The 359,120-nt window shown below is 39.5% G+C and carries 301 protein-coding genes, 10 tRNA genes, 2 other RNA genes and 25 pseudogenes; 100 read left to right on the top strand and 238 right to left on the bottom strand.

What is annotated here, in order from left to right; all coding sequences use genetic code 11:
- Positions 1–748: 748 nt before the first annotated feature.
- From NNJ73_RS06295 to NNJ73_RS06285, 3 genes are all read right to left on the bottom strand, one after another.
- Positions 749–3,604, bottom strand: coding sequence for an autotransporter outer membrane beta-barrel domain-containing protein (locus NNJ73_RS06295; RefSeq protein WP_254493173.1), 2,856 nt, complete (start codon positions 3,602–3,604; stop codon positions 749–751).
- 1,052 nt (positions 3,605–4,656) lie between these two features.
- Complete coding sequence (locus tag NNJ73_RS06290; RefSeq protein ID WP_254493172.1) at positions 4,657–7,758, bottom strand: autotransporter outer membrane beta-barrel domain-containing protein; 3,102 nt, start codon at positions 7,756–7,758, stop codon at positions 4,657–4,659.
- Between the two features lie 672 nt (positions 7,759–8,430).
- Positions 8,431–14,571 carry an autotransporter outer membrane beta-barrel domain-containing protein gene (locus NNJ73_RS06285; RefSeq protein WP_371923240.1) on the bottom strand — a complete coding sequence of 2,047 codons (6,141 nt, stop codon included), beginning with the start codon at positions 14,569–14,571 and terminating at the stop codon, positions 8,431–8,433.
- A 199-nt stretch (positions 14,572–14,770) separates the two neighbouring features.
- On the opposite strand from NNJ73_RS06285, the gene NNJ73_RS06280 reads away from it, so the two are divergent.
- The 5 genes from NNJ73_RS06280 to NNJ73_RS06260 all read left to right on the top strand — a co-directional run bounded on the left by NNJ73_RS06280 (position 14,771) and on the right by NNJ73_RS06260 (position 18,621).
- Positions 14,771–15,721 (top strand): siderophore ABC transporter substrate-binding protein, encoded by a 951-nt coding sequence (locus NNJ73_RS06280; RefSeq protein ID WP_254493169.1) that lies wholly within the window; start codon positions 14,771–14,773, stop codon positions 15,719–15,721.
- A 106-nt stretch (positions 15,722–15,827) separates the two neighbouring features.
- Entirely contained in the window at positions 15,828–16,784 is a 957-nt protein-coding gene (locus NNJ73_RS06275; protein WP_254493168.1) for an ABC transporter permease, read from the top strand.
- Positions 16,777–17,727: an iron chelate uptake ABC transporter family permease subunit gene (locus NNJ73_RS06270; RefSeq protein WP_254493167.1), complete on the top strand. Its 951-nt coding sequence runs from the start codon at positions 16,777–16,779 to the stop codon at positions 17,725–17,727. Before NNJ73_RS06275 ends, NNJ73_RS06270 begins: the two co-directional genes overlap by 8 nt.
- Positions 17,724–18,482, top strand: a complete 759-nt coding sequence (locus NNJ73_RS06265) for an ABC transporter ATP-binding protein (protein WP_254493166.1) — start codon at positions 17,724–17,726, stop codon at positions 18,480–18,482. The genes NNJ73_RS06270 and NNJ73_RS06265 overlap by 4 nt, the downstream gene beginning before the upstream one ends.
- A gap of 65 nt (positions 18,483–18,547) precedes the next feature.
- A tRNA-Gln gene (locus NNJ73_RS06260) sits at positions 18,548–18,621 on the top strand.
- Between the two features lie 184 nt (positions 18,622–18,805).
- Here NNJ73_RS06260 and NNJ73_RS06255 read toward each other — a convergent pair.
- The 22 genes from NNJ73_RS06255 to NNJ73_RS06150 all read right to left on the bottom strand — a co-directional run bounded on the left by NNJ73_RS06255 (position 18,806) and on the right by NNJ73_RS06150 (position 38,773).
- Positions 18,806–19,627: a DNA adenine methylase gene (locus NNJ73_RS06255; RefSeq protein WP_254493243.1), complete on the bottom strand. Its 822-nt coding sequence runs from the start codon at positions 19,625–19,627 to the stop codon at positions 18,806–18,808.
- A 142-nt stretch (positions 19,628–19,769) separates the two neighbouring features.
- Entirely contained in the window at positions 19,770–20,753 is a 984-nt protein-coding gene (locus NNJ73_RS06250; protein WP_254493241.1) for a phage late control D family protein, read from the bottom strand.
- Entirely contained in the window at positions 20,753–21,007 is a 255-nt protein-coding gene (locus NNJ73_RS06245) for a tail protein X (RefSeq protein WP_254493165.1), read from the bottom strand. Before NNJ73_RS06245 ends, NNJ73_RS06250 begins: the two co-directional genes overlap by 1 nt.
- Positions 21,004–21,489, bottom strand: coding sequence for a phage tail protein (locus NNJ73_RS06240; RefSeq protein WP_254493163.1), 486 nt, complete (start codon positions 21,487–21,489; stop codon positions 21,004–21,006). Before NNJ73_RS06240 ends, NNJ73_RS06245 begins: the two co-directional genes overlap by 4 nt.
- 11 nt (positions 21,490–21,500) lie before the next feature.
- A complete protein-coding gene (locus NNJ73_RS06235; RefSeq protein WP_254493161.1) occupies positions 21,501–23,834 on the bottom strand; it encodes a phage tail tape measure protein in 2,334 nt (777 codons plus the stop codon).
- A gap of 131 nt (positions 23,835–23,965) precedes the next feature.
- The gene (locus NNJ73_RS06230) at positions 23,966–24,379 is read right to left on the bottom strand and encodes a hypothetical protein (RefSeq protein WP_254493160.1); all 414 of its coding nucleotides are present in this window, start codon (positions 24,377–24,379) and stop codon (positions 23,966–23,968) included.
- A 9-nt stretch (positions 24,380–24,388) separates the two neighbouring features.
- Positions 24,389–24,907: a phage major tail tube protein gene (locus NNJ73_RS06225; protein ID WP_254493158.1), complete on the bottom strand. Its 519-nt coding sequence runs from the start codon at positions 24,905–24,907 to the stop codon at positions 24,389–24,391.
- Entirely contained in the window at positions 24,904–26,193 is a 1,290-nt protein-coding gene (locus NNJ73_RS06220; RefSeq protein ID WP_254493239.1) for a phage tail sheath C-terminal domain-containing protein, read from the bottom strand. The genes NNJ73_RS06225 and NNJ73_RS06220 overlap by 4 nt, the downstream gene beginning before the upstream one ends.
- A gap of 123 nt (positions 26,194–26,316) precedes the next feature.
- Entirely contained in the window at positions 26,317–27,642 is a 1,326-nt protein-coding gene (locus NNJ73_RS06215) for a Bgr_08870 family protein (protein ID WP_254493157.1), read from the bottom strand.
- A 13-nt stretch (positions 27,643–27,655) separates the two neighbouring features.
- Positions 27,656–30,799, bottom strand: coding sequence for a DUF4815 domain-containing protein (locus NNJ73_RS06210; protein ID WP_254493156.1), 3,144 nt, complete (start codon positions 30,797–30,799; stop codon positions 27,656–27,658).
- 1 nt (position 30,800) lies between these two features.
- On the bottom strand, positions 30,801–31,907 hold the full coding sequence (locus NNJ73_RS06205) for a phage tail protein (protein WP_254493154.1): 1,107 nt from the start codon (positions 31,905–31,907) through the stop codon (positions 30,801–30,803).
- Positions 31,907–32,773: a baseplate J/gp47 family protein gene (locus tag NNJ73_RS06200; protein ID WP_254474456.1), complete on the bottom strand. Its 867-nt coding sequence runs from the start codon at positions 32,771–32,773 to the stop codon at positions 31,907–31,909. Before NNJ73_RS06200 ends, NNJ73_RS06205 begins: the two co-directional genes overlap by 1 nt.
- Positions 32,760–33,146, bottom strand: a complete 387-nt coding sequence (locus tag NNJ73_RS06195; protein ID WP_254474458.1) for a GPW/gp25 family protein — start codon at positions 33,144–33,146, stop codon at positions 32,760–32,762. Before NNJ73_RS06195 ends, NNJ73_RS06200 begins: the two co-directional genes overlap by 14 nt.
- A 3-nt stretch (positions 33,147–33,149) precedes the next feature.
- Positions 33,150–33,350, bottom strand: coding sequence for a hypothetical protein (locus NNJ73_RS06190; RefSeq protein ID WP_254474894.1), 201 nt, complete (start codon positions 33,348–33,350; stop codon positions 33,150–33,152).
- Between the two features lie 12 nt (positions 33,351–33,362).
- Positions 33,363–33,956: a baseplate assembly protein gene (locus NNJ73_RS06185; RefSeq protein ID WP_254493152.1), complete on the bottom strand. Its 594-nt coding sequence runs from the start codon at positions 33,954–33,956 to the stop codon at positions 33,363–33,365.
- On the bottom strand, positions 33,953–34,480 hold the full coding sequence (locus NNJ73_RS06180) for a hypothetical protein (RefSeq protein WP_254493150.1): 528 nt from the start codon (positions 34,478–34,480) through the stop codon (positions 33,953–33,955). Before NNJ73_RS06180 ends, NNJ73_RS06185 begins: the two co-directional genes overlap by 4 nt.
- Positions 34,477–34,971, bottom strand: coding sequence for a phage virion morphogenesis protein (locus tag NNJ73_RS06175; RefSeq protein ID WP_254493148.1), 495 nt, complete (start codon positions 34,969–34,971; stop codon positions 34,477–34,479). The genes NNJ73_RS06180 and NNJ73_RS06175 overlap by 4 nt, the downstream gene beginning before the upstream one ends.
- Before the next feature lies 1 nt (position 34,972).
- Positions 34,973–35,398 carry a gp436 family protein gene (locus NNJ73_RS06170; RefSeq protein WP_254474466.1) on the bottom strand — a complete coding sequence of 142 codons (426 nt, stop codon included), beginning with the start codon at positions 35,396–35,398 and terminating at the stop codon, positions 34,973–34,975.
- 12 nt (positions 35,399–35,410) lie between these two features.
- Positions 35,411–36,376, bottom strand: a complete 966-nt coding sequence (locus NNJ73_RS06165; RefSeq protein ID WP_254493146.1) for a major capsid protein — start codon at positions 36,374–36,376, stop codon at positions 35,411–35,413.
- 12 nt (positions 36,377–36,388) lie between these two features.
- On the bottom strand, positions 36,389–36,730 hold the full coding sequence (locus NNJ73_RS06160; RefSeq protein ID WP_254474470.1) for a capsid cement protein: 342 nt from the start codon (positions 36,728–36,730) through the stop codon (positions 36,389–36,391).
- The gene (locus tag NNJ73_RS06155; protein WP_254493144.1) at positions 36,727–37,785 is read right to left on the bottom strand and encodes a phage protease; all 1,059 of its coding nucleotides are present in this window, start codon (positions 37,783–37,785) and stop codon (positions 36,727–36,729) included. The genes NNJ73_RS06160 and NNJ73_RS06155 overlap by 4 nt, the downstream gene beginning before the upstream one ends.
- A gap of 655 nt (positions 37,786–38,440) precedes the next feature.
- Positions 38,441–38,773: a hypothetical protein gene (locus NNJ73_RS06150; protein WP_254493142.1), complete on the bottom strand. Its 333-nt coding sequence runs from the start codon at positions 38,771–38,773 to the stop codon at positions 38,441–38,443.
- A gap of 203 nt (positions 38,774–38,976) precedes the next feature.
- On the opposite strand from NNJ73_RS06150, the pseudogene NNJ73_RS06145 reads away from it, so the two are divergent.
- Positions 38,977–39,114 (top strand): annotated as a pseudogene (locus tag NNJ73_RS06145) (integrase); the annotation flags it as partial.
- 178 nt (positions 39,115–39,292) lie between these two features.
- Here the strand turns inward: NNJ73_RS06145 and NNJ73_RS06140 are convergent.
- The 15 genes and pseudogenes from NNJ73_RS06140 to NNJ73_RS06070 form a co-directional block, all read right to left on the bottom strand.
- Complete coding sequence (locus tag NNJ73_RS06140) at positions 39,293–39,520, bottom strand: hypothetical protein (protein WP_254473145.1); 228 nt, start codon at positions 39,518–39,520, stop codon at positions 39,293–39,295.
- Positions 39,521–39,551: 31 nt separating this feature from the next.
- Positions 39,552–40,214 (bottom strand): lysozyme, encoded by a 663-nt coding sequence (locus tag NNJ73_RS06135; protein WP_254475209.1) that lies wholly within the window; start codon positions 40,212–40,214, stop codon positions 39,552–39,554.
- 64 nt (positions 40,215–40,278) lie between these two features.
- Positions 40,279–40,608 carry a hypothetical protein gene (locus tag NNJ73_RS06130; RefSeq protein ID WP_254492184.1) on the bottom strand — a complete coding sequence of 110 codons (330 nt, stop codon included), beginning with the start codon at positions 40,606–40,608 and terminating at the stop codon, positions 40,279–40,281.
- 9 nt (positions 40,609–40,617) lie between these two features.
- Complete coding sequence (locus tag NNJ73_RS06125; RefSeq protein ID WP_254492185.1) at positions 40,618–44,880, bottom strand: hypothetical protein; 4,263 nt, start codon at positions 44,878–44,880, stop codon at positions 40,618–40,620.
- 21 nt (positions 44,881–44,901) lie between these two features.
- A complete protein-coding gene (locus NNJ73_RS06120; RefSeq protein WP_254475215.1) occupies positions 44,902–45,135 on the bottom strand; it encodes a hypothetical protein in 234 nt (77 codons plus the stop codon).
- A gap of 9 nt (positions 45,136–45,144) precedes the next feature.
- Positions 45,145–46,279: pseudogene (locus tag NNJ73_RS06115) on the bottom strand (phage tail protein).
- Between the two features lie 7 nt (positions 46,280–46,286).
- Positions 46,287–47,300 carry a phage tail protein gene (locus NNJ73_RS06110; RefSeq protein ID WP_254492186.1) on the bottom strand — a complete coding sequence of 338 codons (1,014 nt, stop codon included), beginning with the start codon at positions 47,298–47,300 and terminating at the stop codon, positions 46,287–46,289.
- Positions 47,301–47,309: 9 nt separating this feature from the next.
- The gene (locus NNJ73_RS06105; protein WP_254492187.1) at positions 47,310–48,311 is read right to left on the bottom strand and encodes a phage tail protein; all 1,002 of its coding nucleotides are present in this window, start codon (positions 48,309–48,311) and stop codon (positions 47,310–47,312) included.
- Positions 48,312–48,322: 11 nt separating this feature from the next.
- A complete protein-coding gene (locus NNJ73_RS06100) occupies positions 48,323–48,958 on the bottom strand; it encodes a transglycosylase SLT domain-containing protein (RefSeq protein WP_254492188.1) in 636 nt (211 codons plus the stop codon).
- On the bottom strand, positions 48,951–51,056 hold the full coding sequence (locus tag NNJ73_RS06095) for a glycine zipper family protein (protein ID WP_254473217.1): 2,106 nt from the start codon (positions 51,054–51,056) through the stop codon (positions 48,951–48,953). Before NNJ73_RS06095 ends, NNJ73_RS06100 begins: the two co-directional genes overlap by 8 nt.
- The gene (locus tag NNJ73_RS06090; RefSeq protein ID WP_254493139.1) at positions 51,053–52,471 is read right to left on the bottom strand and encodes a hypothetical protein; all 1,419 of its coding nucleotides are present in this window, start codon (positions 52,469–52,471) and stop codon (positions 51,053–51,055) included. Before NNJ73_RS06090 ends, NNJ73_RS06095 begins: the two co-directional genes overlap by 4 nt.
- Before the next feature lie 39 nt (positions 52,472–52,510).
- Positions 52,511–53,434: a hypothetical protein gene (locus NNJ73_RS06085; RefSeq protein WP_254493137.1), complete on the bottom strand. Its 924-nt coding sequence runs from the start codon at positions 53,432–53,434 to the stop codon at positions 52,511–52,513.
- A gap of 1 nt (position 53,435) precedes the next feature.
- Positions 53,436–53,861: a hypothetical protein gene (locus NNJ73_RS06080; protein ID WP_254493135.1), complete on the bottom strand. Its 426-nt coding sequence runs from the start codon at positions 53,859–53,861 to the stop codon at positions 53,436–53,438.
- Positions 53,861–55,321: a hypothetical protein gene (locus NNJ73_RS06075; protein WP_254493134.1), complete on the bottom strand. Its 1,461-nt coding sequence runs from the start codon at positions 55,319–55,321 to the stop codon at positions 53,861–53,863. Before NNJ73_RS06075 ends, NNJ73_RS06080 begins: the two co-directional genes overlap by 1 nt.
- A 1-nt stretch (position 55,322) precedes the next feature.
- Positions 55,323–56,030, bottom strand: a complete 708-nt coding sequence (locus tag NNJ73_RS06070) for a hypothetical protein (protein ID WP_254493132.1) — start codon at positions 56,028–56,030, stop codon at positions 55,323–55,325.
- A gap of 64 nt (positions 56,031–56,094) precedes the next feature.
- On the opposite strand from NNJ73_RS06070, the gene NNJ73_RS06065 reads away from it, so the two are divergent.
- Together NNJ73_RS06065 and NNJ73_RS06060 are read left to right on the top strand one after the other, a co-directional pair.
- Positions 56,095–56,403, top strand: a complete 309-nt coding sequence (locus NNJ73_RS06065; protein WP_254493129.1) for a type II toxin-antitoxin system RelE/ParE family toxin — start codon at positions 56,095–56,097, stop codon at positions 56,401–56,403.
- Positions 56,384–56,668 (top strand): addiction module antidote protein, encoded by a 285-nt coding sequence (locus tag NNJ73_RS06060; RefSeq protein ID WP_254493127.1) that lies wholly within the window; start codon positions 56,384–56,386, stop codon positions 56,666–56,668. The genes NNJ73_RS06065 and NNJ73_RS06060 overlap by 20 nt, the downstream gene beginning before the upstream one ends.
- 35 nt (positions 56,669–56,703) lie before the next feature.
- Here NNJ73_RS06060 and NNJ73_RS06055 read toward each other — a convergent pair whose 3' ends face one another.
- The 19 genes and pseudogenes from NNJ73_RS06055 to NNJ73_RS05965 form a co-directional block, all read right to left on the bottom strand.
- On the bottom strand, positions 56,704–57,084 hold the full coding sequence (locus NNJ73_RS06055) for a hypothetical protein (RefSeq protein WP_254473231.1): 381 nt from the start codon (positions 57,082–57,084) through the stop codon (positions 56,704–56,706).
- Positions 57,085–57,095: 11 nt separating this feature from the next.
- Positions 57,096–57,476: a hypothetical protein gene (locus tag NNJ73_RS06050; RefSeq protein WP_254473233.1), complete on the bottom strand. Its 381-nt coding sequence runs from the start codon at positions 57,474–57,476 to the stop codon at positions 57,096–57,098.
- A gap of 21 nt (positions 57,477–57,497) precedes the next feature.
- Entirely contained in the window at positions 57,498–58,622 is a 1,125-nt protein-coding gene (locus NNJ73_RS06045) for a N4-gp56 family major capsid protein (RefSeq protein WP_254492204.1), read from the bottom strand.
- A gap of 89 nt (positions 58,623–58,711) precedes the next feature.
- A complete protein-coding gene (locus NNJ73_RS06040; protein WP_254492205.1) occupies positions 58,712–59,596 on the bottom strand; it encodes a hypothetical protein in 885 nt (294 codons plus the stop codon).
- A 13-nt stretch (positions 59,597–59,609) separates the two neighbouring features.
- The gene (locus NNJ73_RS06035) at positions 59,610–61,628 is read right to left on the bottom strand and encodes a portal protein (RefSeq protein WP_254492206.1); all 2,019 of its coding nucleotides are present in this window, start codon (positions 61,626–61,628) and stop codon (positions 59,610–59,612) included.
- The gene (locus NNJ73_RS06030) at positions 61,613–62,941 is read right to left on the bottom strand and encodes a PBSX family phage terminase large subunit (protein ID WP_254493125.1); all 1,329 of its coding nucleotides are present in this window, start codon (positions 62,939–62,941) and stop codon (positions 61,613–61,615) included. Before NNJ73_RS06030 ends, NNJ73_RS06035 begins: the two co-directional genes overlap by 16 nt.
- A complete protein-coding gene (locus NNJ73_RS06025; protein ID WP_254492208.1) occupies positions 62,922–63,257 on the bottom strand; it encodes a hypothetical protein in 336 nt (111 codons plus the stop codon). Before NNJ73_RS06025 ends, NNJ73_RS06030 begins: the two co-directional genes overlap by 20 nt.
- A 674-nt stretch (positions 63,258–63,931) precedes the next feature.
- Positions 63,932–64,459, bottom strand: a complete 528-nt coding sequence (locus NNJ73_RS06020) for a hypothetical protein (RefSeq protein ID WP_254493123.1) — start codon at positions 64,457–64,459, stop codon at positions 63,932–63,934.
- A gap of 15 nt (positions 64,460–64,474) precedes the next feature.
- Positions 64,475–64,912, bottom strand: a complete 438-nt coding sequence (gene ssb / locus NNJ73_RS06015; RefSeq protein WP_254473245.1) for a single-stranded DNA-binding protein — start codon at positions 64,910–64,912, stop codon at positions 64,475–64,477.
- Positions 64,913–65,902: 990 nt separating this feature from the next.
- Positions 65,903–66,586 carry a hypothetical protein gene (locus NNJ73_RS06010; RefSeq protein ID WP_254493121.1) on the bottom strand — a complete coding sequence of 228 codons (684 nt, stop codon included), beginning with the start codon at positions 66,584–66,586 and terminating at the stop codon, positions 65,903–65,905.
- Between the two features lie 84 nt (positions 66,587–66,670).
- A complete protein-coding gene (locus NNJ73_RS06005; RefSeq protein ID WP_254493118.1) occupies positions 66,671–67,195 on the bottom strand; it encodes a Rha family transcriptional regulator in 525 nt (174 codons plus the stop codon).
- Positions 67,196–67,485: 290 nt separating this feature from the next.
- Positions 67,486–67,917, bottom strand: a complete 432-nt coding sequence (locus NNJ73_RS06000; RefSeq protein WP_254493116.1) for a hypothetical protein — start codon at positions 67,915–67,917, stop codon at positions 67,486–67,488.
- 201 nt (positions 67,918–68,118) lie between these two features.
- Positions 68,119–68,586, bottom strand: a complete 468-nt coding sequence (locus NNJ73_RS05995; RefSeq protein WP_254493114.1) for a hypothetical protein — start codon at positions 68,584–68,586, stop codon at positions 68,119–68,121.
- Positions 68,546–69,613, bottom strand: coding sequence for a DUF1376 domain-containing protein (locus NNJ73_RS05990; RefSeq protein ID WP_254473255.1), 1,068 nt, complete (start codon positions 69,611–69,613; stop codon positions 68,546–68,548). The genes NNJ73_RS05995 and NNJ73_RS05990 overlap by 41 nt, the downstream gene beginning before the upstream one ends.
- Positions 69,603–69,974, bottom strand: coding sequence for a DUF1376 domain-containing protein (locus NNJ73_RS05985; protein WP_254473258.1), 372 nt, complete (start codon positions 69,972–69,974; stop codon positions 69,603–69,605). The genes NNJ73_RS05990 and NNJ73_RS05985 overlap by 11 nt, the downstream gene beginning before the upstream one ends.
- Positions 69,961–70,437, bottom strand: a pseudogene (locus NNJ73_RS05980) (crossover junction endodeoxyribonuclease RuvC). The gene NNJ73_RS05985 and the pseudogene NNJ73_RS05980 overlap by 14 nt, the downstream one beginning before the upstream one ends.
- Positions 70,438–70,604: 167 nt before the next feature.
- Entirely contained in the window at positions 70,605–70,772 is a 168-nt protein-coding gene (locus NNJ73_RS05975) for a hypothetical protein (RefSeq protein WP_254473262.1), read from the bottom strand.
- A 10-nt stretch (positions 70,773–70,782) separates the two neighbouring features.
- Positions 70,783–71,487: a hypothetical protein gene (locus NNJ73_RS05970; protein ID WP_254473263.1), complete on the bottom strand. Its 705-nt coding sequence runs from the start codon at positions 71,485–71,487 to the stop codon at positions 70,783–70,785.
- Positions 71,488–71,497: 10 nt separating this feature from the next.
- On the bottom strand, positions 71,498–71,827 hold the full coding sequence (locus NNJ73_RS05965; protein ID WP_254473848.1) for a hypothetical protein: 330 nt from the start codon (positions 71,825–71,827) through the stop codon (positions 71,498–71,500).
- Positions 71,828–71,929: 102 nt separating this feature from the next.
- Here NNJ73_RS05965 and NNJ73_RS05960 point away from each other — a divergent pair, with 102 nt between their 5' ends.
- From NNJ73_RS05960 to NNJ73_RS05875, 18 genes and pseudogenes are all read left to right on the top strand, one after another.
- Positions 71,930–72,250, top strand: a complete 321-nt coding sequence (locus NNJ73_RS05960) for a helix-turn-helix domain-containing protein (RefSeq protein WP_254472617.1) — start codon at positions 71,930–71,932, stop codon at positions 72,248–72,250.
- 237 nt (positions 72,251–72,487) lie between these two features.
- A complete protein-coding gene (locus tag NNJ73_RS05955; protein ID WP_254472619.1) occupies positions 72,488–72,892 on the top strand; it encodes a hypothetical protein in 405 nt (134 codons plus the stop codon).
- A gap of 181 nt (positions 72,893–73,073) precedes the next feature.
- Positions 73,074–73,670, top strand: a complete 597-nt coding sequence (locus NNJ73_RS05950) for a hypothetical protein (RefSeq protein ID WP_254493112.1) — start codon at positions 73,074–73,076, stop codon at positions 73,668–73,670.
- 14 nt (positions 73,671–73,684) lie between these two features.
- Positions 73,685–74,152, top strand: coding sequence for a hypothetical protein (locus NNJ73_RS05945; protein ID WP_254473267.1), 468 nt, complete (start codon positions 73,685–73,687; stop codon positions 74,150–74,152).
- A 2-nt stretch (positions 74,153–74,154) separates the two neighbouring features.
- Positions 74,155–74,586 carry a hypothetical protein gene (locus tag NNJ73_RS05940; RefSeq protein ID WP_254473269.1) on the top strand — a complete coding sequence of 144 codons (432 nt, stop codon included), beginning with the start codon at positions 74,155–74,157 and terminating at the stop codon, positions 74,584–74,586.
- A 2-nt stretch (positions 74,587–74,588) separates the two neighbouring features.
- Positions 74,589–75,134, top strand: a complete 546-nt coding sequence (locus NNJ73_RS05935; protein WP_254473271.1) for a hypothetical protein — start codon at positions 74,589–74,591, stop codon at positions 75,132–75,134.
- Positions 75,131–75,550 (top strand): hypothetical protein, encoded by a 420-nt coding sequence (locus NNJ73_RS05930; protein WP_254473273.1) that lies wholly within the window; start codon positions 75,131–75,133, stop codon positions 75,548–75,550. Before NNJ73_RS05935 ends, NNJ73_RS05930 begins: the two co-directional genes overlap by 4 nt.
- Positions 75,551–75,671: 121 nt before the next feature.
- The gene (locus NNJ73_RS05925) at positions 75,672–76,496 is read left to right on the top strand and encodes a RecT family recombinase (protein WP_254472625.1); all 825 of its coding nucleotides are present in this window, start codon (positions 75,672–75,674) and stop codon (positions 76,494–76,496) included.
- A gap of 1 nt (position 76,497) precedes the next feature.
- Positions 76,498–77,121 carry a lambda exonuclease family protein gene (locus tag NNJ73_RS05920; RefSeq protein ID WP_254472627.1) on the top strand — a complete coding sequence of 208 codons (624 nt, stop codon included), beginning with the start codon at positions 76,498–76,500 and terminating at the stop codon, positions 77,119–77,121.
- Between the two features lie 118 nt (positions 77,122–77,239).
- Positions 77,240–77,458 (top strand): hypothetical protein, encoded by a 219-nt coding sequence (locus NNJ73_RS05915; RefSeq protein WP_254472629.1) that lies wholly within the window; start codon positions 77,240–77,242, stop codon positions 77,456–77,458.
- 6 nt (positions 77,459–77,464) lie between these two features.
- Complete coding sequence (locus tag NNJ73_RS05910; RefSeq protein WP_254472631.1) at positions 77,465–78,502, top strand: tyrosine-type recombinase/integrase; 1,038 nt, start codon at positions 77,465–77,467, stop codon at positions 78,500–78,502.
- 79 nt (positions 78,503–78,581) lie between these two features.
- Positions 78,582–79,631 (top strand): annotated as a pseudogene (locus NNJ73_RS05905) (tyrosine-type recombinase/integrase); the annotation flags it as partial.
- Between the two features lie 210 nt (positions 79,632–79,841).
- Positions 79,842–80,042, top strand: coding sequence for an AlpA family transcriptional regulator (locus NNJ73_RS05900; protein WP_254493110.1), 201 nt, complete (start codon positions 79,842–79,844; stop codon positions 80,040–80,042).
- A 103-nt stretch (positions 80,043–80,145) separates the two neighbouring features.
- A pseudogene (locus NNJ73_RS05895) lies at positions 80,146–80,808 on the top strand (hypothetical protein); the annotation flags it as partial.
- 111 nt (positions 80,809–80,919) lie between these two features.
- Entirely contained in the window at positions 80,920–81,210 is a 291-nt protein-coding gene (locus NNJ73_RS05890) for a CopG family ribbon-helix-helix protein (RefSeq protein WP_254493108.1), read from the top strand.
- A complete protein-coding gene (locus NNJ73_RS05885; protein ID WP_144755043.1) occupies positions 81,207–81,479 on the top strand; it encodes a type II toxin-antitoxin system RelE/ParE family toxin in 273 nt (90 codons plus the stop codon). Before NNJ73_RS05890 ends, NNJ73_RS05885 begins: the two co-directional genes overlap by 4 nt.
- 156 nt (positions 81,480–81,635) lie before the next feature.
- Positions 81,636–82,631, top strand: a pseudogene (locus tag NNJ73_RS05880) (DUF3987 domain-containing protein); the annotation flags it as partial.
- Between the two features lie 615 nt (positions 82,632–83,246).
- Complete coding sequence (locus NNJ73_RS05875; protein WP_254493106.1) at positions 83,247–88,220, top strand: type ISP restriction/modification enzyme; 4,974 nt, start codon at positions 83,247–83,249, stop codon at positions 88,218–88,220.
- 587 nt (positions 88,221–88,807) lie between these two features.
- On the opposite strand, the pseudogene NNJ73_RS05870 reads toward NNJ73_RS05875, so the two are convergent.
- Together NNJ73_RS05870 and NNJ73_RS05865 are read right to left on the bottom strand one after the other, a co-directional pair.
- Positions 88,808–91,735, bottom strand: a pseudogene (locus NNJ73_RS05870) (DEAD/DEAH box helicase family protein); the annotation flags it as partial.
- A gap of 615 nt (positions 91,736–92,350) precedes the next feature.
- Positions 92,351–92,869, bottom strand: a pseudogene (locus NNJ73_RS05865) (DUF3987 domain-containing protein); the annotation flags it as partial.
- A 58-nt stretch (positions 92,870–92,927) separates the two neighbouring features.
- Here NNJ73_RS05865 and NNJ73_RS05860 point away from each other — a divergent pair.
- Positions 92,928–94,166: pseudogene (locus tag NNJ73_RS05860) on the top strand (type ISP restriction/modification enzyme); the annotation flags it as partial.
- Positions 94,167–97,718: 3,552 nt separating this feature from the next.
- Here the strand turns inward: NNJ73_RS05860 and NNJ73_RS05855 are convergent.
- The 15 genes and pseudogenes from NNJ73_RS05855 to NNJ73_RS05785 form a co-directional block, all read right to left on the bottom strand.
- On the bottom strand, positions 97,719–99,110 hold the full coding sequence (locus NNJ73_RS05855) for an L-serine ammonia-lyase (protein ID WP_254493104.1): 1,392 nt from the start codon (positions 99,108–99,110) through the stop codon (positions 97,719–97,721).
- 333 nt (positions 99,111–99,443) lie between these two features.
- Positions 99,444–100,133, bottom strand: a complete 690-nt coding sequence (locus tag NNJ73_RS05850) for a nitroreductase (RefSeq protein WP_254493102.1) — start codon at positions 100,131–100,133, stop codon at positions 99,444–99,446.
- A gap of 213 nt (positions 100,134–100,346) precedes the next feature.
- Positions 100,347–100,735: pseudogene (locus NNJ73_RS05845) on the bottom strand (MerR family DNA-binding transcriptional regulator).
- Between the two features lie 467 nt (positions 100,736–101,202).
- Complete coding sequence (gene rpoC / locus NNJ73_RS05840) at positions 101,203–105,414, bottom strand: DNA-directed RNA polymerase subunit beta' (protein ID WP_254493100.1); 4,212 nt, start codon at positions 105,412–105,414, stop codon at positions 101,203–101,205.
- A 169-nt stretch (positions 105,415–105,583) separates the two neighbouring features.
- The gene (rpoB, locus tag NNJ73_RS05835) at positions 105,584–109,735 is read right to left on the bottom strand and encodes a DNA-directed RNA polymerase subunit beta (RefSeq protein ID WP_254493098.1); all 4,152 of its coding nucleotides are present in this window, start codon (positions 109,733–109,735) and stop codon (positions 105,584–105,586) included.
- A 287-nt stretch (positions 109,736–110,022) separates the two neighbouring features.
- Complete coding sequence (gene rplL / locus NNJ73_RS05830; protein WP_012231477.1) at positions 110,023–110,394, bottom strand: 50S ribosomal protein L7/L12; 372 nt, start codon at positions 110,392–110,394, stop codon at positions 110,023–110,025.
- A gap of 99 nt (positions 110,395–110,493) precedes the next feature.
- Complete coding sequence (gene rplJ, locus NNJ73_RS05825; RefSeq protein ID WP_254493096.1) at positions 110,494–111,012, bottom strand: 50S ribosomal protein L10; 519 nt, start codon at positions 111,010–111,012, stop codon at positions 110,494–110,496.
- 359 nt (positions 111,013–111,371) lie between these two features.
- Entirely contained in the window at positions 111,372–112,076 is a 705-nt protein-coding gene (rplA, locus tag NNJ73_RS05820) for a 50S ribosomal protein L1 (protein ID WP_254493094.1), read from the bottom strand.
- 4 nt (positions 112,077–112,080) lie between these two features.
- Entirely contained in the window at positions 112,081–112,509 is a 429-nt protein-coding gene (rplK, locus tag NNJ73_RS05815) for a 50S ribosomal protein L11 (protein WP_012231471.1), read from the bottom strand.
- Between the two features lie 149 nt (positions 112,510–112,658).
- Positions 112,659–113,189, bottom strand: a complete 531-nt coding sequence (nusG, locus tag NNJ73_RS05810) for a transcription termination/antitermination protein NusG (protein WP_005773664.1) — start codon at positions 113,187–113,189, stop codon at positions 112,659–112,661.
- Positions 113,190–113,209: 20 nt separating this feature from the next.
- Positions 113,210–113,422, bottom strand: a complete 213-nt coding sequence (secE, locus tag NNJ73_RS05805) for a preprotein translocase subunit SecE (RefSeq protein ID WP_005773665.1) — start codon at positions 113,420–113,422, stop codon at positions 113,210–113,212.
- A 235-nt stretch (positions 113,423–113,657) separates the two neighbouring features.
- Positions 113,658–113,733 (bottom strand) — tRNA-Trp (locus NNJ73_RS05800).
- Between the two features lie 47 nt (positions 113,734–113,780).
- A complete protein-coding gene (tuf, locus tag NNJ73_RS05795) occupies positions 113,781–114,956 on the bottom strand; it encodes an elongation factor Tu (protein ID WP_254493093.1) in 1,176 nt (391 codons plus the stop codon).
- 181 nt (positions 114,957–115,137) lie between these two features.
- A tRNA-Gly gene (locus NNJ73_RS05790) sits at positions 115,138–115,211 on the bottom strand.
- A gap of 31 nt (positions 115,212–115,242) precedes the next feature.
- Positions 115,243–115,326: transfer RNA gene (locus NNJ73_RS05785), tRNA-Tyr, on the bottom strand.
- Between the two features lie 205 nt (positions 115,327–115,531).
- Between NNJ73_RS05785 and NNJ73_RS05780 the strand changes: the two genes are divergently transcribed.
- Positions 115,532–116,362: an RNA methyltransferase gene (locus NNJ73_RS05780; RefSeq protein WP_254493091.1), complete on the top strand. Its 831-nt coding sequence runs from the start codon at positions 115,532–115,534 to the stop codon at positions 116,360–116,362.
- Here the strand turns inward: NNJ73_RS05780 and NNJ73_RS05775 are convergent.
- The 6 genes from NNJ73_RS05775 to NNJ73_RS05750 all read right to left on the bottom strand — a co-directional run bounded on the left by NNJ73_RS05775 (position 116,352) and on the right by NNJ73_RS05750 (position 122,786).
- The gene (locus NNJ73_RS05775) at positions 116,352–117,086 is read right to left on the bottom strand and encodes a rhomboid family intramembrane serine protease (protein ID WP_254493237.1); all 735 of its coding nucleotides are present in this window, start codon (positions 117,084–117,086) and stop codon (positions 116,352–116,354) included. The genes NNJ73_RS05780 and NNJ73_RS05775 overlap by 11 nt on opposite strands.
- A 1,313-nt stretch (positions 117,087–118,399) precedes the next feature.
- Positions 118,400–118,825, bottom strand: a complete 426-nt coding sequence (locus tag NNJ73_RS05770) for a DUF2155 domain-containing protein (protein WP_254493235.1) — start codon at positions 118,823–118,825, stop codon at positions 118,400–118,402.
- Positions 118,826–118,913: 88 nt separating this feature from the next.
- Positions 118,914–119,312 (bottom strand): NADH:ubiquinone oxidoreductase subunit NDUFA12, encoded by a 399-nt coding sequence (locus NNJ73_RS05765; RefSeq protein WP_254493089.1) that lies wholly within the window; start codon positions 119,310–119,312, stop codon positions 118,914–118,916.
- 181 nt (positions 119,313–119,493) lie between these two features.
- Positions 119,494–120,993 carry an Asp-tRNA(Asn)/Glu-tRNA(Gln) amidotransferase subunit GatB gene (gene gatB, locus NNJ73_RS05760; RefSeq protein ID WP_254493087.1) on the bottom strand — a complete coding sequence of 500 codons (1,500 nt, stop codon included), beginning with the start codon at positions 120,991–120,993 and terminating at the stop codon, positions 119,494–119,496.
- Positions 120,994–121,119: 126 nt separating this feature from the next.
- Entirely contained in the window at positions 121,120–122,565 is a 1,446-nt protein-coding gene (tig, locus tag NNJ73_RS05755) for a trigger factor (RefSeq protein WP_254493086.1), read from the bottom strand.
- Between the two features lie 138 nt (positions 122,566–122,703).
- Positions 122,704–122,786, bottom strand: a tRNA-Leu gene (locus NNJ73_RS05750).
- Between the two features lie 169 nt (positions 122,787–122,955).
- Here NNJ73_RS05750 and trmFO point away from each other — a divergent pair.
- On the top strand, positions 122,956–124,368 hold the full coding sequence (gene trmFO / locus NNJ73_RS05745; RefSeq protein ID WP_254493084.1) for a methylenetetrahydrofolate--tRNA-(uracil(54)-C(5))-methyltransferase (FADH(2)-oxidizing) TrmFO: 1,413 nt from the start codon (positions 122,956–122,958) through the stop codon (positions 124,366–124,368).
- Between the two features lie 1,144 nt (positions 124,369–125,512).
- Here trmFO and NNJ73_RS05740 read toward each other — a convergent pair.
- The 8 genes and pseudogenes from NNJ73_RS05740 to NNJ73_RS05705 form a co-directional block, all read right to left on the bottom strand.
- Positions 125,513–125,791, bottom strand: coding sequence for an HU family DNA-binding protein (locus tag NNJ73_RS05740; protein ID WP_254493082.1), 279 nt, complete (start codon positions 125,789–125,791; stop codon positions 125,513–125,515).
- A gap of 232 nt (positions 125,792–126,023) precedes the next feature.
- Positions 126,024–128,450 (bottom strand): endopeptidase La, encoded by a 2,427-nt coding sequence (lon, locus tag NNJ73_RS05735; protein WP_254493081.1) that lies wholly within the window; start codon positions 128,448–128,450, stop codon positions 126,024–126,026.
- Between the two features lie 182 nt (positions 128,451–128,632).
- Positions 128,633–129,907 carry an ATP-dependent Clp protease ATP-binding subunit ClpX gene (clpX, locus tag NNJ73_RS05730; protein ID WP_254493080.1) on the bottom strand — a complete coding sequence of 425 codons (1,275 nt, stop codon included), beginning with the start codon at positions 129,905–129,907 and terminating at the stop codon, positions 128,633–128,635.
- Between the two features lie 182 nt (positions 129,908–130,089).
- Entirely contained in the window at positions 130,090–130,722 is a 633-nt protein-coding gene (gene clpP / locus NNJ73_RS05725) for an ATP-dependent Clp endopeptidase proteolytic subunit ClpP (protein ID WP_005773677.1), read from the bottom strand.
- 147 nt (positions 130,723–130,869) lie between these two features.
- Positions 130,870–131,674: pseudogene (locus NNJ73_RS05720) on the bottom strand (hypothetical protein).
- Between the two features lie 10 nt (positions 131,675–131,684).
- On the bottom strand, positions 131,685–133,061 hold the full coding sequence (trkA, locus tag NNJ73_RS05715) for a Trk system potassium transporter TrkA (RefSeq protein WP_254493079.1): 1,377 nt from the start codon (positions 133,059–133,061) through the stop codon (positions 131,685–131,687).
- A gap of 4 nt (positions 133,062–133,065) precedes the next feature.
- A complete protein-coding gene (locus NNJ73_RS05710; RefSeq protein ID WP_254493077.1) occupies positions 133,066–134,424 on the bottom strand; it encodes a sigma-54 dependent transcriptional regulator in 1,359 nt (452 codons plus the stop codon).
- A 1-nt stretch (position 134,425) separates the two neighbouring features.
- Positions 134,426–136,690, bottom strand: coding sequence for a PAS domain-containing sensor histidine kinase (locus tag NNJ73_RS05705; RefSeq protein ID WP_254493233.1), 2,265 nt, complete (start codon positions 136,688–136,690; stop codon positions 134,426–134,428).
- Between the two features lie 180 nt (positions 136,691–136,870).
- On the opposite strand from NNJ73_RS05705, the gene rirA reads away from it, so the two are divergent.
- The 3 genes from rirA to NNJ73_RS05690 are packed head-to-tail and all read left to right on the top strand — an operon-like array spanning position 136,871 to position 139,011.
- Complete coding sequence (gene rirA, locus NNJ73_RS05700) at positions 136,871–137,302, top strand: iron-responsive transcriptional regulator RirA (RefSeq protein ID WP_254493076.1); 432 nt, start codon at positions 136,871–136,873, stop codon at positions 137,300–137,302.
- Between the two features lie 33 nt (positions 137,303–137,335).
- On the top strand, positions 137,336–138,526 hold the full coding sequence (locus NNJ73_RS05695; protein WP_256478028.1) for a bifunctional 2-C-methyl-D-erythritol 4-phosphate cytidylyltransferase/2-C-methyl-D-erythritol 2,4-cyclodiphosphate synthase: 1,191 nt from the start codon (positions 137,336–137,338) through the stop codon (positions 138,524–138,526).
- Positions 138,523–139,011 (top strand): CinA family protein, encoded by a 489-nt coding sequence (locus tag NNJ73_RS05690; protein WP_254493074.1) that lies wholly within the window; start codon positions 138,523–138,525, stop codon positions 139,009–139,011. The genes NNJ73_RS05695 and NNJ73_RS05690 overlap by 4 nt, the downstream gene beginning before the upstream one ends.
- Positions 139,012–139,374: 363 nt before the next feature.
- Here NNJ73_RS05690 and NNJ73_RS05685 read toward each other — a convergent pair whose 3' ends face one another.
- From NNJ73_RS05685 to tpiA, 15 genes are all read right to left on the bottom strand, one after another.
- On the bottom strand, positions 139,375–139,836 hold the full coding sequence (locus tag NNJ73_RS05685) for a type II toxin-antitoxin system RatA family toxin (RefSeq protein WP_254493073.1): 462 nt from the start codon (positions 139,834–139,836) through the stop codon (positions 139,375–139,377).
- 2 nt (positions 139,837–139,838) lie between these two features.
- Positions 139,839–140,801, bottom strand: coding sequence for a lipoyl synthase (gene lipA, locus NNJ73_RS05680; protein WP_254493071.1), 963 nt, complete (start codon positions 140,799–140,801; stop codon positions 139,839–139,841).
- A 68-nt stretch (positions 140,802–140,869) separates the two neighbouring features.
- Complete coding sequence (gene lpdA, locus NNJ73_RS05675) at positions 140,870–142,330, bottom strand: dihydrolipoyl dehydrogenase (RefSeq protein ID WP_254493229.1); 1,461 nt, start codon at positions 142,328–142,330, stop codon at positions 140,870–140,872.
- Positions 142,331–142,544: 214 nt separating this feature from the next.
- Positions 142,545–143,888 carry a pyruvate dehydrogenase complex dihydrolipoamide acetyltransferase gene (locus tag NNJ73_RS05670; RefSeq protein WP_254493070.1) on the bottom strand — a complete coding sequence of 448 codons (1,344 nt, stop codon included), beginning with the start codon at positions 143,886–143,888 and terminating at the stop codon, positions 142,545–142,547.
- Between the two features lie 14 nt (positions 143,889–143,902).
- Positions 143,903–145,267 carry a pyruvate dehydrogenase complex E1 component subunit beta gene (locus NNJ73_RS05665; protein ID WP_254493068.1) on the bottom strand — a complete coding sequence of 455 codons (1,365 nt, stop codon included), beginning with the start codon at positions 145,265–145,267 and terminating at the stop codon, positions 143,903–143,905.
- 16 nt (positions 145,268–145,283) lie between these two features.
- Entirely contained in the window at positions 145,284–146,324 is a 1,041-nt protein-coding gene (pdhA, locus tag NNJ73_RS05660) for a pyruvate dehydrogenase (acetyl-transferring) E1 component subunit alpha (protein ID WP_254493066.1), read from the bottom strand.
- A 135-nt stretch (positions 146,325–146,459) separates the two neighbouring features.
- Complete coding sequence (locus NNJ73_RS05655; RefSeq protein ID WP_254493065.1) at positions 146,460–146,771, bottom strand: septum formation initiator family protein; 312 nt, start codon at positions 146,769–146,771, stop codon at positions 146,460–146,462.
- 186 nt (positions 146,772–146,957) lie between these two features.
- The gene (locus NNJ73_RS05650; RefSeq protein ID WP_254493064.1) at positions 146,958–147,401 is read right to left on the bottom strand and encodes an NINE protein; all 444 of its coding nucleotides are present in this window, start codon (positions 147,399–147,401) and stop codon (positions 146,958–146,960) included.
- A 381-nt stretch (positions 147,402–147,782) separates the two neighbouring features.
- On the bottom strand, positions 147,783–148,214 hold the full coding sequence (locus tag NNJ73_RS05645) for a TM2 domain-containing protein (RefSeq protein ID WP_254493062.1): 432 nt from the start codon (positions 148,212–148,214) through the stop codon (positions 147,783–147,785).
- Positions 148,215–148,597: 383 nt separating this feature from the next.
- Positions 148,598–149,005, bottom strand: a complete 408-nt coding sequence (locus NNJ73_RS05640; protein WP_254493061.1) for a TM2 domain-containing protein — start codon at positions 149,003–149,005, stop codon at positions 148,598–148,600.
- Between the two features lie 114 nt (positions 149,006–149,119).
- Positions 149,120–150,388, bottom strand: a complete 1,269-nt coding sequence (gene eno, locus NNJ73_RS05635; RefSeq protein ID WP_254493059.1) for a phosphopyruvate hydratase — start codon at positions 150,386–150,388, stop codon at positions 149,120–149,122.
- Positions 150,389–150,459: 71 nt separating this feature from the next.
- The gene (kdsA, locus tag NNJ73_RS05630; protein WP_254493058.1) at positions 150,460–151,296 is read right to left on the bottom strand and encodes a 3-deoxy-8-phosphooctulonate synthase; all 837 of its coding nucleotides are present in this window, start codon (positions 151,294–151,296) and stop codon (positions 150,460–150,462) included.
- A gap of 36 nt (positions 151,297–151,332) precedes the next feature.
- Positions 151,333–152,961, bottom strand: a complete 1,629-nt coding sequence (locus NNJ73_RS05625) for a CTP synthase (RefSeq protein ID WP_254493057.1) — start codon at positions 152,959–152,961, stop codon at positions 151,333–151,335.
- A gap of 128 nt (positions 152,962–153,089) precedes the next feature.
- Entirely contained in the window at positions 153,090–153,542 is a 453-nt protein-coding gene (gene secG, locus NNJ73_RS05620) for a preprotein translocase subunit SecG (RefSeq protein WP_254493055.1), read from the bottom strand.
- Positions 153,543–153,626: 84 nt separating this feature from the next.
- On the bottom strand, positions 153,627–154,391 hold the full coding sequence (gene tpiA, locus NNJ73_RS05615; protein WP_254493054.1) for a triose-phosphate isomerase: 765 nt from the start codon (positions 154,389–154,391) through the stop codon (positions 153,627–153,629).
- Between the two features lie 156 nt (positions 154,392–154,547).
- On the opposite strand from tpiA, the gene NNJ73_RS05610 reads away from it, so the two are divergent.
- Positions 154,548–156,437, top strand: a complete 1,890-nt coding sequence (locus NNJ73_RS05610) for a peptidyl-prolyl cis-trans isomerase (RefSeq protein ID WP_254493053.1) — start codon at positions 154,548–154,550, stop codon at positions 156,435–156,437.
- A 261-nt stretch (positions 156,438–156,698) separates the two neighbouring features.
- On the opposite strand, the gene NNJ73_RS05605 is transcribed toward NNJ73_RS05610, so the two are convergent.
- The 14 genes and pseudogenes from NNJ73_RS05605 to NNJ73_RS05540 form a co-directional block, all read right to left on the bottom strand.
- Entirely contained in the window at positions 156,699–158,189 is a 1,491-nt protein-coding gene (locus NNJ73_RS05605; RefSeq protein WP_254492292.1) for a replicative DNA helicase, read from the bottom strand.
- A pseudogene (locus NNJ73_RS05600) lies at positions 158,186–159,166 on the bottom strand (phage late control D family protein). Before NNJ73_RS05600 ends, NNJ73_RS05605 begins: the two are co-directional and overlap by 4 nt.
- Positions 159,166–159,420 (bottom strand): tail protein X, encoded by a 255-nt coding sequence (locus tag NNJ73_RS05595; protein WP_254492293.1) that lies wholly within the window; start codon positions 159,418–159,420, stop codon positions 159,166–159,168. Before NNJ73_RS05595 ends, NNJ73_RS05600 begins: the two are co-directional and overlap by 1 nt.
- Positions 159,417–159,863, bottom strand: coding sequence for a phage tail protein (locus NNJ73_RS05590; protein WP_254492294.1), 447 nt, complete (start codon positions 159,861–159,863; stop codon positions 159,417–159,419). Before NNJ73_RS05590 ends, NNJ73_RS05595 begins: the two co-directional genes overlap by 4 nt.
- Before the next feature lie 11 nt (positions 159,864–159,874).
- Positions 159,875–162,208, bottom strand: a complete 2,334-nt coding sequence (locus NNJ73_RS05585; protein WP_254493052.1) for a phage tail tape measure protein — start codon at positions 162,206–162,208, stop codon at positions 159,875–159,877.
- A gap of 131 nt (positions 162,209–162,339) precedes the next feature.
- On the bottom strand, positions 162,340–162,753 hold the full coding sequence (locus NNJ73_RS05580) for a hypothetical protein (protein ID WP_254493051.1): 414 nt from the start codon (positions 162,751–162,753) through the stop codon (positions 162,340–162,342).
- Between the two features lie 9 nt (positions 162,754–162,762).
- Complete coding sequence (locus NNJ73_RS05575) at positions 162,763–163,281, bottom strand: phage major tail tube protein (RefSeq protein WP_241436576.1); 519 nt, start codon at positions 163,279–163,281, stop codon at positions 162,763–162,765.
- The gene (locus tag NNJ73_RS05570) at positions 163,278–164,501 is read right to left on the bottom strand and encodes a phage tail sheath C-terminal domain-containing protein (RefSeq protein ID WP_254493227.1); all 1,224 of its coding nucleotides are present in this window, start codon (positions 164,499–164,501) and stop codon (positions 163,278–163,280) included. Before NNJ73_RS05570 ends, NNJ73_RS05575 begins: the two co-directional genes overlap by 4 nt.
- Before the next feature lie 684 nt (positions 164,502–165,185).
- Positions 165,186–167,183, bottom strand: coding sequence for a transposase domain-containing protein (locus NNJ73_RS05565; protein WP_254493050.1), 1,998 nt, complete (start codon positions 167,181–167,183; stop codon positions 165,186–165,188).
- Entirely contained in the window at positions 167,167–167,643 is a 477-nt protein-coding gene (locus tag NNJ73_RS05560) for a hypothetical protein (protein WP_254493049.1), read from the bottom strand. The genes NNJ73_RS05565 and NNJ73_RS05560 overlap by 17 nt, the downstream gene beginning before the upstream one ends.
- A pseudogene (locus NNJ73_RS05555) lies at positions 167,640–168,548 on the bottom strand (ParB/RepB/Spo0J family partition protein). Before NNJ73_RS05555 ends, NNJ73_RS05560 begins: the two are co-directional and overlap by 4 nt.
- Positions 168,548–168,946, bottom strand: coding sequence for a hypothetical protein (locus NNJ73_RS05550; RefSeq protein ID WP_254493048.1), 399 nt, complete (start codon positions 168,944–168,946; stop codon positions 168,548–168,550). The pseudogene NNJ73_RS05555 and the gene NNJ73_RS05550 overlap by 1 nt, the downstream one beginning before the upstream one ends.
- The gene (locus NNJ73_RS05545) at positions 168,930–169,067 is read right to left on the bottom strand and encodes a hypothetical protein (protein WP_254493047.1); all 138 of its coding nucleotides are present in this window, start codon (positions 169,065–169,067) and stop codon (positions 168,930–168,932) included. Before NNJ73_RS05545 ends, NNJ73_RS05550 begins: the two co-directional genes overlap by 17 nt.
- Before the next feature lie 67 nt (positions 169,068–169,134).
- Positions 169,135–169,440 (bottom strand): helix-turn-helix transcriptional regulator, encoded by a 306-nt coding sequence (locus NNJ73_RS05540; RefSeq protein WP_254493046.1) that lies wholly within the window; start codon positions 169,438–169,440, stop codon positions 169,135–169,137.
- A gap of 154 nt (positions 169,441–169,594) precedes the next feature.
- On the opposite strand from NNJ73_RS05540, the gene NNJ73_RS05535 reads away from it, so the two are divergent.
- Positions 169,595–170,125 carry a helix-turn-helix domain-containing protein gene (locus tag NNJ73_RS05535; protein ID WP_254493045.1) on the top strand — a complete coding sequence of 177 codons (531 nt, stop codon included), beginning with the start codon at positions 169,595–169,597 and terminating at the stop codon, positions 170,123–170,125.
- Positions 170,126–170,940: 815 nt separating this feature from the next.
- Here the strand turns inward: NNJ73_RS05535 and NNJ73_RS05530 are convergent.
- Complete coding sequence (locus NNJ73_RS05530; RefSeq protein ID WP_254493044.1) at positions 170,941–171,801, bottom strand: phytoene/squalene synthase family protein; 861 nt, start codon at positions 171,799–171,801, stop codon at positions 170,941–170,943.
- 763 nt (positions 171,802–172,564) lie between these two features.
- Between NNJ73_RS05530 and NNJ73_RS05525 the strand changes: the two are divergent.
- Positions 172,565–173,020 (top strand): annotated as a pseudogene (locus tag NNJ73_RS05525) (integrase arm-type DNA-binding domain-containing protein); the annotation flags it as partial.
- Here the strand turns inward: NNJ73_RS05525 and NNJ73_RS05520 are convergent.
- Positions 173,021–173,960 (bottom strand): annotated as a pseudogene (locus NNJ73_RS05520) (tyrosine-type recombinase/integrase); the annotation flags it as partial.
- Between the two features lie 176 nt (positions 173,961–174,136).
- On the opposite strand from NNJ73_RS05520, the pseudogene NNJ73_RS05515 reads away from it, so the two are divergent.
- From NNJ73_RS05515 to NNJ73_RS05500, 4 genes and pseudogenes are all read left to right on the top strand, one after another.
- Positions 174,137–174,579 (top strand): annotated as a pseudogene (locus NNJ73_RS05515) (lambda exonuclease family protein); the annotation flags it as partial.
- Positions 174,580–174,640: 61 nt separating this feature from the next.
- Positions 174,641–175,105, top strand: coding sequence for a DUF488 family protein (locus tag NNJ73_RS05510; protein WP_254493043.1), 465 nt, complete (start codon positions 174,641–174,643; stop codon positions 175,103–175,105).
- Positions 175,106–175,234: 129 nt separating this feature from the next.
- Positions 175,235–175,486 (top strand): hypothetical protein, encoded by a 252-nt coding sequence (locus tag NNJ73_RS05505; protein ID WP_254492222.1) that lies wholly within the window; start codon positions 175,235–175,237, stop codon positions 175,484–175,486.
- A gap of 2 nt (positions 175,487–175,488) precedes the next feature.
- Positions 175,489–176,258 (top strand): annotated as a pseudogene (locus tag NNJ73_RS05500) (tyrosine-type recombinase/integrase).
- Between the two features lie 55 nt (positions 176,259–176,313).
- Here NNJ73_RS05500 and NNJ73_RS05495 read toward each other — a convergent pair.
- The 36 genes from NNJ73_RS05495 to rpsL form a co-directional block, all read right to left on the bottom strand.
- Positions 176,314–176,613: a HigA family addiction module antitoxin gene (locus tag NNJ73_RS05495; RefSeq protein ID WP_142417224.1), complete on the bottom strand. Its 300-nt coding sequence runs from the start codon at positions 176,611–176,613 to the stop codon at positions 176,314–176,316.
- A 15-nt stretch (positions 176,614–176,628) separates the two neighbouring features.
- Positions 176,629–176,910 (bottom strand): type II toxin-antitoxin system RelE/ParE family toxin, encoded by a 282-nt coding sequence (locus NNJ73_RS05490; RefSeq protein ID WP_254493042.1) that lies wholly within the window; start codon positions 176,908–176,910, stop codon positions 176,629–176,631.
- Positions 176,911–177,196: 286 nt separating this feature from the next.
- The gene (locus NNJ73_RS05485) at positions 177,197–177,439 is read right to left on the bottom strand and encodes a DUF4102 domain-containing protein (RefSeq protein WP_254493041.1); all 243 of its coding nucleotides are present in this window, start codon (positions 177,437–177,439) and stop codon (positions 177,197–177,199) included.
- A gap of 361 nt (positions 177,440–177,800) precedes the next feature.
- A complete protein-coding gene (locus tag NNJ73_RS05480) occupies positions 177,801–179,120 on the bottom strand; it encodes a replication-associated recombination protein A (protein ID WP_254493040.1) in 1,320 nt (439 codons plus the stop codon).
- A gap of 8 nt (positions 179,121–179,128) precedes the next feature.
- The gene (locus NNJ73_RS05475) at positions 179,129–180,523 is read right to left on the bottom strand and encodes a DegQ family serine endoprotease (RefSeq protein WP_254493039.1); all 1,395 of its coding nucleotides are present in this window, start codon (positions 180,521–180,523) and stop codon (positions 179,129–179,131) included.
- Between the two features lie 265 nt (positions 180,524–180,788).
- Positions 180,789–181,217 (bottom strand): 50S ribosomal protein L17, encoded by a 429-nt coding sequence (rplQ, locus tag NNJ73_RS05470; RefSeq protein ID WP_254493038.1) that lies wholly within the window; start codon positions 181,215–181,217, stop codon positions 180,789–180,791.
- 24 nt (positions 181,218–181,241) lie between these two features.
- On the bottom strand, positions 181,242–182,255 hold the full coding sequence (locus NNJ73_RS05465; protein ID WP_139413390.1) for a DNA-directed RNA polymerase subunit alpha: 1,014 nt from the start codon (positions 182,253–182,255) through the stop codon (positions 181,242–181,244).
- 94 nt (positions 182,256–182,349) lie between these two features.
- Positions 182,350–182,739, bottom strand: coding sequence for a 30S ribosomal protein S11 (rpsK, locus tag NNJ73_RS05460; protein ID WP_254493037.1), 390 nt, complete (start codon positions 182,737–182,739; stop codon positions 182,350–182,352).
- A gap of 117 nt (positions 182,740–182,856) precedes the next feature.
- Positions 182,857–183,225: a 30S ribosomal protein S13 gene (gene rpsM, locus NNJ73_RS05455; protein WP_100129410.1), complete on the bottom strand. Its 369-nt coding sequence runs from the start codon at positions 183,223–183,225 to the stop codon at positions 182,857–182,859.
- Between the two features lie 180 nt (positions 183,226–183,405).
- Positions 183,406–183,984, bottom strand: coding sequence for an adenylate kinase (locus NNJ73_RS05450; RefSeq protein WP_254493036.1), 579 nt, complete (start codon positions 183,982–183,984; stop codon positions 183,406–183,408).
- Positions 183,981–185,327 (bottom strand): preprotein translocase subunit SecY, encoded by a 1,347-nt coding sequence (gene secY / locus NNJ73_RS05445; protein ID WP_254493035.1) that lies wholly within the window; start codon positions 185,325–185,327, stop codon positions 183,981–183,983. Before secY ends, NNJ73_RS05450 begins: the two co-directional genes overlap by 4 nt.
- A 163-nt stretch (positions 185,328–185,490) precedes the next feature.
- Positions 185,491–185,958, bottom strand: a complete 468-nt coding sequence (gene rplO / locus NNJ73_RS05440) for a 50S ribosomal protein L15 (protein WP_254493034.1) — start codon at positions 185,956–185,958, stop codon at positions 185,491–185,493.
- A 20-nt stretch (positions 185,959–185,978) separates the two neighbouring features.
- Positions 185,979–186,185 carry a 50S ribosomal protein L30 gene (rpmD, locus tag NNJ73_RS05435; protein ID WP_005773288.1) on the bottom strand — a complete coding sequence of 69 codons (207 nt, stop codon included), beginning with the start codon at positions 186,183–186,185 and terminating at the stop codon, positions 185,979–185,981.
- Positions 186,186–186,216: 31 nt separating this feature from the next.
- Positions 186,217–186,765 carry a 30S ribosomal protein S5 gene (rpsE, locus tag NNJ73_RS05430; protein WP_005773287.1) on the bottom strand — a complete coding sequence of 183 codons (549 nt, stop codon included), beginning with the start codon at positions 186,763–186,765 and terminating at the stop codon, positions 186,217–186,219.
- A 111-nt stretch (positions 186,766–186,876) separates the two neighbouring features.
- Positions 186,877–187,239, bottom strand: a complete 363-nt coding sequence (gene rplR, locus NNJ73_RS05425) for a 50S ribosomal protein L18 (RefSeq protein ID WP_254493033.1) — start codon at positions 187,237–187,239, stop codon at positions 186,877–186,879.
- A 12-nt stretch (positions 187,240–187,251) separates the two neighbouring features.
- Positions 187,252–187,785 carry a 50S ribosomal protein L6 gene (rplF, locus tag NNJ73_RS05420; protein ID WP_005773285.1) on the bottom strand — a complete coding sequence of 178 codons (534 nt, stop codon included), beginning with the start codon at positions 187,783–187,785 and terminating at the stop codon, positions 187,252–187,254.
- Between the two features lie 38 nt (positions 187,786–187,823).
- Positions 187,824–188,222 (bottom strand): 30S ribosomal protein S8, encoded by a 399-nt coding sequence (rpsH, locus tag NNJ73_RS05415; RefSeq protein ID WP_139413395.1) that lies wholly within the window; start codon positions 188,220–188,222, stop codon positions 187,824–187,826.
- Positions 188,223–188,236: 14 nt separating this feature from the next.
- Entirely contained in the window at positions 188,237–188,542 is a 306-nt protein-coding gene (gene rpsN / locus NNJ73_RS05410; RefSeq protein WP_005773283.1) for a 30S ribosomal protein S14, read from the bottom strand.
- 24 nt (positions 188,543–188,566) lie between these two features.
- The gene (gene rplE / locus NNJ73_RS05405) at positions 188,567–189,124 is read right to left on the bottom strand and encodes a 50S ribosomal protein L5 (RefSeq protein ID WP_100129417.1); all 558 of its coding nucleotides are present in this window, start codon (positions 189,122–189,124) and stop codon (positions 188,567–188,569) included.
- Positions 189,117–189,431: a 50S ribosomal protein L24 gene (rplX, locus tag NNJ73_RS05400; RefSeq protein WP_139413396.1), complete on the bottom strand. Its 315-nt coding sequence runs from the start codon at positions 189,429–189,431 to the stop codon at positions 189,117–189,119. Before rplX ends, rplE begins: the two co-directional genes overlap by 8 nt.
- 12 nt (positions 189,432–189,443) lie before the next feature.
- Entirely contained in the window at positions 189,444–189,812 is a 369-nt protein-coding gene (gene rplN / locus NNJ73_RS05395; protein ID WP_004855715.1) for a 50S ribosomal protein L14, read from the bottom strand.
- Positions 189,813–189,955: 143 nt separating this feature from the next.
- Positions 189,956–190,195, bottom strand: coding sequence for a 30S ribosomal protein S17 (gene rpsQ, locus NNJ73_RS05390; RefSeq protein WP_012231991.1), 240 nt, complete (start codon positions 190,193–190,195; stop codon positions 189,956–189,958).
- 11 nt (positions 190,196–190,206) lie between these two features.
- The gene (rpmC, locus tag NNJ73_RS05385; protein WP_254493032.1) at positions 190,207–190,407 is read right to left on the bottom strand and encodes a 50S ribosomal protein L29; all 201 of its coding nucleotides are present in this window, start codon (positions 190,405–190,407) and stop codon (positions 190,207–190,209) included.
- 12 nt (positions 190,408–190,419) lie between these two features.
- Positions 190,420–190,833, bottom strand: a complete 414-nt coding sequence (gene rplP, locus NNJ73_RS05380; RefSeq protein ID WP_139413397.1) for a 50S ribosomal protein L16 — start codon at positions 190,831–190,833, stop codon at positions 190,420–190,422.
- A gap of 36 nt (positions 190,834–190,869) precedes the next feature.
- Positions 190,870–191,580 carry a 30S ribosomal protein S3 gene (gene rpsC, locus NNJ73_RS05375; RefSeq protein ID WP_005773275.1) on the bottom strand — a complete coding sequence of 237 codons (711 nt, stop codon included), beginning with the start codon at positions 191,578–191,580 and terminating at the stop codon, positions 190,870–190,872.
- Positions 191,580–191,969: a 50S ribosomal protein L22 gene (rplV, locus tag NNJ73_RS05370; protein ID WP_005773274.1), complete on the bottom strand. Its 390-nt coding sequence runs from the start codon at positions 191,967–191,969 to the stop codon at positions 191,580–191,582. Before rplV ends, rpsC begins: the two co-directional genes overlap by 1 nt.
- A gap of 2 nt (positions 191,970–191,971) precedes the next feature.
- Positions 191,972–192,250 (bottom strand): 30S ribosomal protein S19, encoded by a 279-nt coding sequence (gene rpsS / locus NNJ73_RS05365; protein ID WP_004855734.1) that lies wholly within the window; start codon positions 192,248–192,250, stop codon positions 191,972–191,974.
- Between the two features lie 15 nt (positions 192,251–192,265).
- Positions 192,266–193,099, bottom strand: a complete 834-nt coding sequence (gene rplB, locus NNJ73_RS05360) for a 50S ribosomal protein L2 (protein ID WP_254493031.1) — start codon at positions 193,097–193,099, stop codon at positions 192,266–192,268.
- A 21-nt stretch (positions 193,100–193,120) separates the two neighbouring features.
- On the bottom strand, positions 193,121–193,414 hold the full coding sequence (locus NNJ73_RS05355) for a 50S ribosomal protein L23 (RefSeq protein WP_005773270.1): 294 nt from the start codon (positions 193,412–193,414) through the stop codon (positions 193,121–193,123).
- Positions 193,411–194,031 carry a 50S ribosomal protein L4 gene (gene rplD, locus NNJ73_RS05350; RefSeq protein WP_254493030.1) on the bottom strand — a complete coding sequence of 207 codons (621 nt, stop codon included), beginning with the start codon at positions 194,029–194,031 and terminating at the stop codon, positions 193,411–193,413. The genes NNJ73_RS05355 and rplD overlap by 4 nt, the downstream gene beginning before the upstream one ends.
- A 2-nt stretch (positions 194,032–194,033) precedes the next feature.
- Positions 194,034–194,771 (bottom strand): 50S ribosomal protein L3, encoded by a 738-nt coding sequence (gene rplC / locus NNJ73_RS05345; protein ID WP_254493029.1) that lies wholly within the window; start codon positions 194,769–194,771, stop codon positions 194,034–194,036.
- Between the two features lie 27 nt (positions 194,772–194,798).
- Complete coding sequence (rpsJ, locus tag NNJ73_RS05340) at positions 194,799–195,107, bottom strand: 30S ribosomal protein S10 (protein ID WP_005773267.1); 309 nt, start codon at positions 195,105–195,107, stop codon at positions 194,799–194,801.
- 61 nt (positions 195,108–195,168) lie between these two features.
- A complete protein-coding gene (tuf, locus tag NNJ73_RS05335) occupies positions 195,169–196,344 on the bottom strand; it encodes an elongation factor Tu (RefSeq protein WP_254493028.1) in 1,176 nt (391 codons plus the stop codon).
- 63 nt (positions 196,345–196,407) lie between these two features.
- Positions 196,408–198,492 carry an elongation factor G gene (gene fusA, locus NNJ73_RS05330; RefSeq protein WP_254493027.1) on the bottom strand — a complete coding sequence of 695 codons (2,085 nt, stop codon included), beginning with the start codon at positions 198,490–198,492 and terminating at the stop codon, positions 196,408–196,410.
- A gap of 24 nt (positions 198,493–198,516) precedes the next feature.
- Positions 198,517–198,987, bottom strand: coding sequence for a 30S ribosomal protein S7 (gene rpsG, locus NNJ73_RS05325; RefSeq protein ID WP_005773264.1), 471 nt, complete (start codon positions 198,985–198,987; stop codon positions 198,517–198,519).
- Between the two features lie 18 nt (positions 198,988–199,005).
- Complete coding sequence (gene rpsL / locus NNJ73_RS05320; protein ID WP_005773262.1) at positions 199,006–199,377, bottom strand: 30S ribosomal protein S12; 372 nt, start codon at positions 199,375–199,377, stop codon at positions 199,006–199,008.
- Positions 199,378–199,879: 502 nt separating this feature from the next.
- Between rpsL and xth the strand changes: the two genes are divergently transcribed.
- The 5 genes from xth (at position 199,880) to NNJ73_RS05295 (ending at position 204,059) form a co-directional block, all read left to right on the top strand.
- The gene (gene xth, locus NNJ73_RS05315) at positions 199,880–200,662 is read left to right on the top strand and encodes an exodeoxyribonuclease III (RefSeq protein WP_254493026.1); all 783 of its coding nucleotides are present in this window, start codon (positions 199,880–199,882) and stop codon (positions 200,660–200,662) included.
- A 124-nt stretch (positions 200,663–200,786) separates the two neighbouring features.
- Positions 200,787–201,692: a transporter substrate-binding domain-containing protein gene (locus NNJ73_RS05310; RefSeq protein WP_254493025.1), complete on the top strand. Its 906-nt coding sequence runs from the start codon at positions 200,787–200,789 to the stop codon at positions 201,690–201,692.
- 137 nt (positions 201,693–201,829) lie between these two features.
- Positions 201,830–202,582: an amino acid ABC transporter permease gene (locus NNJ73_RS05305; RefSeq protein WP_254493024.1), complete on the top strand. Its 753-nt coding sequence runs from the start codon at positions 201,830–201,832 to the stop codon at positions 202,580–202,582.
- 2 nt (positions 202,583–202,584) lie between these two features.
- Positions 202,585–203,301 carry an amino acid ABC transporter permease gene (locus NNJ73_RS05300; protein WP_254493023.1) on the top strand — a complete coding sequence of 239 codons (717 nt, stop codon included), beginning with the start codon at positions 202,585–202,587 and terminating at the stop codon, positions 203,299–203,301.
- Between the two features lie 11 nt (positions 203,302–203,312).
- Positions 203,313–204,059: an amino acid ABC transporter ATP-binding protein gene (locus NNJ73_RS05295; protein WP_256477985.1), complete on the top strand. Its 747-nt coding sequence runs from the start codon at positions 203,313–203,315 to the stop codon at positions 204,057–204,059.
- Positions 204,060–204,163: 104 nt separating this feature from the next.
- On the opposite strand, the gene NNJ73_RS05290 is transcribed toward NNJ73_RS05295, so the two are convergent.
- From NNJ73_RS05290 to NNJ73_RS05265, 6 genes are all read right to left on the bottom strand, one after another.
- Positions 204,164–204,955: a tetratricopeptide repeat protein gene (locus tag NNJ73_RS05290; protein WP_254493022.1), complete on the bottom strand. Its 792-nt coding sequence runs from the start codon at positions 204,953–204,955 to the stop codon at positions 204,164–204,166.
- Between the two features lie 660 nt (positions 204,956–205,615).
- Positions 205,616–208,339: a valine--tRNA ligase gene (locus tag NNJ73_RS05285; RefSeq protein ID WP_254493021.1), complete on the bottom strand. Its 2,724-nt coding sequence runs from the start codon at positions 208,337–208,339 to the stop codon at positions 205,616–205,618.
- Positions 208,340–208,475: 136 nt separating this feature from the next.
- A complete protein-coding gene (locus NNJ73_RS05280; protein WP_254493020.1) occupies positions 208,476–209,042 on the bottom strand; it encodes a DUF2497 domain-containing protein in 567 nt (188 codons plus the stop codon).
- Positions 209,043–209,286: 244 nt separating this feature from the next.
- Positions 209,287–210,537 carry a TolC family outer membrane protein gene (locus NNJ73_RS05275; protein ID WP_254493223.1) on the bottom strand — a complete coding sequence of 417 codons (1,251 nt, stop codon included), beginning with the start codon at positions 210,535–210,537 and terminating at the stop codon, positions 209,287–209,289.
- Positions 210,538–210,645: 108 nt separating this feature from the next.
- Complete coding sequence (locus NNJ73_RS05270; protein ID WP_254493019.1) at positions 210,646–211,320, bottom strand: protein-L-isoaspartate O-methyltransferase; 675 nt, start codon at positions 211,318–211,320, stop codon at positions 210,646–210,648.
- Between the two features lie 217 nt (positions 211,321–211,537).
- A tRNA-Cys gene (locus NNJ73_RS05265) sits at positions 211,538–211,611 on the bottom strand.
- Between the two features lie 184 nt (positions 211,612–211,795).
- On the opposite strand from NNJ73_RS05265, the gene NNJ73_RS05260 reads away from it, so the two are divergent.
- Together NNJ73_RS05260 and NNJ73_RS05255 are read left to right on the top strand one after the other, a co-directional pair.
- Positions 211,796–211,870, top strand: a tRNA-Asn gene (locus NNJ73_RS05260).
- 282 nt (positions 211,871–212,152) lie between these two features.
- Positions 212,153–212,410, top strand: a complete 258-nt coding sequence (locus tag NNJ73_RS05255; protein ID WP_254493018.1) for a hypothetical protein — start codon at positions 212,153–212,155, stop codon at positions 212,408–212,410.
- A 60-nt stretch (positions 212,411–212,470) separates the two neighbouring features.
- Here the strand turns inward: NNJ73_RS05255 and NNJ73_RS05250 are convergent.
- The 6 genes and pseudogenes from NNJ73_RS05250 to NNJ73_RS05225 all read right to left on the bottom strand — a co-directional run.
- Positions 212,471–213,467: pseudogene (locus NNJ73_RS05250) on the bottom strand (phage late control D family protein).
- On the bottom strand, positions 213,467–213,721 hold the full coding sequence (locus NNJ73_RS05245) for a tail protein X (protein WP_254493017.1): 255 nt from the start codon (positions 213,719–213,721) through the stop codon (positions 213,467–213,469). The pseudogene NNJ73_RS05250 and the gene NNJ73_RS05245 overlap by 1 nt, the downstream one beginning before the upstream one ends.
- Positions 213,718–214,203 (bottom strand): phage tail protein, encoded by a 486-nt coding sequence (locus tag NNJ73_RS05240; RefSeq protein WP_254493016.1) that lies wholly within the window; start codon positions 214,201–214,203, stop codon positions 213,718–213,720. Before NNJ73_RS05240 ends, NNJ73_RS05245 begins: the two co-directional genes overlap by 4 nt.
- A gap of 11 nt (positions 214,204–214,214) precedes the next feature.
- Positions 214,215–216,032: a phage tail tape measure protein gene (locus NNJ73_RS05235; protein ID WP_371923239.1), complete on the bottom strand. Its 1,818-nt coding sequence runs from the start codon at positions 216,030–216,032 to the stop codon at positions 214,215–214,217.
- Between the two features lie 46 nt (positions 216,033–216,078).
- Positions 216,079–216,543, bottom strand: a complete 465-nt coding sequence (locus NNJ73_RS05230; protein WP_254493015.1) for a hypothetical protein — start codon at positions 216,541–216,543, stop codon at positions 216,079–216,081.
- Between the two features lie 53 nt (positions 216,544–216,596).
- Positions 216,597–216,932: pseudogene (locus NNJ73_RS05225) on the bottom strand (AAA family ATPase); the annotation flags it as partial.
- Between the two features lie 690 nt (positions 216,933–217,622).
- Here NNJ73_RS05225 and NNJ73_RS05220 point away from each other — a divergent pair.
- The 4 genes from NNJ73_RS05220 (at position 217,623) to NNJ73_RS05205 (ending at position 219,984) form a co-directional block, all read left to right on the top strand.
- Positions 217,623–217,973 (top strand): hypothetical protein, encoded by a 351-nt coding sequence (locus NNJ73_RS05220; protein ID WP_254493014.1) that lies wholly within the window; start codon positions 217,623–217,625, stop codon positions 217,971–217,973.
- The gene (locus NNJ73_RS05215; protein WP_254493013.1) at positions 217,960–218,367 is read left to right on the top strand and encodes an NAD(P)-dependent oxidoreductase; all 408 of its coding nucleotides are present in this window, start codon (positions 217,960–217,962) and stop codon (positions 218,365–218,367) included. The genes NNJ73_RS05220 and NNJ73_RS05215 overlap by 14 nt, the downstream gene beginning before the upstream one ends.
- A 407-nt stretch (positions 218,368–218,774) precedes the next feature.
- Positions 218,775–219,530 carry an MFS transporter gene (locus NNJ73_RS05210; RefSeq protein ID WP_254493012.1) on the top strand — a complete coding sequence of 252 codons (756 nt, stop codon included), beginning with the start codon at positions 218,775–218,777 and terminating at the stop codon, positions 219,528–219,530.
- A 34-nt stretch (positions 219,531–219,564) separates the two neighbouring features.
- On the top strand, positions 219,565–219,984 hold the full coding sequence (locus tag NNJ73_RS05205; protein WP_254493011.1) for a hypothetical protein: 420 nt from the start codon (positions 219,565–219,567) through the stop codon (positions 219,982–219,984).
- Positions 219,985–220,646: 662 nt separating this feature from the next.
- Here the strand turns inward: NNJ73_RS05205 and NNJ73_RS05200 are convergent.
- The 7 genes from NNJ73_RS05200 to NNJ73_RS05170 form a co-directional block, all read right to left on the bottom strand.
- Entirely contained in the window at positions 220,647–222,449 is a 1,803-nt protein-coding gene (locus NNJ73_RS05200; protein WP_254493010.1) for an acetolactate synthase 3 large subunit, read from the bottom strand.
- A 235-nt stretch (positions 222,450–222,684) separates the two neighbouring features.
- A complete protein-coding gene (miaA, locus tag NNJ73_RS05195) occupies positions 222,685–223,557 on the bottom strand; it encodes a tRNA (adenosine(37)-N6)-dimethylallyltransferase MiaA (protein WP_254493009.1) in 873 nt (290 codons plus the stop codon).
- A 920-nt stretch (positions 223,558–224,477) separates the two neighbouring features.
- Entirely contained in the window at positions 224,478–226,004 is a 1,527-nt protein-coding gene (locus NNJ73_RS05190; protein WP_254493008.1) for a Do family serine endopeptidase, read from the bottom strand.
- A gap of 149 nt (positions 226,005–226,153) precedes the next feature.
- A complete protein-coding gene (hflC, locus tag NNJ73_RS05185) occupies positions 226,154–227,089 on the bottom strand; it encodes a protease modulator HflC (protein ID WP_254493007.1) in 936 nt (311 codons plus the stop codon).
- Positions 227,090–227,091: 2 nt separating this feature from the next.
- On the bottom strand, positions 227,092–228,237 hold the full coding sequence (gene hflK, locus NNJ73_RS05180; protein WP_254493006.1) for an FtsH protease activity modulator HflK: 1,146 nt from the start codon (positions 228,235–228,237) through the stop codon (positions 227,092–227,094).
- 120 nt (positions 228,238–228,357) lie between these two features.
- Positions 228,358–228,867: a dihydrofolate reductase gene (locus NNJ73_RS05175; RefSeq protein WP_254493005.1), complete on the bottom strand. Its 510-nt coding sequence runs from the start codon at positions 228,865–228,867 to the stop codon at positions 228,358–228,360.
- Positions 228,864–229,658 (bottom strand): thymidylate synthase, encoded by a 795-nt coding sequence (locus tag NNJ73_RS05170; RefSeq protein ID WP_254493004.1) that lies wholly within the window; start codon positions 229,656–229,658, stop codon positions 228,864–228,866. The genes NNJ73_RS05175 and NNJ73_RS05170 overlap by 4 nt, the downstream gene beginning before the upstream one ends.
- 220 nt (positions 229,659–229,878) lie before the next feature.
- Between NNJ73_RS05170 and NNJ73_RS05165 the strand changes: the two genes are divergently transcribed.
- From NNJ73_RS05165 to NNJ73_RS05155, 3 genes are all read left to right on the top strand, one after another.
- The gene (locus NNJ73_RS05165; protein ID WP_254493219.1) at positions 229,879–231,186 is read left to right on the top strand and encodes an MFS family transporter; all 1,308 of its coding nucleotides are present in this window, start codon (positions 229,879–229,881) and stop codon (positions 231,184–231,186) included.
- A 1,320-nt stretch (positions 231,187–232,506) separates the two neighbouring features.
- Complete coding sequence (locus tag NNJ73_RS05160; RefSeq protein ID WP_254493003.1) at positions 232,507–233,814, top strand: MFS family transporter; 1,308 nt, start codon at positions 232,507–232,509, stop codon at positions 233,812–233,814.
- Positions 233,815–234,343: 529 nt separating this feature from the next.
- Complete coding sequence (locus NNJ73_RS05155) at positions 234,344–235,651, top strand: MFS transporter (RefSeq protein WP_254493002.1); 1,308 nt, start codon at positions 234,344–234,346, stop codon at positions 235,649–235,651.
- A 66-nt stretch (positions 235,652–235,717) separates the two neighbouring features.
- On the opposite strand, the gene NNJ73_RS05150 is transcribed toward NNJ73_RS05155, so the two are convergent.
- Complete coding sequence (locus tag NNJ73_RS05150; protein ID WP_254493001.1) at positions 235,718–236,023, bottom strand: DUF2853 family protein; 306 nt, start codon at positions 236,021–236,023, stop codon at positions 235,718–235,720.
- Positions 236,024–236,119: 96 nt separating this feature from the next.
- On the opposite strand from NNJ73_RS05150, the gene ssrA reads away from it, so the two are divergent.
- The 5 genes from ssrA (at position 236,120) to NNJ73_RS05125 (ending at position 240,097) form a co-directional block, all read left to right on the top strand.
- Positions 236,120–236,476: a transfer-messenger RNA gene (ssrA, locus tag NNJ73_RS05145) on the top strand.
- A 179-nt stretch (positions 236,477–236,655) separates the two neighbouring features.
- Entirely contained in the window at positions 236,656–237,201 is a 546-nt protein-coding gene (locus NNJ73_RS05140; RefSeq protein WP_254493000.1) for an SspB family protein, read from the top strand.
- 8 nt (positions 237,202–237,209) lie between these two features.
- Positions 237,210–237,392: a DUF4169 family protein gene (locus NNJ73_RS05135; protein WP_120101773.1), complete on the top strand. Its 183-nt coding sequence runs from the start codon at positions 237,210–237,212 to the stop codon at positions 237,390–237,392.
- Between the two features lie 9 nt (positions 237,393–237,401).
- Positions 237,402–237,653 carry a ribbon-helix-helix domain-containing protein gene (locus NNJ73_RS05130; RefSeq protein WP_254492999.1) on the top strand — a complete coding sequence of 84 codons (252 nt, stop codon included), beginning with the start codon at positions 237,402–237,404 and terminating at the stop codon, positions 237,651–237,653.
- 107 nt (positions 237,654–237,760) lie between these two features.
- Positions 237,761–240,097 carry an ATP-dependent helicase gene (locus NNJ73_RS05125; RefSeq protein WP_254492998.1) on the top strand — a complete coding sequence of 779 codons (2,337 nt, stop codon included), beginning with the start codon at positions 237,761–237,763 and terminating at the stop codon, positions 240,095–240,097.
- A gap of 43 nt (positions 240,098–240,140) precedes the next feature.
- Here NNJ73_RS05125 and NNJ73_RS05120 read toward each other — a convergent pair whose 3' ends face one another.
- A complete protein-coding gene (locus NNJ73_RS05120; RefSeq protein ID WP_254492997.1) occupies positions 240,141–240,782 on the bottom strand; it encodes a DapH/DapD/GlmU-related protein in 642 nt (213 codons plus the stop codon).
- Positions 240,783–240,920: 138 nt separating this feature from the next.
- On the opposite strand from NNJ73_RS05120, the gene NNJ73_RS05115 reads away from it, so the two are divergent.
- From NNJ73_RS05115 to NNJ73_RS05105, 3 genes are read left to right on the top strand one after another with little or no spacing between them, the layout of a single operon-like run.
- Entirely contained in the window at positions 240,921–241,502 is a 582-nt protein-coding gene (locus NNJ73_RS05115; RefSeq protein ID WP_254492996.1) for an SCO family protein, read from the top strand.
- Between the two features lie 30 nt (positions 241,503–241,532).
- Positions 241,533–242,402 carry a 50S ribosomal protein L11 methyltransferase gene (locus NNJ73_RS05110; RefSeq protein ID WP_254492995.1) on the top strand — a complete coding sequence of 290 codons (870 nt, stop codon included), beginning with the start codon at positions 241,533–241,535 and terminating at the stop codon, positions 242,400–242,402.
- Positions 242,403–242,419: 17 nt separating this feature from the next.
- Positions 242,420–244,246 (top strand): aminopeptidase P family protein, encoded by a 1,827-nt coding sequence (locus tag NNJ73_RS05105; RefSeq protein WP_254492994.1) that lies wholly within the window; start codon positions 242,420–242,422, stop codon positions 244,244–244,246.
- 232 nt (positions 244,247–244,478) lie between these two features.
- Here the strand turns inward: NNJ73_RS05105 and ligA are convergent, their stop codons facing one another.
- The 24 genes from ligA to ettA form a co-directional block, all read right to left on the bottom strand.
- Positions 244,479–246,638, bottom strand: a complete 2,160-nt coding sequence (gene ligA / locus NNJ73_RS05100; RefSeq protein ID WP_254492993.1) for an NAD-dependent DNA ligase LigA — start codon at positions 246,636–246,638, stop codon at positions 244,479–244,481.
- A gap of 133 nt (positions 246,639–246,771) precedes the next feature.
- Positions 246,772–248,433 carry a DNA repair protein RecN gene (gene recN / locus NNJ73_RS05095; protein ID WP_254493217.1) on the bottom strand — a complete coding sequence of 554 codons (1,662 nt, stop codon included), beginning with the start codon at positions 248,431–248,433 and terminating at the stop codon, positions 246,772–246,774.
- Positions 248,434–248,440: 7 nt separating this feature from the next.
- Positions 248,441–249,334, bottom strand: coding sequence for an outer membrane protein assembly factor BamD (locus tag NNJ73_RS05090; RefSeq protein WP_254492992.1), 894 nt, complete (start codon positions 249,332–249,334; stop codon positions 248,441–248,443).
- A 162-nt stretch (positions 249,335–249,496) separates the two neighbouring features.
- Positions 249,497–250,381, bottom strand: coding sequence for a UDP-3-O-acyl-N-acetylglucosamine deacetylase (gene lpxC / locus NNJ73_RS05085; protein ID WP_254492991.1), 885 nt, complete (start codon positions 250,379–250,381; stop codon positions 249,497–249,499).
- Positions 250,382–250,595: 214 nt separating this feature from the next.
- The gene (ftsZ, locus tag NNJ73_RS05080; RefSeq protein WP_254492990.1) at positions 250,596–252,368 is read right to left on the bottom strand and encodes a cell division protein FtsZ; all 1,773 of its coding nucleotides are present in this window, start codon (positions 252,366–252,368) and stop codon (positions 250,596–250,598) included.
- Between the two features lie 63 nt (positions 252,369–252,431).
- Entirely contained in the window at positions 252,432–253,733 is a 1,302-nt protein-coding gene (ftsA, locus tag NNJ73_RS05075) for a cell division protein FtsA (protein ID WP_254492989.1), read from the bottom strand.
- Positions 253,730–254,641, bottom strand: a complete 912-nt coding sequence (locus tag NNJ73_RS05070) for a cell division protein FtsQ/DivIB (RefSeq protein WP_254492988.1) — start codon at positions 254,639–254,641, stop codon at positions 253,730–253,732. Before NNJ73_RS05070 ends, ftsA begins: the two co-directional genes overlap by 4 nt.
- Positions 254,629–255,549 (bottom strand): D-alanine--D-alanine ligase, encoded by a 921-nt coding sequence (locus NNJ73_RS05065; protein ID WP_254492987.1) that lies wholly within the window; start codon positions 255,547–255,549, stop codon positions 254,629–254,631. The genes NNJ73_RS05070 and NNJ73_RS05065 overlap by 13 nt, the downstream gene beginning before the upstream one ends.
- 239 nt (positions 255,550–255,788) lie before the next feature.
- Complete coding sequence (murB, locus tag NNJ73_RS05060) at positions 255,789–256,766, bottom strand: UDP-N-acetylmuramate dehydrogenase (protein ID WP_254492986.1); 978 nt, start codon at positions 256,764–256,766, stop codon at positions 255,789–255,791.
- Positions 256,744–258,171, bottom strand: a complete 1,428-nt coding sequence (gene murC, locus NNJ73_RS05055; RefSeq protein WP_254492985.1) for a UDP-N-acetylmuramate--L-alanine ligase — start codon at positions 258,169–258,171, stop codon at positions 256,744–256,746. The genes murB and murC overlap by 23 nt, the downstream gene beginning before the upstream one ends.
- Complete coding sequence (gene murG / locus NNJ73_RS05050; RefSeq protein ID WP_254492984.1) at positions 258,155–259,291, bottom strand: undecaprenyldiphospho-muramoylpentapeptide beta-N-acetylglucosaminyltransferase; 1,137 nt, start codon at positions 259,289–259,291, stop codon at positions 258,155–258,157. The genes murC and murG overlap by 17 nt, the downstream gene beginning before the upstream one ends.
- Positions 259,288–260,436: an FtsW/RodA/SpoVE family cell cycle protein gene (locus NNJ73_RS05045; protein ID WP_254492983.1), complete on the bottom strand. Its 1,149-nt coding sequence runs from the start codon at positions 260,434–260,436 to the stop codon at positions 259,288–259,290. Before NNJ73_RS05045 ends, murG begins: the two co-directional genes overlap by 4 nt.
- A gap of 145 nt (positions 260,437–260,581) precedes the next feature.
- Entirely contained in the window at positions 260,582–261,985 is a 1,404-nt protein-coding gene (gene murD, locus NNJ73_RS05040; protein ID WP_254492982.1) for a UDP-N-acetylmuramoyl-L-alanine--D-glutamate ligase, read from the bottom strand.
- Positions 261,986–261,989: 4 nt separating this feature from the next.
- Positions 261,990–263,060 carry a phospho-N-acetylmuramoyl-pentapeptide-transferase gene (gene mraY / locus NNJ73_RS05035; protein WP_254492981.1) on the bottom strand — a complete coding sequence of 357 codons (1,071 nt, stop codon included), beginning with the start codon at positions 263,058–263,060 and terminating at the stop codon, positions 261,990–261,992.
- A gap of 22 nt (positions 263,061–263,082) precedes the next feature.
- Positions 263,083–264,504, bottom strand: coding sequence for a UDP-N-acetylmuramoyl-tripeptide--D-alanyl-D-alanine ligase (murF, locus tag NNJ73_RS05030; protein ID WP_254492980.1), 1,422 nt, complete (start codon positions 264,502–264,504; stop codon positions 263,083–263,085).
- Positions 264,501–265,952, bottom strand: coding sequence for a UDP-N-acetylmuramoyl-L-alanyl-D-glutamate--2,6-diaminopimelate ligase (locus NNJ73_RS05025; RefSeq protein WP_254492979.1), 1,452 nt, complete (start codon positions 265,950–265,952; stop codon positions 264,501–264,503). Before NNJ73_RS05025 ends, murF begins: the two co-directional genes overlap by 4 nt.
- 23 nt (positions 265,953–265,975) lie before the next feature.
- On the bottom strand, positions 265,976–267,718 hold the full coding sequence (locus NNJ73_RS05020; protein WP_254492978.1) for a penicillin-binding protein 2: 1,743 nt from the start codon (positions 267,716–267,718) through the stop codon (positions 265,976–265,978).
- On the bottom strand, positions 267,715–268,122 hold the full coding sequence (locus tag NNJ73_RS05015; protein WP_254492977.1) for a hypothetical protein: 408 nt from the start codon (positions 268,120–268,122) through the stop codon (positions 267,715–267,717). Before NNJ73_RS05015 ends, NNJ73_RS05020 begins: the two co-directional genes overlap by 4 nt.
- Positions 268,119–269,117, bottom strand: a complete 999-nt coding sequence (gene rsmH / locus NNJ73_RS05010) for a 16S rRNA (cytosine(1402)-N(4))-methyltransferase RsmH (RefSeq protein WP_254492976.1) — start codon at positions 269,115–269,117, stop codon at positions 268,119–268,121. Before rsmH ends, NNJ73_RS05015 begins: the two co-directional genes overlap by 4 nt.
- A gap of 263 nt (positions 269,118–269,380) precedes the next feature.
- An RNA gene (rnpB, locus tag NNJ73_RS05005) (RNase P RNA component class A) lies at positions 269,381–269,771 on the bottom strand.
- A gap of 94 nt (positions 269,772–269,865) precedes the next feature.
- Entirely contained in the window at positions 269,866–270,375 is a 510-nt protein-coding gene (locus NNJ73_RS05000; protein WP_254492975.1) for a lytic transglycosylase domain-containing protein, read from the bottom strand.
- Between the two features lie 1,260 nt (positions 270,376–271,635).
- Positions 271,636–272,016 (bottom strand): hypothetical protein, encoded by a 381-nt coding sequence (locus tag NNJ73_RS04995; RefSeq protein WP_254492974.1) that lies wholly within the window; start codon positions 272,014–272,016, stop codon positions 271,636–271,638.
- A gap of 989 nt (positions 272,017–273,005) precedes the next feature.
- Positions 273,006–273,944: an ArsR family transcriptional regulator gene (locus NNJ73_RS04990; protein WP_254492973.1), complete on the bottom strand. Its 939-nt coding sequence runs from the start codon at positions 273,942–273,944 to the stop codon at positions 273,006–273,008.
- 609 nt (positions 273,945–274,553) lie between these two features.
- Positions 274,554–276,203: an energy-dependent translational throttle protein EttA gene (gene ettA / locus NNJ73_RS04985; RefSeq protein WP_254474379.1), complete on the bottom strand. Its 1,650-nt coding sequence runs from the start codon at positions 276,201–276,203 to the stop codon at positions 274,554–274,556.
- Between the two features lie 178 nt (positions 276,204–276,381).
- Here ettA and NNJ73_RS04980 point away from each other — a divergent pair, with 178 nt between their 5' ends.
- Together NNJ73_RS04980 and pncA are read left to right on the top strand one after the other, a co-directional pair.
- Entirely contained in the window at positions 276,382–276,918 is a 537-nt protein-coding gene (locus NNJ73_RS04980) for a hypothetical protein (protein ID WP_254492972.1), read from the top strand.
- 46 nt (positions 276,919–276,964) lie between these two features.
- Positions 276,965–277,573: a bifunctional nicotinamidase/pyrazinamidase gene (pncA, locus tag NNJ73_RS04975; RefSeq protein WP_254492971.1), complete on the top strand. Its 609-nt coding sequence runs from the start codon at positions 276,965–276,967 to the stop codon at positions 277,571–277,573.
- 334 nt (positions 277,574–277,907) lie between these two features.
- Here pncA and NNJ73_RS10025 read toward each other — a convergent pair whose 3' ends face one another.
- Together NNJ73_RS10025 and NNJ73_RS04970 are read right to left on the bottom strand one after the other, a co-directional pair.
- Entirely contained in the window at positions 277,908–278,039 is a 132-nt protein-coding gene (locus tag NNJ73_RS10025; protein ID WP_256477961.1) for a hypothetical protein, read from the bottom strand.
- Positions 278,026–279,075 (bottom strand): DUF475 domain-containing protein, encoded by a 1,050-nt coding sequence (locus NNJ73_RS04970; protein ID WP_254492970.1) that lies wholly within the window; start codon positions 279,073–279,075, stop codon positions 278,026–278,028. Before NNJ73_RS04970 ends, NNJ73_RS10025 begins: the two co-directional genes overlap by 14 nt.
- Positions 279,076–279,434: 359 nt before the next feature.
- On the opposite strand from NNJ73_RS04970, the gene NNJ73_RS04965 reads away from it, so the two are divergent.
- Together NNJ73_RS04965 and NNJ73_RS04960 are read left to right on the top strand one after the other, a co-directional pair.
- A complete protein-coding gene (locus tag NNJ73_RS04965; RefSeq protein ID WP_005773177.1) occupies positions 279,435–279,974 on the top strand; it encodes a helix-turn-helix domain-containing protein in 540 nt (179 codons plus the stop codon).
- Between the two features lie 385 nt (positions 279,975–280,359).
- A complete protein-coding gene (locus NNJ73_RS04960; RefSeq protein WP_139413477.1) occupies positions 280,360–280,539 on the top strand; it encodes a YegP family protein in 180 nt (59 codons plus the stop codon).
- Between the two features lie 760 nt (positions 280,540–281,299).
- Here the strand turns inward: NNJ73_RS04960 and NNJ73_RS04955 are convergent.
- Positions 281,300–281,611 (bottom strand): hypothetical protein, encoded by a 312-nt coding sequence (locus tag NNJ73_RS04955; RefSeq protein ID WP_254492969.1) that lies wholly within the window; start codon positions 281,609–281,611, stop codon positions 281,300–281,302.
- Between the two features lie 600 nt (positions 281,612–282,211).
- Positions 282,212–282,445 (bottom strand): hypothetical protein, encoded by a 234-nt coding sequence (locus NNJ73_RS04950; RefSeq protein ID WP_254492968.1) that lies wholly within the window; start codon positions 282,443–282,445, stop codon positions 282,212–282,214.
- 469 nt (positions 282,446–282,914) lie between these two features.
- Here NNJ73_RS04950 and NNJ73_RS04945 point away from each other — a divergent pair, with 469 nt between their 5' ends.
- Positions 282,915–283,229 carry a helix-turn-helix domain-containing protein gene (locus NNJ73_RS04945; protein ID WP_254492967.1) on the top strand — a complete coding sequence of 105 codons (315 nt, stop codon included), beginning with the start codon at positions 282,915–282,917 and terminating at the stop codon, positions 283,227–283,229.
- Here NNJ73_RS04945 and NNJ73_RS04940 read toward each other — a convergent pair.
- Positions 283,153–283,335 (bottom strand): hypothetical protein, encoded by a 183-nt coding sequence (locus NNJ73_RS04940; RefSeq protein WP_254492966.1) that lies wholly within the window; start codon positions 283,333–283,335, stop codon positions 283,153–283,155. The genes NNJ73_RS04945 and NNJ73_RS04940 overlap by 77 nt on opposite strands.
- 1,114 nt (positions 283,336–284,449) lie before the next feature.
- Positions 284,450–284,526: transfer RNA gene (locus NNJ73_RS04935), tRNA-Ile, on the bottom strand.
- Positions 284,527–284,694: 168 nt separating this feature from the next.
- On the opposite strand from NNJ73_RS04935, the gene NNJ73_RS04930 reads away from it, so the two are divergent.
- Complete coding sequence (locus tag NNJ73_RS04930) at positions 284,695–285,426, top strand: SIMPL domain-containing protein (RefSeq protein ID WP_254492965.1); 732 nt, start codon at positions 284,695–284,697, stop codon at positions 285,424–285,426.
- A 29-nt stretch (positions 285,427–285,455) separates the two neighbouring features.
- Here NNJ73_RS04930 and NNJ73_RS04925 read toward each other — a convergent pair whose 3' ends face one another.
- From NNJ73_RS04925 to dnaG, 3 genes are all read right to left on the bottom strand, one after another.
- Positions 285,456–285,917 (bottom strand): YcgN family cysteine cluster protein, encoded by a 462-nt coding sequence (locus tag NNJ73_RS04925; RefSeq protein WP_254492964.1) that lies wholly within the window; start codon positions 285,915–285,917, stop codon positions 285,456–285,458.
- Positions 285,918–286,517: 600 nt separating this feature from the next.
- Entirely contained in the window at positions 286,518–288,533 is a 2,016-nt protein-coding gene (rpoD, locus tag NNJ73_RS04920; protein WP_254492963.1) for an RNA polymerase sigma factor RpoD, read from the bottom strand.
- Positions 288,534–288,917: 384 nt separating this feature from the next.
- On the bottom strand, positions 288,918–290,855 hold the full coding sequence (gene dnaG / locus NNJ73_RS04915) for a DNA primase (RefSeq protein WP_254492962.1): 1,938 nt from the start codon (positions 290,853–290,855) through the stop codon (positions 288,918–288,920).
- A gap of 136 nt (positions 290,856–290,991) precedes the next feature.
- Between dnaG and NNJ73_RS04910 the strand changes: the two genes are divergently transcribed.
- From NNJ73_RS04910 to ubiC, 4 genes are all read left to right on the top strand, one after another.
- Positions 290,992–292,203: a mechanosensitive ion channel family protein gene (locus NNJ73_RS04910; RefSeq protein WP_254492961.1), complete on the top strand. Its 1,212-nt coding sequence runs from the start codon at positions 290,992–290,994 to the stop codon at positions 292,201–292,203.
- 70 nt (positions 292,204–292,273) lie between these two features.
- A complete protein-coding gene (locus NNJ73_RS04905) occupies positions 292,274–293,965 on the top strand; it encodes a Na/Pi cotransporter family protein (RefSeq protein WP_254492960.1) in 1,692 nt (563 codons plus the stop codon).
- A 1,202-nt stretch (positions 293,966–295,167) separates the two neighbouring features.
- The gene (locus tag NNJ73_RS04900; RefSeq protein ID WP_139413486.1) at positions 295,168–295,419 is read left to right on the top strand and encodes a GlsB/YeaQ/YmgE family stress response membrane protein; all 252 of its coding nucleotides are present in this window, start codon (positions 295,168–295,170) and stop codon (positions 295,417–295,419) included.
- 1,073 nt (positions 295,420–296,492) lie between these two features.
- Entirely contained in the window at positions 296,493–296,999 is a 507-nt protein-coding gene (gene ubiC, locus NNJ73_RS04895) for a chorismate lyase (RefSeq protein ID WP_254492959.1), read from the top strand.
- Between the two features lie 137 nt (positions 297,000–297,136).
- On the opposite strand, the gene NNJ73_RS04890 is transcribed toward ubiC, so the two are convergent.
- Both NNJ73_RS04890 and NNJ73_RS04885 read right to left on the bottom strand, forming a co-directional pair.
- Complete coding sequence (locus NNJ73_RS04890; RefSeq protein WP_254492958.1) at positions 297,137–297,406, bottom strand: hypothetical protein; 270 nt, start codon at positions 297,404–297,406, stop codon at positions 297,137–297,139.
- A gap of 193 nt (positions 297,407–297,599) precedes the next feature.
- Positions 297,600–298,052, bottom strand: a complete 453-nt coding sequence (locus tag NNJ73_RS04885) for a GatB/YqeY domain-containing protein (protein WP_254492957.1) — start codon at positions 298,050–298,052, stop codon at positions 297,600–297,602.
- Between the two features lie 259 nt (positions 298,053–298,311).
- On the opposite strand from NNJ73_RS04885, the gene carA reads away from it, so the two are divergent.
- Complete coding sequence (carA, locus tag NNJ73_RS04880; RefSeq protein WP_254492956.1) at positions 298,312–299,508, top strand: glutamine-hydrolyzing carbamoyl-phosphate synthase small subunit; 1,197 nt, start codon at positions 298,312–298,314, stop codon at positions 299,506–299,508.
- A gap of 248 nt (positions 299,509–299,756) precedes the next feature.
- Here the strand turns inward: carA and NNJ73_RS04875 are convergent, their stop codons facing one another.
- Positions 299,757–300,977, bottom strand: a complete 1,221-nt coding sequence (locus tag NNJ73_RS04875; RefSeq protein ID WP_371923249.1) for an MFS transporter — start codon at positions 300,975–300,977, stop codon at positions 299,757–299,759.
- Positions 300,978–301,623: 646 nt separating this feature from the next.
- On the opposite strand from NNJ73_RS04875, the gene NNJ73_RS04870 reads away from it, so the two are divergent.
- The gene (locus tag NNJ73_RS04870) at positions 301,624–302,460 is read left to right on the top strand and encodes a DUF1460 domain-containing protein (protein ID WP_254492954.1); all 837 of its coding nucleotides are present in this window, start codon (positions 301,624–301,626) and stop codon (positions 302,458–302,460) included.
- Positions 302,461–302,560: 100 nt separating this feature from the next.
- Here NNJ73_RS04870 and NNJ73_RS04865 read toward each other — a convergent pair whose 3' ends face one another.
- A complete protein-coding gene (locus NNJ73_RS04865; RefSeq protein ID WP_254492953.1) occupies positions 302,561–303,469 on the bottom strand; it encodes a cation diffusion facilitator family transporter in 909 nt (302 codons plus the stop codon).
- Between the two features lie 753 nt (positions 303,470–304,222).
- Here NNJ73_RS04865 and NNJ73_RS04860 point away from each other — a divergent pair.
- Positions 304,223–305,035, top strand: a pseudogene (locus NNJ73_RS04860) (TrmH family RNA methyltransferase).
- A gap of 288 nt (positions 305,036–305,323) precedes the next feature.
- On the opposite strand, the gene mnmA reads toward NNJ73_RS04860, so the two are convergent.
- Entirely contained in the window at positions 305,324–306,547 is a 1,224-nt protein-coding gene (gene mnmA, locus NNJ73_RS04855; protein ID WP_254492952.1) for a tRNA 2-thiouridine(34) synthase MnmA, read from the bottom strand.
- Between the two features lie 459 nt (positions 306,548–307,006).
- Between mnmA and NNJ73_RS04850 the strand changes: the two genes are divergently transcribed.
- Complete coding sequence (locus NNJ73_RS04850) at positions 307,007–307,282, top strand: DUF1153 domain-containing protein (RefSeq protein WP_120101864.1); 276 nt, start codon at positions 307,007–307,009, stop codon at positions 307,280–307,282.
- A gap of 148 nt (positions 307,283–307,430) precedes the next feature.
- Here NNJ73_RS04850 and NNJ73_RS04845 read toward each other — a convergent pair whose 3' ends face one another.
- The gene (locus NNJ73_RS04845; protein ID WP_254492951.1) at positions 307,431–307,826 is read right to left on the bottom strand and encodes a flagellar export protein FliJ; all 396 of its coding nucleotides are present in this window, start codon (positions 307,824–307,826) and stop codon (positions 307,431–307,433) included.
- A gap of 566 nt (positions 307,827–308,392) precedes the next feature.
- Between NNJ73_RS04845 and ctrA the strand changes: the two genes are divergently transcribed.
- Positions 308,393–309,094 carry a response regulator transcription factor CtrA gene (ctrA, locus tag NNJ73_RS04840; protein ID WP_254492950.1) on the top strand — a complete coding sequence of 234 codons (702 nt, stop codon included), beginning with the start codon at positions 308,393–308,395 and terminating at the stop codon, positions 309,092–309,094.
- A gap of 225 nt (positions 309,095–309,319) precedes the next feature.
- On the opposite strand, the gene chpT is transcribed toward ctrA, so the two are convergent.
- Entirely contained in the window at positions 309,320–309,958 is a 639-nt protein-coding gene (gene chpT, locus NNJ73_RS04835) for a histidine phosphotransferase ChpT (RefSeq protein ID WP_254492949.1), read from the bottom strand.
- Positions 309,959–310,172: 214 nt separating this feature from the next.
- Between chpT and NNJ73_RS04830 the strand changes: the two genes are divergently transcribed.
- From NNJ73_RS04830 to NNJ73_RS10115, 3 genes are read left to right on the top strand one after another with little or no spacing between them, the layout of a single operon-like run.
- A complete protein-coding gene (locus tag NNJ73_RS04830) occupies positions 310,173–310,769 on the top strand; it encodes a DUF1134 domain-containing protein (protein WP_254492948.1) in 597 nt (198 codons plus the stop codon).
- A 27-nt stretch (positions 310,770–310,796) separates the two neighbouring features.
- On the top strand, positions 310,797–311,183 hold the full coding sequence (locus NNJ73_RS10120; RefSeq protein ID WP_371923238.1) for a hypothetical protein: 387 nt from the start codon (positions 310,797–310,799) through the stop codon (positions 311,181–311,183).
- Complete coding sequence (locus NNJ73_RS10115; RefSeq protein ID WP_371923237.1) at positions 311,173–311,442, top strand: hypothetical protein; 270 nt, start codon at positions 311,173–311,175, stop codon at positions 311,440–311,442. Before NNJ73_RS10120 ends, NNJ73_RS10115 begins: the two co-directional genes overlap by 11 nt.
- A gap of 323 nt (positions 311,443–311,765) precedes the next feature.
- Here the strand turns inward: NNJ73_RS10115 and NNJ73_RS04820 are convergent, their stop codons facing one another.
- Both NNJ73_RS04820 and NNJ73_RS04815 read right to left on the bottom strand, forming a co-directional pair.
- Positions 311,766–312,884: a DegT/DnrJ/EryC1/StrS aminotransferase family protein gene (locus NNJ73_RS04820; RefSeq protein ID WP_254492947.1), complete on the bottom strand. Its 1,119-nt coding sequence runs from the start codon at positions 312,882–312,884 to the stop codon at positions 311,766–311,768.
- A gap of 49 nt (positions 312,885–312,933) precedes the next feature.
- Positions 312,934–313,890 carry a Gfo/Idh/MocA family protein gene (locus tag NNJ73_RS04815; protein ID WP_254492946.1) on the bottom strand — a complete coding sequence of 319 codons (957 nt, stop codon included), beginning with the start codon at positions 313,888–313,890 and terminating at the stop codon, positions 312,934–312,936.
- Positions 313,891–314,050: 160 nt separating this feature from the next.
- Between NNJ73_RS04815 and NNJ73_RS04810 the strand changes: the two genes are divergently transcribed.
- Positions 314,051–314,127 (top strand) — tRNA-Met (locus tag NNJ73_RS04810).
- Positions 314,128–314,329: 202 nt separating this feature from the next.
- On the opposite strand, the gene NNJ73_RS04805 is transcribed toward NNJ73_RS04810, so the two are convergent.
- On the bottom strand, positions 314,330–315,817 hold the full coding sequence (locus NNJ73_RS04805) for a replicative DNA helicase (protein WP_254492945.1): 1,488 nt from the start codon (positions 315,815–315,817) through the stop codon (positions 314,330–314,332).
- A gap of 11 nt (positions 315,818–315,828) precedes the next feature.
- A pseudogene (locus NNJ73_RS04800) lies at positions 315,829–316,272 on the bottom strand (late control protein); the annotation flags it as partial.
- Between the two features lie 201 nt (positions 316,273–316,473).
- Between NNJ73_RS04800 and NNJ73_RS04795 the strand changes: the two are divergent.
- Positions 316,474–320,340, top strand: a complete 3,867-nt coding sequence (locus NNJ73_RS04795; RefSeq protein ID WP_254492944.1) for an autotransporter outer membrane beta-barrel domain-containing protein — start codon at positions 316,474–316,476, stop codon at positions 320,338–320,340.
- Positions 320,341–320,933: 593 nt separating this feature from the next.
- Here NNJ73_RS04795 and NNJ73_RS04790 read toward each other — a convergent pair.
- From NNJ73_RS04790 to NNJ73_RS04760, 7 genes and pseudogenes are all read right to left on the bottom strand, one after another.
- A complete protein-coding gene (locus NNJ73_RS04790) occupies positions 320,934–321,716 on the bottom strand; it encodes an ABC transporter ATP-binding protein (protein ID WP_254492943.1) in 783 nt (260 codons plus the stop codon).
- Positions 321,703–322,587 carry an ABC transporter ATP-binding protein gene (locus NNJ73_RS04785; protein ID WP_254492942.1) on the bottom strand — a complete coding sequence of 295 codons (885 nt, stop codon included), beginning with the start codon at positions 322,585–322,587 and terminating at the stop codon, positions 321,703–321,705. The genes NNJ73_RS04790 and NNJ73_RS04785 overlap by 14 nt, the downstream gene beginning before the upstream one ends.
- Positions 322,580–323,509, bottom strand: a complete 930-nt coding sequence (locus tag NNJ73_RS04780; protein WP_254492941.1) for an ABC transporter permease — start codon at positions 323,507–323,509, stop codon at positions 322,580–322,582. Before NNJ73_RS04780 ends, NNJ73_RS04785 begins: the two co-directional genes overlap by 8 nt.
- A 2-nt stretch (positions 323,510–323,511) precedes the next feature.
- Positions 323,512–324,585: an ABC transporter permease gene (locus tag NNJ73_RS04775; RefSeq protein ID WP_254492940.1), complete on the bottom strand. Its 1,074-nt coding sequence runs from the start codon at positions 324,583–324,585 to the stop codon at positions 323,512–323,514.
- A gap of 112 nt (positions 324,586–324,697) precedes the next feature.
- Positions 324,698–326,299: an ABC transporter substrate-binding protein gene (locus NNJ73_RS04770; RefSeq protein WP_254492939.1), complete on the bottom strand. Its 1,602-nt coding sequence runs from the start codon at positions 326,297–326,299 to the stop codon at positions 324,698–324,700.
- Between the two features lie 377 nt (positions 326,300–326,676).
- On the bottom strand, positions 326,677–328,302 hold the full coding sequence (locus tag NNJ73_RS04765) for an ABC transporter substrate-binding protein (RefSeq protein WP_254492938.1): 1,626 nt from the start codon (positions 328,300–328,302) through the stop codon (positions 326,677–326,679).
- A gap of 622 nt (positions 328,303–328,924) precedes the next feature.
- Positions 328,925–329,281, bottom strand: a pseudogene (locus NNJ73_RS04760) (Arm DNA-binding domain-containing protein); the annotation flags it as partial.
- Positions 329,282–329,457: 176 nt separating this feature from the next.
- Between NNJ73_RS04760 and NNJ73_RS10110 the strand changes: the two are divergent.
- From NNJ73_RS10110 to NNJ73_RS10100, 3 pseudogenes are all read left to right on the top strand, one after another.
- Positions 329,458–329,678, top strand: a pseudogene (locus NNJ73_RS10110) (YqaJ viral recombinase family protein); the annotation flags it as partial.
- Positions 329,667–329,948 (top strand): annotated as a pseudogene (locus NNJ73_RS10105) (tyrosine-type recombinase/integrase); the annotation flags it as partial. The pseudogenes NNJ73_RS10110 and NNJ73_RS10105, both read left to right, overlap by 12 nt.
- A 79-nt stretch (positions 329,949–330,027) precedes the next feature.
- A pseudogene (locus NNJ73_RS10100) lies at positions 330,028–330,135 on the top strand (integrase); the annotation flags it as partial.
- A gap of 258 nt (positions 330,136–330,393) precedes the next feature.
- Here NNJ73_RS10100 and NNJ73_RS04750 read toward each other — a convergent pair.
- From NNJ73_RS04750 to NNJ73_RS04730, 5 genes are all read right to left on the bottom strand, one after another.
- Complete coding sequence (locus NNJ73_RS04750; protein ID WP_254492937.1) at positions 330,394–331,020, bottom strand: DNA-3-methyladenine glycosylase I; 627 nt, start codon at positions 331,018–331,020, stop codon at positions 330,394–330,396.
- Positions 330,998–332,428, bottom strand: a complete 1,431-nt coding sequence (gene xseA / locus NNJ73_RS04745) for an exodeoxyribonuclease VII large subunit (RefSeq protein WP_254492936.1) — start codon at positions 332,426–332,428, stop codon at positions 330,998–331,000. The genes NNJ73_RS04750 and xseA overlap by 23 nt, the downstream gene beginning before the upstream one ends.
- A gap of 399 nt (positions 332,429–332,827) precedes the next feature.
- A complete protein-coding gene (locus NNJ73_RS04740) occupies positions 332,828–334,459 on the bottom strand; it encodes an ABC transporter substrate-binding protein (protein WP_254492935.1) in 1,632 nt (543 codons plus the stop codon).
- Positions 334,460–335,370: 911 nt separating this feature from the next.
- A complete protein-coding gene (locus NNJ73_RS04735; RefSeq protein ID WP_254492934.1) occupies positions 335,371–337,002 on the bottom strand; it encodes an ABC transporter substrate-binding protein in 1,632 nt (543 codons plus the stop codon).
- Positions 337,003–337,703: 701 nt separating this feature from the next.
- Complete coding sequence (locus NNJ73_RS04730) at positions 337,704–339,329, bottom strand: ABC transporter substrate-binding protein (protein ID WP_254492933.1); 1,626 nt, start codon at positions 339,327–339,329, stop codon at positions 337,704–337,706.
- Positions 339,330–340,409: 1,080 nt separating this feature from the next.
- Between NNJ73_RS04730 and NNJ73_RS04725 the strand changes: the two genes are divergently transcribed.
- Positions 340,410–340,691 (top strand): DUF6460 domain-containing protein, encoded by a 282-nt coding sequence (locus tag NNJ73_RS04725; RefSeq protein WP_254474680.1) that lies wholly within the window; start codon positions 340,410–340,412, stop codon positions 340,689–340,691.
- Between the two features lie 24 nt (positions 340,692–340,715).
- Here NNJ73_RS04725 and NNJ73_RS04720 read toward each other — a convergent pair whose 3' ends face one another.
- The 3 genes from NNJ73_RS04720 to NNJ73_RS04710 form a co-directional block, all read right to left on the bottom strand.
- A complete protein-coding gene (locus NNJ73_RS04720; protein WP_254492932.1) occupies positions 340,716–341,528 on the bottom strand; it encodes a TIGR02186 family protein in 813 nt (270 codons plus the stop codon).
- A gap of 2 nt (positions 341,529–341,530) precedes the next feature.
- Positions 341,531–342,457, bottom strand: a complete 927-nt coding sequence (locus NNJ73_RS04715) for a sulfite exporter TauE/SafE family protein (protein WP_254492931.1) — start codon at positions 342,455–342,457, stop codon at positions 341,531–341,533.
- A gap of 180 nt (positions 342,458–342,637) precedes the next feature.
- A complete protein-coding gene (locus NNJ73_RS04710; RefSeq protein ID WP_254492930.1) occupies positions 342,638–343,522 on the bottom strand; it encodes a hypothetical protein in 885 nt (294 codons plus the stop codon).
- A 534-nt stretch (positions 343,523–344,056) separates the two neighbouring features.
- Between NNJ73_RS04710 and NNJ73_RS04705 the strand changes: the two genes are divergently transcribed.
- The 7 genes from NNJ73_RS04705 (at position 344,057) to NNJ73_RS04675 (ending at position 350,194) form a co-directional block, all read left to right on the top strand.
- Positions 344,057–344,803, top strand: coding sequence for an electron transfer flavoprotein subunit beta/FixA family protein (locus tag NNJ73_RS04705; protein WP_254492929.1), 747 nt, complete (start codon positions 344,057–344,059; stop codon positions 344,801–344,803).
- 46 nt (positions 344,804–344,849) lie between these two features.
- The gene (locus tag NNJ73_RS04700; protein ID WP_254474690.1) at positions 344,850–345,770 is read left to right on the top strand and encodes an electron transfer flavoprotein subunit alpha/FixB family protein; all 921 of its coding nucleotides are present in this window, start codon (positions 344,850–344,852) and stop codon (positions 345,768–345,770) included.
- Positions 345,771–345,773: 3 nt separating this feature from the next.
- Positions 345,774–347,435: an electron transfer flavoprotein-ubiquinone oxidoreductase gene (locus NNJ73_RS04695; RefSeq protein ID WP_254492928.1), complete on the top strand. Its 1,662-nt coding sequence runs from the start codon at positions 345,774–345,776 to the stop codon at positions 347,433–347,435.
- Positions 347,436–347,734: 299 nt separating this feature from the next.
- Positions 347,735–348,625: a 16S rRNA (cytidine(1402)-2'-O)-methyltransferase gene (rsmI, locus tag NNJ73_RS04690; protein ID WP_254492927.1), complete on the top strand. Its 891-nt coding sequence runs from the start codon at positions 347,735–347,737 to the stop codon at positions 348,623–348,625.
- A gap of 4 nt (positions 348,626–348,629) precedes the next feature.
- The gene (locus tag NNJ73_RS04685; protein WP_254493215.1) at positions 348,630–348,998 is read left to right on the top strand and encodes a YraN family protein; all 369 of its coding nucleotides are present in this window, start codon (positions 348,630–348,632) and stop codon (positions 348,996–348,998) included.
- Between the two features lie 103 nt (positions 348,999–349,101).
- Positions 349,102–349,347 (top strand): hypothetical protein, encoded by a 246-nt coding sequence (locus NNJ73_RS04680; RefSeq protein WP_005773112.1) that lies wholly within the window; start codon positions 349,102–349,104, stop codon positions 349,345–349,347.
- A gap of 55 nt (positions 349,348–349,402) precedes the next feature.
- On the top strand, positions 349,403–350,194 hold the full coding sequence (locus NNJ73_RS04675; RefSeq protein WP_254492926.1) for a pyrroline-5-carboxylate reductase: 792 nt from the start codon (positions 349,403–349,405) through the stop codon (positions 350,192–350,194).
- Between the two features lie 364 nt (positions 350,195–350,558).
- Here NNJ73_RS04675 and NNJ73_RS04670 read toward each other — a convergent pair whose 3' ends face one another.
- Positions 350,559–351,620, bottom strand: a complete 1,062-nt coding sequence (locus tag NNJ73_RS04670) for an Mrp/NBP35 family ATP-binding protein (RefSeq protein WP_254492925.1) — start codon at positions 351,618–351,620, stop codon at positions 350,559–350,561.
- Positions 351,621–352,213: 593 nt separating this feature from the next.
- Here NNJ73_RS04670 and rpmH point away from each other — a divergent pair.
- The 8 genes from rpmH to NNJ73_RS04630 all read left to right on the top strand — a co-directional run bounded on the left by rpmH (position 352,214) and on the right by NNJ73_RS04630 (position 359,042).
- Complete coding sequence (gene rpmH / locus NNJ73_RS04665) at positions 352,214–352,348, top strand: 50S ribosomal protein L34 (RefSeq protein WP_005864709.1); 135 nt, start codon at positions 352,214–352,216, stop codon at positions 352,346–352,348.
- 119 nt (positions 352,349–352,467) lie between these two features.
- A complete protein-coding gene (rnpA, locus tag NNJ73_RS04660; RefSeq protein ID WP_254492924.1) occupies positions 352,468–352,860 on the top strand; it encodes a ribonuclease P protein component in 393 nt (130 codons plus the stop codon).
- Positions 352,850–354,694 carry a membrane protein insertase YidC gene (gene yidC / locus NNJ73_RS04655; protein ID WP_254492923.1) on the top strand — a complete coding sequence of 615 codons (1,845 nt, stop codon included), beginning with the start codon at positions 352,850–352,852 and terminating at the stop codon, positions 354,692–354,694. The genes rnpA and yidC overlap by 11 nt, the downstream gene beginning before the upstream one ends.
- Complete coding sequence (yihA, locus tag NNJ73_RS04650) at positions 354,691–355,335, top strand: ribosome biogenesis GTP-binding protein YihA/YsxC (RefSeq protein ID WP_254492922.1); 645 nt, start codon at positions 354,691–354,693, stop codon at positions 355,333–355,335. The genes yidC and yihA overlap by 4 nt, the downstream gene beginning before the upstream one ends.
- A 140-nt stretch (positions 355,336–355,475) precedes the next feature.
- On the top strand, positions 355,476–356,168 hold the full coding sequence (locus tag NNJ73_RS04645) for a glutathione S-transferase family protein (RefSeq protein WP_254492921.1): 693 nt from the start codon (positions 355,476–355,478) through the stop codon (positions 356,166–356,168).
- 1,213 nt (positions 356,169–357,381) lie between these two features.
- Complete coding sequence (dapB, locus tag NNJ73_RS04640; protein ID WP_254492920.1) at positions 357,382–358,194, top strand: 4-hydroxy-tetrahydrodipicolinate reductase; 813 nt, start codon at positions 357,382–357,384, stop codon at positions 358,192–358,194.
- 28 nt (positions 358,195–358,222) lie between these two features.
- Positions 358,223–358,843: a 2,3-bisphosphoglycerate-dependent phosphoglycerate mutase gene (locus tag NNJ73_RS04635; protein WP_254492919.1), complete on the top strand. Its 621-nt coding sequence runs from the start codon at positions 358,223–358,225 to the stop codon at positions 358,841–358,843.
- Positions 358,844–358,957: 114 nt separating this feature from the next.
- Positions 358,958–359,042: transfer RNA gene (locus NNJ73_RS04630), tRNA-Leu, on the top strand.
- Positions 359,043–359,120: the final 78 nt, after the last annotated feature.

Here is a 359,120-nt window from a genome sequence, read left to right as displayed (position 1 = left end):
TCATTTGAATACACACATGCGTTATAATATTTACATCATGATTTGCTTTTTATGCTCTATTCATACACGGCAATCTTTTATAAAAATGGTCAAATGAATCACGTATAAAAGGATGGATTCTTAAGTGGATTCATATAAAATAATTGCACTCAACATATTGATTTTATTAATTTTTATGTATAATGTGTATTCTTATTTGAAAAACACTTCTTTCAACACATCGAAGTTCATTTCGCGATAGCGCCCGTAGAAGGATATAATGGTCAATTCATTGAGCATCCCATCTTTACACTGATGAATAAGTAAGCCAATATATCCCTCACGTTACCAACCCTAACATGTTGCAACAGCCCTTGGACCCTTGAGGCGATTCATAAGAGACTTTTTGGCTCCTTTCTTATCCTCATTTTTATTCACACGACCTCTCCCTTGTAACGTGTAAACAAATGATTTTGATTGATTCAACGTGGCCCAGATCTAAAATGAGAAAGCCCGACGATATTCATATTTTTTATTCAATATAAAAAACAATGCATTATTATAAAAAAATATTTTTCATAGAGGAAAAAACAGCAAAAACGGAGCCTCAGAACGCTTTATCTCGTTTCTAAAAAGAAACAAATTTTCTCATGCAAAAAACATTCTTTAAAAAAGCTTATCTTCAAAGTTGCAAACAAAATAATAATAAAAAAAAACCACAAGCGATGCTTGTGGCTTGTTTAAAAAATTAACCCCAAAGGCAATCATCCTAAAAACGATAGCGCAATCCACCAGAAAAACGGATTCCAGAAAAACCACCTTTGCTCAACTTATGCTGATAAACCAAATCCCCATGAAGCGCGAAATTTTGAGACAAGCGAGCATTAAGCCCCAATCCCGCTTCTAGAGAAGAACCAAAAGCTCCCAACTGGAAAGAATCTTTAAAGCGCACAGATCTTTCTTTGCCAAAATCATGAGCAAAATGAATTTTCCCATAGAAAGAAACATCACGATCCTTTTCAGGCACAGCAAGTGTCTTCATCAAACGTCCACCAACACGCACCATCCATTGATCAAGCTTATCCATCTCGATATTAAAATGATCAATATCGCGGGCCTCATTAAACTGAAGATATTGATAAACAACCTGAGCTTGTGGGTCAAAAACAACACCCTCATATCCTGTATCAATTTTCTGACCACTCATCAAGGAAACACTTAAAGGATTTCCCTTCAATGTTGCTGTCTTCCCCCGTACAGTTGTCAGAACATCGCCCTTAAAAAAGCCATAAGATAAAAGACCATCGACATAAAATCCTGTATCGTGCTGCAAACTACCATAGACTGTAGCAGTCCATTTATCAAATGTACTTTTTTGGCTTTGTTCAACATTCAAAGGTTGCAGAGAAAGCTTTCCGTACGATCCCATAACCCCAAAGGATATGGCACTCTCAACGTTTTCAACTTTTTGTAGCAAAACACCTGCCTCTAGAGCATAGTACCATAGATCGCCTCCATAACCATATTCAAGCGCAGACAAATCTGAAGTATAACGGGAACTCCCCCCATAACCACGCAAAAATGAAGCAGGATTTTCATGAATTTCCAATATTTCACGAGGATGAGCACGCTGTATCTCTAACTGCTTGTTTTGATTGCTGATATCCATCAAACCAGCGTGGAACAAACTATTTGGCAAGATAAGATACGTTGGGACCTGCGGAACAACAGATCTTACACCGCGCCCAGATAGAGAAACAGTTTCAATCTTAGAAAGACTATCCGCAGAAGATGCCAGAACAACATCTCCAGAAGATACTGGGACAACATTCGCAGAGGATGCTGGAACAGCACCTCCAAAGGACGCCGAAACAACATCCTCAGAGGACGCTGGAATAATATCCTCAAAAGAAGCATGTACAGGAGGTGTCCGTTTAGAAACCATAGGAGTGTCTCTATAATCAGTAGACGTTTGAACATATTCGTTTTCTAAACGAAAATTCCAAAATGCCCCTCCGTTTTGAGCAAATCGCTGTTTAACATGTTCTTCCCCTCTAGTAGCGTTTGGTCCATAAGAACGAAGAATATATTTATAAGGTGCGCCATCCAATGCAACATATTGCCCATTCAGTTGAAAAGAGTCAGGCGATGCATCTCCATAAACTTGAATAATTGAAACACTATGCGCTTTTTCATTTTTTTCTCCTAAGCCTCCCGCAACCCCATGTATATGCACTATAGTCTTTCCCTTAACATCACCATGAATGAGGAGCCGATCCGTTACTTGATGGTCACTTGTATCATGGGGATTTAAACGTGCATTCAAATGAATCCAAGCATCCCCTGATGCCTGATAAGCAATATCACTTCCTTTTCCAATATAAAGCGTTTGATAGGTATGAGCAGTATTGGATCTTGGTTTTTCAAAAACAATAGAACTATGAGAAAGATTAATCGATGAAATAAATGAAACATCTTTATAATCAGGACCGTGTAAATTTTGATGTCTTGGTCGCAACAAAGCCCACTGTGAGTTATTTTTCAAAACAAGGTCAGCTATAGAACTGTTATCAACCTGAGTTTGACCAACAAGCGCAGAAGCATCAGCAGTAACCTTTATAGAAGAGCCACCTTCAACTTTCAGCAACAAATCCCCAAAAAGCTTTGTGTCCTTTAATGATATGTCAGATTTCCCCAATTTACTGCTGTAAAGAGCTATACTCTCTGGAACAACAAAATGCGTCTTTTTCAAATCAATGCGTGCTTTTTCTCTCTGACCCTCTGATGTTGACTGCCCTTCAAAGTGCATACCATGAACTGCATTGCCTTTCACTGTGATATTGGAATCTCCGATATTAACCTGAAGACCTTTATTTCCTTGCAATAAAAGCCCATGGGCATCACTCACATCAACAGAACCTTTCATAAACTGAACATAACCATTTCCAGATATATGAAAAGCAGCATGATCATCCTGATGACCTGCATTCTGCCCTTGTCCCCCTTTGCCAGTACCAGCCTTACTATTCATAGAGACCCCCTCTAAAACAAGATGTCCTTTTTCACCTGCTTTAACTCCAATACCACCAAAGCTCACTTTAGTATTTGTTAAATGAACTGAACTTTTAAATTCCCCTCCTGCCAAAGCCCCCACATTAATTGCATCAATCGATCCGCCAGATATTGCAATGAAGCCACCTTGAGATTCTACCCCCACTAAAACACCACTCAACGTGGAGTCGGACAGAAAGACTCCTGCCTTTTCTGATACCTTTACACCATATTTCCAAAACTTCTTTTCCGAATTATTCTTTTCAGCCAAATTACCCTTAACAGTTATATTTTTACCATGAATAGATGTATGTTTCTTAGAAGCCTCTATCGCTCCATGAATAATACTATCAACCTTTTTATCTATGAGCGAATAAACTTTATTATTAATTTCATGTTTTTCACCATCATCACACTGATAAAATGCTGTATTCTGACCACATGAAGACTGCTTTTTCTCAGAGGGAACTTGAGATTCAGCATTGTGCGCAAAACCATCAATATGATGTGTCAAAAAAAGAAGTGCTGTCGTAAAAGTACATAAGGAGAAACGATTTTTTAATAGATTGATCATAATTCCACCATAATTTTGCCCACCTTACTTAAGAGAAACATTCAACGTATAAAAAATTTAATACGTTTTGTTTCGATATATTGAGATTATTAATATTTTTTGTGTTTTATGTAAATATAGAATTAGAAAATAACTAAAGAATACAATCTAAATTTGTCATTTTTATAAAAAAGTTATAAAAATAGAGCTGCAAAACAAGAGAAAAATCACCTTTAAAATCGCTCTCTGCAAAAACAGTTTTAATCGGTTTGCATGCATTAAAAATGCCTATTTTAAACTGCTACCTCATCAATTCCCAGAGCCTGTATAACCAATATCCTTGCAATAAATATTCTATTGAAAAAATGTATGCTCCGTAAGCAGACAAAACATATGCCAAAATTGGAAAACAGAAGGGGCATATACATCTGCTTTTAGGCAATCTTTAGGGTAAGACAGCTTAATTTAGAAAGAATAAGAACGTATAAAATAAAATCAGTTCCTATTTTTATCATCTTCTTATTCGACTTTACAACATTGAAAAGTAGTCCAGAACCCGATCTTCAAAAAACAAAGATTACATGCGCTTTCCTTTATTTATCGCATTCTTTAAAGAAAACACATTTTCAAAAACAATATTAATATCTCTCATTTTTTCCAAGCTCATTTCACAATGATGCCGGATATAATATAAAGCTGATTGAGATACAACGCTCATCATGTTTTCGTAAAATGAAGTAGCCTCGTTTGACCAACTTCTAATAGTGTAAATCCCCTCCTCTCGACACAATTCACAAAACGATATGGGGCGCTTTTTCTTCAATGACTTTTTATCCACCTGCCGATCCTTCCCCATGCAAACGACAGCTTTTTATGAATTCAAGAGATTGAAAATATTTTTAGCATTCTCAATTAAAAAATATCTTTATCAATCAGCATATTATAAACAATATGAAAGAAATGCAAAACTCATACTCTATAAAAGGCGATAACAACAAAATGCATAGAGAAACAAAAAAACCACAAGCATAACTTGTGGTTTTTTCAAAGATTAAACAAAAACAGTAACAACACTAGAAATGATAACGCAATCCACCAGAGAAACTGGTTCCAGAAAAACCAGCTTTCGTGAGCTTATGCTGATAAACCAAATCACCATGAAGCGCAAATTTTTGAGACAATTGGGCATTAAAACCTAATCCAGTTTCTAATGAAGAACCAAAAGCACCTAGCTGAAAAGCATCTTTAAAATGCACAAATTGTTTTCCTTCAAAACCATGAGCAAGATGAAGCTTGCCATAGAAAGAAATAACTTGAGCCTCATCAGCGGCAACCAGCACCTTTGTTAAACGCCCTCCAACACGCCCTACCCACTGATGAAGCTTTCCTAAATCAATATCAAAGCCGTCCACATCACGCACTTTATTAAATTGAAGATATTGATAAACAACCTGAACTTGTGGATCAAAAACAAAACCGTCCTCTCCCACCATAAATGTTTTACCAGCCGTCACTGAAGCACTTAAAGGATTTCCCTTTAATGTTGCCGTCTTGCCACGCGCTGTTGTGAGAACATCCCCTTTAAACAAACCGTAAGACACAAGACCATCAACGTAAAAACCTGCATCATGCTGCATACCGCCATATGCCGCAACTGACCATTTATCAAAGGTACTTTTTTGACTCTGTTCAACATTCAAAGGGTGCAAAGAAAATTTCTCGTAAGACCCGATAATTCCAAAAGAAGTGGTTCCATACATATTTTCGATTGCTTTTAGTAAAATACCTGCCTCTACAGCATTATAATCAAGCTCGCCACCATAACCATATTCAAGTGCAGAAAGATTTGAAGTATAACGATGACTGCCACCATAACCGCGCACAAAAAAGAGAGGATTTTCGCGACTTTCTAATAAGCCACCAGAAGCAATTCGCAAAGCTTCTAACCGCTGATTTTGATTGCTAACATTCATCAAACCAAGATGACGTAAGGCATTAGGCAAAAGCAAATAAGTCGGAACCTGCGGAACAACAGCTTTAACGCCCGGCTTAGGACGAGGATGAGGCTCTGGAGCCGGTCCTGGAGGAGGTGTCGGACCAGGAGGGGGGATTGGACTTGGATCTGGTTCAGGTTTAACATCATCAATAGATCGACTCTCAAGACGAAAATCCCAAAATTTTTCGCTTCCTCCAACTAATCTTTGAGCAGAATCCGCCTCCCCTAATTCAGAGCTTGGACCATAACCATAAAGCTTATACTGATAAGGTAATTCGTTTAACGCTACATATCCCCCTTCCAACTGAAAAGAATCTTGCTTTGCTTGTCCAGAGACCTGAATGATTGAAATACCTTCATTACTCCCTCCCCTTCCCGTGTATCCTCCCGGACTTCCTGCAACAGCATGCACATGGAGCTTTGTTTTCCCAGAAACATCACCATGAATTAAAACACGATCAGTCTTTTGATGCTCAAGAGAACCACCACTATTCAGATAGGTATTCACAGAAATAGAGGCACCTTCCCGTGCTTTATAAACTTCACCCTTTCCCTTTCCAATATAAAGTGTTTGATAATCATCAACAGAAGAAGGGTCTTGTCTTTTAAAATGAATAGAGCTCTCCCCCATAAGACTGACGAGTGAAATAGAAGAATCCTCTGCATCCTCATGTTGATCTGTTGGCAACTTTTGTTGTAAAATCCACTTAGAACCACCTCCCAAATAAAGTTCGGCATTCGAATCTTGATCAACGTGTGTACGACCTTCAAGCGTAGAGTTATCAGCCAAAACGGTTATAGAAGCCCCTTTCTCAGCTTTTAATAAAAAATCCCCTGACTGAAGAGTGCTTTTCATCAAACTCACCACACCAGAAATAACGTTTTCACCATAAAGAGCCGTATCATCTAAAACAGAAAACTTTGTTGTATCCAAATTAACAACTTCTAATTGCGGTGGTACTTTTTCTTCCTCTAATGAAGTCTCCTCTTTTTTATCCTCACCTTTGCTCCATGGCTTTTCTCCCTGAAAATAGATACCATAAGATCCCTTCCCATTTACTCTAACAGAAGAAGACTTAAGATTAGCCTCAGTCACATAAAAGTTATTCGATAAATCCTCAACGTCATCTTCGGTTTCAGATTCTTCCCCAGATCGTTCTGGTCCAGATAAGGACTTGACTGAATTTTTTAACAATATACCATGCGCATCCTCAACATCAACAGTTCCCCCTTTAAATTCAACCTTTCCCCCTTCATCCATTAAAAAGACCGCATGGTTTTTGCCTTTTTGCCCCTTTCCAGTAACAGTAACACCATCAAGAAAGAGCTTTCCCCCTAACATTGCAGAAACACCGTGACTGTTCATAAAATCAACGGCCCCACCTAACATCCGAACTTCTGAGCGACCATAACTCAAAATACTTGCATTCCCATGAGCCGTCTTAATTTCTGTATCTTCTAAAAGAACAAATGACCTGTCTGCTGCATCAACCCCCTCTTGACTGTCCTCAATCTTTCCATTCTTGACCTCAATCATCCCATTAGTCGCACGAAGGGCTATAACTGTATTTTTGAGCGTCGGTTTTTCCAAAACAATCTTACCGTTCTCTAATACGTGCACACCCACTAGAAAAGTTTTATCCGCAACTTGACTGCTAACCGTTACATTTTCTCCCTCAACTTGCGTATCTTTTCCCTTCACGGTTATAGCTGTAGGATCATTTGGATATTGGGAATTATTATTAGGAGTAATCTGATAAAACTTATTATTAATTTGGCTCTTTTTGCAATTATCGCATATATAATATGCACTATCATGTATTATAAGCTTATCGTTTTCATAGACTTCATAGCCATACCTACTTCCACTTTCCCTCCTATATCCGCCAAAAAAATTAAAACCATTACTGTGTCCACTATAGATAGGATACCCCTCAACATAACTAATAGGAAGAGGAGCAATAGGATACCCCTCAACATAACTAATAGGAAGAGGAGCAATAGGATATCCCTCAACGTTACTGAGAGCATAGCCCACATTTGAAGAAATAGAGATTGGGATGCTATCATAGTTACGATTATTAGCACTTGCAGCAATAATTATTCCATTTTGGAGAAAAGAAAAAATAGCAGTTGTACAAACACATAGGCATACATGATTTTTAAACACTTTAATCATAGTTCCCTCGAAACTTTCTTTCCCCTCTCATTGAAAACAAAAGCACTCGAAAAACATGTCGCTCTGCACCTCAAAACGAAAGGTGTAACAAAAAAGACATGCCTCATGCTCATTTGAACCGTGTAATGAACATCCCTATAAACTTGGCAAAAACTCTACGTACAAACCATCTATAAGAGAATAATGACAAAACACACTTTATAAGTGTATAATGCATTCTGTATTTCGTGTAAAGAAAAAATAAAACCGACGCGTGTAATTAATTAAAAACACAATCAAACCTTGTGAACTTTACAAATTAATCCACAAAGAGATGAATGAAAAAAATAATTTAAATCAGTGAAAACAAACGCTCAAAAACGAGCTTTAGAAAGCATCAAATATGATATTAGAGTATATCAATACGGCACTAAAAAAGATATCATAACACATACTGGACTTCTGAACGCTTAAAAAGCCCATACAAATGTATCACTCTATCGCATCATCATCAGTGAAAGTTTTAAGAAAATTCGCTTTATCGTAGAAAAACGCGCTCGTGCGCACAATAAACGTGTCTTTTCTATTCATATCAAGAAGAAGAGAATCTTTTAGAAACAACACAAGTTGTTATAAAGAAAAAGGCAGCACACTGTGCTGCCTTTTTTTAAAAGGTACATCTTGTACCTTATATTAAAACTGATAACGTACGCCTCCGGAAAAACTTGCTCCAGAAAAACCAGCTTTATTAAGCTTATGTTGATAGAGAATATCAGCATGCAGAGAGAACTGAGGCAACAATTTGGCATTAAATCCTACCCCAGCCTCTAGTGAAGAACCAAACGCCCCTAACTTGAAAGCATCATTAAAATGCACAGACTGTTTTTCTCCAAAACCATGAGCAAGATAAAGCTTACCATAGAAAGCAACAGCATTCACACCTTCAGAGCCTGTAGGATTCTTGGTTAAGCGTCCACCAACACGTGCCACCCATTGATCAAGGTTACCCATTTCAATATCAAAATTGTCAATATCGCGGGCCTTATTAAATTGGAGATGTTGATATACAACCTGAACCTGCGGATCAAAGACAAAACCTTTATACCCTGTCGCAATTGTCTGTCCACCGATCAAAGAAACACCCAAAGGATTACCTTTCAATGTTGCTGTCTTACCGCGCGCAAGAGTGAGAACATCACCTTTGAACAAACCATAAGATAAAAGACCATCGACATAGAAGCCCATATTATGCTGCATGCTACCATACACCGTAGCAGTCCATTTATCAAATGCACTCTTTTGACTTTGCTCAACATTCAAAGGTTGCAAAGAAAGATTTCCATACGTTCCCATAACCCCAAAGGATAGAGCACTGTCAGCATTTTCAATAGTTTGCAGCAGCACACCAGCCTCTACACCACGATAATCAAGATCACCATTATAACCATATTCAAGCGCAGATAAATCTGAAGTATAACGATAACTTCCACCATAGCCGCGTAAATAGAGAGCAGGATTCTCGCGAACCTCTACCATTCCAGTAGAAGTCATCCGCAATGTTTCCAACTGCTTATTTTGATTGTTAATATCCATCAAACCAGCATGGAATACGCTATTAGGTAAGACAAGATAAGTTGGAACCTGTGGAACAACAGACCTGACAAATTGATCTGGAAGGGCAGCAGATCCAGCAGACTTAACATACTGATTTTCTAAACGGAAGTTCCAAAACGCTCCACCATCCTTAACAAATTTCTGCTGAACATGCTCTTGTTTTAAAGTCGCTTCTGGACCATAAGCCCGAAGAGTATATTTATAAGGTGAATTCCGCAGTGCAACATAATTGCCATCGAGTTGGAAAGAATCTTTCTTCGCTTGTCCATAGACCTGAATAATGGAAACACTGTGAGCAATCTTGGCATTTGCTTGACCATTTCCTACATTACCCGCATCACCTCGTACATGTATTTTTGTTTTTCCAGAAACATCACCATGAATGACAAGTTGATCCGTTACTTGCTGACCATTTGAATCATGAGGATTTAAACGTGCATTGAGATGAATGACAGCATCACCTTGTGCCTCATAAACTATGCCATTGCCACTTCCAATATGAAGAGTTTGATATTTTTCTCCAGATTCCGAAGATTTAAAATTAATAGCACTATTTACAAGTCTCACAGAAGAAACGCATGAATCTACACATCCTGAATCTGGCGTAGCCAAACTCTTCTGTGCACTTCTTTTGAGAATCCACTCTGATCCATTGACTAAATCTAGTTTTGCATAGGAATCTTTAGTAACGCGAACACCGCCTGTCACAATAGAATTATCAACTGAAACCGATACATTAGTATTATTCTCAGCTTTTAACAATAAGTCACCCGTAAGAGTTGTTTCATTTTCTAATGAAACATGTCCAGCAGAATTATTACCATAGATCGCTATACCCTTTGCAACTTCAAAATCAGTTTGTTTCAACGAAACTGTTCCCGTCATGCTTATAGGTGTTTTCTCCTGTTTGGTGGATATAGCACTTTTGGTGGATATAGCACTCCGCTTAACAACATTTGCTTTCTCAGTTGCTAAATCTTTACTCTGATTTTGTTGACTCCCTTCGTTCTGTGTTAAGCCATCAAAATAGATACCATAAGTCCCATCACCCTCTACTTTAACAGTAGAAGCCTCGATATTCGCGTGATTGACAGCAGAACGAACCTCAGAAGATCTTCTCTTCCTAGAAGTCCCCGTTTCAACCACATCATCACCCTTTATAACCCACAAAGCATGTCCATCAGTCACAACGCTCCCATTCTTAAAATCAACAGAAGCATTATCACTCAATAGAAAAGCTGCACGGTCCCAATTCTCTGCAGGATCTAAATTTCCTATCGCTTTTTTCGCAGTAATGTTAACTTTGTTCAATTTAACGCTACCCCCAGCTTCTGACCTCACAGCCACTCCCTTTGCCAGGGTAATACTCCCAGAATTCATGGTTATCTCACCAGCCTGACTCGCCAGACCAGCTGCAGCAAAATTCCCTGTCACGTTAATTTTCGTATCCTTCAAATCAATAGATGATCCAGAATCTGCCAAAGCTCCCACATAACGAGCACTGACCGTTCCTCCTATCATCTCAACCTTCCCACCTCTTTGCGCTTCAAGCCCAATCACAGAAGATTGAATTATAGAGTTTTTATCCAAAATAACCTTGGCCTCGTCTTCTGCAAGCACAGTACTCACAGGCTGCAATGTCGTAAGAGCAATATCATTCTTACTATCAGAGGAATCTGCACCACTAATTGTAGTTCCCTCTAACTTAATAACTGTATTCTGATTTTTTGCATACATAGGATGCTGAGCTTTATCATCTGCCTTCAGTATTTTACCTGTTATTATATATGTTTTACCGTCACTACACAAATAAGAAGTCTGTGATCCATTCTCACCATTCTTCCCCGCGTCACCACACGTAGAAGAAACAGTTTCCTTAGCAGCTCCATCAGTCGGGAGAATACGCCCAACAGCTCCACCAGAAGATGTAGCAAATTTCTCAGAAGAAGGTGCAACAGATTCCTCAGAAACCTTAAGAGAAGAAAGCCTTACGGAAGCTGCTGAGGTTATAGGTGCAAGCTTATTTGATATAACACGACCAGATGTTACAGAAACTCCATCTGTCGATATCACCGAAATCCTACCTGAATCAGATCTCGCAACTGAATTAGGTACTAAAGTTATTGAACTTCTACCTCTAGATGAAGGAGACGTATCTGATAAAACAGTATATACGATAGTATCAGATGACTCAGATCTCGCAAGACCAGAAGATGCAGTCCTTTCAGCTGCAGCAGAAGATACAGAAGGCGTAGTAGAAGGAGTAGCCTCTGTTTCAGATGTTTCAGATCCTGCAGAATCAGAAGTTTCCTTCTTCTGAGATACAACAAAATCACCAGAAGATATGGTAGGAGAAGGAACAGAACTCACAACAGTCTGAGGCGTAGTTAATCCCATATCCGTAACGGTATCACCACTATCTTCTTCTACTATGCTATACCCTACATCACTTCCAGTGCCTTCACTTGAACTTCTAAGAGAAGGAACACTCAAAGTTCCATTATTATTTTCACCTGTTGTTACAGGCACCACTCCATCCACCGTATACTCTACCTCTTTAATATATTCTCCCCCTTTAATCCCATTTGTGCTCGGGCGAACAAGACGATAAATATCTAGCTCATTACTTGCTTGTAAGACATCATACGCCGAATAATCCTCACCTAGATTCTGAAGATAAGAGAGCACAGGTATTACAGATTGCGAGGTCCTAGGATCTACGCCATCACGCTCGACGGGCAGTCTTTTATCTTCTAAACGAAATTCCCAAATCTCGCTATCTTCTGCCACCTGACTGTTATCAAAAGGTTGCACTTTAGCAGGAAAAGTTGGACTATAAGTATAAGCACGAAGAACATACTGATAAGGAGTTCCGAGCGAAATATAATTACTTGAGCTAATACCATTTGCTAACCTAAAAGATCCTTCTTTTGCCTTTCCAAAAACTTGAATAAGTGGAATACTATATTTATGTTGATTCGCATGCCAACCTACTGTGTGAGCCTTCACCCTCACATTAGTCGTTCCAGAAACATCACCATGAATCAACAGCCTATCAGAAATTTGACCACTACCTTCACCAGATACATCTACGTTGAATTGAATTACAGAATTTCCGCTAGCACTGTAAACAGTGCCTTTTCCTTCTCCAATGTGAAGAGTTCGATACTCAGTGACAGTACTGCTACTTTGATTTTTTTCACTATTTACATCTCTTCTTGAAGGAAAAAATATAATATTACTATCTCTAAGACTTACCGATGAAATACATGAATCTATACAATTCTGATAGCGACCTGCATCTTCTGAATTTTCATATAAACTTTTTGATACATACCATTCTGCTCCATGAGATAAAAAAAGCCTAGCATGAGACCCCTTATCAAAACGAGTAGCGCCAGAGATGACAGAGTCGTGGACGAAAACCGATAGATCAGCAAATTTTTCAGCTTTCAAAAAAAGTCCACCCGAAACCGTTGAATCATATTGTACAAAAACATCAGCACTTAAACCATTGCTATAAACAGCTATACCATCAGGAACTCTAAGACGAGTTTTTTGTAAAAGAACCGCATGCAACTCTTCATTTCTATCACTTTGTGCTCTGTTACCTTGCTGTTCTCCAACCACATTACGGTGTTGTATTCCAACTTCATTATCAAAATATATACCATAAGACCTCTTACCAAACACCTGAATAGATGAAGATTTTATAGTGGCATTTAAATTTAAAAGACCGTTAAACTCTACTTCAGAGCCCTCAAAATTCTCTTTAAAATTCACAATATTAAATAGATCGAAAGTAACCCCATCCAAAATTTTGGCAAAGTTATTACCATCACCTTCTTTATCATTAGCTTCGGAATAAGCATCAGGAGCTATAAAAGGAAGAAACGACGAATGAGAAGGTCTAGACAAAGAAGAAGCTCCACTATAATCCACAATAGTAGCACGGATATCTTCATCACTGATATTTTCAAGTCCTTTCCCAAGAGATTTGATATCACTTTCAATATCTTGAATAAAATTTTCTTGAACATTCGCGCCAATTTGCAAAAAAGCAGCATCGGGAATATTAACTTCCCCATTACTAAACGAAATATAACCTCCACGTGACATCAAAACAGTACGTCTAATATCCTGAAACAAATCTCCTTGACCACTAAGATCATCCACAACTGCAGAATCTTGCTGCTGAATAGAACCAATTTCTCTCGTCCCTTGATGCATTGATTGGGGTCCAACTCTATTGGAACCCCCTTTAATTGTAACTCCATCTAATAGAACGATCCCCATCTCTGAAGAGATAACTCCTATTCCATAGTCATCAAATGAAAGACTCCCTCGTTGCATCGATACTAAAGATCTAGTGTTACTCCACAAACCAATTGTCTTTACGCTAATAGGTGTATTACTCAAAAAAATAATCCCTCCTTCTGAAGCCATAGCCTCCACATAATCATTTTTGAGGGAACCATTATTCATAGAAATCTTTCCAAGATGAGAAGCTCCAAGCCCAAACACAAATCCCTGAATACTTGAATCTTCCAAACTAATCTTAGCGCCAAGTTTAGTTTTACCATCCACAAACACAGAACCTACCCTATTACCTGCCCCATTCATCCGAATTTGCTGTTCTCCAACTCCGTTAGGATTAATGTTCCCAACTACATCCTCAGCCAAAATAGATACTCCAGATACATTCAAGACTGTAGACGAAGGACCACTTACGTAAATAGCAGAACCATATTTTCCTGCTTTAAGCTGAAGTCGAGAAGCTCCTTCTTTTCTTGCAAGTGTATGTGTAGTACCATCATTACAAAAAATAGGAGCGCTAAGCTGAGATTCAGGCGAAGATGCGTTACTCAAAGTACAACGTACAGGAATATCCACCACTTTACCCTCAGAAACACCAGAATCACTACTACTGTCAGAAACAGGAATAGCATTCTGAGAATCTTCTTGTCTCTGGGATCCAGAAAGTTGCTCTGTTCTGGGTAAAGAAGAACTTTCAGAAGAATCTCTAGATCCTTCAATAGATAATGGAAGCATTTCTGAAAGCTTTGATAATGATCCTGTCAATGTTGTTGAGAATGGTAATGTTATTGGAAACAATGTCCACCAACTATTTCCCACAGACACGTCTACACCTTGTAAAAAGAAGAAAGCACTTGTTGTCAGTGCGTACAAACGTGTACGCTTTTTAAATACATTAATCATATGTCAAACTTTCTAAATAATGTTGCAAAAACACTAGAATTAAGTGAAAATGAGGTAAGTGAACAATTTGTAACATATGTCAGACAACTTTACAACATAGTGTTATTTATTGTTTTATCATTTTGTGTATAAAAATGCCCAGGTTAAGGTTTTTAAGTGCTAAAAACCTTGTAATATCAGATAAAAGGATAAAATCACGATGATAAAATATATGAAATGCGTGACTTCTGTCTTACTGGTTGCAATGAGCTTTGCAACGGTTTTGTGGACACAAGCAAGTATCGCAAATACGAATACCCAAACAAATGTAACTATTAATCATGTTTCAGGCACAACTTCTGTTCCCGCTTCTCCGCAAAAAGTTGTTGTATTTGATCTTGCCTCGCTTGATAATATGAATCATCTCGGGATTAAAGCGGTTGTTGGTATTCCTGAAGGAAAAAAGCCATCTTATCTGCAACAATTTGATGATGCAAAATATGAAAAAATCGGCACTCTTTTTGAACCAGATTATGAAAAAATTGCCACTCTTCAACCCGATTTGATTATTATTTCCTCCAGAACGCAAACAAAATATAACGATTTATCCAAAATCGCTCCAACGATTGATCTAACAGTAGGGAACGAAAATTCTCTTGAAGATATTAAACGAAATGTGTCTATCCTTGGGGAAATTTTTGGCAAAGAACAGAAAGCAGAAAAGGAAATTGCAAAACTCAATGAAACTTTAGCTGAAGTCCGTAGAAATACCCAAGGGAAAGGTACAGGGCTCGTCCTCATGACCTCTGGCGGGAAAATAAGTGCTTTGGGACTAAAATCACGTTTTGATATTTTCCATTCCGCTTTTGGAATTGCTCCTGCAACCGATAAACTCACTGTACAAAAACATGGGCAACTCATTTCCCCTGAATTTATTCTTGAAACAAATCCTGATTGGTTGTTGGTGATTGATCGTGATGCGGCAATTGGACGAGAAGGACTATCCGCAGCACAACTGCTCAACAATGAGCTTGTTCACCGTACAACAGCAAGCAAACAAAACCAAATTATTTATTTAGACTCTTGGAGTTGGTATCGTGCAAGTGGTGGTTTAACGGGACTCCTTGAAACCACTAAGCAAATCAATGAAGCCTTTACAAAGAGCAAATAAGCGTACAAAAGAGCTTGCTTGCTCTATGAATAAAATTTAAAAGCAGAGGTTGTTTATGAAGCAACCTTTGTTTTTTTGTTAAGTTTTATGAGAAAATGATTATAACGTGAAGAATTATTGGATAACCATAACCCTTCTAATTTTTTTGTCCATCTTCAGCATTTTTGTTGGTTATTCTGATGTCACACCTTCTGATCTCTTCGCAGCAGATCCCCATGCGTGGCTTATTTTTTGGCAAACGCGTCTTCCTCGTACCATTGCAATCCTTTTAGTAGGCGCAGCGCTTGCACTTTCAGGCATGATTATGCAACTGTTGACACGTAATCGCTTCGTCGAACCATCAACCGCTGGAACCGTTGAATCTGCTTCCCTTGGCATCCTTTTTATTATGATTTTTCTACCCGATATTCCTGTTTTAGGAAAAATGATCATTGCGACACTCTTTGCCATGACGGGCACTTTACTTTTTATGTTTTTATTGCGCCGCATTCCTTTAAAATCAGCTCTCATTGTACCCCTTACAGGAATTATGCTAAGCTATATTATTGGCTCGTTAACCAATGCCATTGCAGATTATGAAATGCTCCTTCCTTCTCTTCAAGCTTACTTATTTGGTAGTTTTGCTATGATTCTTGAGGGGAAATATGAACTTTTATGGCTCTCCCTTCCCCTTTGTCTTCTAGCCTATTGTACTGCTGATCGCTTTACGGTTGCAAGCTTAGGAGAAGATTTAACCAATAACCTTGGGTTAAATTATCGTGTTGTCATGTTGTTTGGTCTTTTTATTGTCGCCTCAATCACTGCTGTTGTTGTCTGTACCGTCGGTCGTATTCCTTTTGTTGGATTGATTATTCCAAATATTGTTTCAAGTTTTATGGGAGATAATATGCGCTATACTGCTCCTTGGGTAGCCATCAGCGGTGCAGGATTGGTCTTGATTTGTGATCTTTTAGGACGAATCATTCATCCATCTCTTGAAATTCCCATCAGTACCATAATGGGCGTGATCGGTAGTTTTATTTTTATGATACTGCTTTTACGCTGGAGAAAGCGTCTTGGATAGAAGCAAAAAAACAACATGTGTACTAACAACGCTTATCATCATAGCATGTACGGTCATCAGTCTTTACATGACGTGGAATATCAATGTTTATACATGGACATTTCGTCTGACAAAACTGATCTCTCTGCTTCTTATTGCCTATGCAATAAGTGTTTCTACGGTTTTATTTCAAACAATCGTTAATAACCGTCTTCTGACCCCTTCAATTATGGGATTTGATCAGCTTTATATTTTAATAAAGACTATCCTTATATATTTTGTAGGCTCTCTTTCTTTACCCTTTTTGAGTGAAGAAGGACAGCTCATTCTCGAATCCCTCATTCTCATTCTTTTTTCCATAAGTCTTTTTCGCTGGCTATTTTCAGGAAGCCTAAAAGGGCTTCACTTGACGCTTTTAATTGGTGTTGTTTTAGGCGGCTTTTTTTTCAGTTTACGGATGTTTATGCAATTGCAACTCAATCCAGACCAGATGATGAATCTAACAGATATTATGTTTGCAAATTTTAATAAATTTAATACGTCCCTCATAAGCTTTGCCACAATAATTGTTTTCATTGTGAATTTAATTGGGTGGCGTTCACGTCATCTTCTTGATATTTTGGCTTTAGGACGTGAAAGTGCTCTCAATCTTGGCGTTAATTACCACAAAAGTGCGACAGCTATTCTTATTTTTATTTCCATTCTTGTCTCTATTTCCACCGCATTAGTAGGCCCCGTCACTTTTTTTGGACTGCTCGTTGCCAACCTTTCCTATGAACTTTCACCTCAAGCAAAACACAGTGTTGTTGTGCCAGTTGCAATATTATTAGCGATTATTTGTTTGGTGGGAGGACAATTTATTTTAGAGCAAATTTTTCACATGGCAGGACGTTTAAGTTTTATTATTGAGTTTTGTGGAGGGATTGTTTTTTTAATGTTACTGATGAAGGGAAAAGTAAAATGATTGAGATCAATCATCTTTCCAAGGCTTACGGAGCACGATTGATTATCGATAATTTATGTCTTTATCTTCCAAAAGGGGGAATTACTTCTCTTATTGGACCTAATGGTTCGGGAAAATCAACTCTTCTAATGCTGATAAGACGTCTTTTACCACACGACAAAGGAACAATTAATATCGACGGTTTTGATATTGATAAAATGCCCCATGATATTTTGGCTCAAAAGCTCTCCATTTTGCGTCAAGATAATCCTTTATCCTTCCGTTTAACCGTGTACGATTTAGTAAGTTTCGGACGCTATCCTTATTCAAAAGGCTGGTATAGTAAAGAAGATAAACAATTCATCGACAGTGCACTACGCTATCTTGGCTTACAAGATTTAAAAGACCGTTTTTTAGACGAGCTTTCTGGGGGGCAGCGTCAACGTGCTTTTATCGCTATGGTTATCTGCCAAGATACTGATTATCTTCTTTTAGATGAACCATTAAACAATCTGGATATGAAACATGCTGTTTCTATGATGAAGCAGCTACGCCGCACAGCTGATGAGCTGAAAAAAACCATTCTTATTGTTATGCATGATATTAATTTTGCCTCATCTTATTCAGATATGATCGTTGCACTGAAAAATGGGAAAGCAACCTATTTTGGGACTCCCAAAGAAATTATGCAACCAGAAATTCTTCAAGACATTTATGATATCGATATTCAAATCAAAACAATCAATGATATTCCTATTGCTCTTTACTATCGATAAGCATAAAGATTTTTTTACACTTGCCTACACTGTAAAATCTGCTAGAGATGATAAAATTGGCTTATTGGGGAATAGTTTAATGGTAGAACAGCGGACTCTGACTCCGTCAATCTTGGTTCGAATCCAAGTTCCCCAGCCAATGTAGCTGTAGCTTGCCAGTGTAGCTTGCCAGCTGTAGCTTGTCAGCAGGTTTTGTATATTTTGCCACCAGGTTTTGTACCAATTTATTTTGCTTCACATGATTTTTAAGGGGTTCTCAAAGGAGCTTCAAAGTCCTTTCAAAGGTTGTTTAAAGACCCTTTAATGAATCTTTTTCTTTTCTCCTAAATATCACAATTGGTAATGATGAGTTCCTTTACCGGAATCGCATTATTTGACAAATTACAGGAATAAATTGTTCTCACCTCTTTTATATGGAATTGACTGAAGGTTTTTCGAATCTCTGGCACATCATTGAGAGAGAGAAGAAACTTCCCCTTTAATTGTGCAAGCAGCATAGACATCATCTGGTAATCCTCCCGCTTAAACAAGTCCTTGCCATAATAATCTTCAACACCAAAATAAGGTGGATCAAGATAAAACAAAGTATTTGGCCGGTCATAACGCACAATAAAATCAGACCAGTCTAAATGTTCAATGATAACTCTCGCTAAACGGCGGTAAATAAGCTTTAACATACCTTCAAGTTTGAAGGGATTAAACCGTGCACACCGGTCTGTCTCAACTCTAAACGTACGCTCTGCTACTTTCCCACTAAAACTTAAACGCTGCAAATATAAAAACCGCAAAGCCCGTTCTAAATCCGTAAGCGTTTCTGGATTTTGTGTCTGTAAGCGTTCAAACGTCTCACGGCTGCTTATTTGAAACGCTAACAGTTCTATAAAGGGGTGATAATGGCGTTGTAACACCCGAAAAAAATTCACCACATCTCCTGAAAAATCATTGATAATTTCAGTAGATGGAATCAGTTTCCGTCTAAAGAATATTCCACCCATACCAACAAAAGGCTCAGCATAAATGCTATGTGGAATATCTTCAATGATTTTGATAATGGTTTTGGCTAATCTTCTTTTGCCCCCAATATAAGCAGCAGCGGGTGAGATAGGTTCAACAGATTTTAATTTTTCCTTATGAAGTATATCCATCATTTTTTTACACTCTTTCATCTATATTAGCCGTCTTCTCATTACTTTAAGTGATAAGAAGCGGCTGCGATGTTAAGTTAAGTCGCATCGGACGGGGTTGTCGCAAAACTTTCTCCCGTTGGCTGGGTGACCAGCCCAGCCTCTATTTTTGTTCCTCTCCTTGATTTAGCGCTTCTAGGGTAATTTCTGTGATGTATCCGCTTTGCTTTTCATAGCGATGGGTCACGGTTGCAGCATGCCATGGGCCATTGATTTCGCCTCGAAACCCTTGAAGCAAAAGCGGTTGCCCCGCCATGATTTCAGGGCGCCCCTCAAGGCTTAAAGACCCACTGCCCATGGCTCGACAAAGCCTATCCGACTCAGAAGCAGCCGCAGCTAAAGCTTGCTGCTCACAAGGGTAGCACGTCCGCAGACGGCGAATGGGGCCCGTATACCCTGTGCGATGCGTAACGGCATGCTGTTGCCCTTTTGCGCGATCAAAATACCGTGCTTCTATCATGCCATATTGGGTGCGCGGCTCGAGACTAAATTCCCAATGGGAACACTCCTGTTGATGGATGGTCTGAAGCGGGAGATTGTCCCCGCTTAAAAATAAAAACTTATTGTCTTTGATCAAAAAACGTGCCTGCATCCGATCAGCAAGGCGGGTTAAAAAATCAATCGCCGATTGATCGGTGCGCACCACATAAGGAAGAGTCTGTTTGGTAAATTGTGGACTGACCTTTGCTTGATAACCATGACGTTTGGCAAGGCTCTCAACAATCTCAGCAATGGTTTTGTGGTCAAAATGCTCGCTGTCCTGTTCTTTGATCTCCGCACGCATGGAAGCGCTTTTGCCACAAAGGCGCAAAATCTCTCCATCACTGCCCCCACAACTGATCACCGTCTCCACAACAAAACGCCCCATAAAGGCACGAATGCTGTTCTCATAACCAAAGGTGACATGGAGCGCAGTGTTCCTGGAGGGGATCTCTAAATCATTGCCGCTATCATCAAATTCCGCCTCGAATGTATCGGCTTCATTACCCGCATTGTCTGTGATGGTTGCCGTTAAAAGACGTTGGTAAAAAACTTCATGAACAAGCTTCTCCCCTACCCTTACCTCAATAAAGGGATGTGTGCGCATTAATCCCATAGCCGTTTGACCACGCTGTTTTTTTCTTGGGAAATAAATTCAGGCAAAAGAACCTTTAAGCCCCGCGGCAAAAAAGCATCATACCCCGCAATCTCTGGATTAGCCTCCAGTGTGGCTTCTAAATAACCTTTCAGTAAACCAGCTTGCCTCCGGTCTCCTAAAACAGACAAGGCATAGTGATAACAAATGAGGTCTAAACTCATATCCTCTAGTTCGACCACAAGCTGTTTTGCGGGGATCTTCATGAGGTATCCTCCTCTTGCCCCCCTTGGTATTGCCCTATTTGATATGGCCCCACTTGATATTGACCTTGTGGTTTTCCCCCATCAAAAAACGGCAACAGGCTAATGGAATAGCGAATACGCCCCGATTGACCAGAGCGGCTAATATAGTCATGGTCTTTCGTGACACTGGTAATCACCACGGATCCAAGCATTAAGGCACTGTAGCTATCATCACTCATCCAACGGATCATCTGAACGGGTTGAGCCGCACGTATGGTTCTGGTGATGGCATCAATGGCAACCCGATCCCCAAACTCTTCTGGAAATAATACCCCGTGGATGGTTTTGGGATCATTGCCATAACCGGTAAATTGCAAACCAGGGGCCCCACCAAAACGCTCTAAGCAAACCCATGAAGCCGAAAACTCTTCCTCAAACGATTGGAAGTTCAACCAGTCCACATAAAATTGATGCGGTCCCAACATCAGCAAAGGATCTTGCATACTCCCTCCCCTTATTCTGTTCCGCCATGCAAGGCATTGGCCCCTGCCCGTTGCAAGGCATGACGAACCGCATAACCAGTTGCAATGGGATCACGCGCGCCATTGACATGCACCGTGACATTTTGATTGTGCGTAATGGGGACGCGCTCTTTGTCTTTTACTTCTGGAACAAAGCTATGTCCATGCCCTGCTCCCGAAAATTGCACAACAGGCTGAGGCGTTTTGCCTCCTAAAAAACTTGGCAAATAATCTCTTACATCAATCGACCCAATCCACCCCTTTATGCGGTGAGGTAAAGATTTACAAAAGTCCGTCAATTGTGAGATGGTGCCCATAAAACCATTAACAATCCAACTCCCTAAATCTTCTCCGGCTTGTTCCATGCTTGCCTTGGCACTATCAGAGAGCTTTTCTTGAGAGAAAAAACGCTTCAACCACTCCCAAAAATTGGAAAGGCTTTGTTTAATCCCCTCCCACAAATCTTCAAAGCTTTGAGCAACAAAGGAAAGTCCTTGTTTAAACTTTTGCCAGTGGGCAGAAAAATCAAAGGCAGAAGCAATGATATTCTTCCAACGGGTGATGGTGCTGGTATCAGCACCAAAAAAACGCATGACGGCTTCAAAGGCACGACCAAAAGCGCGGATTAGCCCCCGTGCAAATCCTTTGACAAAGGAAGAAAAGCGATCCCAATATTTCCACAAAGCAAAACCAGCAGCCAATATGACAGCCACAACAGCAGCAATCACAGCCCCTACCGGGGTAAAAAGCCCTCCCACAACAGAGGACAGGCTTGCCCCAACCACTTCGATCACGGTTCCTATCAAACCAAAGCTCCTCGCAAAAGCCGCCCCTGAGACGGCAATCCCCCGCAAAGCACCCCCCAACAAGGTCATGGGGCGCAAAAGTTTGAGGAAACGTGCCCCAAACCCTGCGGTGAGCACGCCCAGTGAGCGTCCTGAAGTCAAGAGCCCGCGCCAACTTGCCTTCAGCGCACCGCTCACAGCCCTCATCTTAATAAAAGAGGCAATCAATTGCAGGACCCCAAGGCGGGTTCCCGCCATGGTAAAACGTACAACCCGTAAAGCGATGTTAAAAGCCATCAGGGCGGCAATGGTTTTGATGATCACACCGGTCAAAACAGGGTGTTCATTAGCCCATGCCATCAGCACGTTTAAAAAACCACCAACAGTTTCCATTAAACTGTTCACATGGGGCAACAAAACCTCACCAATGGTAACCCCTAAAGCCACAATGCGGTTTTGCAACAGTTCAAATTGCCGCATGGCACCGGTTGCTTGTTTATCTGCCTCTTGTTCGACAGAGCCTTTAAAGACTTTTGGGTCTTCAACAAACTTTAAGGCTTGCCCTAACAATTCGGGGTTGTTAACCAATTTAGCAAAATCACCGGTAAAGTCTCGTCCTGCAATGGCAATCAGCGAACGCATCCCCTGTTCGGATTTGCCCAACACATCAAAAAAACGCACCAAGGTACCCGTGGCATCTTTCTCCAAATCTTCCATAAATTTTTGGCGGGAGAGACCAATATTGGTAAAAGCATCTTCAATATGCTTTCCTCCCGCCTGAATACGGGCACTGATAGAGTTAAAACCACGTGCTGCACTCTCTGGGACAATCCCAGCAGAAATCATCGCCGTCCCAAAAGCCGCCGTCTCACGGGCTGTCAGTTTAAACATGGTTGCCGCTCCGGTCGCCCGATTGGTAAAATCAGAGACTTCACTTGCCTTAGCCGCCATGTGGTTGGAAAGATGGTTGATAGCATCGCCTAGATCTTCAATGCCTGCTTGATTAAGCTTAAAGACATTGCGCAATTTGGCAAAGCGCTCACCAATCTGATCCCCCGTCATATCAAAGGCGACCGCTGCTTTGGCGGCATAAATACTAAAAGCCTCGAGATCTTGTTCACCAATCCCTGCTTGGCTGGCACTGGTCATCAGTTCTAAAACTTCACGAGCGGCGAGAGGGATTTTGGTGGAGGTTTCAAGCGCAAAACGACGCAATTCTTTTAAACGATCAAGGGGGGCATCCAGAACCTTTTCCAAGCCTTTCATCGATTGATCAAATTGCATGGCTTTATAAAGAGGCGCAATCAAGGTTGCCGTTTGAGCAATGGCGCCTACCATGCGCCCACGCGCATGAATATAAGCATTTTGCGCTTTTGCTGTAGCTTCCTCCAAGTGCTCAGGGTCAAACCACCCTTTAAAATGCTTTCGTGTTTGGTTTTGGAAATGCGCAATATCGAGGCTAAAGGCTCTTAAGTCTCGCTTGGCAGAGGCGATCCCTTCTTGGAGATGATTCACAAAACGCACAACAAGGGAAACATCCATGATCGCATCTCATCCTAACATTTGGCTTTCATATTCTTGGGCTTTCAAGCGCACTAATTCTTCGCGATAGGCAATCACTTCCAACCAATCCATCTGATTGATCTCTAGAGCCGACCAGTGGTAATAAAGAGCTAGTTCGGCTCCAAATTGCCCGGCATAGGGGATTGGTGTTTGGGAAAAAAAGCAAAAAAAACCTTAAACACGGCCATAACATCAACAATATCAAGACGATTAATCAGTTCAACAGATTCATGAGACATCTCTGCCAGAAGCGCGGCGATTCCTTCCATGGCTTCATGGGTAAATAAAGCCTCACAAAGCTTGGCAATGAGAATATCATTGCTCAAAGGTATTTTATCTTCTTCTACAGCGGGCAAAAGTAACTTTGCCAGCTGTGGTCCAATCAACACGGCTAATTGGCGTGCTTGCTTGAAGTTTGGGCGATAAAAGATCAATTTCTGCCGTGTTGTTTCTTTGCCATCCTTGTCTTGATAAACAAGGGGAACCTGCAATTCCACTTCAACACTTGTTTGTAAACTTGTCATGATCAATTCCTATAAATTGAGAATAGAGCGGCGGCGCCCACCGATATCTTGTCCATTGCGCACCAGCCAACCACCCCGTTTAAAGGAAAAGCGGTGCAAAACAGAACCATCCCAAAATTCCGTATAGTCCCAAATATTTTTGATCTCGCAATCATAGCCTGTGGCTTTTCCAGCTGTTAAGCCTTCGCTATCGACTTTGACCAAACGCCCCGTAACATCAATGGAATGTTCATGTTCGCGTCCATCTTCTTCAGACACCACATGTTTTTTGCCGGTAAATTTATGACGAAGACCAGGAGGACCACCAAAGATACCAATGATTTCTGGAGTGTGGCTGCGGATTTTCATTTGCAAGGTTAAAGCTTTTACACCAAGACCACTCACATCAATTTGCATGTCAGAGCCCCCTGGTTGATAGGTTTCAGTGATTTCTTCCAACGTGGGAAGTTTGAGTGTCTCAAGATCAAGATGGAGATTGACATCATCATCAACAATCAGGGTAAAACCACGAACAATTCTTAAAGTCATACATCACTCCTTGCTGCCTTGCGATAACCCTCAAGCGTATCGCCAAAAGTATGGGTCATTTTATTTTGGATATCTTCAGAGAGCCGATTAAAGTAAGCGCCATTGCGCCGGCTTCCAAAGCTTAAATCTTCGAGAGGAGGGACTTCTTCTGCATCAAATTCCACCCGCAATTTTCCCAATTGCAAATTGCTGTTTGAATTCAAATCGCGGTCAAACCAGACACGTCCTCCTAAAAGCGCTCCACGGGCAATCATATCATCAAGAAACTGTGTAAGGCTGCGGGTAATAGCAATGACATGTTGGCCGGTCAGGTTTTCGTCATTAGCCCAAGGGCGTAAATTGTTAATGATGGTCTTTTCCAAGGCTGCGCGGGTGCGTACCACATTGACAAAACGCCAGAGTGGATCACTCGAGGTGGTGTGATTGCCCCATAAAATGCGTCCATTGGCAGCCAATTGACCTTGGGCATTTTGGCTAAGGCGGGCGGGAATAAAGGTGGCAATATCAGCTTGATTGAGACGATTAGCCTCATGATCAATTTCCCCATCAAAATAGCTAATGGGGCGTGCTGTGCCTAAAATACCTTTAACATCTTGATTGGAGGGAGACCAAAAAACACCTCCCTTTTGTTTGTCCCGTTTGATAAACATGGCTGCCACAAAGGGGCTTGCCGGTTTGATACTAAAGCCCCCCTCACTATTTGCTACCCGCACAAAGGGATCAATCAGATAACAAAAACGTGAGGAGAAATCTGCCCGAAAGGCAAGGCTTTCTTCCGTATTTTTGCCCCCCGTATCAAACACGGCAATGGCTTGGAGCTTTTCGGCAACCTGTTCTAGAGCATCTGCTAGCGGGTTTTTAGCATTATCAAGGCGCCCTGCACTATAAGCTGGCGCTAAGAGAATTCCAGGCTCCACACCTAAATGCCCTCTAGCATGCGCTAGGGCATGAACACCGGTTAAAGCAACACTTGACCCCACCATTTCGGTTTGTGTCTCAGCCATAGTGGATTTTTCTTCCACCCGCACGAAGATCACTTGTGCCTCAACCCCTTGCGCGCGAACGGCATTGATGACATCAAGGGCTGTGCCTTTTTGCCCAAGCTTTTGGATTTTCTCTGTCTCATGCGTAAAGACCAACACGGGCTCGTTAAGGGGATAGGTTTGTGCATCCGCATCAGGGGCTGTCACAACTGCCCCAATGGCGGTTTGGCTAAACATCTCTAAGGGGCGAGAAGCTTGACCATCCTCAATGAGGCGAATACCATGATTAAATTCTGTTGCCATTTTGCTCTCCAAATCAATGAAGAGACAATAACAAGCATCACAATGCCCCATAAGACTGACAGTGTCAGTCAAAAAAAGCCCTTTAAAAGGGCTTTGAAAGAGTGATAAAAAAACTTTAAAAACTTATACAAAAACCTTTAATTTAACTGCGCCATCTCCACCCCGTCCAGCACCACTTGCTGTTCCATCCTCGCCATCTCGATACCCGCCGCCCCCGCCGCCGCCATTGCCTAATTCAGCACCGTTTCCTCCATTGCCACCATACTGGCTTTTCCCACCTTTGCTTCCATTATTATGTACACTACTACCACCACTACCACCTCCACCTGCACCACCATAGCTACTATCGCCCCCATCACCGCCACGACTATTATTATAACCTCCGCCGCCGCCTCCACCTCCATGCCAAGGATCTTCTTCCCCCGTATAACCATTACTATTACCACTTGCAACTCCATACCCACCTGGAGTTCCACCACCACTATTCCCACCAATATAACCGTTATTCCCCTTACCACCTCGTGCTGTAAGAATAGAACCAACTAGCGTATTACCACCATTAACACCATTTCCATATCCGCCTTTTCCAATAGTCACTACATCATTATTTTGTAATTGGCGTTTTTGAATCTTTAAAGAAATACATTCACCACCACCTCCTCCTCCACGTTGGCCTCCGCTACCTCCTCCTCCCCAAGCCATGATTTCAATATCAGTGTCATCTGTCACCCCATCAGGCCAAGGAATATTACCACTCTGCAACATGGTGATTTCAATGTATTCTTCTTTACGCTTTTTGATTAAAGCATCTAAAAGAGCATCCACTTGCGCCTTGGTATAAACAAGATCACCATCGACTCTCAAAGGTCCTTTAAGCGAGCTTCCGCTTGTACTTAAGTTAGTGACCACTTTGTTGTTATGGGTAGTAATATTCAATGATGAGTTTCCCAACAGTTCCAAATCGCCACTCATAGTGACTTTACTGGTAAACTTGTTGTAACTTTGCCATTCATTGGCTTGTTTTAAGCGCCCATAGCTGGTCAGATCTTCATTGATCTTGGCTCTAAAGTCATCAAGCCCCACGATATCTTCTGTTTTATGTTGATGGGTGCCTAACAGAGAGATGGCACTGCCAAAGGTAAAATTATTGTTGCCTGATTTATAAAGCACATAGTTATTTGCGGCATCTTTTGCGCCCTCGATATCGCTTAAATCAGCAAAAGTGAAGGTTTTATTCGCTGCCATCTTGCCATTAAGAGCGCTTTCTAGCCCCGTCACATCACTGATTGTATGGGCGTGTTGTAAAGAGGCTTTTCCCTCTATCTTCTCCTCAACAGTCGCAAGAGCTTGATCAAGTTTACCCAAGTTTTCACGTAAAATGGGGAATTCAGAACTGATAAAGCGTCCTTCTTTGGGCAATTCCATGTCGAGTTTTTTGGTTTTAGTCATCTCTCTTCTCCCATCATATGATGCCGGCGCCAAAATCACACACCATGGAGCGTGCAGCCGGTCCACCGGTAAGGGTGAGTTTTAAGCGTGCTTGTCGTGCTGTTTTGTCACTGCTCACAAATTTGCGCTCTGTCCAAAGCGGTTCAGCAAGCTGTTCTGTCTCATCCAGTTTTAAAGGGACAAAGGTACCATCATCCAGTTGCATCTCGAGGGTTAAGCAAGAACCGCCCGGTAAAAATGTTTTGATATAGCTGGTCAATCTTGCCTTTTCCCCAAAGGCAAAAGCCCGTGTGACATAGGTTGCTTGCCTGTGAATCTTTCCTGCAATCAATTGCACAGGGGCAAATAAGACCGGCGAGAGCTTCTCTGTGCCTTTAAGAATAGCCCGAAGTTGAACTCTTTCACTAATATATTCGGTCAGACTAAGCAATTGAAAGGGCAGCAGTTGATAAACTGTACCGTTGTTTCTTTCAATTTCAAAGATGACAGAACAATCGCTTGAAGGCAATTCAATGGCTGCACGCACTTGCAAATCAGAGCAATCCACAAGATCAAAGGTGCCTAAATCCACCGTTTTTTCTGTTTGCCTATAGCGGGCGGCCAACACTCGAAATGCCAAGGCTTCGTCTTGGTGCGCTGTCCAGCTCTGCGCATTGACAGAAGAAAAGCGCGGACCCGTCACATAAGGGTGGCTTGAAACATATCTTTGGTGCTCTTTATCAAAATCCCCAAGTTTGGCAAGTGAGACGGAATGATCCCCATCATCAGTTTTAAGCACAAAGGCGGTCAGACGATCATCGGGCACTAACAAAGGAACAGCGTAGCGTGCGCTCGCCCAGCCGGTTTTAGCGCCCTTCATGGAATAGGAGGTTTGGGCTTGAATATCGGCGGTAGGATAGCCGTTTTCGGTGGTCACCAAATCAATGACGAGATCATGGGCTTGATTGCCAATTTTACAAAGATGGAAATCAATCCCAGTGATTTGCCGTGTTTCATCGGGGGTAAAGACTTGCGCTTGCGGGTCAAATTTTGTCCAGATTTTTACCGTGGTGGTACGTCGCATCACTTTTACATCAATCACCCCTTGACCGGTAAAAAGCCCCGTTGCTGTTGTTCCACCTTTCCCTTGTGCCACAACATTTTTTGTCCCAGCGGGAATGTTTGGAGGAATCTTGAAACTCCCTTCAAGGGTGCCTTTGCTATCGGCACTAAGGCGGCTTGTTGGCAAGACATTCACACCATCAAAGGTAAGACTGTCCAAGATTTCGCCACTGCCAAAGCCTTCAATCTTAAAGTTCAACTTAATTTGTCTTAAAAAGTCGATTTGCTCCCTCGTTGTATTCACCAAATCATCACTGATTTCTGTCTTAACGATGCTTCTCCCACGGTTCCAGCCCATATTGAGTTGATTGGTCACACCAGAGAGCCAATCGGTGCGTTGTTCATGCCAAAAGTCTGTCGCGGGGGTAAGGGTGACGGTTCCAGGGAGAGGCGCAAAATTTTGATAAGGATTGATCTTTTCACAAGCGGTTGTCAATTCTTGCGCAATGATCACTTCATTGGTCCAGTCAAGGGTGACAGGGGTGTTCAAGGGGGCAGTATAAAAAGTTGGGTCAATGGCAAGCTGTAAAATACCGTTTCCCACAGCCCCTGTTTGTTCAAAACCTTCGTCTCTATAACTGTCATCGAGAAAAGGGTCTGCAAACATGCCTTTTTTGGCAACAGGCTCTTTGGAATCCACATTGCTTTTAATGCGCTCTAATTGCATGAGGCGGTCAAGGGAGAGCACCCGTTGAAAATAACGCCACATCTCATCATAGGGGGCAACACGTGTGCCATCATTTTTCACACGCGGTACATCAATCCAGTTATTGGTAATGGTGGCAAGGGAGAGCACATCTTCAGGAACGCTTGGCGCCATAGGTTGGTCTGCCGAAACACCTTTGATATAGACAACATCACCTCCTGTATTCAGTCCAATACGGTCAATGCGGGGGAGTTTATAAGAGTAATTCACAATAATATCACCCCCCTCAGCACCTCCTGAGACAGTGATTTCTTGTGCTGTGACTTTATCGGCCTTCACACTTGCCCGATAACGATAGGTCACCGTATAGCTACTGCCAGGGAGAGGTTCATCTCCAACGGGTGCCCAATCAATGGTGTCTCCGGTTTTTTTAAAATCCTTGCCTTCTTTAAATTCTTTACTTCCTTGCACAATTTTAAGAAAAGCAGTGATACTTTTATCGGGAACGCCGTCACGCCCAGATGTAATAGCCCCGCGGGTCACATAAACGGTTTTTTCTTTGGTCAACAAAATGGAATGGACAGCCGCAATGGGAGCGTAATAAGTTTTAAAAGTAAAGCTTGTTTTGCCTTTTAGGGGCGCGAAAATATGGGTTTCACTAGGAACAGCACTTGTCGAAAAGTCCTCTTGTTCTTCATGGCGCAAAGCGGCTAAGCGTTTGCGTTTAAAGCCATTGATATTGGCTTCTCCCTCTTGGATACTGAACACTTGCTTTTGTCCCTCTTGGCCCAAAGCTGTCACACGGCAACCATTCACGATATAATGCCCATGGGCGCGGTCATACGTCGCAATAGCTTGCATGGCGGGTTCAAGCAGTGAGGGTGATTTTTGATCAATGAGAACACCATCTTGCAAAATATAAACCGGAAAAAATGTGCCTTGCTGTCCATCATCTTTGAGAGCCCAGATAAGTTTTGCCACCTCACGGGCGGCACCTCCCTCTCCTTCTGCTAAAGACCCCGGAACTTGCCCCAAGAGCTGTGGATCATCCTCATGAGTTACCCAGCTTTTTTGAAGCTTCACACCAATTTCCATCCGTCCAACCATGGAAACATTCTCTAAGACGGCATTTGAGACAGGAAAAATATCGCCGGCGATATAAATCTTGCCCTCTGTTAAAGTGACGGTTTGCTTATCTTTATTGACAAAGGCGTCCGCCCGTTCAACACGGTCTCCTTCTTGTGCCACAAGGCGCCCCAAACGATTATGGCGCCCCCTTATGATGGTTTGCATTTCATTGAGTTCAGCTGATTGCAGAAAAGGGCGCTGTCCATAAAACACAACGCTTTGTTGTTCATCTTTGCCAACGGATCTGTCAATTGCAAAGGGTAAGCCACTTTCATGCTTCATATTAAAACCTCAATAAAATCTTGAATTGTTCGCGAACATCTGCGCGCAAAGGAATATCGATGGGTGTTTTGAGAATCTCCACACCGCTTGTTAATTCATCATTCCCTAGCCAAAGTTTGCCAGGAGGTGTCTGCTCTGCCACAGTGCCATGAACGAGGAGGGAAACAGAGGCGGCTTGTTTGTCTTCAACATCCCGAAAATCGGTGCGCGCTGCAAGAAACAACATTGTCCCTGTTTTCGAGGGCTTAAATTTGTTGCCACAATGGCTGTAAACACCCTCTAAAGCTTGTTCAACAGGCGCCACAGCATAGCATCTGCGATAGCCAATCAGAGCATTGTCTGGATCTCTTAAAGCGAGATAAAGGGAACGGTTTTGGAACCATTCTGCCATCAATATATCGCGTTCGTGCTTTTTGACCGAACACCAAGGAAAATTTGCCAACTCCCAAGGGTAATCGATATGTTCCCAACTTAACTCTTCGTCACCATCATCAATCCAGTTACCAATCAGTTTGCCTTCTTCTTTTGTGAGAACGTGGTTGATTTCTGTCGTGCGCCCAAAAGAAAACAGTGTGCCAAGAGCTGTTACGGAGATGCCGCTCTCAAAATCCAACATACCGTCATCAAGCCGTGACATATTGGCTTCCATAGCCCCCACATCATAACCAATGACACCGCGGCGAAAATCAGAGCGCAAGCTTTTGGAAAGGTCGACAATCGCTTCAATAGACTCAAGATCATCTCGTTCGGGAAGGTGATCAAATTCGAGTTGAAAGGAATTCCACCATGCACGCTCTGTCCACGCGGGTGTAAAGTGTACTGAGAGTCCAAGCCATTGAAGCCCCATATCGACGGCGGCTACAGAGCCACGTATCCGCTGCCATTCAAGCCCCTGGTCAATCAAATCATAAGAATTCGAGAAATAAGGGGTGAGTTCTTGTAAACCATATTCGTCAATTAAGAAGGGCAACCAAGAAGGGGGACGTGTAATCAATTTGGCACGCACAATATCTTCGAGCACCCTTTTGACTTGCGGGGAAAGAGCCATGGCCCCAGCCAAACAGCGTTCAAACAAGCTTGAATTTTGGGGCAATAACAACGCAGACATCAATAAGCATGCCCCCGTTTTGACAAAGCAATTTCCCCTAGTGCTATCGCCTCATGCGGGGCAACAAGAATATCTTCCTGTGGCTTTGTAACCTCCACATGATGGACACCTTCAACCATGAGGCGGCTTAATATCCAACTTGAATATAGATCACGCCCAAGCCTGCCCGCACGCGCCCATTCTTCTCTTAAATTCTGCTCTGCTCTTTCTAAAAGCTGTTCTCGCTCACCGGGTAACAACCAAAGGTTAGCCGAAATATCGATCACCCGCTGTACAGCACTCTTGACCAAAAGGGTATCATTGGTCATTTTAACATGAGGATCATCAAGGGCTCTTTGCACCTTGGCAATCAAAGCCTCATCGGCCACTCCTGAAGGGGCATCACTAAAAAGAGCCACATAAATAAGCGGGCTTTTTCCCACACGATAAACAAAAGCATCTTTGACACGGATATCACTGGAGAGAGCAAAATATTGATAACGGGGTGCTGTGCCCCCTGTAGAATGCCCTTGCCTCTTCAAACGAATGCGGCGGCGAAAACGCTCATCATCCTCATCTAAAAGGCGCGTGACCCCATGAAAATCCCCCAAATGGTCTAAACTTGTGCCATGCGCAAATTCGAGCAAATTATCTCGTGCCACTTCATTAATCCGCTGGCGCAACAGCAACTCTTCATAAGCAGCCGCTTGTAATTGAATGACCACAGGATCATAAGCGGTCTTTTCCACATTGTAAGGGATATGATGAGCGGCAAAAACATCCATCAAACGCTTAATCTTTTGCTCTAAAAGCCTTTCAACAGAAAGCTCTTCAATCACTTGCGGCACAGGGCGTTGTGAAAGGGATAAACATTCAAGCTCTGCCATAGGAAACCTCTAGCGGAAATTGCCTCTCTTGCCCATGGGACCAATCCCCCAAATGCCCATCGGGATAAAAAATGCCCCTTAAAACAAAGTGGAATATTCCCTCACGCGTTGCTTTGGTCAAATCAATCCTTTGGAGTGAAAACCCAGGTTCTCCGCATTCTGGATCATCGAGTGCGCAAGCAATGGCTTGATAAAGACGTAAAATCGTTGCAGGATTGGCATTGGCATCTTGGAACTCTCTAACATCACACCCATAATGGCGACGCAAAACCCGTGTTCCCACCCTTGTCATTAAACATTTATGGATGGATTGTTGGCAATGCGCAAAGCCATATAAGAGAGAGCCATCTTTTTCGCTCACCCCACAACGCATGATTTAAGCCCCCTTCGTTGTCTTTGTAAGAGAAGCCGTTGGGGCGGGAGATACGGTTGGGACTGGTTTTTCAGCAATCTGACCAAGAAGAAGTGGATATTTCGCTGCCTCTTCACTTAAACGAATTTCCTCACCCTTCCCCGGTGAACGCTGACCTGCCACAAAATCGGCATTGGTTAAAATAACATAAGTTTTCTCACGCATCATAAAACTCCTTTAAAGAGGGCTAGAGGTTGTGGAGGGCCCCATTTTGACCCCACCATGTTTGTGGCTTGCTCCAACAGATTTTTGATTGTGCTGCAAATCTTCTGCTTGAATCTGCACGCAGTCCGTTAATTCAACACGGGTTGATTGATGACAAAGCATGAGACCTTGTGCACTCAAACGGATTTCGTTTTCCCCATGGGAGAGAATAAGTTCATCTTTAGTCATACGAAGAGCGCCCCCTGCATAACAAAGCGCAAGCTCTTGGGGCGAGCGTGCTGGATTTTGTGCATCATCGCTATAGCTATCGCGTACAACCAGAGAAGCAGAGCCAATTTCGCCATGGGGGTTTAACAAGCGCACCGGATCACCAATGTTTAAAGGCATATTGCTTGAAACAGCACCAGCCGCTTCTTGCGCTTGTAGCCAAGGCGATAAAACCGCTTGACCATTGGCACCTTCACAAGAAAGTTTGACCCGCACCCTATGTCCATCAATTTGCGCCACCCGCCCCATCATGTGCTGGTTGGCAAGACAGCGTTCAAGCGCATCAAGGCGCTTCATGATTTGCCGAAAAGTCTCGCCCAACAAATGCGCATCATTCATGAAAACACCTCATCATCACATGAGATCAATCTGGCTTTAAGTTGTCGTTTGTCTTCACCCACAAAAATATCTTGCCCCAAATGATGCAAATCTTGGCGCCATTCCACCACACTGATCGATACACCACGCTGCTTAATCGCCGCAGAAATAATGGGGTCAATTGACACATCCCGCGGGGCGCTTACATGCGTTAACCCCCACAATTGTCCGCTATGGCATAAAACCCCTATCGCTTCTGCCAAAAGCCAACTGGAAACATCCCGCTCTTTGCCCGTGGTGATAATAAAAGCCCCCAAATGAAGATCAGCACTCATCTGTCCAGAAGGCATAGGATTTAAACGGCTTTCTAACACTGCAACACGCACAGCTGGCGCCACAAGCATCTGTGTTTCAAGCTCTTCTAAATTGAAACGCCCAAATTGACAGGCACAATCGCGCACATCCGGCAAAGCCCTTTTAAGGCTCCTTATTACCGCCTCACGAAACGCATTAATACGCCCTGCTTGTGTGATCGTTTGTCTCATGAAAACATCCTTCCCAGCCAATCTTCTGCCGCTTTGACAATTTCCACTTTATTGTGTTCTGAAAGCCCTAAATAGGGGCGCGCCAGCATGGTCACTTGCGGCACACAAATAAAGTGCTGTGCCTTGCTGCTTTTAAGAAAGAAGCGCAGGGTTTTGCCATTTTTCGGGCGAATGACGCCACCCAATTGATGAATCCGCGCATAAACCAACCCAGAGCCAATCACCACCTTTTCTGGTGAGGCTTTCATATCAATAGAGCGTGAGAGCGCCCCACTGGCATAAAGAATGGAGGTACGAGCATAATTGTTTTTCCACTTCTCTCCTTGGGGGGAGATTTTTTCGCTTTGAATCCGCCGTCTTGTGCTTTCTTGAATGAGGCGCCCAACCCCTTGTGCTAGAGTTTCCATCGGCGGATGGATACCCTTTTGTAAAAAGGATAAAGCCGCTTCAAGCCCGCTCTCTTTAATCTCAATATGGCTTGAAACAGACATGTTATCTTCCCATCACACGCGGTTTTGCGTGAAAAAAAGCCCCATCACGAAGCGGTCCATCTTCACTCATAATTTTAGGTTCATCGACCCCCAAACCCGCTTTGCCTTCTGCAATGCGTTTTAGTAAATCAACCGCCTGTTTGTAGCGATCTTCAATGGTTGTGGTCAGTGCCGTATGGCGTATGGCTAAATTATAAACAGCAATATTGACACAGATCATGCCAAGAGCCGCCGGCTGTCCAGCAATGGGGACCAAGTAGCGATGAGAGAGATGCACATCAATCTCACCACTTGCTTGGTTTAGAGCAAGGGCAATGGCTTGATCTAAAAGCACTGGATCAGACTTCTCATCATCAAAAGCACATAAGTCTTTCAAGAAATCATCACCCCAGAGCTCTTCAATCAATGTTTTGCTTGCATAGGCCATTAAGTCTTTTCCTTAAACAACATCTTGCAGCAACACACCGGCATCTTTGGCGGCGACCAATTCGCACACCCGTTCACCCACACGCACCCGTTTACCACCTGACAAACCAATATCTGGATCAGAGATCACCCCAGAGATACGCTCACCCAACTGAGCACTAAAGCCCCAACTGATGACCGAACCATCCGCCTGTTGCTTGGTCGGATCAATGTAAAGCAGAGCAATCTTATTGCCCCAAACGCGTGCCAATTGCGCTGTGCGTCCTTTGCGGGCTAAATTCACTTGCGATTCACCAATGAGTAAACGATCGGGGTGTATTTCCATCAGATCAGCAAATTGCGCTTTGGTGACAAAACCATCAGCAGTGCCACCCCCCTTAACGGCTTTGATGATTTTGGGATGGCGTTTGAGTTTTGACCAAACAACTTTACCCATCACAATGGTGTTGGGCGTATAGACGAGAGCTTTATCCTTCGCCTCATCTAAGGTGGCATAAGGGTCTGATTTGTCATAATCACTAAATTTATTCTCACCTTTAAGGGTCATCACCCGCTCTGCTGCATAGTTTTTGCTGTCTTGCACAAGTTCTGCCACACGCACTTCACGCCCCAATTCCAGCAAATTGGCAAGTCCCTCTACAGCGGTCTTTTCAGGGTTATAACGAGAGCGCTTTTCTGCCCGTGCGCGGGCTGCTGCTTCAATATCTGAATTGGGAATAAGGTCATCAAGCCCGTAATCTCTCACACTGGCTTCCCGTTCAAAGGCAGAAAATTCCACCACATTCGGGCGTCCTTTACGCCCAATTTCAAGTTCAGGAACCGTAAAACTTTCCGCTAGAGGAAATTCACTATATTTAAACACTTCACTTAAAACACCAACACGGGGCAAAACTTTATCGCCAATAAGAGAACCTGCTGGATTGCGATACCCAATAGCAATAGCAGTAAGGGTTGGATCAATGGGAAAAGGTCTGTTCATCATAAGCCTCGATTAATTAATTTTAAAAGAAATAACATCACCAGCAGAACCATCACTCATGGCAATGCCAATGGTGCGGTCTGCCGCTTCTGCCTTAATAGCCTGCCCCTTGGGGTCAGAAGTTAAAAAGTCACCAAAGGAAACATTGCCTCCACACACCACTTCGCCCCAACCGCATTGAGCAACATCGATCATTTCGCCAGCCTTGGCTTTGCAAGAGCCGGCAGTGCCTAATAATTTATCAGCCTTCCCAGAAGCTGTTGCCACCATTCCATCACTGCGCGCTGCAACAATAAAATAAGGAGAGATCTCTGCTGCAGTGCGAAAAGATTTAATCAAAATCGTCGTACTCATGATTGGCGTTCCTTTTGTTCATAAATATAATCAACCGCTTGGCTAATGGTGATGTCGAAGCCTTGTGCTTTCTGCTCTTGTTGATAATGGCGTGCAGCAAGTGCAATATCTTCTGGCGCAAGCTGATGTTCTTGCACCAAAGCACATGTTTCTAAAGGGCTTGTCGATGCGAGAACGGGCAATTTCTCAACCAAAGTTTGAAAATGTTCCATGCCCCCTTCAAGGGTACAAAGGGAACGATATTCTTCACGCGCAGCTGGCAAAATCTTGCCCTCTTCAATCGCTTTGTCTAAAAGCCTCTCAATCGTCGCCTTTTTTTGCTCTTCGCGCAAAAGCGCTAGATCTTCTCGCGCTTTTGTTAATTGGGCATTTAATTCCACCCGTTCTTTTTCGCGGGTTGCAATGCTTGCTAAAATTTCTGCAGGTTTTGCATCTTCTGCCAGCTCCAAAGCACTGGCAATGGCTGTTAAATCCATCATTTTCTCCGTCAAAGTTGTTGGGGACACCACAAAAGGTGTTAAAGGGGATGTTGAGGGGTGTTCACGGCTTAAAGCCGTCATCACAAGGGCAGGACGGTTCACCAGCCCTGCCCCTGCCAAACTTAAAATCTCACCATTTTTAGAATGACGAAACTCAGGGGAAAGATAGCGATATTCCCGAGCCACAATCTTTTTAGCAGCCATATCGGTCCATTTAACCCGACCCCAAATCGCACCATCCCGTTCTGTGAGTTCTTCAATCCAACCGCTTGCCGGCGCTTCTAAACCGTTTCTCGCTCTGTGATGTTGCCCATGCTCATAATCAATCACAAGCGGTCCTTTATTGGCTGCAAAAGCCTTTAAAATCCTTTGCGGACTATAATGCCATTCTCTTCCATCACGTGCCTTCACATGAGGTGCTTTGGGCAACAGCTCGACCCATTCCGGTGCTTGGCTAACGGTGCCGTCTTGGCATAAAACGTCTTGGCAAAGATCAATAAACTTGCCATGAAATGTCTCGTCATGACATATCTCAGCCTGCCCTTCTTTTTGATCTTCGTAAAATTCTTGCTCCATACATTGCCTATTGCTTTACAATTATCATTGGCAATACAATGCACGAAATCCCCTTCAACGCATAAGCCTGACAGTGTCAGTCAAAAGAGCACTTCTTAAAAAAAGCACTTTTTCCCCCTCTTCTAGCTTATGAAAGAAACCCCAATACCAAACCTTCTCATAAAATCGTTTTCAAAGGCACTTCAAAGGCGATAGAGCGCCATTGTGAAGTTAGAGGTACAAATTATCACTCCACACAAAAAACCTCTCTCAAAGCGCGTTTTCTTAAAGATTGCTTTTGTACATTTAAACTGTTAGCGTACTCACGAGGCGTGAGCCAGTTATACCAGGACGGCTTTGCCGGATCTGCGAGGAGTTGACCGCCCTCCACGCCTTCTCATTCTCCCCACACACTGGTTCCTTCTTTACAAAGCCAACAAAGCTTTGCGGTGTGCGCTTTCTTGCCTTTACAAAAAAGCCTCTCTCAAAACGCGTTTTTTTTTTAAAAGATTGCTTTTGAATATTTAAACTGTTAGATTACCCGCGAGGCGTGAGCCAGTTTTGCCAGGACGGCTTTGCCGGATCTGCGAGGAGTTGACCGCCCTCCACGCCTTCTCATTCTCTCTCACACAACAACTCTTCTCACAAAAACCGAAAGAGCTTTGCGGTATTCTCTTTACAACAACCGTTCATCCTTCTTTTCAGCCGCCTCTAACAAACGTTGAATTTCGCGAAAGCTCTTTTTATGCATGGAAGTCAGCCACCATTCTTGTTTACTTGCCACAAATTTGACTGCAAAGCGCCACCATGCCCCTCCACTTTCACCAAAAAACAAAACACCCTGCGTATCTTTTCGCCTGATGATACCGTAAGGTTTTATGAAGGTTTGAATGGCACCACGAAAATCCTCCAAGTGAAGGGAACGCGCTTGATGCTCTAACAAAATATGTTTCACACTGTCTGAAGATAAACGAATAAGAGAATTGTCCCCACCAAAAACATCACGCACCTTTTGTATCATCGGGGCTATGGGAAGGATAACACATTGATTTATAATGAAAATCTAGCGTTGTTCATATTGAATGAGAGTCCCGAATAACGTAAGATTCTCTCATTTCAAAGCTGTTTATCTTGAATCAATCAAAATCATTCCCTTGCACATCAAAAGCGGGGCTGGCGTGTGGGTAAAAATTGTTAAAGAAAGGACTAAAAATGGCTCTTATGAACCGTCTTAATGCAAGGTCTGTCGCAACATTGGGGGCTGGCAAATATAACGATGGTGCCGGCTTGTTACTCCACAAACGTAAAGATGGTGGTGCTCAATGGATTTATCGTTATACCCTTCACGGATAAAGTGCAAGTTTTATATAAAAATAACCTACTGTATTTATAGATCTTTTTTATTGTAAGGGATAAATAAATAAAAGTTGGGGAATAGGATTTCGCAACTTGCTCTCAATTATTGCGAATCAAAACTTCTTTTCGAGGTGATTTTTTTGCGATTTTAAAGAAAAGATTTTGTAAATCTCTAACTCTTAGTTATCCATTTTTTAAAGTGTGAGAAGTGATTATCTAGCGCATCTATGAAACGGGATAAATCGATGACAAACATAAAGACAATGAAGGCTAACCACTTCATAATGCGTGACATCATCTTTAAGCCTTGATACGTCTCTATCATCTCATGAAGAAGCTGTTGTTCTGTCTCCGTGAGATCTTGTTCCGGTTTACGCTTTCTACTCATTTGACCAACCACATAAGCGTGCTCCCTATTTTGCGCCCCCAAATCACAAGCGCTGTTCCTTAAAACGTTTGGCAACAATCACCAGTCCTGTACACGCCGCTAAAACCATAATCCCTGCTAACGCCCACTGAATTGGTCCATTACCAACAAAAAAGCCTCCAAATCCTGAACAAGACCCTATAATCGGGGCTAGCGCCTCTATCTTGAAAAGACCTGTTCTCTCCTTCGTTTCTACCCTGTGATAGTTCGAAGCAATGTAAGACCCTTTCGCCCACAAACCGGCTTCGGCTGCTCGACGGTTGGATAATCCCACAAAAGGCTTACCCCCTATCTTATTCCATTTCTGTAATTCACTAGGAACAGCTTCATAATCCCCTTGATTAAGCTTCTTCAACAACGTTGACTTGCTAAAGGCTTTCGTTCCTACGTTATAACAAAACGATACCAATGCCGCGAATTGGCAATCCGTTAATGAAACGGTCACCGATTCCTCTACCGTCTTCTCAAATTGCTTTAAGTCTTCACAAAGAATTTCTTCTGCTTGCTCTTGTGTGATACGCATGCCTTTTTTAACAAGCGGTTGACCGGCATTGCTGGTGTGACCATACCCTATCGTCCAGATACATGCTACATCTCTATAAGCCTCTAAACGTAACCCTTCCCACTGTTTGATAAGCTCTAATCCTTCCTTTGATATCTTTCTCATCTGACCCTCCATAAAAAAAGCCCCACATCTGTGAGGCTGGATTAAAATCTTCTTTTATGATCTTCTATTGGCTATGCTCTTTGATCAACTGCTCGACTTCTTCAACACGAAAGCCAAGTTGAAAAAGCGGTGCATATTCGCTTTCCTGTAATTCATACTGACAACGCTTTTTGACAAAATCTCCATTGAGATCAGACGGCATTTCGGTTATGAGAGCAACCTTATGCGTGTCATCTTCTACCCCCTCTTCTCCTTCACTGAGCTCTTTGATAAAGACCCAATAAAAACGCGTTGATAAAAGCTGCTCTAGCCTTTTTACCGTTTCTTCCCTATCAAATTCGAGCATATTTAGATAATCTTGCTTCGTATTTAAGTGTTCTGGATAAGAAAACATTTTAACCTCTCAAATAAATCTACGTGAGCGGCTGCATCCACGCGCCGAAACTTGTTCATTTGCAGCATTGATAGATATATATCCTCGACCAAATCGGTGGCTATCCCCTTCAATATTCCAAGTCCCTCCAGCTACCATTGCCTTAAGATCTACATTATCTGCTGTTGAGAAAAAAATAGATCCTGACAAAAACTGCCACATATAGCCGCAACCATCCTCACATCCTATATGAGAAATCATACGACGATTTGCCGTATCCCTATGTCCTCCGGAATATTTTGGAGAAGGTGCCTTTTTACCTTGAATACTTGTCTTATCATTACTCCCATGCATAGCAGAAGCAAATTCTTCATCACTTAATAATGACTTATTTACAAGCATCATATCTGTTGTATGCTGCATATAACTACGGTTAGTTGTTACATTTGCACGATAAACCGATTTCGTATTTACACCGTCGCCTGACTGAAGATAAATATCAACCCAAAGATCTGTAGAGAAGTCGTAAACCATTCCTTCTGGTGAACTATAAGGGCGGTGATTGAGACACCAAACAGAGTGGGGTAATATATCCCCTGCACGATAACCCGATAAGAGATGACCAGAAATCGTACCAACATCCGCACAAAGCGTGTGAAACCCTCCTATCTTGCGCGAATTATTGACGGTGTAATTCCTTGGATACGTAGAGTTTTCCGATACAACAAATTTATGAGACTGTCCTCCATCAGAAACCAAATAAACATAATAATCCTTGCCCGCAGAAAGAGAAGAAATATCTATTCTCGTGTCTACCGTATAACTTACAACCAAAATATCATTGCCTACTCCCAAGGTTAGGGTCGTTCCTTTTTTTACCGTTAATTGCGCTTTGCCTGTAGCAACAAGAAACGGGGTAGAATTTGACAAAATCGTTAAATTAGACTGTTTCAGTAAAGTATTTATCTTTTCTGCTAGTGCTTTTGCTGCTGTTGCTGTTGTTTGAGCTGCCGTTGCTGTTGCTAAAGAACTTTTGAGACCTCCAAGCTCTTGCTTCGTTGTATCGGCGGTTTTCTTTGCTTGATCTGCAACTCCTTTGGCTTCTTCCGCTGTCCTTTTCGCTCTATCGGCTGTTTCCTTAGCTTTAGTGGCTTCGCCCTTGGCTTGATAAGCTTTTGAATCTGCTGCTTCCGCTTTTTTCTTGGCTTCGTCTGAATACATCCGCGCTAAACTTACGGGGGCTTTAAAATTCTCAACCACTTGATTGATATCGATAACCCTACTTACCGCAGACGAGGCTGTTTTCTCTGCCTTTTCTGCTATTGACCGCGCCTGTCCTGCTTCATGTTTTGCATAACTTGCTGTATCTTTTATAGCCTTTACCGCATCATTCGCTCCATCCGCCTTTGACCATGCTGTATTGGCTGTTTTCTTAGCTTCTTCAGCCGCTCTCTCCGCAGATTGGGCTATGGACTTCGCACTCTCCGCTAATTCCTTGGCTTTCCCTACTTCACCTTTAGCTTCATACGCGCGGTTATCGGCTTTCTCCGCTATTTTCTTGGCTTCTTCACCTGCCATTTCCGCTAAGCTTGCTGTAGTCCTAGCATTATCTGCCACTTCCTTCGCATTATAAGCTGTACTACTAGCGTTATAAGCTATATTTTTTGCGGATTCTGCCTCACTACGGGCTTGTCGCGCATCATGTTCAGCGTAGCCTGCTTTTTCCTTGGCTTCCTTAGCTATTTTTTGTGCCTCTCGCGCTTCTGTTTCTAAAGAATCTGCTTTTTTACCCGCTGTTTCTGCCGCTTTCTGTGCTTGTTCGGCTGTATATTTTGCACTATTAGCTATTTCCTTAGCTTTGTCTACTTCACCCTTGGCTTGATAGGATTGTGAATCTGCTGTTTCGGCTTTTTTCTTGGCTTCATCTGCGTACGTACGCGCTAAACTTGCTATAGTCTTAGCGTCATCGGCTACTTCCTTCGCTTTGTGAGCTGTACTCCACCCTTCATGAGCTGTACTTTTTGCCTTTTCTACCTCACTGCGCGCTTGTTCCGCCTCATGGTTGGCATAGCCTGCTGTCTGTTTGGCTTCTTTCGCTATCTTTTCAGCTTCACCCGCTACTGTCTCTACCTGTGATGCCTTCTTTTGTGCACCATCGGCTACCTTTTTTGCCTCTTCGGCGGTCGACTTCGCACTATTGGCTACTTGTTTTAGACTATCCAAAGCTCCTTTCGTTTCTTCTGCTACCTTCTCTGCTGCTTCCGCTTTGCTCTTCGCTGCTTCCGCTATGCCCTTAACGGCTTCTGAACTTACCTGCCCTGCCGCCTCTCCTGAACGCGCTGCCGCTTCTGCTGCTGCTTTGGCTTCTTTGGCTATTCGCGTGGCTTCGGTTGCACTCTGCTGGGCTTGCTCTGATTTCGCCGACGCACTATCCGCAGAACTTTTCGCTTCCAAGGCTATCGTTGTGGCATTGCTTGCTTCTTCTTTTGCTTCCTCTGATAGGCTCTTCGCAGATATTGCTGTCTGTGAAGCTTCATTCGCAACTGCCTCTACGCTTTCGGCTTTAGCCTTTGCTGTTTCTGCTGCCTCTTGTGAGCTTGATGCCAACCGTTGTGCCTCTTCCGCTTTAGCCTTTGCTTCACCAGACTTCGTTAAGACTTCTGAAGTTTGCTGGCTTATCTCATCACCTTTCTGCTTAGCTGTAGTGGCTGTCGATAATGCCGTGTCTGCAACGCTTTTAACATCTCCAAGCGTTTGTTTAGTTTCCTCAGCAATCCCCTTGGCATCATGAGCTGTGCTAGATGCCGTATCCGCCATTGTTTTCGCTGCATTTGCTTCTCTTAATGCTTCATCGGCGGTTTTTTGCGCTTCTGTAGATGATGTCGTTGCTTTTTCTGCTAAACCTTTAACTTCTTCAGAAATCCCCTTGACATCATTGACTGATGTAAGCGCTGTAGAAGCTTTCTCCTTCGCATCACTCGATTCTCTAAGCGCACTTGTAGAGGCATTTTTAGCTTCTGTTGCGAGCTGTTTGGCTTCTTCACAAACACTCTTACTTTCTTGTGCAACTCTCTCTGCTGCCTCAGCTTTCTTCTGAACGGCTTCTGCTAAACTTTTGGATGCTTCACTCCCTTCACGAACCGCTTGTCTATCGGCTTGTAAGGCTTGCTCTGCAACTGTCTTAGCCTCAGAAGCTATTTGAGATGCCGTTGTTGCTGCCTGTTGTGCCTGCTCGGCTTTCGTGTTTGCACTATCTGCCGCGCTTTTAGCGTCTAAAGCTGTGGTCTTTGCAACACCGGCTTCTCGTTTTGCTTCTTCTGATAGACTCTTTGCTGCTGTCGCTGTTTGTGCTGCATCATCACTCGTTTGTTTTGCTGCATTAGCAATAGTCTCTAAACTTTCTGCTTTATTCTTGGCTTCTTTTGCATTCCTCAACACTTCATTAGAACGCGTTTGGATTTGCTCTGCTGTTTTTGTCAGTTCTGTAACTGAAGCCGTCGCACGTTCCGATAAACCTTTTGCCTCTTCCGCCATATCCTTGGCATCATCGGCTGTCTGTTTGGCTCCATCTGCCTTAAGACTGGCTTGGGTCGCTACCGTCTTGACTTCATGACACGTTGCTACCGCTGTCGCGGCTACTTGGGACGTCTCTGTCGCTGTTTGGGAAGCTTCTCGCGCTGTTTGTTCTGCACGTTCAGCAATCGATTTCGATTCATCAGCTAACTTCTTGGCTTCTGTCGAGACATTCACTGCACTGTCACTTACCTGCTTGACCTCTGCAAAACTTTCCAATGCCGTAGCCAGTGAACCTTTCGTACCACTGATTTCCCCTGAAGCTCTATCAACCGCTGCTTTGGTCTCTTCTGCTATGTGCTTTGCAGCATCAGAGGCATTTTGGGCTTCTTCGGCTAAGCCCTTGGCGCTATCCGCTGTCTCTTTTGCTTCATTGGCGATTGCTGTTGCTGCTGTAATCGCTTCCTTCGCTTCACTGGAGGTTGTAAGCGCTACATTAACCGTTTGAACCGTTTTTGTTACCTCTGTGAGCGCTTGATCTGAGCCCCTCTTAGCTTCTTCTGCAACCTGTTGCGCACCATTTGCACGCGCCATCGCTTTTTCTGCCTCTTGCCTTGCATTCACAACCTGTTCTAACGGTGCAAAAGTCTCATACGAATACAAAGAGGCTGTCCCTAAAATCTTCGGAACAACAACGCTACTTTGCGAGGTGCCTTCTCTGATTTCCTCTTCAGTTGCCACCGGTATCAAATATTCATGACTATGATCGGGGATCTTCATCTGCTTTCCTCCTTACTCCCTCTAAAGAGCTTCATCCAAAGAACACTCTTTCAAATCCTCAAGATCTGCGCTTAAGCTCTCTAAGCGTTTCTCCATCTCTTTCTGCGAACCATCAAACTCTGTTTTCAAAGCTGTTGTCACTAAATCAACAATCCCTTGAAGCGGCGTATGCAAAAAGCCTCCCCCTGAATACAAAACGACCCGTACTTGGGACGGGTCGCTAAGCTCTGATATCGCAAACGGTTTTAAGGTCATTTCAACTCCTCATGTTTTAATCCCATAAATTACACTCACATTAACGGGGCGCGTTTCAGCGCCACCAACCCTCTCTGACATAAGATGATGATCATGATGCGCCCTATCATGAATGCCCTCTTTGAGAGGCGTCGAATAATATAAAAAGTTCGCAAAGGGGCTTCGAATAAACCAAGGCAAGCGCGGCGGCTTATCTTTATCGGTAAACCAAAAGGGAACCTCTACTTGTGAACTTCCTGCGATTTGATCAAATTCTTGATTACACATTTCCAAGGCATCACCACTCAACCCTAAACACTCCTCTTCATCCAGTGATCTCTTTCGCCTTGGCAAAGAAGCTTCAGAAGAAGAAACATCTCGTTTCTTGCGTGAAGAACGGTCAACCGAAGAAGCCGGTCCTATTAAATGTTCATGCGCTTTTAAAGAACACGCTTGCTGGCTGGCAAAAACGCCAAGGGTCTAGACCACGTTCATAATCTGTGCCCCGTAAAAACATCCCCCGAAAATCGGGAACATTAAATGTCGAAACGCCATCTCCCGCGCCCCATGTCGTTCCTATCGCGTCAAACAACGCTCTATAACTGCTTCGCAAATAAGCACGCCCATCACAGACTAACCAGCCTTCCGGCAAGCGTTCCATTGCAAAAGGACCAATAAAACCAGACGGTAGGCGTTTTAAAGAAGACGCTTTTCCCCTTGTTGGATTGAGAATTTGCCAACCGCTTATCTCTTCATCATACATAACAGTATAAAGACAGCCCTCTTGGATCTCGCCTCCCGATAAGGCTAATAAACCGCTTTCTGTCGCCTTATAAACGGGCTTAGCAGCCAAATTATCCAAAGCAATCGTGGTCGCCCCAACGTTTTTACCTTTCGCTTTAAAACAAACCGTGATACCATTCTTATACGCTAAAAATTTCGATTGACTTTGAAGACGTATCGCACTCGTCTTTTGTTTTTGATCAACTGTAATAATACCCTCAATACCCCCCCCCGTATCGGATAAATACTCACTGACTCTTTGCATCATAAAACGCGCGCTGTTATTGACCGTGTTAGGGTGCTGTCCCTCTGACCAATTAATCAAGCTATCTGCCCCACCATTCTCAGAGGCGCTCAAAGACCAATCATAAATCGTTGACATCTTGACCTCACGTCTTAATCCCAAACACAACACTCATATTAATCGGGCGTGTTTCACTGACACCTGAACGAGCCCAAACAACATCACGCATGTGAAGATGGGAATGGGGAAAGGCAAGCACATGATGCAACCGTATATCCTCTGCACGCACACCCAAACGCTCGGCAAGCTTTTCCCTTTGCTGCTCATTCAGCACATACCCCCAGATAATCATCATATTTCCATACCAACTCTCTTCCTCATTGGCATCATTCAAAATCGTAACCGATTGACCTCCATGTTCATGCTTTCTCATAGTGTCATGCTGTAATGTGCCAAGATAACGAAAACGGTCTATCTCGCGATCATCATCAACACCCCGCAAAAACACGCCACGCAAATCGGGAACATTAAACTTCGTCCAACTATCACTGCCACCCCATCTTGTTCTTATCGCTTCATAAAGTGCTGGATAATCACTGCGCAAATAAGCAGCCCCATTACAGACTAACCAGCCTTCTGGCAAAACTTGCATTCCAAAAATCCCTATCGTACCGGTAGGATAAACTGAAATCATTGGTTCTTGTAATAAAGGCAAGGGGGTAGGATTCAAAACATGCCAACCATTATCCCTATAAACCAAACGATAAATGCACCCCTTTTGAAACTCGCCTCCTGTCAAAGCACGCATGCCTAATTCCGTCGCCTTATAAAGAGGCTTGGCGGGTAAAGCATTTAAAGCAATTGTTGTTGCCCCAACATTCTTGCCCTTCGCTTTAAAACAAACCGTGATACCATTCTTATACGCTAAAAACTGACAGTGGCTTTCAAGTCTTATCAACGTCGTTTGTTGTTCCGCATCAACCGTAAAGGTATTTGCAATCATACCACTCGTATCGGATAAATATTCCTTTACGCGTTGCATCATCACACGCGCACTATTATTCACGCTGCTAGGACGCTGTCCTTCTGACCAATCAATCAAATCATCACAATAGGCATTCTCAGAAGCTCTCAAAGACCAATCATAGATCGTCGACATCGTAAAACCTCATGTCTTAATCGCATACAGAACAGAAACATTCACTGGACGCGTCTCTCCTTCACCAGAGTTTCTCAAGTCAACCTCTTGATCTTCATCAAGAGCATAGGGGCTTGCAATATAGCTCCCTAAATTCTCACGCTCTATTCCCATAAAGTTTGCAAGAGCCCCCCCTCCAAACAATCCTAGACGGTACCCCAAAACAGCCGTCGTATTCCCATCCCAAAAATCTTCATTGCTCGTAAAATGGGGAAAGGAAAGACTTTGCCCCTGATGTTCGTGTGACTCCATTAAATCTGTTTGCACACTTGCAAAAGAACGCCCTTCATCAATATGACGACCGCTATCAACACCTCGTAAAAACATCCCCCGAAAATCCGGAACATTAAACGTCGTAACACTATTCCCTTCTCCCCAAACCGTCCCTATCGCAGAAAACAGATCACTATAATCAGTCCGCGAATAAGCCTTTCCATCACAGAGTAACCAACCTGTTGGAAGATCACGCATCGCAAACGTTCCGATAAAACCAGTAGGATAAAGACTGAGTTCTTCTTCTAAAGGGATAGAGGTGGGATTAACAAGGTGCCAATGATCTCCACTAAATACCAATGTATAAATGCATCCCTGTTGGATTTCGCCGCCCGATAAAGGACCAATCCCTAAGGCGGTCGCTTTATAAACCGGCTTGCCCTCTAAAGCATTCAGAAAAACTGTCGTCGCTCCAATATTCTTATCCATCGCCATAAAGCGTAAAACGATACCATTCTTGTATTCTAAAAACTGTGATTGGCTTTCAAGCCTTATCGTACTTATTCGTTGGACATGATCATTCGTCACAATCCCTTCAAGTGTTCCACCCATGTCTAACAAGTATTCCTTGACACGCTGCATCATCACACGCGCACTGTTATTGACTGTGTTAGGGTGTTGTCCCTCTGACCAATCAATCAAATCATCTGCGCGCGTGTTATCCGCCGCTCTTAGCGACCAATCATAAATCGTTGACATATTTGTGACCCCTAAACTCCGTAAAATGCCCGCATGAATTGCGTCATCAAAGGATTATCATCTTCACGCTCTTCTTCTTCCAAAGGCTCTTCCTGTGACGCTAGTAATACCCGTAAAACCTCCAGCAAGTTCTCTCTATCGCCCATACCACCCCGTGCGATAGGGCTTGCTCTATAAGGCTGTCCACCATACATCTGAAATACACGATTAACAAAATCACTTGCGCGCATTGCGTTATTGCCTGCATTCAAACCAACCGCATTGCTCCCAACCAATTGCGCTGCATTGGCATGGGGATTTTGCAAAAGCCGCGCTGCTCCCCCTGCTCCTTGTTGATGGGCTAAATACAGTTCCGCATCTGTAGGCGCCCTTCCCAACAAACGGCTTAAATGGTTGCGATTATCAAGCGTAAACCGCCCCATGGCATCGGCTGCCTGCATGGGGTCAAAACGGTCTTGTAAGCCATATTGCTTAGCGGTGCTGTCTATGAACTGATACAACCCACCCGCAGAAGAACGGGGATTCCTTGCATTGGGATTACCGCCACTTTCAACTTGCGCAACACGGTATAAATAGCTTTCCGGCAAGCCATACCGCACCGCTGCTTGACGTATCGCTTGATCAACTGAAGGGTTATATCTAGCCATAGATTTTGCTCCTTGCAAATCTGCCCGCTTCTCCCATCAATGCCGAAGAAATGAAATGCATTGTCTTCTCAGTCAAAACTCCCTTTTTATGCCAATTTATGAACCTTTGTACCATTTGAGCTACTTCTTGCTGGGTCATACCTTTAACGCCAAAAGTTGCTAACTTTGCTATATCACTTTCAAATATTTGTCTCTCTTTTTGAGGCAATTTTTTAATCGTATCAGATAAAATATTTTGAGTAATTTTTGCCCCTTCATGTGCTGCACTAACTTTTCCGTGCGGTAAGCGAACTCCTTCTAGAACAGAAGCCTCTGGTGTTCCTTGAAACGGCTTTAGTGATCTTTGCGCCGCATCTTGATAAAATCTTTCATCATCTAAAGCTTTTCTAAACGCTTTAACGTTTGTAGGACTTAAAGATCTGCTAAGATTTTCAGACATGCTCTCCGTTTGTAAAATATTCGAAAGTCTATTAACAGAGCGGGATTTCTTTAATATATCATCGATATAATCCCTTATCCCTACGTGATAGGTATTAAGACCATTCGGCATCGCTCCTTTACGAAGTCCTTCGGCTATTCCCTCTCCTGAAATATCTTTTTCTGCAATTCTTTTGCCTTGTTGTATCGCTTCTTCAAAACCTTCATATTTTGCTACACTACTACGGGCTGCTTTATAGGTAGGAGAGATTTCATCCGTTATCTTTACCAAATTGTTCTTAAGCATTTGGTACCCTGAAGACTTTTGATTATCACCAAAATTTTTATACTTGTCGCGAAGATCATCAAGAGACTTCTTAGCTTGATCTAATAATTCCATCGTAGGCTTATAGTTAATATGGGGAAAATCTTTATTATAAAATCGTTGAGCAATTGCTTTTCGTGGGTCTCCTTTTAAAGTATCAACTGCTTCTTTGAGAGCATCTTGAAACCATTGATTTTTAAAAAGCCTATTAAGAGCTGGATAATACCTTTTTCCTATTGGAGTACGATAAGCTTGTGCATAAAGAGGTGTATATTCTCTTTTCCCTTGCTCTTCAAGCGCCCTTTTTAAAACTTTCGTATCTTGGAGAGGAGTAATGTTTTCATCTGCCGATTGACCAATACGGCGGATAGCGTTCTGTACCCTTTCCCCATGAGCATGTTTCAAAAGTTCAGAAACGCGCGTATTTGTTTTTCCCATATTAGCAAGTGATACTTCTAAATTCGGACTAATATCTGTCAAAAATGCGTGACGCGGCGCACTTGCAAGGCGTTCTGCAACATTCTCAACACCATCATCATATAATGTTTTTGCAACTTCTCTAACCGCTTTGGTTTGAACGTCTTTATAAGCAGGATTAAAATGCCTTCTTACAAAAGGAACCTGTTGCAATCCATGTCCCGCTTTTCTTAATCCCCAAGAAGCTCCTGTACCAGCAAGAGAACCAACAGGACCAGCAACTGCTCCAATACCACCACCAATCCCTGCCGAAGCAAGGCGGTCATAAAGACCATCTCCCGCACCAGAACCATGTAAAGCACCAGAACCCGCTCCTAAAATTGCCGCCTTACCAATATTTCCAAATGTTGATGCCGCAGCACCTACTCTCAAAAGTCCAAGCCCAGGGACAAATGAAAGTGCTGTTGGTACAAACGAACCAGCAATATAACCAATAGAAGACAACACTGGATGTTTCTTTTCCAAGGCTTTTAGGTAAGCGCGCTCTTCTGCTATCCTTCTGTTGTAAATCTCTTCTGCCCGTTTATCGCCTCTCCAATAATCCATAAAACCCGCTTCATTCGCCGCTTGTATCTCATCACTATATCCTGCTGTCAAACCAGATGCACCATGACTCCTTAGTGCATCCCACCACGTAAGATCTTTATCATCAAATGAAAAATCATCTGTTACTCTTGATTGATTTGCTGTATTTTGTAATCCTTCAACATATAAAGGATAGTCGGCTACATAAACATCATCACCAAGCTCTGGTACACGATCTCCTGGTCGATAATGTTTTCCTGAATTGCTGTGTTTAAGAGGATAATCAGCTACATAAACATCATCACCAAGTTCTGGTACACGATCTCCTGGTCGGTAACGCTTATTGTTCATCATCTTTTTGCCTCCCTATATACTGGAGTACCATTATAATCAACCACTGTTCCAGGAGGATAATTATATAGCTCTTCCCTGCTACTTATCGTTGGCAAGTTTGCACCGCCTCCTTGCGATATCGACTGATTAGAATATTGAGCAGAGGGATTTGAACGCGGTCTTACTTCCATTCCTTTTGATAACCTATAAATTTCCTCATCATTGAGTTGTTTAAAAAGATCAAACATATCTTTAATTTTTAAGAGCGTTTTATGTAGTTCTTCAGGTTTATCGCTAATATCCAAAGAACCATAAGATGCTACCAACCGCGCGCTTTCTTCATTAGATAACGGTCCTACTCCCAATGAGCCATTTTCACTTTGTTTTTTGATTGTTTCAATCACTCGAGTAAAGATACCACCTTCAAGCTGTTTGAACTTCTTTTTTAATGAGTTTGCATCAGATCCTGGAACAAGCAGAGCGAGTGAACCAATTATACCTGCAACCTTATCGGGGTTCTCATCTATAAGTTTAAGAGCATCATTAACTGTACCCATAATGTTATCAATTTCTTTTGCTGCTATAGCAGCAGCGTTTCTCTTATTTATTTCCCACTCTTCTATTTCTTTTTTCTTCTGATTATATTCAAGTTCCTGCATAGACCCCTTAACCGGTCTATATTCAAGTTCACCTGTCTCTGGATTGGTATACGATTGAAAGCCTTCTGGGGTCTTACCACCTGTTAGCAGTGCACTAAGCATTTGAGGGTTACGTGCCATGACAGCAGCTTCTTCTTCACTGTAGCCTTTGGATTTTAGATACTCGACGGTTTGGTTAACCTGCCCTCTTTGTTTATCGCCTTCATTAAGATGCTTCACACCACTTGCAAGCGCATCCCATCCAGAACCACCGGAGGGTGCTGCCGACATGCCTGCAAAAAGATCTTGAAGCTTTTTATAAGCATCTGATTGAAAAAACTTATAAGTATTGGATTGTAAAAACTTTTCTAAATCTGTTGGTTCAGAAGGCGGTGTTTGTGATGTAGGTGGCAATGGTTGTGTTTGGGGAACATCAACTTTAGGTGTAAGTTCTTGTAAGGATTCCTCCAGTGGATTTGGCATAGGTGGATGATTGCCTACACCAAGAGGCATTTCCGTTTTAAGAGCCGTAGAGGGCATAAATGGTCCATATGGCTGCTGCATATTTTGTAAATAGGGGTTGGAGGGGGCTTGAACCTCCTCTGGTGCCATCAAAGGGGCGAGAGTCATCCCCGCAGCAGTAGATATAACACTCTTTGGATTTGCTTTCATGAATTGTCCCAATCTTTGCGCCCCTGTAACCGCTTTTGGAGCCAATCTGGGATAAAGATATCGCATAATATGCGGTGCAAATCTCGCTCCTGCCACTAAAGCCATTGGGATTATCGGTGCAACCATCACACTCTCCTACAAAGCTATTGTTTAATTATTCTTCAGTTATTGTTTCTTACGAAGAAGTTCGATGACTTCTTTCGACATTCCTGCTGCTACTGCCGCTCCTGCTGGACCACCCATCATATAACCAAAAGCCATTGGTGCTGCCTGAAGCGCTAGAGAACCTACAGTTCCTACATTCCTCCAAGGATTATTGCCTTGCACCAGAGAATTCGTACTGTTATTCGTCGTCGTACCGTAATTTCTTGCAAAACCATGACCGGCATTCATCAACATGTTCAGTCTGTTCCAACCGCTATTGTCCTGCTCCAGCCAACGTTCGCGATTGGCATCAACAAGCCGTTGATTATAATTATCAAGCACGCCTCCTCCCTGTATGGCATTAGAATAGGCATTACCATAACCTTGTAAGAAGTTATTCGAAGCTCCCAACTGGTTTTGATTGGCTTGATCAATCATTGCATTGGCTTGCATCATGTTCTGTACATCTTGATTATACTGGTTTGCTGTAGCACTTGTAGACAAAGCACTAAGTTCATTTGCCAATACATCTGTATGTGCACCAGATCCATAACGACCTGCACCTGCAAAAGAACTGTTAATCGTATCTCTTACACGGTCTAAACTATTTTGAAGAGCGGCATTAAAAGAGGAATTCTGTCCAACCATACCGCCAGAAGCCATTCTTCCAAGATTATTTGCTGCCGACGTTGGATTGTAGATCGTATTCATCAAAGAACGGTTTTGATAATGATGAGGTATACTTCCAAGTCCACCAATGGCATAGCGCGTCTGATCACTTAACGGCGCAACACGCGGACCACCATAAACATTACCACCCATCCCTGTGTTATACATTTGATAGGCATCTGCACCACCACGCTTAAAAACATTCTGCATCCAAGAAGGCGGAGCGCTCGTCTGCACCTGCTTCTGTTCTGTCGTTGTCGGTGTCTTGCTCCCCATGTCATAATTCCTTCCTGTAATAAAGCATCGTTATGCCATAACCTTGCTTGTCTAAGGCGCGCTTCCAACCAAGACGCCCTAAAATCTCTATCTCGAAGGCGCCATTCTCACGCGCCCAATCCTCTGCAACTTTCAAATTGTCAACTTGATCAAGAACGCCCTTACCACTACATTCACAAATCAAGGCGCGCTTCTTTCCTAAAACTGTCTGTTGTATCTGGGTTGTAACAGCCGCTAAAAATCGCTCGTCATCATCCAAAACAAGCCACAACTGTTTCTTGCCACTGCAAATGGCTTCAATCAGTTCTTGTAACGTAACTTCATGTTTGAAACGCTCTACATAATCACTCAATGACGCAATGATCTCTTCAAAGTATGGGGCTATACGCTCCAAATCCCAAGAACTGGTCAAATAGACTTTTGCCATTATCCTCTGCCTAAAGGACGTAAATCAACATTAAAACCCGTAATCATCGTCCAAGATTCATATTCGGGAATGCGCAATTTAAAACGGTGATAACGATTGCGTGAACGTCCATGATAAGCACCTGTGACATAAGAACATATCCTCTCCTTATGCCATGTGATCGGCGTATCGTGATTGCGCAATCTTCTTTCCCCAATGCTTAAAAGACCTTGCGTCGTATCAACTTCTGCAAACATTTTTGTAATAAAGCTAAAACTTCCATCCGGTGCCCCCATCTCTTGCGAAACAACCGTTGCCTCCATTGGGGCTCCTGTAAACATAACAAGATGATTTTGATCATCAAAAGCCCCAAGGATAGGCGCACCACTTTGCCAACGAGGGCTATCTAAAGAAGCCGGTAAGGACTCAAGATTGATCGAAATCTCATCCAATTGTTCTAAAGTATAACCTGTCGTAAAGACTGGAAAAAATGTGAAAGGCTTTCCTTGTATCGTCGACCACTTTTGCAAACCCCAATCATAAATAAAGGTAGTTTGCTCGTTGTTACCTCTCTTTAAAGACCAGTAAATCCGGTTATCAACGGGGTCTATAACCCCTTGCATCTCATCAAGAGCAAACTTATCAAATGTTTTAAAAACCGTTCTATCAACCTTTTCAAAGCCTATCGGCAAAAGTTGACCATCCAAACTCATCTGATAAAAGCCACCATCACTCGCAAAAAAGGTGTCACTGCCTCGACAAGCTATAGAGGCTGCACTGCGCGCGCCTCGCTTGTCTTGAATCTTTTGAAACGTAAACACTATCTTAGAACCTGGAACAAAGGTTCCTGCATAAATAGCAGAACGCATAAAAATGAGCGGATTGGTCGTTTCTGTTGCCCCTTGGACATATTCTCCATCCGGAAAATCTTGAAAATCACAATTTTTCTGCTTAACAGTCCAATGGGTTGCATCATCCAAACCAGACCAATGAATGCGATTGGGATTATCTGTCAATTGCATCAAACAAACAAAAGGTCCCCAAACCTTCACCAATCCGGCTTTCGGTGGATTGCCCCCTAAATCTTCAAATCTTTCAGAACTGTGGGTATTAAAGACTTGCGGTTTGTCATTTTTATTCACCGCAATAACTCTTTGACCAAACAAAGCAAATGACCATTGATTATCTTCATGCGCATGATACGTCACACCACTTTGACTGATGTCTTTCCAACCCTGCGTTTGACTGTCATAACTATAAAGCTTTTGCTTACCTCCAACAATAATCTTAACACCATTGCCACTTCTAAAAGCTATACAACCCAACGGCTTTTCTTCCAAAGGAACCTTAGAAACAATCGTTGCACTCGGCATAGGAATGTAACCGCCATCTGCCGGTAAAACATTCACAAGGCTATCTGTAAAGCTGCCATTGACAACCGAAATATCCGGTCGATAATCGGCTATAGGAAAATAAACCATGTTAGAAATCCGTTGGAATTATGCGGGTGACGTTATGACGTTGAGAGGTCTCTGCACGCAATTCATGCAAATGCTCCTTAAAGTCATTGTAAGCTGCCGTTGCACAATCGGGATCTTTAAGGATATTCTTGTACAACTCATATTTTGCACGCGCCTTAATCAAATCAAACGCGTGCACAAACCATAGATGCTCTTCATCAACACTCTCTATCTCTGCTAAGCGCAATGGAGAGAGAATGAGTTGAATTTGATAGGCTCTGTCCGGTGTAGGATAAAGATGCAATTTCCTATCAAAGTAACTGTAACAAACCGGCGTTCCTTGCTGTTCTGATCGCAATAAAGGCTCTAAAGAAACATGGTCCTTACACGCCAAGGCAAACTTATGATGTTCATCAGAACCCAAGTAAACGCTTTTGATTTTAACAGCTGTTTCGATATGGCGGGTATCGGTTGCATCATAAGCCCCTTGCCCCGCCCTTGTTTGAAATACCACATCGCGGCTTTCGTTAAAGTAAAAAGTTTCCCTCTCACAAAAACGAATGGCAGCAAAAATACTTTCTTGGATTTGCGCTACATATTCATCCGCAACGTCATCAATCTCATCTTGAATGACTGACACCATGTGTGAAAGCGTTTTTCTATGACGATAAACATTTTGACCAGCAGGTATCGGTCCGCCCGTCCTAACCCGAATATAATGACGCGCCATTAAAATACCTTTCCCTAATTGAAACGAACTTGACACTCCATATTATGTGCATTATAGTGCACTAATGATACTCATTCATAAAACGATAGAATTTGATACTTGGCTTAAGAAACTTAAAGATAAAAGCGTTAAGGCTATTATTCTTCAGCGTGTTGTACGCTTAAAACAAGGACTTTTCGGTGATGTTAAATTCTTTAATGGCATAGGTGAATTACGTATCCACTATGGGGCTGGTTACAGAATTTATTTTACCCAAAAAGGCTCTGATTTTATCCTTTTGTTATGCGGTGGAGATAAATCAACGCAGCAAAGAGATATTGAACAAGCGTTAAAATTAAAAGAGGAGTACAGTGATGAAAATAACCCCATTTGAACCTGAAAAATATCTTAAAGACATTGAGTCACAACAAATTTTTCTCAATGAAGCTCTTAAAACCGGTGATGCCGCTCATATCGCAGATGCCCTTGGTATCGTTGCTAGAGCCCAAAATATGAGTGCCTTAGCAAAAGAAACCAATCGTGAACGTAGTGGATTATACCGCTCCTTAAGTAAAACGGGAGACCCCAAGCTTTCTACCTTAGTTGCTGTCTTATCTGCCCTTAATTTGCAACTCTCTGTACAATCTTGCAATTCATAAAATAAGGGGAAATTAATAGATCTTTCCCCTTAATTTCAGTGATTTGTCACAAATTCAACGACTATACTTGCTTCACCTGCTTGGACTGTCTTATCAGCTTTAGCATAGAGAGTAAGCTCTTCATCATAAGGAACAAATTCCTTTTGGTTGGTGGGTTTGACCTCTTTGACTGCCTGTTGTTTGATTTCTGCCTCACCAAACTCAATCCCTCCAGCCGTGCTGCCTATTTTCACTTTCGTGTCCGAAAAGGCTGTTTTAACAAATACCTTAATCGAAGTAATTAAAGCCCCTCGAGGCAAAATGCCTATTCTCAGTGCATTCTCTTTATCTTTGTAGCTAAAATTAAGCCGCAAAAAGCTTACTTGCTGGGTATGAAGATTTCTCCCCTGTAACGGAGGTGGTAAATGATCTGCCATGTCTGATCCCCTTAATGATTTGTCACAAATTGTACGACCACAACACATTCACCAGCATCCGTGGTTTTATCACGGGTGGCATAAAGAGTAACCTCCTTATCATTCGCAATAAAAACCTTTTGATCTGTTGGTGTAAAATCTTGTGTTCCTTGGGCTTTGATATCCTTTTCACTAAAATCATTGCCCCCATCGGTACTGCCAATCTTCAACTTCGCTTCTGAAAACGCCGTCTTAACAAATGCTTTCATCGACGTGATCAAAGCACCACGAGGGAGAGTTCCTATTTTCGTTGTGAGATGTTTATCTTTATGCGATATGTTCAACCGTAAGAAACTCACCTGTTGCGTGTGAAGATTTCTCCCTTGTAATGGAGGTGGTAAATGATTTGCCATGTCTTTTTTCCTCCTTAATAATTATGCTGCTTCACCGCTGTAGGTAGGAATGACAATCGTTCCAAAATCTTGTGCTGTTTGTGCACTATTTGGCATTTGGAAACGAGTTTTCTTCATTCCTATCAAGGTCTTCGCTGCAACACCAAATTCACGTTCATAATCAAAATATTCTTCTTTGAGTGTGTAATGCGTTGCACTGTGATTTTTACCAAAACCTATAATCGCACTTTGCGCTCCCAAGAACACTGCACGACGCACGCTTTTGACCGCTGTATGATCGGTCGATTTAACACCATGGGTGACATGGATTGCTTCGCGTAAAACAACCCCGTTATACATGCCAAGAGAACCATCAAAGATTGGGTTCTTCGCACGAGAGGTTGCATAAACCGATTTTTGAATATCTAACCATTCACCGGCTGCTGTATTGGTTCGCAACTGCATCACTTGAGTGGGATGCAAATAGAGAACGTAAACATCATCACCATTAACATGAACCGGAGAAATTTGAGGATTAGCTAGTTTAGCTTGTTTAACCGCTTCATCAATCAATTTAAGGCTAAAGCTATGTTTGGCTTTCTCATTGAGATCTTCATCATTGGTTTTGCCATCTGGACGAATAATGCGCTTACTGCTTGGTGCCATGATTTCATTAAAGCCGTAATGAACCGGTTTAATGTACACTTCTCGACCATCAACATTGATCGTACGCGCTGTATAACCACACACCTGTAGGAAGAACATGATGCTTAAACGATTGGCATACCAGCGAACCAAGCCTTCTTTGGCTTTCTTGCGTAAATTCGGGAGTATTCTCTGTTGATCAATCGAGTCATCATTGGCTACACGCGCTGCATGTAAGAGCTCGTTAATGACCAGCCTATCATTCATAAATTGAAGCGCTTCTTCATTGCCTTCTAGGGTTTCACCTTGAGTGACACCATCCCCAAACAGATTCACCAGCAAACTGAATGTAACGCTATCCCCTGCACTCTTATGGGTTTCATTATAAAGCTGGATAATGCTGTTTGAACTTTTGCCAATCAAGGGGGCAATTTTCGTTGCCTTCAAAACTTCATTACTTAATTTTTGTGACCACAATTTCACTGATTGTGGATCATGGGTTCCTATATGTGTTGTTGCCATTTATTTTACCTTTCTTTGCTGTAAAAAAACCGGCTTAAAGCCGGTGGAAAACCCGCATCAAAGGCGGATTATGCTGTAAAACTTATTGCCTAATCGGGATCTGCACCCATAATTTCATAAAAACGTGCTTCATTCTTTGGATTGGCTATCCAAGCATCAAATTCCTTCTCTGACATATTGGCAAGAGTTTGTTTAGTCATAGGACCTGTTACACCCCCACCACCAGATGCCGTTAAGGTTCTCGCAGAATTCTGCCGACTCTGGAGCGCTGCAATTTGATCATTGACTTGCACCGCTTGGTTCTGATACCCTAGATTTTGCGCTATCCGATAAAGCTCTTCTGCCGGATTAACGCCTTTTTGTGCACACGTCGCGACAATGGTACGTAATTCATCCCCTATAATCGCATCTATCGTGCTTTTTTGCGCATAATTTGGATAAACAGAAGACCATGCATTTAACTGCTTTGCACGCGTCTCATAAAGAAAGTCTGCCGCTGCATCAAAATCACTGTATTTATCCTTAACTGACGCAACAGAATTTTCTAAAAACTGATTCAAATGTCCATTGAATTCTTGATATTCAATCGCTTGTCTTTGCACATCTTGTTGTGCTCTAATATACGCATCTTGCTTTTGAATCCTATCTAACATCCACGACACTAAACGGACAGGGTCCTCACGTAAATCTGGAGGCGCACCTTCTCCTTCAACCATTGGCGCTTGGGGTTGCTGTTCATAAAACTTGACAAGTGCTTCACGGGCTTGATTGGCTTGTTCTACAGCGCGCTGCCGATCTATAGGGACAATTTCTGAAGGCTGTTCAACGGGCTCTGCAATCGGCTCCGGAGCCGTGACATCATGGCTCTCAACCGTTTCCACATCATTGACGGCATCAAAAGAGCCTTCATCATCAAACACCGGTGCTCCAACTCTGTAGTCCTCATTTAGTCCTTCATTCATTTCTGCATTCATTCTTTCACCTTTCTCAAATGCTTCTTCCTCTGTACGTTGCCGCTCGCTCTCGCATGATCTGATTTTGCATCTGTTCATTGATTATGCGTTGCCGTTCAAGTTCATGTTTCTGTTGCATCAACTCTGAATCCAATTCTGCTCTCTTTTGACGCATGAACAATTCAATCTGCTTTCCTTGTAAATCCATCTGTTGCATTTGGCTTTTCGCTGCTATGTCCTGCTGCTTTTCTTGCAACTTCATTTCTTGTTCTGGAGTCATCTGTTGTTGGGCTTGGTAAGCCATTTGCTGCTGTTGTTGAACCTTCTCACTCACACGATTAAGCAGTGACGCAGGCAAGGGTGAATAACGCAACAAATCAAGCATGATATCCGGTGTAACCGCATTTTGAAGCAATGGTAACAATTGCGTAATAATGCCAAAGGTCCGTTCTTTCTCATTCGGACTGGTTGGCGCATCATCTACCACAATATCGTAATCAACACTCATCACTGCTTCACGAGTTAAGGGAATGTATTGCGCATTCTCCTCTCCAGAAATTCGCACCAAACGACCATCAGACAGATAATTCTGGATCAAGTGCAAAATAAGCTTGCCTTGCCTTTTGCGATACAAACGCAAGCCATCAAACAGACAAGCAAGCAGATTTAAACTGGACTGACGTCGTTGTGCCTCCAAAACCCCTGCTTGTGAAACTTCTCGCGTTCCTATAAACTCTGGTGATAATCCTGTGACTTGGTTAATCGCTTCTTTCGCCTCATTAAACAATTGGAAAAAACCCGTTGGAAATTGTGCTACGGGCTTGGGTTGGATCTTGCCACCTGCTAAAGCACCATTTTTTAAAACCGTAATACTATCTGCCCTACTCCAACTTTTTACTGCTTCTCTTTCATCTTCAAAAGCCCCCCTTTCTGCCATAATCCCGCCTTTGGATTGGCTATTGAGAATATGCATCACTTGACTGAAATATTTATTCGCCCACCGTTGCGGATCTTTTGTAGGACGCACAACCCCATAAAATTGCCGCTCTACTTTATCAAAATAACCCGTGATACATTCCCAGCCCAATTGACCAGCAGGAACCATCGGTTGATCGGGGCATAGTAAAACTTTTCTGCCTAAAAAAGCGCGCTTGACCACCTTTTTATTAAAAGCCGCTCCTTGAATATCGGGCATTATACATTGAAGTTGCTTAAATTCTTCCTCGCTATAATCACGAAGTTCTCCAGTGCTTAAATCGGGTGCTTTGTAATATGGCTCGTTTTCAAACCAACGACATTCAACGAGCGTGACCATCCGTCGACCGTTTTCAACATCAATGCCTCTCTCATCATCATAAGCCTCTGAGTCGTTATGATGAACCCCTTCATAAATATTCCCATCCTTCGCCCAATCTGCACTCAGTTCACTCCAATGGGATTTTGGAAACATTTGCCTTGCAACTTCCAAAGGCTTGCGGTCCACATACCACATACGTTGTGCATCCGTTAAATTCGGTTGCACTGCCGCGCTGTCCCAAACCATCTTTAATGGATCTAAACGCGTGATAACCGGCTCGCCATCAAGGCTATTCTCATAATCAAGACGTGTATCAGTCCACCCCATGCCACAAATGACAGCATCTTGGAAAGCATCCGAGTCCGCATATTCGGCTTGTGCCATATCGCGAAACCATTCGGCTGCCCCCGTAAGCAATTCACTTGGCAACGCTTTTCCTATTTGACGGGGAATAAACTGTACTTCACGTTTGTTATTACGCTCTGACCCCACAACCGCATTGACCAATGGTGCAATACGATTAAAAGTCATAACGGGGCGGCGTTGCTCTTTTAATGCCGCTAAATCCGCTTCATTCCACTGGTCTCCATTGTAAAAACGAAAATCTTCACGCGCATGCTCACGCCATTTGTTCACATGCTCAACATCTTCTTTGTACCAACTCACAAGCTTGCGAAACAAGCCTTCTATCGACAGATCTGAAGCGTTGCTATCTTGCTCTAAATGCTCTTCATCATGCATCATTCTGCCATCCATGACGTACTCTCATAAGCTTCTCTACCGCTATAAGCTTGTCTCTTATGTTTCTGTATCGGTTGCTCATAACCCACACACATTAATCCAAAGGCATCTGCCCCATGACTCGACCAATCATGCTCTGCCCCCAAACCAATCCCCCGCTTCTCATCCCATTTTTCATGATACCAGTTCAGTGCCTTACGACCCGCTACCGTTGTTTCCTCGTGAAACCAAACGGAGGGCAAGATACGGCGCACTGCCTCTATCCGCATTTTGACTGCACCAGCCCCTTGATTGGGAATGACTTGCGTTTCAAAACCCGCATCATTAAGAGCACTTTCAAAACTCACATTATGCACACGGTCTCTGGTTGCACCGTCATGGGGGAGAACCATCAGTGCCTTCTCGTAACCATTGTCTCGTAACCAACCAATATGCTCTGAAAGGGGCTGCCCTTGTGCCTCGTAATAATCCAGCACTCTGATCTCTCTGCCAACAAATTGTGCTATCCATATCGCTGTGGCATCTGCTTTGGCTCCCGTTCCCCCAATATCCCAAAACGCCCGTATCTGCATTAATGGGTCACGGGCAACACGCCCTATCCGCCCCTCTTGCTCGGCTGCTAACATTTCCTTTTGGTAGTAAGCACCTTGTACCGCTGTAAGATAAGCCCCTTCCCATATATGCTTATAGGTTTCGGGGCGGGATCTCAAATCATCAAGCCGTGCTTCATTCAAGATCTTGGGAAACTTCGGATTATCGGACCAATTGATCTCTACACGTTTAATCGCTTCATTGTCTGAAAAGCGAAATCGTTTCTCAACCGGTGCGTTATCCCGTAATGGGTTCCATGTTACCCATAACTCGGCTCTCCAGCCCTCTCCTTCTTCACGCAATGTTGGAATAAGCGTCTGCCAAGCTGTCTCTGTAACCGGTTCTGCCTCATCAACCCAACAGAGCAAAATACGCCCCATGGATTTGATACTCGCAATATTGCGGTCTAGTCCAGAAAACTGAAAAGCTATACGACCATCATTTGACTTAATCGAAGCTTCCCCAACTTTGTAATAATCTTTTAAAAAATCATGGGCTTCAATAGCGCGCTTAATTTCCTCCAAGGAACTTTCTGCCAACGAATTTTGAAACTGACGCGCACAAAGAATAGTGCCTGATATCCCCTGCATACCAAATTGATAGCCTTTTAAAGCCGCCATTAAGGCAAATGATCTTGTCTTTCCAGACCCTCGTCCACCCCAAGCTGCCCGCACCAAAGCATCTCCTGCAAAAAGTGGAATAAGCTTTGGTACAATCTTAATCTGTCTTGTCGTCATTCATTGTTAAAGGAGCAATTTCTACACGCCCTATGATCTTAATCGCGCCCCCATTCTCACCCGTCACTTGCAAAGGCAAGATCTTACCCAGCAAGGCTAAATAAGCCGCGGGGCATTTGAGTGCTTGCTGTTCTAAATAAGAAATTAGCCCTTCCTTGCCATACTTATTGCCTGCCAATTCAGCTGCTTTAATAATTGCCTCTTTAAGAAGACGTGTATTTTTATTCGGAACGCCTTTGACACGCCCCATACCTGCCCTCGCTGGTCTCAACTTTTTTGCTGTTTGAAAAACCTGTTCTGTATTTTCAGATGTCATAAAATACACCCTCCAGATAATAAAAAACCCCGCATTTGCGGGGATTTTTGACTGTACATCACCCTCATTAGACACAATACACCTAAGTACAGCAATGTCATTAAATACGATTTGCTACACTTTGTCAACATAAAAATAACACATATTGATAATTTCAAAGGGAATCGATATTAGATGAAAATGTAATTAATAAAAAAAGATAAAATCTAATGTTAATGCCATATTTAAAGAAAATTGTCTTATTCGGGATAATAAGTATCTTATTCACTGGTCATGTAAGTAGTCAACCGTCAACAAAAAATGCTTCTTCGGAACATCTATGTCTAGATGGCAAAATTCCTGTTTTCCGTGACATACAAAATCGATCATCTTTTGTTACTTGTGCTTCAGAAGAAATTCTTGATTATATTTATTCTAATGAATTAAACGAGCTCCCTAGAGATAAATTTACAATAACTGCTATAGAGGAAAAAACATATAATGAATTCTTAAAACATTATTTTAATAGAAATAAGATAATAGAATGGTTCGTAATAGGCTTCGTAATCGTTACCATAATGTCTCTCCCAATTAACATACTCTGGCGATTTAGACTAAAGATTCCTGCATGTTTATTCGCAATAATGACGGCATTATCTGTTATTGCCATTCCCTATATATTGGGTTGATAGTATCTACTTTTGTAAAAAGTGCTTCTGAAGCGTATTAAGAGCCACCCGTAGTGAACTCACAAGTGGTAATTCTTGATCTTCTATAACAAGGTACTGTAGCGCAGCATAAAGATTGTACTGTCTATAAAGATGTTGCGCTTCTTTTATTGCCTCTTGCGTGTTTAAAAACTTCTCTGTTGCAAATTTTACCCATTTATCCCTTGCCTTATCATCAGCAGATGACGGCATTTCGTCATAAATCGCGCTTGGCAATCCTTTTGCACATAGATAATCGTTCCTTATCTGTAGGTACTGTTGCGCGGTGTCATATTGCTCTTGTGTAAGTATACCTTGCAAGCAAAGCCGCCCTATATAAGACCCAGCAAGTGGATTTTTTGCCTCATGTAAGCTTAAACCGAAGCGTTTTGCACGCATTTCTATAGCCAATTTATCAATGGCTTCACGCGGTTCTTTTGCACGTGATATACGACCATTGGCTTCTCTTGTCTGCCCTGTAATCTTAGGGCGTCCCCTCTTTTTATTTTTTTTCACAACACCGCCTTCTGTTTAAAAAGGAACATCATCATTTAAAGCGTTTGTAGACATATCAAGAGGTCTGTGAATGCTTGCATAAACTGATGACGGCTCTTGATCATCGTTATTTTTACCATCTAAAAGCTGTAATTCACCTTTGTAAGGAGGCAATATGACCTCTGTTACATACCGTTCACTACCGTTTTTATCTTGCCATTTACGGGTTTGTAAGCGTCCCTCGATATAGACTTTGCTACCCTTCTTAAGATACTGAAGAGCCACTTTTGCAAGATGTGGATTAAACACCACAATGGAATGCCACTCTGTTTTGTCTATTCTCTTATTGGTTGCCTTGTCTGTATAGCTTTCAGACGTTGCCATGCGAAAATTGACCACCTCGATACCAGATGACATTGTTTTGCTTTCAGGATTTGCACCTAAATGACCAATTAACATCACTTTATTAAGCATTTGCTTTGCTATCCTTTTTATGGGAAATAATACTTAGAAACAAAAATAACTGATACATAACAATAATATAGCACATTATGCTATATTATTACAAACAAAAATAGTTTTAATAAACTGAATCTAAAGAATGAATCCCATTTTTATTTTACTTATTTGCTTGCGTTTTTACACGTTTTGTGCAATAAAAGAGATGTTCTTTTATTGTGATTAATCTAATCGCTTATTGGAATCGTTAATTATTTTGAGCATAAAGACCGTATCAATTCATTTTGATGCGGTTTTTATGTATTAAGGCTTGTGATTTTGCACGCTTTGTGTAATAAAAGAGATGTTCGTAAACTTGTGAATAACGATAACAGAAATGCATTGCAAAACAGAAGCCGTGTTCATAAAGGGGCGCGGCTTTATTATTTGAATGTAATAAAAATCTATAGCTAGTACAAAAGAAAACCCTGTTATGTAAAAAACATAACAAGGTCTTCTCCAATTTCTCAGATCTCAGACAAAATATAGCACATTATGTGTAAAAATACAAGCGTTGAGATACAAAAAAAACCGCATCTTTAAAGACACGGCTTCTTTTGTAGCGATTTTTAAAAAGTATATTGTTTTAAACCTAAGGAACGGTTTAAATACAACGCCATTATGACGTTGCAACAGAAAGTTTTTTTACGCTTTCTATGTTTTTAATATAGAACAATATGTTGATTGGTTCAATTTAAATAAAAACAAACTTGCGTTTATACACAAAGTATGTATTTTATAAATTGATCTATTTGATTATGAATTTTATTTTGTTTGATTCATTAGCTATAAAAGCCGTATCAATTTATTTTGATGCGGTTTTTATATATTAAGGCTTGCGTTTTTATACGTTTTGTGTAATATGTTCTCTAGTATTTAGAAGATGTATTATTGGAATCCTATTCTCAAAAGCCGCGTTCTTTATGACACGGCTTTTTTGCTATAAAACAGCCCCCCGCCCCTTATTTACGCTGTTTTATCTAAAGTTTGTTCACTACCATCGATATCTTTATAAATTTTTCTATTGCCTTTAATAACGGTATTGCCATTAATTTTTACAGAGAAATAAACTTTTACTTTTCCTTGAATGCACGCATTATCATAAATCTCTGCCTCGGGATAAATACAAGCTGACCCCGATATTTTTGCATTCCCATAAATAAAGCCAGCAACACAAGCGCTATTTAAAATTTTTGCATTGTCATAAATTCTTGCTTCTTGAGATACCATAGCTTTATTACAAACAATGGCATTCCCATAAATTTCACCACAAATTACTGCATTATCGCATATTTTTGCATTGCCATGAACATAAGCAGTCTTTTCAAGAACCCGCGCTTTATCACTAACCACTGCATTTCCTGCTATCCTTGCTTCCATAACAACACAAGCGTCATTACGTATTTTTGCATTTTCACTAACAATAGCATCATATGCAACTATAGCATCATCATATACCCAGCAATTGCCATCATGAGAGAGGTTGCTTTCATTTTCAATAAAACCACCTAAATCCCCAGCCTTAACATCATCAAAATCCCTTAATGCACGAATGCGATAAAAGTGTTTAGGTTGCCGAGTCTCATCATCGTAAACTTGTTGTGTTTCATCAGTAATTTCATATTTTTTAGATACATTTATAGTGGTCATAGGTAGCTCCTAATCTAATATTCGATTAATTTGTAAATGAAATGAGATGTTTTAAAGAGGCGCCCCCGCACCGCCGCTGTTTTATTACGCTGCTTTTGCAATAGCGTTTGTTAAAACACGCTTGGCTTCTGTTGTAACCAATTTGTAATGATCAAGTTCTTTTTCGATTTCATCTATTTTCACAAGACGACTAAATATGATGCCCATGATTTTAGGATAATTCGTCAAAACATACTGACGAAGATAATTAAAATCATCAAAATCATGTTCTGTAGAAAATAAATCACGATTTGTTGATTGGCTTTTTAATTCATAGAAAGCTTTAACAAGCGCCTTTTTAAATGCACGCACCGTGTCATTATTGCGCATATACGTCATCAGTAAAGTTGCTTGCGATTCATTAAGAATGGCAACTTCTCTTTTTTGCCAGCCACCCTTTGTTTTAAAGGGTACGATTTCAAATCCAACCCTTCCAAACTCTTCAAAATCTTTAATATTTTTACGCACAAGCCTAATAACAGTAGCATGGCTATTTCCAACCCCTGTTGCAATAGCTAAAGAAGTTGTTACAGCAATACCATTATTGTTGACTGTTACTAAATTGTTCATAGGGAACTCCTTATCAAAAAAAGGTTTCTATTGACGACCCTATAAGGGCGCCGGGCGCTAGAAACACGGTGATAAGTCCGCTGTATGCTTTCCCCTCGGAAGGGTATTGTATAACATAACCACACCCGGCAAATTCATTATATACTCTTAAAGCATAAAAGACAGCCAGTATTTTTAAGAAATGGGAGAAACCTTATCGTAGTTTATCCGCTTATCACAAGTGTTTCTACACACTTGATGCTTTCTTAAACCAGCCTTCCCTTAAAGTCAATACGTATTTTTTATTTTTTTCACTTTTTTTCATTTTGATGCTTACCTAATTGAATATCAAGCGCTTTTTCTAGCTCTCTGTCCGTCTCTTCACTCGATAATGGGTAGCCTCTCTCCAAATCATTCGTGATCTCACAAATCAAACAATCATTCTTTGTACGTTCTTTAATTTTCATATTTACCTCGTCTATCAATGCTTCAAAATTCAAAATGTTTTTTGGTAACAAACCACCATAAATCCACGCTTTCACTTGAGCCTTCGTGCTATAATCTACATTCGCAGGCGTCTCATGATACTGACCGCCTTCAAATTCCTCATATTCCCTCATTCCATCACCATATTCGTAAAGATTATAAAAATACTCAGTAACCCCTAATCCCCATGGTGCATATCCAACCGCTGTTGCAATAAATTTCTTTTGCTGTCTTGATTTACGATTTCTTAAAAACATTTGATTTAATATCCCCTAGTCTAAATCCATAACTTTACCTATGGGTTTATTTGCCTCAAATTGGACCGTACAGTAGCGTTTTTATTTTCAATGTGGTTTTTATCATAAAAATCTAAAATCGTTCTGTACGGTGCTTTTTTAGCTATTTAAACCCATATCTAATCTCAAAACCATCAGCACTTTTCACTATTTTGCTGTTTATCATTCAATACCCTTTAAAACCTCTTCCATGCCATTTAAGAGCTCTTCAAGGCTCTTTTCGGTTCTTTCTGTACGGTCTGATGATATCGTCGTCTCTTGATTTTTGCTCTTGATTTCTGGCTTTTGAAGATTCTTAAGAATGCGATTTGCTTGGTAACGAATATCGCTTTCAAGCTTTTCGCAGTAACGATAAAAATCTGCTGTTGATGGCATAAAAGTTGTGTTTAAGCCCTCTGCTTTGCCTTTCAAAACGTTCTTTGTTGCTGTTTGCAATATCCAGCTGCTTATGCCTTCAAGAGCATAAAAATACGCAAGCGCCGTTGCTTTCTCATCTGATCCCATGGGGCTTTTGAGACCATTTGAAAGGACAAGAAACGCTGTTTGGATTTCTTCTTCAGTTGCTTTTCTTTCAAGCTTTTGCAAAGCATCAGTAACCAATGCTGTAACTCTCTCCGCTTCTGCACTCAATGGCTTTTGCCCCGTTTTCCAAAGAAATGGTGGTTCTGTCATCATCCTTGAATAAAAATTTGTACACACTATCTGAATTTTTGATATGGGACATGTGCTGTGCAGCTCGATAACTCCAGCCGCGCTGTTGTTCTGTTTGATAATTGGTTTGTTTTCCATAGTTTTTTTCTTTCTCTAAATCTTCAATTTTTTTTCTTACCCAGTTACGCCATGTTGCTTGCCAATCTGTTTTGCGTGCGTCCTTGCCTGCTTTGGCATTCCAATAATCTCGAAATTTTGCGATTTCGACTTTCACACGCTCTGGAGGCAAGCCCTCTTCGATTGCAAAATCGTAATCGGGTTCAAAATCCGCAGGCAATCGACAACCTCGATTAGCTTTCGCACGTTTTGCTTTTTTCGGAACGCTTTTTTGCTCGTGAATGATTGGTTGGTTTTCTGATGATGTTGCGTTTTGATCTGATTGAACATCATCACACTCGATTGGCTCGTCAACCAAATCGCTTGTTTCTAAATCTTCAAACTCAGTTTCTTTTTTTGATAAAACGATAGTTTTATTTTTTTTATATATATTGTTAATGTTATTGTTAATGGCATCATTTCGCATTGCGTTTGCATTGCGTTCGCATTGCGTTTGCATTGCACTAACATCATAATTACTTTTATCTTTATTTTTATCCCATCTTAATTTTGCTGCTTTTGCTGCTTTGGAAGCCTTTTCTGTAGCTTTATCTAAATTTTCACTACAGTTATTAAGCTCTTCTTCAACTTTTAAACTCCACAAACGACCATCGTCTAAACGTATGATCTTCTCATCACGTAATAAGATGTCTAATGTCTTTTTTAAAATTCTTACTGAACAGCCAGCCCACCGTGCTAATTTTGGAGCATCTTCAATAATAGGGCGGCGTTCTTCATACATATATAAAACAAGAGTCATATAAAGACCCTTCTCCACTATACTCATGCCACTAACATCAACAATCCATTGTGAAGAAAATAGCCTCGTCCATGGCAACTTAGTTGACATGCATTGCCTCCTCTCTTTTCTTACCCCATCTTGCTAATGCTGCTCTCGAAGCGTTCTCTGAAGCTTTGTTTACTCTCTCAAAATCAAAAGCGAGTGACTTATGCCATAAGCCACCATTCTCTAAACGCGTAATATGACCCGTGCTTATTAAGGTCTCTAATGTCTTTTGAAACGTTCTTACTGAACACCCACACCAACTTGATAAATAAGACGCATTATTCATAAGAGGCGCTTTCTTATCATTCATAAGCAACACAAGGGTTGTATAAACTGCCTTCTCTGTTGCTTTTAAACCCATAAGCTCTTTTAAAAACTTATCTGTACTAAACTTTACACACGCTACTTTATTAATAGATATCATTCGTGCTCTCCCTTTCTTTAACTAAATGTAAAATTGCTAAAGCATCCGCTTCGTTATCATCACAAGGCGCGTGTCCTTTTGCACGCATTGCCTTTATCATCTCTTCTTTCGACGCATTCCCCTTGCCTGTTGTCGCTTTCTTAATCGTACAAACCGGTATCCCCTCATACGGTATCTGATGATGTTCACACCACGCCGTTAACGTTGCTAATAAACCACCCTAAACATGCGCTGCATCGGTTCCAACATGACGCCTCACCTCTTCAAAATAAACCGCGTCAATTTGACCTGCTGTCTGCTTTATTTCTGTAAGCCATCTCTTAAAGCGTAAATAACGCATCCCACCGCCTTCAAAACGGCGTGATTTAAAATCAACGGTGCCACTAAATATGTCACCACTCCCTCCACACATCGCCCACCCCGTCTTCGTCCCTAGATCAAAACAAAGAATCGTGCTAATCACTTCCCCTCTCCATACATAACGTGTTTTATAAGATTGTTTTTTTCTAAAAGTAGCTAGAAAAAGGTGTCTAAATTGAATATTGAACACACTTCATCAAATCATCCAGAAAGAGTGCTTCAAACCAAGTTTTGGACAGAGTTTTTACTCGCTTTTGAAGATGAGAATTCTCAAGAATAAGGTAATTTGTAAATTTTCTCTTCTTGTTTTTCTATTATTTTATCTCTTTTATGTACCTCCTTTCTAAGTTTTTGAATTTTTTTATCAAAACAATAAAGTTGAATAGCTAGTTGAATATTGACCGCCGTAGATAAACAAACTGCTGTTATTAAAGCCATTTTTTTCTCCTCACTTACTTTTCTTCTTATTCTTCTGAGACTTTTCTTTTACAGATTCATCACGCTGCTTAAGTTCGTCTTTAAGCAGCTCAATCTTTTTATTAAGAGATTGATTTTCATCAAATTGACAGAGTAGAGCTATGTCTTTCCGTTCAAGCGCTTCTTTAAGCTCGTCTTTAAGCCTCTCAATTTCTGCATCACGGGATTGAACTTCTTTAAATCGCCTGTGTAGAGCTATGTCTTTCTGTTGAAGTGCTTCTTTATGCGCTTGTTTTAGCTTCTTAATTTTTTCATCACGCTGTTTAAGCTCGTTTTTAAGTTTCTCAATTTCCTCATTACGCGATTGAACTTCTTTTTCATCCTCTGGATTCAGTTTATTCTGTTGGTTCAATTTCTCAATTTCTGCATTTAGCCTGCATATAATATCATTTTTCCGTTTGAACGCTTTTTCATACTCATCTATCTTTTGATTCAGTTCTTTAATTTCCTCTTCATACTTTTCTATATTCTCATCATATCCACTAATGATCTCCCTAATTCCTTCGCGTTCTTCTTTTAAAGCCCTAGCTGCAAATTCTTCATCTTCAATATGCTCTTTAAGCGCCTTAACTTGGTTGCGATAATACAAAACAAAACCCAACATCACGACGTCGATAAGTAACATTGCAATAATTGTTATTGATAAAATCTCTGATAAAATTTCATTTAAAATCATTCTGATCTCCTTAAGGCTGCAAAGTATCGCCGGTGTTCTCAACACCGCAGCTCTTGCAAATTTTCGTAATTGGGGGGCGCTGCTCTTGCATTAATGTCTGCAAGCGCTCGGGATAAAAAAAATCATCAGGACGTAAATCTATCCCATGTTCACGCGCGTAATTTAAAAGCATAACTTGGTATTTAGCAGGTATAATTCCGCCTTTACCCTCTCGCTTTTCAAAAGGATAAGCCCATTTTCTAACCACAATAACATTGCGATTAACAATATTGGCAACTTTTTTATGTCCACCTAAATACTCAATTATGAGTTTTGCGGTTTTCGTATATGTTTTTATCATAGCGATAAAAATACGATATCCAAAATATTTAGTCAATACGAAAAACGTATCATTATATTTTTTATATTGTAAGAACTTTAAAAATAAGGAATAAACTTAATTATGATTAGGCAAAAAGAGCTAAAAATTTGGATAAGAAAAGAGCTTGATAAAATGGGACGAGGGAGCCAAGCTAAGCTCGCCGCCCATCTTGGTATAAGAAGACCAGCTATATCTAATATGATTAATCTTAATACAAATAGGGAAATGAGAGATATTAAGGCTGATGAATTAGTGAAGATTATGGAGTTTTTTAAGGATTCTTCACCTATTTCTGGACCTTATTCTGATGATTTTCTTTATTTATATTCACAAGCGAATGATTCTGAAAAGAAGATTGTCGAGGATCTTTTAAAATCTCTGCTCGCAGCAAGAAGTTCATAAAAGCTTTTTTTTCACATTCAGTTAATTTATTTAGCATGATGCATAGCTGCTTTTCTCTTATATTTTCTATCATAAGCACCTCATTAACATTAATGATAATAAACAAATTTGAATAGGTTTATAAAAATAAAAATACGTTTTTCGTATTTTATCTATTGACACATCATTACGAAAAACGTATTAATTTCTCCATATCGTAAAAATTAACGGTTGCCAATAGGCTCTATGGAGGTAGTTGTGAACAAACCAGTGCTTATAAATTCTAATGAAATTTTATTACTTGCCTGCGATGATGATCAAAACATTGCAGAGTCTGGACCGCTTGATGCAAGCCAAATTCTAAGCATTGTTGATGGGGTAGATGATGTTATACAAATCTTCCGTATAAATCCTTCTGAAAAGAGTTGTGAAGACATTTCTGAACAGATTGCAGAAGCATATGTAAAAAAAAATATCGACCATCTCTATGAGGAGAGAGAAGTTCATTACTTTATACGCGAAAGTGATATCTACAATGAAATTTTAGAAGAGATTGCAGAAGAAAAATATGAAGATGAAATGTACGGTACCTATGAAGAACAGCACCGTTTAACTCCTTGGGATGTCCTTCCAAACTACCCAAGCTATACGGTACGCTTCTAAAAGCACCCCTTTCCTCAAAAAATTATCACACCAACCAATACCGTTCTTTTGAAGAGCGGCAAAGGAAGAGTCTAACTTAAAGGAAATAAATCATGGAAAAAAATACGAATTAACTGATGAGACAACCGAAGTTGGCTTTAAAACACTTTATAGAATTAAAGCATTACGAGACTTTGGAGATGTGAAAAAAGGTGATCTAGGGGGCTTTATAGAAAAAGAAGATAACTTAAGTCATGAAGGCAATTGCTGGATTGGTGATAATGCCAAGGTTTGTGGTCATGCACAAATTTTTGGTGATGCCTTGGTTTCTGATGATGCCAATGTTTGTCGTCATGCCCGTATTTATGACAATGCCCGTGTTTACGGGAACGCATGGATTTATGATGATGCACATGTTTCTAGCAATGCCAAGGTTTGTGGTCATGCACAGATTTTTGGTGATGCCAAGGTTTATGGTGATGCCAATGTTTGTGATAAGGCAAAGGTTCTTGGTGATGCCAAGGTTTATGAATACGCCCAAGTTTCTGATGATGCCGCGGTTTCTGGCAATACTGAAGTTTTTGGCAATGCCGTGGTTAATGGCAATGCCGCAATTTTTGGCAATGCCAAGGTTTATGACAATGCGCAGGTTTTCGGTAAAGCGAAGATTTCTGGTAATATGAAGATTTACGGCAAAGCCCATGTGTTTGGTAGTGCATGGGTTTTTGGCAATCACTGTATTTATGGCAATGCACAAGTAACCGAAAATACAGAAGAATCCGGTAACGACACTGTTTAAGGTCGGGGGTAATCATGGAAAAGAAATACGAATTTACTGATGAGATAATCGAGTTTAATGGTCACATTCTCCAACGCATTCGTGCCTTAAGAGACTTTGGATATGTCAAAAAAGGTGATATCGGCGGTTGGGTAGAGAGTGAAGATAACCTATCCCATGAAGGCGATTGTTGGGTTTTTGATAGTGCACATGTTTTTGGCAATGCCAAAGTTTATGATGATGCTCGTGTTTATGGTTATGCCAAGGTTTATGCTAATGCACAAGTTTATAATTATGCAGAAGTTTCTAGTGCCTCTATTAAAGATAATGCTAAGATTTATGGCTATGCGCGGGTCTATGGAAATTCTGTTATAGGGGAAAGTACACGAATTTACGGAAATGCTAAAATTTACAATCAAGCATATATTTCTTGTAATGTAGACATTGCTGGAGATTGTAAAATTAGTGGCTCCACCGTGATCGTAGCACGTGAGAAAGAGTAATCATGGAAAAGAAATACGAACTGACAGATGAGACAACCGAAGTTAATGGAACAACGCTTTATAGAATTAGGGCATTAAAAGATTTTAGAGGTGTTAAAAAAGGTGATCTAGGGGGCTTTATTGAACATGAAGGTAATCTCTCTCATGATTATGGCTGCTGGGTTGGCGATGAAGCCAAGGTTTATGGTGATGCATGGGTTTATGGGAATGCCAAGATTTTTGATGACGCCCGTGTTTATGGTAGCGCATGGGTTTTTCATAATGCAAAAGTTTTTGGCAATGCCAAGGTTTATGATGCTGCTCATGTTTTTGAGTGTGCCGAAGTCTTTGGGAATGCGAAGATTTTTGGGAATGCACGGATTTTTGGTGCCTCCGAAATAACTGGAAATACAAAAATATCCAGAATGGACCCTCTTTTAATGGAGGAGGAATAATCATGGAAAAGAAATACGAACTGACAGATGAGACAATCAAAGTTAATAAACGTACGCTTTACCGCATACGTGCATTAAAAGACTTTGCAGATGTTAAAAAAGGTGACTTTGGTGGATTTATTGAAAATGAACGCAACCTATCCCATGGTGGCAACTGTTGGATTGGGGATTATGCCAAGGTTTATGATGATGCACATGTTTATCAAAATGCGCATGTTTACAGTTATGCCCATGTTTATGGCGAATCCCGTGTTTATGGCAATGCACACGTTTGTGGTGAAGCAGAAGTTTACGATTACGCAGAAATTTACGGTGACGCAGAAGTTTACGGTTACGCTAAAGTTTTTGATAATGCACATGTTCATGGGGATGCAAAAATTTACGATGATGCACGCGTTTATGATAATGCGCGCGTTTATGGAAATGCGAAAGTTTATGGTAGTGCACACATTTACGGAAAAGCTAAAATTTACGGTGACGCAGATGTATCTTGGGATCAATGGATTGGCGGCGATAACAGAATCTCAACTGGAGGAAAAACCAGATGAAAAAATACGAATTAACTGATGAGACAATCGAAGTTGGCTTTAAAACACTTTATAGAATTAAAGCATTGCGAGACTTTGGAGATGTAAAAAAAGGTGATCTAGGGGGCTTTATAGAAAAAGAGAGCAACTTAAGCCATGAAGGCAACTGTTGGGTTGGTGATAATGCCTATGTTTGTGCTCAAGCACAGATTTTTGGTGATGCCAAGGTTTATGGTGATGCCAATGTTTGTCGTCATGCCCGTATTTATGACAATGCCCGTGTTTACGGGAACGCATGGATTTATGATGCTGCTCATGTTTTTGAGTGTGCCGAAGTCTTTGGGAATGCGAAGATTTTTGGTAATGCACGAATTTTTGGTGACGCCGAAATAACTGGAAATACAAAAATATCCAGAATGGACCCTCTTTTTACGTAGGGCGATAACCGCGAACCTTCAACAGAGGATTACAATCCTTTCTAACAACCAAACCAAACAACTTTTAACACATGCGTGATTCACGCCACGGGGGAATTGCGCGTAAAATAAGGAAACAATAATGACAGATTCACCATTAGCTATTATGGCAAACAAATATGGGTTTTCTCATGAGGAATTTAGAAAAACTCTTATCAAAACATGTATTAATTATAACTCTTCTGATGAAGAATTTGCTGCTTTTATCTCCGTTGCCAACACTTATGGTCTTAATCCCCTAACCAAAGAAATCTATGCTCTCCCTAAAAGAGGTGGCGGCATTATACCCGTGGTCTCTATTGATGGATGGATTAAGATCATAAAATCTAATCCTAACTTTGATGGTATGACCTTTCAAGATCAACTCGATAAAGATGGGAAGATCATTGCTATAAAATGTGCTATTCGTCTCAAAGGCATTAAAGACCCTATCGAGGTCACCGAATATTTAAACGAATGCCTACAAGAAAAAAGTGACCCTTGGAAAAAATATCCAGCACGCATGCTCCGTCATAAAGCAACTATACAATGTGCACGCTACGCTTTCGGATTTTCTGGTATTTATGAAGAAGACGAAGCAGCACGTATTAATAACATCACACAAGGACAACTTGTTTCTTATGACATACTTGAACAAATCAAAGAGTTAATTAAAGAGACTGAAACCAATGAAGATAATCTTCTCACTTACGCAAATGTAGAAAAACTAACAGATCTGTCTTGTGAAAAAGCACAAGAAGTTTTGGGACTGTTGGAAAAAAAGCAAAACATTCAAAGAGAAAGAGCTCTACAATCTCTCCCACAACAAGAGCAAACAGACGCCTCTATACAAGATGCCGAATATATTCATATCCAAGATATTGAATATACACCCACAACCTCTCACGAACAACAAAGGGCGGTGTGAAATGGAACAAAGAACAGCAGAATGGTTTCAAGCCCGTTTAGGTAAAGTCACCGCTTCAAATATTTACAACGTTATTAGTAAAACAGCAAAGGGAACTCCTACAAGCAAATATGAAGACTACAAAATCAAACTCATTACAGAGCGTCTGACTGGTCAAACAAGCCCCTATTATGAAACAGAAGATATGAGATGGGGAATTGAACATGAAGAAGATGCCTTGAGAGAATATGCATTCATTTATGATACTGAAGTCACAAGGTGCGGCTTTATTCAACACCCCACAATAAAAATGGCGGGGGCTAGCCCTGATGGTCTGATTGATGAAGATGGGTTAATCGAAATCAAATGCCCTAGATCAACTAATCATATGCGTTTCATTATCGATAACGAAATCAAACCTGAATATCTCGCACAAATGCAGTTTCAAATGGCTTGTACGGGGCGCAAATGGTGTGATTTTATCAGTTATGACCCACGTTTTACGGGCGATTCATCTCTCTTTCGTATGAAAATCAAACGCATCCACCGTGATGAAAAGAAAATTGAAGAGATTAATCAAGCGGTTGAAAGCTTTTTAGCAGAAATAGAACGAGAGATACAAAGAATCTCAACAAAAGCCGCATGAACTTTTGGGGGCTTTGTTTTAGCATATCTCCTAGCCCCCCCGCCCTTTCCTAACAATTTTCAATCAATTCGTGATTCACGATACGAGTGAATTGCATCTTAAATGTAAGGAGAAAAGAATGGCGCCTCGTCCTGCTACCATAACGCAACCAGCTATTGCACGCGCTTTAAGAGAAGCAAAAAAGCAAGGGTGTGAACTCATAGAAATAAAGCCAACCGGTGAACTGCTTATCTATCTTAAATCCGATATCCCAATACCAAACTCAACAACACACCCAGACAAACTTTTAGATTTCTCCACCAATGAATATTACGAAACCGCGCTCTCTAAGATGTAAAATACCATGCCTAAACCACGCCCTCCTCATCTTGTCAAAGAAGTCACACGTCATGGTAGAATTATATGGTATGTACGCATTGGTCATGGAAAACGCATTAGAATCCGCGGAACCTATGGAACACAAGAGTTTGTTGATAAATACAAAAGCGCACTTGCCGAATTGCAAGGGCTTATACTTCCTAAATCCAAAACCGGTAAACTTACTGAAGGTTCGTTTGCATGGCTGCTTAAGCAGTATTTAAACAGCTCTAATTGGCATAGTTACTCTAATACGACAAAGAAACAAAAAGAATACATTCTTATGAAGGTGTGCGATACAATAGGCAACGTTCCATACCAAGCAATTGAAAAGAAACATATCATAGCCGGTGTTGAACGACGTAAAGAAACGCCAGCAATGGCTATAAGCTTTCTGAAAGCCCTTAATGGACTTTTTAATTGGGCGATTGACCAAGATCTTTTAGAAAATAATCCAGCTTTAGGCATTAAAAGACCAGTCCTTAACAACAAAGATGGGTTTGCTGTTTGGACAGAAGAAGATGTCGAAAAGTATTATCAAAAATGGCATCATGGTACCCATGAACGTGTCTGGATTGATGTTCTTTTATATACGGGTTTGCGTCGTGGTGATGCCGTTCGCATTGGTTGGAAAGATGTAAAAGATAATATTATTCATCTCAAAACAGAAAAAAGCAAATTTCAAACAGATGTTTTTCTTCCGATTTTGCCTGAATTAGCCGAAACCCTTAAAATTGGTCCTATTGGTGATGAAACATTCATCTGTAGTAAAACTAATAAAAAACTCGTCAAAGAAAGTTTTGGCGATGCATTTAGAGAGGCTTGTTATACAGCAGGCATTAAAAAATCAGCCCATGGTTTAAGAAAATTAGCAGCAACACGCGCAGCTAATTCTGGGGCAACAGTATCACAACTGAAAGCACTCTTTGGCTGGACAAATGATGCTATGGCATCTCTTTACACAAAGAGCGCAGATCGTAAAAGATTAGCTCTTGAAGCTATAAAAAAGCTCCAAAAAAGTTAGGGATAGAGGAAAAAAAACGTAATAGAATCAAGATTCACCTATTCCCTTATATTAGACATAACTATTTTATTTTACTTGCTTTTTATATACCATTCATGGTCGGCGCCGTGAAATGGGCTTGGGTGCTTTAAGAGATGTCTCTTTAAAGCAAGCTCGCGAATGTGCAAACCAATGGCGTTCTGTTTTACGTGAGGGTCGTGACCCTATTAAAGAACGCAACAAACAAAAGCGTGAAGCAATGCGTAATCTCCATTACTTAAAAGATATTGCGTTGGATGCTTTTGAAACTCGTAAAGCTGAATTAAAAAATGATGGTAAAACTGGGGATTGGTTTTCACCTTTAAAACTGCATATTTTACCAAAACTAGGTTGTGTTCCCGTTTCTGAGATTACGCAAACAGAGATACGCAATGTTCTTGCCCCTATCTGGCATATAAAAGCTGGAACTGCTCGAACAGCATTGATACGTCTTAATCTTTGTCTCAAACATGCGGCTGCATTAGGATTGGATGTTGATTTACAAGCAACAGAAAAAGCACGCGCGCTCTTAGGTAAACAACGTCATAAAACGCAAAATTTACCAGCAATGGATTGGAGAGATGTGCCCGCTTTTTATAAAACACTTTGTCAAAAAGCAGCTATAACACAACTGGCTTTGCGCTTGCTTATTCTGACAGGCGTTCGTACCAATCCTTTATGTCATATTCATAAAGACCAAGTTGAGGGGGATATATGGACTATTCCCGCTGAGAATATGAAAGGAAAACGGGATACCACAAAAGAATTTCGTGTGCCTCTATCATCAGAAGCATTAGACATTTTAAAACAAGCGCGTTTACTTTCTCGCAACGATTTCTTTTTTTCTGCAACCGGTCGGGGTCCCCTTGCTGCAAATTGTATGTCACAATACATGCAACAGACTGGAGTAAAAGCCTGCCCGCATGGTTTTCGCTCTAGTTTACGTGATTGGCTCGCTGAAACAACCGATGCCCCCTATGAGGTTGCTGAAACCATTCTGGGGCATGTGGTCGGGGGGCAAGTAGAACGTGCCTATCGTCGGACTGATTATTTAGAACAGCGTCGTGTCTATATGGATAAATGGGCGGCTTATGTTACCGGTCAATCTTAAGATATGGGGTGCATAACCCCATTATCTGTGGATAACTTTCTCTCTCTTTTCTCTCATTCTTTCTCAATTAAACTCATAAATTATCACATGAGAAAATCTATAATAAAATACTGTTTTCTATGAATAAAATACTTTCAAAAATAAACCAAAATGTGTTTAATAAATAGGCATGATTTGTTTTCATTTTTTTATATTTGAAAGGATTTTAGAATGAAAGAAAATGATATTCTTTTAACAGACCGTGAAAGTGCAAAACTGCTTCATATGAGTGTCTCAACTTTCCGCCGTCATGTGACCAATGGCTCTCTTCCAAAACCTTTAAAATTTGGTTTTTTATCGCGTTGGTTACAATCGGATCTTACCAATGTAATCGAACAAGCAAAACAGCAGCGTCAAAGTGATGCGGCATAAAAAAAACCTTGTCGCATAAGGATGGACAAGGCTTTTCATTTTCACACGATGATTATGAAGTGCAGAGTCCGTCCTATGATGCAATCATTATAGGATCAAAAATATGTTTTCTTTTACGAATGCTTGGGGCATCACACGTGCCTTGCGTGGGGTTTGGCATGGGCGTTATGGACTTGCCCGTTGTCCAGCTCATGATGATCAATTGCCTAGCTTATCCCTTGCCAATGGAAATGATGGGCGTCTCTTACTCTACTGTTATGCTGGCTGCTCTTTTAGAGAGATCATACAAGCGCTCAGAAGAATTGGCTTGCTGGGGAAACAAGCTTATGATCACATGCTTTCTTTCTCAAAACAGTTTTGTGCTGATTTCAAACGAGCAAAAGCGATTTGGCAACAAAGTCAACCGATCAAAGATACTTTAGCAGAAACCTATTTACGCATGCGGGATATTTGTTATGACTTATTTCCTTATTTACGATTTCACGACAACTGTCCACACCCCTTAGGAATGACACTGCCCGCGTTGGTGGCTCTTGTTAAGGGGGCTGGTTCCTTTGCCATTCATAGGACCTTTTTAAAAGCCAATGGCTGCAAAACAGATCAGAAACCAGCAAAAGCCATGTTGGGTTCTGTCATGGGCGGTGCTGTGCATTTAAGTCAAGCCAATCCAAAACATCTGGTTATTTGTAAAGGCATTGAAACGGGGCTGTCTCTACTGTCTAGTTTATTATCAGAGCCCGTTAATTTATGGGCGTCTCTTTCAACCCTATGAAAATGCAGAATAGATATAAAATATCTATTCTAACAGTAGCTATTGAAGAAATAGTAAAAATGTATTACATTAGAATTATATTGTAACACATTAAATGGTCGTAAAATGGCTGAAACAACATTTACCTTTCGCGTTGATGATGTATTAAAAAATGAATTTTCTAAAGCAGCAAAGGCGTGCGATAGATCTGGTGCACAATTATTGCGGGATTATATGCGCGATATCGTAAAAGAACAAAAAGAAAAAAATGCACACGATTTATGGTTTCGGGAACAAGTTCAATTAGGGATAAATTCTGCTAATGCAGGCGATATAATATCTTCTGAAGAAATTGAAGCAGAAGCAAAGGAATGGCGCTTAAAAACACAAAGTAAACTAGATAGATCAACTCTATGAAGCTAATTTGGACACAAGTAGCACACGTTGACCGCAAAAAGATACGTGAATACATATCACAAGATAATCCTTCTGCTGCCTTAAAGTTTGATCAACTTTTATCTGAAAAGGTAGAAAAACTTGTTAAATTTCCTACTCTTGGTCGTTTAGGACGAATTGTAAATACACGTGAACTTATTGTAAATCCAAATTATATCATGATTTATGATATTTCAAATGGCGTTGTACGTATTTTACGTGTGCTTCATACAAAGCAAAAATTTCCTTAATAAACTGTATTTTTATTTTTGGTAATTGAAGAAAATTATTTTCTACAATACTACGCTCTGTATCAGTAAGTAATGATAAATTATTATTTTTCTAATGTTGCGAATATGATTAGCATAATTATTTTGCACACCACTTAGTTTTTTACTCGTAAAAATGATGATGACACGCTTAATAAACGACGTCTGATTGTCAACGATGTCACGGTCGAAAAGCTTGGGGAATTGTTAAAAGAAAACCCCCGTGGTCTCTTAATGGTCCGTGATGAATTGTCTGGTTTTTTAGCCAATTTGGAAAGAAAGGAATATCAAACAGACCGTTCTTTCTATTTAACAGCTTTTAATGGAGATGATCAATTTACCTATGACCGTATAGAGCGTGGAACCATTTTTATTCCTAATGCAACCCTTTCTGTCATTGGGGGCATTCAACCTTCACGAATTATTCCACTCATTCAAGCCATGCACCGTGGAATAAACGATGACGGTTTATTACAACGATTTCAAATGCTGGTCTTTCCTGATGAACGAAAAGAGCGTAACTGGGTTGATAGACCTCCCAATCAAAAGGCATGGGAAAACTATCAAGGGGTCTTTCGTTCTCTTTATGATAAACCTTTAGGATCACCAAAACACCCCATGACTATACGCTTTTCTTCTGAAGCTCAAGAGATGTTTCGTGAATGGTGGGAAAATTTTCAAAGAACGATCAAAGGGGGAAAATTCTCTACAAGTTTACAATCATATCTTTTGAAAATGGATAAAACTATCCCAACCCTTGCGTTGATTTTTGAACTGTGTGAAGGTGGGCGTTTTGAAATTGGACTCTATGCCATCACAACAGCATTGTGTTGGGAAAAATATCTGATAAGTCACGCAAAACGTCTTTATGCGGCGCATGATACATTAACAGCAGAGCGTGCAAAATTGATTGTCGAACGCTGTGATTGTTTACCCGATGTTTTTACGGCAAGGGATATCTATAGACGATGTTGGAGTTCTTTAAAAGATAAAGAAGCTGTGAAGCAAGCTTTAGAGCTTTTATGTCGTTCTAATCACCTGCGAAAAAAGTTTATAACACATCAGACAAGTGGACACCCTAGCGCCTATTATGAATGGCATCCTTTGGTCAAAAACAACAGCATAAAACAATAACACCTCTTTTGAAGTTTTTAAAACAATCACACAAAACTCTTTTTATAGCATTCTCATTAAGTAATTTTTTTCCAAAAAAAATGATCTGAATGACTTTGTAAAAAGAGTTTTGTCAGTGCTGTCAGTCTTGTCAGTTCTTTTTAGCCCCCCCTTTCTATATATTTTTTAATCAAAAATAAAAGTTATTATATTTCAATAGATTAATGACTTTAAAACACAACTCATATCAATGGTGCAATCTTTAAAAATAACCAATGATGTAAATTGATTAAAACCTGTCAGTTATCTGTCAGTAAATTGAACTGACACAAATACCCTTTTCAATGATTTATAAAACTTATCAAAATAATCATTATGATATTTTAAGCGCCCATAGTGAATTTGTCTTGAGTAACACATCAAATGAATAGCAAATTTCACTATTTTGCTGATCTGATCTTTCTCATAGGCTGTTGATAAGTATCCTTTTAAAAACTCTTTTGAAAAAATTATCGGCTTTTTAGCAGTTTTTTCCCATTTTTATCGATATTTGTTTTAAACGCATTTAATTGAATTCGTTTTGATTCTTTTGATGGTTATTGATCATCTTATAAGGCAAGGGATTTTTATTGTAATATGCTGCAATCTGTTAAGTCTGATAATAAACACGTCACGCTACGTTCTCTGTTGGAATATTATCGTCAACAAGCAACTTCAAATGCTAAAAAGGGAAAAATTTTTGAAGATTTTATTAGCAAATATCTTATGCATGACCCTATCCATTATGGACGCTATGAAAAGGTTGAAAGCTATTTTGAATGGGCTAAAGAGCGTGAGGATTGGAATAAAAATGATATCGGCATTGATCTGGTTGCAAAACTTCGCAATCAAGAAGGCTATGTGGCTATTCAATGTAAGTTTTATAAAGCAGACCATCAGATCAGTAAAAAGGATATTGATAGCTTTATCGCAGCCTCTGGAAAAGACATCTTTAAATATCGCCTTCTCGTTGATAGCACTGAAAGTGAATTAAGTGACAATGTGAATGCCATGATTAAAGGACAAGCGATACCCGTTTATCGCATTGACCTTCGTCATATGGAAAACAGTCGTATAGATTGGCAAATATTTGCAACAAAACAAAAAGTTGTTCTGAAAGTTACAAAAGAACCTCGTCCCCATCAGAAAGAAGCCATCAAGAAAGTCTGTGAAGGTTTAAAAGAAGCAGACCGTGGCAAGCTAATTATGGCATGTGGAACAGGCAAAACGTTCACAAGCCTTAAGATAGCAGAGACCATAGCGGGAAAAGGCAAGCGTGTGTTGTTTTTGGTGCCTTCTCTTGCTTTAGTCTCACAAACAATCCGTGAATGGACACTGGACACACAAATTCCCTTGCGTTCCTTTGCGGTGTGTTCGGATACAAAAGTAGGAAAGCGTCGTAAAAACCAAGATGACATGGTTGGCATGGAAACATCAGATCTTGTTCTTCCTGCTACAACAGATGCAAAAGCCCTTGCCAAAGAAGCTTGTGAAAACTTCGCAGAGGCAATGACGGTCATCTTTTCAACCTATCATTCCATTCAAGTGATTTCCGATGCGCAAAAGGAATATGATTTACCCGAATTTGATCTGATTATTTGTGATGAAGCACACCGTACGACTGGTGCTTCATTGGGAACTGATGACAATGAATCTGAATTTGTCAAAGTTCATGATAACAGCATTATTCGAGGTAAAAAACGTCTGTACATGACAGCAACGCCTCGTATCTTTAGTGAGACTGCCAAAAGACGGGCTGATGAGATTAATGCCGTTTTGGCGTCCATGGATGATGAAGCGCTTTTTGGAAAACAACTCCATCATTATACCTTCACTGAAGCTGTCGAGAATGAACTTTTAACCCCTTACAAGATTGTGGTCTTAGGCATTGATGAAACCTATATCACACCAGCCATACAGAAGATTATTGCCAATGAAGACCGTGAAATTGATTTAGATGATGCGGCAAAAATTATTGGCTGTTATAGAGCACTGACTAAAATAGATAAGGAAGCAGCTGTTGATGATGATGATACAGAGCCCATGCATTGTGCCTTAGCTTTTTGCAAAGATATCAATACTTCTAAATATGTCACAAAGCTCTTCAATAAAATTATCGAATCTCATATCAATGATTTCCTTAAAGATGTACCCTTTTTGAATTGTGAAGTAAGACATATTGACGGAAAGCAAAGCGTCAAAAAACGCAATGAAGAATTGGATTGGCTGAAACAAGATGCTGGTCACAATGTTTGTCGGATCTTAAGCAATGTTCGGTGTCTTTCAGAAGGGATTGATGTTCCTGCTCTTGATGCCATCATGTTTTTACACCCGCGCAATAGCCAAGTGGATGTGATACAGGCGGTGGGGCGTGTGATGCGTCGTGCCAAGGGAAAAAAGACAGGCTATATCATTTTACCTGTTATCATTCCCTCGCATTTAGAAGCCAAAAAAGCTTTACGGAATAATAAGAAGTACCATGTTGTTTGGCAAGTTTTGAATGCTTTACATTCTCATGATGAGAGGCTGGCTCGAACGATTAATCAAATGTCTTTAGGACAAGATAGCAGCCATACGATTGAGATTATAGAGATTAAGCGTGACAATGAATTAAAAGAACTCACCACAACAGTTGATGAGGTCCAGATACAATCAAAAGGAGAAAGTTCTGGACATGTTATTGGAACAGCAGCAAGCAACTCTCAATCGACTACAGAGCAAGGAGAATTATTCCGCCCTTCTGAATTTGTTGATTTTATCAAGACAATTTTTCTGGATAGTTTTAAAATCACGGATTATTGGGGCATATGGGCTGGCAATGTTGCTGAGATTGCACAAAACCATATCAATCGTCTTAAAGATATGCTTGTGGACGAAAAGAGTGAAACTTTTCATGCTTTTGATGCCTTTCATAAGGAACTAAAAAACAACGTAAATAGTGAAATCAAACAAGAAGAAGCTGTTGAGATGTTAGCCCAACATCTTGTAACGCGTCCCGTGTTTGAAGCTTTGTTTGATGGCAATAAGTTTGTACAGAACAATGCTATCTCTCAAGCCATGGAAAAGATTTTAGCGAAACTGGATAAAACCAATATTGAGGAAGAAGCAAAAGATCTTGATAAATTCTACAAAAGTATCACGTTCTGTACAGCAGGGATTACCGAACCTCAAGCAAAACAGAATCTTATTATCAAACTTTACGAAGATTTTTTTGCCAAAGCTTTTAAGAAAACCACGGATAGGCTTGGAATTGTTTATACCCCCGTTGAGGTTGTTGATTTTATCATTCACTCTGTTGATGATGTCTTGCGCAATGAATTTGGCAAAAGTCTAGGATCACGGGGTGTTTCTATTCTTGACCCTTTTACGGGTACTGGTACCTTTATCACACGGTTGTTACAATCCAATCTCATCAAACTAGAGGATCTGGAATATAAATTCTGTCATGATATCCATGCCAATGAGATTGTTCTCTTAGCTTATTACATAGCCGCCATTAACATTGAATCGACCTATCATAGTCTTATGAAAGGAGAGTATATTCCCTTTAAGCATATTGGTTTGGCTGATACGTTTCAGATGCTTAAAGAAAAAGACCTTATGGAAGGTATACTCAAAGAAAACAGTGAATATTTAGAACATCAAAAGAAACTGGATATCAAAGTTATTTTTGGTAATCCCCCTTATTCGGTAGGACAAAAAAACGAAAACGACAATGCAAAGAACAGTCCTTATCCCATATTAGATAACCGTATTCGTGAAACTTATGCCGCTCAATCAAAAGTCACGAACATACGAGCGCTTTATGATAGTTATATTCGTGCTATCCGTTGGGCTAGTGACCGTATTGGTGATGCGGGGGTAATCGGTTTTGTTTCTGGTTCTGGTTACGTAGAAAAGCCAACAATGGACAGCTTACGAAAATCTTTAGCTAAAGAATTTACCAGTATTTACGTGCTCAATTTACGGGGTGATATTCGTAAAAATATGTTAAGCAATGGGAAAGCGAAAGAAGGAGAAAATGTTTTTGGTAATGGAAGTATGACCGGTATCGCCGTAACACTATTTATCAAAAATCCTAATGTCTCTGGAGATTGTAAAATTTACTATCATGATATTGGTAATAACCTTACGACAAAAGAAAAACTTACAGCTCTCGAGTATTTGGGTAGTATTGATGGTGTTACACGAAGTAAACAAGGTTGGCAAATCATTACACCAGATGAATATGGGGATTGGATTAATCAACGTGATGATAGTTTTAAAACATTCCTAGCTTTAGGTGATAAAAAAGGTCATAGTAAAAAATTATTTGCAATATTTTCTCGTGGCATTATGACGAGTCGTGATGCTTGGGCGTATAATTCAAGCCGTGAAGTAGTGGCAAATAATATGCATCATATGATTGCTTTCTATAATAGTGAAGTAGAGCGTTTTAATTATGCCTATTCACATGCTGATCATAAGTTACGTGCAAACTTTGCAAATGATTTTGTTAATTCAGATGAAAGAAAAATCAGTTGGAGTTATAATCTTAAACGAGATCTAGTAAAAGGAAAGTCTTTCAATTTTGAGGCAAATTACCTTACTAAAAGCTTGTATCGTCCTTTTATACGACAATGGCTTTATTATAGTCGAGATCTTAATGATGGTGTTTATCAAATGCCGCAGATATTTCCTATGGGAAAAGCAGCAGAAAATAGAATAATCCAAGTTACAGGCATAGGAGCAAGGTGTGGTTTTTCTGTACTTATGATTAAGACTGTCTCTAATCTTCACGTGATAGAGAATGGTCAATGCTTTCCAAGATATTTTTACGAAAATACTACGGTTTCAAAAGGTAAAAATAAGCAACAATCCCATTTGTTTACGAATTCTACAGAAGAAAGCAAAAATACTGGTTTACAGAGGCGTGATGCCATTACAGATGAAGGTCTAGCCCATTTTAAAGCAACTTATCCTAATGAGAATATAACAAAAGATGATCTATTTTATTACGTTTACGGAATCTTACATTCGGAAGATTATCGCGCCCGTTATGCTGATAACCTCTCTAAAGAATTGCCTCGTATCCCTTGTGTAAAGAGTGCTGATGATTTTTGGAAATTTGTTACAGCAGGGCGTGAACTGGGTCATTTGCATGTGAATTATGAAGATGTGGAGCCTTATCCAGTCACATTTAAAAAAGGCAATCCAAAACAGACTGATATTTCTAATCCAGAAAAATTTTACTACGTTACAGAAATGAAATTCGCAAAAATTAAGAATAGTAAGGAAAAGGATAAAACAACGGTTATTTACAACAGCAACATCACAATGACAGATATCCCTCTTGAAGCTTATGAGTATATCGTCAATGGCAAGCCTGCTCTTGAATGGGTTATGGGGCGTCAATGCGTAAAAACCGATAAAAAGAGTGGCATTGTAAATGATGCTAATCGCTATGCTGTTGAAACCGTTGGAAACCCTGCCTACCCTCTAGAATTGTTTCAAAGGGTTATTACTGTAAGTTTAGAGACAATGAAAATCGTTAAAAACTTACCAAAATTAGAAATTAAAGAAACTGAATAAGCTTATAAGACCTTATAATCATAAGGGGTATAGAGTATAGGATATAGCTATATAATCTATACCTCTTTGTTAAGTTGATTAGATACAATCTTAAAAGGAATGTTTATATGCGTTATTCTAAAAAGGGATTTGCACTTTTAAACACTCTTAATTTGTATTACCTTTAAGACTTTTAAGAAATCCCATTTTAAATAGAATACGCTTCTTTTGGATTTGCTTTAAGAGGTTATACCGTAATCTCAAATGATAGCTTTATTCTTTTCAAAAGCTCTGTTTAAAAAGAGTTACATATATTCATTTTGCTTATAGGTTTTGACGGTGCAAAAATTGTCAAAACCCCCTCGAAACATATACTCTTGATTGAATTTAGAGGTTGTATTGTTGATATAGGTTGTTTTTTAAAGATCTGTAAAATACTAACCACTTGAAATATAATATTTTTATTTTTTACCATTTTTTTATCTAAAAGCAGCAACCGTCAAAACTCAAAACCCCTTCAAAACTCATAATTATAATGATCTTGATAGCATGCCTTATGATTATAAACTGTCTTTTAAAAGGCTTTAAAGGATCATATGCTTTTCATAAATAAGACTATGATAGGTCGCTTCAATATTAATGGCAGCTATGTAATAAGCTAAGAGAACAATTTCGTTGGCTTTGATTTCATTTCGGAACTTATATTCCATATCCTCTGGTTTTATGAGATTGGATTGTAAAAGTCGTGTAATAAAGGTCCCAGTTCCAGTAAAAGGGTCTAGAATAGAGACGCCTCGAGAACTTAAGCTTTGTCCAAACTCTTGCTCTAAAACATCATTGACGGAATGTAAGATAAAATCGACTATTTCAATGGGGGTATAAACAATTCCAAGTTTATCTGTTGTCTTTTTGAATGCCTTGGTAAAAAAATCTTCATAAAGTCTGATAATAAGATTCTGTTTTGCGCGCGTTTCAATAATACCTTCTGTATCCTCCTTTACACTTTGATAAAATTTATCAAGATCTTTGGCTTCGTCTTTGATATTCATCTTATCAAGTTCAGCTAAGATCTTTTCCATAGCTTGCGAGATGGCGTTTTTACTCACAAACTCATTTCCATCAAACAAGGATTCAAAAATAGGACGCGTCACAAGATGTTGCGCCAACATCTCAAGTGCATCTTCTTGCTCGATACTGTCATTTAAACCGTTCTTTAATTCCTTGTGAAAAACATGAAAAGCACGATAAGCTTCACTCTTTTTATCAGCGAGTATGCTTTTAAGACGGATAATATGATTTTGTGCAATTGCCGCAACATTACCCGCCCAGTTTCCCCATTGATTAGCCTCCCCACATTTTCTGACAATGATTGGCTTAATAGCACGCGATAATTCATCAATATAAAAATAGAATTCTTCTTGTACTTCATACCTATGAGGGTTTTCATTCGCTACTGAACCAATATGGAGCCCAGCACTTTCAGACTTTGCATGGAAGGATAGTTCGTCAACAACTGCGGTCATTGCTTGTAAAGCAGGGTCAAAAGTTACCCCTACAATCTCAAACAGATGACGAACATCTTGGTCTAGCTCTAAGGCTTTCATTTTGTTTTTGAAGTTGTCATCATGAGCACGCAAAGCATTGAGAACTTGCCAGATGACATCATACTTTTTATTGTTTTCTAAAGCCTGTTGTGGTGGAATATTGAAGGGAATACCAACGGGTAAAATGATATAGCCTGTTGTTTTACCTTCTGCGCGACGCATCACACGCCCCACCGCTTGTATCACATCTACATGACTTTTACGCGGGTGTAAAAACATAACCGCATCAAGAGCGGGCACATCAATCCCTTCTGAAAGACAACGCACATTGGTGAGCACACGGCAGTTATTTTCATCTGTATCTTCTTTAAGCCAATCAAGTAATTTGTTACGCTCTTTACCATTAAAAGTCCCATCAATGTGCTTAACATCAAAGATAAGAGATGTCTTACTTTCAGGAACAAATTTATGATATTCATCAATAGCATCATTGAAAATCTCACTAACGCGTTCAGATGTATTGATATCTTTACAAAAAGCCAGAGAACGACGCATAGGTTTTATGCCATCGTCTTCCTTCTTTTCTATTTGAGCCAGTGCTTTGTAGCAGCCAATGATTTTGGTTGTATCATCAAGAATAAGTTCGGAATTTTTATCTTTAAGACGTTTCTGAATTGTTGCGTTGATAATTGCTTCATCAACAGCTAAGACGATAACTTTATAGGGTGCTAAAAGTTTATCTTGTAGAGCTTTTGAAAAAGTATAAGTGTAAAGATTTTTCCCATAGAGCGCTTCATCATCCATGGACGCCAGAACGGCATCGGATACGTCAGCCTTCTTTTTCAGCTTGTCAGTAAAGATCTTAGGGGTTGCTGTCATGTATAGACGTTTTTTACCTTGAATGATGCTGTTATCATGAACCTTGATAAATTCAGATTCATGCTTGTCTGTTCCTAATACAACACCAGTCGTACGGTGTGCTTCATCACAAATGATTAGATCAAATTCGGGTAAATCATATTCCTTTTGCGCATCGGAAATCACTTGAATGGAATGATAGGTTGAAAAGATGACCGTCATTGCCTCTGCGAAGTTTTCACAAGCTTCTTTGGCAAGGGCTTTTGCATCTGTTGTAGCAGGAAGAACAAGATCTGATGTTTCCATGCCAACCATGTCATCTTGGTTTTTACGACGCTTTCCTACTTTTGTATCCGAACACACCGCAAAGGAACGCAAGGGAATTTGTGTGTCCAGTGTCCATTCACGGATTGTTTGTGAGACTAAAGCAAGAGAAGGCACCAAAAACAACACACGCTTGCCTTTTCCCGCTATGGTCTCTGCTATCTTAAGGCTTGTGAACGTTTTGCCTGTTCCACATGCCATAATTAGCTTGCCACGGTCTGCTTCTTTTAAACCTTCACAGACTTTCTTGATGGCTTCTTTCTGATGGGGACGAGGTTCTTTTGTAACTTTCAGAACAACTTTTTGTTTTGTTGCAAATATTTGCCAATCTATACGACTGTTTTCCATATGACGAAGGTCAATGCGATAAACGGGTATCGCTTGTCCTTTAATCATGGCATTCACATTGTCACTTAATTCACTTTCAGTGCTATCAACGAGAAGGCGATATTTAAAGATGTCTTTTCCAGAGGCTGCGATAAAGCTATCAATATCCTTTTTACTGATCTGATGGTCAGCTTTATAAAACTTACATTGAATAGCTACATAACCTTCTTGATTGCGAAGTTTTGCAACCAAATCAATGCCGATATCATTTTTATTCCAATCCTCACGCTCTTTAGCCCATTCAAAATAGCTTTCAACCTTTTCATAGCGTCCATAATGGATAGGGTCATGCATAAGATATTTGCTAACAAAATCTTCAAAAATTTTTCCCTTTTTAGCATTTGAAGTTGCTTGTTGACGATAATATTCCAACAGAGAGCGTAGCGTGACGTGTTTATTATCAGACTTAACAGATTGCAGCATATTACAATAAAAATCCCTTGTCTTATAAGATGATCAATAACCATCAAAAGAATCAAAACGAATTCAATTAAATGCGTTTAAAACAAATATCGATAAAAATGGGAAAAAACTGCTAAAAAGCCGATAATTTTTTCAAAAGAGTTTTTAAAAGGATACTTATCAACAGCCTATGAGAAAGATCAGATCAGCAAAATAGTGAAATTTGCTATTCATTTGATGTGTTACTCAAGACAAATTCACTATGGGCGCTTAAAATATCATAATGATTATTTTGATAAGTTTTATAAATCATTGAAAAGGGTATTTGTGTCAGTTCAATTTACTGACAGATAACTGACAGGTTTTAATCAATTTACATCATTGGTTATTTTTAAAGATTGCACCATTGATATGAGTTGTGTTTTAAAGTCATTAATCTATTGAAATATAATAACTTTTATTTTTGATTAAAAAATATATAGAAAGGGGGGGCTAAAAAGAACTGACAAGACTGACAGCACTGACAAAACTCTTTTTACAAAGTCATTCAGATCATTTTTTTTGGAAAAAAATTACTTAATGAGAATGCTATAAAAAGAGTTTTGTGTGATTGTTTTAAAAACTTCAAAAGAGGTGTTATTGTTTTATGCTGTTGTTTTTGACCAAAGGATGCCATTCATAATAGGCGCTAGGGTGTCCACTTGTCTGATGTGTTATAAACTTTTTTCGCAGGTGATTAGAACGACATAAAAGCTCTAAAGCTTGCTTCACAGCTTCTTTATCTTTTAAAGAACTCCAACATCGTCTATAGATATCCCTTGCCGTAAAAACATCGGGTAAACAATCACAGCGTTCGACAATCAATTTTGCACGCTCTGCTGTTAATGTATCATGCGCCGCATAAAGACGTTTCGCATGACTTATCAGATATTTTTCCCAACGCAACGCTGTTGTGATAGCATAGAGACCAATTTCAAAACGCCCACCTTCACACAGTTCAAAAATCAACGCAAGGCTTGCTATAGTCTTAGGCATTTTTAAAACATGCGATTGTAAGCTTTTTGAGAAATGACCACCTTTTGCCTCTCTATGAAGATTTTCTAGCCATTCATAAAATTTCTCTTGTGCTTTTGGCATAAAACGCATGATCAGCGGGTGTTCTGGAGAACCTAGTCGTTTATCACGAAAAGAACGAAAAACACCTTCATACTGTGGTCTTAAAACTAATCGTGATGCTTGGGCTTATAACTCAAGTCATGAATCTTTATCCCAAAATATGGGTAATATGATTGCCTTTTATAGGCATGAAGTAGAGCGTTTTAATAATACTTATGCATATGCTGACCGTAAAATACGTGAAAATGCTGTAAATAATTTTGTTAACATTGATGTTACAAAAATCAGTTGGAGTAGTACTCTTAAACGAGAATTGGTAAGAAGTAATTTTTCCAAATTTGAGAATAATTGCTTAGTTCAAACCCTTTATCGCCCCTTTACACATCAATGGCTTTATTATAATTGCATCTTTAATGAATCAGTTTATCAAATGCCGCGTATATTTCCTATGAAACAAACCGTTGAAAATAAAGTGATTCAAGTTACCGGCATAGGAGCAATGAAAGGTTTTTCTGTACTTATGTATGACTAAGGACATACCTAACTTTGATTCAATAGAAAAAAGCCAATGCTTTCCACGGTATATTTACGAAGAAACTACGGTTTCAAAAAGTAAAAGTGAAAAACAATCCCATTTATTTGCAAACTCTATAAAGGAAAGCAAAAATGCTGGTTTACAGAGGCGTGATGCCATTACGGATGAAGGACTAGACCATTTTAAAGTGGCTTATCCTAATGAAACAATCACTAAAGATGATCTATTCTATTACGTTTACGGTCTTTTACATTCGGAAGATTACCGTACTCGTTATGCTGATAATTTATGCAAAGAACTCCCACGTATCCCTTGTGTAAAAACTGCTGATGATTTTTGGAAGTTTGTGACAGCAGGGCGTGAACTGGGGTATTTGCACATAAATTATGAAGATGTAGAGCCTTATCCAGTCACATTTAAAAAAGGCAATCCAAAACAGACTGATATCTCTAATCCCGAAAAGTTTTATTACGTGACTGAAATGAAATCTCTGGAAATAGTAAAGAGAAAGATAAGAGCACTGTTTTTTATAACAGCAATATCACGATAACAGATATCCCTCTTGAGGCTTATGACTATATCGTCAATGGCAAGCCGGCTCTTGAATGGGTTATGGGGCGTCAATGCGTAAAGACTGATAAAAAGAGTGGCATTACGAATGGTACCAATCGCTATGCTGTTGAGACCATTGGCAACCCTGCTTATCCATTGGAGTTGTTTCAAAGGGTTATTACCGTAAGTTTAGAAACAATGAAAATCGTGAAAAAACTACCAAAATTAGAAATTAAAGAAACTGAATAAACTTATAAAGCATGCTTACATAATGGGTATGCTAATCTTATAAGGGGTATAGAATATAGCTATACCTCTTTTGTAAGTTGATTACATATAATCTAAAAGGAGTGTTTATATGTGTTATTCTAAAAAAAGAACATTCGCACTTTTAAACACTCTTATTTGGATTGCTTTAAGACTTTTAAGAAATCCCATTTTAAATAGAATACGTTTCTTTTGGATTTCTTTTAAGAGATTATACCGTAATCTAAAATGATAGCTTTTATCCTTTTCAAAGGCTTTGTTTAAAGAGAGTTATGTATACTCATTTTGCTATAGGTTTTGACGGTGTCTACCCCCCAAAAAAACCTACAAAACCCTCTTAAATATATAAGATTGTATTTACGTATTGTGTTTAATATAGGTTGTTTATTTGAAACATTAACATATTGAAATATAATGTTTTTAATTTTCTCTCAATTAAAAAAATACTATAGGGTCTAAAAAGAACTGATTAAACTGACAAAATCTATTAAAAGGGATTTTGCTAATCTCTATGATTATCATTTCTCTTATAAAAATGATGTGGTGGTTATAAAGAAGATAACAGCTATAAAACACCCGTGAAAAAAGCAGGCTTTCATAATCATAAGGCATTTTCATAATCATAATACAAATGAACGCGTTGATTATAAAAACAGTCCCTATAAAAAACTGTTGAGTTGAAAATGTGTTATTAAAGAAATTAACAGAAATCTTTAAAAAGCATTTAGTAAAAAATATGATAGGTTATAAAATTAAAAATACACATGATGAGAGCGTTTATAAATATTATAAATGTATAAATTCAAAAAATAACGCAATCGTTTAATAAAGACCATAATATAGCTTTAAAAGCATATAATAAAAAAGAAACAATTCATAAGCATATGATAAATATTTACACACAATGCATTTAAAGAAATCATAAAAAATATCAAAAAAGATAAAATATTATTTGACAATAAATACGTATTTTGTTATATAAATATTCAAGTGATCAAAACACTAAATAACTAGCGAATAGGTTACGCCTTTCCGAAGTCTTTAAAATAGTGGCTATCTTTTATACTGTGATTGGCGTATAATGATTTTGTCGGATGTGGTTATGCTATACAATACTCTTATGAGGAAGGCATAAAAACAGATTTATCACCGTGTTTTTCAGCACCTGGCGCTACGTAGTTCATAAAAATATAAAAAATAATATATTATGAAAATAATTTTATATGCCCCCCATCAGAATTCATCCTTTTATATGTGATTCATTTGACCATTTTTTATAAACAATTGCCATATATGAAAAGACCACAAAAAACAAATCATGATGTAAATATTATAACGCATATAAACATTCAAATGAAATGAAAACCAGCTATCATTCATAACAGTTCATAAATTTTATGATACGTTTTTTATCACAGCACAAATAGCATTAAAAATTTAATTGTGCCAAAGTTTGGGGTCGTGCTTATGGCAATGCAAAACTTAACAAAAAAAGCAAAGTAAGGTTGATTCCAAAAATTGTGAGATTTATGAAAGTGATAATGTTATCAAAAGAACCGTAAATGATGGGTATAATCTTGATAGTATTCATTTGAATGAGAGAGTGAATTTAGAGCCTATAAACACTTTTATGACTATCAAACGTATTAATCATAACGTCTTTATCTCTAAAGAGATTTGTTTAAAAAAAAGCACATGATCAAAACGCTTCTTAAAACGTTTAAAAGTACTGACCTCGAAATCGAGCTGAGTGAATTCAAATAACGCATTGTATAAAATCAAATTTATCAAGCAAATCAAAATGCTTTGTAGGTTCATCAAGACAATCAAAAGCAAATATGTATTAAGTGAAATGTCTATAACAAAACCCGTTTTTACATTTACGCGCGTTGGTTTTTAAAAGTAGCTTTTCATAAGACAAATAAACAAACGCTTTTATCAAATGTAAGGTTTCTAAGATTGGCTCTGCTGTAAAATCTAGATCTTTGTTTTTTCGTAAATGAAACGTTCTTAAGAGCAAATGATAACTAAGTTTATAGCTGTTATAAAACATCAGTTTCAAACGTTTAAACATTCATTTAGTGAGGTTCTTATAAGCGTATTTTCACTTTTCTTTAAAAATTAAACACCCCAATTTTGGCGTTAACTTTAGAATAGAGCATTTTTTAAAACATTGTCGCTTTTTTCTAAAAATTGAGTAAAATCCCATGTCTTTATGATGTTACAATGACTTTGAATTTTGCTTGCTTACCTTTGTCTTAATAGCTTCCCCCCCAATTTTGAGATAACTAAAATCACTCAATCCAAATTTGGATTAACCCCATTTGGTTTCGTATTTTTAAACGATAACTTTTAAAACGTTTTTTGATAGCTTTCTTACATACGCCATAAAAAGGCTTTTGATCTCATATGACATAACGTTTTGAATTTCATATTTGTTGTGATGGGACCTGTATAATGCCTGCCTATTATTTTCTAAATTTTTAGAAAGCGTTTTAAAATCGATCTTATCTTTAATTCTTTTATGCGCCCTTAATAAATGAAAATCTATAAGCTTATAACAGTTTCAAATGATTACCCTCTTATAGGATGATCTAATGTTGCGATAACATCTTTAGATTTTATGCTTCTCAATTTTGAGAACCATAATCTTATGCTTGATAATGCGATTAACAATCCAATCATTTAAAAAACAAGGTATGATCTTTAAATGTATGTTATCGATAATTTTAAACGATTGCGTTTTTAACAATGCGATTTGTAAATGATAAAAACGTATCATAAAATTTATGAACCGTTATGAATGATAGCTGCTTTTCATTTCATTTAAATACACACATACGTTATAATATTTACCTCATGATTTGCTTTTTATGCTCTATTCATACATGACAATTGTTTATAAAAAGTGATCAAATGAATCACGTATAAAGGGTAGATTCATATAAAATAATTGCAAACAATTTTTTGACTTTATTGTGTTTTTATGTATGATATGTTATCATTTGCATTCTGTTTTTCATGGAAATTTTGAAAATATTTTTAATGTATATGCTAATTATTTATTTTAAATTTTTTTGCCGGTACAAGAAATTTTAAATAAAAGTTGGAAAATAAGATTTTCTGAGGTCCCTTTTAATTATTGCAAATTAGAGTTTCTTTTCAAAGTGTTTTTTCGCCATATCAGATGTCTAAAAGGTTTCTACTTTTAAAAGCCATAAAATTCAGCTAGAAAGTGATGACAGATTGATCACTCATTGTACGTGTCGCTTTTTTATTTTTTCCAATGAGACTACTTTTTCATTTCAGAGACAAATCAAATAGATATAAGCAATACTCTCCTTCAAATCTTGCAAGAAAAAGCTATTCCTTGTTCAGAAAGCACGAATTCGCCTCAAATTTATCCTAAGCATACTGCTGAATTAAATTCGAATTTTGATTTATAAGCAACAAAAAACATAAGCTTTCTTAGGAAGAAAAAATGCGATACTTCCCCAACGAATCCAGTTACGGATTGAAGAAATATTCCAGCTCTTAACAAGATATTGCATTGACTGCGAGACCACCTTTACTTGTTTCTTTATAGCGTTCACTCATATCATGACCCGTCTGACGCATTGTTTCTATACAAGCATCAAGAGAAACAAAATGCTCTCCATTCCCATATAATGCAAGAGAAGAAGCCGTTACTGCCTTAACCGCCCCCATTGCATTACGCTCAATACAAGGAACTTGGACAAGACCTGCAACCGGATCACACGTCATTCCCAAATGATGCTCAAGCGCAATTTCCGCTGCATTTTCAATTTGAGCCGGCGTTCCACCTAACGCCGCCGTCAAGCCCGCCGCGGCCATTGAAGATGCCGTTCCAACTTCACCTTGACATCCAACCTCTGCACCAGAAATAGAGGCATTATGTTTGATAACACCGCCAATCGCTGCTGCCGTCAATAGAAAATTATGTATTCCCTCTTGATTTGAATCATCATTAAACTGAAGATAGTAGCGTAAAACTGCGGGAACAACACCAGCAGCCCCATTTGTTGGAGCGGTAACAACACGACCACCTGCTGCATTTTCCTCATTGACTGCCATAGCATATACCGAAAGCCAATCATTTGCCCAAAGTGGATAATTGAAATTTTTCTTTTGATTTTTCAAAAGCGTTTCATGCAGCTTTTTAGCACGCCTTAGAACACGTAATCCACCAGGCAACTCACCTTCTTGTGAAAGACCTCTATCAATACAATTTGTCATCGCTGAAAAAATTTCATCAAGTCCTGCATCTAGAGAAGAACGCTCAATCTTTGTTTCTTCATTTAAGCGCTTCATTTCAGCAATCGAAAGTCCGGATTTTTCCGCCATTAATAACATTGTACGCGCAGAATCAAAAGGATATGGCACCTCAAATGCTTCTGGTTGTATATCACCATTCATATGGCTTAATTCATCCTCAGTCACAACAAAGCCACCCCCGATAGAATAATAAATCTGCCTTAACAGAACATTCCCACCCGTATCAAGTCCTTCAAATGCTAACCCATTCGTATGTCCAGGTAAGATTTCTTTTCGTTCAAAAATAAGATCACTTTGCAAATCAAACTGATAAGCGGGATGCTCTTCTGGTTGCACTTTTTTTTCACGGATAACTTTTTCTAACAAAAATTCCATATTATCAGGATCAACAGTAGAAGCTTTTTCTCCTAAAAGCCCTAATACAATAGCCCTATCTGTTGCATGACCAATACCCGTAAAAGCTAAGGAACCATGGAGATAAACTCGTATACGAGAAACTTGAATATCAGATGACTGAGAAAAATCTCGTATCTTTTGCAAAAACATATTAGCAGCTGTCATCGGCCCCATCGTGTGTGAGCTAGAAGGACCAATTCCAATTTTAAAAAGTTCAAAAACAGATAAAAACACGTATCACCTCAAAACTGTAGTATGGTTTGAGCATACGCTTTTTATAACGTTTGTCCCACTTAAAATCAAATTGTGAGATAAACTAAAAAAATGACAGCAATAAACACAAATGTCGCTCGTCTTGCTACCACCCAACACTTTCTTTCTATAGTGCTTTCCATAGTCAACCTTTAAAATGAACAATGCCCCTAGAGTCATCACTCTCTTAACTTTTCAGACATAGTAAAATAAGTGTTAATATGCAAGACTATAATTTAATGAGAATGTGAAATTTTTACCGGAAATATTTCTTATAAAGTCATTCAAAATGTATGCTTAATTACACAAAATATTTTATGGATATGCTTCAATGAAACGTACAAAGTTTTCTAATGGTTCTCGTTCTGTATCAAAGTTATTTTCTGGAGCATTCATATCGCGATAACCAAGTGCCATACCACAGATAATATGACGATCAGAAGGAATCGATAAAAGTGTACGAATCTGTTTGTGATAATCAGCAAAAGCCGCTTGAGGGCAAGTATCCAATCCAAATCCACGTGCTGCTAACATAATAGTCTGCATAAACATACCCAAATCAAGCCAACTCCCCATTTCCATGTCGTGATCCATTGTAAACAAAAATCCTACAGGCGCATCGAAAAATAAAAAATTACGCGCCTTTTGATGAAGCATTTTTTCTTCATCACCTTTTTGAATTCCAAGACTCTGATAAAGATCCAAACCAACTTTTCGACGCCTTGAAAGATAAGGCTCACGCCATTGACGTGGATAATAATGATATTCACGTTCTCCTTTTACACCTGAAAGCACAAGTTGTGAAAGCTCTTGCCCTACTTTATGTAATACACTTCCCGTAAGCACAATCACTTGCCATGGCTGAATATTTGTTCCAGATGGTGCACGTGCTGCAAGTTTTAAAATTTCTTTGATTGTTTCCAAACTAACGGGCTGGTCAGTAAAAGCGCGAATTGACTTTCGCGATAAAATAGATTGAAAAATACTCATGGGAGAAACTGCCATTGTCTTTACTTTCTTTAATTGAAAAATATTTTTTGCTTATTAAGGACAATATATTGCGAAAATACCTTTGCTGCTTTTTGCGCATGCTCTATTTTTTCAAATGACTTACACATTTCACGCAGCATTAAAGACCATCTACCTATTAGGATAGCATAACCTGTCTCTTTTAATAGAAAGAAAATTTTCCAAAAATAGATGAAATAAATTTCATAATTAACGATTAACCCCCAACTCTGCTAAGCTCTCAAAAAAATTCTCCTCAATTCGTTCTAAATCCTGTAGAAGATCATCAATATCATGCTGCATCTTCTTTAAATCAGCTCGCTTTTTATGAATTCCTGCAATTAACTTCTTAAGCTTTTTCTCATCATCAGGTGGATCTCCAACCATAGACAACATCTCAAATATTTTAGACAATGAAAATTTAACTCTTTTAGCACGTAGTATTTGTTTTAACTTATAGACCGGTCCGTTTGTGTATAAAGCCGCGTACTTCCACGCCGTAAAGGAATAAGAAGCCCTTCTTCTTCATAATAACGCAAAGTCCGAACTGTTATTGAAAACTCACGCGTCAATTCTCTCATTGAATAATATTCGTACATTTTATCATTCTGTCTTCATAGAGCACATTGTTATAAGAAATATACCTGTTTTTTTTATAAAACTTTAGTAAGAACCCTATCCTCTACTTTCCCATACTCTAAAATATAAAGACATGCATTCTCATCATAAGACTTTTTAAATCTTTGCAGAAAATATCAATCAAAAAATTTTCTAAAAAATCAAAATTAATCGTTATTTCACTTATAGATAATCCTCTCTTTTTCTTGAAATATGGCTTTTAGGCTTTACATATCCTGAAAAGAATTTTCTATACTGCCTTCAGAAATAAGAAAACTTTAAAATGAAGCAACAAAAAAAATAAGCATCATTACAAAATAATAAACGACTATCGGCTTATAATTTTTTATGATTATTCTGGGAAATATGCAGCTTCTACATTTCGAGATAAAAAAACGTCTGAACTTTCTATTCAGACGTTTTTTTATTATGTGACGTTGTCTTTAAATTATTCAGAAACGGTTTCGGCTGTCATATTTGTCAACATAGCCTTGGCCACTTCGTTATTACTAGACTTACGCTGCTCATCTACAATCAAATCATCACGAACTGCAGCAATACGACGGATTTGAGAAATCGTACCGCCTGTACCAGCAGGAATAAGACGACCGACAATAACGTTCTCTTTAAGTCCTTGCAAAGTATCAATTTTACCAGAAACCGCTGCTTCGGTCAGAACACGTGTTGTTTCCTGAAATGATGCTGCTGAAATAAAAGAAGGCGTTTGAAGAGAAGCTTTTGTAATTCCAAGAAGAATGGGATTACCAGATGCAGGCTTCTTTCCTTCTGCAATCAAATTGTCATTGATTTCATCAAGTTCAATACGATCAACATTGTCACCTGGAATATAACCAGAATCTCCAGATTCAGTAATTTCAACCTTTTGCAACATTTGACGAACAATCACTTCAATATGCTTGTCATTGATAAGAACCCCCTGCAAACGATAAACTTCCTGAATCTCATTAACAAGATAAGATGCCAAAGCTTCAACACCCTTAATCGCTAAGATATCATGAGGGGCTGGATTACCATCAAGGATATAATCACCCTTCTCAATTTGATCGCCTTCTTGGAAGTGAAATAACTTACCTTTTGGAATCAAATATTCTACTGGCTCAAGAGTTTCATCATTTGGCTCAATAATAATACGGCGTTTATTCTTATAACCACGACCAAAGCGAATTGTACCACTGACTTCAGCAATAATTGCATGATCCTTTGGACGACGCGCTTCAAAAAGTTCTGCCACCCTTGGTAGCCCCCCTGTAATATCTTTCGTCTTAGCACTTTCCATTGGCAAACGAGCAATAACATCACCAGCTTTAACATGAGCACCAAGCTCAACAGAAAGAATAGTTTCCACTGACATCATATAGCGGGCTTCACCTCCTTTATACAATTTAGCAATGGACTTACCTTCTTTATCTGCGTGGATAATAATGGCTGGTTTGAGCTCCGCACCACGTGGATTAGCACGCCAATCAATCACCAAACGTTTCGTAATCCCTGTAGATTCATCAGCTGTTTCAGTGACTGATAAACCATCAACCATATCCTCAAAACCCACATAACCTTCAACTTCCGTTAAAACTGGACGTGTATAAGGATCCCATTCTGCTATACGCTGGCCACGTTTAACCACATCACCATCATCAACAAAAATATGCGCACCATAGCTAACACGATGCACAACGCGTTCTTTTCCTAACTCATCCTTGATAAGGATAGCCATATTACGCCCCATAACAACCAAATGACCTTCAGAGTTACGAACTACATTACGATTACGAATCTCCACCGTACCTTCATAAGATGCCTCTAAATACGATGAATCAACAACTTGTGCAGTTCCTCCTAAGTGGAAAGTACGCATAGTAAGCTGCGTTCCCGGCTCACCAATGGATTGAGCAGCAATAACACCAACGGCTTCTCCCTGATTAACCGGTGTTCCACGTGCCAAATCACGACCATAGCATTTTGCACAAACACCAAGACGTGTTTCACATGTTAAAGCAGAACGAATTTGAACAGATTGAATTCCGGCTTCTTCAATTTTCGCAACATCAGCCTCCTCAATCATCGATCCACCTTCAAGAATAACCTCTCCAGAGACAGGATGTAAAATATCAACAAGGGCTGTACGACCAAGAATTCGTTGCCCAAGAGAGGCAACAATTTGTCCTGCATCAACAATTGGCTGCATCGTAAGCCCTTTTGCAGTACCACAATCAACGGCTGAAATAATAGCATCCTGTGCCACATCAACAAGACGCCGTGTGAGATAACCAGAGTTTGCCGTTTTTAACGCAGTATCCGCAAGACCTTTACGCGCACCATGGGTAGAGTTAAAGTATTCGTTAACAGTTAGACCTTCCTTAAAATTTGAAATAATGGGAGTTTCAATAATCTCACCCGATGGTTTTGCCATTAATCCACGCATACCAGCCAATTGTCTCATCTGGTTAGCTGAACCACGAGCACCAGAGTGCGACATCATATAGATTGAATTCATGGGCCGTTGACGACCTGTTTTAGGATCAAAATCGACGGCTTGAATTCGCTTCATCATTTCATCCGCAACACGGTCTGTACATTTACCCCAAGCATCCACAACCTTATTATATTTTTCACCCTGTGTAATCAAACCATCATTATATTGCTGTTCGTATTCCTTCGCCAAAGCTTCTGTTTCTGCGACCAAACGTGATTTGCTATCAGGAATAACCATATCATCCTTCCCAAATGAAATTCCTGCACGACAAGCATAAGAAAAACCAAGCTGCATAATACGGTCACAAAAAATAACCGTCTCTTTTTGTCCACAGTGGCGATAAACGTGATCAATCATTTTAGAAATATTCTTTTTTGTCATTTCTTGATTGACAATATCAAATGAGATATTTGGATTTTTAGGTAAAAGCTCACCGATAATCAAACGACCAGGTGTCGTATCATAAAGTTTAGCAACTTCTTTTCCATCCTTGCCAATATTCTTAACACGGCCTTTAATCTTCGTATGAAGCGTTACGACCTTATTTTCCAAGGCATAATGAAGCTCACCAATATCAGAAAAAGCCATTCCTTCACCTGGTTCTTTTTCAGAAACAATTGAGAGATAATAAAGACCAAGAACCATATCCTGTGATGGAACAATAATAGGGGCACCATTCGCTGGATGAAGAATATTATTGGTCGACATCATCAAAACACGGGCTTCAAGCTGTGCTTCGAGAGAAAGTGGAACATGAACCGCCATCTGATCTCCATCAAAATCCGCATTAAAAGCGGTACATACCAATGGATGAAGTTGGATAGCCTTCCCTTCAATTAAGATAGGTTCAAAAGCCTGAATCCCCAGACGGTGTAATGTTGGGGCACGATTGAGTAAAACAGGATGTTCACGAATAACCTCATCTAAAATATCCCAAACTTCTGGATGCTCTTTTTCAACAAGCTTTTTTGCTTGTTTTACAGTGGAAGAATATCCTTTTGCATCAAGGCGCGCATAAATAAAGGGCTTAAATAATTCAAGGGCCATTTTTTTAGGAAGACCACATTGATGTAACTTTAATTCAGGACCTGTCACGATAACAGAACGACCCGAGTAATCAACACGCTTTCCAAGTAGATTTTGACGGAAACGGCCTTGCTTACCCTTTAACATATCTGAAAGAGATTTTAATGGACGTTTATTGGCTCCCGTAATCACACGCCCACGCCGTCCGTTATCAAACAATGCGTCAACAGCTTCTTGCACCATACGCTTTTCATTACGCACAATAATTCCAGGAGCACGCAATTCAATCAGCCGTTTCAAACGGTTATTACGATTGATAACACGACGATAAAGATCATTGAGATCTGATGTTGCAAAACGTCCACCATCAAGCGGAACCAATGGACGTAAATCCGGTGGAATAACCGGAATTGTTTTCATAATCATCCATTCTGGCTTATTCCCAGATTCAAGAAAATTTTCAACGATTTTAAGTCGTTTAATCAATTTTTTCTGCTTTAACTCTGAAGTTGTTTCAGCTAATTCGAGACGTAAATCATTGGCGATTTTATCGAGCTCCATACTCGCTAAAAGCTCGTAAATAGCTTCAGCGCCAATCATCGCTGTAAACTGATCTTCTCCAAACTCATCAATCGCCAGCATATATTCTTCTTCAGAAAGAAGCTGGTGGAGCTTAAGAGAGGTCAACCCTGGTTCGGTTACAATATAATTCTCGAAATAAAGAACACGCTCAATATCTTTTAAAGTCAAATCTAAAAGTGTAGAAATACGGCCTGGTAATGATTTAAGGAACCATATATGCGCAACAGGCGCTGCCAGCTCAATGTGCCCCATACGTTCACGACGTACGCGCGAAAGAGTAACTTCCACACCACATTTTTCACAAAGAATCCCCTTATATTTCATGCGTTTATATTTACCGCATAGACATTCATAGTCTTTAATCGGGCCAAATATACGTGCACAAAAAAGACCATCACGCTCTGGTTTAAAAGTCCGATAATTAATAGTCTCAGGCTTCTTAATCTCACCATATGACCAAGACAAAATTTTCTCAGGACTCGCAATCGAAATACGAATAGAGTCAAATGTTTGCGCTGGCGCTTGAGGATTGAAAAGATTCATGACCTCGTGGTTCATGCTGTTCTCCTTCAAAGATTCTTAGAACCTGTTGTAATATCTCATTCATTTTGTAACAGATCTTCTTTAAAACACATTTACTTTCAAAAATGATCTGTAGACCTTAAATAAGGTTATTGAGCCTCTTAAAGTAATCAGAGCGCAACCTTTTTCTCGTGCGCTCCTTGGATTATTGTTCTGCCGTATCAGATAACACACGCTGTGCAATAAGTTCACGCGCATCATCAAGTTCTACATTGAGAGCAAGTGAACGCATTTCTTTCACCAACACATTAAAGCTCTCAGGGATACCGGCTTCAAATGTATCATCACCACGCACAATCGCTTCATAGACTTTCGTCCGACCAGCGACATCATCCGATTTTACTGTCAACATCTCCTGCAAAGTATATGCAGCACCATAAGCTTCAAGAGCCCAAACCTCCATTTCACCAAAACGTTGACCACCAAACTGTGCCTTACCTCCTAATGGTTGCTGCGTAACAAGTGAGTAGGGACCAATAGAACGTGCATGAATCTTATCATCAACAAGGTGATGCAATTTCAACATGTAAATATACCCCACCGTTACTGGACGATCAAAGGGCTCTCCCGTACGACCATCATAAAGCGTAACCTGCCCTGAACTATCCAATCCTGCATCTTCCAGCATCATGTTGATATCAGACTCATGAGCTCCATCAAAAACAGGCGTTGCAATTGAAACCCCTTTCTTCATCTGAAGTGCCAATTTGTAAAGACTTTCGTTATCATACTGACGCACAGGTTCATTATGATTATCATCAGGCATAAGATTTTCAATACGTTGACGTAAAGGAAGTATATCTCCTGTCTCTTGATATAATTCTAATAAATCACCAATCTTTTTGCCCATCCCCGCACATGCCCAACCAAGGTGCGTCTCAAGAATTTGCCCAACATTCATACGACTAGGCACACCAAGGGGATTTAAGACGATGTCAGCATGCGTTCCATCTTCAAGAAATGGCATATCTTCTACAGGTAGAATACGTGATACAACACCCTTATTCCCGTGACGTCCCGCCATCTTATCACCTGGTTGGATTTTGCGCTTCACAGCCACAAAAACCTTTACCATTTTCATGACACCAGGAGGCATTTCATCACCTCTTTGGACCTTTTCAACTTTATCCATAAAGCGACGTTGTAATGCTTCTTTTGATTCATCATATTGCTTGCGCAAAGCTTCAATTTCATTTTGAAGCTTTTCATCCTCAACTGCAAATTGCCACCACTGCGAACGTGGATAACGCCCCATTACCGTACTATCAAGCTTTTTGCTCTCCGAAAAGCCTTTCGGACCTTCTACAGCGACTTTACCTGTTAACATATCGGTAAGACGCGCATAAACATTGCGATCAAGAATCGACTGTTCATCATCACGGTCTTTTGCTAAACGCTCAATTTCTTCACGTTCAATGGCCATAGCACGCTCATCTTTTTCCACTCCATGGCGATTAAAAACGCGAACCTCAACGACAGTACCAAACGTCCCAGGAGGCATACGCATAGAAGTGTCGCGAACATCTGATGCTTTTTCACCAAAAATTGCACGCAGAAGCTTTTCTTCTGGCGTCATGGGACTTTCACCCTTTGGTGTAATCTTTCCAACCAAAATATCACCCGGTTGAACTTCAGCACCAATATAAATAATGCCAGCTTCGTCAAGATTCCTTAAGGCTTCTTCCGCAACGTTGGGAATATCGCGGGTAATTTCCTCAGGCCCAAGTTTTGTATCACGTGCTGCAACTTCAAATTCCTCAATATGAATTGAAGTAAACACATCATCCGCAACAATGCGCTCAGATAACAAAATGGAATCTTCATAGTTGTATCCATTCCAAGGCATAAAGGCGACAAGAACATTCCGCCCAAGAGCCAAATCACCCAGATCCGTGGATGGACCATCCGCAATGATATCACCCTTCTCTACCCGATCACCAACATGCACAAGAGGGCGCTGATTAATACAAGTGGACTGATTAGAACGCTGAAATTTTTGTAAACGGTAAATATCAACGCCCGATTTTGAAGGATCTAAATCTTCTGTTGCACGAATAACAATACGGGTCGCATCCACTTGATCAACAATACCACTCCGTTTTGCGCTGACCGCAGCTCCTGAATCGCGTGCAACAACGGATTCCATGCCAGTCCCAACAAATGGCGCTTCAGCGCGCACAAGAGGCACTGCCTGACGCTGCATGTTCGATCCCATAAGCGCACGATTCGCATCATCATTTTCTAAAAACGGAATAAGTGCGGCTGCGACTGAAACCAACTGTTTTGGTGAAACATCCATCAAATCAACATGATCGCGCGGTGCCATTAAAACTTCACCAGCATGACGACAAACAACAAACTCTTCTATAAAACGACCTTCACTATCTAATGAAGAATTCGCTTGAGCAACATAATGCTTTGCTTCTTCCATCGCTGAAAGATAAATAACTTCTTTGGTGACTTTACCGTCAATAATTTTACGATATGGACTTTCAATAAAGCCATATTTGTTAACCCGAGCAAATGTTGCTAAGGAGTTAATGAGACCAATATTGGGGCCTTCTGGTGTTTCAATCGGACAAATACGACCATAATGCGTAGGATGGACGTCACGAACTTCAAAACCCGCACGCTCACGAGTCAATCCCCCTGGACCAAGAGCAGAAAGACGGCGCTTATGGGTGATTTCCGACAATGGATTGGTTTGATCCATAAATTGCGACAATTGTGAAGATCCAAAAAATTCACGAACGGCTGCTGCTGCAGGTTTTGCATTGATTAAATCCTGCGGCATCACTGTATCAATTTCAACCGATGACATACGTTCTTTTATCGCGCGCTCCATACGAAGGAGACCAATGCGATATTGATTTTCCATCAACTCCCCAACGGAGCGAACACGACGATTGCCAAGATTATCAATATCATCGATTTCACCACGACCATCACGCAACTCAACCAACATCTTAACAACAGCAAGAATATCCTCTTGACGTAAAACGCGGACGGTATCTGGACAATCAAGATCCATACGCAAATTCATCTTAACACGTCCAACAGCTGAAAGATCATAACGCTCTGGATCAAAAAACAATGAATGAAACATTGCTTCTGCTGTATCGATTGTGGGAGGCTCTCCTGGACGCATTACTCGGTAAATATCAAATAATGCATCCTGTCGACTTTCATTTTTATCCACCTTTAAAGTATTGCGGATATAGGCACCAATGTTCATGTGATCAATATCAAGGATATTAATTTGATCAGCACTAACATCAAGCAAAATTTTTAATACTTTTTCGTCAATTTCATCGCCCGCTTCAAGGTAAATCTCACCTGTTTCATAATTGACGATATCTTCAGCAAGATAACACCCTAATAAATCATCTTCACTAACTTTAACCGCCTTGAGGCCTTTTTCTGCCAAAGACTTCGCAGTACGAACTGTCAGTTTTTTACCAGCTTCCGCAACAACTTCACCACTCTTTGCATCTATAAGGTCAGAAATGAGCTTCATTCCTTTAAAGCGATCAACAGAATAAGGAACACGCCATCCTTCTCCATCACGCTCATAAGTCACTTTATCGTAAAACGTCGATAAAATATCTGAGGCATCCATACCTAATGCCATTAACAGACTGGTAACAGGTATCTTGCGCCGCCGATCAATACGCGCATAAATGATGTCCTTAGCATCGAATTCAATATCCAGCCAAGAACCACGATACGGAATAACACGAGCAGCAAAAAGAAGTTTTCCTGATGAATGAGACTTGCCCTTATCATGATCAAAAAAGACACCAGGAGAACGATGCATCTGAGAAACAATAACGCGCTCCGTACCATTAACAATAAAGGTACCATTGGCCGTCATTAAAGGCATATCGCCCATATAAACGCCCTGCTCTTTAATGTCTTTGATATCTTTGGAGCCAGTATCCTCATCAACATCAAAAACAATCAAACGTAATATCACCTTCAATGGGGCTGCATAAGTTAAATCACGTTGACGACATTCTTCAACATCAAATTTCGGTAAATCAAATTCATAACCAACAAACTCAAGCATAGCTGTACCGGAAAAATCGGAAATAGGAAATACCGATTTAAAAACAGCTTGCAAGCCTTCATCTGGTCGTCCACCTTTCGGTTCCTCAACCATGAGAAACTGATCATATGACGCTTTTTGAACCTCAATAAGATTCGGCATCTCTGCTACTTCAGGAATCTTACCAAAAAATTTGCGTACCCGCTTACGACCATTGAATTGAGACATCATTGCGTGAGTCTGAGCCATCATCGCTCCTTGATCCTTACTCTTCAAGGTAGACCAACCTTGAAAGCCTTACATCATTAACCTGCATATGCAGACCAGTTCACCTGACACCCAATAATGAGCATCGTTGACTTTCCCCACCAAGACAAGCCTTTCATTGACTTGACTCTATGATAAGGGATGAGTAGCCAAACCCTATACCCACTATTGCGATTAGACCGTTGGTAAAAGGTTTTTTTACTCATTACTTTTCCTCTTTTTAGAGAAAGAAAATCGGCGAACATAAATGTCCGCCGATAAAATTAAATTTATTTAAGTTCAACTTTAGCACCAGCTGCCTCAAGTTGAGATTTAATTTTCTCTGCTTCTTCTTTAGAAGCCCCTTCTTTAATAGGCTTAGGGGCTCCTTCAACCAGATCTTTCGCTTCTTTAAGACCAAGTCCAGTAAGGGCACGAACTTCTTTAATAACATTAATTTTTTGCGCGCCACCTTCAACAAGAATAACATCAAATTCTGTTTTTTCTTCAGCAGCTGGAGCAGCAGCACCAGCAACAGCAGCGACGGCTACAGGAGCAGCAGCCGAAACACCCCACTTTTCTTCAAGTAACTTAGAAAGCTCAGCAGCTTCCAAAAGAGTTAGATTAGAAAGGTCTTCTACGATCTTCGCTAGATCAGCCATTTTTAAATTCCTTTAATTAAAAGATTTGAACCATTATTAAAACTTATTCAAAAAAACAGAAAAACATGAAAGCTTTTCCATCAACGTGAATAAACAGCCTTAAGCCGCCTTATCCTCCTGAGCATATGCGCCAATGACACGTGCAACCTGACCGCCAGGTGCATTAACAACCTGTGCAATACGGGTTGCAGGAGTAGAAATCATACCTACAAGTTTTGCCCGCAACTCGTTTAATGAAGGCAACGAAGCCAATGACTTCACAGCATCTATAGTTAAACTTGTTGCACCCATTGAACCGCCAAGGATGACAAATTTGTCATTGCTTTTTGCAAAATCAACAGCAACCTTTGGTGCTGTGATTGGATCTTCTGAATAAGCAATAAGTGTTTGTCCTGTAAACAAACCCATTATCGATTCAGATTCCGTGCCCTGAAGAGCGATTTTAGCAAGACGGTTTTTGGCGACTTTGACGGCACCGCCAGCTTCACCCATTTTCGAACGCAAATCGTTCATCTGTGAAACTGTCAGACCGGAATAATGTGCAACAACAACAGAACCAGACTTTTGAAAAGCCTCGTTAAGCCATGTAACAAATTCGCGTTTTTCCGCTCTATTCACTGTCTCTCTCCATTTAACAGATTTATTTTAAAACAAACCTGTTGGTTACCTTTGATAACATAAAATATTTCATGTCACCGACGAGGATCCTGTCCCCTTTTTCACGCACAGCATTCAAAGGCAACCTTGGCTCAAACCCTTTAAGTCTTTTAACTCTCAGTTTTTACCCCAGTCTCATGCAGGTTTTTTTTGATTAAGATACTTTAAATAGTATCACCTACAATCTCGGACAGGATATTCCGGAATTTCTTCCGGTATAACCTAAGCCCTATAAAGCTTAGATGGCTAAATGCCGGATAAAACCGACACTTAAAATATAATTTTGATCGTCACTTACCTCAAAAAAATTACAAATCAGCTTATACTGACTCTGAACGAACCGTCGCTGGATCAACTTTAACACCAACCCCCATCGTTGAAGAAACAGCAACGCGTTTAATATACTCACCTTTTGCACCTTGCGGTTTCGCTTTAATAACTGCACTTGCAAAGGCTTTAATATTTTCTACGATTTTTTCAACGCCAAAAGAAGCCTTCCCAATACCAGCATGCACAATCCCTGCTTTTTCAACACGAAACTCGACAGCACCACCTTTAGAAGCCTTGACAGCACCAGCAACATCAAGTGTTACAGTCCCAACTTTTGGATTTGGCATCAAACTGCGTGGACCAAGAATCTTACCAAGACGACCAACAAGAGGCATCATGTCTGGTGTTGCAATACAACGATCAAAGTCAATCACCCCCCTATTAATGCTTTCAAACAAATCTTCAGCCCCCACAACATCCGCTCCTGCTGCCTTAGCTTCCTCAGCCTTATCTCCACGAGCAAAAACGGCAACACGAATATTTCGTCCCGTCCCATTAGGCAAATGAGCAACACCTCGAACCATCTGATCAGCATGACGAGGATCAACACCCAAGTTCATTGAAATTTCAATTGTTTCATCAAACTTAGCTACGGCACGCTCCTTGACCATTGAAACAGCGTCTTTTAAAGCGTAAAGTTCATTAAACTCAATATCTTTTCGGATATTTTTTATTCTCTTTGCTACTTTTGCCATAATATTAGCCCACCACTTCTAAGCCCATCGAGCGTGCAGAACCCTCAACCATACGCATTGCCGCCTCAATGTCATTCGCATTAAGATCTTTCATCTTTGATTCCGCAATCGAACGAATTTTATCGCGAGAGATACTTCCTACAGACACCTTACCAGGCTCTTTTGAACCAGATTTCAGTTGTGCCTCCTTCTTTAAAAAGAACGATACAGGAGGTGTCTTAAGAGAAAACGTGAAAGACTTATCTTGGTAATACGTAATAACAACTGGAATCGGTGCTCCCTTTTCCATTTCTTGTGTTGCTGCATTAAACGCCTTACAAAATTCCATGATATTAATACCACGTTGCCCAAGAGCCGGACCAATCGGTGGAGATGGAGTAGCAGCCCCTGCAGGAACCTGCAACTTGAGCTGACCTATACTTTTTTTTGCCATAATAATCTGCCTTCAATTTCACTGGTATGCTAACAATTTATCTTGCTCGCTACCCGCTGCAGTCATGTGGTTCGGATCATTAAGCCGACAAAAGCCGTAAATCACCTCCCACTCCTTCCTTAAAGTAATTAAAATCACTCTAAGTTTAATCAGAGTTTTTCAACCTGACCAAATTCCAAATCAACAGGCGTAGGACGCCCAAAAATGAGCACTTCAACCTTAAGACGAGAGCGCTCTTCTTCAACCTCTTGAACAATTCCATTAAACGAAACAAAAGGACCATCAGCAACGCGAACTTGCTCTCCAACCTCAAACAATACAGAAGACTTTGGCGATTCAACTCCTTCCTGAACTTGTTTGAGAATTTGCTCCACCTCTCGATCAGAAATGGGAACAGGACGTGCATCCGATCCTAAAAAACCTGTCACTTTAGGCGTATTCTTAATAAGATGATAAACCTCATCTGTTAATTCAGCGCGAACAAGAACATAACCAGGAAAAAATTTTCGTTCAGTATCAACTTTGCGTCCTCGACGAACTTCTACGACACGCTCCGTTGGAACAAAAATCTTTTCAAACAGATGGTCAAGCCCTTTTTGCTTTGCCTCCTTATCAATAGCTTCCGCTACTTTCTTTTCAAAATTTGAATATGCCTGAACAATATACCAACGAGCCGCCACAGTCATACTTCCTTACATTCTCAACCAAAAAGATATTTCAGAAGATCAATAACCCGCCAAACACCAAAATGCATAACCTGATCCACAATAAAAAAGAAAGCCGAAGCTAATGCCGTTACCAACAAAACCATAACAGTAGAGATAACCGTCTCGCGACGCGTAGGCCACTTTACTTTGACTGTTTCTGCATAAACTTGCTTCAAAAAGGCAATTGGGTTGGTTTTAGATGCCATCGTCACACTATACTCTCTCTCGCCCTATTATACTTCTATTATACTTCTTTTAGTACTATTGTGTTTTATTCAACAAAACAAACACGAAAAAAATGCAAAAGCCACCTTTTAGACTGATGCAATTCTTTACTTTCTATTCAATAGCGTTTCACACACAAAAAAACAAGCCCTAGATAAAAAAAAGCGAAAAAGACAGTAAGATCCGCTCCCCCATATCTAAAATTCTGTTCTCCTTTGGCAGGGGCAGCAGGACTTGAACCCGCGACCTGCGGTTTTGGAGACCGCCGCTCTACCAACTGAGCTATACCCCTAACTCTCAAAACTAAAACACCTTTAGTAGCCTTTCAACAAGCATTATTTATTCAATGATCTTAGAGACGATACCGGCACCAACAGTACGACCACCTTCACGAATAGCAAAACGAAGCTTCTCTTCCATTGCTATCGGCACAATCAGTGACACATCCATCGCAATATTATCACCGGGCATAACCATTTCTGTTCCTTCTGGAAGCGTAACAATACCTGTAACATCCGTCGTACGGAAGTAAAACTGTGGACGATAATTCGTGAAAAAAGGTGTATGACGACCCCCTTCATCTTTCGTCAAAATGTAAGCCTCGGCTTTAAAACGTGTATGCGGGGTAACCGACCCAGGCTTCGCCAATACCTGACCACGCTCAATCCCTTCACGATCAACACCACGAAGCAGCGCGCCAATATTATCACCAGCTTGACCTTGATCTAAAAGCTTGCGGAACATTTCAACACCCGTCACCGTCGTCTTAGATGTTGGACGAATACCGATAATCTCAATTTCCTCGCCAACTTTAATAATACCACGCTCAACACGACCCGTAACAACCGTTCCACGTCCCGATATCGAAAATACATCTTCTATCGGCATCAAGAATGGTTGATCAACAGGACGTTCAGGGGTTGGAATATAATTATCAACCTCACTCATCAAAAGACGAACCGCATCTTCACCAATGCTTTTATCCTTGTCCTCAAGGGCAGCTAACGCAGAACCCTTTACAATTGGCACATCATCACCTGGAAAATCATATTTGGATAAAAGTTCCCGAACCTCAAGCTCTACAAGATCCAAAAGCTCTGTGTCATCAACCTGATCAACTTTATTAAGAAAAACAACAATCGCCGGAACACCAACCTGACGGGCAAGCAAAATATGCTCACGTGTCTGAGGCATTGGACCATCAGCCGCAGAAACAACCAGAATAGCACCATCCATCTGCGCTGCCCCTGTGATCATGTTTTTCACATAATCCGCGTGTCCGGGGCAATCAACGTGAGCATAGTGACGATTTTCCGTTTCATACTCAACGTGTGCTGTAGAAATGGTAATACCACGGGCACGCTCTTCTGGTGCTGCATCAATTTGATCATATGCTTTAAACTCACCAAAAAATTTCGTAATCGCTGCTGTCAATGAAGTCTTCCCATGATCAACGTGACCAATCGTACCAATATTAACATGCGGTTTCGTTCGTTCAAATTTGCTCTTCGCCATCGCTATTAATCTCTTGTTTTATTCTCTATCTTTGTTAGCACCTAGAAAAAGGCCTGCAGAACTGAATTCAACTGGACCGTACTCCAGCCCAATCACTACAACTCTTAGACGGAAAATCCCGCCCACTTTAATAATGGAATCCCTTCCATTATACCTACTTGCCTAATCATCAACAACTATTTGGAGCGGGTAGCGGGAATCGAACCCGCGTATTCAGCTTGGAAGGCTGCTGCTCTACCATTGAGCTATACCCGCTTGACCCACGTACTAACTCTCCTTCGATGAATGGTGGAGGGGGTTGGATTCGAACCAACGTAGCATACGCAACGGATTTACAGTCCGCCCCCTTTAACCACTCGGGCACCCCTCCATTACACCGGCAAAGTCGCGCGATGAGGCATCACGACAATCATCTCGAACACCCATTCAATTCAATCTGATTGCGAAGTGGTTATGACGATTACGATTGTATCTGTCAACAGAATAAATACAGTTCTGTACAAATTTCCTGCTCATAATGTTAAATCATAGATTTTTTCTAGCTATTTTTCTTATTAAAAAGTTATAAAGGAGTTATGAAAGAAAAAACATCACAAAATTCTCATTATGCTCGTTTACGTCGCCGATATCGCGATACAAAAGGCTTTCTTTCTCGATCTTCTACACATCTGAAGAAGGAAGCCGCTTCTTTACCGCAAGGAATAATCCATCTTTATGGCATTCATTCCGTCCAGGCTGCTTTAAAAAACCCAAAAAGAACTTTTAAATGTCTTTACGTTACACAAAATGCCTTAAAACGATTAAATATATCCGAATCAGATTATCCTTGTCCTGTTACATTATGTACCCCCAAATATCTTGATTCGCTCGTTGGAAGTGAAGCCGTTCATCAAGGAATTGTTTTGGAAACTTCTCCTCTTAAACCATGCAAACTATCGGAACTCACCAATACTGATCTGGTCATTGTCATGGATCAAATTACTGATCCACATAATGTTGGCGCTATTATGCGCTCTGCTGTTGCATTTAAAGCTACGGCACTTATTACCACTTGCCGTCATTCTCCCCAAGAAAGCGGTGTCCTTGCGAAAGCAGCATCAGGGGCTTTGGAAATGATTCATTATATTACCGTACGAAATCTCTCTGAAACTCTTCAAGAACTCCATCAAACAGGGTTTACAAGCTTTGGCCTCGATTCAGCAGGGGGTCAACCTCTAGAAACAACATTAACAGGGAATAAAATTGCCCTTGTTTTAGGTGCAGAAGGGAAAGGCTTACGGAAAAAAACACGCGAAACCGTTTGCACTTTAGCACGTCTTGATATGCCCGGAAATATTAAATCATTAAATGTTTCAAATGCAGCAACGATAGCACTTTATGTGACACATAAATATCTTAGATTCTAGTCTTTATTTTTTGTGAAACATCAAAAAAGCCAACTAACAAAAAACCCATAAGAAACCCGCCAATATGTGCTTCCCATGCTATTGAAATACCATTTTCTTCAAACAGAATGGAAGAGATACCTATGATAAAATCAGCCGCCAGCCATACACTTATGTAAATAAGTACGCTCTTGGAACAAAGGGCTTTTTTGATAGATAATAAAGTCCCCAAAGGTTTTTCATGCTGCGCATTGACACCTAAACCGTTGGGAAATCCGTAACGTGCAATAGCCCCCATCATTCCAGATACAGCACCTGACGCCCCAACAAGTGATATGACACTTTCTTGATGAAATGTAAAATAAGTCAAAACAGCAATGACTGCCGTTAACACCCAAAAAATTAAAAAACGCAAAACACCAAAATGCCTTACTAAAGGAGAGCCAAAAATCAAAAGCCAAACCATATTAAGAGTCACATGTTTAAAACTACCATGCACAAATGAATAACTCACCATAGTATAAAAAAATGCGATAGGATCCCTCTTAAACAATGCTGGTGTAAATGAAAAAAACTCTAGACTTTTAATATAAAGCTGATGAGAAAAAAAATACTGAGGAATGCAATAAAGACACAAACAAAATACGATCAAGACAACAATAATCAATGGAACATTCAATAAAGATTCTTTAGGTTCTCTCGGCAATCGGGAAACATTCTTATATTGATGACCAGAAACTTTCATTGGATAAAATCTCTTATTCTTTAGAAATAACTGGTTACTCTTTACAAAAAATAAAGATAGCACTCCTAGTGATACAGAATCTTTTAACGCCTCTTTAAGATTCCTTTTTAAATTTTCAATAACTCACAGTAAAAACCACTTGTCTTTTATACAAAAGATTTTAAAAAGCATGGATATCAAAAATACGATTTTAAAAATGAGTGATATTCTGCTTATTAAAATGTAAAGTTTATCATACCGTATATAAGAGCTTATAAATAAACAAACTGACTTATGAATCACTCTATCATAAAAATATCAAATATATAAATGTTGCTTTTTACTAGAAATATACCAATTTTGCATTTTTTTAATCACACTATACTTTAATTGAAACTCTAAATAATCTTAAACCTCTATTGTTTTAACAACCGAGCATGAATTGCTACTACTCTTTGAATGAAAAAATCTCCATGTGCATAAAGGCCTACCAAAACATTTGTTTTCTCTCAATATCATCATTGGTATTTCATAAATTACGCATTTGACAGTCTGTATTCTCACAAAGGCAATATTTTGATTTATAAGGATAATTTAATTTTATTTATATTGAGTTAAACCTCTCAATATCGTAGGATTTTCTCAATCCAAACTTAGTTTATATTGACCATTCGCTTACACGTTACAAGCGGGAAGAGTTGTGGTGATAAAAACAGTACAAGAGAGGAATAAAAATGCCTCTTATCAAGAGTCTCAAGTGCCAAAAATGTCAAGCAATATTGGGGACCGACCTAAGTATGTGATAGTATCTGCTTGCTCCTTCACAAACATAAAGATGAGGATACTTTATGGATTTATCATTATACCGCTTACAAACGCCGTCACAAAATGGATGTGAGCAGTCTTAAGAGGAGTTCTCTAAAACAAGCCCGTAAAATATGCAATATAATGACGTTCTGTTCTTCATGAGGGAGATGACCTTATTAAATGCTAGAGAGTCAGTTCATCTCCTGAACAATATAAACAAACCTTTCATTTCCACCTCTAACAGATATAACTTAAGAAGTGTTTCCTATGGAATACTCGCAAAAACAATACGTTGATTCGTATAATGCATCCTTGGATTTAAACGATTTATGAGAAAAACTTCATTCCTTTCTTAAACAGTCTTATCCACACGTCCGCCGCTTATAACGAATAAGGCAATCGTTTTGATCTTTCCAATATAAGAAAGTTTACAATGAGAAAATCATAAAAATTCAAACCTCTCATTCAAATTTTAAAATGATAAACCATCCTTACAAATCAATGTATTACAAATAAATAACACATGATTACTGAAGAGGTAGGTTTTGAGAACTCTGCTTACAATCTTTTAACCACACATCATAAATAGGATGCTCAACAGCGTTCAAACCAGGACTATCTGCAAACATCCATCCTGTAAAAATACGCCGTATTTTTTTATCTAATGTTATTTCATTGACTTCAACAAAACCTGTTGTACGCGTTGGTTCATCTTTAGAGCTCGTATAACAAGCACGAGGTGTTACCTGTAATGCACCGTACTGATAAACTTCACCAAGAGAAACTTCAAAACGTGTCGTTCGCCCCGTGATTTTATCAAGACCTGCAAAAACAGCAATTCCATTGCTAATACGTTCAGCGCGCGCCCCACTATTTAAGGATAAAAACATTAAAATTCCCATTAAAAAAATATATATAAAATGCCTCACCCCTAACAATAAAAAAAACCTCATCATATCAAAACCAATCGCACCTTAAAAATAACTCTTGTTATAACGTAGAGCCAAATAAGACAAAAATACACGCGCCCATTAAAACATTTTATTTTTTAGGTGACCACGCATCATAATCTTTACGTACACAAGGATGCTCATCATTGTAAGGAATAGCCCCCTTTGGTCGATAGGCCTCTCTTGTTCCTGTCATATTTGCAACGTGAGGCTTTTCCCATTCATAGGGATGATAATCCTCCTGTGTCGGTGGACGCTCACAGCGATGATGAATCCAGCCATGCCAACCTGGTGGAATAGTAGAAGGCTCAGAATAGTCTTTATAAATAACCCAACGGTGCGGATAACCATCCTTATGAAGCCCCCCTTCATAATATATATTCCCAAATTGATCTTCCCCTATCCGCTTACCTTTGCGCCATGTAAAAAAACGCGTACCAACGGTATTACCATCCCACCAAGTAAAGATTTGCTTAAAAAAACGAGCCATTTTCTATTCCATTTCTTCAGTATGCTCATGAAATCAATCGCTGGAATAAATTTGTTAATGCTTGAAATTACCGAAAAAGTTGCTGGTAAATTCAGACACAACTCCAATTGATAGGATAACTTTTCATCCCTTAATTTCGAGAAGATATCATATTTATAAATTCTTCTCCACCCTATAAAATTTAATCTATGCCAAGTTTCATCTTAACTAATTCATTAACAGTTTGAGGATTTGCCTTGCCGCCTGTTGCTTTCATGACCTGTCCAACGAACCACCCTGCTAAAGCAGGCTTTTGCTTTGCTTGCGCAACTTTATCAGAATTATTGGCAACGATCTCATCAACAGCTCTTTCAATAGCCTTTGTATCTGTTACCTGCTTCATATTGCGCTCTTCTACAATTTCGCGTGGATCTCCCCCCTCATTCCAAACAATCTCAAAAAGATCTTTAGCTATTTTTCCAGAAATAACGCCTTCTTTTATAAGATCAATAATGCTTCCCAATTGATTTGGCGATACTGGTGACTCTTCAATTTCACGATTATCTTTATTTAAAGCCCCTAAAAGATCATTTATCACCCAATTGGCAACTATTTTTCCATCACGCCCATACGCTACTTCTTCAAAATAATCAGCAATAGCTTTTTCTGTCACAAGAATGGAAGCATCATACACTGTCAATCCCATTTCCTTAACAAAACGTGCTTTTATAGCGTCAGGCAATTCTGGTAAATCCGCTGCCAAAGCATCCACAAATGCTTGATCAAATTCTAATGGTAAAAGATCAGGATCAGGGAAATAACGATAGTCATGCGCTTCTTCCTTTGAGCGCATAGAGCGGGTTTCACCTTTAGTGGCATCAAAAAGCCGAGTTTCTTGCTCTATGACGCCTCCATCTTCTAAAATTGCGATCTGACGACGCGCTTCATACTCAATCGCTTGACCAATAAAGCGTATAGAATTAACGTTTTTGATTTCACAACGCGTTCCAAAAGCTTCACCAGGACGACGAACCGATACATTGACATCTGCACGCATAGACCCTTCATCCATATTGCCATCGCAGGTCCCTAAATAACGAACAATCGTACGCAATTTTGTCATATAAGCTTTGGCTTCATCTGATGAGCGCATATCAGGTTTGGAAACTATCTCCATAAGCGCAACACCAGAGCGATTAAGATCCACAAAAGACATCGTCGGATGTTGATCATGCATCGATTTTCCAGCGTCCTGTTCAAGATGTAATCTTTCAATTCCGACTTCGATATCCTCAAATTGTCCATTTGAATCTGGACCAACAGATATGATAATCTTTCCCTCTCCTACAATGGGATAGCGAAACTGAGAAATCTGATATCCCTGCGGTAAATCTGGATAAAAATAATTCTTACGATCAAAAACAGATTTTAAATTAATACGCGCTTTTAATCCCAAACCTGTCCGAACTGCTTGACGAACACATTCTTGATTAAGAACAGGCAACATCCCTGGCATAGCCGCATCAATAAGAGATACATGATTGTTCGGCTCTGCACCAAATTTGGTTGATGCACCTGAAAAAAGTTTTGAATTTGATATGATTTGCGCATGAACCTCCATGCCAATAATGACTTCCCAATCACCTGTAATGCCAGAAATAAAACGCTTAGAATCAGGAGTACGCGTATCCATGATGCTCATTGCCAATCCACTACCAATATTTTAAAACATATGTCATGGTTTATTTCAAACCACTCACAGTACAAGCTTAGAATATAACATCACAACAAACCTGACCCCATCAGGCTTGTTTTGTTTGCCGAAATATTAAGCTTTTTTAGGAGCCTTTTTCTTAGCCGATGTTTTCTCTGCAGACTTCTCTTTCACTGCAGATTTTTCTTTCGCAGCAGATTTTTTCTTTGCCGGCTTTTCCTCAGAGACATCTAACTCGTCATATTCTTTCATTAATTCTTCAATCGTCACTTCTTTATCTGTGACTTTTATCTGTGCTAACAAATGATCAATGACTTTTTCTTCAAAAATCGGAGCACGTAGATTTTCAACAGCTTCCGGAGTCTTACGGAAAAAGTCCATAATCTCTTTTTCTTGGCCAGGATATTGACGAACTTGCTCAAAAACAGCTGCTTTTAGCTCATCCTCACTAACTTTAACACCAACCTTCATTCCAATTTCAGAAAGCACCAAACCAAGACGGACGCGACGTTGCGCAAGGACACGATATTCCTCCCGCGCCTTTTCTTCTGTAACACCCTCGTCCTCAAAACTACGCCCAGCCTTTTTCAAATCATCATTAACCTGAGCCCATATATTATTGAATTCAATTTCTAAAAGTCCTTCAGGAATCTCAAAATTATAATCAGCATCTAGAGCATCAAGAATTTGACGCTTAACTTTTTGACGTGTCATTGAACCATATTGACTTTCAATCTGTCCACGAACAACCTCGCGCAAGCGGTCTAGAGATTCTAAGCCGACCTTTTTCGCCGCCTCATCATCAATTTTTAATTCATCTGGTCTAAAGACAGCTTTGACAGTAATGTCAAACTCTGCTTCCCGTCCTGCTAAATGTGTTGCACCGTAATTATCTGGGAATTTAACAGAAATCGTTTTTGCATCTCCAGCTTTTACACCAACCAACTGCTCTTCAAAACCAGGAATAAATTGTTTTGATCCAAGAATCAGTTGTGCATCATTATCGGCCCCACCTTCAAATGGAACCCCCTCAAGCTTACCTAGATAATCTATGGTAATACGATCACCTTCTTCGGAAGATCCCTCTTTTAGGGAATAATTACGCGTAGAAGAAAGGACGCGATTGACTTGCTCATCAATATCCTTTTCAGGAATAGCTGCAATTTCACGAATAACTTCAATATGTTCAAAGGCTTTAATTTCAATTTTTGGCAAAACTTCATACTTTAAACTAAAAGTAAAATCGGCTTTTCCATCTAGAATTTTCTCATCTTCATCTATATCAATTTTCGGTTGCATCGCTGGGCGTTCATTGCGGTCCGCTAAAACAGAACGTGGTGCATCAGCGAGTATCTCATTGAGAATCTCTGCCATGAAAGATTTACCATACATTTTTCGCAAATGCCCACCGGGCACTTTACCAGGGCGAAAACCATTAAGCTTGATTTTACCCTTGGTATCATCCAATCGTTCATTCAACTTTTCTTCTAAATCTTTCGCTGGAACCACGATCTTAATTTCGCGCTTCAGTCCTTCATTAAGCGTCTCGGTAACCTGCATTAAACACCTTCATTTTTCTAAGGAGAGGGATAACCCCTCTCTAATCATCATTACTTACATTCTAACACTTCAAGTGTTACCTTACTATGAAGCGGAATTCCAGACACGTAGAAATCCGTAGCACTTAAGGGATTGCTTTGGTGCGGATGGAGGGACTCGAACCCCCACGGTTTCCCGCCAGAACCTAAATCTGGTGCGTCTACCAATTTCGCCACATCCGCTCAAACTTAGCAAGCTAATAACCTTATACAAGCGGCGTTTCTATATCATTAATTATAGAAAAAAAGCAAACAAATATATTAAAAAAAACTCAATACACGTCTTTCTTACAAAGAACAAAAACAAAATCTATGCTTTTCATACACGGCGACTTACGCTAATAAGTCGACTATGTTAAAGACATTTGATACTCCAATTCATATTATCGGTGGCGGTCTTGCAGGATGTGAAGCAAGCTGGCAAATCGCTCAATCAGGAATTCCTGTTATTTTGCATGAAATGCGTCCCCAAAAAAAATCAGATGCTCATAAAACCGATAAATTGGCAGAACTGGTCTGTTCAAATTCCCTTCGTTCTGATGATTCATCAACAAACGCCGTAGGGCTTTTACACGCTGAAATGCGATTAGCAAAATCGTTAATTATGAAAGCAGCTGATGCCAACAAAGTCCCCGCGGGGAGTGCTCTTGCTGTTGACCGCGATGGATTTTCAAAAACCGTGACATCAGCCCTTGAAAACCATCCGCTTGTAACAATCAAACGCGAAGAAATTCAAGAGATTCCTAAAGATTGGAAACATGTTGTCATTGCAACGGGGCCCCTTACCTCACCTGCACTTGCTCAAGAGTTACAAGCAATAACCGGTATAAAAGCCCTTTCTTTTTATGATGCTATTGCACCTATTATCCATACCGATAGTATTAATATGAACATTTGTTGGTATCAATCGCGCTATGATAAAATTGGTCCTGAGGGAACAGGGAAAGATTATCTTAATTGTCCCCTTAATAAGGAACAATATGAAACATTCGTTGAAGCACTAAAAAATGCAGAGAAAACAGAGTTTCGTGACTTTGAAAAAATACCCTATTTTGATGGTTGCCTCCCCATTGAAATTATGGCTGAGCGCGGACTTGAAACTTTAAGACACGGTCCTATGAAACCTATGGGCTTAACCAATGTCCATAATCCCACCGTTAAACCCTATGCTGTCGTTCAATTACGCCAAGATAATAAACTCGGAACGCTTTACAATATGGTTGGCTTTCAAACAAAACTAAAATATGGAGAACAAGTTCGCATTTTTAGAATGATTCCCGGTCTTGAAAAAGCAGAATTTGCACGTCTTGGTGGTCTTCACCGCAATACCTATCTCAATTCTCCGATCATTCTTGATCAAACCCTTCGTTTAAAACAAAAAAAACAACTACGCTTTGCAGGGCAAATTACCGGATGTGAAGGCTATGTAGAATCAGCCGCTATAGGACTTCTTGCCGGACGTTTTGCCGCTGCCGAATATCATCATAATTGCCCTTGTATCCCCCCACAAACCACGGCATTCGGAGCTCTTTTAAATCATATTACGGGGGGGCACATTATAGATGAAAAAGCAGAAAAAACGTCTTTTCAGCCAATGAATATCAATTTTGGACTCTTTCCCCCTATTGCTTCTCTTAAACACTCAGGAAAAGGCTTGCCAAGTAAAGAAAAAAAATTAGCAAAAAAACAAGTTATAACAGCAAGGGCTCTCAATGATTGTATTCAGTGGTTAATGGATGAAGAATCAAAAAGCTCCTGTTTATAAAAAATACATGATTCGCCTCTCATCTACTGAAAAATTTCTATGACTGTCGTGAAAAAATCATTCTAAACCCTTGTTAAAATACTCTCTCAATCAATAGAGGCTGCTTTACACTTCATCGTTTATTTAACAATGTAGGAGTAAAGTATTTTGTGTCTATAGAAAAAAATACTGTTATACACAATTTAATATATTTTAACGATAAAAATGAAATAAAAAAATAAATATATTATAATATAAAAAAATTAAATAATACTTTAGTTTTTATTACTATTAATATTTTTATACTATATATTATTTAATCATAAGATTTTTTAATTCCTTAATATTTATGACGGTCTCTTATTTTTAATTTTTGTATTATGAAAAAAATATTCTCTTGCATATCAGAAGTGAAATAAAGATATGAACCTAAAATATTTAAGACAGAGCTGAATATATCTCTTCCATCTCAAATGACACAAAAAATCGCAATATTGAAATGACGAAGCCGCTTTATAAAGTCACAATGCATTATAATTCATCATAACAATTTATGTCTTTCTATAGTGAATGAGAAACTTAAATATCGTAAAATTCTTTTATTTCAGACTCTCTTATAGTCAATCAATAAAGGTGATTTGCTTAATTAGTTAAGCACTGGGCTCACACAAGCGAAGTTAGTGTTGTAAATTAAGAGAATTATTAAAAAAGGAATAAAACTATCCTTTATGCACCCGCCTCAAATGCCGCGAGCTGATCGAACCATTATAAAAACTAAGAAAATAATATGGTGGCATCAATATGCACTTCTATTAAGCAAAAAAGGTGGTTTAGTAGGTTTTACACATTTCACAGCATTTTTTTTGTTTTATATTTATAACTACTACTGTTTTTGAATAAAAACTTTAGCCCTTCCACATAACAAAAGTTAACGTCATACTTCATAAGCTATGTAATGCCCCATTATTAAAATGGAATATTTATTGAAACGGCTAAAAATATATATACTTCACGCCTATGGCATTTTATGCAATTCATGAAATGAGAAAAATGGTACGAAGACTCAAAATTTTTATATGAAAAACGTGTATAATATCCCTGTCTAAAAAATACCTGTAAAAAAACCCGCTTATAAATAAATCGGGTTTTTTTAATGTTGTTTAAATTATTTTTTATTAACTGCTTCTTTAAGGCTTTTTCCTGCAGAAAATTTGGGTACAGAACGTGCTGGAATATCGATTTCAGCGCCGGTTGAAGGATTACGCCCCTTTGTCGCAGCACGATGAGAAACTTCAAAAGTGCCAAAACCTGGAAGACGCACATCTCCCCCTGAAGCCAAAGCTTCTGTTACAGAAGCCATAAAAGCATCAACAACAGCACCAGCTTGCACTTTCGAAACACCTGCCTTTTCAGCAACGAAACTAACCAATTCACTTTTATTCATGAGATATTTCCTTTCCCTATATTAGCTGACAACATGACTTACTCATGTTATTGGTCAGTTTATTGAAAAGTACAGCAAACAGAAATCTTATTTTTATCCAAAACATTGTTTTTTTAGCAATAATCACAGTTATTCACGGAATTTTTCACTTTTTTTAAACAAAAAACAAAATAATAACCGCGACACCACCTTCTGTCCTTCAAAAAATGCCGCTATAAATGAAATGAGTGAATCAGTGGGCAATCTGTATTCCTTCACTATCGCTGTTCTCTGACCGAATAGGGACAGCCACTGTAGAAGGTTCTTTCCACTCAATAGTGTCAGGAAAACGAACCAAAGCATGTTTCAAAACTTCACTCACATGATTTACCGGAATAATTTCCATGTTATTTTTGACATCATCAGGAATATCAACCAAATCTTTTGCGTTTTCTTCAGGAATAAGTACTTTTTTTATCCCTCCTCGAAGTGCAGCTAAGAGTTTCTCTTTTAATCCACCAATTGGTAAAACACGTCCACGTAAAGTAATTTCACCAGTCATGGCTATATCTTTATGTACAGCAATCCCTGTAAGGACCGAAACAATTGCTGTCACCATAGCAATCCCAGCAGAAGGACCATCTTTCGGTGTTGCCCCCTCCGGAACATGAACATGGATATCGCGTTTTTCAAAAAGTGGAGGTTCAATCCCAAAATCAACAGCACGAGAACGTACATAAGATGCTGCCGCGGAAATAGACTCTTTCATAATATCACGCAAATTTCCAGTTACAGTCATCTTGCCTTTGCCGGGCATCATCACACCTTCAATGGTCAATAACTCTCCACCCACTTCCGTCCACGCAAGGCCTGTCACAACACCAATGTGATTTTCTCCTTCAATCTGATTATAGTGATAGCGTTTAACACCCAAGAAATCATTGAGATTACTTTCTGTAACTTTTACAGATTTTTGATGCGTTTTGAGAATTTTTGTAACAGATTTACGGGCAATTTTCATGAGTTCACGTTCAAGATTACGAACACCTGCTTCACGTGTGTAAAACTGAATAATCGATCTTAGTGCTCCATCAGAAATGCTGAGTTCTTTTTTAGACAAACAGTGGTCTTTGAGTGCCTTTGGTAAAAGATGCTGCTTAACAATTTCCATTTTTTCACATTCAGTATAACCAGCAATACGAATAATTTCCATTCGATCCATTAACGGACCTGGAATATTAAGCGTATTGGCAGTTGTGATAAACATGACATCAGAAAGATCATATTCAACTTCCAAATAGTGGTCAATGAATGTACCATTTTGTTCAGGATCAAGAACTTCTAATAAAGCAGAGGAAGGATCTCCACGAAAATCTTGTCCCATTTTATCAATTTCATCAAGTAAGAAAAGCGGGTTAGATTTTTTTGCTTTTTTCATAGACTGGATAATTTTTCCAGGCATCGAACCAATATAGGTGCGGCGATGTCCACGAATTTCCGCTTCATCCCGTACACCTCCCAATGAGATACGAACATATTCACGCCCCGTTGCTTTTGCAATAGAGCGCGCTAATGATGTTTTTCCAACACCCGGAGGACCTAACAAACAAATAATGGGACCTTTTATCTTTGACGCACGACTTTGTACAGCCAAATACTCAATAATTCTCTCCTTAACTTTTTCAAGACCGAAATGTTCATTATTCATGACCTTTTCTGCAAAATCTAAATTGTTTTTAATCTTAGATTTTTTACCCCAAGGCATTGCTAATAACCAATCAAGATAGTTACGGACAACTGTCGCTTCCGCAGACATAGGAGACATATTCCGTAATTTTCTCAATTCTGCTCCAGCTTTTTCCTGTGCTTCCTTGGAAAGTTTTGTACTCTTAATACGGTCTTCTAGTTCAGAGAGCTCATCGCGACTATCATCTCCTGCTCCTAACTCTTTTTGAATAGCCTTCATTTGCTCATTGAGATAATATTCCCGTTGGTTTTTTTCCATTTGCCGTTTAACGTGCGAACGAATACGTTTTTCAACCTGCAAAACAGAAATTTCTCCTTCCATGAAAGACAGAACACGTTCAAGACGAGCTCGTACAGGTAAGAGCTCTAATATTTCCTGCTTTTCTGCAAGTTTAATCATTAAATGAGAGGCAATCGTATCAGCAAGCTTAGAAGGATTATCAATCTGGCCAATCGCATTGACAACTTCAGGAGAGATTTTTTTATTAAGCTTTACATAGTTTTCAAAATAAGCAATCACCGACCTTGAAAGAGCTTCAATCTCAACATCACTCTCTCTAGGTTCTTCTGTAACAGCTGCAAAAGCCTGATGATAACCATCACTTAAAGAAAATTGACTAATTTTTGCACGTGCAGTCCCTTCAACCAAAACCTTTACAGTGCCATCAGGAAGCTTTAAAAGTTGGAGAATATTCGCAAATGTACCAATATGATAAATATCTTCTGACTTTGGATCATCGTCAGACGCATTTTTTTGTGTCACTAAGAGTATTTGCTTATCAACCGCCATTGTTTCTTCAAGAGCACGAATTGATTTTTCGCGGCCCACAAAAAGTGGAACAATCATATGGGGGAAGACAACAATATCGCGAAGAGGTAAAACAGCATAAACACCATCTCTCACTTCATCTGTCTTTTCATCAATATATTGCATAACTCTCCTTTCTGGAGCCTATGAGCTATCTACAACACCAAGCCCACCCTTAGAAAACCTCAGCTCTCCACAATACATGAAGTGGTAATTGCTAACACATAAATCAAGCATTATAACGATATTATTAGAAACGCCTATTAAATACCGTTTTACCCACTTTTTATATTATATACCGCACAATGTCATGCTGATACATTTTCTTTATCTTCTGCTCGTTCTGAGTAAATATAAAGAGGACGCGCTTTCCCATCAACGACATCGCTCGAAATAACCACTTCTTGAACCCCTTCAAGAGCCGGTAGTTCAAACATCGTCTCAAGGAGGATCTTCTCCATAATTGAACGTAAACCACGTGCACCAGTCTTACGTTCAATAGCCTTCTTCGCAATAGCGCGTAAAGCATCTTCGTGAAATGCTAACTCAACATTTTCCATTTCAAAAAGACGCTGATATTGCTTTACCAATGCATTTTTAGGTTGTGATAAAATTTGCACGAGAGCATTAATGTCTAAATCCTCTAAGGTAGCGACTATAGGAAGACGCCCAATAAATTCTGGTATTAAACCAAACTTTATAAGATCTTCAGGCTCTAAATCACGAAAAATCTCACCAACACAACGTTCATCAGGAGCCTTAACAGTTGCAGAAAAACCAATAGAAGTTTTTTCACCACGCCCTGAAATAATCCGCTCTAAACCTGCAAAAGCTCCTCCACAAATAAATAAAATATTTGTGGTATCAACCTGAAGGAACTCTTGTTGCGGGTGTTTACGTCCACCTTGTGGAGGAACAGAAGCAATCGTTCCTTCCATAATTTTTAGCAATGCTTGCTGAACCCCTTCTCCAGAAACATCCCTTGTAATAGAAGGATTGTCAGCCTTACGAGAAATCTTATCAACCTCATCGATATAAACGATACCACGCTGTGCTCGTTCAACATTATAATCCGCCGCTTGAAGAAGTTTTAAAATAATATTTTCAACATCTTCACCCACATAACCTGCTTCAGTCAAAGTGGTCGCATCCGCCATCGTAAAAGGGACATCGATAATACGTGCTAATGTTTGTGCGAGATAAGTTTTACCGCAGCCCGTTGGACCAACAAGAAGAATATTTGATTTAGCCAACTCAATATCACTGCTTTTAGACTGATGCGCCAACCGCTTATAATGATTATGAACTGCAACAGAAAGAACACGCTTTGCATGCTGCTGACCAATAACATAATCATCAAGAACGGATATAATTTCCTGTGGAGTAGGGACTCCATCACGCACCTTAACGCCAGAAGACTTATTTTCTTCCCGAATAATATCCATGCAAAGCTCTACACATTCATCACAGATAAATACAGTAGGCCCCGCAATGAGCTTACGCACTTCATGCTGACTCTTGCCGCAGAACGAGCAATAGAGAGTATTTTTTGATTCGTTCCCGCTATTGCTAATTTTGCTCATTTTTCTTTCCTTTCACCACGATATATGAATACTTCGCCTTTTCAAAGAAAGCTTTTCATCATGAAAACTAAAAGACATATAGAAAACCATGGATGTCTCAATATTTTTAGGTGTTTCTCTTAATTTTTGCGATATTTTATAAAACTCTTTAATTAAAGTAGCTGTTTTTTCTATAAAAATTCTTAATCTTTTTCTTCTTTTTCAGTTTCTGCACGATACTGTATAACATCATCAACTAAACCAAACGCTTTTGCTTCTTCTGCTGTCATAAAATGATCGCGATCAAGCGTTCTCTCAATAACCTCGTAATCTTGACCTGTATGTTGAACATAAATTTCATTTAAGCGCCGTTTCATCTTTATAATATCTTGTGCATGTCGCTCAATATCTGAAGCCTGACCTTGAAAACCACCAGATGGCTGATGCACCATAATACGCGCATTGGGCAATGTAAAACGATGACCTTTTGCTCCCGCTGTGAGCAATAATGATCCCATAGATGCCGCCTGCCCCATGCAAAGCGTAGAAACAGGAGGGCGAATGAACTGCATAGTATCATAAATAGCCATACCAGATGTCACGACACCCCCTGGAGAATTAATATAAAGGCTAATTTCTTTTTTAGGATTTTCCGCTTCCAAGAAAAGTAATTGTGCACAAACAAGCATTGCCATACCATCTTCAACAGGACCATTAATAAAAATAATCCGCTCCTTTAAAAGACGGGAAAAAATATCATAGGCCCGTTCACCACGATTGGTTTGCTCAATAACCATAGGTACAAGGCTTAATGCTGTTTTCATTGGATCACTCATATTTTTACTTTCCTTGTCATATACCAATCGCTTTTTACACATTCAATATTTTTATCCATAGGCTCATATTACTCTCTTGTGCAAGAGACAATCAAGAGCCCTTTAGGATAGACTAAAATCCCAATGGTTAAAATAGCGATAATAACTCTACCTAAACAAATTATGAACTTCAGGAATGCGAGAAACTGCCCAATGATAAAAACTTCCTTCCTGAGGTCTTTGCGTGGTCCTAATCTTTCTGTGAATATGAAATCCTATCAAGCGTGAATCTGTAAGCGGTTTTATGCCAAAAGCTGGTTCAAAGATGTACTCAGTTTTTCGCCCAGTCCAATAATAAAAAGTTTCCTTTGCCTCGTGAAAAAAACCATACTGTTTTGCTAACCGTGAAATACCGTCATTGCCAAATATCGTAACGCCAAGATTTCCCGGTAAAATTGGTATTTTTTTTTCTCTTTAACCAGAATGGTCTCCAAACACGACGCTTAAACCCAAGCCAATGCGGAATAATTTCTCTGCCTGCCCAATAATCTTCAAATACTTTTATAATAGGGTTATCTGAAGGAAAATAAAGGGCAGAAACACCTACCCTTCTCTTATTTTCTCTTGCCAACCAAACCTTATTCGCATCTGGATGAAACTGTTTAACGAGATAAATATCTGTATCTAACCACACACCTTGTTGATATTTCATCAGCATAACACGAAAAAAATCCGAGAACTGAACAATTGTACATCCTGGTTTATCATCAGAAAAACGGGGATCAAGGCGATAAATTGCTGAACGTGATAAAATTGATTCGGCTTTATGCAACTCAACACCAGCAGGGAGATTGTCTATTTCTTTATCATAACTAAAAAGCTTAATGCGCTGTCCAGTTTTAACCATTGAGGGCAAACAAAGCCTATCCACCAATCTTAACTGTCCGCTATACCAAAAAGTACAAATATCCATCAATAATATATCAAAAATATTCCAAACTTACACGAAAAAGTTGTTCAACATCACGAACTCTATCAGCAAGAGCAAAAATCACTATTCTATCACCAGACAAAATACGCGTCTCTGCTGAGAGCTGTATAATTGTCTTATTACGATAAATTGCCCCAATTCTCAAACCATCTGATAAATTAAGCTCTGATAATGATTTACCAACCAATGAAGATGTTTGCATCACTTCAGCTTCAATAATTTCTGCTCGACCATTAAAAACTGAATGAACGGAACGAATACGCCCACGGCGCATTTGTTGCAAAATTTTCGATATTGTAACGCTATGGGGATTAAGATAGGCATCCACACCAACGGCGCGGCTAAACTCTTGGTAAGCAACATTATTAATCAACACCATATTAGCTTTACAGCCCAATCTTTTAGCAATGATAGCACTTAAGAGATTAACCTGATCCTGATTGGTCAATGTAATCATTAAATCGGCCTGATCAATTCCCGCATCTTGAAGAATCACTGGATCTAACACGTTACCATATAAAACGGTTGTTTTTTCAAGCTGATCAGCAATTGTAAGGGCTCTTTCTCTCTGCGTTTCTATAATCTTTAATTTTAATTTATGGAGACGCTTTTCAATCGCCTGAGCAACATAAAGGCCAATGTGCCCGCCTCCTGCAATAATCATGCGGTGGGCATCTTGTTCTTTATGACCAAAAAGCCCAACAGCACGACGCATCTGCTCACGAGCAACAACAAGATAGGTTATATCACCAACGCGTAATTGCGTTTCTGAATGTGCAATCAATAATTCCGAACCACGTTTAATAGCGGTAACCGTCGTGTGAAGATCTGGAAAAAGCTCTGTTAATTGACGCAAAGGTGTATTAATAACAGGACAATCTTCCATACACTCCAAAGCGAGCGCAACAATATCATCATTACAAAAATAAAGAACATCTATTGCACCAGGCAGAGCAATACGACGTAAAACCATTTCCCCGACTTCAACTTCTGGCGAAATAACCACATCAATGGGAATATTCTCTCTGGAAAAAAGCGTCTTATAGCGGGGTTCTAAATAAGATTGTGAGCGAATACGAGCAATTTTTGTGGGAACATCAAATAATGAATGGGCGACCTGACAAGCGACCATATTCACTTCATCAAACAAAGTGACAGCAATCAGCATATCAGCTTTGTCTGCATCTGCAGCCAAAAGAACTTCAGGACGAGAACCGTGACCAACAAAACCTCTCACATCCAATGTATCGCGAATTTTTTCAATTAATCTGGTTTCAATATCAATAACAGTAACATCGTGATTTTCAGCAGCAAGACGCTCTGCTATTCCATAACCAACCTGTCCTGCACCGCAAATAATAACACGCATTGTTTTAAGAAACTCCAAGTGCTTTCAGCTTACGGTGTAAAGCTGAACGCTCCATGCCTATAAATTCAGCGGTACGCGATATATTTCCACCCAAACGCCCAATCTGCGCCACTAAATATCTCTTTTCAAACAATTCTCGTGCTTCACGCAACGGTAAATCCATGATACTTTCATCTGAATCCATTTGAAGACGTGGCAAAGGATCACTCACTTCACTGGGAAGAAAATCCGCTGTTATAGGACCATCACCATCCCGCACAAGAATAAGAAGACGCTCAATATTATTACGTAATTGCCGTACATTACCCGGCCAAGCATGCGTTTGCAAAATAGCGATCGCATCATCACTGATTTCACGTGGCTTAATTCCAAGCTGCTGTGATATTGTTTTTACAAAATGATGTACAAGTTCTGGAATATCTTCACGACGCGCTGAGAGAGGCGGAACAGCAATAGGAATAACAGAAAGGCGGTGGAAAAGATCTTCTCTAAAGCGCCCGTCAGAAATGAGGTTTTCAAGATTTTGCGCTGTTGAAGAAATGATACGAACATCCACCTTAACACGTTTTGTACCACCAACTCTCTCAAATGTCTGCCCCGTTAACACTCGCAGAATCTTACCTTGAGTCTCACGGGGCATATCAGCAATTTCATCAAGATAGAGTATCCCACCATGGGCTTCCTCTAAAGCACCGATCTTGCGCTCTCTTCCCTCCATTTCGCTGCCAAACAATTCTATTTCCATTCTTTCCGGTGTAATCGTTGCTGCATTTATTGTAACAAATGGCCCATTCGAACGTGTTGAGAGCGCATGAATCGTTCGGGCAACTGTCTCTTTTCCCGCCCCTGAAGGACCTGTTATCATGATGCGACTATTGGTTGGCGCTACTTTTTCTATGATGTGACGCAAATTTCTTATAACGGTTGATTTTCCCAGTAGCTCCAATGTCTCATTCGAACGTTTTCGCAATTCTGAAAGCTCACGTTTTAAATTTGAGTTTTCAAGTGTTCTTTCTGCAACCAATACAAGTCTATCAGCTTTAAAAGGTTTTTCAATGAAATCATAAGCCCCGCGCTTTATAGCTGAAACAGCAGTCTCAATATTACCATGACCAGAGATCATAACAACTGGAAGAGCTGGATATTGCGCTTTAATTTCATCAAGCAGTGCTAAACCATCAAGGCGACTCCCCTGTAACCAAATATCTAAAAAAATGAGCTTTGGAACACGCTCACTAATTTGAGCTAAAGCTTCATCAGAGTTACAAGCAACACGCGTTTCATAACCTTCATCATCTAAAATACCAGCAACAAGCTCACGAATATCTGCTTCATCATCAACAATCAAGATATCTGATACCATACTATTCCCCTATCTTATGATTTATAGCTTGTATAATACTACCCTGCTTCCCCCCATCTGAGGGAAATATCAAACGGATCATCGCACCGCGACCTTCATAAAAACTCTCCGGTGCATCATGAAGCTCCATAGAACCACCGTGATCTTCAATAACTTTGCGCACAATGGCTAGGCCTAGTCCTGTTCCTTTCTCCCGCGTTGTTATATAGGGTTCTAATAACTTTTGTCTTTGCTCTTTAGGAAGTCCTTTCCCGTTATCAACAACATCCACAACCACCCATTCTTCTTGCCGGTAAGAACGGACAAGAATATGACCGTGAATATTTTCCTCTCGCATAACCGAATCGATGGATTCGCTTGCATTTTTGATAACGTTGCAAAAAGCCTGGACGATAAGACGATTATCAAATGCACCCATAAGGGGGAAACTTCCTAAGTCTTGCTCAAATTGAATATCATGTCGCGTCACTTCTATCAAGAAACATGCTTCACGCAATAATTCACGTATATCTAAAACATGCATTTGTGGTTTTGGCATACGTGCAAAAGAAGAAAACTCATCAACCATACGCCCAATATCTCCAACCTGTCGAATAATTGTGTCAATACACCGCTCAAAAACCTCTCTATCTTGTATAATAACTTTGTTATAACGTTTACGAATACGTTCAGCGGATAACTGAATAGGCGTGAGGGGATTTTTAATTTCGTGTGCAATCCGTCGTGCAATATCCGCCCACGCCGCTGTACGTTGCGCTGCAACGAGGTCCGTAATATCATCAATTGTTAAAACCCAAGATTGCCCCTGTCCATCATCTTCTTCCATCGTAACTTGAACATTACAGACGCGTTCTTTTCCTACAACGTTTAAAGTGACCTGCTCACGATAATTTTTACGGTCCAATGAACGCGCAAACTGAAAAACCTGCCAAATTTCAGCACTTAAAGATAAAAGACTTTGCCCAACAACCTGTTCAAAGCGAATATCAAACATCGTTTCAATAGATCGATTGATAATTGTAATATCACCATTATCATCGATTCCTGCGACTCCCGCTGTTACACCCGATAACACAGCTTCAGAAAAACGCCGTCTCTCATCAATTTGATCACGTACTGCAATCAACTCATTGCGCCGACTTTTCAATTCACTGACCATGTAATTAAAAGTTTTGGATAATTGCCCAATATCCCCATCTTTTGCTCGCACTGGCACAAAAATCTCCATATTCCCAGATGCAACATCATCAGCCGCACTAATGAGAAGACGAATAGGACGAACCAAACGATCAGCAACAGCAATAGCTGCCCAAATAGCGGATAAGAATAAACTAAAAAAAAGACATAAATAAAGCATACCAAATGCAATTTGTGTCAACAGGCGATTTTCATTTAAATCACGGTAACGATCTGTATTAACTTCTGTCAAACGCAAAGCCGATAAAACGCCTTTATCAACGTCACGCACCAAATATAAAAATGTATTTGGAATATTGTTAAATTTTAAAATAATACCAAAATAATCATGAACACCTGGTTGAAAAGAAAAAGGCCTCGCACTGGTTGCACGCTCGATAAGGTGCGAAGGAGGAATTGGGAGTTTATCCTCATCCCCAAGAGCACTTGATACAAAAATCGTTCCGCTAGAACTTAACAAAAATGCACCACGCAAATTGCGTCCTAGAGCATGACGCGTTAATTGCATCCGATATTCAGCGGGATTACGCTCTAAAAGTTTTTTGTTATCAAGAGCAAATGCCATCGCGTAGGATAAATTTTTTAAATTTTGAAGCATTTCATCCGCATACGCATTTGCTAAATCAATAGAAGAACCTACAATTTGCCGCGTTGTGGTATCAAACCATCGATCAAGTCCTAAATTTAGGGCTGGACCCGATACAAGAGCGACAGCAACAGCTGGCATGGTCGCAACAAGTGCAAACAATGAAATAAGGCGCACATGAAGACGCGAGCCTGCACGCCTTGAACGCCAAGCTCGAATGATGGGAATCATCTCATAAAAAACGATGACAACAAGCCCTAAAACCCAAAAACTATTAATCCCTATAAGAATAAGGGTGACTGTTCTACTCGGAACAACAGGGGTCAATCCAATAAGAATAATAAACGAAATAGAAGCTGTAAGTAAAGCCAATACAATAATTGCAATCCCTAAAAAGATATATACCTTACTTAAACGATACAACTCATCGTTATAAGCATTTTTATCAATATCTTGAGAATTCGTCACAGATGTTGCATTCATCATAAGCTTACAGACCCTTATCGTATTATTCTCATATAACCTTTTGTGACAAAAATTGACAATAATAATACTCCATTTAAAATAGGGCAAATAAATATAATCAATAAGGAAGAACTTCTGCATTTTGCAAAATATCTTTAAAATAAACTGCACTCAATGATACTTTACAAAGGAAACAAGATGCGATTAACAAAACAAACAAATTATGCTCTTCGAATGCTCATGTATTGTGCAGATAATCAGGGATCACTCAGTCGTGTTCCAGAAATTGCTAAAACATATGCTGTTTCAGAACTTTTTTTATTTAAAATCCTTCAACCGCTTGTTCAAGCAGGTTTTATACAAACAGTGCGTGGACGCAATGGTGGTGTTAAATTGGCTAAACCCGCAGAAGAGATTTCTATTGCTGATGTTTTGAAAGTAACAGAAGATAACTTTTCCCTCGCAGAATGTTTTGATAATGCAGAACCCAATTGTCCATTGATTGATTTTTGTGGTTTGAATACCGCACTTCAAAAAGCATTAAATGCTTTTTTTGAGGTGTTATCCGTGATATCCCTTGCTGATCTACAACGACCATCCTTTCACAATCATTTTAAAGTGAATAAATAATAAGCTAAAGTTATAACATAAGGAGATTTCAGTATTTCTATTGCAGCAATCATACTAGCCGCTGGACGTGGTGAAAGAGCCGGATCTCCTCATGAAATTCCAAAACAATATCGGCTTCTAGGACAAAAGCCGATTATTTATCATACCGTCCATTGTTTTTTGCAACATCCAGCGATCACAACAATTATTCTCGTTATTCATCCAGAAGACCATCAAATCTGTGAACAAACACTCGCCGAATTTAAAGAACGTCTCATTATCGTTGAGGGAGGCAATACACGTCAAATCTCTACCTTACATGGACTTCAGGCACTTAAAAAATTCAATCCCCAATATGTGCATATTCATGATGGTGCACGTCCCTTTATCGAAAAGAAGCTTCTTGATAACATTCATAACACTATCACACCTCAAGAAGGTGTTCTTCCTGTTCTCCCCATTTCTGATACCCTTAAACGCGTCAATCATCAGCATGTTTTAGAAACAATTCCCCGTACCCATCTTTATAGTGCACAAACACCACAGTGTTTTCCCTTTGAACATATCTTAGCGGCCCATAAACAAGCAAAAAAAGTTTGTAAAGAAGACTTCACTGATGATTGTGCAATTGCCGAATGGTTTGGGATTCCTATGCTTACGATTCTAGGTGATCCTCATAATATAAAAATTACATGGCACAAGGATTTTGATACCGCTCATTTATATCTCCAGAAAAAAATGCAAATGTTTCCTGATATCCGTACTGGCAATGGTTATGATGTTCATTCTTTCGAAAAAGGAGAGTGCCTTATATTATGTGGTATAAAAATTCCTTTTCATAAAAAATTAAATGGACATTCCGATGCAGATGTTGCTCTTCATGCATTAACAGATGCTCTTCTTGCAACTCAAGGTGCAGGAGATATCGGTACACATTTTCCTCCTTCTGATCCTCGATGGAAAAATGTATCATCAGAAATCTTTCTTCGTCATGCTCTTGATATTGTTACACAAGCGGGTGGTCGTATTGCTAATGTGGATATCACCTTGATCGCTGAAGAACCTAAAATCGGTCCCTATCGTCAAACAATGATGGAAAATCTTATGCGCATTCTCACAATTTCATCCGATCGAATTTCCATCAAAGCAACAACGAACGAAAAGCTTGGATTTATTGGTCGTGGTGAAGGCATTGCGGCTTTGGCAACAGCAAGTATTCTTTATCCAGGAGAAATTCCCAAATGACATATTTTTGCGAAAAACAAGCATGTGAAGTTCTTAATACCTGTCGCCAAAAGGGTTTGTTGTTAACAACTGTAGAGTCTTGTACAGGAGGGCTCATTGCTGCAAACCTCACAAATATTGCAGGATCATCAGATGTTCTCGATTGTGGATTTGTTGTTTATTCAAATGAATCCAAAACACGCCTTGTTAGCGTGTGTGCTAAACTTATAAAAACCTATGGTGCCGTTTCAAAAGAAGTTGCTCTTGCAATGGCTGAGGGTGGATTAAAACATTCACAAGCTGACATTGCGGTTTCTGTAACAGGAATTGCTGGTCCAGGAGGTGCAAGTCTGAACAAACCTGTAGGACTTGTGCATTTTGCCGTTGCTTACAAAAATCACTCCCCCCTGCACAAAGAAATGCACTTTGGTCATCTTGATCGCGAGGCTATCCGCCATGCAACTGTTGAAAATGCTTTTCAAATGATTCTGGAGCGACTTCTCTGAATTCCCATACCAATTTCAAAACTCTCTATTCTACATTGGAGTCCATAATCATCAATATCGTGAAAAAAATAATTTATTGTCTCCCAACTTAAGAATGAAAGACCTGAATATTATCAAATCCTTTCCAGTCCTGTTTTATGATGAATCAAACGGAGTGGGAAAGAGAGAAACCTACATAAGAATTTTAATTCAATAAAAATAACACTAAACTATCATTATAAATCAATATCTTGTCTAATAATATTGTGATGCTCTGTTTAAAAGATGTGCCTCTAAAAAAGAAAAAAACCATAAAAATGGAGATCGATTTCCATCTCTATACCTTTACAAGCAATGGCTATTGTTTAAAAATAACGGAATAGATCATGTGACCGTAGAACCATAAATCTGATGGGCGCGCTTCTCAAAAGCATCGGTAAATTTACGAAATGCAATATCAAACATGGAGCCCATCACACGTCCAAGTATTTTACTTTTAAATTCATAATCAATAAAAAATTCTATATTACATGCATTGGTATTTTCAATATTATGAAAAAACCAACGATTTTCCAGATATTTGAATGGACCATCAATATAATTAACCTCTATCAAACCTTTCTTTGGCTGAAGAAAAACTTGGGTCGTAAACGTTTCTCGAATAACCTTATAGCCAACGGTCATATCTGCCAGAAGCAATGTTTTTTCGTCACATTCCTTGCGAGAACGTATTATTAAAGCCTCACACATGGGTAAAAAATCAGGATAACGTTCAATATCTGACACAAGATCAAACATTTCACGAGCACTATGAGCAACTTGCCGATGTGTTGAAAAAGTTGGCATCATTATCTCTGTAAGGCAAATTTTTCATCACGCGCTTTTTGCAAAATAGCAAAATCATCTCCTGCATGATGAGAGGAACGCGTCAGAGGATTGGAAGCCATATGTAAAAAACCTTTTACTTTACCAATTTTGGCAAAAGATTCAAACTCTTCAGGAGGCACAAAACGAACAACGGGATGATGCTTTCGCGTAGGCTGTAAATATTGTCCAATTGTCATAAAGTCCACATCAGCAGAGCGCAAATCATCCATCAATTGCAGAATTTCATTTCGTTCTTCCCCAAGGCCAACCATAATTCCCGATTTTGTGAAAATTGTTGGATCAAGTTCTTTAACGCGTTGTAACAGACGAACTGAATGAAAATAACGCGCTCCTGGACGAACCTTCAAATATTTAGAAGGAACTGTTTCTAAATTATGATTAAAAACATCAGGCTTAGCAGCGACAACAATTTCTAAAGCACCATCCTTATGACGAAAATCAGGTGTAAGAACTTCAATTGTTGTTTTAGGCGCTTTTCGACGAATCGCATAAATAACTTTTGCAAAATGCTCAGCGCCACCATCCGCAAGATCATCGCGATCAACCGATGTAATGACGACATGCTTTAATTCCATCCGCGCGACAGCATCGGCGACACGTTCTGGCTCGTTATCATCAACAGCAAGCGGAATGCCTGTCGCAACATTGCAAAATGCACAAGCCCGCGTACATATCTCCCCTAAAATCATAAAGCTGGCATGCCGTTGGCTCCAACATTCACCGATATTAGGACAACCTGCTTCTTCACAGACAGTCACTAATTTATGGGTACGTACAATACCATGTGTTTCCTTATAGATCGGTGATGTTGGCGCTTTTACACGAATCCAATCTGGCTTTTTCTGAACGCTTGTATCCGGACGATGGGCCTTTTCAGGATGACGCAAACGTCTATTCGTAACTCTATCAACAACCGTAACCATTTAAGCCTTTGCCTTATAAATACGAAGGAGTAATGAAAAATATAAAATCTTTCACACAAACCAAATCATCAAGCGTTTAAAACTTGACCATAAGCATCCAATACACTTTCTTTCATCATTTCCGATAAGGTCGGATGTGGAAAGACAGTATGCATCAATTCTTCCTCTGTTGTTTCAAGATTCATGGCAATAACAAACCCCTGTATCAGTTCTGTTACCTCAGCCCCTACCATATGGGCGCCAAGAAGCTGTCCTGTTTTTTTATCAAAAATGGTTTTTACTAACCCCTGATCTTCACCCAAAGCAATCGCCTTGCCATTGGCGGAAAAAGAATAACGACCAATACGTATATCATACCCTGCTTCTTTTGCTGCTGCTTCTGAAAGCCCTACAGATGCAACTTGCGGAGTGCAATAGGTGCACCCTGGAATTTTTTTCTTATCAAGCGGATGAACACTCTTTAAACCAGCAAGATGTTCAATACATATCACGCCTTCTTCTTCTGCTTTATGAGCTAACATAGGAGGGCCTGCCACATCACCGATAGCATAAATACCCGCAACCCCTGTCCAACCCCACTCATCGGTTACAATGCACCCACGATCGGTTTTTATACCCAACGCCTCTAACCCAAGATTCTCAATATTACCCTGTACTCCAACAGCGGAAATCACTCGATCAACCGTCATTGTCTCTGTTTTTCCCCCAACATCAATATGTACCGTCACGGAATTGGAAGCTTTTTCAACCTTTGTTACTTTCGCTTGGCAAAGAATACGTAAACCTTTTTGCTCTAACTGTTTACGAGCAAATGTTGAAATTTCAATATCTTCAGCGGGCATGATGTGAGGCATCATTTCAACAACAGTGACCTTTGCTCCCATATCACGATAAAAGGAAGCAAATTCAATACCAATTGCTCCAGATCCTATGACCAAAAGCGATTTCGGCATTTCTGTCGGTATCATCGCTTCAAAATAAGTCCAAATGAGCTTTCCATCTGGCTCAATACCAGGAAGGACACGAGGACGTGCTCCTGTTGCAATAATGATGTGCTTTGCTTGATAAGTCCCCTTCCCTAATGTTCCTTTAGGAATTGGATTTTGCGGTTGCATAACCGGTTTTGAGGACGAAGAAACAATAATTTCCGCAGGTTGGCTTGCCTTCGCTTCTTTCGTAAGTTTTGCTTCACCCCAGATAATATCAATTTTGTTTTTTTTCATTAAAAAACCAACACCAGCATTTAAACGGGATGAAACGCCGCGTGAACGTGTTACAACCTCTTTGATATTTGCTTCAATTGAACCATTAATTTTGAGTCCATACTCTTTCGCGTGTTCAGCAAAATGTTTTATTTCCGCCGAACGTAAAAGGGCCTTTGTTGGAATACACCCCCAATTTAAACAAATTCCTCCCAAATGCTCACGCTCAACAATTGCAGTCTTAAAGCCACATTGTGCTGCACGAATTGCGGTCACATATCCGCCTGGACCTGATCCAATCACAATTACATCATAAAGATTTACCACAGTCATTCCTCCATGGATATATATAAAATGGATATGCACTTTTGAACTTAAGATTGAAAATCAATATCATAAAATCGGCTTATGTTTTTATTCTACGCTTCACATCAATACTTTACCCAAACCAGAAACAGCAATAGCATTGCACTTCAAACTTTTTAAATTTGCTTTCACTCTCTTAACATACCCTCTCATAATTTACGTAAAGAGCTGTCATTCAAACCAACATTGCTAATGGATTTTCAATTATCTTCTTAAAGGTCCGCGCAAGCTCTGCCGCTAAAGCACCATCGACAGCGCGATGATCAACAGAAAGTGTAACCGACATAACTGTTGCAACGGCTAGTACACCATTTTTAACAACGGCGCGTTGCTCTCCTGCACCAATCGCAAAAATCGTCGCATGGGGTGGATTAAGGATAGCAGAAAAACTTTTCACACCATACATCCCCATATTTGATACAGCGGTTGTTCCTCCCTGATATTCTTCCATTTTTAACTTGCGCTCACGCGCACGCTTTGCAAAATCCTTCATCTCTTTGGAAATAAGCGATAACGGTTTTTCTTCTGCATGGCGAATAATCGGCGTAATTAACCCATTGGGAACAGAAACAGCAACCCCAACATCACAATGTTTATGATGAAGCATTCCGCCTTCAAGCCAAGAAACATTCGCATCAGGAACCGCTTTCAAAGAAAGTGCAACCGCTTTGATCACCATATCATTAACAGAAAGCTTATAAGTAGGCTTAGCTTCTTCCAGTGTCTTAACCATTGGTGCTGCAGCATTCAATTGTGTCCGCAACGCTAATAGCGCATCAAGTTCACAATCGACGGTCACATAGAAATGTGGAACCCTTTGCTTTGATTCCACCAAACGTGTGGCGATCGTTTTACGCATATTATCATGGGGTGTGAAGAGATATTCATTTTCTTTGAAGAGTTGCAATATCTGTTTGTCAGAATCACCTGCTGCAATCAGCTCGCCGATTGATGACGAATAAGAAGCTTGAGAGATATCCCCGCTCATAGCTTTTTCTACATCGCGCTTGATAATACGTCCATGGGGACCACTTCCAGAAATAAGGGATAAGTCAATACCTGCCTGAGAAGCTAACCGCCGCGCTAAGGGAGAAGCAAAAAGACGATTCCCTTCTTTATCTTGCTGTATTAATTGCTGTGCAGATGATTCATGAAACATTTTTATCCCCTTTGTGTCCGTCTGCTTCAGAGAATCTGCTTGTTTTTCGCCCTTTGGTTCTTGTCTTATAGAAGAAGAAGTCTCTTCTGCAACTTTTGCAGCTTCAGCTAAATCTTCACCCTCTTCTGCTAAAACAACAATCAAAGAATTCACTTTAACACCTTGTGTTCCGGCAGGAACAACAATTTTAGCAACTGTCCCCTCATCAACGGCCTCGACTTCCATCGTCGCTTTATCCGTCTCAATTTCAGCAATAACATCCCCAGAGGAAACCTTATCACCCTCCTTAATATTCCATTTTGTTAAATTTCCCTCTTCCATTGTAGGGGAAAGCGCTGGCATTGTAATTTTAATGGGCATTGTGCTTTCCTCCGTTATGCTCTGTATGTCACAGCCTTAACGGCCTCAATAATTTCAGCAGTATTAGGCAAAGCCAACTTCTCAAGATTAGCTGCATAAGGCATCGGAACATCTTTGCCAGAAATCGTCGCAATTGGCGCATCAAGATAGTCAAAAGCCTGTTGCATAACACGCGTTGCTATTTCAGTTCCGATAGATGACTGAGGAAAACCCTCTTCAATTGTTACCAAACGGCCCGTCTTTTTAACGGAAGAAAGAATTGTCGGAAGATCCATCGGACGAATGGTTCGTAAATCAATTAACTCAACGTCAATACCAAGTTTTTCAATTTCTGGTAATGCTTGAACAGCGTAATGCATACCAATCCCACAGGCAACAATCGTTACATCTTGTCCAGACTTATGAAGTCGTGCCCGACCAATAGGCAAAATAAAATCATCAAGTTGAGGAACCTCAAATTGATGCCCGTATAAAATTTCATTTTCAAGGAAAATAACAGGGTTATCATCACGAATAGCCGCTTTTAGCAAACCTTTTGCATCTGCAGCACTATAAGGCATGACAACTTTCAGACCTGGAATATGACTATACCAGGCAGCATAGCATTGAGAATGTTGAGCACCAACACGAGCAGCCGCGCCATTGGGACCACGGAAAACCATAGGAGCCGTCATTTGTCCACCAGACATATAACGTGTTTTTGCGGCTGAATTAATAATTTGATCCATTGCCTGCATAGCAAAATTAAATGTCATAAACTCGACAATAGGACGTAACCCTCCAAAAGCAGCACCAACAGCCAGTCCAGCAAAACCATGTTCTGTAATTGGGGTATCAATAACGCGCCGTTCCCCAAATTCTTCCAACAAACCTTGGCTAACCTTATAGGCTCCTTGATATTGGGCAACTTCTTCCCCCATGAGAAAAACCTTTTCATCACGCCGCATTTCTTCAGCTAAAGCCTGATTAAGCGCTTCACGAACTGTCATCGTCACCATTTCTGTCCCTACTGGAATATCAAAATCAGGAGGCGGTGCAAAAGCAAGAGACTGCGGTACTGATAAAGGAAAAGAAGGAGAGGACACTTTAGGTTTTTGTGCTGTATTGGTAGGGTGCGAAATATCTTCAGCACGCTCACCTTCTTCTAACAAAACTGCAATAACACTATTAACCTTTACACCTTCAGAACCTTCAGGCACAAAAACTTTACCAAGCGTGCCTTCATCAACAGCCTCTACTTCCATTGTCGCCTTATCCGTTTCAATTTCAGCAATAACATCGCCAGAGCTAATCTTATCACCTTCTTTCTTGAGCCATTTAGACAGTTTACCTTCTTCCATAGTTGGCGAAAGCGCCGGCATCAAAATATCAATAGACATACTTGCTTCCCTCGCATCAAACTAAAATATCCGTATAGAGCTCAGAAGAATCTGGCTCTTGATCACTTTGTGCAAAATCTGCTGCGTCAGCAACAATTGCACGGACCTCTTTCTCAATCGACTTTAAATTATCTTCGCTGGCCCAACCTTGTTTAAGAATCCGACTTTTTACTTGATCAATCGGATCGTGTTCCTCTTTTATTTTTTGGACTTCTTCTTTAGAGCGATATTTTGCTGGATCAGACATGGAATGACCACGATAGCGATAGGTCTGCATATCAAGAATGATCGGACCTTTACCCGAGCGTGCCCAAGAAATTGCTTCATCAGCAGCTCCTTTTACGGAGCGAACATCCATACCGTCAACAACAATACCTGGAATTTCAAAAGAAAGACCTCGGCGAGAAAAATCAGTTTCTGCAGATGCCCGTGAAACGGATGTTCCCATAGCATACTGATTGTTTTCAATAATATAAACAACGGGCAACTTCCAAAGTGAAGCCATATTAAAACTTTCGTAAACCTGCCCCTGGTTTGCAGCGCCATCACCAAAATAAACCAATGTCACATTATCTTTACCAAGATATTGATTCGAAAATGCCAAACCTGAACCTATGGGAACCTGCGCACCAACAATACCATGGCCACCATAAAAATTCTTTTCTTTAGAGAACATATGCATCGAGCCGCCTTTGCCTTTGGAAAATCCTCCTTGGCGTCCTGTTAATTCTGCCATGACGCCTCGCGGACTCATCCCAACAGCTAACATATGGCCATGATCACGGTAAGACGTAATAACTTGATCACCTTCTTTTGTTGCCTTTAATGTTCCAATAACAACAGCTTCCTGTCCAATATAAAGATGACAAAATCCCCCAATAAGCCCCATACCATAAAGTTGTCCTGCTTTTTCTTCAAAACGGCGAATTAAAAGCATTTCACGATAGGCATCAATTTCTTCCTCTTTTGTAAAATCTGCTATTGGTGCTTTCTTTGTGGTGCTTGATAATGCAGTGCGCGCCACCGACGCAGAATTTTTTTTAAGTCGTTCTGCCATATTAAACTCCCTTTTATGATTATTTAGGAATAACCTTTACGAACAAAAGTTACAAGCCTTATCAATCGGCTTAAACAATATCATTGCTGATTGTCGTTTAAATTAAGCAATTTTTCATTTACCTTTGGTATCATTTTAAGGCATTAAGACTGTCAATTCATTTGGCTTAGAAAAATTTAAATTCTTTCGGACATATTCATCCAACATATCCTTTTCAATATGTCCATTGCGTAAAAGAGAAATACGCTTTTCAATGAACTCCCGCTCAGCTTCTATTTTATGAAGCTCCTTTTCTAATTCGCTAATCTGCAGATTAACTTCACTGCGTGAATATAATCCATACTCACCATGATAAATATGGTAACTGAAATAGCTAAAAACGCCCACCGTCATAAGAGGCAGTACAAAACGCACTTTGATTGATCGACGTTTCTGCTTTGTCCACATAAAATAGCACAGTCTCTACAGCAAAAATTCCTTCATATTCTGCCTAACTATGCATGATTTTGATTAACACCTCATTACTCAATCTACACATGCAAACAATTTGTTATCACCAATTTATCCCCCCCTCAATATAATCAAAGTAAGCTGAATGCCTCACTTTTTATATTACAAATATTGGATATCCCACTAATTTGTGATTTTACACCCATCTTTGTTCTTAAAACTTCCTATTAAAATGACTATAAAATCAATCAATACCCAAGGTATAATTATAAAAATAATCCCTAGAAGCCCAAACCCAAAAAGTGGTATAGTTATTATACTTAGTATAGTTATAAGAAGCATTGCAATGCCCGTTCCAACTTTACCAACCATAAAACGATGAATTCCTAGTCCACCTAGAAAAAAACAAACGACCGCTAACGTCACTTTTGATTGTGATGACTGACTTTCAGTCAATATAGGGAAAATAGATTTAACGGTATCCCCTTCACACACAAAATCAACGACATCACCAACCTTCGGCGGCTTTTTTCCTGACCAATCCCAATTCGCAAACTGATAGCGCTTACCATCAGCCCCTGAAATGAAATAATCTCCTTGATCATGACCAATAATCTTACCTTTCATCTTCACCACCTATAAAATTGTTATTCATAAAGAAGTTTTTCTTCTAATATGATAATATGTTAGATAAACCTCACCGCATGAGTACGATCTGCACTCACCGTGATTATGACAATTTAAAAAGCTTAAAATCCCCCAACAACTTAAAATTCCCGCAATTATAAGTGGCAATATAAAGCACGCTGTTCGATTTGCACTTTTACTTTTTTCATATGAAATAGTACAGTCTTTTTCAATAGTTTTATTTAAATATTTATCATTTTATTTAATATTTAACATAAAAGACATAGACTAAAATAATTTACATTATTAAATTAATATATTGACAACATTAGAAGTAAAGAAACTTCCTCACTCTTTACATTTTATATTATTTTAAAATTTCTACCAATTTATAATTTTATCCCCATTTTCATCCCTAAAATATCCCGATAAAATGACTATAAAATCAATAAATGACCAAGGCCCAGTTATTAAAAGTATTCCTAACCCCATAGTAAATGGTATACTTAGTAGGCTTATAAGAAGCATTACAATGCCCGTTCCAACTTTACCTGCCATAAAGCGATGAATTCCCAACCATCCAAAAAACCAACAAACAAGTGCTATCGCTAACCTTGATTTTTCTGACTGCGATTTACTCAAAAGAGGGAAAACAGATTTAACAACATTATCTTCATATACAAAATCAACGGTATCCCCTACCTTTGGTGCTTTTTTTCCTAACCAATCCCAACTTGCAAATTGATAGCGCTTACCATCAGCCCCTGAAACGAAATAATCTTCTTGATCCTGACCAATAATCTTACCTTTCATCCTTACCCACCTATAAAGCTGCTCCTCATGTGTTATTCATAAAGAGATTATTTCTAATTTGATGATATATTGATTAACCTCACGGCATAAATCAAATTTGTAGAAGCCGTGATAAACGTGAAATTAAAATCATTCAGAGCCCCCCAATAATCCAATGTTTTCTGCTGCTATAAGCAGCAATACAAAACACACCTTAGTTGATTTACATCGTTGCTTTACCCATATAAAATAGCACAGTATTTTGCAATACTTTTACTTAACTGTGCATATTTCTCTTAATATCTCACATTAAAGAAATGGAGTACAATAATTTGGCATGATGAACTTGATATATTGATCAAAGTAAAAAATGAACTAAATTACCTACTCCTTATTATAAAAATTTACAGATCTGTAATCTGATTCCTATTTTTATCCGTAAATTTTCCAGAAAGAATGAGTATGAAATCAACAGTTGCCCAAATACCAGTAACCATCAATCCAACAACCGATAAAGATAAAACAAGCATTAAAACAGCCGTCCGAACTCTCCCAACCATAAAACGATGGACACCAAAAATACCCGCACACCAACAAAGGAGTGCAAACATTATCCTTGAGTTCTCTGTACCTAGTCTCAATAATGGAAAAACAGAACTGACTACACCTCCTTCACAGACAAAATCAACGGTATCACCAATCCTCGGGGATTTCTTTCCCAACCAATCCCAAGTCGCAAACTGATAACGCTTACCATCATCACCCGAAACGAGATATGTTCCTTGATCTTGACTAATAATTATACCTCTCATCTTAATCCCTATAAATTTAAATGCCTATAAAATGATTGCTCTATGTCTTTGATAAGACATCTCAATTTCATAATCTAAATGATTTTATACTTTCATATTTTGTGCTCACAACAATCAACGATATACATCACCAGCATAACGTGCTTGGATCCCTAGTATTTCTTCAATACGAATAAGTTGATTGTATTTTGCTAATCTATCCGAACGTGCAAGAGAACCTGTTTTAATTTGTCCGCAATTCGTTGCAACCGCAAGATCTGCTATGAAAGAATCCTCTGTTTCGCCTGAGCGATGAGATATAATGGCACGATAACCCGCTTTATGTGCTGTTTCTACAGCATCAAGCGTTTCACTCAATGTCCCAATTTGATTAACTTTTATGAGGATAGAATTGCCTACCCCCATTTTAATACCATCATGCAAACGCACTGAATTTGTTACAAATAAATCATCGCCCACAAGCTGACATTTTTCTCCAATTGTATCAGTAAGAAGCTTCCAACCTTCCCAATCATCCTCTGCCATTCCATCTTCAATGGTAACAATAGGATAACTTTTCACAAGGTGCGCCAAATAATCTACCTGTTCTTGGATGTCACGACATTTTCCCTCACCTTTATAAAAATATGAACCATTTTTATAAAATTCAGTGGAAGCACAGTCCAAACCAATGGCAATTTGTTCACCTGGTTTATAGCCACATGTTATGATGGATTCCATAATAAAATCAATTGCTTGATCTGCACTTTTAAATTGAGGTGCAAAACCACCTTCATCACCAACATTGGTATTATATCCCGCATCTTTTAAACGCTTTTTCAACGCATGGAAAATTTCAGCACCATAACGGATGGCTTCTTTCATGGTAGGAGCTCCTACCGGAATAATCATAAATTCTTGAAAATCAATCAAGTTATCAGCATGAACGCCACCATTAATAATATTCATCATAGGTGTTGGAAGAATATGCGCTTGCGGTCCACCAATATAACGATACAGAGGTACATTTAATGAGTCTGCGGCGGCTCTTGCAACAGCCAATGAAACACCAAGAAGTGCATTAGCACCAAGACGGGCTTTGTTTGGCGTTCCATCCAAAGCAATCATTGCTTGATCAATAGCGATTTGGTCTCTTGCATCCCGCCCACCAAGTTCTTCAAGAATTTCGCCATTGACTGCAGCAACCGCTTTTTCAACACCTTTCCCTTGATATCGCGGACCACCATCACGAAGCTCTACAGCCTCATGTGCCCCCGTTGAAGCTCCTGAGGGAACCAGCGCGCGACCAAAAGCGCCATTTTCCAAATGAACATCAACTTCTACCGTTGGATTACCGCGGCTATCAAGAACTTCACGTCCAAGGATATCGACAATGATCGTCATCTATGTCTCCTTATCCAATAAAAGTTGCGATTCATTTCTAATGTCCTATTCATGAAATATTTTTTCTCTTCTTAATTCAACTTCTTTGACAAATGATCAAATTTCATTAGAGTCTCAAGCAATCTTTGTAAATCATCAATTTTAACCATATTGGGCCCATCAGAAGGTGCATGATCTGGATCTTGATGTGTTTCTAAAAAAATACCGGCAACCCCAACAGAAACAGCTGCACGCGCTAAAACTTCAACAAATTGACGCTGTCCTCCAGATGACGCCCCTTGCCCTCCAGGTTCTTGAACAGAGTGTGTTGCATCAAAAATAACAGGCGCCCCAAATGAACGTAAAATTGGCAACGAACGCATATCCGAAATAAGTCGATTATAGCCAAACGATGTGCCGCGTTCGCAAAGCATAACATTTGGATTACCACTGTGAACAACCTTTTTTAAAACATTCTCCATATCCCACGGCGCTAAAAACTGCCCTTTTTTAATATTAATAACACACCCTGTTTTGGCGGCAGCAATCAAAAGATCTGTTTGACGACATAAAAAAGCAGGTATTTGTAAAATATCAACAGTAGAAGAAACAATGCTACATTGCTCTTCGGTATGCACATCAGTCAATATGGGACAATCAAACTCTTTTTTTAAATCAGAGAAAATGACCATTGCTTTTTCAAGACCAATGCCCCGTGTTGCACTCAAAGAAGTTCGGTTGGCTTTATCGTAACTTGATTTATAAACAAACCCAATACCAAGCTGATCGGCAATTGTTTTAATACGACCAGCCATTTCAAAAGCATGATCACGACTTTCCATCTGACACGGCCCCGCAATTAATGAAAGGGGAATTTCATTTGAAAAAATAACATTTCCAACTTTTACACGAGCATTTGGTTTTGTCATTTTATTCCTCAAAAGCAAAGTAACCAAATTTATACCTTAAACCAATCGACTTTGTTCTACAGCAGCTTCAATAAAAGAAGAAAAAAGCGGATGTGGATCAAAAGGACGTGACTTTAGTTCTGGATGATATTGAACACCAATGAACCATGGATGATCTGCATATTCTATCGTTTCCGGCAAAATACCATCAGGAGACATGCCAGAAAAAATCAAACCACACTGCTCTAGCCTGTCTTTATAATCAATATTGACCTCATAACGATGGCGATGTCGTTCAACAATCTTTGTCATCCCATAAATTTGAGCAATATGACTTTCTTCTTTTAATTCAGCAGCAAAAGCACCAAGGCGCATGGATCCACCGAGATCACCATTTCTTGTTCGTTTTTCAAGAACATCGCCTTTAACCCATTCTGTCATTAAACCTACAATTGGATTTTCTGTTTCGCAAAACTCACTTGATGATGCATTCTCAATCTGTGCAATATTGCGCGCAGCTTCTATACAAGCCAATTGCATGCCAAAACAAATCCCTAAAAATGGAACTTTACGCTCTCGTGCAAATTGAATTGCTCGAATTTTTCCTTCTGCCCCTCGAGCCCCAAAAGCCCCAGGAACTAAAATTCCATGCGCTTTTTGTAAAGTTGAAACGGAATCTTCTTTTTCAAGAAGTTGCGAATCAATCCACTCAATATTAACTTTTACTTTATTCGCTAAACCACCATGCGCAATCGCTTCAATAAGAGATTTATAAGCATCCTTTAAGCCCGTATATTTTCCTACAACAGCAATCGTAACTTCTCCTTCAGGATGGTGAATACGCTGCGTAATATCTTCCCACCGATCCATCTGAGGCGGAGGGGCCGAATCAATTCCAAAAGCGCGAAGAACTTCAGAGTCTAAACCCTCTTTATGATAGGCCATGGGAACATCATAAATTGTTGGCATATCTAATGCCTGAATCACAGCATTGGCGCGAACATTGCAAAAAAGTGATAATTTGCACCGCTCTGTTTCTGGAATAAACCGATCTGCACGCACAAGCAAAATATCAGGAGAAATACCAATTGATTGCAATTCTTTGACAGAATGTTGCGTTGGTTTCGTTTTTAATTCACCTGCCGAGGGAATATAAGGCATTAATGTAAGATGGACATAAACAACATTTTGTCGGGAGAGCTCATTACCAAGCTGTCGAATTGCTTCTAGAAAAGGCATGGCTTCAATATCACCAACTGTTCCACCTATTTCACACAAAACAAAATCAAATTCTTCATTTCCCGTCATAATGAACCGCTTAATTTCATCTGTAACATGCGGAATAACTTGAACTGTTGCCCCCAAATAATCACCTCGCCGCTCTCGTTCAATGATATTGCGATAAATACGCCCTGTTGTAATATTATCTTGGCTATTTGCAGAACGCCCCGTAAAGCGCTCATAATGACCAAGATCAAGATCCGTTTCCGCACCATCATCAGTCACAAATACTTCACCATGTTGATAAGGAGACATCGTCCCTGGATCAACATTTAAATAGGGATCAAGTTTGCGAAGGCGTACACGATAGCCTCGAGCTTGTAATAACGCTGCTAACGCCGCCGCTGCGATGCCTTTTCCGAGGGAAGAAACCACACCACCTGTAATAAAAACATAACGTGCCATGGGCTTATGGTGATAAGCAATTTATTATGATTTTTCCAGCAAAAAATGCAAAAAAAAACAATTATTTCTTCTGAAATAAAAAAGGTGAAAAAATCACCTTTTTAACAGTCTATATTTTCTTTAAAGAACTATTTTGTACTGTTATCTGGAACTGTCTTTTCAAAAATTGGTGGAACTGGGCTTTCCTCTTCAGGATTTGTAGACGATTTTTGTTCCTGCGGGGAATCCGACGTGCCTCCTAACTGTTCAAGAATAGAAGGTTGAGACTCACTATTTGATGATGGAGCTGATTCTGAGCCTTTATTGGTAGAATTCTGTTCTGAATTAACCGGTATACGCTTTAAGATATCAGAACTCGAATTTGATATACTTCCCACAACGGTAAGTCCAATGGACACAACAAAAAAGCAACAGGCTAAAATAGCCGTCAACCGTGTTAAAGGATTTCGAGATCCACGGGTTTTCATCAACCCTGAGCTATTACTCACACCGAGCCCACCGCCTTCTGAAGGTTGGATTAAGATAACCCCAACCAAAGTAATTACAATCAATAAATGAATAACAATAAGTACTGTTTGCATAAACCCTGCTCTTCAAATAACTCTTTCATAAGCTCTTTACACATAAATAACACACAATCCAAGGGGGAACTCAAATTTCTCTACTTATAATTTACGACAAACATCGCAAATCGTTAAAAAATCAATCGCTTTTAAGCTGGCTCCACCAATCAAAGCCCCATTAACATGCGAAATACTTAAAAGCTCAAAGGCATTGGATGGCTGTACGGATCCACCATAAAGCAAACGTATCTTATTTCCTTCATCACCAAAACGAGAGTGCATCTTATCACGAATGAAGTGATGCACTTTTGCAATATCTTCTGAAGTTGCCGTATTACCAGTACCTATCGCCCAAACAGGTTCATAAGCGATAATGGTATTGTCTGCTGTTGCATCATCTGGTAAAGATCCTTCAAGCTGCTGCGAAAGAACATCCAACACTTTATTATTATCACGCTCCTCCAATGTTTCCCCAATACACACAAGCACCACAAGACCTGCGCGCCACGCTGCTTGCACTTTAGCACAGACAATTGCATCATTTTCCTGATACACTGTACGACGTTCCGAATGTCCAATAATAACATGACTTGCTCCCGCTTCTTTAAGCATAAAAGCTGAAATATCTCCTGTATAGGGACCATGATCATCAAAGTGACAATTTTGTCCTCCTAAAAGAAGATTTTCACCATCTAGCATATCAGAAGCACGCGACAAAAGCGTTGCTGGAATGCAAATGAGCGCTTCAAATAGATGACCAAAATCAGAGCTAAGGCCTGTAGCAATAGCACGCAACTCTCCAAGCGATTCTCTCGTTCCATTCATTTTCCAATTTCCAGCAAGAAAAGGCCGAATAGTTGGAGACATATTTTTACCTCACAAAAGCTCTTATAAAACTTTATTTGTCTGTAGTATCAAATTATAAAACGAAAGCAAGTCTTTAAAAGCTTGCATCTTTCGTCTCTTTATTGCAAATTCCATGACTGCTTTGATAATAACTTATATTAAAAATGGAATTGAACAATGCTTGACGTCATAAGAAGTGCTACAAATTCTTGGATTTGCAGAGTTTTTCTTGCTATTTTACTCTTATGCTTCATTCTTTTATGGGGGATACCACACTTACACACAAAAAGCGAAAGAGATCTTATTACTTCTGGAAACTCCATCGTAACGATCGATGATTATCGTTTCGCACTTGCCGATCAAAGCGCACGTTTAGCACAGGCTGCTCATCTTGGACGGATGTTTACACCACATGAAATGCAGCAATACCAAATTCCCGCTTTTGTGTTTAATCAATTACAACAAAATATACTGCTGGATGAACAAGCCCGTAAAATGAAAATAAATCTTTCAAAAGATACAATCGCTCATACGATTGCTTCTGATAAGATGTTCCAAACAAATGGTACATTTGATAAAAATTTATTTTATAACTATCTTCAGCATTTACGTATCAATGAAAATGCTTTTCTTAATTATTATACCAGACAAGAAAAGCGTAACCAACTTATTGCAGCCTTACTCTCTGATATGAAAGCCCCCAATCTCTTTTATAAAGCACTTGCTCTTTATCAAGGAGAAATGCGGAGTGCTGATTATCTCATTATTGATCTAAAAGAAAAACAAACAATTGCTGATCCTGATCACGAAACACTACAAAAATGGTTTGAAGCACATCAAAGTGAATTTCGCACTCCAGAATACCGTACTGTCTCTTTGCTATCGATGGAACTTAGTGATTTCGTAAAACCTAAAGATATCTCAATAGAGGAGGCAAAAGCCTATTATACCCAAAATGTTTCACGTTTTGTGACGCCTGAAAAGCGTACTTTCGAAGAACTGCGATTCCCCACACGCGAAGAAGCCGATAAGGCAGCAAAAAAAATAGCCGATGGATTGCATTTTGATGAACTGGTAAAAGCTGAAAAAAAGACTCTTAAGGACATAAAAAAAGGACCTCTTGCAGAAAATGAACTTCCAAACCATCTCGCATCTGAAATTTTTGAACTCCAACAAGGGCAAGTCAGTCCTGTAATAAATGATTTACAGGGACCTGTTCTCATTCGCGTCACACATATTGAACCTTCAAGCTTTCTTCCTTTTGAAAGTGTAGAAGAAAATATTCGTCAAACACTTGCTAAAAATCGTGCTACTGATGAGATCCGGAGCAATTATGTAGCCATTGAAAATGCTCGTTTTGAAGGCGCTTCTTTTAAAGAGCTTGCTGACCAATACAAGTTATCTCTGCGCACAATTACCCTTGATAAAACGGGCAAAACGCTTGAAGGCGTAATTCTCACGGATTTGCCTCAAAAAGATACTTTACTAAATGCCATCTATCAATCAAATGAAGAAGTCGATTTTGATCCTCTTTCTTTTCAAAATGGTGGATATCTCTGGTATAAGGTCAATAAAATTATTCCTGCCCGCGATAAAACACTAGAAGAAGCTAAGCTAGATGTTCTTTCTCAATGGAAAAGTGAGGAAATACAACGTCTCCTTGATGAAAAAGCCCAAAATGCTCTCAAACAGCTTAGGGAAGGAAAAAGTCTGGTTGCTCTTGCCCGGACACTTGGTATTATAAAACAAACAACGCCCCTCCTCCAACGTCAAGATCCCTCTGAAATCCTTGGTGTTGAAGGGGTTCAAGCGTTATTTTCTGGTTCCCAAGGTCATTATGGCATCATAAAAGGTCCGGTTGCAACAAACCGTATCGTTTATCAAATAAAGTCTGTAACGATGCCTAAAGATATCACACCTCATACTCTTGCACCTGAAGTTCGGGCCAAGATAGATATGATGATAAGAGAAGATCTCAAGCTAGAAATGCTACAAATTGCCAATCAAGAACATCCTTTGGAGATTAATAGCAAAAATTATAATCAGATCTTTAACGCTCTCCAATAAAAAGAGTCCACATAATTAAAGAACCTATTTGATAGAGTTTCTATCAGTATTTTGTCTATCGTTGAAACGATAAGTGTAGCTTGTCAGCAGGTTTTGTATATTTTGACACCAGGTTTTGTACCAATTTATTTTGTTTCACATGATTTTTAAGGGGTTCTCAAAGGGTCTTCACAGACCTTTCAAAGGGTGTTTTAAGATTCGTCATTTTTTGTGAGAATCTATGGAATTTTGCTTCTCAATCATCGGATCATTATTTTGAGCTCAAGCGGATATTTCTGGAAAGTTGTCGTTATCCGTTAGGTCACTAAAGCATGTAAAGTCAGATTGGAAAGCCAAAGGGATGATTCCTGTTGGTCCATGGCGTTGCTTGGCTATGATAACCTCAGCTTTGCCCTTAACTTGCTCCATTGCTTCTTTCCATTTGTGATATTCAACACTGCCTTCTTTTTGTTTTTCATTGTTGAGATAATATTCTTCACGATAAACAAACAACACAATATCGGCATCTTGCTCGATTGAACCTGATTCACGTAAATCGGAGAGTTGTGGACGTTTATCTGTTCTATTTTCAACTTGTCGCGATAATTGCGAAAGCGCAATGATGGGAATATTGAGTTCCTTTGCAAGCGCTTTAAGACCCATAGTAATGACCGTAATCTCTTGAACGCGGTTTTCAGAAGAACGCTTTGAACCGCTTGTCATCAATTGAATATAATCAATGATCAAAACATCTAGACCATGTTGTCGTTTAAGACGCCTTGCACGCGCGGCTAGTTGTGCAAGAGATACAGCTCCCGTTTGATCGATATAAAGAGGAATGGTTTGAAGGGAACGCATAGCATGAATGATATTGGTAAATTGATCATCAGAAAGATTACCCCGTCGAATATCAGAAGAAGAAACCTTTGTTTGTTCTGAGATAATACGGGTTGCAAGCTGTTCTGTTGACATTTCAAGGGAGAAGAAACCGACAATCCCCCCTTCACTGGCTTGGCTATCATCATGATTCTTGCAAGCATTGGCAATATTAAAGGCAATATTGGTTGCAAGGGACGTTTTACCCATCCCAGGGCGCCCTGCTAGGATAATCAAATCAGATGGTTGCAACCCGCCCATTTTTTCATCAAGAGTTTTAATATGGGTTGCCATGCCAGAGAGCTGTGAGGAACGCTGTTTTGCAGCACTTGCCATGTTAATGGCTTTTACAATAGCTCTATCAAAGTTTTCAAAACCCCCTCCATATTTGCCTTTCTCTGCCAATGCAAACAACTGATTTTCAATCGCTTCAATTTGTTGCGAAGGGGTAAGTTCTAGAGGAGAATCAAAAGAACTATTCACAATTTGAGTGCCAAGGTTAATTAAAGAACGCCGAATAAACAGATCATAAATAACCTGTCCATAATCTTGAGTATTGATGATTGTGACAGCTTCTTTGGCTAAACGAACAACATACTGGTATACAGTGATATCTCCAATTTTCTCATCATTTGCAATAAAGGGCTTCATGGTAATGGGGTCTGCAACTTTTCCCTTTTGAACAATTTGTAAGATGATATCAAAAAGCCTTTGATGGAAGGCTTCAAAAAAATGTTCTGGTTTGAGAAAATCAGAAACGCTCTCAAGAGCATCATTATTGATCATGATGGCCCCGAGCAACGCTTGTTCTGCTTCAATATTATGGGGAAGTTGCCGAAAAGAAGGGGCAAAAGTATCTCTTGGGTTTTCTATTTCTAACACGTTTAATTTTCTCATGCCTCTTTTCCTTGATTTGGCGCTTCTAGGGTTATTTCTGTGGTATAGCCGCTTTGCTTTTCATAGCGGTGAGTCACGGTTGCGGCTTTCCATGGTCCATTGATTTGCATACGAAATCCTTGGAGGAGAAGGGGTTGATCGGCCATGACTTCGGGGCGTCCCGCAAGGGTCAAAGAACCACTGCCCACAGCACGACACAGCCTGTCTGATTCTGATGCAGCAGCAGCTTGTGCTTCTTCTTTACAAGTGTAACAACCACGCAGACGACGCACAGGACCGCTAAAACCTGTCTGATGCTTGACTTGGCATTGCTGCCCTTGTGAGCGATCAAAATAAGCAGCTTCAATGATGCCATATTGGGTGCGTGGCTCGAGGGTAAATTCCCAGTTGGAACAGTCGTGTTTATGGATGTCGAGTGCTGGTAAGTTATCGCCGCTTAAAAATAAAAACTTATTGTCTTTGATCAAAAAACGTGCCTGCATCCGATCAGCAAGGCGGGTTAAAAAATCAATCGCCGATTGATCGGTACGAATCGCATAAGGCAAGGTTTGTTTGGTAAATTGTGGACTGACCTTTGCTTGATAACCATGACGTTTGGCAAGGCTCTCAACAATCTCAGCAATGGTTTTGTGGTCAAAATGTTCGCTCACCTGTTCTTTGATCTCCGCACGCATGGAAGCGCTTTTGCCACAAAGGCGCAAAATCTCTCCATCACTGCCCCCACAACTGATCACCGATTCCACAACAAAACGCCCCATAAAGGCACGGATGCTGTCCTCATAACCAAAGGTGACATGGAGCGCACTGTTACTGGAGGGAATCTATAAATCATTGCCGCTATCATCAAACTCTGCTTCAAATGTATCGGCTTCATTACCGGCATGATCTGTGATAGTTGCGGTTAAAAGACGCTGGTAAAAAACCTCATGAACAGGTTTGTCTCCCACCTTAACCACAATAAAAGGGTGTGTGCGCATTAATCCCATAACCGTTTCACCATACTTTGGGGATTGTGAAGTGCAAATTCAGGCAGAATGACCGTTAAGCCTCGCGGTAAAATTGGACCATATTTGGCAATCTCTGGATTGGCTTCCAATGTGGCTTCTAAATAGCCGTTTAGTGCCCCAACTTGCGATCTGTCTCCTAACACAGCCATGGCATGTTGAAAGCAGAGGAGATCGAGACTCATATCCTCCAGCTCTACAACAACACGCTTTTCTGGTATCTTCATAGAGTTTGCCCCACCTGATATTGTCCTTGCGGTTTTCCGCCATTAAAAAAGGGTAAGAGACTGATGGAATAGCGGATACGCTGGGATTGACCGGAGCGACTGATAAAGTCGTGGTCTTTCGTGATACTGGTGATCACCACGGGTCCATGGAGAAGGACACTATAGGTGGTATCATTGATCCAACGAAGCATCTGGACCGGCTTTGCTCTTTTGATCGTTGTGGTGATGGCATCAATGGCTACACGATCACCAAATTCTTCTGGAAATAATACCCCGTGGATGGTTTTGGGATCATTGCCATAACCGGTAAATTGCAAACCAGGGGCCCCACCAAAACGCTCTAAGCAAACCCATGAGGCAGAAAACTCTTCCTCAAAAGATTGGAAGTTCAGCCAGTCCACATAAAATTGATGCGGTCCTAACATCAGCAAAGGATCTTGCATACTCCCTCCCCTTATTCTGTTCCGCCATGCAAGGCATTGGCCCCTGCCCGTTGCAAGGCATGACGAACCGCATAACCAGTTGCAATGGGATCACGTGCACCATTGACATGCACCGTGACATTTTGATTGTGCGTGATGGGGACGCGCTCTTTGTCTTTTGCTTCTGGAACAAAGCTATGGCCATGCCCTGCTCCCGCAAATTGCACAACAGGCTGAGGCGTTTTGCCTCCTAAAAAACTTGGCAAATAATCTCTTACATCAATCGACCCAATCCACCCCTTTATGCGGTGAGGTAAAGATTTACAAAAATCTGTCAATTGTGAGATGGTCCCCGTAAAGCCATCGACAATCCAACTCGCCAAATCTTCTCCGATTTGTTCCATACCCGCTTTGGCGCTCTCTGAGAGCTTTTCCCTAGTAAAAAAACTCCCCAACCACTCCCAAAAGTTGGAGAGACTTTGTTTAAAACCCTCCCACACATTGCCAAACCACTTAGAAACAGAAGAAAGCCCTTGTTTAAACTTTTGCCAGTGGGCAGAAAAATCAAAGGCAGCGGCAATGATGTTTTTCCAACGTGTAATGGTTGCTGTGTCAGCACCAAAAAAACGCATGACGGCTTCAAAGGCACGACCAAAAGCGCGGATTAGCCCCCGTGCAAATCCTTTGACAAAGGAAGAAAAGCGATCCCAATATTTCCACAAAACAAAACAAGTCGCAATGATGACAGCCACAACAGCAGCAATCAGAGCACCGATTGGGGTAAATACAGCCCCAACAACAGAAGCAATACCTGCCCCAACCACCTCGATCGCTGTCCCTATCCAGCCAAAAGAGGCAGCAAATGCTGTACCTGAAATTGCGATCCCTCGCAAAGCTCCCATCAATAAAGTTATGGGGCGTAAGAGTCGCAGTGAACTTGCCCCAAGACCTGCAGTTAACAAGCCCAGTGAGCGCCCTGAAGCCAAGAGCCCGCGCCAACTTGCCTTCAGCGCACCGCTCACAGCCCTCATCTTGATAAAAGAGGCAATCAATTGCAGGATCCCAAGGCGGGTTCCCGCCATGGTAAAACGTACAACCCGTAAAGCGATGTTAAAAGCCATCAGGGCGGCAATGGTTTTGATAATGGCGCTTGTTAAAGCTGGATGAGCATTAGCCCATGCCATAAGAACATTGATAAAACCACCAACACTTGCCATTAAACTGTTGACAGGAGGCAGAAGCACTTCACCAATGGTAACCCCTAAAGCCACAATGCGGTTTTGCAACAGTTCAAATTGCCGCATGGCACCGGTTGCCTGTTTGTCTGCCTCTTGTTCGACAGAGCCTTTAAAGACTTTGGGATCTTTCACATAATCTAAAGCTTGCCCTAACAGTTCGGGATTGCCAACCAATTTGGCAAAATCACCGGTAAAATCGCGCCCAGCAATAGCAATCAGCGAGCGCATTCCCTGTTCGGATTTGCCCAAGACATCAAAAAAACGCACCAAGGTACCGGTGGCATCTTTCTCCAAATCTTCCATAAATTTTTGACGAGAGAGACCAATATTGGTAAAAGCATCTTCAATATGCTTTCCTCCCGCCTGAATACGGGCACTGATAGAGTTAAAACCACGAGCTGCACTCTCTGGAACAATCCCAGCAGAAATCATCGCCGTCCCAAAGGCCGCCGTCTCACGGGCTGTCAGTTTAAACATGGTTGCCGCACCGGTCGCCCGATTGGTAAAGTCAGACACCTCACTTGCCTTGGCCGCCATGTGGTTGGAAAGATGGTTGATAGCATCGCCTAAATCTTCGATGCCTGCTTGATTAAGCTTAAAGACATTGCGCAATTTGGCAAAGCGTTCCCCAATCTGGTCCCCCGTCATATCAAAGGCGACCGCTGCTTTGGCGGCATAAATGCTAAAAGCCTCGAGATCTTGTTCACCAATCCCTGCTTGGCTGGCACTGGTCATCAGTTCTAAAACTTCACGAGCGGCGAGAGGGATTTTGGTGGAGGTTTCAAGCGCAAAACGACGCAATTCTTTTAAACGATCAAGGGGGGCATCCAGAACCTTTTCCAAGCCTTTCATCGATTGATCAAATTGCATGGCTTTATAAAGAGGCGCAATCAAGGTTGCCGTTTGAGCAATGGCGCCTACCATGCGCCCACGCGCATGAATATAAGCATTTTGCGCTTTTGCTGTAGCTTCCTCCAAGTGCTCAGGGTCAAACCACCCTTTAAAATGCTTTCGTGTTTGGTTTTGGAAATGCGCAATATCGAGGCTAAAGGCTCTTAAGTCTCGCTTGGCAGAGGCGATCCCTTCTTGGAGATGATTCACAAAACGCACAACAAGGGAAACATCCATGATCGCATCTCATCCTAACATTTGGCTTTCATATTCTTGGGCTTTCAAGCGCACTAATTCTTCGCGATAGGCAATCACTTCCAACCAATCCATCTGATTGATCTCTAGAGCCGACCAGTGGTAATAAAGAGCTAGTTCGGCTCCAAATTGCCCGGCATAGGGGATTGGTGTTTGGGAAAAAAAGCAAAAAAAACCTTAAACACGGCCATAACATCAACAATATCAAGACGATTAATCAGTTCAACAGATTCATGAGACATCTCTGCCAGAAGCGCGGCGATTCCTTCCATGGCTTCATGGGTAAATAAAGCCTCACAAAGTTTGGCAATGAGAATATCATTGCTCAAAGGTATTTTATCTTCTTCTACAGCGGGCAAAAGTATCTTTGCCAGCTGTGGTCCAATCAGCACGGCTAATTGGCGTGCTTGCTTGAAGTTTGGGCGATAAAAGATCAATTTTTGCCGTGTTGTTTCTTTGCCATCCTTGTCTTGATAAACAAGGGGAACCTGCAATTCCACTTCAATACTTGTTTGTAAACTTGTCATGATCAATTCCTATAAATTGAGAATAGAGCGGCGACGCCCACCAATATCTTGCCCATTGCGCACAAGCCAACCGCCCCGTTTAAAGGAAAAGCGGTGCAAAACAGAGCCATCCCAAAATTCTGTGTAATCCCAAACATTCTTGATCTCGCAATCATAGCCTGTGGCTTTTCCTGCCGTTAAGCTTTCGCTATCGACTTTGACCAAGCGCCCCGTGACATCAATGGAATGTTCATGCTCGCGCCCATCTTCTTCAGATACCACATGTTTTTTGCCGGTAAATTTATGACGAAGACCAGGAGGACCACCAAAGATACCAATGATTTCTGGAGTGTGGCTGCGGATTTTCATTTGCAAGGTTAAAGCTTTCACACCAAGACCACTCACATCAATTTGCATGTCAGAGCCCCCTGGTTGATAGGTTTCGGTGATTTCTTCTAAAGTTGGAAGTTTGAGCGTTTCAAGATCAAGGTGAAGATTGACATCATCATCAACAATCAGGGTAAAACCACGAACAATTCTTAAAGTCATACATCACTCCTTGCTGCCTTGCGATAACCCTCAAGCGTATCGCCAAAAGTATGGGTCATTTTATTTTGGATATCTTCAGAGAGCCGATTAAAGTAAGCGCCATTGCGCCGGCTTCCAAAGCTTAAATCTTCGAGAGGAGGGACTTCTTCTGCATCAAATTCCACCCGCAATTTTCCCAATTGCAAATTGCTGTTTGAATTCAAATCGCGGTCAAACCAGACACGTCCTCCTAAAAGCGCTCCACGGGCAATCATATCATCAAGAAACTGTGTAAGGCTGCGGGTAATGGCAATAACATGTTGACCGGTCAGGTTTTCGTCATTCGCCCAAGGGCGTAAATTGTTAATGATGGTTTTTTCCAAGGCTGCGCGGGTACGTACCACATTGACAAAGCGCCAGAGTGGATCACTGGAGGTGGTGTGATTGCCCCATAAAATGCGTCCATTGGCAGCCAATTGACCTTGGGCATTTTGGCTAAGGCGCGCGGGAATAAAGGTGGCAATATCAGCTTGATTGAGACGATTAGCCTCATGATCAATTTCCCCATCAAAATAGCTAATGGGGCGTGCTGTGCCTAAAATACCTTTGACATCTTGGTTGGAGGGAGACCAAAAAACACCTCCCTTTTGTTTGTCCCGTTTGATAAACATGGCTGCCACAAAGGGGCTTGCCGGTTTAATGCTAAAGCCCCCATCAACATTTGCTACCCGCACAAAGGGGTCAATGAGATAACAAAAGCGTGAGGAAAAATCCGCCCGAAAGGCAAGGCTTTCTTCCGTATTTTTGCCTCCCGTATCAAACACGGCAATGGCTTGTAGCTTTTCGGCAACCTGCTCTAGAGCATCTGCTAGTGGATTTTTAGCATTATCAAGCCGCCCTGCACTATAAGCTGGTGCTAAAAGAATTCCAGGTTCCACACCTAAATGCCCTCTAGCATGCGCTAGGGCATGAACACCGGTTAAAGAAACACTTGACCCCACCATTTCGGTTTGTGTCTCAGCAATGGTGGATTTTTCTTCCACCCGCACGAAGATCACTTGTGCCTCAATCCCTTGCGCGCGAACGGCGTTGATAACATCAAGGGCAGTGCCTTTTTTCCCAAGCTTTTGGATTTTCTCTGTCTCATGGGTAAAGACCAACACGGGTTCGTTAAGGGGATAGGTCTGTGCATCCGCATCAGGGGCTGTAACAACCGCCCCAATGGCGGTTTGGCTAAACATTTCTAAAGGGCGAGAAGCTTGACCATCCTCAATGAGGCGAATACCATGAACACTGCGTGTATGCGGGCGGGTCGCGCGGTAATAGCGGCAAGTTTCCGTTTTGCCACTGCCCGCATCAAGGGTAATCATCACCATATCCCCCGTACTTTGCGCCAGTGTTAGCGTGTCAATGATTTCACTCGCTATACGGTTCTTTTGAAACGCTGGCTTTTCAGGAATCATCTCCAAAAGCCCTGCCGTTTCTTTTAATGTTTCAACCCATTGTTGAACTTTCGCATTTTGCTTGCCTAATTGCCCCGCATAACTACCCGCATACCACTGCGAAAAGGTGCCATCCGGCATGCCAATACGCCGCGCTACTTCTGCTTTAGTCCAGTCATTCGTCCGTCCTAGAGCGCGCACTGAATCCACAAGCGTATCCCATAAAGCAATATCATCACTATTGCGGTTTTGTGCTGTCCCATCGGGCTGTTTTTTTGGTCGCTCCCAAGGATTTTTATCAACGGTTGCATTTATCGCGTACTTCATATATATTCCCCTTTCGTATTGATTTAGACTATTGGTAAGGGGAAGGGCTTAAACCTTGCCCCTTATCTTTTGTCTCTCAATAAACTCTCCAAGCCGTACGCGATACAAAACCAGCCCCCCTTGTAGGCACTCTTGTAAGTCCCCCCCCTTCCTTTCCTATCTTCTAGGAAACTTGATCACTTCACGCCCCTCACTTGAAGCGCTAAGGCGTCTTAAAGCTTGGTGCAAATGTTGACTAAACTCTCGGGAATCTAAAGCCTCATCATCCCCTAAAACCGCATCAGGGGCTTTTAAAGCAAGATTCCCCGCATTCTTTGGCATCAAGCGGCTTACCTTTGGGGAAACAGAACGCTTGGATTTTGCATCATCATCCCTCCGTGCAACTTTTGCATAAACATCCGCCAATTGATCCGGCGCAAGTTTTGCCGCCAACTGCTTTTCTGCTTTAACTGCCTTCACATATTCTTTACGCAAACGCCCATTCAAACGCGCTGCCTGCTGGTCATAAAAACCCACATCCGCAAGGCAAGGCGCTAAACAAAGCAACTGATTATTCAAATCATAAACCCGCAAATCTTGGTGCAAATTATCTGGGTCAAAGCGCACAATCACCTTTTCTCCCGCATAGCTATTCAACGCCCGCGCCCAATAGCGATTGCCATAAAAATGAATCTCACCCGTCCCCTTTTGCGTACGCAATGCTTCTGAGGTCAAAAGCCATAAAGCCCTCTGTGCCGCTGTTGCTTGCCGAACAATCGTCCCTTCTGCCTTTAAACTTTCTGCAAAAATCTCATCAAAACTGCGCCCCGCACATGTCAGCGCCTTACGTCCTGCTTGCGCATTATGCGCCACAATCTGCGCCCCAACATGGGCTTTGAATTCTTCCAATTCCATCGCCCGCTTACCATAATCTTCCGGTTTCGCATCGGGCTTATTACCCGTATAAGCTCCAGCACATAACGGATGTTTAGAAATCGCTTCTGCCAAATCACGCCATGCCCGCTCAATCGGTTTTGACTGTCCGCTATAAGGTGTGGTCCATTGTAATTGAATACCCAAACTGGTCAAAAGACCCTGCGGTTCATCCGCCTTAATCTTAAAACGAAAGCGGTTTTGCACACCCCCAGAAATCCATTTGCTGGTAAAAGCACGCCCATTATCCAAAGTCATACGCTCCGGTATCCCATAAGTCTCCACCATATCCCCAATCACCAAGCGTACGATTTCCCAAGTCTCAGCATCTGATAAGCGCCACGATAAAATCTTGCCTGAATAAAGATCTTGAATGGCAATCAAATAAAGCCGTACAGGCTTCGAGCCCCAAGGAACATTCACAAAAACATCCAACTTATGCCCGTCCATATTCACCGCTTCCATTGCATGCAGTGCACGCCGATCACGCCGTTGGGCGGGATAAAGCTTTTTTACCATCTCCTCGCCCTCACGCGCTAATGCTACAACCGCCTTGGAAACTTGCGCCTTAAAACGACGGCGTAACGCCCGCTCTGAAGGGATCGGCGCCCAACCTTTCTCACGCGCAACCCCAACCATCCGCCGATAACATGCCGAAAATGCAGGGCGAGAAGGGCGTAAATAATCCGAACATAAAACCTCAAAAGCCTCTTCATGACAGGGCGCAAACGGCGAAACAGTCTCCTCGCCATAACAAGGCGCCAGCGCTGCTAACCAATCACACCGCGCGACCCCTTCAACCATCTGCCGCCAATTAAAAAGCGACATCCGGCTAACCCCAAACTGAACCGCACACAAACTTGCCGCATCATGCACCCCCATACCGGCATGGAGTAAATCTTCCCAAAAACAAAGCGCCTTCAAACGCTGTTCACAACGGCTTTTATGCGCCTTTGAAAGCCCTTCATAACGCGCCCAAAGCGCTTCTTTTTGTCTCTTTTCCTCCACCCTTTGCAAAACATCAACACTCCCCTCCCGCAACAACAATGCCATCCGCGCCCCTTCGGGTAATAAAGAAACATGGTACTCCCATACCGGCTTGGTCTTACTTTCCACCTTCCGTGAGAGTTCAGAATTTTTTCTCCAATATGCCCGTCCATGGTTTTCAAGACTTTTATAGGTAGATGGCAACCCCGGCAAAGCCGCCTTAGCCAATTCAGCAATACTAAACCACTCTTTCATGGCTGCCCCGTCTAATACGCACCGGAACCGCACGCATCGCTTTTAATTGTGCGGCAATCTCACGCTGTTCCTGCTGCAATCTTGCAATTTCTGCCAATCGCGCTTCATCCCCTTGCAACAACAGCAAACCATCCTCACTCACCACCTCATCCCAAAGCCAAAAGGCGCCCGTCGCCCGTACAAAAGCTTTAAATCGCGGCAAAGAAATATCCATATCCACCTGCTTACTTTCAGCAACATAAGCATCCAAACTCGCCTTACTCAAACAACCAATACCTAAATAATGCGCCATACGCTCTGCAATCTCACTGCGCTCATAGCGACATTCTCGCAAAGCCCGCGCCATAGCCCGCTTAATGCGAGAGCGAAACCGCTCTAAATCAATCTGCGCAACGGGCTCACGACAGGGGAAAACCGGCTGTTGAAAAAAATCAAGTTGATGAGAACCACGCGTCTTCATGCCTGCTCCTCCCCCGATTGCTTGTTCAAATAATCATAAAACCGCGCCCGTGTCTGTGCATCCGCTCTCTGCCACACCCCCAACAATTGAGCAAAAATCCGTTCCTGCTCATTAACTTTCGAGGGTATATTAATCCCATTGACCAAATCAACAGCTCGCCGTAAATCCCCCTCAACTTGTTGCAAAGCAATCGCCACCCGCCGCTGCGCAACCGGCTCCATCTTTGCCAACTTCAACAACTGTGCTTGATTATCCGCCAAAGCGGTCCCCCGCAAAACAGACCGCAACTCCGGCTGTAGATGCCGTGCAATGCTGTTAAGACATCTTACTGATTTTGAAGACAAACCAATACGGTCCGCCACATGTTCGGCAAAAGATAAAACTGTCCCTTTGCCATCCTTTCCCTCTATTTGAGCAATAGGTGCAAGTTGCACCTATTGCTCAAAATCTGTCTCACCACCGATCAAAGGTGCAACTTTACCCTTTGCCACTTTGTCCTTTGTATATTGATTACCATGGTCACCACCACGTTGAATCTCCCCATACTTCTTTTCCCACAATTCGCGGTACGTCTGCACAAACAAAGCGCGGTCAATCACTGACAATTCATTGCGAAACAAATTTTCCGCAACCTCTAAAAGCGCAGCATTTTCTTTATCGGCTTGCACCACAACCGCTTCAATGGCGCCATACCCTAAAAGCTCCGCCGCCCGTAACCGATGCGCCCCCGCAATCAACGTATAATGCCCCTCTTTCGCATTGGGTGTATGGCGCACGGTAATCGGATTCATCAACCCTTCTCGTGCCATCGATTGGGCAAGCGCCTTGGCATGCTCATCATCAACAGGGCGTATACGCTCCGGTACAACAATCAAATCTAAAGCAATCTCTTGAAACCGTGCCATTATCCAACCGCCTTATCCATTTCTCGTAAAAACAAATCCATCGCACGCCCCGCCCATCTTCGATAAGCCTTGGCAAAAACAGACTCCATTAACCGCCGATTAATTACTTGGAGTGACAGAGAAATAGAAGTCCGTTGCCGTTCTTGTATAGCGACAATACGCCGCCGTGGAACCTCAAATTTATAATGTAAAATATGAATAGCAATCTGTCGTGCCAACATCGCATCAAACAAATGACGCGGCGGATCTATAATGTATCGAATTGGCAAATGCCGAAATCCACCACTCACCGCTTTTAAAGAACAAGAAAGCATGATTTGTAATCGTTCAACTTCTGAATAAGGATTAACGATATCGCGTTTGATATCTGGGGTCCATAAATTATAAGCCGCAACCATAACCACCCCCGATAAAGAAAACTTGACCACCTAACCTTAAAAAACAACCCATCCAATCGGCTGCTTGATGAGGCAACAGTGTGCAATCTTTCTTGTCTATTTTGTATTGATCTTTAGACATTGATAAACCTTTTTATCTTATGGTATCTAAATACATGGCAAATGCGCTAACACGCAGAGCCTAAAGCTCAAGCAGCATTACCACGTGATAGGGTAGAAACAACACAATCCGTATTGGCATGTTTTGCTGCCTTGAAAATACGACTGCGACTCTTAGGGTAACGGTCGACAAAAACCTGCTCAACGGGTAAACCGATAAAGTCTGCAATTGCGCGCTCGGCTTTCTCGTTAGACCGCGTCCAAATGTTTTTGACACTGGATGACGATAGTTGATAAGCTTTTGCGAGCTCCGCCAAAGTCATGTTCCGGCGGCGTAGCTCAGCTAAAATACTATGGCGATCCCATACTTGAATGCATGTTTGTGTGGTTGTCATAAACTTTCGCTCCTGCTTAAAACGGATACTCCAACTATCCGTCTTTTGTCGGGTTAATTGTGTAATAACTGCCCTCTATAGCGGGCGGTAATAAGAGATATAATTCCCTTTTGTGAATTAGTAAACCTAAATGTGGATTAGGAGTGATTTTTTTTTGGGACGCCCTAAAAAAGAACCTAAAACAGAACTAGCAAAACGATTACGTAAAGTACGGCTTGCCCTTGGTTTTTTGGAACGCAAACAATTTGCTGATCATCTTGCGGTACCTGAAAGTACTATGAGTAACTATGAGACTGGCTTGCGCGAACCACCTGTATCGATGTTGGTAATTTACAAAAATATTTGTGGTGTATCTGTAGAATGGCTAGCTACAGGTGAAGGTGAAATGTTTACAGACGTAGCAAAAGCGAAAACAGCGGTTTTAAAAGCACCTACTATTCCTGCTGGTCTCATGAAAAAACTTGGTCGCATAGCTTATACAACCTATCGCGATGCAAAAATTAAACTCCCCCCCGAAGATATAGCGGAACTCGCGGCGGAACTTTATAAAAAACTGCAAGAGCTTGTTCAAGACATCAACGACAAGGAAGAAATAGAGCTTACTTTGCCTCTTCTAAAATTGCATTTAAAGCGTCAAATAGAAGCTGAAAAAGAACATTCCAAAACTACACAAGATACGGCTTAATGCTCCTCTAAAATAAAAAATCGATATGAAAATCTTTTTACATTAGAAAATGTTATGTAACAATTTGATTTATAAATATAAATTACCTCTAAAAATAGATAATCACCTATAGGTGAAAATCTTTTTTGCTTTTTTGGTTATTTTTGGCTGATTTTGCAATGCGCTTCACATTTTATCGGATTTTTTTCAAAGGGTCTTCAAAGGCGGTTTTCTGGGCTTTCACAGACTTTTTAAAAATCTTCAAAGCATTTTCAAAGACCTTTCAAAGCCTTTTCTCATTTTTACGCTCAAATTTCGATTTTCACTCTTTTTGTCACTTTTTTGCAATTTTAGGTGTCAAAATCTATTTTGACAAAACACGCATTTAATGCTAAATTTTATACATAAAAACAATAAATTATCACGTATTCCTATCTAATCCCACTTAGTACAAAACCTAGTGTCAAACTACAATGATAATATAGCATTATTCATATTGAATAAAAATCCTAAATACCATAAGATTCTTTTATTCCAAACTTATTCCATGTTGAATCAATCAAAACCTCTTGCTTGCACATTATAAAAGGACATACCTCTTATGAAGAGTTTCAAGTGCCAAGAGCTGTCGCAATATTGAGAGATGGCTAATATAACAATGGTGCCAGCTTTCCTCTCATCCATCCAATACACTGTATTTTCAAGGTCTTAAAATTTCTCACTCTTTTGCTTTCAAAAACCAACACATCAACGTTTTTTATAACAAGAAAATGGACAGTATTTCCTATTATCTTCAACATGAAAAAATCAGTCTAACTCTAACGTCATCATATTTTTTATAATATTTTTGGAAAATTACCGCTTATTGCTGCTCTTGTTATCAACCAATAGCGATGTATCAATGGCAAAGTTGCACTTTCTTGAAAAATAGCAGCTCCCAGCTGTAGAGCCTTTTGAAGAGAAGCCGGTATAATGACTAATGGAAGAAAGGCTGGCTTAAGAGCTCTAGGTAAAGCACGAGAATATGAATAAAGTTGGGTATAATGATCGCGCGATAATGCGACCATAGCTTCAACAATGCGGTCCTTTTGTTGATCACTGAGACGATGAGAGTCTAAATCCTCCCTATTTCCCCCTACAGCCTTCAGCATATCAGTAGGTAAATAATAGTGATAGCGTGATTGCATGAAGGATAAAAGACGCAATACGCCGCTTAATCCTTGAGCAATCCCTCCTTGTTCATAGATATCTGTAAAATCTTGTGCAGTATCAGGATCTAATATCTGACAAGAAAGCTGTAAAATTATGCTTGCTGTCTCACGACAATAATGCTCGAGATCATGAAGCGTTTCTAGTGGGGTGTGGTAAAGATCTAAAATTTGTGCATCACAATACCGTAAAAAAGCTGTCTTAGGTAAATTAAAAAGAGTCATTGCTGTCAATAAATCATTCAAAATTGGATGACTTCCACTCATTTGTATTTCACCATGCGCGATAGAATCATACCACCAGCGTAATCGTATTTCTCCGATGAGTGGATCATGAACACTTTCACGAATACGAGAAATCTCAGCATTAAATGCGTAGAGAGCAGCCAATGCTTTGCGCTTTTTTTTAGGTGTAAATAAAACCGATATATAGCGATCACGATCTATGGTACGTAAAATATCAAGACAATAAGGAAGAGAACCTATCATTCTATGAACCTATTAACGTCCCTTTTTTAGCCATTCAATTAATATTCTCTTTTTATTCATATTAAAAAATGAGAGATAAGAAAATACATTTAAAAAAATAAGATTTTTAAATGTATCTCTTCATGTCTGGTGAATGAAAGTTTCTTTTTTAGTGACTTTTCTTTTCAGAAAGAAAATTTTCTAGAATTAAAGATTAAATCAATCATTTTTTTGATAAAAATTTATCTTATAGGATTTAAGTGTTCATTTGTCATAAAAAAAGATAAAATTAATCGTAACATGTGTAAAGAAACTTAGGATAACAGACAAAGAAAGATACTTTTTGACTGAATAAATGCACTGAACACCAAAACTTCATCAAATGATTGACCTCTTCTCTTTTCTAAGAAACAAAGATTTCTCTCCGCACCAGTCTGGCAAAAATCCAATTGTTTTTGATAGGTTCCTATTGCTCATAACAAATTAGTTGATAATAATACTTTATCGTTTTGCCTGTTGAATTAGAAACCCTAAGATCATATCATTCTCTCATTTCAAACCTATTCCCTTTCACGTGACACACAGAGCGGATGTGTAGATATTTTTTTGGTAATACTTTGATTTATAATGATAATATAGCGTTGTTCATATTGAATGAGAGTCCCGAATAACGTAAGATTCTCTCATTTCCAGTCTGTGTATGTTGAATCAATCAAAACCACTCATTTGCACATAACAAGTGGGATAAATGTGTGGATAAAATTTGTATAAGAAAGGACTAAAAATGGCTCTTATGAACCGTCTTAATGCAAGGTCTGTCGCAACATTGGAGGCTGGCAAATATAATGATGGTGCCGGCTTGTTACTCCATAAGCGTAAAGATGGAGGTGCTCAATGGATTTATCGTTATACCCTTCACGGGCGGCGCCGTGAAATGGGCTTGGGTGCTTTAAGAGATGTCTCTTTAAAACAAGCACGTGAATTGGCAAACCAATGGCGTTCTGTTTTGCGTGAGGGGCGTGACCCCATTAAAGAACGCGATAAACAAAAGCGTGAGGCAATAAGCAATCTTCATTATTTAAAAGATATTGCTTTAGATGCTTTTGAAAGTCGGAAAGCTGAATTAAAAAATGATGGTAAAACTGGGGATTGGTTTTTACCATTACGCCTTCATATTCTCCCTAAATTAGGCTGTCTGCCGGTTTCTGAGATTACCCAAACAGAGATACGCAATTTTATTTTTTCTCATATACGTAGCCATACACTTATCAGCAAGAGGACCACGACCGGTTGCAGAAAAAAAGAAATCGTTGCGAGAAAGCAAACGCGCTTGTTTTAAAATGTCTAATGCTTCTGATGATAAAGGCACGCGAAATTCTGTTGTAGCATCACGTCTACCTTTCATATTCTCAGCAGGGATAGTCCAGATATCACCCTCAACTTGATCTTCACGAATATGACGCAAGGAATTGGCACGAACCCCTGTAAGGATAAGCAAGCGCAAAGCCAGTTGTGTTAGGGTTGTTTTTTCGCAAAGTGTTTTATAAAAAGCCGGTATATCTCTCCAATCCATGGCTGGTATATTTTGTGCTTTATGGAGTTGCTTTCCTAAGAGAGCGCGTGCTTTTTCTGTTGCTTGTAAATCAACATTCAATCCTAAGGCAGCCGCATGTTTGAGACAAATATTAAGACGATTCAGTGCTTTACGCGCTGTATCAGCTTTTGTATGCCAGATAGGGGCAAGGGTATTGCGTATCTCTGTTTGTGTAATCTCAGAAACGGGCAGACAGCCTAATTTAGGGAGAATATAAAGCCGCAAAGGTGCAAACCAATGTCCATCTTTCCCATCCCCTTTTAATTCAGCTTTACGACTTTCAAAAGTATCCAAAGCGATATCTTTTAAATAATGGAGATTACGCATTGCTTCACGCTTTTGTTTTTCACGTTCTTTAATAGGGTCACGCCCATCATGTAAAACAGAACGCCATTGGTTTGCCAATTCACGGGCTTTTTTTAAAGAGACATGTCTTAAGGCACCCAAGCCCATTTCACGACGGCGCCCGTGAATGGTATAACGATAAAGCCATTGAGCACCACCATCTTTAGCCGGCACCATCACACTATTTGCCAGCTCCCAATGTTGCGACAGATCTTGCATTAAGACGGTTCATAAGAGCCATTTTTAGTCCTTTCTTATACAAATTTTATCCACACACTCATCCCACTTGTTATGTGCAAATGAGTGGTTTTGATTAATTCAAGATAGAGAGATTTGAAATGAGAGAATCTTACGTTATTCGAAGGTCTAATTCAATATGAATAACGATAGATTATCTTTATAAATCAATATCTTGTAGATATGAGATGGGGAATTGAACATAAGAAGATGCCTTGAGAGAATATGCATTCATTTATGATATTGAAGTCACAAGGTGCGGCTTTATTCAACACCCCACAATAAAAATGGCGGGGGCTAGCCCTGATGGTCTGATTGATGAAGATGGGTTAATCGAAATCAAATGTCCTAGATCGACTAATCATATGCGGTTCATTATCGATAACGAAATCAAACCAGAATATCTTGCACAAATGCAGTTTCAAATGGCTTGTACGGGGCGCAAATGGTGTGATTTTATCAGTTATGACCCACGTTTTACGAGCGATTCATCTCTCTTTCGTATGAAAATCAAACGCATCCACCGTGATGAAAAGAAAATTGAAGAGATTAATCAAGCGGTTGAAAGCTTTTTAGCAGAAATAGAACGAGAGATACAAAGAATCTCAACTAAAGCCGCCTGAACTTTTGGGGGGCTTTGTTCTCGCATATTCCCTAGCCCCCACCCATATAAGGAAATTAAACATGTGTAATACCAAAGATGAGAAGCCTTGTTTTTTTACCATTGGTTATGAAGGAAAATCACTAGACCATTATCTGAATTGCCTCATAGAAAACAATGTTAAAATTTTGTGTGATGTTCGTAAAAATCCAATAAGTAGAAAACATGGTTTTTCAAAAAGGCAATTAGAGAAAGCTGTAAGCAACATTGGCATTGAATATATACACTTGCCTGAACTTGGAATTGCCTCTGAAAAAAGACGCAATCTGAAAACACGAGAAGATTATGAACATCTTTTTGAAGATTATCAAAATACAACTCTTAAGGATAATCTTCATGCAATAGAAAAATTATACCAGATTTTTTTAGATAAAAAACGTGTTGCTATTACTTGTTTTGAATCTGATGTGTGCATGTGTCATAGGGGAGAAATTACGACGGCTATTACACAACTAACAAATTGGAAATATGAAATTAAACACATCTAACACATAACTTGCAATTTTTTAAACCGAAGGTGCTCTATAACACCTCTATCTCCACCCTTTCCTAACATTTTTCAACCCATTCGTGATTCACACCACGGGTGAATTGCACCTAAATTAAGGGGAATAGACATGGCACACCGCCCACCTACCATAACACAACCAGCCATTGCACGCGCGTTAAGAGAAGCCAAAAAACAAGGAGCAGAGGTTGTAGAAATCAAACCTACTGGAGAGTTATTAATTCATATCAATAAAACTATAACACCACCAACAACAAGGAATAATGCTTACAGTATTGAAGACTTTCCACCTCTTGAAAACGAACAAGAAGAATGTAGTACTCACCCTTCTTGCCCCTCTGTTGACGGCATAGAATTCTAACCATGCCAAAGCGTCGTCCACCCTATCTTGTTCGTGAACGTACACGCCATGGTAAAATCATATGGTATGTCCGTATTGGTCATGGACCACGGCTTCGGATTGAAGGAACTTACGGAACACAAGAATTTGTTGATAATTATACGCTTGCCCTTAAGCATGCGCAAAATGGCTCTTCTAAAATAATAAAACGCACTAAGCTTACAGAAGGATCTTTTGACTGGTTATTGCATCAGTATTTACAAAGCATGCAATGGCATAATCAATCAGAGTCAACGAAAAAAGTTAAATATAGAATTCTAAACAATGTTTCTAAACATATTGGGATTGATGTGCTTTTGTATACGGCTTACGTCGTGGTGATGCCGTTCGCATTGGCTGGAAAAATGTTAAAGATAATATTATTCATCTCAAAACAGAAAAGAGCCAATTTAAAACAGATGTTTTTCTACCTATTTTACCAGAACTTGCAGAAACTCTTAAAATTGGTCCTGTAGGTGATGAAACATTCATTTGTGGTAAAAGTGGAAATAAGCTTGTAAAAGAAAGTTTTGGCAACTTGTTTCGTGAAGCGTGTAATCAAGCTGGAATTAAAAAATCAGCCAATGGATTGAGAAAATTAGCAGTAACACGTGCTGCTAATGCTGGTGCTACAGTTTCACAAATGAAAGCGCTTTTTGGCTGGACAGAAGATAAAATGGCACCCCTTTATACCAAAACAGCCGATAGAAAACGTCTAGCAATAGAAACAATTAAAAAACTTCAAAAAAACTAAGGCAATGGGTAGCAGCTAAAAACAAAGAAAAGCACCAGAAAAATTATGAATAAAATCAAATGTGTGTTTGATTATCCTCAGAAACTAGAGGAGAAATAGTTGGTTGTGCCTGTTGCATTGTTTGCCATAAATTATAGTTTGTTTGCATATCTAACCAAAATTTTGCTTTACTAAAACCAGCTAATTCTAATTTAATCGCAAGCTCGGTACTCATAGAAGCATGACCGTTAATCACTCTTGAGAGAGAAGCTCTTGTCATATGGAGGTGATCAGCTAATTTTTGTATTGATAGCCCCATTTCTTCCAAAAAAGCGACCTTTAGAACTTCACCCGGATGTGCAGGATTATGCATCATTTTTTATTCCTTTCATCAATGGTAGTCTTGATAATCAACAAGCTCCACATCTGTTCCTATAAAGCGAAAAGTAACACGCCAATTACCATTCACCCATATAGAATAATATCCTGTAAGTTCACCTTTAAGAGGATGCATTTTAAAGGCAGGTGCTTTCAACATTTCGGGCGTAGTAGCACTTGTTAAAGCCGTTAAGATAACGCGTAATTTCTTTACGTGATCTGCTTGAATAGCTTTTGTAAACCCTGTTGTATAAAATAATTTTAAGCCCTTATGTTTGAAACTCACAATCGCCATTACCGCCCCTTATTGTATACTGATACTATACGATTAATAAAAATAAGAGTCAAGTTCTATACGACCAAATTTAGTTTCATATTTGGACAAAATGATTGAGAATAAGCTATTAAAAGGTTCGGGACAGACATAAAAATAAGCTAATAAAATCAATAACCATAAAATTCCCTTACCTTTATATAAGTTATTGATTTTATATAAACATAGCATTCCCACTTAGTACAAAACCTCGTGTCAAGCTACAACCTTAATCACATAAAAATGCCTCATCAATCAAAACCACACCCTACTGCATCAAAGAACAGAACACCTTTGTGTTTGCATATTCACGCACTTGTTTTAAAAGGGGTCTTTTAACGCTCCTCGCTACACCCATTTCGCGACAGCACTCGTGAATGATATATTGTGAAATCCATTGAGCACCAACCTCTTTACGCTTGGAACAACTCAGCACCACAATCATTACACTACCACACCCTTTCCCAGCCCCCCAATGTTGCGATGGCTCTCGACATTTGAAACTCTTCATAAGAGTTATTTTTAATTTTTTCTTGTAGAATTTTTATCACACGTTAATCCAGCATGTAACATACAAGCGAATGGTTGTGATTAATGAGATTTAGAATGAGAGAACGTACGGTATTTGGAGCTCTCATTCAACATACAAAACAGTTAATAATGATTATTAATCAATATCTTAGTCAATTAAAACCACAAAAATAAAGTAGCTTTAAGAGTTGAATGACATATTTCTTAAATTTGAATCCATAAAAAAATATGCCTTTGAAGAGATCAAAAAATTGTTCTACGGATAATGCAATAAGTGTTTAAATATAAACTAAAGTTCATACAACGACATGAGGAATAAAAAATGTGTTCTAATCCCAATTTTATGGTTGGTTTTTACGTTTTTTGCGCAATTGTTTCCACCATTCAAGACGCTTCACAATTTCACGCTCAAATCCACGCTCAACTGGTTTATAATAACTCTGGCGCCCAAGTTTTTCAGGAAAATATTCTTGTCCAGAGAAAGCATCCGGTTCATCATGGTCATAACAATAACCCTCTCCATACCCTTCCTCCTTCATCAATTTCGTCGGTGCATTAAGGATATGTTTAGGAGGCGGTAAAGAACCATTTTTTTGTGCGCAACGCCGTGCAGCTTTATACGCGAGATATGTCGCATTTGACTTTGGTGCAGTTGCAACATAGAGACATGCCTGCGCCAAAGCCAATTCTCCTTCTGGTGATCCTAAGTAATCATAGGCGTCTTTTGCTGCATTACAAATGACAAGAGCTTGAGGATCCGCCAAACCAACATCTTCAACAGCCATACGAACCAATCTTCGCCCAATATAGAGAGGATCTTCACCAGCATCCAACATACGAGCTAAATAATAAAGTGCCGCATCAGGATCAGAGCCACGAACAGATTTATGCAACGCTGAAATGAGATTATAGTGCCCATCTCGTCCTTTATCATAAATGGGTGCACGACGCTGAATAACTTTTTGCAACGCACCAGCATCAAGAATCTCTCCGGGATGCACGACAGACCAAACTTCCTCTGCTAATGTCAATGCTACCCGCGCATCACCATCAGACATCCCTATCAAAACGTCTCTGGCCCCATCATCCAAAGGAAGTAACTTTCCTACCACTTTTTCAGCACGCTTCAAAAGCATGCCTAAACTTTCATGATCATGAGAAAGAAATGTTAAAACCCGCGCACGCGAAAGAAGAGCAGCATTAAGTTCAAAAGAAGGATTTTCAGTTGTTGCACCGATCAGGATCACCGTACCATCTTCCATCACAGGAAGAAAACTATCCTGCTGTGCACGATTAAACCGATGAATTTCATCAACAAAAAGAAGCGTTTTATCCCCAGACATAAAACGCCTCTGTGCAACTTCAAAAATCTTTTTAAGTTCAGAAACGCCTGTAAAAATAGCAGAAACTTGTTCAAATGCGAAATTTGTTTCAAGTGCTAACAAACGTGCAACCGTTGTTTTTCCGGTCCCTGGAGGCCCCCAAAAAATCATCGATCCAATTGAGCCCGCTGCCACCATCCGTGAAAGCAAACCATCCTCTCCAATTAAATGTTTTTGTCCCACAACGTCATTGAGAGAACAAGGACGCATTCTTTCTGCAAGTGGATGATTTTTATTAACTTTAGGGTCGATCGATGAAGTAAAAAAATCTTTCTTCAAAAAAAACCTCAACGAATAAATTGGCGAATATACATACCATCACGTTCATATTCCAATTGCCAAGTACGCGAATGCGTTTGCATAAGAATCTTTTTCAACTGATGAACTGTTTGAATCTTATAGCCATTGACAACACGTAAAATATCTCCGGGCCGAAAAATTCCCGCAGCATAGCTCATTTCATCAAGATTGGTAATCACAACACCCTTTGCCGATATAGGAAGATGAAAACGTCGACTATTTTGCGGTGTTAAATCTAACACTTCAGCACCGGCGAGAGGACTGTCACCTGTAATTTTTTCAGATTTTAAAAATGCAGTTTCCGATATCGATGCAACCTTTATCTGTGTTTTTAAAGTTTTTCCACCTCGTAAATATTCTAAAGCAAGACTATGGCCAACGTCCGCTGTCATCAAACGATAGCCAAGACTATCTGGACTATCAACGCGCCCCCCCTGCACACTCAAAATAACATCACCTACTTTCAAACCAGCTTTTTCAGCAGGACTGTCTTTGATAACTTCGATAATAAGAGCACCATAGGGCCGTTCTAAACCTAAACCACTAGCAATATCAGGTGTAACATTTTGAAAGGATGCCCCAATATAAGGTGGCACAAAATATTTTCCACCGCGTTTAACGGTATCAAGCATCACTTTTACAAGATTAACTGGAATAGCAAAACCAATCCCTACAGAACCACCGGAACGTGAATAAATAGCCGTATTAATTCCGATTAATTGACCTTTCATATCAATTAAAGCGCCACCAGAATTTCCTGGATTAATGGCAGCATCTGTTTGAATAAAAAAGTCAAAATCGGAAATCCCAACACGTGTACGCGCTTGCGCTGAAACAATACCACTTGTAACCGTTTGACCAACACCAAAAGGATTTCCAATAGCTAGAACAAGATCACCAACTTCAACAGTATCAGAATCCCCCAAAGGAAGAACAGGAAACTGAGTATCTTTTACATCAACTTCCAAAATAGCAATATCCGTTGCTTCATCTTTGAGCACGACCTTACTCTCAAATTCTCGCCCATCAGAAAAAGCTACTTTAATTTCGCTTGCATCTTTAATGACGTGGTAATTTGTAACAATCAAACCACGTGCATCAACAATCACCCCTGACCCTAATGATGATTGCTTACGGACAGGAAAATTATTTTGCAAACGACCAAAAAACTGCTCAAAAAATGGATCACCCTCAAAAGGTGATCGCGCTCTAATTTGTCGAGCCGCATAAATATTGACAACAGATGGAACTGTCTTTTTAACTAAAGGAGCAAATGAAAGAGTGATTTCTTTTTGTGTTTGAGGAACATGAGCATAGATATGATCAAACGATATCAGCATCATAACCGCAAAAAAAAGCCGCACCCAAAAAGAATACCTCATAATCTACTCCTTATAAAATCAGCCCATTCTGTTGAAGATTCATAGAATTTAAAAAACAACCCCGCAAATGAAGGATATCTATTAATATTTCATAATAGAGAATAAAAACAACCTACTTAAACAGTAAATATTATAAAAATCAAATAATTCAATATCCTATAATTTTCTTTCACCATCTATTTTTCAAGTAAAAAAACTTCAAAAATACGCATAAAAAAACCGCCTAAGAAAAGGCGGCCTTTTAAAATGCAATAGAATAAAAAACTTATGAGGACGTACCTTTCTCATTCTCTGAAGCCTCGATACGAGCACGATCCGCTGCCCCCTTTGCTTCGGCATCACGATCAACAAATTCTATGACAGCCATGGGCGCATTATCACCGGTACGAAAGCCCGCTTTCATAATACGCAAATACCCACCGTTGCGTGATGCATAACGCGGCGCCAGTGTATCAAATAACTTTGCAACTTTCGCTGTATCACGAAGTGCTGCAATTGCTTGTCGACGCGCGTGCAAACCGCCACGCTTACCAAGAGTAACAAGTTTTTCAACAATAGGACGAATTTCTTTAGCCTTTGGAAGTGTTGTCACAATCTGCTCATGCTCAATCAACGAAGTTGCCATATTTGCAAACATCGCTTTACGGTGACTGGCAGTCCGGTTCAACTTGCGGCCTGACTTACTATGGCGCATAAGCCCTCTCCTTAAATTCTAATTTTAATACTGATCTTCATAGCGTTTAGCAAGATCATCAATGTTTTCAGGCGGCCATGCAGGAATTTCCATTCCAAGATGTAACCCCATACATGCCAAAACTTCTTTAATTTCATTCAATGACTTACGACCAAAATTTGGTGTCCGAAGCATTTCAGATTCTGTTTTTTGAATAAGATCACCAATATAGACAATATTATCATTTTTAAGACAATTTGCCGAACGAACAGAAAGCTCTAATTCATCCACTTTTTTGAGAAGTGCCGGATTAAAGGAAAGCTCAGAATCCGCCTCTTCAACAGGCTCTTTCTGTGGCTCTTCAAAGTTAATAAATAACGATAATTGATCCTGAAGAATGCGCGCTGCAAAAGCAACAGCATCTTCTCCATTAACAGCACCATTCGTTTCAATCGTTAACGTCAATTTATCATAATCGAGAACTTGACCTTCACGCGTATTTTCCACTTTATAAGACACTTTACGAATTGGCGAATAAAGACTATCAATTGGAATAAGTCCTATACGACCATCATCAACATAATTACGATCAGATGGAACATACCCCTTCCCTGTATTGACAATAAATTCCATACGAATTTCAGCCTCTTCATCAAGGGTACAGATAACATGATCTGGATTGAGAATTTCCATATCCCCAACCGTATTAATATCTCCTGCTTTCACCACACCAGGACCTTCTTTATAAACGACGAGACGTTTAGGCCCTTCCTCTTCCATACGAAGCGCAATTTCCTTTATATTCAGGATGATATCCGTCACATCTTCACGAACACCTGGAATGGATGAAAATTCATGTAAGACGCCATCAATCTGTACAGCAGTAATAGCAGCCCCACGAAGCGAAGATAACAACACACGACGAAGTGCATTTCCTAATGTTAAACCAAATCCTCGCTCCAGAGGCTCAGCAATTACGCTTGTAATATTCGGATTATCATGCGCACATGATTCAACCTTATTGGGTTTAATAAGTTCCTGCCAGTTTTTCTGGATCATATTTTTATTCCCGTTCTTTAGTTCCGTTACCATTCAATCGTAACGACCAATGTGAACATCAGAGAAATCTCCGACAACAAAAAACAACACCCAATTAAACACGCCGCCTTTTCCGCGGACGACATCCATTATGAGGAATTGGTGTTACATCACGAATAGAAGTAATAACAAAACCAACAGATTGCAACGCACGTAGAGCAGATTCACGCCCTGCCCCAGGACCACAAACTTCAACTTCCAAAGAACGCATACCATGTTCTTGTGCTTTTCTCGCACAATCTTCCGCAGCGACTTGAGCGGCAAAAGGTGTAGATTTACGTGCCCCTTTAAATCCCTGAGCACCAGCAGATGACCATGCAATCGCATTCCCCTGAGCATCAGTAATCGTAATCATTGTATTATTAAATGTTGAATTGATATGCACAACACCCGATGAAATATTTTTGCGTTCGCGACGACGAACACGTGTGGTTTCCTTGGCCATATTTTTCCTTTCAATGATCTCAACACTGCCGTAATATCAGCAGCTCCACCCTCTTTTCCTTGTCAAACGGACTTCAACAAGAAATAGAATATACAAAAAAACCTCTCACAAGGATCCTTATTTCTTCTTACCAGCGATTGCCTTAGCAGGCCCCTTACGCGTACGAGCATTTGTATGTGTACGCTGTCCTCGGACAGGCAAAGACCGACGATGACGCAATCCACGATAACAACCAAGGTCCATCAAACGCTTAACATTCATAGCAACTTCACGACGAAGATCACCTTCAACTTGATATCCCTGATCTATCGCCTCACGAATCTGCAACACCTCAGCGTCTGAAAGCTCATGCACACGACGCCCCGTGGGAATGCCAACCTTTTCAATAATTTCTTGAGCGAATTTTGGTCCAATCCCGTGGATATATTGAAGCGCGATAATTACACGCTTATTTGTCGGGATATTGACGCCAGCAATACGAGCCACGCCTACTCTCCTTAGTTATGTTGACAAATTGTTATAAAATACCTGATGTACCTTACAGAAAAAAGTAGACTCAGAACAAAATCCTTCCGAATCCGCTTAATTAACTGAAATAAATTAAAGTTGTTTGTGATAGATTTTATCTCAAAAGTCAACTCTTTTCATTTACTTCTAAAAAAAATCTTATGAAAGAAAACCTTTAATCATACGTGTCACCTCAGCAATACCAATCATTCCATCAATGACCTTCAACATTCCTCTCTCTGAATAAAATTTTGATAAAGGGGAGGTTTTTTCACGGTATTCTACTAATCTTTTTGCAAAAACAACAGGGTTATCATCCAAACGGACCTGTCCACCGGCCGCTATTGTCTCCTGAACACGCTTCGCCATACGTTCAATCAATGCGTCTTCATCAACGTGCAATTCAATAACAGCATCAAGCCGCATATTTTTGGACTCAAGGATCTGTTGTAACGCTTCTGCCTGTCCTACAGTCCTTGGATAACCATCTAAAATAAAACCGTTTATACAATCAGCTTCATCAATCCGATCTGATACGATTTGATTAACAACACTATCAGGGACTAAAGCACCAGAACTTATAATAGCTTTAGCTTTTTTACCAACTTCCGTTTCTTTGGCAATAGCTTCACGCAACATATCTCCTGTTGATAAATGAGGAATATTATATTCCTCCGTCAACATTTTAGCTTGCGTCCCTTTCCCTGCTCCAGGAGGACCTAAAAGAACCACTCTCATCGATTTCTTCGACCTCCACGAAGTTTTGATTTTTTTATCAACCCTTCATATTGGTGTGCAACAAGATGCCCTTGGATTTGAGCAACCGTATCAAGAGTAACAGTCACAACAATCAACAAAGACGTCCCCCCAAGATAAAAAGGAACCTGGAATGCAGATATCATAAATTCAGGGAGTAAACAAACCAAGATAATATAAATAGCGCCCACAACAGTAATACGCGTCAAAACATAATCAATATATTCCGCTGTACGCTCACCTGGACGAATTCCTGGAATAAAACCAGAATGTTTTTTCAACTGATCCGCAGTATCACTCGGATTAAACACAATAGCCGTATAAAAAAAGCAAAAAAACGCCATTAAAAATGCATAAACAATCATATACAGTGGCTGCCCATGACCAAGAGAATAAGAAATAGTTTGCATCCATTGTGGCATTTTATCAGAAAAATTATTAATAGTGGCGGGTAATAACAATAAAGATGAAGCAAAAATAGGTGGAATAACACCAGCAGTATTCAATTTTAAAGGAAGATGCGACATATCGCCTTGAAACATTTGATTACCAACCTGACGTTTCGGGTATTGAATAATAATTCGCCGTTGCGCACGCTCTATAAAAACAATAAGTCCAATAACCAAAACAGCAATAAAAACGATTGCGATTAAAAGAAAAGTTGATAGATCAGCCTGACTATGCGCGGTCAAAAGCTGAGCAAAAGTAGAAGGAAAATTGGCTACGATCCCTGTAAAAATGATGAGAGAAACTCCATTACCAACACCGCGTGAGGTAATTTGCTCACCAAGCCACATGAGAAACATTGTCCCGCCAACAAGTGTAATAACAGAAGAGACACGAAACATGAAACCTGGTTCTACAACAATTTGAAGCCCTGTCCCTATACCACTTTCAAGGGCAACCGCAATACCAAAAGCCTGCAAAATAGCCAATACGACTGTTACATAACGCGTATATTGATTAATAACCTTACGACCAACCTCTCCCTCTTTTTTAAGAGTTTCCAAAGAAGGAATAACAGACGTGAGTAATTGTACAATAATAGATGCCGATATATAGGGCATAATACCCAAGGCAAAAATTGCCATACGCCCAACAGCGCCTCCAGCAAACATATTAAAAAGTCCTAAGACACCGGATGCATGATGCTCAAATGTTTGTCGCAAAACGTCGATATTAATACCTGGAAGAGAAATATAAGTGCCGAAACGATAGACAAGAAGCGCCGCCAGAGTAAACCATATGCGTTTTTTTAATTCAGTTGCACGCGAAAAGGTACCGAAGTTTATATTGGAAGCAAATTGCTCTGCTGCTGATGCCATAAAACGTCTCCACTTCACACTCCAGTTCTTTAAATCACAGAACTATAACTCTAAAATTCATATCTTTATACATAAATAATTGCAGAACTTAAACAATTCTCCACAAAATATTCAAAAGAATAGATATACCTCTTCTTGAAATCACGACTTATATCAAAAAAAACTATTGAACAACATCAAGAAAAATAACCTGACCGCCCAATTTTTCAATCTTAACACGAGCAGCCTGTGAAGCACCAGAAACATGAAGGATAACCTTAGCTTTCAAATCACCATCAGAAAGAAGGCGAACCCCATCTTTCTCGCGACGAATAATACCAGCCTCTTTCAAAGCAATCATATCAACAGGCTTTTCAATGTTCAACTTACCTGCATCAACAGCCAACTGAATACGTCCCAGTGAAACTTCATTATAGACTTTAGAAAAGAAATTTTTAAATCCACGCTTTGGTAAACGTCGATAAATAGGCATTTGCCCACCTTCAAAACCATTAAGAGAGACGCCAGAACGGGATTTTTGCCCTTTCACACCGCGACCACCAGTCTTACCAGTCCCCGAACCAATACCACGGCCAACACGCTTACGATTTTTTGTTGCGCCTTTGCAATCACGTAGTTCATTGAGTTTCATATCTAATACTCCTGCAACCCTTAATCTTCATCTATAATGCGAACAAGATGCCGAACCCGAGCAATCATACCCCGTACACAAAGTGTATCTTCTAAAACGCGCCGGCGACGCATTTTATTGAGCCCAAGCCCCTTCAAGGTTGCACGCTGAATCTGTGAATTTCGAATAGGGCTTCCAATTTGCTCTACCGTCACAGTTTTACCACTCTGAGATTTTTTCTGAACCATTTCCTAATTCCTTTTCTGACAATCTCAGAAACTACCCTTCTACGTCGACTAAATGGCGACGACGCGCCTGCAAAGTCGAATATTTTATACCACGCTGAGCAGCAATATCTCTCGGATGCATTTGATGTTTTAGTGCATCAAATGTTGCACGAACCATGTTATAAGGATTCGATGATCCTAGTGATTTTGCAACAACGTCCTGCATACCAAGAGCTTCAAAAATAGCACGCATCGGTCCCCCAGCAATAATACCAGTACCAGCAGACGCTGAACGAAGCAAAACACGCCCAGCCCCGTGACGACCTTCAAGATCATGATGCAATGTACGTCCAGACCTAAGCGGGACATAAATCATTCCACGCTTTGCAGATTCCGTTGCTTTACGAACGGCTTCAGGAACTTCACGAGCTTTACCGTGTCCAAAGCCCACACGCCCTTTTTGATCTCCAACGACAACGAGAGCAGCAAAACCAAAACGCCGACCACCCTTTACAACTTTAGCAACACGATTAATATGAACAAGTCTATCGACAAACTCATTATCGCGTTCTTCTCTTTCACCACGTTCTTTTTGTGCCATTCCTCATTCCTTTTTCTTTTCCGGAAGCACGATAACAAAGCTCTTCATCAAATCGGAAAAACTTAAACGAAATACTCTAAAGTATCCAGCCCCATCCGTAAGGAGGAAACTTTAAAAGTTCAAACCACCTTCACGAGCAGCTTCAGCCAAAGCTTTTACTCGACCATGGTACACATAAGCGCCACGATCAAAAACCACTTCATTAACACCAGCTTGCTTCGCACGCTCAGCAATTAACTTACCCACAGCAAAAGCGGCTTCTTTATCAGCCCCACTTTTTAATGATTTTTTCAAATCACTTTCAAGAGTAGAAGCTGAAACAAGTGTACATCCCCGTAAATCATCAATAACTTGCGCGTAGATGTTCTGATTTGAACGATAAACGCTAAGCCGAAGACGATCATGAGAAACCATCTTGATTCTACGACGAACACGTCTTGCACGACGCTGGATAATGTCCTTAGATGAAACCATAATACAAAATCCTTATTTCTTTTTACCTTCTTTACGGAAGATACGTTCATCTGCATGCTTAACACCTTTACCTTTATAAGGCTCAGGTCTACGATACTCGCGAATTTCCGCTGCAACTTGTCCAACTTGCTGTTTATCAATTCCAGAAATAACAATCTCTGTGGGCTTAGGAACAGTTACAGTAACACCTGATGGAACTTTATAAACCACATCATGCGAAAAGCCTAGAGAGAGTTGAATATCCTTACCCTGTAAAGCGGCACGATAACCAACCCCATTGATTTCTAACCTTTTTTCAAAACCATCTTTTACACCACAAAAAATGTTTTCAATCATTGAACGTGACATACCCCATTTAGAGCGCGCATCTTTTGACTGATCCCGCGGCATAACGGATATGACATTGTCCTCGAATTTAACTAAGACTTCATCATTAACGACGTAACTTAATTCACCTTTTGGACCTTTTGCCTTAACAAGCTGACCTTCAACAGTAGCAGTAACTCCAGAAGGAATTGAAATGGGCTTTTTTCCAATACGAGACATTGTTCTAACCTACTTTTCTTCTGTTTTCTTGGACATAATTAGAAAACACGACAAAGGAGTTCTCCACCAACATTCTGTTCGCGCGCTTCATGATCAGCCATAACGCCTTTAGGAGTCGATAAGATCGAAATACCTAAACCATTTGCCACCTGTGGAAGTGACTTAGCAGAGACATACACACGACGACCAGGCTTTGACACACGCGAAATCTCACGAATAGCAGCCATCCCCTCAAAATACTTCAATTCGATTTCAAGTTCGGCTTTTCCATCACCCAAATCAACGCGATTATATCCGCGAATATAACCTTCCGACTGAAGAACATCAAGAACGTGCGCACGAAGCTTCGAAGCTGGAGTAACCACTTTGCCTTTTTTACGACCAAGTGCATTACGAATACGTGTTAACATATCACCAAGAGGATCTGACATAGACATTAAATAATCTCCTCTTACCAACTAGACTTTACAATACCAGGAATATGGCCAATAGAGCCAAGTTCACGCAATGCAATCCGTGACATTTTTAACTTACGATAATAAGCCCGAGGACGACCCGAAACCTCACAGCGATTACGAATACGAACTTTCGAAGAATTGCGCGGCAATTCTGCCAACTGAACAGAAGCTTTAAAACGTTCCTCAAGAGAAACTTTCTGATCCATAACGATTGCTTTCAAACGTGCACGACGTGCAGCATAACGCTTCACCATCACCTCACGACGTTTATTTTTTTCAACGGCACTTACTTTGGCCATAATTTTACCTCGCTACGTTTGCCGTTACGAACGAAAAGGAAAATTAAAAGCACGCAATAACTCACGCGCTTCATCATCCGTTTTTGCTGTCGTACAAACGATAATATCCATGCCCCAAATTTGATCAACTTTATCATAGTTGATTTCTGGAAACACAATGTGTTCTTTAATACCCATAGCAAAATTGCCACGACCATCAAAACTCTTTGGATTTAAACCACGAAAGTCACGAACGCGCGGAAGAGCAATCGTAACAAGACGATCCAAAAACTCAAACATACGATCCTTACGCAATGTCACTTTAGCCCCGAGAGGCATTCCTTCACGAACTTTAAAGGTCGCAATAGAATTACGCGCACGAGTAACAACAGCCTTCTGACCTGTTATGAGACCTAAATCCTCAGCAGCAAGGGAAGGCTTCTTTGAATCAGCAGTTGCTTCACCTATCCCCATATTAATTACAATTTTATCAATCCGCGGAATTTGCATCGCATTTTTGTAATTAAACTTCTCTTGAAGTGCTTTACGAATCACCTCAAAATAATACGCTTTCATACGCGGTATTTGTCTTTCCTCAGCCATTAATCAACTCTCCCGAACGCTTGGCAAAACGTACCTTATTACCATCTGCATTCACACGAAAGCCTACACGCGTAGGCTTACCATCTTTAGGATCAGCAATCGCCAAATTAGACAGATGAATCGGAGCTTCTTTAGAAATAATCCCAGCTTCTTGCTTCTGTGTTTGACGTTGATGACGTTTAATCATATTAATCCCACGAACAAAAGCCTTATTCTCTTTTGGACTAACCTTAATTACTTCACCACTCGATCCTTTATCTTTACCGGATAAAACAACAACTCTATCACCTTTTCGAATCTTCTGCATAACATTAACTCCTTACAGCACTTCAGGAGCGAGTGAGATGATCTTCATATGATTCCTCCCACGCAATTCACGGGGGACAGGCCCAAAGATACGCGTACCGATCGGCTCTTTTTTATTATCCACTAAAACCGCAGCATTACTATCAAAACGAATGACACTACCATCTGCGCGACGAATATCCTTAGCCGTACGCACCACAACAGCTTTCATAACATCACCTTTTTTAACACGTCCACGAGGAATAGCATCCTTAACCGAAACAACAATAATGTCACCGACCGAAGCATATTTCCGCTTTGAACCGCCTAACACCTTGATGCACATGACACGACGAGCACCAGAATTATCAGCAACGTCGAGGTTTGTTTGCATCTGAATCATGACTGGCCACCTTTTCTTAACATATATATCCGCTTGTATCTTTTATACACTCAGACTTGCCTGCCAAATAAACACAAAGTCATCATCTTCAAATTTATCAACGAAAAACCACTGTTAAATTCTAAAACAATAAACTTAGCTCATTACGCTACATTGTCTTTTACAACAATCCAACATTTATCTTTCGAAATTGGTCTAGATTCCTGAATAGAAACTTGATCCCCAATCTTGAATTGGTTGTTTTCGTCATGCGCTTTATAATTTTTAGACTGCCGAACAGTCTTCTTAAGAAGCGGATGAGAATAACGACGCTCAACTTTAACAACGACAGTTTTATCGCTTTTGTCGCTAATAACAACACCCTGCAAAACGCGTTTAGGCATCTCTTATTTCCTTAAACCTTACTTTCACTTAACTTTTGACGAAGAAAAGTCTTAATGCGCGCAATATCACGACGAACTTCTCTAACACGTGCAGTCTTTTCTAATTGACCTGTTGCTTTTTGAAAGCGCAAATTAAATTGCTCTTTCTTTAGTTTAGCCAATTCATCTTTCATTTGGTCGAGCGTTTGCGCCCGTAATTCTCTGGCTCTCATCGCTTAACCTCTTTATTCAGCAATCCGCTGGATGAAACGCGTTTTGATAGGCAACTTTGCAGCACCCAACCTTAATGCTTCACGTGCAACATCTTCAGGAACCCCATCAAGTTCAAACATGATGCGCCCAGGAGCAACACGTGCAGCCCAATAATCAACACTTCCCTTACCTTTACCCATACGAACTTCCGTTGGTTTAGATGTAACCGGAAGATCTGGAAAAATGCGAATCCATACACGACCAGAACGTTTCATATAACGTGTAATCGCACGACGTGCCGCTTCAATTTGACGAGCAGTAACCCGCTCCGGCTCAACAGCTTTCAAACCGTAGGCACCGAAATTCAAATCCGTACCACCCTTCGCAACACCGTGAATACGGCCCTTGAACTGCTTACGGAACTTTGTGCGCTTTGGCTGCAACATTGTTCTCTACTCCAAATTTTAGTTCAATTTCAAAAACTAAGCATTTTCGCGGCGACGATTCGATGAAGAACCAGATTGATCAGCTTCCGTAGCACGACGTTCTGAAGCCATCGGATCATGTTCAAGAATCTCACCCTTAAAGACCCAAACTTTAATACCACAAATACCGTAAGCGGTCTTAGCTTCTGCTGTACCGTAATCGACATCAGAACGCAAGGTATGAAGTGGAACACGACCTTCACGATACCATTCCATACGCGCAATTTCAGCACCACCAAGACGACCAGAACAATTAATACGAATACCTTCTGCACCAAGACGCATAGCAGACTGAACAGCACGCTTCATGGCGCGACGAAAAGCAACACGACGTTCTAATTGTTGAGCAATTGACTGTGCAATAATCGTCGCATCAATCTCTGGTTTACGAATCTCTACAATATTCAACGAAGTCTCAGCATTCGTCATTTCTGAAAGCTTACGACGAAGCTTTTCGATATCAGCACCCTTTTTACCGATAATCAAACCAGGACGTGCAGAATGAATCGTAACACGACATTTTTTATGAGGGCGCTCAATAACAACCTTAGATATCGCAGCCTGTTTAAGCTCTTCAAGCACATAAGAGCGAATTTTCAAATCTTCATGAAGAAGACGTCCATATTCACCACTATCAGCATACCAACGAGAATCCCAGGTCCGATTAACACCAAGACGAAGTCCTATTGGATTGATCTTCTGACCCATTACGCGGCCTCCACTTTTTCGCTAACTTCACGAACAATAACAGTAAGATGTGAAAATGGACGCTCAATTCGACTCGCACGCCCGCGACCACGAACATGAAAGCGCTTCATCACGATCGACTTACCAACATAAGCTTCTGCTACAACAAGCGAATCAATGTCAAGATCGTGGTTATTTTCTGCGTTTGCAATTGCTGATTCAAGCGTTTTTTTCACAGTAGCAGCAATACGTTTACGCGAAAACGTTAAATCAGCAAGCGCTACATTAACTCTTTTACCACGAATCATTGCAGCAACCAAATTAAGCTTCTGCGGACTAACACGAATTGTTCGTGTGACAGCCTTTGCTTCATTATCTTTAAGCTGGCGTGGAACCTTAGCTTTTCCCATTCCTACTTCCTCTTCGCTTTTTTATCGGCACCATGACCATAATAAGTCCGGGTAGGAGCGAACTCACCAAACTTATGTCCAACCATCTCTTCAGAAACAGAAACAGGAATATGCTTATTGCCGTTGTAAACACCAAAAGTTAAACCAACAAATTGCGGCAAAATAGTAGAGCGACGACTCCATATTTTTATAACTTCATTGCGCCCACTTGCACGTACCTTCTCTGCTTTACCAAGAAGATAGCCGTCAACAAACGGACCTTTCCAAACTGAACGAACCACTTCAGACTACCTTTCTTATTTCTTGCGCTGATGACGCGTACGCATAATAAATTTATCAGTGGCTTTGTTGGAGCGCGTACGCTTACCTTTCGTAGGCTTACCCCAAGGAGACACTGGGTGACGCCCCCCCGATGTACGACCTTCACCACCACCGTGTGGATGATCAACGGGGTTCATAGCAACACCACGAACATGGGGACGCTTACCACGCCAACGTGACCGACCTGCCTTACCATCATTAATATTCCCATGATCAGGATTTGAAACAGCACCAACCGTTGCAAAACAGCTGCTAGAGACCAAACGCTGTTCACCAGAATTCAAACGAAGAATAGCCATGCCATGATCTCGCCCAACCAACTGTGCATAAGCACCCGCTGAACGTGCAATCTGCCCCCCTTTTCCCGGCTTCATTTCAACATTATGAATAATTGTACCTACCGGCATATTACCAAGGGGCATAGCATTTCCTGGTTTAACATCAACATTTAAACCAGCAACAACACAATCACCAACACCAAGACGCTGTGGTGCAAGGATATAACTTAATTGTCCATCCTCATAGCGAATGAGTGCAATAAAAGCAGTGCGATTAGGATCATACTCTAAACGCTCAACTTTCGCTGAAACATCACGCTTAAGACGCTTAAAGTCGACAAAACGGTAACTCCGTTTATGGCCACCACCCTGAAAACGAGCAGTAACACGACCGCGATTATTACGTCCACCCTTTGAAGACAAACCTTCTGTCAACATCTTTACAGGTTTTCCCTTATAAAGACAAGAACGTTCCACAATGACAAGCTGACGCTGCCCAGGTGTCGTTGGATTAAATTGCTTAAGTGCCATTATTCCTATCTCCGAGCCTCTTTAAAGACCTGTCGAAACGTCGATAGTCTGACCACTGGCCAGAGTTACGATCGCTTTTTTGACATCACTCTGCCGACCAACAATACCTTTAAAACGTTTCACTTTACCCTTACGGACTATCGTGTTAACTGCTTTTACTTTCACGCTAAAAAGCGCTTCAACAGCAGCCTTAATTTCAGGTTTCGTCGCTTTCGGCGCGACATTAAAAGCAACTTGATTATATTCAGAAATCATAGTCGACTTTTCAGTAATAACTGGACTAATAATTACATCATAATGGCGAAGATCTGTCATTTAAAACGCTCCTCAAGAGCCTCAACAGCTGCCTTTGATAAAACAAGTTTGCTGCGACGCAAAATATCATAAACATTAATTCCCTGAATGGGCAAAATATCAATATTAGGGATATTCGATGCTGCACGAGAAAAGTTAATATCAATCTCTTTACCACCAATCAACAGAGCATTATTAAAGCCAAGTTTAGAAAAATGAGAAACAAGCTTTTTCGTTCTAGCATCTTTAACAGTCAACTCATCCACAATAATTAAATCTTTTGCTTTTAATTTTGCAGATAAAGCAAGACGCAATCCAAGAGCACGAATCTTTTTAGGAAGGTCATGCGCATGGCTACGAACCACCGGCCCATGTGCTTTACCCCCACCTCGAAACTGTGGTGCACGTGCAGATGAATGTCGAGCACGCCCAGTTCCCTTTTGTTTAAACATCTTTGCCCCCGTTCGTGACACATCAGATCGCCCCTGGGACTGATGCGTTCCCTGTTGACGACGAGCAAGCTGCCAACGAACAACACGTTGTAAAATGTCCTCACGCGGAACAAGATCAAAGATAGATTCAGAAACTTTTAATTTACCAGCTTCATTGCCATCAAGTGTTTTAATTACAAGATCCATTATTAGGCTCCCTCAACTTCAGAGGTTTCCATCACCGGAGTAACCATTTCCGTTTTCTCCTTCACAAGACGGCGAATACCAGCAGGCTTTGGAGCATTATCAGGAAGAGGTTTCTTCACGGCATCTCTTACCAAGATCCAAGAACCCTTCGAACCAGAAACAGCACCACGCACTAAAATTAAACCACGTTCAATGTCAGTGGAAATAACTTCAATATTTTGTGTTGTTACACGCACCTGCCCCATATGGCCAGCCATTTTTTTCCCTTTAAACACTTTACCAGGATCTTGGCACTGTCCCGTAGAACCATGCGCACGATGTGTAATCGAATTACCATGGGAAGCACGATGCCCACCAAAGTTATGCCGTTTCATAACACCAGCAAACCCCTTACCAATACTGGTACCAGTCACATCAACTCTCTGTCCTGGAACAAAATGTTCCACTGTAATCTCTGTACCGATATCAAGAAGATTATCGGGGCTCACACGAAACTCTGCTATTTTGGCTTTAGGCTCAACAGAAGCCTTAGCAAAATGTCCACGAAGAGCTTGTGAAGTATTCTTAACCTTAGCAAAGCCTACACCTAATTGAACAGCAGTATAACCATTCTTTTCAACTGTACGCTGAGCAACGACTTGACAATTCTCCAAACGAAGTACTGTCACCGGCACATGCTCACCAGCATCATTATAAATACGGGTCATGCCCAGCTTCTGTGCTATTACACCTGAACGCATCGGGTCTGTTCCTTCTGTCCTCAAACCTCAGAGCTTAATTTCTACATCCACACCAGCAGAAAGATCGAGCTTCATAAGCGCATCCACTGTTTGCGGCGTTGGATCAACAATATCAAGAAGACGCTTATGCGTACGCATTTCAAACTGCTCACGACTCTTCTTATCGATATGCGGTCCACGATTGACCGTAAATTTCTCAATCCGCGTCGGAAGCGGAATAGGACCACGGACATTTGCACCAGTCCGCTTAGCAGTCGATACAATCTCACGTGTCGATGTATCAAGAATTCTATGATCAAACGCTTTCAAGCGAATACGAATATTTTGACTGTTCATGCTCTTTATTTCCCTGTCATATAAAACGCCTTCAATAATTAAGGCGCTCAACAAGCATTATTTATTCAATGATCTTAGAGACGATACCGGCACCAACAGTACGACCACCTTCACGAATAGCAAAACGAAGCTTCTCTTCCATTGCTATCGGCACAATCAGTGACACATCCATCGCAATATTATCACCGGGCATAACCATTTCTGTTCCTTCTGGAAGCGTAACAATACCTGTAACATCCGTCGTACGGAAGTAAAACTGTGGACGATAATTCGTGAAAAAAGGTGTATGACGACCCCCTTCATCTTTCGTCAAAATGTAAGCCTCGGCTTTAAAACGTGTATGCGGGGTAACCGACCCAGGCTTCGCCAATACCTGACCACGCTCAATCCCTTCACGATCAACACCACGAAGCAGCGCGCCAATATTATCACCAGCTTGACCTTGATCTAAAAGCTTGCGGAACATTTCAACACCCGTCACCGTCGTCTTAGATGTTGGACGAATACCGATAATCTCAATTTCCTCGCCAACTTTAATAATACCACGCTCAACACGACCCGTAACAACCGTTCCACGTCCCGATATCGAAAATACATCTTCTATCGGCATCAAGAATGGTTGATCAACAGGACGTTCAGGGGTTGGAATATAATTATCAACCTCACTCATCAAAAGACGAACCGCATCTTCACCAATGCTTTTATCCTTGTCCTCAAGGGCAGCTAACGCAGAACCTTTTACAATTGGGATTTCATCTCCTGGAAAATCATATTTGGATAAAAGTTCCCGAACCTCAAGCTCTACAAGTTCCAAAAGCTCCGCATCATCAACCTGATCAACTTTATTGAGGAAAACAACAATCGCTGGAACTCCAACCTGACGAGCAAGCAAAATATGCTCACGTGTCTGTGGCATCGGACCATCAGCTGCAGAAACAACCAAAATGGCACCATCCATCTGCGCTGCCCCTGTGATCATGTTTTTCACATAATCTGCGTGTCCAGGACAGTCAACGTGGGCATAGTGACGATTTTCCGTTTCATACTCAACGTGTGCTGTAGAAATGGTAATACCACGGGCACGCTCTTCTGGTGCTGCATCAATTTGATCATATGCTTTAAACTCACCAAAAAATTTCGTAATCGCTGCTGTCAATGAAGTCTTCCCATGATCAACGTGACCAATCGTACCAATATTAACATGCGGTTTCGTTCGTTCAAATTTGCTCTTCGCCATTTGAGCTCTCCATTTTCCGTCCAAGCCAAGGACTAAGTTAAAAATTAATCTACCAACCTGAAATTACGCGTATTTCTTTTGAATCTCCAAAGCAACAGCCGAAGGGACAGGCTCGTAATGATCAAACTGCATCGTATACTGCGCACGCCCCTGGCTCATAGAGCGAAGAGTATTCACATAACCAAACATATTTGCCAATGGAACCATCGCATTCACAACTGTTGCAATACCGCGCGCTTCAGTTCCTGAAATCTGCCCCCGACGAGAATTGAGATCACCAATAACATCACCAACATAATCATCTGGTGTAACAACCTCCACCTTCATGATTGGTTCAAGAAGCTGTGCACCAGCCTTCTTTGCTCCATCACGAAAAGCCGCACGAGCAGCAATCTCAAAAGCCAATACAGACGAATCAACATCGTGATAACCACCGTCAATGAGTGTCGCCTTTACGCCAAGCATAGGAAATCCCGCAAGAGGACCTGACCCCATAACACTTTCAATCCCTTTTTGAACGCCCGGAATATATTCTTTAGGAACAGCACCACCAACAATCTTCGATTCAAAAATAAAATCATCACCTTCATGAGGCTCAAAAATAATCTTTACACGAGCAAATTGACCAGCACCACCTGATTGTTTTTTATGGGTATAATCAATTTCCGCCATTTTAGTAATTGACTCACGATAAGCAACCTGAGGCTGCCCAACATTTGCCTCAACCTTAAACTCACGCCGCATACGATCAACGATAATATCAAGATGAAGTTCACCCATTCCAGCAATAATAGTCTGACCTGACTCCTCATCCGACTTAACGCGAAATGAAGGATCTTCCGCAGCCAAACGATTAAGAGCAATACCCATTTTTTCCTGATCTGCTTTTGTTTTTGGTTCAATTGCAATTTCAATAACAGGTTCTGGAAATTCCATCCGCTCCAAAATAACAGGCTTCAAAGGATCACAAAGCGTATCACCTGTTGTTGTCTCCTTAAGACCAGCAAGAGCAACAATATCACCAGCAAATGCCTCTTCAATATCCTCACGAGAATTTGAATGCATTTGAAGCATACGTCCCAAACGCTCTTTCTTCTTCTTCACAGTATTCTCAAGAGAAATACCTTTGTGAACCTTACCAGAGTAAATACGGCAGAAAGTCAACGAACCAACAAAAGGATCATTCATAATTTTAAAAGCAAGCATAGAGAGCGGAGCTTCATCAGAAGATTCGCGTGTCGTCTCAGTTTCAGTCTTCACATCAATGCCCTTAATCGCTGGAATATCAATCGGAGAAGGAAGATAAGAAACAACAGCATCCAAAAGCGGCTGTACACCCTTGTTTTTAAAAGCTGTACCACAAAGAACAGGATGAAACTGAACCTCTACGGTTCCCTTACGAATAAGAGAAACAAGTTGCTCGTTGGTTGGCATAACACCTTCCAAATAAGCCTCCATAGCAGCCTCATCGACCTCCACAGCCATTTCAATGAGTTTTTCGCGATATTCTTCAGCCTTTTCCTTTAAGTCAGAAGGAATTTCACTTATCACTGCTGAGGCACCAATAGAACCATCCCACTTTAAAGCCTTCATCTCAACAAGATCAACAACACCTTCAAAGTCATTTTCAGCACCAATCGGTAACTGCACAACAAGCGCCTTAGCCCCCAACCGAGTACCAACCATCTCGACACTGCGGTAAAAATCAGCACCTATTTTATCCATTTTATTAACAAAAACCATGCGCGGAACACGATACTTCTCAGCCTGCCGCCAAACAGTTTCTGTCTGAGGCTCCACACCAGCATTCGCATCCAATAATGCTATCGCCCCATCAAGAACACGCAAAGAACGCTCAACCTCAATAGTAAAATCAACGTGCCCTGGCGTATCAATAATATTAAAGCGCCGCTTGCGACCATCACGCCCTTCCCAAAAAGTCGTCGTCGCAGCAGATGTGATGGTAATGCCGCGTTCTTGTTCCTGCTCCATCCAATCCATCGTAGAAGCACCATCATGGGTCTCACCGATTTTATGATTCTTACCCGTATAGAACAGAATACGTTCAGTCATCGTAGTCTTACCGGCATCAATATGCGCCATAATACCAAAATTACGATAATCTTCAATTTTATATTCGCGAGCCATTATATTTGCCTTAGTTTAAAACTTCTACCAGCGATAATGTGAGAACGCACGGTTAGCTTCAGCCATACGATGAACATCTTCACGCTTTTTCACGGCAGAACCGCGATTATTAGCCGCATCCATGAGTTCACCCGATAAACGCTCAATCATCGTCGTCTCATTCCGCCCACGCGCCGCCGAAATCAACCAACGAATAGCAAGAGCCTGACGACGATCAGGACGAACATCAATCGGAACCTGATAAGTAGCCCCCCCAACACGACGAGAACGAACTTCAATATGAGGAGCAACATTCTCTAAAGCCCGATGAAAGAGATCTACTGGATCTGTTTTTACTTTTTTCTCTACAGAATCAAGCGCACCATAAACAATACGCTCTGCAACTGATTTTTTACCATCAAACATAATGGCATTCATAAATTTTGTAATAACCAAATCACCAAATTTAGGATCTGGATTAATTTCACGCTTTTCTGCTCTATGACGACGGGACATTGGCTTTGTCTCTCAATATTACTTTGGACGCTTCGCGCCATACTTTGAACGACGCTGTTTACGATTCTTAACACCTTGGGTATCAAGCAAACCACGAATAATGTGATAACGAACCCCTGGCAAATCTTTCACACGACCACCACGGATCATCACAACAGAGTGCTCTTGAAGATTATGTCCCTCTCCAGGAATATAACCAATCACTTCAAATCCATTCGTCAAGCGAATTTTAGCAACTTTACGAAGAGCCGAATTAGGCTTCTTCGGCGTTGTTGTATAAACACGTGTACAAACACCACGCTTCTGTGGATTCGACTGCAGAGCAGGAACCTTATTACGTTTAACTGGCGCCACACGCGGCTTGCGAATCAACTGGTTTACGGTAGGCATGCAACCTTCCTCTTTTCGATTTACATTCGTCTCACCCAATCGGGCTTTTCTATTTTATCTCCACCCACACCAACAAAATTGGTATAGATATCTTACTCTACACACAAAATCGGGCACAGCTGCTAAAAACAGTCTACCCGATCATAAGCAGAGAAGGCAATAGCCTTTTGCACTAGCATTTGCTTTTAATCTTTTCAACACCCGTCTGAAGGACCTTTTGGGTTATATCCAAAACAAAAGATCATTTCTACATCGGTTACGCTCGTGTCTAATAGCGAGAACACAGACATTCGTCAAGAACTAAACAGCAGAAAGTTTTCAAAAATGAAAATAAATTAAATTTTAAAACTTTAAATTTGCCTTTTTTGCTTTTTGGGGGTCTCTTGATAAATCAATTTACCATAGTAATATCGCCCTAGTAAATAAAAAACAATAATGTGACTGCGATAAAATATTAACGCAGCAAATTGAATTGTATATTTGATATCGAATGATGAGTACCATGAAAATAGCAACGTGGAATATTGCCGGAATAAAAGCACGACACGAAACATTATATCAATGGCTACAGCAAAATCAGCCAGATATAGTCTGTCTACAGGAAATTAAAAGTATTGATGAAAATTTTCCACGTGATGCAATTGAAAATCTAGGTTACCATATAGAAACACACGGACAAAAAAGTTTTAATGGCGTTGCGATTCTTTCTAAAAAAACACCGGATGAAATAATCCGTCGACTACCTGGCAATAATAATGATGAACAAGCACGTTATATTGAAGCTGTTTATTCAATAAATAAAGGCGTTATTCGTGTTGCATCGCTCTATTTGCCAAATGGAAACCCTATTGAGAGTGAAAAATATTCCTATAAGATGGAATGGATGGAAAGGTTATATGCACATGCAAAATCATTGCTTGCGTATGAGGAGCCCCTTGTTCTAGCCGGTGATTATAACGTCATCCCTACCCCACTCGATGCAAAAAAACCTCAAGAATGGAATCAAGATGCCTTATTTCTTCAAAAAACAAGAAAAGCATTACAGCGTATCCTTCATTTAGGTCTTTACGATGCTATCCGAAATGTCACCGATACACCCTCCTTTAGTTTTTGGGATTTCCAAGCTGGAGCATGGCCTAAAAATAATGGGATTCGCATTGATCATTTACTCTTATCACCAGAAGCAGTTGATCACCTTATTTGCGCTCATAGTCAAACAGAAGTAAGGGGATACCAAAAACCATCCGACCATGTTCCTGTCTGGATTCATCTTAATATCAATTAAGAAAGTATAACTCTCACCTCATAAGACAACAAAAAAAATTCCACTCAGAAGAATAACTATGCTACACCGTTCAAACAGTATATCTTAAGTAACTAAAATAAAAATCAATGAATGGAGGACATAAATGAAGAAATCATTGTTAATGTTTATTGCAGCAGCAGCCATTGGGCTCACAAGCGTCGCGCATGCTGAAAATGATACGCTTGAAAAAATAAAACAAACAGGGGAAATCACTTTAGGTGTTCGTGAATCATCTGGTTTGGCCTACGCCCTTGGTAATAATAAATATGTAGGCTTTCATACAGAAATGGCAGAACGTATCATTGATGATATCTCAAAAAAAATTGGTAAACCGATTAAAATTCATTATCTTCCCATAACATCTCAAAATAGAATTCCCCTCTTAAAAAATAAGACCTATGATTTTGAGTGCGGCTCAACAACAAATGATATTGCTCGCAGCAAAGAAGCAGCATTTGCTTATACAACATACGTTGAAGAAGTTCGGATTGCTGTAAAGAAAAATTCTAACATTAAATCTCTTGATGATTTAAATGGAAAAACAGTTGCAACGACCACCGGTACAACATCTGTTCAACTTATTCGTAAAAACAAACGTGCAAAAAACATTCACTTTAAGGTCATCAAAGGAAAAGACCACGGAGATAGCTTCTTATTACTCGAATCGGGTCGTGCCGATGCATTTGTTATGGATGCTTCAATTCTCGCAGGACATATTGCAAAATCAAAAAATCCATCGGATTTTGTCATTCTTGACACCGTACTTTCAGTCGAGCCTATCGCCTGTATGCTGAGATTACATGACAAACAATTTGAACAAGCAATCAATGATAGTATCCTACGTCAAATTAAAGACGAATCACTTGAAAAGCTTTATAATAAGTGGTTTATGAAACCGATTCCGCCTGCAAATACTGTTATGAACCTTCCCTTATCAAAACAAACAAGATATGCTTGGGATCACCCAAACAATAAGCCTCGGGAAAGCTACACTGAAAAAGATTTATAGAATTTGAAAAGAAGAACCACACTCTTTAAAAATTGAGTGTGGTTTATATTTTAGTTCACTTTTTAATAAATTCTGCTTATGTAGATACGCTTAATTTATTGTCCTTGTGAATGACTAATTTGAGGGAATATCAATTAATGGACTTTTCTTTCCTTTGTAGAGATGACCTTACTCAAACACTGGTAACGGGATGCTTGGGCACGCCCGGCGTAAGTCATACCTATTTAGATACACTTCTTGATGGCTTAAAAAATACGGTTATATTGTCCATCACTTCACTTATATTAGCTATATTTTGTGGTGTTATTATAGGAACAATGCGCACTTTACCTAAAACGTCTATCACCAATTGCGTCGTTCGCACGATCGGGACTATTTGGGTAGAAATTATGCGTAATATTCCCCTTCTTGTACAGGTATTTTTATGGTATTTTGTTGTCCCTAAGATTTATCCACCAGCGATGAAATTTTCCCCTATTCTCTTAGTAACATGCGCGTTGGGGTTCTTTACATCGGCACGTATTGCAGAACAGGTTCGTTCAGGCATTGAAGCGATTTCTTCAGGGCAACGCTATGCTGCTATGGCAATGGGGTTTACAACTTATCAAAGTTATCGCTATATCATATTACCACGTGCTATTCGTACAATTATGCCGCCGCTTACTTCAGAAGCAATGGGCATTGTGAAGAATTCATCTATAGCATTCGCCGTTTCAATAAATGAACTCATGCAATTTCAATACCAAGCAATTGAAGAGATAAGTCATGTTTACGAAAACTATTTGCTTGTTACGATTCTTTATATTTTTATAGCCTTATGCGTATTCATTGTGATGACAGTTATTGAACAAATACTCAAAATTCCCAATTTTCAAACAAAGGGAAATTAAATATGATAAATTTCATAAGCTCTCAGTTTGGACTTTATTTCCCTTTCAATTTTTCCGACTTTAATTTTTCCTTTTTTACCTTTGATGTATTTCGTTCTTACATTTTATCAGGTTTACTCTTTAGCGTTTTTCTAACGCTTTTTGCAACGGTATTGGGATTTATTTTCGGTACGCTTTTAGCAATGATGCGCCTTTCTTCCATAAAACTTCTTTCTTGGTTTTCAATCGTTTACATAACAGCGATGCGTTCAATACCACTTGTGATGGTTATCTTATGGTTTTTTGTGCTTCTACCTTTTTTAACGGGAACATCCATCGGTGCTAATAAATCAGCACTTATTACCTTTACTGCATTTGAAACGGCTTATTTTGCTGAAATTATGCGTGCTGGTATCAATTCGGTTCCGCAAGGACAAAAATATGCAGGACAAGCCCTTGGGATGACCTATTGGCAAAGTATGTACATTGTCATTCTTCCTCAAGCCTTTAGAGATATGCTTCCTGTCTTTTTAACACAAGTTATTATCCTTTTTCAGGATACAACCCTTGTTTATGCTATCAGCGGTCATAGCCTTTTGAATGGTTTTGATATTGCTGCTAATAATTTTGGTGTAAAGCAGGAAGCTTACATTTTAGCAGCTATTTTCTATTTTGTTATCTGTTTTACACTGTCACAAATCGTTTTATATTTACAAAAAAAAGTATCCATTATTCGCTAACAGGAAAAAAAATGTCTACGCATATGATCGAAATAAAAAATGTTTCTAATTGGTATGGCGAAATTAACGTTCTTAAAAATTGTACAACCAATATTAACAAAGGAGAAGTGGTTGTAGTTTGTGGACCATCAGGCTCAGGGAAGTCAACACTCATTAAAACGATTAACGCTCTCGTCCCTTTTCAAAAAGGCGAAATTTGGATTAATGGAACACCAGTTCATTCAAAAAAAACGAATCTGCCTAAATTGCGCAGCCATGTGGGAATGGTCTTTCAGCACTTCGAACTTTTTCCCCATTTATCGGTCACAGAAAATTTGACAATTGCACAAATTAAAGTCCTAAAACGAAGCAAAAAAGAAGCACTTGAACGTGGTTTGTTGTATCTTGAACGCGTTGGACTTATTGAACATAAAGACAAATATCCGGGACAACTTTCTGGAGGGCAACAACAGCGTGTTGCTATTGCACGTGCCTTAACCATGGATCCACTTGTTATGCTTTTTGATGAACCAACCTCTGCTCTAGATCCTGAAATGGTAGGTGAAGTACTCGACGTCATGATCAGTTTAGCTGAAGAAGGGATGACAATGATTTGTGTAACCCATGAAATGGGATTTGCACAAAAAGTCTCTGAGCGTGTTATTTTCATGGACCAAGGAACAATTCTTGAAGACTGTTCATCTAAAGAGTTCTTTTCTAATCCGCAATCTAGAACACCAAGAACGCAGGAGTTTTTGTCTAAAATCCTAAGTCATTAGCTTTATATCATCGCAAAAAGCTCTCTCTACTATAAACTTGAACACAAAAAATAATAGAGTTTAATAACGAATGAGAGAATGTGAAAAATATTACAATCAGATAGTTAAAAGTTCTTATTTTTTAAAATATCAGCAACCAGTGAAATTGCTGTACGTCTCTCAAATTCATTACAAAGAGCAAATGCCTTTTCTTGCAAAGGGTAAATCCAATTTTTGTCTTTTACGTCAGCTTTTTCATAGGCTGCAGTTAACATTGCCGTCCCGCGAATGATTTTTCCTTCTTGAATCAGCATATTTCCAAGCATCGCTTGAGCAGAAGAGTTTCCTTTTTTTGCTGAAAGTTGAAACCATCGTGCTGCTTGTATAAGATTCTTCTCCTTTCCCTCTCCCTTTAAAAATATTTTTCCTAATTGATACTGAGCTTTAGAATTTCCATAGTTCACCGCAGCCTGCATATAAAGACGAATGGCATAAGAAGGATTAGGTTTCACCGGTGATTGAGGAATACCTTTTTTTATATATCCCGCAAGTTTAACCAATGCATCAGAGACATAACTTTCATCCTCTGAACCAAGATCAGCACCTTTTTCAACGATGTATGCAAAAAAATGATAGGCCTTGTAATCATCTTTAGGGACACCATCACCGTTTGCGTAAATAGAGCCAAGTTTCCAATTCGCGCCAATATGACCTCTCTTAGCGGCACAACGTAGCGCTGAAATAGCCTGATTGATCTGCCCATTTTTATAAGCAAACATGCCACGTTTCAAAAAATAAAACGAACCATCATGCACTTCCTGCAAACTATTAACATCTATGGCATAAACAGTCGAAAAAAATCCCCCTAAAATCACTATAATCGTAGCTTTTTTCCATATCTGAAAACTCTTGATCATTTCCCCCCCTCTTTCAATGTTAATTGTTCTATCTGTTCAAATTTCTTTGTAGACCTTTAAAATCTTTTTCTTAGTAAGAAATACGAGAAATTCTAAAGTAAAATTTTTAAAAGAAAAGACCAATAAATGAAAACCATTCAAAGTTTTCAATAAAATTAAGCGTTCGTTTTTATATACAACAAATTGATTTTTAAAGATAAATCATCAATTACAATTTGAATAACACCTTCCAATACAGGAATCTTCCTTCCCCTTTTTATATTGAAGTAATTAAAATCTCTTGCGCATAAGCGATGAATGAGATTTGCAGATGAGCTTAAAAGAGGATTTAAAACACCTCTTATGAACTGTCACAAGTGCCAAAGACTACTTTCGCGCAACACTAAACACTGACAAAGTGTGTAATAACACCGATCCATTACTTCACAAGCGTAAAAATGAGAAGACTCAATGGATCTCCTTTATACCATTTACGGATACCTGCGTGAAATGAGCTTTGGGTACCTTAAGAGATGTCTCTTTAATAATGAACACAAAAACGCTGGTTCCCTGTAGAGGTTTTATGATCGCATTCACGAAAGACGAAAAAAGAAAAAGCTTTCTTAAAAAAATGAATACCAGCCGTAACGTGATGAAATCATCCATCAAAAAAAGTGAGAATCAACCCAACCGCTCTAAAGCAATAGAGATCTTCTTTTGCGCAGCACGCAGTTCTACAACCCTATTTTGTTCACTTTCAACAATTTCTGTTTTTGCATTTGCTATAAATCTTGGATTATTTAACTTAAGCGATATTTTTTCAATATCTTGTTCAATTTTACGGGACTCCTTCCTCAAACGAACACGTTCAGCCTCCAAATCAATCAACTGTCCTAATGGCAAACAAAAAACAGCCTCTCCCAAAATCATTTGTGCCGATACTTCCAGAACCTTATCAGAGAAATCAATGACTTCAATACGCGCTAACTTTTTAAGAAGTGCATCATAACGCTGCACACGCTCTCGCGTTACTTCCCCTGCTTCGACAACGACAAGAGGTGCTCGTGTAGCGGCTGGAATATTCATTTCAAAACGTACAGACCGAATCCCTGTGACCACATCAATAAGCCAATTAATATCAGCAGCAGCCTCTTCATCGATCAATGTTGCCTCTGGCCATTTTGTCAATGCGAGCATATCTTCACGCTTGATCTCTTGTGTTTCCGTAAGAGACCACAATTCTTCTGTCATATGCGGCATAAAGGGATGAAGAAGTTTATAGACTTCATCTAACACCCAAGCAGTACAAGCTTGAGCTTCATTTTTAACATCTTCACATTCCTCCTGAAAGATAGGTTTGAGAAGTTCTAAATACCAGTCACAAAATGTATTCCAAATGAAACGGTAAAGTGCAGCTGCCGATTCATTAAACTTATAGTGTTCAATACCCGTCGTCACTGCTGCAATTGTTTTAGAGAGTTCTGTTAAAATCCAACGATTAAGCGCCAGCTTTGCGTGTTCTGGCTTAAAAGCAGAATTACGCTTTACACCATTCATCTGTGCAAATCGGGTCGCATTCCATAATTTCGTAGCAAAATTACGATAACCAGCAATGCGTGAAGTATCAAGTTTTACATCACGCCCCTGCGCTGCCATAATAGCCAAAGTAAAACGAAGGGCATCAGCGCTATACTGATCAATAAGCTCTAAGGGATCAATAATATTTCCCTTTGATTTTGACATTTTTGCACCCTTTTGATCTCGGACAAGAGCGTGCACATAAACCGTTGGGAAAGGAACTTCACCCATAAAATGAAGTCCCATCATCATCATACGAGCAACCCAGAAAAAAATAATGTCAAATCCTGTCACCGATAAAGATGTTGGATAAAAAGTAGATAATTCAGTTGTTTTATCGGGCCATCCCAATGTTGAAAAAGGCCAAAGAGCTGATGAAAACCAAGTATCTAAAACATCCGGATCGCGGATTAATTCAACCACCTTACCGTAATGAGCAAAAGCCGAATCTAAAGCCTCTTTTTCACTTTTTTCAACAAAAACTGTCCCATCAGGGCCATACCAAGCAGGAATCTGATGTCCCCACCATAACTGGCGAGAAATGCACCAAGGCTGAATATTTTGCATCCAATTGAAATAGGTTTTTTTCCAGTTATCGGGAACAAACTGAGTTTTTCCTTGTTGAACAGCCTCTATCGCTGGCTTCGCTAACTCAGCAGCATGAACATACCATTGGTCTGTCAAAAAAGGTTCAATAGGCACACCACTGCGATCTCCATGAGGAACCATATGGGAATGATCATCAACAGAAGCTAAATACCCTCGTTCTTCCATCAAAGAAATAATCTTCTGGCGCGCAACAAAACGATCGGATTTATCGAGATTTTCCACTAACATTTTTAATTCATCTGATAAAATCAAACCATCAAAAAACGCTTCATTCTCACGGAGAAAAATCTCGGCATTTTGGGTAAAAATATTGATTAAGCGTAAATCATTACGCTGTCCTACTTCAAAGTCATTAAAGTCATGAGCGGGAGTAATTTTTACCGCACCACTTCCAGCCTCAGGATCAGCATGCGTATCACCAACAATTAATAACCTACGACCAACAAGTGGCAAAAGAGCATTTTTACCGATAAGATTTTTATAACGCTCATCTTCCGGATTAACAGCAATTCCTGTATCACCAAGCATTGTTTCTGGACGTGTTGTCGCCACTATTATAAAAGTTGTCGCATCATTTGGATCAAAAATTTTACCCTCAAGTGGATATCTAAAATGCCACAAATGTCCTTGAACTTCTTTTTGTTCAACTTCAAGATCCGAAATAGCCGTCAATAATTTAGGATCCCAATTGACGAGGCGTTTATCTCTATATATCAATCCTTGTTTATAAAGCGTGACAAAGACTTCACGAACAGCCTGCGACAACCCCTCATCCATTGTAAAACGCTCACGTGACCAATCACATGAAACGCCAAGGCGACGCAACTGGTTTGCAATAATACCTCCCGTTTCATGACGCCATTCCCAAATACGCTCAATAAACTTTTCTCTCCCCATTTCTTGACGCATTGGCTCTTGGCGTTCTGCAAGTTGACGCTCTACAACCATTTGTGTAGCAATCCCAGCATGATCCATACCAGGCTGCCACAAAACATTTTTGCCACGCATCCGCTGAAATCTAACCATTATATCTTGAATTGTCGTATTGAGCGCATGCCCCATATGAAGTGAGCCTGTAACATTAGGCGGTGGAAGCATAACGCAAAAAGGTTCTGCACCACTTTTAGAACCCGCTCCCGCTTTAAAAGCCCCACGAGTCTCCCATCTCTTTGCAACCCGTTGCTCTATGGAAGCAGCATCATAGTTTTTGTCTAACATTCTATCCATCCATAACGCCGCTGAAAAACACAATATATGATCAAACCCCGATCAAAATCCCGCAAACTCCATCCCTCACTAGAGAGCCCGCAAAACCTCAAACAAATTTTTCATAAAATAAAAAACATAAAAATAATTAAGACGATTTTTTTATCGCCTTCACAATCTCTTCACGTAAAATATCTTCCAGCAAAACAGGCAATTTAGACTGCAACCATTCTGCTATAGCTGGACGCAACACATCCTTTGCAATCTTTTCTGCAGAAGAAATACAATACGCCGGCAACTCTACACGACCAGTCCTTCCAGCTTCTGACGGCGACTTCCTGATCTCATCTTCATATTCTTTTGCTTTATAAACAGAGTTTCGTTCTTCAGAAGCAAGCTTCATCTTTTGCACATCCACACCAACTGTATCATTTTCTCCCCCTGTATCCTCCTTCTCTTGTGCTATCCTTCCCCCTTGATTTTCTGTAGAAAGACCAATGCGATCAGCTAAGGCTTTCATAGCATCATCAACCGATAGGGTTGTATCATAAACACCTTCTGATGCAACTTCCAAACGATCTTCCGAAGCATTTACTGCGACATCTTCATTTAAAAAGTGATCAGATTGAACCGCATTTTCTTCGATTATTTCACGAATAGATGTTAAAATTTCATCCATACTTGGCTCACGTAACACGCTTGAACTCTGTACCATACTTTACAACCTCTCAAAGACGCAACAACAAATAGAATCACATTTTCAGTGTATGCAAAAGAATCATAAGATCAACATGCCTCTCATGATATTTTCAAATATGCGTGTCATAAAGAAGGCGCTACACACAACTTTCTACACTTAAAAAACATATTACTGCTCTATTTTTCAACCTATCCAACGACTGATTAACCGATTTTTTAAAAACTAAAATGATCTGAGATCAAAGAGCGACTTTTATGCGTTATCGAATATATTGAATTGTTTTTAAGCCGAGATAATTTGCTGTCAATTTACCAATAGCAGATTGAACACTATAGCTTGCCACAACAGCATTACGCTCTGCCATTACAAGCGCAATTTGAGCATTAATCAATTGAGTACGAGAATTTAAAACATCTAATGTCGTTGCCTGTCCTACACGATTTTCTTGAACACGACCTTTAAGAGCAATTTCAGCAGCATGAACACTTTCACGGTAAGCAATAACAGATGCACGTGCCCCTTCCAACTGGAACCAAGCAGAAGTGAGGGCTTGTCTCGTATTACTATGCGCCAAATCGAGTTGAAGCTGCGCCTGTCCAAGCAGTTCCTTCGATTGGCGAATCTGCGCAGACGTACGCCCCCCTTCAAAGATTGGAACACTCACGGACAATCCTATTGATTTAGAAATACCATCCTGACCAGCACCGCTGTAAATTCGATTATAAGAGGCTGTTGCAGAAAAATCAACCTTAGGGAGCAGTTCTCCCTCTTTCGCCTTGACATTGTAAACACTCGCATCGACTAAATATTGAGCATAAAGGATTGCTGGATGCATCACAACACTCATTTGGTAAGCCGTATCAAGATTGACGGGAAAATCTGTAGCGATGGATGGGCGTTTTAACTTTTCAGGATCAGAACCAATAATTTGTCGATACACGGCCTCTGCTGCTTTTACATCAGCACGAGCAAGACTTAGTTCTGAAACCGCCACGGAACGTGCCGCTTGAGCTTGAGCCAGATCAACACGCCCTCCCTCACCCACATCAAATTTTGCTTTATTGGAACGAACTTGCTCTTCAAGAGCTGCCAAATTTTCTCTCCGAAGATCGGCAACACGACGTGCTTGATAGACATTCGCATAAGCTGTCACAGTTTCCAGAAAGGTATTTTGTTCAGCATTACGAAGATACTCACGCTGCGCCTGGAGCTTAACTTGAGATGAAGAAAACATATTTTGCGTGATAAAACCGTCAAATAATCTTTGATTTAATCTCACACCTATAGATCCAGAAGTGACATAAGGACCTGTAAAAGACTTATTCCGCCCATAGCTTCCAACCCCTTCAACTTGTGGTAAGAACCCTGATCGCGCGATGACAACGTCATCACTGGCTATACGGACAGCCGCCCGTTCACTATTCAACTTAGCATTGTGTTTATAAGCTTTCGAAAAGGCATCCATCAATGTTTCAGCACAAACAGTCTCTGAGAGTAAAAGACTCAACACCAGCAAAAAATACACCTGAAACTTCTTGTTTATTTTAAACACAATACACACAATAACAAACCCCAAATAAATGACAAAATTATCTTTTATTCATAAAACGAACAAGCACTAAAATACAAAATCAGGTGTTTTTAAAAAACAAGGAAGAGGCTTTACGGCGAGATTAAAAGCTCGACGGGGAGAAATGATTCCATCTTCTTTTATATAGATTCGTGCTACAGCAGCATTTCCATCCCCTTCAACCACAACAAGACGTCCACTGTCTTTCATTTGATCAAAGATACCTTGTGGAATAAAATCGACAGATCCTTCCATAAAAATCACATCATAAGGCCCTTCAACAGCGTATCCCTGCTCTAATGGACCATGAATGACAACCACATTATCACATTGATTACGTTCCAAAGCTTCAAGAGCATGTTCAAAAAGAGACTGATTACTTTCCAACGCAATCACAGACCCTGCAAGTTTTGAAAGCAAGGCTGCACAATAGCCACTATTTGCACCAATATCTAAAACAACATCTGACGATTTTACAGCAGCAAGCTGTAACAATTTTGCAAGAGACGCAGGCTTCATCAAATAGCGTGCAAGGACTTCATCTTGCATTGGACATAAAACAATATCGGTATCAAGATAGCTTAATGCTTTCATATCTTCCGATACAAAATCTTCACGAGATATCGTTAAAAACGCTTCAAGAACTGATAAATCCGTTACATCGACTGTACGAATTTGATTGTCAACCATTTTGCGACGAAGCTCAGCAAAATCTGCAACCATAACGACTATTTTCTCCTAACCTACAAAAAACAAACAAAACAGCAATAATGAGGAACTAAGATCTCTTAAAAAGATGGGGATTACAAAAAAAAATACGACAGTCAACAACTCGATTCTAACAGGACAAACCTCTCATACAAAAGTGTTTTTACCACTGTAGAGGGAAATAATCTATCTTCCTAGTACCCCCTTAAAAGCCGTTTCGCTTAAAATCGGCTGGAGGCCTCGCCCGGAATCGAACCGGGATACAAGGATTTGCAGTCCTCTGCGTAACCATTCCGCCACAAGGCCTCATCAACAAATATAAAGGCTTCAATAAGGGAAGGTAAAGCATCCGTCAAGGTTTAGAAATCTTCTCTCGCTTTTTTTTCTCTTATTACACAATTTATCATATTTTAAAAAAAAAAATAATTTTATCCTTTGCAAATCAGTCTTGCTTTGCTATAGCCTCTTCAGATAAATAATTGAGCATCGTTCCCCGGTAGCTCAGCGGTAGAGCAACCGGCTGTTAACCGGTTGGTCGCTGGTTCGAATCCGGCCCGGGGAGCCACTTCTTTTTTATTCCATATAACGGATTCTTTTTATTCACATTGTAGCTTGCCAGCAGGTTTTGTACCAATTTATTTTCTTTAAAATGATTTTTAAGGGGATCTCAAAGGGTCTTCAAAGACCTTTCAAAGATCATTTAAAGCCTCTTTAATGAGTCTTTATTTTTCCTCTCTTAAAGGTCGCAATTTCTGATGATCAGTCATGAGCAAGAATCGCATTAAAAAATCGTATTATTTGAGAAGAAGCATGCATAAAATGGTACCTTTTCTTTAGCATAAACTGCATGACAGCTTTTCGGTTTTCTGAGGCATTATTAAAAAACAAAAGAAGCTTGGAGGAATTCGGTCATGTTGACCGTATTGCACTTCTATATGCAATTGCGCAATGTTTGCACTATTACTTGTTTGAGGAATTGGGTAAACATTACCCTATTGCTGGCCTCATGCAATTGGATCAACTTGATCCTATTGCTCCTTTAAGGTATAGGGACAACTTGTCCCAATTGCTCTCTCCCACCCAAAGTGCAAACCTTGCACTTTAATCTCAAGAAACATCACTACCGATCAAAGGAGCAGGCTGCACCTTTGATTTTCTGTTCTGATCAAGTTTCCTTTTCTCCTGTTTCCTTTCCTTGATCTGGTGCCTCAAAGGTGATTTCTGTGGTGTATCCGCTTTGCCTCTCATAGCGATGGGTCACGGTTGCAGCATGCCATGGGCCATTGATTTCGTCTCGAAACCCTTGAAGCAAAAGCGGTTGCCCCGCCATGATTTCAGGGCGCCCCTCAAGGCTTAAAGAACCACTACCCATGGCTCGACAAAGCCTATCCGACTCAGAAGCAGCCGCAGCTTGTGCTTGCTGCTTACAAGGGTAGCACGTCCGCAGACGGCGAATGGGCCCCGTATACCCTGTGCGATGCGTAACAACGTGCTGTTGCCCTTTTGCGCGATCAAAATACCGTGCTTCTATCATGCCATATTGGGTGCGCGGCTCGAGAACTAAATTCCCAATGGGAACACTCCTGTTGATGGATGGTCTGAAGCGGGAGATTGTCCCCGCTTAAAAATAAAAACTTATTGTCTTTGATCAAAAAACGCGCCTGCATCCGATCAGCAAGCCGGGTTAAAAAATCAATCGCCGATTGATCGGTGCGCACCACATAAGGCAAGGTTTGTTTGCTAAACTGTGGACTGACCTTTGCTTGATAACCATGACGTTTGTCAAGGCTCTCAACAATCTCAGCAATGGTTTTGTGGTCAAAATGTTCGCTGTCCTGTTCTTTGATCTCCGCACGCATGGAAGCGCTTTTGCCACAAAGGCGCAAAATCTCTCCATCACTGCCCCCACAATTGATCACCGATTCGACAACAAAACGCCCCATAAAGGCACGAATGCTGTTCTCATAACCAAAGGTGACATGGAGCGCAGTGTTACTGGAGGGGATCTCTAAATCATTGCCGCTATCATCAAATTCCGCCTCGAATGTATCGGCTTCATTACCCGCATTGTCTGTGATGGTTGCCGTTAAAAGACGTTGGTAAAAAACTTCATGAACAAGTTTCTCCCCTACCCTTACCTCAATAAAGGGATGTGTGCGCATTAATCCCATAGCCGTTTGACCACGCTGTTTTTTTCTTGGGAAATAAATTCAGGCAAAAGAACCTTTAAGCCCCGCGGTAAAAAAGTATCATACCCCGCAATCTCTGGATTAGCCGCCAGCGTGGCTTCTAAATAACCCCTCAATGACCCAGCTTGCCTCCGGTCTCCTAAAACAGACAAGGCATGATGATAACAAATCAGGTCTAAACTCATATCCTCTAATTCGACCACAAGCTGTTTTGCGGGGATCTTCATGGGCTATCCTCCTCTTGCCCCCCTTGGTATTGCCCTATTTGATATTGCCCCACTTGATATTGACCTTGTGGTTTTCCCCCATCAAAAAACGGCAACAGGCTAATGGAATAGCGAATACGCCCCGATTGACCAGAGCGGCTAATATAGTCATGGTCTTTCGTGACACTGGTAATCACCACGGATCCAAGCATTAAGGCACTGTAGCTATCATCACTCATCCAACGGATCATCTGAACGGGTTGAGCCGCACGTATGGTTCTGGTGATGGCATCAATGGCAACCCGATCCCCAAACTCTTCTGGAAATAATACCCCGTGGATGGTTTTGGGATCATTGCCATAACCGGTAAATTGCAAACCAGGGGCCCCACCAAAACGCTCTAAGCAAACCCATGAAGCCGAAAACTCTTCCTCAAACGATTGGAAGTTCAACCAGTCCACATAAAATTGATGCGGTCCCAACATCAGCAAAGGATCTTGCATACTCCCTCCCCTTATTCTGTTCCGCCATGCAAGGCATTGGCCCCTGCCCGTTGCAAGGCATGACGAACCGCATAACCAGTTGCAATGGGATCACGCGCGCCATTGACATGCACCGTGACATTTTGATTGTGCGTAATGGGGACGCGCTCTTTGTCTTTTACTTCTGGAACAAAGCTATGTCCATGCCCTGCTCCCGAAAATTGCACAACAGGCTGAGGCGTTTTGCCTCCTAAAAAACTTGGCAAATAATCTCTTACATCAATCGACCCAATCCACCCCTTTATGCGGTGAGGTAAAGATTTACAAAAGTCCGTCAATTGTGAGATGGTGCCCATAAAACCATTAACAATCCAACTCCCTAAATCTTCTCCGGCTTGTTCCATGCTTGCCTTGGCACTATCCGTGAGCTTTTCTTGAGAAAAAAAACGCTTCAACCACCCCCAAAAATTGGAAAGGCTTTGTTTAATCCCATCCCACAAATCTTCAAAGCTTTGAGCAACAGAGACAAGACCTTGTTTAAACCTTTGCCAATTTTGAGAAAAATCAAAAGCAGAAGCAATGATATTCTTCCAACGGGTGATGGTGCTGGTATCAGCACCAAAAAAACGCATGACGGCTTCAAAGGCTTGCCCCCAAGCCCGTGTTACCCCCCGTAAAAAGCCCTTCATAAAAGAAGAAAAGCGATCCCAATATTTCCACAAAGCAAAACCAGCAGCCAATATGACAGCCACAACAGCAGCAATCACAGCCCCTACCGGGGTAAAAAGCCCTCCCACAACAGAGGACAGGCTTGCCCCAACCACTTCGATCACGGTTCCTATCAAACCAAAGCTCCTCGCAAAAGCCGCCCCTGAGACGGCAATCCCCCGCAAAGCGCCCACCAACAAGGTCATGGGGCGCAAAAGTTTGAGGAAACGTGCCCCAAACCCTGCGGTGAGCAAGCCCAGTGAGCGCCCTGAAGCCAAGAGCCCGCGCCAACTTGCCTTCAGCATGCGGCTAATAGACCCAAGCTTGATGAAAGAGGCAATCAATTGCAGGATCCCAAGGCGGGTTCCCGCCATGGTAAAACGTACAACCCGTAAAGCGATGTTAAAAGCCATCAGGGCGGCAATGGTTTTGATGATCACACCGGTTAAAACAGGGTGTTCATTAGCCCATGCCATCAGCACGTTTAAAAAACCACCAACAGTTTCCATTAAACTGTTCACATGGGGCAACAAAACCTCACCAATGGTAACCCCTAAAGCCACAATGCGGTTTTGCAACAGTTCAAATTGCCGCATGGCACCGGTTGCTTGTTTATCTGCCTCTTGTTCGACAGAGCCTTTAAAGACTTTTGGGTCTTCAACAAATTTTAAGGCTTGCCCTAACAATTCTGGGTTGTTGACCAGTTTGGCAAAATCACCGGTAAAGTCTCGTCCTGCAATGGCAATCAGCGAACGCATCCCCTGTTCGGATTTGCCCAACACATCAAAAAAACGCACCAAGGTACCGGTGGCATCTTTCTCCAAATCTTCCATAAATTTTTGGCGAGAGAGACCAATATTGGTAAAAGCATCTTCAATATGCTTTCCTCCCGCCTGAATACGGGCACTGATAGAGTTAAAACCACGTGCTGCACTCTCTGGGACAATCCCAGCAGAAATCATCGCCGTTCCAAAGGCTGCGGTTTCACGGGCTGTCAGTTTAAACATGGTTGCCGCACCCGTCGCCCGATTGGTAAAGTCAGACACCTCACTTGCCTTGGCCGCCATGTGGTTGGAAAGATGGTTGATAGCATCGCCTAAATCTTCGATGCCTGCTTGATTAAGTTTAAAGACATTGCGCAATTTGGCAAAGCCGCCTTGGCTAATTCAGCAATACTAAACCACTCTTTCATGGCTTCCCCCATCTAATACGAACCGGAACCGCACGCATCGCTTTTAATTGTGCGGCAATCTCACGCTGTTCCTGCTGCAATCTTGCAATTTCTGCCAATCGCGCTTCATCCCCTTGCAGCAACAGCAAACCATCCTCACTCACCACCTCATCCCAAAGCCAAAAAGCCCCCGTCGCCCGCACAAATGCCTTAAAGCGTGGCAAAGAAATATCCATATCCACCTGCTTACTTTCAGCAACATAAGCATCCAAACTCGCCTTACTCAAACAACCAATGCCTAAATAATGCGCCATACGCTCTGCAATCTCACTGCGCTCATAGCGGCATTCTCTCAAAGCCCGCGCCATCGCCCGCTTAATGCGAGAGCGAAACCGCTCTAAATCAATCTGCGCAACGGGTTCACGACAGGGGAAAACCGGACGTTGAAAAAAATCAAGTTGATGGGAACCACGCGTCTTCATGCCTGCCCCTCCCCCGATTGCTTATTCAAATAATCATAAAACCGCGCCCGTGTCTGTGCAGCCGCACTTCTTCGATTTAATGTAAATGTTGGAGCAATAGACTTTTTTCCCGTAATTTCATCGGAAACTTCCTCTTCTCCACGCGGACAATAAATCAGCGAATGAATCGTACAAGCATTGCTTGCACCTTTAGAACGCAAAACCTGCGCCGCCTTGCCCGTAAAAGCAGCAAACTGAACAGAACCATCAACTGTCTCTGCAAAATAGCGCGCAAGCGTCGTCTTACCCGTTCCCGCATAGCCAAAAAGGCGAAAAAGAGGAGAACGCCCTTCCCTCAACCATGCGGCCACAGCCTTCAATGCATTATTCTGTTCTGACGAAAACTGCATAGCTTACCAATATAAGATTTGCATAAAAAAGCAGTATTTTGAAAAAAAACGACGATCAAGAAAAACTTTTTTATCAAGAATTGCTGACACAGGCCCATCTAACAACTTTCGTAGCACAATTATCAATTACTTACCCATTGCTTTTTCAAGATATTGTAACAATCTAAATTTTATCTATACATCGATCTCCTTGATAACACCCTTATACTTATCAAATAAAATATCATTTTCTACAACAGTAACACCAACAATGAGAATATGCATATCTTAAATTTACAATAACACCTATAGATGCTTTTTCGAACCAAAATTTAGAATGAGAAAAAGAGCATTGCAAGTGCAAAACCCTCGCGAGAAAAAATGTCCTTAACAGGGTAAGAAGTATGTAATTTTCTGAATACCATTTTACACAATCAATTAGCTTTCTTGCACATAAAATAAAGTATATCCACTATTACGAAATAATAATTAAATATATCAAAAACCTTTTGGCATAAATAGCAATATCTCTCAACAAAACTCCTTAATCCTATGATGATACACCTATAAAGTTCCTATCTCGCTCTTACCATGATTTTAATAAATTTACTCTTCATACTACAAATAAGTTATATCACAACGAATAAAGAGAAACATCACGCTTATATGAAGCAGGCTTTATCTCGTACAGATATGTGGGGGAGATTTAAATTGAAAATATTAATTCCAGATAACTATCAAAAAGCCACCCTAACATTACATATTACAAAATTAATGAAATCGCATGAAGTGCTGGTTATAAATAATTTAGCTAAAGAATGTAATTTAGAAGATAAGCTCAGAGAAATAGATATTCTTATCTTAATCAGAGAGCGGACTATTGTTGATAGAAATCTTCTTCTGAAACTGCCAAATTTAAAATTAATCTGCCAAATAGGTCCTATAGGTTCACATATTGATATAGAAGCTTGTAGAGAGTTCGGAATTGAAATATTAGACGGTGGTGGAAATCCAACTTCTGCTGCTGAATTTGGTCTAGCTCTTAATTATGTCTGCGCGTAGAAAACTCTGTCAATCTGTGTCTGATATGAAAAAAGGACGATGGCAAACAACATTTGGCAACCAAATGAAAGGGGCTACTCTTGGAATATTCGAGTTTGGGCGTATTGGCAAAATGGTTGCTCAATATGCTCAAGCTTTTGGCATGTCCATTTTTGTTTATGGGAGCGAGCGTTCAACACAAGAAGCAAAAAATTTAGGTTATCATTTTACGCATTCAAAAGATGAATTTTTTACACGTCCTGACATTATATCTCTACATTTGCGTTTAAGCGATAAAACCAGAGAAATCATTCAATTAGATGATCTATTGAGTATGAAACCTCATGCTATTTTTGTCAACACAGCGCGTTCAGCTTTGGTTGAAAAAGGGGCAATAGAAAAAATACTAACTTAAAATTCAACTTACTTTGCACTGGATGTTTATGACAGCGAGCCAGTATATGAGAGCAAATTATTGCAATCAGACAGAGTTCTTTGCACACCGCATCTGGGCTATGTGACTAAAGAAAGTTTTGAGAATTATTTTGAAAAAGCTTGCGAAAATATAGCATCTTTTATGAAGAGCGCTTAATGCCAGCTGAGTCAATGTTTGTAAAATTTATTCTTTATCGCTAGCATATCAAATTTGCACAACACATCATAGGTTATTTTCTTAAATTAAGCGTATTTCTTAGCTTTCATATGAATACCAATCGTATTGACAGATTTTTATGTAATCAGCATAAAATACCAATTTATTGTTGTAATCATGATTTTAAAAGGCTATCGCGTTGGGATACCCTTTAATCGGAGGGGGGCATAGTGAGCAATAATGAACTTATAGAAAAAAATTATTATCGATGGATTGTATTGCTTGTTGCCACTATCGCTCAAACATCAGCCTGCTTCTTTGTTCAAGGGATTGGTCCTTTAGCTGAATTTTTTAAGAAGGGTTTCTTGTTGAGTGACTCTCAGATAGGTTTGCTGTCTTCAGCAGCGCAGTTCCTCCCTATTATTGGATTACTTGTAGCTGGCGAATTACTAGACAAGTTTAACGAGCGCTATATTGTTGGCGTTGGCGCGGTCGGCGTTTCTGTCGCTCTTTTGTTGGGAGCAATCGCCAATAACTATATTTCCCTTTTGATTTGTTTGCTCATTGTAGGGGGATTTTATAGTTCTGCTCAACCTGGTGGCGCTAAATCTGTTTCTTCATGGTTTCCACAATCGCAGCGCGGATTTGCAATGGGAATAAGACAGGCGGGGCTACCATTAGGTGGAGCTTTGGCTGGGATAGTTCTTCCTGCGAGTGCGCTTGTCTATGGCATACAAGGTGCGTTTTTGGTCGGTGCCATCGTTTCTTTTCTAGGTGGATGTATATTTATTGTTTTTTATCACGCACCAGCAAAAGTTGTCGCTACCGTTCCCAAAAGCAAAGCAAGGGTTTCGTTCTATGCAACTGTAAAGTCTCGTCTTGCAATGTTAGCTGCACCGCATATGAAGAATATTATTTTTTCAGGCATTTCACTTGTAATTGTTCAATATGTTTTAACCATATTTTATAACGATTTATTTTCATAGAATCTATCACCTATCTCTAGATAAAAGTGTTTATTTGTTTTTCGTTTTACAAGCTTCTGGTACCTTAGGAAGAATTATTTTAGCAGCGTGGAGTGATCATTGTAGAAAAGGACGATTTTTTCCTGTCTTGTTTTGCATGATTGCAATCGTTTTTGGATTTTTAATATTAATTTTGGGCATGAGTGGATCCATAATTTATCTAACTCTTTTATCTGCTTGGTTAGGTTTTTTTGGCATGGGATGGTATGGCCCTTGGGTTGCTTATATTGCAGACTCTTCGCCAAAAGAAAGCGTTGGCTTTTCTCTGGGCTTAGCCATGTCTGTAAATCAAATCGCAATTATTACGGCTCCACCATTATTTGGATTAATCCAAGACTTTACAGACACTTATTTACTAACATGGCTGATTTTAATTTTAATGACTGTTTTTTCGCTTTTCTTAATAAAAAAGTAGGAAAATATAATTGGGTAGAAAATTATCATGATAAATGAAAATACTTTTGAGTTGAGCAATGTCGAAAGAGACAAACTTTGGGAGGCTTTAGACCATGTTATTTATGATCCATACGGTGTATTGAATATTCGGTTGAGCTAAAAAAAATAGCATTTTCACTGCTACCACATAGAATATTGACAATTCTTATGAATCAAAAGATGTCTATTACCCCTAGACCATATTTAATCTTTGAAAATCTTCCAATTGATAGACAAATTAATACGTCACCTAATCCTTATAATTTAGATGCGTCTTGTAAAAGTGGCTATATTAGCGAAAATTTAATCATGATGTTTTCTTTATTGATCGGAGAGCCTTATTCCATTAAGTTTGAAGGCGAACATATAGTCAATAACCTAGTTCCTTTTGAATTAAAAAAACAAACATCACGTACACATAAATTCAAACATAATTGGGCACACAACTTATAACATTTTTTAGATGAACAAATAATAATACACCCCCTGCCTTTAAATAAAGCCCTATGTCTTTAAACAAAGAATGAAAATCATAAAATGAGCTTTAAGGATAATAGGAACGCTCCACAAAGAAGAGACAGAGATGAATCTTCCAAAGACTTCATCATCACCGTCCTTCACCATTTTGCTAACATATTCATTTTATACAAGAATTTTCCCCGCAGAAGAAACAGCATTTGCAACAGTTTCCTCGCTTGCTTCATCAGATAATAACATCTCATTATGGGCACATCCCGATGGGATCATGGGAAAACAATTTTCTAAATGATAAACACGACAATCAAAAAGAACAGGCTTATCACTGTCAATCATTTGCTGAATTTTATCATCAAGTTCATCGGGTTTTGAACAATAAATCCCCACCGCTCCATAAGCTTGTGCCAATTTCACAAAGTCAGGCATCGATTCCGTATAAGAGTGAGAAAGACGATTACCATGCAGCAATTGCTGCCACTGGCGAACCATTCCCATATATTGATTATTTAAAATAAAAATTTTCACGGGTGTGTCATGCTGAATAGCTGTTGCAAGCTCTTGAATATTCATCTGAATGGAAGCATCACCAGAAATACACATAACAAGCGCATCAGGATGGGCTATTTGCACACCAATCGCCGCAGGAAGACCATACCCCATCGTTCCAAGACCACCAGAAGTCATCCAATGTTTTGGTTCATCAAAGTGATAATATTGCGCTGCCCACATCTGATGCTGTCCAACATCCGTTGTAATATAAGCACGAGCATCTTTGGTCAGTGCATAAAGCCGTTCAAGAGCATATTGGGGCATAATAACATCTTTTTTTTCCATATATGCCAATGAATTACGAGATCTCCAGCGATTAATTTGCGTCCACCATATTTTTCGACTTTCTTGATCAAACTTTGATTGATCTCTATGCAAATGTTGCATTATATCTGCCAAAACATGCCCCACATCGCCAATAAGTGGAACTTCTGCTTTGACGATTTTATTGATTGAAGAAGGATCAATATCAATATGAATAATACGTGCATGAGGTGCAAATGCATCAAGGCGCCCTGTGATACGATCATCAAACCGAGCTCCAACAGCCAACATGACATCACAATCATGCATAGCCATATTAGCCTCATAGGTTCCATGCATTCCCAGCATTCCGAGCCAATTTTTTCCAGAAGCAGGATAAGCACCAAGTCCCATTAAGGTTGAAGTAATGGGAAAATCTCCCCATTGAACTAAATTACGCAAGAGCTGGATAGCCTCCCCCCCCGATGAAATAACACCACCACCAGAATAAATAACAGGACGTTTTGCCTCAACTAAAAGAGAAACAGCAGTTTCAATAGCCTCACGATTACTCCCTTTCAACGGTAGAGAAGAACGCGAAGACTCTTGGACTTGAGGCTCCCTATAAAATCCTGAAGCAAATTGAACATCCTTGGGAATATCAATCAAAACCGGTCCTGGGCGTCCCGAACGCGCAAGAGAAAAAGCTTCATGAATAATATTCGCAAGATCATTGACATCTTTAACCAACCAATTACGCTTCGTACAAGGCTTTGTAATTCCAACTGTATCAGCCTCTTGAAAAGCATTTGTTCCAATTAGCGTTGTCGCTACCTGACCAGAAAAACAAACAAGAGGGATAGAATCCATGAGAGCATCTTGCAAAGGTGTCACAGCATTCGTTGCCCCAGGACCAGAAGTTACAAGCATAACACCAACCTTTCCAGTACTGCGTGCATAGCCTTCAGCGGCATGCCCCGCTGCTTGTTCATGACGCACCAAAATATGCTGGAGTGTATCTTGGTGATAAAGAACGTCAAAAATAGGAAGAACAGCCCCACCAGGGTAACCAAAAATATGTGTAACCCCTTGATCTATAAGAGCCTGAACCACTATTTCAGCCCCCGACATTACTTTTCCATCTGCACTCTCTTGCTGTCTTGGATCATTTCTCATTTTTCCCACTCACCTACTTGATAGGACAATAAAAAAGCCCCTAACGGAGCCCATAAAAAAAGACTCTCAAGGAGCCCACTACACAACACATATTGTATGATCTCCCCCTTTATTCCAACGCATAAAATATATAAAAAAATTCCTTATAGAGAAATTTTTAATTCCATTGAATCCATTCGTCAATAAAAAATTAATATTTTCTCAAAAATTTCTTCTTAAAGCTACAGTTCTTTCATCAAGAAGTAAGAATCCATTCTTTATCAAATTGATGACGAAACCATGTCATTTGTCTTTTTGCATATCTTCTCGTTTGTGTTTTCACCGCTTCCAGAGCATTTTCAAAGCTTCTATCTCCATCCAAATAAGCCATAAATTCAGATATACCAATCGCTTTCATCGCTGGTAACGAAGGGGAAAGCATAAGTTTCTTTATGGCCACCACCTCTTCTAAAGCCCCTCTTTCAATCATAGAGTCCAAGCGTTTATGAATGCGTTCATAAAGCAAAAGGCGGGGTGGCATGAGAAGAATTTTTTCAGCACAATGGGACACAATGAGAGGCGTTGTTTTTTGCTTCTGCCACCAACTGAGCTTCTCACCGGTTGCATCATAAACTTCTAAAGCACGAACAATACGCTGTCCATCTTGCGAAGAAATCTTTTCAGCAACAACAGCATCAATCTGTAACAATTGGCGATAAAGACTTGCAACGCCCTCTTTATCAAGCAGCAAGCGCCATTTCTGCCGCACAACATCTGGAACATGAGGGATTTGCGAAATCCCCTCCAAAAGAGCACGAAAATAAAGTCCTGTTCCACCAACAAAAATAATGGATCTCGATGTAAAAGTAACTAACAGCTTCTCAACATCACACAACCATTGTCCTACTGAATAATTCAAACGAGGACTCACATGACCATAAAGATAATGGGGAACAATCGCGGTATCAGCCGCCCTCGGCCGTGCCGTTAAAATATTTAAAACGTTATAAACCTGCATTGAATCAGTGTTAATAATGAGAGCATTTCTTTCTTGAGCCATTTGCAAAGCAAGTTCTGATTTCCCACTTGCCGTGGGCCCTGCTATCAATGTAATTGTTCTCTGTGTCATGAAGAGCAATTCCTACCAATCAGAAACTTATTGCAACATGCATAACCACCTGCAAAGCCCCTGTATTTTTTCTCCATTATTATAAAGTAAAAACTTTATAATAATACGAACAAGACTTCACCTTTAAGATAAAGAAAATCCTTATGAAAATTATAAAAAAGAAAAAATGGACTTAATAACAACATCAAAGGAATTTCCAAGAACCTTTTGCGATCATACTTCAATAATAAACTCTAGCCATAATCATTCCGTCCATTAGGCCCTTTGTCTTCATTTATGACAATAATACTAAGCTAAACTTATACAATCAAACAGATTTATTTTTCCTATAACAACAGCATATTGCTTTAGCTTAAGAATAAAAGCCCCAACAACTTTCTTCTTCACACTTTCTTTGGTATCATTATTTTTTTTCATTCATCACAAAGAAAGATGTCAATATATCGATAGCTTATTGAGTCTAACACCATTTTTCTATGGAATGACTTTTTCAACCTGAAGAGAAAAAACATTCTCTACAGCATAAAAAGTATAATTACAAAGTGCTGAAAGTCTCCCTAGATAAAACATAATTTATAATAATAATTGAGCGTTTTGCAGTTTACCTGCAAGCTCCATAAGATTGATTTATTTTGCTCCCTCTCTCACCAGAGACGATATCAATACCATTCACCTGCGCGACAGAAATTATAAAAATCTCTTTAAGAAAGATGGAAAATATGACTGCTAACTTGTACTTTTATTTAGTGCAAAAATGGAGCCGTCCAATGGACTTTATGTCATACAATCCACACTCTCCATCGTAAAATAGGCTTTTAAAAAATACTAGATAGATATCAGGTTGAGCTACTTAAATATCCTTATATTAAGGCTAATAAAAACAAAAAAACGAATTCTCCAAACATCAATCCTATAAGGCATCAATCCATTGGGATCGTTACGAACCGTAACTCTCCATCTGGACGCGCTATGATGAATAGAGCGTTTTTGCGCCCAGCTTCACGTAATTTATGAAGACGTTTTTTAGCCTCATCAATTGTTGTTATAGCACTCTGATTGATATCAATAATCACTTCACCAACGCGAATACGCTTTTTATCCGCAGCACTATTTTGTGCAACAGATGTCACAACGAGTCCTCGAAGTTTATCTGAAATTGAATAATGATGACGCAAATCCTCTGTCAATTCAGATAACATCATGCCCATCAATTGCATTGTCACACTTTTTGGCAGATCATTACCTTTTTTATCATCGACTTCTTCTTCTGTATCTTCATTATCATCGGTCTCAATCAAACGTCCAAGCTTAACTTTTACGGTTTTTTCTTGCCCATTCCGAAAAATAGTGACATCCACAACTCTTCCTTCTGAACTCTCCGCGACTAAACGGGGTAAATCACGTGCATGCTTAATTTTGGAATTCCCAAAGGAAAGAATAACATCTCCTGTTTGCAACTGGCTATTATCGACATCATTTTTTTCCGCTTGTTCTATTTTTCCAGCCACCAACGCTCCCACAGCATTGTCTAGTTTTAAACTTTTTGCAATATCCTCTGTCACCGGCTGAATACGAATAGCCAACCACCCACGCCTTATTTCTCCAAAATCACGCAACTGGTTAATCACAGAAAGAGCCATATCCGATGGAATAGCAAACCCAATACCAATTGATCCTCCAGAAGGGGAAACAATGGCTGTATTAATGCCAATGACTTCACCATTTCTATCAAATAACGGGCCACCAGAATTACCTCGATTAATCGCTGCATCTGTTTGAATAAAATTATCATAAGGACCAGCATTAAGATCACGGTTACGTGCAGAAATAATACCAACCGTTACACTCCCACCAAAACCATAAGGATTACCAATAGCCATAACCCAGTCACCAATACGCGCTTTTTCTGAGTCACCAAAACGCACAGCTTTTAATTTTTTACTTCCCACATCCACCTGAAGCAACGCCAAATCCGTTTTGCTATCCTTGCCAAGGAGTTTTGCCTTGAGTTTTGCACCATCCGTAAAATTCACTTCAATATCATCAGCATCAACGATAACATGATAATTTGTAACAATAAGCCCTTTTTGCGCATCAATTACAAAACCAGACCCCAAAGAACGCACCTTTTGAAATTGACTATTTTTTTCCCCTTCTTTGGGGGTTAAAAAATCATTAAAATATTCTTCCAGCAATGAATCTTTGGGAATAACGGGTATCGAAGTATTTTCATCCTGTTCTGTTCCTTCAACAGTCTGTGCCGTAGAAATATTCACAACCGTCTCCAAAAGCTCAGAAGCTAAATCAGGAACAGAAGGCAATGTCTTATTTGTCTCTGCGCTCCAAGACAAACGCATGGATTCTAATAAAAGCAAAATCACACAAAAAACAACTCTTGTGATAAAAGACTTCAAAAATATATTTCTACTCACGATACTTCTACCCATGACATGCCTTTAAACCAAAGCTGTAAAGAGCCTTACTCAATATTTATTATGCAAAATCAGTACGGCTTAACATTCTCTTACATTCATCATAAAAACAAAGAGCTATAGAGGATACTGCTCATACGAGTACCCTCCATACATTGTTTCATCTATTCCCCACTGGACTTTGAATCAGTTTTATTCAAATTAGGACTCATTGTTGATGAAAGTTTTTTCTTTGCTTGCGGAGAATTTCGAAAATAAAAAAAGAAATCCTCATTTGGTGAAATCACCATCGGTATTCTCTCTAAATTCTTATACTGCTCCATGGCTAACCAAAAATCGTAAAAAGATGGATTAGCTTCTCGCGCTTTGAGTAAAATGCGAATACTTTCAGCCTGTCCTTCACCGCGGGTAATTTCAGCATCACGCTTTGCAGCCGCCACAATTTCTTCATATTCACGATTTGCCTCTGCAACAATACGATCTCGCTCTTGTTGACCACGAGCGCGAATATTTTCCGCAACCGCTTCCCGCTCCGCAGCCATTTGCCGATAAACATCTTCTGAAACAGCATCGGTTAAATCGGTTTTCCGAATACGTACATCAACAATCTTAATACCCAGCGAACCTGCATCTATAGAAAATTGCCTTTGAACCTCAGCCATCATCGCGCCTCGTTCATCCGATAAGGCTGCTTTAAATTCTCGCTTACCATAAACAGCCCGCAAAGCGTCAATAAAGCGTGGTGCAAGATTTTCACGTGCTGCAATTTGCGGACGCCCTGAAGCAATACGCTGTAAAAACAATTTAGGATCCGTAATACGATAAATAAAAAACGCATCCACTTCATAATAAGCCCCCCCACGAACTTGCACAGATTGTGTAGGAACATCGTAACGCAACAACCGATTATCCACGACAATCATCTTATCCACAAAAGGTATTTTCACATAAATTCCAGGATTAGATTCTACCTTAACGATCTGTCCAAAACGCTTAATAGCGACTTGTTGACGAGGATAGACAATAAAAAATGACATCCACAACATGATCAAAAAAATTATTATGGTACTAAGAACAAACAAAAAACGAGACTGCTGCATGATTAACGTCCTCCAGAAATCTGAGTATCCAAGAGCGATGTAGAACGTGCTGATTTTATTTTTACTTTCTCTGATAAATTATGACGCAGCAATTCATTCAAAGGAAGATAAGGCACCGCAGGAGAATTAATTTGATCAAGAACCAATTTATTGGGTGAAGAAAAAATACGCCCCATCGTCTCCATATAAAGACGATAACGCGCAGCCTCTGGTGAAATTGCAGCCTCACGAGCTATGGCCTGAAAACGTTCAGCACGCCCTGTCGCCTCTTCAACCATTTGTGCTTTTTCACCTTTTGCGATCTCCCGTGTCCGTGAAGCTTCACCATTTGCTAAACCAATTTTTGTAAAACGCACACGATTTCCTTCTTCAATCATCCGTCCGCGTTCTTGCTCCGCCTGCTGCACAGAATTAAACGCCGCAGCAACTTTGGTAGGAGGAGCAGCTTCACTGATCGATACACGGCTTATTTCAACCCCAAGTTGATACTTATCGACAGTCAACTGGGTAATCTTTCTCACATCGTTAGCAACTTCTTCTTTTTTATCACGCAAAACATCATCAACAGGTCTTGAGCCAATGACCTCTCGCATTGCACTTTCAGCGACCTGACGAACAGTTCCTTCTTGATCATTCACATTAAATAAAAATTGCCCTGGATGTGAAATGCGATAGTAAACAGAAAAATTGACATTCACAATATTTTGATCACTCGACAGCATCAAGCCTTCACTTTGTTGTCTCTGTCCAGGCTGTCCACCAATTGCAATTGTTTTTTCCGTTAAAGGGACTTTCATATAAGTCTCAATAGGCCAAAAATGAAAATGCAACCCATCACCGATAATTTCTTCCTTAGGCACGCCGAAACGTAATTCTACGGCTTGCTCATTTTGTTGAACAATATAAAGTGACTGATAGAGGAAAAAAAACACAGCAAGCAGAAGGAACAAGACAAAAACGCCCCCTCGACTAAGTTGTTTAAACTGATCCTGTCCTTTACGCAAAATATCATCAAGATTGGGGCCATTTCCGCCACCATTATTGCCACCAGAACCAAAAAGATTCTTAGCCGATGTTTTTTTATCACCGCTGTTTTTATTTTTATCGCCACTCCACGGGCCACCACCATTTTGATTTGTCCAGGGCATTATCACCTCTTTAACTAACTACCATTCATTCAAATACCAACCCTTCACTTAAAGCCTATAGGGTTCCTCTTATCTCAATTACACAACGGATAAACCCTTTCCACTTCATATGACAAAAAATTATTTCCGCTCATAAACAACAAAACGTGTCGGATGACTATCTTTATCCCCTTTTGGAATATCTTGTGTTTGCACAATAGTCCACTTTTCTTTATCAAAAATAGGAAAAAAACAATCACCATCTATAGAAGCTAAAACTTCTGTAAGGAATATTTTATCAGCAATCCCCATCCCTTGTTGAAAAATTTCACCCCCACCAATAATAAAAATTTCCTCTACATCATTTTGAGCAGCAGCATTTGTTGCAAGAAAACATGCCTGTGATAAAGAATGCACAACAACAGCCCCTTCAGCACTGAAGGTACAATCGCGCGTAATGACGATATTTGTGCGCCCTGGTAAAGGTCTCCCGATAGAATCCCAAGTTTTTCGCCCCATTATAATAGGCTTACCCAACGTCAACGCCTTAAAGCGTTGCAAATCTGTCGATAAATGCCACGGCATTGCACCTTCACGACCGATAACACCATTTTCTGCAACAGCAGCAATTAAACAAATGGAAATCCTCATATTGCTACCGGCGCTTTAATATGGGGGTGTGCATCATAATTAAGCAATTCAAAATCCTCAAATTTAAAAGAAAAAAGATCTGTTACCGCTGGATTTATACGCATATAGGGCAAAGCATTTGGTATACGAGACAATTGATATTTTGCCTGTTCAAAATGATTAGAATAAAGATGCGCGTCCCCCAGCGTATGAATAAAATCACCAACTTTAAGGCGACTGACTTGCGCAATCATCATCGTTAACAATGCATAGGACGCAATATTAAATGGAACCCCTAAGAAAATATCTGCCGAACGCTGGTAAAGCTGACAGGATAATTTCCCCTCAGCAATATAAAATTGAAAAAAACAATGACAAGGTGGCAGAGCCATCTCTTCTATCAATGCGGGATTCCATGCTGATACAATCAGGCGACGAGAATGAGGCGTCTCTTTAATCATCGTCAACAGATCACTGATTTGATCAATATGGCGTCCATCAGGAGCAGGCCAAGAGCGCCACTGATACCCATAAACAGGACCAAGATCACCCTTTTCATCAGCCCATTCGTCCCAAATAGACACACCATGCTCCTTTAACCATGCAATATTTGTATCGCCTTTAAGGAACCATAAAAGCTCATAAATAATTGAACGTAAGTGTAATTTCTTTGTCGTCAATAATGGAAATCCTGCTTGTAAATCAAAGCGCATCTGATACCCGAAAATAGATCGCGTCCCCACCCCCGTTCGATCTGTGCGATCAATACCCTGATTTAAAACATGCGATAAAAGAGCAAGATATGATTTCATAGAGCTATTATGTCCGATTCTTTTCATTATAGAAAATAAAAACTATAAAATCCGTATAAACATAATTCAAATCTTTTTCCGAAAACATCTTACACAAGAAATTATCATGATCTGACTAAAATTTTGATGCAAAAAATAAAATATTATAGACAGCTTCTAAGAAAATAACATAGAGGGATAATGAACAAAGATGGATGAACGTAAAATGAAGGGATTGACTATGGAAAAACAAGAATCTTTAGCACCACATGATACAAGAAAACGTGTTCTTTCGATCATATCGAGTGCATCAGGGAATCTGGTGGAATGGTATGACTTTTATGTTTATTCTTTTACATCTATTTATTTTGCCTCACAGTTTTTTCCCTCCAATGGAGATGTTGTTACCGAACTTTTAAAATCTTCCTTCGTCTTTTTTATAGGCTTCCTCATGCGTCCAATTGGCGGTTGGCTCTTTGGATTTATTGCGGATCGTTATGGACGTAAACGCTCTTTGCTGATTTCTGTTTTTATGATGTGTGGTGGTTCGTTTCTCATCGCTCTTCTTCCTACATATGAAACGATTGGAGCAGTAGCACCAATTCTTCTCATTTTACTCCGCATGCTTCAAGGGCTCTCAGTCGGCGGTGAATACGGAACAACAGCGACTTATATGAGTGAAGTTGCTCTTAAAAAACGTCGTGGTTTCTTTAGCTCGTTTCAATATGCCACGCTCATTGGAGGTCAACTCCTTGCAAGTTTGGTTATGTTTATTCTAGCCCTCTATCTTTCTGAAGATCAATTAAAAGCATGGGGCTGGCGTATTCCTTTTGCGATTGGTGGATGTGGCGCAATTGTTGCGATTTATCTGCGTCGTTCACTTCACGAAACAACCACGAAAGAAAGCCGCTCTAAAAAACAAGCTGGTAGCCTTAAAGAACTTCTACGCAATCACGGAAAAGCGTTCCTTTTAGTTATCGGTTTTACAGCAGGAGGATCGCTGACATTTTATACCTGTACGACTTATATGCAAAAATATCTGATAACAACAACCGGATTTGATAAACATACTGCGACAACAATAATGACTGCTGCACTATTTGTTTTTATGCTACTCCAACCCCTCTTTGGTTCTCTCGCAGATAAAATTGGCACAAAAGCTTCACTGCTTATTTGGAGTTCCTTATCTATCATTTTTACAATTCCTGCACTTAAAGTTATTGGAAGTACTAATGATATGTGGGTTGCTCTCTCCATTATTATTGGCATGCTTTGTATTATGAGCTTTTATACGTCCGTCTCTGGTATCGTAAAAGCAGAAATGTTTCCCGCTTCAATCCGAGCAATGGGGGTTGGTCTCTCTTATGCTATTGCTAATGCGCTATTTGGTGGCTCTGCTGAAGCTATCGCGCTTGAATTTAAAAAAATCGGCTATGAATCTATATTCCATTTTTACATAGCCGGCATGATGATCATTGCCTTCATCGCAATTCTCTTAATGCCAGATGCTCGTAAAAAAGGATATTTACAAGGAGATGATATCGATTAACTTTTGATCCTAACAAAAAAGCCCAGAATACTGGGCTTTTTTATATCTTCTCTACGGGAATTTAAAACTTACAATTTTTTATTTTTATCCCTCTAAACACGCTAAAGAAGAAATTTTCTCTCCTCCCGCATGGGACACTTATAAAAAATAAATGGCTCCACACTGTTATGAAGAGAGGCTTCTTTAGCTGAATTGAGTTTACTGAAAACAAAAAACGTTTGATTTATTTTAATACTTCTATTCCTCATCAAAATCAAAGCCAAACAATTACCCTCCAAGAAGTTTTATCAATAATAAATGACACATTATCTCATGCTTTTGTTTAATACATTCTTTTATGGTCCCCTACATGCAAAACAAAGCCCCCATGAAAAATAGAAAATATCCATTATGTTATGAACTTTCGCACTTTTTTAAGATACATTTCTCCAATATACTCAAGTCCATTTCACGGCGGCACCCGTAAATAGCATAACAGTAAAGCCCTCTGAAAAGGGTAAAATTGCACAACACATTGATTTAAAATGATATATCTAGCATCTTTCAACTTGAATTAAGACCCTGCATCGCGTAAGATTTTCTCACTTGAAGTTTGTTTTTATGTTGAAACACTCAAAACACCTCTCGCTTGCACATTACAAGTAGAGGAAAAGCCATGGCGGATAAAACTGTACAAGAAAGAGCTAAAAATGCCTCTTATAAACCGTCTCAAAAATTCAAGGGCTCAAGAGTTGCTTAACATTGTGAACGCCCCTCTTCACGCTTAATACTAATAAAAGTGCAAGCCGCTATCATTATACTATATTCTCTAGTCCTTAAGATTGCACATTCCCTTGATACTTGAGAGAGTTCATCAAGAGATTTTTACCCACACACCAACCTCACATGTAATAGCCAATAACGCCATTTTACGACACAACATCAAACCTATAAGCCCAAAACAGCATTAATCACTCTAGAAAAAATCTTACCGTGAAAGCACTAAAATTTAAGTGTGCAAGATCATTCTTTTATCATTGTAAGTTTTTAACCTCTCCATTAGCCTCTATAAAAGAATATTTAATTGATTACCAAAAGTATAAATTAAATTATAACTCATAATATAATTTAATTTAAATTTACTTTAGTTATTTATATTAACATAAATATTATTTATTATTTTTAATCTACAAAGAAAAGCTCTTTAAAAAATAAAAATACAACAAATGAACTTAAAGTGTTTTCCTAAGAAATTATCATGATACAATTGCGTTTTTATGATACAGATCATCAACAACTTTAACGAGCAGAAAAATTATCAATGTAAAAGGGGAAAACATCATGAATCACCAAACAACTTTAGATCCACATGATACAAGGAAACGTATTTTTGCTATCATATCCAGTGCATCTGGAAATCTGGTAGAATGGTACGACTTTTATGTTTACTCCTTTGCATCGGTTTATTTTGCATCACAATTTTTTCCTAAAGATAATGATACCGTTACACAACTATTAAAAACCGCAGGAATATTTTTTATTGGCTTTCTTATGCGCCCTATTGGTGCATGGTTATTTGGATACATTGCAGACCGTTATGGACGCAAACGCTCCATGCTGATTTCTATTTTTATGATGTGTGGGGGATCTTTTCTCATTGCCATACTTCCCACTTACGAAACCTTGGGAATAACAGCAGCATTCCTGCTGCTTTTAATCCGCATGTTTCAAGGACTTTCCGTCGGTGGTGAATATGGTACAACAGCAACTTATATGAGTGAGGTTGCCCTTAAAAATCATCGCGGATTCTTTGCATCTTTCCAATATGCCACACTCATTACAGGACAGCTTCTTGCGAGTTTCATTATCTTTATTCTAGCACTTTATTTCACTGAAGATCAGTTAAAAGCATGGGGCTGGCGTATTCCTTTTGTCATTGGTGGCTTTGGAGCAATGGTTGCAATGTATCTGCGCAGTTCGCTCCATGAAACAACGACCAAAGAAAGCCGCTCGACACAATATGCTGGAAGTATTAGAGAACTTTTACGCAATCATACAAAAGCTTTCTTTTTGGTTATTGGCTTTACAGCGGGAGGATCGCTCACATTTTACACATACACCACTTACATGCAAAAATATCTGATCACCACCACCGGATTTGATAAACACACTGCGACGACAATAATGACTGCCGCACTCTTCATTTTTGTGTTACTTCAACCCCTCGTTGGTTCTCTAGCCGATAAAATTGGCACAAGGATTTTGCTCATTAGCTGGAGTGCCTTATCCATTATCTGCACAATTCCTGTCCTTAAAATGATTGGCAATGCTCACAATGCATGGGCTGCGCTATTAATCATTATCGGAATGCTGTGTATTATGAGTCTCTACACCTCCATTGCTGGTATCATCAAAGCAGAATTGTTTCCTGCTTCAATCCGAGCAATCGGTGTTGGACTTGCTTTTGCCATTGGAAATGCACTGTTTGGTGGTTCTGCGGAATATGTAGCACTTGGATTAAAAAATATGGGATACGAATCTGTTTTCTTTTTTTACATAATTGGCATGATGATTATTGCACTTATCTCAATTCTTTTAATGCCAGATATAGACAAGGGGGGATATCTGAAAGATGATGAGATGCATTAAATTTTACACACAAATAAAAAGCCCAAAGACTTGGGCTTTTTATGAATGTTATAAAGTCTTTAAAAAAAACAACAAACATAAAACAATTCATTTTCGACCGTTTACCATACAGGAAAAACTCTTATGCTTCTTGCACAAGGTGGAGCATCTATAAATCTATATTATTGAGATTTTTCAAAGATCTTTAATCACGAAGCGACAAGATCATAAAAAATTACACAACTTCTTTGCACTGTTCAAATATCCTATAGGAAATCCTTAAACCTGTTATTTAAGCACTCTTTTTACCAACACTTCATCCCGCTTAAATCTTCTTTTCAATGCCCCCTTCCCCCTTACATACGCTGTGATGCACTTTATCCTACAACGCAATAACGCCCTCAAAAGGCACAAGCCTATATACAAACAGGCTCTCTTAAATAGCTTTCATAAGAAATTACTATGATGATACAATTAAATTTTAGTGACAAATTATAAAACAAACTTAATAATAAAAAAATAAATTATAAATCTAAAAGGGGAACATTTCATGAAAAATGGAACAACTTCAGTATCACAGGATGCAAGAAAACGTATTTTTGCTATTATAGCAAGTGCATCAGGAAATCTCGTAGAATGGTATGATTTTTACGTTTATTCATTTGCATCAATTTATTTTGCCTCACAATTTTTTCCTTCAGATGGTGATGCGATTACGCCCCTGTTGAAAACTGCGGGGGTCTTTTTTATTGGCTTTCTTATGCGCCCTATTGGAGCTTGGTTTTTAGGATTTATCGCTGATCGTTATGGACGTAGATTCTCGATGCTTGTATCCATTTTTATGATGTGTGGAGGCTCTTTTTTCATTGCCATACTTCCCACCTATAAAACCTTGGGAATAACATCAGCAATCCTTTTACTTTTAGCTCGGATGATGCAAGGACTTTCAGCAGGTGGCGAATATGGTACAGCAGCCACTTATATGAGTGAAGTTGCCCTTAAAAAGCATCGTGGACTTTTTGCTTCTTTTCAATCAGCCACCCTTATTACAGGTCAGCTTCTTGCCAGTTTTATTATATTTATTTTAGCCTCTTATCTCTCTGAAGATCAGTTAAAAACATGGGGATGGCGTATTCCTTTTGTGATTGGCGGATTTGGAGCGCTCATTGCAATTTATCTACGTCGTTCGCTCCACGAAACAACCACGAAAGAAAGCCGCTCTCACAAACACTCTGGAAGTCTTAAGGAACTTCTCACCAAACATACAAAAGCCGTTGTCGTGATTGCCTGCTTTGCATCAGGAGGATCACTCACATTTTATACCTTTACGACTTATATGCAGAAATATCTGATCACCACCACTGGCTTTGATAAACATACCGCAACAACGATTATGACAGCTGTACTGTTTATTTTCATCTTGTTCCAACCCATAGCGGGCATCATTGCCGATAAAATTGGAACAAAAACTTTACTCATCATTTGGAGTATACTTTCTGCCATCTTTACATTTCCTGGGCTCTGGATAATCGGGAATACCCATAGTATATGGGTTGCCTTATCTGTTATTATTGGTTTGCTCTTTATTATGAGCATGTATACATCCATCTCTGGTGTCGTAAAATCAGCCATGTTTCCCTCTTCCATACGTGCATTAGGCGTTAGCATCTCTCATGCTATTGGCAATGCCTTATTTGGTGGTTCTGCTGAATACGTCGCGTTTGGATTAAAAAAAGCTGGATATGAATCACTCTTTTATTTTTACATAACCATCGTGATGATCATGGCTTTCATTGCGCTTCTCTTTGTTCCGAGTATGCGTAAAGGAGGATACCTCCAAGACGATGAAAAACGTTAACGCCCTCTATAAACGCAAAAGCCCAAAAAATTGGGCTTTTTATCATTATCACAAATTTAATATTGTTTAAATTTTATCAAGTGCATTGAGTTGCTTAGCGACTAAATAATAAAAAGTTACACGACTTTTTCTGCGTTCTCCAGCCATCATCTGAGCAACTTTTGAAACAGCCATTTTAGCACTCTGCTCATCAGCTTCTAAAACATCTTGAACCCATTTTTCAACACGTTCTAACTCTTTTGGATCCGATGTTGCAACAAGCGCTGCATCCTGCTTTTTCATCACCAAAGCTAAACGCTGACTAAGTCGTTCGACTGCTGCTGCATCAGGGTTTGAATCATATACTTTAATATCTGCTAGATTATTTGTCATTTTGCATCATCTCCTCTTCAAAAATGAGCGGCTATACTTTTATAGCCGCATCATATAGCTCCATAAATAATTAGAGGATTAAAAATATTAACAACCCCCCTTTTCCTAAGACTATTCTTCATCTATATTTAGAGAGCTGGCTTTCCAGCTATGGTAATAAATGGACGGTGAAATAAACCTATTGGACCCGGGGGCGGTACCCGGCGCCTCCACCAAAATATAAACAACCAAAATTATATTTTGGTGGGGGCGAAATAGGATCGACAAGGGTGTAAAGATCGCTCTTTTACTCGGCATTGTACCACCGTTATCGGGCTAAATGAGTAGTTGCAAATGACAACTATGCGGAAGCACGTCTCGCCGCCTAAGGTGGTGCGAATGTTTCAAATTGACTCTTAAACCGTCGCAGGTTTAAGCGGGGTTGGAAGGCACCTGGCAACAGAAGCCTTCACTTTTTAAAATGTTATTGATTGATCTTTTAAGCATTATCAGACATTATTTTTCTTATTTTTTTGATTCAATGAGGTACCTCGTAGACAAAATATTTCTGGTTTTTAAATATATTCTATTACACAATATTAACACATCAATACGACCCATTCTGCTACGTGAAATAAAAGGAATAAACTTCGATGGTTAAAGATCAAATCCGTTACGATATTCTCGTTCAGGATGCGCTTCGTGGAGTTATCCGTAAAGTTTTATCGGAAGTTGCTAAAGCAGGACTTCCGGGAAATCATCATTTTTTTATAACTTTTTTTACAAATGCCCCAGGCGTTAAAATTTCTCCTCGGCTAAAAAATCGCTATCCTGAGCAAATGACGATTGTCTTGCAACATCAGTTTAGAGATCTCAGTGTTTCAGAAACAGCCTTCGAAGTGACCCTCTCTTTCAGAGAAATTACCGAAAGACTCGTGATTCCTTTTACTTCCATTCAAGTCTTTTACGATCCTGTAGCAACATTTGAAGCAGCATTTGATCTGCCCTCAAAACTTCCCGCTGTAGAAAGTGAAAATTCAGAAAATACCTCTTCTACGCCCATCGCTCCATCAAACAAACAAAAAAAAGAAAATACGCTCACAAAAGAACAAAATCTCAGTACCAATAAAGAACCCTCCAATAACGATACAAAACAAAGTGCTGATGTTGTCTCTTTAGATTCTTTTCGGAAAAAATAATTTTTCTTATGACTGAACCGATAAATCTTCGCCAATTTCGAAAACAAAAAAAGCGTGCAGAAAAAGCTCTTCATGCTGCGGAAAATCGTTATCGTTTTGGACGAACAAAAACTGAAAAACTTTTCGAGCAACAAAAATCTTTCAAAACGCAAAAATTTCTTGATCAAAATCGTTTACGAAACGACGAGTAAAGGGGAAAAATGAACAAAAGTAATTTTATTGATTGGTCAAAAGTCATTCCGCAAAAGATATCTGTTCGCGTTGATGGACATGCAACCAGTGTCTCTTTAGAACCGCCATTTTTAGATATCCTCAAAGATATAGCCCGCAAAAAAGGACAATCTTTAGCCTTTATTATCACTGATATTGATAGCCAAAGACCACAACAAGTCAATCTTTCAGCCTCGTTGCGCGTTTACGCCCTTCAAAGTATTCTTACTCAACGTCTTTAATATTTGCTTTTAACATCTCTCGTTCAATTTAAGACTGTTGTAGCCTTTAAAAGAAAAGTTTTTTAAATCTAGCACTTTAATGAAAAAAAGATTACAAAAAAGGTATAATGAATAATTTTTCCGATCACATACCTTTCTTTGACGAAGATGCCCCCCCAGCCCATGATGAGAAAAACTCTGGGATTTCTTCCCATATTCTAAATGAAAAAAAATCATATAACACAGACTATTTAGAACAGCTCAATCCAGAACAGCAACAAGCTGTTATGAATACGGAGGGGCCTCTTTTAGTCCTTGCAGGTGCTGGTACTGGAAAGACACGCGTTTTAACAACCCGTATTTCTCACATTCTGCGCTCTGGACTTGCCTCTCCTCAACAAATACTTGCTGTCACTTTCACCAACAAAGCAGCCCGTGAAATGAAAACACGTATTGGTGAACTCATTGGTGAAGTGGTCGAAGGAATGCCTTGGCTTGGAACTTTTCATTCTACTGGTGCTAAAATTTTACGCCGCCACGCAGAGCTTGTTGATTTAAAAAGAAATTTTACAATTCTCGATAGCGATGATGTTCTCCGACTTTTAAAACAGCTTATTCAAGCTGAAGGATTAGATGACAAGCGCTGGCCCGCACGAAACCTTGCCATGATGATTGATTCTTGGAAAAATCAAGGGCTTTCACCAGAGCATCTCTCACAAAGTGATGCGCATTCCTTTGGCAATGGCATGGGACGCGACCTTTATCACAGTTATCAAAATCGATTAAAAGATCTTAATGCTTGTGATTTTGGCGATCTTCTGCTTCACTCTATCTCTATCTTCCAACACAATCCAGATATTCTTCGCGAATATCATTCTCAATTTCGCTATATTCTTGTCGATGAATATCAAGATACAAATACAGCACAATATCTTTGGCTTCGCCTTTTGGCGCAACATCCTCAAGGTCATCATGTTAATCTTTGTTGTGTTGGTGATGATGATCAATCCATTTATGGATGGCGTGGTGCAAAAGTCGAGAACATATTACGATTTGAAAAAGATTTTCCTTCTGCCAAAATTATTCGTCTAGAACGCAATTATCGCTCAACATCTCATATTCTTAAAGCCGCCTCTTATCTGATTGCTCATAATGAAGAAAGACTGGGCAAAGTTCTTTTTTCTGCTCACATAAAGAGTGAGGAAGAAAAAGTAAAAATTCATTCAGCATGGGATTCAGCAGAAGAAGCGCGAGCCATCGGAGAAGAAATCGAACGGGCTAAACTAAACGGTCATGCCTTAAATCATATGGCTATCTTGGTACGCGCATCATTTCAAATGCGTGAATTTGAAGATCGCTTTGTAACGCTTGGTCTTAACTATCGCGTCATTGGTGGTCCCCGTTTTTATGAACGAATGGAAATACGTGATGCCATGGCTTATTTACGCGTTGTTGTCCAACCCTCTGATGATTTAGCTTTTGAGCGTATTATCAATACCCCTAAACGCAGCATAGGCGACACAAGCTTACGCATTCTTTATGAGAGTGCGCGAGCACGTGCTGTTTCTCTCTTTTCTGCGGCCGCTGACATCATTGAAACAGACGAGCTAAAGCCTAAGGCACGCAGTGCTTTACGAAACCTTATTGAAAACTTCCGCCGCTGGCAAAATATGCTGCAAGACACCCCCCACAGAGAACTTGCCGAGATCATTCTTGATGATTCCGGCTACACAACCATGTGGTTAGAAGATCGCTCACCAGAGGCTCCCACACGATTAGAGAACCTTAAAGAAATGATCCGTTCCATGGAACAATTTGAAAATCTTCAAAGCTTTTTAGAACATGTTGCACTGGTGATGGAAACGGAAAATAATGAGAACATGGATGCCGTCAACATCATGACACTTCATTCAGCCAAAGGGCTTGAATTTGAAACCGTTTTTCTTCCAGGTTGGGAAGAAGGCCTCTTTCCCCATCAGCGCTCATTAGATGAAGGTGGACGTTCAGGATTAGAAGAAGAACGACGTCTTGCTTATGTGGGGCTTACAAGAGCAAAAAAATATCTGCATATATGGTTTGTATCCAACCGAAGAGTTCACGGGCTTTGGCAATCTGCTCTTCCCTCCCGTTTTCTAGATGAACTACCAGCAGAACATATAGAAGTCATAGCCATGGAAACATCTTATGGTGGTTATGGAAAATCCTCCTTTCAACATCACAATTGCTTTTATAATGACTATGCAACACCAAGACAAAAGCGTGCACAAAAAAACAAAAATATTGAAGGGAAAATTATTGCTCAATCAATCTCTCACGCACCATCAGATTTTTCTGTCAATGATCGAATTTTTCACATAAAATTTGGTTATGGTCGTATTACAGCGATAGATGATCATAAATTGACAATAATGTTTGAAAAAGCTGGAGAAAAGCGTGTCTTGGATAATTTTGTAGACAAAGCTTAACGAAAGAAAATCACAACCCATTTTTTCAAAAGACCTCTTTATTTTATTCTGAATGTCGTTTCCATTTGCGAACAAAAGCTTCAATGGGGAGGCTTTGCATATCAGGCAATGCATTGTAAATTTTATCAAGTGGCCAATCCCACCAAGCCATAACTAAAAGATCTTCTATCACATGATCGGGAAAACGCATCCGCAATTGTTGAGCTGGAACCCCAACAACAATCGCATAAGGCATAACATCTTTTGTTATAACAGCATTAGCTCCAATAATTGCACCATGTCCAACTGTTACCCCAGGCATAATAACAGCTCCATGCCCAATCCACACATCATGCCCAATGATAACACGTTTTGCACAACGCTTTTCGCGAAAAGAACAATCGAGTGTTCTATAACGAAAATATTCGTTTGGACGATAGGTTATTTTATGCGTTGAAACGCGCTCCATGGGATGCTCCAACGCATTCATCCGTACATGAGATGCAATCGAACAAAAACGACCAATATCGCTATAAATAGCCTCACTGTTACGTTCTAAATAAGAAAAATTCCCAACGGTCACATCTCGCAAAATTACTCGCTCATTAATTTCCACATAGCGCCCTAATTTACAACCATGCAACCGTGCCGTTGTGTGAATGCGCGGTTTACTTTCATGGAATCGAAGATCGTTGTCAATATTCATATTACCTTCCATCAATTGTTTCATCAAAAGATATGAAAAGACATACCAAGCAAACCCATAAAATCAACCGTGAAACAAGCATTGCAAAACAAACCAACCAATGCTAGATTTTTTTGACACTTTTAAGAAAGACAAGCGATGAAAAATGTAATCCGCATCTTAGGACTAACAGTTATATTTCTTACGGGAATTTTTATTTATGATACATTGATCAATAAGCCTTTAGGTGATGACTTTACTCTCACCGATTCAAATGGACAAACTGTTACGCAAGCTGATATTCGCAGTAAACCTTCAATTATTTTCTTCGGTTTTACGATGTGCCCTGAAATCTGTCCTACGACATTAATGAACCTTGATCGATGGCTTACAGCCCTTGGTCCCGAGAGTGATAAATTAGGAAAATGGTTTGTAACTGTTGACCCTGAACGTGACACCCCTGAAGTCCTTCATGAGTATCTCAGTAATTTTTCCAATAAAATTATTGGCATTAGCGGAAATCCTGAAAAAGTTCATAAAATGATCAATTCTTTCAACATCGTTGCTGAAAAAGTGCCTGGGACAGATGGAAACTATACTTACGACCATACGGCAGCAATTTTTTTACTTAAAAAAGGCGGAAAGTTAGCAGGTGTTATCCGTTATCAACCCAACGAGGACGATGATGAATTAAAAGACCAAATCGCCATTGAGCGACTTAAAAAACTTGTCTCAAATTAAATAAAAAGCTGATTATAAAGAAAGAACAAGATGTCACAGCAAATTCGTCTGTATTATACTGCTTCTAAAAGTGAAGCAGAGCGGTTTTATATGCTTATAGAAACAGCTTTTGACGAAGAAGGATATCCTTTGGCTCTTACAGAGATAGATGAAAAAAACGCCATCTATGAAATTTCACTCTATGTAGACCAAGATAATCAAGAGCGTGTTTCGAAACGTTTTGCAGACATTCTTTCCATAGATTCTGATAAAATTAATAGGGAAGTTTTACCCAATATTGATTGGGTACAAAAAAGTCTAGAAGGATTACAACCTATACATGCTGGTCCTTTTTTCCTTCATGGAAGCCATAACCGTAACAATATTCCACAAGGTGTTTTTCCCATTGAAATTGATGCAAATCAAGCTTTTGGCACTGGACATCATGGAACAACTGCCGGTTGTTTAGAAATGATTGCCAAAATAATGCAACACGAAAATCCACAAAATGCCCTTGATCTTGGAACTGGCAGCGGCGTCTTAGCCATTGGCATGGCAAAGCTCAAACCTATTGCTATACTTGCATCTGATATTGATCCCATTGCTATTAAAGTTGCACAACACAATATCGCACTCAATGGCGTAGAACAATATATTACAGCAATTACAGCAACAGGTTTTGCCCATGATGAGATTGCATCACGTGCGCCCTTTGACCTCATCATTGCCAATATCCTTGCTAATCCGCTTATTGAACTTGCTCCAGAAATGATTCAAGTCCTTCAAAAAGGTGGATCACTTGTACTTTCTGGAATTCTTGAAGAACAACATGATCTTGTATTGGAATCTTATGTAAAACAGGGACTCAAACATCTTGAAACATACCACCGTCAAGGATGGGTTACGATACATCTTAAATAAATGAAAAGGACGTTGTTATGTATCAATCTTTTGAAGCAACAACAAATCCCGCCCATGCTCTCGAGCGCATTTCCTCTCTTCGTAAAGAACTCGATCGTCTTGGGCTCGATGGTTTTCTTGTTCCCCGTAGCGATGAACATCAAGGAGAATATGTTCCCCCCCATGCTCAACGCTTAAGCTGGCTCACTAGCTTTACGGGTTCTGCAGGGATCGCTCTCATTTTAAAAAATAAAGCTATTATCTTTACTGATGGACGCTATAAACTCCAAGTTCGCCAACAAACTAATCCTCATATTTTTGAATATGAAGATCTCGTAACGTGCCCCCCCTCACAATGGCTTGAAAAAAATGGAACACAACTTTCTATTGGCTTTGATCCATGGCTCCACACCATTGCCGCTACAGATACACTGAAAAAATCCTTAGAGATAAAAACAGGTGGAAAGCTTATAGCAGTCCAACAAAATCCTATTGATCTTATTTGGCATGATCAACCACCATCACCACAATCTGCCTTATCGATTCATCCTCTCCAATATGCAGGATGGGATAGCGATGAAAAGCTCTCTTTAATTCGCAAAACCATACAACAAGCCAGTGCAGATGCTTTTATTTTTACAGATCCCTCCTCTATTGCATGGATGTTCAATATCCGTGGCAATGATGTTTCCAACACACCTTTTTCTCTTTGTTTTGCCCTAGTACCCATAAACGAAATACCAGCCTTATTCATTGATAGCAAAAAGCTTGGTGAAGAACAAAAACAATATCTGGAACGTTATACAAAATTATATGAACCAGAACAGCTTATTGCCAAGATTAAAGATTATAGCCAAAAAGGCGTGATTTTTGCTTTAGATCCACAGTTAACATGTGAAAAGTTACACACTGTCCTTGAAGAAAGTGGCAAATCTTTCATCACACTGACCGATCCTGCAGCTCTACCCCGAGCCATTAAAAATGACACAGAACAAGAAGGGGCGCGCAGAGCTCATCTGTGCGATGGTGTTGCTCTTACCCGTTTTTTTGCTTGGTTAGACAAACAAACACCAGGCACAATAAATGAAATTTCTGCTGCTCAGAAATTAGAAGAATTTCGCATAAATACAGCAAAAGGCATGGGAAAAAAACTTGAAGATCTCTCTTTTGATACGATCTCAGCAGCAGGCGCAAATGGAGCTATTATCCATTACCGTGTAACAAATGAAACCAATAAACCACTCAAGGCTGGTGAACTTTATCTTGTGGATTCAGGTGGACAATACCGTGATGGCACCACAGATGTCACACGCACAGTAGCAATTGGGAATATTGGAGAAGAAGAAAAACGCTGTTTTACTCTCGTCCTTAAAGGCATGATTGCTCTTTCAACCGCATGTTTTCCAAAAGGAACACGCGGACAAGACATTGATGTTCTAGCACGCATTGCTTTGTGGAAAGCCGGTTGTGATTATGCCCATGGTACGGGTCATGGCGTTGGTTCTTATCTTTCTGTTCATGAAGGACCACAAAATATTTCGCGCAAAGGCTGCCAAGAATTGATTCCTGGAATGATTGTTTCAAATGAACCTGGATATTATCGCGAAGGTGCTTTTGGTATTCGTCTTGAAAATTTACTCATTGTGAACCCAGCACAAAAAACTGCTGGTGGCGAGAAAGAAATGCTTTCCTTTGAAACGCTCACCCATTGCCCCATTGATCGAAGACTCATTCTTCCAGAGCTTTTAACACAAGAAGAGCGACAATGGCTCAATAATTACCACGCGCGTGTTTATCAGATGAATGAATCTTATTTAAATGAAGAAGAGAAAGAATGGATAAAAGAAGCAACTATGCCTCTTTAAGTGAAAAACACAAATATCTCTTAAAGCTTCCAACAAGAACATCCCTGCCCTTTTTCCAAGCAAAAATATGCACTGAACGTAAGGAAATATTAAAATTCCTTATTATCTTAATAAAACAATATCTTACAGCATTAAAAAATAAGTATAAATTGACTTTCAATATCAGTAAATTGCCTCTGATGAGGAAAAGTAAAAGACGAGCATATCCATCATGCTTGAGAAATCATCCCTCTTAACCATAATGTCCCTCAATCAGCTGTAGCCAAGCCTCTTCATCGATAATCTCAACACCTAACTCCCCAGCTTTAGTCAATTTTGATCCCGCTCCAGGCCCTGCAACAAGAAGATCTGTTTTTTTAGAAAGTGAACCGGAAGTCTTTGCCCCTAATCGCTCTGCCAATGCTTTTGCTTCATCGCGAGACATACGCGTCAAAGTTCCTGTAAAAACTATGATCTTTCCCGCTAACGATGAAGATGCTGTCAAAACAGCCTCCTCATCGAGAGGAGTCACTTCTTCAAGCAAAACAGCCAAAACCTCACGATTATGCGCTTCTTGATAAAAATCAACAATTGCACTGCCTACCTGTGGTCCAATCCCTTCGATATTGGTAAGTTCCATCCAAACTTCATTGCCTTCTTTATTTTCCTTTTCACATGGCATAAGTGCTTCCATCGCCGCAGTTTCAAAAGCTGTATAAGTTTGATAAGCGCGTGCAAGCCGGCGTGCATTGACCTCTCCAACATGACGAATCCCCAACGCAAATAAAAAACGACTGAGAGGAATTTTGCGGCGTGCATTAATGGCATCGTAAAGTTTGCGCACTGAAACAGCACCAAAACCCTCCATATTTTCCAAACGTACCAACGAGTTTTCTTGGCGTCGTTCTAAAGTAAAAATATCAGCAGGTGTATGAATCCGAAGCGTTTCTTCTTGAATATGAAAGAAAAACTCCACCTGTTTTTTACCCAAGCCCTCAATATCAAAAGCATTGCGTGCAACAAAATGACGAATACGCTCAATCGCTTGTGCAGGACAAATAAGCCCCCCAGTACAACGACGCACTGCTTCTCCTGCTTCACGAACAGCATGACTGCCACAAGCAGGACAAAGGTGAGGAAAAACAAAAGCAGAAGAATCTTTTTTACGTTTTTCCACAACGATATCAACAACTTGAGGAATTACATCGCCAGCACGTTGTATAATCACCGTATCGCCGATACGAATATCGCGCCCCTCACGAATGAGCTCTCCTTTATGACCAATTCCTTTAATATAATCCTCATTATGCAAACTAGCATTGGTCACCACCACCCCACCAACAGTAATAGGCGTAAGACGCGCAACAGGTGTTAATGCTCCCGTGCGCCCCACTTGAATATCAATAGCTTCCAAAAGCGCCATCGCTTTTTCTGCTGGAAATTTATGTGCGATAGCCCAACGCGGCGAACGAGAAACAAATCCCAAACGCTTTTGGAGCATCAAATCATTAACCTTATAAACAATGCCATCAATATCATAGTTTAAAGAATAACGGCGTTCTTCGATATCATGATAATAGGAAATAATTTCTTCTACTGTCTTAAAAACTTTTGTTAATGGATTGATAATAAAGCCATATTCTTCGAGATTTTTTATCATCTCCATTTGGCTTTCTGCAAATATTTCGCTCACCTCACCACAACCATAAGCAAAAAATCGCAGCTTTCTGCTAGCAGTTATCCGTGAATCCAGTTGACGCAGTGATCCAGCCGCAGCATTTCGAGGGTTGGCAAAGATTAACTTACCCTTCTCTTGCTGACTGATATTAAGCGCTTGGAAATCCTCCCGCCCCATATAAACTTCACCGCGAACTTCAAGAATATCAGGAAATTTGCCTTGCAAAACTTTTGGAATATCAGCAATTGTTCGTGCATTCGCTGTCACATTTTCACCAACAGCTCCATCACCCCGCGTTGCGGCACATACAAGCCGCCCCTTTTCATAGCGCAAAGACAACGATAAACCATCAATTTTTGGCTCCGCAGTTATTTCTAATATTTGTGTTTCTGAAAACCGTAAAAAACGACGCACACGTTCCACAAATTCAGTAACATCTTCAAAGCTAAACGCATTATCAAGGGAAAGCATCGGTTGTGTATGAACAGATTTTTCAAACTTCTCCGAAACCGGTGCTCCAATTTTATGTGAAGGAGAATCTATACGAATGAGTTCAGGAAAGAGAGCTTCAATTTCTGCGTTACGCCGGCGAAGAGCATCATATTCTGCATCAGAAATTTCAGGTTGATCATCACGATTATAAAGCACATCATGACGTGCAATCTCTTTTGCTAACCACTCTAATTCACTTTCTGCTTCAAGAGCAGTGAGGTTTTTAATTCCGTCCTTGTTCATAAAATCTATTCCAAATGATGGGCTATAGTCATAAAAATCTCAACTCTTTAATTATAAAGTGAACTCAAATGAACACACGCTTGTCAGTAAAATAATTAATAAGCGATATTTTTATCGTTAACTCACTGAATTTTTATGCAAGAAGCTTTTGAGCAGCAGCTCGTGCCTCCTCAGTAATCTGTTCTCCTGCCAACATACGAGCAATTTCTTCTGCACGCTCATGCTCTTCCATTTTATGAAGAACAGTCATAAAGCGCCCTTTATCATGACTCTCAATCTTTGAAATAAGAAAATGACTATGCGCTTTTGACGCAACTTGGGGTGCATGCGTAATAGCAAAAACCTGAATCTTTTCTGACAAACGTTGCAACCGTTGCCCAATAGCGGCCGCAACAGCGCCCCCAGCACCTGTATCAATTTCATCAAAAACCAACGTGGGAGCTGATCCGCGATCAGACAACACAACCTTTAATGCCAATAAAAAACGAGACAATTCACCACCAGAAGCAACACTCAGCATGGGTCCAGCCCGTGTTCCAGGATTGGTCCGCACCCAATATTCAATACGATCACACCCCTCTGCACTTCGTTTTTCAACATCAGTCTGCATTTCAACAATAAATTCTGCCTTTTCTAATTTCAATGCTGGCAACTCAGCCATAACACTTTCAGATAAATGCTTTGCTGTCTCTTGACGTTTTATTGTTAAAGTTTGTGCCAATGTATCATAATTTTTCTGTGCCTCTCTTGCCTCATCTTCAAAACGCATTAACGTGTTCTGAGCCTCTTCAAAATCAGTAAGTTCAGCATCCATTTTATCGCGTAACTGAACCAATTCATCCGCAGAAACTTGATATTTACGCGCAAAACCGCGAAGGGTAAAAAGACGTTCTTCTATCCGTTCCAATTCATCAGGTTCAAAATCCAATGCACGTATTGCTGTCTCAATGCCTTCTTGTGCTGTTGCAAGTGCACACAATGCCTCATCAAGAGATTTCACCACTGGTGTAATGAGCTCTTCTGCCTCAGGAATTTTCCGCTCCAAACGCCTTACCAAATTAGATAACACCGGAATTGGCGATTTTTGACCACTTAAAAGATCATCCGCTTCTTTAATATCCGTCGCTATTTTTTCTAACTTAAGCATATCAGCACGACGCAAAGAAAGAGCATCTTCTTCACCAACTTGAAAATCAAGTTTTTCAAGCTCTTCTACACACGCACGAAGATAATCCATTTCGCGTGTTGCATTCTCTACTTTAAGACGCTGTTGTTGCAAACGCTCTTCACATTCATGCCATACCCGATAACATTGACGTAAATTTTCTACTTCACCGTCAAGCCCACCAAAGACATCTAATAATTGGCGATGTGTAGCAACATCAACAAGCGCACGATCATCATGCTGTCCATGGATTTCAACCAAGTGACGGCCAACACTCCGCATTAAAGAAACACTCGCCACCTGATCATTGATAAAGACACGACTGCGTCCATCACTTGATTGCACACGCCGTAAAATAATATCCCCCTCATCATCAAGACCATTCTCACGAATAAGCTGACGTGCTGGATGTGAAAGAGGAACATCAAAAACAGCGGTGACCTGCCCACGATCAATACCATGACGCACAAGCGAAGCATCACCCCGTCCCCCAAGAGCAAGCGACAAAGCATCAAGCAAAATAGATTTTCCTGCCCCTGTTTCTCCAGTTAAAACCGTTAACCCCGCCGTAAAATGAATATCGAGCGTTTCGATCAAAACAATATTATGAATCGAAAGCTGTACCAGCATGAGAGAATCAACGTGCCCTCTTCTTATCACCACCTAAAGCATTTGAGATCCAAGAAGATTTATGCTCATGTGGCGATATTTTATTCTTCTGCAAGAGATTATAAGAAAATTTATACCACTGACTTTTGGGATAATTACGCCCTAGAATAGCTGCTGCCGTCTGTGCTTCCGCCGTTAAACCAAGCGCCAGATTAACTTCCGTTAAGCGGAAAAGCGCTTCTTCAATTTGATTTGTATCGGAATACTCTTCAACGACGGTACGAAACCGTCTACTTGCAGCAAGATAGCGCCGCCCTTCTTCATAATAACGGCCAATCTGCATTTCTTTACCAGCCAGCTGTTCACGCCCGAAACGTATTTTATCCTTAGCATCCTTGACATATTCAGAATTTGGATAACGCTCTATAAGAAGCTGCATCGCAGCAATAGCGCGTTTCGTATCCCGTTGATCACGCGTAACATCAGGAATCCGGCGAAAAGAAGAAAGACCAATAATATAGTACGCATAAGCTGAGTCACTAGACCCTGGATAAAGAGTAATATAGCGTTGAGCCATACTAATTGAATCATCATATTTCCCAAGGCGATAATTTGTAAAAGCACCCATGACTAAAGATTTACGTCCCCAGTCTGTATAAGCATACTGTTTTTCAATCTTCAAAAACTTTTTTGCAGCGTCTCCAAGCCGCCCACTCTCAAGGCTCGCAAGCCCCTGATTATAGAGAACATCTGGTGGATCTATTTTCAAAACATAAGCAGATGGATCAAGGGTATTTTTCTCTTTAAAGAGACATCCCGCTAACATACAGGTGCTTCCCAAAAGAACCACCCCTAATATCTTGCGTACAATGTTAGATTTTCTATATACCATATTTCTAATGCACACATGAGATTTTTTCATAGTTTTTCCGGCCTCCACAGAATACCACCTTTGCAGCAAAAATAATTTATTAAAAGCCTTTATACCATATCACTTTAAAATGCACATAACCAATTTAGCAGTTTAGGTCAATCATCCCCTTAAAAATCAAATAAACGATAAAAAAGTCTTGTCAATTTTCTTTTATTCTTCCTCTAAAGAGCTTTTTTCGTAATATGATTCGTCTGCCAAAACAGCTTGCACTAACTTTGCATTAATTCTATGTCCACTACAGTAAGAACGAAATAATCCAATAAAAGGACCCCCAAGTAAAGCAGTATCACCAATCGCATCAAGCATTTTGTGCCGGACACATTCATTTTCCCAATAAGGACCATCGGGATTTAAAATTCTGTCATCAAAACCGATAACAAGAGAATTTTCTAAAGAAGCGCCTCTCGCCTTTCCAGAAAGCCGTAATTTTTCCACGTCTTTGATAAAACCAAAAGTGCGTGCACGTGACAAATCATCTCGAAACCCTCGTGTGGTAAGATCAAAACTGAAATGTTGCCTCCCAATGGCAGAAGAAGGAAAAGAAATCGTTATATCAAAACGGCGCCCATCAAATGGCAAAAGCTCTGCAAAACCATGAGCGTCTTCAACCCGTAACGGCTTTTTTATCATGAAATAAGAGCGGTATGCATTTTGCTGGACAATGCCAACATCTTCAAAAGCTTGGCAATATTGCCATGCAGAACCATCTAAAATAGGGATCTCATTATGCGACACTTCAATAACAAGATTATCTAAATTATAAGCAGCAATAGCTGCCATCAAATGTTCAATTGTTTCAACCCTTACTTCTCCATCTCCAAGCACCGTTGATAACTCAGTTTCTCCCATTTGCGATGCATGGGCTTGAAATATTTTCTCTGTACCGTCTAGTCCACGACGCTTAAAAAGAATACCACATCCAACATCGGCTGGACAAACTTTTATCTCCGACAAACAGCCACTGTGAACGCCAATCCCCTTAAATGTTACTGCTTTTTTAAGAGTAGACTGATATTTTGGCACCAAATTCATCATATTATTTTATTGCTTTTCTTTTACATATTTTAACAAAATTTATAAAACTATAAAAAAAATATTCATAGTAAATAATAAAAAAAAACCGCTTATTATAAGCGGTTTTTAAAAAACAAAGTATTTTATCTAAAATAACAGTATATTTTACTTTATAACTTCTGACTCATCGCCAAAGAGGGCATAAAATTTCTTACTTTACCTCATTTTTTACCAATTAATTTGCCTGACGACGTAAAAACGCCGGTATTTCTAACTGATCTTCTTCACTGATAAAAGTCCGCTGATCTTGTGGAACCTGAGGATGCAATTCACCAGAACGGCGTGGAACATAAACAGAAGCATCTTGAGAAAGCGCCTGAGAATTTTTATTGTAAAGAGAAGACTCTTGCTGCTGTGACGATCTCACAGCAGGTTCCAACCTTGCTTCTGGCTCTTCATCTTCACGATGTGTCAAGCTCTGTTTCAAACGCTGCCAAAGATTACGAGGACCTTGATCAGTCACAGATGTTCTTTGTCTCTGTCCATGAGCAACAGGAGGAAAATCCTTTAACTCAGGCATCCGCATTGGAGCGCGCGCTTGGATCTGTTGCGTTTGTTTTGGTTGCACTAGCTTTTCTTTTTGCTTTACAACCCCTGTCATCTCATCAAGAACATGTGCTGTAGCCTCCATGCTCACAGGAGCCATCATAGTTTGTTGAGAAATACGACTTCCTTGCATACGTGGAGCATTTGATACCTGATCTTGCCCAACATTTGAACCATAAGCAACAGCTTTTGTCGCATTTCGTGTCATCATTGCTTCTGCAGGCTGTGCAAAAATTTGACTTTTGGGACGAAACTGTTCTCCTGTTGGCTTACTCTTTTCTATTTCAAGTGATTCGATGACTTCTACCATTGATTCAGAACGCAAAGGCGGTGACTGCACATGAAAAGAACTGTGTGGCGTTCCAGGATCGTTCTTGCGCATTGAAGAGGTTGGTCTTTGGAACTGAGGCTGAGAGGGCTGAACCACATCACTAACCTCACGATCAATACCGGTGGCAACCACAGAAACACGAATAACACCTTCCAATGACTCATCATCAATGGCCCCAAAGATCACATTCGCATCAGCATCCACTTCTTCACGGATACGATTAGCAGCTTCATCAACCTCAAAGAGGGTCATATCACGCCCACCGGTAATAGAAATCAATAAACCACGTGCGCCACGCATAGAGGTATCATCCAACAATGGGTTCGCAATAGCCGCTTCAGCAGCAGCCAAAGCTCGTCCCTCACCAGATGCCTCACCCGTTCCCATCATGGCCCGACCCATTTCGTGCATAACAGAACGAACATCAGCAAAATCGAGGTTAATCAAGCCCTCTTTAATCATCAAATCCGTAATGGAAGCAACACCAGAATAAAGTACTTGATCCGCCATAGCAAAAGCATCAGCAAATGTTGTTTTATCATTTGCAATACGGAAAAGATTTTGATTGGGAATAACAATCAATGTATCGACAGACTTTTGTAATTCTTCAATACCAGCCTCTGCCGTTTTCATCCGACGTGCCCCTTCAAACTGAAATGGCTTTGTCACCACACCAACAGTCAAAATACCTTTTTCACGCGCTGCACGAGCAACAACGGGAGCAGCCCCTGTTCCAGTTCCTCCCCCCATACCAGCAGTAATAAAAACCATATGAGAGTCTGCAAGATGATCGATAATTTCATCAATACATTCCTCTGCTGCAGCTTGTCCAACTTCTGGTAAAGCCCCAGCACCCAAACCTTCTGTCACAGCAGCACCAAGCTGGATAACACGTTCAGCCTTTGACATAGCCAAAGCCTGTGCATCCGTATTTGCAACAACAAAGTCAACTCCCTGAAGACCAGCATTTATCATATTATTCACGGCATTCCCGCCACCACCTCCAACACCAAAAACGGTAATGCGTGGCTTCAATTCCGCGATATCTGGCCGATGCAGATTAATCGTCATTTTCTTTTCCTTCTCATAAGACACCGCAAGCCAAAGCGATGAAATTTATCCAACTAGACTTAACTAAAAACTCTCACGCAACCACTGACCAACACGCTGAAAATACCCACGCGTGCCCATCGATAAATGATTTCCTGCCGACTGCATTGTTTTTTCTTCAAAACCCACCAATTGCGGATAAATTAACAACCCTACAGCAGATGTAAACGCCGCCCCTTTTGCAAGAGAAGGAAGCCTCGAAATTCCTAAAGGCCGCCCGATACGAACATTTCTTCCTAATATAGTACGTGCCATTTCTGGCAATCCTGTTAACTGGCTTGCCCCTCCAGTCAAAATAACACGCTTACCAATGATGTGACCAAAACCAGAACGATTTAAACAATCACGCACCATTTCTAAAATTTCTTCAACACGCGCACGAACGATGCGCCCAAGAACCGCGCGAGGATATTGAATTTCACGCTGTTCACTCCCAATTTCTGCTACATTAATCATTTGCCGCTCATCGGCACTTGTTAAAAGTGCTGAACCATAAACAACTTTTAAACGTTCCGCCTCTGTTAGAGACATAGAAAATCCACGTGCAACATCAAGAGTGACATGATGCCCACCAACAGCAAGAGCATCCGCATGAACAAATTTTCCCTCAAAAAACACTGAAAACGTTGTTGTTCCACCACCAAAATCAATACATGCAGCTCCTAAATGTGCCTCATCATTCATCAAGACAGCAAGACCACTTGCAAAGGGAGTAGCAACCATTGCTTCAACACTCAAATGGGCACGATTAATACACGTTTCTAAATTACGCAAAGAGGCTGTTTCTGCGGTTACCACATGCACGTCGACACCAAATGTTTCCCCTGCCATGCCAATAGGATCAGAAATTCCTTTATCTCCATCCAAAATATAAGAAACTGGAACTGAGTGCATAATATGACGTTCAGCATCAAAAGCTTTACGCGAAACATCTGAAAAGGCCATACGCATATCACGCTTAGTAACTTCACGACCATTCAAATGAACTTTTCCTTGAATCAAAGAACTTTGTAATCGACTTGAGGAAAAATTCACAATTACTGAATCCACCACCAAACCAGCCATTTTTTCTGCCGCATCAACAGCCAAGCGTATGGATTGTTCTGCTGCAAACATATCCATGACAACACCAGATTTAATACCGCGTGAACGCTGTACTCCAAAGCCTAGAATTTCCATAGAATGCGTACGACCATGCAAATAGTGCGCATATTTCAAAGGACGCAAACAAGCAATAAGACAGACAATCTTACTTGAGCCGACATCAAGAACCGTTAAAAAACGTGTCTTACGCCCCCCCCGATGATGTGATCTGAACAACATCATGGGTTTCCTACCTTTCGCACCTTTAAAATACGCTCTTCTTCTGCAACACGAGCTTGATAACGCTCCAACGTTTCATCTGATAAAGAAACAGTAATTCGATCAGCAAGACGTAAATCAACACTGAGAATATCGCGCGATAAAAGATCTTGCATTGTACCGGATGAAATAAGAGAAGAAAGCCTTTCAAGGGCACCATTTTCAGGCAACATAAGGCGCATTCCATTATCCAAAACAAGATCCCAACGCCGATCCCCTACCCGCACAAAAGCACGAACACGATCATACACTTGCCGATAAATTGACAGCGCTTGAATAAATCCTTTAGCGGCATTTTGCGCACCCTGCCCAACCACAAGAGGCAAACCCCGAACAGTTTCTCCTTTAAAAGGCACAATAACACGCCCCGTATGATCAACAATATCCATTATGCTATCATGTTGCCAAATAGCATAAGGCTCACGCTCCACGATGGAAATACGCATTCTATTGGGATAAATTTTCTGAACATTTGCCGATTGAACCCAAGCCTGTTTTTCCAAAAGAGAACGAGCTCTTTCAACATCAAAAGTGAATATAGAAGGTGCAGCATCAAGTTCTAAAATTTTCAAAATATCTTGCTTTGTCAAACGCTTATTACCACTGATGTCGACTTGCGTGACCACAAAGCCACTATCCGATATGATCGTGTTTACGATCACAGCCATCTGACCACTTGATGAAAGTCCATAAAAAGCTGTTACAAAGAAAAACCATACAACAGCAAAAGAGCCGAAATGACGCGGAATATGAATATTGACAAAAACAAACTCAAATATAAAGCGAAGAAAACGACGATAAAGACGTGGCAAAGTCGGCACTGAAAGCACCTCCATCGGAACATTTGTTTTATTAACATTCAACGCATACATGATGCGTCCTCCACCATCCATTGAACAATATCGCCGTAAGTACGACCGCTCGCTTTTGCAATATCAGGAAGAAGAGACGTCGATGTCATACCGGGTTGCGTATTAATTTCAAGCCAAACCAATTCTCCTGTTTTCTCATCAAAACGAAAATCAGAACGGCTAACACCTCGACACCCTATCGCCTGATGGGCTGCTAAAGACATTCTTTGCACACTTTGGTAAATATTTAGTGAAAGTTGTGCAGGACAAATATGAAGAGAACCACCCGTCTTATATTTTGAGTCATAATCGTAGAATGGAAAATGTTGGCTGGGGAGAATTTCACACACATCCAGCACTTCATTTCCCAAAACAGCACAGGTCAATTCGCGACCAGGAATATATTTCTCAACCATCACCTCATCGGCATATCCCCACTCAACACCCCCAATATTATGCGGTGGTGCAGCTTCATTTTCTTGGACAATGACAACACCAAAACTTGATCCTTCACACACAGGTTTAATAACATAAGGAGGCTCCATGGGATGCGTTTGCCCAACAGCAAAGCGATTCATAATACGAGAAGGAGCGACACAAACCCCAACACTTGCAACAATAATTTTTGCACGCCCCTTATCCATAGCCAAAGCAGATGCCATCACACCAGAATGGGTATAAGGAATTTTTAAATATTCAAGAATACCCTGAATCCGACCATCTTCACCAAATGGACCATGCAACGCATTGAAGGCAATATCGGGCTGCAACTGTTCAAGAACAGAAGCAATATGAGCGTCAACATCCACGCGACTTACGCGATACCCCTGCGCCTCAAGAACATCAGCACAAGCCGTTCCTGAAGATAAACTTACAGACCGTTCAGAAGAAAAACCTCCCATTAACACAGCTATATGTTTATCTTTCATAATAAATCACCCTCTTTCGCATACTATATGTATGCCTATATAGAAGACATCAGCACCACATATAGGAAAAACAAAGTTTATCCTTGCGAATCAATAACCTAGCATTTTGCATAATGAATCAGACTCAAAAGCCTGATGCAAGAGATTCTTTGTTAATTTATTGATTCTTAATAGAAATTTTTTATTATCTCTTTGAAATGACTCAATTTTTTATTTGCACTTTTTTAGTGAACAATAAATCAATAAAATGGATCAAAAGGAGAAACACTTCGCCCCTGCTCAAATTGACCGATACGCTCTATTTCCCATTGTAAAAGGTAGGCTGAATGTGCAAAAACACGCGCACGTACTGTTTCTCCCAATGCTTCAAGATCATAGCCTGTTGCTTGTCCTGTATTAATCATAAAATTACAGTGCATTTCACTCATTTGAGCGCCACCCATCCGTAAACCACGACACCCTGCTTCATCAATCACGCGCCACGCGGATGTATTCTCAGGATTTTTGAAAGTTGACCCCCCTGTCTTTTCACGAATAGGCTGCACTGTTTCTCTGTGGAGGGCAACTTCATCCATAGCAGCACGAATAGCATCTTTATGACCGGGCTCGCCTTCCAATAAAGCAGCCGTAAAAATAAAATCTTTAGGAATATCACAATGGCGATAAGAATAATGCATATCTTTCAAACTCAAGGTATGACGTTGCCCTTTACGATCCAGCGCATAGACCTCAACAACGCGTGCTGCGGTTTCAACACCATTTGCACCCGCATTCATTTTGAGAGCCCCTCCAAGACCACCAGGAATACCATGATAAAAATGAAAACCTGCAATTTCTGCCTTTAAAGCAGCAGCAGCTAAATGTTTATCCGCCGTACCAGCGCCAACTAAAAAGCTTTTTGGAGAAACTTGCTGCACTTGTCCAAAATTTTTTGGTGAAAGACGAATCACAACCCCCGGAACGCCCCCATCACGCACCAGAAGATTAGAACCAATACCTACAATTGTTACAGGAACAGTTTCAGGCAATTTTTGAAGAAAGAGAGCCAAATCTTCTTCATCAACAGGCTGATAAAAAAGCTCTGCCAACCCGCCTGTGCGAAACCACGTCACCTTACGCATCTCAACATTCGGGATAAGCTTGCCTCTGACATTACCCAACAGCGGTTGCAGTTGCGCCAATAACGCTTCACCATCAATGTGCTGAAAATTTATCATGACCATCAAGTCCCGACAACTGATGAGGCAACGCACAAGCCCATTGTGTGATATTGCCAGCACCAAGAAAAACAACATAATCCTCTGCCTGAGCAAGTTTTGAGACAAGAGACACAACATCTTCCAGACCGTGTATCAAACGCACATCACGATGACCAGCCATTTTAATATGCTCTACCAATTCTTGCGAACCAAACCCTAGGATAGGCTCTTCACCAGCCGCATATACGGGGGTAATCAACACTGTATCGGCATCATTAAAACAAGTAGCAAACTCATCAAATAAATGATGCAAACGTGAATAACGATGGGGTTGTACAATGGCAATGACACGCCCTTTTGCACTCTCACGTGCTGCGCGCAAAACAGCCTTTATTTCAACAGGGTGATGTCCATAATCATCAAATATTTCAATGCCACGCCAACTTCCTGTTCGCGTAAAACGTCGTTTTACGCCCCCAAATTCCGCTAAACCCTTCTTTATCAATTCATTTGAAATGCCAAGTTCATGCGCAATGGCTATCGCTGCTGTTGCATTGGCAACATTATGCTCTCCTGCCATAGGCAAAAGCAAATTTTTTAACTCAATCTTCCTTCCTGTTTTGCGTGAACGAACAAGAACATCAAAATAGGTTTTTTGACCATCCATCGAAAGATTAAGAAAACGAACATCTGCTTGTGGATTTGCACCATAAGTAATCACCCAACGATCATCAATACGGCCCGCCAATGACTGGACCTCTGGATGATCAAGGCACAAAACAGCAAAACCATAAAAAGGAACATTTTCTACGAATTGCCGAAAAGCCTCACGCACAGCATCAAAACTTCCATAATGATCCAAATGCTCAGCATCAATATTGGTAACAACAGCAATATCAGCAGGCAGTTTTAAAAATGTGCCATCGCTTTCATCGGCTTCAACAATCATCCAATCGCCCTCTCCTGTACGAGAATTCGTACCATAAGCATTAATAATACCACCATTAATGACCACCGGATCAAAACGACCAGCATCAAGAAGCGCTGCGACCATTGATGTGGTCGTTGTTTTACCATGTGTACCCCCCACCGCAATTGCACGCCGAAACCGCATCAGCTCAGCAAGCATTTCTGCACGTCTGACAAGCGGCAAATGCCTTTCTTTTGCAGCAATATATTCAGGATTTGTTTTTTTAACGGCAGTAGAAAAAACAACAACCTCAGCATTTCCTAAATTTTCAGCACCATGACCGATATGAATGTTAATTCCTTTTCTCCGCAAACGTTCAACATTGGCACTCTCAACTTGATCGGACCCTTGAACTTTATAGCCCAGATTATAAAAAACCTCCGCAATTCCACTCATACCGATCCCCCCGATTCCAATAAAATGGATAACGCCTATATCAAGTGGCATTTTCATCAAAAAGCTCCTCTTTTATATCTGACAACAATCGCCCTGCAATTAAGGCTTCAGCCATATCAGCAAGGCAACGGGTTGCATGAGGTTGCCCAACTTTTTTTGCAGCAAGCGCTTGTTTTTCCAATAAATGGGGTGCACAACAAGCTTGCGTTAGAAGAGCAGAAAGCTTTTGTGCATTTAAATCTTTTTCTAAGATAATTTGCGCACCACCCACACGCGCAAGAAGGGCAGCATTGGCGGCCTGATCATGATCCAAAGCATGAGGATAAGGAACAAGCAAAGCAGGTCTACCAATCACCGCTATCTCACAAACCGATGAAGCCCCAGCACGCGACAAAATAAAATGGGCATGTGCCATACGTTCAGCCATATCATCAAAGAAAGGAGCAACCTCCGCTTGTACACCCATATCACGATAGGTTTTAATCAACTCTGCTGCTTCATCACGAACTTGCTGTACAATGCGCAAGCGTTTACGGTTCTGATCATCAAGCAAAGCAATCGCTTCTGGAACAATATGTGAAAAAAAAGATGCCCCTTGGCTACCCCCAAAAATCAAAAAATAAAATGGCTCATCACCTGTAGAAGGCTGATAGGAAATTTCAGCCGCTTTCAACACAGCCTCACGCACTGGATTCCCCGTCAACAGCGTTTTACGAGCATAAGGACCATATGGGGACAACAAACCACCAGCGATTGCACGCACAAAAATTGCCAACACCCGGTTGGCACGTCCCATAACAGCATTTTGCTCATGAATAAATGTTACACGCCGCATTAAGGCCGCAATAAAAAGAGGAGGAAAGCTCGGATACCCCCCAAAACCACCAACCAGAACAGGACGTAATTTATAAAACAGCATCAACGATTGCCCCATACCTTTAAGCAAAGACCAAAACGTTTTTATCAAAGCAAAAGGATGACGTCCTGTAAATGTTGCCGATGAAACGATATGTGTATGTTCCTTATCAAAACTCCGTACAAAAGATCGCGCTCTTTCATCTGTTATTAAATGAACATCATATCCACGTCGCCTTAACTCAACAGCAAGTGCTTCAGCAGGAAAAAGATGTCCACCTGTACCCCCCGCCACTAAAACAATAACTTTTTTATCATTCATGAAGAGCCATCCAAGACAGAAGAAGAAAAAGCTGAAAGACGCGCTTCTGGCCAACGACGTGTTAAACTGAGTAAAATTCCCATTGAAAACGCAATTGCCACCATTGATGAACCACCATAAGAAATAAACGGCAATGTCATGCCTTTGGGAGGGATTAAGTGAAGATTAACAGCCATATTAATAGCTGATTGAAAGCCTATCATCATGGCTATGCCCGTAATACCTAGACGTATAAAGGAATCACGTGTGTTCATAGCTATATACAATGAACGCATAACGATAAAGCCAAAAAGCATCATAATTAACAAACAAAGAATAATACCATATTCTTCAGCAGCAACAGAAAATACAAAATCTGTATGGCTATCAGGAATGATCCGTTTTACTGTTCCCTCTCCGGGACCTTGCCCAAACCAACCACCATTTAAAATAGCCTCACGTCCTACATCCACTTGAAAGGTATCTCCTTCCCCTGTCAAAAAACCATTGATACGATCGCGCACATGAGGCAGAAAAAGATAAGCGAGAATAATTCCTACAACGCCAAAAATGAGAAAGAAAAAAATAACCGTAAGAGGCACACCAGCAATAAAAAACAGCCCACCCCATGTTGCACTTATTAAAATTGTTTGCCCAATATCAGGCTGTAAAACCAGAAGAACACAACAAATAGCATAAAGTAGAGTTGCTAACATGTAACCTGAAATTCCCCTCTTGCGTATCTGTTCTGAAAAAAGCCAAGCGGACATCACCACAAAAGCTGGCTTCATAAACTCTGAAGCTTGTACAGAAAAACCAAAAAGCAAAATCCACCGCCGTGCTCCCTTTAATTCAGGACCCCAAAATAAGGTTGCAACCATAAGAGCAAGCGTTACAATGAGCAAAAGAGCACATAAACGACGAATATTAGGAAGCGAAAAAAAAGAAATGGTAACCATCATAAAAAATGCTGAAATGCTAAAAATGATATGCCAGCGAACAAAATAAAAACTATCAGCAATTCCAATTTTTTTTGCAATAGTGGGGCTCGCAGCAAAAGACAGCATAATGCCAATCCCCATTAAAATTAAACAAGCCGCAAAGATAGAGCGATCAATCGTCCACCACCAATTCGCAATTGGGTCCCTATCTGCACGCGTAATCATTTATAGCCACCTTATCCGTTTTATAAATTGTCTTAAAGTGATAAGGTTCCCCAACCTATTCAACAAACACTTTAAAAACTAAATTACACAAAAAAAGATTCTGGAGTCTTAACGCAAAAATATTTTTTATAAGTGATGCTTCTTGTTATTGTAATTGTTGTAATTGCATCACCAAAGAGATAAATGCTTCGCCCCGCACTTCATAATTTTTAAATTGGTCATAACTTGCACAAGCAGGTGACAAAAGAACCACCACCTCCTTTGCCTTGCAATGCATTGCGTCAATGGTGGCTTCACACACCGCATTTTCTAAAGTTAAGCTCATAGAAAAGGGAAAAGCAGATCCAATAATGCGCGCAAATTCTTCTGCTGCACTCCCAATCAAATAGGCTTTACGAATTTTAGGAAAAAATTCTCTAAGAGACTCAATTCCTCCCTTTTTTGCCTGCCCCCCAACAATCCAAAAAATATCATTAAAAGCGCAAAGTGCTGGCGCTGTTGCATCTGCATTCGTCGCCTTGCTATCATTAATAAATAAAATCGCCCCCATTTTACGGACTTGCTGCATACGATGAGGCAATCCTTTATAGCTTGCTAAATGCTTGCTCATAGAGGAATCAGTTATTTTTAAAGCTTGCAAAGTTGCCAAGGCCATAAGAGCATTTTGCACATTATGACCTCCGCGCAAAGCAGACATAGAAGCAAGATCTGCAAGCATATGTCGCTGTCCTTGACGAACAGAAAAGAGCTTGGTCCCCTCTGCATAAAAACCATTTTCAACAAAATGATCCTTGGAAATAGCCTTAATTGGATGCCCCTCGTGAAGCAATTGTTGATACAACATCTCACAAGCTGCATCATCAACGGAAATAAAAGCCTGAGAAGCCTGAGCAACCAGATGCCTTTTGGTTTGCACATAACAAGCAAAACTCCCATGACGATCAATATGATCAGGTGTCAAATTTAATAAAAGCCCAATGGTTGGCTGAAGAGAGGGCGTAAGATCAATTTGAAACGATGAACATTCAATGACATAGATACGTTTTTTAACAAAGGGCTTAAGCGTTAATATCGCCTGTCCAATATTTCCCCCCATTTGCACATCATACCCCATTTTTTCCAACAAATGTGCAAGCAAAGCCGTTGTTGTCGACTTTCCATTCGTCCCCGTAATCGCAATGAAAGGAACATCCTCATCACAAAAACCATAACGCTGTAAAAAATGATGGCGCGCACGAACAAATAACTCAATATCACCGATAATTTCTATATTTGCTTGACGTGCTTTTTCAACAACCCAATGGGGTTGAGGATAATTTAAAGGAACGCCAGGTGCGAGAATCAATGCTACAAATTCTGACCAATCTTCACCGTGAAGATCTCTTGTTGGAATATTTTGCCGAAAAGCTGCTTGCACGCTCGCAGGATGATCATCCCATGCCACCACTTCTGCACCACCACGTATCAACGCTTGTGCCGTTGCTAATCCAGACTTTCCCAATCCAAACAGAGCAACTTTTTTCCCCTTATAACACGCAACAGAAATCAAAATCTCACCGCAATTTAAGTGTTGAAAGACCAATGAGAGCAAGAACAATTGAAATAATCCAGAAGCGTATCACCACTTGGCTTTCAGTCCAGCCTTTTTTCTCAAAATGATGATGGATTGGCGCCATAAGAAACACGCGTTTTCTTGTCAATTTGAAATAACTAACCTGAATAACGACCGAAAAAGCTTCCACAACAAACAGCCCACCAATAAGAGCCAAAACAATTTCGTGTTTTGTAGCAACCGCAACAGTCCCCAATAGACCTCCAAGAGCCAACGAACCAGTATCCCCCATAAAAATAGCAGCAGGCGGTGCGTTAAACCATAAAAAGCCAAGCCCTGCCCCCACAACAGCTCCCAATAAAACAGCCAGTTCACCTGTTCCCGATACATAGTGTATTTGGAGATAATCAGCAAAATTCATATTACCACAAAGATAAGCAATCAAAGCAAAAGATAAAGCCGCAACCATCACAGGAACAATCGCAAGCCCATCAAGTCCATCCGTCAAATTAACCGCATTCCCCGTCGCAACAATGACAAAAGCAGAAAAAGGAATGAAAAACCAACCTAAATCGATAAGATAATCTTTCAAAAAAGGCAAAGCGAACCCAGATGAGCCAATTTGTAAGATGATAAAAGCAGCAATTGCTGCAACGACAAACTCCAAGCTCAGCCGTGCTTTCCCAGAAAATCCTTTGTCTGTTTGTTTTGTGACCTTAAGATAATCATCATAAAATCCAATGGCCCCAAAAGAAAGCATAACCAAGAGCGATACCCAAAAATAAATATTCGATAAATTACACCACAAAAATGCCGATACAACAATGCCGGTTAAAATCATCAATCCACCCATTGTAGGTGTTCCAGCCTTTTTAAAATGTGTTTGAGGACCATCGGCACGAATTGGTTGCCCTTTGCCCTGCCGCAACTTAAGAGAAGCAATGATGCTAGGTCCAAACAAAAAAACAATGAGCCCTGAAGTCAACATCGCTGCTATCGTACGAAAAGTAATGTAGCGGAAAACATTCACACCTGGAAGCCAATCACTCAACGAAGAAAAAAACAACATCATGGGACAAAAAAACCTCTTAAAACTATGAAGAAACCGCTTTATAGCGCTCAAGCAATGCCGTCACAATATTTGATGAACAAAGGCTATTGGATGATTTAATCATCAAGAGATCCCCAGGAGAAATTTCTGTCAAAAGAAGCGGTAAAATTTTCTCAATATTTTCAGCATAATGAACCTCAACATCAGCAGATAAATCACTGACTAAAGATTTCATCGCCTCACCAAATAAAAAAACGGGATTAGCACCAGAAAGACATATTGGCTTTATTAAATCACGATGAAGCTTTTCACTATACCCCCCTAACTCTAGCATATCCCCTAAAACAGCAATTCGCCGCCCCCCTTTCCCGACTGGTCCTGTCGCAAGAAGCTCAAGAGCCGCACGCATAGATGCGGGATTAGCATTATAGCTTTCATCAATGAGATAAAATTCACCGCCATTCGATAAAGACAATCGATAACGAACACCCCGCCCTTTTTGAGAAGAAAAATGGCTCAAAGAAAGAAAAACAGGCTCTAACGCAACCCCCATAGCATCACAAGCTGCAATAATCCCTAAACTATTTTGCACAATATGGCGTCCAGGAGCACCAATTTGGACCTTGCTCTCCTGTCCTCCAATGCGCACCATCATAGAAGAATGATCGGTTAAAAGACGTATATCCCGCGCTTGATAATCAGCATCTTCAGTCTCACCAAAGCTTAAAATCTTTTTCACACCGCATTGCTTTGCTTTTTGAACGAGATAAGAAAAAAAATCACTATCTGCATTTAAAATGGCAATGCCTTCCTCATCCAATCCTTCAAAAATTTCAGCTTTTGCCTCTGCTATTTCTTCAAGAGCCTTGAAAAAACCCATATGTCCTGCACAAATATGCGTAATAAGAGCAACATGCGGACAAACCAGTTTAACCAGAGGACGAATTTCATCTTTATGATTCATGCCAATTTCAAAGATACCATAATCACTCTCCATCGGCATCCGCGCTAAAGTAAGCGGAACCCCCCAGCAATTGTTTAAAGAAGCGAGATTCGCATGAACGTTCCCAGCCGTTGCAAGGACTTGTTTCAAAGCTTCTTTTGTTGTTGTTTTTCCCACCGATCCTGTTATCGCGATAATTTTAGCTCTTGAACGTTTGCGTGCGGCTTTCCCGAGTTTTTCTAGGGCTTGTAAAACATCAGGAACAACAATCAATGGAGCCGATATCTTTTCCATATCCTTCAAACGATGTTCTGCAACAATAAGAACGCCTGCACCTCGTGCATAAGCTTGCGCAGCGAAATCATGACCATCAAGATGATGTCCCTTAATACAGAAAAAAATATCGCCTTCTGCAAGAGTACGACTATCAATGGAAACACCAGGAAAAGTTTCTGGTACGCTTCCCATTACAATACCATCAATGGCCGCAACAATTGCTTGTTTATCCCATAAAGCTGTCATCTCCTCCGGTCCTCTAGAGCTTCTATCGCTTTCAGACGATCTGAAAAAGGATAAGTTGTCTTCCCTATAATTTGGCCATCTTCATGACCTTTTCCAGCAATGATGAGTGTATCACCAGCTTTCAAAAGCCCCACCGCATAAGAAATAGCTTCACCACGATCTGCTATCTCTATGGCTGTTGGGACCGCCTGTAAAATATCCTTGCGTATTTTTTCTGGTATTTCTGTGCGTGGATTATCATCCGTTACAATAACAATATCCGCTTTATCTGCTGCAATTTTTCCCATCAAAGCTCTTTTTCCTTGATCTCGATCCCCTCCACAACCAAAAACAATAACCAAACGGCCTTGCGTAAAGGGACGAACAGACAGCAAAACCTGCTCCAAAGCTTCTGGTTTATGCGCATAATCAATATAAACAGGCGCATTATTTTCTGTCTTTCCAACAAACTCTAACCGACCGGGTGCCCCCTGCAAAGTTTCAAGCGCAGAAAAAACCTTATCAGGAGAAAGTCCTGTTGCAAGGGCTAGCCCTGCCGCCACAAGTGCATTAGCCACTTGAAAATCTCCAGCTAAAGGCAAGTCAAATGTATAAATCTTATTTTCCACACGACATTCGATACACTGTTTTGAGCGTTGATGTTCAACGCGATTAATTGTGATAAATTGTCCCTTACGTCCAATTGTCAAGACACGGCGGCGCGCTTGTGTAACAGCATCAATAACTTTTTGTGAATAAACATCATCAGCAAAAATCAAAGCAGGAGCAGATACAGGCAAAAGTGTATCAAACAACCTCATTTTAGCCCGTAAATAATCCTCTACGCATCTGTGATAATCCATGTGATCTCGCCCTAAATTGGTAAAGGCACCAGCCGTTAAACGGACTCCATCAAGGCGTCCTTGATCAAGCCCATGTGAAGAAGCTTCAAGAGCTACATGAGTCACACCTTCATGAGAAATTTCACAAAGAAGACGATGTAAGACAACTGGATCAGGTGTTGTGAGAGAACCATAATCATTCCGGTGAGGTGAAACAACACCAACTGTTCCTATACTGGCAGCACACAATCCAACATGAAGCCAAATTTGCCGAAGAAAAGAGACAACAGAAGTTTTACCACTTGTACCGGTCACAGCAACAACCGTTTCAGGCTGAGAGCCATAAAAACGGGCAGCGGCCAACGCGAGACTATGACGAACATGAGAAACACGTAAAATTGGAACAGATAAATCCTCAAGAACAGCCTCGCAATCCGTAACGATTGCACGTGCGCCCCGCTTTATCGCATCATTGATATAGTCTCTTCCATCCCCTTGTTTTCCTTGAACAGCAACAAAAACATAGCCCGGCAAGACTTGTCGAGAATCTGCACTGATTCCTGTTATTTCCATTGAAGAAAGCTTCTGATCTTCAAGACATTCTGTAAAAACTGTTCCAAACAACATAACGACGCACCTTTATATTTATTTTACCGCTGTTTAACGAAATTTGAATGGCTCTTTTGACCTAAAAAAGGCTCATATTCTTTTTTAAAATCGGGCTTTACACCAAGAAAACTGGCTGAACGACGAACAATATTCGCAAGCATTGGTCCAGCATTCATCCCTGCTGTTGCGGAATGTTTTCCTTCCTCTGGCTTAGGTTCATCAATAATTGTTAAAACAACATAAGCAGGATCATCAATCGGAAAAGCAGCCAGAAAACTATTGAAATTTTTTGTTTTAGAATATTTCCCATTTTCAACTTTCTCAGCTGTTCCTGTCTTTCCCCCCACCCGATAGCCTTCTACTTTCGCATTACGTCCAGACCCAATATCACTATTTAATTTATAAAGGTAACGCATATTTTGACTTGTTTTGGCCTTCAAAACCTGTTTTGCATGATGCAAAGTTTGTTCTTTTGTCCGTTTTAAAAATGTTGGTGTAATCAACCAACCACCATTCATTAAAGCAGCAGCCCCAACAGCTGTTTGCAAGGGTGTTGTTGCCATACCATGCCCAAAAGAAATTGTCATAGAATGGATATCCTTCCAATGATGGGGCACAATAGGATGGGCAACTTCAGGCAATTCTGTTGTAAGGCGATCTAAAAGCCCAAGTTTTTGTAAAAAATCACGATGTTTATCAATCCCTATCGCCAATGCCTCTTTAGCAGAACCAATGTTGGAAGAATAAATAAAAACCTCCCATAACGTTAAAGGACGGTTTTTTCCGTGAAAATCATGGATCGTATAGCCACTACTTGCTTTTATGGGCTTTGAGGCATCAATAATACTGTTTAAGTGAAAAATATCGGAATCAAGTGCCATGGCGGTTGTAAAACTTTTAATGATCGATCCCATTTCAAAGGTTCCAGCAGTCATCCGATTAAGACGATCACTTTTTAAAGCTTCAATAGGATTTCCAGGATCAAAATCTGGGAGTGATGCCAAAGCCAAAATTTCCCCCGTATGTATATTTAAAATAACAGCGCCTGCAGCAATTGCCTTATAACGCTTCATAGCCTGAATAAGTTCATCATGAACAATTGCCTGAAGTCGCACATCAATCGAAAGCTGAACTTGTTTTAACGATTCTTCCACGGCAAGACCAGCTGCACGCAGAGCACTCAACCCCGTATCATCAATATATTTTTCCATACCTGCAATGCCCTGATTATCTACATTGACCATGCCGAGAATATGGGAAGTTATAGGTCCATCGGGATAAAAACGACGAATTTCAGTCCGAAAACCAATTCCTGGAATACCAAGAGCCATAATTTGCGTTTTCTGCATGGGGGTTAACCCACGCTGTATCCAAGAAAAACCGGTTTTTCTTTTTAAACGCTTATAGGTTTCCTGCCAATTTAGATCAGGCAAAACTGTTGAGAGCAATTCAATTGTTTCATCCACATCAATAATACGTCGTGGCTCAGCAAAAAGTGAATAGGTTTTAATATCTGTTGCTAATAAACGTCCATTACGGTCAACAATATCAGGTCGTGCCGTCAATTGAAGAATGCTTGGCCCTTTTGCTTCTTCAATCTGTCCACCTTCCAACCCATAAGAAATCAGGCAAGCTCCCATGATACCATATAAAACCAAAAAACAGAACAATGAAAAAAGTAAACGAGGACGACTAGAATACGAACGACGAATAGAAACATTAGGATGATTCAACGAATCCTTTAAGCGCTTTTTTTTCTGTGAGGATAAAAAGGCTGATTTCATTGCTGTATGCCTTTTTGAACAACGCGATTGACTTGAGAAGCCCGATTATTTGCTAAAATATCCTGATGATCTTCCAAGATATTTCGTTTAATTATTTCTTCAATTGGATCGTGTTCCCGTACCGGAATGTCTTTAAACTCCACGATTTGATGCGGCTCTATAACCTCTAACCCAAGTTCTTTTTGATAACGTTTCGCAAGTTTTTGCATGCGTGAAGGCTTTATCATGACAGCCCACTCAGCATGAAGCAAACTCACGGTATTTTTTGCTGCAGCAATTTCATGCTCTAGATGACGAACCTCACTCATTCGTTTTTGAACATCATATTTTACTTTATAGGTAAGACCTGCCATACAAATCATAATCATTACTAAAATCATATCAAATGTACGGAAAACTGTCATTTCTTGCCGCCTTCAAAACTGACAATTTCTGCTAAACCAAATAATTTCATATCTTCCCCAAGAGCTTCTGCTTCAGTCCGCACCCCCATACGCAATCTCGCAGAACGTGAACGAGGATTTTGCTGTAATTCCTCTTTATTTGCCGTTATTCCTCCTTTAAACAAAGGGAAAAATGTTGCAGGAGAATGCTTTATTTCAGGCAAATAGCGTGATCTCATACCTTCTCCAGAACGAGAGACAAAAAATCTTTTGACCATACGATCTTCAAGAGAATGAAAACTGACAACCCCCAAACGGCCTCCAGCTTTTAAAACGCGTTCAGCAGCAAATAAACCACGCGCTAATTCACCAATTTCATCATTAACATAGATACGAAGAGCCTGAAATACACGTGTTGCAGGATGAATGCGATCTCCAGGCTTTCGCCCTACCAACACCTCAATGGCATGCGCAAGATCACCTGTACGCAAAAAAGGCTGAACAACACGACGCTTTTCAATCATTCGTGCAATTCGCCCTGCATAACGCTCTTCTCCTAAGATCTTAAAAATACGCGCTAAATCCCTTGCTTGTAGATGATTTATAACATCGCTCGCTGTAAAACCCGTCTGTGCCATTCGCATATCCAAGGGACCATCTTTTTGAAAAGAAAAGCCTCTTTCTGCTTCATCAAGCTGCATTGAAGAGACACCAATATCCAAAATAACCGCATCTACCTTCTCTTCAACGACACGATCGAGCTGTGAAAATTCCATATGGACCAAACGAAGTCGTGGAAAAAATTCATCAACGAGGGGTTGACCGGCACCAATAGCATGCGGATCACGATCAAGAGCAATCACTTGTGCCCCTGCCTTTAACAAGGCACGCGTATAACCACCAGCTCCAAAGGTGCCATCAATCACTTTTGCTCCAACCAATGGCATAAGCCCAGCCAAAACTGGCTGCAACAACACTGGAATATGGCGTTCAGCTCTTTGATCCTGTTTTGTCAAAATAATCCGTCTTGAAGTTATGCTGTTTCAAATCAACAGCTCTCTCATAGCAACCAATATCAGAATAACCCAACCCTCAACTTTCATATTAATAACTATGAACGAAAAAAGCTAAGGTTATCCCAAGACACATCCTAACGTATTATACTTAAAGAAATGTTATAATTTTTTAAAACACTCTTTATTCAAGTGCCCATTTCAAACACAGACTTCATAAAAGCCCATACGTCATTGAACGTGTAAAATATCGCGGATTATCATGAAATATCAGTCGGCCTATAAGCCGGGTTCTGTATAGTAAAGCTCATACTTTACATGGCAACCATTCATCTGGGACGGATGTTACCATCCGCCTCGTGCAACCTACCCGAATGACTCGCCCGGAAATCGGCTGCAAATTAAATCTTGCACGTCATTTCTATTTGGTCTTGCTCCCGGTGGGGTTTACCTTGCCACATTCATTACTGAATGCGCGGTGGGCTCTTACTCCACCCTTTCACCCTTACCTATAAAAATAGGCGGTTTACTTTCTGTGGCACTTTCCCTAGGGTCACCCCCGCCGGGTGTTACCCGGCACCGTCTTTCCATGGAGCCCGGACTTTCCTCACCTGTCGCTTTTCAGCATTGGACAAGCGCGGCTGCCCAGCCGACTGACGTATTAACTTATAAAACATTTTCTGCTCCGTGAAAATAGCATCTTAAAATATTTTATAGCCAATCCCTTTTAAAAGACGTTGTTATTTTGCTGTTATTTTAATGAAGCTAAATACATTTTCACTTTTGCGCAATATTTCGCCGAAATGGAATTCATTTTTTTTGCAGCATGACCTGCGTTATATTTAAGAATTGTACCACACGTACTTCCACCACTGAGCTTATAGGCCCGCGCCAAATAACGCATACCATATTCAAGATTGGTCGCAGGATCGTACAAATCTTTTACAGAACCACTAAAGCCCAACCCTCGCGCCGTAGAAGGTTTTATTTGCATCAAACCTATTTCGCCCGCTGCCCCTTTTATGCTTGCCTTATAATTACTTTCAACTTTTACAACAGCATGAGCTAAATTAACGGGAACATTATGCTTCGTTGCAAATTTCTGAATAAGAAACTCATAAGGACGCGCAGGTGTCTTAGAAGCAACAATCACTGAGCCTTCTTTTGATTCCGCAATATTTAAGGCACTATGAGTCCAGTTTATATCAAATATAAAAAATACAGCACACGCTGTACTTAACAAGATTTTTAAAAATTGCATTTTCTTTCTCTTCACAACATTCTCAAATTCTATCCGCAAATAGTTTGCAAGCGTATTGTACAAAAAAAGAAAGCAAAAGAACGGCTTGAAAAAGGAAATACTAAGACAATTTCAAAATAAAATTCTGTATCAAAAGAAAATCTCTTTTATGCACAAATTATAGATTGCCCTATATCATAAAATAAAAAAAATAAAGAGACTATAGTTAATCTTATAACATATTCAATAAAATGATATACTCGATCCATTGCTGTTATTGCTTTTGTACTACAAACTTTTAGAGTACAAAGATGGAAATTTAAATAGACATAATATTTTTTTACAGACGATGATTAAATTCTTTATTGAGATCAATTCCACAAAGCAATAGAGACAGAATCATCTTTACAAGAGAGCCTCGATATCGCAAAAGTTTCACAAAAAATAAAAACCGTTATCCATGCTTCTCACACGCCAATGAATGACCGCAACACTCTTTATCCTCAATAAACCATTAACCAAAACCAATCCCTCATTCCACCATCGTGCATAAAAAGCTCATAAATATACCAAAACCCTCATACTCTTTAGCAATTCAAAATATGGTAACAGCCTTTGGTCTTTGAGATAACTCAAAGAAGCTTTTTACTTTTTTCTAAAAAGGGCTTTTATCCGCAAAAGCTCCTTGCTTTGTGTTGTGTAAAAAACTGATTTTGATTTCTTTAACAGATTGAAAACAAAAGAATTCCACAATATTTGTGATTCTCATTTCACATATAAAAGGATAAATGACCCTTATAAAACAATATCTTAGAAAAAAATCATATTCCTCTTTATTTCTAAAACAAAGCTTAACGATTATTTTTGTCTATTTTTAAAATTCTCGAAAATACCCCCCAAAAAAGCCCTTTGAAGGAAAATGGATCTCTCCTCCTCATCTAAATATTTTTTACTTAATTCCAGATTGGCATCTTATCAGTCTTGCACCTTATCTTTACAAATCATACCAATGAATAAACATCCTAAAATCGGCTTAACATGTTTTGTTATAACAATTCATATCTTTGCTTTTCTAAAAAATATAAGCTGTTTTTTTATTCCTTTGTCATTGTAGCCATTGATAATGCAGTTAACCTGAAGTGCCCTCAATAAACTTGCGATCACTCTTGTAATGATCGCAACCTTATCCTTATGTTCTGATTATTTCCCTCGTGCTCTTCAAAACTTTACAAAAAGCTTCGCTCCTAAAACAAAATTCAAAAGCGCAATTAAAAAAAACAGTTAAAAATAAGCATTTGCCATGGAAGGACGAGACATTGCCTTTGAGAGAGCCATAGCAACAGTTTCTCCAAACTTGTAAGCTTCCTCACGACTCTGACCACTTTCAGAAGCAAATGAAACCGCATCGCGACGCACTTGCTCAATAAAAAGCTCTTGCTGCTGAGGACTCATCTTAGAAAGCTGCACGATAATATCTGGAAAAGCCATCGCCCATCTCTCTAGCAACAACGCCTCTGTCACCTCAACCTGATGAGAAGAAGAAGAAGATACGTAGCCGGAAAGAAACTTATGAACCACAACGCTGCGAGAAGCGAAAATACTCACACCAAAAATAAAAAATATAAATAAAATAAAAGCAATACGACCGGAGAAAAATCCCATTATCTCTTACCTAAAGATTACAGAATCAAACACAGATTCTTCTTATAGCATTCAACGATTTCTCAATAAAGAAAAACTCTCATTACTGAAAATGAATACGATAACACTAACCACTCAATGAACTCTTATCCCCCTAGTACTCCATGCTACGTAATAATAAATTTTTACACCTTTTAAGGCCCCTGAAAACACCTTACCAAGCCCTAAAAATAATTTACAAAAAACCTGACTGAGGAAATCCTCAGTCAGGCCAGACAATCTAGGGGATCCACGCGGGGGGGGGGGAGGAGGTTCCCCGATCGTCTTCTCGCATCAACCACTAAGATAGCCGATGCAATATTCTTGCTATGGAATAAAATGCTTTAAACAACAAGAAATTCTTATCATCTCCTACGCAAAAAAACACAAAAGAATTATAAATTGTTTAAAAATGGTGAAATTTAGGCAAAAAAAATTCAAAATGCACCAATTTGAAGCAATTTTATTTCTATAAGCGTCAATCAGAATCTACAACCATTATAATTTTTATAATAATTTCTTTTACAGCTCTGATGATCATCATTAAAAAATAAATAATCTGTATATATTCGCCCTATAAAAAATAGAATCAGCAGAATCACTTGCCCAGCAGCGATCACCACAAAAGAAAAATGTCGTCTTTAAGCCTTATACAATAAAAGCAGAAACACCTGTTCAAAAGAACAGATGAATTATTTCAATAAAAACAATAAATTAGAGAGAAAAAGTCTTATCTATCTTCATGAAAATTTCTGAAAATGACCCTTTAAAAATATTGTCAAATCTCTTGACTGCTAGCATCAATAAAGAATTGAAATAGCTTACGAAAAAAAATGAAACCTCTGAAGGTATTTATTTCGAATCATACCCTATAATCATTCCCAATAACGATAAACTACCTTACAATAGTCAACACATCCCTATATGTTATTTAGAGAAATCTGAGAATACAGCACATTAACAAACGCGATTTATGCAAAATCGATTTGTTTATCTTGAATATCATCAACCAATAAACGCGGATCACGAGCAAGCCAAATTGTCACCATACATGCCTCACTGTTTTTACTTTGTATAGAAGTAAGGCAAACTGTTTGTTCTAAAACAAGTCCCGTATTTTTAAGCCACTGTTCTATTTGTAAAGCGGAAAATCCAAGGTGCATAGGCGCTTGATCAGAATGTGAAGACTGAACTTTATGATAAGCATAATCCACAATCAATAAACGCCCATGAGGACGCAAAATACCTGATATCTCATAAAAAACCATTTCAGGATTTTCAAGAAAATGTAAAACCCAATGGAGAATAACCAAATCAAAAGTTGTCTCTCCAATAGGCAAGTGCAAAATATCACGATCAAGCACAACTTCAACCGCATGCGTATAAAGATCAGAAAATAATTTTAAGATAGAATCTCCCCCCATTCCAATATTCAGCATCGTCTGAAATGGCTTATCACCCACGATTTTAAGTAAAGCACTTTCCACACCATGATCTGCCCTACAGGATGACCGTAAAACATCCCATTGCGACGTATTTTGTAAGAAATGCTTTTTCCTCGTTTTTTGACGCTGCGTTTTGATATCCTTCAAACGTTCTAAATCGTGCGCTAACAACATATCATGCTTTGGCAAAGCCGAAAGAATGCTCATTACAATGTCTTTACCCCAAAAATCATGACAAAGCTTAAAATAAAGATAACCTCCCTTCTGATAACGCTCAATCAATCGAGCTTCGTACAATAAACATAAATGTCTTGATATACACGCTTGCGACTGATCAAGAATAAAAATAAAATCAGGAATTGTTAAATCTTCATGATTTAAGAGTCTGAGAACACGTAAATGACCCACTTCTGCAATCGCTTTCAGCAGCACAATCATTGCATCTAAATTTGCACTTTTTTTCATAATTATTCCCTAAACTTTCCTATAAAGATTTGTTTATAGGAACAAAAGTCAAGCACAATGCGCATATTCTCATCTATTTCGTTCCCGCTATTTTATCACCCTACGAAAAAAACAGGCCACTGTAAAAGATGAACAGATCTTATCCAATTGCCCCCTAAATAATTCTAATACATTGATTTATAATAGTTATTTATCATTTTTAACTTAAATAAAAGGCTACAATTCAGAAACAGCGACCGATGAATAAAAAAACATAAAGGTAAATGAAATACTATCTCAAAACACAAACAATCCAACATGGGAAGAGAATAAATAATAGGATTTTACTTGTCGCTTTTTAAAGAAAGACGCACATACTCAATGACCAGAGCATTTATAGAATAGCACTTTCCATAAAAAGATTTTCCCTCTTCATGGTAATTTTACAAGTAAGGATAGCTATATATCACGAGTAGAATGGCGTTATTGACAACATGGGCTCATAAAGAGTCTCTCCTCTTTCCAATGAATCAAAACCTCCACGCAATACACACCACTTTATCGATGATAATCATAAGCAGAAAGACGTACTCTTTTTTCTCAATAAAGTTCCAATAAGATTAAGAAATTCTAGCGTGTAAGAGGCTTATAATTTGCATGCTTAGGATTAAGGGATTCAGCCCCAAGACGGCGAACTTTATCAGCTTCATATTCAGCAAAATTCCCTTCAAACCATTCCACATGGCCATCACCTTCAAAGGCTAAAATATGCGTTGCTAAGCGATCAAGAAACATACGATCGTGCGATATGATCACTGCACAACCAGCAAAATTTTCTAAGGCATCTTCCAGTGCACCCAACGTTTCAGTATCAAGATCATTTGTCGGTTCATCAAGAAGAAGCACATTGCCCCCCTCTTTTAGAAGTTTCGCCAAATGGACGCGATTACGCTGCCCTCCTGATAAATTTGCCACCTTCTGCTGCTGATCGGTCCCCTTGAAATTAAAAGCCCCACAATAAGCACGACTATTCATCTCATACTTGCCTAACTTAATAATGTCATTTTCACCAGAAATCTCCTCCCAAACAGTCTTATCTCCTGCTAAGGAATCGCGACTCTGATCCACATAACTCATGTGAACTGTTTCACCGATCCGTATTTGACCTGAATCGGGCTGTTCTTGTCCTGTCAACATTTTAAACAAAGTCGACTTTCCCATACCATTGGCCCCAATAACACCGACAATACCCCCAGCGGGAAGTTTAAAAGAGAGAGAATCAATCAACACACGTTCGCCATAAGCTTTAGAGAGATGATCAACTTCAATGACAACCTGTCCTAATCTTTCTCCAATAGGAATAATGATTTGCGCCTCTCCTGGACGGCGCTCACGTGCCGCCTGAACCAACTCATCGTAAGCTTTAATCCGCGCTTTTGACTTTGCTTGTCGCCCTTTTGGACTAGAAGCAATCCATTCTTGCTCACGCGATAAAGCACGTTGACGCGCAGCCTCTTCACGCCCCTCTTGAGCCAAACGCTTGGCTTTAGCGCCCAAATAAGCAGAATAGTTCCCCTCATAAGGGATACCTTTACCGCGATCTAACTCTAAAATCCACCCCGTAACATTGTCGAGAAAATAACGATCATGGGTTATCAAAAGCACGGCGCCAGGATATTCACGCAGATGCCTTTCAAGCCAAGCCGTCGTTTCAGCATCTAAATGGTTTGTCGGTTCATCCAAAAGCAACAAATCAGGTTTTGACAAAAGCAATTTGCAAAGCGCCACACGCCGCTTTTCACCACCCGAAAGTTTTGTCACATCCCCCTTAGCTGGCGGACAACCAAGAGCAGCCATCGCCATTTCCACTTGGCTTTCTAAATCCCAAAGATTCTGACTGTCAATAATATCCTGAAGCTTTGCACTTTCATCAGCCGTTTCCTCACTATAATTCATCATCAATTCGTTATAACGCTCAAGAATAGCCTGTTTATCTGCGACACCTTCCATCACATTGCCACGCACATCTTTGCTTGCATCAAGAAAAGGTTCTTGTGGTAGATAGCCACAACGTGCCCCTTCAGAAAGCCATGCTTCTCCCGTATATTCCTTATCAAGCCCAGCCATAATCCGTAAAATAGTGGATTTACCTGCACCATTTGGTCCTAAAATACCGATCTTCGCATCTGGATAAAAAGACAAATGAATATTTTCTAAAATTTTTTTATTGCCGTAAAACTTGTTGAGCCCAGCCATATGGTAGATAAATTGACGTGCCATAAATTTCTCTTTATATGAATCTCTTTTTATATTGTGCGATATTAAAGATTAGGATTTTGAAAAAACTGCTTTCGCTTTTTGAAACTGTACAGTAAAAAGAGCTTACATCGTCTCAAAAGCTTTTCGCTTTAATATTGGTACATTTTTTCTCATCTCACAAGCCCCAGTATGGTTCTAAATGCAAAAAAACATCCCCTTAAGAAGCAAAAAGCAAATCTTTTTAGCTGTCCCTGAAACGTGTTATCAAACATTGCCCCTCTTTTCCATACCAGAGATAACAGTGTATTTTTACCGTATTAAACCAACCTATCAGTGTAATATGGGACCAGAAAGAAAAGCGATTCTCTATGCGCCTTCTTTTTTTGCTTTATGGGCTTTATATTACGCAGTAAAAAAACCTTACCTTTTTTCATCGATTTTTTGTTACGGAAAACAATGGACTTCACCCCTTGCCTTGATGTGGCTTAAATTACGTTTACAAAACGACCGCCGCCTTATGGGATCTGACGTCCCAAGCCCAATGATCATGAAAGCTTTGCGTCAACATGTCGCAACAAATAACGACAGTGCACTTCCCATTGGTACGTGGTTACACTTCGTAAAAAACTATAAAATGAATTGTAAAAACTTATCTATCCCCCTCTTTTGGCTTGATAATTATAAAAATAAGATCAATATTCAACAAATCATTTCAAAACTTCAAGACGAAATATAGCTTTTTAAAAATGCGATAAAAGCTCATCTTCTATAGGAATATATTTATGGAAAAAAAAGCCTTACTCGTCATTGATGTTCAAAATGACTTCTTACCCGGTGGAGCACTCGCAGTACCACAAGGTGATGCCATTTTACCCGCCGTCAATAATCTCATCAATCATTTTGATCACGTTATCTTAACCCAAGACTGGCACCCCCAAAACCATTGCAGCTTTGCTTCCTGCTATCCTGAAAAAAAGCCCTATGATACCATCAATCTTAACTATGGTCCGCAAATACTTTGGCCTGATCATTGCATAAAAGGAACACAAGGAGCAGAGTTTCATCCATCTCTTAGAGTGGAAAAAGCACAACTTATCCTTAGAAAAGGCTATGATCAACAAATGGATAGTTATTCTGCTTTTCTTGAAAATGATCAAAAAACACCAACAGGTTTACAAGTTTATCTCAAACAACATGGTTTTACCAAGATCGTTATATGTGGCTTAGCAACGGATTTTTGTGTTGGGTTTTCTGCTCTTCACGCCATACAATGTGGTTTTAAAGTTAGTGTTTTATTAAATGCCTGCGCTGGTATTGATGTAAACGAATCTCTGAACACAATGCTTAAAATGATGAACGAAGCTGGTGTCGAACTGTTAATGGTCTCCTAGAATATTGTATTCTCGCAATCTATTATAAGATATTGATTAATAAAAAATAAATTATTTTTTGCATATTCTAAGTGATAAACTACAATAGAATAAAATTCTCTCATTTCAAACCTATTCATAATGAATAAACTACTCTCTCACACATCACAAATAGGATCAATATGGAGATAAAAATCATTCAAGAAAGCAATAAAATGCCTCTTATGAATTGTTAAAGACAAGAGCTTTCGTCGTTCTAAAAGCGTGTAAAAAGTACAATGCCGGTTTGCACCTTATATTTCAGTCAAAGCACTCCAAGAAATTTTACATTATTCTCTTCATGGGGAAAAACATGTCATGGATTCAACTTTAAAATAAAGACGCCAATAAGAAGAACAATAGCATTTTGTTTTGCATGAAAGATCTCTTCTATTAAGGATATGCGATAAACAAAAGCATGAAGTTTTAATGACTTAAGACGCAACATGTTTATCCAATTGACGACGCTTAAAACGAATCGAAGAATACAATGCCATTCCAATAATACAGACTCCCACAAGTCCTGTTAAAACTTCAGGAACCGATATAATTGTTTGCAGATACATAATCACGGCAAGAACTAAAATTGCATAAAAAGCACCATGCTCCAAATAACGATAATGCAACAATGTCCCTGATTCGACTAACATAATTGTCATAGAACGAACGTAAAATGCACCGATCCCAAGACCAATTGCGATAATAAAAAGGTTGTGTGAAAAGGCAAAAGCACCAACCACACCATCAAAAGAAAAACTTGCATCAAGAACTTCTAAATAAAGGAATGCCCCGAGTCCCCCTTGAGCCACTGTTGTCAAAGTCCTCTTAGGAGCATCCAACAGATGGCCGACAGCTTCAACACCGATAAAGGTCAAAAGCCCATAAAGGGCTGCTAATAAAAAAGTGACTTTATCTTCCACATCAATCCGCCCTGACACGAATAAGATCAAAATTAAAACAATTGCAATATCAATCCCCATAAGCGCCCCAAACTTTTGAGCAGGTCTCTCTATAGCATTAAGCCAATGGATCTCTTTTTCAGAATCAAAAAAATATTTTAAGCCAACCATCATAAGGAAAGTTCCTCCAAAAGCGGCAATTCCCATATGCGCATCAGTTAAGACTTCGGCATATCGATGTGGTTCCCCTATTGCTAATTGAACGGCCGCAATTGGATTAATTCCAACAGCCACGACAACCACCAACAACGGAAAAACAATCCGCATCCCAAATACAGCAATCAAAATACCCCATATAAGAAAACGGCGACGCCATAACGGATTCATTCTACCAAGAACACGTGCATTGATAATAGAATTATCAAAGGATAAAGAAATTTCCAAAACCCCTAAAACACAGCAAATGAAAAAATATTTAAGAAAACCAGTAATGCTTCCCGTTTCATACCAACCAATAGCCCCTCCTAAAAAGACGCCAATAATCGTGAAAAAAAAAGCAAACCCAAAATAACGTAATAGGGCCATAATCATTCCTCAAAGTTTATTTTCTAATTCATCTACAGCACACATATAAAATCAAAAGCTTGTATTTCTTTAAAGTTGCATCTCTTAATGTAGAGGTGTATAGAATATATGGTAAAGTTACATGAAAAATTTCTCAAAAAAAGCAACAGACAAATGCAATAAACAGAGAATTTTGTTTTGAAATGAATACTAATCGTTAATACAATAGAGTTGAGAGATTGTTTTTTATCCATTAAAATAAAAAAATAAAGAAAAATTAAAACGATAAATATTGACATTATGTCATAGTATATTAATACATAGTGTGCTTTTATTATTTAATGATTTATACCATGATGATTTACTGAGGGAGATAATTCGTGGCACGTCCTGAAACTGAATCAAAAACCATATTTGGAAAACGTTTACGTTATGTACGTCTTGCTTTAGGCGATCCATCACGCGAGACCTTAGCTAAAAGTTTTAGCATGACAAAAAATTCCATTGCTTTTTATGAGCGTGGAGAAAGAGAACCCAATCTTAGTGTCTTACAAACATACCGCACATTATATGGTGTCAACATTAATTGGCTTTTAACCGGACAAGGAAAAATGTTTGATGCCGAATATACAAAAGGTGATTTTGATTGGAATTATTTTATAAAAAAAATTGAGGGGCTAGAAGAAACACTTGCCAATAGTGATCGTAATGAAAAACTCAATCAAGAAAAAATCGACAGCTCTTATGAAAAATTGCAGCAATATTTGTCAAGACAAGGTTTATCAAATGGCCTTAACCCTAAAACTGCAACATCACTGATCGATATGAAAGCCAAAATGGCTAATTCTTATACCCTTAGCTTATTCATTGATTTACTCATTCGAAGCGTATCCCAAAAAGAAGTTATCGCTAATCAATAAACGTCTATTTCAAAAGAAAAAACAAGAAATGATTAAGCGCCACCAGTATGGAAAAAAATATTTTTCCTTTATCCATGCTGGTGGAAATTTATATACTCTATAAAATTTACTTCTGTAAAAGAAAAATATTTGTATTGTAAATGGACATATAGTTTTATTAAATTAAAAAAATAATTTTATAGTATAAAATTCTCATTCACATCTTATTGACAAGAAATTTTTTCTTGTTAAAAGGATAATAGCTCTCATAGAAATTATTTTTTAGGTCAGAAAATTTGAGGAAAATATATTGACGACTTCCTATAGAGACATACATTAGTATTCGTAAATGGGTTAGTTGAGTATTTATCCTGAAAATTATCAGCTATTTTATGAGGTGAGAAACATGTATTTTGAGGTGTTTCAAGGAGTTCACAATCAGTGGTACTGGCGTTTAATCTCAGGAGATGCACAAAAAATTGCTTTTTCGAGTAAAGGATATCCAACAAAACAAGATATCCTCATGAATATTGAGCAAATCAAAGAAATTACCCATAAAGCTCTTATTAAAGAACTGCAGTCTTAACGTTCTTTACCATTAAGATAAGAGTTTAGTTTTTATAATGGGATTTTTGGTTACGTTTCTATAATGAATAAAAGGTGACTGATTTTTTCTCAATGGATGAAAATTTTTTGCGTTATTTTTGGCAGAGTATGTGTTTATATTCAAACATAATTGAGTTTTAATAGAATCTATCAGACAGAAAATCCCTCAAGTCTTATATACTTTCATAGAACAAATACCTATGAAAAGAAAATAAATCATAAATTAGAAATGTAAATGCTTTTCTAAGTATCGATATCGTTTGCATTCATCACCCTATTTTATATCGGATCATCATAACTGACTTATGCCCTTCGTCTTCATCAAAATCAAATATCTCTTTCTTTCTATTATCATGCAATTTTTTATGCCTATTCCTTGAAACTATCGCAACATTATACCTAAAATCTAAAAGGAACGCACAAAATTGTTTTTTACAATAATATAAATCACCACAACAATAGCTGAATCGTATAGATCTCCTTTTAAATACCTAGGATAACCATAAACTGGGATATCATCATAAACTTTTATTTTGGCGCCAACGATTACCTTTCTATCAACTTTAACGATTTTATAAATTATAGATCAGAGTAAACTTGAATATTCTCTTCCAAGAAAACCTCCCCACAAGCACCATCATGGACTTCATAAAAGTCTATCTTTTTCTTATTATTTTCAATCTTTCTAACCCACTTCCAAATTCTTTAATGCATAAATTCGATGCACAATATGAATACAATCACTCTTTATCATCTTCAGATTTAAGCATTTTTTGATATTTTTTTTCATTTTCTTCATATTGCTTAATTTGTTTTTTCAATTTTTCAATTACTTGATCGCGTCTTTTAATCACCATATTTTGCTCTCGAAGAGTTCTGTCTCGTTCTTCGGTCATCTTCATAGAATCCTTTAAAAACTCATGCTTTATCCTTCTGGATTCCTCTTTTAGAGCTTTAATTTGACTGCGATAATATAAAGAAAACCGAAATATAACTCCACTGAATAACAAAATAACAATCATTGCTCCCAACAAAATTTCGTTTACACTCATTTTGATCTCCTTCATTGCCGGCTCAAGTAATCATCTCAAGCAATTTGTTTTTATTCATCCTCCATCAAAAGAGAAGGCAATAAAATCCACATTCCAAGTGCGAATAATCACCCTCGGCTTTCGTATTTTTTTCCATTAACACATTGATAAATAACGCAAAATACTCTGAAAGAGGCTAATCCACACGCTTACACCCATTAATTTGCGACATATTTATTGATCAAAAATAAGGAACTTCTGACAAAACGAACGACATGATAAAACCAATACCTGTCTTCTCCGAAACACTCCTATCTTCCTCTTTTACGTTATGTGGAATATGGCTGTATGTGGAAGCTTTTTTATTATTACAAAAATCTTCAGTGTTACAAAACACAGCTTTTCTGTAGAAGTTTTACCTTCCCATAAATCTTTACATCACCACAAACCAAAGCATTATTATAAACACAAGCCTTTCCATAATTACGAGTATTCCTACAGACCTCAAGATATTAAGCAATCAAAATTTGGCTAAAAACAACTACATTAGTAAAAACACATTCCTCTCCTGTTATATTCAAATGACAATAAAGTTCTCCCCTCTCATAAACATGCAAATTCTTAGCCCTCTAGACGACCATATATTAGCGCATTGCTATAAACAAAAATATCATCGTAAACACAAAGTTTATTATAAACCGTTGTATCATCAAAAGCACCCCCATCTTCATAGAAGCATTGATCGTGTGTATCACATTCTACCAAACGACCACCTTCGTACTCCAAATTATTTTTGTGTTCTATAAAAACACCAAAATCATTTTTTTGATCTTTCCAAAGTTTTTTAATACACACATACGAGATACCATCTGATAGTGACCTAATTTATTACAAGAAATAGGCATTTTTAACCTATGAATTTATTTTTTCTACAACCACAATATTATCTCTTAAGGCTGTAAAGCTTCGTTATATGCTCACATACCAACTTAACGCAGAATTTTTTACAAATGCTGATGTTGGGGTATATCTTGATTTATAATGCTGCTACGTATACTATCGCAGCGAAATCTCATGAACACACACGTGCGCATCACCGTTTCTGGTATACGCAGTGATTTTTTCACAACCGTGGAACTAGGGAACCATTTTTATTGATTCGAATCTAAAAGTGTATGGGGACATTTTGTTATTAGTTAAAAGCAACTCTATATGCTTCATTAGCGAAGAGCTACACATGGATATTTTCACGCTCCTTGTATCATATATTCTGGATTCGCGACGCAATATTAACGCTATAGCGTAAATGTGTAAAGGTCTAAAAATGACAAAGACTGAAAAAGATTGGTTCCAACGCTTAATTGATTTAATAAAAAGTGACGGACGGACGATGATCGAAATAAGCAGAGCAGCAGGCTGTGGGCAAAACTATGTCCAACAAATGATAAAAGGAGGAAAAAGACCTTCAGTCGATAAACTTATGGCGATTCTAAACACACTCGGAAATGCTAGTGCCATATATGTTATAACTGGCTTCAACATCTCTGATGAAGACTTAAAACTTATAGCTTTGATTTCATCGGGAGATAAAAAGAAGATTGAAGCTTTAAATGTTCTGTTGAATGAGAAGCAGTTGTAGAATTTTCCACGCTATCCAATATTGCTTGCTTTTGAGACGTCGATAAAGACTCCCATTTCACAATAATATCCGATAAAACCGCCTCAAACTTTTCATCATTCTTCATAGTCACACTCCATATTGTCAAACTATATAACGCTAAAGCGTTTAAATATATCTCATACCTTAGAAAAAAATATTTGCAATAGGCAGTATGGAGGCAATTGTGCACAAACTTATTTTATAAAATCAAATGAAGTTCTATGAGTTATGTAGCATGGTGAAAAAGAAAGCATCGCTCGATCCAGACCTTCTTATGAAAATTGGTATGACCTATCAACAACGCGAATAATGTTACACAAATCTTGTGATTCGAACCAATAACAAATTAGTGTGAAAATATCCCTGAACTCTTTATAAGAGAATACGAAAAAGCTTATTTCAAAAGAAAAATATATCAAAATTTTATTCTACCTAGCACCATCTATATTTTTTTAACAATATTACAAAGCAAGAATATAACAATGTTATAGGATAAGTCCTTATAAACAACCACGTCCCCTAAAACCCTGTAATACCTTGACAAGGCAACCTCCCCTTTAAAAACACTCTTTAAATACTGATTCTCTATCATGAATAAAAACGGTGATGTAAAAAAAATAAAATGAATCATCACCCATGATCTCCAGAGGTAAATTGTATGTAGATTTACAACAAGGAAAAAAATTCTCTCACATCAATAAAAAATTATGATCTTTGAAGAAGAAGTATATTTTTCCAAAAAAAATCACTTCCCTTGCCAGTCATTTTGTAGAAAAGAAAAAACTCTTTTTACAATCAATACGAAAAAAATTTAGCAATAAAAAAAGTAAGGTTTACGAAATACAGCCAATACCTTATGAGCGTAAAATCAAAAAAGACCTCGTGACTTCAATTGAATGACATAAAAACTGTAATTTGAGCATGAAGCAGAAAATGCACAATGGTAAAAATAAAAATGCAAACAGCAACACATATCAAATTAATCCAGATGCACTAATCTTGCAAATGAAAGCATTTTTTTAATGAGCCTGAAAATTATATTATCACTTTATATATTAAAATGATTAATAGAAAAACATTGCAACAAAAAATGATAAAAAAAATTTAGAACAAACGGAGAAATAAATCAAAAGAATGAAGGATGCAGAATCCTCAAACCTTTACTCAGCTATTCATTTTTCTCTTGGACAATTCCCTATTGGTGGGCCCGGAGGGACTCGAACCCCCAACCAAGCGGTTATGAGCCGCTGGCTCTAACCAATTGAGCTACAGGCCCCATATAGGTGGTCTCTCTCTAAACTAAAATGCTCTATGATACAAGAGCTGACCGAGATTATAACCCATCTTTTTCTCTTTTCTATTGGTTTTTTTTCTAATGCTCTAATTTCTTTACAAGAACTCCCAAAAATGAGAGAGTCGTCATGATAAATGTAAAGGAATAGATATGATAGAAAAGAAAATTCAACCACTGAAGAGTTCTTTGGTTAAAATAGCTATATTAACATTCACACTCTTAGCCACTTCATTGACTGTTGTCCATGCTTATGCTGAAGAAAACAAAAGAGATGCAACGATTACAGTGACTGCAATCGGAGAAAGTCAAGCTGCACCGGATATGGCAATTATTAATCTCGCCGTTGTTACCTATGACAAAACAGCTCAGAAAGCATTAGCGTCCAATAATCAATCGATCAATGATATTATAAAAGCTTTTAAAAATAATGGCATCCAAGCAAATGATTTGCAAACATCAGGTTTATCTATTTATCAGTCATCCCACGAAAAAAAGAATAATGAAAAACTCTATCACGTTTCAAATTCTTTAACTGTACGCATTCGTGATCTTAGCAATGCTGGTAAAATCTTTGATCAAGCGATGGCACTGGGAATTAATTCAGTGAATGGCATTACTTTTACCAATGCAGATACGAAGCCATTTTATCAAGAAGCACGTAAAAAAGCCATTACTGAAGCCATTGAAAAAGCGCAAACAATAGCACAAGCGGCTGATTTAAAATTAGGAAAAATTATTGAGATCAATGAAAAAGATGATTACTATCGTCCAACCCCACGTCTCATGAGTAGAGCAGCAGATGCAAGCTACGCAGATACAAATTTTGCAGGGGGTGAATTAAATTATAATGTGAGTGTCACTGTCGTCTTTGCGATCGATTAAATCACCAAGCATTGTATAAAACGCTCATATCACTGGCCTTCACAGAGAAGACCAGTAATATGAGTAAGGTAATCTTCCTCAGATGATAATTCATCCTCGTAGATCTCTATGGATCCACGTGCAGAAATGTGTGCTTTATGCACCGTCTGACAATCTCCTGATACCAATGGATGCCACCATGGGAGATCTTTTCCTTCATAAATTAATTTATAAGCACAATTTTCTGGAAGCCAACGCGCCGTTTTAACTGTTGTAATGTCTAACGATATACAATCTGGTACAATTGATTTACGATGAACATAGTCTCGACACTGGCAAGTTTCCCCATCTAAAAGACGACAAGCAATACTGGTTGCATACAAATCACCCGTATCATCATCCTCAACTTTGTGGAGACAACAACGACCACAGCCATCACAAAGGCTTTCCCACTCAGAGAAGGAAAGCTCTTCTAATTTTTTTACTTTCCAAAAAGGAAGTTCTCCACTCATACACTTAAGCACACCTTTTTTATGAAGACGAACGATAAAAAATTAAAAATTTAATTTCTATAGTTTCATCTATTACTGTCTCTTAAAAAGCCTCAACTCAATGCGCACTTCATACAATTGTCTTAAAATTGATCTGAAGAAAAAGGGAGTATTGAAAAAATAGCCTATATAAATAAACATAACCTATTGAAAAATTCCTTCGTCAATTGAGAAAAAAATACATCCTCTAAAATAGTAGAATAATTTTGCAAAGAATACACCTTTTTCATCAAAAAGACAGGACACTGCACTATAGTTTATTCTTGAGTATCCTATCTTTAAAAAAACGAACCGCTCTAGGGAAAAGAATATTTTACCGTTCATTTATCGACAGAGCCTCCCTCACCTCTCTGCTCCATACCCACTCTTTGCCCTATATCTGTTTTTTTGAAACAGAGAAGCACAAAGTCTCAAAGCTACGAAAAACGTCAAAGACCGTAAACTTCTAGATTATTCAAAGCCTTACTATATTTTTCTCAAAAAAATATCCAAGTACACAGTAACAAACCTTCCCCTCTATGAAGAAAAAAGGGAATGATTAAAATGTATCAATTTCTTTATTTAAGAATCGAGAAAACTGCGTAATTTTCGTGAGCGACTAGGATGCTTCAATTTACGAAGTGCCTTTGCTTCAATCTGACGAATACGTTCTCTTGTCACTGAGAACTGTTGTCCCACTTCTTCCAAGGTGTGATCTGTATTCATCCCTATCCCAAAACGCATCCGCAAAACACGTTCTTCCCGTGGTGTTAATGAAGCAAGAACGCGTGTTGTCGTATCGCGTAAGTTCGCTTGGATAGCAGCATCAATAGGTAATAATGCATTCCTATCCTCAATAAAATCACCCAAATGGGAATCATCTTCATCACCAACAGGAGTCTCCAGTGAAATAGGTTCTTTTGCAATTTTAAGAACCTTTCGCACTTTTTCTAACGGCATAGAAAGCTTACTCGATAATTCTTCTGGTGTTGGCTCTCGTCCAATTTCATGGAGAATTTGACGTGAGGTACGAACAATTTTATTAATTGTCTCAATCATATGAACAGGGATACGAATAGTGCGTGCCTGATCCGCAATTGAACGTGTAATGGCTTGACGAATCCACCATGTGGCATAAGTTGAAAATTTGTAGCCGCGCCGATATTCAAACTTATCCACAGCCTTCATCAAACCGATATTGCCTTCTTGAATAAGGTCAAGAAACTGCAAACCACGATTCGTGTATTTTTTTGCAATTGAAATGACAAGACGTAAATTAGATTCGACCATCTCTTTTTTTGCAATGGTTGATTCGCGTTCACCTTTCTGCACTTGCATAACAATCCGGCGAAATTCACCAATTGAAATAGCCGTTTCTTGCGCAAGATTTTGTATTTCACTCCGTAGCTTTTGAATTTCTTTTGCCTCACGCAGTGAAAATTCTTTCCAACCCGGTGTAGGCAAAGTGGCAATATAATTCATCCAATCTGCATCCAATTCACGCCCTTGGTATTCTCTTAAAAAATCTTCATGGCCAATGCCATAGGTGTTAGCGATTCGTTTTAGCTTACCTTCATTATGAATGAGTCTCTTATTGATGTCATAAAGCTGTTCAACCAAAGCTTCGATACGATTTTGATTCAAAGAGAGAGACTTTACGGCTTGAATCAACTCACCCTTTAATTGAATATATTTTTTCTTCTGAGAGGCTGTAAGAGCCCCCTCTTTACGCTCTGCTAAACTGCTTTCAACGTGCTGATCTTGTAATTTGCGTAATTTTACATAGGTTTGAGCAATAAAATCCAATGTTTCCATAACTTGAGGACAAAGCTCATTTTCCATTGCAGCAAGGGATAAGTTAACATCATCCTCGTCTTCCTCATCATCTTCTTCAATGCTTCTTTCTCCTACATTTTCCCCCATATTACGTATACCAGAAGACATCTTTTCTTCTTTTATCTTATCAACTTCACTTCGCTCAATAACAGGAGCCTGCTTTGCTTCTGGCCCCGCATAAGTTGTTTCAAGATCAATAATTTCACGAAGAAGAATACGCTGTTCTTTTAGTTCATCACGCCAAATAATCAGGGCCTGAAAAGTCAAAGGACTCTCACAAAGTCCGGCAATCATTGTCTCACGCCCTGCTTCAATACGCTTGGCAATAGCAATTTCGCCTTCCCGTGAAAGAAGCTCAACAGCTCCCATCTCACGTAAATACATACGTACTGGATCATCCGTACGATCTGTTACTTCACGTTTATTCGTTGTCGTTGCAAGGGCGTGGCTAGAGGCCTCTACTAAGTCCCCTCCCTCTACCGTAACTTCGTCTTCATAATTTTCAGACTCAACTTCATCCTCATCATCGACAACATTAACCCCCATTTCAGAAAACATCGCCAAGATATCTTCAATTTGTTCGGACGTAACCTCATCGGAAGGAAGAACGGCATTGAGTTCATCCATCGTTACGTAACCATTTTTTTTGGCAAGTTTAATCATTTTCTTGATGGCATCATCAGAAAAATCAAGAAGAGGACCATCCAAACTCGCTTGGCTTGTTACTTCCGCATTATCTTTCTGTTTAACCTTTGTTGCCATACCATAAACTCCACTCGATCACTTCATAGCTTCCATGTAACCATAGTCTTCATGTGACCAGCTCTTTTTGTTCTCACTTAAATCGACCAACAGTTTCTCATATATACTTCCTTTTAAGAGATTACTATTGGAAAGAATACATTTTGTATACGCCTTAATATCCAGATAAACTTGCCATCCAGACAAAAACGCGGGAAAACTCCAGAAGTTTCCCCGACACCTCTCAGCCCTTCTGAGATAATCTCTGTACCCTATCGTAAGAACCAATTTCCCGCTTTTCCTAAAATTTATTCTAAAATTTAATTGTCATCTTTATGAAAATGTTACTCCACATACACTTCCTCATCTAAAATTTAAGTGACTGATTCGCATTAAAAAAGCGAATCATTTTATCGTATCTTGTATGTTCCCGTCTATTTTTTCATCCAACCAACTTCCAAACCCTTCAATTAACGCTTCTGTTGCCTGCATCTGCTCCAGTTCACTTTTTATCTCCCGAAGCAGATCAAAAACCTCACTCTTAGGATTTTCTACAAGTTGCTCTTCAATATCCTGTAACCTCTTATGTAGGTGGTGTTCCTGAAGATGCAAGTAGACAGCTTGTTTTAATATAGCACGTGCATCTTCTATAGGAGCTCCAGCAAAGATAATACGCATACCAATATTCTGCACAAGATGTTTCATACGCTCTAATAAAGTCTTTTGCCCTCTTTTTTCTAAGAACGCAACCATCGTTTCTTTATCATGAAGCGGCTGATTGCCGAGAATGTCCAACATCGTTTGGTGAAAATACATTAATTGTGTATTTTTTAATTCTAACTCAGAGAGAATTTCAAAATTTTCATGCCATAACTCAGGATAGTAAGCTAAAGTGAGTAAAATCACAGCTTCACGTAAAGGAATAGCCTGCGAAGAATTTCGTACTATTTCAGAATTTTCTAACAGAGAAAAGGATTGATCTTTAAAGATCCTATTGAGTGAAGTCTGTTCATAGCGCCCTCTTCCTTTCTTTTTTGAAAAAGAGGGACGAAAAAAATCAAAAAGGCGTTGTTTTATATCTTGCAAATAATAACGACGGACATCTTCATCCTTAATCGTAAAAATTTGTTGTTTGAGTTGTTTTTCAAGCGCCGCTCGTGTCTCTGGGGTTTCAAAATTCTTTCCATAGGTAGCCCGCCACCATAAAAGCTCAATCAAAGGAATGGCTTTTTGCAAAAAAGAAGAAAAAAGGGGCGCACCACCAGCACAAACAATTTCATCAGGATCTTTTCCTTGTGGCAACAAAACAAAGCGGACACAAACCCCAACCTTTAAAAGAGGCAATACCCGATCAGCAACGCGAAAAGCAGCCTTTAAACCAGCATCATCACCATCAAAACACAAAATAGGCTCCTTGCCCATCTGCCATAAAAGCTCAATTTGCGCTTCCGTTAATGCAGTCCCTAAGGGCGCTACGACTCCTTCAAAACCGGCTTTAGTCAATGCAATGACATCCATATACCCCTCGACAACCAGAAGTGAATGAATTTTTTCATCGCCAACAAAGCGACTATTTTTGCGCGCTGCTGCCGCATTGTAAAGTATATTGCCTTTATGAAAGAGCACTGTTTCAGGGCTGTTGAGATATTTTGCGCGTGTCTCTTTCTCTAACGCACGCCCTCCAAAAGCCACCACACGTCCGCGCAAATCTTCGATAGGAAACATAATGCGATTTCTAAATCGGTCATAAGAATCCCCACTCTCCTCATGAACTGTGAGAAGTCCACATTCTTCCATTTGCTTTATTGAGATACCCCGCGCTCTTAAAGCTTCTTTCAAAGCTGTACGCCTTACCGGTGCAAAACCAATTTTAAAACGCTCTATAAGCTTTTGCGGAACACCACGTTCCTCCAGATAACGACGTGCCTGCACACCTTCTTGATCACGTAAATGATATTGAAAAAAATCTGTCGCAATTTTCATCACGTCATAAAGGTCAGCTTTTTCCATTTGACGTTGATGACTTTGTGGATCCAAAATAGGGAGTTTCATTCCTGCAAAATCAGCCAAACGCTCGACACTTTCTGAAAAATGCAATCCATCAAGCTCGCACAGGAAGGTAAAAATATCTCCGCTGACCCCACAACCAAAACAATAATAACGCCCTTTATGATCATCACAATGAAAACTGGGCGTTTTCTCACCATGAAATGGACAACAACACCAAAAATCTCCCCGTGAAGGCTTACTTTTTCGAGGATCAAAGTCTACCCGTTGACCAATCACTGTTGAAATTGGGAGTCTGCTACGTAGTTCATTAAGGAAATCAGGCGGAAAACGCATTATCTCTCACAGAGTTTAAAAATTCTTTTTTGCATATTTAACGACTTTAGAGCATAATTCCAAGACTTCCTCTTAAGCAGTTGTAAAATTTTAATCTCTTGAGAGCCTATAATTTTAGAAATGGAGAGTAAAAAAAGTGATCGAATTTATTGTTCAATATCCGTGGTTAGAAGCTATTTCTTGGCTTGTTATTCTTACTATATTTGCCCTTTTAATCAACTTTGTAGGACGAAAATTACTTATTCACGGAGCAAAAAAGCTTTCTTCTCTCCTCCCCAAGAATACAACAACCGATATTAAAAATGCTATTCAATACCTAGCAAATATCATTTCAGCTTTTATTCTTTCAGTCGGTGTTAATTTTATACCAACATTGCCCGATGCATTCAGCACTGTCATCAATAATGTTGCCAACGCCTTCATTATCTTTTTTGTTGTTCTAACAATTTCTGCCTGTCTCAATATCATTAATATCCTTTACGAACAACGACCAACAGCACGACTAAAACCGATAAAAGGTTATATTCAAATTGCTAAAATTGCACTTTTTGCTATTGCCGCCGTTTTAATGGTCGCCATCTTAATTGATCGTTCCCCTCTTATTCTTTTCTCCGGTCTTGGTGCAATGGCCGCGGTTCTCATGTTAATTTTTCAAGATACACTTCTTTCTCTTGTTGCCGGTATTCAAATTTCATCCACCGATATGGTTCGTGTTGGTGATTGGATTGAAATTCCCAATCTGGGTGCTGATGGTGATGTTATTGAAATTGCCCTTCATACTGTTAAAGTTCAAAATTTCGACAACACCATCACCTCAGTTCCGATCCGCAAACTTGTGACCGACCCTTTTAAGAATTGGCGTGGAATGCAAGAATCAGGTGGCAGACGCATCAAACGCTCCCTTTTTATTGATCAATCCAGTATCCATTTTCTCACAGAAGAAGAACAAAAATATCTTTCCCGATTTAATTTATTAGAAAATTATTTCACGCAAAAAAGAGCAGAAATTGATCAATGGAACGCTCAATTGGATAAAAATCATGATGTTGTAGCCAATACGCGCCGTTTAACCAACATTGGAACTTTTCGTGCTTATGTTTTTGCTTATCTACAACAGCATCTCAACATCAACCCCAATATGACCTTTATGGCCCGACAATTGCCCCCTACAGAAAATGGTTTACCCTTGGAAATCTATTGCTTTACGAACACCACCGTTTGGCTAGACTACGAACAAATTCAAGGTGATATTTTCGACCATCTTTATTCCATTCTTCACTGTTTTGGTCTAAAGGTTTTTCAAAATCCAAGCGGTTCTGATTTTAATCAAATATTAAAAGCAAAGTAAAAACAATAAACTTCAAGTTATCAATTTTGAGTTAACCCTATTCATAAACAAAAGAGAAAGAAAAAGTATCATGAATGGCTCATTGGTACTCCTCCATCTTGCTGGCGCTGTTTCTTTACTTCTCTGGGCGACACGCATGGTGCGCACAGGAATTGAACGCGCCTATGGTGACAGACTTAAATATAACCTGCGCCACGTCATTTCAAAACCATTGTTTGCTGTAAGTTTTGGACTTTTTACAGCAATGATCTTACAGAGTTCTACAGCCATAACGCTCCTCGTTGGTTCTTTTGTTGAATCTGGTTTTGTCTCTGGCGTAGCGGGACTTATGGCTGTACGTGGAGGAGAATTAGGATCAGCACTCGTTGTTAAGATTCTCACCTACGATCTCACACTTGTTGTACCCCTTTGTCTTTTAATTGGCACTTGTATCTTTATGACAACACAAAAACGTGAGTGGCGCCAAATAGGACGTATTGTTATCGGTATTGGTCTTTTGATTTTATCTTTACAAATGATTAGTACAGCGACAGAACCTTTGCGGGATAGTGAAATTTTGCCGAGTATCATTCGTTACCTTTCAACCGATCCTGTTTCAACTTTTTTGTTGGCTGCGGCTTTAACCTATCTCTTACATTCATCCATTGCAGGAATCATTTTGCTGATTAATTTTGCCAACTACGACCTTATCCATACACAACTTTGCGTTATCATGGTTCTTGGTGTCAACTTTGGCTCTTCTCTTATAGCACCGCTTTTAACACGCAACGCTTCTCCCAATACCCGCCTTGTTCCCTTGGGAAATTTACTCATGCGTGGAGCCGGTTCAATCCTTGTGCTGATCTTATTTCTGTTTTTTCAACCACCCATCACATGGCTTGGCAATGACGCCCCTACTCAAGTAATCAACGCCCATATCATTTTTAATGTTTTCATTCTCCTCGCTGGAATACCGCTTTCAAAATGGGTTTTAAAATTGACCACTCAAATCGTTTATATGAGTACAAAAAAAACGCACGCCGATAAAACGCTCAATTTATCGGATCAAACAGCTCTTGATGATAGCGTTCTTGAACGCCCAGCTCTAGCGCTCTCGAATGTCATGCGTGAAGTTATTCATATTTGTGATCTTGTCGACATCATGCTAGAAAAAATCATGGGACTTTATGAAGAGCCAAATCCCAATATTATTGCTGAGCTCAATCAACTAAATACCATATTGGACAAAAAACATATCGCCATCAAACTTTATCTTGCGCGATTAGCGGGACAAAAATTATCGGATGAAGAAGCTCTTAAAACACAAGAGCTTCTAGGCGCCTGTATAAAATTAGACCAAGCAGGCGATATCATTATTCACAATATGCTAATGCTGGTAAAAAAGAAACAACAAAAAAGTCTCAAGTTCAGCAATGAAGGTTGGGATGATCTCCTTCGTTTCCATGCCATTGTGCTAGCCAACGCGCATATCGCATTTAATGTTCTCGTCTCCCGTGACACCCACACGGCCCATCTCTTGGTGCAAAAAAAAGATCAACTACGAAACTTAGAAAAAGAGATGAGTTTAAAACATTTTAAACGCTTGCGGGAGGGAGATCTCAAAAATGTAGAATCATCCAGTCTTCACCTTGATACTGTCCGTGACCTTAAACAAATTAACTCTCTGTTGACCTCAATGATCTACCCTATTTTAGAAGAACAAGGGCTTCTTCAAAGTTCGCGCCTACGCAATCCTGCTGAAGAACAGATAGAAAAATCTTAAACTTATAAAATAAATCAAACAAGAAACACATCCCATCAATTATTCAATTTTGAACCTTCAAATATCTTGCTTAACATATTGATTTAATAACTTTTAAATGAGCTCTCTTCAATAGAGTAAATTTCTTTTATTGTTAATCTATTCATAATGAATTTCTCAAAATTATTTGCTTGCACTTAAGCGGTTTGCCCCATACCCCATGTAGAATAAAACTCTTGAACAAAGAATGTCTCGCCCTCTTAAAGCAAAAACTGTATTTCATATAAAGCAATAGATTGATTTATAATGATAATTTACTCATTTATATTGAATAAGCCCCAAAGATATTGTAAGATTTTCTCATTCCAAAGCCGTTCCTTGTTAAATCAATCAAAACCATTCACTTATACATTAAAATGTGGATAATTCCGTATGGAATAAGATGATACAAAAAAAACTTAAAACACCTCTTATGAACTATCTTAAGAACCAAGAACTGTCGCAACATTCGGAGCAAGTGTGTGATGCTATCGACTTGCTCTTTTATGAAGCCCAAGGATGAGGGCGCTTAATAAATTCCTCCCTTCACAGACATCATCATAAAAATCATAAAATAGGGCTTGAGAGAGGTCTCTATAAGGAGATGGCAGAAAGTATGATCGTACCAGCCTAAATTCACCTTGTAAAAAAGCGACCACCTCACAGGAGTAGCAAAATAAAGAAATATCCGATAAGAAATGCAAAATGCTCCCTAATTGCAACGTTTATGTCCATAAACATTTATATCAATATTTGTAGAGATTGAATTTATACAGCATTTTATAACGCATTAACAAAACAGTTTTAATCTCATTTCAAACAATGTTGATATTAATTTGCAAGCGCCAAATCTTTAAATATCCATTTATCTTATTGTTTTAATGTCAATTATTTTTTAAAAACTTTGTAGAAAACAATAGTTTTAAAAAAAAGTGATAAATACACTTTATGTATTATTAAAATATTTTTATAAATATTTTCTTTTAAAATTAAAATTTGTTATATATATTTATAATAATTAGATATTATACTGATATAAATAGCAATATTGTTTTAATATACAGGAAATTAATAAGTAAAATCTCTAACAAAAATATCCTTTCCACTGGGTAAAAAGGGAATAAACCTTGATCTTTACAAAGTTTACTCTAGTTACAATCTAAATGCAGGCAAAGGAGAGTATCATGGAAAATGCAAACCTCGGTTGGATTGCAGCTATTATTATCGGCGGAGTTGCTGGGTGGGCTGCACAGTATATTATGAAAAGCCAAACAGGAATATTGTTAAATATTATCTTAGGGATTATTGGCGCTGCCTTAGCAAGCTTTCTTTTTAGTCTTTTAGGCGTAAGTTTTGCTGGTTGGCTCGGTTATCTTATTTCAGGTTTTATAGGAGCCTGTATTCTTATATGGATAGGACGAAAAATTCGATCATAGAGCATTTATTTATTCAAACACCTTTTGGTATTCAGTAAAACAATTGGAATATTTTGAAATATTTCCCCGTAATGCGTTGATATCATTTTGGGTATGATGGTGAAATGCTTAAGTTACGATTTCTGGCATACACCATCATACATCTAAAAAAACAACAAAAACTTTTATAATGCGCCCTTCCATATCTATATAAGCCTACGCATATCAGGAAGGGTATATGCATTATTTTAATGAAATACGAACTTATTTTTGTACCGTGTTTTTGCACCAAACGCGCAAATCCAGCTCATCACACAATCATCGTAATCTACAAGGTTACAAAAACCAATAATAATAATAATGATTAAAGATCCTACCGCATAATATTTAACGCCTATACACTTCATCAGTAAGGCCATTTTTACTAAAAAAACTGAAGAGCTCTTTTGCATTCTTAAAAGATAAAGATAGGAAGTAAGCGCAAAATGATAAAAATAATTTTTCTAGTATGAAAAATAAAAAAATAAACGCGATAAAGTTGATATCTTTCTTTTTCTTTTCAGTATTTTTTATTATTTATCAATTAAAAGGATCAAAAGTATTGAATATAAAAATTTAAATGATGATATATTCTTTTACATTAATTTATAACAGTGAAAACATATTAATACTTATTACTATAACTTAAAATCTATCTAATTAATGCTCCCTGTATTATAAAAAATACGATCACCTTTCCACCTTAATTCAAAAGCTCTGAGTATCCCACTTTTAAAACTATAATATAAGGGTTTTGCTCCTTTTAAAATTTCCTCTTTATATCGTCTTATATAGATGAATCCTTTCCCCCTTTTTCCTAAGCGTTACAAACGAATGCTAAAACACGAAATATCTACTCATTCCCCTTGTGTTATCAAAAAACTCTATAATCTATTGTCTACATATCTTCTTTTAAAGATCTTTTCTTTCGGTGTTCCCTTTGATATTTTTCTGTTAAAATTTTGCTGCTTTTATACGCCTGTACGACATAAAATCATCTCTTTAGCGCACTCAGCATAACATATGGAATAGGATTTTAGATGTGGAGTAAAACGATGTCTGATCTTGAAGATTCCATCTTACCACCTCTGAAGTGGCTCTTTGATCAAAAGCCTCCCATACCAGAAAACATACGGGATTGGCTCATGGAATCGGGCTCGATGACGCTTCGATTAAAAAAATATTGCACCTGTTTCCAAGTTCAACAACAACGCGAATGTTTTATTACACGCGATAAATTAAAGGAAGAAGCAGAACATCTCCCCAAAAGTGCACGTTATTGGCTACGAGAAGTCATATTGATGGGCGATAATAAACCTTGGCTCCTTGGACGCACTGTCATTCCACAAGAAACCCTTCACCACAATCAAGCCTTGATGCATTTAGGAACAATCCCCTTAGGTCTCTATTTGTTTAACAGTGACAAACTAACCCGCGATTACATTCATATTGGCCAACAAGGTGCGTTATGGGCACGCCGTTCCCGTTTACGGCTAACGGGTGAGCCATTGTTGCTCACTGAGCTGTTTTTAACAGACTCACCACTGTATACCCATAAATAGAGGATACTCATTTTATTCTGCATAATGTATGGATTTTACATAGCTTTAAAGGGGTATATGAGAAAATAATTTTCAAAATCGTCTCAAAACAAATTACAAACAAAGCCTTCTGTTCGAAACATTTCTTTGATCTCAGCTTAAAAATGTCCCCCCACAAAAAAGCGTTTTAAAGTTCTGCCTTCCTTATCACAATCGCGAAAACCAACGCCTGACTTAAGCAGATCCGCACCATATTGATAAAACCATCTGCAATTTAAACTTCTTGCCAAATAATCACCACTCTTGGAAAATAACAACAACTCTTTATCAAAGAAACGCTTTAAATCGTCAAAAAAGACAACAATAAATCCTTTTAAAAGTAAAAAAACTATAATCTTTTTGTTTTGTAATGATGTAACAGCTTTCAAGAACAACAAAACATGAGACAGAAAAAATATTTTATTGCTCGCTGAATCCCAAAAAACAGGTTTGTTCATTCCAAAGAAATATTTTTTTATAAGAGTTTTATGTGTAAGATAATACCGTTGACCAATATTCTACTGACAGACAAAGGCCTTGCATAATAAAAATTACTTTCCAATTCCTTTAAGTTGATAAGATCTATTGCAATTTTTTACGAAGACTATTGCACACTTTAGAAAAATTCATTTGTCCTGCGTAGCGTTCCTTAAGCCACGCCATCACCTTACCGATATCACGTAATTTTTTAGCTTTCGTTTGTGCCAAAGCTTCACAAATAACCTGTTCTACTTCCATCTCTTTAAGCTGATAGGGAAGAAATTCACGAATAACTTCTATTTCGGCTTGTTCTTTCTCTGCTAACTCCAAGCAACCAGACTCTTTATACACACGCATTAACGCTTCACGCTGTTGAAGCATTTTCGTAAAAACAGACTGTATCTGCTGATCATCGACTTCTAGCTTCCCTTCATCATAATAAAGAATATCACGATCCCTAACCGCAGCATTCATTAAACGAAGTGTAGCAAGACGCGCACTATCCTGCGCTTTCAAAGCAGCCTTAAGAGCCCCATCAATCTGGTCACGCAACATAAATTTATCCAATTTTGTTCAAACGGAAAATGCTTTTTAACCAATCTTTATCCATCTTGCAATGGAAGATAAAAAAATAATTGAGAACTCGATTTTAGAAAAGATAAAAACAAGACTTTACCTCTTCATGGAATGTCCTTATACTCTCTGCTTTAAGCAAAACATGGCTAGAATAATAGACACAGCATCTGTTAGAGGTATAATTTTTGTGTAAAGTTAATCATTATACCTTTCAGAAAATAAATTGTGGATACACACTATGATACAAACAATTTCATCGAGCAGCCCTTGGAGTGTTAGCAAACCTACAGCCCTCTTAGTTCTTGCTGATGGAACTGTCATTGAAGGCAAAGGAGCAGGTGCGACAGGTATTGCTGAAGCTGAAGTATGTTTTAATACCGCTATCACAGGCTATGAAGAAATCCTCACAGACCCATCATACACACAACAAATCGTTAATTTTACTTTTCCTCATATAGGAAATGTAGGGACAAATAGTGAAGATATCGAAGCTCTCACGCCTCTCAACGACCACGGTGCTGTTGGCGCTATTTTCAAAGCAGATATTACACATCCTTCAAACTATCGTGCCAATGAAAGCTTTCATCAATGGCTTAAAGCCCGTAAAATTATTGCACTTTGTGGTATTGATACACGCGCGCTCACAATTCTTATTCGTGAAAAGGGTGCGCAAAATGCTGTCATTGCGCATGATCCTGATGGGAATTTTGATATTCCTTCTTTGAAAAAACGTGCACAAAAATGGCATGGTCTTGTCAATCTTGATCTTACAAAAGAAGTGACATCTCAATCGTCAATGCAATGGGATGAAGAACCGTGGAGTTGGAATAAAGGGTATGGCACAAACAATGTGCACAATCTTCATATCGTTGCCATTGACTATGGTATTAAACGCAATATTCTTCGCCTTATGGCAACACAAAAAGCACGCATTACTGTTGTGCCCGCCCACACAAGTGCAAAAGAAATTCTGGCAATGAATCCTGATGGTATTTTTCTTTCTAATGGGCCAGGAGATCCCGCAGCGACAGCTCAATATGCCATTCCAACAATCAACACATTGATTGATCATAATTTACCAATTTTTGGAATATGTCTTGGTCATCAACTTCTCGCTCTGACAGTTGGTGCAAAAACCGTAAAAATGCACCAAGGACATCATGGTGCAAACCACCCCGTTAAAGACCTTAACAGTGGAAAAGTTGAGATTGTATCGATGAATCATGGTTTTGCTGTCAATGCAACCTCTTTACCAAAACATGTTCAGGAAACACATATCTCTCTCTTTGATGGTTCAAATTGTGGTATTCGAATCATTGGAAAACCCGTTTTTTCTGTTCAATATCACCCAGAAGCTTCTCCTGGACCACAAGATAGTCACTACCTCTTTCAACATTTTTCTGATCTCATTATGAATTATAAAAAAATATCTTAAAATAAGATGCCAATAAATATACGCAGTATTTTACTTCCAGTTTGAGTATCAAAAATTTGAAATTATTCGTATAACACTGATGCATCTAACACTGGAGCATTTTTTTAAACATAATGCTCCATGAATACTGAATGTCACTAAGCAAAAAAACACAAGCTTTACGATGCATACCCATATTAGAAAACAAACATCACAAAAAAATTATTGCATTCTCTCGCAAAATATTTTTACCAACCCCCTTCAACAAATTAACGTACCCGCAAGGTAAAAATGACCGTTGCAACGACAAGAAGCAAAAAGCCCCCAACAAAAGGAGCACCAGAAAAATAAAACAGTGCATTTTTATCTGTAAAACATTCAAAGAGAAATACATAAAAAGCAGAACCAAATATTAAACTCAATGAAACAACAGATGTCATGGCTCCTTGGAGCTCTCCTTGTACATTTGTCGGCACCTGTGCTGAAGCAATAGCACGAATAGGTGCATGAACAAGATATTCAAGCATTGTACATGCACAAACCATATAAACCATCCACCCCTTTGTTGCGAATGTATAGCCTAGCATAGCAACGGATGCAAACAAAAGCCCCACTATTGTAATACGCCAATCGCTCCATCGTTTAGAAAAATAAGGCAAAATAAGAGCAATAACAATCAATTGGACTATCCCAAAAACGCTATAGGATAGCCCTATGGAAAACGAACTCCACTCATAGCGTTCTTTTGCAATAAACGCCCAAATGCTTAGCCATACAGATTCCGCAAACCAATAAAGAAAAAAGACCAACAATACCCAAAGAACCATCGGATATTGCTTCAGTTGCCAAAAAGCGCCTAAGGGATTTGCCCGCTTAATATCAAAAAAACGCCGATTCCATAAAGAAAGAGTTTCAGGAAGCATAACCCAAACAAAAATAAAATTAATGAGCGAAAAAGCAGTGGCAAAATAAAAAGGAATACGCGGACCAAACTGACCTAAAAAACCACCAATAAATGACCCCAAAATAAACCCTAATGCGGATGCAACCCCTAATAGACCAAAATTGCGTGTACGATTTTTTTCATCTGATATATCAGCAAGATAAGCTGTACAAGTTGCAAAACTAGCCCCACTTATTCCTGACAAAAGACGCCCGATAAATAACATAGAATAGCTCCATGCTATAGCACATATCAAATTATCAAGAGCAAAGCAGATAATAGAGACAAGCAAAATAGGACGACGACCATAACGATCAGAAAGATTACCAATAACAGGAGCAAACAAAAACTGCATCACTGAATAAGCTGCAAGCAATTTTCCTCTTTCTACAAAAGATGTACTGATATCTTTTCCAGTTAACTGAGAAAAATATTCAGGCAAAACGGGACAAATAATTGCAATGCCAAGAATATCTAACAATAAAGTGATAAACACTAAAATGAGCCCACGTCGAACAAATTTCGGATTAAGCCTGTGATCTTGCATAACATACATACTATTTTACACTCAGTCACTCATTTTACACGCACAGTTACGCCCCCGCTTTCTTTTACCCTCTTCTTGTTAAGTACTCTATACCATATAAATTTCACATAAAAAATAATAACAAAGTAAAAAATTTAAAAAGAGTCAAGATAAAAAATATAAAATTATTTTTTACTTGGTATATAATTATCGAAGTATAAAATTTATTTTTTTACATTAAATGAACAAATATTTATGAGAGAAAATTATGAATAAGGTCTCCGAAGATATAGAATATCCTAATAATTTTAGAGACATTATATAGTCTTCAAGAAATTATAATTGACTTTATCAATCATTATTCCCCCCACTCATACCACACCTTTCAAAAAGCGCAATTTTATTGAATAGCTCAGAGATCCTATAATCATTAAAACATTACAAAAGATAAGCTCTTAAAAATTTTTCTCATCCTCAAAATATACGATAAGATTAAAGAAGCATCATCAGAATAGCTTAACACTGTAAAAATGGATCATATTTATTGAGACCATCAATGATTATATGCTATTATTAAATCCAATCATGATCTAACGAATAAGCATGAGGCAATACCCCTTTTAGTGAGAGTTGGTCATGAGCTGTGAATTTAAAAATAGTGTATAAAATGCGAAAAATATCCCTATTAATTCTCACTTTAATATTCGTGACAGGATGTGATGTTCAAAATTCTGATTCACAAAAGGGTATTTTAGAAAATAAAAGAGAAACCCAACAAACAACCAACATAGAGCTAGATCCCTACACTTTAAATAAATTAAATGCTCTTCTCAAAAAACGTTCAGAAATAAATGACCCCGAAAAGGGAGCCCTGATTGATTTTTTTTCTAAAGCTTTTTTAGGGACACCTTACAAAGCAAATATGTTACAGGGCTCAGAAAAGATACCAGAAAAACTCATTATTGATTTTAGAGGCTTAGATTGCTTCACGTATCTAGATTATGTTGAAGCATTGCGCAAATCAACATCCCCAAAAGAATTCATCAATAACGTCATAAGAACGCGTTACATTAAAGGTAATATTCATTTTTTAAATCGAAAACATTTTTTTACAGACTGGGCTTATAGAGAATATAAACGCGCCGCTGATATTACCGCTGAAATAAGTCCTCATGCCGTCAGCATAGAAAAATATCTCAATAAAAAAGCTGATGATGGAAACTATCTTCCTGGACTTTCTGTTGTAAAACGCACAATAACGTATATTCCAAGTAACTTTATTAATGAAGAGGTTATAAGCCGTTTAAAATTAGGTGATTTCATTGGCATTTATACAACACTTGCCGGATTGGATGTAACACACGTGGGGTTCTTTATCATGACAGACAAAGGCCCAATGTTACGAAATGCCTCTTCACGAAAAACAAATGAAAAAGTCGTTGATTCCCCTTTTATGGATTATGTTGCAAAAACACCAGGAATCATTGTCTTAAGGGCTCTTTAATAACATCATAGTGATATGAAAACATATTTGGGGAAGAATAAATAAAGCCAGATATGTTATGATTGTGATCTCATAAAGTATTTTATACAAATTATACCTTTTATATAAAAGGGATGATTGTTGTACCGGGAGGCAATTTTGCTTCATCTTCAGGCTCGACATGAATAGAAATACGCACATTATCAAATTCTTTTTGAAGAACACCTTCAATTTTATCACAAATTTTATGCGCTTCTCCGACCTGCATAACAGCTGGCACAACCAAGTGAAACTCTATAAAAGTAACCCTCCCAGCAACACGCGTGCGTAAATCATGAACCTCAAGTGCACCATCTGCATTGGCAGAAATCAGCTCCCGAATCCGCATGGTTTCATTCAATTCCACGCCAACATCCATTAATCCTTGAACAGCATTCCTAATCACCTTCCATCCCTGTAAGAGAATATTAACAGCAACGATTATCGCTAAAATAGGATCTAAAACGCCCCATCCCCCTATAAAACCAGCAATCAGACCAATTAAAATTGCAAGAGAAGTAAAAACATCCGTTATAAAATGTACCCCATCAGCTTTAAGAGCCGGTGAGCGATGATGTTTTCCCTGCCAAATCAGAACCATACCCCACATGAAATTTATAACAGTTGCAACAAGATGAATAACAAGCCATATTCCAGGTTTCTGCAATAATTTAACGGTGGCAAGTGCTATCCATGCTTCTCTTAAAATAACAATTGCCGCAATAATAATGAGAATTCCTTCAAGAATCGCAGAAAAATATTCCGCTTTATGATGTCCAAAAGGATGATCATGATCCGCTGGCTTCATACTCACTTTAACAGCCCACCATGCCGCCAATGACGCAAGAATATTGACAATTGATTCCAATGCATCAGAATAAAGTGCAACCGACTCTGTGATGTGATATGCCCAATATTTCAAAGCAAAAACAATACACGCAATAAAAATGGAGTATAAAGTTAAGCTTTGTATATTGATTTTCACATTCATGAAACGCGTCCTTTTCTTCAGGAAACAAGGAATAATATTTTAAACCCTATAACGATATTTGTGACATATCGCCAATATTTTCTCAATATTACAGAAGCTACCATACGCTAAACACCTCAACGCACCCTTGTTATCACAAAAGACTCCCCAGTTACACAGACATCAGCAATAAAGGATAAAGAGAACAAGGCATAAACAAACAGCTTCTCCCAAGAGCAAATAAACAAATCCCCTTCATGAATCGTCTTCTGAATAACGTAAGAGCATCTCGCCTTTTATGAACGAAAAAACTGCTTTTGCTCAAATGTGTCATGATCACGCATTCTTTTTCACATTTTATGATGTGCAAGATGACGCCATCTATAAGCATCTCTCACCTTAGAAAAAATAATTGAGCACTCTCCTGTACCCTTACAGCTTAAGGAAATTTTAAAATATGACAGCTAAAAAACTTAGAAAAAGAAAAAGATTTATGGGCCCCAAAAAGAATCTGGGCATTGGGGACCCAGATTCTTTTCCCTTATAACTAAGGGCATACAGAACTTGGGAAATAGCGGGGACCCAAGACACTGCACCCGATACGAAAATAAAATTTATTATCCCGCATCAGTATTTTTAAAATACACCCATTTATATAGTTTGTCAACAGAGATTCTACTATAAGTTTTAAAATAATATTTTTTCATCTCTTTTTTAAAATAAAGCAAGTTCTAACATCTGGAAATTGAAAGAAAAAAGCATTAAGAATCTCGCATGCATTTAAATATTACAACAATTGATAAAACAAATAACCCACGCCTAAAAGACTATCATAATATCCGTGAAAAAGATCTCGTTGGACGACAATAGCAATTTATTGCTGAAGGTAAAATAACGTTGTCCGCATTATTGCATTCGAAAGAATTTTCTCCTCTCTCGCTGCTTATCCTAGCAAAACGCCTTTTTGGACTTCTACCGCTTTTAGAAAAAACACAGCCTCGATGTCCCATTTATTGTGTTCCACAAAAGTCATAGATGATATCACCGGTTTCCATATTCATCGTGGTATTCTGGGTATCGGTAAACGCAAAACGCTCCCATCATTACAAAGTTTTTTACAAAATCTTCCAGAAAAAGCTTTGATTCTGGTTTTATGTGGTATCTCGAATCATGATAATATGGGATCAATTTTTCGTAATGCAGCAGCCTTTGCCAATCACGGCATTATTGTCGACAAAACCTCTTGCGATCCGCTTTATCGCAAATCAATCAGAGTTTCTGCTGGTGCTGCTCTAAAAGTACCCTATACGCAAAACGCTAATATAAATGACATTATAGCTTCTCTAAACGATGAAAATTTTATCTTTATGCACTCTCTCCTTCTGCCTCACACACACTCAAGCAAGCAAACAAAACCAAAAGAATAGCCCTTATTTTGGGAACAGAAGGTGATGGCTTACCCCCCATATACTACAACAATCACAAGCCTTACGGATTCCCATGACTGATGGCTTTGACAGCTTCAATGTTGCCACAGCCTCAGGGATTGCTCTCGCCCATTTTACCGACTTTGGCCATTCAAGATGATAAGATTTTAAGTTGTAACAAATATTCGATGATGTGTGTTCTTTACCAACCCCACAAGTTGCTATCCCCTAGCATTTGAGAGCATTTAACAAAGACATTTTTACATTTCTTTTATCAACTTCCCCACCATAAGCCCACTTGTCCACCATTATCCCCTTGTAATGTGCAAAAGACACGGATTGGATGGATTCAATCACAAAAAAAAATTTGCAATGAGAGAGCTCTACACAAGTCTTTCATTCAAGTTGAAGGATAAAAACTACCATTATAAATTAATTTACTATTTTTTTATGAAACTGTTGTTTTAAGTTCAGAAGAAACAGAAACTTTTGTTTCAAGATTGCACAAAACACGCTTCAACATCATTTCAATGTCAGCGGCACGCTCTGAATGCGTTACAAATCCTCCCCCAAGAATACGCGCCTCATGACCATTTCCATCATAAAGAACGCAAGCTTGCCCTGGTGCCACACCGTTTTCACATTCCAACAAATCAACGGAAAAAATACCTTCTTTATAATGCAAACGCGCAAGGTGAGGAGGACGCGTTGAACGGACCTTTACAGCCAGCTTAATACCTTGAGAAGGAAAATTATCTAACGACTCATCACCAAGCCAATTCACATCCCGTAAAAAAAGCTTATGTGTTTCTAACATTTCACGCGGACCAACAATAACACGGGCATTTTCGACGTCGAGATAAACCACATAAAGCGCTTCCCCCGTTGACACCCCAATACCACGACGTTGACCAACGGTATAATTAACAATCCCCGAGTGTTTGCCTAAAATCTTTCCATCGATATGAACAATAAAGCCAGGATTAGCGGCTTCTGGACGCAGCTTTGCGATAACATCTGAATATTTTCCTTGTGGAACAAAACAAATATCCTGACTATCATGCTTATTGGCAACGACAAAGCCCATTTCTGCAGCCATTTCACGAACACGCGCTTTTGGAAGATCACCAAGGGGAAAACGCAAATAATCAATCTGTTCTTGTGTTGTTGCAAAAAGAAAATAACTCTGATCACGATCATTATCGAGAGGACGAAAGAGGGCTCGATGTGCCCCATGAGAACGGGAACGAATATAATGTCCCGTTGCCAAAGCATCGGCCCCCAATTCACGAGCTGTTGCTAATAAATCAGCAAACTTAACTGTCTGATTGCATGCAATACATGGCACTGGAGTCTCTCCATGAGCATAGCTTTCTGCAAAAGGATCAATAACAGCTTCGCGAAAGCGTTTCTCATAATCAAGAACATAATGCGGTATTCCTAATGTTTCTGCAACACGACGCGCATCTTCAATATCTTGTCCCGCACAACACGCCCCTACCCGATGCGTTGCAGCCCCATGATCATAAAGCTGCAATGTAATGCCAATGACATTATATCCTTCCTTTTTTAAAAGACCTGCAACAACCGATGAATCAACCCCCCCCGACATTGCAACAACAATGCGAGAATCCTTAGGTTGTCCTGGTAAATCAAGACTGTTCAAAAACATGTATTCATTCTCTATTTAGTGCTCTATTAATGGATACCCATAATGAATACCCATATGTTACTTTCTGATATGCGCTTCTTCACCACTTTTATGCTATTGCCACTTTTATACTATTGATTGTCTTTTATATTGTTTTTTTATCCTTTCCACAACCATAGCATCACTTTTCTTAAAAGCAGCTGTAAATAAAGAAAGAGTGATAGAAATAAGGCACAATAATAATCACTTGGGGGAAATCAGTTAGAAAAATCATTGAGAAAAATTTTTTTCTCTTTTTTTCAATCTAGCAAAATAAAATCTGGCAAAATATTGCAAAAAACGCTTCTACACAGTTCGCTTAAGCCTCTTTATTACCCGCTCAATCACTTTATTAATTTTTTCTTTCAGCGCGTTTAGCTCTTTTTTAAATTTCATACTCTATAAACGAATCAAGTCCTTGACGAGAGGTAGAGGATACGAATGACCAATTTGATAAAAACACAAATGAAATATGTTATTGGGCCAGATGGAAGTCCACTGACAATTGCCGACCTACCGCCACAAACAACACGGCGCTGGGTGATTCGTCGCAAAGCTGAAGTTGTGGCGGCTGTCAGAGGCGGATTGTTAAGCCTTGACGAAGCGTGTCAACGCTATACTTTGACTGTAGAAGAATTTCTTTCATGGCAAAGTTTGATCGATGAACACGGTTTAGCAGGGTTACGAACGACCAAGATTCAACACTACAGGCATTAAGTTGCCATTGATCATGATTTGATAACATAAAGCACTTTATAAAAACAGCCAAACTTAATAAAAGTTTGGCTGTTTTTATATTATTTTCAATAGATAAATCCGAAAGAATTGCTTTTTCAATAATTGTTTTGATTACTCATTCATTAAATTAGCCAGCCATTGAATTAGATTGAATTAAAATATCTTCATCATCCATATCATCCGCGGCAGTCTTCTTTTCTCGTGCTTCCAAAAGCTGTGCATGTTGTAGCTCTGTATGCGCTTCATGAAGAGCAATTTCAGCATTTGTTCTTTGAAGCTGTAAATCACGAATGGAATTGAGCAAATTATCACGTCTTTGCCGAGCAGCACGCGCAAAAGCAGAATAAGCAAAATGGTGAACATCATTGTTTCCAGATTTACGTTCTTCATGAGAAATCTGTGTTTCCAGTTCTAACACCATTCGTTCAAATTCTGCGATCATCATCTCAAGCTGTGCAATTTCACGGCGCTTTCCACGCACTTGAAACATTCTCAATCGCACTATATTTTCCCGTGGCTTCATACTCACTACTCCTTGATTGTGCCAACTCAAAACGCGCATTCATACTCAATTCATATCGTTTTAATTATATGTCTATTCGAAAAAACAAACCCTTAACGAGACTATAACTTTGCTCTTCCTTAAAGCATCTACAAACACAACCTTCTTTAAAGAATCATAACTATTTCTTTGTTTTTCCCTCCCACTATAAAATGAAGAGGTTTAAAGCTCCGTAAATAAACACTGAAATTGTAAAAAAGTAATTTATAAGACTTTTTTTACAAGATTTTTTTAGATTACAGTTTATAGAAAAAAACCTTCATTTCTTAATTATGTTAAAAAATATGTGATTTTTTTAAAATAATTTTGTAGCCTCTTTCAAAAATAAAAATATTTTGTTAACCACTATCATGGATAGTGGGGAATTTGGTAGTGATTGTTACGCGTACTACTGAAATATTCATAAACGCTTTATTACTTAAGTGTTTGATTTCATGAATTGTTTTTATCAACAATGGTTTTACCAACTGTTGATAAAATAGAAATGCTCCTTATGATTCGGAAAGGAGCAAAGTGAGGGATCTAAAATGCGCGTATTATTAATTGAAGATGATAGAGCGGTTACTCAAAGCATTGAGTTGATGCTAAAGTCAGCCAATTTTAATGTTTATATCACTGATCTTGGTGAAGAAGGTATCGATTTAGGAAAACTCTATGATTATGATATCATTTTGCTTGATCTAAATTTGCCCGATATGTCAGGGTACGATGTCTTGCGCACTCTAAGGTTGGCAAAAATAAAAACGCCTGTCCTTATCCTTTCTGGTATGAATGCCATTGAGGACAAGGTTCGTGGTTTTGGCTCTGGGGCAGACGATTATATGACAAAACCTTTTCATAAGGATGAGCTTATTGCGCGTATTCATGCAGTTGTGCGTCGTTCTAAAGGACATGCACAATCAGTGATTGTTACTGGTGATCTCACCGTTAACCTTGACGCAAAAACCGTCGAAGTTGCAGGACGTCCTGTTCACTTAACCGGTAAAGAGTACCAAATGTTAGAGCTTCTCTCTTTGCGCAAAGGCACAACACTTACCAAGGAAATGTTTCTCAATCATCTCTATGGTGGAATGGATGAACCAGAACTCAAAATTATTGATGTTTTTATCTGTAAATTACGGAAAAAATTGGAAGCAGTTTCTTCTAATGTAAATTACATTGATACCGTTTGGGGACGTGGCTATGTCTTGCGTGATCCAGTTGAAGAGAACGTACGAAAAACCGCTTAAGCAGTGAAAATACACATTGTAAAATCTCGGGGTGTAGCGGACCGAGATTTTTCTCCAGATTTTTCTCTGTTACAAATAAAAAAACTCGCAAACAAAAGGTCTCATAAAGAAAGCGCTTAAAGCTTAAGAAATAACCACACTCTATTCGCAAATATAATTTTATCGCTCGTAAGTTTGATCGAAGTTTCTTTTTCCCCAATACGGCTTAAGCGCTTCTCTCTTAATTCAGAGCTTTTTCACACTTTCTAAAACAATACAATGATCCCTTTCATCAATATTTATTTTCATCTCTGTCATTTCAGCAAGTAACATTGTGTAATAAAATTGGATGACATGTGCATCAATAAGCTCTTCTTGAGCTTCTCCATGATATAACGCAAGAAAATGTGGAGGAATACGAAGAATTTCACCCACAATCTCAAATCGAAAAGAATGTTTATTTTCCTCTTGCACAATCATAACAACAATTTCACCGCCACGAGAAACTGTTGCATTTGCAATCAATAACAAATTCAGCAAAAGTTTAACTTCATCTTTTTGTAACAAAAGAGAGGGAACCTGCCATTTTAAAGTTGCTTTTTCTTGCCGCATATATTGTTGAGCAACCTGCTCTGCAGCACGTGTCTCTATTTGTCCTCCACTTGCACCAGCAAAACCAAAAGCCAATCGCGCAAATTGTAGACGTGCAGAAGCACTCGCAACAGATAAACGCACCAATTGCAAAGCCTCTTCTTCAGCGTCTCCCTCGTCATAAAGCTCCATTGCATTTTGAATAGCCCCCACAGGTGAAATTAAATCATGGCAAATACGACTACAAAGCAAAGCAGCAAGATCCATAGGCTTCAAAGAAATAGCAAACGTCATACGATTGAAAACTCCTAGATTCAAAAAACAAACTTTATTTTAAAGAAAAACTCTTAACATCTGATGCATAAGAGAAAACATTAACAATCATGCTAAAAAATTTTCAGAAATAAATTCAAGAATTTAAATAACCTTACATCTTATTTTTTATTTGAATAGAATGAAAATCCTAATATTATCTTTTTGTTTGTCACTAATAAAAGGAGAAAACTCTATGGCTCTCTCTCTGCTAAAATACTGGTACAAAAATATTATATCTTTAATCTTCCTTTTATTCGTCACCATAAACACTACACATGCTCAACTAAAACCAATAGAGCAAAACGAGCCTCATTATTCACTTCAAGAAATAATTGATTCTGGTCATATTTTTTTTGGGAAAACAACCAGTGGTCTAGCAATCGCAATTCAAAATATTTTTTCACAATATGGCTATCCCAATGCCTATATATTAGGAGAAGAAGCTTCAGGCGCCTTTTTTGCTGGATTAACCTATGGCGAAGGAAAAGTTTTTACCAAAAGTTATGGTCAGCATAAAGTTTTTTGGCAAGGTCCTTCAGTAGGCTGGGATTTTGGTGGCCAAGGTTCTCGTCTCATGATCTTGGTTTACAATCTTAAGAGCATAAATAATTTATGGGGACGCTATGGTGGTATTTCAGGTTCGGCCTATTTAATTGCAGGTGTTGGTTTTCATGTGCTCAAATACCATGATACCTTGTTAATCCCAATACGGACAGGAATCGGTGCACGCCTTGGTATCAACATAGGATATTTAAAATTAACACCTAGACCGACGTGGAATCCGTTTTAAACGTCTTCTTATTTGAAAAGGGGTATTATGCTTATTCAATCGTTTCTTTTTTTTATTCTTGGGGTTGCCGCCACTTCTTGGTTATTGGTGCTTTTATCTCCTCTTATTTGGCGCAAAGCCGTTCATTTTGCGCATAAAGATGTTTGTGCACAAATTCCATTATCACTCACGGAAATACAAGCAAGCCACGATTTTGTCCGCGCACAACATGCTGTAGAATTAGCAAAAAACCAACAAAAGTACGAATCTTTGCAAAAAAAATACGCCCAACAAAAAATATACTTGAGCCAAGTTACAGAACAACTTTATCGGCTATATTTCCCCGCACAAAACACTTCTCTCAAAGAATCGATCGCGATCAAACAAAATATCGTCACAACAAACATCTTCAAAGGAAAGCAAAATGATGCATGAAAAAATTGCACACTATCAGCAACATTTACAAAAAATCCAAACTCATGAGCTTGATATAATGGCTAACCACCAACTGCTAGAAGAATTCCGTGAAGAAACAAAGGACCTTGCAGCAACATTAGCAGCTCAAATAGCGCTACAGGAGGGGCATACATCACCCATCAACACATTGATTCAAAAGTCCAAAAGTAAAAATGACCTCGCATCACGTATTCGCAAAAAAATAACTTATCTCTCCTCTAAAAGTCCCGTTAAATAAGTTATCTCTTAAAACGCCTTCAATGAAGAGTAAAATCAATAAAGGCTCATTGTGACTTTCAGACATGAAATACTTTTATTAAGCGTGATTTTCTCCTGAAGCGAAAGAAAAAAATCTTACCCTACACCATTTTATAAAAAATCCATCTTCTTGTTTAGCGATTTGACTTTCTTATCATATCACCGCCCTAAAGGACGGCATTTCATGAGTCCTAAAGCAAATAATACTTTAAAATATTCATCACACACTCTAACAAAAAATACCTTCTAAGATGGACCACCCATAAAGCTTTTACCATAAGTTTTAAAGGTAAAAGCACACTCTCAAGCGTGATAAAAATCTCTTATTTTTTGGATAATCATATCCTGATCCGTTTGCGCCAAGTAAGGATGCATTGGTAAACTTAACACACACTCTCCTAAAGACTCTGACACAGAAAGGGAATCTTTTACATAAGGAAAGCGTTTATAAGCTAGCTGTTGATGTAAAGGAGTTTTATAATAAACCATTGTAGGGATAGAATTTTTTTGTAAAAAATCTTTTAATTTATCACGCTCTTTTACCTTAATTGTATATTGGGCATAAGCAGAACGAATATTTTCTCCTATTTCTGGAACTGTAACAGTATCTCTTAACCCATTGGAATAACGTTGAGCAACGTCTACACGCTTTTCCATTTCATCTTCAAAAATCACAAACTTTTCGAGTAAAATTGCAGCCTGAATACTATCAAGACGTGAATTCATACCAATCCGTACATTATCATATTGTGTTTCACCTTTCCCATGAAACAAAATAGAGCGTAAAAGTTCTGCCAAATCATCATCATTGGTCATCATAGCACCTCCATCGCCATAACACCCTAATGGTTTTGCAGGATAAAAACTTGTGGCCGCCACGTCACCAAAAACACCGCACATCGTCTTACCGCTTCTTCCCCCCATAGATTGAGCAGCATCTTCAATGACAAACAGATTTTCCTTTGCAGCCACTTGAGCAATTTGCACATAGTCAGCAGGAAGCCCAAATAAATCAACAGCAATAATAGCCTTTGGCTTTAGCCTTCCCTCTTTTTTAACCATTTCGATAGCGTGAGAAAGTTTTTCAACATCAATATTAAATGTATCGGGTAAAACATCCACAAAAACAGGCTCAGCCCCCACCAAAGCAACGACTTCAGCCGTTGCCGAAAATGTAAAGCTAGGACAAAATACAGCATCCCCTTGACCAATATTTTTAGCCATAAGAGGCATCTTCAAAGCATCTGTTCCATTAGCACATGCGATGACATGTTTAACGCCAAGATACTCAGCCAATTTTTCTTCAAACTCTGTTACTTTTGGCCCCAAAATATACTGACCACTCGCGACCACATGCGCAATTGCAAAATTAATTTTATCTTCAATACGCGCCCGCTGCGCCCCAAGGTCGATGAATTGCATATTAACTCCATTGATCATCACTAGAATACAAAAGCACTACTTATCTCTTTTATTTATCATAATTGACACCAGCAGCTGTTAAAATCCGTAAAACCGCAATAGCATCATCACCATTTGTACGAGGCAATTGACGCGTTTGAATACAATAAAGAAAATGCCGTAATTCGCAAGTAAGTGGCAAATCTTCACAAACATCAATGTAACTCAGCTCATCCATGCTAAAAGCCCACTCTTGATTCTCTTTCCAAACGGCAAAATGGTGCATTGCCAATTTACGGCTCCACGGTTCCATATCATCAAAAACGAGCATAGCCTTTGTCCCAACAACAGTTAAACGCCTCTCACGATAAGGGCTCAAGCGTGAAGCAAAAAGATGACTCCGTACACCATTTGGAAAAGTCATATGAACATGAGAAAAATCAGAAATCTGATCAACGACAGCAGCCCCCTCACCACGAATTTGGGAAGGCTCACATCCTGTCAACGCTAAAATCATTGAAAGATCATGAGGGGCAAGATCCCATAAAGCATCACTGTGTGTGTGAAATTTTCCAAAGCCTAATCGATGAGAGTAAATATATCGCACCTCCCCCAATTCCCCGTTTTTCACCAATTCATACATTTTTTCAAAAGCCGGATGGAAACGTAAAATATGGCCCACCATAAAAACCCGCTCATAGTCCTTAGCCTCCTGAACTTGGCGTTTAGCATCAGCAACATTCAAGGCTATTGGTTTTTCCACCAAAACATCTTTGCCATTTTTAACAGCACGCAGCACATTTTGCGTATGAAATTGTGGCGGCAGCGCTAATACGAGCGCATCAATATTTTGATGAGTGAAAAGATCATCTGGTGGAACAACCTCTACACCATACATCGCAGCAAAATTGGCAGCACGATCAGTATTAATATCAGAAACTGCTACTAAAGCCCCAAGAGAGTGGAGAGTCCGTATATGGTTTTCACCCCAATGACCGCATCCTAAAACCGCTACACGTGGCACCATTTTTATGCCTTACCTTACGTTATCTATAAAATTATACTTTTACATATCGAGGATAAAATAGAATGACAAGAGAAAAGCTTAAAAACGATGCTTGACATCTCACTATTCTACCTCTTATATCCGGAGAAGATGTAATTATTTGCACTTATAATTTTATTTTGGCGGAGTAGCTCAGTAGGTTAGAGCAGAGGAATCATAATCCTTGTGTCGGGGGTTCAAATCCCTCCTCCGCTACCATTTTTTCACAGTGTATGTAGCTTGTCAGCAGGTTTTGTATATTTTGACACCAGGTTTTGTACCAATTTATTTTGTTTCACATGATTTTTAAGAGGTTCTCAAAGGGTCTTCAAAGGCCTTTCAAAGGGTGTTTTAAGATTCGTCATTTTTTGTGAGAATCTATGGGATTTTTCTTCTCAATCATCGGATCATTATTTTGAGCTCAAGCGGATATTTCTGGAAAGTTGTCGTTATCCGTTAGGTCACTAAAGCATGTAAAGTCAGATTGGAAAGTCAGAGGGACGATTCCTGTTGGTCCATGGCGTTGCTTGGCTATGATAACCTCAGCTTTGCCCTTAACTTGCTCCATTGCTTCTTTCCATTTGTGATATTCAACACTGCCTTCTTTTTGTTTTTCATTGTTGAGATAATATTCTTCACGATAAACAAACAACACAATATCGGCATCTTGCTCGATTGAACCTGATTCACGTAAATCGGAGAGTTGTGGACGTTTATCTGTTCTATTTTCAACTTGTCGTGATAATTGCGAAAGCGCAATGATGGGAATATTGAGTTCCTTTGCAAGCGCTTTAAGACCCATAGTAATGGCTGTAATCTCTTGAACGCGGTTTTCAGAAGAACGCTTTGAACCGCTTGTTATCAGTTGAATATAATCAATGATCAAAACATCTAGACCATGTTGTCGTTTAAGACGCCTTGCACGCGCGGCTAGTTGTGCAAGAGATGCAGCTCCCGTTTGATCGATATAAAGAGGAATGGTTTGAAGGGAACGCGTCATATGAACAATGTTTATAAACTGATCATCAGAAAGATTACCCCGTCGAATATCAGAAGAAGAAACCTTTGTTTGTTCTGAGATAATACGGGTTGCAAGTTGTTCTGTTGACATTTCAAGGGAGAAGAAACCGACAATCCCCCCTTCACTGGCTTGGTTATCATGACGCTTGCAAGCATTGGCAATATTAAAGGCAATATTGGTTGCAAGGGACGTTTTACCCATCCCAGGACGCCCTGCTAGAATAATCAAATCAGATGGTTGCAACCCTCCCATTTTTTCATCAAGAGTTTTTATATGGGTTGCCATGCCAGAGAGCTGTGAGGAACGCTTTTTTGCAGCACTTGCCATGTTAATGGCTTTTACAATGGCTCTATCAAAGTTTTCAAAACCAGCTCCATATTTGCCTTTCTCTGCCAATGCAAATAACTGATTTTCAATCGCTTCAATTTGTTTAGAGGGGATAAGTTCTAGGGGAGAATCAAAAGAGCTATTTACAATTTGAGTGCCAAGGTTAATTAAAGAACGCCAAATAAACAGATCATAAATAACCTGTCCATAATCTTGAGTATTGATGATTGTGACAGCTTCTTTGGCTAAACGAACAACATACTGGTATACAGTGATATCTCCAATTTTCTCATCATTTGCAATAAAGGGCTTCATGGTAATCGGGTCTGCAACTTTTCCCTTTTGAACAATTTGTAAGATGATATCAAAAATCTTTTGATGGAAAGCTTCAAAAAAATGCTCTGGTTTGAGAAAATCAGAAACACTCTCAAGAGCATCATTATTGATCATGATTGCTCCAAGCAACGCTTGTTCTGCTTCAATATTATGGGGAAGTTGCCGAAAAGAAGGGGCAAAAGTATCTCTTGGGTTTTCTGTTTCTAACACGTTTAATTTTCTCATGCCTCTTTTCCTTAATTTGGCGCTTCTAGGGTTATTTCTGTGGTGTAGCCGCTTTGCTTCTCATAGCGATGGGTCACGGTTGCAGCATGCCATGGGCCATTGATTTCGTCTCGAAACCCTTGAAGCAAAAGCGGTTGACCGGCCATGATTTCAGGGCGCCCCTCGAGGCTTAAAGAACCACTACCCATGGCTCGACAAAGCCTATCCGACTCAGAAGCAGCCGCAGCTTGTGCTTGCTGCTTACAAGGGTAGCACGTCCGCAGACGGCGAATGGGCCCCGTATACCCTGTGCGATGCGTAACAACGTGTTGTTGCCCTTTTGTGCGATCAAAATACCGTGCTTCTATCATGCCATATTGGGTGCGTGGCTCGAGACTAAATTCCCAATGGGAACGCTCCTGTTGATGGATGGTCTGAAGCGGAAGATTGTCCCCGCTTAAAAATAAAAACTTATTTTTTAAATATACTGAAAAATACATTATAAATTAAATTTAAATATTGCATATTTAATGATAAATTCAACTTTAACTTTGACAGAGAAAACAAAATAAATTACCAAAGTTATGCGTAATTAACGAAAAGCAATATCTATTTTCTGTTCTTCTTTTGAAGACTGCGGGGAAGTAAATATTGGGGGCTTTAAAAGGAGAGTATTCGTGTATAAAAAATCCCTTCTGTCATCTATGGCGACAGCCGCTATCGTGCTGTTTAATATCCAATTCAATGTTCACGCTGAATCTCTTGAAGTTTCTGGAGAAAAAAAAGAGATCAAAGAAGCCACTTATGAGACTCTTCATGCCCTAAAAGGTGGTCAAATCATTGGAACTGATTTAAAAGTAACCGGAAATAAAGACACAAACTCAAGCTCACACACAGATGTCTACGTTATAAGCGTTGAAGGCAAAGGCAGTGCAATTAAATTAACGGGAGATAAAACGACCATTAAAGGAACGGATTCTGACATCCGTTTGGGTCTTGAAGTAAAAGATGACGCGATACTTCAAATGACTGGGGGAATCATTACAGTTTCTGACACTGGCGTTCACTTCTTGAACAGTAACAGCCAAGAAAATAAATTGGAAAATGTGACCATATCGAGTGGTAAAAACGATGTGCCACTCAGAAATGGAATAATAACAGAAAACAGTACAGTTACTTTAAAAAATGTCACTGTCTCTCAAGTAGTTAATGCCATAGTCGGAGATGATCACTCTCAAATAACGATCACTGGAGGATCATTCGAGAGCACAAACGATAGCATATATGCAAAGCAAGGAAGTTCCATTACTTTAAACAATGCTACAGTCACATCATATGGTAACAATGGTGTCTATGCAGACGGTCTGGATTCAAAAATTATAATGATAGGAGGAAGTGCAACAACGAAAAATAAACATTCTTCTGCATTGCTTGCAAAAAACAAAGGGAGTATCGATGCCACGGATATTACGCTCACAACAAATGGTACAGGAACCGGCGCCTTTGCATATGGCGAGAAGAGCACAATTGAATTGCATGGCAATACAACGATTAACAATACTTTTAATGGTCTTGGAGCAAGCGTTGGTGGCAAAATCACCAGCGAAAATTTAACAATCATCGGTGGGACAGCTGGCAATCTCGAAAACCCTGAAGCACAGTCAGGTGTATGGGTAGGAGAATCTGGTGAAATTAATTTAATAGGCAAAACAATCATTAGCAACTTTGATGAAGGTCTTTATGCAGACAGTGGAGGAAAAATTGTCAGTGGTGATTTAACAATAACCGCTCTTAAAGGCAAAAATATAGGCATTGGTGTACTTGCTAAAGGTTCTAATAGTAAAATTGAATTAAAGGGGACAACAACCATTCAACAACTTACGAATGGAATTGAAGCAGAAAATGCTGCTACAGTTATTGCCAAAGATTTAAAAATAACCTGTTTTGAATCATCGGAAACTGAGTTTAATACAATTGGTTTCGGTATAAAAGCACGTGAGAGTATAATTGAATTAAATGGTAATACAATTATCGAAAATGTATTTAACACTGGTCTTGCAGCAGACCTTGGTGGCAAAATCACCAGTAAAAATCTAACAGTCATCGGAACAAAATCAATCAATCCAAATTCTGAACACGATCGCTATGGAATATCGACATGGAATCCTGATAGCGAAATTAACTTAACGGGCACAACGACCATTAAAAATCTTGATATCGGTCTTTCTGCAGATGATGGAGGCAAAATTGTTAGTCACGATCTAACAATAATCGGTGGTGAGAGCGAAAAAATAACTATTGGTGTCGAATCCTATGAAGATGGTATAATTGAATTAAATGGCAACACAACCATTCAAAATGTTGATCTTGGTCTTGTTGCAGATGAGAATGGTGTAATCAAAACGGGTAGTGGTACTAAAAATGAGATAAAAGCAAAAAAAAATGCATTAGCCGTAGTAAATGGCGGACATATGGATCTCACAAATGTTTCTGCAACAGCAGAAGTTTCAGGCTTACAGTTTGCAAATTTTTCTGATAATGATCCACTTGACCCAATGAATCCACAAGAATATCGTAACAATGAAATCAATTTAAACCATTCAATTTTTCACGTTGATAATGGTACAGGAATTTTTGTTGGAGCTGTTGTTGAAAAAAATATTGAAAATAGTCCTGCTCTATCAATCGGTACGCTCAATTTCAAAGATTCAGAAATATATGCCGATATATTATTAGATAATGGTATCTTTTGGGACAAAATTTCTTGGAAAGATAAAAATGTCTGGGATGGTAAAGAAGTTAAGGAGATACCTATCGGTAGCTTCACATTAAACGCAGATCATTCCACTTTAGAAGGCAGAGCAAACATTACAAAAGAGAGAAACGTACGCTTTGACCTGAAAAACGGGACACAATGGTTCTTAAAAAACAGTACACAAGAAAAAGATGATGACGGAAAACTCCTTGATATCGCTCAAAGATCACGTTCTGATATTTCTGTGCTAGATCTCGAAAACAGCTCTGTTATTTTTCAAGAGCCAACAGAAGGTCATTACCACACATTGTATATAGGCTCTGGAAAACCAGAGACCAAAGCCGTCTATAATGCAACAGGCAATGCACAGATTTCTTTCAATACTTGGTGGAGTGATGGTAAACCAATCGTTGACCAAAAAACAGATCGGCTTTTGATCAATGGAGATGTTTCAGGAACTACAAACATTTTTGTTAATTTAAAAGGAAATACCACTCAACAAAAACCTTCTGATGTTGAGAAAAATATACGGGGACTTTCTCTTATCCAAGTTTCTGGAACAGCTGAAGAAAGCTCTTTTAAATTAGCCCATGGCTATACCACAATAAATGGTTCACCAGATAAATATATGCTGCGCGTCTATGGACCAAACTCAAGCCAAGGCAAAGCGGATATAAAACAAAATCTCTTTGATGAAAAAAATGAAAATTTCTGGGATTTTCGTCTACAACCGGAGTTTCTTAATTCTAATCCAGAGACCGGCTCTAACCCAGAGGGATCTGGCTCTAATCCAGAGTCCGGTTCTCATCCTGAAGCAAATGTACATGCACCTGTCGCACAAATGGCAAGCTATTTGGTCATGCCAAATGCTCTCTTCTATAGTGGATTGACCGATATGGCTAAACAAAACGCTTTGTTGGCAAATATCAGAACATCGGTTGTAGATAAAGGACAAGAAAAACAGAATGGCTTTTTCTTACACACCTATGGAAGCACAGGAACCTTCTCCTCTGAAAGTGCACCACGTCAATATGGTTATAGCGGTGCTGATCTTCGCTATGCCGCTCTACAAGGAGGGGTGAACTTCGCAACACTGGAAGGACATAATACCACAACACGTTTCGGTCTTTTAGGAACCTATGGACAGCTTTCCTTTACGCCAAAAAATATGCGAGATGCTGGAAAAAACACCGTTGATAAATGGTCCCTCACAGCCTATGGAACCATACAATACGACAATGGCTTTTATCTTGATACGCTGTTATCCTATGGCTTCCTAAAAGGAGAGATCACCAATGCCCTCATTGGGACAACCGCAAAGTTGAAAAATGCCAAAATGTTGAACATCTCCACCACTGTTGGCAAACAATTTGCAACAGGAATTCAGGGTGTAACATTCGAACCGCAGGCACAACTTGCTTATCAACATTTGACGTTTGATACCATTGCAGATGCCGATAATTTTACCGTTGACATGCAAAATCCTCATCAATGGATGATCCGTATTGGCGGGCGTTTGACCAAAAGCATTTCCACTGAAAACAACCGTCCTATGTCTTTCTATGGAAAAGTCAACTTGATCAAAACTTTTAGGGATGATCAGTCCCTCCATATTGATAAGGATTATAAACTTGATGCTATGGGATCTGCACTTGAAGGAGGGCTTGGCATCAACGCGCAATTGTCCACGAACCTCTCCCTTCATGGTGATGTGAGTTATCAACAAAAACTGCAAAAAACGGGTATCTCTGGAGCAAGTTTTTCAGGCGGAATACGCTATCAGTTTTGAGGCAGAACTTTAACAACAGGTGTATTGTTATTCTATACACTTCATCAAACAAAAAAGGCAGCATGATATGCTGCCTTTTTTAGTTTATGACGATTTGTTTTTTAAACGGTTTTTAAAATAGAAAACAGCAAAATATTTGAAGACTGTCATTGACCGTTGAAAATTTTTTACAAAAAACTCTTCTTTTATAAAGCATAAAACTTAGCATTTTCCAATGAATAATGCCCAAAATTCTAAAAAAGAGAACAACTAAAAAATAAGATGATATTATAAAATAATAAGAAGCTTTTCCGGAACATACAGCCATTATTTTCTTCTGTTATTTCTCACCATTTAATGCTTAAAATTTTAAAATAAAATGATAAGCAAAAAACAGGACAACATTATCAAACAAAGAATGTATATTATAAATCACTTGTATATTTCACAACCAGAGTTCTAACAGGATTTAAAATATTATAGCTCACAAACTATCCAGCAAATTCATGACTAAAAAAAATCCTATTATTCTCCTTGCCCTTTTAACAAGGCCGCCAAACATCTCCAGAAACTTTAACACAGAAAAAACGACATTTTCTCTTCTGGAAAGTCAATCACGCTCTTTGTTCTCTATGAACGATAGGCTCAATACTGGCTTCAAAAAACGCCTTTGTATAATCGTTTTGTGCATGTAGATTACGCAATTCATCATTGCTAAGTTCTTCAAGAATAATCCCTTTATGCATAATGCCAACCCGTTCACAAATATGTGCGACAACAGCAAGATCATGGGATACCATTAAATAAGTAAGCTTTTTTCTCTCACGTAACGATTTCAACAAGTTTAAAATTTCAGCCTGTACCGACACATCCAATGCAGATGTTGGCTCATCAAGCAACAAAACCTCTGGCTCGATAATTAAAGCACGAGCAAGAGCAATACGTTGACGCTGCCCTCCAGATAATTCATGAGGATAACGATAAAGAAACGAAGAATTTAAGCCAACGGAATCTAAAGCATCCTCCACCCGCTCTCTTTGATTATCCATACCATGAATTTTGAGCGATTCAGAAAGAACCGTATGAACCATTTTTCTTGGATGCAGTGAAGCATAAGGATCTTGAAAAACCATTTGAATACGACGCAGAAAACTCTTGTCTCTTTTTTTTGCGACCTCTTCTCCATCAAAAAGAAACTTTCCACTATACTCTGGAATAAGTCCTACCAATGTATTCAAAATAGTTGATTTTCCACATCCGGATTCACCAATCAAACCATAAGCTTCACCACGCTTAATATGAAAATTAACATTTTTAACAACGGTTACGGCCTTGTGCCTGTGCCCAAACGTGACAGATAAATTAGAAACATCAACAATATTCTCACAATTTGCCATGAGGAACCTCCTCAACACCATTAACAATCGTAGGGTTATACAACCAATCAGGATCACGCTCAGGAACAGCCAAAACATCAACAGGATTATCAAGCCGTGGCAAACTTGCCAACAAAGCCTTCGTATAAGGATGACAAGCGTTAGACAAATCAGAAGCAGGCAATTCTTCTAGCACACGTCCCGCATACATCACCAAAATACGATCACAAAAATCGGCAATCATATTCAAATCATGACTGATGAAAATAAGCCCCGTTCCAGACTTTGTCACAAGTTCATCTAATACGGATAAAACTTGTCGTCTGACCGTAATATCAAGCGCAGATGTTGGTTCATCGGCAATAATTAAATCAGGTTTGGGAATGAGCATCATTGCAATCATCACACGCTGCCCCATTCCCCCAGATATTTCATGAGGAAAGAGACGCATCACATGTTCAGGATCACGAATATGAACAGATTCTAACATAGATATGGTTCGCTCCCGCGCTTCAACTTTTGAAACACGGTAATGAATACGGTAAGCCTCCATAATCTGCTCCCCAATCCGGATGAGTGGATTAAGTGAATATTTGGGGTCCTGTAAAATCATTGAAATACGCTTACCGCGGATTTTTCGCATCTGAGGTTCACTTGCAGTCAATAAATCGACATCCTCAAAGCGCATTTTTTTGGCTTTAACAATGGCTGATTTTGGACTCAGCTTTAGTATTGCCCGTCCAGTCATCGATTTTCCAGATCCTGATTCACCAACAATACCAATTTTTTCTTTTCCGACAGAAAAGCTAACACCACGCACAACTTCTGCAATGCCGCGCGTTGTAGGAAAAGAAATACGTAAATCTTCTACTTCTAATAATTTATTACCCATTGCGTGGATCCAATACATCACGAAGACCATCACCTAAAAGGTTGAAAGCAAGGCTTGCAAATAATATTGCACAGCCTGGTATTGCCGCCAACCACCAATTTGTCATCATAAATTCCCGCCCTGAGGAAAGCATCGCTCCCCATTCAGGACTTGGAAGTTGTGCTCCCAACCCTAAAAATCCAAGGCCAGCAGCTGTTAAAATAATCCCAGACATATCTAAAGTTAATCGGACAATCACTGAAGGAATACACATGGGCGCAACATGAAACAAAATAATCCGCCAAGCAGAAGCGCCCTGCAGGCGAACTACCGAAACATAATCAGAAGAACGTATCGTCAAGGTCTCAGCGCGCGCTAAACGTGCGATTGGTGGCCATGCTGCAATTGAAATGGCAATAGAAGCATTTTCAATCCCCGGTCCCAATGCCGCTGAAAAGGCAAGAGCTAAAATCAAACCTGGAAAAGCAAGAAAAATATCGACAATGCGCATGAGAACAGTATCAACCCATCCCCCCATATAACCAGAGACAGTCCCAACAATAAGCCCTATTGGTCCGACAATAATGGTTGTGAGAAAAACAACATAAAGAGTAATACGAGAACCAAAAACAAGACGACTAAAAATATCACGTCCTAATTCATCTGTCCCAAAATAATGGGCCATAGAGGGGGGCTGCAATCGATTTCCCAGATCATTGCTCAGAAAATCGTGCGTCGCAATCCAAGGAGCAAAAAGTGCACATATGACAATAATACAAATAATAAGCAGACCGAATACAGCCGAAAAGTTATGAAAAAACTTAACCAGTGCATGATAAATTCTTTGTATGTTTGCTTGAATTACGGACCTTGGAACAGGATCGTTTAACCAAGAGCTCAAAGAAGATGATGATGGCGTTTTATGATGATTACTGACTGTCATATTCAACGTGTCCTTGGATCAAAAATGCGATAAAGCAAATCAGAAAATAAATTAATGGCGACAAAGATAAATCCTACAAGTAAAGTACATCCGACAACTGCATTCATATCTCCAGCGAGAAGAGCATTTGTCAAATAATGTCCAAAACCAGGCCAAGCAAAAACTGTCTCCGTCAAAACAGCCCCTTCTAATAAAAAAGCATAAGAAAGTGCAACAACGGTAATAACTTGAACAGCAGCATTCCGAAAGGCATGTCCCCAAACCGTTCGCGCCCACGATAATCCCTTTACACGTGCCGTAATGATATATTCCTGATTGAGTTGCTCAATCATAAACCCACGAGTCATACGACTAATATAAGCCATAGCCCCGAAAGCCAAGATCAAAGCAGGCGTAATAATGTGACTAAAGACATTCCCAAAAGCCTCCCATTGTCCTTGGCTCGCGGTATCCCAAAGAAAAAATCCTGTTTTGGGTTCAAAAGAATATTCATAAAGAAAATCAAGTCGTCCTGGACCACCAACCCAGCTAAGTTTAGCATAAAAGATTAACAATGCCATCAACCCAAGCCAAAATGTCGGCGTAGAATAACTCAAAAGTGTAAAAATACGGACAACATAATCAATAAATGAATCACGATACATTGCTGCAAAAACACCAAAAGGGATTCCAAGAGTTGTGCCAATAACAATAGCAACCGTTGCAAGCTCTAATGTTGCAGGAAATACACGCATAATATCTTCTAAAACAGGACGCCCAGAAGTTAAAGCATCTCCAAAGTCAAATAAAAATACATTATGAAGATACTTCCAATATTGAACAATCAACGGCTTATCAAGACCCAGCTTATAATACATGGCATCATAAGCTTCCTGACTGATATTATCACCAAGAATAGATAGAACAGGATCGAGAGGAAGAAGATGACCAAGAAAAAAAGTGATCGTCACCAACCCAAGCAATGTGATAAAAACTGAAATAAGAAGTTTTAATCCCTTGAATAAAAAATCCCATAAAAATAATTTTTTCTGCTTTTCTGATACAGCTCTTTCAGTCTCTGAAAGTGGCAAAACCATTATAAAAATCCCCTCTGTAGCGATAAAACATAAAGCGAATACCTTTTTTTATAGAATGAAACAATTTCTTATTAAGCATGTGCTACAATGCTTCTCCCTAACATGCTTCTTTTTATTTTTCTGCTTCATTGTAGTAAAGTCTGTAACTATTCCAAACCCACTTTTTGACATCAGGTCCCATACCAACGGTATAATATGTCTGAAATAAATAAACCATAGGACCATGCTCTAGCACATAATGCTGTAAAGTACGATATTGCATAATACGCTTCTTAGGGTCTTGTTCAAACAAAGCATCCGTCACCATTTTATTAATATTTTCATCATAATAACCAGCGCGCCAAGCCAAATACATATTATGCTTTTTCGTAAATGTTGGATCAGGATTAAACACGTGATTTAATGAAGCAGGATGTCCATCAGGATCCGCACTCCCCCACCCCATAAGGGCCGTATCATAATTTCCACCGCGTACGCGACTCAATAATTGATTTTGTGCCATTTTTTCAAGTGTCAGCTCAACACCAATTTTGTGTGCATTCGCTTGAATAGACTGTGCAACAGACGACATATAACTAAGGCTACCCACTAAAAGATTAGCTTTAAAACCGTTAGGATAACCAGCTTCAGTAACTAACTGTTTTGCTTTTTCCAAATCTAACTTAAAGGGAAGACCTTCTTTTTCATCCAAAGCACCCGGAACACCTAAAGACATATAAGTTGCCCGCGGAATAGCAATCCCTTTCAAAACAGTTTTTCCAAGACCTTCATAATCAACCAAATAACGAAGTGCCAATCTGACCTTTTCGTTTGCAAAAATTGCATTCTTATTGTTTAACGATAGATAAATGATCTGCGGACGCAAAACACGATTAATTTTGGCTGCTCCCCCTTTTTTTTCAAGGTCTAAAATATCCTCTGAGGAAAGATCCCGCGCTATATCCACATCACCTTTTTCCAAAAGAAGCCTTTGACTAGCTGAATCCGCTACATGCCGCACAACAATCTGCTTAATTTTAGGTGCATTCCCCCAATAATGCTGCGTAGCTTTTAATACAACTTTATCCCCTGGAGACCAACTTGCCAATTTATAAGGTCCAACACAAGCCGAATGTGTCGCTAAATATTTATTCCCCATATCACCGTTAATACTCTGCGCTTCAATCGTTTTCCGATCAAGCAGAGCAGAAGCATAGGATTGCCCAATAACCGTCAATATGAGCTGAATAGGATAGGGTTTATCTAATTTTAATTGTAAAGTCTTATCATCAAGAGCCTGAATATTTGTTTCAACATTATCTTTAGTAAATCCATAGTCCATCAAAGATTGAGCATAGCTCAAACCTAATTTAATAATCCGTCGCATCGACCATACGAGATCTTGTGCCGTCGCCACTCTTCCATCATCAAACTTTAAGTCATCACGAAGATGAAAAACTATTCTTTTGCCATGATCTAAAACATCCCAAGATTTTGCCATAGCAGGACGAATTTTTGTAGGATCATGCTCATCATATTGCACAAGCGCGCTGCAAATATTCGTCAACAACTCACTCGTCACAACTTCAACGGTTTGCGCTGGATCAAAACCACTAATTGAATCAATATTCCAAGCCATCACCAATATATCTTTCGATGAAGCACTAAATGCTGAGACTATAGCCCCATTTAAAAATCCCATTGTGCTTAATAAAACGCAAATTCTTTTCAACATTCTTTTTTCCCCATTTTATCTCTTGCTTTTATATTTCTGTACCTTTTCACACAAAGTGATTTTCATTTTGCTTTTTCATCTTTTAAATAGCATAGTCTCACACATCAACTTCATTTCATCAAACGAAGCATCTATAAAATAATTCTCTCACATATTAATCTATCTTCAGGATGAAGAGAATCTGTAACCATAAACCCCAAAACTCCGCAATATAACTTTCCATATTCATCCCTCCCTATAAATGGCCTCGATCATATACGACATAATCTCCCACAATTTCATCCTCTAAAAACTGAAGGGCTTCTATGTGGGAGAATATTTTCATCATACAATTATGATCAAGCTCTTTTTATCTTTTATGACATGAAAAGACACGCTTATTTTTCAATTGCACTATAAAAAACACGCGGCGCACTACTCCAAACCCATTTTTTAACATCAGGTGTCATCGCTATCACATTATATTTTTGAAAGATAAATGCATAAGGTCCTTTTTGCATTAACTCACGTTGTAAATCAGCATAGAGTTGTGCCCGTTTTTGTGGATCTTTTTGAAATAAAGCCTCTTCAACTTTGTGATTCATCTCTGTATCAAAATATCCATGCTGCCAACTAGGATAGGCTGTATTTTTTACCTCAAACCGGTTATCCGGATTATAAACAAGACGTGAAGCCATTGTATGAGGATCCGTAGATCCGCTATTCCATCCGATAAAAGTCGTATCAAAAGCTCGAGCATCCACCTTTGAAAACAACTGTGTTCCTGCGACACGTTCAATTTTAAGACGCACCCCCGCCTGTGCTGCACTATCTTGGAGTGACTGAGCAAGAGCTAAAGTATAAGGAGTATTTGAAACAAGAAAATTTGCCTCAAATCCATTCGGATAACCAGCCTCTGCTAAAAGTTTCTTGGCTTTTTGAATATCAAGCTTAAAGGGTTGCCCTTCTTTTTCATCCAAAGCGCCAAAGTTGCCAAGAGGAACAAAACTTGCCCGTGGGATACCAACACCTTTGAGAAGCTTTTTACCAAAACCTTCATAGTCTATGAGATAGCGCATCGCCAAGCGTACTTTTTCCTTCGCAAAAATGGGATTTGTCGTATTGAACCCCCAATACATCATGCTTGGCACCAACACCTTTTCGACTTTAATATCTGTTGTTTTTTGTAGATCTGCAAGATCTTCAGAGGTCAAATTACGAGCAACATCAACATCGTGCTTTTGCAACAATAAACGTTGTGTTCCAGGCTCTGCAACATGACGAATGAGTATCTGCTTTAGCTTTGGTGCTTCTCCCCAATAATGGGAGCTTGCACGCAACAAAAGAGCTTCTCCAGGGCGCCATCTTTTTAACTGATAAGGACCAACACAAGCAGCATGCGTTTTTAAATACTGATTGCCCAGATCGCCATCTTTTTCATGTTTCATAATAGTCTCACGATCCAGCAAAGCCGTTACATGATTTGCAATAACATTATTAAGAATAAGCTCTGCTGGATAAGGCTTATCAAATTTTATCACCACTGTTTTTTCGTCAGGCGCTTGCAAAGCATCATCAATATTTTGCTCTGTAATGCCATATTCATTAAAAGTTGCCGCATCGGCCATTTTTAATTTGACAACCCGCTTCATCCCCCAAACAAGATCATTGGCGTTAGCTGCTCTCCCATCATTAAACTTTAAATCATCACGCAAATGAAAGGTAATCACCGTACTGTGATCATCCCCTGAAACATCCCAATGTGTTGCTAATGCCGGAACTATTTTCGTTGGATCATCTGTCGCAGTACTGACCAAATTATCACAAACATTTTCAATAATTTCACTTGCATAAACATCATTGCTTTGAGCTGGATCAAACGTACTGATTGCATCCATATTCCAAGCCATCACAAGAGTATCAGCGGGTGTTTTTGCTGAAGCCTGTTGTGCAACCACTCCCAATGCCATAAGAACAGAAATAAGAGAGCTGCTCCCTTTTAATATTTTTTTCTTTAGGTTCATAAAATTTCCCCTTTATTTTTTATTAATTAATGACACTGAAATGACATGCAAATTTTATAATCATAAAGGGCATCTTTATAATTATAAAGATTGAGAAAATATGTTCTGATCACTTATACAGAGTCATCTCCTTTTAAATTCCATACACTTTATAAATTCATTGATTGACAGTCTTAATCAAACCATAGTGAACATGGAATATATGTTTACCAACCAATATCACATCCTTTTCGTAATATCTCTTTGCACGCGACAATAAGCTCTATCACCTTCTAATTAATTATCAAAACAAAATTCATGATACAATTTTCCCCAAAGACATAATGAATATAAATCCTTCTAAACTTTAGTATACATCATTGCTTTGCCACTATAAAAATAGAATAGCAAACAACATGCTGTAATAAAACATTTGGTTTCAACAGCAACATACAGAGATTCAATGAGCAATGTCGTGAATACCAGCCTGTCTGAGCTTAAGTATCCTCCCCAAAACTGGAGCTCACACGCAGCAAACCCCCTCTCTAATAGAGGAAAGTTATCAGATAATAACCCCTAACACAAGCAGCTTGAGTTATTTAGCGTCAATTTTTCATCACTGCATTTTATTTTGTATCACCTATTTTCCATCATCCTTTAATTCAGCTTTACGACTTTCAAAAGCATCCAACGCGATATCTTTTAAATAATGGAGATTACTTATTGCCTCACGCTTTTGTTTTTCACGTTCCTTAATGGGGTCACGACCCTCACGAAGAATAGAACGCCACCCCGTTGCCAATTCACGCGCTTGTTTTAAAGAAACATCTCGCAACGCTCCCAAGCCCATTTCACAGCGGCGCCCGTGAAGGGTATAACGATAAATCCATTGAGCACCTCCATCTTTACGCTTATGGAGTAACAAGCCGGCACCATCATTATATTTGCCAGCCCCCAATGTTGCGACAGACTTTGCATTAAGACGGTTCATAAGAGCCATTTTTAGTCCTTTCTTATACAAATTTTATCCACACACTCATCCCGCTTGTGATGCGCAAATGAGTGATTTTTATTGATTCAAGATAAACAGATTTGAAATGAGAGAATTTTACGTTATTCGAGGATCTAATTCAATATGAACAACGCTAGATTATCTTTATAAATCAATATCTTGTAGATATGAGATGGGGAATTGAACATAAGAAGATGCCTTGAGAGAATATGCATTCATTTATGATACTGAAATCACAAGGTGCGGCTTTATTCAACACCCCACAATAAAAATGGCGGGGGCTAGCCCTGATGGTCTGATTGATGAAGATGGGTTAATCGAAATCAAATGTCCTAGATCGACTAATCATATGCGTTTCATTATCGATAACGAAATCAAAGATGAAACATTCATCTGTAGTAAAACTAATAAAAAACTCGTTAAAGAAAGTTTTGGCGATGCATTTAGAGAGGCTTGTTATACAGCAGGCATAAAAAAATCAGCACATGGTTTAAGAAAATTAGCAGCAACACGCGCAGCTAATTCTGGTGCAACAGTATCACAACTGAAAGCACTCTTTGGCTGGACAAATGATGCTATGGCATCTCTTTACACAAAGAGCGCAGATCGTAAAAGATTAGCTCTTGAAGCTATAAAAAAGCTCCAAAAAAGTTAGGGATAGAGGCAAAAAAACATAATAGAATCAATATTTGCCTCTTCCCTTATATTAGACATAACTATTTTATTTTACTTGCTTTTTATATACCATTCATGAGCGCCGCCGCGAAATGGGATTAGGTGCTTTAAGACATGTCTCTTTAAAAAAAGCCCGTGAATTGGCAACTGGATGGCGTTCTGTTTTACATACAAGATATCATCACTCTTTAACTCCAGATACAGGAGAGTTAAGATATTACACTTTTTTGCATTTTTTTTCATTCTCAAAAGTTACTTTTGTTATTTTGAAGGCTAACAACAATTAAAAAAATCATCACTATTGCATCGTTTGTATGCTTCAATTATCTTATACAAGTGAATTGTATCATTTGCACATTGATGAAACAATTCAATGATTATCCTATTGGTTATTGCCCTGCCCTTATGACAAAAATTTTACCAATTTATCGACAAAAGCACCCTTCAAGATGATCATTGACAATCCCTACAGCCTGCATAAAAGCATAACAAATCGTAGGCCCAACAAATGTCCAGCCGCGCTTCTTTAAGTCTTGAGAAAGACGAAGAGAAGCTGGAGTGATGGGATTTGCTAACAATGTTTGAAAATCTATCTTTTCATAACGCTCCGATTGTGGTGGCTGAAAAGACCAGAAATAGTGGGATAAACTCCCCCACTCGGTGATAATTTCCTGTGCTCTCAAGGCATTATTCAGCACTGAACGAATTTTTCCTTGATGACGAACAATGCCTTTATTCTGCATCAACATTTGCACCTTTAGCGCATCGTAATGAGCAATCTTTTCAAAGTCAAAATCATCAAATGCAATGCGAAAAGAAGAGCGTTTTTTTAAAATCGTAAACCAAGAAAGCCCCGCTTGGAAACCTTCAAGACAAATTTTTTCAAACAGAGGGATATCCTCAAAAACAGGTTTTCCCCATTCGTTATCATGATAAGCGCAATAAAGTGGATCCGTTCCTGCCCATGCGCAACGAACTTTTCCATCCACTCCCTTAAGAAGACCATCGGCAAGCATAATCTTCACCATATTAAAAGAGTGTTCCTTGGTCATCACTTGGCGACTTTATCTTCTTGTGTTTTGAGCGTATCGCGGAAACAGATTCTTGTGTTGAAACACGGATATCACCATCAAAAAAGCGTAAATTTATTTGTCCAGTTTCAGGAAACTGTGCCAACCGTTTAATAGGTTTATGACCTTGCCCCAAAGCCAAAACAAAACCACGCTCTAAAATATTCTGATAAGAAGTGCTTTTTAAAAGCCTACATGCCAACTCTAACGCCGCACGTTGTTTTTCTACACTGCGCATAAAAGCACGATGAAGACGTGCTGTATATTCCTTTGTGTGACGTTGTGCTTTTTCACTCTTTAACAAACGGGGCGAAAGACGGAGGTGAAGGGCATGAAAAGAAAAACGTTTTTTATCGTAGCTCACACAAAGAGCACGCTGTAATCGACTTGAAATTTCATCAAAACCACGCCGCGGTAGAGCAAAAAGTTGGTCAACAGTGGGAAGTCCTCGTCTGGCTGCACGCAACTTTTGTTGATGAAAATCAAAAGAACGTGCAAGTCCTTTACGCAAACGTGCTCCAAGTGATGCAACACTTACTTCAAGATCAAGCTTAACAGGAACAGCCTTTTCTGCGGCTCCTGTAGGGGTTGGAGCACGCCAATCAGCGACATAATCAATCAAAGTCCAGTCTGTTTCATGCCCAACAGCAGAAATAACGGGGAGGTCAGAAGCATAAACAGCACGAACAACAGCTTCATCATTAAATCCCCATAAATCCTCTAAACTTCCCCCTCCCCGTGCAACAATAAGCAGATCAGGTTTTGGAATGTGCCCTCCTGAAGTCAGTGCATTAAAACCTTCAACAGCAGCAGCCACTTCACTCCCGCTTGTTTCTCCCTGCACACGAACAGGCCAAACCAAAACATGCAGCGGAAAACGATCAGAGATACGATGAATAATATCGCGAATAACAGCCCCCGTTGGTGATGTTACAACACCGATAATTCGAGGCATATAAGGCAAAGGCTTTTTCTTTGCTTCATCAAATAAGCCTTCTTCTGCAAATTTTTTCTTACGATTTTCAAGAAGAGTCATCAAAGCACCAACCCCTGTTGGTTCAAGAGCCTCAATGACAATTTGATATTTCGATGACCCTGGATAAGTCGTAAGCTTACCGACAGCAACCACTTCCATCCCTTCTTCAGGAGGAAATTTGAGCTTTTCCATCACGCCACGCCAAATAACAGCTTCCAACCGCGCCTTATCATCTTTTAAGGCAAAATAAGCATGTCCCGAAGCATGAGCACCGCGGTAACCCGAGATCTCTCCACGCACCCGTACATATCCAAACTTTTCTTCCACAACACGCTTTAAAGCGCCTGCTATTTCGGAAACAGTAAATTCCGCAATATTCGTTGCAACTGGCTTTTCACCAAACAAACTTACCATTTTTCAACTCTTTATGCCCATTTTGTGGGTCTTTTCAAAACAACGCATCTTTAATTTTTAACGTATAGTTTCACCCAATATCCGTGGTAACAATGAGGGAACAGCCTCTACCCTTAATCTCAAACTGACGATCAAAATCATCAAGGCTTAAAATATAGAGATCAACTGATTATTCCATCTAAAATTTTATCAACGACAGTGAAAATATTCAATCTCAACATCCATAAAAATTTAATGAGAAAAAGGATACCTTTCGAAAAGAGTTATATCTTGAGAAAGTCTTCCCTATACAACAGATTAATTTGCTAGCGATAAACTTCAACGTTTTGCAAAATTTTTAAATTCTATGCAAAACGTCGAAGATATCGTGATCGTATTTTTCCATTTTGCCAATAAAAATTATTTTTCAATGGCAGCATAAAAAATACGTGGTGCACCATTCCATACCCATTTTTTGACATCAGGTGTCATAGCGACAATATTATATGTCTGATAGATAAAAGCATAGGGTCCTTTTTGCATAAATTCACGCTGTAAGTCAGCATACATTTGTGCCCGTTTCTGTGGATCTCTTTGAAAGAGGGCATCTTTCACCTTTTTATTCATATCTTCATCCAAATAGCCATGGCACCAACTAGGATAGCCTGTGTTTTTAGCCTCAAACCGATTGTCAGGGTTTAAAATAAAACGTGCAGCCATTGTATGAGGATCGGAAGAAGAGTTATTCCATCCTATAAAAATGGTATCAAAGCTGCGGGCATAAAGTTTTGAAAACAACTGCGTCCCGATAAAATGTTCAATCTTAAAGCGCACACCGACCTTTTTTGCATTATCCTGAATGGACTGAGCAATAGGCAAAGCAAAAGGGTAAGGAGATTTTCCTGCAAAAATATTGGCTTTAAAACCATCTGGATACCCTGCTTCTGTTAAAAGCTGCTTAGCTTTTTGAAGATCAAGTTTAAAGGGTTGCCCTTCTTTTTCATCCAAAGCTCCAAAATTACCAAGAGGAATAAAGCTTGCCCGTGGAATGCCAACATCTTTAAGAAGAGTCTTTCCCAAAGTGTCATAATCGATAAGGTAGCGCATTGCCAAACGCACCTTTTCATTGGCAAAAATAGGATTTGTTGTATTGAACCCCCATATTATCATCGATGGTGCTAATATTTTTTCAACCTTAATATCTGTTGTTGCTTGAAGATCGGCTATATTTTCTGGCGTCAAATTACGAGCCACATCAATATCGTGTTTTTCCAACAACAAACGTTGTGTACCAGGCTCTGCAATATGACGAATTAAGATTTTCTTCAATTTGGGCGCCGCACCCCAATAATGGGAACTTGCCCGCAATAAAATCCCTTCTCCAGGACGCCAACTTTCTAACTGATAAGGACCAACACAAGCAGCATGACTTGCCAAATAGCGATTACCCATATCACCATCTTGTTCGTGTTTCATAAGAGTCTCACGATCAAGCAAAGCAACAGTACGATTAGTAGAAATATTGCTCAGAATAAGCTCTGCTGGATAAGGTTTATCAAATTTCATCACCACGGTCTTCTCGTCGGGTGCCTGAAAAGCCTTATCAACATTTTTTTCTGTGATACCATATTCATTAAAAGTTGCCGCATTAGACAGTTTCAATTTGACAACCCGCCTCATCCCCCAAACAAGATCATGAGCACCAGCAGATCGACCATCATTAAACTTTAAATCATCGCGTAAATGAAAAGTAATGACTGTACTCTGGTCATCGCTTGCAACATCCCAACTCTTTGCCAAAGAAGGAACGATTTTAGTTCCATCATTTTTAGCAGAATCAACCAAATTGTCACAAACATTGACAACAATTTCAGCGCCATATCGGTCATTGAGCTGCGCAGGATCAAAATTACTAATCGCATCGAGATCCCAAGCCATCACGAGAGTATCGGCTGGTGTTTTTGCTGAAACTTGTTGCACCAACATCCCAAAAGCAATAATTGCAGAGGCAAAAGAACTGCTCCCTTTTAATATTTTTCTTCTTAAATTCATAGATTTTTCCCCTTAGAGTTTATTATATAAATTTTTCACGCAATAAAAACGTGCATAAATAAAAAGATCAGGCTTTTAAAATACACCTCCCAAAGACAAAATATCAAAGCCTTTAAACAGCAGAAGCAACCGCTTGAGCGATATTGGTAAGCTAAAACAAAAGAGACAACGGAAAGTGATCTGATAAACGATGAGTGATACCACAAATGACAGCGTCTATTGGTGATTTTACAACACCTGTAACTTTGAACATATAAGCCAAAGATCTTCTTTATCGCATCAAACAGAACTTCTGCTTTAAAAGCCTTTTTGATTTACCCAAAAGAATCTTCAGAGCCCCAACTTCGGTTGCTTTAAAACCTCAATCACCCTTTGATACCTTGATAATCCTCACAAGCATAGTTCCCCCAACAATGAACTCTCCTCTCCTTTCTCACGAGGAAATTTGAGCATTTTCACGACTCCATACAAAGGACAATCCCAGCATCTCATCATTTTTTAAGGAAAGGTGGTAAATTTGAAGCATTCGCTCCACAATAACCTCATATTCCCCCAATGCACCTGTACATAACCCAATTTTTTCTCAACAGCACATTTTAAAGTCCCCGCTTTTTCTAAAAAATACTAAATTCTGCTTATATTCAGTATGCCCACTTCTTGAATAAACAAATTTATTATTTTTTACTTCACTTAAGATTGAAATCTCCAATCTTAATACCTATATATATATGTATTTAATAAAAATTCATAGCCCTTCTTTCAAGAAGAGTATGTAAGAGTTATTCTATAATATATTTTAAATGCATTTTACCGATAAACTTCGATATTTTGCAAAGCTTTTAAGCCCTGTGCAAAACACCGAAGATATCGCATCACATTCATTGTTGTATGTTACAACATTGAAAACGTGTTTATTTTTCAATGGCATTATAAAAAATACGTGGGGCACTATTCCACACCCATTTTTTAACATCAGGTGTCATAGCGATAATGCTATATGTCTGATAGATAAAGGCAAAAGGTCCTTTTTGCATAAAATCACGCTGTAAGTCAGCATACATTTGTGCCCGTTTCTGTGGATCTTTTTCAAACAATGCTTCCCTTACCTTTTTATTCATATCTTCATCCAAATAGCCATGGCACCAACTAGGATAGCCTGTGTTTTTAGCTTCAAACCGATTATCCGGATTATAAACAAGACGTGAAGCCATTGTATAAGGATCTGCAGAATCGTTATTCCATCCCATAAAAATTGTATCAAAACCTCGTGCATAAAGTTTTGAAAACAACTGTGTCCCTACAAAATGTTCAATCTTAAAGCGCACACCTATTTTTTTTGCATTGTCTTGAATGGACTGAGCAATAGGCAAAGCAAAAGGATAAGGAGATTTTCCTGCATAAATATTAGCCTCAAAACCATTTGGATAGCCTGCTTCTGTTAAAAGCTGCTTGGCTTTTTGAAGATCAAGCTTAAAGGGTTGCCCTTCTTTTTCATCCAAAGCACCAAGATTCCCAATGGGAATAAAGCTTGCCCGTGGAATACCAACATCTTTAAGAAGAGTCTTTCCCAAAGTGTCATAATCGATAAGATAGCGCATTGCCAAACGCACTTTTTCATTGGCAAAAATAGGATTTGTCACATTGAATCCCCACATGATCACAGATGGTGCCAACACTTTTTCAATCTTAATATCTGTTTTTGCTTGGAGATCGGCTATATCTTCTGGCATCAAATTACGGGCCACATCAATATCATGTTTTTCCAACAACAAACGTTGTGTACCAGGCTCTGCAATATGACGAATGAGAACCTGTTTTAATTTGGGTGTTTCTCCCCAATAATGGGAACTTGCACGCAACAAAATTGCCTCTCCAGAACGCCAATTCACTAACTGATAAGGACCGACACAAGCAGCATGGCTTGCCAAATAACGATTGCCCATATCACCATCTTGTTCATGTTTCATAATTGTTTCACGATCAAGCAAAGCAGCAGTACGCGTAGTAAGAATATGCCCAAGGATTATCTCTGCTGGATAAAGCTTATCAAATTTCATCACCACTGTCTTCTCATCGGGTGCTTGAAGAGTAGAATCAACATTTTGTTCTGTAATTCCATACTCGTTAAATATTGCCGCTGCAGACAATTTTAACTTAACAACCCGCCTCATCCCCCAAACAAGATCATGGGCACCAGCAGGTCGACCATCATTAAACTTCAAACCATCACGCAAATGAAAAGTAATGACTGTACCCCCGCCCTCATTTGAAACATCCCAACTCTTTGCCAAAGAAGGTGCTATTTTTGCTGCATCATCTGTTGCAGAATCGATGAGGTTATCACAAATATTGGCAACGATTTCATTGCCATAACGTTCATTGATCTGTGCAGGATCAAAAGTCTCAATTGAATCAAGATTCAAAGCCATTACAAGAGTATCGGCTGGTGTTTTGGCTAAAACTGGTTGTACAACCATCCCTAGAACCATGAGAGCAGAAACAAAAGGACTGCTCCCTTTTAATATTTTTCTTTTTAAATTCATAGATTTCTCCCTTTAAAGATTATTGTATAAATTTCCCATGCTATAAAGATGCGCAAAAGAATAAAATGGAATGAACCATAGGCTCCAAGAGATAAAGTTTTAAAACCTTCACCTAAAAAACTCTTTTAATGTCATCAAAGCCCCCCTATTGGCTCAAGTACCTTAATAACAAAGAGCCTTCATAAGAATTTGAAATATCGATAAAACAGAAAAATTCGTTAATTTGCCAAGTGCAACGACTTTTACTCTTTCTTCAAGTTTTTGCTTCACTCCCTGTAAAACAACACCTTCCAATTACCATCTCATCATCTTTCAAAGAAAAAGAAAACACGGACATCATAAAAACTGATATTTTTCACCCTCCCGATATACTTCCATAAAGAATTTTTCTTCAACATTGCAAAGCCTTTTATCCTTTAGAAATAATAAATTATGCGGCATTGGTTGTACTGATTTTTTCAGCAAAGAAATTGCCTCTTTCCCATTCAGAGAAGTTGAAATGTTCAATCTTAACAGCCATGCAAACACATCCTCAATGAGAAGATAAAATCTTTCTTCACAGAATGTCTTGAAAAGATATTCAACAACATACTCACCCCTCACCCATAAATTCGGCATATTGTAAAGCTCGAAAACTTATGCAAAACGCCGAATATATCATGGCTATGCTCTTTATCTATTTAACAGCATTGAAGACACACTTATTTTTCAATTTTATTATAAAAAATTTGTGGCGCACTATTCCAAACCCATTTTTTGATATCAGGTGTCATCGCAATAACAGTATATTTCTGGAAGATAAACGCATAAGGTCCTTTTTGCATCAATTCACGTTGTAAATCAGCATATATTTTTGCCCGTTTTTGTGGATCTTTTTGAAATAAAGCCTCTTCAACTTTGTGATTCATCTCTGTATCAAAATACCCATGTTGCCAACTAGGATAGGCTGTATTTTTTGCCTCAAACCGGTTATCCGGATTATAAACAAGACGTGAAGCCATTGTATGGGGATCTGCAGAATCATTATTCCATCCGACAAAAATCGTATCAAAGCTACGTGCATAAAGTTTGGAAAACAACTGTGTCCCTGCCAAACGCTCAATTTTAAGATGCACACCTGCCTGTTCTGCACTATCTTGGAGTGACTGAGCAAGGAGCAGTCTATAAGGATCATTTGAAACGAGGAAATTGGCCTCAAATCCGTTCGGATAACCAGCCTCTGCTAAAAGTTTCTTGGCTTTTTGAATATCAAGTTTAAAGGGTTGCCCTTCTTTTTCATCCAAAGCCCCAAGGTTGCCAAGAGGAACAAAACTTGCCCGTGGAACACCAACACCTTTGAGAAGCTTTTTACCAAGACCTTCATAGTCTATGAGATAGCGCATCGCCAAGCGTACTTTTTCCTTCGCAAAAATGGGATTTGTCATATTGAAGCCCCAATACATCATGGATGGCTCTAACACTTCCTCGATTTTAACATCTGTGGTTTTTTGTAGATCTGCAAGATCTTCAGGGGTCAAATTACGAGCAACATCAATATCATGTTTTTGTAACAATAAACGTTGTGTTCCAGGCTCTGCAACATGACGAATGAGTATCTGCTTCAATTTTGGTGCTTCTCCCCAATAATGAGAGCTTGCATGCAACAAAAGAGCTTCTCCAGGGCGCCAACTTTTTAACTGATAAGGACCAACACAAGCAGCATGCGTTTTTAAATACTGATTGCCCAGATCGCCATCTTTTTCATGCTTCATAATGGTCTTACGATCAAGCAAAGCTGTTGCAGGACTGGCCACAATATTATTAAGAATAAGCTCTGCTGGATAAGGCTTATCAAATTTCATCACCACTGTTTTTTCATCGGGAGCTTGCAAAGCATCATCAACATTTTGCTCTGTAATGCCATATTCATTAAAAATTGCTGCATTCCCCATCTTCAATTTAACAACCCGCTTCATCCCCCAAACAAGATCATTGGCGTTGGCTGCTCTCCCATCATTAAACTTTAAACCATCACGCAAATGAAAGGTAATCACCGTACTGTGATCATCCCCTGAAACATCCCAATGCGTTGCTAAAGATGGAACCATTTTAGCGGGATTATCTGTCGCACCACTCACCAAATTATCACAAACATTGCGAATAATCTCACTTCCATAAACATCTGTAAGTTGCGCAGGGTCAAATGTACTGATTGCATCCATATTCCAAGCCATCACAAGAGTATTCGCCGGCGTTTTTGCTGAAGCCTGTTGTGCAACCACTCCAAGGGCCATAAGAACAGAAATAAGAGAGCCGCTACTTTTCAATATTTTTCTTTTCAAGTTCATAGACTTTTCCTTTTAACGTTTATTGTATAAATTCCCCACGCAATAAGAACGTGCAAAATAACAAGATTAGATGAACCATAGGCTCTAAGAAACAAAGGTTTTAAAATTCAGACAACACTCCTTAACTAACCACTCCTCCTGCCACCCTTATAAGCTATCCCCTCCCATATGCACCGAAAAACAATTTAATATACAATAAATGGTAGAACCGATAATAAAATCTACTGATGATATAACAACATCTACCCTTGAAGACTATAAAACAGAGATTTTTTCTCTCTTGTCGAGCAAGCTTATCTCTTCTTTTTTCTTCCTGCATTTTTTCTGTCATCAAAACACGCCCCTGTTAGCGCAAGCACCTTAATAATAACGAGCCTTAACAACAATTTGATCTTTCAACAAAACAAGAAAAATTCATCCATTTTTCAATATCAAGCACCTCTCCGCTTTCTGCAAAATGAATTTTGAATTCCCCGCTCAACAACAAGCTCCTCATTATATCTTATTTCAAAACAAAAAGAGCATGAGCACCGCAACCCCCTAATATTTACTCACGTGTTTATACAGCACAAAACTTTTTTCAACATCCTATTTTAATACCTTTGCTCCTTTAACAACACTCAGTTCATTGCTTGCATTTTTCAGCAAAAAGTATCTTTTCAATTCACTACGGTTGAATTATCTAAATATAATACCTATATAAGCACAGCATTATCAGAATAGATAGTCTTTTTTTAAGTAAATTTCCTTGAAATATTATTTCTATACACGGGATAATAATAAGTCCGTTACAAAATCTTCAACGGATGAGGGCTTTCACTCTGATGCAAAACATCAAAACGTTATAAAAATCCCCTTAGAAATTCTCAGAAAAAAAAGAAACTTCTCCATGTAATAAAAGAAGTCCCCTGAAAATATCGCGAAAATGTAATAAAATGCGCGTGTATTTCAACGACCCGCACCGGTATCACACCAGTACAAAGGTGTTAAAAAATAAGAAAATATTTTTCCTTTATGATAATAAAATCACTCTACGATGATAATACATCAAAAACACTAGAGATTCGAAAGTATATTTAAATGAGCCGAAAGAAAAAATTGTCAAATTCTTTTCATGTATTTCTTAAAGAAACATTCAGCCGTGTCAGTCTAAAATTACTTATCCTTTCATTCTTCATGGGTATTGTAATGAAATTTTTTGGATGGACACCTCACAACCTCATACAAAAAATAATAGATTTTCTTCAATCTTTATGGGGAACAGGATTTATAACGCTTAAAAACTTCTTCCACACAACCATGATGGGCGCTATTATTGTTGTGCCTATTTTTCTCATCTTGCGCATTTTTCACAAAAAATAAACACTTTAAATATTTTTCTTAGCATTAGTCTTTTCGAAAAATCAAACGACATAAAAATCCTGTGCTCACAGCGATAATCACCGCAACAATACCATAGAGGAAACGATACTTGTGCGCCGCATAGAAAATTGTATAAGCAATATGCGCTTTAACAATTTCAAGAGTCGTTGTTGCACTATCAATAAACTGCCCATCACGAAAAAGATAAGCACGAGCCTTATAATGCCCAACAGGAATATTGGCCGGTAAACGAAAATGTGCTGTGAAAAGTTTATCAGAACCAAAACGAACACCGCCTACTTCTTCATAATAAAGACTTTTAGCTTTTTGCAGTTTTATAAGTTCATCACGAAAGATTTGTACTTTTTTCTGATCCTTTTCATCTGTTTGTAATGGCAAATAGAGTACCCCTACCCCCAAACGTTTATAATCTTCGATGCTGGTAATATCATCAATTTCACGCGTTGTAACCATAGAGTAAAAAAGAGGAACATTTTTAAAAATAAGGGAATCCGTATTAACCCATACACCGGCATTGCGTTTTTTTTCCCGCATGACCATTGGCCGAGTTTGTCCTTCCAAGCTTACAACAACATCATAACGGTTCTGTTGAGAATATAATGGATCAATATTTTCCAAAACACCAGCAATATAAAGATCACGACCAGCAAAATTTGTATCCACCGTAATCGTGTTCGTTGTGACGATAATTTGGACAGTTTCGTGATCAATTTGATCAATGAATGTTTTTTCTGTCGTCCCCACATGTGACCATGTAGAAAAAGAAACAAAACAAAAGCAACTTGCAATGATGCATAAAGAAAATAATCTACCCATTTTTATCTCATAAGAATATCCAGAGAGAAAAGATTATCAGGGCGTACAAATAATTGAAAAGCAAGACGCATACACACAATCAACACCAAACATGCAAGGGCCATACGCAATTGTTCAGCCTTTAACTTCCGTCCAGCCCGTGTTCCATATTGTGCGCCAATACTTCCTCCAAGCATTAACAAGAAAGCCAAAACAATATCAACGGACTGATGAGTCATACTTTGCAAAATTGTCGTGAAAGAAGACACAAATGTAATCTGAAAAAGTGAAGTCCCTATCACAACACTGGTTGGAACACGCAGAAGGTAAATCAATGCCGGTATCATAAAAAATCCCCCACCAATTCCCATAATAGAAGACAACAACCCAACAATGAGACCAATCCCTAACACTGGAATAATACTGACATAGATCATAGAAGCTCGGAAACGCATTTTTAACGGTAAGCGATGAATCCAGTTATGTCGATGTCGACTTGCAAGACGAACATTGGCTTTTCCTAATCTACGCTTGCGTATCATATCATACCAACTTTCAACAATCATCAAGCTTCCTATACTTCCAAGAAGAATCACATAAAGAAGCGAAATCATGAGGTCTAATTGACCTAATTTTTTCAAAACAGAAAAAATCTGAATCCCGATTAACGAACCGATCCCTCCTCCAATCGCCAAAATAATACCAAGTTTGATATCAAGAGTCCGCCGTCTAAAATGTGTAATCGCCCCCGTTACAGATGATGCAATCATCTGGTTAGCGCCTGTTCCAACAGCAATAGCAGGAGGAATATTATAAAAAATCAATAAAGGCGTGATGAGAAAACCACCCCCAATGCCAAAAAGACCTGAAAAAAAACCAGCAACGACTCCCATACCAATCAAGATCAGCATATTGAGTGACATTTCAGCAATTGGTAAATAAATACTCACAGGCAGAACCTTTAAGATAATTTGAGGCTTTTTTAGCAATTGGAGGATCTTTCTCCAACTCTCCCTTTTCCAATAATCTCTGTTGCGTGTTTAAAAGGGATGATTTTAATTGCCATAGCTTCCGCACAATTTACGAATGCATAATATATTTCACATCTATTAACATCAACAGCGTAAAAACTAAAAAAAACGAGCTCCTTTTAAAAAGCTATAAAAACATAACGTTATCGCACCCATAAATGCAACGGTTAAAAAACAAAGGACACTTTTTTTTATAAAAACAGATAAAAAAGAGACATGTCTGCGAGACTGCGCCTTTAAGGGAGGAGAAAAATCATTCTCCATGCAATGATGAGATTCTGGGCAATGGTTAGATGCTGGAATCTCCATACTCTTTTCTTCTATCACAGTATGCTCCGCTGCTCCTTCAGTCTTTTTAAAAGAAGACTTCAGAGCATCCCTTGGCAAAAGGGCCTCACTTGGCAAAAGTGCATCACTGGATAGAGAGCTTTTATTTTCTTGCTGCAACGCATTTTCAATATTTATTTGACGTGGTGTTATACTGTTTTGTCTTGAAAAATTTTGTGCCTTTTGAAGGTATAAGCGTTCTTGATTTTCCTCACACTCCATATGAGCAAGTTTTTGTACAACAGAATCAGATAATTTTGAACGAGACATCCGTCGTGTTATCGCTGCTGCTTCTAAACTTTTTTTTTCACTCTGCAAACTTTGAATAAGTGTTTTAATCTGTTCTAAAGACTCAAAAAGTCTTTTTTCCCTTTGGCGACGAATATAATATTCAGCCAAAATGGCCCGACTAATATCATCTAAGTAAGATTTAAAATGTTCTTCGACAGCCCCGTGCTGGTTCAAAGGACGAGGTGAATGTTTCATTTGCATTTGTGCATAAACAGTGCGTAATTTTTGAGCAATATCCGACATTGTTACTTCCACAGGCGTATCCACTCTTGTATCCATTCTCCCCTTCTGCTCAATAAAAGAAGAGAATTGATCACTCCGAACCTGATTAGCTGCCTGGTCGATCGTATGACCCTTCGTATTCACAAATGCTTACCCCTCATTAACCTTTTTGAAAAGAATCACAAGAAATGATGAGAAAGTATGCTCTATTTTAGTAAATAGAGCTTTAAGAACTCCCTCAATTTTTTGTTAGAAATATTTTTCCCAATCTTTATCTACAATATTTGCTTAATATTCATCCCAACTATTTGAAAGAAAGATCTTTAATTTTTCTACCCTTAAGATTTGAAGCGTAAAATCATTTCCCCATTTTTATTTTTTTGCTTCATTTTTCATCGTATAAAGTCCCTATTGCACCATCATAAACAAAGCCTATGAAACGAAAAAAGAATATTCTCACAAGACAGATTATTTTTTTACTTTTTATTCAAGCAAATAAAGCAATTATAAAAATGCAAAAGAGATGACGATTGAAAATGACGACAAGAAAGTACAAGTAAACATAAAAAAGCTTATATGAAAGAGAACACAAGTTATAAATGAGATTTCATTCTAAACAATTTGGTTTCTTATGATTATTGCTATAAACTTGTGACCAGACAAACAAAGAGGATCATCATGAAGATAATTGTCGCTGTCAAACGTGTTGTTGATTATAACATCAAGATACGCGTCAAGCCCGATAACACAGGCGTTGATCTATCTCATGTAAAAATGTCTATGAATCCCTTTGACGAAATAGCCGTTGAGGAGGCAATTCGCCAAAAAGAATCTGGTAAAATTTCAGAAGTTGTTCTTGTTTCAATTGGACCAGAAACAGCCCAAGAAACTTTACGAACAGGACTTGCCATGGGGGCTGATCGCGCACTTCTTGTCACAACAGATCAAACACTTGAACCCTTAAGCATCGCTAAGGTTCTCAAAGCCATTGTTCATGAAGAAAAACCCGATATGGTCTTTTTAGGAAAACAAGCAATTGATGACGATAACAACCAAACTGGACAAATGCTCGCCGCTCTTCTTGGTTGGGGACAGGCAACTTTTGCCTCACATCTTAACATAGAAGATGGGCATGCTACCGTTACACGTGAGGTTGATAATGGAACACAAACCCTTTGCCTTCCCCTTCCCATGGTTATGACGACCGATCTGCGGCTCAATGAACCGCGTTACACCTCTCTCCCCAATATCATGAAAGCAAAAAAGAAAATCATTGAACAAAAAACTCTTGCTGATCTTGGCATTGATACGAAAGCACGCTTAACAATTTTAAGTGTTGAAGAGCCCAAACCCCGTCAGTCTGGGATTAAAGTCGCTAATGTGGCAGAGCTTGTCAGTGCACTAAAACAAAAAAGCTGCATTTAATATTCTCTAAAGTAAAAGCAATACTCACATAAAAGGGTAAAAATTTATGGCAATTCTTTTATTAGCCGATCATCATACAGAAGAAACCGCAAAAGCACTCACCGCTGCGCACGCACTCAAAAGCGATATCGATATTTTAGTTTGCGGAGAAAACATTCAAACAATAGCGGAAAAGAGTGCTAAACTTAACGGTGTGCGGCAAGTTCTTATTGCTGACGCTGACTATTTAGCCCATCAACTTGCCGAGCCTATGGCCAATACAATTATCACATTAGCCAATGATTATGATGTGATCATGGCGCCATCCAGCAGTACTGGAAAAAATGTGATGCCACGCGTAGCAGCCCTTCTTGATCTTATGCAAATTTCAGATATTACCGCCGTTCTTTCACCCGATACCTTCAAACGGCCCATTTATGCAGGCAATGCAGTTGAAACTGTCCGCAGCAATGATCACAAAAAGATCATCACCGTTCGCACAGCCTCTTTCCCACCAACGCCTTCTCAAAATAATTCTGCACCCATTAAAACAATAACACCAGCGCCCAATCCCAATCTTTCGTCTTTCGTAAAAGCAGAAACTAACAAAAGTGATCGTCCTGATCTTACTTCTGCACGTGTTATTATCTCAGGGGGACGTGGTCTTGGTTCACAAGAACGATTTATGGACCTTCTTCTTCCCCTTGCAAACAAATTAAATGCTGCTTTAGGTGCCAGCCGCGCAGCCGTTGACGCAGGCTATGCTCCCAATGATTGGCAAATTGGACAAACAGGAAAAGTCGTTGCCCCTGAACTCTATATCGCTGTTGGCATTTCCGGTGCAATCCAGCATTTAGCCGGTATAATGGATGCACAAATTATTGTTGCTATTAATAAAGATGAAGAAGCACCCATCATGCAAATTGCCGATTACGCCCTTGTCGGTGATCTCCACCAAATTATTCCAGAATTGGAGAAAGCTTTATAAACCATGAAAGCACCTCTGCATGACCAGCGTGAAAGTATGGAGTTTGACATCGTCATTGTCGGAGCAGGTCCTGCAGGGCTTTCTGCTGCCATTCGTCTGAAACAAATTAACCCTGATCTTTCTGTCACAATTGTTGAAAAAGGGACTGAAGTTGGAGCCCATATTCTCTCTGGCGCCGTTGTTGATCCCATCGGTATTGATACACTCTTACCGGAATGGAGAAGTGACCACGACCATCCCTTCACAACCCCTGTTACCCGTGACCAATTTTTTTTTCTAAAGCCTCAAAAAGCAACACGATTGCCCAATATCTTGCACCCCAAAATCTTATCCAATGACGGGTGTTATATCGTTTCACTTGGGAATGTTTGCCGCTGGCTAAGCAAAAAAGCCGAAGCACTGGGTGTAGAAATTTATCCAGGTTTTACCGCAACAGAAACCATCCAGAATGAGAACGGAGCCATCATTGGTGTTCTCACGGGGGATATGGGACGTAATAAAGATGGAACCCCTGGAAAAAATTATATGCCTGGTATGGCATTATTGGCAAAATATACACTAATTGCGGAAGGCGCCCGCGGCTCTATTGCAAAACAACTGATACAGCATTTTAACCTTAGCAAAAATCGTGAACCCCAGAAATTTGGTCTCGGTCTCAAAGAGCTCTGGACAATTGAACCGCAAAAACACCAACGCGGTTTAGTGCAACATTTCACCGGTTGGCCCTTAGACAATCATACCGGTGGGGGTGGTTTTCTTTATCACCAAGAAAACAATATCATTTCTATCGGTTTTGTTGTGCACTTAGATTACAAAAATCCTTATCTTTCTCCCTTTGAAGAATTTCAACGTTTTAAAACCCATCCAAAACTCTATGAAATCTTCCAAGGGGCAAAACGCCTTTCCTACGGGGCGCGTGTGATCAGTGAAGGAGGATGGCAATCTGTACCAAAACTCACCTTTCCTGGTGGAGTACTTATTGGCTGCTCGGCTGGCTTTGTCAATGTTCCTCGTATCAAAGGATCACACAATGCCATCTTATCAGGCATATTAGCCGCCGATAAAATTGCTACCGCTCTCGCACAAGGTCGCGCCCATGATGAAGTCAAAGAAATCGAAGAACAATGGCGAAAAGGGCCCATCGGCAAAGATCTTTATAAAGTGCGAAATGCCAAACCGCTATGGGCAAAATATGGGACAAAATATGGGATTCAACTTGCCGGTTTTGATATGTGGTGGCAACAACTGTTCGGATTTTCCTTATTTAAAACACTCTCCCATGGCAAGGAAGATTATGCCTGTCTTGAACCTGCAGAAAAATTTCAACCCATTGCTTACCCAAAACCCGATGGTATTATAACTTTTGACCGCCTTACAAGTGTTGCCCTTTCCAATACGCACCATGAAGAAAATCAACCTTGTCATTTAAAAATAGCCTCTTTAGAAAAACAAAAGGACTCCGAATATGCAATCTATGGAGGACCTTCTACACACTATTGCCCCGCCGCTGTCTACGAATGGCTAGAGTCTCATAATCATCTAACGTATAGGATCAATGCTTCAAATTGCATACATTGTAAAACGTGCGACATTAAAGACCCAAACCAAAACATCACATGGACCTGTCCGCAAGGCAGCGAAGGTCCCTTCTACCCCAATATGTAACCTCTCTCCCGCCAATATCATCATTGTTCGTTCTCCTAAAATTGAAATAGACAAAACGCAATGGATCAAAATATTTCCCTTAAGAATCAGAAATCTATCAATCACCTTCATGCATTAAGCTCTTTCACGATACAAAAAGTTATCCTCTTGTGAAGTGATCAACGATTTCATCAAGGAAGACTGAGCAAATAAGCCGTTGTAATGATAAAAATCTGCTGGTAAAAAGTGAGCAAAAATAACTTATGAGTACGGATAAAAATCTTATTGTGGTAAGGGAAATTTGATGAAGAGAAAAGAGCATGTGTGAAAAAGCATATTTTATAGGTACGCATGCTTATTCGGCCCCCATCATAGAACCAGGGCTTTATCTTGTAGCAACGCCTATTGGAAATCTTGCAGATATTACGCTTCGTGCTTTGCAAGTGCTGGCAGGTGTTGATATTTTAGCGTGTGAGGATACGCGGGTAACACGTATTTTGTTGCAACGTTACGGTATTCAAAAAAAAGCTTTTCTTTATCATGAATATAATGCGCAAAAAGCAGGTCCAAAGCTCTTAGCGGCTTTAGCGGAAAATAAAACGGTAGCGCTTATTTCAGATGCGGGAACACCGCTTATCTCTGATCCTGGATTTCGATTAGTTGAAGAAGCCCGTAAGGGAGGTCATAAAATTATTCCGATCCCTGGAGCCTCCGCTCTTTTAGCGGCTCTGATACCGACAGGGCTTCCGACCGATAGCTTTTTCTTTGCAGGTTTTTTGAGTGCCCGCAAAGCACAGCGTCAAAAACGATTGGAACAATTAAAAGAGATTCCAGCGACTTTGATTTTTTATGAATCACCGCATCGACTTGTTGAAACTTTACAGGATATGGTCGCTCTTTTTTCAGCGGATAGACCTGCCGCCATTTGTCGTGAATTAACCAAAAAATTTGAAACTATAGACGTTTCTAATTTGGGAAGTTTGTTGGAGAGTTATAAAAAACAGACACAAATTCGTGGGGAAATTGTCGTGCTTGTTGGAGAGTCATCATCGCCTTCTTTAAATGTAATAAGTGATCAAGAAATTGATGAAATATTATTAGAACACGCACAGACACATTCCGCGGCTCAAGCCGCAGCTTTAGTTGCAAAAAAGACCGGGTTTAAAAAGCAGGAACTTTTTCAGCGGTTAATTTTTCTAAAAAATGCGTAAGACAATACAAAAAAAACAGAGACAAAAGTCTTTTTATCGAGGGATTCGCGCAGAAAAATTGGCCGCTTGGTGGTTGCGTTTTAAAGGATTTCACATAGCCGAAATGCGTTTTAAAACAAAGTGTGGGGAAATTGATTTAATTGCACGACGCGGAAATCTTGTGTTAATTGTTGAAGTTAAAGCACGTTCAACGTTGATGGAAGCAATGGAAGCGGTTTCCCGTATGAATGAAAGACGAATTGAGGCAGCCGCCGATATTTGGCTCGCACGACAAAAAGATTATGCCCTTTTATCTGTACGCTTTGATTTGATTGCAATTTTACCTTGGCGTTTGCCACAGCATATCCCCGCATTTTTTACCTCTGATCAATAAGAAGCGCCCCACGTTTTAACCATACTCAATAAAAAACATTTCTCCTTTATGTATATATGCGTTAAAAAGTCTATAACCGTTTGAGCGCTATAAGGAGCGAAATATGGATGATTATGAAAAATTTGCAACAGGTTTGCTCATTGTTTTTGGAGCGCTGATTATTGGTGGTTTAATGGCAATGCATATTGTACTGATGAATAAACCAGGTTTTTTATTTGCATTAGCCGCAGCTATTGTTGGTTGGTTTTCTGCTTTTGCCGTTCTGTTTGACAAACCAAAAATCTATTTGGGGTTGATTATTCTTGCAATGCTCTGTGTTGCTTCTTCAATTAGCATTTATGTTAGTTAAAACACCTGAAATATTGATTGAGATTCCTTTAAAAATGCAAAACTGAGGAATAAAAATGAAACTTGGCTTTTTGGGAACAGGCACAATCAGCGCTTGCATAATCGATGGACTCATGACAAGCGCCTTTAATGTTTCTTCCATTATTGTTTCACCGCGCAATGCACAAACAGCAGAGCATCTTTCACGCACTTATGATAAGGTTATGATTGCAGAAAATAACCAAGCATTGCTCGATGTGAGTGATTGTGTTTTTCTTTGTTTACCCAACCAAATTGCAGAAGGCGTTTTACGCTCTCTTCGTTTTCGTCCAGAACAGTTGGTTATTTCCGTTCTCGCTATGGCAAAAGCAGCAGAAGTGGAAGCGTGGATCAACCATAAAGTTTATCGTGCTGTTCCGTTACCATTTGTCGCAGAGTGCAAAAATTTGACACCCATTTATCCTGATCATCCCTTTTTACGCAGTTTATTTGATGCATTGGGCGGTACCTTGGTGCTAGAGGAGGAAGAACACTTTAATCTTTTTATGACAGCGGGTTCTCTTATGGGGGTGTATTTTAATTTTATAGAAACAGCCCATCAATGGTTTATAACCCAAGGGTTAAAAAAACAGCAATCAGCAGAGTTTCTTACCATGATGTTTGGAAATCTTACGGATGAAATGCGTAAAATTATAGCAACGGATCGTTCTCCCTCTCTTAATTTTGCACTGCTTGAAAAAGAGTTTTCAACAAAGGGGGGAACAAATGAATTTTTGTCAAATTATTTTTCTCATCAAGGAGGAAGAAGAGCTTTAACCACAGCTCTTGAAGCGACTTTACAAAAAATGAACGCTTCTAAAAAGACTTGATCAACATTTTTCTCATCTCAATAAAGAGAGAATTATGGATCGATTCATTTAGCTTTTTGTAAACATGAATTGATAAAATTGCCTGCTATAGCTCTTTCAAGAGCAAAACAAACGGACTTTTTAAATGTCTATCTCTTTGAATTAACCCATCCATTTAATTAACATGAATAGAAATAAATTTTTTGACTCATTTTCAAGATACTTTTATAGTACCAAATTTCTTATAAGAAGATCATTTATCCTTTAACATTTGAATGAAAAGACTGACAAAGTCTTTTCCCATTTTTCTTTCTTTTATAAGGAGCAATTATTTTGATGTCTTTCATCGTTGTGTTTTAGCAAACTTTCTTAAACAAACATACATTTACAAGAGTTTATTTTTTATTTGATCAACAATTGTACGATACAGTTGAGTATGCTCGCCATCAGGCTGAGCAACAAAAATAGGGATTCCCTCATCTGAAGAAAATCGTAAAGCTGCATCAAGCGGTATTTCTGCTAAGAAAGGAACCTCTCGACGTTCCGCTTCTCCCCGCGCACCACCATGACCAAAAATATCGTAGCGTTTTCCTGTATCAGGAGCGATAAAATAACTCATATTCTCAATCAATCCTAAAATAGGAACATTAACTTTCATAAACATTTCTATCGCTTTACGTGCATCAACTAAAGCAAGATCCTGAGGTGTAGAAACAACCAACGCACCGGTTAATTGTACCTGTTGCGCAAGCGTTAGTTGTGCATCTCCTGTACCCGGTGGCATATCGACGACTAAAATGTCCAAAGGTCCCCATACAACATCTCGTAACAATTGCGTTACAGCGGCCATAACCATAGGACCACGCCATACCACCGGCTTTTCTTCCTCAACTAAAAAGCCCATTGACATTAATTTAAGACCGAATTTTTCAAGAGGTTGAATCTTTTTTCCTCCCATGAGCTGTGGTTTTTGGTTAACAAGTCCTGTCAAACGTGGCAAAGATGGACCATAGATATCTGCATCCATCACCCCTGTTTTAAAACCTGAATTTTGTAAAGCCAAGGCGATATTGATCGCCATCGTCGATTTTCCCACCCCTCCTTTTCCAGAAGCAACAGCCATGACATGACGCACACCTTCTATGGGCATTTTCACAGGCAAGAGATTCGCTCTACGTCGAGGCGTTCCCTTTATTGTTTTTTCTGCTGTAAGCGTGACAACAACAGATTGGACCCCCTCCAAAGCACACACCAACTCCTCAGCAGAACGGCGCAATGATTCCCATTCTTGTACACGTCCATCAGGAACTGTAATGGAAAAGAACACCTTGCCATCAGCAATTAATATTTCTGAAAGAAGTCCCAACGATACAATATCGCTTTCAAGATCTGGTCCTTTGATTTTACGTAATACGTTACGGACAGCCTCACTTGTGATAGGATCCACGCTCTTTCCTCTCTATAAAATACCAACAAATACAAGCATACGAACGAAAAAATACTGACAGGTTCATCACCGAACATTTTCTACTTTAGTTTAAGAGTTACAAAGTATAAATGACTTACATTTTATCTCTTTTAAAACACAAAACCACCCTTAAATAAAAAAAACTCAGGCACAAAATCTGCTATTATAAAGACTATCAGTCACGTTTGTGCGCCAACACTTTAATGAATATTTTGATAAGGATTTTATAAAACACAAAACTTAAAAAAAATTCTTAATATCAAAGTATTTTTTAAATTGAGCATACAATAATCTGTCATGCTTTCTTTAAATCTTTAACGTTCTTGTCATTCATTTTCTGTAGACTCAATCGCTATTTTCTGACATTTTTAAAGTATCATAAAAAAGTGTCACAAACAGTTATAAGGTGTTTTATATTTTTTCAAGCGTAATAAAAACAATCTAAGATTGACTTTTTTTATATTTTTTCTTATGAGTTAACAGCTGTCTGATAGGATAAAATTGTTCATCACGCGCAAAACTGCTCATAAAACGAAGATTAAGAAGGGCCGCACTCCGCGGTATTTAAATAAATGAAACGTACGTACCAACCCTCTAAACTTGTCCGTAAACGCCGCCATGGATTTCGTGCACGCATGGCTACAGCTGGAGGACGTAAAGTTATTGCTGCAAGACGTGCTCGTGGACGTAAACGGCTCTCTGCTTAACCCTTTAAATTTTCACAACCGTTGAGGACTGCTCATTATTTCTTCGTTGTGAAACTTTTGTTATGAACCTCTAATGTTTGGTCAGCCAAGCATTTAGTGAAATTGCGAAATGTTCTTTTATGAAGAAAAAACATCCCTGCCGCATTCGCAAAAGAGCAGACTTTTTGGCTGTCCGTACAGGAGAGAAACGACGTGGTCCTTTATTTTTACTCGAAGTTAAATCTCGTGAACAAACAACAGAAAGAAAATCTTCTCTTGTTGCGCGTGTAGGCTTCACTGTTACCCGTAAAAACGGTAATGCTGTAAAACGTAATCGTATCAAAAGGCGCTTGCGTGAAGCCGTGAGAGTTGGTGTAACAAATCACATGGAAGCAGGGACTGACTATGTCATTGTAGCGTATCGTGACGCATTACATGCACCTTTCACATCTTTAATTAGTGAATTGAATCGGCGAATAAAACCAAAAACAAAACATCAGCAACGACAACAAGGGAATACGAATGGAATATAACCGCAATTTCTTTATCGCTATTGGCTTATCTTTCGTAGTGCTCATCGCATGGCAGTTTCTTCATGTTGCTCCCAAACAAGCAAAGTTACAAAAACAACAAGTTATCGCGCAACAACAGCAATTGTCAAAACAACAGTCAGCCCTTTCTACGACCACGACGAATTCTTCTGACGATCCCTCAACACATCAAGCAACATCGATCATCGAACACCCAATGACTCCTGAAATCCGGAAAGCTGTATTAGCCAAAACAGAGCGTGTCGCGATCAAAACAGATGAATTGGAAGGCTCTATTAATCTTGTTGGTGCACAATTTGATGATCTTTACCTCAAGAGATATCGTATAACCGTCGATAAAAAATCACCGGAAATCGATTTGCTGAATCCTAAAGGGTTCAAAACAACCTATCTTGCTGAATTTGGTTTTGCAAGTGCATCTTTGCCAGCAAAAGCCTTGCCACAACCCGATACACAGTGGCAAATAGAGGGAAACAATACAACCCTGACCCCTTCAACACCCATCACTTTAATTTATAATAATGGACAGGGACAAATCTTCCGCCGTACTCTTTCTGTTGATGATCATTACATGTTTACCATTGAGGATTCTATCAGTAATGAAAGTGATCAACCGATCTATCTCTCCTCCTATGCCCGCGTTGCACGTGCTGCACCACCAGAACATACCAATGCAACCTATTTGCTTCATGAGGGGATGATCGGTATTGCAGGGGATTCGCTCAAAACTGAAAAATATAAAACCTTAGCAGAACTTGATCCAAATCCTGATAATGGACAAAAGAGCATGACTTTTTCCAAAGTGACAGGAGGCTGGATTGGTATTACCGATAAATATTGGGCTGTAGCAGTTATTCCTCCGCAAGATAAAGAATATACAAGCCGTTTTATTTATTTTGATCGTTTGCAAACGCATTATCAATCTGACTTGCTAGGATCGCCTTTAACGATTGCCCCCAATGAAACAAAAACCGTTACAAATCGTCTTTTTGCTGGTGCAAAACAAGTTGAAATCATTAATCACTATCAAAATGACCTAAAAATCAACAAGTTTGCTCTCTTAATTGATTGGGGTTGGTTTGATTTCATCACAAAACCCATGTTTGCCCTCATTGACATTCTTTATAAGCAAACAGGAAATTTTGGTATTGCCATCCTTCTGGTTACAGTGCTCTTAAAAACACTTCTTTTCCCTCTCGCCAATAAATCTTATAAATCTATGGCGCGCATGAAGCTTCTACAACCGCGGTTGCTAGAAATAAAAGAAAAATATCCTGATGACCGGAACAAACAACAGCAAGCAATCATAGAACTGTATAAAACCGAAAAAATTAATCCCCTTGCCGGTTGTTGGCCGATGTTGGTTCAATTTCCAATATTCTTTGCTCTTTATAAAGTTCTCTATATCACCATTGAAATGCGCCATGCTCCTTTCTTTGGCTGGATTCAAGATTTAGCAGCCCCTGATCCAACGTCTCTTTTCAACTTGTTTGGTCTCTTGCCCTATACAACGCCAGCATTTCTGATGATTGGTGCATGGCCTTTGATTATGGGAATAACGATGTTTTTACAGATGCGGATGAATCCCGCTCCTCAAGATCAAACCCAAGCAATGATTTTCACATGGATGCCTGTTGTCTTTACTTTTATGCTCGCCTCTTTCCCTGTTGGTCTTGTCATTTATTGGGCATGGAACAATATATTGTCAATCATTCAGCAAGGTATCATGATGAAGCGCCAAGGAGTTAAAATTGAGCTTTTTGACAATTTGAGAGCCATGTGGAGAAAATCACCCAAAAAAGAAGTGCAAGAATGACAAGAGATTCTTCCCTTTCTGGAATTTTTTCGCGCAATTGGGTTTTTATTCGTGGTGTCCCCGCAATACGCTTTCTCCCCCCTGAAGGGCCACCAGAAATCGCATTTGCGGGGCGTTCCAATGTTGGAAAATCCTCTTTAATCAACGCACTTGTCCAGCAAAAAGGCTTAGCACGAACCTCAAATACACCAGGACGCACACAAGAGCTGAATTATTTTGTCCCCGATGGCTTCAGTGGACAACAAGGAGACCTTCCCCCTTTTGCATTGGTAGATATGCCAGGTTATGGTTTTGCTGCTGCACCTAAAAATCTGGTTGATGCTTGGACAAATTTGATTTTTAGCTATTTACGGGGACGCACAACACTAAAGCGTGTATATCTCTTGATTGATTCACGACACGGAATCAAAAATAATGATGAAGACGTTCTTGCACTCCTTGATAAGGCAGCCGTTTCTTACCAAATTGTTTTGACAAAAAGCGATAAAATCAAATCAAACGCTTTAGAAAAATTAATGATGACCACACAAACAAAACTTCTTAAACGCCCAGCAGCGTATCCTAAGATCCTTGCAACCTCTTCAGAAAAAGTATACGGTTTGGAAGAATTACGTGCTGTCATTTTGCAAACCATTGCATAAGAGAAAGCATTCATATTATTAACAATTTATTAAGCATAATTGCCAGCAGCTGCTAATGATCTTGTACTTCTCATCAAGCACCTTTATAAAAAAGGATGACTTGAAAGAATTCTTATCCACTCTATTTAATTGTGTAAATTATGCTGACACTTTTTCACTCTCCCCTCTCCACCGCTTCGCGCTTCATACGCCTCATTCTTGGGGAATATGGTGTAGCCACTCAACTGATTGAAGAATATGAATGGGCGAGAAGACACGAATTTCTCGCTCTCAATCCCGCTGGTCATGTTCCTGTTTTTCTCGATGAACACGAGGTTCCCTTATCAGGTCCCTTTGTTATCTGTGAATATTTAGATGAGACCCATGGAAGTTTGCGACAAGAAAATAAACTCTTTCCGGAAAATCCTTTAGATCGTGCGGAAGTCCGCCGCCTCAATGACTGGTTTTTAAATAAATTTGAAAATGAAGTAACACGTCATATTGTACGAGAACGGATTCATAAACGTGAAATGCCCCTCGCCATTGGCGGTGGCGCTCCCAATTCACAAATTTTACGCAATGCACGCGCCAATATCCCACCCCATATGAACTATCTCAATTGGCTCTGTGCCTCTCGCGATAGTTTAGTGGGTTCTTCCTTATCTTATGCTGACCTAGCCGCCGCCGCCGCTGTTTCTGTCCTTGACTTTCTAGGGGAAATTGACTGGGAACAATCCCCCGCTGCCAAAGACTGGTATATGCGGATTAAATCACGACCTTCTTTTCGTTCTCTTTTAACAGATCGTGTTCGAGGAATTGTTGCAAGTACTCACTATGCTGATCTTGATTTCTAATCTCCTCTCACAAACACAAGTAAAAGTGATATTTTACCTAAAGAAGACTTCTCCGTTTATAAATTTTTATGCCTGCCTATAAATAATACAAGAATAGATTGATTCATAATCCTATTGAACAAAAAATAAGAATCCATCATAATCTTTTATTTCAAGCCCTCTTATCCTGCACCCCCAAAATTATTTTTTGCTATATCCACAAAAAGACCAATTATAGAGAAGATATTTAACAAAGGGTTTTAAAGTCTCTCTTTCAAGACAAGAGCTGCAGCACCATTAGAAAGCGAAGCCAAATAAAATAACAATGCTTAATGCATAGTTCCCCTCCATTCTTCCCAATCTATGAAAAAACGCAGTGTATAATATGCACACCATTTGCTCTTAATAAAAAAGTACCATCATGATGCGTTTTTACAAAATAACAATTTTTTCAACTGGCCTCTCTAAAAAATAAAGAATCCGATCAACGCCCGTGTGTGAACAATCCAACTTCTCAGACATCTTCCTATTTCTTCCTCCTTTTTTTTATGTGTTTTATTCATAAATAACATATTGATTTAAAATGATAAATTTTAAAATTGGATCATGAATTTTAAATACTTTTCAGGCATGATCTTCTCCACTTTAAATCTCTTTCTTAGGCGTCATAAGGTGGCTTGGGGCGCGAAAAATTGCATAAGAAAATAATAAAAATACCTATGAATCATTCCAAGATCCAAAAGCGAGCAAAGCGTATGAGAGTACTAATTTGCGCTTTTATGAAAAGTAACCGTACAGAATAGATTTTATATTATTCATGGAGATTTTCTCGTTATACCCTTCAAGCGCACCATCATAAAACGAGCTTTAAGAGCATTGAAACATATTTCTTTAAGACGAACGCATCAGTTAAGTGTATTTTATTTAAGGTGTTTATTTTATATGAAGGACGCGCCCCATTAAAGAACGAGAGAAATAAAAACGTCAAGTAATGAATAAGCCCCTATTAGACTTTTCAAGCAAACCGCACCCTATCCATCACACACTTGAACAAAAAACATCTCTCTGTAAACTTGTAAATCTTATCCCACTTCCCCTAAACGATAGAATTTTACAGTACAAAAGGATAAATTAAAGCAGAAAAAAATTTTTTTCTATAAAGAAAAAGAACCGTTGGAAAGAAGGCAAGAATTTGCCATACTACGGGGCAGTAAAGCATCATAAGGAGATAAAAATGCGCCTTACAGTTGTTGGTGCAAATGGAAGAATGGGACGTGAGCTCATTACAGCAATCCGACAGAGGAAAGATGTAGAGCTTTGTGCTGTTCTTGTACGCAAAGGCTCACCTTTTGTAGGAAAAGATGCCAGTACCTTAATCGATTCAGATTCTCTTGGGGTGTGCATCACAGATGATCTCGAAAAGGCTTTTTCAAACACAGAAGGGATTGTAGATTTTTCACAACCCCAAGCCAGTATTCTTTATGCTCACTATGCTGCTCAAAGAAAACTTGTCCACATTATTGGCACCACAGGATTTAGCAAAACAGAAGAAAAAAAAATTGCAGAGTTTGCAAAACATACAACAATTGTCAAATCTGGAAATATGAGCCTTGGAATAAATCTTTTAGCCAACCTTGTAAAGAAAGCAGCCAAAGCATTAGAAGCCAATGATTTTGATATCGAAATTTATGAAATGCATCACGCGAACAAAGTTGACGCCCCTTCTGGAACAGCTCTTCTTCTTGGGCAAGCAGCAGCTGAAGGACGTCATGTTATGCTGCAAAATGTCCGTATCAACGAACGCAATGGCCATACAGGGAAGCGCGAAAAAGGCTCCATTGGCTTTTCTTGTTCACGGGGCGGAACAGTTGTTGGCGAACACAGTGTCATTTTTGCCGGTTCCCATGAGCGCATTGTTCTCTCCCATACAGCGCAAGAACGCTCCATCTTTGCTAATGGTGCATTAAAAGCAGCTTTATGGGCAAAAAACCATGGAAATGGCCTTTATTCAATGCTCGATGTTTTGGGATTAAACGATGAATTTTAAACAATCAATAAAATAGAGGCAATTCAGAATGGGACGCACACTTGTACTCATCCGTCACGGACAAAGCGAATGGAATCTCAAAAACCTTTTTACGGGTTGGAAAGACCCTGATTTAACGGAAAAAGGTCATGCCGAAGCGATAGCAGCAGGAAAAAAACTGAACGAATCTGGTTTGAAGTTTAATATAGCGTATACATCTGCTTTACAGCGAGCCCAAAAAACAGCGCAGCACATTTTAGAGCAAATGGGACAATCAAATTTGGAAATAATCAAAAGCTCCGCATTGAATGAACGTAACTATGGAGATCTTTCTGGTTTAAATAAAGATGAAGTGCGCCAACAATGGGGGCAAGAGCAAGTGCAAATGTGGCGCCGCTCCTATACGATTGCCCCCCCGAATGGAGAAAGTCTACGCGATACCGGTGCACGCATTTGGCCTTATTATCTTTATCATATCCAGCCTCATATTTTGCGCTCTCAAACTGTTTTGATCGCAGCGCATGGGAATTCTCTTCGTGCTCTTATTATGGCGCTTGAAGGTCTCACCAGCGAGGAAATTATATCTCAAGAATTAGCGACCGGCATTCCTATTCTTTACACTTTTAATTCCGATTCAACCATTGCATCAAAGACAATCATCACACTTTAAACTTTCAGAACCATGATGCCCTTCAAAAGTTTAATTCAATCATTTTAAACAGAGAAAATAAATTCTATAATTTTATTGACAGAATTGCTTCACACGCTTAGATGATTTTTATAAGCCCAGATGGCGGAATTGGTAGACGCGCAGGTTTCAGGTACCTGTGCCGCAAGGCGTGGAGGTTCGAGTCCTCTTCCGGGCACCATTTTTTGCTTTTAGCGCATTGAAATATATAGATTTCTCTTTAATTCTCTGTTTTTAGCCCACCTTTCAGTCCACCTTC

Source organism: Bartonella sp. B1099 (assembly GCF_944801835.1).
In the GTDB taxonomy this organism is placed as follows: domain Bacteria; phylum Pseudomonadota; class Alphaproteobacteria; order Rhizobiales; family Rhizobiaceae; genus Bartonella.
This window is presented reverse-complemented; position numbering and strand designations above follow the sequence as displayed.

What these genes read in the sequence shown, in the direction of transcription:
- NNJ73_RS06295 (WP_254493173.1), bottom strand. Translation starts at nt 3,604, where the DNA reads ATGATCAATCTATTAAAAAATCGTTTCTCCTTATGTACTTTTACGACA.
- NNJ73_RS06290 (WP_254493172.1), bottom strand. Translation starts at nt 7,758, where the DNA reads ATGATTAAAGTGTTTAAAAATCATGTATGCCTATGTGTTTGTACAACT.
- NNJ73_RS06285 (WP_371923240.1), bottom strand. Translation starts at nt 14,571, where the DNA reads ATGATTAATGTATTTAAAAAGCGTACACGTTTGTACGCACTGACAACA.
- NNJ73_RS06280 (WP_254493169.1), top strand. Translation starts at nt 14,771, where the DNA reads ATGATAAAATATATGAAATGCGTGACTTCTGTCTTACTGGTTGCAATG.
- NNJ73_RS06265 (WP_254493166.1), top strand. Translation starts at nt 17,724, where the DNA reads ATGATTGAGATCAATCATCTTTCCAAGGCTTACGGAGCACGATTGATT.
- NNJ73_RS06255 (WP_254493243.1), bottom strand. Translation starts at nt 19,627, where the DNA reads ATGGATATACTTCATAAGGAAAAATTAAAATCTGTTGAACCTATCTCA.
- NNJ73_RS06250 (WP_254493241.1), bottom strand. Translation starts at nt 20,753, where the DNA reads ATGCGCACACATCCCTTTATTGAGGTAAGGGTAGGGGAGAAGCTTGTT.
- NNJ73_RS06245 (WP_254493165.1), bottom strand. Translation starts at nt 21,007, where the DNA reads ATGAAGATCCCCGCAAAACAGCTTGTGGTCGAACTAGAGGATATGAGT.
- NNJ73_RS06240 (WP_254493163.1), bottom strand. Translation starts at nt 21,489, where the DNA reads ATGCAAGATCCTTTGCTGATGTTGGGACCGCATCAATTTTATGTGGAC.
- NNJ73_RS06235 (WP_254493161.1), bottom strand. Translation starts at nt 23,834, where the DNA reads ATGGATGTTTCCCTTGTTGTGCGTTTTGTGAATCATCTCCAAGAAGGG.
- NNJ73_RS06230 (WP_254493160.1), bottom strand. Translation starts at nt 24,379, where the DNA reads ATGACAAGTTTACAAACAAGTGTTGAAGTGGAATTGCAGGTTCCCCTT.
- NNJ73_RS06225 (WP_254493158.1), bottom strand. Translation starts at nt 24,907, where the DNA reads ATGACTTTAAGAATTGTTCGTGGTTTTACCCTGATTGTTGATGATGAT.
- NNJ73_RS06220 (WP_254493239.1), bottom strand. Translation starts at nt 26,193, where the DNA reads ATGGCAACAGAATTTAATCATGGTATTCGCCTCATTGAGGATGGTCAA.
- NNJ73_RS06215 (WP_254493157.1), bottom strand. Translation starts at nt 27,642, where the DNA reads ATGACTAAAACCAAAAAACTCGACATGGAATTGCCCAAAGAAGGACGC.
- NNJ73_RS06210 (WP_254493156.1), bottom strand. Translation starts at nt 30,799, where the DNA reads ATGAAGCATGAAAGTGGCTTACCCTTTGCAATTGACAGATCCGTTGGC.
- NNJ73_RS06205 (WP_254493154.1), bottom strand. Translation starts at nt 31,907, where the DNA reads ATGTCTGCGTTGTTATTGCCCCAAAATTCAAGCTTGTTTGAACGCTGT.
- NNJ73_RS06200 (WP_254474456.1), bottom strand. Translation starts at nt 32,773, where the DNA reads ATGGCAGAGCTTGAATGTTTATCCCTTTCACAACGCCCTGTGCCGCAA.
- NNJ73_RS06195 (WP_254474458.1), bottom strand. Translation starts at nt 33,146, where the DNA reads ATGCGTTGTGGGGTGAGCGAAAAAGATGGCTCTCTCTTATATGGCTTT.
- NNJ73_RS06190 (WP_254474894.1), bottom strand. Translation starts at nt 33,350, where the DNA reads ATGCGTGAGAAAACTTATGTTATTTTAACCAATGCCGATTTTGTGGCA.
- NNJ73_RS06185 (WP_254493152.1), bottom strand. Translation starts at nt 33,956, where the DNA reads ATGAATGATGCGCATTTGTTGGGCGAGACTTTTCGGCAAATCATGAAG.
- NNJ73_RS06180 (WP_254493150.1), bottom strand. Translation starts at nt 34,480, where the DNA reads ATGAGACAAACGATCACACAAGCAGGGCGTATTAATGCGTTTCGTGAG.
- NNJ73_RS06175 (WP_254493148.1), bottom strand. Translation starts at nt 34,971, where the DNA reads ATGTCTGTTTCAAGCCATATTGAGATTAAAGAGAGCGGGCTTGAAGCG.
- NNJ73_RS06170 (WP_254474466.1), bottom strand. Translation starts at nt 35,398, where the DNA reads ATGGCCTATGCAAGCAAAACATTGATTGAAGAGCTCTGGGGTGATGAT.
- NNJ73_RS06165 (WP_254493146.1), bottom strand. Translation starts at nt 36,376, where the DNA reads ATGAACAGACCTTTTCCCATTGATCCAACCCTTACTGCTATTGCTATT.
- NNJ73_RS06160 (WP_254474470.1), bottom strand. Translation starts at nt 36,730, where the DNA reads ATGAGTACGACGATTTTGATTAAATCTTTTCGCACTGCAGCAGAGATC.
- NNJ73_RS06155 (WP_254493144.1), bottom strand. Translation starts at nt 37,785, where the DNA reads ATGGAGCAAGAATTTTACGAAGATCAAAAAGAAGGGCAGGCTGAGATA.
- NNJ73_RS06135 (WP_254475209.1), bottom strand. Translation starts at nt 40,214, where the DNA reads ATGAGAAAGATATCAAAGGAAGGATTAGAGCTTATCAAACAGTGGGAA.
- NNJ73_RS06130 (WP_254492184.1), bottom strand. Translation starts at nt 40,608, where the DNA reads ATGTTTTCTTATCCAGAACACTTAAATACGAAGCAAGATTATCTAAAT.
- NNJ73_RS06125 (WP_254492185.1), bottom strand. Translation starts at nt 44,880, where the DNA reads ATGAAGATCCCCGATCATAGTCATGAATATTTGATACCGGTGGCAACT.
- NNJ73_RS06120 (WP_254475215.1), bottom strand. Translation starts at nt 45,135, where the DNA reads ATGACCTTAAAACCGTTTGCGATATCAGAGCTTAGCGACCCGTCCCAA.
- NNJ73_RS06110 (WP_254492186.1), bottom strand. Translation starts at nt 47,300, where the DNA reads ATGTCGACGATCTATGATTGGTCTTTGAGAGCTTCTGAGAATGCCTAT.
- NNJ73_RS06105 (WP_254492187.1), bottom strand. Translation starts at nt 48,311, where the DNA reads ATGTCAACGATTTATGATTGGTCGCTAAGAGCGGCGGATAACACGCGC.
- NNJ73_RS06100 (WP_254492188.1), bottom strand. Translation starts at nt 48,958, where the DNA reads ATGGCTAGATATAACCCTTCAGTTGATCAAGCGATACGTCAAGCAGCG.
- NNJ73_RS06095 (WP_254473217.1), bottom strand. Translation starts at nt 51,056, where the DNA reads ATGATGAACAATAAGCGTTACCGACCAGGAGATCGTGTACCAGAACTT.
- NNJ73_RS06090 (WP_254493139.1), bottom strand. Translation starts at nt 52,471, where the DNA reads ATGGTTGCACCGATAATCCCAATGGCTTTAGTGGCAGGAGCGAGATTT.
- NNJ73_RS06085 (WP_254493137.1), bottom strand. Translation starts at nt 53,434, where the DNA reads ATGGGGAGCAAGACACCGACAACGACAGAACAGAAGCAGGTGCAGACG.
- NNJ73_RS06080 (WP_254493135.1), bottom strand. Translation starts at nt 53,861, where the DNA reads ATGGCAAAAGTCTATTTGACCAGTTCTTGGGATTTGGAGCGTATAGCC.
- NNJ73_RS06075 (WP_254493134.1), bottom strand. Translation starts at nt 55,321, where the DNA reads ATGGTTTATTTTCCTATAGCCGATTATCGACCGGATATTTCGGTTGTC.
- NNJ73_RS06070 (WP_254493132.1), bottom strand. Translation starts at nt 56,030, where the DNA reads ATGGCGCGTCATTATATTCGGGTTAGGACGGGCGGACCGATACCTGCT.
- NNJ73_RS06065 (WP_254493129.1), top strand. Translation starts at nt 56,095, where the DNA reads ATGATACTCATTCATAAAACGATAGAATTTGATACTTGGCTTAAGAAA.
- NNJ73_RS06060 (WP_254493127.1), top strand. Translation starts at nt 56,384, where the DNA reads ATGAAAATAACCCCATTTGAACCTGAAAAATATCTTAAAGACATTGAG.
- NNJ73_RS06055 (WP_254473231.1), bottom strand. Translation starts at nt 57,084, where the DNA reads ATGGCAGATCATTTACCACCTCCGTTACAGGGGAGAAATCTTCATACC.
- NNJ73_RS06050 (WP_254473233.1), bottom strand. Translation starts at nt 57,476, where the DNA reads ATGGCAAATCATTTACCACCTCCATTACAAGGGAGAAATCTTCACACG.
- NNJ73_RS06045 (WP_254492204.1), bottom strand. Translation starts at nt 58,622, where the DNA reads ATGGCAACAACACATATAGGAACCCATGATCCACAATCAGTGAAATTG.
- NNJ73_RS06040 (WP_254492205.1), bottom strand. Translation starts at nt 59,596, where the DNA reads ATGAATGCAGAAATGAATGAAGGACTAAATGAGGACTACAGAGTTGGA.
- NNJ73_RS06035 (WP_254492206.1), bottom strand. Translation starts at nt 61,628, where the DNA reads ATGGATGGCAGAATGATGCATGATGAAGAGCATTTAGAGCAAGATAGC.
- NNJ73_RS06030 (WP_254493125.1), bottom strand. Translation starts at nt 62,941, where the DNA reads ATGACGACAAGACAGATTAAGATTGTACCAAAGCTTATTCCACTTTTT.
- NNJ73_RS06025 (WP_254492208.1), bottom strand. Translation starts at nt 63,257, where the DNA reads ATGACATCTGAAAATACAGAACAGGTTTTTCAAACAGCAAAAAAGTTG.
- ssb (WP_254473245.1), bottom strand. Translation starts at nt 64,912, where the DNA reads ATGCTTAATAAAGTGATGTTAATTGGTCATTTAGGTGCAAATCCTGAA.
- NNJ73_RS06010 (WP_254493121.1), bottom strand. Translation starts at nt 66,586, where the DNA reads ATGACCACTATAAATGTATCTAAAAAATATGAAATTACTGATGAAACA.
- NNJ73_RS06005 (WP_254493118.1), bottom strand. Translation starts at nt 67,195, where the DNA reads ATGAACAATTTAGTAACAGTCAACAATAATGGTATTGCTGTAACAACT.
- NNJ73_RS06000 (WP_254493116.1), bottom strand. Translation starts at nt 67,917, where the DNA reads ATGTTTTTAAGAAATCGTAAATCAAGACAGCAAAAGAAATTTATTGCA.
- NNJ73_RS05990 (WP_254473255.1), bottom strand. Translation starts at nt 69,613, where the DNA reads ATGTCAACTAAGTTGCCATGGACGAGGCTATTTTCTTCACAATGGATT.
- NNJ73_RS05985 (WP_254473258.1), bottom strand. Translation starts at nt 69,974, where the DNA reads ATGATATCTATTAATAAAGTAGCGTGTGTAAAGTTTAGTACAGATAAG.
- NNJ73_RS05975 (WP_254473262.1), bottom strand. Translation starts at nt 70,772, where the DNA reads ATGGCTTTAATAACAGCAGTTTGTTTATCTACGGCGGTCAATATTCAA.
- NNJ73_RS05970 (WP_254473263.1), bottom strand. Translation starts at nt 71,487, where the DNA reads ATGATTTTAAATGAAATTTTATCAGAGATTTTATCAATAACAATTATT.
- NNJ73_RS05965 (WP_254473848.1), bottom strand. Translation starts at nt 71,827, where the DNA reads ATGATAAAAACATATACGAAAACCGCAAAACTCATAATTGAGTATTTA.
- NNJ73_RS05960 (WP_254472617.1), top strand. Translation starts at nt 71,930, where the DNA reads ATGATTAGGCAAAAAGAGCTAAAAATTTGGATAAGAAAAGAGCTTGAT.
- NNJ73_RS05945 (WP_254473267.1), top strand. Translation starts at nt 73,685, where the DNA reads ATGGAAAAGAAATACGAATTTACTGATGAGATAATCGAGTTTAATGGT.
- NNJ73_RS05940 (WP_254473269.1), top strand. Translation starts at nt 74,155, where the DNA reads ATGGAAAAGAAATACGAACTGACAGATGAGACAACCGAAGTTAATGGA.
- NNJ73_RS05935 (WP_254473271.1), top strand. Translation starts at nt 74,589, where the DNA reads ATGGAAAAGAAATACGAACTGACAGATGAGACAATCAAAGTTAATAAA.
- NNJ73_RS05930 (WP_254473273.1), top strand. Translation starts at nt 75,131, where the DNA reads ATGAAAAAATACGAATTAACTGATGAGACAATCGAAGTTGGCTTTAAA.
- NNJ73_RS05925 (WP_254472625.1), top strand. Translation starts at nt 75,672, where the DNA reads ATGACAGATTCACCATTAGCTATTATGGCAAACAAATATGGGTTTTCT.
- NNJ73_RS05920 (WP_254472627.1), top strand. Translation starts at nt 76,498, where the DNA reads ATGGAACAAAGAACAGCAGAATGGTTTCAAGCCCGTTTAGGTAAAGTC.
- NNJ73_RS05915 (WP_254472629.1), top strand. Translation starts at nt 77,240, where the DNA reads ATGGCGCCTCGTCCTGCTACCATAACGCAACCAGCTATTGCACGCGCT.
- NNJ73_RS05910 (WP_254472631.1), top strand. Translation starts at nt 77,465, where the DNA reads ATGCCTAAACCACGCCCTCCTCATCTTGTCAAAGAAGTCACACGTCAT.
- NNJ73_RS05900 (WP_254493110.1), top strand. Translation starts at nt 79,842, where the DNA reads ATGAAAGAAAATGATATTCTTTTAACAGACCGTGAAAGTGCAAAACTG.
- NNJ73_RS05890 (WP_254493108.1), top strand. Translation starts at nt 80,920, where the DNA reads ATGGCTGAAACAACATTTACCTTTCGCGTTGATGATGTATTAAAAAAT.
- NNJ73_RS05885 (WP_144755043.1), top strand. Translation starts at nt 81,207, where the DNA reads ATGAAGCTAATTTGGACACAAGTAGCACACGTTGACCGCAAAAAGATA.
- NNJ73_RS05875 (WP_254493106.1), top strand. Translation starts at nt 83,247, where the DNA reads ATGCTGCAATCTGTTAAGTCTGATAATAAACACGTCACGCTACGTTCT.
- NNJ73_RS05850 (WP_254493102.1), bottom strand. Translation starts at nt 100,133, where the DNA reads ATGGCAGTTTCTCCCATGAGTATTTTTCAATCTATTTTATCGCGAAAG.
- rpoC (WP_254493100.1), bottom strand. Translation starts at nt 105,414, where the DNA reads ATGAACCACGAGGTCATGAATCTTTTCAATCCTCAAGCGCCAGCGCAA.
- rpoB (WP_254493098.1), bottom strand. Translation starts at nt 109,735, where the DNA reads ATGGCTCAGACTCACGCAATGATGTCTCAATTCAATGGTCGTAAGCGG.
- rplL (WP_012231477.1), bottom strand. Translation starts at nt 110,394, where the DNA reads ATGGCTGATCTAGCGAAGATCGTAGAAGACCTTTCTAATCTAACTCTT.
- rplA (WP_254493094.1), bottom strand. Translation starts at nt 112,076, where the DNA reads ATGGCAAAAGTAGCAAAGAGAATAAAAAATATCCGAAAAGATATTGAG.
- rplK (WP_012231471.1), bottom strand. Translation starts at nt 112,509, where the DNA reads ATGGCAAAAAAAAGTATAGGTCAGCTCAAGTTGCAGGTTCCTGCAGGG.
- secE (WP_005773665.1), bottom strand. Translation starts at nt 113,422, where the DNA reads ATGGCATCTAAAACCAACCCAATTGCCTTTTTGAAGCAAGTTTATGCA.
- tuf (WP_254493093.1), bottom strand. Translation starts at nt 114,956, where the DNA reads ATGGCGAAGAGCAAATTTGAACGAACGAAACCGCATGTTAATATTGGT.
- NNJ73_RS05780 (WP_254493091.1), top strand. Translation starts at nt 115,532, where the DNA reads ATGAAAGAAAAAACATCACAAAATTCTCATTATGCTCGTTTACGTCGC.
- NNJ73_RS05775 (WP_254493237.1), bottom strand. Translation starts at nt 117,086, where the DNA reads ATGAAAGTTTCTGGTCATCAATATAAGAATGTTTCCCGATTGCCGAGA.
- NNJ73_RS05770 (WP_254493235.1), bottom strand. Translation starts at nt 118,825, where the DNA reads ATGAGGTTTTTTTTATTGTTAGGGGTGAGGCATTTTATATATATTTTT.
- NNJ73_RS05765 (WP_254493089.1), bottom strand. Translation starts at nt 119,312, where the DNA reads ATGGCTCGTTTTTTTAAGCAAATCTTTACTTGGTGGGATGGTAATACC.
- gatB (WP_254493087.1), bottom strand. Translation starts at nt 120,993, where the DNA reads ATGAGCATCATGGATACGCGTACTCCTGATTCTAAGCGTTTTATTTCT.
- tig (WP_254493086.1), bottom strand. Translation starts at nt 122,565, where the DNA reads ATGCAGGTTACCGAGACGCTTAATGAAGGACTGAAGCGCGAAATTAAG.
- trmFO (WP_254493084.1), top strand. Translation starts at nt 122,956, where the DNA reads ATGTTAAAGACATTTGATACTCCAATTCATATTATCGGTGGCGGTCTT.
- NNJ73_RS05740 (WP_254493082.1), bottom strand. Translation starts at nt 125,791, where the DNA reads ATGAATAAAAGTGAATTGGTTAGTTTCGTTGCTGAAAAGGCAGGTGTT.
- lon (WP_254493081.1), bottom strand. Translation starts at nt 128,450, where the DNA reads ATGCAATATATTGATGAAAAGACAGATGAAGTGAGAGATGGTGTTTAT.
- clpX (WP_254493080.1), bottom strand. Translation starts at nt 129,907, where the DNA reads ATGAGCAAAATTAGCAATAGCGGGAACGAATCAAAAAATACTCTCTAT.
- clpP (WP_005773677.1), bottom strand. Translation starts at nt 130,722, where the DNA reads ATGAGTGATCCAATGAAAACAGCATTAAGCCTTGTACCTATGGTTATT.
- trkA (WP_254493079.1), bottom strand. Translation starts at nt 133,061, where the DNA reads ATGCGTGTTATTATTTGCGGTGCAGGACAGGTTGGTTATGGAATAGCA.
- NNJ73_RS05710 (WP_254493077.1), bottom strand. Translation starts at nt 134,424, where the DNA reads ATGGTATCAGATATCTTGATTGTTGATGATGAAGCAGATATTCGTGAG.
- NNJ73_RS05705 (WP_254493233.1), bottom strand. Translation starts at nt 136,690, where the DNA reads ATGAATGCAACATCTGTGACGAATTCTCAAGATATTGATAAAAATGCT.
- rirA (WP_254493076.1), top strand. Translation starts at nt 136,871, where the DNA reads ATGCGATTAACAAAACAAACAAATTATGCTCTTCGAATGCTCATGTAT.
- NNJ73_RS05690 (WP_254493074.1), top strand. Translation starts at nt 138,523, where the DNA reads ATGACATATTTTTGCGAAAAACAAGCATGTGAAGTTCTTAATACCTGT.
- NNJ73_RS05685 (WP_254493073.1), bottom strand. Translation starts at nt 139,836, where the DNA reads ATGCCAACTTTTTCAACACATCGGCAAGTTGCTCATAGTGCTCGTGAA.
- lipA (WP_254493071.1), bottom strand. Translation starts at nt 140,801, where the DNA reads ATGGTTACGGTTGTTGATAGAGTTACGAATAGACGTTTGCGTCATCCT.
- NNJ73_RS05670 (WP_254493070.1), bottom strand. Translation starts at nt 143,888, where the DNA reads ATGCCCATTAAAATTACAATGCCAGCGCTTTCCCCTACAATGGAAGAG.
- NNJ73_RS05665 (WP_254493068.1), bottom strand. Translation starts at nt 145,267, where the DNA reads ATGTCTATTGATATTTTGATGCCGGCGCTTTCGCCAACTATGGAAGAA.
- pdhA (WP_254493066.1), bottom strand. Translation starts at nt 146,324, where the DNA reads ATGGCAGAACGACTTAAAAAAAATTCTGCGTCGGTGGCGCGCACTGCA.
- NNJ73_RS05655 (WP_254493065.1), bottom strand. Translation starts at nt 146,771, where the DNA reads ATGTGGACAAAGCAGAAACGTCGATCAATCAAAGTGCGTTTTGTACTG.
- NNJ73_RS05650 (WP_254493064.1), bottom strand. Translation starts at nt 147,401, where the DNA reads ATGAAAGGTAAGATTATTGGTCATGATCAAGGAGATTATTTCATTTCA.
- NNJ73_RS05645 (WP_254493062.1), bottom strand. Translation starts at nt 148,214, where the DNA reads ATGAAAGGTAAGATTATTGGTCAGGATCAAGAAGATTATTTCGTTTCA.
- NNJ73_RS05640 (WP_254493061.1), bottom strand. Translation starts at nt 149,005, where the DNA reads ATGAGAGGTATAATTATTAGTCAAGATCAAGGAACATATCTCGTTTCG.
- eno (WP_254493059.1), bottom strand. Translation starts at nt 150,388, where the DNA reads ATGACGATCATTGTCGATATCCTTGGACGTGAAGTTCTTGATAGCCGC.
- kdsA (WP_254493058.1), bottom strand. Translation starts at nt 151,296, where the DNA reads ATGACAAAACCAAATGCTCGTGTAAAAGTTGGAAATGTTATTTTTTCA.
- NNJ73_RS05625 (WP_254493057.1), bottom strand. Translation starts at nt 152,961, where the DNA reads ATGGCACGTTATGTTTTTATTACAGGTGGTGTGGTTTCTTCCCTCGGA.
- secG (WP_254493055.1), bottom strand. Translation starts at nt 153,542, where the DNA reads ATGCAAACAGTACTTATTGTTATTCATTTATTGATTGTAATTACTTTG.
- tpiA (WP_254493054.1), bottom strand. Translation starts at nt 154,391, where the DNA reads ATGTCTCCAACTATTCGGCCTTTTCTTGCTGGAAATTGGAAAATGAAT.
- NNJ73_RS05610 (WP_254493053.1), top strand. Translation starts at nt 154,548, where the DNA reads ATGCTTGACGTCATAAGAAGTGCTACAAATTCTTGGATTTGCAGAGTT.
- NNJ73_RS05605 (WP_254492292.1), bottom strand. Translation starts at nt 158,189, where the DNA reads ATGAGAAAATTAAACGTGTTAGAAATAGAAAACCCAAGAGATACTTTT.
- NNJ73_RS05595 (WP_254492293.1), bottom strand. Translation starts at nt 159,420, where the DNA reads ATGAAGATACCAGAAAAGCGTGTTGTTGTAGAGCTGGAGGATATGAGT.
- NNJ73_RS05590 (WP_254492294.1), bottom strand. Translation starts at nt 159,863, where the DNA reads ATGCAAGATCCTTTGCTGATGTTAGGACCGCATCAATTTTATGTGGAC.
- NNJ73_RS05585 (WP_254493052.1), bottom strand. Translation starts at nt 162,208, where the DNA reads ATGGATGTTTCCCTTGTTGTGCGTTTTGTGAATCATCTCCAAGAAGGG.
- NNJ73_RS05580 (WP_254493051.1), bottom strand. Translation starts at nt 162,753, where the DNA reads ATGACAAGTTTACAAACAAGTATTGAAGTGGAATTGCAGGTTCCCCTT.
- NNJ73_RS05575 (WP_241436576.1), bottom strand. Translation starts at nt 163,281, where the DNA reads ATGACTTTAAGAATTGTTCGTGGTTTTACCCTGATTGTTGATGATGAT.
- NNJ73_RS05570 (WP_254493227.1), bottom strand. Translation starts at nt 164,501, where the DNA reads ATGTTTAGCCAAACCGCCATTGGGGCGGTTGTTACAGCCCCTGATGCG.
- NNJ73_RS05565 (WP_254493050.1), bottom strand. Translation starts at nt 167,183, where the DNA reads ATGAAAGAGTGGTTTAGTATTGCTGAATTGGCTAAGGCGGCTTTGCCG.
- NNJ73_RS05560 (WP_254493049.1), bottom strand. Translation starts at nt 167,643, where the DNA reads ATGAAGACGCGTGGTTCTCATCAACTTGATTTTTTTCAACAGCCGGTT.
- NNJ73_RS05550 (WP_254493048.1), bottom strand. Translation starts at nt 168,946, where the DNA reads ATGGTTGCGGCTTATAATTTATGGACCCCAGATATCAAACGCGATATC.
- NNJ73_RS05545 (WP_254493047.1), bottom strand. Translation starts at nt 169,067, where the DNA reads ATGTCTAAAGATCAATACAAAATAGACAAGAAAGATTGCACACTGTTG.
- NNJ73_RS05540 (WP_254493046.1), bottom strand. Translation starts at nt 169,440, where the DNA reads ATGACAACCACACAAACATGCATTCAAGTATGGGATCGCCATAGTATT.
- NNJ73_RS05530 (WP_254493044.1), bottom strand. Translation starts at nt 171,801, where the DNA reads ATGATAGGTTCTCTTCCTTATTGTCTTGATATTTTACGTACCATAGAT.
- NNJ73_RS05510 (WP_254493043.1), top strand. Translation starts at nt 174,641, where the DNA reads ATGTGTAATACCAAAGATGAGAAGCCTTGTTTTTTTACCATTGGTTAT.
- NNJ73_RS05505 (WP_254492222.1), top strand. Translation starts at nt 175,235, where the DNA reads ATGGCACACCGCCCACCTACCATAACACAACCAGCCATTGCACGCGCG.
- NNJ73_RS05495 (WP_142417224.1), bottom strand. Translation starts at nt 176,613, where the DNA reads ATGATGCATAATCCTGCACATCCGGGTGAAGTTCTAAAGGTCGCTTTT.
- NNJ73_RS05490 (WP_254493042.1), bottom strand. Translation starts at nt 176,910, where the DNA reads ATGGCGATTGTGAGTTTCAAACATAAGGGCTTAAAATTATTTTATACA.
- NNJ73_RS05485 (WP_254493041.1), bottom strand. Translation starts at nt 177,439, where the DNA reads ATGAAGAGTTTCAAATGTCGAGAGCCATCGCAACATTGGGGGGCTGGG.
- NNJ73_RS05475 (WP_254493039.1), bottom strand. Translation starts at nt 180,523, where the DNA reads ATGAGGTATTCTTTTTGGGTGCGGCTTTTTTTTGCGGTTATGATGCTG.
- rplQ (WP_254493038.1), bottom strand. Translation starts at nt 181,217, where the DNA reads ATGCGCCATAGTAAGTCAGGCCGCAAGTTGAACCGGACTGCCAGTCAC.
- NNJ73_RS05465 (WP_139413390.1), bottom strand. Translation starts at nt 182,255, where the DNA reads ATGATCCAGAAAAACTGGCAGGAACTTATTAAACCCAATAAGGTTGAA.
- rpsK (WP_254493037.1), bottom strand. Translation starts at nt 182,739, where the DNA reads ATGGCCAAGGAAACCACACGTGTTCGTCGTCGCGAACGCAAAAATATT.
- NNJ73_RS05450 (WP_254493036.1), bottom strand. Translation starts at nt 183,984, where the DNA reads ATGAGAGTGGTTCTTTTAGGTCCTCCTGGAGCAGGGAAAGGGACGCAA.
- secY (WP_254493035.1), bottom strand. Translation starts at nt 185,327, where the DNA reads ATGGCATCAGCAGCAGAGCAATTTGCTTCCAATATAAACTTCGGTACC.
- rplO (WP_254493034.1), bottom strand. Translation starts at nt 185,958, where the DNA reads ATGAAACTCAATGAACTACGTGATTGCAAAGGCGCAACAAAAAATCGT.
- rpmD (WP_005773288.1), bottom strand. Translation starts at nt 186,185, where the DNA reads ATGGTTCAGAAAAAATCTCAGAGTGGTAAAACTGTGACGGTAGAGCAA.
- rpsE (WP_005773287.1), bottom strand. Translation starts at nt 186,765, where the DNA reads ATGGCACAAAAAGAACGTGGTGAAAGAGAAGAACGCGATAATGAGTTT.
- rplR (WP_254493033.1), bottom strand. Translation starts at nt 187,239, where the DNA reads ATGGTTTCATCTAAGGACATTATCCAGCGTCGTGCAAGACGTGTTCGT.
- rplF (WP_005773285.1), bottom strand. Translation starts at nt 187,785, where the DNA reads ATGTCTCGTATTGGAAAAAAGCCCATTTCAATTCCTTCTGGAGTTACT.
- rpsH (WP_139413395.1), bottom strand. Translation starts at nt 188,222, where the DNA reads ATGTCTATGTCAGATCCTCTTGGTGATATGTTAACACGTATTCGTAAT.
- rpsN (WP_005773283.1), bottom strand. Translation starts at nt 188,542, where the DNA reads ATGGCCAAAGTAAGTGCCGTTGAAAAAAATAAACGTCGTGAGGTGATG.
- rplE (WP_100129417.1), bottom strand. Translation starts at nt 189,124, where the DNA reads ATGGCTGAGGAAAGACAAATACCGCGTATGAAAGCGTATTATTTTGAG.
- rplX (WP_139413396.1), bottom strand. Translation starts at nt 189,431, where the DNA reads ATGCAGAAGATTCGAAAAGGTGATAGAGTTGTTGTTTTATCCGGTAAA.
- rplN (WP_004855715.1), bottom strand. Translation starts at nt 189,812, where the DNA reads ATGATTCAGATGCAAACAAACCTCGACGTTGCTGATAATTCTGGTGCT.
- rpsQ (WP_012231991.1), bottom strand. Translation starts at nt 190,195, where the DNA reads ATGCCTAAACGCGTTTTGCAGGGTGTTGTTATTAGCGACAAAAGCGAT.
- rpmC (WP_254493032.1), bottom strand. Translation starts at nt 190,407, where the DNA reads ATGAGAGCCAGAGAATTACGGGCGCAAACGCTCGACCAAATGAAAGAT.
- rplP (WP_139413397.1), bottom strand. Translation starts at nt 190,833, where the DNA reads ATGTTGCAGCCAAAGCGCACAAAGTTCCGTAAGCAGTTCAAGGGCCGT.
- rpsC (WP_005773275.1), bottom strand. Translation starts at nt 191,580, where the DNA reads ATGGGTCAGAAGATCAATCCAATAGGACTTCGTCTTGGTGTTAATCGG.
- rplV (WP_005773274.1), bottom strand. Translation starts at nt 191,969, where the DNA reads ATGGGAAAAGCTAAGGTTCCACGCCAGCTTAAAGATAATGAAGCAAAG.
- rplB (WP_254493031.1), bottom strand. Translation starts at nt 193,099, where the DNA reads ATGGCACTTAAGCAATTTAATCCAACGACACCTGGGCAGCGTCAGCTT.
- NNJ73_RS05355 (WP_005773270.1), bottom strand. Translation starts at nt 193,414, where the DNA reads ATGACAGATCTTCGCCATTATGATGTAATTATTAGTCCAGTTATTACT.
- rplD (WP_254493030.1), bottom strand. Translation starts at nt 194,031, where the DNA reads ATGGATCTTGTAATTAAAACACTTGATGGCAATGAAGCTGGTAAATTA.
- rplC (WP_254493029.1), bottom strand. Translation starts at nt 194,771, where the DNA reads ATGCGTTCAGGTGTAATAGCACAGAAGCTGGGCATGACCCGTATTTAT.
- rpsJ (WP_005773267.1), bottom strand. Translation starts at nt 195,107, where the DNA reads ATGAACAGTCAAAATATTCGTATTCGCTTGAAAGCGTTTGATCATAGA.
- tuf (WP_254493028.1), bottom strand. Translation starts at nt 196,344, where the DNA reads ATGGCGAAGAGCAAATTTGAACGAACGAAACCGCATGTTAATATTGGT.
- fusA (WP_254493027.1), bottom strand. Translation starts at nt 198,492, where the DNA reads ATGGCTCGCGAATATAAAATTGAAGATTATCGTAATTTTGGTATTATG.
- rpsG (WP_005773264.1), bottom strand. Translation starts at nt 198,987, where the DNA reads ATGTCCCGTCGTCATAGAGCAGAAAAGCGTGAAATTAATCCAGATCCT.
- rpsL (WP_005773262.1), bottom strand. Translation starts at nt 199,377, where the DNA reads ATGCCTACCGTAAACCAGTTGATTCGCAAGCCGCGTGTGGCGCCAGTT.
- xth (WP_254493026.1), top strand. Translation starts at nt 199,880, where the DNA reads ATGAAAATAGCAACGTGGAATATTGCCGGAATAAAAGCACGACACGAA.
- NNJ73_RS05310 (WP_254493025.1), top strand. Translation starts at nt 200,787, where the DNA reads ATGAAGAAATCATTGTTAATGTTTATTGCAGCAGCAGCCATTGGGCTC.
- NNJ73_RS05305 (WP_254493024.1), top strand. Translation starts at nt 201,830, where the DNA reads ATGGACTTTTCTTTCCTTTGTAGAGATGACCTTACTCAAACACTGGTA.
- NNJ73_RS05300 (WP_254493023.1), top strand. Translation starts at nt 202,585, where the DNA reads ATGATAAATTTCATAAGCTCTCAGTTTGGACTTTATTTCCCTTTCAAT.
- NNJ73_RS05295 (WP_256477985.1), top strand. Translation starts at nt 203,313, where the DNA reads ATGTCTACGCATATGATCGAAATAAAAAATGTTTCTAATTGGTATGGC.
- NNJ73_RS05290 (WP_254493022.1), bottom strand. Translation starts at nt 204,955, where the DNA reads ATGATCAAGAGTTTTCAGATATGGAAAAAAGCTACGATTATAGTGATT.
- NNJ73_RS05285 (WP_254493021.1), bottom strand. Translation starts at nt 208,339, where the DNA reads ATGTTAGACAAAAACTATGATGCTGCTTCCATAGAGCAACGGGTTGCA.
- NNJ73_RS05280 (WP_254493020.1), bottom strand. Translation starts at nt 209,042, where the DNA reads ATGGTACAGAGTTCAAGCGTGTTACGTGAGCCAAGTATGGATGAAATT.
- NNJ73_RS05270 (WP_254493019.1), bottom strand. Translation starts at nt 211,320, where the DNA reads ATGGTTGCAGATTTTGCTGAGCTTCGTCGCAAAATGGTTGACAATCAA.
- NNJ73_RS05255 (WP_254493018.1), top strand. Translation starts at nt 212,153, where the DNA reads ATGACAGCTTTTCGGTTTTCTGAGGCATTATTAAAAAACAAAAGAAGC.
- NNJ73_RS05245 (WP_254493017.1), bottom strand. Translation starts at nt 213,721, where the DNA reads ATGAAGATCCCCGCAAAACAGCTTGTGGTCGAATTAGAGGATATGAGT.
- NNJ73_RS05240 (WP_254493016.1), bottom strand. Translation starts at nt 214,203, where the DNA reads ATGCAAGATCCTTTGCTGATGTTGGGACCGCATCAATTTTATGTGGAC.
- NNJ73_RS05230 (WP_254493015.1), bottom strand. Translation starts at nt 216,543, where the DNA reads ATGAAGACGCGTGGTTCCCATCAACTTGATTTTTTTCAACGTCCGGTT.
- NNJ73_RS05215 (WP_254493013.1), top strand. Translation starts at nt 217,960, where the DNA reads ATGTCTGCGCGTAGAAAACTCTGTCAATCTGTGTCTGATATGAAAAAA.
- NNJ73_RS05200 (WP_254493010.1), bottom strand. Translation starts at nt 222,449, where the DNA reads ATGAGAAATGATCCAAGACAGCAAGAGAGTGCAGATGGAAAAGTAATG.
- miaA (WP_254493009.1), bottom strand. Translation starts at nt 223,557, where the DNA reads ATGACACAGAGAACAATTACATTGATAGCAGGGCCCACGGCAAGTGGG.
- NNJ73_RS05190 (WP_254493008.1), bottom strand. Translation starts at nt 226,004, where the DNA reads ATGGGTAGAAGTATCGTGAGTAGAAATATATTTTTGAAGTCTTTTATC.
- hflC (WP_254493007.1), bottom strand. Translation starts at nt 227,089, where the DNA reads ATGCAGCAGTCTCGTTTTTTGTTTGTTCTTAGTACCATAATAATTTTT.
- hflK (WP_254493006.1), bottom strand. Translation starts at nt 228,237, where the DNA reads ATGCCCTGGACAAATCAAAATGGTGGTGGCCCGTGGAGTGGCGATAAA.
- NNJ73_RS05175 (WP_254493005.1), bottom strand. Translation starts at nt 228,867, where the DNA reads ATGAGGATTTCCATTTGTTTAATTGCTGCTGTTGCAGAAAATGGTGTT.
- NNJ73_RS05170 (WP_254493004.1), bottom strand. Translation starts at nt 229,658, where the DNA reads ATGAAATCATATCTTGCTCTTTTATCGCATGTTTTAAATCAGGGTATT.
- NNJ73_RS05165 (WP_254493219.1), top strand. Translation starts at nt 229,879, where the DNA reads ATGGAAAAACAAGAATCTTTAGCACCACATGATACAAGAAAACGTGTT.
- NNJ73_RS05160 (WP_254493003.1), top strand. Translation starts at nt 232,507, where the DNA reads ATGAATCACCAAACAACTTTAGATCCACATGATACAAGGAAACGTATT.
- NNJ73_RS05155 (WP_254493002.1), top strand. Translation starts at nt 234,344, where the DNA reads ATGAAAAATGGAACAACTTCAGTATCACAGGATGCAAGAAAACGTATT.
- NNJ73_RS05150 (WP_254493001.1), bottom strand. Translation starts at nt 236,023, where the DNA reads ATGACAAATAATCTAGCAGATATTAAAGTATATGATTCAAACCCTGAT.
- NNJ73_RS05140 (WP_254493000.1), top strand. Translation starts at nt 236,656, where the DNA reads ATGGTTAAAGATCAAATCCGTTACGATATTCTCGTTCAGGATGCGCTT.
- NNJ73_RS05135 (WP_120101773.1), top strand. Translation starts at nt 237,210, where the DNA reads ATGACTGAACCGATAAATCTTCGCCAATTTCGAAAACAAAAAAAGCGT.
- NNJ73_RS05130 (WP_254492999.1), top strand. Translation starts at nt 237,402, where the DNA reads ATGAACAAAAGTAATTTTATTGATTGGTCAAAAGTCATTCCGCAAAAG.
- NNJ73_RS05125 (WP_254492998.1), top strand. Translation starts at nt 237,761, where the DNA reads ATGAATAATTTTTCCGATCACATACCTTTCTTTGACGAAGATGCCCCC.
- NNJ73_RS05120 (WP_254492997.1), bottom strand. Translation starts at nt 240,782, where the DNA reads ATGAATATTGACAACGATCTTCGATTCCATGAAAGTAAACCGCGCATT.
- NNJ73_RS05115 (WP_254492996.1), top strand. Translation starts at nt 240,921, where the DNA reads ATGAAAAATGTAATCCGCATCTTAGGACTAACAGTTATATTTCTTACG.
- NNJ73_RS05110 (WP_254492995.1), top strand. Translation starts at nt 241,533, where the DNA reads ATGTCACAGCAAATTCGTCTGTATTATACTGCTTCTAAAAGTGAAGCA.
- NNJ73_RS05105 (WP_254492994.1), top strand. Translation starts at nt 242,420, where the DNA reads ATGTATCAATCTTTTGAAGCAACAACAAATCCCGCCCATGCTCTCGAG.
- ligA (WP_254492993.1), bottom strand. Translation starts at nt 246,638, where the DNA reads ATGAACAAGGACGGAATTAAAAACCTCACTGCTCTTGAAGCAGAAAGT.
- recN (WP_254493217.1), bottom strand. Translation starts at nt 248,433, where the DNA reads ATGCTGGTACAGCTTTCGATTCATAATATTGTTTTGATCGAAACGCTC.
- NNJ73_RS05090 (WP_254492992.1), bottom strand. Translation starts at nt 249,334, where the DNA reads ATGAAAAAATCTCATGTGTGCATTAGAAATATGGTATATAGAAAATCT.
- lpxC (WP_254492991.1), bottom strand. Translation starts at nt 250,381, where the DNA reads ATGATGAATTTGGTGCCAAAATATCAGTCTACTCTTAAAAAAGCAGTA.
- ftsZ (WP_254492990.1), bottom strand. Translation starts at nt 252,368, where the DNA reads ATGACGATTAATCTGCATCGGCCAGATATCGCGGAATTGAAGCCACGC.
- ftsA (WP_254492989.1), bottom strand. Translation starts at nt 253,733, where the DNA reads ATGATGTTGTTCAGATCACATCATCGGGGGGGGCGTAAGACACGTTTT.
- NNJ73_RS05070 (WP_254492988.1), bottom strand. Translation starts at nt 254,641, where the DNA reads ATGTATGCGTTGAATGTTAATAAAACAAATGTTCCGATGGAGGTGCTT.
- NNJ73_RS05065 (WP_254492987.1), bottom strand. Translation starts at nt 255,549, where the DNA reads ATGAAAGATAAACATATAGCTGTGTTAATGGGAGGTTTTTCTTCTGAA.
- murB (WP_254492986.1), bottom strand. Translation starts at nt 256,766, where the DNA reads ATGATAAATTTTCAGCACATTGATGGTGAAGCGTTATTGGCGCAACTG.
- murC (WP_254492985.1), bottom strand. Translation starts at nt 258,171, where the DNA reads ATGAAAATGCCACTTGATATAGGCGTTATCCATTTTATTGGAATCGGG.
- murG (WP_254492984.1), bottom strand. Translation starts at nt 259,291, where the DNA reads ATGAATGATAAAAAAGTTATTGTTTTAGTGGCGGGGGGTACAGGTGGA.
- NNJ73_RS05045 (WP_254492983.1), bottom strand. Translation starts at nt 260,436, where the DNA reads ATGATTACGCGTGCAGATAGGGACCCAATTGCGAATTGGTGGTGGACG.
- mraY (WP_254492981.1), bottom strand. Translation starts at nt 263,060, where the DNA reads ATGATGTTGTTTTTTTCTTCGTTGAGTGATTGGCTTCCAGGTGTGAAT.
- murF (WP_254492980.1), bottom strand. Translation starts at nt 264,504, where the DNA reads ATGACAGCTTTATGGGATAAACAAGCAATTGTTGCGGCCATTGATGGT.
- NNJ73_RS05025 (WP_254492979.1), bottom strand. Translation starts at nt 265,952, where the DNA reads ATGTTGTTTGGAACAGTTTTTACAGAATGTCTTGAAGATCAGAAGCTT.
- NNJ73_RS05020 (WP_254492978.1), bottom strand. Translation starts at nt 267,718, where the DNA reads ATGAAATCAGCCTTTTTATCCTCACAGAAAAAAAAGCGCTTAAAGGAT.
- NNJ73_RS05015 (WP_254492977.1), bottom strand. Translation starts at nt 268,122, where the DNA reads ATGACAGTTTTCCGTACATTTGATATGATTTTAGTAATGATTATGATT.
- NNJ73_RS05000 (WP_254492975.1), bottom strand. Translation starts at nt 270,375, where the DNA reads ATGCAATTTTTAAAAATCTTGTTAAGTACAGCGTGTGCTGTATTTTTT.
- NNJ73_RS04995 (WP_254492974.1), bottom strand. Translation starts at nt 272,016, where the DNA reads ATGGGATTTTTCTCCGGTCGTATTGCTTTTATTTTATTTATATTTTTT.
- NNJ73_RS04990 (WP_254492973.1), bottom strand. Translation starts at nt 273,944, where the DNA reads ATGAAAAAAAGTGCAAATTTAGATGCAATGATTGTGCTGCTGAAAGCG.
- ettA (WP_254474379.1), bottom strand. Translation starts at nt 276,203, where the DNA reads ATGGCACGTCAATTTATCTACCATATGGCTGGGCTCAACAAGTTTTAC.
- NNJ73_RS04980 (WP_254492972.1), top strand. Translation starts at nt 276,382, where the DNA reads ATGCAAAAAAACATCCCCTTAAGAAGCAAAAAGCAAATCTTTTTAGCT.
- pncA (WP_254492971.1), top strand. Translation starts at nt 276,965, where the DNA reads ATGGAAAAAAAAGCCTTACTCGTCATTGATGTTCAAAATGACTTCTTA.
- NNJ73_RS10025 (WP_256477961.1), bottom strand. Translation starts at nt 278,039, where the DNA reads ATGTTGCGTCTTAAGTCATTAAAACTTCATGCTTTTGTTTATCGCATA.
- NNJ73_RS04970 (WP_254492970.1), bottom strand. Translation starts at nt 279,075, where the DNA reads ATGGCCCTATTACGTTATTTTGGGTTTGCTTTTTTTTTCACGATTATT.
- NNJ73_RS04960 (WP_139413477.1), top strand. Translation starts at nt 280,360, where the DNA reads ATGTATTTTGAGGTGTTTCAAGGAGTTCACAATCAGTGGTACTGGCGT.
- NNJ73_RS04955 (WP_254492969.1), bottom strand. Translation starts at nt 281,611, where the DNA reads ATGAGTGTAAACGAAATTTTGTTGGGAGCAATGATTGTTATTTTGTTA.
- NNJ73_RS04945 (WP_254492967.1), top strand. Translation starts at nt 282,915, where the DNA reads ATGACAAAGACTGAAAAAGATTGGTTCCAACGCTTAATTGATTTAATA.
- NNJ73_RS04940 (WP_254492966.1), bottom strand. Translation starts at nt 283,335, where the DNA reads ATGAAGAATGATGAAAAGTTTGAGGCGGTTTTATCGGATATTATTGTG.
- NNJ73_RS04930 (WP_254492965.1), top strand. Translation starts at nt 284,695, where the DNA reads ATGATAGAAAAGAAAATTCAACCACTGAAGAGTTCTTTGGTTAAAATA.
- NNJ73_RS04925 (WP_254492964.1), bottom strand. Translation starts at nt 285,917, where the DNA reads ATGAGTGGAGAACTTCCTTTTTGGAAAGTAAAAAAATTAGAAGAGCTT.
- rpoD (WP_254492963.1), bottom strand. Translation starts at nt 288,533, where the DNA reads ATGGCAACAAAGGTTAAACAGAAAGATAATGCGGAAGTAACAAGCCAA.
- dnaG (WP_254492962.1), bottom strand. Translation starts at nt 290,855, where the DNA reads ATGCGTTTTCCGCCTGATTTCCTTAATGAACTACGTAGCAGACTCCCA.
- NNJ73_RS04905 (WP_254492960.1), top strand. Translation starts at nt 292,274, where the DNA reads ATGAATGGCTCATTGGTACTCCTCCATCTTGCTGGCGCTGTTTCTTTA.
- NNJ73_RS04900 (WP_139413486.1), top strand. Translation starts at nt 295,168, where the DNA reads ATGGAAAATGCAAACCTCGGTTGGATTGCAGCTATTATTATCGGCGGA.
- ubiC (WP_254492959.1), top strand. Translation starts at nt 296,493, where the DNA reads ATGTCTGATCTTGAAGATTCCATCTTACCACCTCTGAAGTGGCTCTTT.
- NNJ73_RS04885 (WP_254492957.1), bottom strand. Translation starts at nt 298,052, where the DNA reads ATGTTGCGTGACCAGATTGATGGGGCTCTTAAGGCTGCTTTGAAAGCG.
- carA (WP_254492956.1), top strand. Translation starts at nt 298,312, where the DNA reads ATGATACAAACAATTTCATCGAGCAGCCCTTGGAGTGTTAGCAAACCT.
- NNJ73_RS04875 (WP_371923249.1), bottom strand. Translation starts at nt 300,977, where the DNA reads ATGCAAGATCACAGGCTTAATCCGAAATTTGTTCGACGTGGGCTCATT.
- NNJ73_RS04870 (WP_254492954.1), top strand. Translation starts at nt 301,624, where the DNA reads ATGCGAAAAATATCCCTATTAATTCTCACTTTAATATTCGTGACAGGA.
- NNJ73_RS04865 (WP_254492953.1), bottom strand. Translation starts at nt 303,469, where the DNA reads ATGAATGTGAAAATCAATATACAAAGCTTAACTTTATACTCCATTTTT.
- mnmA (WP_254492952.1), bottom strand. Translation starts at nt 306,547, where the DNA reads ATGTTTTTGAACAGTCTTGATTTACCAGGACAACCTAAGGATTCTCGC.
- NNJ73_RS04850 (WP_120101864.1), top strand. Translation starts at nt 307,007, where the DNA reads ATGACCAATTTGATAAAAACACAAATGAAATATGTTATTGGGCCAGAT.
- NNJ73_RS04845 (WP_254492951.1), bottom strand. Translation starts at nt 307,826, where the DNA reads ATGAAGCCACGGGAAAATATAGTGCGATTGAGAATGTTTCAAGTGCGT.
- ctrA (WP_254492950.1), top strand. Translation starts at nt 308,393, where the DNA reads ATGCGCGTATTATTAATTGAAGATGATAGAGCGGTTACTCAAAGCATT.
- chpT (WP_254492949.1), bottom strand. Translation starts at nt 309,958, where the DNA reads ATGACGTTTGCTATTTCTTTGAAGCCTATGGATCTTGCTGCTTTGCTT.
- NNJ73_RS04830 (WP_254492948.1), top strand. Translation starts at nt 310,173, where the DNA reads ATGGCTCTCTCTCTGCTAAAATACTGGTACAAAAATATTATATCTTTA.
- NNJ73_RS10120 (WP_371923238.1), top strand. Translation starts at nt 310,797, where the DNA reads ATGCTTATTCAATCGTTTCTTTTTTTTATTCTTGGGGTTGCCGCCACT.
- NNJ73_RS10115 (WP_371923237.1), top strand. Translation starts at nt 311,173, where the DNA reads ATGATGCATGAAAAAATTGCACACTATCAGCAACATTTACAAAAAATC.
- NNJ73_RS04820 (WP_254492947.1), bottom strand. Translation starts at nt 312,884, where the DNA reads ATGCAATTCATCGACCTTGGGGCGCAGCGGGCGCGTATTGAAGATAAA.
- NNJ73_RS04815 (WP_254492946.1), bottom strand. Translation starts at nt 313,890, where the DNA reads ATGGTGCCACGTGTAGCGGTTTTAGGATGCGGTCATTGGGGTGAAAAC.
- NNJ73_RS04805 (WP_254492945.1), bottom strand. Translation starts at nt 315,817, where the DNA reads ATGAGAAAATTAAACGTGTTAGAAACAGAAAACCCAAGAGATACTTTT.
- NNJ73_RS04790 (WP_254492943.1), bottom strand. Translation starts at nt 321,716, where the DNA reads ATGGCAAATTGTGAGAATATTGTTGATGTTTCTAATTTATCTGTCACG.
- NNJ73_RS04785 (WP_254492942.1), bottom strand. Translation starts at nt 322,587, where the DNA reads ATGGGTAATAAATTATTAGAAGTAGAAGATTTACGTATTTCTTTTCCT.
- NNJ73_RS04780 (WP_254492941.1), bottom strand. Translation starts at nt 323,509, where the DNA reads ATGACAGTCAGTAATCATCATAAAACGCCATCATCATCTTCTTTGAGC.
- NNJ73_RS04775 (WP_254492940.1), bottom strand. Translation starts at nt 324,585, where the DNA reads ATGGTTTTGCCACTTTCAGAGACTGAAAGAGCTGTATCAGAAAAGCAG.
- NNJ73_RS04770 (WP_254492939.1), bottom strand. Translation starts at nt 326,299, where the DNA reads ATGTTGAAAAGAATTTGCGTTTTATTAAGCACAATGGGATTTTTAAAT.
- NNJ73_RS04765 (WP_254492938.1), bottom strand. Translation starts at nt 328,302, where the DNA reads ATGAACCTAAAGAAAAAAATATTAAAAGGGAGCAGCTCTCTTATTTCT.
- NNJ73_RS04750 (WP_254492937.1), bottom strand. Translation starts at nt 331,020, where the DNA reads ATGACCAAGGAACACTCTTTTAATATGGTGAAGATTATGCTTGCCGAT.
- xseA (WP_254492936.1), bottom strand. Translation starts at nt 332,428, where the DNA reads ATGGTAAGTTTGTTTGGTGAAAAGCCAGTTGCAACGAATATTGCGGAA.
- NNJ73_RS04740 (WP_254492935.1), bottom strand. Translation starts at nt 334,459, where the DNA reads ATGAATTTAAGAAGAAAAATATTAAAAGGGAGCAGTTCTTTTGCCTCT.
- NNJ73_RS04735 (WP_254492934.1), bottom strand. Translation starts at nt 337,002, where the DNA reads ATGAATTTAAAAAGAAAAATATTAAAAGGGAGCAGTCCTTTTGTTTCT.
- NNJ73_RS04730 (WP_254492933.1), bottom strand. Translation starts at nt 339,329, where the DNA reads ATGAACTTGAAAAGAAAAATATTGAAAAGTAGCGGCTCTCTTATTTCT.
- NNJ73_RS04725 (WP_254474680.1), top strand. Translation starts at nt 340,410, where the DNA reads ATGAGCCGAAAGAAAAAATTGTCAAATTCTTTTCATGTATTTCTTAAA.
- NNJ73_RS04720 (WP_254492932.1), bottom strand. Translation starts at nt 341,528, where the DNA reads ATGGGTAGATTATTTTCTTTATGCATCATTGCAAGTTGCTTTTGTTTT.
- NNJ73_RS04705 (WP_254492929.1), top strand. Translation starts at nt 344,057, where the DNA reads ATGAAGATAATTGTCGCTGTCAAACGTGTTGTTGATTATAACATCAAG.
- NNJ73_RS04700 (WP_254474690.1), top strand. Translation starts at nt 344,850, where the DNA reads ATGGCAATTCTTTTATTAGCCGATCATCATACAGAAGAAACCGCAAAA.
- NNJ73_RS04695 (WP_254492928.1), top strand. Translation starts at nt 345,774, where the DNA reads ATGAAAGCACCTCTGCATGACCAGCGTGAAAGTATGGAGTTTGACATC.
- rsmI (WP_254492927.1), top strand. Translation starts at nt 347,735, where the DNA reads ATGTGTGAAAAAGCATATTTTATAGGTACGCATGCTTATTCGGCCCCC.
- NNJ73_RS04680 (WP_005773112.1), top strand. Translation starts at nt 349,102, where the DNA reads ATGGATGATTATGAAAAATTTGCAACAGGTTTGCTCATTGTTTTTGGA.
- NNJ73_RS04675 (WP_254492926.1), top strand. Translation starts at nt 349,403, where the DNA reads ATGAAACTTGGCTTTTTGGGAACAGGCACAATCAGCGCTTGCATAATC.
- rpmH (WP_005864709.1), top strand. Translation starts at nt 352,214, where the DNA reads ATGAAACGTACGTACCAACCCTCTAAACTTGTCCGTAAACGCCGCCAT.
- rnpA (WP_254492924.1), top strand. Translation starts at nt 352,468, where the DNA reads ATGAAGAAAAAACATCCCTGCCGCATTCGCAAAAGAGCAGACTTTTTG.
- yidC (WP_254492923.1), top strand. Translation starts at nt 352,850, where the DNA reads ATGGAATATAACCGCAATTTCTTTATCGCTATTGGCTTATCTTTCGTA.
- yihA (WP_254492922.1), top strand. Translation starts at nt 354,691, where the DNA reads ATGACAAGAGATTCTTCCCTTTCTGGAATTTTTTCGCGCAATTGGGTT.
- NNJ73_RS04645 (WP_254492921.1), top strand. Translation starts at nt 355,476, where the DNA reads ATGCTGACACTTTTTCACTCTCCCCTCTCCACCGCTTCGCGCTTCATA.
- dapB (WP_254492920.1), top strand. Translation starts at nt 357,382, where the DNA reads ATGCGCCTTACAGTTGTTGGTGCAAATGGAAGAATGGGACGTGAGCTC.
- NNJ73_RS04635 (WP_254492919.1), top strand. Translation starts at nt 358,223, where the DNA reads ATGGGACGCACACTTGTACTCATCCGTCACGGACAAAGCGAATGGAAT.